The organism is Mycolicibacterium helvum (assembly GCF_010731895.1).
Classification (GTDB): Bacteria; Actinomycetota; Actinomycetes; order Mycobacteriales; family Mycobacteriaceae; genus Mycobacterium; species Mycobacterium helvum.
Genome location: NZ_AP022596.1, coordinates 3041694 through 3495713 on the forward strand (window position 1 = coordinate 3041694; position 454020 = coordinate 3495713).

The window sequence follows — 454020 nt, forward strand, 5'->3', positions numbered from 1 at the left end:
TTGTCGGGGCCGATCGGCCAGGCCAACTACGGTGCTGCCAAGGCGGGCATCACGGCGCTGACGTTGACGGCGTCGCGAGCGCTCGGGCGCTACGGCGTGCGGGCCAACGCGATCGCCCCGCGGGCGCGTACCGCGATGACCGCCGACGTGTTCGGTGACGCTCCCGAGCTCGCCGAGGGCGAGGTCGACCCGTTGTCGCCCGAACACGTGGTGACGCTGGTGCGGTTCCTGGCCGCGCCCGCCTCGGACAAGGTCAACGGCCAGGTGTTCGTCGTCTACGGGCCGACGGTCACGCTGGTGGCCGCCCCAACGGCTGAACATCGATTCCACGCCGATGGCGCCGCGTGGGATCCGTCGACGTTGGGGACGTCCATGCAGGCTTACTTTGCTGATCGTGACCCGGAACGTACGTTCGGCGTGATGGGCTTGATGGGCGACTAGCCAATTTTCTGGCCGCGACCGGGAGTTAGTCGGGGTCGCCCTTGCTGTTGGCGTTGGCCAGCACGTCGAGGAAAGACCGCGCCCAGCGGTCGACGTCGTGGGCGAGCACCTGGCGTCGCAGCGCCCGCATCCGCCGTCGGCCCTCTTCGGGCGTCTGGTTGACGGCGGCTTCGATAGTGTCCTTGAGCCCCTCGAGGTCATGGGGGTTGGTCAGGTAGCTCTGGCGGAGTTCGGCTGCGGCACCGGTGAATTCGCTCAGTACGAGGGCGCCACCGAGATCGCTGCGGCAGGCCACGTACTCCTTGGCCACTAGGTTCATGCCGTCGCGAAAGGGCGTCACCAGCATTACGTCGGCGGCCACGAAGAAGGCGATCAACTCGTCTCGGGGAACCGGCCGGTGCAGGTAGTGCACGACCGGGTGGCCGACTTCACCGTATTCACCGTTGATGTGGCCGACCTGCTGCTCGATTTCGTTGCGCAGGATGCGATAGCTCTCCACCCGCTCGCGGCTTGGGGTGGCCAGCTGCACCAAGACGGTGTCGTCGCCCTTGGCGCGGCCCTCGGCGAGTAACTCCGAAAACGCTTTAAGCCGAACGTCGATGCCTTTGGTGTAATCCAATCGGTCGACGCCCAGCAGGATCTTGCGGGGGTTGCCGAGCTCGGCGCGGATCTCCTTCGCGCGCCGGCGGATGTCACGATTTCGCGCCTTGCGGTCCAGATCTGCGGAATCGATGGAGATCGGAAAGGCGCCGACCTTCACGGTGCGAAAACCCAGTTGCACCTCGCCGAACCTCGAGCGCACACCGACCGAGGCCCGAGATGTGTTGGCGCCGACCAGCCGTCGCGACAGGAACAGGAAGTTCTGCGCACCGCCGGGCAGATGGAACCCGACCAGATCCGCGCCCAGGAGGCCTTCGATGATCTCGGTCCGCCACGGCATCTGCATGAACAACTCCACCGGCGGAAACGGAATGTGCAGGAAAAACCCGATTGTCAGATCCGGCCGCAACATCCGCAGCATCTTGGGCACCAGTTGCAGCTGGTAATCCTGAACCCACACAGTGGCGCCTTCGGCTGCCGCGCGCGATGTCGCCTCGGCGAACCGCCGGTTGACGTCGACGTAGCGGTCCCACCACTCGCGGTGATAGATCGGCTTGACGATCACATCGTGATACAGCGGCCACAGCGTCGCGTTGGAGAAACCCTCGTAGTACTCAGCGACGTCGTCGGCGGACAGCCGAACCGGGAAGAGCTGCAGGTCTTCCTCGACGATGGGTTCCTCTGGACCGTCGATGATGCCCGGCCAGCCGATCCAGGCGCCGCGTCGCCGCCGCAGCAGCGGTTCCAGTGCGGTGACCAGACCGCCGGGGCTGCGCTTCCAGGTCAGGCTGCCGTCGGGCAGCCGCTCCATATCGATCGGTAGCCGGTTGGCCACGACCACGAAATCGGAGTTCCCGGAGCGGGCTTTCCGGCTCCCGGCCACGGGCTACGCCTCGAGCTTTGAGGGTCCAATACCGAGCATCGACAGAAAGACTCGACACTCGTCGGCGTCGTTGGCATAGGCCGCGACTACGCGCCGGGCTTGGCGCGCCGTGCTGTCGGCCAGCGGTTCGACGTCGTCGATGTCCGTGGGATCAGATTTTGCAGGCATCTCTCAACCTTATCGAAGGGGTAAATCGCCGCTACGGGCTCGACGAAAGCGTCGACTTGGGCTGAATCGGCACGTTGTCCTGATCCTCCTCATAGCAGACCGTCGACTGCCAGTAGCCCGTGCAGGAGTCACCGTTGATATTGGGCACCAGGTCGGCTGCGACGCCGGTCTCCGTGGTGCTGGTCGTATCTTGCGTGGTGCGCGGCTGCAGATCCTCGAATGACTGGTCGCCGTTGGTGGTCGCCACCGAGGTCATAGTTGGCGTGCAGTTGCCGGTCGACGGATCCAGCGACTCGCCCGATTGGCATCCGGACGATCCACCAGGTTGCGATGCCACCGGTTGGGGCCCCGGCGCTGGCTCGGGTATTCCACCGCCGCCTTCGGCGTGTGCCATCGGAGCGCTGGCGGCCGCGAGCGCGAACGCGCTCACGGTCAGCAGCTTTGCCACCCAGGTCGCGTGGACCGGCATCATTGCCCTCCTTGATTCATCCGCTGACTACGGGCTCGACGAAATGCTCGAATGCGGCGTGACAGCAGGAACTTGGTCTTCCTGCAGACCGATGCACTGGCCGGTGTTGGCGCCCGTGCACGGAATCCCCTGGACCTCGGGCAGGCTGCTGGAGTCGCCCGGCGTCGAGCTGGTCACATTACCGCTACTGCTCGTCGGCGTGGGGTAATTGCCGCCCGGCTGGTTGGGGACCATCTCCGGAATGCACTGATCGGTGTAGAGATCCTCGGACTCGCCGGCCGGGCAGGCAATGGCGGGACCCGCCGGTGCATCCGCGGGCGACGCCAAGAAGGCGACGGCGGGCGCGGCCGCGATCGCGATGCTGAATCCACCGGCGAGGAGAACGCGGCGGCCGACTGAGGAGGAAATCGCCATACTTCACACTTCCTGGAGAAGTCGACGGAGTTCCGAAGCCGGCCCTCCGTTTCTACGGACTGGACGAGACAGTGGAGCGGGGTTGTACTGCGGGAGCCTGCTGCTCTTGCTGCAATCCTATGCACTGACCAGTGTTTGCGCCTGTGCAAGGTATCCCTTGAACTTGAGGCAGGCCGCCCTGCGGGCCGCCGGCGGGCTGTGCATCGCACCCGCCGGTTGCCGGGTTGACCACCTGGCCGGGCGGGCAGGCCGCTAGGGATCCGGTCGCCGGGACGGCGAAAGCGGTTAGTGCCGGCGCCGCCGCCGCCACGAGCGCGAAGCCGCCGGCCAGGGCCAGGCGCTGCGCCGAATTCTTCAGATTAGCCATGCTTGTGCCTTCTACTTGGTTTGCTGATCAGCCGTGTCCGGGCAGCATATTGGCGCCCTTTGCGTCTCGCAGTTGTTCGGCCGTTTTATCGAAACCCGGCGGCTATCCGTTACATCCGGGTCAATATTTTCGATCCGAAAGTACCGGCGCCCCTCACCCCGTCTTACGACGGGCAATACCGGTGCACTGGAATGCGGATGCCGGAATATCGGCGACGTCTGTGCCGCAACGAAATGGCCGAGCCGGCCCGCTTCAGTCAGTCCGAATATCGCCGCCCTGCGACGTACCCAATGGCGGCAGAATCGGGTTGGATTGTGCTGTCAGATGTTCGCTGGCGACGATCGCGAAACCGAGCGGCTATCGCACGAGATGGGGCAGTGGGACGAGCGCTATGCGACGACGCGGCGCCGTGGTTCGATACGTGGAACCTGTTCGGAGTTTTGTGTGAGGAGTGCGGCGTGCAGCTCTCGTTCGAGGATCGGACGTACCTGGTCACCGGTGGTGGCAGCGGTATCGGCAAGGGTGTGGCGGAGGGGCTGGCCAAGGCCGGCGCCAATGTCATGATCGTCGGCCGCAACGCCGATCGGTTGGCCGCGACCGCCGACGAAATCAAGGCCGTCGCGCCGAAAGGCAATGTCAACTACGAGCCCGCCGATGTCACCAACGAAGACCAGATCGCCGCGGTCGTCGACGCGACCACGGCGTGGAACGGCCGGTTGAACGGTGTCGTGCACTGCGCAGGTGGTTCGCAGACCATCGGCCCGATCACCCAGATGGACTCCGAGGCGTGGCGCGCCACCGTGGACCTCAACATCAACGGCTCGATGTACGTGCTGAAGCACTCGGCCCGCCAGATGGTCCGCGGCGGAGGCGGCTCGTTCGTCGGCATCTCCTCGATCGCGGCGAGCAACACCCACCGCTGGTTCGGCCCGTATGGCGTCACCAAGTCGGGCCTGGACCACCTCATCAAGCTGGCGGCTGACGAACTCGGCGCGTCCTGGGTGCGGGTCAACGGCATCCGGCCCGGATTGATCCGCACCGAGCTCGTGCAGTTGGTACTCGACTCACCCGAACTCAGTGGCGACTATGCCGAGTGCACACCGCTACCGCGCCCGGGCGAGGTCTCCGACGTCGCCAACACGGCGCTATTCCTGCTCAGCGATGCCGCCCAGTGGATCACCGGACAGATCATCGGCGTCGATGGCGGGCAGAACCTGCGCCGCGGCCCGGATTACTCGGCGATGCTGGAGCCTGCCCTGGGTGCCGACGCGCTACGCGGAGTGGTCTGAGGCTCCCGCATCCCGGGCCGCAAGGCTGCTGATCGCCGACCAGTCCAGCTGCTCGCCGCCCTCGGCGAGCAGTCGCAGGAACCGGTCGCGTAGCAGGCTGGCGATCGGCAACGGCACCCGCAGTTCTTCGGCGGCGGCCAATACCAGCCCAATATCCTTGTGGCCCAGGGGTGCTGCGAAACCGGCCGGCTCGAACTGTTCACTGGCGATGAGGCTGCCGTAGGTCCGGTAGACGGGCGCGGAGAACAGCGTCGAGGTCAGGATGTCGAGGTACTGGTGCTTGTCGACCCCACCCCGGTCCACCAGTGCCATCGCTTCACCGAGTGACTCGATCACCGAACCGATGAGGAAGTTGCCGCTGAGCTTGACCAAGTTGGCCGCCGCCGGCTCCTCGGACACCACGAAGGTTCGCTGGCCGATTGCATCGAATACCGGCGTCACCGAGTTGACGGTGTCGGCCGGGCCGGCGGCGACGACGAACAAGGCCGCGGCCGCGGCGGCTTCCGGTCGGCCGAACACCGGCGCCGACACGAATCCCCGCCCGGCGGTGGCGTGCGCCTCGGTCAGGCGTTTCGAGAGACCGACGCTGATCGTGCTGGACGAGATGTGGACGGTACCGGGTGCGGCCGACGCGATGATGCCGCCGTCGCCGAACGCCACCCCTGCCACGGCGTCGTCGTTGGCGAGCATCGTCAGCACGACGTCGCCACCACACGCGTCGGCCACGGTATCGGCCGGCCGGGCGCCCGCGGCAACCAGTGCATCCACCTTCGGCCGGGACCGGTTGTAGACGGTCACCTCGTGGCCGGCCTTGATCAGATTCGCGGCGATACCCGCGCCCATGTTGCCCAATCCGATGACTCCTACGCGCATGACGTCAATCGTGCTCATGCGAGCGGCTCAGCGCCAGGGCATCGCCCTAATTGACACACGGGACCTTGCCGCCGTCGATCGGCGCGCCCTGGTCGGGGGTGGGCGTGATGGTCATGTCGGACCAGCTACGGCTGCTCGTCGAGGTCGTGACGGCATCCTGGGTCTGAGGCTGATCCTGCGGGACGTCGTAACCCTGGCCGAGGACGACCCGCACGTGATCGGCGGCCAGCGCGCTGGTGGCCTGCGGAGCGTTCTCGACGCCGAGCAGGGTGGCCACCGACTGCGCATCGGTCTGTCCGCCGGGGCCGTAGGTGATCACGGTGTCTATTGGTTCGCCGGACTCGCGGTCACGGACCTCGTCGACCGTGAAGTCGTGCTTGCCCAGCACCCCAGCCGCCTCTGAGGCCAGCCCTGAGGTGTCGCTGGCGTTGACAATGCTGATCACGGTCTTGGGGCTGGGCGGTGGAAGCGGCTGCGGCACAGCGCTGGTGGTCGCCGTTGGCGAGTTGCCGCCGATGGCCCTGGCGATCTCGGCGCGGATCTTGGTTGGGTCGACGATGTTGACGTCCTGGCCGTTGATGTTGTCGTAGCGCACTACCGGCAATGTCCGGAACTCGACACTGCCGCCGGCCAGCGCCGCCATCCTGCGGAACTGGTCCTCGCCCCAGCCTTGTGAGAGCACGATGTCCTGGCGGGCGACGTCCATCAACCGCTTGAACTTGTCCAGGTCGGTGAACGAACCCGACTCCTGTAGCTGATGCATGACCGAGAGCAGGAAGGCCTGTTGGCGGTGGGTGCGGTCGAGGTCCCCGTTTTCCAGGCCGTGCCGTTGCCGCACGAAGGCCAGCGCCTGTTCGGCATTGAGTGTCTGGCGGCCGGCCGGAAAGTTCGCCCCCGAGTAGTCGTCATGGACGGCATGGTTGAGGCAGACGTCGATACCACCGAGGCTGTCGGCCAGGTGGTAGAAGCTGGCGAGGTTGACTTCGGCGAAGTAGTCGATGGGCTGGCCGGTCAGATTGCGCACCGCGCGGAGGGTCGCCTTGCGTCCGGCCTCTCGCCCGGCGCGCTCCAGTTCCGCGCGATCGGAGATGCCCCCGTCGACCAGCTTCTGCTCGGTCTGTGCTTTGGTCAGCCCGTACGCTTCCTTGATCTTGATGTGGCTGTACCCCTTGATGCCGCTCACCGCCACGTAGTCGTCGCGCGGTATCGAGAACGCGACGACGTGATCGTCGGCGCTGATGTGCACGAGGATCAGGGTGTTGGTGTTGTAGCCGCCCGAGTCGGAGTCCCCGGCGTGCAGCTTGTCCAGGAGTTCGTCCGGGAGCTCGTTGCCCCCCTGGTCTTTGCGGGAATCGAGCCCGATCAGCAGGATGTTCATCGCGCCGCCGCTGGAACGCGGTTCGTCCGAGCCCAGTGCCTGCGACACCGTAATTCCGCTCAGCAACCCGTGAGCCTGGGAATAGGCGAAGCCGGTGAGCATGACCACGATCACCGAAACCAGTCCGATCGCGGATCTGGCGATGATCTTCCACGCCCGCCGGCCGGTGCCGGACCGCCCTCGATGCCGGCCGTGGCGGTTGCCCGCAGCGGCCACTCGCGGGGGCGGCGAGGGATCCATGATCGACAGTATGCGGGCAAATGCTGGTGCGGCCCCAGCGCGGGCTGGGCACCGCAGTGCGAATGGCCTGCATACCCAATGGCCGAGCTCATGGTGTTCTGCGCAGATCAAAGCGCTGCGACGATCTGGACGGGGTGCGGCGCTGCGGACTGCCACCGACGCCCTCGGCAGCGGTATTTCTCACACTCGGCGTCGCTACCGCACGCCTCGGCGGCTGTCGCCGGGGTGGTAACTGATCGCCGCACCGCTATGCTGTGCATGTGCTTAGCATGATGCGTTGCGACGGCCCGCGATGAAGCCGGCGCCGTTCGACTATCACCGGCCGGACAGCGTCGCTGAGGCGGCGCAGATGCTGACCGAATACGGCGACGACGGCAAACTGCTGGGCGGGGGACAGAGCCTGGTGCCGATGCTGTCGATGCGCCTGGCGTTCTTCGACAACCTCATCGACATCTCGCGACTGCAGGAGATGAAGGGCATCGAGGTGCGTGACGACCAGGTGCGCATCGGTGGCGGTACCACCCATGCCGCCGTCGGGGCCGATGAGCGGGTGCGCGTGACCGTGCCGCTGCTCGCCCGGGCCACTCCGTTGATCGGGCACTTCCAGATCCGCAGCCGTGGCACTATCGGTGGCTCGATCGCCCACGCCGACCCGGCCGCTGAGTATCCGGCCGTCGCGCTGGCGCTCGATGCCACGATGGAGACGGTGTCGGCATCGGGCGGCCGCGAGATCGCGGCAGGCGAGTTCTTCGCGGGCGTGTGGGAGACGGCGATGGAGCCCGACGAGATCCTGGTCGGCGTGCGATTCCCGATCTGGTCCGGCCGGTGTGGCTTCGGAGTGGAGGAATTCGCCCGCCGCCACGGCGATTTCGCGATTGCCGGGGCCGTGGCGGCTATCGAACTCGATGACGACGACCGCGTGCGGCGCAGCGGCATCGGATTGCTGGGACTGTCGGCCACACCGCGGCGCGCCTCGGCCGCCGAGGCGGCGATCGCCGGGCGCCCGATCGGTGACGTCACCGCCGAAGAGATCGGTGAACTTGCGATGAGCGGGCTCGACGACATTCCGGCCGACCTTCAGGGTTCGGCCGACTATCGGCGACGGGTCGGAGCGGCGATGGCCGCACAGGCGTGGCGGGCAGCGGTCAAGGAGGCATTCGATGCATGAGCGTCCGATCCATTTGTCGGTCAACGGAATTCCCGTTGAATCGATTGTCGATCCACGGCTGACCCTGGCCGACTTCCTGCGCGAGCGGTGCGGTCTGACCGGCACGCATCTGGGCTGCGAACACGGCTCCTGCGGTGCCTGCACGGTATTGCTCGACGGGGCGGCGGTGCGGTCCTGCCTGGTGTTCGCGGTGCAGGCCGAGGGTGCGGAGGTCTCGACCGTCGAGGGCGTCGCGTCGGCTGACGGCGAGCTCTCACCGGTACAGGCCGCTCTACGCGACTGCCACGGACTTCAATGTGGTTTCTGCACTCCGGGTTTCGTCATGTCGATCACGGCGCTGCTGCGGGACAACCCGCATCCGACCGACGAGGAGATCCGCGAGGGCCTGTCCGGGAACTTCTGCCGTTGTACCGGTTACCAGGGCATCGTCAACGCGGTTCATCAGGCCGCTGAAATAGGTCAGGCTTAGTTTCCCGCGGCCGCCTCGATCAGTGCCACGATCTGCGACGGGGTTGCCGGTAGCTTGGTGACGGTCACCCCGAGCGGGGCCAGGGCGTCGTTGATCGCATTGATCACCGCAGGGGTGGAGCCGATGGCCCCGCCCTCACCACAGCCCTTGTAGCCGCCCACTCCCGGGCCGGGGACCTCCACATGTCCGTACTCGATCGGCGGCACCTCGGTGGCCGTCGGCAGCAGATAGTCGACGAACGTGGTGGACAACGGGTTCCCGTCGTCGTCGTAGACCAGATTCTCCAGCAGGGCGCCGCCGATGCCTTGGACGGTTCCGCCGGCGATCTGGCCCTCCACGATGTTCGGGTTGATCATCGGGCCGACGTCCTCGCTGACGATGTATCGAATCAGCGTGACCCGGCCGGTGGTGACATCCACCTCGCAGGTGCATGCGTGAGTTGCGTTGGCCCAGTGGATCATCGTCTGCGAGGTGAAGCGTGCGGTCGCCTCCAGTGTGGCCGCCATTCCCGGGGCCAGCGCCTGGGGCTCGTAGTAGGACCGGTAGGCCAGATCGGCGAAACTGACGCTCTTGGAAGGCTTGGTGGCGTCTTCGATAACACTCGCCCGCGAGTTGGCCAGCTCGATGTCCGTCTCCTGGACGCCGAGCAGGTGCGCGGCCATCGCCACCAGTTGCCGGCGCAGGATGGTGCCCGCCTCGTTGACCGCACCGGCGGTCATCGGCCCGCTGCGGCTGCCCTGGGTACCGGCCCCGTACGGCGTTACCGCGGTGTCGCCCTGGATCGTCGACACGTCATTGATATCGGCGCCGAGTGCGTCTGCGGTGAGCTGCACGACGGTGGTCTCGATGCTGTTGCCGCTCGACCCGCCGTTGACGTAGACGTTGATCTTGCCGGTGGGCTCCATGCGGATGGTGCAGCCCTCAGTGGCCAGATGCCCGGTGGCGGCACCGGTCGGCTCGATGTAGGCGGAGAATCCCAGGCCGAGGTAGCGACCCTGGGCCAGCGCCTCGGCCTGCTCCTTGCGGAACCCTTCGTGGTCGAGGATCTTGACCGCCTGCTCGAAGGTCTCCATCGGGGCGACGTGGTCATACGGCATTCCGTTGGGGTTGAAGTAGGGCATCTCGTCGCGGCGCAACAGGTTCCTGCGGCGCAGTTCGACCGGATCGATGCCCATCTTGCGGGCAGCGATATCGAGAAGTATTTCTCGCGTGAGGGTTTCGTATTGCCACGGCCCGCGGTAGGCGGCCAGGCCGGCGGTGTTGGTGAACACCGTCTTGTAGTTGAAACTCGACTTGGGCACCCGGTAGGGGCCGGGGAAGAACATCCCGATCGCCGCGGTGGTCAGCACCGGATAGGGGGTTGGGTAGGCCCCGATGTCCTGGAGGAAGTCGATCGCGACCGCAGTGATGGCGCCGTCGGCGTCGAACGCCATTCGTGCGCGCCCATCGACGTGACGGGCCTGCCCGGCCGACATCAGGTTCTCGCGCCGGTCCTCGATCCACTTCAGCGCCACAGGCACCTTGCGGGCGGCCAGCATGATGCACATGTCCTCCCGCATCGGGACGACCTTCTGACCAAAGCCGCCGCCGGTATCCCGGGTGATGACGCGGACCCCTTGAGCTGGGATGCCGAGCAGACGTGCGGCGAACGCACGCAATTCGTGCGGCGTCTGGGTGGAGGCCCACAGCGTCAATTCGTCAGTGGCAGCAACCCACTCGACGATCAGTCCGCGGGTTTCGATCGGTACCGGCACGTGGGTCTGCTGATAGATCTGCTCGTCGGCGACATAGGCCGCGGCGGCGAAGGCCTCTTCGTCCGGCGGTGCCCCGGCCAGACCGCCGGCGACATTGTCGGGATACGTCTGGTGAACCACCGCTTCGGAGTTCACCGCCCGGGTGAAATCGGCGATCGCGGGCAGCGGGTCGTAGTCGACGTCGACGAGCTCGATGGCGTCCTCGGCCACGTAGCGGTTCTCGGCGATGACGATGGCGACCGGGTCGCCGACGAACTTGACCTCATCCTCGGCCAACGGCGGGCGGGGAGTGTCAGCGACATCCTTTCCAGCCACCGCATGCCAAGCCTCTTTGACTTCCGCGTTGAGGTCTGCGGCGGTGAGTACCGCGTGTACGCCGGGCAAGGCGAGCGCCGCCGAGACGTCGATGCTGTTGATCCTGGCGTGGGCGAATGGGCTGCGCACAAAACAGGCGTGCAGCATGCCCGGCCGGACGATGTCGTCGACGTAGGTGCCGTGGCCGGTGAGCAGGCGAGTGTCTTCGACCCGGGGGACGCGCGTTCCCGCGTAACGGGTGACAGGTGCGGCCATTGCGTGAGCTCCAATGCGTCGTCGACATGCCGGGCTAAGCAGTTGCTCAGCAGAGCGTACCGAAGTGCTGCGGCGCAGTCACCGAGAAGGTTGGTCATACCGAGGCTGGCAATCCGCACAGGCGGCGCAGCGCGGCCAGTCGGTCGGATGTTCCTGGCGGCCGGGATCAGCCACCTCTGTCGAGCACGCCGTGCATCTTCGTATTGTCGAGATATGAGCCGTTGGCCGACACCACACACAGCAGGCCCCGGCCAGGAATCGGTATGGGACTACCCGCGCCCGCCCCGCCTCGAGCCGTTCGCCGGTGCCATCACCGTCGAACTGGGTGGCCGGGTGATCGCGTCGACGGAGCGCGGCTGGCGGGTCCTTGAAACCAGCCATCCACCGACGTATTACCTGCCGCGCGCGGCCTTCGAGGCGGGTGTGCTGCGCGACGCGCCGGGTGAATCGATGTGTGAATGGAAAGGCCAGGCGCGCTATTTCGATCTGGTCTCGGGCACGGCTGTGGCCGCCCGAGCGGCGTGGACGTATCCCCGGCCAACGCCTGCGTTCGCCGAGATCGCCGGAGCGATAGCGGTGATGGCCAGCCTGGTCGGCCGATGCACCGTCGACGGTGAAACGGTCGTGGGCCAACCGGGCGGGTTCTACGGTGGTTGGATAACCAGCCGGGTGGTGGGGCCTTTCAAGGGGGTGCCCGGCTCGATGGGTTGGTAGCACGGGAAGAATCCCCGGGTCGCTTCGCTCCCGCCCGCCGAAACACGGCCGAAACACGATCGCCGCATCAAGGAAACACCGCGCCGACATTCTCGTCGGGACCGTCGAAGGAGCCGGACTTGGATGCGATCGATCCCGCCGCCACCGCGTGGCTGCTGGCCAGCACAGCGCTCGTCTTGCTGATGACCCCCGGGTTGGCCATTTTCTATGGCGGCATGGTTCGCACCACCGGTGTGCTCAACATGATCATGATGAGCTTCATCGCGATCCCGCTCGTCACGGTCGCGTGGCTGCTGTTCGGCTACACCCTGGCGTTCTCCGGTAGCAGCCTGGGTGGCGTGATCGGCGACCTGTCGCACATCGGGATGGCCGGGATCGGCCCGAGCACGGTGCACGGGTCGGTTCCCGAACTGCTCTTCTCCACGTTCCAGCTCAGTTTCGCGATCATCACCGCGGCCCTGATCAGCGGCGCGATCGCCGACCGGGCCAAGTTCGCCGCCTGGATGATCTTCGTGCCCGTCTGGTCGATAGTCGTGTACGCCGTTGTGGCGCACTGGGTTTGGGCGCCGGGAGGCTGGCTGTTCAAGCTCGGTGTGCTCGACTACGCCGGCGGGCTGGTGGTCGAAATCGTCTCCGGAGCATCGGCATTGGCGCTGGCACTGGTGCTCGGGCCGCGGATCGGTTTCAAAGTCGACGCGATGCGCCCGCATAATCTGCCCTTCGTACTGCTGGGCGTCGGGTTGCTGTGGTTCGGCTGGTTCGGCTTCAACGCCGGGTCCGCGCTGGCCGCCAACGGGACGGCCGCGGCCATCTTCCTCAACACGCTGGTGGCGGGCTGCCTGGGCATGCTGGGCTGGTTGTCGGTCGAGCAGATCCGCGACGGGCGGCCGACCACGTTCGGTGCTGCTTCCGGGGTGGTCGCCGGACTGGTCGCGATCACGCCGTCGTGCGGGACGGTGAACACCCTCGGCGCTGCGGTGGTCGGAGTCGCGGCGGGCATCGTGTGCTCGTTCGCGATCGGGCTCAAGTTCCGGTTCGGCTACGACGACTCCCTCGATGTGGTCGGGGTGCACTTCGTGGGCGGCGTGGTCGGCGTGCTGCTGATCGGCTTCCTGGCCACCGCGGTGATGACCGGTGGACCGCAGGGGCTGTTCTACGGGGGCGGGTTGGCCCAGCTGGGCAAGCAGGCGCTCGCGATGGTCGTGGTGGCGGCCTACGCCTTCATCATGTCGTTCGCGCTGGGCAAGCTGATCGACCGGACGATCGGCTTCCGGCTCAGCCCGGAGGACGAAACCGCGGGCGTGGACTTCACCCAGCACGCCGAATCCGCATACGCCGAGGGTGTGCACGGGCATCAGCCACTGCGCCGCCCGCTGTTCGGCGAGCAGCGCCCGAGGCCCGACATCGCCGACGAGGAGTGACCAGCTTCTTCAATTGCGCTGCGCGCAATGCTGGCATCGTCGGAGTTGACTGCGTAACTTGGCGCTGCTGAGCGGAGGTGATTGGTGTCGGGTGACTGGACGTCGGTGTCTGCCGAGCTGATTCCACTGGCGTTGGTAGTCGCCCTATCGCCGGTGTCGGTGTTACCCGCGCTGCTCCTAGTGCTCTATTCGACGCGGCCCCGCGCGGCCGGCCTGGCATTCGCTGCCGGCTGGGTGGTAGGTCTGGCGGCATTGACGGTGTTGTTCGTCAACGCGCCGAAGCTGACTGGCGCGTCGGCAGATACGACCTCGTCATCGCAGCTGTGGTTGCGCCTGGTCGGCGGCGCCGTGCTGATTCTGAGTGGCGTGGTGCTGTGGCTGCGGCGCAAGCGTTCCGCGCGCTCAGCGCGTTGGCTCGATGCGGTCGGCAAGCTGTCACCGACTCGCACCGCACTGATCGGACTGGTGCTCGCCCTGATCAATCCGAAGATCATCGTGGCTTGTGCTGCAGCGGGTTTGGCGATTGCCGTCGCACCATTGGACGCCGCCGGCCGGGACGTCGCGGTGATCTACTTCGTGGTGCTGGCGGGTTCGACGACGGCGTTACCGGTGCTGGCCCACGTCGTGGCGGCCAAGCGATTCGACCACGTGCTGGACCAGTTGCGCTCCTGGATTCAACGCCGCCAGGCCGAGATCAGCGCAGTCGCACTGCTGGTCATCGGGCTGGTGTTGATTCTGACTGCTCTGGGCGGGCACTGATCCACTTCCGGACCGCGTGAAGCGCTAGTCGCTGTCGAGAGGTATTGCCACGCCCAGTTCTTCCAGGAGGGCACGGACGCGCCGCTCGATCCTCAACCGTTGCCGCTAGCGGGGTGGATCTCCGCGCCAGGCGAAGCTGTTGACGTACTTGTCCAAATCCATCGCCAGCTCCAGGTTGGCGCTCGAGGGCCGGCCCGGGCCGAACGTCGGGCCGAACTCGCGATACGGCCCGATCGCACCCGCGATCAGGGCGAGATCGTTCTTGACGGCGACGAGGATGATCACCCGCAGATGCCGGTAGCTGGCGTCGCCGTCCTGTGGCCAGAGGTCGGCGACCTCGCCGTACCCGTGCTGGTAACCGACCATTGCGTTGGGGATCTCATAGGCGGTGCGCGCGTCGGGATAGCGCTCGGCCAGAAAAGCTTCGGCGACGTCCTTTGCCGACTTCCCTGCCGCGGGCTTACCCCACAGCTTCAGGGTGCCGCCGTCCCCGCCGGTGAAGCTGGCTCTGACGCCGTCGGCGTCGAAGGCGATCTCATACGCGGATCCCGGAGCGGGATAGGCCACCGAGAACCCACCGTCGGGCGCGGTGAACCTCGGCAACGCCGCCACCGGTGTGCCGGTGGGTGGCCTGCCGCAGTCCGGGGGGCAATTGAAGATGACAGCCGGTTCGGAGACGCGCGCCGAGAGCGCGATCAGCGGTGCGGTGACCACGACGATCGCAACCGTCCACATGCTCAGAACGCGGACGCTCGTCGTGCGCGACAACGGCCCTGAGGTGTAGGTCTCCGCTTCGACCGCGTAACCCGGCCAGACGGCCGTCCCAGCATCCGATGGCGGGTTCGACTGCGGTACCACCTCGCGGCGCTCGGCCCGTGACCTTTCCGACGAGGCGCGCGTGGCCGCGCCGCATGCTGGGCAGAATGCCATCTCCGGCACCACGTTTCGGCAATGCAGACACAGCTGCGGCTGCCCGCCGATCGGGCCAGGCTCTTCGTGTAGAAGCGCGAGTTGCAGGCCGATCCGCAGCGCCAGCAGTGCTACCAACGCCATCGCGATATGCCAGGCCAACATCTTCTCCTGGGGCAGGCCCGCGACATCGGTGATGCCCACGATCGCGTACACCCCCAGGACGGCGACCCCGAAGAACAGCAGTGCCACATTCACCACAAGCGAGCGGCGCAACGGGGTGTCGCCCGCCGGACGCCCGAACCACATTGCGGCACCAAGTAATCCGCCTGCACAGGCGGCAGTCAGCGGTATCGTCACGCCGCGAATACCGGCTTCGACGAGCAGCCACTCCACCGGCCGATTCTTGGCCACCGTAGCCGCGGCGAATTGAGGCGCCAGTCTGGTGAACGTCGCAGCAGCCGTGAAGCTGAGGGCAGACAGCACGCCGATCACGAAGCCGTTCAACGATTCCCGGGTGCCTGGCCGGATCAACCGGACCACGATGGCGGGAATCATCATCAGCAGGGCGCCACCCTCGGCGACACCGAGGCCGTCGCGCAGCACTCGGTTGCCGGCGATCCCGGCGTCGAACGGTGCACCAGTTTCCCGGATCACCAGATCGCCGGTAAGTAGTACCCAGCCCACGCCGATCGCTATGCCGAGCGCAACGGTGATCACCAGCGAGCCGCGCGGGATGTCCCGGTAAATACCGGATTGATGGCGGTGGATCACGAACAGCACCGGCAGACCGAGCGCCGCGACGGTCACCAACGCCCCGGGCAGTCGCAGTTGGACCGCTAACGCCATTGCGACGACGACCAGGACCAGTCCGAGATTGACAGGGGAGCGAGAGAACTGAGACAGGTGTGGAAACAATGAGCTGGCGATCGAGGGCCGCAGCACGTGTTCGTCTGGCGCGGCGCAGAAGGCCCGCGGGCGCAGCCACCGCGGGCCATCTCCGGGTTGTGGATTCAGGTGCACGCCACATGTTCCGCAGAACACACCGGCGGGTACCTCGGCACCGCAGGCCGGGCAGTCCATGGTCATCCGCATCCCACGCCGCATCTCTGTAGCGCCAGGATGTCCTTGACCAGATGGTCGACATTTGGAGTGCCCAGCCCGGTCACCAGGTCGTAGCCCGGCCCCGCGTCATCGACGGCATTGCCGCCCAGTGTCACGTCCCGGAACGCTGGAAGTCTTGCTCCCTGGGCGATTTCGTAGAGCAGCGGGTTCAACTCGCCGATCGGTCCACCTCCGTTGCGCACGAGGTAGTCGGTCATCAAGGCGGTCAGACCGGCCCAGATCGGCGCAGCCAGCGACGTGCCACCACCCACCACATGCTGGCGCTTGAAGACGATTCGGACACCGGTGTACGGATCAGCGACCGCCGCGATGTCGGGGGTCAGCCGCCGGCCCGGCGGGGCGGCCACCCGCAATTCCGATTGCCACGGCGGACGTTCGAACAGATTGGATACGCCACCGCCGGTGCCCTGTGAGATCGCGGGGGCGAACCAGGACTGTTCGGCCAGCCAGTGTCCCTCGGCGTCGGTCGACAGGGTGGTGCCGCCGACGTCGGTCATCTCCGGCACCGATGCCACCGAGTCCAGACCGACATCGTCGGGCGCCGGTGGCGACGACCAGTTTTGGCCGCCCTTGCATTCCAGGCCGGCGAGGTCACCGCTGGCGTTGAATGCCGTGGTGCCGTGCCGCATCGCCGCGCTCAGCGCCGAGCGGACCGGCAGGAGGTCGGCCGCGGTTGCGATCCTGTCGCAGCCCCAACCGATCGAGAAGCTCCACACCGCGCTCGGATAACGGCGGTCGGCCGCTTCCATCAAGGCGCCGATCTTCTGATAGGTGGCATCACCGGACACCGTGTCGCGGGCGTTGACCAGAACGGTCTTGGCGTCGGGGGCGACCGCGTGGATGGCCTCCAGGTCCATCGTCGCCTCGCCGCTGCGCTGAGAAGGCATGTCGCCCAGCAGCTCTGGGGTGAACTTGGGCAGATTGAACGACGTCGCAAACATATCGAGGTCTTCTTGGTCGAACCCGTCGAAGGCGAATACCAGGACCGTGGTGCCCTTGCCGGTATAGCCGCTGTCCCGCAGCGGTGCAGCGTTGTAGGTGCGCAGCAGTCCAGCGGGCGCCAGACCCTCATCGGGTACATCGAGCGGCACGATGAACGGCACCGACTCGTAATACGGTATGTAGCCGAGGATTCGGCCGAGCTCGCTGACCTCACCGGCAGTCGCGGTAGGGACGTGCGGCTGCTCGGGCGAGGCGTAGAACACTTGGCCCAGACGGCCGCGGTAGTCGTGCACAGCAACGCCGAACGCAGCACTGACAGCGGCGGGTGGCCCGTCGATGGCGGCCCAGCGATTTCCGGGTTGCCACCGCACCGACAGGTCGTGCTGCTGCGCCCAGTCGATCAGCGCCGCCGGCCGCGAATCGGTGTGCAGTCCCGCCACAAGCCGCACGCGTTGGCCGCCGGCCGGCCCCAGATCGGTAGAGGCGGCCAGCAGCGACGCGTACGGACCGGTGATGGCGCCGGCGGGTAGCGTCGTCCTGTCTGGCTGGCCGGTTGCGAACCTGAGCCCGACCGCCGCAACGACGACAAAACACAGCGACAACCACTTCGTCGCTCGCGCCGTCATCGACATGCCCGACGATAGCGCGGCGCTGCGCTCGAGTGGTGATGTCGAGCAGGTTGCGCGCGGAAGAATTTTGTCTGAACCGGTGTTGGATCAGCCAGATTTGTTTTGACGTGCGCTCAGCGGAGGTTAGGTTGCCGATCATGGTCAATGGGTGCGCCGGCACGGACGGCATGAATCGATCGGTCACGTTTTCTCGTCAGTTCGCGCTGACTGCGGGCTTCGTGGCAGTCGTTGCCGCTGTGGGCCTTTCAGCGGGTTGCGGGCAGTCCTCCAAGGAGGGCCCGTCCAGCACCACGTCCACGAGCAGTACGCCGGCCCCGTCGCCCACCGAGAAAGGCGCCATCCAGATGCCGCCGAGGGCCTTCAACCAGAACCAAAACGCCGCCGACGGCGTCCTGGCGCTGGAGAGCCAGGGCTACTTGGTCCAGACCCAAATCGGCGCCGGCGACAAGAACAGCCCGCTGTCGGCATGCAAGATCAGCGGGGTCGATGGGCTGCGCGGTGATCACCCGCCGGCCAACACCACTGTGTTCCTCACGCTGTCCTGCCCTAACAGCAACAACTAACGGGCCACCCGCTGCTTCCGGCGGCGGACGAACATCATGCCGATGAACAGCACTGCGCCAGCGGCGGACTGAGACACCATCGTGTAGCCGAGGTCCTTCATGATGCCGATCTCGACCGCGCTCAACGTCCTGACTCCGAGCCCGGTGTCGGACGCGGCGTTCATCAGCTTCTCCAGCGACCCGGTGAATGTGTTGTCGTCCAGGTGCGACATGGAGCTGCCGGACTGCCAGGGGTTCGGCGTGTAGAGCGGCACCGGGCCACCGTAGGCCGCGACCGCGTTGGCGCCACCGAAGTAGAGGCCGCTGTTACCCCCCGTGAGGTTCGAGTTGTAGGCGGTGTTGAACGTGCTGCCGTTGAACACCGAGGTGCCGTTCTGGTTCACGATGAAGCTGTCGAAGGTGGTCCAGTTCGGGTTGGTGTTGTTGCCGGCTTTGTCCACGACGGAGATGAAGCCGAACGTGTGCAGCAACTCGTGCATCGCGGTGGACTGGAAGTCGTACTGGCTACTGGACACCGTGTTGTAGCCCCAGGCGTAGCCGAAGTTCCAGTCGATCGTGCCGTCGGCGGCCGACCCGTTGGAATCCGTACCGGTCAGGATCTTGTCCTGCACCACGGTCGAATAGAAACCGGGATCGTTGCTGATCAGATCACTGCCCGACGATGCAAGCGTCCCGCCCATCACCGAGTACTGGCCGGTGACCTTGTAGGTGATATCGACGTTGTACGCGGGGACGAAGTAGCTCGACAGATAGATGGCCGTCGCCGCCAACTCTGCCCGAGCTGCGCTGGACCAGAATTGTGACCCGTTTCCGTAGACGAAGGTGAACGTGATTCGTGGGGTGCCGGCGGGCTGCTGGTACACGCCGACCGCGGCCGAGGTGCTGGCGCTCCGGAACCAGTTCAGCAGGTTGATGTGCGTCCCGGTGTCGGTGGCGGCGACGGTGAAGGAGTCGATACAGGTGTTGCTGCATTGGCCGCCGGGCGTCGGCGTGTAGGTGTACGTGCCGTCTGGGTTGAGCGCAACAGTGCCGTAGTGGGCTTGCTGGGTCACCTTGTAGACGAGGCGATCGCCCTCCGGGTCGGTCGCGCCGATGCTGCCGGTGATCGGCCCGGTCGTCTGCCCGGTGATCTGCACCGGTGAAACGGTGGGCGCCTCGTTGAAGAACGTGCGACGGACCAGCAGGGTGGCACCGGCGACGTAGCTCTGAAGGGCGTTCACCAGCGCGGTGATCGGGTCGGCGTTCGCTGAGGCGGTCTTACTGCCGGTCGTGCTGGCCGCCGTCATCTTGGCGGAGGTGCTGGCCGCCACCGGGGTGCTGGTAGCGCTTTCGGTCGTCGAATCCGTGGACGTCTGCTCGTTGGTGGCCGGGTCGGCGGTCGCGACCGTCGCATCGGCGACAGTGCCGCTGTCCGCCGTCGAGGTCGTCGAGTTGCTCGACGCCAGTCGGGACTGTGCCTCGGGGCGATGTGAAGAGCCGGCGCTCGAGGCCGTCGATGGCGTGCCGGTTGCGGTCTTCTTGGCGGTGGTTGTTGACTTGCTGGTGGTGTCGTCAGCTGGCGACGACGTCGACGTGGAAGTCCCGGTGGTGGCTTTGGGACCACGAGCGGTGTGGCCCGTCGTCTTTTTCGCGGAACCGGAACTCGACGTTGCCGAACTCCCCGAACTTGACGAGGAACTGTGGTCGGTGTCATCGGCGCTGGCAACGGCGACGACGGGGCCCGCAAGTGATAATCCGAGTGCAAGAGCAGCAATTCCTGCCCTTGCACCACGCTGAACGTTCGCCATGTACGCACCACCTTCGCGCAGTTCCGAATTGCCCGTGAAGTTGGCGAACTTCAGGCAAACCCCCCGGTCGGGGCGTCAAACCGGTATGGCGGCCGGACACCCGTTTGCTGTCTCAGCGAATCTTAAGCTGAGACAGCACCTGGAGGGAATGGTTACGGGAGAAGTTAGCCGGACTGTTTGCGTGGGCAAGCCGGTCAGTCAACCGGATGCAGGGCTTGCATGATGTGTGCGTCGCGGATGACCTGATGGGCGGTGTCGGATACCGGGGCGGGGGGACGCCGAAGTTGGGTCACCACTCAAGGACTGCTTGGTCAGTGTTGCGGCACCTCGATGTCGGAGAACAGAATTCGCACCCCGCCGGTAGCCAGTCGTGCCAAGGCTTCGAAGAATGCGCCCGCCTCCGGCGTGGTGATGGCTGCGCTCGCGGCGTCGTAGTCGGGATAGTAGAGGTCGATCATGCGGTGCGCCGGCGTGGGACTGCCGTCTTCCTTCGGCCACACCTTCGACACCTCGAACTTGATGTGACCCGGGATGCGACGAGCGGCCTCGAGCTGCTCAGCCCCGAACGCGGCCTCAAAGGCCTCCGGGTCCGTGGGGTTGTCGTAGATGACGGTGATCTTGGTTTCGGCCATGGAATTTGTCTCCTCGCACGCGGGCAATGCCTGTGAGTCAGACGTTAGTGGTAGTAGGGGATTTCGGCTTCGGCGCTTGTCGGTACCTAGCGCTAGCGTCGCCCCATGTCGACCAAGTGCGTCGGATGCGGAGTAGATATCGAAGGCCGTCAGGCGAGGGTCTTCTGCTCGAATGCATGTCAGCAGGTTTACCGGCGGAACTTGCTCCTGAAAGCCTGGCTCGAGACTGGCGTATGTGGCGGGATGTCTCATCAAGGTCACTTCGTTCGGGATTACCTGCACGCGGAGCAGCGCGGTTGCTGCTCGATCTGTGGAATCGAGAGCAACTGGAATGGCGTGAGCCTTGCGATGATCATCGACCACATCGACGGAGACGCGACCAACAACCGTCACACGAATCTTCGGCTCATATGTCCGAACTGCGACTCGCAGCTGCCGACATACAAAGCGAAGAATCGCGGTAATGGGCGCTATTACCGACGGCAGCGTTACGCCGATGGCAAGTCGTACTGATCATCGTTTGCTGGAGAGTTGGATGATGGTCAGCCTAAAGCGGGATGATAGAGGTCGGTGCAGTGCCAAATAGGGTTGTTTAACTGCAGATATAACTAGAACGCGTGGAGCCCCCTGTCAGGATTGAACTGACGACCTACGCTTTACAAGAGCGTTGCTCTACCGCTGAGCTAAGGAGGCGTGGCAGGGCCCAAGGGCCCGAACCATCTAACAGACTAGCGAAGTCACTACTCGTCCTCGTCGATGACCAACCGGTCGCCGCGCACCCGTTCGGAGGTAACGGTCCGCGGTGGCGTGTAGCTCCGCCGCCGGCCCGGTAGCGGGATCCGGTCGGCGATATTGCTCAGCGGGTTGACCACCAGGCTCAGCGTGGTGACTGCCTCGCGCAGCGTCTCGATCGTCGGCGCCAGCGCCTCCAGCCCGGGCGCCAACCTATTCAACGTGTCGGCGACGTCGGCCAGCTGCTCCAGCGGACCGTTGCGCGCGGTCAGCTTGTCGACCAGACCGCCATCGGCCAGCAGCCGATCGGCCAGCCCGTCCTCGCCGAGAATCCGCTCGATCAGGCCGTCTTCGTCAAGCAGCTGGTCGACCAGCCCACCCGGCGCCAGCGATCGCTCCAGCCCGCCGCCCTCGGCGGTCAGCCGATCGAGCACTCCGTCGGGCGCAGTCACCCGGTCGATCAGCCCACCCGGGCGCATCAGCCGATCGAGCGGTCCGTCGGGGGCCAGCGCCCGGCCCAGCGGGGCGTCGTCGTCGAGTAGCTGGGCGAGCTTGTTCGCCCGCGCGATGGTGTCCTCCAGACCGAACATCTGCGCCACCGAGTTCGGCGACGCCGACATCCCCGCCTCGCCGAGGGTCCGTTTGGTGAGGTCAAGGCCAGCCTTGGCGACATCGAGCCCCGCCTCGGCCGCGGCCAGCCCCACCCGCACCGGTGTGGTCGCGATCCCAACCAGGGTCTTCGCCAGGTCCATCGCACAAGTGTAAGAGCGGGGGAAGTTTGTAACCGGCGGTATCGGTTATCCCATATGAACACGAACTCACAGCAAGCTCACAGCGTGCGGGCAGGCTGAGTTCAACAAGGTAAGAGGAAATTAACAGCATGGCCGCACCTGTTGCACCCGAAGCAAAACCCGAGGCACGCGTCCTCGTCGTCGACGACGAGACCAATATTGTCGAACTGCTCTCCGTGAGTCTGAAGTTTCAGGGCTTCGAGGTCCACACCGCCTCCAGCGGGCCAGCCGCCCTGGACCGGGCCCGGGAAGTGCGTCCTGACGCGGTGATTCTCGACGTGATGATGCCCGGCATGGACGGGTTCGGTGTCCTGCGCCGGCTGCGTGCCGACGGTATCGACGCGCCCGCGCTGTTCCTGACCGCCCGCGACAGCCTGCAGGACAAGATCGCCGGCCTCACGCTCGGCGGTGACGACTACGTCACCAAACCGTTCAGCCTCGAAGAAGTTGTCGCGCGGCTGCGCGTCATCCTGCGCCGCGCCGGCAAGGGCGTCGAGGAGCCGCGCAACTCGCGCCTGAGCTTCGCCGATATCGAGCTCGACGAGGACACCCACGAGGTGTGGAAGGCCGGCGAACCCGTCTCGCTGTCGCCCACCGAATTCACTCTGCTGCGTTACTTCGTCATCAACGCAGGCACCGTGCTGAGTAAGCCCAAGATCCTCGACCACGTCTGGCGCTACGACTTCGGCGGTGACGTCAACGTCGTCGAGTCCTACGTCTCCTACCTGCGTCGCAAGATCGACACCGGCGACAAGCGTCTCCTGCACACCCTGCGCGGGGTCGGATACGTGCTGCGGGAGCCGCGGTAATCCGGCGCGTCGCGCCGCTCGGCGCGAACAATAGAGAAATGCCCACTCCGTACCACCGCGCGCTGCCGCTGAGGGTCGGCCTGGTCGCCGCCATGTTGCTGCTTGTGGGTTGCGGATTGCTGGCCTCCGGGATCGCCGTTACCTCGACCCTGCAGCACGACCTCATCAACCGCGCCGACCAAACCCTGCTGGACGCCTCGCGGGGCTGGGCCCAGGCCCCGCGACGAATGCCGCCACCCGACGAAGGTCCCAATCCGGCCCGCCCGCCGTCGAACTTCTACGTCCGCGGCGTCGACGCCGACGGCCACATCTGGATGGCGGTCAACGACCGGGATGCCGAACCGGCCCTTCCCGACGACAACGACGTGGGCTCCGCGCCGGTGACCGTTGGCTCGCTGGACCACTCGCCGGTCCACTGGCGCGCGGTATCGGTGCAGGGGCCTAACGGGGAACTGACCACCGTGGCCATCGACCTCTCCGATATCCAATCCACCGTGCGCAGCCTGGCCTGGTCGCAGGTCGCGATCGGCACCGCGGTCCTGGTGATCCTCGGCGTCGCCGGATACTGGGTAGTGCACCGCAGCCTGCGGCCCCTGGTCGAAGTCGAGAAAACTGCCGCGGCGATCGCCGCCGGACAGCTCGATCGCCGTGTGCCAGAACGAGATCCGCGTACCGAAGTCGGCCGGCTGTCGCTGGCGCTCAACGGCATGCTCGCTCAGATCCAGAGTGCGATGGCGTCGTCGGGGGAGTCCGCTGAGGCCGCGCGGACGTCGGAGGAACGCATGCGGCGGTTCATCACCGACGCCAGCCACGAGCTGCGCACCCCGCTGACTACCATCCGCGGATTCGCCGAGCTCTATCGGCAGGGTGCGGCCCGCGATGTCGAAATGCTCATGTCGCGCATCGAAAGCGAATCGCGGCGGATGGGCCTGTTGGTCGACGATCTGCTGCTGCTCGCCCGTCTTGATGCGCAGCGCCCACTCGAACAACGCCGGGTCGACCTGCTGACGCTGGCCACCGACGCCGTGCACGACGCCCAGTCCATCGCCCCGAAGCGCACCATCGCCATGGAGGTGTTCGACGGCCCCGGCACTCCCGAAGTCCTGGGCGACGAGGCTCGGTTGCGCCAGGTGCTGAGCAACCTGGTGGCCAATGCGTTGCAGCACACCCCGGAAACCGCGCGGATCGCCGTTCGGGTGGGTACCGTCGCCGACGATGCGGTGCTCGAGGTCGTCGACGAGGGGCCGGGTATGACACCCGAGGACGCGCAGCGGGTGTTCGAGCGGTTCTACCGCACCGACTCCTCCCGCGCCCGCACCAGCGGCGGGACGGGGCTGGGCCTGTCGATCGTCGATTCCCTGGTGTACGCCCACGGTGGCCGGGTCACGGTGCGGACCGCGCCGGGGCAGGGCTGTTGCTTTTCGGTCAGCCTGCCGCGCATCGCCGACGTACCGGCGCCTGTCCCGTCTAACTGAGTGTGGCCAGTGCGGCCTTGATTCTGGCCTGGGCATCGTCCAGTGACGCGGGTGACGGGTTGCGATCGACATTGGCGAAACCGAAGTCGGCGAGATTCCGTGCCGGGAACACGTGCACGTGCAGGTGCGGCACTTCCAGCCCGGCGATGATCACGCCGGACCGCTCGGCGTCGAACGCCGCGCACACCGCCTTGCCGATCTGCTGAGACACCGCCATCACCTTGTTGAACAAGGACGGGTCGACGTCCTGCCAGTTGTCGACCTCGGCGCGGGGAACCACCAGCGTGTGCCCGGGGGTCATCGGCTCGATCGTCAGGAAAGCGACGACGTCGTCGTCGGAGTAGACGAATCGTCCCGGCAGTTCGCGGTTGATGATCTTGGTGAAGACGGAGGCCATGGCGCCAAGCATATGAGGAGGCAACCGTGGTTGTTCATGGAGCTGGCTCACAGCAACCCGTCAGATCCGGCCCAGTGTGGCGGCAGCTTGACGCAGGAGTATCAGTCCCATGACCGACACCCTGCCGGCCGAGCAGCGCACTGCTCAGACCGGCCAGCGGGGTCGCTACATTCTCGACATCGTCATCCCGGTGTACAACGAGGAGGACGACCTGCCGGGCTGCGTACGCCGGTTGCACCAGTATCTTCGTGACGAGGTGCCGTACCGCGCGCGAATCATGGTGGCCGACAACGCGAGCACCGACGACACACTGGCGGTGGCCCGCCAGCTCAGCGAGGAACTGTCCGACGTCGAGGTGCTTCATCTCGACGAAAAGGGTCGCGGTGGAGCGCTCGCCGCCGCGTGGGCTTCCTCGTCGGCCGACGTGGTGGCCTACATGGACGTCGACCTGTCCACCCATCTCTCGGCACTGATGCCGTTGGTGGCTCCGCTGGTATCCGGACATTCCGACATCGCCATCGGCTCGCGACTGGCCCCCTCATCACGGGTCGTTCGCGGAATCAAACGTGAAGTGGTGTCCCGTGGCTACAACCTGCTGCTGCGCGGGCTGCTCGGCGCCCGGTTCTCCGACGCCCAGTGCGGTTTCAAGGCGGTGCGCACCGACGTCGCGCGCCAGCTGCTGCCGCTGGTCGCCGACACCGGGTGGTTCTTCGACACCGAGCTGCTGGTGCTGGCCGAGAAGGCCGGCCTGCGGATCCATGAGGTGCCGGTCGACTGGATCGACGACCCGGACTCCCGGGTCGACATCCTGGCCACCGCGATCGAAGACCTCAAAGGCTGCTGGCGCGTGGGCCGGGCGCTGACCACCGGCGCCCTGCCGCTGCGCGACCTGCAGGCCGCACTCGGCCGCGAACCACTGGTGCCCGGGGTACCTCGCGGCATGGTCGGTCAGATGGTGCGGTTCGGTCTGATCGGCATCGCCAGCACCATTGCCTATGCGCTGCTCTATCTTTCGCTGCATCCCGAACTCGGTGCGCAGGCCGCCAACCTGACGGCACTGCTGCTGACCGCACTGGCCAACACCGCCGCCAACCGGGCCTTCACCTTCGGTATCCGCGGCCGTGCCGGTGCGGCCCGCCATCACGTCCATGGCCTGCTGGTCTTCGGCTTCGGACTTGCCATCACCAGTGGCTCGCTCTACCTGCTACACCGCTTCGACCCGACCGTCGGCAAAGGTGTCGAACTCTCAATTCTGGTCGTGGCCAATCTTGTCGCCACCCTTGTGCGCTTTGTGGCGCTTCGGCGGGTGTTCGGCGCCTCGACCCGCTGACGCGATGACTGTCGCGGTCGATCCACCGAGAATTGGTACAGACCAGGCTATTCCGCGCCGCGCGCCGACGACCTCGCACCGGTGGGCGCTGCTGATGTTGTTGACTGGCACGGCGGTACTCTACCTGTGGGACCTGGACCGGTCGGGCTGGGCCAACGCGTTCTACTCCGCGGCCGCCCAGGCCGGCGCACAATCCTGGAAAGCACTCCTGTTTGGTTCGTCGGATGCGGCCAACTCGATCACCGTCGACAAACCCCCACTGTCACTGTGGCTTCCGTCGTTGGCCATCCGCATGTTCGGCCTCAACACGTGGAGCATTCTGGTACCCCAAGCCCTCATCGGGGTCGGGTCGGTGGCGCTGCTGTGGGGCACCGTGCGCCGGTCGTTCGGGGAGACGGCCGCACTGATCGCCGGCACGGTGCTGGCGCTGACTCCGGTGGCGGTGACGATCTTCCGCTTCAACAACCCCGACGCTCTGTTGGTCTTGCTGATGATCGCCGCGGTGTGGGCGCTGCTGCGGGCAGTCGACGACGGCCGGCTGCGCTGGCTGTTGCTCTGCGGTGCCTGCCTGGGGCTGGGGTATCTGACCAAACAGCTCGAGGTCGCACTCGTGATCCCGGCGCTGGCGGTCACCTATCTGCTGGCCGGACCGCGATCGCTGCTCGCCCGCGCCGGGCAGCTGATACTCGGACTCGGTGCGGCCGTGGTCGCCGCGGGGTGGTGGGTGCTGCTGGTGCAGCTGTGGCCGGCGGGCAAGCGGCCGTGGATCGGTGGGACGCAGACCAACTCGATTCTCGAGCTGACGTTGCGCTACAACGGGATCGGCCGGCTCAACGGTGACGAGCCGGGCAGCACCGGTTCACCGGGTTTCATCTCACCGGTCCACCTGGGTGGCCGGACGTCGGGACATCCCTGGGGGCAGCCCGGGATCGGCCGGCTGTTCGAACCGGAGCAGATCGGTGGTATCGGCTGGCTGTTGCCTGCCGCACTGGTCTTCGCGATCGCGCTGCTCGTCTGGTGCGCCCGCGCGCCGCGGCGAGACGGGCAGCGGGCCGCGGTGGGTGTCTGGGTGTTGTGGCTGCTGACGACTGGGCTGGTGTTCAGCTTCATGGCCGGTATCTTCCATCCGTATTACACGGTTGCGCTGGCCCCGCCGCTCGCGGCGTTGATCGGCATCGGGACTGTCGTGTGTTGGCGGGAACGTGAAAAAAGCTGGGCCAAGGGTGTATTGGCGACAGTTGTGGTGCTCACCACGGCGACATCGGTGCTCGTGCTGCGGCATGTGCGCGATTACCATCCATGGCTGCGGTGGGCGGTCCCGGTCGGTGCGGTCGTGCTGCTGGCCGCGATGATCCGCCGCATCCCGACACCGCTGATCGTCGCGGTCGCGGCGCTGGTTGCTCTCGGTGGCCAGGCCGCCTACAGCGTCACGACGGTGGTACGCGGCAACGTTGGTGCGATGCCGATCGCCGGACCGGTTCCCCGGGTCGTGACCGCGATGACCAAGGGCATCGGACCAGTCCAGCGGGCTGAGATTCGGGCGGCCACCGGACCCGGATTCCTGCTGCCAGCAGGATCACCCGGCTCTGGGATGCATCTGGCGGGGTGCACGCTGCTGGACTCGGGTGTGCCCGACCGGCGCCTGGTCGACCTACTCGACGCCAATGCGCAGCGGTACACCTGGGTGGCCGCCACCATCGGATCGGTCTGTGCGGCGGGCTATCAACTGGCCAGCGGCTACCCGGTGATGCCTGTCGGTGGCTTCAACGGCACCGATCCATCGCCGGCACCCGATGCCTTCCTGCGTCTCGCGTTGTCCAAGCGGATCCACTATTTCATCGTCACCAACCCGGTGCACGAGGACCGCTGGGGGCACCTGGACTCCAATGCGCTCATCCAGCAATGGGTTCAGCGCAACTTCACGCCCATGTATGTCGGCAGGGTACTGATCTACGACCTGACGACGTAGCTCAGGCCAACATCGCCGCGATCTCGTCGATCGACCAGGGTGGGCTGCCGTGGTGATCCCGGTAGCCGATCAGACTGGGGGAGGGTCGATCGAATCGACCGACGAAACCGCCTGCGGCGATGAAGATCTGTCCGGTGATCTTGCTGGCGAGGTCGCTGACCAGGTAGGCGTACATCGCGGCGACATATTCGGGCGCGGGCGCGTCGAGGGCTCCTTGAGCGCTGACCTCGTCGAGCATGCCACGCCGCTGCAGCGAGGCGATCTGTTCCTCGTAGTCGGTTCCGCTGGACAGCCGAGTCTTCGCGCCCGGGCATACCACATTCGCCCGCACCCCGTGCTCGGCCAATTCCGCTGCGATGGCCATGGTCAGCCCGTTCACCGCGCCCTTGCCTGCCGGATATCCGGTGCCACCGTAATCACCCAGGAACGCAAAGGAACTGGTGTTGACGATGGCGCCGCGGCCCCTGGCCACCATCTTCGGTGCTGCCGCACGGCAGGTGGCGAACACGGTGCCAAGGTGTACGTCGATGAGGTCGCGGAACTCGGCCGGTGTGACACGCAGGATCGACGACCCAGGGGGCTCGGGTGCCCCCGCACAGTTGACCAGCGCGTCGACCGCGCCGAACTCTTTCTCGCACAGCGTGATCAAGTCCTCGGCGACGGCCTCGTCGGCCGCCGAACCGGCGTGAGCCACGGCACGCCCACCGGCGTTGTTGATGGTGGCGACTGTCACTTCAGCGGCCGTCGCATCGCGGCCATTGACCACCACACCCGCACCGAGGTCGGCCAGCAATGCCGAGACGGCGCCGCCGATACCTCGCGAGCCGCCGACGACGACCGTGCCGAACCCTGCTAGCGGCTTCTCATTCACCGTCGGTTGAAGCCTGGCCGAACTGCATGCCGTCCATATTCCAGTAGCCGCGCATGTTGGTGATCAGACCGGCGTCGTTGACCTTGTAGGTGAACACGCCCCGCACCGTGCTGGTGAGACCGCCCTCGAACTGGCTGCGCAGCACCAGGATGTGGGCCACCTCGTAGGGTGAGCTGGACGGGAACGTCTCTTCGCAGGTGACGCGAAGGTTGTTGATCGAGATATTCGAGTCGTAGAAGCCCGCGACGGCCTCCTTGCCCCGCACACCGTCCCCGTCAGGGTTGGTGATGGCCTGCCCGATCGGATCTTCGATGACGACGTCGTCGGCCATCAGGGCCAGCCACCCTTCCCGGTTGTGCGACATCACGCACTTCCAGGATGCCTGCGAGGCGGCCAGCGCTGGTGTCAGTTCGGTAGTGGTCATGATTCCTCTCCTTGGTTGTCAGATACTGCAGGCGGCGCGAGCGCCATCTTCAGTGGCTTTGCGGATGAGTCCCAGCCCGGCGCAATCGCCGACGGCATGCAGCTTGGCGCTGGGCAGCCGGTCGGTGAGCGCGTCGAACAGCGCGGTGTCCGCCTCGGGATACCCGGCGATGATCACGCTGTCGGCAGACAGTTCCCGGTGGGTGCCGCCGTACGGAGTGAACGCCACTGAGTCGTCGGTGATGCGGTGCACCTCGGCGCGGACATGCACCGGAACGGCCAGGCGGTCGAGCCGGTCCATGTGCTCGGTGCGGCGTTTGAGACCGACCTCGGGGGCGATGGTGCGACCCGCCTCCAGAACTGTGACGAATCGGTCCTGGGCCGCCAATAATTCGGCGAGCTGGATCGAGGCGAGGCCGCCGCCCACGATGACGACGCGCCGGCCTATTGGCGGACGGGCTCCGCTGGCCAGCAGCTCGTTGAGGGCGGGGCCGCTGTGTACGCCCGGACAGTGATCGCCCTCGATGGCGGGCACCACCATGGTGGCGCCGGTCGCCACGATGACCGCATCGGGATCCAGGGCCGCGATCTCCTCGGCGTCGACCGGGTGCGACAGCTCCACCGACGCCGTGCTGCATGCGATTTCGCTACGCAGGTAGTTCAGGAACGGTTCGTTCTCGGGGTGCAGGATCGACGCCCACACCAACGCCCCACCGAGTTGCGCGTTCCGCTCGAACAAGCTGACCCGGTGCCCGCGTTCGGCGGCCACCCTGGCGGCTTCGAGGCCACCCGGCCCGCCGCCGATGACCACGACACGCTTGCGGTGGGTGACGGGGTGCGCTGCCAGCTCCCGTTCCTTGCCGGTGCGGGGGTTGACCGCGCAGTCGACCGAAAACCGTTGTTCCATGGCGTCGATGCAGTTCTCACACGAAATGCAGCGGCGAACCCGGTCGACATGTCCGGCCCGGACCTTGGCGGCCAGTTCGGGGTCGGCGAGCATAGGTCGTCCCATGGCGATGAAGTCCGCCCGGCCCTCGGCCAGGATCTGCTCGGCGCGAACTGGGTCGTGAATGCGGCCCACCGCGATCACCGGCACGTCGACCACCTGCTTGACTGCCGCGGCGGCGCCGACATTGATCGCATCGCCGTCGTCGGCGGCGTTGACCATCCCGGTGACCAGCCGGTCGATCACACCGCCGCTCACGTGAAAGGCGTCGACCCCGGCGGCCACCAGTTGCGGTGCCACCTGCGCAGTTTCGTAGCTCGGGCGCCCGCCGGCCACCCGCTCGTAGCCCGAGATCCGCAGGGTGATGGGCAGGGCGTCACCGATCTCGGACCTGATGGCCGCCAGCGTCTGCAGCACCACCGCGATCCGGCCGTTGACCGAATCGCCGCGGTAGTCATCGGTGCGCCGGTTACGTTGCGGGGCAAGGAAGGAGCCCAGGAACATATAGCCGTGGGCGGCGTGCAGTTCGATGCCATCGTAGCCCGCCTCTGCGGCGCGCCGGACCGCTGCCTTGAACAGGTCGATGATTTCGGTCAGCTGCGCAGTGGTCACCTCGGCAGACGGGCGCCCGGTCAAGTAGGACGGAATCACCGACGGGCCAAGGGAAGTGACGCCGTGCATCTCCGGGCCCAGCCCATCAGGGCCGGCGTGCACGATCTGCGGCTGGATCTTCGCGCCATGCTCATGAACCGCGTCGACCAGCGCGCGGTGCGCACTCACCGCCTCGTCGGTGCCGAGGTGCAGCCCACCCGGAGTCTCCGGGTGCAGGGGGTCGATGCCGGTGGCGCCCACGGTGATCAATCCGACCCCGCCCTTGGCGCGGGCGGCGAAATAGTCGCAGGTGCGTTCCGACGGAAGCCCGTCGGGGGCGCCGTACATGGTCTCCATCGGAGACATCACGAACCTGTTGCGCAGTTCCATCCGGCCGATCTGGCCGGGCCGCAACAGATTCGGGAAGGCATTCATGGGTGGCGTTTCATGAATTCCGGGCCGTGCCCGCGCCATAGGGCAAGGCGGGCACGGCCCGGAAGGTCCTCGGGCGAGACGCGCAGGTCAGCGGTCCTCGTCGGTGTAGCGGATGACGCCGCGGATGTTGCGGCCCTCGAGCATGTCCTTGTAGCCGTCGTTGATCTGCTCGAGTTTGTACTGGCGGGTGACCATATCGTCGAGGTTGAGCTTGCCCGCTTTGTACATCGACAGCAGCTGCGGGATGTCGAAGTGCGGGTTGCCGCCACCGAAGATGGTGCCCTGCAGGTTCTTCTGCATCAGGGTGAGCATGGCCAGGTTGATATTGGCTTCGTTCTCCATGATGCTGCCCATCGCGGTCAGCACGCAGGTGCCGCCCTTGGACGTGATGCCCAGGTAGCTGTCGACATCCTTGCCGTGCAGCTCGCCCACCGTGACGATGACCTTCTTGGCCATCAAGCCCCACGTGGTCTCCGCGATGCCCGCGGCCGCCGACTCGATGTCGGGGTAGACATGGGTGGCACCAAACTTCAGCGCTTGATCACGCTTCCACTCCACCGGGTCGATCGCGAAGACGTAGCGGGCGCCCGCGTTGACCGCACCCTGCAGCGCGGACATACCGACGCCGCCGACGCCGACGATCGCCACGTCGTCACCGGGACGGACATCGCCGCTGCGTACCGCTGAGCCGTAGCCCGTGGTGACACCGCAGCCCACCAGGCAGGCCACCTCGAACGGGATGGACTTGTCGATCTTCACCACCGAGCTCTTGTGGACGACCATGTAGGGCGAGAACGTGCCCAGCAGTGTCATCGGGAAGACGGGCTGACCCTTGGCTGTGATGCGGTGGGTGCCGTCGGAGACGGCCTGCCCACCGAGCAGCCCGGCGCCCAGATCGCAGAGATTGCGCATACCGGCCTGACAGGACGGACATGCACCGCAGGACGGGATGAAGGACAGCACGACGTGATCGCCGGGCTCGAGACCCTCAACACCCGGTCCGACCTCGGTGACGACGCCGGCGCCTTCGTGCCCGCCGAGCACGGGGAAACCGAACATCGGGATGCCACCGGTGACCAGGTGATGGTCCGAGTGACACATGCCCGAAGCTTCCATCTGGATTTTGACTTCGTCCTTGACCGGGTCGCCGATCTCGATTTCCTCGATCGACCACGGCTGGTTGAACTCCCAGATGAGAGCACCTTTTGTCTTCACAGCGAACCTCCACTCGCGAAACCCGACCCCGGTCTCCTCCAGGGCGGCCGGCCGTGCCGGATGGTCAATCTAGGCCAAAATTAGAACGTGTTCCTGCTCTGTTGACCATTATGACCTCCGTCACCTTCCGCGTCGCCGCCGGGGGCCATTACTTGACACCTGTCGAGTATTCACCAGATCGGAACGGGGGCCTCACCGAGGGGGTAGTAGCCAGCCAGCTTCTCGCCCGCGACGCTGCGCTCGATGCGCTTCTGCATGGTCGGCGTGAGGTCACCGGAGGAGATGAGCTTGACGAAGGCCTTCTGCACGTGGCCGAAGTCGAAGAAGTCGCGTTGCCACTCGATCAACAGGTCGTCATTGAGTCGGAACCAGCTGCCGCCGATGCCGTAGATCTCGTCGGTGCCACCGTCGCTCTTGTGCGCGATCTGCTTCCAGAAGCCGACGATCTCGTTCTGCTTCTCGTCGATCAGGACCTTCTGGTACTCGTAGACCCAGTTCTCCAGGCCTTCCATCTCCAGGCCCAGCGCGACGTCGCGGATCTGGTCCTTGCCCACGCACATGACGTCTTCCTTGGGCCCGATGTTCCAGCCGTAGGTGGCGTCATCGGTGTAGAACTCCGCCAGGTTCTTCCAGTCGCCGGCCTTCTCGCTGTCCTTGTTGGCCTGCAGCCAGCGGTCGGCCCAGTCTTCGAGTGCTTCGCGTTTGGAGGATGAAGTCATTGTTCCGCCTTCTCTTTCTCGGTAATGGCTAGGGCACGGGTGGGACACATCTCGACGGCCCGTTCGATATCGGGCCGTGCGTCGTCGGGCGGTTCGGTGTCGAGGATCTCCACCGCACCGCGCTTGGGAACCCGAAAAAAGTCGGGCGCTTCCAGCTCGCACATCGCGTGCCCCTGGCACAGATCGGCATCAAGCTCCACACGGTAACTGCCCATGGCTGACTCCTACGATGTGCGCTTGCGGTACCGGACCCGAGCGGGCCGAGCCAGCTGGACGACCATCTTGGAGTGGTCGTTGCGGTAGCTCTCGGGCGGCTGTGCCATCTCGAACTCGTACTCGCGCAACAGAACCGAGAAGATCGCCTTGATCTGCATCTGGGCGAACGCCGCACCGACGCAGCGGTGCCTGCCGGCGCCGAACGGAATCCACGTCCAGCGGTTGACGATGTCCTCTTGCCGGGGCTTCTCGTAGCGGTCCGGGTCGAAGGAGTCCGGATCGGGGAAGTCCTCGGGGATGCGGTTGGAGATCGCCGGTGAGGCGGCGACCATCTGACCCTTGTGGATCGGATAGCCCTGCACTTCGAACTCGTCCTGGGCCACCCGCATCAGGATGATCAGCGGTGGGTGCAGCCGCAGAGTCTCCTTGAGGGCGTTGTCGATCTTCGGAATCTGGCGCAGCGCATGGAAACTCACCTCCTGACCATCGGAGTACAGGTCGTCGAGTTCCTGCTGGACCTGGGCATAGTAGTCGGGGTGGCGCAGCAGTTCGATGAGCGTCCACGACGAGGTGCCCGAGCTGGTGTGGTGGCCGGCGAACATCAGCGAGATGAACATGCCGGTGACCTCGTTGGCCGAGAAGCGTGGATTGCCCTCTTCGTCCTTGATCGAGACCAGCACGTCGAGCAGGTCACGGTCGGTCTTATCGGTCGGCGGGTTGGCGATGCGCCCGTTCATGACCTCTTGAACCAACGCCACCAAGTTGACCCTGGCTTCGTCGCGGATGCGGAAGCTCTCGATCGGCAGGTAGGGGTCGACGTAGCAGAGCGGATCGGTGCCGCGCTCGAGCAGGTGGTAGTAGTTCGCGAACCGGGAATCGAGCTGGTTGCGGAACTTGCACCCGATCAGGCACGCCGTCGAGGTGTAGATAGTCAGCTCGGCGAAGAACTCCAACAGGTCGATTTCTCCACTGTCGCCCCAGTTCTCGATCATCTTGCGGACTTCGCCCTCGATGGTGGCGGCGTGGCCCTTCATCTGCTCGCCGCGCAGCGCGGTGTTGTGCAGCATCTCGGCGCGACGCTCGGGGTCGGCGTCGAACACCACCCCCTCACCGAAAATCGGCGTCATGAATGGGTAGGCCTCGGCCTGGTTGAGGTCGGCGTCGGGGGAGCGGAAGAAGAACTCGTTGGCCTCCGTGCCGGTCAGCAGGATGACCTGCTTGTCGGCGAGCTGGAACCAGCCGAGGTCACCGCACTCCTCGCGAATGCGCTTCATCAGGCCGATCGGGTCGGTGCGGAATTCCTCGAGATGGCCGTGTTCCTCTTCGCCACCCGAGACGCGCTGCACTTCCTTGGTGATCGTCACAGTGCCGATTCCCTTCTCGCTTCGCTCGTGCCCGCCGACGGCATCCCTTCCTCGCCAAGGGCGAGTTTTTGGCGGTCTCTGTTGTCGGCCAGCGGAGCTTCGGGCTGGAGCTCCATATTCGCGATGAACCCGCCGCGCGGCGTCTCCGCGACGAACGTGATGGCGCGGGCCAGGTCGGCTGCACGCAGGAAGTAATCGTGTCGGGCCTGTCCCCATTTGGCCCAATCCTCCAGTGCGGGGCCGATTTTCTCGGCGGGCAGGCTCCAGCCCATCGAGGTCTTCGTCGGGCCGGGGTGCACGATCGAGGCACGCACACCGGTGCCTTCGAGCTCCATCTGGAAGTTGGTCACCATCGCGACCAGCGCGGCTTTGGCCGCACCGTAGGCGCCCATGTGGGGACGCTGGCGCAGCGACACATCAGAGCCGACGAAGATCACGTCGCCGCGCTGGCGTTCCAGCATGCCCGGCAGCACCGCGTTGGCCAACCGGAACGCGCCGACGAGGTGGATCTGCAGCTGTGAGTCGAACTCCTCGGTGGTGATTTCGGCGAGCTTGCCGAAGTAGGTGTCCCCGGCGCCGGCCACCAGCACCTCGATCTCTCCGAGCGCCTCAGTTGACTGTGCGACAAACGAGTTCACTGAATCAGGGTCGGTGACGTCGAGGTGAAAGCCGACTGCTTCGCCGCCGTCGGCATTGATCTTGCCGACGATGTCGGCGAGCTTGTCGAGTCGGCGGGCACCCAGCGCGACGGGGAACCCGTGCGCGGCGAGCTCGAACGCGGTGGCCTCTCCGATGCCGGACGAGGCGCCGGCGACGATGGCGGGCCGGCGGTCGGGAAGGGGAGCAAAACGGGGCAATTCAACGGCTCCTTCTAGCGAGACTGCACTGTGATGGGCAGATGGGCGAAACCGCGGACGTTGCTGGAGTGGACGCGTACCGAGTTGGCCTCGTCGACTTCATAACCACGGATGCGTTTGAGCAACTCCTCCAAGGCCACTCGTGCCTCCATACGGGCCAGGTGGGCGCCCAGGCAGAAGTGCGCACCGCTGCCGAAGCTCTGCAGCTTGGCGCCAATGTCACGGCCGATGAGGTAGTCGTCGGGGTTCTCGAATGCCCGCTCGTCGCGGTGCGCCGATCCCGGCAGGAGCAGCACCACGTCGCCGTCGGGAATGGTGGTGTCGTAGAGGGTCAGTTCACCGGCGACGGTGCGGGCCAGGATCTGGCTGGACGTGTCGTAGCGCAGGGTTTCTTCGACCCACAGCGGCACCCGGGACAGGTCGGTATAGACGTCGGCCAGCTGATCGGGGTTCTTGTGGCCCCAAAACGCGGCATTGGCAAGCAGTTTGGTGGTGGTCTCGTTACCGGCAATGACCATGAGGAACATGAAGCCGAGGATCTCGTCGTCGGTGAGCCGGTCGCCGTCGATCTCGGCCTCCAGCAGCGCCGAGGTGAGATCGTCGGTCAGGTTCTTGCGCCGCTTTTCCACCATCGCCTGGTAGTAGACGATCAGGTTGAGCGACGCCTCGACGGCCTCCGGCGGCACATCGGTGACACCCTCGTCACGGTGCATCACGCCATCGGCCCAGGCCCGGACCTGAACACGGTCGGCTTCGGGCACTCCCATCAGTTCGGAGATGACGTCCATCGGCAGCTTGCCCGCGAACTCGTCGACGTAGTCCACGGTTTCGCCGGCGGCAGCCTTCTCCATCATCGTGTCGAGGTGTTTGACGGCGATCTCGGTGACGCGGGGCTCCAGCTCACGAATCCGCCTAGGGGTAAACCCCTTTGAGACCAGGGTCCGCAGGCGAAGATGCGAGGGATCGTCCATGGCCAGGAACGACATCGTTTTGGATGCGTGCGGGCCGCGGGAGACCGGGTCCAGCGAGACGCCGTATTTGTTGGACAGCGTGGTGCTGTTACGGAAACCCTGAATCACGTCCTGGTGCCGGGAGAGCGCCCAGAACTTGAGGTCCTCGTTGTAGTACAGCGGAGCCTCGTCGCGCAGCCGCTTGTAATACGGGTAGGGGTCCTCGTGGAAGTCGTAGTTGTAGGGATCCAGCACCACGTCTGGACTCTGTACGTTCATTCGTTCTCTCCCAAAATAAGTCCCGCGACATAGCCAATCCGGTCGGCGACCTGGTGGTAGCTCATGGCACCGGTACCAGCGTGGACGAGTGCGCCGTAGTAGGTCATCTCCAATGCGGACACGATCTGCGGATCGGCGTCCGGCCCCAGTGCCGACCTGATTCGTTTGTGAATCTCGGCCCCGATGCGGTCGCGCGCCGGGTGCACGCCGGCATCATTGCTCAACACAGCGGTGGTGCAGGCCGCGGCGAACTCCGGCTCGTCGGCCACCATCAGCGCCAGGCTGCGAAGCGACTGCTGGACGCGGTGCAGGCGGGTGTCGTTCACGTCGGTGAAGTAGGGAACCTGTCGCATCAGATCGAGGTACACCTCGGCGATCAGATGGTTCTTCGACGAGAAATAGGTGTAGGCCGTTGCCGGTGCCACCTTCGCGCGAGCCGCGACGGCCCGCACCGTCAGATCGGCGTACGACGTTTCGCGCAGCATCTCCATGCCGGCCCGCAACACCTTGCGGAACGTTTCTTCCTGGCGGCGATTGCGCGGTGCGTCGTCACCATCTGGGGTGACGGCTAGCACGGCATCGCTGGACACATGTCCAAGTTATCGGACTGATGCCACCGTAGGCAAGTGGTTGCGCTGAAGTGCCAGTTCATAAGCACAATCGAGGTGGCTTTACTGAAGAGTCTTGCACCACGGACGCGTCTGCGACTATGGTGCGGAAGACGGAATCTCGGACACGTGTCCAACGAAGTAGACGGGAGTCGGGATGGCGATTGCGGCCGACAGGAACAGCGATCTCTTCATCGACGGGAAGCTGGCGCCGGGTGGCAACGGCAGATATCCGACGATCAACCCGGCGACTGAGGAGATCTTGGGGACGGCCGCCGACGGTGATGCCGAGGACATGAGTCGGGCCATCGACGCCGCGCGCCGTGCCTTCGATACCACCGACTGGTCGACCAACACCGAACTTCGGGTGCGGGGCATCCGTCAGCTTCGCGACGCGATGAAAGCCAACGTCGAGGAGCTGCGCGAAATGACGATGGCTGAGGTGGGTGCTCCGCGCATGCTGACCGCGGCCGCTCAGCTCGAGGGGCCGGTCGAGGACCTGTCCTTCAGCGCCGACACCGCCGAGGCCTACTCGTGGCGGCAAGATCTCGGTGTCGCCTCGCCGATGGGTATCAAGACCCAGCGCACCATCGTCCGGGAGGCGGTCGGCGTCGTCGGCGCCATCACCCCGTGGAATTTCCCGCACCAGATCAACCTCGCCAAGCTCGGCCCCGCGCTGGCGGCGGGCAACACAATCGTCCTCAAGCCCGCACCCGATACCCCGTGGTGCGCCGCGGTCCTCGGCGAACTGATTGCCGAGTACACCGATATCCCACCGGGTGTCGTCAACATCGTCACTTCCAACGACCACTCGGTCGGGGCGCTGCTGTCCAGTGACCCGCGGGTCGACATGGTGTCGTTCACCGGCTCGACCAATACCGGCCGCGCGGTGATGGCCGCCGGCGCGGCCACCATCAAGAAGGTCTTTCTGGAGCTCGGCGGCAAGTCGGCATTCCTGGTGCTCGACGACGCCGACCTGGCCGGGGCGTGCTCGATGGCAGCATTCACCGCCTCGATGCACGCCGGCCAGGGCTGCGCGATCACCACCCGCCTGGTGGTGCCGCGGGCGCGCTACGACGAAGCGGTCGAGGCCGCCGCGGCGACCATGGTTGGTATCAAGCCGGGTGATCCGACGAATCCCGGAACCATTTGCGGCCCAGTCATTTCCGAGCGTCAACGAGACAGGGTGCAGTCTTACCTCGACCTCGCGATCGAAGAAGGTGGCCGGTTCGCGTGCGGTGGTGGCCGGCCGGCCGATCGCGACACCGGGTACTTCATCGAGCCGACGGTGATCGCCGGACTGGACAACAGTGCCCGGGTGGCGCGCGAGGAGATCTTCGGCCCGGTGCTGACGGTCATCGCGCACGACGGCGACGACGACGCGATCCGCATCGCCAACGATTCGCCGTTCGGCCTGTCGGGCAGCGTGTTCAGCGGCGATCCCGAGCGCGCCCAAGCGGTCGCGGACCGGCTGAGGGTCGGCACGGTCAACGTCAACGGTGGGGTGTGGTACTCCGCGGACGCGCCGTTCGGCGGTTACAAGCAGTCCGGGGTCGGCCGGGAAATGGGCTTGGCCGGCTTCGAGGAGTACCTCGAGCTGAAAGTTATTGCCACAGCGGTGTAGTCACTTCGAGTGGCCCCACTGGCACGCGAATCTTAGAGAGGAACCTACATGGGACAGTTCGACGACAAGGTGGCCATCGTCACCGGCGCGGGCGGCGGGATCGGCCAGGCTTATGCCGAGGCCCTCGCCCGGGAGGGTGCGGCCGTGGTGGTGGCCGACATCAATATCGAAGGCGCGCAGAAAGTCGCCGACGGGATCTTGGGTGAGGGCGGCACCGCGCTCGCGCTGCCTGTCGACGTCAGCGACCCGGTGTCGGCCAAGGCGATGGCAGATCAGACGCTGGCCGAGTTCGGCGGCATCGACTACCTGGTGAACAATGCCGCGATCTTCGGCGGGATGAAGCTGGACTTCCTGATCACCGTGGACTGGGACTACTACAAGAAGTTCATGAGCGTGAACCTCGACGGCGCGCTGGTATGCACCCGCGCGGTCTACCGGAAGATGGCCAAGCGCGGCGGCGGTGCGATCATCAACCAATCGTCAACGGCGGCATGGCTGTACTCGAATTTCTACGGCCTGGCCAAGGCCGGAGTGAACAGCCTCACCCAACAGCTGGCGACCGAACTCGGTGGCCAGAACATCCGGATCAACGCGATCGCGCCCGGCCCGATCAACACCGAGGCCAACCGCACCACCACTCCGCAGGAGATGGTCGCCGACATCGTCAAGGGAATCCCGTTGTCACGGATGGGTGAGGTCGACGATCTGGTGGGCATGTGTCTGTTCCTGCTGTCGGATCAAGCCAAGTGGATCACCGGCCAGATCTTCAACGTCGACGGCGGACAGATCTTCCGCTCATGAGCGACCTCAAGGTCGGCTACATCGGGCTGGGAAACCAGGGTGCGCCGATGGCCAAGCGGCTCGTCGAATGGCCGGGTGGACTCATCGTCTTCGATGTGCGGACCGAGGCCATGACGCCGCTGGCCGAACTCGGGGCCACGCTGGCGGACAGCGTCGCCGATGTGGCGAAAGCCGACGTCATCGAAGTGACCGTGCTCAACGACGAGCAGGTGCGCGACGTCGTCGGTCAGCTCGCCGAGCACGCCAAGCCGGGAACGGTCATCGCGATTCATTCCACGATCGAGCCGGACACCGCATCCGAGCTGGCGGAGCAGTTGCGCCCCAAAGGCATTCACGTCGTCGACGCGCCGGTCAGCGGTGGCGCGGGGGCCGCAGGCAAGGGCGAGCTCGCGGTCATGGTCGGCGCCGATGACGACGCGTACGAACTGGTCAAGCCGGTGTTCAAGCAGTGGGCATCGATGGTGGTCCGCGCCGGCGAGCCGGGAGCAGGCACCCGGATGAAGCTGGCCCGGAACATGTTGACCTTCATCGGTTTTGCCGCCGCGTGTGAGGCAGCGAAGCTCGCCGAGGCAGCCGGGATCGACCTGCAGAAACTCGGCCGGGTGGTCCGGCACAGCGACGCACAGAGCGGTGGCCCCGGTGCCATCATGGTCCGTGACGACACCAAACCGCTGCAGCCCGACCACTTCGTCTACGACATGTTCATCCATACCCGGGGGTTGGCCGAGAAGGATCTGACGCTGGCGCTGGGTCTCGGTGAGGCCAACGGCGTTGAACTGCCGTTGGCGCAGATAGCACTACGGGACCTGGCCGCCGGTCTCGGTGTCCCCTATACGAAGGAGTGACGATGGACGAGTTGCGCCGCAAGGGGCTGGACAAGATGAACGAGGTCTACGGCTGGGAGATGCCGGACTCGCCGGGTGACTATTTCGCGCTCACCGCCGACCACCTGTTCGGCACGATCTGGACGCGGCCGGGATTGTCCATGCGGGACAAGCGGATCATGACGCTGACCGTCGTCACTGCCCTGGGCATCTCGGATCTGGCCGAGATCCAGGCCAACGCCGCCCTGCACAACGAGGAGCTCACGCCCGAGGAACTCAAGGAGATGGCGATCTTCCTGACCCACTACCTCGGTTTCCCGCTGGGCTCGAAGCTCGACGGCGTCGTCACCAAGGTCGTGTCCAAGCGCAAGAAGGCCGCCGAGGCCGGCCAGGCCGAAGACAAGAAGGCCAACGTCAACGACGCCCTCAAGATGCACAGCGGTAAGAAGCTCGAGGATTAGTCGCTCGGCGAGCCTGTCGCTGTCGACACGTCTACTCGGACTTTTGCTCGATGACAACAGGTTCGGCGAGGCGCTTCTTCGCCACGACGAAGTATCCACGCGGCGTGTCCGGTACATCTGCGGGTGTGACCGGGGCGTACCAGCGATTCCACCGGTTGCCGGGTTCTGCGATATCGGTGACGTCGGCTGACCACCCGCGATCGCGCAGCAATTCCGCGGGATCGTCGGTGCCGAACAGCCAGGGCGCTCCGTTGGCGGCCATCGACTTCAGCAGCTCCGCCATGAACGGCGCCTCCAACAACGACTTCCCGACGACGTCGTAGCACAGCACCGACTCCGGCGCCGCCAGCGCGTCGATGCGCTCGAAGAGTCGATGCACCGCCTCTTCGTCCAGGTATTGCAAGAGGCCTTCGGTCAGCCACACCGAGGGTGCCGTCGCGTCGAAGCCTGCCGCACGCAGCACAGCGGGCCAGTCGTCGGCGAGATCGACCCCGATCGGCACCCGCGTGCACGAGGGGGTGGTGTCGGCGAGTAACGCGTTCTTCGCGGCGATGACAGCCGGCTGGTCGAGCTCGAACACTCCTGTGCCTGCCGGCCAGTTCAGCCGATAGGCCCGGGCGTCCATACCCGCGGCGACCAGCACGACCTGTCGGCAGGATGAGGCTGCATGCTGCAGGGCATCGTCCCAGAATCGGGTGCGTACCACGATCTGCATGGTGGTGCGCTCACCTGAGGTGGCCAGCGCCGCTTCGAGGATCCGGTGGCCGGTCTCGCCGGCGAGCTTGTCGGCGAACGGATCGGTGAACAGCCGATCCTCCCGGGCTGATTCGCGGGCGCGGATCGCCGCCACCAACAGTGCAGTGTCGGCCACCGCGTCTCGTCTGGATCCCATCCCCCCGATGGTGTCAGCCCGGCCATCGCGCGAAGTAAGCACCCGCGGCATGGCCAGCGCAATCCCGCCCGCATAACAAAGAGGTCCGTAAGACAACGGTAAGGAAACGGGCAGATCGCAAACGGTTATCGCGTCGTGTCTCAAATGTGACATTTGTGGACCAGTGTTACCAAAGTGAAATCGAGGGGCTAGAGCCTCGATCCAAGGGCAGGAGTGGCAATGACTTCTATGACCGCGTATGAATCGTGGACTGCCGACTCGTGGACTGCCCCGACCATGCTCAGCCTGTGGACCGAACCAGCGCCCAAGCAGGCCAGGATCGTTCGCCAAGTCTCGCAGTTGGTCAAGGTCGTCGACACGACCGTGACGGTGCTCTGCCCGCCGGTGGTGTCGGTATGTGCGATCTTCGCCGCCATGATGTGGCCCGGCCCTGTGCTCGCCGAGAACATCGGGCACGCGGCGACGCCGATCAATGCGCAGCTGCAGGACGGCGCCCCGGCTCCCTAACCGCTTGGGCTGGTCGACGGGTGATCCAGGCCGAGTAACGCCCCACCCACCCAGCGGCGCAGATACCGGCGCAGTTCGTCCCCGCGTCGCGGTGGCCGCCCCGGGTCGACCATGAACGACTGGACGATCCGCAGCAGATGCTCGCCGAGCTCGTCAAGATCGCTATCGCTGAATCCGTGTGCGGCCCAATCGACATCGAAGCGGCGCAGTAGCGAGCCGGCGAACGCCAGCGCGACATCCGAGGTGACCTCGGCACTGAACGCGCCGACGCGCTCAGGCCCGAGCAGTAGGCCCATATGTTTGTCGTGCGGCAGCGCTTCCACCGCGGCCGCAATACCTTCTGTCACCGCCTCGGCCGGATCGGTGATGCCGGAGAGGTGGCTGGCCATCCGGTCGAGGAATCCCGCCGCGGACGCCATGGCCGCGGCCTGCAACAGCGCGTCGGTGCTGGGGAAGTAGCGATACACCGTCTGACGGGTCACCCCAAGGGTGCGGGCGACGTCGGCGATGCTCAGGTCTGCGCCGCGGGCGTCGATGGCTTTGTTCGCCGCGGCCAGGATCCGGGCGACGGCCTCTTCGTCGGTGGCGGGCGCCGATCCCGACCAGCCGTGGGTTCGCATGATCTACCCGCCCACTGCCACGGAGAATGCCACGCCACCGAAGAACAGCGCCGCGAGGCACAGCACAAGAGTGCCAACAGCGAAGGGCCAGGCCCGCTTGCGCCGGGCCAGCGCGACAATGGTGACGATGCTGCCGGCCACCACCACCAGCGCGGCGATGGCCACCGCGCTCAGCACCGAGGTGACGGCCCCCTCGACGCTGCACGTGGCGGGCGGGCAGTAGTCCAGGAAAGCGAGCATGAATAGGCCGAGAAAGGCTCCGCACGCGCCCATTAACACCGTCAACACCATCAGGATGATCGAGATCGTCAGGTCGGCCGCCGACCGCGGCGGCGTGGCGGGCGGTGGCGGATAGCCCGGATAGCCCATGACCCGGGATGTTATCGGGGCCGTTGCGCTAGTGGTACGCGACGGGCAGTTCTTTGACCCCGTTGAGCCAGCCCGACCGCAGCCGCTCCGGCTCACCGAGCTTGCTGATATCCGGGATCTGATTGGCGATCTCGTTGAAGATCAGCTTGATCTCCATGCGCGCGAGGTTGGCCCCGATGCAGAAGTGCGCGCCGTTGCCGCCGAACCCGAGGTGCGGGTTCGGGTCGCGCAGGATGTTGAACTGGAACGGGGCGTCGAAGACGTCCTCGTCGTAGTTCGCCGAGCTGTAGAACAGGCCCGCACGCTGGCCCTCGCGGATCGTGACGCCGCCGATTTCGACGTCCTGCAGCGCGGTGCGCTGGAAGCAGTGCACCGGGGTGGCCCAGCGGACGATCTCATCGGCGGTGGTCTCGGGCCGCTCGCGCTTGAAAAGCTCCCACTGATCCGGGTTTTCGAAGAAGGCGTTCATCCCGTGGGTCATGGCGTTGCGGGTGGTTTCGTTGCCGGCCACCGCGAGCAGGATCACGAAGAACGCGAACTCGACCTCGCTCAAGGCCTCACCATCGATATCGGCCTCTACCAACCGAGTGACGATGTCGTCGGCCGGGCACTTCCTGCGCTCCTCGGCCATCGAGTAGGCGTAGCCCATCAGCTCGGCGTTGGCGACGATCGGGTCGACGTCGTTGAAGTCCGGATCGTCGGTGTTCATGATGCTGTTGGTCCAGTGAAAGAGCTTCTGGCGATCGGCTTCCGGCACGCCGAGCAGGTCGGCGATCGCCAGCAGCGGCAGCTGCATCGCGATGTCGTCGACGAAATCCCCGGTGTCCTTGGCTGCGGCCGCGGCCACGATGTCGCGGGCGGCATCGGCCAGCTTCTCCTCGAGCTTGGCCACCGCGCGTGGGGTGAACAGCCGCGAGACCAGCTTGCGCAGCCGGGTGTGTTCGGGTGCGTCGTGGTTGATCAGCAGCGCCTTGGTGATCTCCACCTGGTCTTTGGTCATGTCGTCGGCGAAGCGCATCACCACGCCTTGGGCGTTGGTCGACCACAGGTGGCTGTCGCGGGAGATGTCGCGGATGTCGCGGTGCTTGCTGATCACCCAATAGCCGCCGTCGTCGAAGACGGTGCTGCCCGGGGCCTGCTCGTTCCACCACACCGGTGCGGTCTGGCGGAGCTGCGCGAACTGGGCGACGGGCATGCCCTCTTTGATCAGGTCAGGGTCGGTGAAGTCGAAGCCCGCTCCAAACGGGCACACGCTCGCGGTGGTCATGGTCTCCCTCGCTGTTCATGTGATGTAGCGCACCTTGGCATTGACCATACACTGTGAAGTTGAGTGTATGCCCGCTACTTTCGGTGGATGACTTTTCCCCCCGACCTCGCGGAACTTCTACGCCGGCGTGCGTTGACCGAGGACGCCGCGCGCCCCGGCGCGGTGGCGCGCAGGCATGCCGCGGGCGGCCGCATGGCCCGGGAGAACATCGCCGACCTGGTCGATGCGGATTCCTTCGTCGAGTACGGGCGATTCACGATCGCCGCCCAGCGCCGCCGTCGCGACCTCGACGACTTGATCGCTCGGACGCCGGCCGACGGGCTGATCGCCGGAACGGCGACGATCAACGGTCACGCGTGTGCGGTGCTGTCCTACGACTACACGGTGCTGGCCGGCACTCAGGGTGAGTTCGGGCACCGCAAGAAGGACCGGCTCTTCGAGCTCATCGAGCGGATGCGACTGCCCACCGTCTTCTTCGCCGAGGGCGGTGGCGGCCGGCCCGGCGACACCGACTACCCCACGGTGTCGTCGCTGCAGACGCGGGCCTTCAAATTGTGGGCGGCGCTCTCCGGAGTGGTGCCGCGCATCGCGGTCGTCAAGGGGCGCTGCTTCGCCGGCAACGCGGTCATCGCCGGTTGCTCAGATCTGATCGTGGCCACCGCCGACACCTCGATCGGCATGGGCGGGCCGGCGATGATCACCGGGGGCGGACTCGGCGATGTCGCGCCCGACGCCGTCGGCCCGATCTCGGTGCAATCACCCAACGGTGTCGTCGACGTCGTCGTGGCCGACGAAGCCGAGGCCGTGGCCGTCACCAAGCGCCTGATCGGGTACTTCCATGGCCCCTCAGCGCCCGGCCCGGCTGCGGACCAAACCTCGTTGCGCACAGTCATTCCTGAACGAGCCCGGCGTGCCTACCCGATCGCACCGATCATCGAGACCCTCGCCGACCTCGACTCGGTCACCTTCCTGCGGGAGAAGTTCGCCCCGGAGATGGTTACCGCGCTGGCCCGGATCGAGGGCCGTCCGGTAGGCGTCATCGCCAACAACACGATGGTCATGGCAGGCGCGATCACTGCGGCGGCCGCCGACAAGGCAGCGCGCTTCCTGCAGCTGTGCGACACCTTCGGTCTTCCCGTTGTCTCCCTCATCGACTGCCCCGGCTACATGGTCGGCCCGGCCGCCGAGGCCGAGGCGCTGGTTCGGCGCGCCTCCCGGATGCTGGTCGCGGGTGCCGCGATTCGGGTGCCGCTGGTGGCGGTGATACTGCGGCGCGGCTACGGGCTGGGCGCGCAAGCGATGGCCGGGGGCAGCCTGCACGAACCACTGCTGACCGTGGCTTGGCCCGGCGCACACCTCGGCCCGATGGGGCTCGAGGGTGCGGTGCGCCTGGGCATGCGCAAGGAGCTGGAAGCCATCGAAGACGAGGCCGAGCGCGAACAGCTGGTCCGGGAGGCGACTGCGGCCCTGGAGGAGAACGCCAAAGCGCTCAACGCCGCGCAGATGTTCGAGGTCGACGACGTCATCGACCCGGCGCAGACCCGTGGCGTGATCGCCGCGACGCTGACCGCCGCGACGGCGCGCGGCGAACTCCCGCCGTTAAGGCGGTTCGTCGACACCTGGTAGCAGCGGTGAGCGATAGGGTGTGAACCTGTGCGCGTCCTCGTGATCGGATCTGGTGCCCGCGAACATGCCCTGCTACTGGGCCTGCGCCAAGACGCCTGCGTCGACTTCCTGGCCGTCGCGCCCGGCAACGCCGGCACCTCGGCGGTTGCTGAGCAGCACGATGTCGACGTCACCTCTGCCGAAGCTGTCACCGCATTGGCCCGACAGCTCGCGGTCGACCTGGTGATCATCGGCCCCGAGGTGCCGCTGGTTCTCGGGGTGGCCGACGCGGTGCGCGCGGCAGGCATCGCCTGCTTCGGCCCGTCGAAGGATGCCGCCCGAATCGAAGGCTCCAAGGCGTTCGCCAAGGACGTGATGGCCGCCGCCGGTGTGCTCACCGCCGGCAGCGAGACGGTCGACAACCCGGCCCGTCTTGACGCCGCGCTGAACCGCTTCGGGCCGGCGGTCGGTCAACCTGCGTGGGTGGTCAAGGACGACGGGCTGGCCGCGGGCAAGGGCGTGGTGGTGACCGCCGACCGTGATGTAGCTCGCGCGCATGCCGCGTCGTTGCTGGACTCCGGGCATCCGGTACTGCTGGAGTCCTTCCTCGACGGGCCCGAGGTATCGCTGTTCTGTCTGGTCGACGGTGCGACCGTGGTCCCACTGCTGCCAGCCCAGGACTTCAAGCGGGTCGGTGACAACGACGCCGGACCCAATACCGGTGGTATGGGCGCGTATTCGCCGCTGCCGTGGCTACCTGCGGAAGCGACGGCCGCCATAGTCAGCGGTGTCGTCGAACCCGTTGCCGCCGAGCTTGTTCGGCGTGGTTGCCCGTTCTCCGGCCTGTTGTATGCGGGGTTGGCGATGACGTCTTCCGGCCCCGCGGTAGTCGAATTCAACTGCCGGTTCGGGGATCCCGAGACCCAAGCTGTGCTGGCGCTGCTCGAATCCCCGCTGGGCCAGCTGCTGCACGCCACGGCTACCGGAACGCTCGCCGACTTCGGCCCACTGAACTGGCGCGATGGGTACGCCGTCGCCGTCGTGGTGGCCGCCGAGAACTATCCGGGCCGCCCGCGGCTCGGTGACGTGATCACCGGTTCGGAGGTCGATGGTGTCCTTCATGCCGGCACCGCCCGGCGTGACGATGGCGCCGTCATTTCGTCTGGTGGACGGGTGCTCTCGGTCGTGGGCACTGGCACCGACCTGGTCGCTGCGCGCGAAGTCGCCTACCGAACGGCGGCAGCGATTCGCTTGCCCGGCAGCCATTTCCGCACCGATATTGCCCTGGCGGCAGCGCAAGGGCGGGTCACGCTAGCTTGACGGGCAACCGCTTCACGCCGTGAATGACGTTGCTGTGCAGGTATTCCGGCTCGCCGACCTCGACCTCCGGTAGCCGGGTGAGCAGCTGGTGGAACAAGTGCCGTAGCTCGGTCCTGGCCAGATTGGCGCCGAGGCAGAAGTGTGGTCCACCGCCGCCGAAACCGAAGTGTGGGTTGGGTGATCGGGTGATGTCGAACTCGCCCGGGCGGTCGAACACTGCTTCGTCGCGGTTGGCCGAACAGTAGAACAGCGCGACCTTCTCGCCGGCCTTGATCGTGGTGCCGGCCACCTCGGTGTCGACCGTGGCATGCCGGGCGAAGTTGAGCACGGGGGTTGCCCAGCGGATGAACTCCTCGGCGGCCGGACCGATGTGTGCGTCGAAATCCTCGAGCAGCCAAGCCTTCTGGTCTGGATTGTCGGCCAGCGCCTTGAACGCGTGCGAGGTGGTCTGCTTGGTGGTGTCGTTGCCGGCGGCGCCCAGCAGCACCATGAACGACCCGATCTGGATGTCGGTGAGCTGGTGGCCGTCCACCTCGGCGTTGACGATATTGGTCATCAGATCGTCGTGTGGTTCGCGGCGGCGCAGCTGGGCCAGCTCGATACCCGAGCTGGTCAGGATGCCGATCTGGGTCAGCGCGTGAGTGGCGCGTTCGGTGAAACTGGCGTAGTCGTCGTCGGTGGCGCTGAACAGACTCTCGGCCGCATACGCGACAGCCTCCTGATCGGCGGGGGCGATGCCGATCATGTCCGAGACGGTCCGCATCGGGAGCTTGGCCGAACACTCGGTGACGAAGTCGATTTCCGCACCGTCGCAAAGCTTTTCGATCAGCCGGTCGACGATATCGGCGGCATTGGCCTGAATCTGGGCCTCGATGCGGCGAACCTGCTTCGGCGTGAACGCGGCGCTGATCAGGCGCCGATACACGGTGTGCTCCGGCGGGTCCATGGCCAGGAAGAAACTGGTGGCCTGCTGCACCTCGGCAGGGAGGGGGTCGACGCTCATGCCCAGTGCCGAGCTGAAGATCTCGGTGTGTTGGCTGACGTACTTGATGTCGGCGTGGCGGGTGATGGCCCAGTAGCCGGTCTCTGTGTGTGGGAAGACCGAAGACACCGGCGCATGCCAGGACAGCCCGTCGGCGGCGCGCAGCCGCGCGAATGTATGGTCGCGGGTGGCCAAGTCGGCGGTCCAGAAGTTCGGTGCCGAAATGTCCAGCGGGTGGTAAGGCCGGGGAGATAGCGGCAGGCTGTCGACGGTCATGATCTCCTCGGTGGCGCTTCCGAAAGGCTTATCGAATGGCTGACAGTAACAGCGACTGTAGACAATTCTAGAACGGGAGACAATCATGGCCGACGTGGCACCGGACCGCCGGGCGGCGTTCACGGCCGAGCGTGCCGACATGCTGGCCTTCTGCGGCGGTCTCGATCCCGTCGAGTGGCGGATGGACAGCCGTGCCCAGGGCTGGCGCATCCAGGATGTCCTCGCCCACATGGGCACCGGCTGCCGCGCGCCGTTCAGCCTTGGTGCGGTGAAGTTCATGCGGGGCAACGACATCGAGAACGCCAACGATCTGATGGTCGACACCCGGCGGGACTGGCCGGTGTCACAAGTCCTCGCCGAGTACCGCCGGTGGAGCGGTGTGGTCGCCGTCGTGTTCCCGCTCGTCGGCGGCAGCCCGCTTGGCCGGGTCCGGATGCCGCTGGCTGAACTGGGCCGATTCCCGGTCCAGCTGCTGTCCAGCGCGATGGTCTTCGACCACCACACCCACCTTCGTCACGACATGGCGCCGGCGTTGGGGCGGCCCGCGCCAGGCACCGACGCCAACCGGATGTCCGTCGTCCTGGAATGGATGATGGCGGTGCTGTCGAACCAGATGCGCACGGCGGCGCCGGCGTGGCTGGACCGACCCCTGGCGATCACGTTGACCGGGCCTGGCGGCGGCACCTGGCGCGTCGCGCCCGACGGCTCGGTCACACCGGGCTCGCCGAATGGATCGGTCGCACAGATCACCGGTGTGGCGTGTGAGTTTCCGGAGTGGGGGACTCAACGGGTCGGCTGGCGTGATCGCGACGTGCGGATCAGTGGCGACGCCGACTACGCGGAAGTGTTTCTCGACACCGTCAACGTGGTCTAAGCCGTCAGCAAGGGGGCCATCCAGGTCAGCTCGCCGGGGAGTTGCGAGCTCCAGTAGCCGCCGTCGTGCCCGCCCGGCGAGAAGCCGCCGGCAGGGGGATGGGGCAGCTGGGCGATGAACTGTTTGGTCGCCGCGTAGAACGGGTCGCTGTTGCCGCAGTCGATCCGGATCGGGATCGACGCCAGCGCGGGCAGGCCGAAGACACTGTTGGCCGCGAAGTCGTCGGGACCGTCGAACGCGCCGGGTGCCGCGGCGCCCGACGACAGCCACAGCGCCGGGCTGACCGCGGTGATCGCCGCGGTGCGGCCCGGACCGAGACGGGCGCCCAGCAGCAGTGCGCCGTAACCGCCCATCGACCACCCGAGGAAGGCGACCCGCGAGGTGTCCAGGCCCTGACCGCCGAGCATCGGGATCAGTTCGTCGAGGACCATCGCCCCGGAGTCTTCGCCGGACGCGCGCTTGTGCCAGTAGCTGCCGCCACCATCCACGGCGACCACCGCGAACGGTGGTAGCCCGGCCGCCACGGCCTGGGCCAGGCCTTGCTCGACCCCGCCGGCCATCACGCCCGCCGCGTCCTGGCCCTTGCCGTGCAGCGCGATCACCGGGCGCAGGGGCGCAGTCTGTCCGGGCGGGCGGGCGATGGCCCAGTTGGTGTTGACGCCGCCGCGCGCGGCCGACACGAACGAGCCGGTGACCATCGTGGGAGCGGGGGCACCCGCCGGTGTCGGCTCCAGCGGGGCCGGCGGCAGCAATGGCGCGCCGACACCGGCCATCGCGATATCCGGCCCCAGGAGGTGCGCGGTGGATTCCAGCATTCGGCAGGCGGCCGAGGCACCCGCGGCGCCTACGACGGCTCCGGCGCCAAGTCGCAGAACAGCGCGACGGCTCAGGTTCGCCATTCGGCTCATCATGCCATCGTGGGCGATCAAGCCTAGTGGCAGGTCAAAGCCAGGTTAATGATTCTTCTGAAAGAGTGATGCCGGCTCGACGCTGCTGGCAGCATTGCTGAACGTGACGGCAGCGATGACCCCCAAGGGGGAACGACGACGGTATGCGCTGATCAGCGCTGCCGCCGAGCTGCTGCGCGAAGCCGGATTCGAGGCCGTGCGCCATCGTGCGGTGGCGCGTCGCGCGGGTCTGCCGTTGGCCTCGACCACCTATTACTTCTCGTCACTCGACGATCTGGTGCACAAGGCCGTCGAGTACATCTGCGCCGTCGAGACCGCGCAGCTGCGCGCCCGGGTCGACGCGCTACCGCGCCGGCGGCGCGGCGCCGAGGCGACCGCCGATGTGCTGGTCGACCTGTTGGTCGGTGACGCGGACGGCGAGGCCAGCAGCGAAGAACTGATTTCCCGCTACGAGCGCTACATCGCCTGCGCCCGCCAGCCCGAACTCCGGGAAATCCAGTGTCGCCTGCTGCAGCAGCGGGTCGACGCCGTGGTGGAGGCGATCGGCCGCTCGGGACGCAATATGCGGATCGACGTGGTGACCGCGCTGGTCAATGCGGTCGACGGCGCGGTGGTCTCGGCACTGGTCAGCGACGGAGACGGCCCGCGCGAGCTGGCCAGGGCCACGCTGATGAATGTGATCGATGTGTTGGCGCCGATCGACGAGCGCACTGTCCGGGTGTAAGCGGTTACGTTCGTAGACATGGATTTCTCCGGGCTCGCCCGGCCGGCCGTGGAACTGCTGGACGGCGTGCTGGACCGGGCGTTGATCGTCGGCTACACCAAGATCGGGTCGGGATTGCGCCGGCGCTGGTGGGCGCCTGACGCGGGGCCGCAGGCACTCCTGGGGAAACGGGTGCTGATCACCGGCGCGACCGCGGGAATCGGCCTGGCGATGGCGCACTCCTTTGCCGCATTGGGCGCCACCGTCCACCTGCTGGGCCGCAATACCGGCAAGGTGGATCGCGCTGCGGCCATGATCGGTGACTCGGTTGTCGACGCCCACCTCGTGACGGAAGTCTGCGACGTCTCCGACCTCGACGCGGTTCGGGAATGGACGGCCGACTTCGCCGACCGGGTGCCCGCCCTCAACGGCCTGGTGCACAACGCCGGGCTGATGCCCAAGGACCGCACTCTGACGCGTGAGGGCCATGAGGTGCAGCTGGCCACCCACGTCCTGGGCCCGCACCTGATCACCGAACGACTCCTGCCGCTGCTGCGGGCCGCCGGCGGAGCCTCGGTGGTATTTGTGTCTTCCGGCGGCATGTACGGCTCGCCGTTGGTGGTCGACGATCTGGAGTCCCGGCGCGGCTACAACGGGGTGCGGATCTATGCGCGGACCAAGAAGATGCAAGTGGTGCTGGCGGATTCGTGGGCGCGCCGGTTGGCCGGGACTGACATCCGGGTCGAGAGCATGCACCCCGGCTGGGTCGACACCCCGGGGGTGGCCGAGTACTTGCCGCGCTTTCGCGCCGTCACCAAGCCGCTGCTGCGCGATGTGACCGATGGTGCCGACACCGCGGTGTGGCTGGTGGCCACCCGCCCGGAATCCAAGGCGGGGCACTTCTGGCATGACCGCAGCCAACGGCCGACGACGTTCGGCTGGCAACGCCACGAAAATCCGGTGAAGGTGCGCCGCTTCCTGGAGCAGGTCAGTCGGCTGACCGGCACATCGGAAGCGTGGCCGGGCCTGCGGGCCTAGCCAGGGCCGGGCTGCAACCGTTTCAGGCGGGTCTGCAGCAGCGCCACCCGATGTGCGTTGCCCGCCAGCCCGACATACCGGTCGGCGAAAGCGGCCAGCAGGGCATCGTCCAAGCGGCGCACTGCGCCCGCCGGGAACCGGTAGTCCATTTTCTCGTTGACGGCGTCGGTATCGAGGTTGGTCAGCAGTTCCTCGAGGGCGTCCAGGGTCAAGATGCCCAGCTCGCCGAGCAGGTCGGAGATCCAGGCGTAATGCTCGGTGCGCGACCACCCCGCTTCGGGGAAGCGGTGCCCCAGATAGGTGGCCAGCACCGGCGTCGCGATGCCTGTGCCCGTGACGGTCGGGGTGTGGTCGTCGGCCATCGACGTCCGGAGTCGGTCCCGGATCTCGGTGAACTCCCGGTCGGCCAACTCGAGCAGTCCCGCCGCCAGCGTGAATCGGCGGTCGAGCTCGGGTGCGTCCTGCTCGGGAACGGTGCCCTTGTACCGGATGTCGTGTTCGAACTCCGCCCACGCGTGTTGCAGGACGGTGCGCACCTGAACCGATGCTGGCTGTATCTCACCGTCGATCGCGACCAGCAGGTGCCGGCTCGCGTAGCCCCAACGGCCCTGGCGAGCGGTCACCTGTCCCATGTCGAGGTCGGCCAGGACCTCAAATTCCTGCGACAGCACCGTGCCGACCGCGGTGACGTCCTCGCGCAGGTAGGTGATGACCCGCACGCCGACCTGGTCGGTGATCTGCGTCGACGGGTCGGTGTAGAGCCGCTGCCCGTGGCTGCTGCGATCGGCCTTGGCCGCGAACGACGCGACGCTCTTGGTGCGGGCCGTCACGCTCAGGTAGTTGATGCCCGCGTCGTCCAGCAGGCGCTTCACCAATGCGAGGTAGTGCTCGGTGGTGGCGATCAGGGCGGGTCGCTGCTCGGCATAGCGGGCGACGGCGTCGCTGACCACACCGGGTGTCGGCTCCGGCGGCGCCGGCGTCAGGTCTGTCGGCAGCGTCGGCGTCACGATGTAGCCGCCTGTGAAGTCGCCATAGGTGGTCACCGACGCGGGCCGCCGCGTCGCGTAGAGCCCGACGTAGGCGCACACCACCGCGTCGACCGGATCCTCGGCACGGCGGAGGTCGCTCTTGCGCTGCGCGCCCTCGACGGCGCCGCGCATGGCGATCCATTCCGGGTGATCGCCGACTCGAAGCGGCACCGCGGCCTGTGCAAGCCTTTCGATCTCGTCCATCAGCCGCAGCAGTTCGGTACGCAGTTGGGTGAAGTCGCGGCCCTGCTTGTTCTTGTATTTCAGCGTGCGGCCGAGCCGGAACAGCACCACCGTGGCCGGATGTGGGTAGACCTCGATGGCCCGCCGCGACGCCCGCGATTGCGGGTCCATGTCCAACCCGAGCGCTTCGGCGATCCGCGCGCCGCGCGGTATGCCGGCGAATTCGGGCTTTCCCGTGTTCGACGGGTGCGCGCCGGCCTCGAACTTGGCGAAGTCGCGGTTCAATTCCGTTTCACAACTCCGCTGGCCGGCCGGGTTCGTCACCACAAGCGGGGCATCGATGGCGACCAGACAGGGTCCGTCGACATAAGGCTGCACGTGCGCGAGGATGCTCGAATCGTCTTGGGCGGTGGCGATATGAACAAGCCGGCCGTCGGCGTCGAGCACCGCGACTCCGGTGGGCTTGCGTTCACCCCAGGCCAGGTCCAGGCCGACAAAGTGCATCCGTCTAGCTTGCCGTACCCGGGCCGTAAGCTAATGCGTTGTGACGATCCCTAATGTCCTTGCCGGCCGCTACGCCAGCGCGGAGATGGTCGCGATCTGGTCGCCCGAAGCCAAGATCGTCGCCGAACGCAAGCTCTGGCTCGCGGTGCTGCGCGCGCAGTCCGAACTCGGCGTGGCCGTTCCCGATGGTGTTCTCGAGGACTACGAACGAGTGCTCGAACAGGTCGATCTGGCGTCGATCGCTGCGCGGGAACGTGTCACTCGCCACGATGTCAAGGCCCGCATCGAGGAATTCAACGCGCTGGCCGGCCACGAACACGTGCACAAGGGCATGACCAGCCGCGACCTCACCGAGAATGTCGAGCAACTGCAGATCCGCCGGTCGCTGCAACTCGTGCACGCCCACGGCGTGGCCGTCGTGGCGCGGCTTGCCGAAAGTGCGGTGCACTATCGAGACCTGGTGATGGCTGGACGTAGCCACAACGTCGCCGCGCAGGCCACCACCTTGGGTAAGCGGTTCGCGTCGGCCGCCGAGGAGACGCTGATTGCGTTGCAGCGCATCGCCGAACTGATCGATCGCTACCCGCTGCGCGGCATCAAAGGCCCGATGGGCACCGCACAGGACATGCTGGATCTGTTCGACGGCGATGCCGCCCGGCTGGCGGAGCTGGAACGCCGCATCGCCGAATTCCTAGGTTTCAACGCCGTTTTCAGCAGCGTCGGGCAGGTCTACCCCCGGTCGCTGGATCACGACGTTCTCTCGGCGCTCGTTCAGCTGGGAGCCGGTCCGTCGTCGTTCGCACACACCGTGCGGCTGATGGCCGGTCACGAACTGGTGACCGAAGGATTCGCGCCGGGGCAGGTCGGCTCGTCGGCGATGCCGCACAAGATGAACACCCGCAGCTGCGAGCGAGTCAACGGTTTGCAGGTAGTGCTGCGCGGCTATGCCTCGATGACCGCGGAACTGGCTGGCGCGCAATGGAATGAGGGCGACGTCTTCTGCTCGGTGGTGCGCCGGGTGGCGCTGCCGGATGCGTTCTTCGCCATCGATGGACAGATCGAGACATTCCTGACGGTGCTCGACGAGTTCGGTGCCTATCCCGCGGTGATCCAGCGCGAGCTGGATCGCTACCTACCGTTCCTGGCGACCACCCGAATACTGATCGCCGCGGTGCGGGCCGGGGTTGGGCGGGAAACCGCCCACGAGGTGATCAAGGAACACGCGGTCGCGGTCGCGCTGGCGATGCGCGAAAAGGGTTTGGAACCAGACCTTCTGGACCGGTTGGCGGCCGACGAGCGACTGCCACTGGACCGGGCGGCGCTGGACGCCGCACTGGCCGACAAGCAGGCCTTCACTGGGGCGGCGGCGAGTCAGGTCGACCAGGTGGTCGCCGCGGTGGAGGAGCTGGTCAGTGCCTACCCTGACGCCGCCAAGTACACCCCGGGTGCGATCCTGTAGCAGCCCGCCGTCCGAGGTTCTCGCTGCGGTCACATCACCGCGTGGCCGGCATCGACCGGCAGCGCGACGCCGGTGATATAGCGCGCCTTCGGGCTGGCCAGAAACACGACGACATTGGTGACGTCCTCGGCCTCCACAAAGGGGACTGGCAGCAGATTGGCCGACAGCGCGGCGCCGTTGGGGTTCTCCTGGAAGGTCCGGATGGTGTGGTCGTTGAGGATCATCGGAGTGCCGACCCCACTGGGGTGCACGGTGTTGACCCGGATGCTGTGCTGGGCATAGGCGTTGGCCGCTGAGCGCATCAGGCCGACCACGCCATGCTTGGCCGCGGCGTAGGCGAACATCGCCGCACTGCCATCGCCGCCCTTTCCGACCAGCCCCTGCGCGGAGCTGGTCAGGATGATGGAACCGCCGCGCCCTTTGCGGATGATCGAGGGCACCGTGGCCGCAATGGTGTGCCAGACACCGCCCAGATTGGTTTCAACGATGTCGCGGTAGAGCTGCTCGTCGAGCGGATCCTTGAGGCCGATCGCGACCACCCCGGCGTTGGCCACGACAATGTCGATATCGCCCAGTGCGTCCACACCGCCCTGCACAGCGGCCCGCAGGGCGGCAAGGTCGCGGACATCGGCGACCACCGGCACAACTCGACGGCCCTGCGCCTCGACCAGCCGGACGGTCTCGTCGAGATCCTCCTTGGTCGCCAGCGGATAAGGGATCGAGTCGATGTCGGCGCAGCGGTCGATGGCGATGATGTCGGCGCCCTCGGCGGCCAGTGCCACGGCATGGCTCCTGCCCTGGCCACGGGCCGCGCCAGTGACCACAGCGACGGTATCGATGAGCTCTGGCACGACCCGGACTCTAACCGATCTGTTCGATGAGTCGATCGAAACGGCGCGCATTGCCCTCGAGGACAGCATCGACGTGTTCAGCGCCGACGGCATCAGCGATGCGGTCGATATCGCTGCCCTGGAACGGAATCGCCGCGCGCGTGGACGGTAAGTCGCTGCCGAAGAAGTGGGCATCGAACACGCTCATCGGCCGGCCAATGCGCAGCCCGCAGATCCGGCACCGATCACGATGTAGTCGTAGTCAGCCGCGGCTGCGGACGCTAGCCCCCGCCGACCTCGATCGCGAACGACCCTGACCGCGCAGCGCTCGAGCCGTCGTAAGTCCACTGGAAACGGAGCGCTACGTTATCGGCATGGCTACTGCACTGGCGATGATCACGCTGGACACCACCGACCCACTTCGGTTGGCCAGGTGGTGGGCAACTCAGCTCGACGGCTCGATCATCGAGGAAAACGACGGGTACTTCGTGGTCGTCTCCCTGGGCGAGGGGGTGCCGTATCTGGCGTTCCAGAAGGTCGACAGCCCAACTCCGGGAAAGAACCGAATGCACCTGGATCTGGTGTCGCCCGAGTACCCGGCGATCGTCGATCGGCTTGTCGCCAACGGTGCCAACAAGATCGAGGACCGGCAGCTGCCGGGCACCTTCACCTGGACCACCCTGGCCGATATCGACGGTAACGAGTTCTGCATCTCTGGTAGGCACTGAATCTCTGGTGGGCACTGACGCCCGTCAGCGCGCACGATTCAGCCAGTAGCGGGGGACGGCCACACCGGCCGAGTGCAGCTCCAATGCGGCCAGCCCGCGAACCGCCAGCGGATCCTCGCGCCGCCACGCCCCGACAGGATCGGGGCTGACCTGGGTCAGCTTGCGCAGTGGCCGGTTGGCCAGTGCGCGCAGCGCCAACAGCTGTTCGCCGGCCGACGTTCGGGCCAGCGCGATCACCGTCCACTTGCGGCGGAAGAACCGGATGCGCAGGAACAGCCACGGCATCCCGATCGCCAGAATCGGCGGCGCGGCCACCGCGATGCCCAGCAGAACCGCCAGCCAGGAGGCCGTGCTGTCCAGTTTGTGCCCGGCGCCGGCCAGGTCCAGGGCCGCTTCACTGGCCGCCTGCAGCGGTTTGGACATGCTGTCGCCGATCAGCGGGACGCCGTGGACGCTGTCGCCGGCCGAGTGCAGATTGTCGGAAATCCCGGTCGCGCCGTCCTTGACCTGGCGGCCGACCTCGGCGATCGTCGCGACCGCGGTATGCACTGCCAGCCCGACGAGCACCCACACGGTGATCCATGACGCGACCAGCAGGTCACTGAACAACTGCGCGATAAGCCGGCCTGGGGTGGTGGCGTAGGGCAGGAACCGCGATCTCATCGCTTGATCCCAGCACAGTCGCGCCCCTTCAGCGGCCGTTAGGCTGACGCGATGCGCCCTGCTCTGAGCGACTACCAACATCTGGCCAGCGGCAAAGTCCGTGAGATCTTTTCCATCGACGACGAGCATCTGTTGTTCGTCGCCAGCGACCGGATCTCGGCCTACGACTACATCCTCGACAGCCTGATCCCCGACAAGGGCCGCATCCTCACCGCGATGAGCGTGTTCTTCTTCGACTACATCGACGCGCCCAACCATCTCGCCGGCCCGCCCGATGACCCCCGCATCCCCGGTGAGGTGCTGGGCCGTGCCCTGGTGGTGCGCCGGCTGGAGATGGTGCCCGTCGAGTGTGTGGCGCGCGGCTACCTGACCGGTTCGGGCCTGCTCGACTATCAGCGCGACGGCAGAGTCTGCGGTATCGCGCTGCCCCCGGGCCTGGTCGAGGCCAGCAAGTTCGACGAGCCGCTGTTCACCCCGGCGACCAAGGCCGAGATCGGCGAGCACGACGAGAACATCTCCTTCAACAAGACCATCGAGCTGGTTGGGGCAGTCCGCGCCAACCAGCTACGGGAGCGCACCCTGCAGATCTACCTGCAGGCCGCCGACCACGCCCTGACGAAGGGCATCATCATCGCCGACACGAAGTTCGAGTTCGGCGTCGACGCCGACGACCGGGTGGTCCTGGCCGACGAGGTCTTCACCCCGGACTCGTCCCGGTACTGGCCGGCCGACACCTACCAGCAGGGCGTGGTGCAGCCCAGCTTCGACAAGCAATTCGTCCGCAACTGGCTCACCGGGCCGGAATCAGGCTGGGACCGTTACGGTTCCGCCCCGCCACCAGCTTTGCCCGACGATATCGTCGAAGCGACCCGTGCCCGCTATATCGAAGCCTACGAACGCATTTCAGGTTTGTCGTTCGCCGACTGGATCGGACCCAACCCATGATTCCTCCCATTGCCAAGCGGGTCGACACCGAGCGTGTCTTCCACGACGACGTCTTCGTCGATCCCTACGAGTGGTTGCGCGAAAAGTCCGACCCGGAGGTCATCGGCTACCTGGAAGCCGAGAACACCTACGCCGATGAGGCCACCGCACACCTCGAGCCGTTGCGGCAGAAGATTTTCGAGGAGATCAAGGCACGCACCAAGGAAACCGACATGTCGGTTCCCACGCGCCGCGGTGACTGGTGGTACTACGGGCGCAGCTTCGAAGGCAAGCAGTACGGGGCGCACTGCCGCTGCCCGATAGCCGGCGCGGATGACTGGGATCCGCCGGTGTTCGACGAGGACACCGCCGTCCCGGGCGAGCAGGTGCTGCTCGACGAGAACGCCGAGGCCGACGGCCACGACTTCTTCTCGCTGGGCGCCAGCAGTGTGAGTCTGGATGGGAACCTGCTCGCCTATTCGGTCGATGTCGTCGGCGATGAGCGATACACGCTGCGGTTCAAGGATTTACGCACCGGTGAGCTCTATCCCGACGAGATTGCCGGGATTTCGTCCGGGGTGACCTGGGCGACCGACAACACATGCGTGTACTACACGACGGTCGACGAGGCGTGGCGCCCGGACACCGTGTGGCGCCATCGGCTCGGCTCGGATGAGCCCGATGAGCAGGTGTTCCACGAGCCCGACGAACGGTTCTGGATCGGCGTGGGACGCACCCGCAGCAACAAGTACGTGATCATCGCCGCCGGCTCCGCGATCACCTCGCAAGTCTGGTTCGGTGACGCCGCTGACCCGAACACCGAATTCACCAGCGTGCTGCCACGCCGTGACGGTGTCGAGTACTCGGTGGAGCACGCGGTCATCGGCGGTGAGGACAAGTTCCTCATCCTGCACAACGACGGTGCGGTCAACTTCACCCTCGTCGAAGCGCCGGTCGCCGACGCAGCAGACCAGCGCACCCTGATCGCCGCGCGTGACGACGTGCGCCTCGACGGCGTCGACGCCTTCGCCGATCACCTGGTGGTCAGCTACCGCAGGGAGGCATTGCCGCGGATCCAGTTGTGGCCCATCGATACCGACGGCTACGGCACGCCTGAGGAGATCACGTTCGACTCGGAACTCTCGTCATCGGGCATGGCGGGAAACCCCAACTGGTCGACCCCGAAGTTGCGGGTGGGCACCACCTCGTTCGTGACCCCGCTGCGCATCTACGACCTCGACCTGGCCACCGGCGAGCGCACGCTGCTGCGCGAGCAGCCGGTGCTGGGTGGCTATAACAGTGAGGATTACGTCGAGCACCGGGACTGGGCTGTCGCCGACGACGGCACCCGCGTGCCGATCTCCGTCATCTACAAGGCGGGTATCGAATTCCCCGCTCCCGCACTGCTCTACGGCTATGGCGCCTACGAGTCGTCCGAGGATCCCCGTTTCTCGGTCGCGCGGCTGTCGCTGCTCGACCGGGGCATGGTTTTCGCCATCGCCCACGTCCGCGGCGGTGGTGAGATGGGCCGACTCTGGTACGAGCACGGCAAGCTGCTGGAGAAGCGGAACACCTTCACCGACTTCATCGCGGCGGCACAGCATCTCGTGGACACCGGCCTGACCCGGCCGCAGAACCTGGTGGCACTCGGCGGCAGCGCCGGCGGTCTGCTGATGGGTGCCGTCGCCAACCTCGCGCCGGGGCTGTTCGCCGGCATCCTGGCGCAGGTGCCCTTCGTGGATCCGCTGACCACCATTCTGGATCCGTCGTTGCCGTTGACGGTCACCGAGTGGGACGAGTGGGGAAACCCGTTGGAGAACAAGGACGTGTACTTCTATATGAAGTCCTACTCGCCGTACGAGAACGTCGAAGCCAAGGAGTATCCGGCGATCCTGGCGATGACGTCGCTCAACGACACCCGGGTTCTCTACGTCGAGCCCGCGAAGTGGGTTGCCGCGCTTCGGCACACCAAGACCGACGGGCATCCGGTGCTGCTGAAGACCCAGATGGCCGCCGGCCACGGCGGGATCAGCGGCCGCTACGAGCGCTGGAAAGAGGCGGCCTTCCAGTACTCGTGGCTGCTGGCCACCGCCGGTGCTTGCTAGTGTCTCGATACACTGACCAAATCGGCTACTTCGCGCCGACAAGCTGGCGACGCCTTCGCCGGAATCAGGTTGTTCCGGAACCGGTTTGGTGGTTGAGGCCTTGGCCGAGTTGATGGAACGCCCCCTCCATCAACGGCAGTAGCTCGATGGGGGGCTGCGCGTTCAGCCAGAATTCGAGGGTGACCAGCGCGGTCGACAGAGCCGCATTAGCAATGAATCGCGGGTAGAAGTCGGTGTTGACGTCACCTCCGCTACGGACTGCGATAGCCTGAGCGAATTCTTCTGCGGCCAAACGTGACCCTCGTGCGATGGCGGTTTGCATGGCGGGGTCGCTCAGCGCCGTCAACAGGCTGTCTTGCTCCTCTTTTGGCTGGGGACTTCGTGCCCCAGACCACGCAGTATATGGCTGGAGAACGGCTGCAGTCACCGCCTGCCAAAGGTCTTCCTCGGGTGGTCGCTGGCTCAGCACGCGAGCGGCCTGCGCGGCCCGCTGTCGATGGCGATCTGCGACCGCTTCCTCCTTGCTCGCAAAGTAATTGCTGAAGGTTCGGCGCGAGACGCCCACCCGATCGACGATGTCCTCCACGCGGACATTTGCCAGGCCGCGCTCGCGCGCCATCAACACGGTGGTCAAGCTCAGCTGGTCACGCATGTCTTGCTTCTTCTGCTCGCGGAACCCCGGGCGCATAGGCGTCATAGTGACACTTCGTTGCGCACTGCGCCAAGTAATTGCGCTGCGGCCTCGCAGGGATCCGCTACCGGCTGCATCAGTGCCTTCTGTGCTCCGTGCATTGGCAAGCTCGGGGGACACCGGTGACGATGTCCGCCAGAAACTGCTCAATGCGCAATATTGCACAATGGGCAGTGAATGGTTACCGTCAGCGTATGCGGACCAAAACGATCCTGATCTCGGGAGCTAGCCTGGCTGGCCCCGCCACTGCGTTCTGGCTGGTGCGAGCTGGTTTCAAGGTGACCCTGGTCGAACAAGCGGCCGAACTCCGCAAAGGAGGTAATGGCGTCGACATACGGTCTGAGGCGTTGACGGTGATCGACCGTATGGGGCTAACCGAGGCTGCCCGAGAGCACGCGCTCGAAACGCACGGTATGCGGTTCGTCGACAGGCATGGCCGTCAGCGTGCGAGCATCGCAACGGCAGGTTTGGAGCGCATGGTCGGATCCGAGGACATCGAGGTCCGACGTGGCGATCTCGCTCGGCTGTTGGTCGACGCAACCGGCTGTGACGTCGAATACGTGTTCGGCGATAGTATTACCGCCCTGACTCAGGATTCAGGCGGTGTCGACGTGACCTTCGCCAGCGGATCACAACGACGTTTCGACCTGGTTGTCGGCGCAGACGGCTTCCATTCGGCTGTACGCCGGCTCGTGTTCGGACCAGAAGAAGACTTCCGAGTTTTCAAGCAACACTATTACGCCATAGCCAGCGCCGATCTGCCTGTAGGCCAAGACTATTGGACTACGTTCTACAACGAACCCGGAAAATCTGCAGCGATCTACCGGGCACCCGAGCGTGGCCGCGGACTCGTCAACTTCACGTTCCGCAGCCCATCGCCACTGAGTTACGACTACCGCGACATGGGTGCGCAGCGAAGGCTCCTGCGCCAGGCCTTCGGCGAGCTCGGCTGGCATGTGCCGGCCATGCTCGACGCAGTCGACAGCGCGCCTGATTTCTACTTCGACGCGTTGGCCCAGGTTCAGATGCCGTCCTGGTCGAAGGGCCGAGTGGTTCTCGTGGGCGATGCGGCCTACTGTGCATCCCCTGCGTCGGGGGCAGGAGCGTTGCTGGCGCTCTCCGGCTCCTACCGCCTCGCCGGCGAACTCGCCGCGGGCGACCAACCCCAAGCGGCGTTCATGCGGTACGAAAGTGCTCAACGCCCTTTGGTGGCAAGCAAACAAAGTCATTTGTTCACCGGGTTTTCCGTACCCAAGACGCGCCCGGGCATCTTGGTCCGCAATCTGGTGGTGTCAACGCACCTCACAAGCCTGTTGTCGCGGCAGCACGCCGGCAAATCCCGGTCGCTGCGCGCCTATGAATTCCCACGTGACAGGTGATCTCGGGACGAGCCGACGAGGGCTGCGCCCGGCTGGGGTCAGTTCACGGTTAGGGACTACAGTCAGCCGCATGAGTCTGACCGACGTCCCGCTCACGACGCTCGCCGGAGTCCCCACCTCGCTGGCCGACTATGCCGACCGCGCGGTACTTCTGGTCAACGTTGCCTCCAAGTGCGGCCTGACCCCGCAGTACGCCGCTTTGGAGCAACTGGCCCGCGACTATGCCGATCGTGGCCTGGCCGTGATCGGGGTGCCGTGCAACCAGTTCATGGGGCAGGAGCCGGGAACGCCGGAGGAAATCCAGACTTTCTGCTCGACCACCTACGGCGTGACCTTTCCGTTGCTGGCCAAGGCCGACGTCAACGGCCCGGAGCGGCATCCCCTGTACGCCGAGCTCACCACGTTCGCCGACGCCGATGGCCAGGCCGGCGACATCCAGTGGAACTTCGAGAAGTTCGTGATTGCGCCCGGCGGCACGGTGGTCAACCGGTTCCGCCCGCAGACCACGCCCGATGCCCCCGAAGTGGTCGAGGCGATCGAGGCTGTCCTGCCGGGCTGAACACCGATAGACGCCTGACATCCGGGTGCCGGTCACCGTGTGGACACCTGAAATTGCCACACTGCGACGGTGGCTGGACAACTCATGGTGTCGGTGTCCGGGATCAGCAATCGGACGTTGCGCGACGTCACAGAGTTCTGCGACGCACTCGATGCCCGCACGGTTCCGGTGTCGCTGCTAGTCGCGCCGCGGCAAAAGGACGGCTACCGCCTGGAATCCGACCCGCGCACGATCGGCTGGCTGACCAGCCGCCGCGCGAAAGGCGACGCGGTGGTGTTGCACGGATTCGATGCGGCTGCCACCAAGAAGCGTCGCGGCGAGTTCGCCGCGCTGCCCGCGCACGAGGCGAACCTGCGGCTGATGGGCGCTGACCGGGTCCTCGAACACGTCGGCCTGCGAACCAGGCTGTTCGCCGCTCCGGGTTGGACAGTCTCCTCGGGAACAGAATTTGCCCTGCCGCGCAACGGCTTCCGGCTGCTCGTCGACCTGCACGGTGTCACCGACCTGGTGTCCGGCGATACGGTGCGCGCACGGGTGGTCGGTATCGGCGGAGGGTTCGTCACCGAACCGTGGTGGTGTCGCACGCTGGTGCTCTCCGCAGAACGCACCGCGCGGCGCGGCGGCATCGTCCGATTGGCAGTCACTGCACGGCAACTCGGCAAGGTCGGATCTCGCCAGGCCATGCTCGACGCGATCGATCTGGCCCTGATGCACGGCTGTGCGCCGACGGTGTACCGCTGGGGATCTACGGTCCCCGCCAGATCCGCGGCCTAGCGGCCTGAGCCGCTCGCCGTCGTCGCCATCCCGCCGTCGACCGGGATGATCGCCCCGTTCACGTACGCGCCGGCCCGGCTGGCCAGGAAGATCGCAATGCCGGCCATATCGTCGTCGCGGCCGATCCGCCGCAGCGGCGACGAGGCCGCGATCGCATCCCCGAAGGCGTCCAGTGTCGCGGCCATCATCTTCGACTGGAACGGGCCCGGTGCCACCGCGTTCACCGTGATGTGTTGCGGTCCAAGCTCTTTAGCGAGCACCCGGGTCAGCTGGTGCAGCGCGGCTTTGCTGGCGGAGTAGGAGTAGGTGTTCATGGCCGGGACGTGAATCCCGTCGATGCTGCCAATGTTGATCACCCGTGCGGGGTCGTCTTGGGTACCGGCCTTACGCAGCGCACCCACCAGCTCCTGCACAACCCAGAACGGCGATTTCACGTTGAGGTCGAGCACCTTGTCCCAGGCCGCGGCTGGAAACGACTCCAGCGGTTCACCCCATGTCGCGCCGGCGTTGTTGACCAGGATGTGCAACTCGTCGGTGTCGGCAAGGACTTCGGCGGCCAGCCGCTTGCACTCCTGCTGCTTCGACAGGTCCGCCGGAATGGCCCGGACGCTGCCGAACTCCGAGAGCTGCTCGACGGCCTGCGCGCACTTGTCGGCCTTGCGGGAACTGATGATCACACTGGCGCCCGCCTGCAGTAGGCCGCGCGCGATCATCACCCCGATGCCACTGCTCCCGCCGGTGACCAACGCGGTCTTGCCGGACAGTCCGAACAGGTTCTCGAGATCGTTTGCGCTCACAGGTTCTCCTTGGGGTGTCTATTCCAGCGGCTGGTCGAGTAGGTGTCGGCACTGCGATTCTTGATGCGCCCGAAGGGGTTTGACGTCGTAGAGAGGGTCGCCGCCGTGGGGTGACCGTCGATGATGAATTCGCCTGTCTGCCTTGCGACCTCAGAACCGGAACGAGTTCTCCTCCGGCAATACCCGGAAGTCGGTGTCGGTCATTTCGGTGAGCCGACCGTAATAGATCCCCCGAGCCTCCGGAGCCACTATGCCCTGATGAATCGGGACCGCATGCGCCGGCGCCACCGCCCGCAGGTAGTCGACCGCCTCGGAGATCCGCATCCAGGGCGCGGCCGCCGGGGCGGCCAGCACGTCCACCGGTTCGCCCGGCACGAACAACGCGTCGCCGGGATGCATGAGCCGGGCGGGGTGGTCGTCGTCGCCGACCAGATACGAGATGTTGTCGATCACCGGGATCTCGGGATGGATGACGGCGTGGCGGCCGCCGACCCCGCGAATCGTCAGCCCGGCGACGTTCAATGCGTCGCCGACGTGCACCGCGCGCCAGGGCTCACCGAGTTCGGCCGCGGTCGCCGGATCGGCGTACAGCACCGCGTTCGGGTTGGCCTCGACCAGCGCGGGCAGCCGCTCCCGGTCGGCGTGGTCTGGGTGTTGATGGGTGATCAGGATCGCCGACAGGCCGGTCACGCCCTCGAAACCGTGGGAGAAGTTTCCCGGGTCGAACAACAGCGTGGCGCCGTCGAACTCGGCGAGAAGGCAGGAATGCCCGAAATGCGTCAGTTCCATGTTTACGATTGTGCGCGCAGGGGGAGGCGGCAAAACGTGCGGTGGCTCGTCGCAGTGACGCTGGTGGCCTGCGGGCTCGCCGTCGCGCCGCCTGCTGCCGCCGACCCTGGCCTGTGCCCGCCCAATTGTGACCGCATCCCCGACGCGGCGTGGATCGCGCCGTGGGCGATGCCGCTCAACGCCCGCTATACCTGGCCGCGCCTGGGCGGTGTGGCGGTGACCGCTACCGCGCCCCGGTTCCGGTTCGAGGAATTGTGCGGTACGCCGCCGATGGCCCAGGATCCGCGCGCCTACGCCGTGGCTGAACGGGCAACCGTGGTCAACCCCGATGGCCAGTGGCAGCTGCAGGCGACGGTGATGCACTGGCGGGGAGAGACCTGGCGGGGCGGCCAACTCGTCGACGACGTCTTCCACCACGCGGTCGCCGCTTTACGGTCCTGCCAGCGCACCAATCCGCTGGCCTCCCCCTCGCTGACCATCGACCAGCAGGACCGGATGGCCGCGGTGGTCAGCGGACCGGTGATCCTGCACCAGTACGTGGTGGCCAGCCCCGCCAACAGCACGGTCACTGAGCTGGCGCTGTGGTCGACCGCACCGCCACTGACCGCGTGGCCGACGGCCGCCGACGAAACCGTGCTCGACGCACTCGGCGCGCCGCTGTGCACCGCCTATATCGGGTCGTGCCCATGAGCCGCCGGTAGAGTTACCACCGCAACATTCCCCGACGTCAGCAGGAGAGCCCGTGGCCCGTGTGGTGGTCAACGTGATGCCCAAAGCCGAGATTCTCGATCCCCAGGGTCAGGCGATCGTCGGTGCCCTGGGCCGGCTGGGACATGCCGGTATCTCAGATGTCCGGCAGGGCAAGCGATTCGAACTCGAAGTCGACGACTCGGTCAGCGATTCCGAACTCGCCGAAATCGCCGAGTCGCTGCTGGCCAACACCGTCATCGAGGACTGGTCGGTCACCCGGGAGCCGTCGTGAGCGCACGGATCGGGGTCATCACCTTCCCGGGCACGCTCGACGACGTCGATGCCGCCCGCGCGGTGCGACTGGCCGGTGCCGAGGCGGTCAGCCTCTGGCACGGTGACGCCGACCTCAAGGGCGTCGACGCGGTGGTGGTGCCGGGTGGTTTCTCCTACGGCGACTACCTGCGCTGCGGTGCGATCGCGAAGTTCGCACCCGTCATGGGTGAGGTGATCACCGCGGCCAAGGCCGGCCTGCCGGTGCTGGGTATCTGCAACGGATTCCAGGTGCTGTGCGAGGCCGGGCTGCTGCCCGGTGCGCTGACCCGCAACGCCGGCCTGCACTTCATCTGCCGCGACGTATGGCTGACCGTGGACTCGATCACCAGCGCCTGGAGCTCGCGCTACGAGTCGGGCGCCGAGCTGCTGGTGCCGCTGAAATCCGGTGAGGGCCGCTATGTGGCCAGCGAAGCCGTGCTCGACGAACTCGAGGGCGAGGGCCGGGTGGTGTTCCGCTACGCCGACAACCCCAACGGCTCGATGCGCGATATCGCCGGCGTCAGCTCGGCCAACGGCCGGGTCGTCGGGCTGATGCCGCACCCCGAGCACGCCACCGAAGCGCTGACCGGCCCGTCCGACGACGGGCTCGGCCTGTTCTACTCCGCACTCGACGCGGTGCTGGCCGCCTAACGCGATTTCGGCGCGAAAACCGTCGCCAGGCGAACGGCAGCGCGCCGAAACCGCATCGGTTAGGTGGTCAGCGCGACCGACGCCTCGGCGGTGTAGCAGAGGAACGTCAGCGTCTCCTGCAGGTACAGCTGCACGGAATCGGCATCGTGGCTCAAGTACCCGATCGCGACATCGGTGCCCAGCTGAAGGTCGAAATCGCCACCGCGGGTGCTCAGCAAGAACGCCCCGTCGATAGCGGGCGCCCAGATGATCTCGCCATCCACCAGCCGGTTGAGGTGCTCCCGCAGCGGATAACCGTTCTCTGTGGTCTCGCTGACCTTGGTGTAGGCATCGGCCGACAGCAGCACCGAATACGGACCGTCCACACCGGCCAGCCGCAGCTCCGAGAGCGCCTGGGCGAACACGTCGGGATACTCGCGGGCATCCTCGGGCAGCGCCAGCGCCGGGTTGGAGCTGCAGCTGCGGATTCCGTCGATCGATGCGGCCGCGTAACCCTCGAAGATCGCGCGATCCTCGATGAACGCCAGCTTCTTGGCGGCGTCCTTGACCGGATCCCAGTCGGAATCCTGGGCGCCGCGCTCCACGTCGTCGATCGCGGTGCGGGACACGGTGAACGGCACCCGCAGCCGCACCAGCGGCTTGGACTCCCGAATGTGGGCCACCACACCGTCGGCGGGCGCGGGCACGTCGCGCAGATGGCCGGTGCTGATCGCGGCCGTCACCGGCCCGCCCGGCTCGCTGACGTCGACGACGCGACGGCCCGCGATGTGCCGCTTGAACGTCCGGGTTGCCTCCAGTTCGATTTCGCCCCAAGCGGATTCGGTGATCGGAGCGAGCTCGCGGTAGAGGTTGTTCATCAGGACTGTCCTTTCAGGCTGCCGATCGCCAATGAGCCGTCGGAGGTGGTGGCTGGTGCCGGGGGAGCCGCCTCGGTCTCGCCGAAGCCCGGCCTCGGGGGCGGATTGTTCAGGAAATCGACGATGGGGGTGAAGAACATCGTGCCGGTGAGGGCGGTGGAGAAGTCCAGGATGCGGTCGGTGTTGCCCGGCGGGTCGCCGATGAACATGTTCTCCAACATCCTCTCGGTCACGTCGGGCGACCGCGAGTAGCCGATGTAATACGTGCCGTACTCACCCGTGCCGACCTCACCGAACGGCATGTTGGCCCGCACGATCTTGAGCTCATTGCCGTCGGCGTCCTCGATCACGTTGAGCGCGATGTGCGAGTTGGACGGTTTCACATCGTCGGCCATCTCGATGTCCTCGAGCTTGCTGCGGCCGATGGCGTTCTCCTGCTCGGTCACCGACAGCGACTCCCAGGATGGCATGTCATGAACGTACTTCTGCACGTGGACGTAGCAACCACCGGCGAATTCCGGGTCCTCGTCGCCGATCTCGGTGGAGCTGGCGGCCTGCGGGCCGTCCGGATTCTCGGTGCCGTCGACGAAGCCGAGCAGATCGCGGTTGTCGAAAAACTTGAAGCCGTGCACCTCGTCGACGATCGTGATCGCGCCGGCCATCGCCTTGGCCACCCGGCCGGCCAGCTCGAAGCAGACGTCGAGGGTCTCCGCGCGGATGTGGAACAGCAGGTCACCCGGCGTGGACGGGGCGTGATGGCGGGCGCCACGCAGCTCGACGAACGGGTGTAAATCCTTGGGGCGCGGCCCGGCGAACAACCGATCCCACGCGTCGGACCCGATCGAGGTCACCATCGACAGATTTTTCAACGGATCACGGAACCCGATTGCCCGGACCAGGCCGCCCAGATCGGGCAACGCGTCGTGCACGGCGGCCTCGCCGCCTTCGTTGATGGTGGCCACCAAAAAGATCGCGGCAGGTGTCAGGGGAGCCAGTACCGGTTGGGGTAGCGGGGAGGGCACCATCTGACCCTAACGAAAATGATGTCGGCGATGATGGTGAACATGTCCACAGGTGCCAGTGCGCACGGGTTGTGCGAGTTCATCGACGCGTCGCCGTCACCCTTCCACGTCTGTCACACGGTGGCACAGCGCCTGCAGGCCGCCGGGTACACCGAGCTGGCCGAGACCGATCGGTGGCCGGCCGAGGCCGGTCGGTACTTCACGGTGCGGGCCGGCTCGCTGGTCGCTTGGAATAACTCTGAGCACTCGAGCGCCGGCAATCCTCATCGGCCGTTCCGCATCATCGGCGGTCACACCGACAGCCCCAACCTGCGCGTCAAGCAGCATCCGGACCGGGTGGTGGCCGGCTGGCAGGTCGTCGCGCTGGAACCCTACGGCGGGGCGTGGCTCAACTCCTGGCTGGATCGCGACCTCGGGATCAGCGGCCGCCTCTCGGTGCGCGACCCCGCTGCCGTCGGTGGCGTATCGCACCGGCTGGTGCGCATCGACGAGCCGATCTTGCGGGTGCCGCAGCTGGCCATCCACCTCGCCGAGGACCGTGCGGCGGTCAAGCTCGATCCCCAGCGTCACGTCAATGCCGTGTGGGGTCTAGGTACCGAACCCCGAGCATTCCTCAGCTACGCCGCCGAGTGGGCCGGAGTGCCCGCGGCCGACCTGCTGTCCGCCGATCTGATGACCCACGACCTGACCCCGTCCGCGCTCACCGGCGTCGACGATCAATTCGTCAGCGCTCCCAGACTGGACAACCAGGGCACCTGCTACGCCGGGCTGGAGGCGTTCCTGGCCGCCGAACCGCGCGCCTACCTGCCGGTGCTGGCCCTGTTCGACCATGAGGAAGTCGGCTCGACCTCCGATCACGGCGCACAGTCGGATCTGCTGCTGACGACGCTGGAGCGCATCGTCCTCGCCGACGGCGGCGACCGGGAGGACTTCCTGCGGTTGCTGACGGCGTCGATGGTGGCCTCCGGCGATATGGCCCACGCCACGCACCCGAACTATCCCGACCGTCACGAACCCGGACACCTGATCGCCGTCAACTCCGGGCCGGTGCTCAAGGTACAGCCGAATCTGCGCTATGCCACCGACGGCCGGACCGCGGCGGCCTTCGAACTGGCCTGCCGGCAGGCGGGCGTGCCGCTACAACGGTATGAGCACCGCGCCGATCTGCCGTGCGGCTCGACCATCGGGCCGATGACCTCGGCGCGCACCGGTATCCCCACCGTGGACGTCGGCGCCGCCCAGCTGGCCATGCACTCCGCCCGCGAGCTGATGGGTGCGGCCGACGTCAGTGCGTATGCGGCTGCGCTGCAAGCATTTCTGTCACCGTCCTAAGTGGCCTCGTTCATCAACTAGACGCTTTCCGGACGGCCGCGAAACGTCGCCGCCGCCTATCATCCGCCGGTGCCGACAACCGCGTTGCCGCCCGCTCCGCCGCTTCCTCGGGCACTGCAAGCCGCAATCGCGGTGGCCGACCGCAGGACCGCCCTGCACATCGTGCGGCGCCGCTACGGCTCGGCGTTCACCCTCAATCTGCCCATCTTTGGCCGTGTCGTCGTGCTCAGCGACCCGGGCCAGATCCGCCAGCTGTTCAGGGCAGGCACCGATGTCGCCGACACGACCGACGCCAATCTCGGCCGTGTCATGGGCCCCAATTCGATGTTCGCGCTGGCGGGTCCGCGCCATCGCGCGCACCGCAAGCTGCTGACACCGCCGTTCAACGGGCGGCGGCTGGGCGCCTATGAGGCCATCGTCGAACGCGAAGCCGTCGCCGAATTCGGTGCCTGGCCCGCCGACCGCATATTCGCGGTGTTGCCGTCGATGATGCGCATCACCCTGAACGTCATCCTGCGGGCGGTGTTCGGGGCGGACGGCGAGGAGTTCACTCGGTTACGAGAAATGCTGCCGCGGGCGATCCAACTCGGGTCCAAGCTATCGCTCATCCCTGTGCCCCAATGGGATTGGGGACGCTGGAGCCCCTGGGGGCGATTCGGCATCTACCGTCGTGAGTACGACGAGATCGTCGACCGGCTGATCGAGAAGGCACTGGCCGATCCCGATCTGGAATCCCGCGACGACGTGTTGGCGCTGATGCTGGGCAGCCGCTACGAAAACGGTTCGCCGATGACCCGGGCCGAGATCGCCGACGAACTGATCACGTTGCTCGCGGCCGGTCATGAGACGACCGCCACCACGCTGGCCTGGGCGGTGGAGCGGCTACAGCGACACCCGGCGGTACTGGGCCGCCTGGTCGCTGACCTCGACGCAGGATCGGACGCGCTACTCAATGCCACCATCCTTGAGGTCCAGCGCGCCCGCCCGGTGATCGACGTGACCTTTCGGCAGGTGACCGCACCGGCGCTGACCCTTGGCCCGTGGACCATTCCGCAGGGGCTGACGATCGTGGCGAGCATCGGGCTCGTACACGCCGATGAAGCCGTCTTCCCCGACGCCGGCCGGTTCGATCCCGATCGGTTCCTGTCCCGGTCGCCCGACCCGGCCGAGTGGATTCCCTACGGCGGCGGCATCCGCCGCTGTATCGGCGCCGCGTTCGCGAACATGGAGATGCGGGTGGTCCTGCGGACCCTGCTGCGCGATCACACGATCAGCCCGTCGGATGCGCGCGGGGAAAAGCAGATGTCCCGAGGAGTGGCTATCGCGCCCGCCAAGGGTGCACTGGTCGCCGTCAGGCCTCGGTAAGCCAGGCACGGCCGCCCGGACGCATGCCCGCTGAAGGGCGGCCGAGAAGAGTGCTGTTGGTGATGGTGCCGGTGGTACTCAGCGACGCCGTGGTGTACGGCCTCCGCGCGTTCAGAAGCGCGACGGAGCAGCACACCGGAGCCGCGCCACTAGACTGTTTGGCGTGACATCTGGGCTCACTGGAGCTGTCGACACTGTCGACCATGCGACGACCACCCCCGAACACCCGCAGCCGTATCGCGAACTCGGCCTCAAAGACGACGAATATCAGCGGATCCGGGACATTCTCGGCCGCAGACCCACCGACGCCGAGCTGGCGATGTACTCGGTGATGTGGAGCGAACACTGCTCCTACAAATCGTCCAAGGTGCACCTGCGCTACTTCGGCGAGACCACCACCGACGAGATGCGCAAGGCGATGCTGGCCGGCATCGGCGAGAACGCCGGCGTGGTCGACATCGGCGACGGCTGGGCCGTGACATTCAAGGTCGAGTCGCACAACCACCCGTCCTACGTCGAGCCCTACCAAGGCGCGGCCACCGGTGTCGGTGGCATCGTTCGCGACATCATGGCGATGGGTGCGCGGCCGGTGGCGGTCATGGACCAGCTGCGCTTCGGTGCGGCCGACGCCCCCGACACCCGCCGGGTGCTCGACGGCGTGGTCCGCGGCATCGGCGGTTATGGCAACTCTCTCGGCCTGCCCAATATCGGTGGCGAGACCATCTTCGACCCGTCCTATGCGGGCAATCCTCTGGTCAACGCGCTGTGTGTGGGGGTGCTGCGCAAGGAGGACCTGCACCTGGCGTTCGCCTCCGGGACCGGCAACAAGATCATCCTGTTCGGCGCGCGCACCGGTCTGGACGGCATCGGCGGGGTGTCGGTGCTGGCCAGCGACACTTTCGGCGGTGACGAGGGATCCGGGCCGGGCCGCAAGAAACTGCCCAGCGTGCAGGTCGGCGACCCGTTCATGGAGAAGGTGCTCATCGAGTGCTGTCTCGAGCTGTACGCCGCCGGTCTGGTGATCGGCATTCAGGACCTCGGTGGTGCCGGATTATCGTGCGCCACTTCGGAGTTGGCGTCCGCCGGGGACGGCGGCATGGCCATCGAACTGGACAAGGTGCCGCAGCGGGCGGCCAATATGACCCCGGCCGAGATCCTGTCCAGCGAGTCGCAGGAACGTATGTGCGCGGTGGTGTCCCCGGACAACGTCGATGCGTTCATGGCGGTCTGCCGCAAGTGGGAGGTGCTGGCGACGGTGATCGGTGAGGTCACCGACGGCGACCGGCTCCAGATCACCTGGCACGGCGAGACCGTCGTCGACGTGCCGCCCCGCACCGTCGCCCATGAGGGCCCGGTCTATCAGCGGCCGGTGGCTCGCCCGGATTGGCAGGACGCGCTGATCGCCGACACCTCAGCCGCACTGCCACGGCCATCGACCGGTGCCGAGCTGCGCGCGACTTTGCTTGCGCTGATCGGCAGCCCGCATCTATGCAGCCGGGGGTTCATCACCGAGCAGTACGACCGCTACGTGCGCGGCAACACGGTCCTTGCCGAGCATGCCGACGGCGGCGTGCTGCGCATCGACGAAGCCACCGGCCGCGGCATCGCGCTGTCCACGGACGCCTCGGGCCGCTACACCCAACTCGACCCCTACACCGGCGCGCAGCTGGCGCTGGCCGAGGCCTACCGCAATGTGGCGGTCACCGGCGCTACCCCGATCGCGGTGACCAACTGCCTGAACTTCGGCTCGCCCGAAGATCCCGGCGTGATGTGGCAGTTCTCCCAGGCGGTCCGTGGTCTCGCCGATGGCTGTGCGGCCCTGGGGATTCCGGTCACCGGCGGCAACGTCAGCTTCTACAACCAGACCGGGGCGACGGCGATTCTGCCGACGCCAGTGGTGGGTGTGCTCGGCGTTATCGACGATGTCAGCCGGCGCATTCCCACCGGGTTGGGCAACGAGCCGGGGGAGACGCTGTTTCTGCTCGGTGACACCCGCGATGAGTTCGACGGCTCGATCTGGGCGCAGGTCACCGCCGATCACCTTGGGGGCGTGCCACCGACGGTCGATCTGGCCCGCGAGAAGCTGTTGGCCGAGGTGCTGGCCGCAGCGTCCCGCGACGGTCTGGCATCGGCAGCCCACGATCTGAGCGAAGGCGGCCTCATCCAGGCGGTGATCGAGGCGGCCCTGGCCGGTGAAACCGGTTGTCGCATCGTCCTTCCCGAACAGGCCGACCCCTTCGTCGCACTGTTCTCGGAATCAGCAGGGCGCGCGCTGGTCGCCGTACCGCGCACCGAGGAGAGCCGTTTCACGGCGATGTGCGAAGCCCGCGGACTGCCGGCAACACGCATCGGGGTGTCCGACCCTGGTTCGGATTCCGTTGAGGTCCAAGGCCTGTTCACGGTGACTCTCGAAGAGTTGCGCACCACCTCGGAGAAAGTGCTGCCCGGGCTCTTCGGATGACCAGCGCGGTCGACGACGTCACCGGTGAGGCCAAGGCCCCGCCGACGCGTCGGCGTCACCGCGAATCGCTGATCGAATGGGCGTGGAGCCTGGTCCGGCTGGACTTCGCCGGCGTGGCTTTCGGCGCGCTGTTCTTCTGCCTGTCGCTGACCCCGTCACTGACACCGCGCGACTGGGTGCTGGCCGGGGTGATCGGTGGCATCAACGCCGCCATCGGCTACGGCATCGGCGTGTTGGTGGGCTGGCTGGTCCGCCGGCTGTTCCTCGTCCACCGGCCGTGGTGGCCACTCGGGACCAGGGTTGCCTCCCTGCTGAAGACCGCGACGGTCATGCTGTCGATCGGTGCCAGCCTGCTGATGCTCGTGCCGGCGGCTGCCTGGCAGCGCCAGATCTCGACGGTGATGGGGATCGAGGGTCTGTCCACGCTGGTCTACCTGCGCACCCTGGTCGTCGCACTGATCGCCGGCGGCCTGTTGGTCGGCCTGGCGCGGGTGATCAAGGATGCCATCAAGTTCCTGGCCCGCGTGATGATCCGGCGCTGGAACCTCAACGACGAGGTGGCGATGTTCATCGGCACCGCGATCGTGGTGGTGCTGATCATCACCCTCGTGAACGGCGTGCTCTACCGCGGCTTCATCGCCGGCGCCAGTGCGATGTTCCAGCCCGTGAACGACACCACCCGACCCGGTATCGAACAACCTGTCCAGCCCGAAAGATCAGGCAGCAGCGCGTCATTTGCGGACTGGGATACCTTGGGGTTTCAAGGCCGCAACTTCGTGGCCACTGGTCCGCACGCACCCGAGCTGACCGAACTGAACGGGCGGCCGGCCAAGGAACCCATCCGCATCTATGCCGGCCTGCAAACCGCGGACACCCTCGAGGGCCAGGTCGCCGTTCTGCTCTCGGAACTGCAGCGCACCAAGGCTTTTGAGCGCAAGGTGCTGGTGATCATCCCCACCACCGGCACCGGCTGGGTCGATCCGGTGGCCGCGCGTTCGATCGAGTCGATGTACAACGGCGACACCGCGCTGGTGGCCATGCAGTACTCGTACCTGCCGAGCTGGATCTCGTTTTTGGCCGATCAGGAGAAGTCGGTGCAGGCGGGCAAGGCGATGATCGACGGGATCCACCAACGGTGGCTGCAATGGCCCGAGAACAGTCGGCCCAAGCTGGTGCTCTACGGCGAGAGCCTGGGCTCGTTGGCCGGCCAGGGTGCGTTCGGCTACCTGCCCGACGTCGACGCCTTGGGGTTCTCCTCGGTGCTCTGGGTGGGTCCGCCCAACGCCAGCAGCCTGTGGAAGGCCCTGACTGTCCGGCGCGACCCGGGCACCCCGGAGGTTCAGCCGTGGTACGACGCCGGACGCACCGTCCGGTTCGCTCAGGCGGCCAGCCCGGCCGAGATCGCCGGGGTCGCGGCGTCGCCGCCGTGGAAGGGCACCCGGGTGCTGTACCTACAGCACCCATCGGATCCGGTCGTGTGGTGGACGCCGGAGCTGATCTTCGGGCGGCCGGATTGGTTGAAGGAACCGCCGGGCTTCGACCGCAGCGCGGCCATGCGTTGGTACCCGATCGTCACGTTCTGGCAAGTCAGCGCCGATATGGCCGGCAATGTCACCAGTGCGCAAGCGTCACCGATCGGGCATGGCCACAATTACGGGGACAGCCAGCTCGACGGTTGGGTCGCGGTCGCCGCTCCGGATGGCTGGACTCCTGCGGACACCGAGCGGATCCGCGGTGCGCTGGAGAAGCTCGTCGCCGCCGGCGGTCCCGAATTCCAGTGATTACCAAGGATTCCGGTGCGCCGGGCGTGCGTGCGATCGTCAGTACCGCGTTGGCGGCCGCCGTCGGTGCGCCATTGGGCCTGCGGCCTCCGCAGCTGTGGACGGGACTGCGGACCGGCGCTGTGGCCGTCGGGTTGGTGGCCACGACCGTCGCGGCATTGACTGCGGTGCCCCGAGTGCGCGCCGGGATGGAGGCCCGCCACATCCCCGCGGATCCGGTCCGTTGGCTGGCGCTGGAGATTCCGATCGCCACGGCCTGGACCGAAGAGATGCTCTTTCGGGGCGTTCTTCAGACCGTCGCCGTGCGAGCGATGGGGCCGACCGCCGGCCCGCTGGTGCAGGCCGTCGCTTTCGGGCTCTGGCACATCCCAGACGCCAGGAGGGTCGGCGATCCGGTGCTCGGCACCGTGTTGGTGACGGGCGTGGCCGGCTGGGTGTTCGGCTGGCTGGCCCAGCAGTCGGGGAGCGTGCTTGCTCCGGTGCTGGCGCATACGGCGTTCAACGAGTCGGCCGCGGTGGCCGCCCTGCGGGTGCAGCGCCGGTCGGTACGGTGAAGGGGATAGCGCCTAGGGTTCCGGCATTTCTGTGCGTCTGGTCCGAGCGGCGCCACTGTGGTTCCCAACGGACTGCGGTCATCTGAACGGATAAAAGCCTGGAGGATCTCCGTCGGCGTGCCCCACGTCGGCGAGAAGGTCCTGCGATGGTGGCTCTCGTCTGTGTTTTCGTTCTCGCGCTCGGTGCCGGTGCGCTCGGCGGTCTGGTCGGCACCGGATCATCGCTGGTGCTGCTGCCGGTGCTGGTGGTGTTGTATGGGCCACGCGCTGCGGTCCCGATGATGGGCATCGCGGCGGTGCTGGCCAACGTCGGACGAGTCGTCGCCTGGTGGTCGCGGATCAGGTGGCGACCGGTATTCGCTTACACGGCATCCGGTGCGCCGGCCGCCGCGCTGGGCGCACACACGCTGCTGACGATCTCCCCGAAGATCATCGACGGCTTCCTTGGCGTGTTCTTCCTGGTGATGATCCCGATCCGCCGAGCGATGGTGGCGCGGGCGTGGCGACTTCGGTTGTGGCACCTCGCCCTCGCCGGTGCGGTCGTCGGATTCTTGACGGGTGTGGTCTTGTCGACCGGACCGCTGAGCGTGCCGATCTTCACCGGATACGGGCTCAGCGGCGGCACCTTCCTGGGATCCGAAGCAGCCAGCGCGCTGGGGCTATACACGGCCAAACTCGCCACCTTCGGTCAAGCGGGCTCTCTGAAAACCGATCTCGTTGTCCGCGGGCTGGCGATCGGTGCAGCGTTGATGATCGGCCCGTTCCTGACTCGCCGATTCGTGCAACGACTCCAGGATCGCACCTACGCGCTACTCATCGACGCGGTGTTGGTGGCCGCCGGCTGCGGCATGTTCCTCGCGCTGGCCGGCGGCTGAGCCGGGTCCTAGTCGGCCGTCGTCGGCACGTCGCGGCTGTCGGGCACCAGGTCGTGCGGTTCGGTCTCGGTGTCGTCGATGCCGAAACTGATGATGCGCTTCGGGGTGATCCGGATGATGCCGTCACCGCTGGCCGCCTCAGCCTGTTCGGCGGTGCCGCGGATCTCCAGACAGCGCACCCGCCACGGGTCGCGCGAGGCGATGTCGTCGACGACGAACGCGACGGTGTTGTTGGTGGCGAGATTGCGGAACTTTCGGCTCTTCGACATGTTGTAGCCGACGACGTCGATGGTGCCGAGCGCCTCGTTGTAGGTGAAGCCGACGGGGCTGTTCTGCACTGTGCCGTCCGGCTGGATGGTGGCCAGCCTGCCGAGATCCGCCGACTTCAGGTATTCGATTTCGTGCGGTTTGAAGGACATCTCGCCACGCTAGGACCTCAAGTTCGGTTGACGTCAAGAGCGCAGCCGCGCATTGCCATACTCGTGACCATGCCCGCTCGTCGCAATGCCGACCCTGAGGCCACTGTGGCTGCTGTGCGCGCCGTGGCGCCCTGGCTGCACGACGAGAACGCGGCTGCCCCCGACCGCGCCGCGATCGGGGTGGCGGTCCGGCTGACGGCGCGCACCCTGGCCGGACTCGCGCCGGGTGCCAGCGTGGAGGTCCGCATCCCACCTTTTGTTGCGGTGCAGTGCATCTCCGGTCCCCGACACACCCGCGGTACGCCACCCAACGTGGTCGAGACCGATCCACGGACGTGGCTTCTGCTGGTGACGGGCCTGCTCGGCATCGACGCGGCCGCCGATCGCGGGGCGCTGAGGCTGTCGGGATCGCGGGCCGGCGAGATCGCGGCGTGGCTTCCCCTGGTGACAATCGGCGAGTAGTCGGCCCGACACTCGGCGTTCAATTCCACGATTCCCGCCGATGCCCGTAAACTCAGTTACGTCACCGAACCCCCGCCAGGGAGCAGCCAATATCGTGACCGAAGAAGTCGAAAACCCACCTGCGGAAGAATGCGGCGTCTTCGGAGTCTGGGCTCCGGGCGAAGATGTTGCGAAACTCACTTATTACGGCCTCTATGCCCTGCAACACAGGGGCCAGGAGGCAGCCGGTATCGCCGTCGGCGACGGATCGCAGGTACTGGTGTTCAAGGATCTGGGCCTGGTCAGCCAGGTGTTCGACGAGCAGACGCTGGCTGCGATGGAAGGCCACGTCGCCATCGGGCACTGCCGCTACTCGACGACAGGCTCGACGACCTGGGAGAACGCCCAGCCAGTGTTCCGCAACACCGCGGCGGGCACCGGAGTCGCGTTGGGTCACAACGGAAATCTGGTCAACACCACCGACCTGGCTGCGCGGGCCCGGGACGCCGGGCTGATCAACCCGAACATGCCGGGTGCGGCGACCACCGACTCCGACATCCTCGGCGCCCTGCTAGCTCACGGCGCGGCGGACTCCAGCATCGAGCAGGCCGCCCTTGCGCTGCTGCCCACTGTGCGTGGCGCGTTCTGCCTGACCTTCATGGACGAGACCACGCTGTACGCCGCCCGCGACCCGTACGGGGTGCGACCGTTGTCACTGGGCCGGCTGGACCGCGGCTGGGTCGTGGCTTCCGAGACCGCCGCGCTCGACATCGTCGGCGCGTCCTTCGTCCGCGATATCGAGCCTGGTGAGCTGCTGGCGATCGATGCCGACGGCGTTCGTTCTACCCGGTTCGCCAATCCGACCCCCAAGGGCTGCATCTTCGAGTACGTCTACCTGGCCCGGCCCGACAGCACGCTGGTCGGTCGCTCCGTGCACGCCACCCGGGTGGACATCGGCCGCCGGCTGGCCCGGGAGAAGCCGGTCGAAGCCGACCTGGTGATCGGCGTGCCGGAATCCGGCACCCCCGCCGCGGTGGGCTACGCCCAAGAATCCGGTATCCCGTTCGGTCAGGGCCTGATGAAGAACGCCTACGTCGGGCGCACGTTCATCCAGCCGTCCCAAACGATTCGGCAACTGGGTATTCGCCTCAAGCTCAACCCGCTCAAAGAGGTGATCCGAGGCAAGCGACTCATCGTCGTCGACGACTCGATCGTGCGCGGCAACACCCAGCGCGCCCTGATCCGGATGCTGCGTGAAGCCGGCGCCGTCGAGGTGCACGTGCGCATCGCCTCACCGCCGGTGAAATGGCCCTGCTTCTACGGCATCGACTTCGCCACCCCCGCCGAACTCATCGCCAACGCGGTGGACGACGAGGGCGAGATGCTCGAAGCGGTGCGCCACGCGATCGGTGCCGACTCACTGGTCTACATCTCGCAGCAGGGCATGATCGCGGCGACCGAACAGCCGCCGACCCGGTTGTGCTGCGCCTGCTTCGACGGCAACTACCCGATCGAACTGCCGGGTGAGACCGCGCTCGGCAAGAACGTCGTTGAGCACATGCTGGCCACCGCCGCCCGCACCGGCCTCCCCATTCAGCCGGTGCAAGCCGACAACGCCAACGTCTCGGCCCTCAGCCGGCCCTAACCGTTCACCGTTGCGGCGGTCGTGTCGGGCCGGCCCAGTCCGGATCGCTCGGCAGTTGCGCGGCCTCGCCGGTGTCCCAGCTGGGCCGGAACGCGGCGCGGGCCAGTGCCGCCGAGACTGCCTGTCGGTACGGCGTGAGCCCCCCGGCTGGTGGCTTGATGATGGTGTCGATGTCGTGGTTGTTCATCACCGCGTCACAGTGCAGGGATTCGACCAGGGGCCGGGCCAGCCCGGACGGAATGGGCGTCACCAACCCCACCCACAGCGCGGCGATCCGGGGAGTCAGCACCGGCAGCACCAGGATGTGCCGGCGGGCCAGCCCGGCGACCTCGGCGTAGATCTTCATCATGTCGCCGTATTCCAGGACGTCCGGGCCGCCGACGTCCCAGGCACGCGATGTCGGCACCGGGGCGGTGGCAGCGGCGGCCAGGTAGTACAGCACGTCGCCGATGGCGATCGGCTGAATTTTGTTGTGCACCCATTTGGGCGTCGTCATCACCGGCAGCCGGTCGGTGAGGTGACGGATCATCTCGAAGGATGCCGAGCCGGAGCCCACCACGACGCCGGCTTGTAGTACGACCGTTTCGATGCCCGAGGCGATGAGAATCTCGCCCACCGTGGTGCGCGACGCGAGATGTGTTGACAGTTTGGCGCTTTCGGGATGTAGCCCGCTGAGGTAGACGATGCGCCGGACGCCCGCGCTTCGGGCGGCGGTCACGACGTTCTGCGCAGCGCGACGCTCCTCGGCGGCGAAATCCTCCGACGTGCCCATCGAGTGCACCAAGTAGTAGACGACGTCGACGCCGATGAAGGCATCGGAGAGCGAGCCGGCGTCGCCCAGATCGCCGCGGACGACCTCGATCCGGTCACGCCATGGCACTCCCGCCAGCTTGTCCGGCGTGCGCGCCAGCGCACGCACTGCAAAGCCGTCGTCCAGCAGGCGAGATACCAGACGGCTGCCAACGTATCCGGTGGCACCGGTCACCAGGCACCGAGTTCGCTGCACCGACATACATCCTCCGTTCGCCGGATCCGTGAATTCGGAGCCTATGACCGGAGGGATTGCCCGTTATTGGAAAGGGCAACCCGGATTGGGCATGTCCACGGCCAGCGGGCTGCCGGCCGGATCGATGTAGAGCACCCACATCACCAACGGGGTGGAACCTTCGTTGCGCCCCTCGTGCACGTAACCGGTGCCACTGCGTTCGGTGATGGCGTCGCCGGCGTTGTAGACGCCGTCCACCGAGCAGTCGCCGTCGTAGTGCGTCAGCGTGCCTTCCCTGATCACACTGAAGACCTGCCCGGGGTGGTAATGCCACCCGGTGGTTCCGCCCGGCGCGATGGTGATCTCCCGGCTGATGTAGTCCTTGCCGCCCCGCGTGGCCTGTGACATGACAACGCCCTCGACGCCTTCGCCGGGCGTGGCCGCGGCCGAACCGGACGCCATCAGCACCATGCCCAGTGCGACGGACGCGGCCAGCGACACTCTCAACGGTTTCATCGGGAGTCAGGGTGTCACACAATGTCCCCATGGCGTTTCGAGGCTGGCCGATCGAGGCCGTCGAGTTCTACGAGGGCCTGGAGGCCGACAACTCCAAGGTCTACTGGACCGAGCACAGAGGTGTCTACGACCGCAAGGTGAAGGCGCCGATGGAGGAGTTGCTTTCCGAACTGGCCGAGGAGTTCGGGGCAGGCAAGCTGTTCCGTCCTTACCGCGACGTGCGGTTCAGCGCCGATAAGGTGCCGTACAAAACGAACTGCGCGGCGATGGTCGGCTCCGGATACGTGTCGTTCTCGGCCGACGGACTCTCGGTGGGGAGCGGCCTATACATGCCTGATCCAGCCGCGCTGGCCCGCTACCGGGACGCCGTCGACGACGCGAAGTCCGGGGCCGAGCTCGCCGAAATCGTGGCGGCACTGCACCGGGGCGGCTACGACACCATGGCCCACGAGGTCCTCAAGACGGCGCCAAGGGGATATCCGAAGGATCATCCGCGCATCGAGCTGCTCCGGCACAAGGGCATCGCGATGATGAAGACCTGGCCCGTGGGCGCTTGGCTGGGCACGGCGAAGGCCAAGGACCGGGTGGTCACCGCCCTGCGGGCCGGGGCGCCGCTGCGCGAGTGGCTGACCCGCAACGTCGGCTGACGGTGGCCCGTTTCGGCGACGGCTGGGGACCGGTAGCCTTATGCGCGATGACGGAACGCGAGGAAGACAACCACATTTCCTACGCATCGGCCGGGGTGGACATCGAGGCCGGTGACCGCGCGGTCGAGCTGTTCAAGCCGCTGGCGAAGCGGGCCACCAGGCCCGAGGTGCGAGGCGGGCTTGGCGGTTTTGCCGGGCTGTTCGCGCTGCGTGGCGGCTATCGAGAGCCGCTGCTGGCGGCGTCGACCGACGGTGTCGGGACCAAGCTGGCCGTGGCGCAGGCGATGGACAAGCACGACACCGTCGGCCTGGACCTGGTCGCGATGGTCGTCGACGACCTCGTGGTGTGCGGCGCCGAACCCTTGTTCCTGCAGGACTACATCGCGGTCGGTCGCACCGTTCCGGAGCGGGTCGCCGCGATCGTGGCCGGCATCGCCGAGGGCTGCGTGGCGGCCGGTTGTGCGTTGCTGGGTGGGGAGACCGCAGAACACCCGGGGCTGATGGAACCCGATCACTACGACATCTCCGCGACCGGCATCGGTGTCGTCGAGGCCGATGACGTGCTGGGGCCCGAGCGGGTACGCCCTGGTGACGTGATCATCGCAATGGGCTCCTCAGGCCTGCATTCCAACGGTTATTCGCTGGCCCGCAAGGTCCTGCTCGAAATCGACCGGATGAACCTGGCCGGGCATGTCGAGGAGTTCGGCCGCACCCTCGGTGAGGAATTACTCGAACCCACCCGCATCTACGCCAAGGACTGCCTGGCGTTGGCCGCCGAAACGCAGGTCCGCACCTTCTGCCACGTCACGGGCGGCGGGCTTGCAGGCAATCTGGAACGCGTCGTCCCGCACGGCCTGGTCGCCGAACTCGACCGTGGAACCTGGACACCCGCGCCAGTATTCGCCATGATCCAGCAGCGCGGCCGGATCGACCGCGTCGAGATGGAAAAGACGTTCAACATGGGTGTCGGCATGGTCGCCGTTGTCGCGCCGGAGGACACCGACCGCGCACTGGCGATTCTGACTGCACGCCACCTGAACTGCTGGACGTTGGGCACTGTCACCAAAGGGAAGGACGGCCCACGAGCCAAGCTCGTGGGACAGCACCCACGCTTTTAAGAGGGGAGGCGGCTCAAGGCCGCCACTCGTCCTCGTCTGCCCACGAGTCGTCGCCGAACCCGTTCTCGGACTTCTCGGGTTCGCTCCCGCCCGAACCGGCCAGCTCCTTACGGAGCCGATCGACATCGATCTGCGGAGAGCTGTATTTCAGCTCTCGAGCAACCTTGGTCTGCTTTGCCTTTGCCCGGCCGCGGCCCATGGGGGAACCCCCTCGCGCAATAACGGAGCGGCCCGGGATGCAGGCGGCTCCGATCTGTGTATTGGTTATTGTCCTGCCAACACCTTACCGTGCCCGGTTGCGAAGTGCTGGCAGGCCCGTTCGCCGGAGGACGAACGTCACACTGCGCCGCGCCGCAACCGCTCGATGGCCAGCCGGCCGGCTCCCACCGAGTCGGTCGGCGGGAGCGAGTCCGGATCGATTTCAGCCGCCACTTGATGCTCGCCACCCGTGGTCAGCGCGGTATCGGCCGGAATTCCCCGCTTCACCAGAGCCAAGGCGATCGGGCCGAGATCGACGTGATCGACGACGGTGCCGAGCCGCCCGACGACACGCCCACCGGCGAGCAGCGGGTCACCGGTGACGGGACGCTCCCCTGACCCGTCGAGGTGGACCAGGACCAGCATCCGAGGCGGCTTCCCCAAGTTATGGACCCGGGCAACCGTTTCCTGGCCGCGATAGCAGCCCTTGTCGAGGTGCACGGCTCCTTGCCCGGGTGCACCGATCCAGCCGGCCTCGTGCGGGATGGTCCGGTCATCGGTGTCCACCCCGAGCCGGGGTCGCTGCGCGGCGACCCGCTGCGCCTCGTAGGCCCACACGCCGGCGCGACGTACGCCGGCAGCCTCCAGCCGGGCCAGCCAGTCGGCCGCGCTGGCGCGCGGCACCAGCAGGTCGAGTTCGATCTGGCCGGCTTCGGTGGGCACCCGGCGCAGGTAACCAGCCCCGGCGGGCAGGAGCGAAGCGACCGAGGGATCAATCCCGATCGGTACCGCCCTGGACTCGGCTGGCAGTTCGTCGACGCCAAGGGCGGCGAGTACGGCGGGCTCGGCGAGGCGCGGACCGAGCAGTGACAACACGGCAAGGTCGGCGGGTTCGGGGACGACGTCGGACCAGAACACCATCTTGCGTAGGTAGGTCAGCAGCGGTTCGCCGCGCGACGCTTCGGTATCGAGATAGGTGACCCCGTCCAGCTCGGTCTGCACCCAGTGGTCCTCGACGCGCCCCTGCCCGTCGAGGCTGAGGTTCTCAGTGGACGTGCCGTCGGGCAGCTCGCTGACGTGTTGCGTCGAAATCGAATGCAGCCAGCTGCGCCGGTCGGCTCCGGTCAGCGTGAGCACGGCACGGTTGGACCGATCCACCACGACGGCGTCGTGGGCGGCAGAGCGTTGCTCGCCGAACGGATCGCCGTAATGCCAGACCGTGCCGGCGTCGGGGGAGCTGGCGGGGGCGGGAACGGCTGACACACATCAACTCTACGGGGCTGCCAGTACGCTGTGACCTCATGCTTGGCATGCCTACCCACCCATCGGTGGTCGTCACACTCGACGGCGAGGTGCATGATCCGGGCCAGCCGCTGCTGTTCGCCGACGACCTGGCCGCCGTGCGTGGCGACGGCGTGTTCGAGACGCTGCTGATCCGCGACGGCCGTGCCTGTCTGGTGGAAGCCCACCTGTACCGGTTGGTCCAGTCAGCCAAGATGATGGGCCTGCCCGAGCCGGACCTGCCGGCCTGGCGGCGCGCCATCGGCATCGCGGTCGGGCAATGGACGGCAGCCGCCACTGGCGAGGGCGCCCTGCGACTGGTCTACAGCCGCGGCCGGGAGAGCGGCACCACCCCGACGGCTTACCTGACAGTCAACCCCGTGCCGGAGCGGGTCGCCGCCACCCGCCGCGACGGAATCGCCGTGGTGCTGCTCGATCGTGGACTGCCCGCCACCGGGGTGGACTCCATGCCCTGGCTGGTGGCCGGCGCTAAGACGTTGTCATATGCGGTCAACATGGCCGCACTGCGCTATGGCGCCGAAAAGGGCGCCGGGGACGTCATTTTCGTCAGTTCCGATGGGTATCTGCTTGAGGGCCCGCGCTCGACGGTGGTGGTCGCCGCCGATGACGGCTCGGGCGGGACATGCTTTCTCACCCCGCCGCCGTGGTATCCGATTCTGCGCGGAACCACCCAGCAAGCCCTGTTCCAGGTTGCCCGCGACAAGGGCTATGACTGTGACTATCGCGCGCTGAGGGCGTCGGATTTGACTGCTGCCCAGGGGGTTTGGCTGGTGTCCAGCATGACGCTGGCGGCCCGGGTGCACACTCTCGATGGTCAACCACTGCCACCTACCCGGCTGGCCGCCGACGTCGCCGCGCTGGTGGACGCGGCGATCGTTTGCGATCGCTGACCGCGAAAAACTCTTGGCACACCCCGGTGGGCGCGGGTACGGTCGGCCGTACACAGGGAAGGAGGTGGTCCGGAAAATTGATAGCTTTTAGGACATGTGAGGTGGCTGCCAGCTAGCAGCACCAGGTGCGGTGGAATCACTTGCGCCCTGCGCGCGCTGGCGAATTCCCGGCAGCTACCCGGCCCCCGAGCTCCTGGTTTGTCCAACCAGGGATAACGGCTCGGGGGCCGACCCATTTCTGCAGACTGCTTGCGTGACGCCGTCAGTGCTGCGGTGGCGGCGTGGGCGCTAGCGACGCGCACGCCTGTAGCCCCTTGTCCCACACGGATTGATCGATCCCCGGCGGTGCCGGTAGCTGGCCACCGCCCGGTCCGCCCTGCGGCGGTGGTCCGCCCGGCTGACCGCCGTGCCCACCGGGACCACCTTGCGGCGGCGGGCCCTGAGGCGGTGCAGGCACACCGTTTTCGGTCATGCATGTGACGAACGGGTCATTGGGACCACCCGGATTGCCCGGCGCGGCCTCGCTCACCGGTGAGCAGGCCATCACCGTGCCGATCAGGGCGGCCCCCGCTGCGGTCACGGCCGCAGCAGATAGCGGTCGCAGAATCATCGTGATCTCCTTGTTCGAAGCGAAACCCGACCGTATGCAGCCCGCGTGGGTGCGGATTAGCACCGGGCTATGCGGTCGCTGTGAGCACCCCGAACCGCGGTGTCTAGCTCGCCGGCCCTGGCTCCAGCGGTGAGCACGCCTTCCTTGCCTGGTCCCAGAGACCGGGGTCGACACCGGCGGGTGGGCCGAGAACGGCGGGGCCGGCCGAGTCGGGCACGCCGTGCTGGTGCAGGCACTGCGCCAGTGATCCATGCTCGGCCGGACTGGTGCCGGTGGTGGCGCTTGTGGTGCTCGGCGCCGGACTGATCACCGTCGGCTGTGACGGGCTCGGTGCCGGTGCGCAGCCGGCGAGGATCGCGGTGGCCGCCGCGGCGGCCACCAATACGCGGCTGCGCATCAGCCGACGTGTCGCGTCAGCCGTGCGGACAGATGCGGAACCAGGCCGCCGTCGGCATCGACGCGCTCCTCGACGTAGGCGAGATCACCGCCCTCGACGATCCCGTAGAGCCGTTTGGCGCCACCCACCAGCACACCGGACTTGCTGCGCGCCAGGGCATCGGTCACCAGCTCCCACGACGACTGGGTGAGCGGCTGGCCGTAGAACAACTCCACGTAGCCGGCCGAATGGGCCAGCAACAGCTCGATGGCCTGCGACTCGCCCGGGTCGGCCGGGTCATCGACGAACCGCCAGAAGCCGGTCTCCCGTAGGCCAGGTGAGTGGTACTCGCCGCCTTCATCGAGGCGCCAGGACCGGGCGTCCCAGTTCAGATAGTCGCCGCCGTCGTGCGAAACGATGATCTGTTGCCCGAAGCGGTAGTCGCCCGCCGGCCCCCGGCCTTCGCCCTCGCCGCGCCACACTCCGACCAGCGGTAGTAAGGCCAGCAATGCGTCGTGCAGGTTGGCGCCCAGACGCAGATTGGCGGTGTCGGCGGGCAGCGGCAGGTCATCGAAGACCGGTATGTTTCGGCCGGCCGTCTCCCTGGCACGTTCGACTGCCGCGGCTACCGCGCGATCACCGCTACCGGAGGCGTCCTCGGAACTCACGACTCGTCGGTGATCAGTCGGTAGAGCGCGTACAACGCGAACCAGGTGATCAGCACGACCGTTGCGACCAGAAGGATCTCGTAGAAAAGAACCACGATCGTCAGTCTATCCGGGGCTCGGGCGGGTTACCGCCCGAGCCTCCCGGAGACTACGCAACCTTGATATCAACCTCGTGGATGCCGGCTCCCGACGGTGCCACGGTGGCGTCGCCGTTGCCCACCTTGGACAGCGCACGGACCGTCCAGGTACCCGGCGCGGCGAAGAACCGGAAATCGCCGGTTGCCGAGGCAACCACCTCAGCGGTGAACTCGTCGCTGGAGTCCAGCAGGCGCACGAACGCGCCCGCCACCGTCTGACCGGAGTCGTCGACGACGCGCCCCGTGATCACGGTCTCCTTCTCCAGGTCGACACCGGCAGGCAGGGTCTGTCCTTGTTTAGGTGCAGAGCACATGATCAACTTCCCAACTCGATCGGGGCCCCCACTAGGGAGCCGTATTCGGTCCAACTACCGTCGTAGTTCTTGACGTTCTTGTGCCCCAACAGTTCCTGCAGCACGAACCAGGTGTGCGACGACCGCTCACCGATGCGGCAATAGGCGATGGTCTCCTTCTCGCCGTCCAAGCCCGCTGCCGCGTAAAGCTTCGCCAGGTCCTCATCGGACTTGAAGGTGCCGTCCTCGTTGGCAGCCTTGCTCCACGGCACGCTGATGGCGGTGGGGATGTGGCCGGCCCGCTGGCTCTGCTCCTGCGGCAGGTGGGCGGGCGCGAGGATCTTGCCGGAGAACTCGTCGGGGGAGCGGACGTCGACCAGGTTCTTCTCGCCGATGGCGGCGATCACCTCGTCGCGGAACGCGCGGATGTTGTTGTCGGGCGCCTTGGCCGAGTACGACGTGGCGGCACGGGTAGGCACCTCCGTCACCAGCGGGCGTCCGTCGAGCTCCCACTTCTTGCGGCCACCGTCGAGCAGCTTGACGTTCTCGTGGCCGTACAGCTTGAAGTACCAGTACGCGTACGCGGCGAACCAGTTGTTGTTGCCGCCGTACAGGATCACCGTGTCGTCGTTGCTGATTCCCTTGTCGGACAACAACTTCGAGAACTGCTGCTGGTCGACGAAGTCACGCTTGACCTGGTCCTGCAGCTCGGTCTTCCAGTCCAGCCTGACGGCGCCGGCGATGTGGCCGCCTTCGTAAGCCGAGGTGTCCTCATCGACCTCGACGAACACGGTGTTCGGCGCGTCGAGATTGCCCTCGGCCCAGTCGGTAGAGACCAGGACGTCGGAACGTGCCATGAATATGGTTCCTTTCGGTTGCGTGTGAAGAAGGCTCAGGGGTTGGCAGCGACGGGCCGCAGCCGCGCCACGAGTGGGTAGAGCTGGCAGCCGAGGCAGATGCCGAAGGCTGCATTCAGAAACGCGGCGAACAGAGCGAAGGCCGTGGCGATGACGCCCAGCAGCGGCACGCCGAACGCGAAGCCGGCCACGCCGACGACGGCGAACACCAGCCCCACCAACTGTGCGAACTTCAACGGCGGTACGGGTTCCCGTTCGGAGACGGGGCTGAGCCGCGGGGCCACTAGCTTGGCGAAGATCAGACCGTACGGGTGCTGACGCGGCCCGCGCAGCGCGCCGATCGCGAATACGACGGCCTGCAGCGCCAGCAGGACCGCCGCGGCGATCTGGCTGAACCCCGAGACGGCCAGTACCGCGATCAGGACGGCGGTGGTGACCCAGGCCGCGAAGCGGGGCCCACGTACGTCCACCTGCGCGGGGTCGGTGGTGTTGTTTCTCGTCGACATTCATCTACTCCTGTTGCTCATTCGGGCTGGACGGAGGCAAGCCGCACACGGCCGCTCCAGAGTGGCGGCGCGAAAGAAAGGCGCGGCTACTCAGCAGCTACAGCAACAACAGCAACAACCCGCGACGCGGCACAGATCAACTGCGCGACGCTTGGTGAGCGATAGCTCGAGGCGGGCCGACACGCCAGACATGCTACCCAATAACCAGGGTCTCAGGCCAACAGAGGTTGCAGCGCCGAGCGCAGGTCAGCGGCCTTGGGAACCCCTGCTGTGCGGTATCGCTGGCGGCCGGTCGCATCGAAGATGAACGTCGTCGGCAATGACATCACCGAAAGCTTGCGTGCGGCAGCCGGATTGGCATCCATATCGATCTCGACGTGAGCTACCTCACCCATGTCGGTACAGACCTGGTTGACCACCCTGCGCACCCCTGCGCAGGGTCCGCACCATACTGCGCTGAAATGCACGATCGTCGGCCCGGTCGAGGAAAGGCCCAGGTCACTGACGTCGACATCGAGCTGTTCGGCTTCGCGCACGACGCCCGAACGACGGGCGTGCAGCACGCCCGCGACGCCGGCCACGCCCAATGCGGCGGCGATGGCGACGATCGCGGTGACAAATGCAGGGGTCATGACTGTGTGAACCCGTCGAGCCGGACGATTACTCCCTCGGTTATGCCTTCGATGATGATGTCCGACCCGCGGGCACCTTCGGTGGTGGGGCGCACCCCGAACGGCAGCTTCTGATCCGGCAGGTTGCCGCTGAACGCCGCTAACACCGCCGGCTTCTTATCGTCGGGCACCGCCCGATCAGCTGTGCCCGGGCCGGTCTGCACGTCCGTGGCGGTGAAGACCAGCGTGGTCTGGTCCGCGCCGCCGATCGACAGGTCGACCGCGACGCTGACCGGCTTGTCGACGCCGGCCTTGGTCGGCGTTCCGGTGAACACCAGCCCCTTGCTACCGGAGATACCCGACTCGGTGGTGCCGCCGGTGGCGTCGTTGGTCTCTTTCGACGGGGCCTCCACCATCAGGTCCTTGATCCCCATGAACCTGCCGAGATGGCCGGAGTCGATGATGATGCGGCTCTCCAGTTTGCCGACCGGCAGATTCGCGTCCGGCCTGATCAGCCACGATGCCTCGGTGAGGTCGATGTTGTGCAGGGTGGCTTCCAGTGATGCCCTGCCGACCACCGGGTGCTCCACCCCGTTGGCCTTGATCTCGATCTCGTTGAAATGGTGCCGGGCGGCCTGACGGATGAACGGGAAGCCCAGGATCGCCACCGATGGGTCGAACGAGAGTCCCGCGGCAGCCCGGACGGTGCGTGCCAGCCGGTATTCGGCGTAGATAGTCGCCCCGAAATCTGCGCCGACTGCCCCGACGACGACGGCGATGACCGCGGCCCCCAGAGTGATCAGCAGCTTTCGCACCTGCATATTCTGGCCCACCATCGCTCGGGAGCCACCGCCGCGCACCCCTTGGGTAGCGGGGCCAACCCGCCAGATCGGCTAAATAGCAGGTAGCGGGTTAAAGTTAGATGACCCATGGTCGGGTAACGGCCATATGTCGCCCATGAGTCTGGTGGGTCAACGCGACGGCGCTGTCGGCGATGAGTATCCAGGGCATTGGAGAGTGTGTTGGACCTGCTACTTCTCACAGTCGACCCGCATCCGGAATCGGTGCTGCCGTCGCTGGCGCTGTTGGCGCACACCGTGCGGTCCGCGCCTACCGAGGTGTCGTCGCTGCTGGAAGCGGGCACCGCGGATGTGGCGATCGTCGACGCGCGGACCGATCTGGCCGCCGCGCGTGGCCTGTGCCGGCTGCTCGGGACCACCGGCACCTCGGTCCCCGTGGTGGCCGTCGTCAACGAAGGCGGTCTGGTCGCGGTCAACATGGACTGGGGCCTCGACGAGATCCTGCTGCCCAGCACCGGCCCGGCCGAGATCGATGCCCGGCTGCGCCTGCTCGTCGGTCGGCGCGGAGGCATGGCCAGCCAGGAGAGCGCGGGCAAGGTCAGCCTCGGTGAACTGGTCATCGACGAAGGCACCTACACCGCGCGGCTGCGTGGTCGCCCCCTTGACCTGACCTACAAGGAATTCGAGCTACTGAAGTACCTCGCGCAGCACGCCGGGCGGGTGTTCACTCGCGCGCAATTGCTGCAGGAGGTCTGGGGTTACGACTTCTTCGGCGGCACCCGCACCGTCGACGTGCACGTACGGCGATTGCGCGCCAAACTCGGCCCGGAATATGAGTCGCTGATCGGGACCGTCCGCAACGTCGGCTACAAGGCGGTGCGCCCGGCTCGGGGACGTCCTGCCGCGGCCGAGCCGGAATACACCGAGGACGACGAGGAGGACGGCTTCGACGACGGCGAGGACGTCATCTCGGACGGGGTGCGCAACCCAGTGCGGTCCGGAACCCTGTCCCACCCGCTTCGCAGTCAGTGACGGCGCCGCGCTGGCGCACCGCCCTGACCCCGGTCGAGCAGGAGCAGGTGCGCGCCGTGATCGAGGCCGCCACCCGTAATGACGGTGTCGCGCCGGTCGGCGAGCAGGTGCTGCGCGAGCTGCCGCTTGATCGCACCAGGCATCTGATCGCCGCTGACGGCGAGGCCGTGGTCGGTTATCTCAATCTGACACCGGGCCGCGATGACGCCGACGCGATGGGCGAACTCGTCGTCCACCCCGACGCCCGTCGTCACGGTATCGGGACGGCGCTGCTGCGGGCTGCCGCCAACGACGCCGACGGTGCGGTGCGGTTCTGGGCGCACGGCACCCTGCCCGTGGCCCGAGCGGTGGCCGATGCGCTCGGGATGGCCGTGGTTCGTGAACTGATGCAGATGCGCCGGACGCTGCGCGATGTGCCCGAACTCGTTGTGCCCGAGGGCATCAGCATTCGCACCTACCGGGGCGCGTCCGACGATGCCGAGCTGTTGCGGGTCAATAACGCCGCTTTCGCGTGGCATCCCGAACAAGGGGGCTGGCAGGAATCCGACCTCGATGAGCGACGCGGCGAATCGTGGTTCGATCCCGAGGGCCTGTTTTTGGCCGTCGATGACGACACTGACGCCCTCCTGGGTTTCCATTGGACGAAGGTCCATGCCGACCAGTCCGGGCTCGGCGAGGTGTATGTCGTCGGTGTGGACCCTGCCGCGCAGGGGCGCGGTCTGGGCCGGGTTCTGACCGTGGTGGGGCTACAGCACCTGGCTGGGAAGTTGACCGCCCAGGATCAGCCGGAAGACATTCCCGGGTCGCTGCGCTCCTGCCCGCCGGGAGACATTCCCGGGTCGCTGCGCTCCTGCCCGCCGGAGGTCATGCTCTACGTCGAGGCTGACAACACCGCGGCCGTGAAAACCTATGAGCGACTGGGCTTTGCTGTGTCCAGCGTCGACACCGCATACCGCCCCGCCTTGGCAGCGAATATTCACGCCGGCGGCACTTGCGGCTAGTTAGCGGCATTTCGCAATACTGCGTTCATCGACCTGTTCACCTTCCGTTCATATTCCGGGTGGGTTCCGTCCACTCCGAACGCCTAACTTCCGGGGTGGTGCATGCGCCCTACCGGGGCGAACGGGGCAACTGGAGAAAGTGGGATAGGTGAATCTGAACAGGTTTGGCAAGGCGTTCTTTGTGACCGTGTCAGCAACGGCCATCGCGGGCCTGACGCTCACCGCCTGCGGGAGCGACAACAATGCCGGAACGTCGTCGTCGACCAATGCGTCCGGCTCGTCCGCCGACTGCGGTGGCAAGAATGCCCTGACCGGCGAGGGCTCGACCGCGCAGCAGAACGCCATCGCGGTGTTCAACCAGGTGTGGGGCCAGAAGTGCCCGGGCAAGAACCTCTCCTACAACCCGACCGGCTCGGGCGCGGGTGTCACGCAGTTCATCGCCGGCCAGGTCGATTTCGCCGGCTCCGACTCGGCGCTGAACAAGGATCAGGTGGACCCCGCCGCCAAGCGCTGCGCCGGTAACCCGGCCTGGAACCTGCCGCTGGTCTTCGGTCCCGTCGCGCTGGGCTACAACCTGCCGGGTGTCGACAAGCTAGTGGTCAACGCCGACGTGCTCGCCAAGATCTTCACCGGTGCCGTCACCAACTGGAACGATCCGGCGATCGCCGCGCTGAACAGTGGTGTCTCGCTGCCTGACCAGAAGATCACCCCGATCTACCGCTCGGACTCCTCAGGCACCACCGATAACTTCCAGAAGTACTTGGGCGCCGCTGCTCCGCAGACCTGGACCAAGGGTGCGGGCAAGGAGTTCCAGGGCGGCGCCGGGGAAGGCGCGCAGAAGACCGCCGGCGTGGTGCAGGCTGTGCAGGCCACTCCGGGTGCGATCGGCTACGTCGAGAAGGGCTTCGCCGACCAGGCCAAGCTGACGGTCGCTCAGATCGACAACGGTGGCGGACCCGTCGCGCTGACCGACGACACCGCCAAGGCGGCGATCGACTCCGCGAAGATCTCGGGTACCGGCAACGATCTGGTCCTGGACCTGAACGCCCTGTACTCCACCAAGGCCGCCGGCGCCTACCCGCTGATGCTGGCGACCTACGAGATCGTCTGCTCGAAGGGCTACGACGCCGACACCTCCGCAGCGGTCAAGTCGTTCCTGACCGTGGCGGCCAACGACGGCCAGGCGGGACTCCCGGCGGCCGGTTACGTCCCGCTGCCTGACGCGTTCAAGCAGCGGCTCCTGACCGCCGTCAAAGCAATTCAGTAACAGCGCTGGCGAGGCAGGTCGATTGCGGTGACGATGGAGAGATCAGTGAGCGATGGGGTGGATGTGACCCAAGACGTACCCGGACCTAATCCAGCAGACGCTGGATCCGGAGAGGTTGTGGCCGCACCCTTCCCTGACAAGCCTTCGATCCCGACGAATCCGTCCGGAAGCGCCAAGGTGCGACTCGGCGACCGGATCTTCCGAGGGTTGTCCGAAGGTTCCGGCATTCTCGTCATCGCGCTGATCGCCGCGATCGGCCTGTTCCTCGTCTGGCGTGCGGTACCGGCGCTGGGGCGTAACGACGCGAACTTCTTCACCTACGGCGGCAACTGGGTCACCACCGATACCGCCCACATGAAGTTCGGCATCCTGGATCTGCTGCAGGTGACGGTGTTCGTCTCCCTGTTCGCATTGGTCCTGGCCATGCCGGTCGCGCTGGGTATCGCGATCTTCCTGACGCAGTACGCCCCACGCCGGGTGTCCGGGCCGTTGGGCTACATGGTGGATCTATTGGCCGCGGTGCCGTCCATCATTTACGGCGTCTGGGGCCTGTACGTGCTGGCCCCGGTAATCAAGCCGTTCGCGATGTGGCTCAACGGCAATCTCAGCTGGATTTTCCTGTTCGACACCGGAAATGCGTCGGTGGCCGGCGGCGGAACGATCTTCACCGCAGGGATCGTGCTGGCGGTGATGATCCTGCCGATCATCACCGCGGTCAGTCGTGAGGTGTTCGTCCAGACGCCACGCGGGCAGATCGAGGCGGCGCTGGCGCTCGGCGCCACCCGCTGGGAAGTGGTCAGGACCACGGTCCTGCCGTTCGGGCTGTCCGGTTACATCAGCGGTGCGATGCTCGGCCTGGGCCGCGCGCTGGGTGAGACGATCGCACTGCTGATCATCCTGCGCGGCACGCAGAAGGCGTTCGGCTGGTCGCTTTTCGACGCTGGCTATACCTTCGCCAGCAAGATCGCCTCGGCCGCTTCGGAATTCAATGACGAGTACAAGGCAGGGGCGTATATCGCCGCCGGCCTGGTGCTGTTCATCCTGACGTTCGTGGTCAACTCGGCAGCCCGCGCCGCGGTGGCCGGAAGGGGTGCCCGATGACCTCGACTCTGGACCAGCCGGTCAAGGCGCCCACGTTCCAGGCGGTCAGCCTGCGGCGCAAGCTGACCAACAACGCCGCCACCGTTTTGGTGACGCTGTCGGTGGCGATCGCTGTGGTGCCGCTGATCTGGGTGCTGTACTCGGTGGTCACCAAGGGCTTGAGCGTTGTTCTGGACAGCACGTGGTGGATGAACTCCCAGGCCGGAATGACGGCCTTCGCGGCTGGTGGCGGCGTCTACCACGCCCTGGTGGGCACCGTGCTGCAAGGCCTTTTCTGCGCGGTGATCTCGATTCCGGTCGGCGTCTTCGTCGGCATCTATCTGGTCGAGTACGGCGGCGGCACCAGGCTGGGCAAGCTCACCACGTTCATGGTGGACATCCTCACCGGTGTGCCCTCGATCGTGGCGGCACTGTTCATCTACGCCCTGTGGGTTGCCACGCTTGGTTTCCAGCGCTCCGGTTTTGCGGTGTCACTGGCCCTGGTGTTGCTGATGATCCCGGTGATCGTGCGCTCCACCGAGGAGATGCTGCGGATCGTTCCGATGGACCTGCGTGAGGCCAGCTACGCGCTCGGCGTTCCGAAGTGGAAAACCATTGCCCGCATTGTCATTCCGACCGCGCTGTCGGGCATCGTCACCGGAATCATGCTGGCGCTGGCCCGAGTCATGGGGGAGACGGCACCGCTGCTGATCCTGGTCGGGTACTCGCAGGCGATGAACTTCGACATGTTCAACGGTTTCATGGGCTCGCTGCCCGGCATGATGTACGACCAGACCTCGGCCGGTGCGGGCGCCAATCCTGTTCCGACCGATCGGCTCTGGGGCGCGGCGCTGACATTGATCGTGCTCATCGCGGTCCTCAACATCGGCGCTCGTTTCATCGCCAAATTCTTTGCCCCGAAAAAGGTTTAGGAGACTTCGATGGCCAAACGGCTAGATCTCAAAGACGTCAACATCTACTACGGCTCGTTCCACGCCGTCGCCGACGTGTCGATGGCGGTGCCGCCGCGCAGCGTGACCGCGTTCATCGGGCCCTCGGGCTGTGGCAAATCCACGGTGCTGCGCACGCTCAACCGCATGCACGAGGTCATCCCTGGTGCCCGGGTCGAGGGTTCGGTTTTACTCGACGGTGAGGACATCTACGCCTCCGGGGTCGACCCGGTGGGCGTTCGCAAGACCATCGGCATGGTCTTTCAGCGCCCGAATCCGTTCCCCACCATGTCGATTCGTGACAACGTGGTGGCCGGTCTGAGGCTGCAGGGTGTCCGCAACCGCAAGGTACTCGACGAGACCTGCGAGCGCTCACTCAAGGGCGCCAACCTGTGGAACGAGGTCAAGGACCGGCTCGAGAAGCCCGGCGGCGGCCTGTCCGGCGGTCAGCAGCAGCGGCTGTGTATCGCCCGTGCCATCGCCGTTCAGCCCGACGTCCTGCTGATGGACGAGCCCTGTTCGGCGCTGGACCCGATCTCCACGCTGGCCATCGAGGATCTGATCTCCGAACTCAAGCAGGAGTTCACCATCGTCATCGTCACCCACAACATGCAGCAGGCCGCGCGGGTCAGCGATCAGACTGCGTTCTTCAACTTGGAGGCCACCGGCAAGCCAGGGCGCCTGGTCGAGATCGACGACACCGAGAAGATCTTCTCCAACCCGAGCCAGAAGGCCACCGAGGACTACATTTCCGGGCGGTTCGGCTAGGCCACCTACAGCACCAAAAACCCGGTATCGCTCAGCGATACCGGGTTTTTGGTGTGAGGCGAATCCTCAGTAGGTCGCGATTTCCTCTTCTTCGGGCAGCCGGCCGGTCACCTGGAAGATCACTCGTCGGGCGATCTCCACGGCGTGATCGGCGAAGCGCTCGTAGAACCGGCCCAGCAGCGTGACGTCCACCGCTGCCGCCACGCCGTGCTTCCACTCCCGATCCATCAGCACGGTGAACAGATGCCGGTGCAGGTCGTCCATCGCGTCGTCTTCCTCGCGGATGCGGCGAGCCTTCTCCGGATCCCGGGACAGCAGTACTTCGCGGGCGCTGTTGCCCAATTCGACTGCAACACGGCCCATTTCAGCGAAGTAGCCGTTCACTTCCTCGGGCAGTGCATGCTGCGGGTGACGGCGACGGGCGATCTTGGCGACGTGCAGTGCCAGCGCTCCCATCCGGTCGACGTCGGCGACGATCTGAATCGAGCTGACGATGGCCCGCAGATCGCCGGCCACCGGCGCCTGCAGCGCAAGCAGCACGAAGGCCGCTTCCTCTGCCCGGGCGCTGGCCGCCGAGATCTGGTCGTGGTCGGTGATGACCTGCTCGGCAAGCACCAGGTCTGCTTGCAGCAGCGACTGGGTCGCCCGTTCCATCGCAAGCCCGGCCAAGCGGCACATGTCGGCCAGCTGATTGGTCAGAGCATCGAGTTGCTCGTGGTACGCGGTGCGCATGGCATTCACCCTACTTTCTGCGTGCGCGCTGAGTATGCCCAGGCGGGGTGAACGAACGGTGAATGAAAGCAAACGCCCGCCATGCCCCGCCCGGCTTACTCGCAGGTGACGTCCGCGGCGTTGGTAACCGTCAGGTCTTCGGGCAACTCGGTCGGGGTGCTCTTGGAATTGTGGCTCACGTGCACGCTGACCGTCGATCCGCTCGGCGGCGGCGCTCCGACGGCGCTGAAGTCGGGTCCGAGCACCACCTGGACGGTGTTCTTCAGGCCGTCCACCCGCTCCATCTGTGCGGTGGGGAACGCTGCGGCGACGGTGGCGGCGGCCTGCTCGTTGCCCGCCGAGAACATCACCGTCGTTGTGGTGACGGTGCCGCCTGAATAGTCCTCGGGGTCCAGCACATGGAAACCGTGTTCGCGCAATGCGGCCGCGGTGGTGGCGCCCAGCCCGTCCCGGCCGGTGGAATTGGAGACCCGCACGCTGATGTCATGCGGATCGGTTGTCACCGCGTTGACCAATTCGGTCTGTGTCCCGTCGGCAGACTGCTGGACGGGGTTGGGCTTAGCGGCCTGAAGTGTCTTCTGCGCCGCGGTCATCGGGCTCGTCGTCGCGTTGGTGTCGTTCTCACCGGGCAGTGGGTCATCGTTGATGATCGCGTCGAACAACCCCCGGATGTCCTCGGTGCGCGGTTGCTCGTTGCCGTCGGCGTCGGTGATTCCCGTAGTCGGGACGGTGACGAAGGTGATCCGACCGGCGTTGACGCCCTGCAGGGACTGCCCGAGATCGACGAGATCCTTGGTCCGGACGTTGTCCACGTAGGTGTCATCGATGAACATGTTCACCACGTTATTGAGCTTGCTCAGGCTGAACAGCGTGTCCTTGGAGATGATCGAGCGCAGCAGCGAGGACAGGAACAGCTGCTGGCGCTTGATCCGGCCGTAGTCACCGTTGACTTCGGTGGTGACCTGGCGGGCGCGGACATAGTTCAGTGCGGTGCGCCCGTCGAGCGTCTGATGCCCGGCACTGGCGAGCACCGTGCCCAGCTCGTAGTCGGATAGCGGGGTGGTGCTGCAGACGTCAACCCCGCCCAGCGCGTCGACCATCTTCGAGAAGCCGGTGAAGTCGACCGCCATGAATCGGTTGATCGACAGCCCTGACATCTTCTGGATGACCTTCACCAGGCACTTCGGCCCGCCATATGCGTACGCCGAGTTCAGTTTCGTCTCGGTATAGCGGTAGTCGTCGCTCGTCTGACCGGTGTACTTGTCGACGACCGGGCCGTATTTACCGCTGTCGGGGTCCCAGGCCTGGCAGTAGGCCGGGGTGATGGCGAGGTCGCGGGGGAAGGACACCACGACGACGCGTTTACGGTCGGCGGGGATATTGACCAGCATCACGGTGTCGGACCGGGCACCGTCGGCGTCCGCTGTGGTACCGGCACCGATCTCCCCGTTGGCGCCGGTGCGGCTGTCGACCCCGACGATCAGGAAGTTCTCGTCGCCGAACTGCGCGTTGGGATCGAGGATGTCGCGCGAGTCGGGATCCAGCGCCGCGACATTGCGCAGCAGATCGTTCTTGGTGGACTGCCACTGCCAGGCACCGCCGGTCAACACGAGAGCGGACACCGCGAACAGCGCCGCCGCGGACCGGCCGGCCAACAGGACCGGCTTGAACGCCTTGGTCCTCTTTTTCTTGGTGTCCTTCGGCGCGGGCGCAGCAGCCGGGTTGGGGTCGGCCACGAGGGGGCCCCTGGCCCGGTTGAGCGCCTCGAGGTCGGGAACTTCGTCGGCGTAGGCGGCGATGACCACCGGAATGGGCACGGTGGGATCGGCGGAGTCGTCGGCGGCCGGCGGCGTTTCGGTGCGGTGGCGAGTGGGCTCGATGGTCGGTGTGGAGCCGGAAAGCTTGGCGATAAGGTCGGCGACGGTCACGCCCTGGGCGTGGTTGCCGCCCGGCGCGGATGTGTCCGGCGCGCGGTGCGAGGGTGCAGGTGCGCGCTCCCAGGGCGCGGCTCCGGCGCCCGATTGGGGTGCCCGGGTCACCCGCTCACCCTCGTCGGGGGCGCGGTGCTGGCCAGGAGTGGCGTTGCCGCCGTCACTCATGTTCCAGTCGCCTCCGACTCTGATGCGGTCCAGCGCGTCGACGCGCTCATAAATTCCGGTGCGGTTGTCTCGTCACCTCGGCCGGGCGCCGATGCGCGGCCGTCTCAACCGTCCCATGTCTTGTAGCAGCACTTGGTGGAGGTTCGCCACTCCAGTGGGTCACACGACAAGATCATCATCGTACTGAGACAACCCCGCTGACCGCTAGCGCGCCCAGATGTCGAGACCGTCTCGGTTCAGCCTCCGGAGTTCATGACGTCGGCCCCCGCCGGCACGGTGCAGTCATCCGGGTCGTCGAGCCAGCCCTCGGGGAGCGTGACGGACGACGGGGATCCCTGACGCCCGCGCGGCCCGGTGGCGGCCATCGGGAACGGGACGTCGCGATCGAGTTGGTCGAGCAGGATGTCCAGCTCGGCCAGCGTCTTGACCAGTGCCAATGCCCGTCTGATCTCAGCGCCGGCCGGGAAGCCGTGCAGGTACCAGGCGATGTGCTTGCGGATATCCCGCATGCCCTTGTCCTCACCGAAGTGATCGGCCAGCAGTTCGCCGTGGCGGCGGACGATATCGGTGACTTCACCCAGGGTCGGTGGAGTCGGGGTGGGCGAGCCGGTGAACGCCGCCGACAGTTCGGCGAACAGCCATGGCCGCCCCAGGCATCCGCGGCCGATGACGACTCCGTCACACCCCGTCGACGCCATCATCGCTAAGGCGTCGTTGGCCTCGAAGATATCGCCGTTTCCGAGCACCGGAATCGTCGTCACAGCCTCTTTGAGGCGTCCGATCTGCTCCCAGTCGGCGGTTCCCGAATAGCGCTGAGCAGCGGTTCGCGCGTGTAGTGCCACCGCGGCGGCACCTTCTTGCTCGGCGATCCGGCCGGCATCCAGGTGAGTGCGATGGGCGTCGTCGATCCCGATCCGGAACTTCACCGTCACAGGGACCGAGGTGCCTTCGGTGGCGCGGACCGCGGCGGCCACGATCTGGCCGAAGAGGCGCCGCTTGTAGGGCAGGGCCGCGCCGCCACCGCGTCGGGTGACCTTGGGCACCGGGCAGCCGAAGTTCATGTCGATGTGGTCGGCGAGGTCCTCGGTGACGATCATCCGGGCGGCCTCGTAGGTGGTGGCCGGGTCCACGGTGTAGAGCTGCAGCGAACGGGGTGACTCCGTTGGGGCGAACGTCGTCATATGCATGGTGACGGGATGACGCTCGACGAGCGCCCGGGCCGTGACCATCTCGCACACGTAGAGCCCGCTGACCGTTCCGGCTCGGGCTTCTTCGAGTTCGCGGCACAGGGTGCGGAACGCGACGTTGGTGACACCGGCCATGGGTGCCAAGACAACCGGGCTGCGGAGGGCGAAGGGCCCGATCCGCAGCCCGGAGGCAGTCTGTGTGGTGTCGACTATGTCGCCGCCCCGGCCAATGCCTTGGCGCTGCGCTTCTCGGCGAGCTTCGCGTCGCGCTCCAGCTTGCGGACCTTTGCCTCTTCGAACTTGTCGCAGGTCTCTTCGAGCTCCTTGAGCAGCACGGCCAGATCGTCACGCATCCGGGCGGCTTCGCCGGTGAAGTCGTCGCGCTCGAAGATGCGCCACTTCTTCAGCACCGGCATCACGACGTCATCGAGGTGGATGCGCGGGTCATAGACGCCGCCCATGGCGATGATGACGGCCTTGCGCCGGAAGTCCGGGACGGTATAGCCGGGCATCTTGAAGTTGCGCAGCACCCGGTGCAACGACGTCATTGCCTGGTTCGGGGCAACGTCGAAGCCGGCCTCACTGACATCGCGGTAGAAGATCATGTGCAGGTTCTCGTCGTTGGAGATCCTGGCCAGCAATTGCTCCGCGACTGGGTCGTTGCAGGCCTTGCCGGTGTTGCGATGCGACACCCGGGTGGCCAGCTCTTGGAAGCTGACGTACATGACGGAGTCGAACAGGCTCTCGGCGAACAGGTCGCCCTGCTGGTTCTGGCCGGGCGAGAAGCCGCGGGTCATCTGCTCCACGCGCAGCTCTTCAAGCTCGACCGGATCGCAGTTGCGGGTGACCACCAGGTAGTCACGGATCGAGATCCCGTGCCGGTTCTCTTCGGCGGTCCACCGGTTGACCCAATAGCCCCAGGGGCCGTCCATGGAGAAGTTCATCGCGATTTCGCGGTGATAGGCGGGCAGGTTGTCCTCGGTCAGGAGGTTCTGCACCATCGCCGTGCGGGCGACCTCGGAGAGCTTGGACTGGTCAGGATCCCAGTCCTGACCGCCGAGGGCGTAGTAGTTCCTGCCGTCCGACCACGGGATGTAGTCGTGGGGGTTCCAGTCCTTCGCCATTGTGAGGTGGCGGTTGATGAGCTTCTCCGCTACCGGTTCCAGCTCGCGCAGGAGATCGAGGTCGGTCAGGTCTTGCGACATGAACCCTCCAGTTATCTGTTCCTTGTGGTAGCAGTCAATATATCTGTGTATCCCGGTGACATTCAAGTTCTCGGCTGTCGGCATGTCGTTCCGGTTCCGGCGACATGGACGGCGCGCTAAGCTGCCCTTGGGATGAGTGGGGGCGAACTTGCCCCGTGGCGGGGGGAAATATGAAGCGTCTCTTGGTGTCTGGCATGACAGCCCTGGCGGGTGGGGTGATCGCGGCGACGTCTTTCGGCAGTGGATTGGCGGCGGCGGGTCCGGATTTTTCGGGGATGACCTACGGACAGGCAGTCGAGAAGATCTCAAGCTGGGGCTCTAAGGCAGTTATTGCCAGTGTCGTCGGGGATCAGCTTGCTATGAACGATTGCGTGGTGACCAGCGGATCGAAGGCCACTAACTTGGATTCAAGTGGGCGGTCTCGGGGTAGCGAGTTCCTGCTGCATCTGAACTGCAATCAAGCGCTGGCAGCGCCAGGCAAGCCGGGCAATTCTGTTGCAACCCCGGAGGGCCGAAAAGTGCATAAAGACATGGTCGCCATCGCGTATATCAACGAGCACCCTGACAACTGCGATTCGGCGGTTAGCTGGTGTCAGTCGCTCTGCGACAAGTACCCCGGTTCGTGTTCGAACGATCTCTTGAATCACTTGGCAGCGTCCTAGGCCGCGTTCGACACGTGCGAACTGCCTAGGCAGGTAGTTCACAGCGGCCCGGTAAAGCGAGGGCCGCTCTGCTGCTGCCCTGCGGACTCCAGCGAGGCGGAGTACCATTTGCGCACTGATGCCACCAGCATTTGGTACGCAAATGCACAGGCAACGCACATGTCCGGAGGTCGTGAGACGTGAAGAAGCAATTAGCCATCTGCATGGGGGCTGTTGGTGCGGCGGCGGCATCGTTCGCGTTGCTTGGTTCCGGCGTCGCGTCGGCGACCAACGAATATGTGGGGATGACGTACGCGGACGCGTCGCAGCAGATCAGCGGCGCGGGCCAGTCGGCAACGATCGCGACCCGCGTTGGCAGCTTCCTGCCCACGGACCAGTGCATCGTCACCGGATCACGCACTGCCGACTTCCTCGACTCCAGTGGCACGAACGCTGGCGGCCGGGTATTGCTCTATCTGAACTGCAACAACACGTTCGCGACTGCCGGCGTGCCGGGCAATTCGGTCGGCAGCCCCGAAGGCCGTGCGGCCCGGTCCGCCTATGAGCAGAAGGTCGCCGAGGCGCAGGCCGAGCAGCAGCAAAGCGAGTCTGCCGAACTGGACCAGACCGGCAACGTTCCGGGTGAGGCGGGTCAGGTCGCAGGCGGATAACTCGCCGTGCGGTTGAGAAGCAGTTCGACGCAGTAGTCGATGAACTGCTCGCGGGAAGCCACCAGTCGGCCGTCCAGGTAGGCGGTGAACAGCGCGGTAAGCGCACCGATCAGGCCGGTGGCCATCATTTTCTGCAGTACCGGATCGTCGATCGCGGTCAGCTTGCTCTGCAGTAGGTCGATGAAACTCGGCATCCATTCCGCACCGGAGTGGATCAGCACGGCTTCCACCTGCGGCGCCAACAACAACACGCGACCCCGCACCGGATCGTCGACCATGAGGGCCACGAACCTCTCGACCGCCTGACGCGGCGTACTCGCCGACATCAGCGCCGTCATCGCGCGATTGCACACGTCGTCATAGACGGCCCGGACGAATTCGTCCCGGTCTGGAAAGCTCTCGTAGAAATACCGCTCGGTCAAGCCGGCATGCCTGCAGACCGCGCGCACCGTCAGCGCCGGGCCGCCCGCGCTGCCGAGCAGGGTCACCCCGGCGGCGACCAGCTCGTCGCGGCGCAGCGCCTGACGGTCCGGCAGAGGGACGCCCGACCAGCGGCCCCGTCGTTGACCCGACGTCACATCGCTCCTAAGCTCGTGATGACAACGCGTGTAGTCAAAAGTATCCCGCACGCCATTGGGAAGGTCACCAGTTGAGCCAAGATACGTCCGACGTGTGCCCCGTCACCAGCGAAGGCGCGCAGGCGGCCCCTGGTTGCCCGGTGACCGGGGGAACGTATGACGCCCCGCCCGACGTGCTCGGCCCCGACTCGCTGACGTGGAAGTACTTCGGCGACTGGCGCGGCCTGCTGCAGGGGCCGTGGGCCGGTTCGATGCAGAACATGCATCCTCAGCTCGGCGCCGCGGTCGAGGAGCACTCGATCTTCTTCATCGAGCGTTTGCCGCGCCTGCTGCGATCGCTCTATCCGATCGGCGGCGTGGTGTTCGACGGCGACCGGGCGCCGATTACCGGCGCTGAGGTGCGCGACTACCACATCCCGATCAAAGGTGTTGACGCCCAAGGACGTCGGTACAGCGCGCTGAACCCCGACGTCTTTTATTGGGCGCACTCAACGTTTTTCATGGGAACCGTCCTGACGGCCGAGTACTTCGGCGACGGACTCACTGAAGACCAGAAGCGCCAGCTGTTCGACGAGCACGTCACCTGGTATCGGATGTACGGCATGAGCATGCGCCCAGTCCCTGGCAGCTGGGAAGAGTTCCAGATCTACTGGGATCACATGTGTCGCAATGTTCTGGAGAACAACTGGGCCACCCGGCAGGTCCTCGACCTGTCCACGATGCCCAAACATCCTTCCCTGCAGTGGATTCCCGATTTCCTGTGGTCGGCCTACCTCAAGGCGCTCGGGCCGTTCGCGGTCTGGGTGACGGTAGGCCTCTACGACCAGCCGGTCCGCGACTTGATGGGCTACACGTGGTCGAAGCGCGATGAGCGCTTGCACTGGCTGTTCGGCCGGTCCGCCAATCTGGCATTCAAGCTGCTACCGAAACGGCGCCGGATGCACCCACGCGCGCGTGCCGGATGGGACCGGGCCACCGGCAGGATTGCGGCCGATGCTCCGTTGATCCACACCCCTGCGCGCAACCTGCCGCCAGCGGGGGAGCGGGACAAGGGGATTCACTATCTGGGTGGAGTTTGCCCGGCCGAGTCCGCGCCCTCGGGGTAGCCCGCTCGAGCGGGTGATCGATGTGCTGCCTTCTGAGCCCGCATCAGCAACCTCCGCGTCGGCGTCCGTGATCCTTGCCGGCGCAATTCTCTCGAGCGGGCTTACTTCTGTCGGATCGGGACTGCGGTGGCCGTCGTAATGACGTAGGCGTCAAATGCTCTGTGGGGCAGCCAAACCCCAACACATCACCGCGTACGACGCGGCAAAAGCGATGTCGTCGACGTCTTCTTCACTGCCGCCGATGCGCCGAACTTGGTCGGCGATGGCGTAACGAATGACGTCGGTCGATGTGAGCAAGGGGTGACTCATGGCTACTCCTGTGGCGCGGGTGAATCGGGACTCTCAGCTCCCCCAATGCGTTAGCTGTCCTTTACCCACTCGGGGTATATCCCACACGCCAGCTAACCCCGTTGTTACCAAACCTTTATTCGGCCCGCCGCAGGACGGCCGGGATGGTCAGCGCAAGTATCTTCAGGTCGAGAGCGAGCGACCAGTTCTCGATGTAGTAGTTGTCCCATTCGGCGCGATCGGCGATGGATGACTGTCCGCGCAACCCGTGCACCTGGGCCCAGCCGGTGACACCGGCTCGCACTCGATGACGCTCGCCGTAACGCTGGATTTGTGCCTCGAACAGCTCCACGAACTCCGGCCGCTCCGGTCGTGGGCCCACCAGGCTCATCTCCCCGCGGAGCACGTTGATCAACTGTGGCAGTTCGTCGAGCGATGTGGCGCGCAAGATTCTGCCGATCTTGGTGCGCCGGTCGACGCCTTCCACACCGCCGGGTGCCGCTCCGGTTTTCAGCTGGAATGCGGTATCGGAGGCGTCGGAAGCCCGCATCGAACGGAACTTGAGGCATCCGAAAACCCGTCCGTCGCGGCCGACTCGCGGCTGGCTGAAGAAGATCGGGCCCGGCGAACTCAGTTTCACGAGCAGCACCAGGGTCACGAACACCGGCGAGATCAACAGCAGCAGGAAGGCTGCCATCACCCGGTCGAAGACGTGCTTGACGAGGAACTGCCATCCCCGGGGATCGGTGTGGGGCAATGCGAGCAGCGGTGTGCCGCCCACATGCTCGATCCGCGCGCGCTCGCCGATCGTGTCGAACATTCGCGGTACGACCCAGACGCGCAGGCCGTTTTGATGAGCTGTCCGGACCACATGGGTGAGCACCTGGTCCTGCGTGCGGGAGAACGCGATCACGACGTTCTGAGCGCCGGTCAGCCGGATTGCCTGGTCGATGTTCTCCGGTGGCCCCAGCCAGGGGAGGTTGGGGCGCGGATCGCCCGGCCGGCCGAACCACGGCTCGGCGTCGACGATGCCGACCGGGGCCAGTCCGTATTCGGGGAACTCCTCCAAGCGGTTGATGATGTGTCCGGCGACGCGGCCGTTGCCGACGATGAGGGTCGGTGCGACGAGGTGACGATGTCGCCGCAAGCTCCGCTGGATGATCACCCGGACCAGCCGTCCGAATGGCATGAGCACCGCGGCGCAGAACCAGATCTTCAGCACTGTCGCGCCCGGCCGGCCAGTGTCGTAAACGATCAGCATGCCGCTGAGTAAGAACATCGATGCGATGGAGACCGTCGCCTCGATGGGCCCGATCTCGTCGAGAAACTCCCGTTTGAGACGCCGCCGATAGGCCCCCCGCATGGCGAGCATGGCGATCACCACGGGCACATAGAGAAGGGTCATCCAGAGGCCGGGTGAATAGATATGGGTCGACATCGCCCATCGCGCGCCGATGATCGTCGCAACCGAGGCTGACAGCACGTCGATCGAGACGGTGATGATGGTGCTCAGCGGGTCGGTGCGCACCAGCTCGGAAAACGTCTTCCGGTGCACCGGCTGCGTGCCACTACCTAGCGGCGACGCCGGCTGATTCTCAAGGTGAAGGATCCGTATCGCCATGATCCGCTCACTTCACCTGCCGAACCACATCGCGGACGCTACCCGGTTTTGCTACCCGCCGAGTCATCTATCCCCCGTGTCGCGAACATTGGCAAACATCAGACGTTGCGCGGGTCGGCGAGTAGCCTCCGGCGCGCGACGTCGGCGAGATCATTGAGGATCTGGACCTGGCCACTGGACCAATGCCGCGGGCGAGTATCCCAGGTGCACAGCGTCCCAGTCACATAACCCTTGTTGTCGATCAACGGAATTCCGGCGTACGCGAGCACCCCGCCGTTGCGCACCGCCGGATGATCCGACAGCAGGGGATGTGCCCTGGTGTCATCGACGATAAGTGGCTCCCCGCTCGCCACGGTGAATTTGCAGATCGACATCTCGAGCGGCGCGACCCGCGGCTGCACTTCGTCGCTCGCGTTGGATCCCGCCAGAACCTGCCGGTCGGGGTAGACGATGGACACCGCCGCCATCGGGGTGCCAAGAGCCTCGGCGACCAATACCGCGACGCGATCAAGTGTCGAGCTGCGGGTGTCGTCGTAATTTCCGAGGCGCTCAACAGACTCCAGGCGCGCGGGATCGGATACCGCGTCTTCGACGATCGCATCGACCGCACTCTGCTCGCCGGACAACAGGTCGACGACGGCGCGCACTGTCTGGTCGTGTTCGGGCCCGGCCAGTCGAGCGATCACGTGTCGGCCGGTGGTTCGGTCGACGCCACGGCGCGGACCTCGTCCAGCGCTGTCCGCGGGTTGCGGCGCCGTGTCGTTCATGCCGTTCACGATAGGTCACCCCAGGCGGAGACGGGTGATCTCGGAAAGGTCGGCTCCCGAGGAGATTTCCTCGATGCGCTGGTGCCCCCACCAGGGCTCGAACCTGGGACCTGCGGATTAAAAGTCCGTTGAACTGACCCTTGTCCGGCCGTCACTTAGCGACGCAGCGTGATCACCGTCCGGCTGGATGGCCCAGCGCGTCCGGTTCCAACAGGTGTGTATCGAGAATGCTTCGATACAGCGAACTCGCGGCGGTCGTCGGCGCGAAGCCGTTGCGGCTCTCGGCCTTTGGCGTGCGCTTTGCCCGAATACCCGGGCAGGCCTACCTACCGCGTTGCAGCCCGGCGCGATGGGCTGCACGTCGCTCGCCGTGAGTGAACGACCGCGCTCAGCTCCTCGTTCGGCTGCTGGCCGAGCGCGGCCATGAGATCGCGAGGACACCCCGCGGGAGGACATGTCCAGCCACGCCGACTTGATCGTGGAACGGATGCGGATCGGCCGACAGGCAGCGAAAATGCACGTCACCGGCAACAACGTCAAGCGGCCAGCTTGACCACATCGCCCCCGGACCGTCGACCAGCACCACGCGAAAACAGTCCTGAACCCCCGCCGCCACGAGTGCTACCACCGCCGCCTGACTGGCCGCAGCACTGCCGCGAAAGCCCAATTCTGGGCATCTGCTGTGCCATACCTGGGGAGAATCTGCAAAGCTGCTGACAGGGTGGTTAATTCCACGCTGAGTAGCGAAACAGCAGATAGGGGAGTGATGAGCACGCCGACAACACCGGCAGGGTGGTATCCAGATCCAGCAGGAACCGGCCAGCAACGATACTTCGACGGAACGAACTGGACCGACCAAGATGCGCCGCCAGCCGGCGCGGTAGTCCCCGGCCCGCCGCCGAAGAAGAGCAACCGCGGAAAAATCATCCTCGGCGCGGTCGGCGCGGTCGTCGTTCTCCTGATCGTGGGTGCCATCGTTGGTGGAGGCGACGACACCAACAAGGGCACGGCCGCGCCGACTTCATCGACTGCGAACGCCGCGGCCAGCGAACCGCCGTCGCCGAGCGCGCAGACAACGACGACAGAACCCGCCGACACGGAGACGGCAAGCCAACGCAACGCCATGCGTAAGGCTCAGGACTACTTGGATATGAAGGGGTTCTCGCGCTCCGGGCTCATCACACAGCTCGAATTCGAGGGATTCTCCACCAGCGACGCCACTTACGCCGCTGACCACATCACCGTCGACTGGAACGAACAAGCGACGAGGGCGGGAAAGACGTATCTGGAGATGTCTGGATTCTCGCGCGCCGGCCTGGCCGGGCAGCTTGAACAGGGCGACGGATTCACGCCTGAACAGGCGGCATATGGTGCCGAGCACGCTGGAGCATAATTCGGCGCGAACGACGAGATTTGCCCCGCCACCTTCGGGTGGCGGGGCAAATTTTGTATCCCGCCTGACTGTCAGCTGGACCCGTTGCTCGAGATCGGCCAGGTTCCTGCGGTCCGCGGGGGCCTCCCCGCGTCAGGCCGGCGCTGTTGACGGTCAAGACACCGCCCCTTGGCGAGGGTGACGGTGTAGGCGCCACCGGAGCTGCCGGACACGGTCACGTTGATCCGCAGCGGCAGAACCGCCCTTTCAGCACAGCTATGACAATCGACGTTGGGGCCGCTCCGGCGAACCGCACATTCGATGAGAATCTGGGCGAGGCGATCCCCCAAGAGCTATGGCGTCGGCGAATCAGGCAAACCCGCGTTTGCTGAGCAGGTGTTGGGAATCACACAGTCGGCTTTGTCGTCCAAGCTGCGGGGTCGCCGACCGTTTTTCGCGGGCGAGCTGAGTGTTATCGCGGCGGCGCTGGAGATTCCGGTGGCAGACCTGTTGCCCGAGGTCGAGGTGGAGCCGCCGCCAACAGATGGCGGCTCAACCGCTGGTGCCCCCACCAGGGCTCGAACCTGGGACCTGCGGATTAAAAGTCCGTAGCTCTACCGACTGAGCTATAGGGGCGCGACGCACACAATACTGCCTTCGGTGGAGTCACTGGTTTTGGGATTGGGCGTGCTGTGCCCTAAGCTAACGACGCTCTAACAAGCACTCGTTATGAGTACCCCGGAGTGATTCGGTTCTGGCCCCCATCGTCTAGTGGCCTAGGACGCCGCCCTTTCACGGCGGTAGCACGGGTTCGAATCCCGTTGGGGGTACGCGTGACGACGTAAAGTCGGAGCGAGCAGTACACGCAGGAAAGTAAGGCCCTGTGGCGCAGTTGGTTAGCGCGCCGCCCTGTCACGGCGGAGGTCGCGGGTTCGAGTCCCGTCAGGGTCGCCATTTCGGCGAGGCACGTGTCGTTGATTGAACGCAGTGCCCTCCGGCCAGGTAGCTCAGTTGGTACGAGCGTCCGCCTGAAAAGCGGAAGGTCGCCGGTTCGATCCCGGCCCTGGCCACTTTCGATCGATTCGTCCGGTTTCTGTCCGGTCTCGGTGAAACTGTCCGGTATGTCGACAGTCCATACGCTTGCCCGGCAGGAGCGTGCGGAGTTCGCCGAATTCTTGGACACGTTGGCGCCACAGCAGTGGAGCGCCGCCAGCCTGTGCGAAGGATGGACCGTGCGGGATGTGGTCGTGCACACCGTTACCTATCTCGGTCACAGCCGGCGGAGTTTGTTCATCGAGATGGTTCGCCATCGCTGGGACGTCGATCGGCTCAACTCGGATGCTTTCGGCAGCTTCGCCGGCGTGGCGCCCGAATAGATTGTGGGGCTGATGTGCAGGGGCATCGAGCCGTCTGGTGCCGGGGCACTCTTCGGTGGCCGCGTAGCGCTCGTTGAGTGCCTCGTCCACCAGCAAGACGTTCGCCGTCCACTGGGATTGTCCCGGACGATCCCGCCGGACCGGCTTCGAGTGTCGTTTAACTTCGCCCGGGTCAGTCCGGTGATCGCTGGCGCGCGCCGCACGCGTGGTTTACGGCTGGTGGCCACGGACATGGACTGGTGTGCCGGGCAGGGCCCTGAGGTGCGCGGTACAGGCGAAGCGTTGCTGTTGGCGATGACAGGTAGGCATTCCGCGGTCGCGAGCGAGCTGGACGGACGGGGAGCCCACCTCCTGCGCAAGCGAATCCTGAATTCCTAGGTGTTGAAACGTCAGAATCAGGCGGTCGAAGTCTGGCCGTCGTTGGTCACTCGGTAGCGGCCATCCAGGCCGCCCTCACAAGAGAGCCGCCGGTTGGCCTACTGCGAATCTTGCCGTATCGATTACAGTTGATACGACTTGAGTGGAACCGCGCGAGCGTTCACCGGAGGCCGGATGTCGGAAATTGCAGCGCAGCGAGGCGTGGTCATCGGTAGCGCATCGAGAATCGGCTGGGCGGTGGCCAAAGGGTTGGCCGACGGCGTGCTGGAGGACTACATCGAACGCACCCACGTCGACCGGATGGCCTGCCTGTGATGCGGTTCGCCGGCAAGCAGGCGATCGTCACCGGAGCGGGCTCGGGAATCGGCGCGGCACTGTGCCGGCCGCCGGCGCCGACGTGCTGTGCACCGATATCGACGGGGCGGCCGCCGAGCGCACCGCCGCGTCGTTGACGAAGCTGGGGACCGCGCGCCAGCTGGACGTCACCGACGCGGCTGCCGTCGCACGCGCGATCGACGACGTCGTGGAGCGCACCGGCCGAATCGACCTGTTGTTCAACAACGCCGGCATCACCTGGGGCGGGGACACCGAACTTCTCACCCTGGACCAGTGGAACGCGATCATCGACGTGAACATCCGCGGGGTCGTGCACGGGGTCCATGCCGCCTACCCGCATATGGTTCGCCAGCGCAGCGGCCACATCATCAACACCGCCTCGATGGCGGGGCTGGCGGCTGCCGGCCGGATCACCAGCTATGTGATGACCAAGCACGCGATTGTCGGGCTGTCGCTGGCGCTGCGCACCGAGGCGGTCGGCCACGGGGTCGGGGTGCTGGCCATCTGCCCGACCGCGGTGGACACCCCGATTCTGGACAAGGGGTGGCTCGGCGATTTCAACGGCCGAGAGTTCTATCAGATGGGCCAGCGCAGTGAGACGTTCTATAGCCCGGATCAGCTGGCCGCCGATACGCTGCGGGCGATCGAACGCAACAAGGCCCTCCTGGTCGCACCGCGTCAGGCCCGCATGGCATGGCTGTTCGCGCGCCTGGCGCCCGGCTTGCTCAACCGGATGGCTGTGCGGTTCGTCGACCGACAACGCACCGACAGAAGGCAACTGACACCATGAGCGCCGCGACCGCGATTCCCCGCTATCCCTCTGATGTCACCGGCGGCTGGCTGGCCGGCATCCTGAGCCGTCCCGGTGCACCCGTCGCCGTCGACGCCGTCGAGGTGACGCCGGTGGGTACGGGTCAGACGGGTGCCACCTTCCGCATCAAGGCGACCTATGCCACCAATGTCGACAACCTGCCCGCCAGCTTCATCCTGAAATTGCCCGCCGGCGACGATGCCGTCCGGGACCGGGTAACCCTTGGCTACCGCAGCGAATGCGCGTTCTATCAATCGGTCGCCGAGCTGGTGACGATCCCGATTCCGCAGTGCTACCACGTCGATATCGCCGACGAAGGAGCCAGTTACGCACTGCTGCTGGCTGACCAGGCCCCGGCCGTCCAAGGCGACCAGATCGCCGGCTGCGACCTGCCCGAGGCTCGGCTGGCGGTGCGTGCACTGGCGGGCCTGCACGGGCCCACCTGGTGTGATCCGCGGTGGCAGAACTTTCCTGGCCTGGCCATGTCGGTCACCGGTGAGGACGCCATCCGCGGCCTGGGCGACATCTCCAAGATGGCCGCCGGCATCACGATCGAGAAACTCGGGACCAGGCTGAACGCCGAAGATTCCGAAACCTTGGTTGCTGCTATGGATTTGGTGACGCCGTGGCTGCTGAACGCGCCTGAGCGGTTCGCCCTGCTGCACGGTGACTACCGGCTGGACAATCTGCTCTTCGACGGCGAGCGGGTCAGCGTGGTCGACTGGCAGACCCTCGGCGTCGGACTGGCCGGCCGCGACTTGGCCTACTTCACCGGGACCAGCCTGGAGCCGGGCCTGCGGGCCGAGGCCGAACGGGACCTGGTCGCCGACTATCACCGGGCTCTGCTCGACACCGGCGTGAACGACTACGACGCGGAAACCTGCTGGCACGATTACCTTCTGGGCATGATTCAGGTGCCGCTGATCTCCGCACTGGGCTGTGCATTCGCGGTGGAAACCGAACGTGGTGACGACATGATGGCCGCGATGCTACGCCGCGGCTGCCAAGCCATCCGCGAACTGGGCACCCTCGAGCTGATTGCCCGCTAGGACCCGGTCCCTCAGTACTTGGTCGAGCCCTGATCGACTGAAATCGCCTCAGCGGTAATCAGTTTGGCGTCGTCGCTGGCCAGGAAGCACACGGTGTCGGCGATGTCCTCCGGCTCGGCGATGTAAATCGGCAGGAACGGCAGCATCATGTTGTTCAGCGCCGGGTTGGTTTCCATCGCCTTGCCCAGCGCGGCCACCATGTCGCCGGTGCCCATGTCGGTGTTGACCGGTCCGGGGTGCACGCTGTTCACCCGGATGTTGTGCTTGCCGAGTTCGGCGGCGAATGCTCTGGCCATGCCGGTGACCGCATGCTTGCTGGCGGTGTAGTGCACCATGAATGGCTGCAGCTTGATACCGGCCGCCGAGCTGATCAGGATCACCGAGCCGCCGCGACCGCCCTCGACAATCGCCGGGGCACCTGCCATCACGGTGTTCCAGGTGCCGGTCACGTTGACGTCCATGACATCCCGGAAATCCTCCGGCCGGATCTCATCCCACGCCGCGGGCGAGGTGATACCGGCGTTGGCGACGATGATGTCCAGCCGGCCGAGTTTGGACACACCGTCGGCGACAGCTTCCTTGAGCCCGTCGTGGTCGCGGACATCCACGACGGCCGGCACGATCCGCCGGCCGGCCGCCTCGACCAGTCGTACGGTCTCGGCCAAGTCCTCCGGGGTGGCTGGGTTGTACGGAACACATTCCGGCAGCTTGCCCGCGATGTCGACCGCGATGATGTCGGCACCCTCGCGGGCCATCTTCACCGCGTGCGCGCGGCCCTGCCCGCGGGCGGCTCCGGTGATGAATGCGACCTTGCCGCTGAGCTTTCCGGTCATGGCTTGCGCTGCGCTTCCTTGACTAGTCCGCCGCCGATTATCAGGCGCTGAATTTCACTGGTGCCTTCGTATAGCCGTAACAGCCGGACCTCGCGGTAGATCCGTTCGACCGGTACGCCACGCATGTAGCCCGCCCCGCCGTGCACCTGGACCGCGAGATCGGCAACGTTGCCTGCCATTTCGGTGCAGAACAGCTTGGCCACCGACGGTGCGATCCTGCGGTCCTCATTGTCGACCCACTTGCGTGCGGCGTCGCGAACAAGAGCGCACCCGGCCATCACTCCGGTCTGCTGGTCGGCCAGCATCGCCTGCACCAGTTGGAAACTCCCGATTGGCGTGCCGCCCTGTGTCGCGGTGGCCGCGTAGGCGACCGACTCGTCCAGCGCACGTTGGGCGGAGCCGACCGCAAGCGCCGCAATGTGGATACGACCGCGGGCCAGGGAGGTCATCGCCGCTCGGTACCCGATGTCCTCGCTGCCGCCGATCAGGGTGTCGTCGCCGACCCGGACATCAGTGAAGTTCACATCCGAGGTCCAGGCGCCCTCCTGGCCCATCTTGGCGTCCTTGACACCGATTTCGACGCCGGCAGTGTCCGCAGGTACCAGGAACACTGCGATGCCCGCGCCGTTGGCATCGGCGGGCCGGGTGCGGGCGAACACGATGAACAGGTTCGCCACTGGTGCGTTGGTGATGTACTGCTTGCTGCCGTTGATCACCCAACTGTCGCCATCGCGAACGGCTTTCGTCTTCAACCCGGACGGATTGGAGCCGGCGCCCGGCTCGGTCAGCGCGAACGACGCGACCACCTCGCCCGAGGCGATCGGCTCCAGCCAGCGTGCCTTCTGCTCGTCGGTGCCGAACCCGACCAGCACCTGACCGGCGATGCCATTATTGGTGCCGAACATCGATCGCAGCGCCAAGCTCGTGTAACCCAGCTCCATCGCCAGCTCGACGTCTTGGGCGATGTTCAGACCGAGCCCACCCCACTCCTGCGGGATCGCGTACCCGAACAGGCCCATCTTCTTGGCCTGGTCACGCAGATCGTCGGGCACCTTGTCCCCGGCAAGGATCTCCGCTTCCCGCGGCACTACCGCCGATCGCACGAAGTGGCGGGTTTGGGCCAGGATCTCGCGGAAGTCGTCGTCGCTGACGTCGGACGTCGGGCTGGTCATCAGGCTCCTTGGGTCGGGGGCACTGGCTCGAGAGATCATATATGAAATATGATGTTGCCGATTCGGGGTCCGTCGAAGGAAGAGGGAGATCAGATGTCGTTGCTGGCTGGCCAGACCGCGGTCATCACCGGTGGAGCGCAGGGCCTTGGCTTTGCGATCGCCGAGCAGTTCATCGCCGAGGGTGCCCGCGTGGTGCTCGGCGACCTCAACGTCGACGCCACCCAGGAAGCGGTCGACAAGCTCGGCGGTGCCGATGTCGCGCGGGCGGTGAAGTGCAATGTCACCACCTACGCCGATGTCGACGCGCTGGTCGATGCGGCCATCGAGCAGTTCGGCAGCTTCGACATCATGGTCAACAACGCCGGGATCACCCGCGACGCCACCCTGCGCAAGATGACCGAGGATGAATTCGACCAGGTGATCTCGGTGCACCTGAAGGGCACCTGGAATGGCCTGAAGAAGGCCTCGACGGTGATGCGCGAGCAGAAGCGCGGCGCGATCGTGAACATGTCCTCGATCTCCGGCAAGGTCGGCATGATCGGGCAGACCAACTACTCGGCGGCAAAGGCCGGCATCGTCGGGATCACCAAAGCCGCCTCCAAGGAACTCGCGCACTTGGGTGTGCGGGTCAACGCCATTCAGCCGGGCCTGATCCGCTCGGCGATGACCGAGGCTATGCCGCAACGTATTTGGGATTCGAAGGTAGCCGAGGTGCCGATGGGCCGTGCCGGTGAGCCCTCGGAGGTCGCCAAGGTGGCATTGTTCCTGGCCTCCGACCTGTCGTCGTACATGACCGGTACGGTCCTCGAGGTCACCGGCGGACGGCACCTGTGACGCGCACGGCCGTCATCTGCGAGCCGGTCCGCACGCCGATCGGGCGCTACGGCGGCATGTTCGCGTCGCTGACGGCCGTCGACCTCGGGGTGGCCGCGCTGACGGGTCTGCTGGCACGCACCGGGGTCGCCCCCGACGCCGTCGAAGACGTGATCCTCGGGCATTGCTATCCCAACAGCGAGGCACCGGCGATCGGCCGGGTGGTGGCACTCGACGCCGGCCTGCCGGTGACGGTGCCCGGCATGCAGGTCGACCGGCGCTGTGGCTCGGGTCTGCAGGCTGTCATCCAGGCGTGTCTGCAAGTCGCTTCGGGTGACAACGATCTCGTCGTCGCCGGTGGTGCGGAAAGCATGAGCAACGTCGCGTTCTACTCGACCGATATGCGCTGGGGTGGCGGACGGACCGGAGTGCAGGTCCACGACGGCCTGGCCCGCGGCCGGACCACCGCCGGTGGCAAGCACTATCCGGTACCGGGCGGCATGCTGGAGACCGCCGAGAACCTGCGCCGCGAGTACGGCATCTCCCGCCAGGCGCAGGACGAGCTGGCGGTGGCCTCCCATCAGCGGGCGGTCACCGCGCAGAAAGACGGCATCCTCGCCGAGGAGATCATCCCCGTCACGGTCGCGACCCGCCGCGGCGAGGATGTGATCGACACCGACGAGCACCCCAGGGCCGACACCACCCTCGACTCGCTGGGCAAGCTCAAACCCGTTCTTGTCAAGCAAGATCCGGAGGCCACCGTCACCGCGGGTAACTCCAGCGGGCAGAACGACGCCGCCTCGATGTGCATCGTGACCACGCCGGAACGGGCCGCTGAACTGGGCCTGACCCCGCTGGTGCGGCTGGTCTCCTGGGGCTCGGCCGGAGTCGGGCCCGAGGTGATGGGCATCGGGCCGGTACCCGCCACCGAGGTCGCCCTGGGCAAGGCCGGATTGAGCTTGGCCGATATCGATCTCATCGAGCTCAACGAGGCGTTCGCCGCGCAGGCCTTGGCCGTCATGCGGGCATGGGGTTTCACCGATACCGACCACCAGCGCACCAATGTCCACGGTTCGGGAATCTCGCTCGGCCACCCCGTGGGAGCCACCGGCGGACGGATGTTGGCCACGCTCGCCCGCGAGCTGCACCGGCGGGAGGCCCGCTACGGGCTGGAGACAATGTGCATCGGCGGCGGCCAAGGGCTGGCCGCGGTGTTCGAAAGGGTGACCCTATGACACGACTGGCCCAGACTCTCGGCCTGACCGAGATACAGACCGAAATCGTCTCCACCGTTCGACAATTCGTCGACAAAGAGATCATTCCCAACGCACAGGAACTCGAGCATTCCGACACCTATCCGCAGGCCATTGTCGACCAGATGCGGGAGATGGGGCTCTTCGGCCTGATGGTGCCTGAGGAGTACGGCGGGTTGGGGGAGTCACTGCTCACCTATGCGCTGTGCGTCGAGGAACTCGCCCGCGGCTGGATGAGCATCTCTGGGGTGATCAACACCCACTTCATCGTCGCATACATGATCCGCCAGCACGGCACCGACGAACAGAAGCAGCGGTACCTGCCCCGGATGGCCACCGGTGAGGTCAGGGGCGCGTTCTCGATGTCGGAGCCCGAGCTGGGTTCCGACGTCGCCGCGATTCGCACGAAGGCCAGGGACAACGGCAACGGCACGTACACCATCGACGGCCAGAAGATGTGGCTGACCAACGGCGGCAGCTCGACTCTGGTCGCCGCACTGGTGCGCACCGAGGAAGGTGCGGACAAGCCGCACCGCAACCTGACCGCTTTCCTGATCGAAAAGCCCTCGGGCTTCGGCGAAGTCGCTCCGGGCCTGACGATCCCCGGAAAGATCGACAAGCTCGGCTACAAGGGCATCGACACCACCGAACTGATCTTCGACGGGTACATCGCCAGCGCCGACGACGTCCTCGGTGCCAAACCGGGGCAGGGCTTCTTCCAGATGATGGACGGCGTCGAGGTCGGCCGGGTCAACGTGTCAGCCCGGGCGTGCGGGGTGGGCATCCGAGCCTTCGAGCTGGCGGTCCGATATGCCCAGCAGCGCAGCACGTTCGGCAAGCCGATCGCCGAGCATCAGGCCATCGCCTTCCAGCTGGCTGAGATGGCCACCAAAGTCGAAGCGGCACACCTGATGATGGTCAACGCCGCGCGGCTGAAGGACTCCGGCGAGCGCAACGACGTCGCCGCTGGGATGGCCAAGTACCTGGCCAGTGAGTTCTGCGCGGAGGTTACCCAGCAGAGCTTCCGCATCCACGGCGGATACGGGTATTCCAAGGAGTACGAGATCGAGCGGCTGATGCGCGACGCGCCGTTCCTGCTCATCGGTGAGGGCACCAGCGAGATCCAGAAGAACATCATCAGCAAGCGGCTGCTCGCGGACTACCGGATCTGACATGAGCGCGCCCGATTTCGCGCCACGCCCGCAGCTGGCCGAGGATGTCGCCCGGTTCGTGCGCACCCGGATCTTCAACGGCACCTACCCCGCCGGTGAGTACATCCGGCTGGACCAGCTGGCGGCCGAACTGGGCATCAGTGTCACTCCGGTCCGCGAAGCGTTGTTCGAGCTGCGCGGGGAAGGCCTGCTGGATCAGTTGCCGCGGCGCGGCTTCGTAGTGCTCCCGTTCACCGACCGCGATATCACCGACGTCTCGAACCTGCAGGCCTATGTCGGCGGTGAACTGGCCGCCCGGGCGGCGCTGAACATCACCGACGGCCAACTGCGGGAGTTGTCGACGTTCCACGACGAACTGGTCGCCGCCTACGCCGCCGACGACGGTGACCGCGCGGTGCGACTCAACCACGAATTCCACCGCGCCATCAACGTCGCGGCCGACTCCGCGAAGCTGGCGCAGCTGATGTCCCAGATCACCCGGTATGCACCGGAATCGGTGTTCCCCACCATCGAGGGCTGGCCGGACAAGTCGGTGGCCGACCACAAGCGGATCTTGGCGGCGCTCAAGGCGCACGACGAGGAGCGGGCTAGGGCCGCGATGTCGCAGCACCTGTCGGCAGGGGCGGTGCCGCTGATCGAACACCTGGTGAAAAACGGTGTGGTGCAGCGCTTTCAGACGATGGAATAACCCGGTGGAAGCGGTCCGCGGCCGGTGAGGGCGCACATCAGCGTCTGACTGTCGCCGCGGCGCCGGGCGACCTCGACGGTGACGGCAAGGATGGCGTCGGCGACCTCGGGCGGCAGTGGCTCGGACACCCCGATCGCGCGGGCCAGATCGACGCTGTGTAGCCCGAGTTCGACGATGCGGGTGGGCAGATAGTCCGACAGCCGCATCCCGCCGGCGATGGTCTGGATGACGCGGTCGTCGGTGTCGAGCGCAACGGTCGCGCGATCCTGCAGTTCGCGGATGGCGTCGAGGGGATGATCGCCCAGCGTGAGCCCGGCCTGGACAGCCCGGGCGTCGATCTGGCCTGGGTCGGCGAGCAGTTCGGCGATCGCGAGGTAATAATGCGCGGCATCGGCGATGTCCATTCGATCCGCCGGCCGCGCCGAGTATTCGACGACGGTGGTGAATGACCGGCCGATGTGGCCGACCAGCGTTCGCACCGACCACGTCCCGAGCGCCGGACTGTCCCAGCGGTCTAGGGGAACCTGTGCGACCACCGACACGGCGTGGTCACCGGCCCGGCGGTAAAGGGCGATGCGCTCGGCGAGGGTGTGGTCGTTCATCGCTAGGAAAGTTACGCCTGCCCGGTGAGCAGCTCACGCAGACGGCGGAGATCGACCTTCCCGGTGGTGCCGCGTGGAATGTCGTCGTCGGAATCGAGAAGCAGCCACACCGTGGGTACCTTGAACACGCTCAGCTTCGACCGTGCCTCGGCGCGCAGATCATCGACGGCGCGGCCGTCGCAGAGAACCGCGGCACCCACTCGCCCGTCCACGTCGGTGACGAAGGCGGCCCGCACCCCATCGATCTCCCGCAGGGCGGCCTCCACCTCGCTGGGGTACACGGTGGCGCCGCTGACCTTGAACATGTCGTCGGAACGACCGTGGTAGAACAGGAAACCGTCATTGTCGAGGCGTCCCAGGTCACCGGTGGGGTAGAAGCCGTCGGCGGTGAACAATTCCTCCCGGCTGCGCCGGCACATGCCGCGCAGCGTGTGGGGCCCGCGGATCTGGATCATGCCGATGGCGTCTGCGGGCAGCGGGTCGCCGGCGTCGACGTCGGCGATGCGAACCTCTATGCCGTCGAACGGTTTTCCGCAGCTGCCCCACGCCAATCGCGGCATATCGGTGTCGGCGAGGTAACCGCAGTAGGGCCCGAAGGACTCTGTCATGCCGAACAGCTTCGCCCGCGCGCCGGGCACGGCGCGTTGATCGGCAGGCAGCAGCGCATCCAGACTGCCCGGCCGCAGCGCTGACAGGTCGGCGTGCACATCGGTGGCCCGGCGGGCCAGTGTCTCGGCCTGGTCGGGCCAGCCGCGGAACAGCGTGACCTTCTCCCGCTCCAGCAACCTCAGGGTCGCTTCGGGTTCGGGGATCTCCTCGGTTATCAGCGTTGCCCCCGCGATGAGCGCCGACAGGATGCCGCTGCCAAAACCGCCGACCCAGAAGAACGGCATCGGCAGATAGAGCCGGGTGTCGGCGTCGATGCAGCGGGCCAGCAAGCCGGATCGCACGGCGCCCAACGCATTACCGTGCGAGTGGATCACCCCCTTCGGGGGTCCGCTGCTGCCGGAGGTGAACATGATGACCATGGGGTCGGCGGGGGTCACGGTGTCGGCGAGCTCGCCTATCGGCGACCGGCCGGTGCTTCCCGGCAGTGCATCGGCTCGCCATACATGGTGCAGTGCAGGCAGTTTCGCGCGCTGTGGGGCTAGCTCATCCAGATAGCGGTGGCCGCGAAACTCGTCGACGGCGATCAGGTAGTGCACTGAGGCTGCCTTGAGCTGGGCAACCAGCTCGCGCGCGGTCAGCAGTGTGCTCAGCGGAACCAGAACCGCGCCGACACGCGTCAGCGCTAGAGCCAGCTGTACCCATCGGACGTTGTTTCCCATGATCAGCCCGACTCGGCTGCCCTTGCTGATGCCCGCGTCGACCAGTGCGCCCGCCAGAGTGCCTGTCACAGTGTCGAGTTCGGTGTAGGTCATCCGGCTTGCCGGGTCGATGACGAATGTCTTGTCGCCGTACCGGGCGGACTGGGCGCGGATCAGCGCGTCGATGGTGTCAGTCATCGAACACCGCCGCGAGCCGGGGCAGGTCGACCTTGCCGCTGGAGGTCAGGGGCAGCTCGCCGGGCGAGAGTGTGGCGAACCGCCGCGGGATCTTGTACGACGACAGTTCGGTCCTGAGTCTGTCCCGCACCGCGTCTTCGTCGAACGTCTCGCTGTCGGCAACGAGCACCACCGCGGCGACGAGCTGCCCGCGCCCGGGATCGGGCAGCGGGAGCACGTGGGCGACCAGACCGCCGGTGACGTGTGCGATCGCCTTCTCCACCTCGGCAGGAAGGACATTGGCACCCGCGGTTTTGATCATGGATCCGCGCCGGCCGAGGAAGTAGAAGAACCCGTCGGCGTCGGTCCGGAAAAGATCACCGGTGTGAAACCAGCCGTCGGCGTCGAAGCACTCCTCGCGGCTGCGCTTGTAGTACTGCTGCATCACATAACGGCCCCGGATGTACAGTTCGCCATCAACGATCTGTGCGTCGAATCCGGGTGCGGGCTTGCCGAACGATCCGCGGCGGTGCTCGGGCTGGTCGGTATCGTCCCCGCTGAGCAGTAGGACGCTGCCGGCCTCGGTCATGCCCAGTATGTTGTGGCGCAGTTCCGGATCGCATGGGCGGGCATCGGGCGCCATGATCGGGTAGAGATTGCCGCGCCGCATCGACGATAGATCGCGGCCTGCGAAGCTCTCGTGGCGGGCCAAATATGCGGCGCCGGCGGCGAATCCGTTAGTCATCGTCGGTTGTACCTCTTCCAGCAGGTCGAGGACCGCACCGGGTTCGCCGTTGGAACACACCAGTGTCGAGCCGGCGACCAAGGTCGCCAGCAGACCGAACGCCAGGCCGCCGATCCAGAAGAACGGTGAGTTGCAGAACAGCCGGTCTCCAGGGGTCAGGCCGCGAATCTCGTTGAGATTGCGCTGGTGATCGAGCAGCGACTCGTGGGTGTGCACGACCCCCTTGGGGGTGCCGGTGGATCCCGACGTATAGACGATCGTCAGCGGGTCGCAGCCGTCGACGTCGTCTTCGAGGGCGGCGGCCAGCTCCGGTGCGCACGCGTCGGCGATCTGGTGGCCGAACGCCACGTGGCGTAGCCACGGCGCCGTCACGCGCGACAGCCTCGTGGCATAGTCATGCCCGCGGAAGGACGGCGTGGCCAGCAGGATCTCGGTATCGCTGTGGACAAGTTGGTCGCGAAGCTCGGGCTCGGTGGAGAACGTGGAGAACGGCACCACGACTGCACCGATCCGCGCTGCGGCCAGCATCGCGATCACGAACGCGGCTCCGTTGGGGTAGAGCAGCCCGATGTGCGTGCCCTTTCCGGCGCTCAGCGCGATCAGCCCGCGCGCCAGCTCCGCCGAGTGCTGTTCGGCTTCGGCGTAGCTGAGCCGCTCGGCATCGCACACCAGCAGGGGATGATCGCCGCGCGCGGCAGCCTGCTCGCGCAGCAGCGCCCCGACGGTGTCAGCGTTCACGGCCGGTGAAGTGTTGCCGGACCGCGGTCAGATCGGCTTTCCCGGACGCCGTCCGCGGAATCGACTCGACGACTGCGATCGTCGATGGAATCTCATACGGCGCCAGCCGGGTTCGCAGGTACGCGGTCAGCTCGATACCGCTGACCGAACCGTCGTCGCTCAGTTCGACCATCGCGACCGGGGTGTCGCCCAGTCTCTCGTCGGGCCGGCCCACCACCGCGGCGCCCAGCACGGCGGGGTGGCTCTCCAACGCGGCCCGCACGTCGTCGGGCAGCACCTTGAATCCGCCGCGGATGATGGCCTGATCGGCTCGGCCGAGGATCCACAGGAAACCGTCGGCATCGATACGCGCGAGATCGGTGGTTCGCACCCATGGTGCGCTAGCCCCGAGCTGGCCCGGCTTCACCTCCAGTAGACCCCGTTGATCGGGTTGCAGAGGGGTGCCGTCGTCGGACACCACCCGCAGTTGGGCGCCCAGGCTGGCCCGGCCGACGCTGCCCCGCTTGGACTGCCAGTACGCCCGATGGTCGGCCAGCGTCCAGCCGGCTACGCCGCCGCCGAATTCCGTTGCTGCGTAGGAGGTCAGCACGGGGACGCCGAACTTGTCGGTGAATGCATCGGCGTCTTCGGCCGACAGCGGCGCGGTGCCCGAAGTGACCGCCCGCACCCCGGCGAGATCGTCGCGACCGAGGTCCGAATGCAGCACCATCCGCAGTGCTGCGGGCACCAGTGACACCGCCTTAGGGCGGTAGCGGCGCACCGCCTCGACCCATGAGGCGAGCTCGAAGCGCGGAAGAAGCACGAACGGCCTTGCCTGGCAGATACATTGCAGCACCCGGTAGAGCCCGCCGATGTGCACCAGCGGCGCGTTGACGATCGCCACACTGCCGGAGACCGTTGACGGCGCGGTGGCGGTCGCGAAGTCGGTCCCGATGACCGATACCGCCAGCATGTCATAGGTGAGGTCGACCCGTTTGGGCGGACCGGTGGTGCCGCTGGTCAGCATCCGTACCGCCACCGGGGTGGGCCCGGGGCGCCCTGGCATGCTGGGCCGGATCTGGACAGAGCTGTCTAGGTCGCCGATCGACACTACGGTGGTGGACTCGGCGGGCCGTGCCAGCAATGTGATGTCGTCTCCAGTTCCGATGATGACTGGCAGGTTGAGTTCGGCAATGTCGGCCCGGATACGTTCGTCACCACGGGATGGGTTGATCACCACCACACATGCGCCGGCCGACAGCGCGCCCAGCACCGCCGCCACATGGGCGGGTGTGTTGCGCAACAGGATTCCCACCTGGGGGCCCGGTTGCACCGCGGCGGCGATCTGCCGGCTGAGTCCGCCGAGCCGTGCCCAGGTGAACCAGTGGCCGTCATATTCGATCGCCTTGGCCGCGGGGTCCAGGGCGAGGATTTCGTCGATCCGCCGGCTCAGTGCGTGGACGGACACTAGCGCACCTTCGGGGTGATCCGGGTCTTTTCCTGCTCGGCCAGCTCAGCCTGTCCCAAGGGATTGCCCAACCGGGTGTAGATCAGGTTCTGCTCCATGGCCGCCCGATACGGCTTGTCCAGTGACTCCCAGATCGCTTTGACCGTGCCCTGGGTGGCGGACGGCGGCTTGGCAGCAATGGTGGCGGCGATCTCGTGTGCCCGCGACCAGAGATCGTCGGGGGCCACGACCTCGGACACCAGCCCGATCCGCAGCGCGGTGTCGGCGCTGATGCGTTCGTCGTTGCCCATCAACGCGATCCGCAGCGCCTCCCCGAGGCCGATCCTGCGCATCAGCCCGATCGGCTCGAGCGCACAGACCAGGCCCGCACTGACATGAGAATCGAAGAACGTGGCATCCGAGCTGCAGATCACCACGTCGGACTCGTTGACGAAGTAGAACGCCCCGGCCGTGCACACACCGTGCACCGCACACACGACCGGCTTCCACATCTTCTGCCACTTCGGGCTGAGCAGCTCACCGGGATCCTCGTGGTTCCATACATTCTGCGGCTGGCCGTACGGGGTCTTGATGTCCAGCCCGGCGCTGAACGCGCGGTCGCCGGCCGCACGCAGCACCACCGCGTTGATGGCGTTGTCGTTCTTGACTATCCGCCAGGCGGCCGCCACCTCCTCGCACATCGTGCGGTTGAACGCGTTGAGCTGATCGGGCCGGTTCAGGGTGATGGTCGCGACGTGGTCGGTCCGGTCGAAGTCGAGCAGGATGGTCTCGAACGCGGCGGTCATCGGCATTGCCATTCCGGGGCGCGCTTCTCGACGAAAGCCTTGGGCCCTTCCAGCGAGTCGACGGTGTGCAGGTTGCGCTCTCGGAACGCTTCGGCCAGCATCTCGGCCTCGTGCATGGGGATCTCGCGGCCCTTGATGACGGCGAGCCGGGTTCCCCGAACGGCCAACGGCGCGTTGCGGTTCACGGTGTCGGCGATCTCGTGGGCGCGCTCGAGAAGCCGGTCGTGTTCGACGATCTCGGTGATCAACCCGAGTTCGTACGCGCGCTGCGCGTCCATCCGCTCGTGCTTGCCCATGATCGCCATCCGCAGTGCCACGGTGCGAGGCAGCACCCGGGCCAGTCGCACCATCTCCCGGCCCGCCACCAGGCCGATCGACACGTGCGGGTCGAAGAATGTCGCCTTGTCGGAGGCGATCACGATGTCGCCGGTGGTCACCCAGTCCAAACCTGCCCCGCAACAGATTCCGTTGATCGCCACGATCACGGGCTTGGCCATCCGGCGGAACGGTGGGGTGCCCTCCTGCGGTGCCTCCCACTGGTCGTAGCTGGACAGGTATGGCCGTTCGTTGATCACCTTGCCGTCTTCGGGGATCTCCTTGACGTCGGCGCCGGTGCAGAACGCCCGCCCGGTCGCGGTGACGATCAGCAGCCAGATGCTGTCGTCGTTCTCCGCATCGTCGTAGGCCGCGCGCAATTCGGTGATCATATGTGGGCTGAGCGCGTTGAGCGCTTCCGGCCGGTTCAAGGTGATCGTGGCCGTATGGCGCTGCACCTCGTAGCCGATGGTGTCGTACGAACGTGGCGACATCTGTGTTTCCTCATCTCTCATCGCCCGGTGAAGTCGGGGTTGCGTCGTTCGCGGAAAGCCGCCAGTCCTTCTTTGAAATCATCAGCGCGACAGGATAGTTCGAGGTTGAACAGTTCCTGTGTCATGGCCTGGCTCAGAGTGGCGTACTGGCTGTAGTGGACGGCTTGTTTGGCCAGGCCGATCGCTACGGTCGGGCCTGATGCCAGCCGGTCCAGCAGGGCCGTGACGGTGCTGTCCAGATCGGCGTCGTCGACGCTGCGGTGGATCAGGCCCCACTGCGCTGCAGTCGCGCCGTCGACTTTCTCGCCGAGAAGCAGGATGTTCTTGGCGCGGGCCATCCCCACCAGTCGGGGCAGCAGCCACGTCGAGCCGGAGTCCGGGGTGAAACCGCGGTCCAGGAACGGCTCCCAGAACACCGCATCGGATGCGGCGACGGTGAAGTCCGCTGCCAGCGCCAGATTGCAGCCCATTCCGGCGGCCCAGCCGCGCACTGTGCACACCACCGGTAGGTGCAGGGTGTGCACCAGCTCGATCACCCGGTGCGCGGTGTGCGGAATCCGGCGCACCAGGTCACCGGTGCGGGGCCGCTGGCCGCCGCTGTTGGTGCCGACCCAGTCCACGCCGGCACAGAAGTCCGAAGCCGCTCCGCTCACGTGGACCGCGCGCAGACCGTCGTCACTCGCCGCGCTCACCAGAACGCCGACCAGAGTGTCGATCATGCTGTGGCTGAGGGCGTTACGCCGATCGGGGCGGTTGAGCACGATGTGCAGTACGGCGCCATCCCGTGATGTCGTTACAAGACCATCGACCGACTGAGCCTCGTCACCCACCGAAGAATCCGCCCTTCGCGACTTTACGGAAAGCCATACAGTAGTGCTATCTTGTACAAGATGGCAAGGATAGCCTGACGAGGGGACACATGGGCGACGGCAAGGACCGGCGGTTCGGTGAACTGCCACTTGCGCAGACGGTCGAGGCCGCGGCAGCCATGCGCCGATTAACCGGCATGCTGCTGTCACTGGAGCAGCGCAGCGCAGTTGTCGACACCATGCTCGCGCAGTTCGCTGACTGGGAACGCCAGCTCGAGCCCGCGCTGCCCACTGATTCCAGGCCGCGGATGGCCACGGACGATGAATCAAAACGGATCTACCTTCAACGGGCGTTCGATATCGGCACCTACAACCCGTGTTTTCCGGAGTACCACTTCGACGCGATCGACGCCGAATCCGCCTGGGGCCGAGTCGGTTTCCCGGTGGTGTACGAAGGCCCGCCCGGGCTGGTGCACGGTGGTTTCATCGGCGTGTTCTTCGACTGCGTGATCCAGCATCACAGCTGCGCGGTCGGCCGGGCCGGCAAGACCCGGTCCCTGACGGTGAGCTATCGCAGGCCGACTCCGTTGGATACCGAGTTGGGCTTCGACATCGCCCGCACCGAGGGAGATGGTGGAGTCACCGCCATCGCCCGCCTCACGCTCGGCGACACGGTGCTCTGCATCGGTGAGGCGGACACCGTCGCGATGCCCGCGGATCAGCTGGCGGCGAGCCGGTTCGGCCGGCGCAGGACCGGTTGACGGTGGCCGCCGCCCCGCGCTTCCGCCAACCCCGCGTCGCCGAGATCGTCGCCTCCCGCCTGCGCGACGACATCCTGTCCGGACGGCTGCGCGAAGGAGACGTTCTGCCATCGCAGGAGAGTCTCTTCACCCAGTTCGGCGTCAGTCCGCCCGCGCTGCGGGAAGCGATCCACATCCTCGAGATCGACGGTCTGGTGTCGGTGCGCCGCGGCAATATGGGCGGTGCCGTCGTGCATCGTCCGTCCACCGATCGCACCGCGCACACGATCAGTATGGTGTTGCAATCGCGGTCCTCGACCCCGGCTGACGTCAGTGGGGCGTTGATGCACCTCGAACCGATCTGCGCCGGTATGTGCGCCGCGCGGGAGGACCGCCTGGGCGCGGTCGTGCCGTACCTGCAGGCCGAAATCGACCGTCAGGAGGAGCAATTCGAGGACACCTCGCACTATGTCCCGAATGCCCGGCGCTTCCACGAGGCACTGGTCGCGCGGTGCGGTAACGAGCCGATGATCCTGCTGATCGGTTCGCTCGAGCTGATCTGGTCGGTTCACGAATCCTCGGTGTGGAGTGACGAGCCCGACCCAATGCGGCACAAGACCATGCGGGCGGCTCTGCGCGACCACCACAAGATGCTCGATGCGATCCGGGCGGGCAACGCCGACCGCGCGGTACGGCTGGCCCAGGACCACCTGGCCGCCGCGCGACGCAACACCTTGGCCTTCGGCCGGGGCAAAACCATTGAGGCCAAGCTCATTGCGAACGCGGACCCCAGGTGAGGAAGCGACATGCCAGACGATGATCGGGTGCTGTTCGAGGTGGACCGCGACAAGCGGATCGCCACCATCACACTGAACAACCCCACCCAGCGCAATTCCTACGACGCGGCCATGCGCGAGACCGTCGCGCGGCACCTCGACGTCGTGGCCGAGGACGACGACATCACCGTTGTGGTGTTACGCGGCGCTGAAGGGGTCTTCTCCTCCGGCGCGAACATGAACAACGCCTACGGCTGGTACGGCGATGGGGCCGAGGACGAGGAGAAGAGGAGCCGGCCCAGTCAGCGGCGCCGACTTACGGTAGACCGCAAGTCATTCGGCTTCTACCACAACCTGATGGGCTTCCCGAAGGTCACGGTCGGCGAGATCAACGGCTACGCGCTCGGCGGCGGATTCGAGATGGCGCTGATGACCGACATCTCGGTCATCAGCCGCGACACCAAGATCGGGATGCCGGCCACCCGGTTCCTCGGGCCGGCGCTGGGCAGCCTGCACATGTTCTTCCATCGGCTCGGCCCGGTGCTGGCTCGGCGGCTGCTGCTGACCGGTGACATCATCACCGCGGGCGATGTGGAGCATCTTGGCGTCTTCACCGACACCTGCGACGCCGGCTCGGTGAGCGCGCGGGCCCGGTACTGGGCCGAGAAGGCGGCCAAGATGCCGGCCGACGGCGTCGTCATCGCCAAGGAGGCCTTCCGCCTCGTCGAGCAGAGCCAGGCCTACCAAGGTGAAGAGGTGGCCAGCTATCTGTTCCACGCGTACGGCACCAACTTGCAGTTCGCGCCGGGGGAGTTCAACTTCGTCAAAACCCGGGCTCAGGTCGGAACCAAGGAGGCGTTCCGCCTGCGTGACGAGCATTTCCACGTGCCCGAACCGAACTGATCGACCTCCGGTGGTCGCCGATACAATATCTGCTACTTTTGTAAAGTCGTCACAGAGTGACGCCGTAGAGCTACCGATTCCGAGGTGGAGAATATGCCCGAACCAGTCATTGTCGGCGCCGTCCGGACCGCAATAGGCCGGTCCTTCAAGGGGACGCTGGTCAACACTGCGCCCGAGACGCTGCTCGGTGCCGTGCTCCCCGAGGTGGTTCGCCGCGCAGGCGTCGACCCCGCTGCCATCGATGACATCATCATTGCCGAATCGCATTACGGCGGCGGGGATCTCGCCCGCTACGTGGCGCTAGCCGTGGGCTTCGAGAACGCACCCGGCCAGGCGGTCAACCGGCACTGCGCGGGCAGCCTCACGGCCATCGGAAACGCGTCGGCACAGATCGGTTCCGGGATGGAGCGCGTGCTCATCGCCGGCGGTGTGCAGTCGCTGTCCATGACACCGCTGATGAGCCAGCGCATCCCCGGTCCGGAATTGACGTTCGAGGAGCGCTGGCTGCCGCCCATCCACGTCGAGACGCCGGATGCGCCGGCCCGCGACATGTCGATCACGGTCGGGTGGAACACCGCGCAGTCCTACGGGATCAGCCGTGAGGAGCTCGACGCCTGGGCCGCACGCAGTCACCAGCGCGCCGTCGCCGCGCAGGACGCCGGCAAGTTCCTCGACGAGATCATCCCGCTCAAGGTCGAGCAGTTCGATGGCTCGGTCACCGAGTTCGCCGTCGACGAGCACCCGCGCCGCGACACCACAGCCGAGAAGCTCGCCGGCCTCAAGGTGCTGCATCCGGAGATCGAGGGCTTCTCGATCACCGCAGGTAACAGCAGCGGTACCAACGACGCGGCGGCCGCTGTCGCCCTGGCCGACCGCGACTACGCGACGTCCAACGGGCTCGGCGTCCTGGCCACGGTGAAGGCGTGGGGAGCTGCGGGCGTGCCTGCGCGTGACACCGGGCTCGGCGCGGTTGCGGCCATCGGCAAAGTACTCGACCGGGCCGGCCTCAAGCCGTCGGACGTGACGCTGTGGGAGATCAACGAGGCCTTCGCCTCGGTGCCGATCGCGGCCTGCAAGGAGTACGGCATCGACGAGGAGCTGGTGAACTTCTCGGGCAGCGGATGCAGCCTGGGCCACCCCATCGCGGCGTCGGGCGCCCGGATGATCACCACCCTGATCTACGAGCTGCGCCGTCGTGGCGGCGGCATCGGTGTCGCGGCGATGTGCGCCGGCGGCGGCCAGGGCGGTGCGGTCATCATCGAGGTCTAGTTTTTGCGGCGAGCTTTGGTCGAGGGGGTCTTCTTACCCTCCTCGATCAGCTTGGCCGCGTGATCGAGGATGCACTCAAGACCGAACTCGAAGTTGCGCTCGTCGGCGGCACCGATCCGGTGCCCCTCGGCGCTGACCCGGGCCAGCAGTGGCGTTCTGTCGGCGTTGCCGACGATCGCGTCCTCGAGCGGGTGCGCATCCTCGTTGGCAGCCACGTTCTTCTCGTAAAGCCGATGCAGCACAACAGAACCGCGCACGTGCACGGAGACCGCGGAGTAGGTGTCGAACGCGTCTTCGGTGGACAGCCCAGCCTCGACCAGGCTGGCGATCGCCTTCTCCACCTCAAGCTCACCCGCGCGGACAGCCCGCGCGCTGAGCGCCGAGCGGATCAGGATCAGGTCGCACAGGATCGGACTGCCCATGAATGTCTTGCGCATCGCGCGCGCGTGATTGGCCAGGGTCTCCCGCCAGTCGGCGGCTTCGACATACGGCGTGGCGAACACGTACTCGCGCAGCGCCCGGTCGGTCATCGCGTTGAGCAGATCGTCCTTCTTGCGGAAATACCAGTAGATGCTGGTGACGCCGACGCCGAGGTGCTTGCCCAGCAGTGGCATGCTCAGGTTGTCGATCGACACCTGTTCGGCGAGTTCGAAGGCACCCGCGATGATGTCGTCGGGATTGATCGACCCACGCTCGCGCCGGGGGCGCTTGGTAGCGGTCGCTGGCTTGGCCACTGAGGGTCCACCTTCCGTTTGAAGAACCGGTAGCGCGAAATCTACTCCGGCGTGGCGCTGTGGTCTGCGTCTCCGCTCCAGGACAGTTGGTCTATACCCATTACTGTAAATCCTATAGTAGGTTTTACCGATACCAGCGAATCGCACATAGAGGAGCACCGGGTGCCGGACGCAGTGCTGCGCGAACGCCAAGGCCGGATTCTGGTCATCACGATCAATCACCCCGAGGCCCACTATGCGGTCAATCGTGCTGTGGGCCAAGGACTTGCCTTCGCGTTTGCCAAGAAGCGCGCGCCGAATTGGATCGGGACGTAGGCCCGCACCGGCCGTGGACCTCGGACTCGGTAACGCTACCGCCGTCGTCGTCGGCGGTGGTCGCGGTATGGGGCTGGCCGCCGCCCGGTGCCTAGCCGACGACGGCGCCAGGATCGCGCTGATCGGCCGCACGGCGGCGGTGCTCGACGCGGCAGCCGAGGAGCTGGCCGGGCGCGGCAGCCCGGATGCCGTCGGCTTGGTGGCCGACACCGGGGATGGTGGCCAGGTGAGACGGGTGTTCGAGCAGATCGGCGACCGGTGGGGTGGTGAACTCAACATCCTCATCAACGCCGTCGGGCCAAGTGTGCAAGGCACTTTCGACGACCTGGGCGACGACCAGTGGCGCACGGCCTTCGATGAGGGTGCGATGGGCATGGTGCGCTGTGTGCGCGCGGCACTGCCCCTGCTGCGGGCCGCGGAGTGGGCGCGCATCGTCAACTTCTCTGCCCAGTCCACGCAGCGTCAGAGCGCGCGGTTGTCGGCCTATACCGCGGCCAAGGCGATGGTCACCAGTGTCTCCAAGAACCTGTCGCTGTTCCTTGCTCCCGACGAGATCCTGGTCAACGTCGTCTCACCGGGCAGCATCGCCTCGGAAGCGCTCACGGGCTGGGCCGAGTCTGTCGGCGTCGACGGATCCGACCCCTATGCGCTGATGGCCGCGATCGACGAGCATTTCGGCCACCCGGCCCACCTGCCGCGAGCCGGACTGACCGAAGAGATCGGGCCCGTCGTCGCCTTCCTGGCGTCCAAGCGCAACTCGTACATGACCGGAGCCAATATCAACGTCGACGGGGGTAGCGACTTCACCTGAGTGCGGAGCGGTCAAGCCCGCCGCGGGTCTGCGGGAAGTCCCCATCGGCGACTATCCGCATTCGCGCCCGCCGCAGACCGAATTGCCCGCGGCTGGAAAGGCTCAGATCGAGAACGTTGACCAGCGGCTCGGCCTCCTCGAACACTGATTGCGGAAGGCGATACCGATAGGTGTACAGTATGGACGCATTCGCATGTTGGCGCGCCATTCTTGGAGGTACCCCTAGGTGACCGACACCCACGCTGATGTCACCGCGAATTCCGCTGCCGCCCAACCTGTTCTGTACGAGGTACGAGACAGCGGCGTCGCGGTCCTGACGTTCAACCGTCCCGAGCGGATGAACGGCTGGGGCGGTGGACTGGCAGCCGGGTTCTACGCGGGCATGGACGCGGCGGAGGCTGACCGGGGTGTCCGGGCGATTGTGGTGACCGGGTCGGGGCGCGCGTTCTGCGCCGGAGCCGATATGGGTGACCTGTCGTCGATCAGCTCGGCCAGCGTCGACAGTGCGGGCGAGGCCGACCTGACCGAGTTGGTGGGGCAGCGCCATCCGCTGTTCGTCACCACCGTGAGCAAGCCCGTCATCGCCGCGATCAACGGCGCCTGCGCCGGTATCGGGCTGACTCAGGCGCTGATGTGCGATATCCGATTCGCCGCGGCCGGGGCCAAGTTCACCACCTCCTTCGTGCGCCGCGGCCTGATCGCCGAATACGGCATCTCCTGGATCCTGCCGAAGGTCGTCGGCTGGGGCGCCGCGTTGGATCTGCTGATGAGCGGCCGGGTGTTCTACGCGGAGGAAGCCCTCGAACTCGGGATGGTCAAGGAAGTCGTCGCCCCCGACGAGTTGCTCGCGCGCGCAGTCGAATACGCCGAAGACATCGCAGCCAACTGCGCGCCGAACTCACTGGCCGTCATCAAGCGGCAGGTCTACGGCGACGCGCTGCGCGAGGCGGCCGACGCCAGCCAGCGCGCCGAGACCCTCATGCACGAATCCATGCAGCGCCCCGATTTTATCGAGGGCATCACCGCGTTCTTCGAGAAGCGGCCCCCGAACTTCCCGCCACTGAGCTGAGAGGACGACCCCGATGACTTTGGATTACAGGGCGATTGACGTCGACAACCACTACTACGAGCCGACCGACTCGTTCACCCGGCATCTGCCCAAGGAGTTCAAGCGCCGCGGTGTACAGATGCTCACCGAGGGCAAGCGCACGTTCGCCGTCATGGGTGGGGTCATCAACCAGTTCATCCCGAACCCGACGTTCGACCCGATCATCGAGCCGGGCTGCCTGGACCTGTTGTTCCGCGGCGAGATCCCCGAAGGCGTCGATCCCGGATCGCTGATGAAAGTCGACCGGTTGAGCGAACACCCCGAATACCAGCAGCGCGACGCCCGGGTGAAGATCCTCGATAAGCAGAACCTCGAAACCGTCTTCATGCTGCCGACATTCGCGTGCGGTGTCGAGGAAGCCCTCAAACACGATATCGAAGCGACGATGGCGTCGGTGCATGCCTTCAACCTGTGGCTCGACGAAGACTGGGGCTTCGATCGGCCCGACCACCGATTCCTGTCCGCACCCATCATCTCGTTGGCTGACCCGGATGCGGCGCTGGCCGAAGTCGAGTTCGTGCTGGACCGGGGCGCCAAGATCGTCTGTGTCCGGCCGGCGCCGGTGCCGGGCCGGGTCAAGCCGCGCTCATTGGGCGATCCGCTGCACGACCCGGTGTGGGCCCGGCTGGCCGAGGCCGGCGTTCCGGTGGTCTTCCACCTGTCCGACAGTGGCTACCTTGCCATTTCGGCGCTGTGGGGCGGCACGGGCACGTTCGAGGGATTCGGCAAGCGCGATCCGCTCGACAGTGTCCTGCTCGACGACCGCGCCATCCACGACTCGATGGCGTCGATGATCGTGCACCAGGTTTTCACCCGGCACCCCAAGCTGAAGGTGGCGAGCATCGAGAACGGCTCGTACTTCGTGTACCGGTTGATCAAGCGATTGAAGAAGGCCGCCAATACCGCGCCCTACCACTTCAAGGAAGACCCGGTCGAGCAGTTGAAGAACAATGTCTGGATCGCCCCCTACTACGAGGACGACGTGATGCTGCTGGCCGACACCATCGGTGTGGACAAGATCCTGTTCGGCTCGGACTGGCCGCACGGCGAGGGGCTGGCCGACCCGATGGCGTTCACTGCCGACATTCCCCAGTTCCCCGAGTTCAGTGCAGTCGATACCCGAAAGGTCATGCGGGACAACGCGTTGAACCTGTTGGGCCGCTCGGTGTCGTCGGTGGCCTGAGCGATGCCCGAATGGACGATCGGCGCGGTGCTCGACGCCATCGCCGACGTCATCGGAGACCGGACGATGACCATCTGTGGTGACCGCAGGAGCACCTACGCCGATGCGGCGGATCGCACGCGCCGGCTGGCGAACTTCCTGGCCGGCAAGGGCTTCGGGGCGCACCGTGAGCGGCACGAACTGCGGAACTGGGAGTGCGGCCAGGACCGCGTTGCGCTGATCATGCACAACGACCTGTATCCCGACATGGTGATCGGGTGTCTCAAGGCGCGCGTCGTGCCGGTCAACGTCAACCATCACTACACACCGCGCGAAGTCGCCGAACTGTTCGACTACGTCAAACCTCGCGGCGTGATCTACCACCGCTCACTGGGCGCCACGTTCGCCGATGTGCTGCCACCCGACGGCGCCGAACTGCTGCTGTCGATCGACGATGGTAGTGACGCGGCGGAGCTTCCCGGTGCGACTCCCTTGGAAGATGCTCTGGCGCAAGGTGATCAGACCGCCGATATCACCCCGTCGCCGGACGATGTGCTGATGATCTGCACCGGCGGGACGACGGGACGACCCAAAGGGGTGATGTGGCGGCAGGCCGACACCTACGCCATCTCGATGAACGGGGCCGACCACGCGTCGGTCAGTGAGATCCGCGCCAAGCTCGGCGCTCCAGGAGCGCCGTGGTTCGCGGTGTCGCCGTTGATGCATGCGGCCGGGATGTGGACCGCGTTCGCCGCCGTGCTCAACGGGCAGACCGTCGTGCTCTATGACTCACCGAAGTTCGACCCGCGCCGCGTGCTGTCCACCGCCCAGCGCGAGAAGGTCGGGATGATGACGATGGTCGGCGACGCCTACGCCGCCCCGCTCGTCGAGGAGTTGCAGCGCGGCGACTACGACCTGTCCTCGTTGTTCGCGTTGGCGACGGGGGGAGCGGCGACCAACCCCAAGCATCAGCACGCGTTGCTGGAGCTGCTGCCCAACATCATCCTGATCAACGGCTACGGGTCGTCGGAGACCGGCAATGTCGGGTTCGGCCGCAGCATGCGTGGAGACCACAGGGACACCTTCGAATTACGCGAGGGCGCACTGGTACTCGCTGAGGACTACAGCCGGTTCCTGGACGCCGGTGAGGACCAGGTCGGGTGGGTGGCTCGCGCCGGACGGATCCCGCTGGGCTACTTCGACGACGAGGATGCCACCGGCAAGACGTTCCCCGAGGTCGACGGCGCGCGGGTGGTGATCTCCGGTGACCGTGGCTCGCTGGCCCCGGACGGAACACTGCGGCTCTTCGGACGGGACTCGCTGGTGGTCAACACCGGAGGAGAGAAGGTCTTCGTCGAAGAGGTCGAAGAGGTGCTGCGGGCCCATCCCGGCGTCGCCGACGCCCTGGTGGTGGGCCGTCCCAGTGAGCGTTGGGGGCAGGAAATCGTGGCAATAGTGGCCTTCGATTCACCGCATGATGACGTCGCGCACGATGCTCTGCACGAACACTGCACCGCGCAGCTGGCCCGCTACAAGGCGCCTAAGGAGTTCATCGTCGTCGATCAGGTCAAACGCCTCGGTAACGGTAAGGCCGACTACCGGTGGGCCAAAGAAACTGCTGCCAGCAAGGTTTCGCTGTCATGACACGCAAGGTGATTGACGGACTGGTCAACGTCCACTTCGGTGAGGCCGAACAGCAGCCGACGTGGATGCTCAAGGTTCGCGACGACTACTTCAAGGGGCCGGCGTCGATGTTCGCCCCGGTGGACATGGCCGAACTGCTCGACGAGATGGACGCCCAGGGTGTGCAGAAGGCCGTCCTGATGGACAGCATCGCGAAGCCGCATATCACCGCGCGCAAGTTCGCCGAAGCGCGCCCGGACCGGTTCGCGTTGGCGATGGGTGGCTTCAATCTGCTCAAGCCGATGCCCACCTTGCGGGAGCTGACGGCGATCGCCGCCGACCTGCCGGTCGTGTATGCCGCTGTGGGGCCGAGCTTCTGGGGCGACGGCATGTACCCGCCGAGTGACGCCGTGTACTACCCGCTCTACACCAAGTGCGCCGAGCTGGACTTGCCGTTATGTCTCAACACCGGGCTGCCCGGTCCACCGATCCCCGGCGAGGTGCAGAACCCGATCCACCTGGACCGGGTGTGCGTGCGATTTCCCGAACTACGGTTGTGCATGATCCACGGTGCCGATCCGTGGTGGGATGTCGCCATCCGGTTGATGATCAAGTACGAGAACCTGCGCCTGATGACCTCGGCGTGGTCGCCGAAGCGGCTGCCGGAGAGCCTGCTTCACTACATGCGCACCCGCGGGCCGAACAAGGTGATGTTCGCCTCGGACTGGCCGGTACTCAAGATGACGCGCGTCGTGCCGGAAGCCGAAGCACTGGACCTGCCACCCGACGTCCTCGACAACTACCTCTACAACAACGCTGACGAGTTCTTCTTCAGGGAGCGCTGAATGGACCGCTACGAACTGCGCAGGCTGGACTACAGCCTCTCCGAGGATCACACCGATCTGCAGAACGCCTACCGGCAGTTCTTCAAGACCCACAGCCCGATTGACAGGGTGCGGGCTGCCGAGGCTACCGGCTTCGACGAGAGCCTGTGGGAACGCCTGTGCGCCATGGGTGCAACCACGATGGCGGTACCGGAATCTGTGGGTGGCGACGGCGCCACCCTGGTGGACCTGACCCTGGTGGCCGAAGAGATCGGCCGCTGCATCGCGCCGGTGCCGTGGATCGACCACGTCTGTGCGGCCCGCCTGCTGGCGGACCTGGGGGCACTGACCAACGAGGTGACCAGCGGCAACCAGATCGCCGGGTTGGACGCGTCGCTGGACAGCGTCTCGGGTGTGCGGCTGATCCCGACGGGTTCCATCGCCGACCAGATCGTCGTCCGCGACGGTCCTCACGGGGAAGAGGTGGTGCTTCTCACCTTCTCCAGCCCGCCCACCAAGGTCGACAACATCGGCCGACTCCCGATGGCCTGGGTCGATCCGGCGGCCGCGGACAGCCGCACCGTGCTGGGTAGTGGACCGGAGGCGCTGGCCAAATATGCTCGCGCGCTGGATGAGTGGCGGTTGCTGACGGCCGCGGCGCTGGTCGGCCTGGTCGAGGAGACCATGACGATCGCCGCCGAGTTCGCCAAGTCGCGGTACACCCTCGGCGTGCCGATCTCCACTCTGCAGGCGATCTCGCACCCGCTGGCCAACATGGTGATCACCGTCGAGGCGGGACGCAACCTGGCTCGGCGCGCCGCCTGGTTCGGAGATAACGAGCCTGACGCACGGCCCGAACTGGCGGCCTCCGCGTTCGTGTTCATGGCCGACGAAGCATCGCGGGCGGCGACGATGGCCGTGCACATCCAGGGTGGTCTCGGGGTGTCGTCGGAGGCTGCCGCGACCGCCTACCTGGTGCGGGCCAGGGGCTGGCCGCTAGCCGGGGGTGACCCGGGCGCGAGCGCCAAGCAGATCGCCCACATCATCGCCGACCGCGAAACCGCCTAGGAGACAATCACCATGGACTTCGCACAGGTCGAGCTCGCCGCCGAGGACCAGGAGTTCCTCGGCGAGGTCCGTAGCTTCCTGAAGACGCACATCACCGACGAGGTGATCCAGCACGACCGGGAGACCGGCGACAACTTCCACGAGGGCGTGCACCTGGCACTGGGTGCGGCCGGGTACCTCGAGGCCGAGTGGAAGCCGGAGGCCCAGGGTGGCTTCAGCCGGGTTCGTCGCCGCATCTGGGAGCTGGAGAAGCGGCGGTTCCACGTGCCGTGGGTCACCTGGGGCACCACCTCGATGGTGGCCCGCTCGGTCGAGAGCTTCGGCTCGGAGGAGCTCAAAGCAGAGGTGCTGCCCCGGGTGTTCAGCGGGCACGTGCGGCTGTGCCTGGGCTACACCGAGCCCGAGGGCGGCTCCGATGTGGCCACCTGCAAAACCCGCGCGGTGCGCGACGGGGACGGCTGGATCATTAATGGATCGAAGATGTTCACCACCGGCGCGCACAACTGCCAGTACGTCTTCCTGCTGACCAACACCGACCCGGACGCCCAGAAACACAAGAGCCTCACCATGTTTCTCGTACCCCTGGATTCACCGGGCATCGAGATCCAGGGCGTCCGCACGGTCGACGGTGACCGCACCAACATCGTCTACTACAGCGACGTGCGCGTCGACGACAAGTACCGCCTGGGCGAGGTCCACGGTGGCTGGACGGTGCTGCGGGAACCGCTCAACGTCGAGCACGGCGCGGTGGCCGCGGCCGCCGACGGCCTGGCCGACGTGTCGATCATGATGCACCAGGCCAACTTCATGGCCACCGCCGTGGACAAGGTCGCCGCCACCGTCGGCCGGCCCGACACGAGCGGCAAGCGTCCGGTCGACGACGGTGCGGTGGCCTATCGACTGGGCCGCAGTGCGGCACGGGTGGAGGCGGCGCTGAGCGCGCCGAGCATCTTCGGCCGAGTGGCGATCGCGCAGACGATGCGGGACATCGGCCCGGACTTGATGGACGTACTGGGCGCTGCCGCAACGCTCCCGGTGGGCACCGACGGCGCGGGCGACGACGGGGCATCGGAGTACGTGTACCGCTTCGCGCCGCTGTCGGGTATCTACGGCGGAACCCTGGAGGTGTTCCGCAACATGATCGCGCAGTACTTCCTGGGGCTGGGCAAGCCGGCCTACGCTCCGCCGGTGAACAAGGTGTCGTGACCTCCGTACAGCTGCGCGATGTGCCTTGCTAGCGGGTCAGGATCGTCGCGGCGGCAGTGCCGGGCGCGCCGTAGAGCTGGGTGAAGCCGACCTTCGGTTCGCCGGGCACCTGGCGTTCACCGGCCTGGCCGCGCAGCTGACGGACGATCTCGTGGATCTGCCGAAGCCCGGACGCGCCGATCGGCTCGCCGTTGGCGATCAGGCCGCCGTCGGTGTTGATCGGCATGGAGCCGTTGATCTCGGTCTCCCCGTCGGCCAGTAGCCGCTCCTGGTCGCCGTCGGGGCAGAACCCGCACTCGGCCATATGGATGATCTCTGCCCCGGCGTCGGTGTCCTGCAGCTGGATGACGTCGACGTCTTGTGGTGAGACACCTGCCTTTTCGAACGCGGCCCGGGCGGCATGAACGGTGGGCGCAACGTCCTCGGTGACCGGGGCGAACGTCGTGTTGACCTCATAGGCGCCGTAGCGGCGGGTGCGGACCTCGACGGCCTTGAGATAGACCGGCTTGGACGTGTAGCGGTGCGCGATCTCCGCGCGGCACATGATGACCGCTGCGGCACCTTCGTCGGGCGCGCAGAACATGTACTGCCGCAGCGGGTAGTTCAGCACCGGCGACGCCATGATCTCCTCGATGGAAATCTCCCTGCGGCGAAACGCATTCGGGTTGAGCACACCGTTGCGGAAGTTCTTGTTGGCCACCCGCGCCAGCGTCTCCTCGGAGATGCCGTGATCGTGCAGGTAGCGGTTGGCCTTCATGCCGAAGAACTGGGTGGTGAGGTATTGGCCGTTCTCGGCGTACCAGCGCGGCATGCCCACCAGGGCGGGATCCTCGGTGAACGCGCCACGCGGGTGCTTGTCCAGGCCGATCGCGATGCCGATATCGTAGTCGCCCAGCCGGATTCCGTCGGCACAGGCCTTGGCCGCGCTGGCGGCCGTCGCGCACGCGTTGAACACATTGGTGAACGGGATCCCGGTCAGGCCCGCCATGGCGACAATGGCGTCGGGGTTGGCGACCGTCCAGCTGCCGCCGGTGGCGAACTGGATGTCCTGCCATTCCAGGCCGGCGTCGGCGACGGCGGCAAAGATGGCGTCGACTCCCATCGCCATCGCGGACTTGCCTTCGAACCGGCCGAACGGGTGCAGGCCCACGCCGATGATGGCGACATCGTTCATCGATGGTCTTCCTCTCGGGGGATCCGCCGGAGACGGGTTCAAACTGTAACACTTACAGTATCGTGGCTAGTGTGGCGTCCACCATCGAGCACAAGACCACGTTCTGCCGGATCTGCGAGCCGCTGTGCGGCATGGTGGCCACCGTCGAGGACGGCCGCCTGACGGCCCTGCGCCCGGACAAGGACCACCCGCTGTCGGCCGGTTTCGCCTGCCAGAAGGGCATCGCCTTCACCGAAGTCCAGAACGATCCGGATCGGGTCACCACGCCGCTTCGCAAAACAGCCTCCGGGTACGAGCCGGTGAGCTGGGATGAGGCACTCTCCGATATCGCCGGCCGGTTGACCCAGGTTCTGGAGGCCCACGGGTCGGGCGCGGTCGGTTGGTACATGGGCAACCCGGGTGCCTTCAGCTATGCGCACACCTTCGCGGCGTTGATGTTCATCAAAGGCCTCGGCCGCGACGGCCACTACTTCACGGCGTCGTCGCAGGACACCAACAGCAGGCTGATCGCCAGCCAATTGCTGTACGGGGCGCCGACCTCGGTGCCGATCCCCGATCTGACGCGCACCGATCTCCTGGTCATGATGGGAGCTAATCCCGTTGTCTCCCATGGCAGTTTCCTGACTGCGCCGCGGATCAAGGACCGTATGCACGATATCGTCAAACGGGGCGGGCGTGTCGTGGTCGTCGATCCACGCCGCACCGAGACGGCGGCGGCGTTCGAGTGGCTCGGCATCGTGCCCGACGCCGACTCCTTCCTGCTGCTGTCGCTACTGCAGGTGATGTTCGCCGAGGGCCTCGTCGACGTCGCGCGGGTGACGGCTCAGGCCGACGGCATCGAATGGCTACAGTCGCTGTGCGCGCCGTTCACCCCGGAGCTCACCGCGGCCCACACCGGCATCGACGCTGACAGTGTCTCCTCACTCGCACGGGATCTGGTGCGCGAACCGCGGGCGGCCGTCTACGGCAGGCTCGGTACCTGCGTCGGCCGGTACGGCACCCTCACCACCTACCTGATCGACGCGGTGAATCTCGTCGCGGGCAACCTCGATGTCCCCGGCGGGTCGGTGTTCAGCTCGATGGAGACCGTCGGCGGCCGCTGGCAGGCCACGATGATGGGGCTTGCGATGCGCCGCTCGTATCGCAACCGTTCCCGGATCGGCGGGATCCCCATCGCCGTCGCGATGGAGCCGGCCGCGCTGATGGCCAAGGAGATCATGACGCCGGGCGACCGGCAGATCAGGGCGATGTTCGTCTCGGCGGGCAACCCGGTGCTGTCAGTGCCCAACGGCGACGAACTCGAGGCAGCCTTCGAGTCCCTGGAACTGTCTGTGGCACTGGACTTCTACGTCACCGAGACGACGGGCCGGTGCGATTACATCCTGCCGGTGACCACGATGTACGAACGCGACGACTTCCCGTACACCTTCCAGGCCTTCCAGGCCACGCCGTTCCGGCAGGCCACCGAGGCGGTGGTCGCACCGGCGGGTGAGGCCCGTTCGGAGTGGGACATCGTTGAAGACCTCACCGTCCGGCTGGCGCCCAATGTTCGCGCGTTCGCCGCACTGGGCACCGTGCGAAAGGCGTTGGACCGCTTCGGGGTAGCGCTCAAGCCGCGGATGATGATCGATGCCCTGATCCGAATGTCACAGGGCGGTGACCTGTTCGGATTGCGGCGTGGGGGACTGACGCATCGCCGGCTGACCGAGGACCATCCGCACGGTGTCGTCGTGGCGCCGAATATCCGCACCGGTGCGCTGCGCAATGCGGTGGCCTACCTGTCCCGGCGGATCCGGCTGACCCACGCAGGTATCGCCGCCGAAGTCGACAAGCTCACCCGCGCCTGCCATCCCGAGGGCTATCCGTTGCGGATGATCGGCATGCGCGAGCCGCGTTCGGAGAACTCGTGGATGCACAATTCTCCGCTGCTGATGCGGGGCGAGCGAGGGCACCGGGCGCTCATCGGAGTCGATGATGCGGCCAAATCGGGCATCGCTGACGGTGATGTGGTGCGGGTGTCGTCCCCGTACGGCGAGATCACCGTCGAGGTGATGACGACCAAGGACCTGATGGCCGGCGTGATCGCCGTCCCGCATGGGTGGGGGCACACCGGCACCGGCACGTGGAAACTGGCCAATCGCGCCGGCGGGTCCAACGTCAACCGGCTGACGTCCAGCGCACCCGAAGACGTGGAGGCGCTGTCTGGGATGGCCTGGCTGACGGGCGTCCCGGTCCGCATCGAGCGGGTGCCCGGTTAGGCGATCGCGCCCGACTCCTTGAGCGCCTCGATGCGGTCCCAGTCGATGCCGATCTCCATCAGCACGATCTCGGTGTGCTCGCTGGCCTGCGGCGCGCGGGTGGTCTCCAGCGGTTCATGATTGAACTGCACCGGCCCGCGAACCACCTTGAACGGCGCCCCGCCGTCGGCGGCCTCCACCTCGACGATCATGTCGTTGGCGATGGCCTGCTCATCGCTGGCGAGATCGACCAGACTCTGGAACGGCGCCCACTGGCCCTTCATCGTCTTGAGGTGCTGGCGCCAATAGTCGAACGGCTTACTGGCGATCGCCTCGGTGATGAGTTGCACACCCGCTTCGGCATTCTGGATCAGCGGCAGCACATCGGAGAACCGCGGGTCGTCGGCGAGCTCGGGCAAACCGAGATGCTCCCAGGTGTCGCGGATGTAGCCGGTCGGGCTGACGATGCACAGGTTGATGGTGCCGCCGTCGGAGGTCAAGTAGTTGGCCATGAACGGGTTCACCGATGTCGTGGTGCCGGGCATCAGCGACCGCATGGTTTCCCCGGTCTCCATACCTTGGGTGACGCTGGCGCCCGCCGCCCACCAGGCGGTGCTCAACAGCGACACGTCGATCTCCACCGCCTCGCCCGTCCGCTCCCGGTGCAGCAGCGCCGCGGAGATACCGCCGGCGATGTTCATCCCGCCGATCGAGTCGCCGAACGCCGGGATACCCTGCGGCAGCGCGCCGCCGAGCCCTTCGGGAGTCAAGGCGTGACCAACGCCGCTGCGCGTCCAGAACGCGGTTCCGTCGAAGCCGCCGACCAGCCGCTCGGGCCCCTTGTCGCCGTAGGCACTGCCGCGCGCGTAGATGATGTTCGGGTTCGCCGCCCGAATGTGCTCGACGTCGAACTTGTTCTTCTGACGCTGCGCAGGCAGGTAATTGGTCAGAAAGACGTCGGCCGTCTTCGCGATTTCGTAGAGCACCTCCTGGCCGTCGGGCGTGGACACATCGATGCCGACGCTGCGCTTGCCGCGGTTGGGATGCTCGATCAGCGGGTGACGGTTGGGATCGAGCTGGAAGCCGCCCATGTTGATGAACCCGCGCTGGGTGTCGCCGCGCACCGGGTGCTCGACCTTGATGACGTCGGCGCCCCAGTCGGCCAGGATGGCGCCGGCCGCCGGGACGAACGTGAACTGTGCGACCTCCAAGACCCGGATGCCGTCCATCACCTTGATCACGTCAGGCCCCTTTCGTGAGCGGTGGTATCCACATTCTCATGCCCCGGCCGCCGCGAGCCGGGGAATCGGTCCAACGCCACTACAGAATAGTACTGTAACCATTACCGTTGAGTTTCCTGGAACAAGAAGGTGGTGCCCGTAGTGGGCGAGCAAGGTGCGACGAGCGTCGAGGTGGGGTTGCGCGCTGGGCAGCGGGCCGAGACCCGAATGCTCATCGACGGAAAACTGTCCGGGGCCGCCGACGGCGCCGAGTTCGACAATCTCAGCCCGGCTACCGGCCGGCTGCTCGGAGTGACCTCCGCCGCCGGGCCCGCCGACATGGACCGTGCCATCGCCGCGGCCAGGAGGGCGTTCGACGAGACCGACTGGTCCACCAATCGCGAGCTGCGCAGGCGCGGCCTGGCTCAGCTGCAAGACGCGCTGGAAGCCGAAAAAGAAGACCTGCGTGAAGAACTGGTCGCCGAAGTCGGCTGCCCGGTGATGTCGACCGGCGACGCCCAGCTGGATTGGCCGTTGGCGGAATCGCTGCGCTATCCGAGTCGGCTGATCGACGAATTCGACTGGGAGCGAATGCTGGACGGTGGCGGGTTGTTCGGCGAGCGCAATGTGCGCACCGTCGTCAAGGAGCCGGTCGGCGTGGTCGCCGCCATCACCCCGTCGAACTACCCGGTCGAAGTCATCCTCAATAAACTCGGTCCCGCGCTGGCGACCGGTAACACTGTCATCCTCAAGCCGGACCCCAACACCCCGTGGAACGCCACCCGGATCGGCCGACTCGTCGCCGAGCACACCGACATCCCGCCCGGCGTCCTGGGCGTCGTACCCACCCCGTCCAACGAGGTGGCCGGGCTGTTGGCCACCGACCCCCGGGTGGACATGGTGTCGTTCACCGGCTCTACCGCGGTAGGCAAACAACTGATGCGCGACGGCGCCGACACCATGAAGCGCACCTTCCTAGAACTCGGCGGCAAGTCCGCGCTGATCGTGCTCGACGACGCGAACCCGGCCCACATCATCGGCGGTGCGGTCGGGGTGTGTGTGCACGCCGGGCAGGCCTGTGCGCTGACCACCCGGCTGGTGATCCACGAATCGCTCTACCCCGATGCGTTGTCGGCCATTACCGCGGCCTATCAGGCTGTGCCGGTGGGTGATCCGGCGTTGCCGGGAACACTCGTCGGCCCAGTCGTCAGCGCCAAGCAGAAGCGGCGGGTGCTCGAAGCATGCGATCAAGCCCGCCGCGACGGCGCCGACATCCTGATCGGCGGCGGAGGCGTCGAGGGCCTGCCGGACTACCTGGCCGGCGGGCATTTCGTGGCGCCCACGGTGATCGTCGGCGTCCACAGTCGCTCCGCGATCGCCCAGCAGGAGGTCTTCGGCCCCGTCCTCGTGGTGCTGCCGTTCCGCGACGACGATGACGCCGTCCGCATCGCCAACGACAGCGCCTACGGGCTGGCCGGTGCGGTGTTGTCGGGGTCGCTTGAGCGGGGCGTGTCGGTTGCCCGCCGGATCCGGACCGGCTCGATCGGCGTCAATGGCGGAATGTTCTACGGGGCCGACGCGCCGTTCGGGGGCTACAAGAACAGCGGTGTCGGGCGCCAGTGCGGCATCGAGGGTTTCGGCCAGTACTTGGAAACCAAGACCGTCGCGTTCCGCGCTCCGCGCACATCCTGACCTCCCGCCTCGAAAGGGACCCCGCGCGATCTGCGACGTCCGCGAGCGCGGTGCGGTATGGGACACGATCGCCGAGGCGGTCGAGGAGATGGGCCACTCGACATCGTCGTCGCCAACGCCAAGCCCTGGAGGGGATGAGTAAGGGTGACCGTCTAGCGGACGGGGTCGAAGGTCACCGGCAACGATGTCGGTGACCGGAACGGCTGGCCGTGGATGTGCGGGTCGTCGTCGGTCCGCAGCCTGATGTTCGTCAGCCGATCCAACAACGACTCCACGGCGACCCGGGTCTCCATGCGGGCCAGGTGCAGGCCCATGCAGGTGTGCTCACCCGCGGCGAACGAGATGTGCGGCACGTGCTTGCGGAAAATGTCGAACTCCTCCGGCTTGTCCCATCGTCGTTCGTCGCGGTTGGCCGAGCCGATGCACACGTCGACCACCGAACCGGCCGGTATCGCAACACCTGCCAGCTCGCTGTCTTCGCTGGCGAACCGTTGCACCGTGGTCAGCGGCGTCTCGTAGCGCAGACCTTCTTCGATCGCGGGACGGATCAGGTCACGGTCGGCCCGCACCGCGGCCAGCTGTTCGGGGTGAGTGAGCAACAGGTAGAGCAGATTGCCCGAAGACCGGTAGGTGGTCTCCAGGCCGGCGGGCAGCAGGAGCCGAAGGAACGAATAGATGGCCTCGTCGGTGAGCTTCTCGCCGTCGATCTCCGCGGTCACCAGATCGCCGATGACATCGTCGGTGGGCACCGACCGGCGCCTGTCGATCTGTTCGAGGAAGTACTCCTTGAGGGCCGCCGAGGCCTCAAATGCCTTCTCGTAGTTGACCGCATAGCTGATCAGCTGGACCGCCCGGCGGCGGAAGGTGGGCAGATCCTCCTCAGGTAGCCCCAGCAGGCGGGTAATCACACGGGTGGGGAACTCGAAGGTGAACTCCCGGACCAGGTCGACTTCACCGGCGTCGATGAACTCGTCGATCAACCCGTCGACGATGGGCCGCACGATCTCGGGTTCCCACCGGGACAGTGATTTCGACTTGAACGCGGCCGACACCAGGTTGCGATGCTCCCAATGCGCCTTACCTTCCATGCCGAGGATGCTCGGGCCGATGAACAAGCCGATGGTCGAGTCGTAAATCTTGGAGTTGAACACCTTGCCGTCACGGAACACCGTGTTGACGGCGTCGAAGGACACCGCGGCGTACTCATTCTTGGGCCGAAGTGATTCGGGGGTTGTGGAATGGTCGATGACCGTGCCCCGGAAGATCCCTGTTCCGCCGCGCATCTCGGCGAAGAAGGGGTAGGGATCGCGCAGGTAGTCGGCTGCCAGCGGCGGCGCAGCGGCGCCGGTGTCCTGGGTCTGGCTTCCCACGGGTCCCCCTGCTAGTTCTTTACTGTAAGAGTTACAGTAACATCCGCCGTGCGAGGAAGAGAAGGGCCCGTGGATGGACAGTGCTGACGTGATCGTGATCGGGGCCGGATTCTCCGGTCTCTACCTGCTGTACCGGCTGCGGCAGCTCGGGATGCGGGTCCAGGTGCTGGAGAAGGCCGAAAAGGTAGGCGGCACTTGGCTGTTCAACCGCTATCCGGGCGCCCGCTGTGATATCGAGAGCATCGAATACTCCTACAGCTTCTCCGACGAGATCCAGCAGGAATGGGTCTGGACCGAGACCATGCCGGCCCAGCCGGAGATCGAGGCATACCTGAACTTCGTCGCCGATCGGCTCGACCTGCTCCGCAATATCCGGTTCAACAACGACGTCACCGCGATGACCTTCGACGAGGACAGCGCGACCTGGACGCTGCAGACCGCCACCGGCGAGACGTTCGTCGCGCCGTTTGTCGTCGCGGCCTCGGGCATCCTGTCGGTTCCGCTGGAACCCGACATTGACGGCATGGGGACCTTCGCGGGGGAGTCGCTGTTCACCAGCCGATGGCCCGAGGGCGGGTTCGACCTGACCGGTAAGCGGGTCGGCGTCATCGGGACTGGCTCGACCGGTGTGCAGATGATTCCGGTGATCGCCCGGGAAGCCCACCAGCTCTTCGTCTTCCAGCGCTCGCCCGCGTTCACCCTGCCGTGGGAGGTGCGACCGTTCGCACCCGGCGAGCTCGACGAGATGAAGGCGAACTACGTCGAGATCCGCGAGGCTCAGCGCCAGCACCCGGTCGGTGCGGCCCGGTTGTCGGCGTTCTCGGTCCTTATTGACATGCTCGGCAGCCCGCCCATCAAGGCGGCCACCCGGGAGGAACAGCTGCGCGCCGTCGAGGAGCACGGCGTGATGGGAGCGCTCAACTGGGGCGACATCTTCTTCGATATCGAGGCCAACCGGATGGCCACCACGTTGTACGGCGAGGCGATCGCCCGGATCGTCACCGATCCCGAAACCGCTGCGGCATTGGTGCCGAGCCATCCCTTCGGCTGCAAGCGCCCGATCATCGACCAGGGCTACTACCAGACCTATAACCGTGACAACGTCACCCTGGTCGATCTTCGCAGGGAGCCGATCCGGGCGATCACCGCGAACGGCATCGACACTCCCATGCGGCACTACGACCTCGACGCCATCATCTACGCCACGGGGTTCGACGCGATGACCGGCGCGCTCACCCGCATCGACGTTCGGGGCCGGGGCGGTGCCTTACTGCGCGACGTGTGGGCTAGCGAGGGGCCGGTCTCCTACCTAGGGCTCGCGGTCGCCGGGTTCCCCAATCTGTTCACCGTCCAGGGGCCGGGCAGCCCGTCGGCGGCGACCAACTTCGTCACCGCGCTGGAGCAACACATCGAATGGATCGGCGACTGCATCGCGTATCTGAGAGCGGGCGGCTATCGCACCATCGAGGCATTGCGGGCCGCACAGCAGGAGTGGATCGAACACACCACCTCCCTTGTGGCGGCCACGGTCCTGGTACACCCGAGCTGTAATTCGTGGTACAACGGCGCGAACGTTCCCGGCAAGAAACGGATGTACATGGGCTACACGGCGGGTATCCCCGAATGCCGTCGGCGCTGCGAAGAGATCGCCGACGGCGGCTACGTCGGCTTCAAGCTGGCGTGAGGACGATGCGACTGAGCGCACATCCGTACCGTCTGGTCACCCAGCTCGGTGGTCTGTTGCCGCGATCGGTGGCTGCGCTGCAGGGCGAGGCAGGCTGGAATCCGCTGTCCGGGCGCGGGATGCGGCAGGTCGCCGAGGTCGCGCTCGACGAGCTGGTGGTCACCGGGATGACGTTGATGTCCTCGCCGCCGCAGCTCGACCGGCCGGTCGAGGAGTACGCCGGGGTGGCGGCGGAGTTGGCGGCCCTCGGCGTGGCCGGCGTGCATCGTGACCCGGAGCCGTTGCAGGTGAAGAGGATCCGGCCGATCAACGCCGGTGTGCTCTCCTACGAGCGGATGAGCTACGACCATGACCCTCGGTTGGTTCCGGCGCTGGCCGAAGGACACGAGGGGCCGGCCTGCGCCGAGGTGGTGCTGTTCCGCCACGAGGACGGCCCGCGGCCATGGCTGGTATGGGTACATGGCGCGGGTCAGGGTGGGATGTCGGACATTCTGGTCGCCAGGGTCGGCCGCATCCATCACAAACTCGGCTTCAACGTCGCCCTGCCGGTCCAGCCGGGGCATGGGCCCCGCCGCGATCGGTGGCCGGCCTATCCGGGGACTGATCCGGTCGCCAACGTCGCCGGGATGGTCCGGGCTGTCTCGGAGGTCCGGGCGGTGCTCAGCTGGATCGAGCCCGACGCGACGACGATCGCGTTGTCCGGGCTGTCGCTGGGCAGCGCGGTTGCGGCATTGGTGGCGGGACTGGACGACCGGGTCGACGCCGTCGCCCTGTATACGCCGATCCTCGGCCTCAACGGGATGATCGCCCGGCATCTGCACCGGTGGGGTCCGGCGGCCGATATCGTCGGCGCGGCAATGGCATCCGACATCGTGATGGAGTTGACGTCGGTGATCGACCCGTTGGCCATCGAGCCGCTACCGCCGGCGGACCGGCGGCTGATCGTCGGTGCCTGGCATGACCAGATGGCGTACCGGCAGTGCGCACTGGCGATGCACGACCGGTGGGGCGGCGAGTTGTACTGGCACGACGGCGGGCACGTCGGGCATCTGTTCTCGGGTGCCGTACAGACGCAGACCGAACGTTTCCTGGCTGCGCTGACTCAGGCGCCGTAGTCCCGCAGAATCCGATCGCGTGCGTGCGTCAGCTCGGTGTCCAGATCGAAGCCGGTGGGAAGCGCGATCCACAGGAAGGCGATGCCGAAGAACACCGCGGTGATATCGCTGACCGCTCGGCCCAGATCGATGCCCTGGCGAACAGAATTGTCCCGCTGGCCTTTTCGCAAGCCATCCGCGACATTGGCGATCCCGCCGGTCAGCTGGTCGCTGACCCGTTCGCGCAACGGCGAGGTCGTCTTCATGGACTCGAAGGTGGAGACGAACATGGCGCGCAGCACGTCGGGGTCATGGGCGTAGAGGTCGCGGATGCGGTCGATATGGGCCAGCACCTGGTCCATGCCCGTCGCCTGGGGGTTGGGGTTCGGGTTGAGCCGCCCGACGTACTCCTGGAGGAAGTCCTCGAGGATGGCCTCCTTGCCGCCGAAGCGGGCATGCACCATCGTGCGGCTGTAGCCCGCTCGGCGGCCGATCTCGGCAGCCGTGGTTGCCTCCCAACCCTTCTCGACGATCAGCTCGGCGGCAGCCTCCATCAGTCGGCGTCGGGAAGTCTCGACCCGTTCAGGTTGCGTCAAACCGCGTGCGGGAGAGGGCACCCTTGCATATTAAACACACGACAACTATCTTGCAAGGGTGACTTCAGCCACGGCAGCGGTGCCGTCCGGCATCGACGCCGTCGACTCGGCGTGGCTCACCGACGCACTGCGGTCGGACCCGACCATTCCGGACGACGCCACAGTGACTGCCGTCATGGCCGAGCAGATCGCTCAGGACAGCGGGTTCTCGTCGCTGCTCTATCGCTTGCACCTGACCGGCAGCCCTGGCCTACCCGCGACGGTGATCGCCAAGCTGGCCGCACAGTCGCAAGCCCGCGGCGCGATGGAGTTGCTCGGCGGATACCGGCGCGAACTCGCCTTCTATCGCGATATCGCCGGGCGTGCCCCGATGGACGCACCGCATGTCTACGCCGCGCGGATGGCTGACGACTCGGCCGACTTTGTGCTGGTGCTGGAGGACTTGCGGGAGTGGGACAACGCCGACCACCTTGCTGGGTTGTCGCTCGAGCGCGCCCGGCTGTGTATCGGGCAACTGGCCGGTCTGCATGCCTGGTCGGTGCAAGCGTCGACCACCGCAGCGCTGCAAGTGTTTCCGCGCTTCGACATGCCCGCGGTCCGCGATCTGCTGGTGCCTGCCTTCGAGCCGGGGTGGGACATTTACCGTACGCACTCGGCGGTACCTGTGCCTGAACCCGTCGCGCGCTTCGCGGCGCGGTTTACCGAGCACGCCGCCACCGCGCTCGCCGGCCTGACCCGAGCGGTCCATGCTGCTACATGGCGACACTACCGGCTGGCAGCCGGTTTCCTCATGCTGCTGCCCGTCATCATCTTGATCGGCTGGGGCGCACTCCCACAACGGTCACGGGACCTCTGCCTGACGCTCACCGACCGGGCCGTGGCCACGATCGCCGACATCAACGCGGTGGAGGTGTTCTGATGAGCTGCACCGCGCGTGAGGTCGTAGAGTTGTACAACCTGGTGGTCTGGAACGATCGGGACGTCGTGCTGGCCGAGGAGCTGCTGGGCGACAACGTGATTCGCCATGAGGTCGGCGAATCTGTGGTGCTGACCCATGACGAGGCCGTCCAGCGCGTGGTCGATCACCTGGAGATGTTTGACGAGATCCGGTTCGACCTGAGCCTGGTCGTGGCCGGCGACGACGGTGAGCATGTCGCGATCGTTTACCAGTCGCCGATGACGCTCAAGGATGGCATGGAAACGACCATCGGCAGTATGGAGATCTTCCGTGTGGTCGATGGCAGGATCACCGAAGTGTGGAACTGCGGCTATAAACGAGGAGTTTGGGCGTGACGGATCCGGCGGGCAGGAGCTAAGCGACATGGGGATAGACACGCGCGTGCTCGACGAGTTGGGTTACTACCTGCTGGCCGGCGCCGGCGGGGAGGGCCCGGCCACCCTGATGGAAGAAGCGCGCCGGGGTGAGGAGCTGGGCTTCGGCACCGGCTTCATCTCCGAGCGCTGGAACGTCAAGGAGGCGTCGTCTCTGGTCGGTGCGGCATGCGCGGTGACCAGCCGGATGCAGATCGCCACGGCGGCCACCAATCACAACACCCGGCACCCGCTGATCACCGGCTCGTGGGCCACCACGATGCACCGGCTCTCCGGCGGGAGATTCACTCTCGGCATCGGACGCGGAATCGCGGCGATCTACGGGGCCTTCGGCATCCCGCCGGTGACCACCGCGCAGATGGAAGACTTCGCCCAGGTGATGCGCCGGTTGTGGCACGGCGAGTTGATCGTCAATCATGATGGGCCGCTGGGAAAGTACCCGATTCTGTTCCTGGATCCGGATTTCAACGAGGACATCAGGTTGGCCCTCGTGGCGTTCGGGCCCAACACGCTGAAGCTCGGCGGGCGGGCGTTTGACGATGTCATCTTGCACACCTACTTCACCCCGGAGACGTTGGCGCGCAGTGTCAAGACCGTGAAGGATGCTGCCGAGCAGGCCGGCCGCGATCCAGACAGTGTGCGGGTGTGGTCGTGCTTTGCCACGGTCGGCGATCACCTCCCCGAGGAACTGCGGCTGAAGAAGACGGTCGCGCGGCTGGCCACCTATCTGCAGGGTTACGGCGATCTCCTCGTCACGACGAACAATTGGGATCCCGCTGTGCTGGCACGTTTCCGCGCGGATTCGGTGGTGCAGTCCGTTGGTGGCGGTATCGATCACAAGGCGACCGCCGAGCAGATCGAGCAGATCGCCACATTGATTCCCGAGGAGTGGCTGGAACCGTCGGCCACCGGATCGGCGCAGCAGTGTGCGGCGAGGATCCGAAAGGAATTCGACTACGGCGCTGACGCGGTGATCATGCACGGCGCCACCCCCGACGAGTTGGAACCGGTTGTCACGGCCTACCGCCGGTTGTGACCCTAGGGTGTGATGGCTGTCCGGTTCACCGGTTCAGCGACTTCCTGACGGCTGAAGACACCGCGCTGCAGTGCGAGCAGTAGGGCGTTGCGGGTTTCCTCCGGCGCGATCAGCTCGTCGAAGCCGAGACTGCCCGCCGAGCGGTATGACGCCTCGAGCTCCATGTTCTTCAGGGTCTCCGTGACATCCTCGTCGGCGTGCGAGGCCCGGCTCAGCGCGGCCGCGCTCATCGCCCCCATGGTTGCCCCCGGGTAGGCGAATGTCGCCACCTGATTGTCGAAACCCAGCAGCGACATGACCATTGAGCCGAAGCCGAAGGCCTTCCGCAGCGTGACGTGGAGTTTCAGTGTGGTGGCCGCGGTCTGGGCAACGAACATCCTTGCGCCGCTTCGCAGTACGCCACTGCGCTCGGACTGGCCGCCCGGCAGCATGCCGGGATTGTCCGCTAGGAAGACGAGCGGCAGGTGGAAGGAGTCGGCGACCATGATGAAATGCGCGGCCTTGTCGGCAGCATCGGAGTCGATGGAGCCAGCCAGTTCGGTGGGCTGGTTCGCGACGACCGCGACCGGATACCCGCCCAGATGGGCGAGTGCGCAGATGATGGCTGTGCCGAACTTCGGCTGTATCTCCAGCCAGTCCGTGTCGTCGAAAACGACGTCGAGAACGCCTCGCATGTCGTAGATGTTGCGGTTGTCCCGGGAGACAATGTCGAGTAGTTCCGGGGTGGGGCGCGGACCAGCGTTCTCGTCGAACAGCCGCGTTGGGGGATACGACCATGCGCTGGAAGGGAAATAAGACAGATAGCGCCGGATGTCGTCGAGTACCGCCTGGTCGGTCTCGGCATAGTTGTGCACGACGCCGCTGGGTAGCGCGACGGTCGGACCGCCAAGTTCCTCCTTCGAGATATCCTCTCCGGTAGCCTCTTTCACGACCGGGGGACCGGCGGTGAAGATCGCCCCCTGATTACTCATGATGGAGAAGTCGCAGACTGGGGCGACAAGTGCGCCGTGGCCGGCGGACGGGCCGAGGATCGCGGATATGGTGGGGACCTTGCCGGAGCATCGCGCCTGGGCGATCAGATCGGTCGGGGTGCGGCCGTAGTGCTCACCGCCCGCGGCGCGGAAACCGGCGCCCTCCAACAGCATCACCAACGGGATCTTGCTGCGCAGCGCGAGTTCGGCGAGGCGATAACGCTTGGCGTTGCCGCCGGGGCCGATACTGCCGGCCAGGGTGGTGAAATCCTCAGCGCCGACCATCACCGGCGTTCCGTCGATGCGACCGGCGCCGGCAACGAGTCCGTCGGCGGCGATCTCGCCACCAACCAGGGTGCCGAACTCCTGGAACGTGCCGGGGTCGAGGAGGTGGTCGATTCGAGCTCGGGCGTCGAGTTTTCCCTTGGCGTGGTGTTTGGTGACGCGCTCCTCACCGCCCATCGCGTGCGCGTGTTGACGGCGGCGACTCAAGTCGTGGAGCGTCTCCTGCCAGTCCTGCGCGTTGCTCATCGACGTGTCCTAACCCTGGCGGCGTTGACCATACTGAAGTGCTTACTGTAGCCTCTGCCGACATGGGCGAGGTCGGCGGTCTCAAGGTCGACCGGGGTGTGATCAGCCGGCTCTCCGCCGTCAGTGCTGCGGCGCGCGAGGCGGAGCGACTCGGTTACGACGGATGCTGGACCGCTGAGATCAATCACGATCCGTTCCTGCCGCTCACCCTGGCTGCCGAGCACACCACTCAGATTGAACTGGGGACCAGCATCGCGGTGGCGTTTGCCCGAAATCCGATGACGGTGGCCACCATCGGTTGGGATCTTCAGGACTTCTCCCAGGGGCGGCTGCTGCTCGGGCTGGGCACCCAGATCAAGCCGCACATCGAGAAGCGGTTCAGTATGCCGTGGAGCCGGCCGGCCCGCCGGATGCGCGAGTTCATCCTTGCGCTGCATGCGATTTGGGATTGCTGGCGGGACGGCACCAAACTCAGCTTCGACGGCGACTTCTACACCCACCGCCTGATGACACCGATGTTCGTGCCGGAGTGGCACCCGTATGGGTCACCGAAGATCGTGATCGCGGCGGTTGGTGAGTTGATGACGGAGGTGTGCGGCGAGGTCGCCGACGGACTGATCGCGCATGCATTTACGACCAAGCGGTATTTCGACGAGGTGACAATCCCGGCGCTGCAGCGGGGGATGGCCAAAACCGGGCGCGCGCGGGCCGATTTCCAGGTGATGGCACCGGTTTTCGTGGTCACGGGTTTCGACGAGGCGGAGATCGCCACGGCCGCGGCGGCGAGTCGCAAGCAGATTGCGTTCTATGCGTCCACGCCTGCGTACCGGAAGGTGTTGGAGCTCCACGGCTGGGGCGAATTGCAGACCGATTTGCACCGGCTCTCGCTGGAAGGCCAGTGGGATGCCATGGCCACGCTGATCGATGACGAGATTCTGTCGACGTTCGCCGTTGTGGCGCCGCTCGACGACTTGGCGGCGGCGCTGCGCGAGCGTTGCGACGGCATCATCGACCGGGTGATGGTCGGGCTGCCGTCATCGGCGTCGGAGGAGACCGTGCGCGCGTTCCTGGACGAGGTCCGCGCCAGCTGAGTTTCGTTGTGGCTGTGAGCTTTATCCCCAGACTCGGATTTATCCCCAGATTGTCTTTGGGCGACGGTTTTGTCGGTGGGTGGGCATAGTGTTCGAACATGGGTTCGAGTAATGCGGTGCGCGACGCGCTCACCGCTGCGGTCGACATTGTGGCCGCTCTCGATTTCGACGCACTCGACCCGCCCGAACGCTTCGCAGCGTTGGAGCTGATCGAGACCCAGCAGCGTCGCCTGACGGCGATCTCACATGCCGGGGTGGCCAAGTTGGAGCAGTTCGAGGGCTGCCCGCCGGTGGGGATTGCGTTGGCTGATGTGTTGCGGATCAGTCCGCGGGAAGCGCGGCGGCGGATCCGCGACGCCGAGCAGTTGGCACCGCGGACGACGTTGATCGGGGAGCCGTTGGCGCCGGTGCTGAAAGAGACGTCGACGGCCTGGCGCGACGGGCAGCTTGATGGCGAGCATCTGCGGGTGATTCAGAAGTTCTTCCGCGACCTGCCCGATCACGTGCCCCCGGTTGAGGTCGAGAAGGCCGAGGCGTCGTTGGCAGAGCATGCCGTGAATCTGCGGCCCGACCAATTGGAGAAGGTCGCCTACCGGCTGGCGCTGCATCTGAACCCGGATGGCACGTTCTCCGACGAGGACCGGGCCCGCAAGCGCGGGTTCGTGTGGTGTGGCGGCCAGCAGGTGGACGGGATGAGCGTGGGCCGGCTGATCGCCGACCCGGAGTTGCGCTCGGAACTGGACGCGTGGTTCGCGAAGTTCGCCGCCCCGGGTGTGTGCAACCCCGCCGATGGGTCTCCGACCGTCACTCCCACTGACGAGGTGGCCGGGCGGGATCTGCGCAGTTATGGCCAGCGTCAGCATGACGCTCTTAAAGCGCTGGTGCGCGGACAACTCGGGGATCCGAAGTTCGGTCAGCACAACGGCTTACCGGTCACGGTGATCGTGACCGCCACGCTGCAGGACATCCAGAACAAAACCGGACACGGGGTCACCGCCAGCGGAGTGGTGATGCCGATCTCGGACGTGATCCGCACGGGTGCCCACGCGTACCACTACCTGGCGCTCTTCGACGGAGTCAACGGACGGCCGTTGTGGCTGGGCCGCACCAAGCGGATCGCGTCTGCTGATCAACGAATCATCCTGCACGCCAGGGATCGTGGCTGCACTAGGCCCGGTTGTGATGCGCCCGGATATCACAGCGTGGTTCATCACGCCGCCCAAGACTGGAAGAACGGCGGCACCACCGATATCAACGACCTCACCCTGGCCTGCCCACCCGACAACCAACTCGTCGAAACCGGCGGCTGGGACACCCGAATACTGCCCAACGGTCAAACCGAGTGGATCCCACCACCAGGGCTGCCCATGCTCAAAGGCGGCACCAACACCTACCACCACCCCGACCGCCTCCTGCCCAAAGCTCTCGATCCGTGAGCTGAGGGAATGAATCGGCGCGTTCTGGCACTTGTAGCCAAGCATGACGTTCACCCTGGCCGACGATGCAGCCCTGCTCCAGCCGATCACCATCGGGTCGAGCACTGCCCGGAATCGGCTGTTCATGGCGCCGTTGACGCGCTCGCGCGCCCAGGCCGACGGCACGCCCAGCGACCTGCAGGTCGAGTACTACGCACAGCGTGCGTCCGCGGGGCTGATCATCACCGAAGCCACAGCCATCTCCCAGGTGGGTAACGGTGCCTACGTCAACACCCCTGGCATCTACACCGATCGACACCAGGAGAAGTGGGCTGAGGTCGCGTCGGCCGTCCATGCCAGGGACGGGCTGATGTTCATGCAGATCTGGCACGTCGGCCGGATGGCCCACCCAGATATCAACGGCGCCGAGTCGGTGGCGCCCTCACCGATCGCAGCCGATCTGTTGGCGCACACGCCGTCCGGCAAGAAACCGCTCCCGGTGCCCCGAGCCCTCGGCAGCGACGAAATCCCCGGTGTGGTGGCACAATTCCGCGCCGCCGCGCGTCGTGCCGTCGATGCCGGACTCGATGGTGTCGAAATCCATTCCGCCAACGGCTATCTGCTACACCAGTTCCTCTCCGATACTGCCAACACCCGCACCGACCGTTACGGTGGCTCTGCGCAGAACCGCGCGCGACTGACCGCCGAGGTCGTCGAAGCGGTGGCTGACGAGATCGGGGCTGGCCGGGTCGGGTTGCGCATCTCGCCGGGAAACGGCGCCGGCGGTGTCAACGAGATTGACGCCGTCTCGGCCTACGAGGCTCTGCTGCACAGGATCTCGCCGCTCGAGCTGGCGTATCTGCACGTCCTGATCAACCCGGACGCCGCTGAATTCGGCGTGGTGCGGGCGCTATGGCCAGGGCCGTTCGTCCTCAACACCGGCCGCGATATCGACACCAGCTTCTGTCAGCTCGAGAATCTCGTCGACTGGGGTGTCATCAGCGCGGCCGCCGTCGGCCGGGCCTATCTGGCCAACCCCGACCTCATCGACCGGCTGCGCACCGGCGCCGAACTGACCGCGCCGGACGTCGCTACGTTCTACTCGCCGGGTGCTGCGGGCTACGTCGACTACCCGACGCTGGCGCCGACCGTCTGAGCTGACTTCTCTTGTAGCCGCTGGCGTTCCACAGTGGCGAGGTAGAACGCCCAGGCGAACGCGAAGCTGGTGAACAGGCTGGAGACGAAGAACAGCCACGGCCGGCGAATCCCGCGGCGGTAACCGTCGATGATCGTGAACAACGGCAGCAGGATGACATTGCCGATCGTGTAGTCCTGGCTGGCTGATGCCGCGGCGGGGTTGTCGTACCCCAGCGTGATGAACTGCCACCAGCTGCCCGCGCCGGTGAAGACGTTCCCGCTGCCGTCGGCGTACTGGTGCACGAACTGGATGTTGAAGTACCAGCCCAGCACGATCGACGCGAGTCCGACAACGTAGTAGAGGATCTCGAGCGCACTGACCGCGGGCCCACTGGCGGGCCGCCGGAAGATCGATGAATTGGACCCGATGATCCATGCGATGACGAGGACAGCCAACACTGCATGCACGAGGAGCGTCATGGCTTCGTAACTGTAGTGAAGATCGCCGCATGTTTTGTCAATTTTGACAATACGTTTTGCGGTACGTTACCCCCGTGGTTCGACCTGCTCAGACGGCGCGCAGCGAGCGCACTCGCGACGCGCTGCGGCGTGCCGCCCTGGTGCGCTTCCTCGCTCAAGGTGTCGAAGACACCTCGGCCGAGCAGATCGCTGATGACGCCGGCGTCTCGCTGCGCACCTTCTATCGGCACTTCACCTCCAAACACGATCTGCTGTTCGCCGACTACGACGTCGGCCTGGAGTGGTTCCGTGCCGCACTACAGGCCCGCTCCCCGGGGGAGTCGATCATCGAATCGGTGCAATCGGCCATTGACGCCTCGCCGTATGACCCGGAGGCCGTCGCTCAGATCGCCGCGCTGCGGGCCAAGGAACTCGACGCCGGCCGCATCGTCCGCCACACCCGGCAGGTGGAGGCCGAGTTCGCCGATGCGATCGCCGACCAGCTGTCGATGAGCACCCCACCGGCCACACCCGACGAGCGGCTGCGCGTCATCGTCACCGCCCGGTGCATCGCCGCAGCCGTCTTCGGCGCCATGGAGCTGTGGATGGTCGGCGAGGACACCTCGCTGGCCGAGCTCGCGCGACTGTGCCGCACCGCGCTGGAGTCGCTTCGTGACGGGATCGTCGGAGACTAGCGCTTCAGAACCCGTAACCCAGCTCGGCGGGAACCGCGGAAGCGAACGCGAGGTCAAGGTGAGCAAGCAGGCTTGGGCTGTCACACCGGAGTCGATGCGCGCGCGCGAACGCTGACGGCCGATGAACGCCGAGGTAGATGCTGCCCAGCACCGATAGATCCACGTGCACATCGGGGCTGGCCTCGCTCGGCACACAGCGTGCCCGTCCGTCGTCGATGGACAGATCGAACCGTCCGCCACCGCCGAGCTCTCCGTCGGACACCTCCACGGTGACTGCGACGTCCCGAGAATACGAGCGGGCTTCCAAAACTGTTGGTATATCGGCGATTCGAAGCCACAGTGCGTCCTCGCTGCCGACCATGCGCGCCTGTCGTGGGTCGGTGAGCAGGTAGGGCAGCGGGTCTTCTGGGTAGGTGTTGACGGTGATGGTTTCCATCAGGTCCAGCCCGAGCAGTGCCTGCCACAGGGCGATGCGGGCGATGCTGGTGACCGCGGTGAACTTGGTGATCTCCACCGACCTGCTGGTGTCGGTGGTGTGGGTCCGGTACATGGCGAAGCCGTCGCTGTGCAGGAGCGTGAAAAGTTGGCTGCCGCCATGCCGTCCGGATTCGCGGTCGGCCAGGACCTCGTCCCACAGCACCGCCGGGGTATGCAATCCACCCGGCGTGTGCCGTCGCCAGCGGTCGTAGATGTCGACCAATGCGTCGCGGTGCTGGGCCGGGTCGACGATCCGGACCCCGCCGGGCTGCGGTACACCAGGATGCATCTGCGTCGCGCGCCGATCGACGCGGAGGGTGTTCTCGATGGTGGCCGGGCCGTAGCCGAACCGGCCGTAGATGGTGGCCTCGCTGGCGAGCAGCCCCAAGAGTGGGTACTGCGCATCGACCATCCGCCGGTGCAATTCGGCGAACATCGCGCGCAGCACGCCGCGACGCCGATGGGTGGGAGCGACCGCCACCCAGGTGACACCCGCCATCGGCAGCAGCTGGCCGCCGGGCACCGTCATCTCCAGGTCCAGCACCATCGACATCCCGACGACGTCCGCTCCGTCGCAAGCCAGCACGACACTCTCCGGTGACGTCATGGCCTGCCACGTGGCCACGGTGTCCGGGTCGGCAAAGGACCCGAACGACGTGGCCGCCAACCTCCTCATCGCCGACCAGTCCTCGTCGCCGGCGCTGCGCAGTGTCACACCCTGGGGAGGGGAGATCGCAAGATTCACGCCCCGACGTTGTCATATCGCGCCGGCGGTCGCATTCGTATTTCTCCCGGGCAGATTGGGCACCGGTGCCGACGTGATCTTCACCGTGGCATGCTGAGGCCATGCATGCATTTCGCGCCGCCGTCGAAGCCGGTGATTTCGGTGCCCTGCCCGCCCTGTGCGCCCCTGACGTGGTCTTCCGCAGCCCCATCGCCCACAAGCCGTACCACGGCCGCGACCAGATCGGCGTCATCCTGCGGGCGGTATCGCGAGTGTTCGCCGACCTGACCTACATCAAGGAGATCGGCGGCGAGGGCCAGGCCGACCATGCGCTGGTGTTCACCGCCAAGGTCGGCGACCTCGAGATCAACGGCTGCGATTTCCTGCACGTCCGCGAGGACGGGCTGATCGACGAGTTCACCGTGATGCTGCGCCCGCTCAAGGCGGTTACCGCATTCGCCGAGCGGATGGCTGTCGAATTTGAAAAGGAAATGGCCGCGGCCGGATTGACGTAAACGCCTCGGCGTGTGCTCCGCACTTCGGCTGCCGACCGGAGGACTATCTAGTGCATGGCCAGGATCGGTGACGACTCCTTGATCGTTCGCGGGGAGCAGCGCCCCGACGGCACTTGGCTTTTCACCATCCGCTACATCGTGCATTTTGAGCCCGGCGAGCTCGGGACGCGCTTCGCCGACTCGGTGCAGATCTGCGCGGACAGCGTCGCGACTCCGGTTCCGTTCATCGCCTGCGGCCGCTCGGTGCTACGCAAGAAGCGGGTCGTGGTCGACGACAACACCCTGACCGACGACGCGTGCGCGACGGTACGCGTGCGGCGCCGCGGCGGCGCCGATGCACTGATTCAGTCCGCGCGGTTGCGCAGGATCTCCACCCAGTCGGTCGGCACCCGCCCGCGCGGGCCCGGGGTGGTCTCCTCCGATGGCCGGCTCTCTGGTGGGGCCAGGTCCGGCCCGTCGTAGTACTCGCCTGTCTGGTAGTCCCAGAACCAGTCCTCACCCGGCTCGAACGACCGGATGATCGGATGCCCGCTCTCGCGCCAGTGCGCGGCAGCGTGCCGCATCAGCGAATCGTCGCAGCAGCCGATGTGACCGCAGGCCGCACAGCGACGCAGGTGCACCCACCAGCCACCGGCGGCTTCACATTCGACGCAGCCCGTGCCGCTTGGTGGAACCGATGGATCGACCGCTTCAGCCATGTCTGTGAGCTTACTGGCGGCGAGAACGGGCGCGCGGCAAGTTTTCTGCTCGCCCCGATTTAATCCGTCTGAGTGGAATCAAAAGCGTTGGGGCAACCAGCCGATACCCGGTATTGACGTACGCATTCGTGCAACCAGTTGCATTGACAGCTAATCATCGCCCTCTTAGCGTCCGGCGCAGGCTTGACGACGAGAGGACGCATGTGGGATCCGCAGAGGGGTGCTGGCGTAAGGCGGCGATGACGCCGCCGTCGCCGCGCCGCTCCTCACCCCTGCTGCATCCATGAGCATCGCGTGGTCCAAGCCGGTTTTATCGGTGGGGGACTTCGTCGTCCTGGTCGGTGAGACCTTCGCGGCAATGTTCCGCCGGCCCTTCGCCTGGCGTGAGCTGCTCGACCAGATCTGGTTCGTGGCGCGCGTGTCGATCGTCCCGACGGTGGTGCTGTCCATCCCCTACACCGTGCTCATCGTGTTCACCCTGAACATCGTGCTGCTGGAGGTGGGTGCTGGCGACCTCGCCGGTGCCGGCGCCGCGCTGGCGTCGGTGACGCAGGTGGGTCCGGTCGTGACCGCGATCGTTGTCGCCGGTGCCGGCTCCACCGCGATGTGCGCCGATCTTGGCGCCCGCACGATCCGCGAAGAGATCGACGCCATGAAGGTGATCGGCGTCAATCCCATCCAGGCGCTGGTGGTTCCCCGGGTGGTCGCCGCGACTTTCGTTGCGCTGATGCTGTATTCGGTGGTCGCCGTCGTCGGGCTGGCCGGGAGCTACTTCTTCGTCGTCTACCTCCAGCACGTGACCCCGGGGGCGTTCGTCGCCGGGATGACCCTGCTGACCGGCCTGCCGCAGGTGGTCGTCTCGCTGGCGAAGGCCTTTCTGTTCGGCCTGTCCGCGGGTCTGATCGCCTGCTACAAGGGACTGTCGGTCGGTGGCGGACCGACCGCCGTCGGCAACGCCGTGAACGAGACCGTGGTGTTCGCGTTCATGGCGCTATTCCTGATCAACATCCTGGCGACTGCGTTCGGCGTGAAGGTGGCGCCATGACGGCCAGGATCGTCGAATCCACCCGCAGGCTGGGGGAGCAAACTGCGTTCTACGGCAACGCACTGGCCGCCACCGGAGAGGCCATCCGACGTTATCCGGCCGAAGTCTTGCGGCTGATCGCGGTCATGGGGATGGGCACCGGCGCACTGGCGGTCATCGGCGGCACGGTGGTGATCGTCGGCTTCCTCACCCTGTCCACCGGCGCACTGATCGCCGTCCAGGGCTACAACACCCTGTCCAACGTCGGGATCGAGGCCCTCACCGGTTTCCTCGGCGCGTTCCTCAACGTCCGGTTCATCGCCCCGGCCACCGCAGGGGTGGCGCTGGCCGCGACCATCGGCGCCGGTGCCACAGCGCAGCTGGGCGCCATGCGCATCAATGAGGAGATCGACGCGCTGGAGGTGATGGGCATCCGCGCCGTCACCTATCTGGCGTCCACCCGCATCGTCGCGGGCATCATCGCGGTCGTTCCGATCTACACCGTCGCCGTCCTGATGTCGTTTCTGGCCACCAAGTTCGGCACGACGATCATCTACGGCCAGTCCCGCGGGGTCTACGACCACTACTTCACGACGTTCCTGCACCCCACCGACCTGTTGTGGTCATTCGTCGAGGCACTGGCGATGGCCGCTGCGGTCATGGCGGTGCACACCTATTACGGCTATACCGCCACCGGAGGCCCGGCGGGGGTGGGCGAAGCGGTCGGCCGTGCGGTGCGGACATCGATCACCGCGGGCGTTTTCATTCTGTTGACCATCACACTGTCCGTATACGGGCAGTCCGGCAATTTCCATCTGTCGGGGTAGCGGTGGCGAATTCATCTCGGCGGGCCAAGATCGACCCGATCTGGTGGGCACCCGTGCTGATTCTGGTGATCGCGGCGTTGACCACGTTGACGGCGCTGCTGTTCACCGGCACGTTGCGGAAAACCATTCCGCTGACGCTGATTTCGGACCGGGTCGGGCTGGTCATGGAGGACGGCGCGAAGGTCAAGCTGCGCGGTGTACAGATCGGTGAGGTGTCTGGAGTCGGAACGAAACGTGGGGCGAACGGCGTCACTCTGTCCACGCTGAACCTGAAGATCGACCCGGGGCCGTTCCAATACCTGCCGAGCAACGTCGAGGCCGAGATCAAGTCCAGCACCGCCTTTGGCGCCAAGTATGTCGACCTCATCGTCCCGTCGGACGGCGCCGGGTCGCTGAAACCCGGCGCAGTGGTGCGCTCCCGCAATGTGACAGTCGAGGTCAACACCGTCTTCGAGAACCTGCAATCCGTGGTGCATTCGCTCGACCCGGCCAAGCTGAACGCGGTGCTGTCAGCGGTGGCCGAATCCGTTCGCGGCAAGGGCGATCGGATCGGTCAGGCCATCACCGCCGCAAACACTGTGTTGCTCGCTGTCAACCCGAGAATGCCCACCGTGCAACGGGACTGGCAGCTGTTCGGGAAGACCGCTCAGGCGTATTCGGATGCCGCACAGGATATCCTGGGGATTCTGGACAACTTCACCACCACCAGCGCGACGATCACCGCGGGAGCAGGTGCGCTGGATAACCTGCTGTTGTCCGCGGTCGGCTTCTCCCAATCGGGGATCAACACGATCGGAACCAACCAGCCCAACCTGGTGCGCGCAATGAACATCCTCGACCCGACCACCGCCCTGTTCATGAAGTACTCGCCGACCTATACCTGCCTGTTTCAGGGCGCCCAATGGTTCCTCGAGAACGGCGGACGAGAGGCGTTGGGCGGCAACGGGAAATCGGTGATCATGGATGCGGCGTTGCTGGCCGGTGACGACCCCTACCGTTATCCCGACAATCTGCCGATCGTCAACGCCAAGGGTGGCCCCGGCGGGAAGCCGAGCTGCGGTTCGCTGCCCGACGCCAGCAAGAACTTCCCGGTCAAGTATCTGGTCACCGACACCGGCTTCGGTACCGGCCTGGACGTGCGGCCCAACCCGGGCATCGGATTCCCCGGCTTCGCCAACTACTTCCCGGTCACCAAGGGCGTACCTGACGACCCGAAGATCCGGTATCCGGGCGGTCCGGCTCCGGGCCCCTGGCCGGTCTACCCAGGACAACCGGCCTACGGCGCACCCGAATACGCGCCGGACGGCACTCCGCTGAGCCCGCCGCCGCCCGGGGGCCAGCCATGAGATCCCGGACTATCCGCTCGGTCATCCGGGTGGCGCTCTTCACCGCGATGTGCCTGCTGTTCACGTTCATTCTTGTGACGGTGTTCGGGCAATTCAGGTTCGACTCCCGCGCTGCATACAGCGCGGTGTTCACCAACGTGTCAGGCCTCAAGGGCGGCAACTTCGTTCGCATCGCCGGCGTCGAAGTCGGCAAGGTCACCGACATGACCCTGCACAAAGACGGCACGGTCACCGTGGACTTCGCCATCGATAAAGGCCTGCAACTCACCGAGGGCACCCGCGCGGTGGTGCGCTACGAGAACCTGATCGGCGACCGGTACCTGTCCCTGGAAGAGGGCGCGGGATCGGTGCGCAAACTCGTACCGGGCCAGACCATTCCGCTCGCGCGCACGTCGCCGGCACTTGATGTCGACGCACTGATCGGGGGGTTCCGGCCGCTGTTCCGCGCGCTGGACCCCGACCAGGTCAATGCGCTGTCCGGTGAACTGCTGCGGGTGTTCCAGGGGCAGGGCGGCACCATCTCATCGGTGCTCGCCCAGACCTCCGCGCTGACCACGACGCTGGCCGGGCGGGACCAGCTGATCGGCGAGGTCATCACCAACCTCAACACCGTGCTGGGCACCTTCGCCGCCCGCGACGACCAGTTCTCCACCGGCCTGGACAAGCTGTCCCACTTGGTCCAGGGCCTGGCCGATCGCCGAACCGACATCGGCAACGGCGTGGCCTACATCAACGCCGCGGCGGGGTCGGTCGCCGACCTGCTGACCGCCGCGCGACAACCGATCAAGGACACCGTGGTGCAGACCGACCGGTTCGCCGGCCAGGTGATGGCCGACCACGACTACGTCGATGATCTGGTCAAGACGCTGCCCGACGCCTACCAGGTGCTGTCCCGCAACGGCCTGTACGGCGACTACTTCGGCTTCTACCTCTGCGATGCCATCCTCAAGGTCAACGGCAAGGGCGGCCAACCCGTCTACGTCAAACTCGCGGGCCAGGACACGGGACGGTGCACACCCAAATGACGCGAATCAGCCTCAAGCGCCCGAATATCAAGCCACTGGCCGAACGTAATCGGTTGACGGTGGGCATCGTCGGTGTCCTTGTCATTGCCGCGCTGGTGGTCGCGGTCTTTTCTTACGACAAGATCCCGTTCATCAAGGGAACCAGCGACTACTCCGCGTACTTCGCCGAGGCGGGCGGCATCAAGACCGGCAGCGACGTGCGGGTGTCCGGGCTCGGCGTGGGCCGGGTCTCCGACATCAAGCTGCAGGGCGCCAAGGTGCTGGTGGATTTCACCGTGCGCGACGGTGTCGAGCTGGGCGATCGCACCGAGGCCGCGATCAAGACCGAAACCGTGCTCGGCACCAAGTATCTGGAGCTGACGCCACGGGGCGACGGGTCGCTGGCCGGTCCCATTCCGTTGGAACGCACCAAATCTCCCTACGATCTCACGGACGCCCTGGGTGACCTCACGACGACCATCAGCGGCCTGGACACCACGCAGTTGTCGTCGGCGCTGACCACATTGGCCGACACCTTCAAGGACACCCCGCCCGATCTGAAACTCGCCCTGGAGGGTGTCGCCCGCTTCTCCGACACGCTCAACACTCGCGATGCCAAGCTGCGTGACCTGCTGGCAAACGCCAACAAAGTCACCGCGGTGCTGGCCAAGCGCAGTGACCAGATCGCCCAGCTGGTCGCGAACGCCAACGCATTGCTGGCCGAGCTTCTGGCACAGCGTAATTCGGTCGATGCATTGATGGGCAACCTGAGCGCGGTGTCCGCGCAGATCTCCGGCCTCGTCAACGACAACCGGACCCAGCTCAAACCCGCCGTCGACAAGCTCAACGGGGTGCTCGGTATCCTGGACAACCGCAAGCAGGAACTGCAGCGGACCCTGTACTTGTTGCGGCGCTATGCGATGTCGTTCGGTGAAGTGCTCGGCTCGGGACCGTTCTTCAAAGCCTCGCTGGTCAACCTGGCGCCCGGCCAATTTTCTCAGCCGTTCATCGATGCGGCGTTCTCCGACCTGGGGCTGGACCCCAATACGTTGCTACCGTCGCAACTGGTCGACCCCGGTGTCGGCCAGCCGGCAACCCCACCGCTGCCGGTGCCGTTCCCTCGAACCGGGCAGGGCGGGGAACCGAATCTGACGCTGCCCGAAGCAATCACAGGTAACCAGGATCCGAACCTCCCAGCGCAGTTCCCCGGCCGCTATCCCTACCGCGAGCCGTTGCCTGCACCGCCGCCGGGCGGCCCACCGCCTGGGCCGCCGGCGCTAGCACCCGCGCCCGGTGAACTGCCGCCGCCGTCCATTCCGCCGGTGCCCCCGGCCGCCGGAGGGAATTGACGATGCTGAACCGATATCGGCGCTTCACCCAGATCGTCACCGGGATCAGCCTCGTGGTCATGCTCGCCGTCGCGATCGTTGTCGTCGCCACCCCGTGGGGGCGCCACGTCGCGCGCAATACCTATGTCGCCTACTTCTCCAATACCAACGGCCTCTACACCGGCGACGAGATCCGCATCCTCGGAGTGGCTGTTGGGACAGTGGATAAGATTGAACCGCAACCGAGTTCGGCGAAGGTCACGTTCTCCGTCGATAGCCAGTACCAGGTGCCCGCCGCCGCCAAGGCAGCGATCCTGTCGCCGTCGCTGGTCTCGGCGCGGGCGATCCAACTGATTCCGGCCTACTCCGGCGGGCCGACGCTGGCCGACGGCGCGAGTATCCCGATCGAGCGCACCGCGGTTCCCATCGAGTGGGACGACCTGCGCAGGCAGCTGGAAAAGCTGACCGACACACTGCAACCCACCACCCCAGGTGGAGTGAGCTCGCTGGGTGAATTCATCAACACGACCGCCGACAACCTGCGCGCGCAGGGCGAGACCGCCCGCGACACGGTCATCAAGCTATCGGCGGCCGCCTCCGCGCTGGGCGACCACGCCACGGACATCTTCAGCACAGTGCGCAACCTGCAGTTGCTGGTGTCGGCGCTGGCGTCCAGTAGCGATCTGCTCGCCTCGTTCAACACCAATCTGGCCGACGTCACCACCGTGCTGTCCAACTCTCCCAACGAGATCGCCAACGCCACCCACGGCCTCGACGGCGCGGTCAACGATCTGCGCGGCTTCGTCGCCGAGAACAGGGAAGGCCTCGGGGTGACCTTCGATCACCTCAACGCGATCACCACCGCACTCAACGACAGCCGCGGCGATATCAAGCAGGCCCTGCACATCGCACCGACGGTCTTCTCCAACTTCACCAACATCTATCAGCCGGCCCAGAGCGCCATCACCGGGATCCTGGCCCCGGTGAATTTCGCCGATACGGTCCAATTCATCTGCAGCTCAATTCAAGCCGCGGCACGCGAAGGCGCTGAGCAGTCTGCCAAGTTGTGCACGCAGTACCTGGCGCCGATCATCAAGAATCGGCAGTACAACTACCCGCCGCTCGGAATCAACCCCTTCGTCGGTACGGTCGCGCGCCCCAACGAGATCACCTACAGCGAAGACCGGCTCAACCCGCACCTGCCGCCGGCTGCGCCTGTACCGCCCGCCGGTGCTACGGGCGCACTGGCCACCTCAACCGATCCGAGTCAGGGGCTCGCAGGCCTGATGGTGCCGGGCGGCCAACCATGAAGCGGCTAGTGGCTTTCGTGCTCGGTGTCGCGTGCCTGTCGGCGGTCCCGGGATGCCAATGGCGAGGGCTGAATTCGCTGAGCCTGCCAGGCACCACGGGCACGGGGCCTGGCTCTTACACAATTGCGGCGCAGCTGCCCGACGTGGTGACCATCCAGCAGAACACCCGGGTGCGGGTCGCCGACGTCAACGTCGGCAACGTCACCAAGATCGAAGTCCAGGACTGGCACGCCCTGGTGACGATGCGCATCGACGGCGACGTCCACCTGCCGGCCAACAGCACCGCCAAGGTTGGACAGACCAGCCTGCTTGGCTCGATGCACATCGAATTGGCCCCTCCCAGCGACGAACCACCCCAGGGGCAGCTCAAGGACGGCTCGCTGATTCCGCTGTCGAAGGCCAGCACCTATCCGACCACCGAGCAGACGCTGGCCTCGGTGTCGGTGCTGCTCAACGGTGGCGGGCTGGGCCAGCTGCAGGAGATCAACCAGGCCTTCGCCACCGCGTTGTCCGGCCGCGAGAATGATATGAAAAGCCTGCTGACTCAGCTGGATACGTTCATCGACCAGCTCAACGCCCAGACCGACGACATCATCACCGCCACCGAACGGCTCAACAACCTGGCCGGGCAGGTCGCCGCCAAGGATGCCACCGTGGACAAGGCACTCACCACGATCCCGCAAGCGCTTGCGGTGCTGTCTGATTCGCGTACCAAGCTCGCCAACGCGATCGACGCGCTGGGCAAGTTCGGTGCCATCGCCGCCGACACCGTCCACCAGACCAAGCAGTCGCTGGTGGACAACCTGCGCAATATCGCCCCCGTCCTGCGCGAGCTGGCCAACGCCGGGCCGGCGCTGACCAGAGGGCTGGACTTCCTGTCCACCTATCCGTGGGTGAAAAGCACTATCCCCAACTGGTTTCGGGGTGACTTCGCCAACATCACCTTGGTCATCGACCTCACTCTGAGCCGCATCGACAGCAGCCTTTTCACCGGCACCAGGTGGGAGGGCAACCTGACCGAACTCGAAATGCAGTGGGGCCGCACCATCGGCCAGATGCCGAGTCCGTACACCGCGGTCAATCCGTTGATCGTGCCCTACCATTTCGGCGGGTACTGAGATGCTGCGGCTGTCACGACAGGTCTGGACTCAGCTGGCGATCCTGGGTGCCGTCACCCTCATCTCCGTCGGGGTGATGGCCTTCGGGTTCATCCACCTGCCGGCGTTGTTCGGGATCGGGCGCTACCACGTCACCGTGGAGTTACCCGCCTCGGCCGGGCTGTACCCGACGTCGGTGGTGACCTATCGCGGCACCGAGGTCGGCCGGGTCGAATCGATCGACGTCACCCGAACCGGGGTTCGCGCAGTCTTGAAACTGGACTCGGGCCAACCGATTCCCATGCCCGTCACCGCGGCGGTACACAGCCGCTCGGCGGTCGGCGAACAGTTCCTGGAACTGACCCCGCAACCCGGCGCAAGCGCGAAACTGCGCGATGGCGATGTGATTCCCGCCGCCGTGGTCCAGACCCCGCCCGACATCGGCCGCCTGCTCGACGCGACCAATACAGCGCTGCAAGCGATCCCGCAGGACAACCTGCGCACCGTCGTCGACGAGGCGGCCACCGCCGTCGGCGGGCTGGGACCAGAACTGTCCCGCATCGTCGACGGATCCACGGCACTGGCCATCGAGGGTGGTGAGGCCGTCGGCCCGCTGACTCAGCTGATCGACCAGTCTCCGCCGGTGCTGAATTCCCAGGTGCAGACCTCTGATTCGATCGCCGCGTGGGCCGCGCACATGGCCTCGATCACCGGGCAGTTCAAGGCTCAGGACCGTGCGTTGGCCGACCTGCTCAACACCGGCGCCCCCGCGCTCGAGGAGGGCAGGGCACTGTTCGACCGGGTCGCGCCAGCCCTGCCGGTGCTGCTGGCGAACCTGGTGAGCCTCGGCGACATCGCGGTCACCTACCGCAACGACATCGAACAGCTGCTGGTGCTGTTCCCCCAGGGCACCTCAGTGATGCAGGCGATCGCGGTGGCCGACTCCGGAGTCAAACAGCCCTACCGCGGTATCTACCTCGACTTCAATCTGAACCTCAACCTGCCGCCCCCGTGCAACACCGGCTTCCTGCCCGTGCAGCAGCAGCGGTCACCGTCGGACGTCGACTACCCGGAACGTCCCGCGGGCGACCTGTACTGCCGGATCCCACCGGACTCCGACATGAATGTCCGCGGTGTGCGCAATATTCCGTGTGAGAACAACCCAGCCAAGCGGGCCCCGACCATCGAGATGTGCGAAAGCAACGAGAACTACGTGCCGCTGAACGACGGCTTCAATTGGAAGGGCGACCCCAACGCGACGTTCTCGGGTCAAGGGGTGCCGCAGTATCCGCCGGGCGCCGACCCGCGGCTGCCGCCGCCCCAGGGCACCGGTACCGCGCCGCCGCCCGTGGCCTTCGTGCCGTACGACCCGGCCACCGGTGACTACGTTGGCCCCGACGGCAAGCGCTACACCCAGGGCGACCTGGCTCACCCAGGGAACAAGACCTGGCAGTCGATGCTGGCGCCGCCGGGCTCGTAACGGTCAATATCTTCCCCGGACGCCGCCCGCCTCGCTATGGTCACGCCATGGCAGTCAAAGATTCCCGTGAGGTCGTGATCGAGGCAACCCCCGACGAAATTCTGGATGTGATCGCCGACGTCGCGTCGACGCCGACGTGGTCGCCGCAGTATCAGAGTGCGGAGGTGCTGGAGGCCTACGACGACGGCAGACCGCACAAGGTCAAGATGAAGATCAAGGCGGCGGGGCTGACCGACGAGCAGATCGTCGAATACACCTGGGCCGACAACGTGGTGAGCTGGACGCTGGTCAAGGCCGGTCAATTGCGGTCGCAGGATGCAAAATACACACTGACCCCCGACGGCGACACGACCAAGCTGCGTTTCGATCTGTCCATCGATTTGGCTGTACCGCTGCCCGGCTTCGTCGTCAAGCGCACCATCAAGGGCGCGATGGAAACCGCCACCGACGGGCTGCGCAAGCAGGTGCTGAAGGTCCAAAAGGGCGGCTGAGTTACCTTACGGCTGTGACGAATACCGGACCCCTGGCCGGGGTGAGAGTGATCGAGCTCGGCGGGATCGGCCCGGGGCCGCACGCCGGTATGATCCTCGCCGACCTTGGCGCGGACGTGGTGCGGGTGCGCAGGCCCGGTGGGCTCGTGATGCCCGCGGAGAACGTCGACCTCCTGCACCGCGGGAAGCGGGTGGTCGATCTCGACGTCAAATCCGAACCTGGGGTGCTGCTCGACCTGGCGGCGAAAGCCGATGTCCTGCTGGACTGCTTTCGGCCCGGCACTTGTGAACGCCTGGGCATCGGACCCGACGACTGTGCGGCGGTCAATCCCCGGCTGATCTTCGCCCGCATCACTGGCTGGGGGCAGGACGGTCCGCTGGCGTCGACCGCGGGCCACGACATCAATTATCTGTCGCAGACCGGTGCGCTGAGTGCGATCGGATACCGGGACCGTCCGCCGGTCGCGCCGCTGAACCTCGTCGCCGATTTCGGTGGCGGCTCGATGCTGGTGCTGCTCGGCATCGTCGCCGCCCTCTACGAGCGGGAGAAGTCCGGCCAGGGCCAGGTGATCGACGCCGCGATGGTCGACGGGGTCAGCATCCTGTCGCAGATGATGTGGACCATGAAGGCGACCGGCTCGCTGAAGGATCAGCGCGAGTCGTTCCTGCTCGACGGCGGGGCGCCCTACTACCGGACCTACTCAACCGCCGACGGCGGGTTCATGGCCGTCGGTGCGATCGAACCGCAGTTCTTCGCCCAGTTGCTGGCAGGACTGCAGTTGTCGGCCGACGAGGTGCCCAACCAGTTCGACGTCGCCCGCTATCCCGAGATGCGAGAGCGATTCACGTCGGTCTTCGCCAGCAAGACCCGCGACGAGTGGACGGCGATCTTCGCCGGCACCGACGCGTGCGTTACGCCCGTGCTGAGCTGGACCGAGGCTGCCTCGAACGAACACCTCTTGGCGCGCCGAACGGTCATCGATGTCGACGGCACCGAGCAGGCCGCGCCCGCGCCGCGGTTTTCCCGCAGCGTCGCCGGCGCGGTCGGTCCGCCGCCGCAGGAAACCACGCCGCTGACCGAGATCGGCTGGTAATCGGCGAACTGAGCCAAAGCCGACCCAGCGCGACGCTTCGGTAGTTATGTTTGCTGGTGTGGCGGTTCGGGCATCACGCGAGATCGTGATCGACGCCCCGCCGGAGGCTGTTCTCGACGCGCTCGCCGATGTCGAGGCGGTGCCGACGTGGTCGTCGATCCATCGGCATGCCCATGTCGTGGACCGTTACGCCGACGGCCGGCCGCGGCTGGTCAAGGTCACCGTCCGACTGCTCGGGCTGGTCGATCACGAGATCCTCGAGTACCACTGGGGTCGGGACTGGGTGGTCTGGGACGCCGACCGGACCGCACAACAACATGCTCAGCACGGCGAATACACCTTGCAGCGGGAGGGGGAGGCGACCCGGGTCCGGTTCGACCTCACCCTGGAACCGTCAACGCCGCTGCCGCTCTTCCTGGTCAAGCGTGCCAAGAAGGCGGTACTCGCGGCGGCGACCGAAGGCCTGCGCACCTACGTCCTGAACGGCAAGGGTTCACTTCAACCCGATTAGATCGGAATGCCCGCGGGTCTTGGTCGTGTTGGTCGCAGGTATGACAACCGGAGTGGTGCTGCTACCGAATCCCTCTGCCGACAACGCCGTGGACGATGTCATCGAGCAGGCCCGGGGTGCCTACACCGCGGGTGTTCGCCAGGTCTGGTTCGCCCAGCGATTCGATCTTGACGCCATCGCCCTGGCCGCGGTGGTCGGCGCCGCGGTGCCCGGGCTCGGGGTGGGAACCTCGGTGGTGCCTCTGAATCCGCGCCACCCGCTGATCGTTGCCTCGCTGGCGCAGACCGCGCAGGCGGCCAGTCACGGCAACTTCAGCCTCGGCCTCGGGCTCGGCGCTCACGAGCCCGAGCGGGTGGCTTTCGGCCAGGCCTGGCCCAACACCATCACCCGGCTGCGTGAGCATCTGACCGTGCTGCGATCGGTATTCGACACCGGCGCAGTCGATTTCCACGGATCGGAGCTGTCCGCCGCCCCGGCATGGGACGTCGCGGTACCGGGTGGCAGACCGGTGCCGGTGTACGTGGCGGCGATGGGCCCCAAGGCGCTGGCCGTCACCGGTGAACTGGCCGACGGCACACTGCCGTATCTGGCCGGGCCGCGCACCATCGGCGAATACATCGTGCCCACCATCGGCAAGGCCGCCGCCGAGGCGGGCCGGCCTCGCCCGCGCGTCATCGCCGCAGTCCCGGTTCTGGTCACCGATGACGAGGCGGCCGGGCGTGCCGTTGCCGCCGAGGAACTCGCCTTCTACGCCACGATCCCGTCGTATCGGAACGTGATTGCGCGTGAGGGCGTCGACGACGTTGCCGACCTCGCCGCCGTCGGGTCGGTGGAGGCTGTGGTGCGCCAATTGCGCCGCTATCTCGATGCGGGCGCAACCGATCTTGTGCTGAGCCCGCTGCGCTCGCAGGACTTCGCGCCGCAGGCGCTATGGGAGGTCGCGGCCGCCCTGTAGCGCGCCCAGCCGCCGGATGGCCTCGTCGAGGGTGTCGTCACGTTTACAGAAAGCGAAGCGCACCAAGTGATTCCATGCCCCGAAATGCGGGGAAGCAGGATCGCAGAACGCCGACATCGGAATGGCCGCCACCCCAGCCCGGCTCGGAAGCTCGGCGCAGAATGCGGTGCTGTCGGAGTAGCCCAGCGGTCGCGGGTCGGCGCACAAGAAGTAAGTGCCCGCACTGTCGTGCACCCCGAACCCCAACTCCGCCAGGGCCGCCGCCAGCCGATCACGCTTGGCCTGCAACGAATCCCGCAGCGCACCCACCCACGCTTGCTCGAAATTCAGCGCATGCGCCACCGCGGGCTGGAATGGGGCACCTCCCACATAGGTGAGGTACTGCTTGGCCGCACGCACCCCGGCGATCAGATCCGGAGCGCCGCAGGCCCAGCCGATCTTCCACCCGGTGCAGTTGAACATCTTGGCCGCACTCGAGATCGTCAGCGTCCGCTGCGCCATCCCGGGGTAGGACGCCAGCGGCAGATGCCGCTTGCCGTCAAACACCAGGTGCTCGTAGACCTCGTCGGTGATCACCAATAGATCCGCCTCGACGGCCAGCGCCGCCAGAGCCCGCAGATCATGCTCGGCGAGCACCATGCCGGTGGGGTTGTGTGGTGAATTGACGATCAGCGCCCGAGTCCGCGGCGTCACCGCGGCCCGAAGGGCATCGATGTCGAGGGTGAAACCGCGGCCGTCGGGCACCAGCGGCACCGGCACCCGCTGCGAACCTGCCATCGCGATCACGGGGGAGTAGGAGTCGTAGAACGGCTCGATCAGCAGCACCTCCGAGCCCGGCTCGACCAGACCGATGACGGCAGCCGCGATCGCCTCGGTCGCGCCGACCGTGACCAGCACCTCGGACTCAGGGTCGTACTCCACGCCGTACTGCCGCTTGCGCTGGGCGGCGATGGCCTCGCGCAGCGGGGCGATGCCCAGTCCGGGCGGGTATTGGTTGACGCCCTCGGCGATCGCCTTCTGGGCAACCTCGAGCATGCTCGCCGGACCGTCTTCGTCCGGGAAGCCCTGGCCGAGGTTCACCGCGCCGATGCGCGCGGCGAGTGCCGACATCTCGGCGAAAATGGTCACCGCGTACGGCTGCAGCCGTGACACCGGAGCCGGCCGGCCGGCGACATTGGAACCCGTCATAGCGGCTGAGCCTAACTGGCAGTCAGTTATCAGTTCGCACTGATTATCTGCGGTTTAGGCAATTGCGTTTTACCGTGTCCGGGTGGTCGGATCACTACTGCGATCGGGCGCGGTAGCGCTCGTCGCTGCGCTCGCAATCGCGCTTGGTCAGCCGGTGGCGCTGGCCGATCCGTCGGGTTACTCAAGCGGTGTCTACGGCGACCCCGCGGCAGCGGCGCCCTACTGGGCGGCGCAGTCCTTGGAGGACAACTGCGGGGCCATGTCGGTGGCCGATATCGTCGGCCAACTCACCGGCGAGCGGCCGACCGAGGCGCAGATCCTGCTAGTGGCCGAGCAGACGCCATCGGAGATGAACCCGGGCGCCATGATCTACAAGCCGAACAACGGCGGCATCTCGGTCGGCGACCTGCCGGTCCTGCTCAAGCACTACGGCATCAAATCGGTGAACAGCGATTCGTCGGGCCCCGAGGCGACCGGCCTGAACGCGCTCGAGCACTACCTCGGCGCCGGCCGCAAGGTCATCGCCTACGTCAACTCCGCGATCGTCTGGGACACCAGCGACCAGCGGACCGCCGCCGATCACTTCGTCGTGGTCACCGGTGTGGACACCAACAAGAACGTCGTGCACCTCAACGATCCCGGCGCCGACGAGGCGAACACGAAGATCTCGGTGCCCAGCTTCATGAAGGCCTGGGACACCTCCAATGATTCGATCATCGTCACCGCCCCAGCCTGACGCGGCAAGGCCGCCCAACCATCCGGTTGGGCGGTCTTGCTAAGCTTCGCGTTCAGAGGACTACCGTCGGACGACGGATCGTCACACCCAATTCCGAACAGGACCTGGAGAGAACACACATGTCCGAAGAAGCTTTCATCTACGAGGCCATCCGCACACCGCGCGGTAAGCAGCGCGGCGGCGCCCTCAACGAGATTCGCCCGGTCAGTTTGGTCGTGGGACTCATCGAGGAGATTCGCACCCGATTCCCCGACCTCGACGAGAACCTGATCAGCGACGTCATCCTCGGCTGCGTCGCGCCGGTCGGTGACCAGGGCGGCGATATTGCCCGCACCGCCGTGTTGCAAGCCGGACTGCCCGACACCACCGGTGGTTTCCAGCTCAACCGCTTCTGCGCCTCCGGCCTGGAGGCTGTCAACCTCGCCGCACAGAAGGTCCGCTCCGGCTGGGACGATCTGGTGCTGGCCGGCGGTGTCGAGTCGATGAGCCGGGTGCCGATGGGATCCGACGGCGGCGCGATGTTCAACGATGTCGCGATCGTCTATGACAACTACATCGCCCCGCAGGGCATCGGCGCCGACCTCATCGCCACCATTGAGGGCTTCTCCCGCGAGGATGTCGACAACTACGCCGTGCGCTCGCAGAACCTGGCCGCCGCGGCCTGGTCGGGCGGCTACTTCGCCAAGTCGGTCGTGCCGGTGAAGGATCAGAACGGTCTGGTTGTCCTCGATCACGACGAGCACATGCGTCCCGGATCGACCGTCGAGAGCCTGGGCAAGCTGCGCAGCGCGTTCGAGGGCATCGGCTCGATGGGTGGCTTCGACGATGTGGCGCTGCAGAAGTACCACGCGGTCGAGAAGATCAACCACGTGCACACCGGTGGTAACAGCTCGGGCATCGTCGACGGCGCTGCCCTGGTGCTCATCGGCAGCGAAGCGGCCGGCAAGTCACAGGGTCTGACCCCGCGTGCCCGCGTCGTGGCTACCGCCACCAGCGGCGCCGACGCGACCATCATGCTGACCGGCCCGCGTCCGGCCACCGAGAAGGCGCTGTCCCGCGCAGGTCTGACGGTGGACGATATCGACCTGTTCGAGCTGAACGAGGCGTTCGCCTCGGTGGTGCTGAAGTTCCAGAAGGATCTGAAGATCCCGGACGAGAAGCTCAACGTCAACGGTGGTGCCATCGCGATGGGCCACCCGCTGGGCGCCACCGGCGCCATGATCACCGGAACCATGGTCGACGAACTGGAGCGCCGCGGCGCTCGGCGCGCGCTGATCACCTTGTGTGTCGGCGGCGGCATGGGCGTGGCCACCATCATCGAGCGCGTCTAAGAAGAGGAACGTAAAGACATGGCTGAGAACACAATTGCGTGGGACAAGGATGCCGACGGCATCGTCACCCTGACGTTGGACGATCCCACCGGGTCGGCCAACGTGATGAACGAGCACTACCAGGAATCCATGCACAATGCTGTGGAAAAGCTTGTGGCAGAAAAGGATTCGATCACCGGTGTGGTCATCGCCAGCGCGAAGAAGACCTTCTTCGCCGGGGGCGACCTCAAAGCGATGATCAATGTCGGCCCCGACGACGCCCAGCAGGCGTTTGACCAGGTCGAGGCCATCAAGGCTGATCTGCGCAAGCTGGAGACCCTCGGCAAGCCCGTGGTGTCAGCCATCAATGGTGCCGCCCTCGGTGGCGGCCTGGAGATCACGCTGGCGACGCATCATCGGATCGCCGCCGATGTCAAGGGCAGTGTCCTAGGCCTGCCCGAGGTGACGCTGGGTCTGCTGCCCGGCGGCGGCGGCGTGGCCCGCACGGTGCGGATGTTCGGTATCCAGAAAGCCTTCATGGAGGTGCTGAGCCAGGGCACCCGGTTCAAGCCGGCAAAGGCCAAGGAAATCGGTCTCGTCGACGAGCTCGTCGGCACCGTCGAGGAACTGGTGCCCGCAGCGAAGGCCTGGATCAAGGCCAACCCCGACGCTTTCGAGCAGCCGTGGGACAAGAAGGGCTACAAGATGCCCGGCGGCACTCCGTCCAGCCCGGCGCTGGCCGCGATCCTGCCGTCGTTCCCGGCGCTGCTGCGCAAGCAGCTCAAGGGTGCGCCGATGCCGGCCCCGCGGGCCATCCTGGCCGCCGCGGTCGAGGGCGCGCAGGTCGACTTCGACACCGCCAGCCGCATCGAGAGCCGGTACTTCACCGAGCTGGTCACCGGTCAGGTGGCCAAGAACATGATCCAGGCGTTCTTCCTGGATCTGCAGTCGATCAACGCCGGCGGTTCACGTCCGGAGGGTATCGGCAAGACCCCGATCACCAAGATCGGTGTGCTGGGCGCGGGCATGATGGGCGCCGGCATCGCCTACGTCTCGGCCAAGGCCGGATTCGAGGTCGTGCTCAAGGACGTCACCATCGAGGCCGCCGAAAAGGGCAAGAACTACTCGGAGAAGTTGGAGGCCAAGGCCCTCGAGCGGGGCCGGACCACCCAGGAGCGCAGCGACGCGCTCCTGGCCCGCATCACCCCGAGTGCTGACGCCGCCGACTTCAAGGGCGTCGACTTCGTGATCGAGGCCGTATTCGAGTCGGTTGAGCTCAAGCACAAGGTGTTCGGTGAGATCGAGGACATCGTCGAGCCGAACGCGCTGCTGGGTTCGAACACCTCGACGCTGCCGATCACCGAGTTGGCGACCGGGGTGAAGCGCCAAGACGACTTCATCGGTATCCACTTCTTCTCGCCGGTCGACAAGATGCCACTGGTGGAGATCATCCGGGGTGAGAAGACCTCCGACGAGGCGCTGGCCCGGGTGTTCGATTACACGCTGGCCATCGGCAAGACCCCGATCGTGGTCAACGACAGCCGTGGCTTCTTCACCAGCCGCGTCATCGGGACGTTCATCAACGAGGCGCTCGCCATGCTGGGCGAGGGCGTTGCGCCGGCCAGCATCGAGCAGGCCGGCTCGCAGGCCGGCTACCCGGCCCCGCCGCTGCAGCTCTCCGATGAGCTCAACCTCGAGCTGATGCACAAGATCGCCGTGGCCTCACGCAAGGGCGTCGAGGATGCCGGTGGCACCTATGCAGCGCACCCGGCCGAGGCGGTCGTGGAGAAGATGATCGAGATCGGTCGTCCGTCGCGCCTGAAGGGTGCCGGCTTCTACGAGTATGTCGACGGCAAGCGGACCGGCCTGTGGTCGGGGCTGAAGGACACCTTCAACTCCGGTACCACCGAGATTCCGTTGCAGGACATGATCGATCGGATGCTGTTCGCCGAGGCACTGGAAACCCAGAAGTGCTTCGACGAGGGCGTGCTGAAGACCACGGCGGATGCCAATATCGGCTCCATCATGGGTATCGGTTACCCGGCCTGGACGGGTGGCAGTGCGCAGTTCATCGTCGGATACTCCGGTCCGCTGGGCACCGGCAAGGCAGCTTTCGTGGCGCGAGCCAAGGAACTGGCGGCCAAGTACGGTGAGCGGTTCAACCCGCCGGCGTCGCTGCTCTAGTTGTGTACGACGCAAGGGCCCGGAGAAACCTCAAGTCTCTCCGGGCCTTTCGCGTTAGCTCTTCTGAACGACCGTGTTGGAGTCGTCGAAGTTTGTGACGGCGGGTGAACCGGTCCGATAGCTGACGACATTGTGGTCGCCTGAGGTGCGGATGCTGTCCGCGGTCTCGAGGGTGACCGAGTTGTCGTCGCCGGATACCCGCACCCTGCGGCAGTGGCCGGTGACGGTCACGGCATTGTCGTTACCGACGATGTCGATGTCACCGCCCGCGCAGGCGTACGTGGCCAACTTGTCGTTGCCGACGACGTCGAGTCCATGACCGGGCGTGGCGGTCGGTGTGCTGTCGGTATGATTCGCCGCGGCGACCGCGACGAACCCAGCCAGCGCCAGCCAGCCGACCATCACCACCAGCCAGACAACCATGCCGACGACCAGCCGGGGCCGCAGCCGGCCAACCCAATTGCCGGAGTCGTCGCGGTCCAGGTCGTAGGCGAACGCGGTGACGCACAATGCCCGGCTGGGCTTGCGCGGGTCGGCCAGTACAACGCCGTCGGTGTATTCGCGGCCTCGCACCACGATGTCGCCTTGATAGTCGCCCAGGCGGTAGCTGACCTTGGTCCTGGTGCTCGGCCCGCTGTAGCGGGGCCGCTGCACGGTCCAGCCGCTGGCGACCGGCAAGTAGGCGTTGTACCACGTGGTACCGCTGTAATACGTTCCCCGGGTTAGGGTTTCGGCACCATCGACGGTCGCCACCACGCCCCATCTCAGCAGCGTCAGCCGCCGGGACGCGCCGTAGAGCTGATAGGAGTAGATGAGCACCAGTGCCGCCACCGCGGTGATCGAAAACGCCAGCGGCGCTGCGGCCCAGACCGCGATCAGCGCGACCGCGATCATGAACATGCCCCACAGATACCACCAGCGGAACGGCAAGAGCTCGGCGAGCAGGAAGCCGGCGGGCACCTGTCGCGGGGCGGCCGCGAGCTCGAGCTCCCCGATGCGATCCCCGGGATCATCGGACGACGACACCGGCAGATCGTGGCACAGCGGCAAGGCGACTGTGTATCGATGAGCTGGAGGTCTGCTGTGAACCGGCGGCCTATGGTGTACGGCGGAAGCGGACGATGTCCTTCCAGCGGGATTCTGCCGAGCGGTCCAGGACGAACCCGGCCGGCTCGCACAATGTCCGCAGCTCGGCGACGCTGAGGCGGTCAGGGTCGAGAAACGCCTCGTGGAACACTAGCTTCCCGCCCGGCTTGAGGACGCTTGCCAGAGATCGCACGCACGCCTGCTTGTCGGGCACCTCGCCGATGACGTCGGCCAGGAAGGCGGCGTCGAATGTGCCTGCGGGGAACGGTAATGCCGCGCCGGCCTGCCCGGCGGTGTAGCCGACATCGCGATGGCCGGCCTGTTCGAGCTTGCGCCGCGCCTTGGCCAGCATCTGTGGCTGGATGTCGAAGAGGTCCAGTCTCCCCGAGCTCAGCCGGCTGGCCAGTTCAACGCTGAAATAACCTGCACCCGGGCCGATTTCGAGGACCCGCTCGCTGCCGGCCAGCTCCAGCACATCGATCGACTGGCCGGGGTTCTCCATTCTGCGACGCAGCGGATTGTCCAGTAGTGCGGCGGCCTGATGGGGGTAGGGGAAGGTTCCGATGCCTGTGCGGGCGCGCCGCAGCAGTGAGTCGAGGAATGTCGTCGCCATTCACGCTCCTAAGTTAGTAACCCTAACTATGACCCAATGGGACCTGCCCTGTCACAGCTACGTGGCTGGGGCGGTTAGCGTGGGCCCGTGAGCGAGGGCGCCGCGACGATCAGCAGCACGCTGGCCACCAGCCTGGCCGGGTATGGCAACGCGCCGTGCATCGAGTTCAACGGCCGGTGGTACTCCGGTGCCGAGATCGCCGCCTACGCCGACGGCGTCGAGGGTGCGTTGCGGGCGGCCGGCGTCGCCGACGGCGCGGCAGTGGGGGTGGTGGCCCGCAACCGGCCGCCGCTGGCGGCCGCTGTGGTGGGGTTGCTCGGCGCCGGCCGGTGGGTCTCGATGATCTATTCGTTCCAGTCGGCGGAGGCGATCGGCCGCGACATCGAGCAGTTGGAGCTGGCCGCCGTCGTCGCCGACCGTGACGACTGGACCGGGCCGGCGATTGCGGCGGCGCGCCACGCGGGCACAGCGGGTATCGCGGTCGGTATGAAACCGCCCACCGTAGAACATGTTTCCGGTATCGAACGGGTGTCGGGCCGGTTGCGCGCGGCGGGCCGGGACGGTTCCACCGGCCTGCGGGTGCTCACCAGCGGGACCACCGGCCCGCCCAAACGGCATGTCATCCCCGCTTCCGTGCTGGAACACACTGTGGCGAGCGTGGCGATCGGGGGCGCGACCGCCGACGATCCACCAGAACTGATGTATTGGCCGCTCGGCGGGATCGGCGGGGTGTGCCAACTGATTACCGGCGCCTACCTCGGCAAGCGGATCGCGCTGCTGGAGAAATTCAGCGTGGCCGAATGGGTGCGTGTGGTGAAGACGTATGGCGTCCGCCGCTGCGGCCTGCAGCCGGCGGCGGTGCGGATGCTGCTTGACGCCGACCTGCCGCCCGGGGACCTCGCCTCGCTGGAATACGTGATCAGTGCCGCGGGCCCGCTGGATCCCGAGACCCGTGATGGCTTCGAGGAGCGCTACCGGGTACCGGTTTTGTTGGCTTACGGCGCAACGGAATTCGCTGGATCAGTGTGTACCTGGACGCCCGAGCTCTACCGCGAGTTCGGCTCCGCCAAGCGGGCGAGCTCGGGTCGGGTGATGCCCGACACGCAGGTCCGCATTATCGACCCGCACAGCGGAGCCGAGGTGCCGGTCGGCGTGCAGGGCATGCTGGAGGCCAGGATCGCGGCCATCAGTCCGGACTGGATCCGCACCAATGACCTCGCTGCCGTCGACGTTGACGGGTTCATCACGCTGCATGGGCGCGCAGATGGCGCGATCAACCGCGGAGGATTCAAGGTCCTGCCGGAGACCGTTCGCCGGGTGCTGGTCTCCCATCCCGCGGTGCGCGACGCCGCCGTGGTGGGCGTTCCCGATGGCAGGCTGGGCGAGGTGCCGTTCGCGGCGGTCGAGACGATCTCTGGTTGTCCGGCGCCCGATCCGGCCGAACTCGTCGGCTTGGTCCGCGACGCTCTTCCCAAGCACTGTGTGCCTGTCGCGGTGGTGGTGGTTGCCGAGCTGCCGCGGAACCCATCGCTGAAGGTCGCACTTCGCGAAGTGGCCGCGATGTACACCAGTGCCGCGCCGTAGCGGGCGAGCCCCCTCCGGTCATTGCCAGGACAACGGTTCGGGTACTGAGGGCAGGCGGCACGGCCGGTGTTCGCCGCCCGCGCAGCTCTGCCGGATCGCAAATCCGTTATGCGGACTCTTGTGGCGGCATGACCTGCGACAAATGTAGTTGTCGACGACATGAGCAAACATTGGTTCATTGTCGTCTATACCGTCCCGAGACGTCGGTTGCTGGGCGAATTGCCCTATCGCCGCGTTGGCGCACCATTTGCCGCCGCATGAGATTCGGGGAAATGCTTCTGATCTCGACATTTGTCAAAAACGGATAATCGGACGGCCGTCTGGAGTTCGTTCGCCTACGCGATGGAAAATTTTTGCTGAATTGCAGCATCTCAGCTTGCTCTCAGCTGGATTTTGCGGTGTGATGGGCATTACGCCAGGGGAATGAGGAGGCAAGGGGGAGCATTGACCCCTCCCGGATGGGAGGGGTCGATTGCCGTCTAGGGCGCGAGTTCCTCGGTCAAACCGGGGAAGTCGCGCCCTTTGCGTATCACCATTGCGGACATGGCCGACCTCTGTCATCTGCCCGCCCATGAGCTCGTCCGGTTGACCACGGCGGGTGCGGTCTCCTGCAGGGAGGTCCTCGACGCCCATCTAGCCCGGATCGATGCCGTGAACCCCCGGCTCAACGCGCTGATCGTGGCCGCCGATCCAGACCTGCTCCGGCACTCTGCCGCCGACGCCGACCAGCGCTTCACGCGGGGTGAACCGCTCGGCCGGGCCCATGGGCTGCCGGTGGTGGTCAAGGACGTGATGCTGGTGTCCGGGCTGGTCTGCTCGGGCGGTAGTCCGGCACTGCGGGCGGTGGCCAACCGGGACGCGACGGTGGTGTCTCGGCTACGCGCCGAGGGCGCCATCGTGCTGGGGATGACCAACGTGCCAGAGATGGGGCGTGGCGGCGAGTCCAACAACAATCTGTACGGGCGAACCACCAATCCGTTCGATCTCGAGCGCACCCCTGGCGGCAGCAGTGGCGGGTCGGCCGCGCTGATCAGTGCAGGCGGGGCGGCGCTGAGCGTGGGCTCCGACGGCGGTGGCAGCATCCGCCAGCCGTCGCATAATTGCGGTATCGCCGGGCTCAAGCCCACGCATGGACGAATCCCCAGGACGGGCAGCGTCTTCGGCGACGCCCCAGGTATCTTCGGACCCTTCAACTGCTATGGACCGCTGGCCCGTTCGGTAGCCGACCTGCAGCTGGGCCTGTCGATCATGGGCGGCCCGGATCTGGGCGATCCGTACGCCACGGCCGCGCCACTAGCCAACCCCGATGACGTCGACCTCGCCTCCCTGCGGGTGGCGACCTATCTGCTGGACGGCATCTCGCCACCGGAGGCCCAGGTCGCCGCTGTCGTCACCGCAGCTGCGCAGGCCGTTGCCGACGCCGGGGCGGCCGTCCGATGGGATCAGCCCGCGTGTCTCAACCGCACCATCGAATTGCTCTGGGAATCGGTGTTTCTCGGTGGGGATCGGGGTGAGGGCTTCGAAGCGGACCTGGCCGCGATCGGGGCCACCAATCCTTCCGAGGAACTCGCCGAGTTCCTGCGGCAGGCTCGCGGCATCGAGTTCACGTTGTCCGATGCCCGGCGCCGGCTGGTCGACATCGACACGTTCCGCCTCGAGATGCTGTCGTTCATGGACGGCTACGACGTGATCATCGGGCCGGCGATGCCCACTCCGGCCAAGCCACACCACCACGGGCTGGTGGAGATCAGCGACTTCTCTCACCTGATGGCGCACAACCTCACCGGCTGGCCCGCTGTCGTGGTCCGGTGTGGAACGTCTTCGGAGGGTCTGCCGATCGGAGTCCAGATTGCCGCCCGGCCATGGCAGGACGCCACGGCGCTGGCGGTGGCGGCACACCTCGAGGCAACCCTCGGCGGCTGGCGGCCGCCGCCGTAGAGTCGGGGGCATGCGATTCGGACTGTTCATTCCTCAGGGTTGGCGATTGGATCTGGTCGGCATCCCCATTGAAAAGCACTGGCAGGTAATGCGTGATCTGGCCGATCACGCCGACGCAGGACCGTGGGACTCGCTGTGGGTCTACGACCATTTCCACACCGTGCCGATGCCCACCGACGAAGCCACTCACGAGGCATGGACCCTGATGGCTGCGTACGCCGCGAGCACGTCGCGGATCAAGCTCGGCCAGATGTGCACCGCGATGAGCTACCGCAACCCCGTCTACCTGGCCAAGGTCGCTGCGACCACCGACATCATCTCCGGTGGTCGGGTGCAGATGGGTATCGGCGGCGGCTGGTACGAGCACGAATGGCGCGCTTACGGCTACGGGTTCCCCTCCGCGGGTGTGCGGCTGGGCCGCCTCGACGAGGGCGTACAGATCATGCGCGACGCCTGGCGGGACGGGAAGGTGAGCTTCGCCGGCAAGCACTATCAGGTCGACGGGGCGATTGTTGCCCCTAAGCCGTTGCAGGAGGGCGGTATTCCGTTGTGGATCGCCGGCGGCGGCGAAAAGGTGACCCTCAAGATCGCCGCGAAGTACGCGCAGTACACCAACTTCACTTCCGAGCCCGATGGCTTCGCGCACAAATCACGGGTTCTCGCCGAGCACTGTCGCGAGGTGGGCACCGACTTCGACGCCATCGTGCGCTCGGCGAATGTGAACGCGATCATCGGCACCTCTAACGACGACGTCACGCAGCGGGTGCAGCGGGTACGCGACCGACTGTCCGGGGTGTGCGGAGACGCTGCCGCCGACGCGATGATGACGACGGTCAGTGCGCCGGGGTCGGCGGCTGGCACTCCCGCGCAGGTCATCGAGAGCCTGACGGCGCTGCGCGACCTGGGCTGTGAGTACGTGATCTGCTACTTCCCGGAGGCGGCCTATGACCGATCCGGCATCGAGTTGTTCGAGCGCGAGGTGATCCCCGCGCTCGCATGAGAAGCGCGTGCATTTAGATGAGAATGTGGTTTCCGTCCACGGCTAACAGTGTTGTACGATCCCGCTACTGCCCTGGACTACGAAGGATGCCGCTATGCAAAAGGCCCTGGCGCCCGAAATCTCCACCTGGCCGGAGGAGAACCCGCAGCTGATCGGCAGTGAATGCGCCAGCTGTTCGGCGGTGGTCTTTCCTAGTCAGGAACGCTGCCCGCGTTGCAGCGCGGCCGGTATGGCCGAGGTCAAGTTGCCCCGCCGCGGCACCCTGGTGGCCTGGACCACCCAGGGCTTCGCGCCCGGCGCCCCCTACATCGGCCCGACCGGTAAGGACTTCGTCCCGTTCGGTGTCGGCCTGGTGCAGCTGGACGACGTCGTGCGTGTCGAGGGCCGGCTCACCGAGAACGACCCGGCGAAGCTGAAGTGGGGCATGGACGTCGAGCTCACGATGATCCCCTTCGCGACCGACGCCGACGGCAACGAGGTCGTCACCTTCGCCTTCCAGCCGGCGGAGGCCTAAGAGTATGAGTAATGACGTCGCAATCATCGGTGTCGGCCTGCACCCGTTCGGCCGGTTCGACAAGACCGCCATGGAGATGGGCGCCGAGGCCATTGCCCTGGCGCTCGCGGACGCCGGTGCGGACTGGAAGGACATCCAGTTCGGCTTCGGTGGCAGCTATGAGGTGTCCAACCCCGACGCGGTCACGCGTCTGGTCGGGCTGACCGGGATCACCTTCACCAACGTCTTCAACGCCTGCGCCACCGCGGCCAGCGCCATCCAGCAGACCGCGGACACGATCCGGCTCGGCAAGTACGACATCGGCATCGCGGTGGGTCTGGACAAGCACCCGCGCGGTGCGTTCACCGACGACCCGGCCAAACTGGCTCTGCCGCAGTGGTATGCGCAGAACGGCCAGTTCGTCACCACCAAGTTCTTCGGTATCAAAGCTAACCGCTACCTGCACGATCACGGCATCTCCGAAGAGACGCTGGCGCGGGTGGCCAACAAAAACTTCCGCAACGGTGTGCTCAACCCGAATGCGTTCCGCCGCAAGGAGATTTCCATCGAGGAGATCATGGCGTCGCCGGTGCTGAACTACCCGTTGCGGCAATACATGTTCTGCGCACCCGACGAGGGTGCCGCCGCGGTCATCATGTGCCGCGCCGAGATCGCCCACCGGTTCACCGACAAGCCGGTTTACGTGCGTGCCAGCGAGATTCGCACTCGGACGTTCGGCGCTTATGAAGTGCACGGCACTTCCGCGCCGCTCGACGAGGACGTCTCGCCGACCGTCTACGCCGCCAAGGCCGCCTACGAGGCGGCCGGTATCGGGCCTGAGGACGTCGACATCGCCCAGCTGCAGGACACCGACGCCGGGGCCGAGATCATCCACATGGCCGAGACCGGTCTGTGCGCTGACGGGGACCAGGAGAAACTGCTGGCCGACGGTGCTACCGAGATCGGTGGCTCGCTGCCGATCAACACCGACGGCGGCCTGATCGCCAACGGTGAGCCGATCGGCGCCTCGGGCCTGCGCCAGATGCACGAGTTGGTGCGCCAGCTGCGCGGCGAGGCTGGCGAAAGGCAGGTGCCGGGTAACCCCCGCATCGGGCTGGCTCAGGTTTACGGTGCGCCCGGAACCGCCTCAGCGACAATACTTTCGCTGTAAGCGGCCCTGTGGGTTGCTAGACGTTGGTCTGCTGGCCGAAGAAACCCTCGACGGCCTGCAGTAGGACGAGCACTTCGATCAGTCCGGCGGTGGTCGCCAACCCCGTGACGGCCGCGATCGGGAGGCCGATGGCATTCGCCAGACCGGTGATGACGTCACCGGACAGCGCTTGCGCAATGCCCCCGAGGAACAGGGTGACGCCATAGGCGGGCAGCATCGTGACGATCGCGTTGACGATATCGGCCGTCGGTAGCGCAGCCGCGTAAACCGCCGCCGACGAGTTGGAGATGTTGTACGCGATGTCGGTGACGGCGGTCTGCAGGGCCGAGATGACGCCCGCGGGGGTTGGGAGTACCGGCGAAGGACCCGGTTTCGGTACATGCAGAGCCGCCAGCTCCTGCCACATCACCCCACCGGGGCTGACGTCGGCCACGAAGTCTTTGACACCCTGCTCGACGCCGGCGACGAACAGACTTGCCACCTCGCCCCAGTTGACGTCAGGAATGAAGCCGAAAGTTGTTTGCTGGTTCGCGAATCCCTCGTTGGACCAGCCGTATTTCGGGTCACCGTAGCCGAGGTTCACGATGACCTTCAGCGCCGGTTGCAGCAGATCGGCCAGCGGGGTGCCGATGACGGGTATCAGCCGCAGCGGCTCCAGCAGCGGCAGGTTCTCGGTGGGAATGATGTAGTACTTCTGGGTCGGGTCGGTGGTCGGCAGGGCAATCGCCGAATTGACTTGCGCTGAAGTCAGATCGGCGTACTTGGTGTGCACGAAGATGATGCCAAGGCCGGCATTGAGTACCGACAAGACATTGAGCGGGTAGCGCGGGAAGTCGGCGAACCCGTCGTACTCGAGGGTGTAGTTCGTTGTCGGGAAGAGGTTTTCGGGCGTCGCGCCGTAGAAGTCCAGACCGAGGCTCGGCAGTTTCAGCCCGGGGAAGCGAGACAGGAAGCCGCCGTTCGGATTCATCTCATTGCCGACCAAGACGAAGTTGACCGGGGTACCCGCGGGGAGCTGACTCATGATCAGTGAAGAGATGATGGCGCTCTGCGAGTAGCCGAACACCGTCGCAGTATTGCCGGCGGCGACTTGGCTCGCGATCGCCGCGGCGAGGATCTGCAATCCCTGCTGGACCGACACGTTCAGCGGCAGGCTCTTCACCCCGGTGATCGGGTACAGCCCCTCGGGAGTGTCCAGCTGGAACGGGATGGAACCGGGGTAGCTCGGGTTGATGTACAGATTGAAGACGTTCTGGATATAGCTGGGCTTCGGGATCGGAACGCCGCTGGGCCCCATGATCACTGCCGTGTTCTGCGCGCTGAGTGTCTGGACCGAGCCCTCTGGTGCCGACGACGCCGCGGCGGCGCGCGCCGAGACGCCGCTATCGCGCCGGCTGTAGGCCAGCGCCGCCAACTCCAGCGGTGAGCCGGCCGGCACGGCGGGGGACTGGGGTGCCGACGGGTCGGCCGTGGCGGAGGGCACGACTGCCACCGAGGTCAGCGTTCCGGCCGCGCTGGTGGACTGAGCCTGCAGCGTCGTGGTGGGACGCGAGCGGGCCGAGGACGCCTTGGCTGCACCATGTTTGGCCGGGCCGGCAACCGAACCGGTGTCGCCGGACACCGAGCGTGCGGAGCCGGCGTGCGTCGCCGAGTCGCCCGAGCCGGGACCGTCGGCCCAGGCCGTCGCGCCGTTGAACGCCGCGGCGCCCACGCCCAGCACAATCGCCAACCCGCCAACTCGACCAATGAAGCCTGCTGCGCTCACGAACGCCCCCTGTTGTCACCCGACCACGTATCGTGGCGAAGACTAACGCGTCGCTGCGACGTTCGCTGTCAGATTAGTTGCGCGATCGCAGCGTTCATCGAATCGCGTGATGAACTTTTGCTATCAGGGAGCTGTGGCAACTTTGGCTGCCTGGACGTCAGATCGCGGGGCCGAGCAGGTCGTCGGCGTCCTGAATGATGTAGCCGTAGCCCTGTTCGGCCAGGAACCGCTGCCGGTGCGCGGCGTACTCGGCGTCGAGACTGTCGCGGGAGACCACGGAGTAGAACACTGCGCCTCCGCCGTCGTGCTTGGGGCGAAGCAACCGGCCCAGTCGCTGTGCCTCTTCCTGACGCGAGCCGAATGTCCCCGAAACCTGCACGGCCACCGATGCTTCCGGTAGGTCGATGGAGAAGTTCGCCACCTTGGACACGACCAGCGTCTTCACCTCGCCGCGGCGGAACGCGTCGAATAGCGCCTCGCGCTCGGCATTCTTCGTTGAACCCTGGATGACGGGTGCGTCCAGTTCGGTGCCCAGTTCGTCGAGCTGGTCGAGGTAGGCGCCGATCACCAGCGTCGGCTCGTCGCGGTGTTTAGCCAGAATCGATTTGACCACCGCGATCTTCGAGTGCGCGGTCGAACACAGCCGGTAGCGCTCCTCGGGTTCAGCGACCGCGTACAGCATCCGCTCGTTGTCGGTCATCGTGACCCGGACTTCGATGCACTCCGCCGGCGCAATCCAGCCCTGGGCCTCGATGTCCTTCCACGGTGCGTCGTAGCGCTTGGGGCCGATGAGACTGAAGACGTCGCCCTCGCGGCCGTCCTCTCGGATCAGCGTCGCAGTGAGTCCGAGTCGCCGGCGGGACTGCAGGTCGGCGGTCATCCGGAACACCGGTGCGGGCAGCAGGTGGACCTCGTCGTAGATGATCAGCCCCCAGTCGCGGCTGTCGAACAGCTCCAGATGCCGGTACTCGCCCTTGGTGCGCCGGGTGATCACCTGATAGGTAGCGATGGTGACCGGCCGAATCTCCTTGCGCTCGCCGGAATACTCGCCGATTTCCTCTTCGGTCAGCGATGTCCGCGCGATCAGCTCGCGCTTCCACTGCCGGCCTGCGACGGTGTTGGTGACCAGGATCAGCGTCGTCGCCCCGGCCTTGGCCATGGCGGCCGCCCCCACCAGCGTCTTGCCCGCGCCGCACGGCAGTACCACCACGCCCGAGCCGCCCGCCCAGAATGAGTCGGCGGCCATCTCCTGGTAGTCGCGCAGCTGCCAGCCATCCTGGCTGAGGCTGATCGGGTGGGCCTCGCCGTTGACGTAGCCGGCCAGGTCCTCGGCCGGCCAGCCGATCTTGAGCAGCAGTTGCTTGATGTGGCCGCGCTCGCTGGGATGGACGATCACGGTGTCGTCGTCGATGCGCGCGCCCAGCATCGGGGCGATCTTCTTATTGCGCATCACCTCCGCCAGCACCGCGCGATCGAGGCTGACCAGAACCAGGCCGTGGATCGGGCTCTTGACCAGCTGCAGCCGCCCGTAGCGGGCCATGGTGTCGACGATGTCGACCAGGAGCGGCTGCGGTACGGCGTAGCGCGAGAAGCTGACGAGTGCGTCGACCACTTGCTCGGCGTCGTGGCCGGCAGCGCGGGCGTTCCACAACGCCAGGGGAGTGATGCGGTAGGTGTGGATGTGCTCGGGTGCGCGTTCCAGCTCCGCGAACGGGGCGATCGCCGCCCTGGCGGCGCCGGCCTGCTCATGATCGACCTCGAGCAGCACGGTTTTGTCGGACTGCACGATCAAGGGGCCGTCGGTCATTTCGCGCCCACTTGGCTAAAGCTCATTTCCCCATTATCCAGCGTCGGCCGACATCACCGATGTCACGCGATGCACGGCGAACTCCCGCGGGCGCCCCTGGGTGGGGTCCCAGGCCAGCAGCTGGCCACCGCTGACGGTCAGTGGGCGCACCACCCGCTGGGTAGCCACTCCGGCGGCGTCGACGTAGCCGATCACCACATCTTTGTGGTCCATGGCCGCCTGCTGCAGCAGAGCCATGGATACCGCCGGGTCAAGGCGGACGTTGGCGAACGGAGTGGCGGAATCCACCCGACGCAGGATCGCCACCACAGAGGCCAGGGTTTCCACGCTCGGCTTGGGCAGCGCGCGGAACAGCCGACGATGCGTGGGTGTGGAAACCCGGGCGCCGCGCTGGCGGAGGTCGACGATAGCGCCCGAGGAGTCCTCCGCAGCCGGTGCGAACCCTGCCGCCCGCAACGCGGCGAGCAGCTCGCCGATCGGCGCCTGCGACACCGCCACCGTCGGGGCCAGCTGCCGCACCTCGAGGTGCTCGAGGGCCGGCGCCGCCACCGCGTGCGCGAGCAGGGTCGGGTCCTCACACCGCAGGAACGACGAAGCCATCCCGACACGCAGCTGACCGTGCCGCCGGGCGACATCGTTGATCAAGTACGTCAAACCTTGGGGAACAGGGGTTTTCGAATGGTGCTCGAAGAACGCGTGCAGCGCGCCCGCGGTGCGGCCGGTATCCAGCGCGTGCCGGATCGATGCTTCGCTGACCCGGTACACCATCGCGGCGCCGGCCGATTCCACCGCAGCCACCGCTGCGAGTTCGTCGGCCAGCTCGCGTTGCAGCGGCCCGGGAACCACCACGGTCAGGTCGGCCTGCACCAGGAAGTGATCGATCGGTGTGGGCAGGACCTTGCCCATTGCGTCGACGGCGGCATCGTCGCCGCCCGTGAGCAGCACCCGTGCCGGTGTGCTCAATGCGCCGCGGCCGACCAGGCCAAGGGCGTGCGCCTCGTCGAGCAGGTGCGCGATGGGTTCAGGCTGCAGGCGCGCCGCCCACCGGGGCCGCTGCCAGATCAGCGCCTGCGAGGCGTGCAGTGCATCCACGCCCGACCCGGGTGGCAACCCGGCCAGCAATTCCAACAGCAGCCGCCGGTCCAGCGGAGCCGCGGTCGAGTACAGCGAATCGGACAGTGCCGCATAGGCTTTTCCGTCGGGCCCGCGGCTGCCGATCAGGCCCGGTCGGGACGGCAGCTCGAGCCAGGTAGTGGCCAGCAGATGCCAGCGTGCGGCGGTCGGCGTCTCGAGGAACCGGTCGGCGGCCACCGTCGGTGTCCAGTACGGGCCGGAGCCGTCCGGTGGTTCCGGATCGGGCGTGCCGCTGGCGATCAGACCGGCGGCCGAACTGATCTCGAGGACCAGCCCGAGGCGTTGTTCGTCGATCCCGGTGAGTTTGCTCAGCCGCTTTGCTTCGCGTACCCCAAGCCCGCCGCTGCGCAGCTCGGGAACTGGTGCGGCGGAGAGGCTTTCGATCACGAGCTCGATCTCGCGGATCACGTCAAGCAGGGCACCTGCGGCGGCGGCATCGGTATCGGCGACGGTGGTGGTGCTGGCCACCGGGTCAGGGGCGCTCAGATGCACCGGGCCGGGTTCCTCACCACGCAGCACCTGACCGACGTGGCGGGGCAGGATCACCGTCTCCGCGTCGAGCTGGCGCAACAGTCCGGCCGCCAGTAGCCGCGGTACCGGACGGTCGGCGGGCGTGCCCGGCGCGGCGTCGCGGGTGCGGCCGACCGGTGAGCCCATCAGCAACCGCTCCAGTAACTCCGTCTGTGGTTCGTCGAGCGCATCGATGGCCGCCGAGATCTCGGCGCCGGACTTCGCGGAGTCCTCCAGGATGGCCTGCCCGGGGTACCAGGGCAGCCCGGCGGCGGCCTCTGCCGATACCCGGACTGCGGCGTCGTTGCCCCACACCAGGGCCCGCTCGCGCAGATCGTCCAGTGCGATCAGCACCGACTGCTTGTCCGCCCGTTTGCCGATCAGGGCGACGAGCTTGGCCACCGGAACGGCCGTGGTCTCGGCATGGAGCACCAACAACGCATCGAGGACCGCCAGCCGCAGGAAGTCCAGCTCGTCGGTGGCAGCCTTGACCGACTGGCGGGCCACCGCCCGGGCAGCCAGGGCCGCGATGCTGCCGGGTGCGGGTTGGGCGAGGTCGGGCCGTAGTTCCAGGAGGCGGATCAGCCGGTCGTCGGGCAGATCGGCCAGCCAGGCACCCAGTGGCACACCGGGGTTGTTTTCCCGGGTCGCTTCGCTCCTGCCCGCGTGGGCCTTTTCCCGGGTCGCTTCGCTCCTGCCCGCCGGTCCGGACTCGTCAGTCATTGTTGACCAGCGTAAAACAGCCGCCTGTGTGCACAACCCGGCCGTAGGAGTGTCAGAATGTTGCCGTGGCTGAGAAGAAGACTCCGTACGTCGACAACGGCTGGCCGACCCGCGATCCCGATGACCACGCTGTCAGCGAGCTGGCAGCCGATCGGGTGGGCGCGCTGTCCCCGTTCGGCGACGTCACGTTCCCGCTGCCCGCGTCCGAACTGCCGTATCTGCATCCGGTCACCGTCGTCAACAAGTAACCGGTGACCAGCGGACCGCAGCCTCGCCTCTCGCACCTTGACGAGCACGGTGCGGCGCGCATGGTCGACGTCACCGAGAAGGCCGCGACCACCCGCACCGCGGTGGCGGCCGGCGCTGTTCACACCACCGCCGAGGTGGTCGTCCTCATCGCCTCCGGAGGCCTGCCCAAGGGCGACGCCCTGGCGACCGCCCGGGTGGCCGGCATCCTGGCCGCCAAGCGCACCAGTGACCTCATCCCGCTGTGCCACCACCTCGGGCTGACCGGGGTGGACATCGAGTTCGCGATCGGCGAGACCGAGGTGGGTGTGACCGCCTCGGTGCGCACCACCGATCGCACGGGTGTCGAAATGGAAGCGTTGACCGCCGTCAGCGTCGCGGCCCTGACGGTCTACGACATGATCAAAGCCGTCGACCCCGCCGCCCGCCTCGACGACATCCGGGTGCTCCGCAAGGAGGGCGGCAAGACCGGCCTGTGGGTGCGTCCGACGTGACTCGGTCCGCACGGGTCGTGATCGCCTCCACCAGGGCCGCGACCGGTGTGTACGAGGACCGGTGCGGGCCCGTCGTCGTAGCCTGGCTTGCCGAGCGCGGATTCAACGTCCCCGATCCGATCGTGGTGGTCGACGGCAGCGCTGTCGGCGACGCCCTGCGCGGGGCGGTCGACGCGGGATCGGACGTTGTGATCACCTCCGGCGGCACGGGGATATCACCGACCGACGCCACCCCGGAGGCCACGCTCAGCGTCCTCGACTACCAAATCCCTGGACTTGCCGATGCGATCCGCCGCTCCGGGCTGCCCAAGGTGCCGACGTCGGTGCTCTCCCGCGGCGTGTGCGGCGTCGCCGGGCGCACACTGGTGGTCAACCTGCCGGGTTCCCCTGGCGGCGTACGCGACGGGCTGTCGGTGCTCGCCGACGTTCTCGACCACGCGCTGGACCAACTCTCCGGAGGAGACCACCGCTCATGACACGCATCCTGCGGGCCGCGCTCGTCGAAGGCCCGATCTCACTGACTGAGCACGAGGAACTCGTCGCCAGTGATGCCGCCGGCGCGGTGGTCGGGTTCTCCGGGGTGGTGCGCAACCACGACGGTGGCCGGGATGTGGTGCAGCTGGACTACTCCGCGCACCCGTTGGCCGAGCAGACGTTGTTCGAGGCGCTCGCGGAGGTGGCCGCGCAGTCTCCCGGCGTGCGGGCGATCGCCGCCAGCCATCGGGTTGGCACGCTGCACATCGGGGATGCCGCCCTGGTGGCCGCCGTGGCGGCCGACCACCGCGGGGCGGCGTTCGAGGCGTGTGCGCTACTCGTCGACACCGTCAAGGCACGGTTACCGGTGTGGAAGCACCAGTTCTTCGCCGACGGAACCGACGAGTGGGTGAACTCGGCCTGAGCCGCTCTTACTGAGCCGGTGCGGCAGCAGGGTCCACGAGGGGCGCGGGTGCGGCAGGGGCCGGTGCGGGAGCACCGGGGCCCGGCAGCGGAGCGTTCGGGTCGCCAGGAGCCACGCCCATGCTCGGGTCGTTGGTCACCGGAGTGTTCAGCGGCCGCTGGGTCAGCGCCAGCAGTGCGTCACCCTTGCTGACCTGCTGAGTCTGGATCGCGTGCCACAGCTCCTTGAGATACGTGACATTCGGACCGTCTTGCGGGCCCTCAGGCTGGTCGCTGGTGCCCGGCGGGAGGTTCTCCGGGCTCGTCAGGTGCGGAACACCGTCGGGCAGCTGGCCGGCCGGGCTGGCCGCCACCACGGTGGTGCCGGCCGTGGGTGCCGCGGCAGGATCAGCCGGGGCGGGGGCCGGCGGCAGCGCGGGCGGAACCGCCGGGTCGGCCGGGTCGCCCGGGGCCTGCGGGAGGAAATGGATCGACGACGCCTGAACCGTGATGGTCTGCTCGTCAGGGGCGGGCACCTGCAGAGCGGTATCGACGACGGGCTCGGCGGCCGGCGGGGCGATCTCCTGGGAGACCGCGACGACGTCCGGATGCCCAGCGGGCGGCAGGTCCTGGGGGGCCGGCGGGAGATCGTGGGGGGCCGGGGGAAGGTCCTGGGGTGCCGGCGGCAGGTCCTGCGGGGCGGGCGGCAGGTCGACCGGTGCGGGGGGCAGATCCTGGGGGGCCGGCGGCAGATCCTGGGGCGCGGGCGCCAAGTCTTGCGGGGCGGGCGGCAGGTCGACCGGCGCGGGGGGCAGATCCTGCGGCGCGGGCGGCAAGTCGGCCGGAGCATCCGGAGCCGGAGCGTCGGGGGCCGGCGTGTCGAACGCCGCGGCTTGCACCGGCAGGGCGTCGGGAGCGGGCTCGTTCACCACGTTGCGCGGCGTCGCACCCGACAAGCCGCGACCGCACACCGGCCAGGCACCGCGGCCCTGAGTGGCCAGCACGTGCTCGGCGATGGCGATCTGCTGGTCCTTGGTGGCCATGTTGGCAGCCGGGGCGAACTGACCGCCACCGTGCGCGGCCCAGGTGCCGGGGGAGAACTGCAGGCCACCCTGGTAACCGTTACCGGTGTTGATGGCCCAGTTGCCGCCGGACTCGCAGCGGGCTACCTGATCCCACTCGGTATCGGGAGCCGCTTGGGCTTGGCCGGCGAAGGCCAGGCTGCCGCCTCCGATGACCGCACCGGTAACCGCGATTTTGGCGACACTGACAGACGATGAAGTGGGCTTGCGATGCCGTCCACTCATATGGCGATGTATTCCTCTCTTCGATGCGCCTGCGAGGTCAGCTGTCGGGTTCGGGCTGGAGAGGTCGCCCGGCCGTCGTCGTCTCTGGTGGAAACGATGTCGGCTTCACCCCAAGGAACCGCGAGCGGTTCCTGGTCCTATCGGTGGACCGGTGGGTCCCCCGCCTCCATCCATGGTTCTCGTTGGTCCCTCCGCTCCTTGGATGGAGCTCAGCGCTGAGAGCGGAGAGGGTCTTCCCCCGGTTGAGGGGGTGGACCTTGCAGAGACGCTAACGGCAACCGAGAGTGCCGTCACCTTTTGCGTTTTCGGGCGTTTCTGCTACTGGCAAACCTTAGAAAAGGTTAAAGCCCCATGACAATTCGGCGTTCGCCCAGGTAGGTCAGACGGAAAATTCCCCCGCGGCCATCTCGTTACCTGATCGTGATGTGACGTAAATCACGATCATCCCCCGGCAAACGGGGGTAGCACGTCGAGGGTCTGGCCCGATCGCAGTTCAGTGGCCTGATTGCGGACCGCGATGCCGTCGCACAGATATGAACACCGCTGTAACACCTCCGCCAATTTGTCACTGCGGCAACGCAGTTCGTTCACCACATCGGCGACGGTGGCGCCGTGGGGCACGTTGAGCAGGTCGGAGTCCGCGCCCGCGGCGGCCCGAGCCGCAGCGAAGAAACGCACAGTCACTTCCACCGGCGCCGTCACCTCAGCCACCGATCGCGCTCATCGGCCGTTGGGGTTGTACGAATCCCGGGTCGTTGATGCCGTGGCCAGCCGCCTTGCGCCACATCGCGGCGCGCCAGACCAACTCCAGTGCGTCGTCGTCGGCGCCGTTGCGCAGCAGCGCCCGCAGATCGGTTTCCTCCGCGGCGAACAGACAGTTACGAATCTGCCCGTCCGCGGTCAGGCGGGTCCGATCGCAGGCCGAGCAGAATGCGTGCGAGACCGACGCGATGATGCCGACGGTGGCTGGTCCGCCGTTGACGTGCCACAGCTGGGCCGGCGCGGATCCGCGTGGCGCCGGGTCGGTGGTCAGGTCGAAGTGCGCGGCCAGGGCCGCGAAGATCTGGTCGGCCCCCAGGTTGGTGTCACGACGCCACTGGTGTCCGGCATCCAGCGGCATCTGCTCGATGATGCGCAGCTGGTAGCCGTACCGCAGGCAGTAGTCCAGCAGCTCGACGGCATCCGACAGACCGCTCACCGGATCCAGCACCGCGTTGACCTTCACCGGCCCCAGCCCGGCAGCGGCCGCCGCAGACAGGCCGTCGAGGACATCGGCGAGCCGGTCGCGGCGGGTGATGGCGGCGAAATGAGCGGCGTCGAGGCTGTCCAGCGAGACGTTGACGCGGTCCAGGCCCGCGTCGGCCAGGGCCTGGGCGCGCCGGGCCAGCCCCACCGCGTTGGTGGTCAGCGCGATCTCGGGGCGCGGGCGCAGAGCGGCCACTTCGGCCACCACCTCCTCCAGTCCCCGATACAGCAGTGGCTCCCCGCCGGTGAAGCGGACACTGTCGATACCGAGCCGGGTGACGGCCAACGCCAGCAGCCTGGCCAGCTCGTCGCGGGTCAGCAGCTCCTCGCCGGGCAGCCAGTCCAGCCCCTCGGCCGGCATGCAATAGGTGCAGCGCAGATTGCACCGATCCGTCAGCGATACCCGCAGGTCGGTGGCGACCCGGCCGAAGGTGTCGACCAGCGGGCCGCTGCGGGGCATCTCGGCGGAGAAGTCTTCGGCGTCGCGGCGGATTGCCGGCAGACCGAGCGACGTCATTGTCATACCGCCACCCGAGGCTGGCCGGCGGGGACGATCTCCTTGCCCAACGGCATCAGCGAGACCGGAATGAGTTTGAGGTTGGCCAGCGCCAGCGGGATTCCGATGATCGTGATCGCCATCGCGGCCGCGCTGACCAGGTGCCCGATCGCCAACCACAGCCCGAACAGCAGCACCCAGATCACGTTGCCGACGAGAGCGCCGGGGCGCGGGCCGGGCTTATCGACGATGGTTCGCCCGAACGGCCACAGCGCGTAGTCGGCGATCCGCAGCGCGGCGAAGCCGAAGGGGATGGTGACGATCAGAACGAAGCAGACAAGCGCGGCCAGCAGGTAGCCAAGGGCAAGCCATAGCCCGCCGAATAGCAACCAGACGACGTTCAAGATCAGGCGCATGTCTCCTCCAGCGGTTTGCCCAGCCTACCGAACTAAACGGGGGTGCTGGGCCCCCCTCTTCCCGAGTAGGATCACCGACACGCGTCCTGCACCGGCGGGACGCTTCGTCATGTTGTCATGGACCCGTTAGACAAGCAGGTGAGACCAGTGCCGACCGGCAAGGTGAAGTGGTACGACGCCGAGAAGGGATTCGGCTTCCTGTCCCAAGAGGACGGCGAGGACGTCTATGTCCGTGCGTCGGCCCTGCCCGACGGCATCGAGGGTCTCAAGGCCGGCCAGAAGGTCGAGTTCGGTCTCGCTTCCGGGCGCCGCGGGCCGCAAGCGCTGAGCGTCAAGTTGATTGACCCTCCGCCGAGCCTGACCCGGACGCGACGTGAGGCCACCCCGGTCGAACGCAAGCACACCCCGGACGAATTGCACGGCATGGTCGAGGACATGATCACGCTGCTGGAAGGCGCGGTGCAGCCCGAGCTGCGCAAGGGGCGTTATCCGGATCGCAAGGTTGCCCGGCGGGTGTCCGAGGTGGTCAAGGCGGTTGCCCGGGAGCTCGACGCCTAGCCTGCGGCAGGGGAGACTGGCCGGGTGGGTGCCTATGTTGCCGGCGGCGGCGAATTCAAGCGCGATACCAACTACATCACCACCCGGATCACCGCTGACGGTGCCGACGGGTATCCCGTCGAGCCCGGTCGCTATCGCCTGATCGTCGCCAGGGCATGCCCGTGGGCGAATCGGGCGATCATCGTGCGCCGGCTGCTCGGCCTGGAAGATGCGCTGTCGATCGGGTTCTGCGGGCCGACGCACGACGAGCGCAGCTGGACCTTTGATCTCGATCCCGGCGGCGTCGACCCGGTGCTCAAGATTCCGCGGCTGCAGGATGCGTACTTCGCCCGCGATCCCGACTATCCCAAGGGCATCACCGTCCCGGCGATCGTTGAGGTCGCCACCGGCCAGGTGGTCACCAACGACTTCGCCCAGATGACGTTGGACTTCTCCACGCAGTGGCAGGCCTACCATCGCGACGGCGCGCCGCAGCTGTACCCCGATCCGTTGCGCAACGAGATCGACGAGGTCGCCCAGCGGATCTACACCGAGGTCAACAACGGCGTGTATCGCTGCGGGTTCGCCGGTTCACAGGAGTCCTACGAGGCGGCCTACGACCGGTTGTTCGCCGCGCTGGACTGGCTCACCGAGCGGCTGGCCGACCGGCGATATCTGGTCGGTGACACCATCACCGAGGCCGATGTGCGGCTGTTCACGACGCTAGCCCGCTTCGACCCGGTGTATCACGGGCATTTCAAGTGCAATCGGGCCAAGCTGGACGAGATGCCGGTGCTGTGGGCTTATGCCCGAGACCTGTTCCAGACTCCGGGGTTCGGCGACACCACCGACTTCGTCCAGATCAAGCAGCACTACTACATCGTGCACGCCGACATCAATCCCACCCGGATTGTCCCGAAGGGGCCTGAACTGTCCGGCTGGTTGTCACCGCACGGGCGAGAGTCCTTGGGCGGCAGGCCATTCGGCGACGGCACCCCGCCGGGGCCAACGCGCGCGGGTGAGCGGGTGCCGGCCGGGCACGGCGCGACCGTCGCCTAGGGCCAGACCAGTCGCACCGACCACTCGGCGTGCGGTGCGTCGCGCAGATCACCACTCGGGTCCTGCACCAGGGTGAGCAGCTGAACGACCACCCCGGTGAGCTTGCCGCGTTGCGGGTCGACAGTCGGAATCGTCACGGCCAATTCGGTATTGGGCCGGAAGAGGGTGGTCGTCGAGTTCCGCTCGTCTTCGTAGACCCGCAGCAGCCGCCAAGGTGCCCGCCCGATGGAGGTCGGCACCGACAGCTGGACGGGATAGCGCTCGGTGACCGACAGTTGGCCCTGGGTCCGCGGGTTCTGGCAGTCGTTGAGGTTCACCACATTGCAGTAGACGAACGGCCCGACCCGCACCGACTGCCCATGCGAGTACGCGCTGATCTCGGGCAGCTTCGATCCGGAGTCGCGAGTCAGCGCCCACGCGCCGACCCCGGCGCCGATCGACGCCAGCACGACCATCACCACCAGAAGCCAGCGGGTCAACTTCGTCACCGGTTGGTCACCGCCGATGCCCCTTCCGGTTCGGCAAGCACCGGACGGTTGCCGCCGAAACCAGGGATCAATGAATCGCCGCGATAGCTGACGATGGTCTGGGCCAGGCCGAGGATCAGCAGCGCGCTGATCGCGGTGAAGCCCACCCACAGCTGGGTGGACACCAGCACGCCGAGCGCACCGCCGAGCACCCAGGCCAGCTGCAGCACCGACTCCGAACGTCCGAACGCCGACGCCCGCGACTCCTCGGGCAGGTCGTCCTGCAACGACGCATCCAGTGACGCCTTGGCGATCGCGGTCGATCCCGAGGTGATCAACGCGGCCACCGCCACGACGATCAGGTTGCCGGTCACCGCGGCCACCAGAGCCACCACCGTCACCGCCACCGTCATGCGTGCGACCAGCATCGCCGGCCGGCCCAGCTTCATCCGAGCCGCAGTGAAGTTGCCCGCGAAGTTCCCGATCCCGGCCGCCGCGCCGATCAGGCCCAGCATGGCCAACTGTTCCCAGCTGCTGGCGTTATGGGACTTGGCGACGAAGGCCGGGTACAGGAACAGGAAGCCCACCATCGCCTTGATCGTGCAGTTACCCCACAGTGAGGTGATGATGTTGCGACCCAACGGCTGTCGCCGTGCGCCCGCCTTCGTGGCCGGTTCGTGGTCGTGCCGGTGCAACGCCCCGGTGTCGCCGTGATAGGTCAGGGTGGCCGGCACTTCGCCTTCGGTCACCTCCACCCAGCGCGGGATCCGCATCGACCAGGAGGCGCCGGCGACGGAGATGAAGACGACGACGAACAATGCGCCGGGCAGTTGGAAGACCGTGGTGAGTAGATATTCCGCCCCGGCGGCGATCCCGCCGCCGACGATGGTGCCGCCGATCAGGCCGAACATCGTCAGTCGTGAGTTCACCCGGACCAGGTCGATCGTCGGTGGCATGACGCGCGGGGTGACCGCGCTGCGCAGCACGCTGAAGGACTTCGACAACACCATCATTCCCAGCGCACAGGGGTAGAGCACCCACGACGGGTAACTGCCGCTGGCGCCGTCGTAGTTCATGATCAGCACGATCCCCAGCGCGGTGCGCAGGATGAACGACATCGCCAACGCCGCGCGTCTGCCGTGTTGCACGCGGTCCAGTGCGGGCCCGATCAGCGGCGCGATCACCGCGAACGGTGCGATCGTGATGAGCAGGTACAGCGCGACCTTGCCCTTGCTCTCCCCGGAAGCGGCGGCGAAGAACAGCGTGTTGGCCAGGGCGACCGCCATGGCCGAGTCCACTGCGAAGTTGGCCACCACCGGCCACGTGAGTGCGGTCAGGCCGGACTTGTCGGCACCGTCGGCTGTGGCGGCCCGGTGCACCATCGAATACATCCGCGACCCCATCTCGCGGCTGCGCATCGCCGCGGCGCGGGTGACGGTGACGCGTTCGCCCGAATTACTGCCGCCGCCGCCACGCGAGCCCGGCGGCGGACCCGACAGGTTCTCGGTGCGCTGATCCTGATCGCCCAGTGGCGGCAGGTAGCGGTTGGCGCTGGGGATCGGATTGGATCGCCGGGTGGCTCCGGAACGGCGGAAGCCCTCCCCGTCGCTGGGGTAGTTGGCCATCCCGGGGTGTTCGTCGGGGGCGCCGGCCGACGAGCGGCGATCCGGCCCGAAAGCCGGATTCCCGCGGGGTTCGTCACGCCGGCGTCCAGACACGCCACGATTGTCCCCCATAGCGGCATGTGCGGCGCGCACGTGACCGGTGTGGCTGCGGACACGGGCCGTGAGGCAAGATTAGTGACGATGGACAGCTCGATCGACTCCGCAGAACCCACGGCTCCGGTCCACGACGGCGCGCCGTCGGACGCGGCTGCCGCCGTACTGAGCGGCGCCGTGGACCAGGCGCGGCAGGCGATCGTGGAGTTCAGTGGCGACACCGTGGGCGAGTACCTCGGCGTCAGCTTCGAGGACGAGTCCGCGGCAACCCACCGCTTCCTGGCGAAAATGCCCGGCTATCAGGGCTGGCAGTGGGCGGTGGTGGTGGCATGCCCCGGCGCCGATCACGCAACGGTCAGCGAAGTCGTGCTGGTGCCCGGCCCGACGGCACTGCTGGCTCCGGCCTGGGTGCCGTGGGAGGAGCGCATCAAGCCGGGCGACCTGGGCCCGGGTGACCTCCTTGCGCCGCTCAAGGACGATCCGCGGCTGGCGCCGGGATATACCGCGACCGGTGACCCCGCGATCGACGACGTCGCCTACGAAGTCGGGTTCGGCCGCCGCCAGGTGCTCAGCGCCTTCGGCCGCGACGAGACCGCGCAGCGCTGGCATGACGGCGACCACGGCCCCGGCGCACCGATGGCCCGCGGGACCAAGCGGGTGTGCCGCGATTGCGGATTCATGGTTCCGCTCGCCGGTGGGCTCGGCGCCATGTTCGGGGTGTGCTGCAACGAGATGTCCGCCGACGCGCGCGTCGTCGATTTCGAGTACGGCTGCGGCGCGCATTCGGACACCCCGCCTGCCCCGGGCAGCGGATCGCCGTTGTACGACCCCTATGACGACGGGGTGATCGAGGTCGTCGAAGTCGCCGAGAGTCTCGAGACGGTCGCCGAAGTCCCGACGGTCGCTGACAGTGCCGACACGGTCGAGAGTGTCGAGACGGTCGAGAGTCCCGAGACGGTCGAACAGACTTAGCCTTCGGCGGCGGCCTTGATGCGCGCCAGAGACGTGTTCATTCCTTCGACGAGTTCCTTCTCGAAGCCCGGGACCCCGCCCAAGACCGCGTTGACCGTCATGGTCGAGACGGCCTTGACGCCGTTCTCGGCATGCCGGGTCTCGACGACACGCGTGCCGGTGGCGGTCGCCTCGAGCTCATAGCACCAGACGGTGTTGTTGGCATTGACCCGGAATGCCAACTTGCGCTCCGGGATCAGCTCGGTGATCGTCGACGTCGTCGGCCAGAACAGGTTGTTGCGGCGGTTGAGGTTGACGGTGCGAGTGCCCGGGCGGACCTCGCCGAGTGGCTTCATCAGCCGGCACTGCGGGCTCCACTTGGGCATGTTGCCCAGGTTCGAAATCAGGGACCACACCTTGCTCACCGGAGCATTGATGTCGATCTCTGCTTGTAATAGCGGCGCTGCCATCACTTCTCCTTGTTGTTGGTTGATCAATCGGTGCGCGGCGCCCGCCCGGTTTCCAAGCCGGTCTGCGCTCCCCGCGCACCGCGCCGGGCAGCGGTGCGCTGCCAGAGGAATATCGACGTGCCGACAACTCCGGTGCCCAGTCCCGCAATCACGATGGGTCGCCATGATTCCAGGGCCCCGACGGTGAACGCGGCGATGGTGGCAAGCGCCCACAGCGCAGCGCCGGCGACGATGACCGGCCACGGATCCAGCAGCGCCGCGGGCAGCGCCGGCGGCGCAGGTTCGGCCGTCGGTGGCGGGCTGGGCTCGCGCTGTTCGGAAGGCATTGTCGTCCAAGGTAACCGATCGGGTGGGCGGCCCGCTCAGCACCGCGGCAGTTGCCTGGTTCATCATTGATCGGGTGTTGGTGTGTCGTAGTGTTTGCGATTGTGTTGGACGGTGACCTGCGGCTTGCCAGTGATTTGTCGCTGGCTGTCATGCGGTTGGCGCGCCAGTTGCGCTTCCGCCGGCCCGAGTCGCCGGTCACCCTTTCGCAGTTGTCCGCTCTTGCCACCCTGGCCAAAGACGGGGCCATGACGCCCGGCGCGCTGGCCGTCAAGGAACGGGTTCGGCCGCCGTCGATGACTCGGGTGATCGCCTCGCTGGTCGACCTTGGGTTGGTGGTGCGCAGGTCGCATCCCGCCGACGGCCGCCAGGTGCTGGTGGCGGTGTCCGAGGCCGGTGGCGAGCTGGTCGACAGCGAGCGCCAGGCCAGCCAGGAGTGGCTGCGCGCCCGGCTGGCGACCCTGAACAGCGAGGATCGCGGCACCCTGTTGCGCGCCGCGGACCTGATGACCGTGCTCGTCGACGAAGACGCGTGAGCGGCAACGCTTTTGGGGCGTTCGATGTTGTCGACATCACCGACCCCGCTGATCTCCGGGTCGACGACTTTCGCGACCTCAACAGTGTCGACCGCAGACCGGATCTGCCGAGCGGCAAAGGGCTGGTGATCGCCGAGGGCGTGCTGGTGGCTAGGCGCATGATCGCCTCGCGGTTCACCCCGCACGCCTTTCTGGGCACCGACCGCCGCCTGGCCGAACTGGGCGACGATCGCAGCTGGGTACGGGCCCCGTTCTATCGCGCCTCAGCCGAGGTGATGGCCGAGGTGGTCGGCTTCCACCTCAATCGGGGTGTGCTGGCCGCGGCGCGTCGGCCCCCTGAGCTGACGCCGACCGAGGTGCTTGACGGCGCCCGGACGGTCGCCGTCCTGGAGGGCGTCAACGACCACGAGAACCTCGGGTCGATCTTCCGCAACGCGGCCGGGCTTGGCGTGGACGCGGTCATCTTCGGCACCGGCTGTGCCGACCCGCTCTACCGGCGCGCGGTGCGGGTGTCGATGGGCCATGCCCTTCTGGTGCCCTTCGCGCGTGCGCAGCAGTGGCCGGCCGACCTCGCTGAACTACGCCGGAGAGGTTTCCGGCTGCTGGCCATGACGCCCGATCCAGCGGCCCAGACCCTGGCCGAGGCGACGGCCGACCTGTCCGATCAGAAGGTCGCGGTGTTGGTCGGTGCCGAGGGGCCGGGGCTTACCGAGACGGCGATGCGGGCCAGCGATGTCCGGGTCCGTATCCCGATGTCGCGGGGTACCGATTCGCTCAATGTCGCGACCGCGGCGGCGTTGGCGTTCTACGAACGGGCGCGCGCTGGCTAGGCTTCTTCCGGCGGGCAGGAGCGAAGCGACCCGGGAGGAGGCCCCGCATGAATGACCAATCGACGCCATGGGGGACCGGCCTGACCGTGTCGGCATTCGTCGCCGGAATCACCGGCGCCGCGATTGTGGTGCTCAGCCTGGGCATGATCCGCGTGCATCCGCTGGTGGCAATCGTGCTCAACATGATTGCGGTCGGCGGCCTGGCACCCACACTGTGGGGCTGGCGAGGCATTCCGGTACGGCGCTGGTTCGTTCTTGGCGCCGGTATCGGTGTCGCCGGCGGCTGGGTGACGCTACTGGCGCTGGTCGCGGCGCGCTAGCTGGAGATCAGCGCTCGCCGCTGGAACGCACGCCCAGCAGGACGTCCTCCCAGCCGGGTACTGCGGGCTTGGCCTTGGCGCGCCTGGCGCGGGGGGCCGGAGTGGGAGCAGGTGCTGGGGCCGGCGTCTCCTCGACCGGAGCCGGTGCGGGTTGCGGCTGCTCCTCGAAATCCAGCTGTGCGACGGGAGCGACAGGCCGCAGCACCGGACGTTCGAACCCCGGGTCGATCAGCTCGCTGGCGGCGTCGTCGAGGGCAGCGACCGTGCCGCCGTGTGCACCCGGGCTGAAGCGGAAATGGGCGGCGTTGTCGGACAACCCGGCCTGCCAGGCTATCTGCACTACCCAGCGGCCGTCTTCGCCGCGCCACGCATCCCACTCCGTCGCCTCAGGGTTGAGGCCGCGCGCCACCAGGGCGCTCGTGATCGACTCCTGCAGCGATCTCACCGCCGGCCCGTCGGCGAGGACCGGGTGGGCGGCGGAGGCCAGCTCGGCTGCTCGCGCGCGCTCCAAAAGCACCGGGTGGGCGAAACGCTCGACCTTGGTGATGTCCATGCCGGATGATTCGGCAACTTGCTCGACGGATGCACCCGCACGGATGCGCGCCTGAATGTCTCTGGGCCGCAACATGCCTTTGACCTCTTTGTCCCTCAGGGTCTGGCCCAGTGACCGGTCGCCGCGGATAGCGGCGCGCAGTCGATCGTCGACGTGCAGGGTGAACTTGTCGGCCGGGTCGGGACCTTCACAGATGATGTGCCTGCCGTCGACATCGAGTCCGATCACCCTGAGTTCCCGCATGTCGACCTCCTTCTCCGTCCGGAATTTAACCCAGGCGATGGAATATAACGGTTAGGACACGCCGAGCTTTCTTACAGGCTTTCCACAACCCAGTCCACGCACTGCGTGAGCGCAGAGACATCATCGGGCTCGATTGCCGGGAACATCGCGATGCGCAGCTGATTGCGGCCCAGTTTGCGGTACGGCTCGGTGTCGACGATGCCGTTGGCTCGCAGCACCTTGGCCACCGCGGCGGCGTCGACCGCATCATCGAAGTCGATGGTCCCCACCACCTGCGAACGCAGGGCGGGATCGGTGACGAACGGGGTGGCGAACGATGACGCCTCCGCCCACGAGTACAGCCGCTGCGACGAATCGGCGGTGCGCTTGACCGCCCAGTCCAGCCCGCCGTTGCCGAGCATCCAGTCGATCTGTTCGGCCATCAGCACCAGCGTGCTGATCGCCGGGGTGTTGTAGGTCTGGTTCTTCAGGCTGTTGTCCACTGCGATCGGCAGCGACAGGAAGTCGGGTACCCAGCGGCCGCCGGCGGCGATGGACTCGATGCGCGCCAGCGCCGCGGGGGACACGACCGCCAGCCACAGTCCGCCGTCACTGGCGAAGTTCTTCTGCGGTGCGAAGTAGTACGCGTCGACGTCATGGATGTCGACGGGCAGCCCGCCGGCCCCCGAGGTGGCGTCGATGAGGACCAGGGCGTTCCCGGAGTCCGCCGGACGGCGCACCGGGACAGCGACGCCGGTCGAGGTCTCGTTGTGCGCCCAGGCGATGGCGTCAACCGAGGGGTCGGACTGGAGCTCGGGGGCGCTGCCGGCGTCGGCCTTGATGACGATCGGGTCGTCGATGAACGGGTTGGCGGTGGCGGCCGAGGCGAACTTCGCGGAGAACTCGCCGTAGGTGTGGTGCAGCGACCTCTTCTCGATCAGGCCGAATGCGGCGGCGTCCCAGAATGCGGTCGCGCCGCCGTTGCCCAGGATCACCTCATAGCCGTCGGGCAGCGAGAAGAACTCGCGCAGTCCGTCACGGACCCGTCCGACCAGGTTCTTCACTGGGGCCTGGCGGTGCGAGGTGCCGAAGAGGGCGGCCGAGTCGCTCAAAGCCTGCAGTTGCTCGGGACGCACCTTCGAGGGGCCGCAGCCGAAGCGGCCGTCGACGGGCTTGAGGGAATCGGGGATCACGAGATCAGCCATGCCTCAAGCCTAGGAGTCCGCGCGAGTGCTTTTGACACCGAGGCGCACTCCAAGGCGTTCAGCACACCCGAAAACGGGTATGGACAAGTATGCGATACCGACGGTACTGTGTGGACAACACCCGCCCAAATGTAAACCTCTCTGAGGAGACTGCCATGGCGAGAACCAAGATCATCCGGCGCTGGCGCCGCAACATGGACGTGCAGGACGACATCGCGTATGTCGAGACGCTGACCACCCTCTCCGAGGCTTCAGTGCGCAGAAACTTCAACCCCTACACCGATATCGACTGGGATTCGCCTGAGTTCGCCGTGGTTCCGAACGACGAGCGCTGGATTTTGCCGGCGACCGACCCGATCGGACAGCACCCCTGGTACCAGTCGCAGCCCAAAGAGCGGCAGATCGAAATCGGTATGTGGCGTCAATCCAACGTCGCCAAGGTCGGCTTGCACTTCGAGTCGATCCTCATCCGAGGATTGATGGAGTACGCCTTCTGGACGCCCAACGGTTCGCCGGAATACCGGTACTGCCTGCACGAGGCGGTCGAAGAGTGCAACCACACCATGATGTTTCAGGAGATGGTGAACCACATCGGGGCAGATGTGCCGGGCATGCCTCGCTTGCTGAAGTGGATACAACCGGCGATTCCTCTTGTCGCGGGGCCGCTGCCGATTCCGTTCTGGTTCGGCATCCTCGCCGGCGAGGAGCCCATCGACCACACGCAGAAGAACGTTCTGCGCGAGGGTAAGGCGCTGCACCCGATCATGGAGCGGGTGATGGCCATTCACGTCGCTGAAGAGGCCCGGCATATTTCGTTCGCGCATGAGTATCTGCGCAAGCGGGTGCCGCACCTGCCTCGACGCAAGCGATTCTGGTTGTCGCTCTACGTGCCGGTGGTGATGCGGGTGCTGTGTTCGGCCATCATCGTGCCGCCGAAGGCGTTCTGGAAGGAGTTCGACATCCCACGTTCGGTGCGCAAAGACATCTTCTTCTCCTCGCCGCCATCGCGACAGATGTTGCGTGACATGTTCGGAGATGTCCGGATGCTCGCCACCGACACCGGGTTGATGAACCCGTTGGCCAAGCTCATCTGGCGGATCTGCCGAATTGACGGACCGCCGAGCCGCTACCGTAGCGAGCCGCAGCGCCGGCACGTCGTGAGCGCCGCGTAAGAGCACGCCTATGCCTCACGTCATCACCCAGTCGTGCTGTAGCGACGGGTCCTGCGTCTACGCGTGTCCGGTCAACTGCATCCACCCCAGCCCCGACGAGCCGGGCTTCGCCACCGCCGAGATGCTCTACATCGATCCGGTGGCCTGCGTGGACTGCGGCGCCTGCGTCAGTGCGTGCCCGGTCGGTGCCATCGCGCCCGACACCAGACTGACCGATAAGCAGTTGCCGTTCGTCGCCCTCAACGCCGCCTTCTATCCTGAGCGGCCGGCCGGCGTGAAGCTGCCGCCGACGTCCAAGCTCGCACCGGTGCTGCCCGCGCCCCAGGTGCGCCGCGGCCGGGCGGATCTCACGGTAGCCGTGGTTGGCTCGGGGCCTGCGGGGATGTATGCCGCCGACGAACTGCTCACCCAGAAAGGCGTGCGGGTCAACGTCTTCGACAGGCTGCCCACCCCGTTCGGGCTGGTGCGCGCCGGGGTGGCGCCCGATCACCAGAACACCAAGGGCGTGACGCGGGTCTTCGAGCAGATCAGCGCGCGGTCGAACTTCAACTTCTACCTCAATGTTGAAGCAGGGCGGCATATTTCGCATGCCGAGTTGTTGGATCACCATCATGCCGTGCTGTACACCGTCGGCGCGCCGAACGACCGTAGGCTCGACATCGCCGGGATGGAGCTGCCAGGAACCGGCACCGCTACCGAGACGGTGGCCTGGATCAACGGCCATCCGGACTTCGCCGGGCTGACGGTCGACCTTCGCCACGAACGTGTCGTGGTGATCGGCAACGGCAACGTCGCGCTCGACGTGGCACGAATCTTGACCGCCGACCCAGATGACCTGGCCCGCACCGATATTTCCGATACCGCGCTGGGCGCTCTGTGTGATTCCGCAGTGCGCGAGGTCGTCATCGCCGCGAGGCGCAGGCCGGCCGACTCGGCCTTCACGCTGCCCGAGCTGATCGGGCTGACGTCGACGGCGGAGGTGGTCCTCAGCACCGACGACCACGACCTCGTCGTGCAGGATCTGGCCAGCGCCACCGACCCCGTCACCGTGGGCAAGCTCGAGATCCTGGCCAAATTGCCCGTCGCCGCCGATATCGCCGCGCGCCCGCGAATCCGATTGGCCTACCGGCTGACTCCGCACCGGGTACTCGGCACACGGCGAGTGAGCGGGATCGAGTTCCGCCGTACCGGCACCGACGAGGCGGTACAGCTCGACGCCGGAATGGTGCTGACCTCGATCGGATACCGTGGCGCCCCGATCGCCGGCCTGCCGTTCGACGAGGCCGCCGCCGTCGTCCCCAACCGGGACGGTCGGGTGATCGACCCCGTCACCGGCGCGGCCGTCACCGGCGCATACGTGGCGGGCTGGATCAAGCGCGGCCCAACGGGATTCATCGGAACCAACAAATCCTGTGCCATGCAGACCGTCTCGAGACTGGTCGACGACTTCAATGCCGGGCTGCTCACCGACCCCACCGCGCGGCCGGGGATGCTGGACAAACTGATCCGCTCGCGTCGGCCCGATGTGATCGACGCGGCCGGTTGGCGCGCCATCGACACCGCCGAGACTGCTCGCGGCGCTGCCGAGGGCCGGCCCCGGGTGAAGTTCACCGAGGTGTCCGACATGGTAGCGGCGGCCGCCGCCGCGGCTGACCCGCCGGTGGTCAGACGGTTGCTGGCCGGGCTGTTGCGTTAGGCCTTGTCCCGCAAGTAGTTCAACACCGCGGGCGCAGCATCGCCGACCAGGTTCGGGGCCAACGCGGGTTGGACTGTCGGTCGATTCCCTCCGAAACGAGATATTAGGTTAGCCTGCGCTATGTGGGTATCGCGACAGCGGTAGACGACGCGGCCAAGCTCGCGACGTCCCGAACCGGCCACGGCAGACGCCGTGTCGTCGGTCTGCTGGCGGTCGTCGCTGCCCTACTGCTGGCGTGTGCGCTGAGTCTGGCGGTCGGCACGCAAAACGTCAGCCTCAGCACGGTGTGGCAGGCGGTGACCGACTACACGGATACCGGCGATCAGTGGATCGTGCACGATATGCGGATCCCGCGCACGGTGCTCGGCATCGTCGTGGGGATCGCGCTGGGGCTCAGTGGCGCCCTGATCCAGGGGATCACCCGCAATCCACTTGCCGACACCCAAATTCTGGGGATCAACTCGGGAGCAGGGCTTTTCGTCGTTGCCGCCATCGCTTTCCTCGGTCTGCGCTCGATGTGGTCCCAGATCTGGTGCGCATTTCTGGGTGCCCTGTTCGCGATGACGTTGGTGTATCTGATCGGGATGACGGGCCGAACCATGGTGACACCGGTACGGATGCTGCTGGCCGGTGTCGCGGTCGGTGCGGTGATGGAGGGGGTCTCGTTCTCGATTCGACTGCGGAATCCGAGGGCATTCGACTCGATGCGGTACTGGGATGCCGGTGCACTTGACGGCCGATCACTGTCTGTGGTCGCCGTGGTCACACCTCTCATCGTGCTCGGCGCGTTGGCATGTCTGTATGTCTCTCGGGGACTGAACGCGATAGCACTGGGTGATGACCTCGCTGTTGCCATGGGCGTCAACGTCGTTCGCGCCAGAGTGGTGGGGCTCGTCGCAGTCGCGTTGCTGGCCGGCGCCGCCACCGCGGCGGCGGGACCGATCGGATTCGTCGGCTTGATGGTTCCGCACGCGGTGCGGTGGTTCACCGGCCCCGACTGGCGCTGGATCTGCGCGTACTGCGTGTTCGCCGCTCCAGCGCTGCTACTTGCGGCCGACGTCCTCGGCCGAGTGGTCGTAAAACCGGGTGAGCTGCCCGCTGGCATCGTGACCGCTTTCGTCGGTGCACCGGTGTTGATCTGGCTGGTGCGCCGCAGGAACGCGGCCGCGTTATGACGGCGCCGCAGCCGATCGACTTCGGTCGTCGACAGTTGGTGCTGCGCCGCGAGCCGGCGTTGGCGCTACGGGCGTCGTGGCGCAGCATCGCCACGGTGTCGGCCCTCGGTGCTTGTGCGTTGGCGTTGGCGGTATACGCCGTCGGTGTGGGCCAGTACCCGGTCTCGGTGACGCAGGTGATCGCAATACTGACGGGTCACGATGACAGCTTTGCCAGTGTGCTGGTTCTGCAGTGGCGCATGCCGCGAATTCTGTTGGCACTGTTGATCGGTGTCGCACTCGGCCTCTCTGGCGCGATCTTTCAGGCTTTGACCCGTAATCCGCTTGGCAGTCCCGACGTCATCGGCTTCGACTTCGGTGCCTATACCGGCGCGCTGATAGCGATCGCCGTGTTTGGCGGCGGCTACGCCGCAATTGCCAGCAGTGCGGTGATCGGCGGCCTCGCCACGGCGGTCGTCGTGTACCTGCTCTCCTACAAGAACGGTCTCGCCGGGTTCCGGTTGATCATCGTCGGTATCGCGGTCAGCGCCGTGTTGAGTTCGGTCAGCCAGTGGATCATCCTCAAGATCAAGCTGCATCAGGCGGTTACGGCAGCGATCTGGCAGCAGGGATCACTCAACGGCCTGGAATGGGCTCAGGTGTACCCGATGGCCGGCGTTCTGGTGGTCGCCGTCGCATTATTGTCGGTCGTCGGACCTCAGCTGCCGATCCTGGAGTTGGGCGACGATGCGGCCGGAGCGCTCGGTGTACGGCCCGAACGAGTTCGGCTGGCCTACTTCGGGATCGGGGTGCTGCTGATTGCCATCGCCGCCGCTACTGCGGGCCCGATCTCCTTCGTGGCACTGGCCGCACCGCAGCTGGCCCGCCGGCTCACCGGCGCGCCAGGGGTGGGGCTGATCTCGGCGGGCGCCATGGGTGCCGTGCTGCTGCTGAGCAGCGATGTGATTGCACTGAAGATCTTTGCCCCGACTGAACTTCCGGTTGGCGCCGTCACCGTGACGCTGGGTGGGCTGTACCTGATCTATCTACTCATCGCGCAGGCGCGGAAGGTGTGAGATGACCATAGAGTCGGCGGACGGCCAGGTTCGCCTCGGAGCGCGTGATCTCTCGCTCGGATACGGTGCTCTGCCGATCGTGGCCGGCCTCACCGTCGATATCGCTCCCGGTGCCATCACCGCGATCGTCGGCCCGAATGCTTGTGGGAAGTCAACACTTCTGCGTGGCTTGGCCCGACTGTTGAGCCCGGCCGGCGGGCAGGTGGTTCTCGATGGAACCGATATCAGCGGATTGCGAACCAAGGACGTTGCTCGCCGCCTTGGACTGCTGCCCCAGTCGTCGATCGCACCGGAAGGCATCACCGTTGCCGATCTGGTGACGCGAGGACGCTTCCCGCATCAGAAGATGTTGCGGCAGTTCTCCCGAGCGGACCAGCAGGCCGTTGCCGAAGCGATGGACGCAACGGGAGTAACCCCGATCGCGGGCCGCCCAGTGGATGAACTCTCCGGTGGGCAGCGCCAACGGGTCTGGGTCGCTGTGGTGCTGGCGCAGCAGACTCCGCTGATTCTGCTCGACGAGCCGACCACCTATCTGGACATCGCTCATCAGATCGACCTGCTGGACTTGTTCACCGAGCTCAATATCGAGCAGGGCCGCACTATCGTCGCGGTCCTGCACGACCTGAATCACGCCTGCCGGTTCGCCGACGAGATCATTGCCATGAAAGCCGGATCGATTGTCGCCATGGGGGACCCGTCGGAGATCATCACCGCCGACCTGGTCGAGGCGGTCTATGGTCTGCGCTGCCGGATCATCGAGGATCCAGAGACGGGTACACCACTGGTGATACCCCGGTCATCGGGAAAGTCACTCGCCCGCAAGCGCGGCGGCGTTCCTGGGTGAACGGCGTTATCCGCCGTGGTCAGGAATGGGACAGGTCCTCGACCGGCTTACCCGTTAGCGCGTTACTGAGCTGCGGGACAAGCAGATTCAATGCGTACAGCATGGCTCCGGGTCCGGTGTAGGTCAGTGCGCCGGACAGGGTGGAGTCCGGGCCCGCATACAGGGTTCGGCCGTCCTTGACCACAGCGAGTCGCTGGAACGCCGGCGAATCTTGAAGCTGCTCCTTGGTGAGGCCGTTGACGAACAGCACATCGCCCTCAAGCAGGTCCAGCTTCTCCTGGGAGACATCACCGACGGTGTCCTGCGCATTGAATCCAAGCGAATCGAACAGGGCGCGGCGCGGATCGCCCTTGCCGATCAGATAGGGCGCATTGAGTTCCGAGGTGTAGTCGTTGACCAGCGTTTTGCCGGCGAACTCGGGGTGCGCGGCCTTTGCCTCGGAGATCTTGGCGTTCACTTCGTCGGCAAGTTTCTTGGCCTGGTCGGTACGCCCGAGCGCTTTCCCGGTGGTCAGAAGCTGTACCTCCCAGGGGGTTTCCTCGTCAGGGTAGTCGGCCGACTGGATGACAGTAGGGGCGATTTGCGAAAGGCGGTCGTAGGTCTTTTGGTCGATTGTCTCGTAGATCGCGAAGATGACGTCGGGCTTGGCCGCGGCGATGGCCTCGAAGTTGATCTGGTCGCCCGCCATGGTGGGGACGCCCTTGCCGTCGGTCTCCGCTTTGACCCAGGGGAAATCGTTGTAGTTGTCGAAGAAGGCCCGGGTGGTAACTGGAACGACCCCGAGAGCCAGGACGTAATCTTGGTCGGTCCAACCCGCGGTCACCACCCGTTGTGGATTAGCTGGAACCTTTGTCTCACCGAATTTATGCGAGATGGTCACCGGCTCGGCCGCTACAGAGGAGCTTGCAGCGACGCTCGCGGATTGGGACTTCGTGGTGCCGCCGCAGCCGGTGAGTACCGTCATTCCGATCGCGAAAACAGCCAGGTACGTACCGCTTCGTCGCAGGGATACACCCAATCGCCCGATAAACATTAGGTTAGGATAACCTACTGGTGTGCTGTGAGATATGTAGGGTGGGCGGCGGTGTCGGTTCGGCCAGCGGCAATCGTGCATCGAATGATGCTGGGCGGCACGGTGTATCGCGTCACGAGTGATCAGGCGGGCCTGCATTGGGTGCCGATGGTACGCGTCTGACCAAATCGGCGGGGTTGGGCACCTGGTGTTGCCGGGCACGACCAGGGCGTTTGGCGATTACGTAGGTATAGATTTCAACACTGGGGAGAGTGCTTGTCGGACAACCTGTTTGGCGATGGGATGAGCACCGATCAGGCACCGACAGCCGTCCCGCCATCGAAGAGCGGCGCCGCGATCCTTCGGCGGACGGTCACCCGTAACGCTCGGCTGTTGACCGTAGGCTCCCTGCTGATCTGTGGACACCAGCTTTGTGAGGTGTCGGTCCCGATCCTGATCGGACTGGTGATAAGTCGCGCGGTCGAGACTGGCGACTTCCGACAACTGGTCTCTTGGATGGCCGCACTGGCTGTGCTGTTCGTCCTGTTGACCACCTGCTACCAAAGTGGTGCGCGGTTCCTGATGCGCGCGATCGCCACCGAGGGACATCAGCTTCGTGTCGACCTCGCCGTGCGGATCCTGCACCCGTGGCGGCTACGTACGCCGTTGCGGAGCGGCGAACTGCTGTCGATAGCCAGCACGGACGCGGACAACACTTCCTATCTTTTGGACTACGTGCCACGGATCGCCGGTGCGGTCACCGCGGTCGTGGTCTGTGCTGCTGTGTTGCTGACCATCGACGTACCGTTGGGGCTGCTGGTCCTTATCGGCACGCCAGTGATCCTGGCCGTGCTCCAGTTCGGCGGGCCGGTGATCACCCGCAGGGTCGCTGAACAACAGGAACTGGCCGGCCAGGCGACGGCGGTGTCGGCAGATCTGATCGCCGGCCTTCGCGCGCTGACGGGCATCGGTGCTCAGGATGCAGCCGCATGCCGTTATCGGGCCGTCAGCCAGGAGGCGCTGAGGGCGACCCTTCGGGCCACCCGGTCGCAGAGCATTTTCATCGGGTTCTCCACTGCCATGAGTGCATTGCTGGCGGTCGGGATCGCGGTGACTGCAGGCTGGTTCGCACTGCGCGGCGATATCTCGATCGGCGAGCTGATCACTGTGATCGGGCTGGCACAGTTTCTTCTCGAACCGTTCAACACGATGGCTGAAGTTCCCAGCTGGATCGCCGAAGCGCGCGCGTCGGCGGAGCGGGTCGGTCGGGTCGAGGATGCGCCTGTTGCGCTCTCGCCCGGCGCCGGGGACCTTGGCCCCGGGCCACAGGATCTCGAACTCGTCGATGTGCGACACGGGCCGCTCCACGGCGTCACGCTGTCGGTGGGTGCCGGTGAGATGGTCGGTGTAGTCGCGGTCCGGTCCGCTGACGCCGATGCCATCGTCGCGGTGTTATCGGGACAGTTGACGCCCGATGAGTACAGCGGACGGGTGCTGGTCGGGGGTGTGCCGCTGGAAGAGATCGACCCGGCCCAGTCCAGCCGGGCGCTGCTCGTGGAGCCGCACAAGGCCGACCTGTTCACCGGGTCACTGCGCTCCAACCTGACTGCAGGTGCCCACGCAGCGCCCGACGTGGAGACGGTGGACGCTGCGTTGCGCTGCTCGTGCGCCATTGACGTGGTCGACGTGCATCGCGAGCGTCTCGATCACACAGTCACCGAACGTGGAGCCAGTCTGTCCGGCGGACAGCGCCAACGATTGACGCTCGCCCGGGCCCTGCTGCGCAGGACCCCCGTTCTGGTTCTACACGAGCCCACCACCGCGGTCGACTCGATGACTGAAAGCGCCGTGGCCCAAGGCATTGCTGAGATGCGACACGGTCAAGCCCCGCGGCAGTTCACCACGATGATCGTCACGTGCAGCCCGGCCGTGCTGGCGGCCAGTGATCGCGTTGTGCTGGTGGACGCTGGACGAGTGGTGACAACGGGCTCACACCAGGAGCTGATGGAACGCGCGGACTACCAAGCGGCAGTGTTGCGATGAACGCCCCGGACATTCTGCCTGTCGCCACCGCGCGGCAGACATGGCAGTGGTTGCGGCGCGAATTACGTTCTCGTGCTGGCACGGTCACCGTGATGGTGATCGCCGGATTGGTCGCCGCGGCCACCGCGGTGGTGCCGGTGTACGTGCTCGGTGTGCTCGTCGATCGCATCATCGACCGCTCACCGGTATCGGTCATCGTCACGATCGGGATCATCGTCACGGTGGCCGCCCTCGTCGGTGGGATGGCCAGTGGTGTGTCGAATTATGTGATCGGCCGGTTCGGCGCGGTCGCATTGGCGGATCTGCGGGAGGCGTGCGTCGAGACTGCACTGTCCCTGCCGACGACGACGGTGGAACGAGTTGGCCGGGGAGACATCATCACCCGAGTCAGTACCGACGTCGCGACGATCGCCAAAGCAGTGTCCGACGTGATCCCGACGATGTTCGCCTCGGTTCTGCTGGGGCTGGTGTCGTTGATTGCCATGTTGGGTCTGGACTGGCGGCTGGGATTGGCTGGCGCAGTGGCGATCCCGTTCTACGTGCTGGCGTTGCGCTGGTATCTACCGCGATCGGCGCCCCGTTATGCGCAGGAGCGGCAGGCGATTGGTGAGCGTTCGCAGGTCTTGATGGAAAGCATGGCCGGTTCTGCCACCGTGCACGCCTACGGCATGCACGCCGAACACCAGAGCACTATCGAAGCTGCCTCGGCACGGGTGCGCGATATCTCGATCGGGGTGTTCACGCTGTTCACCCGATTCGTCGGCCGCATCAACCGCGCTGAATTCGTCGGTCTCGCGGTCATTGTGATCGCCGGTTTCTGGCTGGTGAAGAGCGGCTCGGTCACGGTTGGTCAGACCACCGCGGCAGCGCTGCTGTTTCATCGGCTGTTCAATCCGATCAGCGCTCTGCTCTTCACGTTTGACGAAGCTCAGGATGCCGGTGCAAGTTTGGCGCGATTGGTGGGGCTGGTGAGCCTCGGCGGAGCCGATCGGCCCGCACCGCCGCCGACTGCCGAACAGCGTCGGGAGCCACGGGATGGCGGGCTGGAGCTGGCTGATCTGGAATTCAGTTACGACGGCGAGCACCCGGTGGTGCGCGGTGTCACCATTCGGGTCGAGCCCGGTGCCCGAGTAGCCCTGGTCGGTTCGACAGGCGCGGGAAAATCGACTGTCGCTCGCATCGCCGCGGGATCGCTTGTGCCGCAACGGGGGAGTGTCCGTATCGGCGGTGTGTCACTGGCGGCTATGCCACCCGAGCAGCGCCGCCGCCATATTGCGATCGTCAGCCAGGAAGTTCATGTCTTTGCCGGCCCACTCATCGACGACCTCCGGCTGGCCAGCCCGGGCGCGACCGAAGCAGAGGTGCGTGCCGCGCTGGCCACCGTGGGCGCCGACCAGTGGGTGAGCGCCCTCGCCGCCGGTGTCGGCACGATCGTCGGGGAAGGCGGTCACCAGCTGACGTCCGCGCAGGCACAGCAACTCGCGTTGGCGCGACTGCTCCTCGCGGATCCGACGGTAGCGATTCTTGACGAGGCGACTGCAGAAGCCGGCAGCCAGGGCGCCCGCGAGCTGGAACGCGCGGCCGCCGCGGCGACGGCAGGCCGCACCACGCTGGTCATCGCTCACCGGCTCACTCAAGCGGCCAGCGCGGATCGGATCGTCGTGATGGCGCAGGGCCGTGTCGTCGAATCAGGTACCCACGACGAGCTGGTATCGGCAGGCGGCCGCTACGCCGAACTGTGGCGTGCCTGGGCCGCACAACGAAGCTAGCCGGGGTTCGGCAATGTCGCTAGACCGAATGCGCGATCTCGTTCCAGCCCTCAACCGCATCCACTGGACGCGGCGACGGCCCGACATAGATCGCCGACGGCCGCACCAGCTTGCCGAGCCGCTTCTGCTCGAGGATGTGGGCGCACCATCCCGCGGTGCGGCCGCAGGTGAACATCGCCGGCATCATCTTGGCCGGGACCTGGGCGAAGTCGAGGATGACCGCCGCCCAGAATTCGACGTTGGTCTCGATGGCGCGGTCGGGGCGGCGCTCGTGCAGTTCGGCCAGCGCCGCCTGCTCCAGCGCGATGGCTACTTCGTATCGCGGCGCTGCCAGCCGCTTGGCCGTGGCGCGCAGCACGCGCGCGCGGGGGTCCTCGGCACGGTAGACCCGATGGCCGAAGCCCATCAGCTTTTCGTTGCGGTCGAGAACACCCTTGACGACCGCGCGGGCATCCCCGGTGCGTTCGACCTCTTCGAGCATGGGGAGCACCCGGGCGGGCGCACCGCCGTGCAGTGGCCCGCTCATCGCGCCGATCGCACCCGAGAGCGCGGCCGCGACATCGGCCCCGGTTGAGGCGATCACCCGCGCGGTGAACGTCGAGGCATTCATCCCGTGTTCGGCCGCCGAGACCCAGTAGGCATCGATCGCTTCGACGTGCCGCGGATCCGGATCGCCCTGCCAGCGCGTCATGAAACGCTCTGTGACAGTGGAGCATTCGTCGATCACACGCTGGGGAACCGCCGGCTGATAGATCCCGCGAGCGGACTGGGCGACATACGACAACGCCATCACCGACGCACGGGCGAGGTGATCGCGGGCGGTCTCGCCGTCAATGTCCAGCAGCGGTGCATAGCCCCAGATCGGTGCCAGCATTGCCAGGCCGGCCTGCACGTCGACTCGCACGTCGCCGGTGTGAATGGGCAGCGGGAACGGCTCGGCGGGCGGCAGGCCGTTGCCGAACCGGCCGTCGACCAGCAGGGCCCAGACGTCGCCGAACGTGACGCGATTACCGACCAGATCGTCGATATCGACACCGCGATACCGCAGCGCACCACCATCTTTGTCAGGCTCGGCGATCTCGGTGGTGAAGGCCACCACCCCTTCAAGGCCGGGCACGAAATCGTCGGGTACCACAGTCATGACCTGGATTCTCCCACCCGCCGATCGGACGCTCGCTACCGGTCGGTAACAGCCGGTCGCAGGCTTCCGGCGTACCGTAACCCCGTGGAAATTCCAGACGGGGATCGCCTGGCGGCGATGCGAGTGGAGTACGGCTCGGTCGAGAAGGACGGCAGTAGCGACCTCGACGTCGACTGGCTGGCCGACGGCTGGCTTGCGTTGTTGCACAGGTGGATCGCCGACGCCGAGGCGGCTGGGATCGCCGAGCCCAACGCTATGGTGCTGGCCACCGTCGACGCGGGAAGACCGGTCAGCCGCACGGTGTTGTGCAAGAGCGTGGACGAGACCGGCATCACCTTCTACACCAATTACGACTCCGCCAAGGGCGCCGAACTGGCGGCGACACCGTACGCCGCGGTGACGTTTCCCTGGTTCGCCCTGGGGCGGCAGGTACACATCCGCGGCGCAGTGACGAAGGTGACTGCCGAGGAGACCGCGCAGTACTGGTCATGGCGGCCGCGCGGCTCCCAGCTGGGCGCGTGGGCGTCGGCGCAGTCCCGCCCGATCGGCTCGCGCGCCGAGCTGCTGGCTCAGCTCGCCGAAGTAACCGAACGCTTCGCCGGCGACGACCAGGTTCCGGTGCCGCCGCACTGGGGCGGCTACCGGATCGCTCCCGAGGTCGTGGAGTTCTGGCAGGGCCGGGAGAACCGGGTCCACAACCGGATTCGTGTTGCTGGGGCCGGAGCCGCTGGGCCGGCGACATCGGGCGTAAGCATCGAGCGGCTGCAGCCCTAGACGTGGCGCGGCTCTTCGCCGACACCACCCCGCTGAGAACGCCGGATTTCCGTCGGCTGTGGGTGGCCGGCATCGTCACGGTTATCGGGGCCAACCTCACCATCTTCGCCGTCCCCGTGCAGTTGTACGCACTGACCCAGAACTCGGCGTATGTCGGCCTGTCCGGGGTGTTCGCCCTGGTTCCGCTGATTGTGTTCGGCCTGCTGGGCGGGGCATGGGCCGACGCCATGGACCGGCGCCTGCTGTTGATCATCACCTCGTGCGGGCTGGGCGTGTCCTCGATGCTGTTGTGGTTGCAGGCCGCGCTCGGGCTGAACAACGTGTGGGTGGTGTTGTGCCTGTTGTCGGTTCAGCAGGCGTTTTATGCAATCGACAGCCCTACCCGTGCGGCAGCGATACCGCGCATGATCCCCGGTGATCAGCTTCCGGCGGCGAACTCGTTGAACTTCACGGTGTTCCAGTTCGGCGCCATCGTCGGCCCGTTGATGGCCGGTGTGATGCTGCGTTGGGTCGACCTGTCCACGCTGTATCTGATCGACACGCTGACTTGTGTGGTGCCTATCTGGGTGGCGTGCCGACTCGCACCGATACCGCCGACAGCCGTCGGGCGGGGGATGGGATTGGATGCCATTCGCTCCGTTCTGGAGGGTTTCCGCTTCCTGTCCGGGAACAAAGTGGTGCTGATGTCGTTCGTCGTCGACCTGATCGCGATGATCCTCGGCATGCCGCGGGCGTTGTTCCCCGAAATGGCGCACCAGAGTTTCGGCGGACCGATCGAGGGCGGCACAACGATGGCGTTGTTGGCAGCCGCAATGTCGATCGGTGCGGTCGCGGGCGGAGTGTTCTCCGGCTGGTTTCCTCGCATCCAGCGCCAGGGCTTGGCGGTGGTGATCGCGATCGTGGTGTGGGGCGCGGCGATGATCGGTTTCGGTGTGGCCGCCGGGCTGGCGCATGGCCGCGCCGGCACGATGCTGTGGATCGCGGTGGCATTCCTGGCCATTGGTGGCGCCGCGGACATGGTGTCGGCGGCATTCCGGTCGACGATCCTGCAGCAGGTGGCTTCCGACGACTTGCGTGGTCGGCTGCAGGGAGTGTTCACGGTCGTCGTCGCCGGCGGTCCCCGGCTGGCCGACGCCGCGCACGGCGTGGCCGCCGCTCTGGTCGGCACTACGATTGCCGCCGCCGGCGGGGGAGTGCTTGTGGTGGTCGGCGTCCTCATCGCGGCGGTAGCGGTCCCCGTGTTTGTTCGCTACCGGGTGCAGCTGGTAAAGCCGTAAGCCGGCGCATTCCGACTACGATTGCTCGGGTGGCCGAGGGCATCGCGCAGGCACGTCCTGGGCTGCGCGAACGAAAGAAGCAACGCACACGCGCCGTGCTGGTCGATGCCGCTGTGCAGCTGTGCATCGAGCGCGGTTACGACAACACCACCGTCGAGCAGATCGCCGCGGCCGCCGATGTGTCGCCGCGCACCTTCAGTCGGTATTTCCCGACCAAAGAGTCGGTGATGATGACCGTGCTCGACGACTTGGTCAACGCCGCGGTGGCCGAGCTGGCCACGATCGCGGCTGACGTTCCGCCGTTGAGCGCGCTGGCCCGCGCCCACACTCAAGCGCTGCGCCGGGTTCCGTCCGGCGAGCTGACAGAGCTGACCACCCACCGCTTGGTGCTGATGATCAACGTCATCTCCTCGTCGAGCGCGTTGCGGTTGGCGGCGGCCGCGACCCGGCTGCTGCCATTGGTGATCGGGGTGGCTGCCCGCCTCGGTGTTGACGCCAGGGACGCACAGGTGGCGCTGATCGTGTCGCTCTGGGGCGCCATCACCGCCGGCGCATGGGGTCAGCTGGTGATCGGCCCCGACGATTACGACGAATGCGCGGCCATCATGGCTGAGCGGCTGGAGCTCACCTTCGGTGAATTCGTCGATATCGCCGTCATGGAAGTCGAATCGGGGCTACCCTCTACCCCTTGACGGCCGGGGGCTCGCGAGAGGCGAGGGGGTGGCGCGACGTGGTGGTTGTCGCGAACCCTGCCGCCACTGGCCTGCGCGAACTGAAGAAACAACGAACCCGCGCGACGCTCATCGAGGTGGCCATCCATCTGTGCATCGAGCAGGGCTACGACAACACGACCGTCGAGCAGATCGCCGCGGGCGCCGAGATCGCCCCGCGCACCTTCAGCCGGTATTTCTCGAGCAAGGAAGCCGTGATTGTCGCCATCCTCGGCGAGGTCGCCGACGATGTGGCCGCCTGCTACGCCAGGCAGCCGACCGACATCACCCAATACGAGGCCCTGGCTCGCGCTCATCTCGAGACCTTCCGCAGCCCGCAGTACGGCGACCCGAATTCGACGGCCTTCGAACGGATGCGACTGTTGCTGACGATCGTGAACTCCGCCCCGGCGATCGGGCTGGGCCCGTTCATGTTCCGCACGGACGGGTTTCATGACGACGCGATCGATGTCGCGGCGCGGCGGATGGGTGTGCCCGCGGGTCACCCGACCATCCGCCTCTTGTTCGACACCTGGGCGGTGGTGATGGGGGTGGCCTGTCACGGCCTCGGCGCCCCGGGCGGCCCGCCGGTCGAGCCCGAGGTCCTGTGCAGCCGGATCGAGTCGGTGTACGGCCTTTTCACCCGGCTCTGGAGGCCGTGGCCTACCCCGCGCCAACCCCCCGCGGGCGTAGCGGCAGAATAACGACTACCTTCACCTAGTACGGACGCCGCTGCCGGCGTCGAAGAGCTCAGAAGGGGTTCCTGTGGCCGCAACCGACGAGACCGCCACCCTGAAGTACCCGGGCGGCGAGTTGGATCTGGACGTCGTGCACGCGACGGAGGGGTCTGACGGAATCGCCTTGGGCTCGTTGCTGGCCAAGACCGGCTACACCACGTTCGATCAGGGTTTTGTGAACACCGCGTCGACGAAGAGCGCTATCACCTATATCGACGGTGACGCCGGCATCCTGCGTTATCGCGGGTACCCGATTGATCAGCTCGCCGAGAAGTCGACCTTCATCGAGGTGAGCTACCTCCTGATCTACGGCGAGCTGCCGACGACCGAGCAGTTGGAGAAGTTCACCACCCAGATCCAGCGGCACACCCTGCTGCACGAGGACCTCAAGCGGTTCTTCGACGGTTTTCCGCGCAACGCCCATCCGATGCCGGTGCTGTCCAGCGCGGTCAACGCGCTCTCGGCCTACTACCAGGACTCGCTGGATCCGCTGGACAACGAGCAGGTCGAGCTGTCGACGATCCGGCTGCTGGCCAAGATGCCGACGATCGCGGCCTATGCCTACAAGAAGTCGGTCGGCCAGCCCTTCCTCTACCCGGACAACTCGCTGACCCTGGTGGAGAACTTTCTGCGGATGACCTTCGGTTTCCCCGCCGAGCCCTACGAGGTGGATCCCGAGATCGTCCGCGCGCTGGACATGCTGCTGATCCTGCATGCCGATCACGAACAGAACTGCTCGACCTCGACGGTCCGGCTGGTTGGTTCCTCGCAGGCCAACCTGTTCACCTCGATCTCCGGTGGTATCAACGCGCTGTGGGGCCCGCTGCACGGCGGCGCCAACCAGGCGGTGCTGGAAATGCTCGAGAAGATCCGCGCCGGTGACGATGACGTGCAGACCTTCGTCAAGAAGGTCAAGAACCGCGAAGACGGTGTGAAGCTGATGGGCTTCGGGCATCGGGTCTACAAGAACTACGACCCGCGGGCGCGCATCGTCAAGGAACAGGCCGACAAGATCCTGGGCAAGCTCGGCGGCGACGACGAGCTGCTGGACATCGCCAAGCAGCTCGAAGAGATCGCACTCACCGACGACTTCTTCATCGAGCGCAAGCTCTACCCGAACGTCGATTACTACACCGGCGTGATCTACCGCGCGATGGGCTTCCCGACTCGGATGTTCACCGTGCTGTTCGCCCTGGGCCGGCTGCCGGGCTGGATCGCGCACTGGCGGGAAATGCACGACGAGGGCAGCAGCAAGATCGGCCGTCCGCGCCAGATCTACACCGGCTACACCGAGCGCGACTACGCCCCCATCGACGGGCGCTAGCTTTTTCTTTCCCGCCCACATCGGCATTTGGGCGGGAAAGGTCGAGTGATCTTCGCCATTTCGTCGATTTCGACGCGGTCCCTGCTTGACCTTCGAACGATTGTGGTTTCACAATAGTTGTGTGATTACAACTGTCGGTGAGCTCAGCGCGCGGCGCAAGACCATCATCTTGGCGACCTGCTGTCTGAGCCTGCTGATCGTGTCGATGGACGCGACGATCGTCAACGTCGCGATCCCCGCGATCCGCTCCGACCTGCACGCCTCGCCGTCCCAGCTGCAATGGGTCATCGACATCTACACCCTGGTGCTGGCGTCGCTGCTGATGCTGTCGGGTGCGACCGGCGACCGGTTCGGCCGCCGCCGGGTGTTCCAGATCGGCCTGGCCGCCTTCGCGCTGGGCTCGCTGTTGTGCAGTCTGGCGCCGGACATCGACACGCTGATCGGCGCTCGGCTGATCCAGGGGCTCGGCGGATCGATGATGAATCCCGTTGCACTGTCCATCATTTCGCAGATCTTCGTCGGGCGGGTGGAGCGTGCCCGTGCGCTGGGCCTGTGGGGTGCGGTGGTCGGCATCTCGATGGCGCTCGGTCCGATCGTGGGTGGTTTCCTGATCCAGGCGATCAGCTGGCGCGCGGTGTTCTGGATCAACCTGCCGATCTGCGCGGCGGCGCTGATCCTCACGGCGATCTTCGTGCCCGAGAGCAAGTCGGCCACCATGCGCGGCATTGATCCGATCGGCCAGTTGCTGGCCGTGCTGGCGTTGTTCGGCGCGGTGTTCGTGCTCATCGAGGCGCCGGGGATGGGCTGGACGAATCCACGCATTCTTGCCATCGCCGCGGCTGCGGCATTGGCCCTGCTGGGCTTCCTGCGCTACGAGTCGCGCCGGAAGGACCCCTTCATCGATCTGCGGTTCTTCCGCAGCATTCCGTTCTCGTCGGCTACGGTCACTGCCGTGTGCGCCTTCGCCGCCTGGGGGGCCTTCCTATTCATGATGTCGCTCTATCTGCAGGGCGAGCGCGGCTACTCCGCCGCCCACACCGGCCTGATTTACCTGCCGATCGCGATCGGCGCCCTGTTCTTCTCGCCGCTGTCGGGTCGGTTGGTCGGCCGGTTCGGCGCACGCCCGTCACTGCTGGTGTCGGGGATCATGATCACCGCTGCGTCGGTGATGCTGGCATTCCTCACCGCCACGACCCCGGTCTGGGCGATCCTGGCGATCTTCGCGGTTTACGGAATCGGCTTCGGCATGGTCAACGCGCCGATCACGAACGCCGCGGTGAGCGGTATGCCCCGAGACCGGGCCGGCGCCGCCTCCGCGGTGACCTCCACCAGTAGACAAGTCGGCGTGAGTATCGGTGTAGCGCTGTGTGGTTCGGTCGCAGGCTCGGCAATGGCGGTCGCCGGGGCGGACTTCACCGCAGCGGCCCGGCCGCTGTGGTGGGTCAGCATCGGGCTGGGTGTGGTGATCACCGTGCTGGCCGTCGTGTCGACGTCCGGGCGCGCGAGGTTGTCCGCGCAACGGCTGGCCCCGCTGATCGACGCCGATCGAATCGAGCCTGCCCGTGTCGCGTAATCCGGTGGCCGATCAGGTGTGGCGGTCGATGTCGAGCCTGGTGCTGGACAACAAGGACGGCTGGCGTCGCGCGGTGGTGGACCGAACTGGATTGCCGTTCAGCAGGATTCGGATCCTACGCCGACTCGCGTCGCGGCCGATGACCGTCAAGGAGGTCGCTGAGGCGGCCACCATCGACGCCCCGGCCGCAACAGTGGCGGTCAACGATCTGGAGGCGCGCGGCCTGGTGGTCCGCCAACCGCATCCGGACAACCGGCGCTGCAAGCTGGTGTCGCTGACCGAGTCGGGCCGCGACGTCATCGCCGTGCTGGACGAGACCGACGATCCGGCCCCCGAGAGGCTGGCCGCACTGGACGACCAGGATCTTCAGATGTTGCGGACGATCCTGGCGCGCCTGATCAGCTGAGGTAGCCCTCGACTTCGTCGCCGGGTCGCACGCTGGCGCCGCTGGGGTCGCCGCCGGTCTCGCGCAGCGCCCGACGCTGGCGAAGCAGGTCCCAGCACTGATCGAGCTCGACCTCGATGGCCCGCAGGCGCGTGTTCTCCTCCGACTCGTCGATCTGTCGATTTACCAAGCGTTCACGCAGTTCGCGCTCCTGGGCCACGAGGTCGTGGATGCGGGCGAGTGTTTCGTTGTCTGATGCCACGGCTCCAGTGTGCCCGAGGTTGCGCTCGTCAGAACGGCGAAGCGATAGCTTCGTCAGAATGGCGCTGACAGCACCGCGGCGAACTCGGTGCAGAACCAGTCGACATCGGAACTCGAGAAGACCAGCGGCGGGCGGATCTTCAGCACATTGCCGTCCCGGCCGCAGACCGAGATCAACACCCGGCGTTCCCGCATGGCGTTGACCAGCGCCCGCGCACCCGCCCGATCCGGTGCACCGGTCTCGGCGATGACCTCGACACCGACGTAGAGGCCGGTGCCGCGCACATCGCCGATCCGCGGATGCTCGGCGCCGAGCCGGGCCAGTTCGGTGCGCAGCTGGGTGCCCACCTCACCGGCGTTGCGCATCAACTTCTCGTCCTCGATGACGTCCAGGACGGCCGCGGCGGCGGCGACTGTCACCGGGTTGCCGCCGAAGGTGTTGAAGTATGGGACTTCGCGGGCGAAGGCGTCGAGGATGTCGCTGCGGGCCGCCATCGCGGCGATCGGCAGCCCGTTGCCCATCGGCTTGCCCATCGTCACCAGGTCAGGGACGACACCGTGGCGCAGGAAGCCCCACATCGCCTCGCCGGTGCGGGCGAACCCGGGCTGGACTTCGTCGGCGATGAAAACCCCGCCTGCGCGGTGGACCGCAGCCACCGCGGGAGCCAGCACCGAGGGGTCGGGGTAGATGCCGTCGGAGGAGAAGATGGTGTCCACGATCAGGGCGGAAAATCCGACACCGGCGGCCGTCAGGTCGGCGATGGCGGCGACGACGTCGTCGGTGAACCGCGCGGCCAGCTCGCCCGACGTGATCCGGTAGCTGTCCGGCGGGGGGATCGCGCGGACGTGTTGACCGAGCACGGTCGCCCCGCCGATGGACGGCGAGATCGCGGTGACCGCCGCGGTGTTGCCGTGGTAGGCGTCGCTGGTGACTATGACACCCGTTGCACCCGTGTGCATTTCGGCGACACGCAGGGCCAGGTCGTTGGCCTCTGACCCGGTGCATGCATACATCACCTGATCGATCTGCTCGGGCATCGTGTCGAGCAACCGTTGGCTGTAGTCGACGATGCCGCCGTGCAGATAGCGGGTGTGAGTGTTCAGGGTGGACAGTTGCCTGTTGACGGCTTCCACCACGTGTGGGTGACAGTGGCCGACGCTGGCGACGTTGTTGTAGGCGTCGAGATAGCAAGCGCCGTCGGCGTCGTAGAGCCGGGTGCCCTCACCGCGGACCAGGTGTACCGGCCGCTGATAGAACAGCCGGTAGGCCGGCCCCAGCATGCGGTCACGGGCCGCGATCAACGATTCGGTGGCGGGATCGACCGGGTGATCCGCGGAATAGCTGTTGGAATCCATGATGTTCGAGAAACTCATAGCGCTATTCCTTCGCCTCGTTGACGCGACCCGTGACTGTATTGACTAGCGTTCGTGTGCTTCTTCGAGCACCGTCCGGCCCAGCTCCGAATAGCGCTGCGGCGACTTATATTTCAGTACCACCGCCAGCAGTATGCCGCCGATGCCGACCACCACCACCACGTACGGTATCGCGGCGAAGACCCAGTCGGAGGCGGCGGTGCCCGCTGCGAACGACGCGTTCTTGGCGAGCAGGTAGATCACGTAGAGCATGCCGAGTCCACCCAGTAGCGGCGCAAGGAAGGTGCGGAACCAGTTGGCAGTCTCGGGGTGATTCTTGCTCACATGGAAGTAGGCGATCACCGCGAACGCGGCCAGCGCCTGCACGAGCATGATCGCGGTGGTGCCGAGCAGTGCCATCAGCCCGTACAGCCCGGTGTAGGGGTCACGGCCGGTCAGGGCGAAGAACAGCACCACGACGGTGGCGAAACCGGTCTGCACGAAACCGGCGATGTGCGGTGAGCCGTGCGACGGGTGGGTGGCGCCGATCGTCTTACGCATACCGGGGACAACGTTCTCCCGGCCGATCGCGTAGATGTAACGGGCGGCGCAGTTGTGGAACGCCATACCGCAGGCGAATGAACCGGTCATCAGCAGGATCTTGAACAGATCGACAGCCCAGGTGCCAAGATGCGCCCCGACCGGGCCGAAGAAGATGTCACCGGCCGTCGTCGAATCCTGGGCCAGCGCAACGGCATTCTGCGGTCCGGTGCCCACGATCGCCAGCCACGAGATGATGACATAGAACACGCCGATCCCGATCACCGAGCTGATCACCGCGATCGGGATGATCTTCTTCGGGTTCTTGGACTCCTCGCCATACATCGCGCTCGACTCGAAACCGACCCACGACCAGAACGCGAAGAACAGGCCGATGCCAGCCGAGCCGGCCACTGTGATCATGCTGCCGTCGGTGCCGGCGACCGCACCAGACAGGTTCTGAAATGCGTTGAGCGGGTTGAGTGATCCCCACGACCAGCCCTGCGGCCCACCGCCGGTGAACAGCACCGACAGCGCCATCAGCGAGAGCATGACGATCTCGGTGATCAGGAACACCCCCAGCACCCGGGCGGCGACGTTGATGTCGAAGTAGGTCAGCAGGGCATTGATCGCGAGCATCGCGATCGCGAACACGATCCACGGGATGTTCACGTGGAAAAGGGAATTGAACGTGTCGTTACCGAAGAAGGCGAAGATCCCGATCAGCGACGCCTCGAAAACCATGTAGGCCATGGCGGTCAGGAAGCCGGCGCCGAGCCCGACGATTCGGCCCAGGCCGTGCGAGATGTACCCGTAGAAGGCCCCGGTCGCGGTGATGTGCTTGCTCATCGCGGCGTAGCCGATCGCGAACAGCGTCAACACGATGGTGGCGACGAAATACCCGGCGGGGGCGTAGACACCGTTGCCGAATCCGACCGCGATCGGAACGTTGCCGACCATCGCGGTGATCGGTGCAGCGGTGGCGACTGCCATGAACAGGACGCCGATCAGCCCGACGGCATTGGGTTTGAGCCGCTGGACGGTATCGGTGCTCGCCGTGGCGGGCGGATCGATGATGTCGCTCATAGTGTGAATATCCCGTCTCGAACGTGACTGGGGGTCGCGCTCGCCTTTTGGTCTGGTTCAGTTGGTCTGGTTTAGCCCGGGTGCATATGTACCCGGGGAGCGAGGGCAATGTCGACAACGGCTCTGTGGTGCGACGACGACATTGTTACCCCCGCCAGATCGCCTGGTCAACAGGAACAATCGGGTAAATGTCGGCCGAATGTTTCGGCCGTGTTTCCCTGGGCCCGGCAACGAAACAACGGCGTTAAAACTGCCGATTTGGTCTGCTCGTTGAACGGTTATGGTCCACACTGAGCGCATGCCGGGACTGCCGCCGACCCATGAGTTGTTCGCGCGCGCTGCCCTGGCCGCCTACGGCCGCAACAGCGAGACGCCGCTGCGGCTGCTCAGCCTCTCCGAGAACGCCACTTACCTGGTCGACGACGACAAGCCCATCGTGTTGCGCGTGCATCGTCCCGGTTATCACTCGCTGGAGGCGATTCGCTCGGAGCTGGCGTGGATGCAGGCGCTGCGCACCGAAACCCCAGTTGCCACGCCGGAAGTGATCGAAGCCCGCGACGGTGCCGACGTCGTGGTCGCCGAGGTCGACGGCGCTGCGCTGCACGTCGACGCGGTGACGTTCGTGGCAGGCTGCACGGCGGAGGAGGATCCCGAGGCCGTCGGATTCGACGAACTCGGCCGGCTAACCGCCGTCATGCACGAACACGCGCGCAACTGGACGTTGCCCGGTGACTTCACCCGGTTCCGCTGGGATCTCGAGACGATCCTCGGCCCGCAGGCCCGTTGGGGTAACTGGCGCTTGGCGCCCGGCCTGACCGACGCCGACCGGGCCCTGATCCAGCGCGCTGCCGACCAGATCACCGCGAAGCTGACCGACTTCGGCTGCGCGCCAGATCGGTTCGGCCTGGTGCACGCCGATCTCCGGCTGGCCAATCTGATGGTCGACCCGACAGACGCAGCGGGTGGGATCACCGTGATCGACTTCGATGACTGCGGATGGTCGTGGTACCTGGCCGATCTCGGGGCGGCGGTGTCGTTCATCGAGGACACCCCGGCCGGTGAGCGCATCATCGCCGAGTGGCTCACTGGCTACTTCGAAGCCGGGTCATTCTCCGCCGATCACCTTGCGCTGATTCCGTCATTCGTGATGATGCGTCGAATCATGCTCACTGCCTGGATCGCATCCCACCACGACGCCGACGCGGCGATCGGTGTCGGCGAGCAGTTCGCGCCCGACACCGCGCAGCTGGCGCATCGGTATCTAGAAGACCGCACGTGGTTGCAGGATGCGATCTTCGGGTCGCGGGTCTGAATCACGGCATAGCAGAGAGGATTGCACGTGTTTGATCTGCAGTCGACGGCGGTTCTGGTGACTGGCGGCAGCAAGGGCATCGGGCGAGGTATCGCCGCTGTGTTCGCCACCGCTGGAGCCAACGTGGCGATCGCCGCGCGGTCAGCGGCCGAACTCGACACGGCGGTGGCTGATTTGGCGACGCTGGGCACCGGGAAGGTGATCGGCGTGCAGGCCGACGTGACCGACCCGGTGGCCTGTGCCGGCCTGGCCGCCCAAGTGCTGGATGCGTTCGGCGGTATCGATGTCGTGTGCGCCAATGCCGGCATCTTCCCCGAGGCGCCGCTGACCACCATGACCCCGGCGCAGCTGGCCGAGGTCCTCGACGTCAACGTCAAGGGCAACGTCTTCACCGTTCAGGCCTGCCTGGACGCGCTGATCGCCTCCGGGCGTGGTCGGGTGATCTTGACCTCGTCGATCACCGGGCCGATCACCGGATTTCCGGGCTGGTCGCATTATGGGGCGTCGAAGGCCGCGCAGCTGGGGTTCATGCGCACGGCCGCGATCGAACTGGCTCCGCACGGGATCACCGTGAACGCGGTGCTTCCGGGCAACATCTTCACCGAAGGCCTGGCCGATATGGGCGAGGAGTACATCGCGGGCATGACCCGCGCGATCCCGGCCGGCGCGCTGGGCAAGCCCGAGGACATCGGTCACCTCGCCGCGTTCCTGGCCACGGTCGAGGCCGGCTACATCACCGGCCAGGCCATCGCCGTCGACGGCGGACAGGTGCTGCCGGAGTCTCCGGATGCGGTGCGCCTCTAGGCCGATGGAAGAGTCGGAGGGGGGCCCGATAGCCGAGGATGTGCGACGGCGCATCCTCTCGATGCTGGCGCAGGGCACGCTGCGGCCCGGCTCGCGGTTGGGCACCGAACGTGAAATGGCCGATCGCTTCGAGGTTTCCCGGTCCACCCTGCGCAGCGCGCTGTTGCCGTTGAGCCGCGCTGGAGTACTGGAGCGGCGGACCGGCCGCAACGGGGGCACCTTCGTCCGCGCTGACGTGGTGGAACGCAACGCCGCCGAGTTGGCCGGCCTGCCGGCCCGGTTACGCAGCGGCGGTCACACCAGCGCCACCCGCGTGTTGTCCACCGATCGCCGGCCGCCCACTCCGGCGGAGGCCGCTGCGCTGGAAATCGGCGATCACCGAGAGGTTTTCGCGATTCGCAGGCTGCGCTACGCCGATGGGGTACCGCTGTCGGTTGACTTTTCCTGCTTCGTCGCCGACCACGTCGTCGATCTGCTGGAGCAACCACTGGGCGGCTCGCTCTACGAGTTGTTCGCCGTCCGTTACGGCCTGGTGCCCGCCACGTCCAGCGAGACCATCGAGGTCGTCAGCGCTAGCCCTCGGGAGGCGCAGTGGCTCGGAGTTGCGCACCGGCGCCCGCTGGTGGCGATCACCCGGGTCACCCGCGATGCTGCCGATCGGCCCTTCGAATACGCCTACGACCTCTTCCGCGCCGACCGGGTCCGGTTGACGGCGACGACGTCGACGGTCACCGCACGGGAACGCCGCGGCACGGACGGCCGGGTGGAACGCTCGGTCAGCAGCGCCTGAGGCGCTAATGTGAGTGCGGTGACGACCAAACCCGCGATCGAATTCCCCGACGGCCCGGCGCCCACCGAACTGGTCATCAAAGACCTGGTGGTCGGCGACGGCGATGAGGCCACCCCCGGTGCCGTCGTGGATGTCCACTATGTGGGTGTCGAGTACGACACCGGTGAAGAGTTCGATAGCTCGTGGAATCGCGGGGAGTCCATTTCCTTCCCGCTGCGCGGGCTGATCCAGGGCTGGCAGGACGGTATTCCGGGCATGAAGGTTGGCGGTCGGCGTCAGCTGACGATCCCGCCCGAGCAGGCCTACGGCCCGGCCGGCTCCGGACATCAGCTGTCCGGCAAGACGCTCATTTTCGTCATCGACCTGCTGGCCACCCGCTAGCCGTGCATTCGCCGAGCGCGGTGCACTGTCGGCGTGTGTAATGCCGGTGTGAGTAGCCAACCGCGCACTGCGATTGTCACCGGCGCATCCGGGGGGATCGGTTCGGCGATCGCCGCGATGCTGCACGAGGAGGGTTTCGACCTCACCCTGGTCGGGCGCGATCCGGGCAAGCTGGCGGCGGTGGCGTCGGCGCTCCAGGAGGGGCCGCCGGTGCGCACTCTGGCCGGGTCGTTGGCCGAGGACGCGTTCCTCGACCAGATCGTTGAGGACCACGCCGTGCGGCACGGCTCGCTGGATCTGCTGGTGAACAACGCCGGCGTCGCGGGAAACCGGACCGTCGGCGAGATCACCGCGGACTTTCTCGACGAGCAGCTGGCGCTGAACCTGCGCGCGGTGATACTGCTGACCAGTAAATGCCTCCCGTTACTCAAGGCGGCTGTGCAGGAGCGTAAATCGGCACAGGTCGTCAACATCGCCTCGAACGCCGGTAAGCGGGGCGAGGCGAGCTTGGCGTCGTACTCGGCGACCAAGTTCGGCGTCGTCGGTTTCACCGAATCGCTGCACGACGAACTCTCGACCACGGGTATCAAGGCGACCGCGATCTGTCCGGGTCTGGTGAACACCCCGATGGCCGACGACTACCGCGAGACCGTGGGCGCTGACGAGATGATCGCCCCGAGTGACATCGCCGAAGCCATCCGTATGACGATCAGGGTGTCGCGCAGTTGTGTGGTGCCCGAGATCGTGTTGCTGCGTCCGATCGAGTGGCGCCAGCCAGATGGCGCTTAGCTCGGCACGTACCCGACGGCCGGGTCCACGACGTTATGTAGCGGCTCGCCGCGCAGCCAGCGGGCGAGGTTGTCGGTGAACACCCTCATCATGTCGGCTTCGAAGCCGGCGTAGTCCCCCGATATGTGAGGGGAGACAAGCACATTGGGCATCGACCAGAGCGGCGACTCGGCCGGCAACGGCTCGACCTCGAACACATCGAGCGCCGCACCCGCGATCACCCCGCCGCGCAGCGCATCGACGAGATCCGACTCGACGACCGTCGGCCCGCGACCGACGTTGACCAGGAATCCGCGCGGCCCCAGCGCGTCGAGCACTGCGGCTCCGACCATTGCGGTGGTGGCCGCGGTCAGCGGTGCGGCCAGGACCAGCAGGTCCACCTCGCCGGCCACCGAGACCAACTCCGTACTGGCCCTGACCGCACCGAACGCAGGATCGGCACTCGCGGTACGGCCCACCAGGGTGACGTTCACGTCGAGGCGCATCAGCCGTTCCGCGATGGCCCGGCCGATCGACCCGGTGCCCACCACGGCCGCGCGGGTTCCAGCCAGCCGCCCCGAAGTCCGGTACTGCCACTGACGCTCGCGCTGCAGGCTCCAGCTGTCGCCAAGCCCCTTGACGTGACTGAGCACCGCGCCGAGCACCCATTCCGCGATCGGAACGTCGAATACGCCGCGGGAGTTGGTCAAGGTGACCGGGGCCAGCTCGGGGCACAGCAGTCGGTTCACCCCGACCGAGGCGGCGTGAACCCAGCGCACCGTACGTGCGCGGCGCAGCATCGCGCCCAGCTCGGCGAAGCGATGGTCCCAGATATAGAGCACCTGGGCCCCGGACAGCTGCTCGTCGGTGGGTGTCGCGCCGACCTCGACCACTTCTACGCAGGCAGGGATCAGCTCGAGCGGTGGAGGCGGCAGTTCGGGGTCGGGCTCGGTGACGACCACCACGATAGGGCGCTCAATGACGTCGATCTCGGTAGTCTATTGCAGACGAAATACCATCGCCTGATGGATCATTCGACGGCCTGAGCGAGGTACAGGATGGACGCTGACAGCGCTTTCCTCGATCCGGCTGCCGACGAGCCGGTGCTCACCGATCCCGCTGAATTGCGGGCGCACCGCAAGCGGCGTCTGGCGTTGGCCTATCGGGTATTCGGCGCGATGGGCTGGGGATCGCTGGGGGACGGTCATATCTCGGCCCGCGACCCTGAGTGGCTGGACTGTTTCTGGCTCGGGCGTTACGGGGTTCCGTTCCGTTTCATGACCCCTGACGATCTGGTCCTGGTCCATGCCGACGGCTCGGTCGAGGGCGGTGGCCACATCAACGTGGCCGCCTACTACATTCACGCCCCATTGCACGAGGCCCGCTCCGACGTCATCGCCGCCGCGCACTGTCATACCCCGTACGGGACACCGTTTTCCGCTGAGGTCACCAAGCTGGCGCCGATCTCGCAGGAGGCGTGTGCATTCTTTGATGACCACGAGATCTTCGATGACCACGAAGTCAATATCGGGTCGACCGATGGCGGTAAGCGGATCGCGGCCGCCCTCGGGCAGACCAGGGCTGCGATTCTGCGCAACCACGGGCTGCTGACGGTGGCTACCAGCGTCGACGCGGCGGTCGGCTACTTCCTGATGATGGAGCGCAGTGCCGAGGTTCAGGTGAAGGCGCGAGATGCCAAACCGATCGGGCCGCAGGCCGCTCGACGGGTACACGACATGCTTGACGAGCGCGAGGCCTGGCAGGTCTTCCAATGGGCGCAACGAACGTACGTGCCCGAAGCGAACTGAATCTCACCCGTTGGCGACGATCAGGCTCAACAGGTCGAACACCACCGTCGCGGCGGCGATCGAGGTGATCTCGGCGTGATCGTAGGCCGGTGCGACCTCAACGACATCGGCGCCGACGACGTTGATCCCGTTGAGTCGGCGAAGCATTCGCAGCAGTTCCCGTGAGGTCAGCCCGCCCGACTCCGGTGTTCCGGTCCCGGGAGCGAATGCGGGGTCCAGCACATCGATGTCGATCGAGAGGTATACCGGCAGATCGTCGACTCGGCGGGCGACGATATCGACGGCTGCCTCGACGCCCATGACGTCGAGATCGCCGGCCCGGATGATGTGGAATCCCATCCGGGCGTCATCGGCAAGGTCCATCCGGTCGTAGATCGGGCCGCGGATGCCGACGTGGATGGAGTGGTCCTCGATCAGCAGCCCTTCCTCGAACGCGCGGCGAAACGGCGTGCCGTGCGTGACGGGTGCGTTGAAGTAGGTGTCCCAGGTGTCCAGATGCGCGTCGAAGTGCACCAGCGCCAGCGGACCGTGGAATGCGTGTAGTGCACGAAGATTCGGCAATGCGACGGTGTGGTCACCGCCGATGGCGACGACCTTGCGCCCCCGTTCGCCGATGAGTTCCCGCATGCCGTTCTCGATCTGGGTGCATGCTTGCGGGATATCGAAGGGGGTGATCGTCACGTCGCCGGCGTCCACGATCTGGACCTGCTCCAGCGGGGCGACACCGAATTCGACGTGATATCCCGGGCGTAACGTGCGGGCCGCCTGACGGACGGCCATCGGGCCGAATCTCGCTCCCGGCCGGTAGGAGGTGCCGCCGTCGAAAGGTAAACCCACGACGGCGATGTCGTAGTCGGCTACCTCATGGATATCCGCGATGCGGGCGAAGGTGCCTTTGCCGGCGTAGCGCGGGACCTGGGTCGACGGCGTGGCGCCGACCGGCGGGCGGGAGGCGTCGCGACCGAACGGGGTGCCTGCCATCTGTCGTTCGTCTTCCTCTCGGGTTACTCAGGCGTTGTGCAGGGCGATAACGGCGGTGAACGCGTGCCGCAGTGTGGCCCGGATCCGGCGCTTGTCGACCGGTCCCAGCGGGCGATACAGGTTGTCGATCTCCAGGCCCGCCATCACCGCCATGACGGTGCGGGCGTCGAGCTCGGGCTGATGGGATCCGAGCTCGCGAAAGAGTCGGCTCAGCGCGGGAACCATTGCCGCATACCAGGCTTCGAACATCGGCCGTAGCCGCTCGTCGCGGCTTGCCTCGGTGACCAGTTCGTAGCGGGTGACGATCGCGCCGCGAGGTGAGTTGAATCCGTCGATGATCATGTCGGCGACCAGATCGGCGAGCGCTGGCGGCGACATCGACGGCTCGAGGCGCTCCGCCGTGCGCACGACGCGGTCGATCTCGCGATCGGACAGCTGGGCGAAGGCCTGTGCGATCAGATCGGACTTGTCGTCGAAGTAGTAGCTCAGCGCACCCAATGGTATTTGGGCCTGGTTCGCCACCAGACGCATCGACAGCCCGGCCAGGCCGACCCGGGCCATCACCTCGATCGCGGCGTCGATAATCTCGGTGCGCCGCGCCGCGCCTCGTGCAGTGGTGCCAGCCGTCATCCCTGGTGTTTCAGAGTGGAGAAGTCGGTGTCCCACATCCAGGCGGGCTGACTCTGCCAGCCGGAGTAGCCCTTCCGGGCGGCGACGGTGTTGTGTAGGTCAGACAGATTGATCCAGCACAGCGAATCCCGATAGGCCTTGGCGGCTTCGATATACAGGGCCTGCGACTTGGCCGCATCAGGTTCGGCGCTGCCCGCATCGAGAAGCTTGTCCGCCTCGGGAACCGAGCAGCCCTGCAGATTCACCGGCGCATTGGTGTACTGGTAGATCCGTGACCAGGTATCGGGATGGGCTGCGTCGGGGTTGAATGAGGCCAGCAGCAGATCTGGTCGCTGGTCCGGGTTTTGGGGCAGGGCGAAGAACTGGGCCAGCGGGAAGTCGCGGACTGTGGCCTTGAGCCCGGCCTGCTGCAGGATCACCTGCATCTGATTGGCCAGATCCTGCAGGCTGCTGTCACCGGTGGGGAAGCCGATCACGACGTCGCCGCCGGCCTTGCCCACTGCGGCCAGCTTCGACGGGTCGTAGTCGTGCTTGTCGGGCACCGCACCGTCGGGCAGCATCCCGATCGGGTAGAACTGCGTCGACGGAGCGCCCTGCGCACCGAATATCTGTGTGGTCAAAGCGGTCTGGTCGAGCGCGGCCGACAGCGCGGCTCGCGCGTCGCGTGAGGCGAAGACCGGCGAGCTCGGGCTGACCATGACCTCCGCCTTGACCAGGGCGCTTTCCTGGAGGACCTCGGTGTCCGGGCCGGCCGCAAGTGCTTCGTAGTCGCCCTTCGACAAGCCGTGCAAGACCATGTCGAGTTGGCCGTTGCCGAGTTCGAGTCGCTGCACGGCGGAAGCGGTGATCACCGGCATCTGCACCGAGGTGATCTGGCCAGCGGTGCCCCAGTAGTTCTTGTTCGCGCTCATCGTGTAGTGACTGGCCGGCACCGCCTCGGTCAGCTCGTAGGGGCCGGTTCCGGCGGTGTGCGATGCCAGCCACGCCGATGCGTGGTCGTTGCCGCTGGTGTGCTGGGCCACCGCGGTAGGGCTGGTCATCAGTGGTCCGTAGGGCGAGGCGAGGTAATCGAGAAATGGCGCAACAGGTTTGGTGAGTGTGACGACGAAGGTGTGCGGGTCCGGAGTCTGCATGTCCTTCACGTCGGCCAGCATGTAGGCCGGGCCGGCCGCCATGTCGATGCGGCGCTGGAAGCTGGCTTTGGCGGCCGCGGAATCAAACGGTGTCCCGTCGGCGAACTTGACGCCGTCGCGCAGGGTGAAGGTATAGGTCAGTCCGTCCGGTGTGACGTCCCACTTCGTTGCCAACAGCGGTGCGATCTTCGTCGACCCCGGCGCGTACTGCAGCAGTCCCTGGTAGGTCGAGGTCATGATCAGCAGGCCCTCGGGCTGGTAGAAGGTGTCGGGGTCCAGGGGCGGCGGATCAGACATCAACGGGGTGCGCACTGTCGACGCGACGGTTGTACTGTCGCGTGCGCTGTTCGTCTTTCCCGAACAAGCCGTGCCGGCCAGCAAGACCGCGGCGATCGCCAGGGGCGCGATTCCCGACGTGAGTCTCATCGGCCCAGTTTCGGGGCGACTGATTTCGGCGGTGTGACATGGCGGTTACTACGTTGTACGAACGTCCAAGATTTGGACGTGCGACCTAGAAATGCCCGCCGTGGCCCTTTACTGTCGGCGTGGACGGCTGAAAATCGAAGGGACCAAACATAATGCCCGCTACGCCAGGCGCGTTCGATCTCACCGGTCAGGTTGCCCTGGTCACCGGGTCGAGCAGCGAGATCGGTATTGGTTTCGCCTCGGCGCGGCTGCTGGGGCAACTCGGGGCCGCGGTGATGGTGACCGGCACCACCGACCGGGTCCACCGGCGTGCCGAGGAGCTTGCGAGTATTGGCATTGCGGCCGATGCGCATATCGCGGACCTGTTCGACCGCGACGCTGCCAGTGGGCTGGTCGCGGCCGCAGTCGCGGCGTTCGGCAAGCTCGACATCCTGGTGAACAATGCCGGCCTGGCATCGGTACACAGCCCGGAAGAGCCCAACTCGCTGATGGTGATGACCGACGACGAGTGGTCACTTGCTTTGCGCCGCAACCTCGACAGCGCGTTCTATGTCACCAGGGCCGCACTGCCGGGGATGGTGGAACGCGGATACGGCCGCATCGTCAACGTGGGCTCGACGGCCGGTGTGCTGACCGCCTACACCGGCGACGTCGGGTATCACACCGCCAAGGCGGCGATGCTGGGTATGACCCGGTCGCTGGCCGTGGACTACGCCAAGAACGGCATCACCGCCAACTTGGTACTGCCCGGCTGGATCGCGACGGCGGCCCAGTTGCCCTCCGAGGTCGCCGCGGGAGAGGCCACGCCGATCGGGCGGTCGGCCACCGCCGACGAGGTCGCGTCCGGCGTCGCCTACCTGGCCACGCCAGGGGCCTCGTACGTCACGGGCACGACGTTGATCATCGACGGCGGCAACGCCATCGCCGGAGCGACGCCAGCGGCCTAGTGCGGTGCGGGCAGCTTCAGCACCAGCCGCGCGCCACCGAGTGCGCTGTCCTCCAACGAGGCTGTCCCGCCGTGTAATTCGGCCTGCTGGGCCACCAGCGCCAGGCCGAGCCCGGAACCCGAATGCGAGGCCGTCGATCCGCGAGCGAAGCGCTCGAAGACCGCCGAGCGTTCCGCCTCCGGAACGCCGGAGCCGTTGTCGTCGACGGCGATCTCGACACCGTCGCGCGAGCTGACCGCCGACAGTTGCACCCGGGTGGCGCCACCGTGCTTGACCGCGTTGGCGATCGCGTTATCGACCGCCAGCCGAAGACCGGCAGGCAGACCGATGATGATGCACGTTGGCGAGGGCGCCAGTGACACGTCGAGGTCGGGGTACACCCGCATCGCGTCGTGCGCGGCGCGGTCGAGTAGCTCGGTGATGTCGACGGGAACGTGATCGGCTTCCGTTGAAAGTTCGCCCTGGGCAAGGCGTTCCAGTGCACCGAGGGTGGCTTCGATGCGGTTCTGGGTGCGTGCGACATCGCCGAGCAATTCCTTGCGCTGCTCCTCGGTCACCTCCAGAGTGGTCAGCACCTCGAGATTGGTGCGCATCGCGGTCAGCGGCGTGCGTAGCTCGTGGGCCGACACTGCGGCGAAATCGCGGGCCGAGGCCAGTGCTGCCTGGGTCCGCTCCTGTTCGGTCCAGATCCGCTCCAGCAGTCCTTTGATCGCCTCGCCGATCTCCACTGCTTCGGTGGCGCCGCCGATCTCGACATCGGGCGCCTTGTCACCGGCCTGGATCTGTCGGGTCTGGGCGGCCAGTCGCCGCAGCGGACGGACCGCGAACGTGGCCAGCAGCCAGCCGAGCAGACCCGCCGCGCCGACGGCGAGTGCGCAGATGATCAACACCCGGCGATGCAGGTTGTTGGTGTCGGCGATGGTGTCGTCGTAGGTGGCGCCGACTTCGAGTGTGGTGGTCTCCGGGTAGGACAGCTCAACCGTGCGCACCCGGTAGCGGACGCCGTCGACCTCGGTGGTGGCGTAGTCGGAGTCCAGTCGGGGCAGCACGACGTCGGAGTTGGACCGGACCGCGTCGCCGCGGCGAACGGTGATCACTACGTCCTGGTCGTTGGGTGACGGCGGGATCTGGTCGAGCCCGCGCGGGACGAACGGAACAGCGAAGCCCGCAGCTTCGTCCAGTCGCCGGTCCAGGCGTTCCAGGCGGTCGTTGGTGATGCCGATCCAGACGATGGTGCCCACGATGGTCACCACGATCGCCGCGCCGATTGCCGTCGCGAACGCCACGCGGGTGCGCAGCGAAGGGGTGCGGCGGAAGATGCGCGCGAGCTTCACGACGTCACTGAGTGCGCAACACGAAGCCCACGCCGCGTACGGTGTGCAGCAGTCGGGGCGCGCCGCCGGCTTCAAGCTTGCGGCGCAGATAACCGATGAAGACGTCGACGACGTTGGTGTCGGCGGCGAAGTCGTAACCCCACACCAGCTCGAGCAGCTGGGCACGGGACAGCACGGCGGTCTTGTGTTCGGCGAGCACCGCAAGCAGATCGAACTCACGCTTGGTGAGGTCGACGTCGACGCCGTTGACCCTGGCCCGCCGGCCCGGGATGTCGACCTCGAGCGGGCCGACCTGAATGGTCTCCGAGGAGAACGTCGCCGTCGCGCCCCGTCGGCGCAGCAGCGCCTTGACCCGGGCCACCAGCTCGGCCAGCACGAACGGTTTGACCAGGTAGTCGTCCGCCCCGGCCTCCAGGCCGGCGACCCGGTCGTCGACCGAGCTGCGGGCCGAGAGCACGCAGACCGGCACGTCGTTGTCCATCGCGCGCAACGCGGTCACCACGCTCACGCCGTCCAGCACCGGCATGTTGATGTCGAGGACGATCGCGTCGGGTCTGGTTTCGGTGGCCGAGCGCAGGGCTTCGGCGCCGTCGACGGCGGTGGCCACCTCGAATCCGGATAGCCGCAGCCCGCGCTCCAGCGATGCGAGCACGTCGGGATCGTCATCGACCACCAGTACTCGGGGTGCCGCTGAACTACTGTCCATGGCCCATATCTTGCCTGATCGACGGCCGTACCAGTGGGAGGCCGCTGCGACACGGCGACATCCGGGGGATGGGTTTGACCTCAATCATCGTTCAGGTTTTAGCGTGGTGACGACGTGGCCGATAACCGATTGCCGTGCGTGCGATCATCGAACGTGGGGGTCGTGTCGTACTAGCCGCATATGTTCAGTGGTGGTCGGTAACTGAGGAAATGGTTGACGCGGTGGATGTGGTGCCTTCTGTTCCAGGTGGGCTGCGCGAAACCCGGGTGCGCTCGGATCCGGCTATCGCCGCGCCACGTCCAGCGCCACGGGCCGCCTCCGATCTGTTCCGGTTGCTGCCGTATCTGATGCCCTATCGCGCGCGCTGGATCACGATGATCACCGTCGCGATCACGAGTCTGGTGGCCACTGTCGCCATCCCGCTGATGACGAAGGCGGTGATCGACGGGCCGGTCCGCCACCAGGACCAGCGGGGCTTGTGGGTGCTCGGTACGGCGGCCATGGCGGTGGGCGTCTCCGAGGCGGTGCTGTGGTTCATCCGCCGCTGGCTGGTGGCCCGGGCGACCATGGGGGTGGAGGTCGATATCCGCAAGGATCTCTACGCCCGGCTGCAGATCCTGCCGATGTCGTTTCACGGCCGCTGGCAATCCGGCCAGCTGTTGTCGCGAATCATGAACGACCTCAGCGTTATTCGACGGCTGCTCTCGTTCGGGTTGGTCTTTCTGATCCTCAATGTCCTGCAGATCATCATCGTCACGATCATCTTGCTGGCGATGTACTGGCCGCTCGGGGTGGTGGTGCTCGTCTCGATCGCGCCGATCACCGTTACCGTGCTGCATTTCGAGCGTGCCTTCACCCGGCTGTCCCGCCAAGCCCAGGACCAGGCCGGCCACGTCGCCACCCAGGTCGAGGAATCGGCGCTGGGATTGCGCGCGGTGAAATCATTCGGCCGCGAAGACTACGTCTACGACCGGTTCGACGAGCAGGCCAGCGGGCTCTATGACACCCAGATCCAGAAGGTCGCGGTGTCGGCCAAGTTCTGGACGATGCTCGAGGTGATTCCCAACCTCACGCTGATCGTCGTGCTGGGCTTCGGGGCCTACGCCGCTGGGCACGGGCTGGTCACCCTCGGCACCCTCGTCGCGTTCATCACGATGATGCTGTCGCTGGTCTGGCCGATCGCCTCGCTCGGCTTCCTGCTGTCGATGACCCAGGAGGCGATGACGGCGGCCAACCGGATCGCCGAGATCTTCGATGCCCCCCGCGAGATCACCGACGGGCCTGGCACGGCCGTGCCGCGCGGCGGCCGGTTGGAGCTAGCCGACGTCGGTTTTTGTTTCCCTGACAGCGACGCTTTCGCGTTGCGCCACGTCAACGTCACCGTCGAACCGGGGGAGACCCTGGCTCTGGTGGGCGCCACCGGTTCCGGCAAGTCGGTGCTGGCGTCGCTGCTGCCCAGGCTCTACGACGTCACCGAAGGCGCGATCCGCATCGACGGCATCGATATCCGCGAGCTGTCCCTTGAGGCGCTCCGCGAGACTGTCGCCACCGCCTTCGAGGACCCGACCCTGTTCTCGATGTCGGTGGCCGAGAACCTGCGACTCGGACGATCCGAGGCATCCGACGACGACCTCACCAGGGCCATCGAGATCGCCGCCGCCCAGTTCGTCTACGACCTGCCATTCGGCCTGCAGACCCGGATCGGGGAACAAGGCATGAGCCTGTCGGGCGGTCAGCGGCAACGACTTTCACTGGCCCGCGCCATCCTGGCCGCGCCGCGGATCCTGGTGCTCGACGACACGCTGTCGGCCCTTGACGTCCATACCGAAGCCCAGGTCACCGCGGCGTTACGGCGAGTGCTGGTCGGTGTCACGGCGGTGGTGGTCGCCCACCGAGCCTCGACGGTGCTGCTCGCCGACAAGGTCGCGCTGCTCGACACGGTCGACGGCGCGGGCACCATCACCCACATCGGCACCCACGCCGAATTGCTGGCCACCGTGCCGCGCTACCGCTTCCTGCTGGCGGCCGACGACGAGCTAGACGACGGCTGTGAGCCCAGGCCCGGGTGGGAGGACGACGACCAGCGCCGACGGCTCGACCGTGCGTACGAGGAGGCCTGCGAGCAGCGTGACGCTGTGCGCCGGGCCGCCGATTACTCGGGGTCGGAAGGCAGGCCACGATGACCGCGACCGAGTGGCGGGGCCGCCTCGACGAAGCGCCCGACGACCTGCCGATCGACGAGGCCAGCCCGCGCCGCCGGGAGGCCCGTGCGCTGCTGGGCTCGTTGCTTGCACCGTTCACAATGACCGTTGGGCTGCTGGCGCTGGTGGTCATTGTGGAAAACGTTGCGCGGCTATCTGTTCCGCTACTGGTTCAGCGCGGTATCGACCACGCCATCCCGCCGCTGGTGGCCGGCGGCTCGGCTCGTGAGCTGATCATCGTCGTTGTGGTGCTGTGCGGTGTGGTGTGCGTCCAGGCGATCAGTCGGCTGATGTTCCTGAATCGCTCCGGGCGCATCGGCCAGCGGGTGCTGCTGGAAGTGCGCCGTCGGGTTTTCCGGCATTTTCAGCGCCTCGACGTGGCGTTCCACGACCGCTACACGTCCGGGCGGGTGGTCAGCCGGTTGACCAACGACGTCGAGGCGATCCAGGACATGCTGGAGACGGGTTTCGACAGCTTGATCACCGCTGTCCTGACGTTGTTCGGCACGGCGATCCTGCTGGTCGTCCTCGACGTGCGACTGGGGCTGGTGTGCTTGGCCGCCTTCCCAATTCTGGTCGCGCTGGTGTGGTGGTTCTCGTCCGCGTCGGCCAAGACCTACCGCCGGGTTCGGGAAAGCGCAGCGTTGGTCATCGTGCAGTTCGTCGAGACGATGACCGGCATCAAGGCGGTGCAGGCCTATCGCCGCGAGCCGCGCAATCAGGAGATCTTCGACGAGGTCGCGGATCGGTACCGCGCGGACAACGAAGAGACCTTTCGGCAGTTGGCGATCTTCATGCCGGCGGTCAAGCTCGTCGGCAATCTGGCCACCGGCGCGGTGCTGCTGTACGGCGGCTCCAGGGTGCTGCACGGCGAGATGACGGTCGGCACCCTGGCGGCGTTCCTGCTGTACCTGCGGATGTTCTTCGAACCGATGCAGGAGATCTCGCAGTTCTTCAACACTTTCCAGTCGGCGTCATCGGCGCTGGAGAAGCTCGCCGGGGTGTTAGCCCAGGAGCCGGCGATCGCCGACCCGCCGGTGCCGGTGCACCCGGAGCGCATACGCGGTGAGATCGCTTTCGGCACCGTGCAATTCAGCTATGTGCCGGATCGCTTGGTGCTGCCGGGGCTGTCGGTCGTCGTGCCGGCCGGGCAGACCGTCGCGCTGGTTGGCACCACCGGCGCGGGTAAAACCACCATCGCCAAACTCATCGCGCGGTTCTACGACCCGACATCGGGGGCAGTCACCCTCGACGGCGTTGCTCTGCGCGATTTCGCGCAGAGCGACCTGCGCCGCCACGTCGTGATGGTCACCCAGGAGAACTTCCTGTTTTCCGGGACCGTCGCCGACAACATCCGCTTCGGTCGGCCGACGGCGACGGACGCCGAGGTGCACGCCGCCGCGGTCGCGGTGGGGGCGCACGAGTTCATCGCGGCGCTGCCCGAGGGCTACGACACCGACGTGGCCACCCGTGGGGGACGGTTGTCCGCCGGACAGCGACAGCTGATCGCATTCGGCCGAGCGTTCCTCGCCGACCCGGCGGTGCTGATCCTCGACGAGGCGACCTCATCGCTGGACATCCCGAGCGAGCGGCTGGTACAGCGGGCGCTGCGGACGGTGCTGGCCGACCGGACGGCGCTGATCATCGCCCACCGGTTGTCGACGGTCGAGATCGCCGACCGGGTGCTGGTGCTCGAGCACGGCCGCATCGTCGAGGACGGCCCGCCGGGTGAGCTCATCGACTCCCAGGGCCGTTATGCCGCGTTGCACCGGGCCTGGCTGGAATCGCTGGCCTGACGCCCGGCGCGAGCGCAGACTGCGAAGTATGCGGCGCTACGTCGATCGCGCTGATGCCGGCCGGCGGCTGGCCGGCTGGCTGCTGGGTTATCGAGGTGCTGATCCCCGGGTCGCTCCGCTCCTGCCCGCCGGGCGAGCCCCGGTGGTGCTAGGCCTCCCGCGCGGCGGCGTTCCGGTGGCCTATGAGGTGGCCAAGGCATTGGCGGCCCCGCTGGACGTGCTCGTGGTGCGCAAGCTCGGGGTACCGAGCCAACCCGAGCTGGCGTTCGGCGCCATCGGTGAGGGTGGCGTGCGGGTGCTCAACGACTCGGTGCTGCGGCATGTGGTGGTCAGCGATGCCGAGATCGCCGAGGTGGAGGCCGGCCAGCGCACCGAACTGCGACGTCGCGTCGAGGCCTACCGCGGTGACCGGGCCCCGATTCCGCTGACCGGCCGGGTGGTGGTGATCGTCGACGACGGATTCGCGACCGGCTCGACCGCCCGCGCGGCGTGTCTGGTGGCCCGCGCCCACGGCGCGGCCACGGTGGTGCTGGCCGCCCCGATCGGCGCGCCCGGCACGATCGACGAATTGCGCGACTACGCCGACGACGTCGTATGTCCGGGTGCCCCAGCTCATTTCAGCGCGGTGGGCCAAGGCTACGACAACTTCCAGCAGACTTCCGACGAGGAAGTCGGCACCCTACTGCGGTGCGCCGAGCACGGCTTTACGCAATAATGAGTTAATCAGCGATACAGGTGAAACAGGGGCACTGCCTCTGAGTGATTATCCGCGCCCGAATGTGGCGGTCGACACCGCACTGCTGACCCTCGATCCGGCCGACCCGGAGTTGATGGTTCTGCAGGTGCGTCGCGCCGACGCCCCTGGCTGGGGGCTGCCGGGAACCTTCCTGCACCCCGGCGAGCGGCTTGCCGACGCGGTCGAGCGGTCACTACAAGCCAAGGCCGATGTGCGCGGGCTGCGCCCACGTCAGCTGCATGTGTTCGACGACCCCGGGCGGGACAGCCGCGGTTGGACACTGTCGGTGGCGCACGTTGAAATCGTGCCGATACGCCGACTCGACTCCCGCAGGCCGGGCCAGACGCGACTGGCCGCGGCGGCCCGACCGGGCCGGCTGCGCCACGGGCACGGCGAGATCATCACCCGCGCGGTCGAGCATGTCCGCGACCGCTATGCCGAGCAGCCCGACCCCGGCCATCTGCTCGGGCGGCAATTCACTCTGGGCGAGCTGCACCGGGTGCATCAGGCGGTGGCCGGGCGGCCGCTGCAGCGCGACGGGTTCCGCCGACTGATGAAACCGCTGCTGCGGCCCACCGGTCATCTGATCACCGGCACCGGCGGCAGGCCCGCGGAGCTGTTCCGGCGCAACCCCTGACCGAGTTCAGCCGGTAATGTCGCGGCCGATCAGCCGGCGAGCCACGATCCATTGCTGAAGTTCGTTTGCGCCCTCGAAGATTTCGAGGATCTTGGCGTCTCGGTACATTTCTTCGAGGCGAAGCGACTCGCCGGTTTCGCCCACCTGGCGGGCGAAGCCGAGAGCGCCATGGATCTGGATGGCTTCCCGCACGAGGTCGTTCGCCAATCGGGTGCCATAAGCCTTGGCCATCGCGGCCTCGGGCTCGGCGGTGGCATCGCCGGTGTCCAGCAGCATCGCGGCCTTCTGATAAAGGCTGCGGGCACACTCGAGTTCGGTGGCGCGCTGAGCCATCTGGAACTGCCAGTGCTGCATGGCCCCCAGCGGCCTGCCAAAGACATGACGGGTCTGTAGCCGGTGCACCGCCAGGTCGAGGGCGGCCTGCGCTACTCCGACACCGGCCGCGCCGATGCCGATGCGGCCGCGGACAAGTGCAGACAGCGCGACCGCCATTCCACGGCCCGGCTCGCCGAGCAGATTCTCGCGGGGAACGCGCACGTCTTCGAGGACGATGTCGGCGGTGATCTGCCCGCGGTGGCCCATCTTCAGATCAGGGCTGCCGATCCGAACCCCTGGGCTCCTCAGGTCGATCAAAAGCATGTGCGCCCGGTTTCCCATCCGCCCGTCGCGCACCAGCATCGAAACCCAATTGGCCACAACACTGTTGGTGATCCAGCGTTTCCGGCCGTTGACGATGAACCCGCCATCGGTCTCTTCTGCGAACGTGCCGAGTCGCTCGGCGGTCAGATCCGAACTCGTCTCGGGTTCGGTCGTGGCGAACGCGAAGGCCTGCTTGCCGGAGACCAAGTCGGGGACCAGCATGTCGTGTAGTCGGGTGCTTGCGTGGCGCAGTGTGGCAGGCACAAGGATGCACTGCCCGTCATAGACGCCGGCAATCGAGGACGATTCGTAGGCGATCTCCTCGGCGACCGTGCAGGTGCCCAACATCGGGTATTCCAGTCCAGCGCCGTGCTGGGGCCCGAACGGTACGGCGAACAACCCGTCGGAGGCCAGGCCGCGGAACGCCTGCCAGGGAAAGCTGTCGACGGACTCCTGCTGCGACCCGATCTCGCGCGCCACGGGCGCGAGGTGGCGTGCGACAGACTCCCGCGCCCGCGCCCGCACTTCGACCGTCTCATTGGGAAGGAAGACGTCATGGGACATGTGGTCTTGGGTGCGGCGGGGAATGACGGCCATGGGTGCGGCTCCTTTTGGAATCAGACGATCGTACGAATAGTACTAAATCGGACGATCGTCTGATTTGATAGAGTGGGTTTGTGGAGATTCTCGACAGCAAGGCCGCCAGGACTCGTCGCCGAATTCTCGACGTCTCAGCCAGAGTGTTCGCCGAACAGGGCTACGGCGGGGCAAGCCTGCGCCGGATCGCGGCCGAGGCTGGGTTGCAGGTGGGGAGCCTTTACTTTCACTTCCGCACCAAGGACGAACTGGTCGCGGCCACCTTGGTGGACGGTGTCGAGTCGGCACGGATTGCGTTGGAGGAGGCAATCGCCTCGGTCCCCGAGGACGCCGCGGCGGTTGATCGGCTGAGGGCGGCGATCCGTGGGCATCTTGAAGCGCTGCATGCCAGCGACGAGCGCGCTGCGGCAGTGGTTCGGATGGTCGAGACGCTCCCGCCGAACCTGCGTTCCGAACACGTCGTGCACGAGCGCCGCTTCGCCCGGGTCTGGCAGGACGTGCTTGACCGCGGTCGTCACGCCGGCGTGGTCCGGGATGACGTCGACCCGCGGATCCTGCGAGACTTGGTCGTCGGGGCGCTCAACAGCACCTCGACGAACAACCCTGCTGCGAAGAAGGATCTCAGCGCCGTCACCGAAGCTATGTTGACGCTGCTGGAGCCGAATCCCTAGCCGGGCAAGCCGATCCGCCGATACCGCTGAAGGCGGCCCGTGTAGCGCAGGTCCGACGGCTGCTCGCGTAGGTCGTGAATCTCCCTGGCGATCGCATTGGACAGCCGGCGGGCGAACTCGACAGGTTCGTCGGCGGCGTCGGGGTGTTCGGGCACGATCGCGTCGACGATGCCGTTGCGCAGCAGATCTGCTGATCGAACTCCTTGTGCCGCAGCCAGTTCCGGGGCATGCGCGGTGTCGCGGAAAACGATGGCGCTGGCGCCCTCCGGCGGAAGCGGGGCCAGCCAGCCGTGCTGGGCGGCCAGCACCCGGTCGGCCGGGACCATCGCCAATGCGGGCCCGCCGCTGCCCTGGCCGAGCAACACCGACACCGTCGGGGTGTCCAGCGTGACCAGATCGGACAGGCACCGGGCGATCTCGCCGGCCAGCCCATCCTGCTCGGCCTCGGCCGACAGCGCGGGCCCGGCGGTGTCGATGACCAGCACCAACGGCAGTTGCAGGCCGGCGGCCAGCGCCATGCCGCGGCGGGCCTCGCGTAGGGCAGCGGGGCCCACCACGCCGCCGACGACTCGTCGCTGGCCGACGACGACGGCGGGCTGGCCGCCGAAACGGGCCAGCGCCAGCACCGTGGTGGCGGCCTCGCCGTGCGTGCCGGACAGCAGCACGCGGTCGGTGGCGCCCTCCCGCAGCAACCAGCTCACGCCGGGCCGATCGGGGCGCCGGGAGGCGATCACCGACTCCCACGCCGGCACGTCTGGCACCGGCTCGGCGGGGGCTGCGGCCGGCGGTGCCGTCGGTGCGTCGGTGATGACGGTCAGCGCGCGATCCAACGTAGCGCGCAGCGCCTCCACGCCGACCACCGCGTCAATTACGCCGTGCCGCAGCAGATTCTCCGCGGTCTGCACGCCGGGCGGGAACGGTTCGCCATAGAGCTGCTCGTACACCCGCGGCCCGAGGAAGCCGATTAGAGCGCCCGGCTGGGCCGCGGTGATGTGCCCCAGCGAACCCCACGACGCGAACACCCCACCGGTGGTCGGGTGCCGCAGATACACCAGATAGGGCAGGTGCGCCCGCTTGTGCTGGGTGACGGCCGCGGCGATCTTCACCATCTGCAGGAAGGCGACGGTGCCCTCCTGCATGCGGGTGCCACCCGAGCTCGGCGACGCCAGCAGCGGCAGCTTCTCGGCCGTCGCACGCTCGACAGCTGCGGTGATGCGTTCGGCTGCGGCCACTCCGATCGACCCGGCCAGGAAGTCGAACTCACAGGCCACCACAGCCACCCGACGGCCGAACACGGTGCCCTCACCGGTTAGCACCGCCTCGTCGAAACCGGTGGCGGCTCGGGCCTGCTCGAGTTCACGGGTGTAGGCCTCGTCGGCGTCGACGAGCAAAGGTGCGTCATCCCAGCTTCGGAACGACCCAGGGTCCAGTGCGGCGTCGCGTAGTTCGGCGGCCCCGATGCGGCTCATGAAGCGAGGTTAATCGGCCAGTACCCTCGAACCATGATCGGTATCAACCGCGTGGGGGATGTGACCACGATCGAGCTGCAGCGTTCGGAAAGACGCAACGCGCTCAATTCCGAACTCGTCGATTCGCTGCGCGAAGCGGTGGAGAAGGCGGCCGCTGACGATGTCCGCGCGATCGTGCTGACCGGCCAGGGCACGGTGTTCTGCGCCGGAGCCGACCTGTCCGGGGACGTGTTCGCCGCCGACTTCCCGGACAAGGCCATCGCCTTGAACAAGGCGATCGACGCCGTCCCGATGCCGGTGATCGGTGCGATCAACGGCCCGGCGATCGGGGCGGGTGTGCAACTGGCGATGATCTGCGACCTGCGCGTGGTGGCCCCGGGTGCGTACTTCCAGTTCCCGATCGCCAAATACGGTCTGGCGCTCGATAACTGGAGTGTCCGCCGGTTGAGCTCGCTGGCCGGTTACGGGCGTGCCCGCGGCATGCTGCTGGGCGCCGAGAAGCTGGACGCCGACACGGCGCTGATGACCGGGATGGCCAACCGGCTCGGCGATCTGGCCGACGCGCAGGCCTGGGCCGCCGAGATCGCCGGTCTGGCGCCGCTGTCGTTACAGGCATCCAAGCGGGTGCTCAACGACGACGGCGCCTTCGAGGAGCAGTGGCCCGCCCATAAGGACCTCTTCGACAAGGCGTGGGGCAGCCAGGACGTCATCGAGGCCCAGGTGGCCCGCATCGAGAAGCGCGCCGCCAAGTTCACGGGGGCCTGAGCACCTTGTTGAGAGAGGCCCTGCGACTGGCTGCCGGCACCGCATCGCTGGCCGCTGGCGGCTGGGTCCTGCGGGCCCTGAACGACGCTCCCGCATCCCTGGGGGCGCGGCCCGGCGAGATCCAGTCGGTCGCTGACGGCTCGCCCAACTACCGCGAAGGCGTGTTCCACAACCTGGAGCCCGCCTCGCCGATGCGACTGGACGCCGAGGAAAACCGCCTCGTGCTGTTCGACATGCTCAGCCGCCGCTCGGCCAGCCGCCCGCCTGGAACCATTCCGCTGGCCCACTCGGCCGCCCCGATCAACTCAGAGCCGCTCGCAGTCAGCTGGCTCGGCCACTCGACGGCCCTGATCGAGATCGACGGCTACCGGGTGCTCACCGATCCGGTGTGGAGCGATCGCTGTTCGCCCTCGCGCACCGTGGGTCCCCAGCGGCTGCATCCGGTGCCCGCGCCGCTGGAATCGCTGCCGGCCCTCGACGCGGTGGTGGTCAGCCATGACCACTACGACCACCTGGACATGGACACGGTGCTGGCGCTGGCCCGCACACAGCGGGCACCGTTCGTCGTCCCGCTCGGCATCGGCGCACATCTGCGGCAGTGGCACATCCCGCCGGAGCGCATCATCGAGCTGGACTGGAACGAGCAGGCCCGGATCGGCGACCTCACCCTGGTGTGCACGCCCGCCCGACATTTCTCCGGCCGGTTCCTGTCCCGTAACACCACGCTGTGGTCGTCCTGGGCAATCATCGGCCCGCGGCACCGTGCCTACTTCGGCGGAGACACCGGCTACACCGGCAGCTTCGAACAGATCGGCGCCGACCACGGCCCGTTCGACCTGACGCTGATGCCGATCGGGGCGTACAACACCGCCTGGCCAGACATCCACATGAATCCCGAGGAAGCAGTGCGCGCCCATCGCGATGTCAGCGATGCCGGGCTGCTGGTCCCGATTCATTGGTGCACATTCCGGCTGGCTCCACATCCGTGGGCCGAGCCGGTCGAACGGTTGCTGGTATCCGCTGACGATGCCGGCGTGCGGACCGCGGTTCCACGTCCCGGCGGCCGGGTCGTCGCCGCCACGGCGGGGGCAATAGACCGATGGTGGGAGCTGTGAGCCACTACGGTGCAACCCATGACCGCTCTGGCAGTGCGTGCCGCGATCGTTGCTCTGGTGGCTGCGCTCACCGCATGCAGTAGCACGGCCTCCAAACCGGAGACCGTCAAGCCGCTGTCCGATCAGCCGCCCCCGCTGGTGCCCGCGCTGGCGCTGCCGGACAACGCCGTAACCAACGCCGTCGGCAAGCTCGACGGTATCGCCGACGATCTGATGAAGGCCGCCGGCATCCCCGGTATGGCGGTTGCCGTGGTCCACGAAGGAAAGACGGTCTACGCCAAGGGATTCGGTGTCAAGGATGTCAACCGCCCGGCGGATGACCCCGGCAACCGCGTCGATGCGGACACGGTCTTCCAGCTGGCGTCGGTGTCCAAGCCGATCGGCGCCACCGTGGTGGCCCATCAGGTCGGCCAGAATGCGATCAGCTGGAACACCCCGGTGACCGACAAACTCCCGTGGTTTGCGCTCTCGGATCCGGTGGCCACCAAGTTGGTCACGGTCGGGGACCTGTACTCGCACCGCTCCGGGCTGCCGGATCATGCCGGTGACCAGCTCGAGGACCTCGGCTACGACCGGCGCTACGTACTGGAGCGGCTGCGCCAGCTTCCGTTGGCTCCGTTCCGGATCTCATACGCCTACACCAATTTCGGGCTGACTGCCGCCGCCGAGGCGGTGGCTGTCGCGGCCGGTACGTCCTGGGAGGACCTCAGCGACCAGGTGCTGTATCGGCCGCTGGGGATGGCGTCGACCAGCTCCCGGTTCGCCGATTACGAGGCCAGGCAGGACAAGGCGCTCGGGCACATCCGCGTCGACGGGAAATACGAACCGCTCTACAAGCGCGACGCCGATCCGGAAGCGCCTGCGGGCGGGGTCAGTTCATCGGTGAACGACCTCACTCACTGGCTGACCATGATGCTGGCCAACGGAACGTACAACGGGCAGCAGATCGTCGACCCCGCCGCCCTGCTGCCTGCGGTGTCACCGCAGATCGTGTCGAGCCCGCCCAGCGAGCCGGCGATGCGCTCGGGTTTCTACGGATACGGATTCAACGTCGGCACCACGTCGGCGGCCCGGGTACAACTGAGTCACTCGGGGGCCTTCGACCTCGGCGCCGCAACCAACTTTGTGATCATCCCGTCGGCCGATGTCGCGATCGTCGCGTTGACCAACGCCACCCCGGCCGGTATCCCGGAAACGCTGACTGCGGAATTCGCCGACCTGGTCCAGTTCGGCGAGGTTCGCGAGGACTGGCGCACGCTCTACGCGCACGCGTTCGCTGACATGGACAAACCCTTCGGCGCACTGGCAGGCAAGACGCCACCGGCCAACCCGGTTCCGGCCAAGCCGCCGGCCAGCTACGTCGGCAGCTACCGCAACGACTACTGGGGTTCGGCGGTGGTCGCCGAGTCCGGCGGCAAGCTCACGCTGTCGATGGGTCCGCGACCCGACACCGTCGAGCTCACCCACTGGGGCGGCGACGTGTTCACCTTCGGCTTCCCCAGCGAAAACTTCCCGCCCGGAAGCATTTCCATGGCGACGTTCAACGGCGACAAGCTGACACTCGAGTACTACGACACCGAGAAGATGGGAACGTTTACGCGATGAGCGGCTTGGGTCTTTCCGCCGACGAAGTGGCCGCCCGGATCGCCGAGGGCAAGACCAACGACGTCCCCAGCCGTGCGTCGCGCAGCGTCGTCGAGATCGTGCGGGCCAACGTATTGACCCGGATCAACGCGATCCTGGGCGTGCTGCTGCTCATCGTGCTGTCCACTGGGTCGCTGATCAACGGAATGTTCGGGCTGCTGATCATCGCCAACAGCGGTATCGGCATCATCCAGGAACTGCGGGCCAAGAAGACGCTCGACAATCTGGCTATCGTCGGGCAGGTCAAGCCCACCGTGCGCCGGCAATCCGGGACAAACCCGTTGCCGCCCAACGAGGTAGTCCTCGACGACGTTATCGAGCTCGGGCCGGGCGATCAGATCATCGTCGACGGGGAGTTGCTTGAGGCCGCCAACCTGGAGGTCGACGAGTCGCTGCTTACCGGTGAAGCCGACGCGATCGCCAAACATGTCGGCGACACGGTGATGTCGGGCAGCTTCGTCGTCGCCGGAACAGGGGCCTACCGCGCCACAAAGGTGGGCCGGGAAGCCTACGCCGCCAAACTGGCCGAGGAGGCCAGCAAGTTCACCCTGGTGAAATCCGAACTGCGCAGCGGGATCAACAAGATCCTGCAGTTCATCACCTACCTGCTGTGGCCTACTGGCTTGCTGGTCATTTACACCCAGCTGTTCACCACCACCGCCGGGTGGCGGGACTCGGTGCTGCGGATGGTCGGTGCGCTGGTTCCGATGGTTCCCGAAGGCCTGGTCTTGATGACGTCGATCGCCTTCGCGGTCGGCGTGGTCCGGTTGGGGCGCCGGCAGTGCCTGGTTCAGGAGCTGCCCGCCATCGAGGGCTTGGCCCGTGTCGACGTGGTCTGCGCGGACAAGACCGGCACGCTCACCGAAAACGGTATGCGGCTGGCCGACGTCACGGCGGTAGGCGAGGACGATACCGCGCACCGAGCGGCTGATGTGCTGGCGTCCCTGGCCGCCGACGACCCCAAACCGAATGCCAGCATGCAGGCCATCGCCGAGGCCTATCCGGATGCGCCGGGCTGGACCGCCACGGCCGCAGCACCATTCAAGTCCGCGACCAAGTGGAGCGGGGTGTCTTACGGTGAGCACGGCAATTGGCTGATCGGCGCCCCGGACGTGCTGCTCGACCCGGAATCGGCCACGGCCGCCAAGGCCGAGGAAATCGGCGCGCGCGGTATGCGGGTGCTCCTGCTTTGTGCCAGCGATGTACCCGTCGACAGCCCCGACGCGCCCGGTCAGGTCAGCCCGGTCGCGCTGGTGGTCCTTGAACAACGGGTCCGCCCCGACGCGCGGGAAACCTTGGAATACTTTGCCTCCCAAAATGTCTCGGTAAAGGTGATCTCCGGTGACAACGCGGTGTCCGTCGGTGCGGTGGCCGGCACGCTGGGCCTGCACGGGGAAACCATGGATGCCCGGCAGCTGCCGACGGACGCCGACGCGTTGGCCAATACGATGGCGACCTACACCACGTTCGGCCGGGTGCGGCCCGACCAGAAACGCGCCATGGTGCATGCGCTGCAGTCACGCGATCACACCGTCGCGATGACGGGTGACGGTGTCAACGACGTGCTGGCCCTCAAGGACGCCGACATCGGGGTGGCGATGGGGTCGGGCAGCCCGGCCTCGCGGGCAGTGGCCCAGATCGTCTTGCTGGACAACAAGTTCGCCACCCTGCCGTATGTGGTGGGCGAGGGTAGACGGGTCATCGGCAACATCGAGCGGGTGTCAAATCTGTTCCTCACCAAGACGGTCTATTCGGTGCTGCTTGCCCTGCTGGTCGGGCTTGCGGGCCTGTCCCACAAGCTTTTCGGTACTGCTCCACTGCTGTTTCCGTTCCAGCCGATCCACGTGACCATCGCGGCGTGGTTCACCATCGGCATCCCGGCGTTCATCCTGTCGCTGGCACCCAATAACGAGCGAGCCCGTACCGGGTTCGTGCGGCGGGTGATGACCTCTGCGCTGCCGTCCGGGCTGGTGATCGGCGTGACGACGTATACGTCGTACCTGATTGCCTATCACGGCAACAGTTCGACCCCGGCCGAGCAGACGCAAGCCTCGACCGCGGCGTTGATCACCTTGCTGATGGGGGCGATCTGGGTGCTGGCCGTCGTCGCTCGTCCGTACCAGTGGTGGCGCGTGGCTCTGGTGGCCGCCTCGGGCCTGGCTTATGTGGTGATCTTCGCCATACCGTTTGCCTGGGAGACGTTCATGCTCGACCCCACCAACGTGGAGGTCACCTCATCGGGGCTGGCTCTTGGCCTGCTTGCCGCCGGACTGGTCGAGGCACTGTGGTGGGTGCAGGGCCGGATGCTGGGCGAGCGGCGGACGTTGTGGCGGACCGAGCCCACGGTGCAAGATTGACCGATGGGATTCCTCGATAAAGCCCTCGACAAGACCAAAGAAGTCCTGAGCGAGAATGCCGACAAGGTGGGGCAGGCCATCGACAAGGCCGGTGACATCATCGACGAGAAGACACAGGGCAAGTACGCCAGCACCGTGGACAAGGTGCAGGACGCCGCGAAGAACATCGTCGAGAAGAACCGCACCGAAAAGGGCGACGAACAAGTCTGACCTATGGCGAAACTCTCAGTATCTGTCGACGTTCCACTCCCACCCGAGCAAGCCTGGCAGCACGCCTCGGACCTGTCGCGCTATAAGGATTGGCTGACCATCCACCGGGTCTGGCGCTCCACACTGCCCGACACTCTGGACAAGGGCACGGTTGTGGAGTCCATCGTCGAGGTCAAGGGCATGCCCAACCGGGTGAAGTGGACGATCGTCCATTTCAAGGCGCCGGAGGCGATGACACTCAATGGTGTCGGCGTCGGCGGGGTCAAGGTCAAGCTGATCGGCAAGGTCCGGGCGAGCGCCTCGGACGCGAACGCCTCGGTGGTGACTATGGACGTCCATCTGGGTGGTCCGGCGCTGTTCGGGCCCATCGGCATGATCGTGGCCGGGGCGCTGCGTGGCGACATCAAGGAGTCGCTGAACCGGTTCGTGACGGTCTTCGCTCCGTCCTAGCGCGCGCCCCCGCGCTAGGTTCTGATGACCCGATGCGGGGTCGGATAGGGGTGCACGCGGGCTGCGCCGTGTCGGCTGGGCCCCAGGCCAGGCATTGGGTGCCGGACCTGCTCGCTTCGCGCGTGCTCGGCAGCGAGGAACCGCCGCTCCAGTCCCGCGATCAGATCCTGCACCGAACGGCGCTCGCGCTCCGCGGCGCGGATCATCCCGCGAATCCGCCGGGCCTGGGTTTGCTCACCGCGCCGCTGATAGCGCTCAAGGGCGCAGCCGTAAGTGGCCAGGTCAGCGTCGAGCTGCTCACACTGGGCCAGCAGCATCGCCCGGAGGTGTTCGGCCTGAAGGCGATTCGCAGACTCGGGCGTCTGGTTGCCCGTGTCCACGTTGCTCGGTGAGGTCACGGGCGGAACTGTAGCCGACCCGGTCGTCCTACGCGCATCGAGTGGAACTTCGCTTGCCCCACCGCTTTTTGTTCACCGAGCCGACACCTGATCGACACTCGCCGTCGTGACGGTAGTTGCGCGAAACGCGTATTCCATCCGATGATAACCGGCGTGGAACGTGCTGAGGAGCAGCGCCAGATCGATCAGGTGGTCGACCGCCTGACCGAGTTGTTTCCTTATGTGCCGGATCACGTCATCAGCGAGGCTGTGGACAGCGCACATCACCGGTTCGACGGCGCCCGCATCCGCGAGTTCGTCCCGCTGTTCGTCGAGCGGCACTGTCGGGCGGTGTTCATCCTGCAGCCGGCTGTGGAGATTTCGGTCTAGCTCGATAGCAGCGGCGCCGACCAGACCAGCCGGGTGCCGCCCCCAGGGCGCGCTGCGATCGTGAACCGGCCTCCGCAGTCGTGGGCTCGCGCGGCCAGATTCGCCAGACCACTGCGGGTGACGTCCTCGCTGATTCCCACCCCGTCGTCACTGACACCGATGGTCAGGTCGTCGTCGACGGTCACCGACACGGTGACCGAGCGAGCCGCTGCGTGGCGCACCACATTGCTGACCGCCTCGCGCACCACCGCCTCCGCGTGATCGGCGAGTGCGGCGTCGACCACCGACAACGGCCCGCTGATGTGGACCGCGGGGCGCACGGCCGAGTCGACGGTCATTTGGGTCACCGCCTGCTCGATGCGCTGACGGAGACGGGTGATCGACCCGCCGTGCAGATCGAAGATCGTGGTGCGGATCTCCTCGACGACCTCCTGGAGATCATCCAGTGCTCCGGTTACCCGGCGGGTGCCCTCGGCCTGGTCGGCGTTCAGCGCGCCCTGCAGCGACAAGCCCACCGCGAACAGCCGCTGAATCACATGGTCGTGCAGATCCCTGGCGATCCGGTCACGGTCGGTGAGCACGTCGAGTTCGCGCATCCGCCGCTGCGCGGTTGCCAGATGCAGTGCCAGGCCGGCCTGCGTGGTGAAGGCGGCGGCCATGTCCAGATCAGCTTCGGTGAACTGCTTGCCGGCAGAGGCCACGCACACCAGCACCCCGGTCGCGGTGTCGGGTTCGCACACCGGCAACACCAGTGCTGGGAAGCTCTCTTCTGACAGATCGCGGAAATCACCGATACGCACAGGAAGACAATCGGTGAAGGCACGGGCCGCCGACCCGGTCACCGGCAGCGTCTGGCCCAGCAGCTCGGCACGAGTCGCGGCGGTGACCACCAGCTGACCCGAGTCGTTCGGTGTGGCGTAGAAGCTGAACTCGCTGGAGGTCAAAGCCAATGCCTTGGCGGTGATTTCGCGGTGCACCGCGGCTGGATCATCACCGGCCAGCAGGTCGGTGCTGATATCACGGGTGGCTTCGATCCACAGCTGACGGCTGTGCGCGGCCTGATACAGCCGGGCGTTGTCGATCGCGATGCCTGCGGCGCCCGCCAGCGCCAGCAGAAGTACCTCGTCGGCTTCGGTGAACGCCGCCCCGTGTGCCTTCTCGGTCAGGTAGAGGTTGCCGTAGAGCTGATCGCGGATCCGGATGGGCACCCCGAGGAAGCTACGCATCGGCGGATGGTGCGCAGGGAACCCGATTGACGACGGGTGCTGGGAAAGATCATCGACGCGAATCACTTTGGGGGTTTTCAGCAGCAGACCCAGCATCCCGTGCCCCGCGGGCAGTGGACCGATCAGCTCGGCGGTCTCGGAGTCGATCCCCTCGAAGACGAACCGTTCCAGGACCGGTTGCGGTTCGGACGCGATCACCCCGACGGCACCGTAGCGGGCATTCACCAACCCCATGGCGGTGTGCACGATCGTGTGCAGCTTCTTCTCGAGTTCCAGCCCGGAGGAAACGGCCAGCATCGCGTCGATGAGACCGTCGCGGACGTCGACGTCAAACATCGCTGCGGCGCAGCGTCTCCGCGGCGAACAGGGCGGCCTGGGTGCGTCCACTGAGCCCCAGCTTGATCAGCAGCCGCGACACGTAGTTCTTGATCGTCTTCTCGGCGAGGAACATCCGCTGGCCGATCTCGCGGTTGGTCAGGCCCTCGCCCAGCAGTTGCAACAGCGTGCGTTCGGTGGCCGACAAGTCACGTAGCCGCTCGTCGGACTCGGTGTCTTTGCGTAGTCGGGTCATCAGCGCGGCCGCGGCGCGGTTGTCCAGCAACGACTTTCCTGCACCAACGGTCTTGATGGCCTCGGCCAGCTCCATGCCGCGAATGTCCTTGACCACGTATCCGCTGGCGCCGGCCAGGATCGCGTCGAGCATGGATTGCTCGTCGGTGAACGACGTCAAGATGAGACAACGCAATTCGGACTGTGCGGCAAGCAGATCGCGGCACAGGTCGATGCCGCTGCCGTCGGGCAGACGGATGTCCAACACCGCAACGTCGGGTCGTGCCGCGGGGATGCGGGCCAGCGCCTCGGCCACAGTGGCCGCCTCACCCACCACGGTCAGTTCGGGGTCGCTGCCGAGCAGCTCGGCCAGGCCGCGCCGTACGACCTCATGGTCGTCGACCAGGAACACCTTGATCACACCGCAGTACAGCCCGGAAGCATCCCGGGTCGGTAGGGACTTTGGTCCCGAAATCGGCAGACCAACGCCGTGCGGGAGGGGCCGAGAGCTGCCTGGCGCAGGGACTCGGCTGGGTGCATCGTTGTTCTTGCGCGTCGGACATTGCACCCTACGGCGCGCGACTTGGGCCGGCGGGCAGGCATCCTTCTTCGTCCCGCCGGCCCAACCTTCGGTTCTAGACTGCGTCGATGACCGCCAGGTACTCACCCGCCATCGACGTCACCGCGGTCGACGCGATCGACTTCCACACCCACGTCGAGATCGACGGCGCCGGCCACTGCGCCTACGACGACGAGCTGGCCGAAGCCACCGGACGCTACTTCAAACTCGGCCCCGACTACTTCGCGCGCGTCGACGATCTCGCCGAGCACTATCGGCAGCACAACACCGCGGCGGTGGTGTTCACCATCGACGCCCACACCGTGTCGGGCCATCAGCCCAATTCGGTGGAGGAGCTGATCGAGGGGACGATCCGCAATAACGACGTCCTGATCCCGTTCGGCTCAGTCGACCCGTGGAGCACCGACGCGGTCGCGCGGGTGGCGGAGTTATCCGGTGACTACGGCGTGCGTGGATTCAAGTTCCATCCCAGCCTGCAGGGCTTCGAACCCAACGACCGCCGGTTCTACCCCATCTACGAGGCGATCGGCGCCGCCGGGGTGCCCGCACTGTTCCACACTGGCCAGACCGGGCTGGGGTCGGCGCTGCCCGGCGGGCACGGGATCAAGCTGCGCTACTCCGACCCGATGCTGCTCGACGACGTTGCCGCCGACTTCCCTGACCTCACCGTCGTGATGGCTCACCCGGCGGTGCCGTGGGTCGACGCCCAGATCGCCATCGCCTCGCACAAGGCCAACGTGTTCGTCGACCTGTCCGGGTGGTCACCGAAGTACTTTCCGCCCCAGCTTGTTTCAGCGATCGGACGGCAACTGCGCACCAAGGCACTGTTCGGGACGGATCATCCCTATATCGCACTCGATCGCTGGCGGCGCGATTTCGACACCCTCGGCGTCGATCCCGCGGTGGTGCCGCTGATCCTCAAGGAGAATGCGCTGCGGGTGCTCGGACTGGCCTAGGCGGTCTGGGATTCGACGACCATCTCCGACGGTGCGTTGCGTTCCCACAACACCGCGCCGACGCAGGCGGTCAGCACCCATCCGGCGCCGACGGCGCCGCACCAGATCAGCAGTGCCATCGCCACACCGATCGGGCCGAAACCATCCCAATCGTGGAGCAGCGACGGGAAGAGCACCCGGGAGCCGAGCGGGATGACGAGGCCATCGATCACCACACCCGCCAGCCCGGCCAGCGCGAGTGAGCGCAGGCCCCGGCCGCCGTCGCGGACCAGCAGCGCCGGGGTCAGCGACCAGAACAGCCACACCGGCAGAAGACCGATGACGAACAGCAGTCCCCGGCTGAGGCCGTGGTGGTGGTGGCCGAACATGATCCGCTCCCGCACCGCCATGGTGACCAGGTACAACGCAAACCACGCGGTGCCCCGCAGCAGCCGGGTCAACAGCCCGTACTGCTCGCGACGCCAGGCCTTCGCGAAGATGGACGCGACCGAGGCTGCCATCGGGATGCCCCAGACGAGGAAACTCGCCACCCCGATCAGCGTCCAGTCCGCTCGCAGCCCCGCGGAATTGCCGAAGGCTTCCCGTAACCGGTCGCTGAGCGGATGTTCCAGGGCGAACTGGCGGGTGAAGATGGTGCCGGGGCTGGCATTGTCGGCGAAGCCCTGCATGTAGCTGAAGCCGATGATCATCAGCGGAATGACGGTGGTGAACAGCTGGGTGGAGACCACCGCGCTCTGGGTGCCGCCATCGATCTCGTTGTAGCGGGCGAGCAGTGCCGTCAGCGGTTTGAGCCGGCGTGACTCCTGCAGTCGCCGTGCGCGCTCCTCGAGGCGTCGGCGGATGTCGTCCCGCCTGGTGCCCGCCGGCTCACCCGACTGCGTCATGAGCAGAAAGGGTAGGCGATCAACCTGTCTTCGTCGGTGAGCTCACTTCACCCGGCTGCGATGTCGACTGGCCTTTGCGCAGGGTCGCGATCAGTTCGCGGTAGGGGCCGACGAGGTAGGCGGTATCACCGGCGATCAACTGGGTGTCGCGGCGCGGATGTAGCCGCAGCGGGGCGGCGTCCCTGGCGATCGCGATGACCCGGGTTTGGGTGGACAGCTCGAACATCCTGATCCCGTCGAGCTCACTGTCCGGCTGCACCTGCACCGCTCCGACCATGAACGAGCGCTGGCCGACCGAGAAGGTGCCCTGGACGTCGAGGCCCATCGCCGCGCCGATGAACCACGGGGTGGCCAGGTCGACGGTCGAGCGGACGTATTCGAACTTGAACCGCTTACCCACCGCCGCGCCCAATGCCCGGTCGTAGATCCGCAGGACGACGGGGACAGCGGGGCGCTGTATCTCGGGAAGCGTTCGGGGACCGAATATCTCGCGCACCACGATGCCCGTTTCGATGTTGACCATGTCGTCTGCGGTGAGCACCGCGACGGCGCGAGCCTCGCCGATGCGGGCCGCCTGCAGGGTCTGGCGCAGTGTGGCGTCGCCGAAGATGACCGGCACACCCAGTTCGGCCGCCGCCGACAGATAGCGGTTGTCCTCGTTGCGTTCGATCACCGCGACGTCGTGCCCGGCCGCCTTGAGCACGGCGGCCACTCCGATCCCGAAGGACCCGAGGCCCACCACCACGACGTGCCGCTGCAGATGGCGCACCTTCTGCTTGCTGGCGGCCTGCGAGATCCGGTGCGAGAGCAACACATCGGCGACGAACGCCACCACGATGGCGGTGGTGGCGACCCCGGCGAACATCATCACCACCCCCCATAGTCGCAGCCAGGTGGGCTGCTGGAGGAAGTTGAAGTCGCCATAGCCCACCGTGGCGATGGTCTCGGCCGAGAAATACAACGCGTCCACCCAGCTCATTCCGGGCTTTGCGTAGGCGAGCCGCAGCATGATCGTCGAACCGACCAGCAGCGTGGCCGCCACCGCCAGCGCGCGGTAGAACATCGGATTCAGGTCGTCGGCGAATGCACGCACCCCGTCGGCGATACGGACGGACAGCGGACGCGGCCGCGGAGTCGCGCGTATCGGCTTGGCGATCTTGATGCCCTGCTCGGTCAGCTCGTCAGCGGTGCCGATCATCGTCGTCCAGTCGCCGGGGCACACCCGCACGTCGCGCCCGGGACAGGCGATCAACTCGCCGGGGTTCTCCGCGGATTCGCCGCGGATGATGGCGACCGGAGCGAGATCGCCGTAGATCTCGCGCAGGGTGCCGGCCCTGGTCGCGGTGGCACCGGAAACCACGAAGTCGACACCGGCCGCCGAAATGGTGTGGGTGGTGCGCTTCAGCAGGGCTTCCACCACCGACGGTGCGGCAATATCGGCGACGTCGAGGATGGCCCCTGGCCCGTTGCCGTCGGCCATCGCCTCCCGCAGCACCGCATTGGACAGCCGGGCCACCACCCGCACGTTCGGGTTGGCTTGCCTGGCCAGCAGTGCGACCTCCAGATTCAGTGCGTCGTCATCGTCGGCGCAGATCACGGCGTCGGCAGTGGCGATCCCTGCCCCCTCGAGATCCTCGGGTGCCTGCGAGAGCGCCACCGTGACGCCGGCGCTGTTCAGCTCGTCGATGATCCGTAGACCGAGCGCGTCGTCGCCGCAGACGATGGTGTGGCCGTGCATGGGGAAACGCTACTTCGGAAACTGCGGCCGTGACGGGTGAGAATGGCCTATGCCCACAGCTCCCTACATCAAGGCCTGTATCAACGGCGCCCGCACTCCTGAGGCGCACCCGGGGCTGCCGGTGTCGCCGCAGCAGCTGGCCGACGCCGCCGTTGCCGTGCACGGTGCCGGGGCCAAGGCCGTGCACCTGCACCCCAAGACCGCCGACGGGGTGGATTCACTGGCCCCCGACACCGTCGCCGCGGCGGTCACCGCCGTCCGGCACGCGCTGCCCGGCCTGCCGCTGGGCGTGACGACGGGGTTCTGGGCCCTGCCCGATCCGCAGCAGCGGTTGCGCGCCGTCGAGTCGTGGACCGTGTTGCCCGATTTCGCCTCGGTCAACTGGCATGAGCCGGGCTCGGTGGAACTGGCGCAGCTGCTGCTGGACCGTGGCATCGGGGTGGAGATCGGCATCTTTCATGCGCAGGCCGCCGACTCGTGGGCGCGCTCCGAACTGGCGCCGCACTGCCTGCGGGTGATGATCGAGCTGGGGCCCGAGGGGGACACCGAAACCGCCGACGATCTGCTGGCGCGGATCCGGGGTGCGGGCTCGCCCGCACCGATCCTGCTGCACGGCCTCGACGACAGCTGCTGGCCGCTGCTGGCGCACGCGGGGGTGCGCGGGCTGCAGACCCGAATAGGGCTGGAGGACACCCTGGTGCTGCCGGACGGGTCGACGGCGCCGGGCAACGCCGAACTGGTGGCGGCCGCGACCGACGTGCTGCGGGAAGTCAGTTAGTCGTCATCGGTTGCCAGCGCGAAGTCCGCGAAGTCGAACCCGGGCACCACGACACAGCTGACCAGGGTCGGCTCCTCATCGCGGGGGCGGGCCCGCTGCCAGTGACCGGGCGGCACCAGCACCTGTGGCCGTTCGCCGGCGACGATATCGGGGCCGAGCAGAACCGTTGTGGCGCTGGCCCTTTCCTGCCCGATCTCGAGTAGCAACGGGCTACCGCGGTGATACAGCCACAACTCGGCGCTGCGTACGGTGTGCCAGGCGGACTGCTGGCCGGGCAGTAGAACGAAGTAGATAGCGGTGCCTGCGTTGCGCGATCCGTTGTAGTCCGGCGGCAGCGCCGACTCGCCGACGACGAGCTCACTGCGCCAGGTCTCGCGGAAATAGCCACCTTCGGGGTGGGGCCCCAGTTCGAGCTTCTGTACCCAGTCGGGTAGATCCGTCATGCGCATCAGCGTAGAGATAATTCGGTTGCCGGCGTTCGCGTTGCCGTATTAGCGTGGCGGTCGTTCACTGCGAATGCCCCGGAAAGGTTGGTCCCTGTCGTGGATTACAGCGTCGTTCATCTGACCGCTGACGACCACTTCGGAGACCCATGCCTACCGATTCTGCAATCACCCTGATCGATCTCGACTTCGTCTGGCCGGACGGCACCGTCGCGCTGGAGGGTCTCAATGCCACGCTGTCGACCGGTCGTACCGGACTGGTCGGTGCCAACGGCAGCGGAAAGTCGACCCTGCTGCGCCTGATCGCGGGTCAACTGACCCCGACGGGCGGGCGGATCGTCACCGGCGGTGACGTCGCCTATCTGCCGCAGACCCTGACTCTCGATGTGGCGCAGTCGATCGCCGACGTAATCGGTGTGGGCGCCAAGCTGGCCGCGCTTGCAGCGATCGAGTCCGGCGTGGCGTCTGAGCGTGACTTCGAGGTCATCGGCGAGGACTGGGATATCGCCGAGCGCGCCGCTGAGGCACTGCGCGTCATCGGGCTGGGCGCGGTTGACCTGGATCGCACGGTCGGTCAGGTGTCTGGTGGGGAGGCGATGCTGCTGGCCGTCACAGCCCTTAGGCTCGGGCCGGCTGAGATCACCCTGCTCGACGAACCGACCAACAACCTCGACCGGCGCGCCCGCAGTCGGCTCTTCGACCTGATCGCCGACTGGCCGGGAACGCTGGTGGTGGTCAGCCATGACATCGCCCTGCTCAACCAGATGGACAACACCGCCGAGTTGCACAATCACCGGCTCACCTCGTTCGGCGGGCCGTACCGCGAGTGGCGCGCGCACCTGGACAACGAGCAGGCCGCCGCGGCGCAGGCGGTATCGGCTGCCGAGCAGACGATGCGGGTGCAGAAGCGCCAGCGCGCGGCCGTCGAAACCAAGCTGGCACGACGAAACAGCAAGGCGCAGAAGGACTATGCAAACTCCCGCGCACCCAAGATCGTGATGAACAACTGGGCGGGGTCCGCGGAGGTATCGGCGGGCAAGCTGCGCACCGAGCTGGATGAGAAGACCGCGGCGGCCGCCGACGCATTGCAGGCCGCCGAGGCCAGGCTCCGTAGCGATGAGCACATCCGCGTCGACCTTCCCGATCCCGACGTGCCGGCCAGCCGCAGAATCGCCGAATTGCCCGGCAGCCGTGGGCCGTTCGTGGTGATGGGACCCGAACGGGTCGCAGTCGTCGGGCCGAACGGCATCGGCAAGACCAGGCTGCTGGACGATCTGCTCGCCGGGACGGCCGGCCGACTGCTGACCGATCGGATTGGCTATCTGCCCCAGCGCATCGACGGCCTGGACGAGCACGCCAGCGTGCTGGACAACGTGTCGGCGCCGGACGGTGACACCGCGCTGGTCCGCACCCGGCTGGCCCGGTTTCTGCTGCGCGGCGACTCGGTGCACCGGCCGGTGGCCACGCTGTCCGGTGGCGAACGGTTCCGCGTCGCGCTGGCCCGGCTGCTGCTGGCCGACCCGCCGCCCCAGCTGATCGTGCTCGACGAACCGACCAACAATCTCGACCTGGCCAGTGTCGACCAGCTGGTCGATGCGCTGCGCGCCTACCGGGGTGCGGTGATCGTGGTCAGTCACGACGACGAGTTCCTGGCTCGGCTGGGTCTGGACCGGACCTTGTCGATGCGGCGCCCCGGCGTATTGGACGAGGCGGGTTAGGGTCGGACCATGGCACACCTGCGCGCGGGCTGGTTCGTCGTGCTGTGCGCGGCGGTGCTGGCCGTCAGCGCCTGGCTGCCGTGGTTGACGACCCCGGTCGCGGGCGGCGGACGGGCCAGCGCGATCGGCGGCACGGTCGGCAGCATCGTGCTGCCGCCACGGTTCGGTGCCGGGCAGTTGATCGTGCTGCTGGCCTCGGTGCTGATCGTCACCGGTGCGATGGTGGCGCGCAATCTGTCCCCTCGACTGGCTGCCGCGGCGGCGCTGGTGATCTCGGTGCTGCTCGGGGTGCTGACCTACTGGTACTACCACCTCAATGTCAGCCCACCGGTCTCGGCGGGGTACGGCTTCTACATCGGGGCGGTATGCGCTGCCGGTGCCCTGCTGTCATCGGTGTGGGCATTGGTCTCGGCTCTGGTGCGCAGGCGATGAGTCGGTTCGTCGATCCGGTCACTTTGCGCGGCGCGCAATGGGTTTCGCTTGAGCCGTTGAGTGACGCCCATGTTCACGAGATCACCGCGGCCGCAGCCGATGTCGGGGAGCTGTGGTTCACCAGCGCCCCGTCACCGGAGAACGCCGCGGACTGGGTGAGCAGGATGGCCGCGATGCAGGCCGGCGACGAAGGCGTGACCTACGTGGTCCGGCGACGCAGCGACGGTGCGGTGGTCGGCTCGTCGAGCCTGTTTCATGTCGACGCCGCCAACCGGCGACTCGAGATCGGTCACACCTGGTATACCGCGTCGGCCCGCCGCACCGGGATCAACACCGAGACCAAACTGGTGCTGCTCACCCACGCGTTCGACCAACTCGGTTGCGTCGCTGTGGAGTTCCGCACGCACTTCTTCAACCAGGTCAGCAGAGCCGCCATCGAACGACTCGGCGCCAAACTGGACGGAGTGCTGCGCAGCCACCAGCTGCTGGCCGACGGATCCCGTCGCGACACCGTGGTCTACTCCATCCTGGACATCGAATGGCCCGCGGTTCGCAACAACCTGACGTTCAGGCTCAGCCGCCACGGCTGATGGCGGCTAAGCCTGAACGCGTGGAATCGGTTGGGCCTCAGCCCGCGTCGACGGTCGTCGGCTCTATTGGCGTGCCGCCACCAGAACGGATGACCTCGATGCGGCGTGGCTTGGCCCGCTCGGCCAACGGGATCGTCACCGTCAGCACACCGTTCTCGTAGGTCGCTGAGATCTTCGCGGTGTCGATACCTTCGCCGAGTGCCAACTGGCGACGGTAGGTGCCGAAGAATCTCTCACTCGTCAACCACTGCACCGAGTCCTCCGAACGCGCGGAGCGATGTGCGGTCAGCGTCAGTGTTCCGTTGTCGACATTCACATCGACCGAACCGGGATCCACACCGGGCAGGTCTGCGGTCAGCACGTAGTGATCGTCGACCTTGTAGAGGTCCATCGGCATGAATCTGGGGCTGCGATCAGTTCCGGTCTGGCTGTTCAACAGTCCCCGGGTCATTGCGTCAAGTTCATTGAACGGATCGAAGCGCAGCACAGTACTCACCTCCTGGATCTATGAACGTAAGCCCGCCACCCTGGCGGGCAGCTTTACTGTGCGTTGCCAGATTAGCACTCGGAGGTTGGGAGTGCTAATACTTTTTGACCGATTCTGGCAGTGCCCACCGGTAGGCTGAGCTGGTTTGCTGGGCGGGCTCGTGAAGGGATGACCTTGCGCAAGGTGACGGGACAAGTGTCGGCCGTGCTGGTGGCCGCACTGGTGGTGGCGACCGCAGGCTGTTCGGACGACGCGAAGCCGGCTGCCGCCGTCAAGTGCGACGAGGTGTCGGTGCCGCTGATCGACATCCCCACCCGAACCGATCAGGAACCGCGGCTGCGGCTACCGCAACCGCAGGGCTGGGAGCGCACCACCAAGCTGGACTCCGAGACCATCCGATTCGCGCTGCGTAACGAGGGGCTCACTGATCAGGGGTTTACCCCCAATGCCGTGGTCACCCTGCAGAAGGTGAGTTCCGACCTGGGCAAGCCGCAACAGATACTCGACGCTCAGGACAAGCAGCTGGTCGCGAAGCTGAAGGTCAAGGATCTGAAATCCACGCCGACGCAGGTCTGCGGATCGGTGGCGGAATCGACCACCTACACCGCTCCCGCGATGGGCAAGATCCCGGCGCGCAACGCAGCTTCGCTGGCCGTGGTCTACCAGGCCGGTGACGTCAATTACGTGACCACCGTGACGGTGCAGACGATCAAACCTGACAATCCGACGTACATCGCGGATTCCGCGGCGATCCTCAAGGGATTCCAGATCCTGCCGCCGAAATAGCGACGGTGTGGACCTGCTCGCCGCTGAGGCGCTGGGCGCATCGGTCACAGGCCAGTTCCCCGGTGAAGTCGGAACCGCAATCGTGGTGGGTCATCACCACTGCAGGGCCTTCGGGCGCCTGATACCACCACTGCGCCCATTGCAGCGTGGCGGTCAGCACCGGGAAGAATGCCCGGCCCTTCTCGGTCAGCAGGTACGCCGCCCGCTCCGGGCCCGAGCGCTCCGTCGGTGAGGTGGTGAGCACGCCGATCTGGCAGAAGGTCTGCAGCCGTTCGGCCAGCAGGCTGGGCGGGGCGCCGAGCTGAGTCTGAAAATCGGTGAAGCGGGTGGTGCCCAAAAACGCGGCCACCAGCAGCGCTGCGGCCCAACGATTTCCGAGGATGCTCATGGTTTCCGGGAACAACCCGGCGTGGCGGGTGGCGGTATCGGACTCCGACCGGCGACGCGTCGACGCGGCTGGCGCCGACCGGCTCCATGTTCCGCTGGGGCCAAGGCTCATTGCCACTTCCGAGCCGGTGACCACACCACGGCAGGTGTTGCATCGCAATTGGGGTGCGAAGTGGGATCCGCACGCCAGATGACGCATGGCGGGCAGCGTTTTGTGATGCCCGGTCACCCAATTGCGCTCCCACTCCCAGATGGACAGCAACGCCGGCCACAGCGACCGGCTGCGGCCGGTGATCAGGTATTCGGTGCGCGCCCGGGTGGAGGCATGCACAGTGCGGGTCAGCAGGCCATCGCGGACCAGGGTCCGAAGTCGGCTGGTCAGTACCGAATTCGAGATCGGCAGCGCGGACATGAACTGGCTGTAGCGGCTGGCTCCGAGCAGCGCGTGTTGGACGATCAGCAGGTTCCACTCGTCACCGAGGAGACCCAGCATCCTCCCGATGGCATTGGGGTCCTCGGGTGCCAAGACGGTGGGCGTCTCGGCGGCAACGGTATCGGTCACTACAGTCCGATCGCCTCGGCGGCCGAATCGCTGGTATGCCACTGGCGCAGTGCATCACCAGCCACCCAGGTGGAATGGGTCCCGCTGGAGATTCGTTCCGGCAGTTGAAGTTTGCACACCGGACCGTCCGGTATCCGGGCGGCGTCGAACACCAGGCAATAGGAGGCGTCCGCGGTCATGTCGGTGGTCAGGGTGACCAGGTAGCCGTCGTCTTCGGCCCGGCTGCCGACGCGCGGTGCCATCGCCGTCTCGCTGCCGTAGACGCCATCGCCGAATCCATAGCGCATTTCGGTGCCGGTGTGCAGGTCGTGGCGCACCAGTCCGTCGAACAGGAACCAGCCCGGCTTCCCGCTGGCCGCATAGGCATAGCGATACGGCTCGCCGGTATGCCCGGAGTTGATCATGCCGAACTCGGTGATGCTGTCGGACAACGGTTCTTCGGTGAGCCCGCCGGTGCGCATGTTGAGCCGCCAGCGGTGCAGCCGGGCCTGCATCCGGTCCAGCGCGAGGAACCGGAACGCCCGCTGCCACTTGGTGCCGGTGCCGTTGTCGCTGGGTTCGGGGTCACCCTGGAAGAAGCCGTCCAGCACGATCTCGTCGCCGTCCTCGTAGGCGTTGGTGAAGTGCAGCACGTAGGTGGGGTCGGCCTCGAACCATTGGATCTGGCCCGTACCGCCGCGGCGGGGGAGTACCGCGAACCGCGACGGAATGTCACGGTGGAAACGGGCGACGTGCAAGTCGCGCTCTAGCAGTTCGGGGTCCCAGAACAGTGGAAAGTCGTTGAGGATCACGTAGTTTCGGGTGAACGCCATGTCGTGCGGGAGCCGCGGGCCTGGCAGTGGAACGTCGGTGTAGTGCACCAGGTCGTTGTTGGCGTCCACCACCCCGTAGTGCATGTAGGGCGCGGACTTGGAGTAGTTGAAGAACAGCATCTCGCCGGTGCGGTCGTCCACCTTCGGATGCGCCGAGACACCCCAGTCGCGGGGGAAGCCGCCATTGAAGGTTTCCTTGCCCAGCGTCTGCGCGGAATACGGGTCGACGCGGTAGAGATCGCCGCACTGGTAGAAGCTCGTCAGTGCGGTGCCGCGGTGCACCACGACATCGGTGCTGGAGGCGTCCTTCATCAGGGTGCGCGCACCCCAGCCGTAGTCGACCTTCGCCAGCGGTAGCGGCTCGGCCAGCCCCGGCCAGAGCGGACCCGCGGCGGCGTTCTCGGCTTCGAAGCCATCGGTTCGGATAAAGCGGTTGCGGTAGAAGGTGGTGCCGTCGCGGAAGCCGACGATATGGAGCATGCCGTCACCGTCGAAGGGGTGATAGGCCTTCAGTGCCGGATGCAACGGGTTCTCGGTGTTGCGCAGATAGACACCGTCGAGATCGGTGGGGATCTCGCCGTCGACGACGGTCAGATCGTCGGCGCGCCACTCGGTGTTCTGCGGTCGCCATGGCCCGGTGCGGTACGGGTGGTCGTCGTCCTCGGGAAGGGTGGACAGGAATTTGCCGACGATCTCAGTGTTCATCGTCTGCCGATCTGATCATGAAACTAACTGTGGTGGCGGTGCTACCGCCGAAATTCAGGGTGCCGAAGCGCCGTGCCCCGTCGACTTGGTAGTCACCGGCGAGGTGGCTGACCTGTTTGGCTGCGTCCAGCATCATCCGGATACCCGATGCACCCACCGGGTGGCCACCACCGATCAGACCGCCGCTCGGATTGATCGGCAGGCGCCCGCCGATTTCGATCTCGCCGTTCTCGATTGCCTTCCACGACTCGCCAGGCCCGGTGAGGCCGATGTGGTCGATGGCCAGGTACTCGCTCGGGGTGAAGCAGTCGTGCACCTCGATGCCGTCGAGATCGTCGAGGCCGATGCCGGCCCGGGCGAACGCGTCGTGCACGGCGGCGCGGACGTGCGGCAGCACGTAGGGGCTCGCGGCGTCGCGATCGAGCTTCTGCCGCAATCCCAGTCCCACCGTGCGGTGGCCCCAGCCCTCGATCAGCCCGATCGGACGCACACCCGGGTGATCCCGCAGGAAGTCGTCGTTGACCAGGACGACGCCGGCGCCGCCGTCGGTCATCTGGCTGCAGTCGTAGCGGCGGATGCGCCCCTCGGTCGGTGGGTTGACGGCGTCGTCGCTGCCGTGTGACACCAGATCGGGAATCTCCCAATCCCTGGTCTGGGCGTTGGGGTTGCGCCGGGCGTTGCCGAAGTTGAGTGCGGCGATCGCATGCAGGTGAGCGTCATCGATGCCGAAGCGCCGGTCGTATTCGTCGGCGACTTCGGCGAACATCGACGGCCACAGGTACTTCGTGTCCGCGCCCTCGTGGCCGGTCCAGGCCGCAGCGCCGAGGTAGGCGGCCGCGGTATCGCCGGGCACGGTCTTCTCCAACTCGACACCGACCACGAGTGCGGTGCGATAGTTGCCGGCCCGCAGGTCGGCCATCGCCGCCAGCGCTGCCACGCTGCCCGAAGCGCACGCCGCTTCGTGCCGGGTGGCCGGGGTGTCCCACAGTCCGTCGTGGACGGTGGCGGGCATGGCGCCGAGGTGGCCCTGCCGGGCGAACATCTCGCCGAAGGCGTTGGCCACGTGTACGACGCCGATGTCGGCGGCGTCAATCATCGACTCGGCCAGCGTGAGGTCGACGACCTCACGTGTGAGCGATGCGTAGTCGCGGCCTTCCCGGGTGAGATTGCGAGCGAAGTCGCTCTGGTAGCCACCGAGGATCCAGACATTGCCTGCCACAGCGGCGAAGTTACTACAGCTAAGAGAGTGGCGGGCCGGATTGCGTTGAGTTGGCCCAAATCCGGGGGTCGGTCCCGTCGGCTCGTGGTCTGAACCGACAGGACCTCGCGAGCGTGGGTGTCGACCACCGCGCTCACTTGAGCGGAGCATTGCCGAACCCGGTGATCCACAAACGTCTTGGTCGTCAGGGCGGTAGCGTCAACTCCACGAAGGTGGGGAACACTGACTGGATGACTTCGCTCAACCATGATCTGGCGCTGCGGATGGCCGAGCTCGCTCGGGCCACCGCGTTGCCTCGCGATGTCGACGAGATCCTCGCCGGAGTGACTGCCGCAGCGACTGAAATGATTCCCGGCACCGATACCTGCGGCGTGCTGTTGATCGGCAAGGGCGGCAAGTTCGAATCGCTGTTCGGTACATCAGATTTGATCTACAAGATCGACGCGCTACAAGAAGCCTGCGGGGAGGGGCCGTGCGTCGAGGCTGCGCTCGCCGAGTCGATCGTGCGCACCGACGACTTCGCCACTGAACGGCGCTGGCCCAAGTACAGTCGCGCCGCCGCCGAGCTCGGAGTCCGCAGCGGATTGTCGTTCAAGCTCTACACCAGCTCGAGTACGGCAGGCGCGCTGAATCTGTTCGGCCTGAAGCCAGAGGCGTTCGACGCACAATCCGAGGTGATCGGGTCGGTGCTGGCCGCTCACGCCGCATCGGCCATCATCGCCAGCCGCCACGGCGAGCAGCTGGAGTCCGCATTGGCCAACCGGGACACCATTGGACAGGCCAAGGGGGTGATCATGGAGCGGTTCAACGTCGACGCGATGCGGGCGTTCGAGATGCTGCGTGAGCTGTCCCAGACCACCAACACCCGGCTGGTCGATATCGCGGTTCGGGTGATCGAGTCTCGCGGAAATTAGTCCGCGGGTGGGTATCGTTGGGCGAAATTTTGATGCTGGTGGGGGTCACTCGATGGTGAGGGATGCACTCCGGCGTTGGTGGCAGCAGTCGAGTCATTACGACTGGTTGACTGGCTACCTCGCCGCACGCGATATGCGTGGGACCACGCGTGCTCTGATGGCGTTCATTGCTGCATCACTGGTTGTGTGTCTGCTGGGATTGCTCGCCTCCTCTGTTGATGGACCGATTGGAACCGTGCCGATCGCGATGACCTGGCTGGCGGTCGCGGGCGGGGTCGCCGGGGCGGTCCTGTGGATTCTGCGTTTTCCGACCCAACGTCAGTCGGTGGCTTTCGCCGTGGTCACCAATGCCTCCATCGCGCTGGCATGTCTGGCCTACCCGGGGCCGTTGCCCTCAGTGATCGGCTGCATCGCCTTTGCCACCATCGGGGCCTACATCGCGTTCTTCCACAGCACGGGATTCGTCCTCTACAACTTCGCTGTGGCGGCGGTTGTCGCAACGATCGGGGTGACGAGGATGGCTGCCGCCGGCCATCCCGTGCTTGCGGTGGTGGACTGGTGGCTCGTCATCCAGGTCAATATCGCGCTGCCCCTGGCGATCCAGGTCATGGTCCGCGCTCTCGGGGCGGATCTGCTGCGTGCTGAACGTGACCCGCTTACCGGATTGCTCAACCGGCGGACCTTCCACCACGCGACGTCCGGTCTGATCGCGGCGGGCCGCAGTGCCGATGCCCATCTGTTGATGGCGTTGATCGACCTGGACAAGTTCAAGTTGGTCAATGACCGCTATGGGCACGCGGCAGGTGATGAGGCCTTGGTACACGTCGCGGCGGCGATCGCCCAGGCTGCCGGTGACAAGGCGGTTATCGCGCGCAGTGGCGGCGAAGAGTTCCTGGTTGCCACCACGTCGGCGACCGCAGACTGTCACGAGCTGGCCCAGCAGGTGTGCACCGCCATCGCCGAGTCGCCGGCCGGGGTCACTGCCAGTGTCGGCACCACGGCGGTGCGGCTGGGGGACATCGACGGTGACGACAAAGCTCTCGTCGACTGGCTCGTCGCCACCGCCGACTGGGCGATGTACCGCGCCAAGCGCGCCGGCGGCAACGGGTTCCGTCACCAGGGCACCAGCCCCATGGGCCAGCGGCCGCCGGAGTTCGGCGGCGGCGTGAGCCAAACGGCCTAGCCTCGCGCGCTGTCGATGAACCGGCGCAGCGCGGCGAAGATCTCCTGCCAATGCGGGTGTGCCATGAAGTGGCCACCGGGGCGGGTGTTGAGCGTGGCGCCCGGGATCCGGCGGGCCAGCTCGGCGGGCCAGCTCGGGTCGAGGAACGCTGTGGCGCCGACGTGTTGGCTGCTCCAGCGTCAGTTCTTGCGCGAGTCTTTTTCTGACACAACACCTCTAGGTTGTCCGGAGAAGCGGCACCTGATCTTCTTTTCGTTCACGGAACCAAGGACCAGCGGTGCGGTGCTTAGGACGGGTGTTGGCCGCGGGGGTCGGACTGGTTGTCGAGGCTGCGGTGAAGTGCGGCGTTGATGGCCTGGGCTTCTGCGAGTTGGTCTTCGAGGATGATGATGCGGCACGCGGCATCCAGAGCGGTGCCCTGGTCAACGAGTTCGCGGGCTCTGGCCGCGATCCGCAGTTGATAGCGGGTGTAACGGCGGTGCCCGCCCACGGAGCGTTGTGGTGTGAGCAGTTTCGCCTCGTCGAGGCTGCGCAGGAATCCAGGGGTGGTTCCCAGGATTTGGGCGGCGCTCCCCATGCTGTATGCGGGGTAGTCCTCGTCATCGATCTTGTCGTTCGGGCCACTGTCGGCAGAGCCGTTATTCGCTTGTTCCACAACGCCTTTCGAAAAGTCTTGCTGGCTCATGAAGAAGGGCCGGCACCCCGGAGCTAACCATCGCACCGGGGCCGCCGGCCCTGAGGAGATAACTACCATCTTTCGATACTGCTGAAAAAACTGCGGCATCGACCCGACTGACTATCACGGGCGATCCGACGGCAACTCCTCCCTCCTTCTGTCGTGCACTTGCTTGGTACTGCTCTTGCTTGGTACTGCATTTCTGCTGGACGGTCTGAGAATCATGTCCTGCAATGGTTCTCGCGGTTCACCGTCACTGATCTCCGTGCTCTCACGGGTAGTTCATCTCTCCCGTGCCCATCACTGTCTGCTCTGTCTACGAGAGAAACTATAACCATCCCGACGGTGCATGTCTACCCCCGCTGGGTGAGATTTTCTCCGTCAGGTTCGGAAATTGTTCTAGGATCGGAGCATGAGCTCACAGGACGCAGGTGGCGTCGGGACGGATGCGATCTTGCGTCACATCGACGCCGAAGCTGATTGTGTGAGCATCGAGGTGACGTTGTACCTGCCGTGGGGGGTGGTGACGGGAATAACGGTGCCCAGCAGCTACTTTGGGCACTACGTCGCGAACTTCTTCGCCAGAAACGATGCCCGGGATGTTGCCGGGCGCCTGGAGACGCTTGAGGCTGAGCAGGCCAGGGTGTTTCTTCATCTGCGCAAAGCCCGCTGTTATGTCGCTGGCACCATGATCGAGCATGATTCGCTGCGCATTCGGCTTGCCGATGTGTCCGCGTGGACTGTCGCCGGCATTTCAGAGCCCTCTGCCGGGACGCTCCCGCGGTAAGCACTCCGGCTGACCCGTCGCCCCGGAGCGTCACGGATCAACCGAGGTCATACAAGAAAAAAGTGCCCCCGGCAGGATTCGAACCTGCGACACCGGCTTTAGGAGAGCCGTGCTCTATCCCCTGAGCTACGGGGGCGCACCGGCTGGCAGCTTACCGCCTGCCGCACGAAACCCCGTCTGCGCAGGGTTCAGCGTCGTCCCGCCCCACTCGAACCGGGCGACGGAGGTGGCGTTGCCGTCGGCCTCGGGGCGATGTCCTGAGCCGGTCGGACCAGCGCCTGGGCCACCCGCTGACTGGCCAGGTGATGTCGCCGCGAGGCCCGGGCGGATCTCGTCGGATACCGCGTACAGCGTGCATCGCCCTCGTCGGCGAGCCATGACCCGGCTGACGGTGTGGCAAATCCGAGCCTCAGCGCAGCTCGGCGATGACCTTGGCGAAGTACTCCGCGTGGTAGTCCTGCACGGTGAAGTAGGTGATCCCGTAGATGTCGCGCCGGGCCCGCAGGGTGTCGGCGATATCGCGCGGGGTGCCGGTCAGCACGGTGGGCAGCGCCAGCAGCTGTTCCTCGGTGGCGTCGGGGGCGTAGCCGCGGGTCAGGGCGAGATCCGGGACACCGGAGGAATCGGTCGGCACTCCGGTGATCGCGATGTTGAGTTCGAGGTCGTCGAACCGTTCGCCGGCCTGCCCCCGGACGAAGTTGATGCGCTCGGCCAGCGGATCGTGGCCGGGATACTCGGGCACCCCACCACCGGTGAGCCCGATGATGTCGGCGTGCTCGGCCGCGATCCGCAGCACCCGATCGCCGTTGCCCGCGATCAGGATTGGGATCGACGGGGCGGTCTCCTTGAAGTACTTGGTGGTGTGCCGCAGGTGGTCGACCCGTTCCCCGGCGCTCGGGTACGGCATTTCGGCGGCCTCGAACTCCTCGCGCACATAGCCGGTGCCCAGCCCCAGATCGAGGCGACCCTCGCTCAGGACGTCGACGGCGATGGCGTCACGGGCCAGGATCGCGGGCTTGTAGAACGCCGCGTTGATCACGAAGGTGCCCACCCGCATGGTCTTGGAATACTCGGCTGCGGCCACCATGGTGGGAAATGGCGCGGGGACCCCGAAGCGGCCGAGATGGTCCGGGACGTGCAGGACGTCGAAGCCCAAGTCCTCGAACCGTCGCACCGTGTCACGGAGCTTTTGCGCCGACTTGACCGAACGCACGCCGATGCCGAAGCGAAAGTCTCTGACCATGTCGGCATGCTAGGGCCGAGTCCGGCTGGATCGACAGCGTCGGTCTCGGTACGTGGCACGGTTTGATGTGTCCCCGGTGCGGGCATTCCGGTGAATCGTGAATCTTCCCAGCGTCGGTGTCGAAGAAGAGTTCCTTCTCGTTGATCCCAGCACCGGGGAGCCGGTCGCCCGCAACGCCGACATCGCCACGTACGCGGCCGCCGGTGGAGTCGACCTGCAACTGGAACTGACCACCTGCCAGGTGGAGACCGCCACCGAGGTGGCGCAGACCAGTTCCCAACTGCGCCAAGAGATCACCCGATTGCGCCAGGTGGCGGCCAAGGCTGCCGAGAAGGCCGGTGCGCGGCTGCTGGCCGTCGGCCTGCCGCCCACCGTGCCACAGAGCTTCCCGATCACCGACACCGAGCGCTACCGCGCGATCGGCGAGCGGTTCGGCATGATCGCCCATGAGCAGGGCATCTGCGGATGTCACGTCCACGTTGAGGTCCCCGACCGCGCCGCGGCCATCGCGGTCAGCAATCGACTGCGGCCGTGGCTGCCGCTGCTGCTGGCGCTGACCGCCAACTCGGCGATCTATCGCGGTGCCGACAGCGGCCACGCCAGCTGGCGCAGCGTGCTGTGGAATCGCTGGCCCAGCGCGGGACCGCCGCCGCACCTGGATTCGGCCGAGCACTACGACGCGATGGTGGCGATGCTGCTCGACGCCGGGGCCATGCTCGACGACGGGATGGTCTATTGGGATGTCCGTCCGTCCAAGAAGTTCCCGACCATCGAGGTTAGGGTGGCCGACGTCCCGGCGACTGTCGCCGAGACCGTCCTGCTGGCCACCCTCACCCGCGCGGCGGTGATGACCGCGCTGGACGCCGAGCGATCCGGAGCGCCGTCCCCCCGGATCGACGATCACGTCCTGAGAGCCGCGTACTGGAAGGCCGGCCACGACGGGTTGGACGGCCAGGTCATGGACGTCACGGCGGGGTGGGCGACCGCTCCCACATCCGCGGCGCTGGGCAATTGGCTGCAGCTGTTAGCACCGGCGCTGAAAGAACTCGGCGATGACGAATGGGTTCACGCCGAACTGGGCCGGCTGCTACGGGAGGGCAACGGCGCTATGCGGCAACGTGCGGCCTGGCGCGAACGCCATCGGGTCGGCGACGTCATCGCTGTCGCCGCAGAAGCCACACTCAGCTGACAAACCCCTTGGTACGCATCAGGAAATCGGCGAGGAAGCCGTCGTGCGGTAGACCGGTCGCCGTGTAGTAAGTCGGCACGGGGCCGCGGTACACATTTGCGATCGTGGGCTCGGCGAGCAGATCATCGACCACCCTGTCATCCTCGGTGAACGCGCCGACCACCAGGGAATCACGCAGTGGCCCCAGCCCGTCCGTGCGCTGCCAGGAGGCAACCCACACGCACGGAAACGGCAGTTCAGTGTTGAGCTTCCCGGGGTCGAGGTCGGTCAGCAGATGCACGGCCGGGCGCAGCGCGGCACGGCCGTCGCCCAGGTCGGCGACGATCTGATCAGCCCCGAGGAGTGCCGTGGTGCCTTCAGCGCGCGCGGCGACGAAGGCAGCCACGGCGCGCGCGGATTCTATTGACTGCGTGGGCAGGATCGCGCGCTCATCGTCGGGCGGGCGGGCCTCGATGGTGCTCAGCCGGTCGGCGATCGCTGACGCCAACGGCGCCGCATCGCCCTCGACGAGGACGGCGGTGGTGTTGACGCAGGCCATCCCGCCCAGCCGGGCAATCGACTCGACGATCACCTCGAGGTGATCTCGCCAATCCTGCTCGGCGGTGAGCAGAATCTTGGTCCGGCCTGGGCCGTTGACGAAGACGCCTCCGTCACCGCCGTACTTGGCCACGACGTCGCTGCCGCCGTACACCAGAGCCAGATCCGCCGATGCGATGATCTCGTCCGCCCCGGCATGGTCGGTGGGCAGATAGGTCACGTCATCCTCGCGGAAACCGGCTTCCCGCAAGGCGGTTACCAGTCGGTGGGCGGTGAATGGTTCGCGCCGCGACGGCCGGACCGCCACACGGTAGCCCATGGCCAGCGCCTGTGGCCACAGGCCGTGAACGCCCGGCGCATTGCCGGAAGCGTGCACACCGAACAGCTCGCCGCGCCGCGACCAGATCGCGGTGGCCTGCCCGGGTTGCACCGTCTCCCAGTCCGACACCGCGCCGACCGGACGGGCCGGTTGTATCGCATCGAACGCGGCGACGACGGACTCGCTCACCTCGCAGGCCTGGGCCCGGGTGACGGCGATCGGCAGACCCGAAACCCGGCTCGCCACACGAATATACGACTCGAAGTCCAAGCCGGCTGCCGTCGATGTGGCGAACACCGCACCGGCCTTGTGCAGAGCTGCCAGACGCTGATCGGCCGGAAGCGGCGTGGTCGTGCGCTGCGCGGCCATCGCCCGCGCGATGTAGAGCGGCGGGGCGATGCTCAGCTCGGCCACCGGAGCGCCGGCGGTGTCGGTGACGATTTCGCGCTTGCGGGAGCGGTATTGGCCGCTGCAACCCAGACCGGGCAGGTCGATCACGATTAGTACACGCCCTCGATCACCGGTTCGCCGTCGAGGACGGCAACCGGAGCGACCTCGGTGACCGAGTCGCCGATCTGGCCGTCGGGGCCGGGCACGCGGATCGCGCTGTCACGTTCGAGGTTGTTGGGGATGAACATTCCCTTGCTGATGTGGTTCATCACCACCTGGCCTCGTTCGCCATAGCCGACCTGCTCGCCGGTGTCCGGATCGATTACCCGGAAGAAGACGTAGGGGCTGCGCGGATCGAACACGAATGTCTGTCCCTCGGCTCGGGTCTGGGCCTGCGACAGGATCATCGTGCTACCGAACACCATCGCAATGCTCGCCGCCGGAAACACGTCGCGCAGAACGTCGAGGGTGTCGGGATCCACATGCGCGCCGCTGAGCAGAATGAAGCGGACCTTGTCGCCGACCAGCCGGGCGAGCGCGTCGTTGCGCGCGATCGCGTCCAGCAGCGGTCCAGTGGTGTGCAGATTGGCGATGTCCTGGCTGCGCAGAACGTATTCGGCCTGTTCGAGGATGTGGTGTAGATAGGCCGCCATCTCTGCTGCGGCGCCGCGCGCGACCAGTTTCTTGACCCACCGGGGATCGAGGTCGACCAGATGACAGATCGAGCCCAGCCGGGCCGACACCACCCGGGAGAAGTAACCGACACCGTGTGGGCCGCTGGGCATCAGGCACAGGAAGCCGCGCCCACCGACGAATCCGGCCCGGCGGAAGTCGTCGGTCTGCCAGTCGGCGACCTGGGCCACCCAGTCCGGCAGTTGCGTCGTCCGCTTGGGTGCGCCCGTGGTGCCGCCGGATTCGAAGATCAGTGGGATCGGCGGTGGTGATCCGTAACCGCGCGGGATCAGGGCCTCGGCCGGGGCGTCGCGTAACTGGTTGACCAGATTCGGGAATCGGCGAAGGTCGGCGAACGTCCGGATATCGGTCAGTGGGTCGAAGTCGAGTTCCTTGGCCGTGCGCAGCCAGTATGGCGAGCCGGTTTCGGCGCCGAAGTGCCACGCCATCGCCGCGCGCAGGTATGCCTGCGGGTCCGGTGGCGTCTCGCGCGGCAGATCCAGCAGGGAGAAGTCGACATCGGCCACAACCTGAAATCCTGTCGCAGCGTGCTGGGAAGCGTCACCAGACGGGCTGTCGTTAACCGACTCGTCTGCAGGAGTTTGGATTCCGGACGAACTAGAACGTCCAGGAATTGGCCGCGGCGACCAGACCCTGCACCAGTGCGGCGGTGGCCGGCGAGAGCCCATCGGCATTCGGCGGCTGGCTACGCGGGCTGATACCCCGCACCCGCGTCGGCAACTCCAACTGCGCCCCGCCGCCACGAACGCGGTTGACCGGATTGTCGGGGTGCAGGCCGCGCAGTTCGGCGGGAATGGCGTCGAGGTCGGTGACCACCTGATAGCCGGGCAGATTGATGGTGGCGGCCAGGTGGCGGGCCAGCGTCCGGTTACCGCCGCCGGCCAGCAGTTCGGTGCTGCGTCCGATGCGCCCGTAGCCGTGCACCGACACCGTCACCTCGACGTGGTCGAGAAAGGCGGCCAGCCGGTCGGATTCGGCGGCCAGATAGCGCGCCGAGGGCAGGTGGTGCGGATAGTGCGCGGGGTGGCGCAGCAGATACAGTGACGCGCCCGCGGCGTCGGCGGCACGTTCGGCGATGACGTCGGTCATCTGCTCCAGGCCGCCGCCGTGAATGGCCAGAAACCCGAACCGCGACCGTAGCCGGCTCACCTCGACGATCGCGGGGTCGGCGAGAAGATCGGAAAGTGATTGTGGCCCAGAACCGTTCGATGCCAGCGGTCGCGGCCAGTGGGCAGGGTCCCAGCGCCGAAGGAAGTCGACCCATCGCTGCGGCAGGCCGTGGTGCTGCGCACCGTCGATGATGCGCTCCAGGTAACCGGGTCGCGGTGGTCCCGGTTCGGTGCGGTGGTCGATGTAGACCCAGGCCGGGGCGGGCCCGTCGGCGGTGTGCACCGTCAGCCGGTCGCGGCGGTAGCGCACCGGCACGCCTTCGGCGGTGTCCAGCACGGCCAGGTCGTGGTCGGTCAGCCACCACAACACCCCGTGCACTGTGCTGCCCGCGAACGGTTCGACAGTGGCCACGCCGCGGGAGTTGATCAGCCAGTCATGGTCAGCCAGCGTCGCCGGCCGCGGGTCCGCGGCCTCGGGACAGCGCCGGGCCATCTGTTGCACGCAGAGGTTGGACCCGTAGGCGAAGTACGGGTGTCTCGGGAGCCGCTGGGCCGGCGACATCCGGTCGCGCTCAGCGCGCGAGCGTCAAATAGATCAGGACCACGTTCAGCAGCGTAATCACCAACGCCACCGTCCAGCCCAGGGCCGTGGTCAGCCGACTGTTGGCGTCTGCACCCATCAGTGTGGAATTGCTGGTCAGCCGAACCAGCGGTACCAGTGCGAACGGGATGCCGAACGACAACACCACCTGGGAGATGACCAGCGCTCGGCTGGGATCGACGCCGATGGCCAGCACCACCAGCGCCGGGATCAGCGTGATCAGCCGGCGCAGCAGCAGCGGAAAGGTCTTGTGCAACAACCCCTGCATGATCATCGCCCCGGCGTACGCGCCGACCGACGTCGATGCCAGCCCGGAGGCCAGCAGACCGATGGCGAACAGCAGCGCCACGGTGGGCCCGAGTGTGTCGCGCACCGCGGTATGTGCGCCTTCGATCGAGTCGGTGTCGCTGCGACCCTGCAGGTTGGTCGCCGCGATCAGCAGCATGGACAGGTTGACCGCGCCGGCCACCAGCATGGCGATGCCGACGTCCCACCGGGTGATGCGCAGCAGCCGGGCGCGCGGTGCACCGGCCTCGGGGTGACCGTGCCGGTCGCGGGCGAGCCCGGAATGCAGATAGACCGCGTGCGGCATCACAGTCGCGCCGAGCATGGCTGTGGCCAGCAGGATGCTTTCCGGGCCGTCGAATCGGGGGACCAGACCCGCCACCACATCGGCCGCCGGCGGTGTCTTGACGAACAGGCTGGACAGAAATCCGGTCGCGATGACCAGCAGCAGCCCGGTGATCACCCGTTCGAACACCCGCTGACCGCGCCGGTCCTGAACAACCAGCAGCAGCAGCGACACCACTCCGGTGATCACCCCGCCGAGCAGCAGCGGCAGGCCGAACAGCAGCCGCAGTGCGATCGCGCCGCCCACCACTTCAGCAAGGTCGGTCGCGATCGCGACCAACTCGGCCTGAAGCCAGAACCCGATGCGGCCTGGCCTGCGGGTGTGGTCGCGGACGGCTTCGGGCAACGTGCGACCGGTGACCAGCCCCAGCTTGGCCGACAGGTACTGCACCAACCCGGCCATCACGTTGGCCATCACGATGACCCACACCAACAGGAAACCGAACTGTGCGCCGGCACTGATGTTGGCCGCGACGTTCCCGGGGTCGACGTAGGCGATCGCCGCCACGAACGCCGGGCCAAGTAGATACCAGCCCGACCTTGGGGCGCGGGTCACCTGTGCCAATCGACGAGCCTTCTATCCGGATACTCAAACAAGAAAGTGAGGGTACCCGAAACTAGCCGATTCGCGTCACAAGCCGATGAACACTCCACCGAAGCCGATGCCCAAGCCGCCGAAGCCCCAGCCGGCCAGCGGGTTTTGCAGAGCCGGGTTGGGTGAGGTGACGATCGCCGTGTGCCCGGGGGTTTCGCAGATTGTGGTGTTGGGTCCGGTGTCAGTGCATTGCGCCGGCCGTGCTGTCGCAGGGACGGCCAGTACGACGGCGACAACCGCGATCAGTAATGGAGCCCCAAGAACGAACTTGGTAATCATGTTGGCCTCCTAGGTGGCCGCGATCCCGAACTCAGCGGCCCCGGCCGCCATGGGCGCCGCCGGGGCCACCGAAAATCAGTGCGGGACCGATGAACTCGTCGCCCCAGGGATAGGCATAATCCTAGCGGCGGGAGCAACCGCAGCCGCGGTAGCGCCGGCGGCGATGACGGTCGGAAACACGGAGCGGAGCCTTTGCCGCATGGGCGTTCCCTTCCTGGCAGTTCCCTATCCTGGAGCGTACAGGCCTTTGCCGGTGGCCAGTGGTAGGTCGATCGTCGTGCAGATCCCGGCGGGTGCGGCCACCACTGACGGGATGGCGTTCACGAGGCGCATAGCGGTCGCGACCAATCCGGCGTGGTTGTGGTCACCGTTCGGCGAGCTCAGGCACAGATCCATGGCATAGGACGGTTCGCCGGTGATCTCGATGCGGTAGTTGCCGCCTTCCTGGACGGGCTGCGGCCACTCCGGGTACAGATCCTCACGCAGCCGGGTGACATGTTCGAGGACGATGACCGGGGCCCCGCCGACCAGACCGATCACCTCGAACCGCAGTCCCGCGGCGGTGCCCTTGGCGATCGTGCCGGCGGCGATCTCGATGTCTTCCGGTGCAGGCTCGCGTACGTACATATCCTCGATGCCGTCGAGTTCGAGGTCGAGCCCGGCCGCGATCTGACGGATCACCGAGCCCCAGGCCAGGCTCAGCACGCCGGGTTGCAACAGCATCGGGATCTCGTCGAGCGGCTTACCGAAGCCCATCACGTCGAACATCACCGTGGCGCTGTCGTAGGTGGCGTAGTCGAGGATCTCCATGCACCGAATCTGCTGAATGCTCTGACACGTGCCCGCCAGCGCCAACGGCAGCAGATCGTTGGCGAATCCGGGGTCGATCCCGTTGACGAATAGACTCGAATTACCTTGCTGGGCAGCATCTTCCAACGGCTGGATCATCTCGTTGGGGATCACCTGCCACGGCCACTGCAGGAACACCGGACCACTGCCGACGACGTTGACGCCGGCAGCCAGGATCCGCCGGTAATCCTCCAGCGCCTCGGGCAGCCGGTTGTCGGCCAGGGCGTTGTAGACGACGCAATCTGGTTTGGCCGCCAGCACCTCGTCGAGGTCGGTGGTGGCCGTGACGCCGGTGGCGCCGGAGAGCCCGGCCAGTTCGGCAGCGTCCTTGCCGGCCTTGGAATCCGAAGAGACCCAGACGCCGGTCAATTCGAAGGCGGGGTTGGCGATCAACCCCTTCAACGCGTGGACACCGACGTTGCCGGTGCCGACTTGTGCGACGCGGATGGCCATGGCGCTCCTTACAGGTCGGGGCTTACAGGTCTGGGATGGGAAGGTCGAGGTTCGGCATGATGAGGCCGCCGTCGACCTCGATGATCTTGCCGGTGAGATAGCTCGCGGCGGGCGACGCGAGATAGACGGCAGCCGCGGCGATGTCGAGCGGATCACCCAGTCGCTTCATCGGCGTTGCCTTCTCCATCGGATCGCGCAAGGCGTCGTTGGAGGCCACGATCTCCAGCGCCGAGGTCAGGATGGAACCCGGTGCGATGGCGTTGACTCGGATCTTCGGGGACAGGTCCAGCGAGGTCAGCCGGGTGTAGTGGGCCAGGGCGGCCTTGGCGGTGCTGTACGCGGCGAAGCCGCGGCCGGCCAGCCGGCCCATCGTCGAGGTGATGTTGATGATGTTGCCGCCGCCGGAATGCTCGAGCATCAGCGGAACCGCCGCCAGCGTCAGGGCGTGCGCGGTCAGGACGTTGAACGTGAACGCGTCCTTCATGTCCTTGACGCTGGTGTTCAGCAGGGCGTTGGGCATGGTGCCGCCGACGTTGTTGACGACGATGTCGAGCTTGCCGAACACCTCGACCGCTGTTCCGGCGAGGGCGGCTGTCGTGTCCGGGTGCGCGAGGTCACCGACGACGATATGGGCGCGCCGTCCGACCGCCTCGATCTGCTTGGCGACCGCCTCCAGCTCGGACTGGGTGCGCGAACCGATGACGACGTCGGCGCCGACTTCGGCGAATGCGACGGCGATTGCCGCGCCAAGGCCGCGACCGGCACCGGTGACTACTGCAACTTGACCGTCAAGTCTGAACTTGTCGAGGATCACGTATCTCTCTTCCCTTGTCGGCGAACACCGTAACAAGATCGCCACGGTTGATGACGCTGAATTCGGAACGTAACTGAAACACGTTCTATTTTGGTGCCGAGTTCGAAGATTCGGCGAAAATCACCGAAAGTTCACGCCTTCTTGGCCGGTGCCTTCTTCGCGGCTTTCTTGGCCGGTGCCTTCTTCGCCGGCGCCTTGTCGTCCGAGCTGCCCGCCTCGCCGCGGCGACGTTTGACGCTGGCTTCGAGCTTGGCCAGCAGATCGGAGACATCCTCGGTCTCGTCCAGTTCGGCGGGCTGTTCCTCGGCAGTGAACGCCTCGCCGCCTTCCAACTTCGCCTGGACGAGTTCGAGGAGTTGTTCCTGATAGGTGTCGTGGAACTGTTCGGGGTGGAAGTCGTCGGCCATCGATTCGACCACCTGGCTGGCCATCTTCAGCTCGGCGGGCTTGATCTCAACGTCTTTGTCGAGGACCGGGAAGTCGGGGTCTCGGATCTCGTCGGGCCACAGCAGGGTGTGCACGATCATCACGTCGCGCTTGGAGAAGTCCTTGACCCGAAGCGCGGCCAGTCGGGTCTTGTTGCGCAAGGCGAAATGCACTATCGCCACCCGATCGGTGTCGGCGAGCGTCTTGGCCAGCAGCACATAGGACTTCGATGACTTGCCGTCCGGCTCAAGGAAGTAGCTGCGGTCGTACATCAGCGGGTCGATTTCGCTGGCGGGAACGAACTGAACCACCTCGATCTCGTGGCTGCGTTCCTCGGGCAGGGTGGCGATGTCGTCATCGGTGATGATCACTGTCTGGCCGTCGTCGGACTCGTAGGCCTTGGCGATATCGCGGTATTCGACCACCTCACCGCACACTTCGCAGACGCGTTTGTAGCGGATGCGGCCGTTGTCCTTGGCGTGCACCTGATGGAATTTCAGATCGTGGTCCTCGGTGGCGCTGTACACCTTCACCGGGACGTTCACCAGACCGAATGCGATCGAGCCTTTCCAGATGGAACGCATCTGTCCAGTATGCAGGCCTAACCGGTGTTGCTGGGTCAGATGGCGGGCTGGACGCCCGGATTCAGCCCGGTCGGCAGATCGGGATTCGCACCGGGCGCGCTGCCCTCGCTGGTGCCCTGATACGGCGCGGGGCGGCAATTGCTGTCCACCGGGTTCTGCCCGGCCGAGCAGTAGGGGACGTGGTCTTCCGGCTCGGCGGCGGCCTGCGGAACGCCAATCAACGCGGGCAGCGCGAACAGGGCGGCCACCAGCATTCTGGTCATAGTCCACGGTAACAGCGGGTAATACCGTTGGGATGGTGAATTACGTGTGGCCGCCGGGAGCGACGAGGGGACCGCGCGTCGTGCTGACCAACGCCGACAAGGTGCTTTACCCGGCTACCGGCACCACCAAGGCCGACGTGTTCGAGTACTACACCTCGATCGCCGAGGTGATGCTGCCGCATATCGCCGGCCGACCCGTCACCCGGAAACGCTGGCCCAACGGCGTCGATGAGTCGGCATTCTTCGAAAAGCAGCTTGCCAGTTCGGCACCGGATTGGCTCGACCGCGCGACAGTCGTACACCGCTCGGGCAGCACCACGTATCCCATCGTCGAGAGTTCGACGGGCCTGGCGTGGATCGCTCAGCAGGCCGCATTGGAAGTTCATGTGCCGCAATGGCGTTTCACTTCAGCCGGAAAGCCCGGTCCGGCAACACGTTTGGTCTTCGATCTCGACCCGGGCGAGGGCGTGACCATGGCGCAGCTGGGCGAGGTCGCCAACGCCGTGCGCGAGTTGATGGACGACATCGGGCTGACGGTGCACCCGCTCACCAGTGGCAGCAAGGGGCTGCATCTGTACGCCCCGTTGGCCGACCCGGTCAGCAGCAGCGGGGCGGTGACGCTGGCCCGCCGGGTGGCCCAGCAGTTGGAACAGAGCATGCCCACGTTGGTGACCGCGACGATGACCAAGAGCCTGCGGGCCGGCAAGGTCTTTCTGGACTGGAGCCAGAACAGCGGGTCCAAGACCACGATCGCGCCGTATTCGCTGCGCGGGCGGGAGACTCCGACGGTCGCCGCGCCGCGCACGTGGGAGGAGATCGGCGATCCGGCGTTGCGGCACCTGGAGTACCGCGAGGTGCTGGCCCGGGTGGCCGAGGAGGGGGACCTGCTGGCCGACATGGACGCCGACGTGCCACGTGAAGATCGCCTGAGCAGGTATCGCGGCATGCGGGATTCGGCCAAGACGCCCGAGCCGGTCCCCAAGGCGTCCCCTGCTGCGTCCGATGTTGCCGGCCAGGCGGCTCCGGCCGGCAACGGCAACACCTTCGTCATCCAGGAGCACCACGCCCGCCGGCTGCACTACGACTTTCGGCTGGAGCGCGACGGTGTGCTGGTGTCATGGGCGGTGCCGAAGAATCTGCCGGACACCCCGGCGGTCAACCACCTCGCTGTGCACACCGAGGATCACCCGCTGGAGTACGCGACGTTCTCCGGCGACATCCCCAAGGGCGAATATGGCGGCGGCAAGGTGATCATCTGGGACTCCGGTACCTATGAGGCGGAGAAGTTCCGGGACTCCGGGGCAGACAAGGGCGGCGAGGTGATCGTCGACCTGCACGGGCAGCGGATCTCCGGGCGCTATGCGCTGATTCAGACCAACGGCAACCAGTGGCTGGCGCGCCGGATGAAGGAGCAGTCCACGCCCCACTTGGCGGACTACTCGCCGATGCTGGCGACCTTGGGTTCGGTCGAGAAGCTGACCGGGGCGCAGTACGGGTTCGAGGGCAAGTTCGACGGCTATCGCTTGCTGGTCGAGATTTCCGGCGGTGAGTTGCGGCTGCAATCCCGCAGCGGCCGGGACCTCACCGCCGACTATCCCCAACTGCAGTCGCTGGCAGCCGATCTCGCCGACCACGACGTGATCCTCGACGGCGAGGTGGTGGCGCTGGACGCCGACGGTGTGCCGAACTTCGGCGAGATGCAGAATCGGGTGCGCGCCACCAGGATCGAGTTTTGGGCGTTCGACATCCTGCGGCTCGACGGGCGCTCGCTGCTAAAGGCGAAGTATCGCGACCGGCGCAAGGTGCTGGAAACCTTCGCCGAGGGAACGGATTTGATCGTTCCGCCGCTGATCGACGGTGATGGGCCGGACGCGATCGAGTTCTCCCGCAGGAAGAAGTGGGAAGGTGTCGTCGCCAAGAAGTGGGACTCGACCTATCAGCCGGGCCGGCGGTCGGCAGCGTGGATCAAGGACAAGAACTGGATGACCCAGGAGGCGGTGATCGGCGGCTGGCGCGAGGGTAACGGCGGACGCTCGAGCGGGATCGGTGCGCTACTCCTCGGGATCCCCGACGACGGCGGCTTGCGGTTCATCGGCCGGGTGGGCACGGGGTTCTCCGACAAGGAACTCGCGAAGCTCAGGGAGATCCTCGCGCCATTGCACACCGACGAATCACCCTTCAGCACAGCGCTTCCCAGGCTGGACGCCAAGGGCGTCACGTACGTGCAGCCAGAGTTGGTGGGGGAGGTGCGTTATGGCGAGTGGACGTCCGACGGCCGGCTGCGCCATCCGAGCTGGCGCGGCCTGCGGCCTGACAAGGCGCCCGCCGACGTGGTGCGAGAGTAGGCCTACTGGCAGAACTGGCTCTGCCCGGGCAGTGGTTCATGCATCGTCAGAGTTCATTGAGGGTCTGCACTCGGATCCGCTCCAGCCGGACCTTGGCGATGCGCCATTGGCCATCTTCCTTGACGTACTCATCGCGGTAGTGACCAACTCCGGTGATGCCAATCCGCTCGCCAGAGGCGGCTCGGGGCCACTCGACGATGTCCTGCATCGCCCAGATGCCGGTGGCGGTGTCGGGGCCGGTAAAGGTCAATTCGGGGGTGTGCCCGTGATGAGCGCTGACCGCGCCGCTCACGGAGGCGAGCACCTTGGTGGCGATCTCCTCGCGGCCACGGAAGACGAGGTCGACCTCGGGTACTTCGAGTACGGCGTCCTCGGCGAAGACCGACGCAAAACCTTCCTGGTCTCGCAGGTCCAGGCAGCGAAAATACTTGGCGCGCAGTTCCTTGAGCTGTTCCCGGTCGAGAAGCTCACGAAGGATGTCCTCGGTGATCGACATGTCTGTTCCTTTCTCGGGGTGCTTCAGCAGGCGGTGCCGCGGTCGACGGACAGGACCGCGCCGGTCACCGACGCAGCCGCGTCGGAGGCGAGGTAGGCGATGGCGTCGGCGATGTGGCTCGGCGGCATGAATCCGTAACGGGCTCCGGAGGTTTCCATCAGCAGCGCCCAGTCGAGGTCGGAGTTGGCGTGCTCGGCGGCCGCGGTGGTCGGCATATCCGTCTGCACACCTCCGGGACAAATGGTGTTGACCCGGATGCCGTCGGCCGCCAACTCGAGTGCGAGCGACTTCATCAGCATGATGACACCGGCCTTGGAGGCGCAGTACGCGGCCTGGTAGGGCTGGCCTCGCAGACCGGCGATTGAGGCGATGGTGACGATGTTGCCCTTGCTGGTGCGCAGGTGTGGCAGGGCGGCGCGGCTGATCAGCATCGGGCCGGTCAGATTCACGCTCAGATGGCGCTGCCAGGTGGCGGTGTCCAGGTCTTCGAACTTGCGGAAGTGGTCGACGCCGGCCACATTGGCGACGACGTCGAGCCCGCCCAGGCGTTCGGTTGCCGCGGTGACGGCGGCATGCACCGAGGCCTCGTCGCCGACGTCACAGGCGACGATGCCCTCACCCGGCGTTAAGTCCACGCCCACCACCGAGGCGCCTTCGGCCTCGAACAGTGCGACCGTCGCGCGACCGACGCCGCCGGCCGCCCCAGTGACCAGCACCCGTTTACCCACGAATCGATCACCCACAGGCACGTCTCCCGCCAGTTGCCTATGTCGATATTTCGACATACCGTTCGATATTGTGACGATGAAGGTAGACCCCACAGAGTCTCAGCGTCAAGGGAACTCGCCACCGACAGAGCGCGTCGTTGCGGTCGTGGAACTGTTGGGAGCCAACCCTGACCGCCAGTTCACGCTGGCCGAGATCTGCCGTCGCCTGACCATCAGTCGCGCGACGGGCCACGTGATACTGACCACCTTGGCCATCCATGACTGGGTCACCCGCGACCCCGCCACCGCCGCCTACTCGTGGGGCCCGGCGATTGCCAGCCTGGCCAACCCGACTAGTACGCACCGCTACCGCGACGACCTGCAGGCACTTGCCGCAGCGACCGGGACGCAGGTACACCTCAGCCGCAGGCAAGGGGAGACGCTCGTCATCGATCAAACCGCGGGGAACTGCTTGACCGGACCGCGAATCGGACCCGGTCTGCGCACGCCGCTGGTGGCGCCATTCGGCAGGGAATACGTGGCCTGGGCCGCCCCCGACGTCCAAAAGGCTTGGCTGGAAGCCATCGGCCAGCCCAGCGTCGCGTTGCGTCGCCGAATGACGGCGATACTCAAGGAGATTCGAACCCGCGGCTTCGCCGTCGAACGACTAACCACCGAGTATCTTCGGGTCTACACCGCTCTGCGCGCCCTCACCGGCGATGGCGAAGTCGACGCCATCACCGCCCAGTTGGCCCGTGCCTTCGCCGATCTCACCGTCATAGACGTCCTACCCGAGGAATTGGGCGATACGGCCAGCCACAGCGTCGCCATCATCTCGGCCCCGATCACCGACGGCAGCGGCGCTGTCATGATGTCGGTCACCGCAGCGGTGTTCACCACCGTGGACAGCGCTCGCATCCGCACGCTTGGGGAGCAGGTCCGCCGCACCGCACATGACATCGAAACGCGCATCGCCTGCAACCCCCATCCCTCGATCGTCTGACGTGGTCGCGGGCGCGGGTGGTGGAATCCCTTGTCACCTCCGGGTCGAGCGTGCCCGCCCCCGCTAATCGAGGGGAGCAGGCGTGGACCGACCCCATCCGGTGTCGCGGGTGATGTATTCCAGAAGTGGGATCGCCCGAAACGGCAGCGGTGTCGTCAGCGCCAGCGTGGTGCTGGTGTGCACGACACCGTCAAGGGCGACGACATGCTCGATGAGGGCCTGCAGGTCGGCCTGCGAAGGGGAACCCACCCGGACGAGCAGATCTTCGCGGCCAGTTGTGGCGTGAACTTCCAGCACCTGGGGAATAGCCGCTAGATCGTCAACAACCGCGCCCAGCCGACCCTGTTCGATTTCAACGGCGATGAACGCTTGCACCCCGATGCCCGCCTCGGCCAGGTCTAGCCGGGGCTGGTAGCCAATCAACAAGCCGGCCTCCTCCAACTTGCGCAGCCGCGACGCCACCGTGTTTCGGGCAATGCCCAACACCGAGGACAGTTCCACGGTTCCTGTGCGCGCGTCTGTGCTGAGAATTCGCAGGAGCTCCACGTCAAGTCGGTCAAGGCTGATCATTCGTGTCACCTTCTCGTGCGGTGGCACGTGCCAACTATGCCACTGGGTTAGTTGAAGGCAGTCTAGTTGACCCAACCGCGCTGCAGAGGCAGCCTTGGGTTGGCCCTCGGATCATTTAGTCGCGGCAGGTGTCGCGGAGTTACGGATGGTTGCAAACGCGATGACCGAATTGAAATCTGTTGATTCCAATCCACTCTCGGTGGATCTGCAAGACCGATATCGCCCATCGTCGGGGCCCGTCGTGATGACCGGTGTGCAAGCGCTGCCCCGCCTGCTGGTCGAACAGCACGCCCGTGACGGGCGGGCCGGCCGCCGTGTAGCGACTTTTGTGTCTGGCTACCAGGGCAGCCCATTGGCCGGTCTCGACACGCTGCTGACCGGTATCCCGAGTTTGTCGTCGGAACACGACGTCAAGGTGGTCCCCGGAATGAATGAAGAGTTGGCTGCAACGTCGGTGTGGGGAAGCCAGCTTGAACTTCCCGGCGGATCGCGCACTCATGATGGGGTGATCGGGGTTTGGTACGGCAAGGGCCCCGGGCTGGATCGAGCCAGCGACGCGCTTCGTCACGCAGCGATGTACGGTGCACATCCTGGCGGCGGGGCACTCGTCCTCGTCGGTGATGATCCGGCGGCTAAATCGTCCTCGGTACCGGCAGCAAGTGAGCGGTCGCTTGCCGCACTGTCGATGCCGATCTTCTTCCCTCGCAACGCCGAAGAGATCGTCACGTTCGGTCTCTACGCAATTGCACTGTCACGTCTGTCCGGCTGTTGGCCGGCGATGAAGCTGGTTGCCGATGTTGCCGACGGCTTGTGGACTCTGAACCGCGACTTCACCGATCTCGACATCATCGAGCCCAGCCTCCAATGGCAGGGGCGACCGTGGACCTACCGCCAGCGGCGGTTGGCGGCCCCGCCGGACAGTGTGCTGGCCGAGGCAGACCTTTACGGACCGCGATGGGCGATGGTGCAAGCCTTCAACGCCGCCAACGACATTGACGACATCACCGTCGCTCCCGAACAGGCGTGGCTGGGCATTGTCGGGGTGGGCACGGCCTACGATTCGCTTCGTCAAGCCCTGACCGAACTCGGTCTGCGGGAACGCGATCTGCTCGACGCGGGTGTTCGTATCCTGCGAGTTGGGATGCCGTACCCCTTGGGCGCGGAGAAGGTGCGCCAACTGGCCGACGGCGTCGAGACAGTTCTCGTTGTTGAGGACAAAACCTCCTTCGTCGAGACCCAGGTAAAGGAAATCCTCTACGGCATCGACCACCCGCCCAAGGTGATCGGTAAGCGCAACGGCGAGGGAGATCACCTGGTCCCCGCGGACGGTGAATTGACGGCCGCGCGCCTGATCGCACCGTTGCGCGCCGTGCTCGACGGGCGCGCGCAGTTGGTCAAACCGCCGCCACCGCTGCTGGAACTCACCGCGCTGCCGACCCGACGCACCGCCTACTTCTGTTCGGGCTGTCCACACAACCGCTCGACGGGGGTGCCCGAGGGATCTTTGGCTGCCGGCGGCATCGGTTGCCATACCCTGGTGACGATGTCGTCGCGGCTGGATTCCCAGGTCACCGGCCTGACCCAGATGGGTGGCGAGGGCGCCCAATGGATTGGGCAGTCACCGTACACCAACGCCAGTCATATCTTTCAAAACATCGGGGACGGAACGTATTTCCACTCAGGGCAGCTCGCAGTGCAGGCGTGTGTTGCCGCTGGGGTCAACATCACCTACAAGATTCTCTACAACTCCGCGGTCGCCATGACCGGGGCCCAGGATCCCGAGGCCGCTCTGAGCGTTCCTGATCTCACACACAAGCTCGAGGCCGAAGGCGTTGCAAAGACGATCGTGTGCGCCGACGAGCCCAGCCGCCACGACGGAGCCTCGTTCGCACGAGGTGTACTGCTCTGGCCCCGGGATCGAGTCGACGAGGCGCAACGGGTTTTGCGTGACACCCCAGGTGTGACGGTGTTGATCTATGACCAGGTCTGCGCCGCCGATGCGCGGCGCAAGCGCAAGCGCGGTGCACTGCCGGTGCGTCGGACACGCGTCATCATCAACGAAGCTGTCTGTGAAGGTTGCGGCGACTGCGGAGTCAAGAGCAATTGCCTGTCCGTCCAACCGGTCGATACCGAATTCGGCCGCAAGACCCGCATTGACCAAACCACCTGCAACACCGACTACTCCTGCCTGGATGGCGAGTGCCCGAGCTTTGTGACCGTCGACCTGCCCGAGGGCCCCAGCGCGGCCCCGCGACCGACAATTCCCGCGCCGCCGCCAGTCGCCAACAACGAGATACCGAGCATCGGCGGGAGTCACGGCATCTTCCTCGCCGGCATCGGTGGCACCGGAATCGTCACTGTCAACCAGGTTCTCGGTGTGGCGGCGCTGCAGGCGGGTCTGCACGTGGAGGGACTCGACCAGACCGGGCTCAGCCAAAAGGCCGGCCCCGTGACGTCGCACTTGCGAATCAGCACGCATCCCGACGCGTCGTCGAATCGGATCAGCCCCGCGTCGGCCGACTGTATCCTCGCCTTCGATCTGCTCACCGCGGCCGATGCGAAGTATGCGGGTTACGGTAACCCGCAACGTTCCCTCACGGTTGCATCCACGAGTAAGACCCCGACCGGTGACATGGTTTACGACCCTGCTGTCACCTACCCCGAGACCCGCGAACTTCTTGAACGTCTCGACCTGCGTTGCCGCTCGCTGACGTCCTTCGATGCGATGTCGGCCGCGCTGGCACTGTTCGGCAACACCGCTGCGGCCAACTTCCTGATTGTCGGCGCCGCCTATCAAGCTGGCGGAATCCCGATTCCCGCCGAGGCCATCCTCGAGGCCATCGCTGTCAATGGTGTTGCTGTGCAGGTTAATCAAGCAGCATTTGGGTGGGGCAGAGTGGCGGTAGCCGATCCAGCGGAATTTCGCGCCGCTACAGCGGCCGGTCCGCTTCCGCAGCGAAGCGATATCGCCATCCCCGGTCATCTCCTTGTCGCCTGCCCAGTGGCAGGCCGTACCCGCGAACTCTTGGAGCGGCGCGCTGCCGCCTTGGTGGCCTACCAGGGCGACCGTGTCGCGGCGCGCTATATCCAGAGCGTTCAACAGGTATGGGCCCGCGAGCAGGCGGTGGGTGAGCGGAGCGCCTTCTCCGAGGCCGTGGCCATCGGACTGCACAAGCTGATGGCGTACAAAGACGAATACGAGGTTGCGCGTCTGCTCACCGATCCGGCGTTCATCCGCGCCGTTGACAGCGAGGTCCGTGGAGGGCAGAACCTGACCTACAAGCTGCACCCTCCGACAATGAAAGCGTTGGGGCGCAAGACAAAGGTTGGTTTCGGGCCGAGATCGCACATCGCACTCAAGATGCTCGCCCGCGGTAAATTTCTGCGCGGCACGAAGTTTGACCCGTTCGGTTACGCCCGTGTGCGCAAGGTGGAGCGCCTCTTGCTCGCCCACTACGAAGCAATGGTGCTCGACCTCGCGGATAAGCTGGATTCCGACAACTATGAGGCCGCCGTTGCCGCGGCATCCGCCCCCGATATCGTCCGCGGGTACGAGGACGTCAAGATGCGCAACGTCACCAGGTACATTGCTCGCCTGAACGAACTCGGTATGTCGACCGACCGGCTAACAACGGCGTTGTATCAGTCTGAGAATGCCAAGTTGATTGAGGACCGGTATGACGGTTTGCGTGAGGACCAGTAGCCCCCTGATTTACCCGCATGGATTGTCCGAAATTGCACGACGCCCTGGTGTTCAGCGACTCTTTGGGTTTGACAGCTCACTCTTTGGTGGGCGGGCGAGGCCGTTGAGCATGAGAGTAACGGTGAAGTCGAATCGGTCGTGGCCTGTGCCTGCGGTGAGTTCGGCTGCGTACCGGGTGGTGTGAGGAAAGGCCTCCGGAGGTAGTTCGGTGAGTTGGCGGTGTAGTTCTTCGGTGTCGAGGATCCAGTCAGCGTGGTTGTGGTTCTTGCGTTGCGCCAGGATGTAGTTCTCCAGACAGTATCCTGCGATGTAGAGCAGCAGGGCGTCGGCGGTCCAGGCGGCGGTCTGTGGGTCGGTGCCGCTGGCGAGCAGGATGGCCAGCATTGCTTCGCTGACCCGCAGGGTCTGCAGGTCGGTGGGAAACATCGCCAGTGCGGCGCCCGAAATGCCGGGGTATTTGAGGTATTGGTCGCGAATCTGGGCGCACATGTTGTGGATTTGCTCACGCCAGGCAATCGGATCGGGCTCGGGGAGCTCAAGGTTCGCGCACAATCTCCCGATAAGCAGCCCGTCGAGGTCAGCCTTGTCGACGACGTGGGCATACAGCGAAGCGGGGCCGGTGTCGAGCGCGGTCGCCAATCGGCGCATGCTCAGCGTTTCATAGCCTTCAGCCGCGGCGATGCCCAGCGCGGTGTCAAGGATCAACTCCACGGTGATCGGGGTTGCGCGGCGCACCCGAGACGGAGTGGTTTCCGCGACTAGTTGGTGGCGTGCGGCGCGACGCTGCCGGGGGTTCACGCTCACCAGCATAACTTGACACGAACGCCCATCGTCTATAGAACAGTGTTCGTGTACGTATCTTGTGGTCGGAATCCAATGAGATCGACTGCGCTTCTCACGAGATCTGGATGAGCCAATGAGTGCCGCCCGGGTGTTGTTCGGTTTAGGTCTTCCACCCGATCTCGCCGCCGCAAACCGAATACTCCCGCAGGCAAAAGCATGTGATGCCGCGGGTCTGGACGTGGTCTCGATCCCCGACCATCCCAACTTTGCTGACCGTGTCGATGCCTATGCCGCGGTTAGCATGGTCTTGGGTGCCACCCGGCAGCTCCGTGGCGTGGTCAATCTCACCAACATTGGCATCCGGTCAGCTCCGCTGCTGGCACGCACGGTGGCCAGCCTGTCGGCACTCTCGGACGGGCGCATCATCGTCGGTGTCGGCGCAGGCAGCCTGTGGGACGAGCTGGCCCGCCTCGGTGTCACTCCGCGTTCGCCTGCCGAATCGGTGCAGGCGATGGAGGAGACGATCACCGTGATGCACGCACTCACTGGCGGCGGGCCGCCGGTCGACTTCGCCGGCCAGTTTTACCAACTTCGCGGCGCGGATCCGTCTCCGCAGCCCACTCCTGCGATCTGGACGGGTTCGCAAGGACCTCGATCGCTGGCGATTACCGGTCGCCTCGCTGATGGCTGGATTCCGGCCCACACCGCGGACTGGCGTAGTCCCCAGGTTAAGGCGTGGCGCCCGGTCATCGACGACGCTGCGGTTGCGGCGGGCCGAAGCCCCGCCGACATCGTCACCATCTACAACGTCGGCGGTCAGATCACCGACCGGGCGGTCCTGAGGCCCCGTGATGAAGAGGGCCGCTGGGTTGGTGGCTCGACCGAACAATGGATTGATGAACTGACCTCGGCGGTTATCGATTACGACGCGGCGGGATTGTTCTACCTTCGCCGCGATCTATCGGACTCGGCGGTTGGGCGCTGGATGCATGAGATCGTGCCCGCAGTGCGCCGAGCCATCGCCGAGTCGAATGAACGGCACGGAGCAAGCGGATGAGGGCGGTTCGGTTCAGCGAATACGGCGGCCTCGAGGTTCTCCAGGTCGTCGAGGTCGACGCGCCACAGGCCGGTCCGGGACAAGTGCGGATCGCCGTGCACGCGGCGGGGGTCAATCCATCTGACTGGAAGCGTCGGGCCGGGCAATACCGCGAGTTCGACCCGGTCACCTTTCCCGCCGGGGTCGGCGTCGAAGCCTCCGGTGTCATCGACGAAGTAGGCCCGGGCGTATGCGGTGTCGGTGTGGGAGATGCGGTCTTCGGTTATGGTGAAAACACGGTTGCCGAGTGCGCAATTCTGTCGCACTGGATGCGCAAGCCCGAGAGCATGTGTTTCGAGGTTGCTGCCGGGTTGCCGGTGATCGCCGAGACGGCCTCGCGCAGCCTCGATCACACCGGCGTGCAACCGGGCGAAACTCTACTGATCAGCGGCGCTGCAGGCGGGATCGGAACCGCTGTTGTTCAATTCGCGCTCCACCGGGGGATCACGGTCATCGGCACAGCAAACCCCCAGCAGCAGGACTATCTGCGCGAACTCGGCGCCATCCCCACAACATACGGACCGGGCCTGGCTCAGCGCGTGAAAGATTTAGTGCCGCAGGGGGTTGACGCTGCCCTGCATTTGGCTGGGGCGGGGGTCATACCGGAATTGATTGATATCGTTGGTGATCCATGGGCAGTGGTGTCCGTCGTCGATCTCACCGCCCCGCAGCACGGAGCGCGATTCTCGGCCGGGCCTCCGAAAAATCCGGAAGCAGTCTTGGCCGACGTAGCGCGACTCTATTCCGAAGATAAATTTCGGTTGCGCATAGAACAGAGATTCCCGCTCGAAAAGACCGCACAGGCACACGAAGTCAGCGCCAACGGGCAAGTCACAGGCAAACTGATCATCTCCATCGCGTAGTCCTCGACCCAATTGATCTCGGCAGACCGACCTATTCAGAGCAGCCGAGGCGTCTCTGACGAGCATTTTCGCGATGAAGCACCGACCCGCGACATAAGGGTCGATTCGCGCGGGTGTGGGCCAGTCGGTAAGAGGCGAAGTCGGTTTCGATGATGGTGCCCCCGAAGCTGAGGCGATCGACGATGGCTGCGCAGAGCCACGGGTCGGTGAAGCTTTTGGTCCACCGGGAGAAGCTTTCGTTGCTCGCGATTCCGATGGCGTTCTTTTCCTTCCTCTCGGTCAACACCTGGGAGAGCAGCCCGGCGCACCCCTTGTCGAGTTCCATGTGGCCAAGTTCGTCTAACAGGAGGAGATCGACGCAGCCGTATCGGTTGATGGTATTGATGAGTTGTTTGTCGTCGGCGGGTTCGACGAGTTCGTTGACCAGTCGGGTGGCCAGGATGTAGCGGACCCGGTAGCCGCGCTCGTCTGCGGCGGTGCCCAATGCGATGAGCAGACGGGACTCGCCGGTTCCAGAGTCACCGATCAGGCACAGGAGTTGGCCTTTGGCGATTCAGTCGCCGGCGGCCAGCTGGTGAATGGTCGTGGCGTTAACGTTGGCGTTGGCGTCGAAATCGAATTCGCCCAGCCATTTCTGGCGTGGGAAGCCTGCGGCTTTGACTCGGTGCAGGGTGGATCAGCGAGGAGCGGTCGGCCCGCGGGGTCAGCATAAGGCCCGGATCGAACGGCTCGGTGGGCAGTGGGTGCAGCAAGGGTCGTACGGCAGCGAAGTCGTCACCGACGGTGCGGACCCGGTCGCCGATGCGGCGGTCATTATCGTCGGTTTCCCAGCTCCGGATACGGTCGTTGAGTTCGTCGAGAGAATCGCCCTCGGGCATCGGGGTCAACCGGTTGCGCCGAAATCGACCGACTTCTCCTTCCACACCGCCCTTTTCGTGCGCGCCGCTAGAACCGGGTTGGCAGTAGAACGCGTCGAAGCCATAGTGTGACCGGAACATGATCCAGCGCTGATTTTCAGTGCGGCGACGGTTACGACCATGTAGAACCGCGGTGACCACGCTGGTCAGATTGTCGTAGCGGATATGACGCGTTGGCACCCCGCCGATCGCGGTGAAAGCCTCGAGTGGCCTCCTAGGAATGCTTCTTGGCCCTGGGTCGGATAGATCCGGTGAATGGCCTAGCCTGAGTGGGCCGGCCAGAGCACGAACATGTGGCATTTGGTCTTCACCCCGCGCAACATCACCCAGACCTCGCCGAAGTCCACTTCAGCTACCGCGCCCGGTTGATGTTACTGCGGGACAAATACCTCCACACGTCGGCCAGCTTCGATGTCGATCTGGGCTCGGCGGACCCGCACGTAATCTCGCACCGTCGAGTACGGCAACTCGCAGGCGTCGTGCTCGTCGATCAGTCGGTGCGGAACCCGCCGTGCGGTATGGCGTTGCTTGCGTGGCGCGGCGGTATCGGCCCACAACATTTCGTCGATGGCGGCCTTGAACGGCTCCAGCCTTGGTGACCGGCGCACCGGTGTTCTTCGCGGCGACGGGACCGGACTGGTCAACGCCTGCCGAACCGTGTCTCGACCTACCTGGTACTTACGCGCGAGCTCCCCGGATTGACAACCCTTCGGTCCGGGCGTCCCGGCGAATATCGGCGAACAACTCCACACGCAGTCCCATCGGGCCTCCACCCAACTCGCTTCAACAACCGTGGAGCCAACGTTGAGGTGGTCCTGAACCAAACCGTCACAACCACGCCGATGAGCCGTCAAAGTGCTCCCGAACCAAGCCGTCACACCGGTCCCGAATCAACCTGTCACGGTCATTGGTCTGCGTGTCGCTCTGTCGCGCGGGATGTGGCCAGCCACAAATGGTTCGAGGAACTTGGCGAACGCGGTTCGCTCGAAGTGTGTCAACTGCCCATAGCGAGAACCGCCTTGGGGCTGGTGGTGAGGTGCGCAGGTGCCGGTCCTCGACACAGTGGCGAGGTCCGGGTCCTGGTTCTTTCTAGGGAATCAACTTCAAGCGGCGAGCTGTCGCTACCGCCTCGTGCCTGCTTGAAGTACCCAACTTGGCGGAGGCACTCCGCAGATAGGCTTTCACCGTCTCAGGACGCAAGGACAGGCGTTGCGCTGCTTGTCTATTGGTGCAGCCCAGACCTACCTCAATGAGGACGTCCATCTCGCGCGGTGTCAACAGCGCCTCGGCGTCCGGCGCCTCGTCCAGGAGGGACCGCGACAGCTGGCCCGCCAGTCTGAGGAGATCGGTCGAGGAAACCGGCGTTGTGAGTTTGGCCAGCCGGCGCAACTCGGCATGGACGGCCCTGATCTCTGGGGCAGGGATGACTGGCGGCCCGGACTGGCTGGCATGTGCTTGCTGCATGCGCACCCGACGGTCTACTTCGTCGCGGACACGCAACTCGTAACTCAGTGTGCGTGCAGATTGCACTACTAAGTCAGCGGCACGTCCAGCGATGGGGGCACTGGAGCGATGTGCGCCATATATGACCGCCCTGGCAACGCCTTCGACGAGCACCGGCGCTGCGAACACCGCACGCAGTCCCTCCGACGATACGGGTACGTCGTGCTCGTGCGTGATGGTCGCGGCTCGACGATAGTCGGCGACGGCATGCGGTCGCCCGGTGACCATGCTGATCCCACCGAGACCGGAACGCGGTCGAATCGTCAGTCCCCGTAGCAGATTCGTTCGTGTCCCGGCGAACTCGCTCAGCAGTAGGACGTCGCCGTCGACGCTGCCGGCGAAGAGCACGGGCAGTGATCCGGTCTGCGCCAGCAGCCGAAGTTCTGCGCGCAGTGCATCCGAGTCACGTGGCCGCAGTAGCGGTGAGACGACAGCCACGCGTGCCCTCCTTCGGGGGTAGCAAGAGGCGATTGTGACGTACACCATACCTCCATGAACACTTTCACCGATCCGCGCTGTGGTGCCCGACTGGGCGGGACGAGTCCGATTGGCCGACGCCCGGCGGTCCGATTCTGATGAAGGCCCACGACGTAGGTCCACTGCACCCGGCAATCCTTGAAGACACTGTGGCAGCGAACTTCCTGCGCACTGCTGCTGCGTATCCTCAGGTCGATGCCTTGATCGATCTCAAGCAGGGTAGCCGTTATACCTACGCTGAACTTGAAAGCGAGATCAGGCTTTTTGCGCGTGCACTCATGGCCCTTGGCATCGACAAGGGCGACCGAGTGGGCATCTGGGCGCCCAACTGCGCACAGTGGGTCATCAGCCAGTTCGCCACGGCGGCGATTGGCGCCATCCTGGTCAACATCAACCCGGCTTACCGCACCCAAGAACTCGCCTACGTGCTCAATAAGGCCGGTGTGCGCGCGTTGATCGCGGCGACATCCTTCAAGTCCTCCAACTATGCGGATATGATCGACGCCGTTCGTGTGCAAGCACCCGACATGACTGACGTCATCTTCCTCGACACCGCCGACTGGAGCCGACTGCGTTCGCGCGCAATCGAGGTCACCACCGAACAACTGGTTGAGCGCATGGCAAGCCTGCTCCCCGACGAGCCGATCAACATTCAGTACACCTCGGGAACGACCGGTTTTCCCAAGGGCGCCACGTTGTCACACCGCAACATCGTCAACAACGGCTACTTCGTCACCGAGATCATCAGACTCGCAGCGGGGGAACGTCTTTGCGTTCCGGTCCCGTTCTACCATTGCTTCGGTATGGTGATGGCGAATTTGGGCTGCACCACTCATGGAGCAACGATCGTCATCCCAGCCCCTGGGTTCGACCCAACGGCCACCCTCGACGCAATCGAACGCGAGCGCTGCGCAGGCGTGTATGGCGTGCCCACGATGTTCATTGCCATGTTGAATGATCCGAGTTTCGACGGCCGTGACCTCACATCATTGCGGACCGGAATCATGTCGGGCGCTGTGTGCCCCGTCGAGGTGATGAAGCGTTGCATCGATGACATGAACCTGTCCCAGCTTGCGATTGCCTACGGAATGACCGAGACCTCACCCGTGTCGTGTCAGACGCTGGTTGACGACGATATCGAACGTCGCACCGCCTCGGTTGGCCGCGTCCACCCACACGTCGAGATCAAGATCATCGATCCGACCTCGGGCGAGGTGGTCGAACGTGGAGTGCCCGGCGAATTCTGCACACGCGGATACTCGGTGATGCTGGGATACTGGAACGACGACGAGAAGACCGCCGAGGCAATCGATTCCGATGGCTGGATGCACACAGGGGATCTGGCGGTCATGCGAGATGACGGTTACTGCAGCGTCGTCGGCCGGATCAAGGACATGTTGATCCGTGGCGGCGAGAACGTCTATCCACGAGAAATCGAGGAGTTCCTGCACACTCACCCCGACATCGATGACGCACAGGTCATTGGCGTGCCCGACGAAAAGTACGGTGAAGAGATCTGCGCTTGGGTTCGGATGAAATCTGGTCGTCCGCCGTTGGACGCCGCCGCGATTCGTGGCTTTGCCGCGGACCGGCTTGCGCATTACAAGATCCCTCGGTACGTACACGTCACCGACGAGTTCCCCATGACCGTCACCGGAAAGGTCCGCAAGGCCGAGATGCGCGAACGCAGCGTGGCGATTCTCGGTCTGAGCACCCTGTGAACGGGCGATCGGGATACGTGGAAGTACTGAGACGAAGTACTGAGACGAAGTACTGAGGTTTGGCGATACGAGAGAATTCGGTACTCATTGCGGATTCCACCCAGCGATGGCCGGTGCAGTATCGACGGGGCAAGCGTCGTCCAGTCTGCCGCCCGAACACACACCGTGATTGCGGGCAGCCTTCGCATCCGATGAGGAGACCAGAACCGTGTCGCTGCCACTTCCGCGATTCGATGGGCTGACGTCTGTCAGCGCCAATTACCCGGTGGCCCTCGCGATGCACCCGCGGCTACGAGCGAATTACTAGCACGAGAGGCATCTGGCGTGGGTATTGGTATTGCGGTCGAGGGGTTGACGAAGTCGTTTGGTTCCCAGCGGATCTGGGAGGACGTCACCTTTGATATCCCCGCTGGTGAGGTCAGTGTGTTGTTGGGGCCTTCGGGTACGGGTAAGTCGGTGTTTTTGAAGTCGTTGATCGGTTTGTTGCGCCCGGAGCGGGGCAAGATCATCGTTGATGGCACCAACATCATCGAGTGCTCGGCTAAGGAGCTTTACGAGATCCGCACCTTGTTCGGGGTGATGTTTCAGGATGGTGCGTTGTTCGGGTCGATGAACCTGTTCGATAACACCGCGTTCCCGCTTCGTGAGCATACGAAGAAGAAGGAATCCGAGATCCGCCAGATCGTGATGGAAAAGCTCGACATGGTGGGTTTGGGTGGGGATGAGAACAAGTTCCCTGGTGAGATTTCTGGTGGTATGCGTAAGCGGGCCGGGTTGGCGCGGTCGTTGGTGCTGGATCCGCAGATCATTTTGTGTGATGAGCCTGACTCGGGTCTGGACCCGGTGCGGACGGCGTATCTGTCGCAGTTGTTGATTGATATCAATGCTCAGATCGATTGCACGATTTTGATCGTGACGCACAACATCAACATTGCTCGTACGGTGCCCGACAACATCGGGATGTTGTTCCGTAAGCATTTGGTGATGTTCGGTCCGCGGGAGGTGTTGTTGACCTCTGATGAGCCGGTGGTGCGGCAGTTCCTTAACGGCCGCCGGATCGGTCCGATCGGGATGTCGGAGGAGAAGGACGAGGCCACCATGGCCGAAGAGCAGGCCATGGTCGATGCCGGTCATCATGATGGTGGTGTCGAAGAAATCGTGGGTGTGCCCCCGCAGTTGACGGTCACCCCGGGTATCCCCGAACGTGACGCTGTGCGCCGCCGCCAAGAACGCGTCCGCCAGATCCTGCACACCCTGCCCCCAGCCGCCCAGGAAGCCATCCGCGACGACCTCGAAGCCACCCACACCTGCACCGCCGATCTCATTACCGCTCCCACCGCCCTTCATCGCGCAACCGTGGCCGGACTCAGCACCACGCAGCGGTGATCGATCGGAGGATGTCAGTGAAGCATCGCTACCCGGCCATCACCGTGGCTGTCCTGGCAGCCGTCGGCGGGGTCCTCGCGCAGGCACCGGCGGCGCACGCTGTCCCAGGACCCGAAATCGAGTACACCTACGACGTCGTCGTGCGGCGCCATTTCGATTTCCCCGACAACGACGCCCTCGGCTACGGCTACGGCATCTGCGACAAGGTCACCCGCGGCGTCCCCTACGCCGCAGTCATGACCGACGTCAAGACGGACCTCATGCCCAACGACGAAGAGGCCGCCAACTACGTCGTCTCCAACGCCGTCGGCATCCTGTGCCCCAGTCAGATCTGGGCGCTACGCAACTCCGCCGCAGGCTACCGACCGTCACCCGGTTGATGACCGACCTGATCGAATCAGAACCCTAAGGCTGTCAGCGTAGGTCGGTCGAAAATCGTTGATCGTGTTTGGGTTTCACGCACGCTTCGACCCCGCACGTAGCGGCTTCCCTCGGCGCTGCCCGCGATGCGGCGTCGTGAGGCGAGTCGCTTTCTATCCCGGTACCGCACCGACCGCCAAGGGCCGTCGGGTGCGACCGGAAGAATCCGTGGAGCCGGCTGCGTAGAAGTACGGAGACGAGTACTGAGATTTGGCGGGGGACGTAAATCGGTACTCATTGCGGATTCAACTCAGCGGCGGCTGGTGCAGTCTCGACTGAGCAAGCGTCGTTCAGTCGGCTGCCCCAAAGCACGCAGTGAATGCGGGTAGCCCGCGCATCCGATGAGGGAGAAGTCGTTGAAATTCACAATGTTCACCGAGGCTGCTGTGAACCGTGGCAGTTCCTACAAGCGCCGCTACCTCGATCTCGTCGAGGAGGCGGTGTTCGCCGAAGAGATGGGGTTCGACACCTGGGGAACTTCTGAGCATCACTTCATCGGTGAGATGGCGTGCACGCCTTCGCCAGAGGTGATCTTCACCGCTGTCGCGATGCGCACCAACACGATACGTCTGCGCCACATGGGTCGGTTGGCGTCGGCGGTCAACCCAGTTCTGATCGCGGAGCAAACCATGTCGGAGGACATCTTTTCCGATGGCCGGGTAGAGGTTGCGTTCGTTCGTGGCAACACTCTGCTTCAGCTCGACGCCTTCGGCGTACCGCTGGACGAGTCGAAGGCCCGGGCTGACGAGGCCATGAGGCTATTCGTCCGCGCGGTGTCCGACGACGTCTTCGAGCACGACGGCAAGTACTGGGGCAGCTTCCCGCCGCGGCAGCTCACCCCCAAGGGCGTTCAGGAACCACACCCGCCGCTGTTCAAGATCGCGCAAACTGCGGGATCCATTCATGAGGCGAGAGTGCTCGGAATGGGCTGTCTCACCTCGGATATGTGGCTCGGGTGGGAAGAGGCCGAGCGGCTGATTTCCTGCTACACCTCGGTCAAAGACGACGAACTCAAGCCGATTGTCCGCCGAAACACCAACGTCGTCGGCCTCATTGCGAACACCGTCCGGTGCGCCAACACCAATGATCGCGCGATGGAAATCGGCGAGCGAGACATGATCATGATGTCGAACATCGTTCTGAAGGATCTGTACGTCCAACTGGCGCAGCGATCCGAGATGTACCGCGAATTCGCGATGTACGGCGAGATTCAGGACAAGATCAACGATACGGAATGGCTGCGAAACTGCGGTCCCAGTGTGATGGTGGGCGACCCCGCGCATCTGATCGAAATGATCGAGCGACTCGAGTCAATCGGTGCCAACGAGGTCGTGATGCGAATCGACAACGGCCCGCACAGAGAACTGATGGAGACAATCGAGACCATCGGTCGCTACGTGATTCCGCACTTCAAGAATCCCAAGGCCGTCCTGCGCAGCGGACCCGTCGGCGTGCTGCCAGGCGATGCTCACCAGAAGACCAGTATCGACGAATACTCTGAAGCAAATCGCGCGCTGTGAACGAGGTCAAGATCGTTCGAACAGTCGGCGCGGCACTGTCCGACGTCGAAGCTCGGCATATCGTCGAGAACGCCTTCGCGGCGATCGCCAACGCTGTAGAGACGCGTGATGCAGACGCGTTCGCGCAGTTGTACACCGCCGACGGAGTGCTCATGACACCCGACGGTGCACTGATACAAGGTCGCGCGGCGATAAAGGATGCGATCGGAAGGTTCCTAGAGGCGGGCCTGATCAAGCAGGAGGCGTGGTTGAGCGGTCTCGTCGTGGCCGATGGCCTCATCGTCGAACAGAGCCGCACGAGAGGCACCATCCGCACGGCTGACGGAACGACGCAGGCAGAGAACAACTGCATCGTCACCCACGTTCTGGAAGGCGAAGTTTGGCGCATGCACCAAGACATCTGGAACACGACTGGGAGTGCAGTGCAGGGGTCCTATTGACCGTCCTTGCAGCGCGTGGCCGTTCTGCACGCCATGGCTGCGCTCTGCACCCCAGCACGACGATCAAGAGAAAGTTGAGATGGCGATGAAATTCGCCGACTACGCAGCCTACGACGCAACCGGGTTGGCCGCTGCCATCCGCAATGGCGAGGTGAGCGCTGACGAGGTCCATCACACCGCGATCGACGCCGTGCAGCAGATGGACAGCCGGCTCAACGCCGTCGTCGATGGGCCGTGGTCCGTTCCACCTGTTCTACCCGCGACCGACGGCATATTCGGCGGCGTCCCATTCGTTACCAAAGATGTTGTGTGCCATGCGAAGGGCGTTCCCATGAGGATGGGCACGCTGGCGCTCAAGGACGGCCTGGTCTTCGACGGCAACACCGCGCTGATGGAACGTTTCCTCAAGGCCGGACTCGTATTGGTAGCCAATACGACAACCCCGGAGCTCGCCTTGAGTTGTGTGACGATCTCACGTCTGACCGGGGTAACGCTCAACCCGTGGAACACCGACGTCACCGTAGGTGCCTCGAGTGGAGGGTCTGCCGCTCTTGTGGCCGCTGGAGCCGTTCCGATGGCGCACGCCAACGATGGCGGCGGTTCCATTCGCATCCCCGCCGCGCGAGCAGGATTGGTCGGCCTGAAGCCATCTCGTGCTCGGGTTTCGGCCGGACCGGACTTCGCCGAGATCATGGGTGGGAACGCGATCGAGTTCGCGATCACCCGGAGCGTTCGTGACACCGCAAGACTTCTCGACGCCGTCCACGGTTACGAAGCCGGCGATCGATACGCCGCAATCCCACCGAGTAGGTCCTACTTGGACGCAACCCGGCAACGCCCGACGGGACTGCGTATCGCCGTTACATCGGAGTCGATGTCGGATGTGCCCGTCGACCACGAGGTCGTCGACGCAGTGAACGCGACTGCCACGCTCTTGACAGACCTCGGCCATGAAGTGGCGGTCGTCGAGCATCCGATCGACTGGTTCGGACTCATCGACGCCTTCAACGTGATCTGGGGCTTCGGCGTCGCAGCGACCGTCACGCAGGTCGCCGAGATCGGTGGCGTGGACATTTCGCCGGATTACTTCGACGCGTCCACTCTCGTCTCCTACGAGTACGGCATGTCACTGGGTGCCCTCGATCTCGCCAACGCCTACGCAAGGATGAACGACATCACCAGGCGTTACGCGAAATTCATGGCCGGCCATGACACCATCGTCCAACCAACGGCGAACCGGGTGCACGTACCCACAACGCATCTGGATACGAAGACCTCTCCGGCGACCTCGATCGAATGGGTGCAAACGGTGCTCGAGGAGTACCCAGTGTGCTGTCTCTACAACGTGACCGGCGCCCCCGCACTCAATGTTCCGCTGATGACGGCTACCGACGGGTTGCCCATCGGCATTCACCTCGGCGGCCGGATGTTCGAGGAAGACCTCCTGCTTTCCCTGGCCGCTCAGCTTGAGGAGGCGCGGCCGTGGGCCCAGCGTCGACCGCCGATCCACGTCGCGGTCCTCGACTAAGCGTGCCCGCGACATGAAAAGCGTTCTCAGACCACGTGCTCCCAGAGGTGGATCCGGTCATTCACTAGAGAGCGAGTTTCGGGCCCTAGCCGCCCACTGATCGCCAACGACCCATCCATCGGACGAAGGGATCGTCATGCGATTCTCACTCATCGTCGAACACCGCCATCGTGAAGGGGCGAACGCCGTGCGCGCGGCAACCGAAAAGGGATACGAAGAATTCGTCATGCTCGACGCTGGCTGTCTCAGCGAAGCGGCACGGCTCGCGGCGCAACTGAACGGCAAACGGCCGTTACTGCGCGTCCACGTGAGCGATGTGCACCCGCCGCAAGACACAAAGGAGATCTTTCTTCCGCCGCGACGGACAGCGATCGTGAGCCTCATTCACGATGCCAGCCTGCTTGGAATCGCCGTCGGCGCCACGATAACGGCTGACGATGGTGTTGTGGGCCATGTCGCCATGAGGGAGGGTGTCGCGCGAGACCTCAACGATCTGGGCTACCGCGTCTTCCTAGATCCAAACTCGAGGCCAGCTGGTCAGCACTCGCCTGATCGAGCGGAGCCGTCCCGATGAGGACCACAGTCGACACTGATCGTCTCGTCGAGCTGGTGAAGCAGCTCATACGATTCGACTCGTCGAATCCGCCTGGTGGTGAAGACAAGTTGGCACTGTATCTCGCTGAGGTCATGAGCAGTCTGGGCGCTGACGTCGAAGTGATATCTGCCGGCGCACAGCGGGATTCGGTTCTGGCCATCGTGCGCGGCACAGATCCCACTCGAACACTCGCAGTCAACGGCCACATCGACGTTGTTCCAGTCGCGGGTCAGAGATGGACACGCGATCCGTTCACTCCGGAAGTTCGTGGCGGCAAGCTCTACGGGCGCGGTGCTTGTGACATGAAGGGCGGCATCGGCGCGGCGATCGAAGCGATCCGTACGTTGACCGACAATGACCTGCTACCGAGTACGAACGTCGCCTTCCATCTCGTCGCCGATGAGGAGACCGGTGGCAAGCTGGGCACTCGATGGCTGATGGAACATGGATACCTCGCCGCCGATGCGTGCTTGATACCCGAACCGACCGGACTCCACGTAGGCGTGGCAGAGCGAGGCGCACTATTCGCCAGACTCACCGTGAACGGCCGTGGCGGCCACGGGAGCGTTCCAGATTCTGGTGTGTCGGCGATTGCCGGCGCCGCGCGAATCGTCGACACGCTCCATCTGCGCGACTTCGGCGTCGAACATCCGCTGCTCGGCCGGCCCACTTGTAACGTCGGAAAAATCTGGGGGGGCGCCGCGCCGAACGTCATCGCTGAGTCCTGCGCCATCGAGGTGGACCGCCGAATACTCCCCGGCGCATCATGCGAGTCTTCGATCCGGGAATTGCTGGACGCCGTCGCATCACTTCATCCGCCGGTGGACGTGAACGCCGAAGTCATTACGTTCGTGCAAGCATCTGAGATCGACCGGGCCCATCCCATTGTCGCGTGGATCGGGGAGACGGTTGCATCGGTACGCAGCGATTCGGTGGTCACTGGCAGCATGCTCGGCAGCGACGCGCGCTTCTACCGCAATGACCTGTCCATCCCGACGGTATTGCTCGGCCCGGGAGACATAGCTCAGGCCCACACCGCAGACGAATGGGTGTACGTCGACGATCTGACCGACGCCGCCAGCATCTATCTGCGGGCCTTCCAGTCGTTCCACTAGTGGGATCCCAGACACCCATCCCGCGCATTCGAATACGAAAAATCCTGAAAGGACCGCAATGGAGCCCGTGAGAAACTTCATCGGTGGAGCGTGGGTTGAACCGCTAACCACCGACTCGATCCTCAGGGCTGACCCGTTCACCGGAAAGATCCACCTGGAGTTGCCGGTCAGCACCGCCGCGGATGTCGACTTGGCGGTCAAATCTGCGGCTGCAGCGCAACCGAATTGGGCTGCCATGGATCTAGCCGATCGGCTTGAGGCGTTGAACGAATTCGCTGACGCACTCGAGGACGCAGCCGCCGATCTCGCTGCGGCCGAAAGCCTGGAAATGGGCAAGCCGGTAGACATCGGCACTCAGTTCGTTCTAGCGGGCATCGAGGTGTTTCGCGAGTCCCTGAAGGACGCCGCAACTTACCCGTTCGACGAGGAGTACGGCGGCAACGACGAGATCCGAACCTTCACCAGGCATGCACCGGTGGGTGTGGTCGCACTGATCGTGCCGTGGAACTTCACCGTCGCGGGCATTTTGCTTGGTCTGGGACCAATCCTCGCTGCCGGCAATACCGTCGTCGTCAAGCCGTCAGAAAAAGCGACGCCCTCAGCAGTCCGGATGCTTGAGCAGTGCGCTCTACCTGTAGGAGTGATCAACCTGGTCGTCGGCGATGGTCGAACGGGACGGGCGCTGAGCGAGAATCCCGACGTCGCGCTGGTCAACTTCACCGGCTCAGTAGGTGCCGGTCGTCAGGTCGCACAGGCCACTGCACCGCGCCTTGCCCGAGCTGTCTTGGAGCTCGGCGGAAAGGACGCGGCCATCGTCGATCTCGGCGTCGACGTCGAGAATGTCGCAGCGCAGCTGACATACGCGGCGTTCGTCAACTCGGGTCAGATCTGCACCTCGATCGAGCGCGTCTACGTCGTAGCAGGCATCGCTGATGCGTTGATCACCGCGTTGGTTGCCGAAGCGCGGCGATACGTGATGGGAGAGAAGCGCAGTGCTGGTCAGATTTCCATTGGACCTATGGTTGACGCCGCTCAGCGCAACATTGTCAGGTATCACATCGAAGACGCGCGCGCCAAGGGTGCCAAGATTCTTGTTGGTGGCGAGATACCCGATGTACCAGGCTATTACTATCCCGCAACGGTGCTGACCGATGTCACGTCTGACATGCTTGTCATGCACGAAGAGACTTTCGGTCCGGTGTTGCCGGTACAGGTAGTGGCGAGCTTTGAAGAAGGCCTTGCCAACGCCGCTGAGTCCCACTTCGGCTTAGCAGCAACAATATTCACCAACGATGTGACACACGCCGAGGCGGCAGCGCAGCTCCCAGTCGGTATGGTCTGGATCAACCAGTGGCAGGGCAGCGGATTGGTGCGGATGTATGAGCCGGCGCGTGCCAGTGGCTCTGGCCTCACCGGTGGACGCGCCGCGTACGATGCGGCGACGCGCGGAGTCTCGGTGAGCATTCCCAAGCGCCTTGTCCCGCCACTCCGGTTGAGTGCCGACTGACCAACGGCGCCGTAGCGGTCCGCGGTAACAAATGGGTCGACGGAGATCGGCAGTCCCGTCCGACTTCGTTGTTCGGTCCGCCAGAGGTCCGCAGGCGTGAGGTACGTAGGTAGAAAAATCCGTAGTTGGACTGATGCGCACGCCGCTCGCGTGCGGGAACCTGATCGAGATCTGCTCGAACGATGCGTTGCGAATCGTTCACCGCTAGTTTCCTGGAGACTGAATGCATCTGGTCAAACGCCCAACGGCACATCTGATATCGCGGGTGCTGCCACAGCGAGAGACGATGGTGTGCCCGTGACCATCAGTGGTGTTGCCGCGAAGCCGTTTCGCGGATTCGGCGACTTCGTTGCCATGGCCGTCGAAACCTTTGTGTGCATGTTTCGGTGGCCCTTCGCCTGGCGAGAGTACTTATTTCAGACGTGGTTTGTAGCTCGAGTGTCGTTGGTACCGGCGCTGATGTTGTGTCTGCCTTTCATCGTGTTGACCGTATTCACGTTCAACGTGCTGCTTGTGGAGTTCGGTGCGGCAGACTTCTCGGGCACTGGCGCGTCGATCGGTGCCGTCAATCAGTCAGGACCAATCGTGACGGTCCTTGTCGTTGCGGGGGCCGGTGCGACGTCGATGTGCGCCGATCTGGGTGCACGCACCATCCGTGAGGAACTCGAGGCACTTCGCGTGATGGGGGTCGACCCGATTCGATCACTGGTTGTGCCCCGGGTGCTGGCTGCCACGACCGTTTCCCTGCTGTTGTCCTCACTGGTGATCCTCGTCGGTTTAGCCGGCGGCTTCGTGTTCTCGGTGTTCTTTCAGCACGTCACTCCGGGTGCCTTCGTGTCGGGGATGACGCTAATCACGGGGGTGAGCGATGTGGTGGTCGCGTTGATCAAGGCAACACTCTTCGGCCTCACCGCCGGCTTGATCGCCTGCTACAAGGGGATATCCGTAGGCGGTGGCCCCGCCGGGGTGGGCAACGCCGTGAACGAGACCGTGGTGTTCTCATTCGTCGCGCTGTTCGTGATCAATGTGATAGTGACCGCGGTCGCCTTCCAGGCGCGATCATGAGCGTCAATCAGGCTCGTGCACAACGAGTTCTATGGATTAATCGGTGGTTCAGGTCCATAGATGACGGCGTTGATCGAATCGGCGCACAAGCTCAGTTCTATTTCAAGACGGTAATCTCACTCGGTGACGCCCTGACTCGCTATACGGCCGAGACTATCCGGCTGATCGCGGAAATGAGTTTGGGCACAGGTGTTCTCGTCATGATCGGCGGCACCACGGCGATCGTGGGGTTCCTCACCTTGTCGACCGGCGCTCTGGTCGCAGTGCAGGGATACAACCAGTTCTCGCAAGTGGGTGTCGAAGCGCTGACGGGATTCGCCTCGGCGTTCTTCAACGTGCGATTGATCGCGCCCTTGACGGCCGGCGTGGCAATGGCGGCGACGATCGGGGCGGGAGCGACCGCGAAGATCGGTGCGATGCGGATCAACGAGGAGATCGATGCACTCGAGGTCATGGGTATTCGGTCGGTGGCCTATCTGGCGTCAACTCGCGTGGCCGCCGGGATCATCGTCGTCATCCCGGTGTACTGCGTGGCGGTGATGGCATCGTTCTTCGCGGCCCGTTTCGGCACGACGTTTCTTTACGGGCAATCCACCGGTGTCTACGACCACTACTTCTACACCTTCTTATCCACCTCCGACATGTTGTGGTCGTTCTTGTTGGCTCTGGTGATAGCGGTGGTGATCATGCTGGTCCACACGTTCTACGGGTACAACGCGTCGGGAGGCCCGGCTGGCGTGGGTGAAGCCGTCGGTCGAGCCGTGCGGACCTCACTGATCACCGCGGGTGTCGTCGTCCTGTTCATGTCGCTGGCGATCTACGGCCAGTCCGGACACTTCAACTTCGCAGGGTGAGCATGAGAAAAACGGAAGCGAACACCGGGCGTCGGCCCCGGCGATGGTGGGCGTTCGGTCTCGTGGGACTAATCGTGTGTTTCGTCTATGTCACCATGGGCATGTTCACCAACGCGTTCAGCCAATACGTACCCGTGACTGTTGTCTCCGATCGCGCCGGTCTGGTGATGGAGGTGGGCGCCAAGGTCAAGCTGCGCGGTGTGCAGGTCGGTGAAGTCGGCATGGTCACCGGTGGAAGGACACCAGTCAGCCTGCGGCTCAATCTCTTTCCGAATCAGCTCGAGTTCATTCCTGCCAACGTCCAAGCCCGCATCAACGCCACTTCCGTCTTCGGGGCCAAGTACGTAGAACTGGTGTATCCCACCGACCCCAGCCCGAAGCGGCTTGCCGCGGGTGCAGTGTTGACGTCGGAGAACGTCAGCACCGAAGTCAACACGGTGTTCGAGAACTTGGTGGACCTGCTCAATCAGATCGATCCCGCGAAGCTCAACTCCATTTTGTCGGCGCTGGCTGAAGGAGTACGAGGACAGGGCGAGCGCATGGGGGAGGCCACCACGGCTCTCAACAAGGTGCTCCTGCAGCTGAATCCGCGAGCCGACACCATTCGTGCAGACTGGCGCTCGCTCAAGGGATTCGCGGACTCCTACAGCGCTGCTACGCAGAACATCCTCGCCACGCTGGACGCGGCCAGTACGACCAGCAGCACTGTTACCAAACAGTCCCAGCAACTGGATGCGTTGCTGCTCAACATCACTGGATTCGCCAACAGCGGCGTCAACCTGCTTGCGCCCAACCGGGACAATTTCATCCGGTCGATCAACGACCTGCAAACAACGACGGCTCTGCTGGCCAAGTACAACCCGGAGTACACCTGCCTGCTGATGGGAGCCAAGACCCTGCTGGACACCGGCTATCCCGGTATCGCCGGCGGAGACAACGGCAAGTCGCTCGTCGTCGACGCGGCCTTACTGTTCGGCAAGGACCAGTATCGCTACCCTGATAACCTGCCGATCGTCGGTGCCAAGGGTGGACCTGGCGGGAAGCCGGGTTGTGGGTCGCTACCCGATGTCGCCAACAACTTCCCGGTGCGCGAACTGATCACCAACACCGGGTGGGGCACCGGAGTCGACGTCCGGCCCAACCCGGGGATCGGGCGTCCGTTCTACACCGACTTCTTTCCGACTACTCGCGGCTATCCCCAGCCACCCACGCTGCGCGGGCAGGACCGTGGCCCCGCACCCGGTCCGATTCCGTATCCGGGTGCCCCGCCATACGGTGCGCCGATGTACGCGCCGGACGGCACCCCGCTCTACCCCGGCGAGCCGCCGGCACCTGCCCCGATGTCACCACCGGACCCGGGCCCACCACCACCGGGATCGGAACCGTTCGTGGTTCCCCACCCGGCCGACATGCAGCCCTACCCACCGGCAACTCCGCTTCCGGTTCCGGCAGCGCCGTCACCGTGAACGCCGTCGCTCGCCCGTTCAAACCAAGCCTAGAAGGGACGCCGTGAGAGACAACTTGTTCGGCGTAGTCGTGCGGCTTTCCGTCTTCGTCGTGGTCTGTCTGCTGGGAACCTTTGCCCTGCTGGCGATCTACGCGCAGTTCCGGTTCCACGGAGGCAAGACCTACACGGCGATCTTCAGCAACGTCAGCGGACTGGCCAATGGAAACTTCGTGCGGGTCGCCGGCGTCGAAGTCGGCAAGGTCAGCCACATCTCGGTCAACCGCGACAACACGGCTTCGGTGCAGTTCAGCGCCAACGACAATGTGATCCTGACCGACGGTAGCCGCGCAGCCATCCGCTACGACAACCTGATCGGCGGGCGCTATCTCGAGTTGCTCGAAGGGGCAGGCGGCACCAGAAGGCTGCCCGAGAACGCCACCATCGGTGTGGATCACACCGCTCCCGCCCTGGACCTGGATGCGCTGATCGGAGGCTTCCGGCCGCTGTTCCGCGCGCTGGATCCCAAACAGGTCAACGCACTATCCGGCGAACTGATCTCGGCGTTTCAAGGCCAAGGAGCCACGATCGGATCGTTCTTGAACCAGACCGCAGCGTTGACCAGCACGCTGGCCGATCGTGACCAGCTGATCGGAGAGGTCGTGGTCAACCTCAACACCGTCCTTGGCTCGTTGGCAGGGCAGGGTGACCAGTTCGCCAAGGCCGTGGACTCGCTGTCGTCCTTGGTGGGCGGCCTAGCGGCACGCAAGCAAGACCTCAGTAATGGGTTGGCCTATGCCAACGCTGCCTCGGCGTCGATCGCCGACTTGCTGTCGCAAGCCCGTCCGGCAGTCAAGGACACCGTGACCCAAACCGATCGGGTGGCCTCGCAGGTGCTCAACGACAAGGACTACTTCGACGACTTGCTCAACACGCTGGCCGACTCCTACAAGGTGCTCGGACGTCAGGCCCTCAACGGTGACTACTTCAGCTTCTACATCTGCGATCTGGTGCTCAAAGTCAACGGGAAGGGCGGCCAACCGGTGTACGTCAAACTGGCCGGACAGGACTCGGGCAGGTGCACGCCACGATGAAGCCGATCTCCGAACGCAACCCAGTGCTACTCGGCGCCGTCGGTGCGGTCGTGTTGACCGCGATGGCGATCGGTGCGCTCGAGTTCCGTGGGCTGCTCGCCATGACCAGTACACATACCTATTCGGCGTCGTTCGCCGATGCAGGTGGACTGAAGACCGGGGCCTCCGTCCAAGTCGCGGGATACAAGGTCGGCGAGGTCAAATCCATCACATTGAGAGATTCGCACGCACTCGTCACCTTTGTCGTGGATGACGAGATCCGGGTGGGGGATCGCTCCGAGGCTGCGATCAAGACCAAGGCGCTTCTGGGCTCCAAGGTGCTGGAAGTGACACCGCGCGGAGACGGCCCACAGAATGGCACGATCCCGTTGGAGCGAACCACATCGCCGTATCAACTTCCCGATGCGCTTGGCGATCTCTCGGCGACCATCAGCGGGCTCAACACCGACCAACTGTCCAGCTCGCTGTCGGTGCTCGCGCAGACCTTCGCAGATACTCCACCGCAACTACAGGCCGCCGTCGCGGGAGTCGCACGGTTCTCCCAGACGCTCGACCAACGTGACGCGCAGCTGCGAAGCTTGTTGAGCAACGCGAACCAGGCCACCGGAATCCTCGCCAAACGCAGCGATGAGATTGTCAGCTTGGTCGGCAATACCAATGCGCTTCTCGTCCAACTGGAAAGCCAGAGCAGCGCCCTCGACCAACTGTCCCAGAACTTTTCGACGCTGGCCCAACAGTTGAACGGCCTGATCGCCGACAATCGCACGACGTTGAAACCCGCGCTGGACCGGCTCAACGGCGTCCTTACCATCGTCGACAACCGCAAGGCCAAGGTCCAAGAGGCGCTCAAGGGTCTCCGCGACTATGCGACCTCGCTGGGCGAAGCAGTGTCTTCAGGCCCGTTCTTCAAGGCCTACCTGGCAAATCTGTTGCCTGGCCAATTCGTCCAGCCTTTTATCGACGCGGCATTCTCCGATCTCGGGGTGGACCCCAGTACCTTGCTGCCCTCGCAACGCGTCGATCCGCAAGTCGGTCAGCCCGGGACACCTCCGCTTCCGGTGCCCTACCCACGCACCGGGCAAGGCGGTGACCCGAAACTGAACTTGCCGGATGCGATCACCGGCAACCCAGGCGATCCCGGATGTGGCCCAGCCGGATTGCCATTGCCCGGCCCCACCGGCTGCTACCCCTACCGCGAGCCACAAGCCGCGCCGCCACCGGGGGGGCCACCGCCGGGGCCGCCCGCCGAAGTGGCACCTGCATCCGCTCCCACAACGCCGGTACTGCAGCGAGCTCCCGGCGAAATGCCCACCGCAACTCCCGGCGGCCCTGCCGGCCCGACTAACCCGGAGGCTGGTCAGTGACGTCACGCAACCGGCGATTGGCAGTGGCTGCCGTGCTCGTCGTCGTCCTCGTCGCGGGACTCGTCGCCGTAGTGCGCACCAGCGACACGATCGGCCGCACCCACCTAGTGGCCTACTTCGACAACAGCAACGGCATTTTCGTCGGCGACGAAGTCCGCATCGTCGGCGTCCCGGTCGGCAGGATCGACAAGATCGAACCGCAGCCGACGCAGGTCAAGATCAGCTTCTGGCTCGATGATAAGTACAACGTTCCTGCCGACGCCAAGGCAGTCATCCTGTCCCCATCGCTGGTCACCTCCCGGGCCATTCAGCTCACCCCGCCTTATACGTCCGGACCGGTGATGGCCGATAACACCGTCATCGGTCGGGACCGCACTGCGGTACCCGTCGAGTTCGACGACTTCCGCCAACAGCTGCAGAAACTCAACACCGCCCTGCAGCCGACCCAGCCAGGCGGTGTTAGCACGCTGGGCGCCCTGGTCAACACCACCGCAGACAACCTGCGCGGTCAGGGGGCGGCCATTCGCGACACCATCATCAAACTCTCGCAAGCGATTTCGGCACTCGGTGACCACAGTAATGATCTATTCACGACGCTGAAGAATCTGTCGCTGCTGGTGTCGGCTCTGCAAGGTTCCACTGACCTGTTAGCCCAGCTGAATCACAACCTCGCGGCCGTGACGCACCTGGTCGCCGACGACCCACACGAGGTCGGCAACGCTGTGCGCGACGTTGCCGACCTCGCGACTCAGCTGACCGGCTTCGTCAACGACAACCGTGAATCCCTGGGCATCACCGCGGACAAGCTGGCCTCGGTTTCGCAAGCACTGCACGACAGCATCCCCGACATCAAGAACGTGCTGCACGTCGCCCCCAACACTCTTCAGAACTTCATCAACATCTATCAGCCCGCACAGGGCACGCTGACCGGCGCCCTGTCGGTCAACAACTTCCAGAACCCGATCACGTTCCTGTGTGGGGCCATCCAGGCCGCCTCGCGGATGGGCGCCGAACAAGCAGCCAAACTGTGCGTGCAATACCTCGCCCCGATCGTCAAGAACCGCCAGTACAACTTCCCGCCCATCGGAGCAAATCCGGTCGTCGGGGCCATTGCCCGGCCCAACGAACTGACCTACAGCGAGGACTGGATGCGTCCGGACTACGTTCCACCACAGCCGAACCCCGCCGGCGCCCCACCCATCAATGCGGCGTCGTTGCCCGCCGAGGCGCCGGGCCCTGCGCAACCCACGTCAACCGATCCGTCCACGGGTCTGAGCGGGATGATGATCCAGCCCGGAGGTGGCCAGTGATCGGGGGATTACGCAGGGCCGGTGCCGGTATCGTGATCGCGGTCGCGTTGGCCGGTTCGGCTGGTTGCGACTGGCGCGGACTGAATTCCTTGCCACTGGCGGGCACCGCCGGTAGCGGACCGGATTCGTTCACTGTGCAGGCCCAACTGCCCAACGTCACTAATTTGCAGCCCAATTCGCGTGTTCGCGTCGGCGACGTGACGGTGGGCAACGTCACCAAGGTCGAGATGCAGGGCTGGCATGCGCTGCTGACCATGTCGTTGGACAGTGACGTCGACCTCCCACAGAACGCCACGGTCAAGCTGGGGCAAACCAGCCTGTTCGGCTCGCTGCACATCGAACTGGCTCCACCCACCGATGCGCCGCCAGAAGGCAAGTTGCGCAACGGATCACTGATCCCACTGTCGGCTGCAGGGGCCTTCCCGAGCACGGAACAAACCCTCGCAGCCATCTCGCTCGTACTCAACGGTGGTGGAGTAGGTCAAGTCCAGGACATCACCGAAGCGCTCAGCACCGCCTTCGCCGGGCGCGCGGACGACCTGCGCAGCCTGATCAATCAACTCGACACGTATGTCGGGCATCTCAACGATCAGAAAGACGACATCATCGCCGCGGCCGAGAGTCTCAACAACCTCGTCGGTCAAATCGCTGCGCAGAAGCCTGTCGTCGATAACGCCCTGAAGACCATCCCAGATGCGTTGGCGGTGCTCAACGACCAACGCAACACGATTGCCGACGCGATCACCCAACTCGGTAGGTTCTCCGCGCTGGCAGCCGACTCGGTGAACCAAACCAAGAGCGCGCTCGTGCAGGAACTCACCCAAGTCGCGCCCGTACTGAAGTCGCTGGCCGACGCCGGCCCGGCGTTGACCCGTGCGTTGGGAGTGCTGCCGACCTTCCCGTTCCCGAAGGACACGCTGACCAAGTGGGCGCGCGGCGACTACGCCAACCTCACCGCAGTCATCGACCTGACGTTGAGCCGGATCGATTCCTCGTTCTTCACCGGCACCCGGTGGGAGGGCAACCTCACCGAGCTGGAAATGCAGTGGGGGCGCACCATCGGGCAACTGCCCAGCCCATACACCGCGGCAAACCCGCTCGTCGTCCCCTACAAATTGGACCAGGGGTCCTGATCATGTATCTGCCAAAGCGTGTCGTCATTCAGATGGCCATCTTCACCACCGGCACGCTGGTGGCGGTGTCGGCGATGGCCTTCCACTACATGGCGCTGCCCAACTACCTGTTCGGCGCCGGCCACTACCAGGTCACCCTGCACCTACCCAGCGCAGCCGGCCTCTATCCCAGTGGCAACGTCACCTACCGGGGAACCGAGGTCGGCCGTGTCGAGACGGTCGCGTTGACGGACACCGGCGTGAACGCCGTGTTATCGCTGAACTCCGGGGTCCCCATACCGGCCGACCTTGACGCCGAAGTGCACAGCCAAACCGCGGTCGGTGAACAGTTCGTCACGTTGCGGCCTCGGAGTGGCGGCGGGCCGGTGCTGAAGAACGGCGACGTCATTCCTGTCGACCGCGCCTCGGTTCCGCCCGATATCAATGCGCTGCTCGACGCCACCAATCGGGGCATTCAAGCGATCCCGCACGACAGCCTCAAGACCGTCATTGACGAGGGCTACACCGCCGTCGGCGGCCTTGGTCCGGAGTTATCCCGGTTGGTCAAGGGGACAACCTCATTGGCGATCGACGCTCGCAAGAACCTTGACGCCTTGACCACGCTGGCTGACCAATCCCAGCCCGTGCTCGACTCGCAAGCCACAACGTCGGGTTCGATCGCGGCGTGGGCGGCCAACATCGCCACCGTCACACGGGAATTGAAGGCCCAAGACCCCGCGGTATCAAAGCTGCTGACCAACGGGCCCGCGGCCGCCGACGCCAGCCGCGGCCTGCTGGACCGGCTCGAACCCTCGCTGCCGATCCTGCTCAACAACCTCGTCAGCCTCGACCGCGTCGGCATCACGTACAACAACGATCTCGAGCAGCTTTTGGTGCTTCTACCGCAGGGCATTTCGATCCTGCAAGGCGCCGGCCTGGCCAACAGAAACACGAAACAGGCTTACCGGGGAGCCTTTCTGTCGTTCAATCTCAACCTCAACTTGCCGCCCGCCTGCCTTACCGGATTCTTGCCTCCACAGCAACAGCGCGTTCCCACCGACGTCGACTATCCGGCGCGGCCCGAGGGCAACATGTATTGCCGGGTGCCGCAAGACGCGCCGTTCAACGTTCGCGGCGCACGCAACATTCCGTGCGAGACCAAGCCCGGCAAACGCGCCCCTACGGCCGAGATGTGCGAGGGTGACGAAAACTACGTACCCCTGAACGACGGCTATAACTGGAAAGGCGATCCCAACGCCACACTCTCCGGCCAGCCCATTCCGCAACCGTTTGGTGGCACAACGGATCCTGGCGCACCGCCTTCGGGGGCGGCGCCGGCGGGCATTGCGGTCGCACCGTACGACCCCAATACCGGCACCTACCTCGGACCCGACGGCCGGCTCTACACGCAGACCGACCTCAGCCGGGACGCCGACCAACATCAAACGTGGCAGGACATGCTGCTCTCCCCGAAGGGACGTTGAGAGTTGCCGACCCCAGCGCTACACGATGCAGAGCCATCCACGTGCGCAGGTGAATCCGCCGAGGTGTCAGATGTCGATCTCGACGGCGCCACGAAAAGATCGACCGATGCGGCAGAAGCGAGCGTCGAGCCTGGCGAAACCAACCACGGGGACGGCAACGGAAATCGGTGGCTCATAACAGAATTCGATCGGAAATGAGCACTCGGTCACCATCGTCGTGATCGTCACGGCAGGACACCAAGGGAACCAGATGAAGTTACTTCCGCGAGTGACCACACTGATGACGTCGGGGCTGGTCGTTAGTGCTGCAGGCGTCCTGATTGCCGCCCCTGCCGGTGCAGACAACAAGCGACTCAACAACAGCGTGGCCGCCAACGTCTATACGATCCAGCACCAAGCCGGTTGCACCAACGATCTCAACATCAACCCGCAACTGCGATTGGCCGCTCAGTGGCACGCCGACGACCTGCTGAACAACCGTGACCTCCACGCGGACATCGGATCTGACGGGTCCACAGTGCAGGACCGCGCCAGGTCAACCGGTTACCTGGGGACCGTGTCCGAGACGGTGGCGATCAACCCAGCCTTGGCAATCAGCGGGATCGAGATCATGAACGACTGGTATTACCGGCCCGACTACATGAACATCATGTCCAACTGTGCCAACACCCAAATTGGGGTCTGGTCCGAGAACAGCCTTGACCGCTCTGTCGTCGTCGCGGTGTACGGCCAGCCGGTTGCACCATGAACATGGCGTCATTTCACCGTAGTTCGTCGCTGAACACCTGGCCCTACTCGAGCATCCCGTCGGCCGGCTTGTTTGGTGGAGCCAAGCGCGCAGTGCTCCTGCTGAGGCTTGCCCTGGCTATCGTGCTCGTTGCCAGTCTGTCGGCGGGCGCCGTGGCAAAAGCGAGTCCATCGGTCGAGTACCTCATGGTGCCTTCGTCGGCGATGGGCCGCGATGTTCCCGTGGCCTTTCAGGCGGGCGGACCACACGCGGTGTACCTGCTCGACGCATTCAACGCAGCGCCGGACGTCAGCAACTGGGTGACGGCGGGGCATGCGATGCAAACCCTTGCGGGCAAGGGTGTTTCGGTGGCCGCACCCGCGGGCGGTGCGTACAGCATGTACACCGACTGGGAGATGGACGGCAGTCGGCAGTGGGAGACGTTCCTGTCCGAGGAGTTACCGGACTGGCTGGTCGCAAACAAGGGTCTCGCTCCGGGTGGGCATGCCGTAGTCGGAGCGGCGCAGGGCGGTACCGGTGCCCTGATGTTGGCAGAGTTCCATCCCGACCGCTTTCGTTATGCCGGTTCGATGTCGGGGTTTCTGACGCCCTCGGCCACTGCGTTCAACGGTGCAATAACCGCCGGGATGGCGCAGTTCGGCGGGGTGAATACCCAAACGATGTGGGGTGCAGCCCAGTTGGGTCGGTGGAAGTGGCGCGACCCCTCGGTACACGCTGGTCTTTTGGTCGACAACAACACGCGGATATGGGTTTTCAGCCCCGCGACGTTGACCTGTAGCGACCCTGCGGCGATGATCGGCTATTGCGATCAGGCGCAGGGCAGTAGTCGCTCCTTCTTCGCGCAGTATCACGCAGTGCGCGGCGCCAACGGCCACTTTGACATTCCTGACGGGGGACAGCACGACTGGTCGAGTTGGGGTCCGCAGCTCGCCGCAATGTCGGGCGACGTGGCAGCCACCATCAAGTGATGCCGAACGATCAGCCAAGAATCGTTGCCGGGGTGGGCTGGAGGTTGCCTGGCTGGCCGAAGGCGGATCAGGTGCTGTCACGGTGCGAGAGATCTGGGTTTCGGCTCGACTGAGGGGTTCGAGCCCGATGCCGCGGTCATGTGCTGCACGCTGCGCACCGATTGTCGGGCGAAGGGATCCGCCGCGTGATGAGACAACCGACGCCCGCCCACAGTGGTGGTTTCGAAATTCCCGTTCCGAATGAAACGCATCTGAAACTCGCGTCGACTATCTTCGGCGGCAGGTGTAAGTCGCGGGTGACGAAGCGGGATCGACAACCCATCCCCGGAGGGAGTCGGAGCACTTCTGTCACAATGTTCGACTTCGACGGAAGGTATTCCATGCTCGGCGGCAAGTTTGCCAAAGACCGTCTTCCCGAAGACCCGACACCGTTCATCGGACGGTCCCTGGAGGCGGCCACCGCAACGGACAAGTTGCGCGCTGCCCGGCTTGTCTCGTTCGTCGGGATCGGGGGGATCGGAAAGACGCGACTTGCGAAAGAGGTCGCGAAGCGTTCCGTCGGCGACTATCCAGACGGCGTGCACTTCGTCGACCTATCGGTGGCGAGTAGTGACCAGCTGGTTGAGCACACGATCCTCGATTCCCTAGGACTGGACACCTCTCCTGCTGCGTTGCTGCGAAGCCTGCTCGCTGACGGGTCTTGTCTGCTTGTACTGGATCGCTGCGAGGGGGTAGTCACAGCACTCGGGCCGATTGTGGCCGACCTGATCGCATGGTGCCCAGGGGTGAAGATCTTGGCCACCACCCGCACCGAACTCGGCGTCGCCGGGGAGAACATCTACCTCGTTCCGCCGCTGTCGACCGAGTCACCTGACGGCGAGGGCATCAGCGATGCCGCAAAGCTCTTCATCGCGCGATCACAAGCGGTCACGGGGCGTCCAGTGCCCGAGGCCGGTCTTCACGACGTTGACGGTCTGTGCCGGCATCTCGACGGCATTCCGTTGGCGATCGAGCTCGCAGCGGGTCGAACCCGCTCGATGACCGCGCTGGAAATACGCACGCATCTTGATCAGCGATTCGAGATCTTGCGTGACGCACCCGGCGGCGCGTCGCATCAGACCAGCCTCGAGTCAGTGTTGGCCTGGACATGGGAGCGGTGTACGGCACCCGAACAGGAACTCTGGATGGCCATGTCGGTATTGGGTGGCGCCGTCACCGCTGACACGATCGCTGCCGTCCAGGATGTCGTCGTCGATGTTGAGCTTCTCAATACGGTGGATCGACTCACGGCGAAGTCGATTCTGATCAGCGAGCAAACTTCAGCGACCCGTTATCGGCTGCTGGACACCGTCAGCTCGTTCGGGTTGCTCAAAGCTCAGAGCATTCTCGGAGATGAGCTGGTTGCCGCCATGCGGGACCGACATCTCGATCACTGTGTCGGTACCGCACGTACCGCCTTCGACGAGTGGTTCGGAGCGGATCAGAGCCGCATTCTGGCCAATCTCGAGAGCTCCATCGGAAACTTTCGCGCAGCGTTCGAGTGGTCATTGGCGGATGCGTCGCGCGCACATAAGGCGGTAGCGCTCTACGCGTTTCTATGGCCGCACTGGATCGCCGGTGGCCACATCAAGGAGAGCTTGCTCTGGGTCGAGCGACTTGGGAATCGGACCGCGCCCAACGCCGCCGAGATGTGTGCCCACCTGCTCACGAAGGGCTGGGCGCAACTCCTGGGTGGCCTGCGTGCGGAGGCGGAGGAATCACTGGAGCGATGCCACGAAGCGGCGCTCGAAGCGGACTGTGCCGAACAGGTATTCCTCTCCAAGGCGCTCCTCGGCTGCTGTGTCGCCATTCGTGGCCATGGCACAGAGGGGATCGCACTCCTGCAAAACGCCCTTCGGGGTGCGCAAGGACGGGTCCGGCCGTGGGCGCTGTCCATGTTGTTGGAACTCAACGCGGAACTTCGGGCGCTCTACGGTGATCGCCAGGTCGCCTTGGAGCAGTGCGATGAGTGTGAGCAGATATGTCTCGAACACGGTGATGTCTGGTGCCACGGGTTGGTGTCTTGGGTGCGTTCGCTCGTCTACTACCTCGAGGGGGAGTACGCCCGCGCGTACACGGAGGCACGACGAACGTTAGAACTGAAGGCCTCGGTGCAGGATCTGCTCGGCGTGGCACTGGCTTCAGAAGTCGTCGCGTGGTCTCTGGCGATGCAGCAGGAGAATTCGTTCGCCGCTGAATTGTTGGGGATGACGGGGCGCTATTGGCAGCACTCCGGTAGTGAGCTGCTCATCGGCATTGATGTGTTGTCCGCCCAACGCGAACGCGTTCTCGAACAGTTGTTCCTTGAGCTCGGTACCGACGCCGTCGAATTGCAGCAGCGAGTCGAGCCGAAGATCGCGCTCATGAACTTCCCCGAGGTCGTTGCCACGTTCGCGGCGCGACGACTACCGACGGCGTTGACCTCCTCGGTTCGCGTTGACGACGCGTCGCGGCCCGAGCGGACGCATGGCGGCTTCGATGCGCCCGCTTCACCGATGACGGGCGGCCTCACTCGCCGGCAGAGTGAAGTGGCGCGGCTCGTTGCGGAGGGCAAGACGAATCGAGAGATCGCAGATGCCCTGTTCATCGGGATCCGGACCGTGGACACCCATGTCGCCCAGGTCCTTCGCAAACTCAATGTGACACGGCGCGTTGAGGTGGCACGCCTCATGGTCTCCTCGGAGAACACGCAAACCTCGCGTTGAAGAGGTCCTTCCCCGTGGCGCTGCCCTGAACCCTCGCGCGCCCGTATGACCGAGATCTGGCGGCGGTTGGCGTTTCCAGCCGCGCCACGATCACGAGGCGTTTCGGCGGTGTCCTTACGTGTCGGGATCGAAAGTTCTCAGATCGAAACAGCTGAACCCGCGATCGCCTCCTGCAGACCCCGCGTCGCCAACTGGTCGGCCAGCTCGTTGTCGGCGACACCCGAGTGGCCCTTCACCCAAAACCACTCGACCTCGTGGCGTGCGCAGGCGGCCTGAAGCCGCTGCCATAGGTCGACGTTCTTCACCGGCTGCTTCGCGGCCGTCAGCCAGCCGTTGCGCTGCCACCCGGCCACCCACTTGGTGATGCCGTTGCGGACATAGGTGCTGTCGGTATAAAGGTGCACCGTCACGGATCGGGTGAGAGCCTCGAGCGCCATGATCGGAGCCGTCAGCTCCATCCGGTTGTTGCTCGTCTCGGTGGGCTCGCCTCCGCACATCTCACGGACGTGATGGCGCATGCGGAGCACCGCTCCCCATCCGCCGGGGCCCGGGTTGGGCCGGCATCCGCCGTCGGTGTGGATGACGACGATGTCGACGACGTCCTCAGTCATCCGCCGAGAATAGGCGGCGAAATCATCGCCGTCCGGACCGACATGCCCAGATCGCGATGCCGCAGCGTGGTGATCCGGCGCCCGGGCTGTACGGCGTCCTTGACCGGCAATGTGTGGTCGCCGAAGAACGACGCGGTGGCATCGATATCGGCGACCACGTAGGTGATGCCCCACAACGAGGACGGACCCTCGTTCGCCGCGGCCGGTGCCCCGACGACCTCGAGGATCACCGATCCCAAGCGGAAGAAGATCTGCCGCATCGGCTGACCACCGAGTTCGGCGTCGCGCTCCCGACGCGGCCGCAACCCGACGGCGGCCAGCGATTCGACGGTCTGGTTGAGGTTGGGCGACAGCAGCACGACGTGGTCGATCGATGCCACACCGTTTGTGTGGGCGGCCGGCGGTGCGGGGTCGGTGTCGGAGCTCGCTGTCGGGATGCCGTCGAGCACACAGTCGGCGGGCAGGCCCCGCAGCGTCCAGCTGAGAATGCCGGTGCCGTTTGATCGTCCGAGCAGACGGATCCGAACATCGCCGATGCGGCAGATGTCATCGGCGTCCACGCTGAATCCCGCGTCGCGCCACGCGTCGGGCGGGTCAGCGATCTGGAACTCGTCGATGGTGACGGTCATGGCTGGAGAATCGGCCGCAACGTTTCCAGGACGGCCGGGTCCTCGATGGTCGAGGGCATCGGCTCATCCTTGCCGTGCGCGATACCGCGCATCGTCTTGCGCAGGATCTTGCCTGAGCGGGTCTTGGGCAGGGCAGGCACCACATCGACCAGACGGAGGCAGGCGACCGCGCCGATTTCGTTGCGCACCGAGGCCACCAATTCTTCGGCGAGGCCGTCGGACGAGGCCCCGGCCTTGAGTACGACGAAGCCGCGCGGCACCTGACCTTTGATCTCGTCGGCCACCCCGATGACGGCGCATTCGGCCACCGCAGGATGGGCAGCCAGCACTGCCTCGATCGATCCGGTCGATAACCGGTGTCCGGCAACGTTGATGACGTCGTCGATGCGGCCCATCACGAACAGGTAGCCGTCCTCGTCCAGATAACCGCCGTCACCGGTCAGGTAGAAGCCGGGGTGCTCGCACAGATAGGACGACTCGTATCGGGCGTCATCGCCCCACAGCGTCGGCAGGGTTCCGGGCGGCAGCGGCAGACTGATGCAGATGGCGCCCTCCTCGCCTGGGGCGCACGGCGAGCCGTCCACCTGCAAGATCTGCACGTCGTATCCGGGCATCGGCACGGTGGGGGAGCCGGCCTTCAGCGGAAGGTGTTGCACGCCCATCGGATTGGCTGCGATCGCCCATCCGGTCTCGGTCTGCCACCAGTGGTCGACGACGGGCACACCGAGTTTCGCCGACGCCCACGCATAGGTGTCCGGGTCCAGCCGTTCACCGGCCTGGAATAGGTACTTCAGACACGACAGGTCGTAGCGGTCCAGGTGCGAGGCGTCCGGATCTTCTTTGCGGATCGCCCGGATCGCTGTCGGTGCGGTGAACAACGCTTTCACGCCGTGTTCGGCGACGACCCGCCAGAACGCGCCGGGATCCGGTGTGCCGATGGGCTTTCCCTCATAGAGCACCGTCGTGGCGCCGGCCAGCAACGGCCCGTAGACGATGTAGGAGTGGCCCACCACCCATCCGACGTCGGAGGCTGCCCAGAATACGTCGCCCGGGTCGATGTCGTAGATGTGCCGCATAGTCCACAGCAGCGCGACCGCATGGCCGCCGTTGTCGCGGACGATGCCCTTGGGCTTGCCCGTCGTCCCGGAGGTGTAGAGCACGTACAGCGGATCGGTGGCGGCCACCGGCACCGGGTCGGCGGGCGTTGCCCCGGCCATCGCATCGGTCCAGTCCACATCGCGGCCGTCGACTAGATCGCAGGTGTGCCGGTCCCGCTGGACGATCACGCACGCGGCCGGAGTGTGCGCGGCCAGCTCGAGTGCGTGGTCGAGCATCGGCTTGTACTCGATTACCCGGGTCGATTCGATGCCGCAGGACGCCGAGACGATCACCACCGGCTGTGCGTCGTCGATGCGCGTCGCCAGCTCGTGGGCGGCGAACCCGCCGAACACCACCGAGTGCACCGCACCCAGGCGGGCGCAGGCCAGCATCGCGATGACCGCCTCGGGGATCATCGGCATATAGAGCACCACGCGGTCGCCCTTGCCGACACCCAATCCACGTAGTACGCCCGCGAAACGGGCTGTCTCGTCGAGCAATTCGCGATAACTGTAACTTCGTTTGGTCCCGGTGACAGGGGAGTCGTAGATCAGCGCCAGCTGATCGCCGCGTTCCGCGATATGCCGGTCCAGCGCGTTGGCGCAGGTGTTCAACTCGGCGTCGGGGAACCACCGGTAGAACGGCGGGTTGGTGTCATCGAGGATGCGCTGCGGCGCACGCGTCCACGACACCGCGCGAGCGGCCTGCGCCCAGAACTCCGCGGGGTCAGCGACGCTGGCGTCGAACAGTTCCCGGTATCCGGCCATCCCGGCTTCCTCCCGTCGTTGGGTGGTAGCACGGTAGCGCGGGGCGATGGCGCAGACCTCCCCTACGCCAGGTTTGTCGGCAAACGCACCGACATCTGCGCCGAACGGCAAGTCCCGGTCAGGTCAGTGCGGCGAGATTCTCCACCGACTTCTGGACCTCGGATTCGAGCACCTTTGCGACGAGGCGGCCGACGGGGCCATTCAGCAGTCCGCCGGAGATGTCCGCCTTCAGGCGGAAACAGGTTCCCGGGTGCTCGTCGATGACCCGCATTGTGATGCCGATCCCGATGCCGCCGCGCCCCCAGCCGCGCATTTCGATCGCCTTCGGTGCGTCGTAGTTGGTGACGTTCCAATGGATGGTGTTGCGGAAGCCCTTCACCTTGATCAGCGACGACACCTGGGTGCCTTCACGGACGACCAGCGGCACAGGGCTGCGCCAGTCGCCGAAGATCGTCATCCATTCATCGAAGCGGTGCAGATTCGAGGCCAGTTCCCAGGCTCGCTGGGGTGGGACAGCAGAGGAGACAGCCACGTCAACGGTTGCCATGGCGCCCGGGATACCCCAGGTGGCTGCGAGTTAATCTCCACCCCATGGCTGCTGTGGAATTCGAGGAAATCGAAGACGGGATCGCCGGTATCACCCTGAACCGGCCGGAGTTGCTCAACGCGATCGACGGAAACCTGATGGACGGCCTGGACGCCGTGCTTGACGAGCTGAGCTCCTGGAAGTACCGGGTCGCCGTCCTCACCGGGGCGGGGCGCGGGTTCTGCGCGGGCGCAGACCTCAGCGGCACCGGCAAGGCGTGGACCGAGCCGGCGGGTGCTCCGTTCAAGACGATGTACGACGGACAGATCCGGCTGGCCGACCAACTGACCCGGCTCTACGAACTGCCCATCCCGGTGGTCGGGGCGGTCAACGGGGTGGCCGTGGGCGGCGGACTCGCCTACGCCCTGCACTGCGATATCCGGATCGCCTCGGACACAGCGCGCTTCGGCTCGGTGTTCATCAAGGCGGGCTTTTCGTCACTGGACATGGGGACGAGTTATCTGCTGCCCAAGATCGTCGGTGCGGGCGCCGCGCGGGAAATGATGCTCACCGGGCGGATCATCGACGCCGAGGAGGCCTATCGGATCGGGCTGGCGCACGAGGTGGTGCCCGCCGACAAGCTTGCCGATGCCGCGCTGGAGATGGCGCGCAGTATCGCAGCCAACAATGCCTTCGGGGTCTGGCAGACCAAGACCGGGCTGAACGCCGCCCTGGACGCGCCGAGCCTGCGGCACGCCAAAGAGATCGAGAACCGGACACAGATCCTGACCGGGTTCACCAACAACCCGCGCGAAGCCGCCATGGCACACCGCGAGAAGCGCGCTCCCAAGTGGGATCCGCTGTGATGGTTAGACTTTCGCCATCACATTCTCGGCGAACCACTCGAGGTTACGGATCTTGGCGTCCAGCGGCTCGGTGTCGGGTCCCTTGATGTAGGGGATCCGGAAGCCCACGATCACGTCGGTGACGCCCTTGTCTTCCAGCCGCTTGACGCCGTCCACGGTGAAGGCGTCAACGGAGATGACGTGGATTTGGAAGTCATCGCCGGTGCTGCCTTCCTCTTCGCGGTAGCGGTTCAGCTTGGCCAGCAGCTCGTCGAGGTCCTCGTTACCGCCACCGTGCATCCAGCCGTCATTGCGCGCGGCGCGGCGCAATGCAGCATCGGCGTGCCCGCCGATCAGGATCGGGACTGGCGCGGACGGCGCGGGTGTCATCTTGGTCTTGGGGATGTCGTAGAACTCGCCGTGGAACTCGAAGTAGTCGCCACTGGTCAGCCCCTTGATGATCGCGATGCACTCGTCCATTCGCTTGCCCCGCTTCGCGAACGGCACACCCATCAGCTCGTAGTCCTCGGGCCACGGGCTGGTGCCCACACCCAATCCGACCCGATTGCCGATCAACGCTGCCAGCGAACCGGCCTGCTTGGCCACCAGGGCCGGCGGGCGGATCGGCAGCTTGAGGACGAAGAAGTTGAAGTGCAGCTTGGTAGTCACCGCACCCAGCGCCGCCGTCAGCACGAAGGTCTCGATGAAGGACTTGCCGTCCAAGAACTCCCGGTTGCCGTCCGGGGTGTACGGGTAGGTGGAGTCTGATTCGAACGGGTAGGCGACGCTGTCCGGAATCGTCATCGCGTGGTACCCGGCCGCCTCGGCGGCCTGAGCGAGCGGGATGTAGAACGTCGGATCGGTCATGGCCTCGGCGTAGGTGAATCGCATGTCGCGATAGTAGAATGCGTTCTACTTTCTGGGCTATAAATACTGGTAATCGGGATGAATGACCGTTGTGGAGCGGCGTCTGGCTCGGGCCCCGATCAACAACGGAATGTGTTTAGCGCCCAGTCATACCGTGCCGAACGCGGCAAGTCGCGCAGCCCCACGCGGCACAGCTGGCCGGCCACTAGTGGCTGCGGATGCCTATCCTTGCCCGGGAAGGATCATTCGTGCGCAGACAACCCGGCAGTCTCGAAGACGCCATCATCGCGGTCCTGGGCCGCCACCCCGCGATGAGTGTCGCCGAAGTACGGACCGAACTTGGCGGTGACCTCGCGCACACGACGGTGATGACCGCCCTGGTTCGGCTGACCGACAAGCAGCTGGTCACCAGGACAAAGGCCGGCCGGGCTTATTCGTATTCGCTTGCTGTGCCGGCCCCGGACCTTCCCGCACTGCGAGCCGCGATCAGGATGCGCAATGAATTGCATCGCGGGCAGGCACCCGACCGGGCTGACGTGCTAGCCAACTTCGTCGCCGCACTGGATCCCGCCGACGAAGCTGCATTGCGAAAATTGCTGTCCGACAACGGCTCCAGTGCGCCGTGATGCTTTGGCTGATGCTGGGGGCGCCGTGGCTCGTCGGTGCGCTGCTGACACTGTGGCTGCCACGATTCGAGATGCTGTTCACCCCGGAGTGGTTGACGAAAGTCCTCGCCGTCACCGGGGTGGCGTTGGCGATCACGACGTGGACGTCGGCGCTCGCACTGGCGACCGCCGCGATCGACGTCCGGTCAGCGCCGCCCCGGGCCGCTGCACTGTTGTTGGCGGGTTGGCTGATGTGGACTCTGCTGGACGCGATACGCCACGGTCTTCGGGTCGGGTCGAATATGCGTGCGGGAAAACTGTTTCGGGACTGCGCGGGTCGCGTCGGTGATGTGCTTCGAGTCGACTCGCCGGTGCCTGACGCGTTCGCGGTGCCAGGCCGGCGGGCGGTCGTCGTCGTCACCAGTGCGCTGGCCTCGGAACTGAACGACGGTGAGTTACGGGCAGTGATCGAGCACGAACGAGCCCATCTCGCCGGCGGCCATTCGATGCTCATCCAGGCGGTGCAGCTGGCTGTACGGCTCAATCCGCTATTGCGTCCGTGGAGCGCAGCGATCCGATTCGCCGCCGAGCGGGCCGCTGACGAGCGGGCTGCCGCCGACGACCGGAGCACCGCACTGCGGGCCATCGCGCGGGTAGCGCTGCTGTGTTCGGCCGTTGTCCCGTCGGCGGGGGTCGGCATCGGCGGGCAGCCCGGTGAGGTGCTGCGCCGCGTCGACGCGCTACAGCGGCCCGGTCCCCGACCGCAGCGTGGGTGGCTGTTGGTGGCGGCGATCGCGGTGGTGCTGGCGTTGGGAGCGAATTTCGTTGCGGTCGCCGATGTCGCCCAGGATCGGATTGCGCCCGAGGCGGGCGAGGCGTCGGGCGAGGTGTTCGCCTAGCTCTTCGGGGCCGGTGGTACCAGCGCCACCCGGCCCCAGGTCGCCTTGGCGCCAGAGTCGCCGATGCGATACACCTGCACGATCGTCGCGACGCCGGCTGCCAGTACGAAAACAGCGACGGTGACGGACAAGGCCGTTGACAACGACCGTCCGCGGCCGGCGCGAAGGTGAATCACCGCCAGTAATGCCGACGCGACGAGCAACGCCGCCGAGAAGAAGATCATCGTGTCGCCGAGTTCGGCATGGGTGTGCACCGCCGGCGAGCGTCCCACCTGGTGCTCCAGCCATTCGCCCGCCTCCGTGGTCAACGGGGTGAGTGCCGCGGTGAGCACCGACAGCGCGACCACCAGCCACACCAATCGATGCCGAGCTGCGGGCCAGACTGCGCACAGGATCGCCAGTATCGCCGTCAGCGGGGCCAGGACCACGATGAAATGCACGAGCAGCGCGTGGGAAGGAAGACCGTTGAAAGTCGACAACTTTTCTCCTGCCGATGGGTGGGCGGCGCCTCAGCCACGAATACTACATAGCCTGTAGTAGTCGCCGCAGCGCGCCGAACGCCGTCACACACCGGAGATCATGGCTGATATGAACGACCCAGCGTCGGATAACGCCGGTCCTGCCATGGGATTCGTGCGCTGGCTACTTCTCGCCGTGACCCTCACCGCGCTGCTCGCGGGCGGTGTTGCGTGGCTGCTCGGCGCCCACCCGGTCGCCGACGCGTGTTGGACCGCTGGAACGGTTGCTGCGATCCTGCCCGCCCTGTGGTGGGTGGTCTCGTCGATCCGCGCCGGTCGCGTGGGTGTGGATGTCCTGGCCGTGCTGTCGCTCGGCGGTGCGCTGGCGGTGCGGGAGTACTTGGCAGGCGCACTGATCGGCGTCATGCTGGCCACGGGACAGGCCCTCGATGCGGCGGCCGGACGACGGGCCACCAAGGATTTGCGTGCGTTGCTCGACCGGGTGCCGCGCACCGCGCGCAGGCGCACGCCCGACGGCGTCGAGGTGGTCGGTCTGGACGACATCGTCGTCGACGACGTCGTGGTGGTGGGTCCCGGCGAGGTGTTGCCCGTCGACGGAGTGGTGCTCTCGGACGACGCCGTGCTCGATGACTCCGCACTGACCGGCGAATCCGCGCCCGTCCGATGCGGACAGGGCGAGCCGCTGCGCAGCGGCAGTGTCAACGCCGGCAGCGCCCTGGAACTGCGGGCATCGGCAACCGCGGTCGACAGCACCTACGCCGGGATCGTCCGACTGGCGCAGCAGGCGGCGGCGGAGTCCGCGCCGGTGGTCCGTATCGCCGACCGCATCGCCGCCTGGTTCCTGCCCGTGGCACTGGCTGTGGCGGCCCTGGCCTGGATTTTCAGCGGCTCACCCGCCCGCGCCGTCGCGGTACTGGTGGTGGCGACACCGTGCCCCCTGTTGCTGGCGGCGCCCGTGGCGATCGTGTCCGGACTGTCTCGGGCATCACGCATCGGGGTGCTGGTCCGTGGCGGCGGCGCGCTCGAAACACTAGGCCGAGCAAGCACTTTGGTGCTGGACAAGACCGGAACGCTGACAACGGGCCGCCCGCGCGGCACCGAAATCGCGGTCGGTCCGGGCTGGACGGTCGACGACGTTCTCGGACTGGCCGCGTCGGCCGACCAACTCTCACCGCACGTCCTCGCCACCGCCATCGTCCACGAGGCGCGGTTACGCGGCGCGACGCTGAGCATGCCCAGCTCAGTGACCGAGGAAGCCGGCATCGGGGTGTCGGCGCTGGTGGACGGAAAGTGGGTCACTGTCGGCAATCTCAGCCTCGACGGAGCAATACCGGAGTGGGCCGCCGCGGTTCTGTCGCGAGCATCGTTCGACGGAGCAGTGGTTGCGTGGGTGCGCGTCGACGACGAATTGGCCGGCGCGATTCTGCTGACCGATCCGCTGCGACCCGACGCGCCGCGCACCTTGCGGCGGCTGCGGGCCGCCGGGATGACCCGGCTGGTGATGCTCACCGGCGACCGGCCCGCGCCTGCACAGCAGATCGGTACCGTTCTGGGTCTCGACGAGGTCGCCGCGCAGCAGACGCCCGCCGACAAGGTCGCCCGGGTGCGGGCCGAGAGTGAGCGTGCGGTCACGGCCATGGTCGGCGACGGGGTCAACGATGCGCCGGCGCTGGCCGCCGCCGACGTCGGCATCGCGATGGGTGCCCGCGGCGCGACGGCGACTTCGGAGGCCGCCGACATCGTGCTCACGGCTGATCGGCTTGACCGGCTTGCCGACGCCAAGCTGATCGCCCGCCGATCGCGGCGCATCGCGGTGCAAAGCGCCGCGGCGGGGATGGGCCTGTCGCTGATCGCCATGGGATGTGCAGCCGTCGGTTGGCTGCCACCCGCATGGGGTGCGCTGCTGCAAGAAGGAATCGACCTTGCGGTGATCCTGAACGCCCTTCGGGCACTGCGCGGTGATCACGCCGGGCCGCCACCGCTGAGCCGCGACGCGGAGGCACTCGTGCGGCGCTTTTCTGGCGAGCACGACCAGATGCGCGACGATCTGTCGCTCCTACGCGACGCCGCACAGCAGATCGCCGCCGGGCAGTTGACGGGAGCTCTGGAGGCACTTCGGGACGCGGACTTCTTCCTGCAGCACACGTTGCTTCCACACGAAGAAGCCGAGGACAGCGCGCTCTATCCGGCGCTGGCCCAGCCGCTGGGCAGTATTGAGGCCACCGCGACGATGAGCCGCATGCACGCCGAGATCCACCGGCTGGCGCAACGTCTGCACGCTCACCGTGAACTGGCCGACGAGGCCGGCGCGGTACGGCCCGACCAGAGCGACGACCTGATGGCTTGCCTCTACGGTTTGTATGCATTGCTGCGGCTGCATTTCGTGCAGGAGGAGGAGAACTTCTTCGTGCTCGCGCCGGCTTTCCTGAACGCGACAGACCGGTCGTGACTGCCTGGCTGACCCGCAACGTCCGGGTGCTCGCTGCGGTGTCGTTCCTCCAGGATGCGGCCAGCGAGTTGCTGTATCCACTCCTACCGATCTATCTCACCGCCGTGTTGGGGGCGCCGCCCGCAGTGGTCGGCGCTATCGAAGGCGCCGCGGAGGGGGCGGCGTCGCTGACCAAGCTCGCAGTCGGTCCGCTGGGTGACCGCTTCGCCAAACGCCCTTTGATCGCAACGGGATACGGAATGGCCGCACTGGGCAAGGTCATCGTCGCCGTCGCGGGGGCCTGGCCCGGTGTGCTGGCAGGACGAGTCGTCGACCGACTCGGCAAGGGTATTCGGGGTGCGCCACGCGACGCGCTGCTCGTCGACGGGATCGATAAATCGCTGCGCGGCAAGGTTTTCGGCTTCCATCGCGCGATGGACACCCTCGGTGCGGTGGTCGGTCCGCTGCTCGGGCTCGCCGGCTACGAGCTGCTTGATCACCAAATCCCGCCGCTGCTGTACGTTGCGATCATTCCCGCGCTGCTGTCCGTGCTACTCGTCGTGCTGGTGCGGGAACCTCGACGGACCAGGCTGGGCGGCACAGCACAGCCGATCTTTCGCGGATTGCGCGAACTACCGCGACGGTACTGGCGAGTGACCGCGTTACTGGTCGCGTTCGGTGTCGTCAACTTTCCGGACGCGTTATTGCTGTTGCGGCTCAACGAGATCGGCTTCGGAGTCGTCGAAGTGATTCTCGCCTACGTCGGTTACAACCTGGTCTATGCGCTGGCCAGCTTCCCGGCCGGCGTGCTGGCCGACAAGGTGCCCCGCTCAGCGGTCTTCGGCTTCGGGCTGGTTTTCTTCGCCGTCGGCTATATCGGGCTCGGGGCGACCACCGATCCGGTTGCGGCGTGGGTGCTGATCGCGGCGTACGGGATGTTCACCGCCTGCACCGACGGTGTCGGGAAGGCGTGGATCTCCACGCTTGTCGGCGCCGACCAACAGGCAAGCGCGCAGGGAGTGTTCCAGGGCGCCAGTGGTTTCGCGGTCCTGGCCGCAGGCCTGTGGGCCGGACTGCTGTGGGGCAGCGATGGCCGGGTCCCGCTGCTGATCTCCGGGGCGGTCGGAGCCTGCTTCGCGGTGGTGCTCCTGATGCCGATGGGCGTGCAATGCCTTCGTTAGGCTCTGAAGGGTGCGCACCATCCACGTCATCGGTATCGGAGCCGGCGACCCCGACTACGTGACATCGCAGGCGATCCGTGCACTCAACGACACCGATGTGTTCTTCGCCATGGACAAGGGCGAGGTCAAGAGCGACCTCGTCGCATTGCGCCGGGAGATCTGCCAGCGGTTCATCACCGACCCGCGCTACCGCTTCGTCGAACTGCCCGATCCGAAACGAGCAGCCGACGGCGAGTACACCCAGGCCGTCGCCGACTGGCACCTGGCTCGCGCCCGGCTGTGGGCCAAGGCCATCGAGACCGAGCTCAGCCCCGACGGCGTCGGGGCCTTTCTGGCCTGGGGCGATCCATCGCTGTACGACAGCACCCTGCGGATCCTCGACCAGGTCGCCCGGCACGTCGAGTTCTCATACGACGTCATCCCGGGTATCACCGCCGTGCAGGCGCTGACTGCCCGCCACCGCATCCCGCTCAACGACGTTGGCGAACCCGTGCTGATCACCACCGGGCGACAGCTGCGCACTACCGGCCTTTCCGGCTCGGCGGTGGTGATGCTCGACGGGGACTGCTCGTTTCTGAGTTGCCCACCGCAGACCCGGATTTGGTGGGGTGCCTACCTCGGCACGCCTGACGAACTGCTGATGGCAGGCACCGTCGGCGAAATCGGCGAAGCCGTCGCGGAGCTGCGGGGGCAGGCCCGTGCCCGACACGGCTGGATCATGGACATCTATCTCTTACGGGCTTAGCCGGCCTCGCTTCTGAGAAGATCACCGCATGGGATCGTTTCTGCTTCGCGCCGCAGTCACCGGACTGGCACTGTGGGTCGTCACACTGGTCGTCCCCGGCATCACTTTCGTCGGCGGCGATACCGGACTCCAGCGAATCGGCATTGTTCTGGTGGTCGCGGTGATCTTCGGCCTGGTGAACGCGATCATCAAACCACTCGTGCAGTTCTTGTCGATACCGCTGTACATCCTGACGCTCGGGCTGATTCACGTCGTCATCAATGCCCTGATGTTGTGGATCACCGCCGGGATCACCGAGCACACCACCCACTGGGGATTGCAGATCAACCAGTTCTGGTGGACCGCCATCTGGGCCGCGATCGTATTGTCGATCGTCAGCTGGCTGTTCTCGTTGCCGTTCAAAGACGCCGACCGCCACTAGGGCAGCTAGCCTGGACAGATGCCCGAACTGCCCGAAGTGGAGGCGCTGGCCGACCACCTGCGCCGGCATGCGCTCGGCAAAGCGGTCGGGCGTATCGACGTCGCGGCGTTGTCGGTGCTGAAGACGTTCGACCCGCCGCCGACTGCGTTACATGGGCGGCCCGTCACGGGTGCCGCGCGCTGGGGCAAGTACCTCGGCATGCAGGCCGGTGACCTGTGGCTGATCACCCATCTGTCGCGAGCCGGGTGGCTGAAGTGGAGTGACAAGCTCTCCGCCGCCCCACTCAAGCCGGGTAAAGGCCCGATCGCGCTGCGCGTACACCTCGACGGCAGCGAGGGATTCGACCTGACCGAGGCCGGCACCCAGAAGCGGCTCGCGGTGTGGATCGTCGACGATCCCGCCAAGGTCCCCGGAATTGCGACACTGGGCCCCGACGCGCTGGAGATCGGCCCTGAGCAGCTGGCCGACATCCTCAAACCGCACAGCGGCCGGATCAAGACGGTCATCACCGACCAGAAAGTCATCGCCGGGATCGGCAACGCCTACAGCGACGAGATCCTGCACGTCGCGAAGCTGTCCCCGTTCGCGACGGCCAACAAACTCACCGCCGCGCAACTGGGTGCGCTGCATGTTGCAATGATCTCGGTGCTGACCGACGCCGTGCAACGCTCGGTCGGCCAGCAGGCGGCAACCCTGAAGGGGGAGAAGCGATCTGGACTGCGTGTGCACGCCCGCACCGGATTGCCGTGCCCGGTGTGCGGTGACACCGTGCATGAAGTTTCGTTCGTCGACAAGTCGTTTCAGTACTGCCCGACCTGCCAGACCGGGGGCAAGGTGCTGGCTGACCGGCGGATGTCGAAGCTGCTCAAGTGATCGCTAATCTGTCCTGGTGACCCGCCAGAAGATCCTCATCACCGGCGCGAGTTCTGGGCTGGGGGCCGGCATGGCCCGCGCCTTCGCCGCTAAGGGCCGCGACCTGGCCCTGTGCGCACGGCGCGTCGACCGCCTTGACGAACTGAAGGCCGAACTGAGCCAGCGCCACCCGAACATCACGATCGCCGTCGCCGCCCTTGACGTCAACGACCACGACCAGGTGCCCACGGTATTCGCCGAACTAGCCGACCAGCTCGGCGGCCTCGACCGGATTATCGTCAACGCCGGCATCGGCAAGGGTGCGGTGCTCGGGTCGGGCAAGCTGTGGGCCAACAAGGCCACGATCGAGACCAACCTCGTCTCGGCGCTGGTGCAGACCGAGACCGCTCTGGCGATGTTCAAGACGACCGGCTCGGGACATCTTGTGCTGATCTCGAGCGTGCTGGCCAACAAGGGCGTGCCCGGCGCCAAGGCCGCCTACGCCGCGAGCAAGGCGGGGGTCACCTCGCTGGGCGAATCGCTGCGCGCCGAATATGCCTGCGGCCCAATCAAAGTCACGGTCGTCGAGCCTGGTTACATCGAGTCGGAGATGACCGGAAAATCGAACACCACCATGCTGATGGTGGACAACGACACCGGCGTGCGCCACATGGTCAACGCCATCGAACGCGAGAGTGGACGCGCGATCGTGCCCGGCTGGCCATGGATTCCGTTGGTGGCCCTGCTGCGAATCCTGCCGCCGCGGTTCACCAAACCCTTCGCCTAGCGAGCCCGGCCGCGTTCCACGCGATAGCGGCGCACCAGTTCGTCGGTCGAGCTGTCGGTCTGCTTGGTCGGTGAACCGTCGCTGGTGATCACTCCGAGGAGCGCCTTGGCCTGAGTCTTGCCCAGCTCGACACCCCACTGGTCGAACGAGTCGATGCCCCAGATCACGCCCTCGGTGAAGACCTGATGCTCGTAGAGCGCGATGAGCTGTCCCACCACCGACGGCGTCAACCGGTTGGCCAGGATCGATGTGCTCGGCCGGTTACCCGGCATCACCTTGTGCGGCACGACGTTCGCCGGTGTCCCCTCGGCGGTGATCTCGGCCGCCGTCTTACCGAAGGCCAGCACCTGGGTCTGGGCGAAGAAGTTGCTCATCAGCAGGTCGTGCATGCTGCCCGACCCGTCCGCGGTCGGGAGGTCGTCGGTGGGCTCGCTGAAGCCGATGAAGTCGGCGGGCACCAGCCGGGTGCCCTGGTGCAGCAGCTGATAGAAGGCGTGCTGCCCGTTGGTTCCCGGTTCGCCCCAGAAGATTTCGCCGGTCGGGGTGGTCACCGGTGTTCCGTCGGCTTGAACGGACTTGCCGTTGGACTCCATCGTCAGCTGCTGCAGATACGCCGCGAAGCGGGACAGGTCGTTGGAATACGGCAGCACTGCCCGGGTTTCGGCACCGAAGAAGCCGGAGTACCACAACCCGATCAAGCCCAGCAACGCCGGTGCGTTGGATTCCAGCGGCGCGGTGGCGAAGTGCCGGTCCACCAGGTGGAAGCCGGACAGGAAGTCGGCGAACGCCTCCCGGCCGATCACCGCCATCACTGAAAGGCCGATCGCCGAGTCCACCGAATAGCGGCCGCCCACCCAGTCCCAGAAGCCGAACATATTGTCGGTGTTGATGCCGAAGGCGTCGACGAGCGTGGAGTTCGTCGATACCGCCACGAAATGCTTCGACACCGCGGCGTCGCCGAGGCTGTCGGTGAGCCAGCGCCGTGCGGCGGTGGCGTTGGTCAGTGTCTCCAGCGTCGAGAACGTCTTGGAAGCGATGATGAAAAGCGTTGTGGCAGGGTCGAGTCCATCCAGCGTCGCCACCAGGTCGGCCGGGTCGACGTTGGAGATGAACCGTGCCGAGATGCCGGCGTCGCCGTAGTGGCGCAGCGCCTGATAAACCATGACCGGACCCAGGTCCGAGCCGCCGATGCCGATGTTGACGACGCATCTGATGCGCTCACCGGTGGCGCCGGTCCAATCGCCGTTGCGCAGCCGGTCGGTGAAGTCGCCCATCGCGTCGAGCACCTCGTGCACATCGGCGACCACGTTCTGGCCGTCCACGACCAGCTCGGTGTCGCGTGGCAGCCGTAGCGCGGTGTGCAGGACGGCGCGGTCCTCGGAGGTGTTGATGTGCTCGCCGGCCAGCATCGCGTCGCGGCGCTCTTCGAGGTGCGCGGCACGGGCGAGGTCGACCAGAAGCTCGAGTGTTTCCCGGGTGACGCGGTGCTTGCTGTAGTCGATGTAGAGGTCACCGACGGTGAGTGTGAGCTCGCGGCCACGGTCGGGCTCTTCGGCGAAGAGTTCGCGGAGGTGTTTCCCGGCGATCTGGTCGTGGTGGCGACGTAGCGCGTTCCATTGGGGGGTAGCGGAAATGTCTCCAGTCATTCGTTCGACCCTAGTGTGACGACGTGACCAAAGGTGTACATGATGGACGTATGAGCAACCCAGACATTGAACGGCTGCTGTCGTCGGTTCCCACCGGACTGTGGATCGGCGGCGAAGAACAGCCCGGCTCGTCGACGTTCGAGGTTTATGACCCCGCCAACGACACCGTCCTGACCAGCGTGGCAGACGCGACTGCCGAAGATGCCGTCGCCGCCCTTGATGCCGCGTGCGCCGTGCAAGCCGAGTGGGCGGCCACGCCCGCCAGGGACCGCGGCGAGATCCTGCGCTCGGTCTTCGAGACGATCATCGCCCGCGCCGACGATCTCGCGACGCTGATGACGTTGGAGATGGGCAAGGTCGTCGCCGAGAGCCTGGGCGAGGTCAAGTACGGCGCCGAATTCTTCCGCTGGTTCGCCGAGGAGGCGGTGCGCATCGGCGGGCGGTACACGCCGTCGCCGGCCGGCACGGGGCGCATCATCGTCACCAAGCAGCCCGTCGGCCCTTGCTACGCCATCACGCCGTGGAACTTCCCGCTGGCCATGGGCACTCGCAAGATCGGCCCCGCCTTCGCGGCGGGCTGCACCATGATCGTGAAGCCGGCTCAAGAGACCCCGCTGTCCATGTTGATGCTGGCCAAGCTGATGGCCGAGGCCGGCCTGCCCAAGGGCGTGCTGTCGGTGCTGCCCACCAGCAGGCCCGGCGATGTCACCAAGGCGCTGATCGACGACGGCCGGCTGCGCAAGCTGACGTTCACCGGCTCCACCGGAGTGGGCAAGGCGCTGGTCGCCCAGTCGGCCGACAAGCTGCTGCGCACCTCGATGGAACTCGGCGGCAACGCACCGTTCGTGGTCTTCGACGACGCCGACGTCGACGCTGCGGTCGATGGCGCGATGCTGGCCAAGATGCGCAATGGCGGTGAGGCCTGTACGGCCGCTAATCGCATCCACGTCGCCAACGCCGTCATTGAGGAATTCACCGACAAGTTCGTCAAGCGGATGGGTGAGGTCAACTTGGGCAACGGGCTCGACCCGTCGGCCAAACTCGGCCCGTTGGTCAACACCAAGCAGCTGGCCAAGGTTCAGGAGCTGGTCGACGACGCGGTGGCCAAGGGGGCGACGGTCGCGCTCGGCGGTCAGGCGCCCGGCGGCCCCGGCAACTTCTACCCGGCCACGGTGCTGACCGATGTCCCGTCGAACGCCCGCATCCTCACCGAGGAAGTCTTTGGTCCGGTCGCGCCGATCATCGGTTTCGACACCGAGGACGACGGCGTCGCCGCGGCCAACAACACCGAATATGGGCTGGCGTCCTACATCTACACCGAGTCGCTGGACCGGGCATTGCGGGTCGCCGAGGCCATCGAGTCCGGCATGGTCGGGGTCAACCGGGGCGTCATCTCCGATCCGGCCGCGCCGTTCGGCGGGGTGAAGGAATCCGGGTTCGGTCGTGAGGGTGGTTTCGAAGGCATCGAGGAGTACCTCGACACCAAGTACATCGCGCTGACCAAGTAGGGCAGTCAGGTCTAGCGGACCGAGCGGTCCGAGCCTGACCAGTACTTGGCCCGCAGCTCGCGTTTGAGCACTTTGCCCGCGGCGGAGGTCGGCAGCTCGCCGACGAGCTCGAAGCTGCGGGGGATTTTGTAGCCGCCGATGAGCGACCTGCAGAATTCCCGCAGCTCGTCCTCCCCCGCTTGATGTCCGGACGCCAGCACCACCACGGCGTGCACGCGCTCGCCCCACCGCTCGTCAGGTACCCCGATGACCGCGCACGTGGCCACCGCGGGGTGGCGGGCCAGCGCGTTCTCCACCTCGACGGAGTACACGTTCTCGCCGCCGGACACGATCATGTCTTTGAGGCGGTCGACGACGAAGACGTAGCCGCGCTCGTCGGAGTAGCCGGCGTCGCCGGTGTGCATCCAGCCGCCCCGCAGCGCGGCCGCGGTCTCCTGCGGCTTGCCCCAATAGCCGGCCATCACATGCCCGCCGCGCACCACGATCTCGCCGACCTCACCACGGGGCAGTTCGACGTCGTCGTCGCCAACGATGCGGACCTCCGAGTGCGGCGCGGCGCGGCCGCCGGACGTGCGCAGCGCCGGGTCGTAGTGGTCCTGAGGCGACAGCAAGGTGGCGACGGGGGACACCTCGGTCATGCCGTATGCCTGCACGAACGATGCGGTGGGCAACCGCTGCGCGGCCCGTTCCAGCAGCGCCGCCGAGATCGGTGAGCCGCCGTACATCACCGCCTGCAGGCTGCTCGGGTCATAGTCGGGAAGGGTCGGATGGTCGACGAGCATCTGCACCATCGTCGGAACCAGCAGCAGGTCGCTGACCCGGTGCTGCTGCACCGCTTCCAGCACCCAGTCCGGCCGGAAGGCCGGGATGAACACGTGAGTGCCGCCGCGGATCACCTGTGCCAGCCAGATCGCCAGGTCGGCGAGGTGGAACATTGGCGCGGCGTGCAGCAGCGGCCCACCCGAGGTCAGGAAGTATCCCGACGCCAGGCTGCCCAGCGCCGACGTCATCAGGTTGTCATGGGTCAGCATGACGCCCTTGGGATGCCCGCTGGTGCCGCCGGTGTAGAAGACGCCGGCAAGATCCGAGCCACTGCGGTGCGCATCCGGAACTGGGGCACTGGCCGCCAGCAGCTCCTCGTACCCCAGTGTGCCCTCCGGGGCGGTGCCGTCGCCGCAGTGAATGGCGACGGCCAAATCGGGAAGCTGTGAACGCAATTCGGGCAGCAGCGGGGCGAAGGTGTCGTCGATCAGAAGTACCCGGGTGTCGGAGTCGCGCAGGCTGTAGGCGATCTCGGCCGCGCTCCAGCGGATATTGATCGGGTTGACTACGGCGCCTGCCCACGGTGTCGCGAGCAGGTATTCCGAGTAGCGGTCGGAGTTCAGCGACAGGATGGCGATACGGTCGCCTTCGCGGGCGCCCAGCGACTGGAATGCGCCGGCCAGCCTGGCCACCCGATCGGCGACGTCGGCGAAGGTACGGACACGCTCACCGCAGATCGTCATCGTGTCGTGGCCGGCGGCCCGCGACGACCGGTGCAGCCCCTGCGTCAGGTACATCCCGGCGGTCATACGTTGGCGCTCAACAACTTCGGTCCACCCCGTCTGGTAATAACGTGGCCGTAGTCTATGCCGCCATCGCGGCGGCCGAAATCCCCCCAAGAGGGTCTGTTTGCCTCCCGATCGGATATTTGACGCCGACGACCGCGCGCCTGCGCCGCTCGGCCGTCGTTGAGCTCTAGATTTCACTGAACTAGAAATCAGGAGGACATGGGTGTGACGGCGCGCTCATTCGCGCAAGGTCCATGGGTGGATCCCGTCTCGCAGCCGAGCCCGCGGCGCGGGCCAAAGCCCCGTGGCTCGGGTGTTCCCGCGCTGAACGGCATCCGCGGTGTTGCCGTAGCTCTCGTGCTGGTCGGCCACGGTGGAATCCCCGGTGTCGCAGGTGGATTCATCGGCGTCGACATCTTCTTCGTGCTCAGCGGGTTTCTGATCACGGCACTGTTGCTCGACGAGATCGGCCGGACCGGGCAGCTTGACCTCGGTTCGTTCTGGGTCCGGCGCGCCCGCAGGCTGCTGCCGGCCCTGCTGATCATGGTGCTCGCGGTGATCGCGGCGCGGCTGCTGTTCCCACCCGATGCCGTCAGCGACCTGCGCAATGACGCGACCGCGGCGTTCCTGTGGGTGGCGAACTGGGCCTTCGTGTCCCATCAGACCGACTACTTCAGCCAGGGCGCTCCGCCGTCGCCGCTGCAACACACCTGGTCGCTAGGTGTTGAAGAGCAGTACTACCTGATCTGGCCGGTGCTCATCGCCGCGGCGGCGGTGCTGCTGGCCATGATCGCCCGGCGGCGCGGCAAGACGCCGACCATTGTGGCGGTCCGGCGCACGGTGCTGGTCCTCGCCGTGCTGGGCACGGTCGGATCGGCGGCCGAGGCGATCCTGCTGGCCTCGGACGATTCGCTGAACCGGGTGTACTTCGGCACCGATACCCGCGCGCAGGCGCTGCTGATCGGTGCCGCGGCGGCCGCGCTGCTGGTCCGGGACTGGTCGGCAATCATGGCGGGCTTGCCCCTGATCCACTCGCGCTGGGTCCGCTGGCTGGCCTGGGGTGTCCCGGTGGCTGGGGTGGCGGTGCTGGCCGCGATCACCCACGTCGCCACCGGTAGCGCCACCGAGTTCCGCAACGGCCTGTTCATCGTCGTCGCGGTCGCCGCGGTGGCGGTGATCGCGCCGGTGGCACTCGAGCAGAACGGTCCGGTGGCGTGGGTGTTGTCCACCCCACCGCTGGTGGCGCTGGGTGTCATCTCCTACGGTGTCTACCTCTGGCACTGGCCGGTGTTCCTGGTCATGACCGGTGAGCGCACCGACTGGACCGGTTACTCGCTGTTCGCCGCGCGCTGTGTGGTGACGCTGGTCCTGGCGGTGGGCTCGTGGTGGCTGATCGAACGCCCGGTGCGACGTTGGCGGCCGCTACATGTCCCGCAGCTGCGGCTGGCGGCCGCCACGATGGCCACGGCCGTCGCCATCGCGGTCGTCGTCGTACCGGTGGGAACCCGCATCGATCCGTCGAGCCCCGATATCACCCAGGCCGCGTTGATCTCACCGGTCGAAACGGTACGGGTCGCCGCGCCGTCGCACACGGGTCCGCGCGAGCACACCGTCTCAGTGTTCGGCGACTCGATCGGCTGGACGATGATGCGTTACCTGCCGCCCACCCCGGGGGTCAGCTTCCTGGACCGCACCACGATCGGTTGCGGCCTGGTACGCGGCGGGCCGTATCGCTACTCCGGGCAGAGCCTGGAGCAGAAACCCGAGTGCGACGCCTGGCCGGAACGCTGGGCGCAGCGGATCGCCTATGACCGGCCCGATGTGGTGCTGATGGTCGTCGGTCGCTGGGAGACGGTCGACCGTAAGTGGAATGGCAACTGGGCGCACATTGGCCAGCCCGATTTCGACAAGTACCTGCAGGGCGAGCTGAACCACGCGCTGGACATTCTGTCTTCCACGGGGGCGCTGGTGGTGGTCACCACCGAGCCGTACAACCGGCACGGCGAGCAGACGAACGGCAACCTGTATCCCGAGGATCAGCCCAGCCGGGTCGACCAGTGGAATACCTTGCTGCGCAAGGTCGTCGGCGACCGCAAGAACGTCACCGTGCTCGACCTGAACAAGAAGCTCGCGCCGAACGGCAGCTATACCAACAAGATCAACGGCGTGCAGGTCCGCATCGACGGCGTGCATCCCACCCCGAACGCGGTCAAGTGGATGACCCCGTGGCTGCTGGACGCAGTGCGTTAAGAGTGCCCGCCGGCCGCTGCCTGATGGCCGGCGTCAGTGCCCGAGCCGGCCGCGACCCATGCGCAGTAACAGCATCGCCAGATCCTTGCCGTCCTGGCCGAGCTCGCTGTAGCGCTCGATCACCTTCATCTCGCGGCTGTGCACCAGCCGGGTGCCACCGGAGGCCATCCTGGCCCGGCCGATCGCCTGGGACACCTCGGTGCGGCGTTTGACCGCAGCCAGGATCGCGGCATCGAGCTGGTCGATCTCGCTGCGCAGGCTGTCGATGTCGTGTTCGGCTTCAGGAACCATTTCCAGAGTCATCGCTTCGTTCTCCTCGTGTGTGGGTCTGGTCTCAACCGGTCCCGGGCCTCACACAAGAGACGAGCCCCGGATCCGGTTGCGGACCGCGGGGCTCTCGGGTTGAGCAGCTAGATACCCACGGGCACCGCGGACCGGTACCCGTAGAAAAATCGACGCCGCCAGGAAAGCACGTTTCGAGTGTGCCACTCCGAAGGCCGGCTTCGCAAAAAAACTGTCGCCATACAGCGGTAAGTTGGGTCAGACATGAGTGTGCACGTGACCGAATACAAGCCCCCGGCCAATGCGGCCGAACTCCTCGATGGCCTCAACCCCCAGCAGCGCCAGGCCGTGCTGCACGAAGGCCCACCGCTGCTGATCGTGGCCGGCGCCGGGTCGGGCAAGACGGCGGTCCTGACCCGGCGGATCGCCTACCTGCTGGCGGCGCGCGACGTCGGGCCGGGCCAGGTGCTGGCCATCACGTTCACCAATAAGGCCGCCGCCGAAATGCGCGAACGGGTGGTCGCCTTGGTTGGCCCGCGGGCCCGCAACATGTGGGTGTCGACGTTCCACTCGACCTGCGTGCGGATCCTGCGCAATCAGGCTTCGCTGCTGCCCGGGCTGAACTCGAACTTCTCCATCTACGACGCCGACGACTCCCGTCGCCTGTTGCTGATGATCAGTAAGGACATGGGCCTGGACAGCAAGCGGTACTCTCCGCGACTGCTGTCCAATGCGATCTCGAACCTCAAGAACGAGCTCATCGTCCCCGAGGATGCGGTGGCCGCGCTCGAGCCGGGATCCGACGACCTGTCCCGCACGGTCGCCAGCGTCTACGGCGAATACCAGCGGCGGCTGCGCGCCGCCAACGCACTGGACTTCGACGACCTCATCGGCGAGACCGTGGCGGTTTTGCAAAACTTCCCGCAGATCGCCCAGTACTACCGCAGGCGGTTCCGGCACATCCTGGTCGACGAGTACCAGGACACCAACCACGCCCAGTACGTGCTGGTGCGCGAGCTCGTCGGGGTCGCTGCCCCGGACACCGACACGGTGCCGCCCAGCGAGCTGTGCGTCGTCGGTGACGCCGACCAGTCGATCTACGCGTTCCGCGGCGCGACGATCCGCAACATCGAGGATTTTGAACGGGACTTCCCGAACGCCACCACGATCCTGCTCGAGCAGAACTACCGGTCGACCCAGAACATCCTGAACGCGGCCAACTCCGTCATCTCCCGCAACGCCAACCGTCGCGAGAAACGGCTGTGGACCGACGAGGGTGACGGTGAGCTGATCGTCGGCTACGTCGCCGACAACGAGCACGACGAGGCCAGATTCGTCGCGGGGGAGATCGACGCGCTCGCCGACCGCGGCGACATCACGTACAACGACGTCGCGGTGTTCTACCGCACCAACAACTCGTCGCGCTCGCTGGAAGAAGTGTTCATCCGCGCTGGCGTCCCGTACAAGGTAGTCGGTGGCGTTCGGTTCTACGAGCGCAAGGAGATTCGCGACATCGTCGCCTATCTGCGGGTGCTGGACAACCCCGGGGATGCCGTCAGCCTGCGCCGCATCCTCAACACCCCGCGCCGGGGCATCGGCGACCGCGCTGAGGCGTGTGTTGCGGTCTACGCCGAGAATACCGGTGCCACTTTCGCCGACGCGTTGGTCGCCGCCGCCGAAGGTAAGGTGGCGATGCTGAACACCCGCTCGGAGAAGGCGATCGCGAGTTTCGTCAAGCTACTCGACGATTTGCGCGGCAAGCTCGACGACGAGCTCGGCGACCTGGTCGAGGCAGTGTTGGACCGTACCGGCTATCGCCGTGAATTGGAGTCCTCCAGCGATCCCCAAGACCTGGCCCGGTTGGACAACCTGAACGAATTGGTCAGCGTCGCACATGAATTCAGCATCGACCGGGCCAACGCGGCCGCGCTCAAGGACGATGCCGACGAGGACGAGGACGTTCCGCAGACGGGCATTCTCGCGGAGTTCCTGGAGCGGGTATCGCTGGTGGCCGACTCCGACGAGCTACCCGAGCACGGCGCCGGTGTGGTCACACTGATGACGCTGCACACCGCCAAAGGGCTCGAATTCCCAGTGGTTTTCGTCACCGGATGGGAGGACGGCATGTTCCCGCACATGCGCGCCCTGGGAGACCCGACCGAGTTATCCGAGGAACGCCGGCTGGCCTACGTCGGCATAACCCGGGCACGCCAACGGCTTTACCTCACCCGCGCGAAGGTCCGTTCGTCGTGGGGGCAGCCAATGCTGAATCCGGAATCCCGCTTCCTGCGCGAGATTCCGGAGCATCTTCTCGACTGGCGCCGTACCGATACCGCGCCGTCATTGAGCGCGCCGGTGAGCGGAGCGGGCCGGTTCGGCACCCCGCGGACATCGCCGATGCGGCCGGCGGGCGGCAGCAAGCGTCCGCTGTTGGTCCTTGAACCCGGCGACCGGGTCAATCACGACAAGTACGGTCTCGGCCGCGTCGAGGAAGTGTCCGGGATGGGGGAGTCGGCGATGTCACTGATCGACTTCGGCAGCGCCGGGCGGGTCAAGCTGATGCACAACCACGCACCCCTACAGAAGCTCTGACTAGCCGCGCAAACTAACGCAGCCGGCACCATCGGCGGGTTGGCGGCTGCAGCGCAAGGATCATGCTGGCGACGGGTAGCACCGGAATCAGGTAGACCAGCAACGGGATTCGCGCCCCAGCGACGAACACACTGCCGAACGTCAGCAGTGCGATGACCGACCCGAACACGATCAGGTAGCGCCCAGCCGAGCGGCGCAACAGCAGTGCGACCACCCCGGAAATGGTGCTGACCGCGAACAGCAGGGTCAGGAATCCGACCGCCAGGCAGAACAGTCGATCGGTGTGCCACCATCCGGTGATCAGGTCGGTGGCCACCACAGCCGTCGTCCATCCACTGAGGATGGTGACGGCGCTGGCCGCGATCGCGGTTCGTCCGGTCGCGACGTCCACCACACCGGGCCGGGCCGGCACCGCGACCGGGGTGGCCCGGCGGATCAGCCCGGTGGGCGCATCTTCGACCGGCGGGCGCGGAATGTTCGTGGTGGGCGAATCGGGTTGGGGCGCCTGCGGAATGGGCCCGGTCGGCGCCCGGCGGATGATGCCGGTGCGGGGCTCTTCGGGCTGGGGGATCGGTCCGGACGGTTGACGCCGGATGATGCGGGTGAGCGGCTCGTCCGGCTCAGGCACCGCGTCAGCCGACGTAGGGGCCGACGGACAGCCCCCGCTGCGCCAGCCACGGTGCCGGATCGACCCGGTTGGTGCCGCCCAGCAGAACTTCGAAATGCAGATGCGGGCCAGTCGAATTGCCCCGGTTGCCGACGGTGGCGATCTGGTCGCCGGCGAATACCCGCTGGCCGATCTGGACCGTCCAGGTGTTGACGTGGCCGTACAAGGTCACTGTGCCGTCGGAATGGCGGATCTTGACCCACGCGCCGTAGCCGGCCGTCGGCCCCGCGTCGACGACGACACCGTCGGACGCGGCGACGATGGGTGTCCCGATCGGGGCGGCCAGGTCGACGCCGGCGTGCAGCGCGCCCCAGCGATAACCGAAGCCTGAGGTGTAGACGCCCTTGGTGGGCATAACGAACAGCGGCCGCTGCAGACGCGCCTCGCGCTCGGCGCGCTCCTGGGCGAATGCCTGACCATTGGCCAGCTCCTCGCCGTGCACGGAGGCGTCGGCGATCGGCTTCACTGCGATCAGCTGCATACCGCGGGGTGTGGTCGCACTGCCGTCCATCGGCGTCTTGTCGGCGGCCAGCACGGTCTGGGTGGTGGTCTCGGTGGCCGGTTTGATTGCGGTGTAGGCGGCAGCCGCTGCGGCGCCGGCGGCCATCGCCGCGATCATCACGCGGCCCTTGGCGGCACTGGTCGGCTGCCGGCGGTGCTGCGGCGTGCGCGGCAGGATGTCGGTGTTTTCGCTATTGCTGTAGCGCGGCACTTCGGCGTGCCGATCGGCACGGGATGCGAACTCCGCGGGCACGGCCAAGCGGAGCGGCTGCGGGTCGTCCGCGTCGTGCAGGTCGTCGAGTTCGGGGCAGCGGGCCACCTGGGCTTCGGTGTCGAAGACGCTGCTCTCGCGGAAGTCGATGTCGCAGAGGTCGCCGAACTCGTTGAACGGGATGATGTCGGTGACGTCGAGCCGCTCGGGGTCCAGGGCTCGATTCGATGGCGCTTGGCGATACGGTGCTGGCCGATCAAAGGTCCTGGTCAATGCGTGCGAGGCCGAAGAATCTCCGACGGGAGTCGGGGTCGGCCGATGCTGCGTCAAAACTCAAAGTCCCTTTAGTCGTGACCAAAGCGTTATCTCAGACGCCGACGACGTTAACGAAGATCTCATGGGGGTGGCAACCCATGCCGTTATTCCACGGGAGATTGTGAGTTGAATCACTTCAGCCTCGCGGTGAGATGGACCACATGAGTGGTAGGCGAGGACGGGGTCCCGTGGGCGTCTAGATACAGTTCCCCCGGAGCGACTTCCTCAACACAAACGTCATCAAAATTGCAGTCAGCGCCGACCAGACAGTGAGCCAATGGATCTTTTCGAGTATCAGGCGAAGGAACTGTTCGCCAAGCACAACGTTCCCACCACCCCGGGCCGGGTCACCGACTCCCCGGAGGACGCCAAAGCCATCGCCGAGGAAATCGGCAAGCCAGTGATGGTCAAGGCGCAGGTCAAGGTGGGTGGCCGCGGTAAGGCCGGTGGCGTCAAGTTCGCCGCCACCCCCGAGGATGCCTACACCCACGCCAAGAACATCCTCGGCCTGGACATCAAGGGCCACATCGTCAAGAAGTTGCTGGTCGCCGAGGCCAGCGACATCGCCGAGGAGTACTACATCTCCTTCTTGCTCGACCGCTCCAACCGGACCTACTTGGCGATGTGCTCGGTCGAGGGCGGCATGGAGATCGAAGAGGTCGCCGCCACCAAGCCCGAGCGGCTGGCCAAGGTGCCCGTGGACGCCGTCAAGGGTGTCGATCTGGCCTTCGCCCGGTCGATCGCCGAGCAGGGCCACCTGCCTGCCGAGGTGCTCGACGCCGCCGCTGTGACCATCCAGAAGCTGTGGGAGGTCTTCGTCGGCGAGGACGCCACCCTGGTCGAGGTCAACCCGCTGGTGCGCACGCCGGACGATCAGATCCTGGCGCTGGACGGCAAGGTCACCCTGGACGCGAACGCCGACTTCCGGCAGCCCGGCCACGCCGAGTTCGAGGACAAGGACGCCACTGATCCGCTCGAGCTCAAGGCGAAGGAGAACGACCTCAACTACGTCAAGCTCGACGGCGAGGTCGGCATCATCGGCAACGGCGCGGGTCTGGTCATGTCGACCCTGGACGTCGTCGCCTACGCCGGCGAGAAGCACGGCGGCGTGAAGCCCGCCAACTTCCTCGACATCGGTGGCGGTGCGTCGGCTGAGGTGATGGCCAACGGTCTGGACGTCATCCTGGGCGACAGCCAGGTCAAGAGCGTGTTCGTCAACGTGTTCGGCGGCATCACCGCGTGCGACGCGGTCGCCAACGGCATCGTCAAGGCGCTGCAGATCCTCGGTGACGAGGCCAACAAGCCGCTGGTCGTCCGATTGGACGGCAACAACGTCGAAGAAGGCCGGCGGATCCTCGCCGAGGCCAACCATCCGCTGGTCATCCAGGCCGACACCATGGACTCCGGGGCCGACAAGGCCGCCGAACTGGCCAACAAGTAAGGGACACTTGATATGTCGATCTTTCTGAATAAAGACAACAAGGTCATCGTCCAGGGCATCACCGGCGGTGAAGGCACCAAGCACACCGCGCTGATGCTCAAGGCCGGCACCCAGGTCGTCGGTGGCGTCAACGCCCGTAAGGCGGGGACCACCGTCAGCCACAAGGACAAGGACGGCAACGACATCGAGCTGCCGGTGTTCGGCAGTGTTGCGGAGGCCATGAAGGAGACCGGCGCCGACGTGTCGATCGCCTTCGTGCCGCCAGCGTTCTCGAAGGACGCCATCATCGAGGCCATCGACGCCGAGATCCCGCTGCTGGTCGTCATCACCGAGGGCATCCCGGTGCAGGACAGCGCCTATGCGTGGGCCTACAACGTCGACAAGGGTGAGAAGACCCGGATCATCGGGCCGAACTGCCCGGGCATCATCACCCCCGGTGAGTCGCTGGTCGGCATCACGCCGAACAACATCACCGGCAAGGGCCCGATCGGCCTGGTGTCGAAGTCCGGCACGCTGACCTACCAAATGATGTACGAACTGCGCGATCTCGGCTTCTCGACCGCCATCGGTATCGGCGGCGACCCGGTCATCGGCACCACCCACATCGACGCCATCGAGGCGTTCGAGAAGGATCCCGAGACCAAGATCATCGTGATGATCGGCGAGATCGGCGGCGACGCCGAGGAGAAGGCCGGCGCCTATATCCAGGCCAACGTCTCCAAGCCGGTCGTCGGGTATGTCGCTGGCTTCACCGCGCCGGAGGGCAAGACCATGGGTCACGCCGGTGCCATCGTGTCCGACGGGGCCGGCACCGCGCAGGGCAAGAAGGAGGCTCTCGAGGCCGCCGGGGTCAAGGTCGGCAAGACGCCGTCGGAGACCGCCGCACTGGCCAGGGAGATCCTGGCGGGGCTGTAGCGCGCCATCGAATTCGACGTCAGGGCTGTGATTCCGCCGGGATCACAGCCCTGACGTCTATCTCGGCCTGGTGGCGGATCCCCGGTTGGCCAGACAGTAACGTGTTCTATTAGCCTGTCGAACTATGGTCGATCCGCGTACCCCTGTCATCGTCGGCGTCGGACAGTTCACCGAGCGCATCGACGATCCGGACTACCGCGGCATGTCATCCGTCGAGCTGGCCACCGAGGCGGTTCGGGCCGCGCTGGCCGACACCGGAGCGGACGTCGCCGCTGTCGCGAAGGCTATTGAGGTGTTCGCCGGCCTGAGGCAGTTCGAGATCTGCACACCCTTCGCCAGCGCGCCGCTTGGCTGCTCCGACAACTACATCCGCTCGGTTGCGCAGCGCGTCGGCGCCAACCCCGCCCGTGCGGTGCTCGAGCCGATCGGTGGCAACGGCCCGCAGAAGTTGGTCTCGGAGTTCGGCGGCGCGATCGCGGCAGGCGATATCGAGGTCGCGTTGATTCTCGGTTCGGAGAACGGCTCGACACTGAAGACGTTCGCGGGCCGCGACCAGAAGCCCGACCACAGCGAGACCGTCGGCGGCCAGCTCGACGACCGGGGCTACGGGTTCGAGCAGTACATGAGCGAGTACACCGCCAACCATGGACTGACTGGCGCGCCCGTGCAGTACGGGCTACTGGACAATGCCCGCCGCAAGCGGCTGGGCCTCGGTGTCGACGAGTACCGGCGTCAGATGGCTGAACTGTTCGCGCCGTTCTCGAAAGTGGCTGCCAAGAACCCATTTTCGTCGTCACCGATCGAGCGTTCGGTCGAGGAATTGGCCACTGTCAGCGCCGAGAACCGGATGATCTGCGACCCCTACCCGCGCCTGATGGTGGCCCGCGACACGGTCAATCAAGGCGCCGCCGCGCTGATCATGTCGGTGGAGGCCGCACGCAAACTCGGCGTGGCCGAAGAGAAATGGGTCTACCTGCACGGGCACGCGGATCAGCGGGAGCAGGACCTGCTGGACCGCGAAGACGTCAGCGTCAGCTATTCGTCGAAGCAAGCTGTGGCAGAAGCTCTTCGTGGCACCGGAATCGGCATCGACGACGTGGCCACCTTCGACCTCTACAGCTGCTTCCCGTTCCCGGTCTTCGCTGTGTGTGACGATTTCGGACTGGCTGCCGACGACCCACGCGGACTCACCCTGACCGGCGGCCTGCCGTACTTCGGTGGACCGGGCAACAACTATTCGTTGCACGGTATCGCCGAGACTGTCGTCGCAATGCGGGACAAGCCGGGCGCGTTCGGACTGGTGGGCGCCAACGGCGGCGTGATGAGCAAGTATTCGGTGGGCGTGTACTCGACGACCCCGACCGATTGGGTGCCGGACCGCAGTAAGGAGCTGCAGGCCGATATCGCCGCCCTACCGAAGGTGGCAGTCACCCGCAATGCCAACGGTGCCGGGGTGATCGAGACCTATTCGGTGCGCTACGACTGGCCAGTGCGCACCGGCGTCATCATCGGCAGGCTAGCGGCCGATAACAGCCGCTTCCTGGCCCTGGCCGAGGAACCCGAGTTGGTCTCGCTTCTGTCAGACGGGGATCCGCTGAACGTGAAAATTACTGTCAGATCGATAGACAGCGGAAATCGCGCGACGCTGCACTGACAGCAGCCGACGTTCGGGGCCGAACTGTCGCCGGTATTGCCGCCGTTGCCCTGCGGGTCACCGCTGCCATGGGCGATACTGGTCGGACCGTTCCGAAGGAGACACGCAGAAAACCTATGGCCTCGTCAGCAGGGAACGCGCCGAGCGTCGGTCTCCCGGCCGAGTCCAGTCGTTTCGTCGGCCGCTCTCGTGAACTAAAGCAGCTGTCGAATCTGCTCACTCGAGCGCGGTTGGTCACCGTCACCGGTGTGGGTGGCGCCGGCAAGACCCGGCTGGCATTGCAGGCAGCCCGCCGGGGTCGGCAGGCTTTTCCCGACGGCACTGCTTACGTTTCGGTGGCCGATTTGCAAGATGGCGAACTGATCGGCCAACTGGTTGCCGGGGCAATGGGTTTGACCGGCGCGATGCACCGATGGACGGCGGACATGCTGGCTGTTCAGATCGGCGACCGCCGCATGCTGTTGGTGTTGGACAACTGCGAGCAGATGGTCGGTCCATGTGCCGATCTCGTGGACACCCTCCTGAGGGTCAACCCGCGGCTCACAATCCTGACCACCAGCCGGGAGTTGCTCGCAGTGCCCGGAGAGCACACCTTTCCGATTCTGCCGTTGACGGTTCCGGCGCCGGACTGTCCGTTGGAGGCGTTCGGCCAGTACGACGCCGTCGAATTATTCGTTGAGCGCGCCAGATCGGTGCTGCCGACGTTCGAGCTGTCGTCATCCAACCATCGGCAGGTGGCCGAGCTGTGTCGAACCCTCGACGGCCTGCCGCTCGCTCTTGAGCTGGCTGCGGTGCGGCTGCGTGCGCTGTCCCTAGAACAGATCGTCGAGCTGCTGATCGCTCGGCCTGATCTGCTCGACGGCGCACGCCGGGGTGGCCCGCTGCGGCACCGCACCCTGACCGCGTCCATGGGATGGAGCTACGACCTGTGTGAGCCGAAAGAACAGCTGCTGTGGTCCCGGCTGTCGGTGTTCTCCGGTGCCGTGGAACTCGATGCCGCCGAGGCGATTTGCGCTGACGATGACCTGCCCGCCTTCGAAATAATGCTGCTGTTGACTTCGTTGGTGGACAAATCGATCCTGATCCGTGACGAAGCTGAGGGTCGGGTGCGCTACCGGCTGTTACAGACCATCAGGCAGTTCGGACAGTCGATCCTGGAGGCGAGTCCCGCCGCGGTGTTGACCTGGCGGCGTCGTCACCGTGACTGGTATCTCGAAGTTGTGCGTCAGACTTTCCTGGACTGGCGCACGGGTAGTCGCAACGAACGGTTGCGGATTCTGTGCGACGATATCGCGAATCTGCGTGCGGCACTGGAGTTCTGCGTAGAGCAGCCGGGCGAGTCCGTGGCCGGGTTGACGCTGGCAAGTTCGCTCTACCACTACTGGCTGCTGACTGGTCTGATCGGTGAAGGCGCGTATTGGTTGGAGCGTATGCTGGCGACGGCTATCGCTGCGAGCAGCGAGCGGATTCGCGCTCTGTATGTGGCCGCCAGCTTGGCCACCGTGCGCGGGGATACTGCCTCGGCCGAGCCGATGCTCGACGAAGCGGCGCAACTCTGCGAACAGCTAGACGCCTCCGAGGGGCGCGCCTACGTGACCGAAGGACGAGGTCTGCTGGCGTTGGTGAGTGACGATACGGCACTGGCCTCTGAGTTATTCGCCGACGCCATTGGACAGTTCGAAGCTCGCGATGACAACTCTGCTGCCGCATTCGCCAACGCGTTGTTCGGCATTGTCTCGATGCTGCGCGGCGAATCGGAGAAAGTGGCCGAGGCGCATATTCGGTGTGAGCGTATGACGGTGCCGTACGGCGAGTCTTGGATCTGGTCGTTCTCGTTGTGGGCCTCGGGGATTGATGCATGGAACCGCGACGACACCGATACAGCACTCGAGATGTTGTCTGCCGCATTGCGACTCAAACGGCCCTTACAGGACCGTCTCGGTGTGGCCGAGTGTCTCGAGGGCCTGGCTTGGGTCACCGCGACGGCTGGCCAGCTACATCGAGCGGCGGTGTTACTGGGTGCCGCAGACGGGGTCTGGCAGCGCATGGGCATGTCCGCGGCCACCGTTCCGGCATTTCGCCGGAATCGGGAGGAGAGCGCAAAACTAGCTCGCCGTCTGGGATTACGCCCGTTCCAGACCGCCCATCGGGAGGGCCGTCAGATGACAGTTGAGGCGGCGGTGGCTTACGCGCTTAAGGAATCCGGGCCGTCGTTCACCATGGGGGACGGTGTCAAGCCCACCAAACGAGAGCGCCAGATCGCTGAGTTGGTTGCCGAGGGCCGCAGCAATCAGGAGATCGCCGATACCTTGATACTGTCGCGGCGTACGGTCGAGGCGCATGTGCAGCATCTACTGACCAAACTCGGGTTTGGTTCGCGCAGTCAGATCGCTGCCTGGGTGGTCCACCAGCGGGCTGCCGCGGAGCAGGACTCGTCGGCCTAGGCCTGAGTTCCGCGGACAGCAGCCAGCCGAGCTTCGGCAATTCCGTCGGCGATGGTGCCTGGCCTGGATCCACGTTCGCAAGCGTGGCGCAGAATCTCCAATGTGGTGTCGTAGATCGCGTTGACGTGGCGACGTACCCACAGGTCATCTCGGCCGTGCAGTTCGGCAGCAACCTGGATCAGGCCACCGGAGTTGGCGACGTAGTCGGGAACCCACACGACGCCACGATCGTGCAGGAGCTGTTCGACGTCTGGGGTGTGCAACTGATTGTTCGCCGCTCCGCAGACGATCGAGGCGGTCAACCGCGCCACCGAAGCCGTTGTGAGTGTTGCGCCGAGTGCACATGGTGCGTAGATGTCGAGGTCGACACCGGACATGTCGTCGCACACCGTTACTGACGGAAACCGTGTGGCGATGCGCTGGATAGCGGTGGGGTCGACATCGGTGACCACGACGCGGGCGCCTGCTCCCGACAACAGTTCGACCAGCTCGCCGCCGACTTTGCCCAGACCCTCCACGCCGACCAGTCGGCCGGCAAGCGATGTTCCACCCCAGACCCTTTCGGCTGCAGCAAGCATCGCGCGAAATACGCCAAGGGCAGTGGCCGGACCGCTGTTACCCGAGCCCCCGGCGCGAACGGTGCGGCCGACGACGTGGCTGGTTTGCCCGCCGATGACGTCCAGATCCTCAGCGCCGATGCCGATATCGCCCGCGGTAATGTACCGACCGCCGAGAGTGTCGACGAAACGCCCGTAGGCACGCAGCGCGGCAACGGTTTTCGAGTGGGTTGGGTCGCCGACGATGACAGCCTTGCCCCCGCCGAGATCGACGCCGGCCAGTGCGGCCTTGTAGGTCATGCCGCGGGACAACCGCAGTACGTCGGTCAGTGCGGCGCCGGAGTCGGCGTAGGGGTAATACCGTGTCCCCCCGAGCGCCGGACCGAGAACGGTGGAGTGGATTCCGATGATTGCCCGTAGACCGGTATCGGCGTCTTCGCAGAACACGACCTGCTCATGGGGCAGGCCCGGTGCCATGTCCGGCCGGTCGAACACGGCCGTTTCGGTAGTTGTGGTGGTGGTCATCGCGCTCCAATCTCGGGGCTATCGAGGTGCGTGCAGTGCCCTGCCGGCAAGGGCAAGGTGCGCCTCGCCGAGTGCCTCGTTCTGGGTCGGATGTGCGTGGATGAGATCGGCGACATCTTCGGGCTGTGCCCCCCAGCTGACGATGAGCTGTGCTTCCCCGATCAACTCGCCGACTCGGTCGCCGACGAGATGGATGCCGACTACGGTGTCGTCGGCACTGATGACCTTGACCGCGCCGGCGGCTCCAAGGATAAGGCTCTTCGCGTTGCCGGCGAGGTCGTAGACGGCGGCGCGAACCGACGAGAACTGTTGTCGGGCTGCTTTTTCGGTGAAGCCCACCGAGGCTACCTGTGGCGTACTGTAGGCAACCCGGGGAATGTGGGCTTCGGGCACCAGTCGCGTGGTATTCCCGGCGAGTTGCTCGGCGACGAAGACGCCGTGCTGGAACCCGCGGTGGGCGAGTTGCGGCCCGGAGACGATGTCGCCGACGGCGAACACCCCGGGCACATCGGTGCGCAGTTGAGCGTCCACCCGCACGAATCCCTGTTCGTCGAGCCCGATTCCATGCTCTGTCAGTCCGATACCGGAGGTTCTGGGCCGGCGACCGACCGCAACGAGAAGCGCCTCGGCCTCCAACTGGGTGTCGTTGTCGAGGGTGATCCGGACAGTGGACCCGGTATCGATCGCGCTGGCGACGACGGTACTGGTCATGACGGCGATGCCACGCTTGGTCATTGCCCGGGTGATCATTGTGGACGTCCACTCGTCCTCGCCGGCCACCAGCCGGGGGAGCGCCTCGACGATCGTGACGGTGGCCCCGAGATGTGACCAGATGCTGGCAAATTCGATGCCGATGACACCACCGCCCAGGATCACCACATTGTCGGGGACCACCGGATGCGTCAGCGCCGAATCACTGGTGAGTATGCGCTCGCCGAGTTCGACTCCGGGCAAGCCGCGCGGTTGCGCACCGGTGGCGATGATCAGCCCACGGCCGGTGATTCTGCGGCTTCCGACAACAACGCCGGTGCCGCCGGCATAGTGGCCGACTCCAGAGACCACCTCGATGCCTCGACTGCTGATCAAGCCCTGAAGGCCGTGATGCAGTCGGTCAACGATGGCGTTCTGATGCCGACGCGCGGTGGCCAGATCAAAGTCGGCCAGTGCGGCCTGGATACCCAATTCGGCTGCTTTACCGATGGTATCGACTACGTCAGCGATGTGGGCGAGTGCTTTCGTTGGGATGCAGCCCCGGTGCAGACAGGTTCCGCCAACCTTGTCCTGCTCGACCAGCGTCACACTCATGCCCAGTTGGGCCGCCCGCAAGGCGGCGGCATATCCGCCCGATCCGCCGCCGAGGACGACGACGTCGCAATCTGCAGCCGTCATGATGGAGTTCCTTCTGCCTATGGTTCGGTGCGCGATGGCGATCAGGCCAGCGCGATCAGGGATGTCGGGTCGGCCAGGATGCCGGCTACGTCAGCCAGCAGTTTGGCGCCTTGTTCGCCGTCGGCCAGGCGATGGTCGAACGCCAGACTCAGCGTGGTGACCGAGCGCAGACAGACCTGGCCTTGATACTCCCATGGCCGCCTGCGAATCGATCCGAAGCAGAGAATCGCAGCCTCACCGGGGTTGAGAATCGGTGTACCCGAATCGATTCCGAAGACACCGATGTTGGTGATGGTGATCGTGCCGCCAGTCAGGTCGGCCGGCGGTGTCTTCCCTTCGCGCGCCAGGGCGGTCAGTTCGGCTAGCGCCTGTGCCATTGCCCGAAGGCTCAGGTGATGGGCATTTTTGATGTTGGGCACCGTCAGGCCACGGGGGGTGGCGGCGGCAATTCCCAGGTTGACGTAGTTCTTGGTGACGATCTCGTGGCGCGGTTCATCCCAGGTCGCGTTGAGACTGGGGTTGGTACGCAGGGCCACAGTCAGCGCGCGAGCCACCATTGCCAGCGGCGTCAGCCGGATGCCGGCGAAATGGCCAGAGCCACGGAGATGATCGACCAACTCCAGCGTTGGTGTGATGTCGACATCGACGAATATCGTGACATGCGGTGCAGTGAAGGCACTGTGGACCATCGCTTCGGCGGTGTGCTTGCGCACGCCGGTAACGGGTGTGCGGGTCTCGCCGGGTCTAGTGGGTTCAGGCTCGATCGGTGTGGTGGGCGGCGTCAGCTCGCCGCGGCGGTCCTGTAGGAAGCGCTCTAAGTCTGCCCGGGTGATCTCTCCCTGTGCGCCAGTAGGTTCCACGTCGGCGAGATCGACATCGTTGTTGCGTGCAGCGAATCGCACCGGCGGAGATGCCATCGGTCGCCCGGGCGCTTTCGGGGGCGACCCGTGGTGAGGGAGGGTCGGACCAGACCCGGTGTTCGTCCGGCGTCGACGCGGGGGAGGCTCGGCCACACCGTATCCGACCAGCACCGGCGTCCGGGTCTCCGCCCGGGAGGGTGGTTTGTCCGGTGGGACATCGGTATCCCCGGCTGTCTCGATGTCGATCAGCGGCGCACCCACGCTGACGGTGGCGCCGGGCGGGACATGGAGGGTATGCACCGTCCCCGTGTACGGACTTGGTAGTTCCACCAGTGCTTTGGCAGTCTCGACCTCGGCGATGATCTGGTTGAGGGTGACCTGATCACCGACCGCCACCGACCACGACAGCAGGTCGGCTTCGGTCAGGCCCTCTCCGAGATCGGGCAGGCGGAAGGTATTGATTGTCGCCATCGGGAGTCCTATCTCAGGCCGTGAGCGCCGCATCAACTGCGGCTAGGATGCGGTCGACGTCGGGCAGATAGTGGTGCTCGACCTTGGCCGGGGGATAGGGCAGGCCGAACCCGCCGACACGAGCAACCGGGGCCTCAAGGTGATAGAAGCACCGCTCGGTGATTCGCGCAGCCAGCTCGGCGCCGATGCCGAGGAACACCGGTGCCTCGTGCGCGATGATCAGCCGGCCGGTCTTGCGCACCGAGGTGGCAACCGTCTCAGTATCCAGTGGCGCAAGTGATCTCAGGTCGATCACCTCCAGCGACTTGCCCTCGTCCCGGGCCGCCTCAGCGGCCTGCAAGGCGACGGTCACCAGCGGTCCGTAGCTCACCAGCGTCGCAGTTTCCCCCGGGGTCAGCACCCGGGCCCGGTGCAGCGGATAGTCGTCACCGTTGTACGACAACGGTCCTTTTTCCCAGTACCGGCGCTTGGGCTCGAAGAAGAGCACCGGGTCGTCGCAGGCGATAGCCTGCTGAATCATCTGGTATGCGTCGGCAGCGTTGCTGCACGTCACCACCCGAAGTCCGGCAGTTGCAGCGAAATAGCCCTCTGGGGACTCGGAATGATGTTCGATGGCACCGATTCCGCCTCCGTAGGGCACTCGGATCGTGATCGGCATCGCAACTGCACCGCCGGTGCGATACCGCAGTTTTGCGAGCTGGGAGACGATCTGGTCGAAGGCCGGGTAGATGAATCCGTCGAATTGGATCTCACATACCGGGCGGTATCCACGCATGGCCAATCCAATTGCCGTCCCGATGATTCCAGACTCTGCCAACGGGGTGTCTATGACGCGGCCGGATCCGAAATCGGCGAGCAGGCCATCGGTGATCCGAAAGACCCCGCCAAGCGTGCCGATATCCTCGCCCATCAGCACCACCTTCGGGTCACGGTGTAGTGCTTGACGCAACCCGGCGTTGAGTGCCCTACCGAGCGGTAGAGCTTCGGGAGCTGGTGCGGCTGTCATTGCTCGGCTTCTTCCAGTGTCGACAGATAGGTGGCGAACTGATCGCGCTCCTCGTCGATCAGCGGGTGTGGTTGGGCGTAGACGTTGTCGAACATCGACAGCGGTTGGGGCTCGATCGTTTCCAGACAGCCCCGGCGCAGCGCGGCTGCGGTTGCGTCAGCGCGATCCTCGATGCGACGCAGAAAGTCGGTGTCGATCGCACCCTCGGTCTCGAGCAGATTTCGGATCCGGTCCAGGGGGTCGCGACGGCGCCAATCCTCGTCGAGCGTGCTCGGTCGATAACGTGACGGATCGTCCGACGTCGTGTGCGGGCCCATGCGATAGGTCACGGCCTCGATGAGAATGGGACCGTTCCCTTTTCGCGCGCTCTGTAGTGCCGCGCGGGTGGTGGCCAGCACCGCCAGCACGTCGTTTCCGTCCACACGGACAGCAGGGATGCCGAACCCCGGGCCACGTCGGGAGAGCGTGACACGTGATTGCAGACTCACCGGTTCGGATATCGCCCACTGGTTGTTCTGGCAGAAGAAGACGACCGGAGCGGCGAAACTGGCGGCAAAGCAAAGCGCTTCGGAGATATCGCCCTGGCTGGTGGCGCCGTCGCCGAAGTAGGTGATCACAGCGGAGTCCGCGGAATCGAGGTCGATGCCCATCGCGTAGCCGACTGCGTGCAGGGCCTGGGAGCCGACGACGATGGCCGGCGTGGTCATCCGGTACTGGAACGGATCCCAGCCCGAGTGCGTTGAGCCGCGCCAGAACCGCAGCATGTGGGCAGGATCCACGCCTCGGCAATAGGCGACGCCGTGCTCGCGATAACTGGGGAAGGCGAAATCGTCGGTCTCCAGCGCGCGCGCCGACCCGACCTGTGCGGCCTCTTGGCCCCGCAGCGGCGCCCAGAGCCCGAGTTCACCCTGCCGCTGTAGCGCCGTGGCTTCCGAATCGATCCGGCGCACCACCACGAGATCCTCATAGAGGTCGCGTAGCGCCGCCGCGTCGATGTCCGTCACGAAGCTGGAGTAGAGCGGATGCTCCTGGCGGATCCCGGTCTCGGTGACGAGTTGGACGAACTCCTCAGCTTCGAACACGGGAACCTCCCAGAAAGAATGCTCGATCTCGAGCAGTGCCGACGTCGAGGCGAAACCCAATCAGCAGATCTGCAATCTGCACAAGATCCTGATCAAAAATTGGTCAATCAGCTCATTTGAGCGGTCACTCAGAAGGCATACTGCGCAGTATGGTCAACTTCGATAGGACCGATGCCCGTCTTCTGCTGGCGTTGTGTGAGATGCCCCGGGCTTCGGGTGTGCAACTGGCGGCAATGCTCGATCTGGCACGAAACACCGTGCAGTCCAGGCTTTCCCGGTGGTATGAGCATCGAGCGTTGGCACCGGTCGATCGATGTGTATCGCCGCGCGCGCTCGGCTATCCGTTGCGGGCATTCGTCGCAGCCGTCGTCGATCAGCACAAGCTGGAGCCGGTCATTAAGCGGTTGTCCGCAATCCCGGAAGTCGCCGAGGTGGTGGGGATCTCGGGTGCGGCAGATCTGCACATCGAGGTCAACACCGTCGATGCCGATGACCTGTATCGGGTGGCCGGACTGATCCTTGCCGTTCCTGGGATCGAACGCACCGTGGTGTCGGTCGTCGTGCGTCAGGCTGTGCCCTATCGCACCCGTCCCCTGCTAGAACGGCTGGCGGCTAGCCGCTGAAGAGACCGTGTGCGTCGACATCGCCCACTTAAGTAGTAAGTCTGCGGTACCTACCGATGTCTCTAACGGCGCTGTAGCCGGATCCTTGCTGAATCCACACCACCAGTAACGACGCTGGCGGGCGATCAGCGCGGTTGGAGAAGTGGGTTCCGATGCTCGACAACAACACCCCTCCCACGCGGAGCCACGGGTGACCCGGATGGGCGCGGCCGTGGTCGCGTCTACGGTCACCGGGCCACTGCGTGCGACCGGTGAGTTCTTCACGATGACGGTCGAGGTCCTGCTCACGCTGTTCACCACGAAGCCGGCCTGGCGTGAGTACCTGGTACAGACGTTGTTCGTCGCCAAAGTGTCGCTGGTGCCTGCGTTGATGCTGACCATCCCTTACTCGGTGTTGTTGGTGTTCACCTTGAACATCCTGTTGAACGAGTTCGGTGCTGCCGATCTGTCTGGTACCGGTGCGGCGTTGGGCACCGTTACTCAGATCGGCCCGTTGGCAACGGTTCTGGTGATCGCCGGCGCCGGTGCAACCGCCATGTGCGCAGACCTGGGATCGCGGACGATCCGCGACGAACTCGATGCGCTTCGGGTGATGGGGATCGACCCGATCCAGGCTTTGGTCGTTCCGCGGGTGCTTGCGGCAGGCACGGTAGCCACCGCGCTGGCCTCGACGGTGATACTGGTGGGGCTGACCGGTGCCTATTTCTTCTGTGTCTACGTCCAGCAGGTGTCTCCGGGCAACTTCGTCGCTGGTTTCACGCTGCTGACTGGTGTCGCAGAGATTGTCATCGCGTTGATCAAGGGTGCGATCTTCGGCGCGGTGGCCGGCCTGATTGCCTGTTACAAAGGCATTTCAGTTGGAGGTGGGCCGGCCGGGGTCGGCAATGCGGTGAACGAGACGGTGGTGTTCACGTTCATGGCGTTGTTCGCCATCAACATCGTCATCACCGCGGTCGGGGTGGAGGCCACCCTGTGAGCAGTCCGATGGCCGGTGTGCCTTCCCGGTTGAGTGCGGTCGGCCATAGTTGGGTTGCGAGCTGGAACCGGATCGGCGCTCAGACTGAATTCCACTTCCGGACGGTGACGTCCATCGGCGTCGCGATTGTGCACTACCGCAAAGAGGTCTTGCGGCTTATCGCCCAGATGGGCCTTGGTGTGGGGGCCCTCGCCATCATCGGTGGCACCGTCGCCATCGTCGGATTTCTCACCCTCTCGACCGGTGCGGTCATTGCCGTGCAGGGTTATAACCAGTTCGCCAACATTGGTGTCGAGGCGCTGACCGGTTTCGCTTCGGCCTTCCTCAACGTCCGCATCATCGCGCCGGGGACCACCGCGATCGCGTTGTCGGCCACCATCGGTGCGGGGGCCACCGCGCAGCTGGGGGCGATGCGGATCAACGAGGAGATCGACGCCCTTGAGGTCATCGGTATTCGTAGCATCGCTTATCTGGCGTCGACTCGGGTGATCGCGGGGGTGGTCGTGGTGATCCCCCTTTATTGCGTGGGACTGCTCATGTCGTTCACCGCGGCGCGGGTTGGCACCACCGCCGTCTACGGCCAGTCCAGCGGTGTCTACGACCACTACTTCAACACCTTCCTGAACCCCAGCGATCTGAACTGGTCACTAGCGCAATCGATTGCGATGGCCGCGGTGATCATGCTGGTGCACACGTTCTACGGCTTCACCGCCAAGGGCGGACCCTCCGGCGTGGGGGTGGCGGTCGGACGGGCGGTGCGCACCTCACTGATCGTCTCGGCGATCGTCGTGACGACGATCGCGCTGGCCGTCTATGGCCAGTCCGGCAACTTCGATCTTGCGGGCTGACGGTGGAGGCGCGACCAGGAGAACGCCGGCTGCCACCGGCCCTGTGGACCCTAATCCTGGTATTGGTGATCGCCGGCATTGCCGCTCTGACCGCTGCGCTGTTCACCGGGCGGTTCAACACCTACGTCGACGTTGTTGTCATGTCGCAGCGGTCCGGGCTGGTGATGGAGCCGGGGGCCAAGGTCAGGATGCGCGGTGTCCAGGTGGGCCGGGTGGCCGGGGTCGAAGGTGGAAACCCGGTGCGGATGCGGGTGGAACTATTTCCCGATCAGGTCGCTCTCATTCCGCAGGATGTCCAGGCCGAGGTCCGGTCCACCACGGCATTCGGCGCGAAATACCTCGATTTCATCGGAGCGGACGGCATTCCGCAGACTCATATCCGGGCCGGCACAGTGGTGATGTCGCGCAATGTCACCACCGAGGTCAACACGGTGTTCGAAAACTTGGTGGACGTGTTACACACCGTTGACCCGCCCAAACTCAACGCCACGCTAGCCGCTCTGGCCGAGGCGGTACGGGGCCAGGGCTCCCGTATCGGTGAGGCCACCAGCGCAGCCAATGAGGTTCTTGCCCAGCTGAATCCGCTGATGGATACCGCGCGCGGGGACTGGGTTTCGGTTCGGCGCTTCGCCGACGCTTACGACGGTGCTGCCAACAATCTCATCGACACTCTTGACGCGGCCGCGACGTCGAGCCGAACCATCGTCGACAACGAACGCAATTTGGACGCTCTGCTGCTCAACGTGATTGGATTCGCCCAGTCTGGAATCAGCTTGATTGAACCCAACCGTGACAACCTCGTCCAGGCTGTCAACGGCTTGGCCCCAACCACGGGTTTGTTGCACACCTACAGCCCCAGCTACACCTGCATGCTGTTGGGGGCCAAGTGGTACCTGGACCACGGAGGGCGAGCACAGGTCGGCGGCAATGGCCGCACCATCGTGCTCGACAGCGCGCTGAATCTGGGTGACGACCCCTACCGCTATCCCGACAACCTGCCGATCGTGGCGGCAAAGGGGGGCCCCGGCGGCAAGCCCGGTTGCGGGTCACTGCCCGATGTCAGCAAGCAGTTCCCGGTACGTCAGCTCATCACCAACACCGGATGGGGCACCGGGGTCGACATTCGGCCCAATCCCGGTATCGGCCATCCTTGGTGGCTCAATCTGTTTCCGGTCACTCGTGCCGTTCCCGAGCAACCCAGCCTCCACGGCGAAGGTCCGCCCGCGATCGGTCCGGTTCCCTATCCGGGAGCGCCGCCATACGAGCCGTTGCCGCCACCACCGGACGCGGCGAACGACAGTGCTACTGACTTGCCCGCCGAGCACGGACTCCGTTGAAGATGAGGGGAATCGGTCGATGAGATACGACCTTGGTGGCGTCCTGTGGAGACTCGGCGCTTTCCTGCTGGCGTGCGGAGTGGGTGCATTCGTTCTCGTCGTCGTGTTCGCGCAACTACGCTTCACCGAAGACCGTTCCTACCGAGCTGAATTCACGAACGTCAGTGGGCTCAAGGTCGGCGACTTCGTCCGCATCGCCGGTGTCGAGGTCGGCAAGGTGCGGAACATCTCGATCGATGCCGCCAACCACGCGATTGTGGAGTTTGCCGTTGACGATTCGGTACCGCTGACTGAGGGTACCCGGGCGCTGGTCCGATACGAGAACCTCATCGGTGGCCGGTCGGTTCAGTTGGAGGAAGGTCCCGGCGGCACACGCGCGCTGCGGGTCGGCGAGATGATTCCGCGTGAACGCACCCAGCCTGCCCTTGATCTCGACGCGCTCATCGGTGGTTTCCGCCCGCTGTTTCGGGCACTGGACCCGGAGGCGATGAATGCGTTGACCGGACAGTTGATCCAGGCTTTCCAGGGGCAGGGCGAAACGATCAGTTCATTCCTTTCGTATACGGCGACCTTGACCAGCACGATCGCCGATCGCGATCGGCTGATCGGCGAAGTCGTCGGCAATCTCAATGTGGTGTTGGGGTCGTTGGGTGAGCACACCGACGATTTCGACTCCTCGATCGACTCGCTGTCGCAGGTGGTTGCGCGGCTCTATCAGCACAAAACCGCTATCAGCGATGCCGTGGCCGCCACGAATGCGGCCGCGGTGACGGTCGCCGACCTGCTCGGCCAGTCCCGGCCAGATATCAAAAACGTTGTTGGTCAATCTGATCGGCTCGCGTCCACCATCCTTGCCGATGCTGACGGGGTCGACGATCTCTTGCGCACGCTGCCCGATACCTACCGGGCGCTGAACCGGATGGCTCTCTACGGCGACTACTTCTCGTTCTACCTCTGCGATGCCATCCTCAAGCTCAACGGCAAGGGCGGGCAACCGGTGTACGTCAAGGTTGCCGGCCAAGACACCGGGCGGTGCGCGGCCCGATGAAAGCACTGTCGCAGCGAAACCCGCTAGTCGTCGGAGTCGTCGGCATCGTGGTGATCGGCGTGATCGCCACCGGGGTCTTGCAATACAAAAAGCTGCCGTTTCTGTCCAACGGTCGGCACTACTCGGCCTACTTCGCCGACGCCAGTGGGCTCCGTCCGGGCGCTGCGGTGCAGATCGCGGGATACCAGGTCGGTGAGGTATCGGCGGTCGAGCTCGACGGGTCCCGTGTCGCCATTGATTTCACCGTCGAGAAAGGAATCCGGTTGGGCGAGCTCACCGAGGCCGCGGTGAAGACCAAGACCCTGCTAGGGGCCAAGATCCTCGAGGTCACCCCCCGCGGCGACGGTGTGTTGACCGGACTCATCAGCGCCCAGCGCACCACGCCCGCCTACCAGTTACCCGACGCTCTGGGGGACCTGGCCCATACGGTGGACGCCCTCAATACCGGCCAACTCAACGACGCGCTGACCACTCTGGCCGAGACATTCCGCGATTCTCCTCCGGACCTGCGCCGCGCGGTCGACGGTGTGGCTCGCTTCTCACGAACGCTCGGCGAACGGGATGCGCAGTTGCGGCACTTGTTGGAAAACGCCCGCAAATCGACCGCGGTTCTCGCGCAGCGGACCGACCAGATCGTCGGCCTCATCACGCAGTCGAACGCTTTTCTCGCCCAGCTGCGGGAGCAGAGCGCCGCGCTGGATCAGGTCAGCGAGAACATCGTCGCGGTGACCGCCCAGTTGTCGGGTGTCATTAGCGACAACAAGGCCGAACTGGGGCCGGCGCTGGACAAGGTCAACGGGGTGCTGGCAATACTCGACGGGCGGAAGGCCGAAATTCGGCAGGTCATCACGATGCTGCACCGCTACGCGATGTCCTTGGGCGAATCCGTGGCGTCGGGCCCCTTCTTCAAGGCCTACTTGGTGAACCTGTTACCTGGTCAATTCCTGCAGCCGTTCATCGACGCCGCGTTCTCGGATCTGGGCCTGGATCCCAAGGTGCTGGCGCCCAGCGAGCTCAACGATCCCCAAGTCGGTCAGCCCGGGACACCGGCGCTGCCGGTGCCGTTCCCGCGCACCGGCCAGGGCGGCGAGCCGAGATTGACTGTGCCCGACGCAATTACCGGCAAGCCTGGTGATCCGCGATATCCCTATCGGGAACCGATACCCGCGCCGACGCCGGGTGGTCCGCCGCCCGGACCGCCGGCGCCGGGACCGGGTGTGACGGAGCCGGCGTCGTGATCACGAACCGCTGGCGACGCGGTGGCCTGACCGTCGTCCTGGTCCTGCTGCTTGTCGCGGGGAGCGCCGTCGCCGTCGGGGCCTTGCCGAGCAGGAATCGTGTCACGGTGACTGCGTACTTCGACAACAGCAACGGTATTTTTCCCGGAGACGACGTCATGTTGCTCGGGGTTCGCATCGGCGAGGTGAAGTCGATTGAGCCGCAGCCTCAACGGGCGAAAGTCACGTTCTGGATCGAGCGCAGGCACCCCGTGCCTGCAGGTGCCAACGCCGTTATCCTGTCCCCTCAGCTGATCACGTCCCGGGCGATTCAGCTGACACCGGCATACATCGGTGGCCCGGTTCTGGCGGATGGCGCCGTGATCCCACAGAGCAGGACTGCGGTGCCGGTGGAGTGGGACGATTTCCGCCGCCAGTTGGAGAAGCTCAGCGAAAGCCTGCAGCCGAGCGCCAACGGAATCAGCCCGCTGGGCGCCTACATCACCACTGCGGCAGAGAACCTGCGCGGTCGTGGCCAAGACATTCGTGCGGCGATAGTGGAGCTGTCGCAAGCACTATCGGCACTGGGGGATCACAGCGCCGACATCTTCGCATCGGTGAAGAATCTGGCGACCCTGGTCTCTGGGTTGCAGTCCAGTGCGTTGCTCATGCGGGAGCTCAACCAGAATCTCGCTGCGGTGAGCGGGTTGGTCGCTGACAAACCTGACCAGATCGGTGCCGCCATCGATGGGATGAACCAAGCGGCCAGCGAAGTGGCAACGTTCGTCTCCGAACATCGCGACAGGCTCGGCGTCACGTCGGACAAGCTGGGCTCGGTGGTACAGGCGATGGTCGACAGCATGGGCGATATCAAGCAGGTCCTGCATCTGGCCCCGACCACATTCCAGAATCTGATCAACGTCTACGAGCCCGCGCATGCTTCATTGACCGGCGCGCTCGCGCTGAATAATTTCGCGAATCCGATTCAATTCCTCTGCGGCGCTGTGCAAGCGGCATCGAGATTGGGCGCCGAACAGGCTGCGAAACTGTGTGTGCAGTATCTCGCGCCGATTGTGAAGAACCGGCAGTACAACTTCCCCCCGGTCGGCATCAATCCATTCGTCAACGCTGCAGCTCGACCCAATGAGGTCACCTACAGCGAGAATTGGATGCGGCCTGACCAACGGCAGGAACTCCCGCCCGTCGAGGGCCAGCAGACGGTTGCCACTGACCCCGCGCGCGGACTGACCGGCATGATGGCTCCGCCAGCTGGCGGTGGTTCATGAGCTGGCGTCGGCGAGCGCTCGCGCTGGGGACAATCGTGGGGCTGTGGCTTACCACCGGCTGCAGCTGGCACGGCCTGAACTCGCTGGCGCTGCCCGGTGTGGCCGGTCGGGGTGACGGCTCATTCCACATACAGGCCCAATTGCCCGATGTGGCCAATCTGGAACCGAATTCGCGGGTACGCGTCGCCGATGTCACGGTCGGCAGCATTGCTCGCATCGAACGGCAAGGCTGGCATGCGTTGGTGACGATTCGCCTCGACGGTGATGTGGATCTTCCGGAGAACACCTCAGTGAAGGTCGCTCAGACCAGCCTGCTGGGATCGCTGCACATCGAACTCGCCCCGCCGCAAGGTGAGCCACCGCGTGGACGGCTGCACGACGGCTCGGTCATCCCGTTGTCTCAGGGAGGTGCCTATCCGACTACTGAGCAGACCCTGGCGGCCGCATCGATGTTGCTGAACGGCGGCGGGCTGGCGCAGGCGGGCGAGATCACTGAAGCGCTGAGCACCGCGTTCAACGGCAGGGAAGCGGATCTGCGGGGATTCGTGGACCAGGTTGAGGTATTCACTCGGCGACTGGACGGCCAGACCAACGAGATCCTCGCCGCAACCGACAGCATCAACAGGCTCACCGGCCGCTTTGCCGCCCGCCAGGCTGTCCTGGATCGTGCACTGGAACTCTTCCCGCAAGCGCTGGCGATCCTGCGCGACGACCGTGATCAACTGGTCGAAGCACTCGACCAGTTCGGGCACCTCAATGCGTTGGTCGCCGGCTCGGTGAATTCGATCGACGATGCGCTGATCCGCGAATACCGCGACCTGTGGCCGGTGCTGGAGCAGATAGCCAACGCGGGGCCCGCTGTCACCGAATCACTGTCGCTGTTGTCGACCTTCCCGTGGACGAAGGAGGGTGTGCGCAACTGGATCCGCGGGGACTTCGGCAACCTCACCGCGATCTTCGACCTCACGTTGAGTCGGCTGGATACCTCGCTGCTCACCGGAACCCGTTTCGAGGGAGCGTTGACCCGGCTCGAAATGCAGTGGGGCCGAACTGTTGGTGTGTTACCCAGTCCGGCAACCGGCGGCAACCCACTGTTGATTCCTTACCAGGCTGACCAGGGACCCTGATGAATCTGACCCGCTTCGCCAAGATTCAGCTGGCAGTGTTCACCGTCGTCGCGTGCGTGGTGATGACGATCATGGCCGTTGGCTATATGAAGCTGCCCGCCCAGCTGTTCGGATTGGGCCGCTACACGGTGACTGTGCAACTCCATCGCTCCGCCGGCCTCTACCCCCGCGCGAATGTGACGTATCGCGGCACCGAGGTGGGTCGCGTCGACCGGGTGACGCTCACTCCCGCCGGTGCCGAGGCGGTGCTCTCGCTGAATTCCGGGATCAAGGTCCCGGCCGATGTTGACGCCGAGGTGCACAGCCAGTCGGCGATCGGCGAGCTCTACGTGGCGCTGCTGCCGCGCAGTACCGGTGGCGAGATGCTGGCCGACGGTGACGTGATCCCGGTCGACCGGACTTCGGTGCCCCCGGACATCGGGAGTCTGCTCGATGCCACCAATCGGGGCCTCGCGGCGGTTCCGAAACCCGACCTCCGCACCGTCATTGACGAGAGTTACACGGCGGTGGGGGGATTGGGCCCGGAGCTGGCCCGAATCGTCAAGGGCGGTACGCAGTTGGCACTCGATGCCAAAGCTGAACTGGACTCGATGGTTGCCCTGATCAAACAGTCCAAACCGGTACTTGACGCGCACGCGGAGACAGCGGATGAGATTGGGGCCTGGGCCGCGAACTTGGCAACGATCACAGGCCAGCTGCGGAACCATGATTCGTCGTTGCGGGGTCTGCTCGCCAACACCCCCGCGGCTGCCGAGGAGGCCCGCAGCCTCATCGAGCGACTCCGGCCCACATTGCCGGTGCTACTGGCCAACCTGGTGAGCGTCAACCAAGTCGCGATTTCCTATCAGCCGGCTTTGGAACAGCTGTTGGTGCTGCTACCACAGGCCGTGGCGATGATGGGCGCACTGGCGATCGGGAACCTGGACACCAAACAGGATTACACCGGGATGTATCTGGACTTCAATCTCAATCTGAATCTGCCGCCACCGTGTAACACGGGATTCCTGCCCGCTCAGCAGCAACGATCGCCGGCGTTGGAGGATTATCCGGATCGCCCTGCCGGGTCTTTGTACTGCCGTGTCCCGCAAGATCATCCGTACCTGGCGGTTCGCGGTATGCGTAATCTCCCCTGCTTGACCGTGCCCGGTAAACGGGCGCCGACCGTCGAGATGTGCGAAAGCGACCAACAGTACGTACCACTCAATGACGGGTCCAACTGGAAGGGCGACCCAAACGCCACCACCACCGGCCAGTCGGTGCCGCAGGAATCGCCCGCTGTCGCGCAAGCTGATTCGAGTCAGAAGTCGGCCGTGCCTGTAGGTGTCGCCAGGTATGACCCGGAGACGGGAGATTACCTCGGTCTGGATGGCCGGCTCTACAGCCAGGCCAACCTTGCCGCGACGATGCAACAGCCCACGCTCGAGAAACTGTTGCTGCCAGAAGGAGCGGGATGACAGCCATGCGCTCTCGAGGCTGTTGCGGCGCCGGGGCCTCGGCCCGGTTTGCGTCGACACCAGGCGAATACGTAGTTCGACTGTGGTACGTACGGATGCCTCAACGCATACAAACGGGCAGCGTTCACCCGAATGCCACACGAATAGTGCACGGACAGTCTGGATTTCAATCGGCAGGAGGTATGTATGGTCAGCGCGGTCAGTAACGCGAGCGCAGCGGAGCTCATCACCGATCTGGTGGTCGGAGGCATTGCCGACCCCTACCCGCTCTACGAGCAGCTCAGGGAGATGGGCACCGGGGTCCACTGGTCGGATGTCCTCGGCGGATGGGTGGCCACTCGCTATGACGACGTGAAATCGATGGTCACCAGGTCTGCTGAGTTTTCCAGCGACACCTTCTATGACGGTGCGCCCAGTGCGCACAACCCCGAGGACTCCGAGCACCGCCGCTTCATTTCGATCAGTTCGCGCCAGTTCATCTTTCAAGATCCGCCTGTGCACACCCGGATCAGGTCGATCTTCCGTCACGCATTCACCCGAACCTCAATAGCGCGCTGGCGTCCGATGATGGAGGAAGTCACCGACGAGGTGCTGGCACGTTACCAGCCTGGTGAGGAACTCGACATAATGCCGCACTTCGCAGCGGACATTCCGGTGGCGGTGATCGCGTCGATTCTTGGTGTGCCCAAAGATAAATGGGCAGAGTTGCGGCATTGGTCCGAAGCCTACGGCCGCACCCTTGATCCAGGTGTTCAAGGGAACCTGCGAGACTCGTCGATCCGCATCGCGCTGGAGATGATGGATTACCTGTCCGATCTGGTGGCGCAGCGTCGAGCCGATCCGCGGGACGACTTGATCACACTGATCGCGACCACCGAGGCCGACGACGGTGGTTGTCTCACGGATGAGGAGGCCATCTCACAGATCACTCTGCTGCTGGCGGCCGGCAACGACACCACCACCGCGCTGATCGGTAGTGCGATGACCATCATGATCGACCGACCGGACGTCAAAGCGGCACTCCTCGACGATCCAGCCCGGATAGCCGGAGCGATCGAGGAGATGCTGCGCTTCGATCCGCCGTTCCACTTGAACTTCCGCAAGGCAAAGGCGGATGCCGAATACGGTGGCCAACAGATCCGAACGGGTCAGATGTGCTTTCAGGTGATTGCTGCGGCCAATCGCGATCCGCGTCAGTTCGACAATCCCGGGGTCATCGACATCGATCGGGATGCCTCCCGGCATCTGGCCTTCAGTCACGGCATCCATCACTGCGTGGGTGCGCCGCTGGCTCGGATGGAAGGGGAGGTGGTGCTGCGCAAGCTTCTGGAGCGGTTCCCAGACTTTGCCGCGGGCACGGCACCGGCAGCGCGACGCACGCACAACATTCTTGCGCGCACCTGGAATTGCCGCCCGGTGACGCTGTGAGGGGCGAAGCGCCATGCGAGTGATCGTGCATTCGGACTTTTGTATGGCCAGCGGAAGCTGTCAGCGCATTGCACCAACGGTGTTCGGGTTCTCGACCGAAGGCTGGGTGAGCCTGCTCGATGAACACCCGGGTGACGAGCAGCGCACTGCCGTGCGGCAAGCCGCCGACATCTGTCCCGTCGGCGCCATCGAAATCATCGAAGAACCGGGCCACTGAAGAAAGGGTGGAGGACCAGTCATGGCCAGTGGGCATGATAAACGCATAGGGGTGCTGCTCGGCAGCACTACACCACCGGAAAGCATTGCAGAGCTGTCTAAGTGGGTGGAGGACAGCGGTTACCGAGAGCTGTGGATCCCCGAGGACTACTTCTTCCTCGGCGGAGTGTCGGCCGCGGCCATCGCTCTGGGGGCAACCACAGACATCCGGGTAGGGATCTCGGTGGTGGCGTCGGTGGTGCGGCACCCAGCACTGCTGGCTATGGAGATAGCCACCCTGGCAAGGGCTTACCCCGGCCGGGTCGCTCCTGGCATCGGTCACGGGGTACCCGCATGGACCGCACAGATGGGATTGACGGTTCGCTCGCCGATGAGTGCGCTGCGCGAAACCATCACCGGGGTTCGGCAGCTCCTGAGCGGCCAGACTGTGACCGACGACGGTGCGGTGCACCGCTTCTCGGGAGTCACTCTGACCCACCCTCCGCACGATCCTGTCCCGCTGTACACCGGCGTACTCGGCGACAAAGGAGTGGCGCTGACTGGTGCACTGGCCGATGGCCTGGTTGTCAGTGTGCTGGCCCCGCCGGACTATGTTGCCGCGACCCGGGCCAAGCTCGACAAGGCGGCCGCCGAGGCCGGCCGGGACATCCGCCCAGATCTCGTGGTGCTGTGTGCGGTCAACGTTGCCCGTGATCCGGTCGCCGCGGCGAGCACCAGAGCCGATATCCGACCCGTTCTCAGTTTCTACCTCGCCGCGACGGGTCCGAACCCGATGCTGGCCGCCATCGATGGGAACGATCGCCTGGCCGACATGTTGGCGCGCGGCGGCAGTGAGACTGTCGCTGCCGAAATGCCCGACGAGTGGGTTGATCTCTTGTCGGTGACGGGCACTCCAGCTCAAGCGCAGGCAGCGATCGACCGGCTGTTCGACGCCGGCGCCGACAAGGTCGTCGTCGTCCCGATCGTGGAATCCAATGGCCGGGAGTCACTATCGGCCATCGCGACGCTACTGGCCTGACCCCATCCACTTCGGCCAATCCGGCCAAATTCAAATCGCACTGATGGGAGTTTCCATGACCGATACCGATGCCGCAGCCGTGCTCGCGGTGCACCGCGGTTGGCTAGCGGCCAACATCGGGCTCGTCGCGGAGTCGATGATCGACTTCTTTCCAACTGGCCTGAACTATCTACAGTTCAACCTCAATGGCTTCACCTACAACGGTGTCGAAGACAAGGCGAAACTCTGGCGCAATCTGCAGGCCGTAGGTGCCAATATCGTCCGCATCGACGACGTAGGCGAGCCGGTTGTCGAGGTCTTCGGTGACGTCGCACTACTCACCTCCGAAGGTGAGTGCGAAATCGAGCTGCCCAGCCCGAGCGGGGGTCTGGACAACTCGGGACCAATGCGGTTCCGCAACACCGAGTTCTATCGCCGCGACGATGGCGCGGGTGCGCCTCAGTGGCGCATCTGGCACATGCATGTCAGTGAAGCGGCGCCCCACGGCACTCTGAAGCATGTGACCGAATGACTCCGTCGCTGACATCATTTCGGATCCAGGGTCCGGTCGGGGAACTGGCGGCAACCCGATCGGTGGTGGCCGGGACGGAGCCCACCATTGTGCTTCTCCACCCCGTCAATACCGCGAGCCTGGTGTGGCACCCGGTGATGCGGATGTCAGGTCTGTCGATGGTGGCACTGGATCTTCGCGGTCACGGTGACTCCGGGTACAGCGGCCCGTACACCGTCGAGGACGGTTACGTCCTGGACGTCCTGGCGTTGCTCGATGGGCTGAGCCTCGACGCCGTGCACCTTGTGGGTGGCTCGCTGGGCGGCACGATCGCCCTGGCGATGGCGGCGATATACCCGCAGCGGGTGCGCAGCGTGACCACCCTGGGATCAACGCTCGGCACCGGGGTCTCCGAGGCTGCCATTGCCGACATGACGGCCGCGATGCATGGTGCGGGAACACGGCGTTACTTCGAGGAGCTGGTGCCGCAGATCGTTGGTCCTCGATACCGGGGTGCACCGGATCTGGCTGAGACTGCCCGCGTCGCGGCAACACGGCCCGCTGCGGTGATCGAGGCCATCATGCGCGAGGCGTTCAGTGCCGACATCCGCCACCTGGCCGGACAAGTCCAGGCCCCGGTTCTGGCGGTCGGGGGTTGTGTCGATCCGACCTGCGCGCCCGAGATGTCCATTGAGATCGCAAGCCGGACAGGTGGTTCGTATGTCTTGCTCGATGATGTGGGGCATTTGCCGATGCTCGAGGTGCCGAATCGGATCGCCGAATTGATCGCCGCGCACAGCGGCTCAGCACAGACCGAGGTGAGGACATGACATATTCGATCGTCGCTCGCGATGAAACCACCGGAGAGCTCGGAATCGGTTCGCAGTCACACTTCTTCGGCGTCGGCCGGCTGGTTGGCTGGGGTGAGGCGGGGGTCGGCGTGGTCGCGACCCAAGCGTTTGTCAACGTGGACTATGGTCCGATGGCTGTCGCCGCCATGCGGGCAGGCGCAACAGCGCGTACCGCGCTCGAACGGGTGACCTCGACGGACCCACTGTCGGAGTATCGACAGCTCGCCATCGTCGACGTCCACGGCGAGGTGGCATCGTTCACCGGTCAGCGCTGCGCTCCGGCAGCCACCGGTCTGCTCGGGGAAGCTGTTGCGGTACAGGGCAACATGCTGGCCAGCGAACTGGTCTGCCATGACATGCTCGATGCCTATCGAGGTGCCACCGGCCCGCTGGCGGAGCGCCTTCTGACTGCGATGCACGCCGCCGAGGCGGCTGGCGGCGATGTACGGGGTTCGCAGTCGGCGGTGTTGCGGGTCCTGGGTGCTGAGCGTTCGGACGCGCCTTGGCAACACGTGAAGATCGACATCCGTGTTGACGATCACCCCGATCCGGTCTCCGAACTCGGCCGCCTGTTACCGCGCCACCGCGCATTCGATGTCATCGGTGAGGTGATTTTTGCCCAAGACCTGATGATCGGGCCCTTCCAGAACGTCTCCGGTGAAGTGTTGCGCGACAAGCTCGCCGGGCTCGGGGAGGCAGAGACGCTACTGGGTGACGACAACCGTGAAGCACAGTTCTGGCGAGCTGTGCTGATGGCGCGCAGCGGGGACCGGACGGGCGCGAAGGAGTCGTTCGCGGACCTGTTCGCACATCGCCCTGCGCTGCGGGAGTTTCTGGCAGGAATCGCGCCACTGGGATTCCTCGCCGACGCAGAGGATTACCTGTGAACGACGCCGAGTTGGCAGCAGCCGCCGTCGACGGATGGCGCTGCGCGCAACTGGCCGCGGCGATGGTGCGATGTGACACCCGAAATCCACCGGGTGACGAAACATCGATCTTGCCGTTGTTGAGCGACACGTTGTCCAGACTGGGCGCGTCGGTGGAGATATTCGAGGCGGCACCGAAGCGGACTTCGCTATTGGCCAGCGTCACCGGAACCGGACCGCCAGGCCGGCCGACGCTGCTGGTCAACGGTCACCTGGATGTGGTGCCCGTGGTGGAGTCGGAGTGGACGCTGCCGCCGTTCGGTGGGGTGATCCGTGATGGCCGCCTATACGGCCGCGGCGCCTGCGATATGAAAGGTGGTATCGCGGCAGCCATCGAGGGTCTGCGGGCCTGCTTGGACGCCGCTGTCCTGCCACGCTGCGACGTGACGTTCCATCTCGTCGCGGACGAAGAGACCGGCGGGCGATGGGGCACTGAAGCGCTGACAGCGGCCGGGCGGATTGCGGCGGACGCCGCTGTGGTGCCCGAACCCAGTGAGCTGCAGATCGGGGTGGCGGAGCGAGGGGTTCTGCTGGCGGAGATCACGGTGTCCGGCCGAGCGGCTCATGGCAGTGATCCCGGTGCGGGGCATTCGGCGATCGCTGATGCGGCACGGGTGGTCGAGGCCTTGCACGGCGCTGATTTCGGCGGCCCGGACCATCCGCTGCTGGGACGGCCCAGCTGCAATGTGGGCCAGATCGACGGCGGTACCGCACCCAATATCGTCGCCAGTTCGTGCGTGTTGCGCATCGACAGACGGGTGCTGCCCGGCCAGGCCTGCGAAGACGTGGTTGAGGAGCTGGAAGCGGTGATCAGACGTGCGGTGCCGGACATTGACTACACCTTCGAGGTGACGGCGTTCGCTGCGGGATCGGAGCTGGCATCCGACGATCCGTTCGTTGATTTGGTAGCACAGGCCACCGGCGATCGCAGCCCGGTACGAGGTCTGAATCTGGGTAGTGACGCGCGATTCCTGCGCAACGATCTGGGAATTCCGACCGTCGTTTACGGGCCGGGGTCGATCACCATGGCCCACCGCCGAGACGAATACGTGTTGATGACTGAGCTGCTCGAGGCGGCGATGACATTCGCTCGGCTGTTCGCCCGATTCGGGGGCGACCACACATAGCCGACGCCGTTGTCGGCATGAAGAACTGGAGAACGACTGAATGAAGCTGTCCTACGACGCTGGGCCGGTCGACGTGCCCATCCACCACGAGACCATCGGAGCCAACTTCGAGCGCACTGCGCAGCGGCATCCCGACGTCGAGGCGCTCGTCGACGTCGCCCAGGGCCTGCGCTATACGTATTCCGAACTCAACATCGAAATCGATGTGCTGGCACGAGGATTGATGGCACGGGGGATCGAGAAAGGCGACCGGGTCGGTATCTGGGCACCCAACTGCGCACAGTGGACGATCGCACAGTACGCGTTGGCCAAGATCGGCGCGATTCTTGTGAACATCAATCCCGCATACCGCACGCACGAACTGTCGTACGTGCTCAACCATTCCCGAACACGCACCCTGATCGCGGCGACGTCGTTCAAGTCCTCTGACTATGTCGCGATGGTCGAACAGGTTCGTGGCGAGGTTCCCGGCCTCACCGATGTCATTTTCATCGGGACGCCGGATTGGGATGTGGTGCGCGCGGGTGCGCGCTCGGTCGACGCGGAGCAACTACGTGCTCACGCTGCGCAACTCGTGGACACCGAAGCGGTCAATATCCAGTACACGTCCGGCACCACGGGCTTTCCCAAAGGCGCCACCCTGTCACATCGCAATATCGTCAACAACGGCTTCTTCACCACCGAACTCATCGGATTGGGTCCCGCCGACCGACTGTGTTTACCCGTGCCCTTTTACCATTGCTTCGGCATGGTGATGGGCAGCCTTGGCTGCACCACCCACGGCGCCACGATGGTGATCCCCGCGCCCGGCTTCGATCCCGCCGCCACATTGGCGGCGATCGAGGATGAGCGCTGTACCGCGCTCTACGGCGTACCGACAATGTTCATCGCTCTCCAGAATCATCCGGACTTCACTCGGCGTGACCTGTCGACGCTGCGGACCGGCATCATGGCGGGTTCCGTGTGCCCGGTCGAGGTGATGAAACGCTGTGTCAACGACATGAACATGTCCCAGGTTGCTATCGCCTACGGTATGACGGAGACCTCACCGGTGTCCTGCCAGACATTGATCGATGACAATCTGGAGCGCAGGACGTCATCGATCGGGCGGGTGCACCCGCACGTGGAGATCAAGATCGTCGATCCGGGCAGTGGCCGCACCGTGCCGCGCGGAGAACCGGGCGAATTCTGTACGCGCGGATACTCGGTGATGCTGGGCTATTGGGATGACCCCGAGAAGACCGCAGAAGCAGTCGATTCCGACGGTTGGATGCATACCGGCGACTTAGCGGTCATGCGTGAAGACGGCTATTGCGACATCGTCGGGCGCATCAAGGACATGGTGATCCGAGGTGGTGAGAACATCTATCCGCGCGAGGTCGAAGAGTTTCTCTACACCCATCCCGATATCGAAGACGCACAGGTCATCGGGGTTCCTGACGTGCGATACGGCGAAGAGGTCTGCGCCTGGATCCGGATGAAACCGGGACGGCCCGCTCTCGATGCCGCCGCCGTGCGATCCTTCGCCGCGGGCAGGCTGGCGCACTACAAGATCCCGCGCTACGTCCACGTCGTCGACGAATTTCCGATGACGGTCACCGGCAAGATCCGCAAGGTGGAGATGCGCGAGTACGCCGCCAGAATGCTCGGTGCCGCCGCCGAATAGCTTCGGGAAAGTTTCGGCGGCTCAGGCCATGGCAGCGAGCTTGCCCGCCAACCGCTCCACGTAGGCGGCAACCTCGTCGGCTGATTTATCGGGCAATCCGAACAGTGTCTCGGTGACCCCGATGTCGCGCCAGTGCGCCAATTTCTCTGGGACCGGCTTGAAGTCGAGCGCCACGATCTGCGGGGCTCCGTCGCGACCGGCGGCCGCCCAGGTGTCCTGCAGCAGCTTCACCGGCGCATCGATGTCGAAGTCGCGTGGGGTGGTGATCCAGCCGTCCGCGCTCCGGGCGATCCACTTGAAATTCTTCTCGGTGCCGGCCGCGCCGACCAATACCGGAATGTGCGATTGGACGGGCTTGGGCCAGGCCCAGCTCGGCCCGAACTTGACGAATTCACCGTCGTATTCGGCTTCTTCCTTGGTCCACAGCTCGCGCATGGCCTCGATGTACTCGCGCAACATCGTGCGCCGGCGGCCCGGTGGCACGTTGTGGTCCATCAGTTCGTCGGTGTTCCAGCCGAAGCCGACCCCGAGACTGACCCGCCCACCGGACAGATGGTCAAGGGTCGCAATCGATTTCGCCAGCGTAATGGGATCGTGCTCGACGGGCAGCGCCACCGCGGTGGACAGCCGCACTTTGGAGGTCACCGCCGACGCGGCGCCAAGGCTGACCCACGGATCGAGCGTTCGCATGTAGCGGTCGTCGGGCAGCGACTCGTCACCGGTGGTGGGGTGGGCGGCTTCGCGTTTGATCGGGATGTGCGTGTGTTCGGGCACATAGAAGGTCTTGAAACCGTGATCGTCGGCGAGTTTGGCCGCCGCCGCCGGGGCGATGCCACGGTCACTGGTGAACAGAACGAGCCCGTAATCCATGGGCTGCATTAGAACGGGTTGCCTACCCCCGAGCAAGGGGCCGTTTCAGTCGCCGAGACTGCACTTGTTCGCATGTGTCCTCGCGATTTGCGTACATCATCTGCAGTCTCGGCGACGATCCACAGCGGTGAATAGCGGGGGAGACTGGCGGTGCCGACGATGTCGGCGTGACGAAGCTCATCATGGCCGACGAGGCTCTTGCCGTCGGGGCAGTGACCAGGCGTGAGTTGGTCAGCCGATTCGTCAAGGTACATCGCAATGTCTATGTGCCTCGCGGTATCGAACTCACCGCCTATGACCGGGCCATCGCTGCCTGGATGTGGTCGGGCAGGCGAGCCAGCGTTGCGGGCGTTTCGGCGGCCGCACTATTGGGAGCCCGGTGGATGCCCGACGACGGACCTGCCGAACTGGTGCGTGCCCAGCATCGCAGCCCTCCCGACATCGTCGTGCATTCCGGTGCGCTTAGAGACGACGAGTTATGTACGACGCGGGGTATCAGTTGCACCACGCCCGCGCGCACCGCATACGACTTGGGGCGCAACTGCGCGTTCACCGTCGGAGTGATCCGAGTCGACGCTGTGCTGGCCGCGACGGGCATCAGTGTCGATGACGTCGCTGTGGTCGCCCGCCGAAACCCCGGCGCACGTCATATTCGGCGGCTACGTCGTGTCCTCGAAATCGCTGACGGTGGAGCGGAATCGCCGCAGGAGACGAGGTTGAGGTTGTTACTCGTACGCGCCGGCCTCCCTCGGCCCGTCACCCAGATTCCGATCTGCGATAGCGTCGGCCGCGTTGTCAGACGGATCGATTTGGGCTGGCCGCAGTGGAAAGTCGGGGTCGAATACGACGGCGCGCAACACTGGACTGATCCGGCGCAACACGCGGGTGACATCGACCGGCTCGAGTTCTTCGCCGACCTCGGCTGGCGCATGGTTCGGGTGAGCGCGAATCACCTTCGGAACCAACCCGAAGGCGTCGTCCGCCGCGCCGTGGCGGCGCTGCTCGCAGCGGGCTGTGCCGAGACTGCAGTTGTTGGCTTCCCCACTCGCGATTGGCGTACAACACCTGCACTCTGGGCGAGTTAAAGGGGTGACCCTGGCGAAGACCGCAACGACGATAGGCCAACATGACGACCGAGCGCATCGCCGACCAAGTGAAATTTGCCTACTGGGTTCCCAACGTCAGTGGTGGCCTGGTGACCAGCACCATCGAGCAGCGCACCGACTGGAACTACGACTACAACGTCAAGCTTGCGCAGACCGCCGAGAACAACGGCTTCGAGTACGCGCTGTCCCAGGTCCGCTACGAGGCGAGCTACGGCGCTGAATTCCAGCATGAGTCCACCAGCTTCTCGCTGGCACTGCTGCTGGCCACCCAGCGCCTCAAGCTCATCGCCGCCGTCCACCCGGGCCTGTGGCAGCCAGGTGTCCTGGCCAAGCTCGGCGCCACCGCCGATCACCTCTCGGGTGGCCGCTTCGCCGTCAACGTGGTCTCGGGCTGGTTCAAGGACGAGTTCACCCACCTGGGCGAGCCGTGGCTGGAGCACGACGAACGCTACCGGCGCAGCGCCGAGTTCCTGCAGGTGCTGCGCAAGATCTGGACCGAGGACGACGTGGACTTTCGCGGCGACTTCTACCGCATCCACGACTTCACCCTCAAGCCCAAGCCGCTGAACACGCCGCAGCGGCCCAATCCCGAGATCTTTCAGGGCGGTAACTCGACCGCCGCGCGGCGCAATGGTGGTTATTACGCCGACTGGTACTTCTCCAACGGCAAGGATTTCGACGGAGTCACCGAGCAGCTCGTCGAGGTCCGCGACCATGCCCGTGATGCGGGCCGGGAAGTCAACTTCGGGCTCAACGGGTTCATCATCGCCAGGGACTCAGAAAGAGAAGCGAAAGAGGTCCTCAGGGAGATCATCGCCAAGGCGAACCGGCCCGCGGTTGAGGGTTTCCACGCCGCGGTGCAGCAGGCCGGCAGTTCTACCGCCGACAAACGCGGCATGTGGGCCGATTCGACGTTCGAGGATCTGGTTCAGTACAACGACGGATTCCGAACTCAGCTGATCGGGACACCTGAGCAGATCGCCGAACGCATCTCCGCATACCGCAAGCGTGGTGTGGACCTCATCCTCGGTGGCTTCCTGCACTTCCAGGAGGAGATCGAGTACTTCGGTGCCCGTGTGCTGCCGCTGGTGCGCGAAATCGAAGCCGCCGAAAGCGATTCGATCGGGGCGCCGCTGCAGGCATCTGCCTGACTCGTCACGGCCGTTTGCCAACTGGCTGTGTGACACGCCGATGGTCACGGCAGCCGCGGCGGTGTGCGCTAGCGTGGTGTGCGAACCGGGCCCGTGGGTCCGTTCGCGAGCCACAACCGACGCAGCGCCGCGGGGGACGCGCCGGCGTGACAAGGCTGAAGGAGAGGCAATGACTTACCCGCCCACAAACCCGGGCTACCCACCGCCGCAGCCACCCGGTCCTTACGGCGCTCCGGCGCCATCGTTCGGATCCGCCGAGGCCGGACCGAGCAAGCTGCCGTTGTACCTGAACGTCGCGGTTGTCGTGCTCGGCCTGGCTGCCTATCTGGCCAGCTTCGGGCCGATTCTCACGATCAAGGCCGAACTCGGGCCCTTCGGGGGTGCCGAACTCAGCGGCGGCGGTGGCGGCTACCCGGTCCTCGCGACGCTCGTCGCCGCGCTGTTGGCAGCGGCCAGCCTGCTGCCCAAGGCCCGGGACTACAGCGGTGTCATCGCCACCGCATCGGCCATCGCGCTCCTGACGTCGATTGCCCAGGTTGTCGCCAAACCGACCGGCTTCTCCGTCGGTTGGGGACTGTGGGTGATGATCGCCTTCGCCCTGCTGCAGACCGTCGCCGCGGTGGCGGCGCTACTGCTGGAAGCCGGAATCATCACGGCTCCGGCACCTCGACCCCGCTACGACCAGTTCGGTCAGTACGGCCCTCCTCCCGGCGGCTACTACGGCCAGCCCGGCCCCCAGGGCCCGCCGCCGGGTATCCCGCCCCGCCCGGGATACCCCTCGCAGTACGGCGGCGGCTACGCGTCCGGCCCGTCGACCGGTGGTTTCGGTCCGCAGAGCGGTCCGCCCACCCCGCCGACCGGTTTCCCGAGCTTCAGCCCCCCGCCGTCGCCCGGTCAGCAGCCCTCCGCGCAGCCGGATCAACCTCAGGCGCCGTCATCGTCGCCGTCATCGGGTCCCACCCCGTCGTAACCGGGCGCTCGACGCGCAACATGTCTGACGGGCGCGTCGAGTGACACGGATGGAGGACACGCGACCAGTCGGGGCGCGCCAGGCACGTGACCTGGTTCGGGTCGCATTCGGCCCGTCGCTGGTGGCGCTGGTGGTGATCGCGGCGGTGACACTGCTGCAGCTCGTCATCGCCAACAGCGATATGACGGGCACTCTCGGTGCCATTGCCAGCATGTGGCTGGCCGTGCACCAGGTGCCCGTCTCGATCGCCGGGCACCAGCTGGCGGCGCTGCCACTGCTGCCGGTGCTGCTGATGATCTGGGGTACTGCGCGCACCACGGCGCGTGCGACTTCGCCGCGGGCCTCCTGGTTCGTGACCCGCTGGATCGTGGCCTCGGCGCTGGGTGGTCCGATGCTGTTCGCCGCGATCGCACTTGCCGTCATTCACGACGCCTCATCGGTGATCACCGAGTTGCAGACGCCGAGCGCGCTGCGTGCCTTCTCCGGCGTGTTGGCCGTGCATGCCATCGGCGCGCTGATCGGGGTGGGGTCACAGGTCGGGTGGCGCGCGCTGCGCGCCCTGCGGCTGCCCCTCTGGCTCGGCGACACCGTTCGCGCCGCGACGGCAGGCCTGCTGGCGCTACTGGGGCTGTCCGGTGCGGTCACCGCCGTGTCGCTGGTCGTGCACTGGGGCACCATGCACGAGCTGTACGCGGTGACGGATTCGCTGTTCGGTCAGCTCAGCCTCACGCTGTTGTCGGCGTTGTATGTGCCCAATGTGATCATCGGGACATCGGCGGTGGCGGTCGGTTCCAGTGCCCACATCGGCTTTGCGACCTTCAGCTCATTCACCGTGTTCGGCGGGGATATCCCCGCGCTGCCGATCCTGGCTGCGGTGCCCACGCCACCGCTTGGCCCGGTCTGGGTGGCGCTGCTGATCGTCGGCGCGGCCTCCGGGGTCGCGGTGGGTCAGCAGTGCGCCACTAGGCCGCTGCCCTGGCCGGCCGCGATGGCCAAACTCGCCGTCGCATCGTTGCTGGCGGCTGTCACGATGGTGGTCCTGGGCTACGCCGGCGGCGGACGGCTGGGCAATTTCGGTGAGATCGGGGTTGACCAGGCCACATTCGGACCTGCGGCGTTCTTCTGGTTCTTCGTCATCGGGGCCGTCACGGTCGTGATGACCGGCGGAGTCCTGCGTCGCCCCAAGCGAGTGAAGCCAGCCGCGCTGGTAGTCGCCGACGAGCCGGAGTTCGAGGACAACGACGAAGCACTGACCACGCCGATACTGCCGCTGGCCGACGAGCCCGAGCCTGAACTCCAGCCAGACCCCGAGCCCGAGCTGATGCCGTCGGCGCCGGCACCGCCGGTTCGGCCGGCGCCCGACCTCGAGGACGTCGAGGATTTGATGATCGTCGATGATGACATCGAGACCGGACCGCCCGATCGTTGAGCTAAGGGCGCTCGCGCAGCGTTACGTCAGCGGGCTGATGTTGTAGCTGATCCTGCCGTCCTCGGTATCGGTGACCGTCAGCCGATACGAGTGCTTTTCCTGGTTGGCCAGCGCGGTGCAGTCGATGCTGCTGTCGACCGTCCCGATCAGGTCCCCGGAGCATTGTGCCCAGGCCGGGCCGGGGCTCGTCGCGAGCTGGCTCACCAGGGATTCTTCGATTCGGGCCTTGAGTACCCGGGGCACCGCCGCTGCGGCTGCTGTTCGGCCAGCCGGGCTGGCCGCCGAGTTCCCTGGCACGCCAGGGGCCGCGACCGGGGCGTTGCAGTTCAGGGCCAACAAAGCCTCGCGACCGTTCGATGACTGCCGGTCGTGCTGTTGGGTCACGATGCAGTTGCCCCGGTCCACCCTTGCTCCGAACGTGTTGACGACCTGCGCGGTGTAACCCCATGAACGCAAGGTCGAGTTCGCTTCGTCAAAGGTCTTGCCGACGACGTCAGGGGATGCGTGGCCCACTGCGCAGGTGGCGACCGCCATCGCGAGAGCGATCGGTATTGCGGCGAACGCAGTTCGTGTCCTGAACACGTAAAACCTCCTCGGCGGCATTGCCGTGAGTTCCGGAAACGGGCTGCGCAAATACCCCTGCCCGCTGCTGTCCGATAGACCAACGCGATCGCCTGGGCCCGCAAGTCTCGTTGCAGATCCGACCATCCGTCAGTCCACAGCAAACTACCAGCTACTCGCAAACCATGCCATGAAGTTTGGCGAGCCAGTCCGAATGCGCCGCTCAACGCGCCGGTCAGAGCGGGATTACGCGATGGACAATGTGTCGGGGTAGGCGCGCACAGTTTGTCGCGGCTGGTGGCCGCACGTTGCAATTGCGTGATGTACGTAGTGGTTTCACGCGAGGGCATCGCCGCCCATCATCGTTTTCAGTGGCCAACGCCGGGTGTGCCCCTCCCGTTCGGTGGCGTCTTTGGGTGGCGGCGCCTGCTGGGGCCCGGCGATCGACACGATCGGAGTGCACGTCAGGTGGTCGGAATATGCCTTTCGCCGCGAACTCATTGACCGCGCGTGTGGGTGAAACGTTCGGCGTGCGGCAGCCGCCACCGGCAAGCCCCGCTAGGCTCATCGCCGTGCAGCAGCCCATCTACGTCCCCCCGAGCGCGCCGGCACGGCTCGTCGTCCTGGCGTCGGGGACCGGGTCGTTGCTGCGGTCACTGCTGACGGCCGCCGTCGGCGACTATCCCGCGCGCGTTGTCGCTGTCGGGGTGGACCGGGATTGTCCGGCCGTGGACATCGCACAGGCCGCGTCGATCCCCACCTTCTGCGTGCGTCTGAAGGATTACCCCGATCGCACCGCCTGGGACGCCGCGATCACCGATGCCACGCAAGCGCACAGCCCCGACCTCATCGTGTCCGCCGGTTTCATGAAAATACTTGGGCCGGAGTTTCTTTCGCGCTTTCTCGGCCGTGTCGTCAATACTCATCCGGCGCTGCTGCCGGCCTTTCCCGGCGCACATGCCGTACCCGATGCGCTGGCCTACGGGGTCAGGATCACCGGGTGCACCGTGCACCTGGTGGATGCCGGCGTGGATACCGGACCCATCCTGGCCCAGGAGGCGGTCGCGATCCTCGACGGTGACGACGAAGACACCTTGCACGAACGCATCAAGGTCGTGGAACGACGGCTGTTGGTGGACGTACTGGCCGCGCTGGCGACGCGTGGCGTGACCTGGAGTGGCAGAAAGGCGACCATAGGATGACCGCGGGGACATTGATTTCGAAGAGGCCGATCCGGCGCGCGCTGATCAGCGTGTACGACAAGAGCGGACTCATTCCGCTCGCTCAAGGTCTGCACGAAGCGGGCGTGGACATCGTCTCGACCGGGTCTACAGCCAAAACGATTGCTGATAAAGGCATTCCGGTGACCCCCGTGGAGTTCGTCACCGGCTTCCCCGAGGTGCTCGACGGCCGGGTCAAGACCCTGCACCCGCACATCCATGCCGGCTTGCTCGCCGACACCCGCAACCCTGCGCATATGCGGGCGCTCGAGGAGCTCAAGATCGAGCCGTTCGATCTCGTCGTGGTCAACCTCTACCCATTCACCGAGACGGTGGACTCGGGCGCCGAAGTCGACGAGTGCGTCGAGCAGATCGACATCGGTGGGCCCTCGATGGTGCGCGCGTCGGCCAAGAACCACGCCAGCGTCGCCGTCGTCGTCGATCCACTCGGCTACGACGGTGTGCTGGCCGCCGTGCGGGCCGGCGGCTTCACCCTGGCCGAGCGGCAGAAGTTGGCGGCGCTGGCTTTTCGGCACACCGCCGAATACGACGTCGCAGTGGCCAGCTGGATGGGTTCGGTGCTGGCCCCCGCAGAAGACGATGGGGGGAGACTCCTGCCGCCATGGTTCGGGCGCACCTGGCGCCGCACCTCGCAGCTGCGCTACGGCGAGAACCCGCATCAGCAGGCTGCGCTCTACAGCGACGACGGTGGTTGGCCGGGTCTGGCGCAGGCCGAGCAGTTGCACGGAAAAGAGATGTCCTACAACAACTTCACCGACGCCGACGCGGCCTGGCGGGCGGCCTTCGACCACGAGCAGACCTGCGTGGCGATCATCAAGCACGCTAACCCGTGTGGCATCGCGATCTCGTCGGTCTCAGTGGCCGACGCGCACCGCAAGGCTCACGAATGCGATCCGCTGAGCGCCTTCGGTGGCGTGATCGCCGCCAACTCCGAGGTCACTGTGGAGATGGCCGAGTTCGTTTCGGAGATCTTCACCGAGGTGATCATCGCGCCGGCCTACGAACCCGGAGCGGTGGAAATTTTGGCCCGCAAGAAGAATATTCGGGTGCTGGTCGCGTCCGAGCCGCCGGTCGACGGGGTGGAGCTGCGCCAGATCAGCGGTGGTCTGTTGATTCAAGAGCGCGACGCGCTCAACGCGCCCGGTGACGATCCGGCCAACTGGACGCTGGCCACCGGAACACCGGCGGATGCGGCCACCCTGCGCGACCTGCAGTTCGCCTGGCGCACGTGCCGCGCGGTGAAGTCGAATGCGATCGTGGTGGCCGCCGACGGAGCGACCGTCGGTGTGGGCATGGGCCAGGTCAACCGGGTCGACGCCGCCCGGCTTGCGGTCGAGCGCGGTGGCGACCGGGTGCGCGGTGCGGTCGCGGCCAGCGATGCGTTCTTCCCGTTCCCAGACGGGCTGGAGACGCTGACGGCAGTCGGGGTCAAGGCCGTCGTGCATCCTGGGGGTTCGGTGCGAGACGACCTGGTCACCGAAGCCGCCGCCAAGGCCGGTATCACGCTCTACCTCACCGGGGCTCGCCACTTCGCACACTGAGCGATAATTGCCATTGCGCCGACCGCGTAATGCCCTAGTGGCTCGGCAGTCGTAGCGTGGAGTGGTGACTTCACCTGACAACCTCCCCCGCACTGTCGGCGAACTGCGCGCTTCCGGACATCGGGAGCGCAGCGTCAAGCAGGAGATCCGGGAGAACCTCCTCACCGCGCTGGCCGAAGGCGATGAGGTCTGGCCAGGCATTTTCGGGTTCGAGGACACCGTCCTGCCACAGCTGGAGCGGGCACTGATCGCCGGACACGACTTCGTCCTGCTCGGCGAGCGCGGTCAGGGCAAGACCCGGCTGCTGCGGTCGTTGCAGAACCTGCTTGACGAGTGGACACCGGTGATCGCCGGGTCGGAACTCGGTGAGCATCCCTACACCCCGATCACCCCGCAGTCGATCCGCCGGGCCGCCGACTCCGGTGATGCGCTGCCGGTCGAGTGGCGGCACCGCAGCCAGCGCTACACCGAGAAGCTGGCCACCCCGGACACCAGCGTCGCGGACCTGGTCGGCGACATCGATCCGATCAAGGTCGCCGAAGGCCGTTCCCTCGGTGATCCGGAAACCATCGCCTACGGCCTGATCCCGCGGGCACACCGCGGCATCGTCGCGGTCAACGAGCTGCCCGACCTGGCCGAACGCATTCAGGTCTCGATGCTCAACGTGATGGAGGAACGCGACATCCAGGTGCGCGGCTACACACTGCGGCTGCCGCTGGACGTGCTGGTGGTCGCCAGCGCCAACCCGGAGGACTACACCAATCGTGGGCGCATCATCACCCCACTGAAGGACCGGTTCGGTGCTGAAATCCGCACGCACTACCCGCGTGAACTCGACGCCGAGGTGGGCGTCATCACCCAGGAAGCGCACCTGTCCGCACAGGTTCCGACTTACCTGATGCAAATCATTGCCCGCTTCGCTCGCTACCTGCGCGAGTCCAACTCCGTCGACCAGCGTTCCGGCGTGTCGGCGCGGTTCGCGATCGCGGCCGCCGAGACCGTCGCGGCGTCGGCCCGGCATCGCGGCGCGGTGCTGGGTGAGGACGAACCGGTGGCCCGGGTGGTCGACCTCGGCACTGTGATCGACGTGCTGCGCGGCAAGCTGGAATTCGAGTCCGGCGAGGAGGGCCGCGAGCAGGCGGTGCTCGAACACCTGCTGCGCCGCGCCACCGCCGACACCGCGCAGCGGGTGCTCGGCGGCATCGACGTCGGCCCGCTGGTGTCCGCGGTCGAGGGTGGCTCGGCGGTGACGACCGGCGAGCAGGTGTCGGCCAAGGATGTGCTGGCCGCGCTGCCAGACTTGCCGGTGATCGAGACGATTGCCAAACGGCTGGAGGCCGAGACCGAGGGTGAGCGCGCCGCCGCCCTCGAATTGGCGCTGGAGGCACTGTATTTGGCCAAACGCATCGACAAGGTGACGGGAGAAGGCGAAACCGTCTATGGCTAAGCGCCCGCACACGCATGACTCGAGGTATGCGGCTTATACCGGGGGGCCGGATCCGCTGGCCCCGCCGGTGGATCTGCGCGATGCGCTCGAGCAGATCGGGCAGGACGTCATGGAGGGCACCTCGCCGCGGCGGGCGCTGTCCGAGCTGCTGCGCCGTGGCACCAAAGGCACCAAGGGCGCCGATCGGCTCGCAGCGGAGGTCAACCGCCGTCGTCGAGAGCTGTTGAACCGCAACAATCTTGACGGCACCCTGCAGGAGATCAAACAACTGCTCGACGAAGCCGTGCTTGCCGAGCGCAAGGAGCTGGCGCGTGCGCTCGATGACGACGCCCGGTTCGCCGAACTGCAGATCGAAGCGTTGTCCCCGTCGCCGGCCAAGGCCGTCCAGGAGCTGTCCGACTACAACTGGCGCAGCCCCGAGGCGCGCCAGAAGTACGAGCAGATCAAGGATCTGCTCGGCCGGGAGATGCTCGATCAGCGGTTCTCCGGGATGAAGCAGGCTCTGGAGAACGCCACCGACGAGGATCGGCAAGCCGTCAACGAGATGCTCGACGATCTTAACGACTTGCTGGACAAGCACTCTCGCGGTGAGGACAGCGCGCAAGACTTTCAGAACTTCATGCGCAAGCATGGCCAGTATTTCCCGGAGAACCCGAAGAATGTCGACGAGCTGCTTGACTCGCTGGCCAAGCGGGCCGCAGCAGCCCAAAGGTTCCGTAACAGCCTGAGCCCCGACCAGCGCGCGGAACTGGATGCCTTGGCACAGCAGGCATTCGGTTCGCCACAACTGATGGATGCGCTCAACCGGCTGGATTCCCATCTACAGGCAGCCCGGCCGGGAGAGGACTGGAACAGCTCCTCGGAGTTCTCCGGCGACAACCCGCTGGGGATGGGGGAGGGGGCCCAAGCGCTCGCCGATATCGCCGAACTCGAGCAGCTCGCCGACCAGCTGTCGCAGAGCTACGCCGGGGCCACCATGGATGATGTCGATCTCGACGCACTGGCCCGTCAGTTGGGTGATCAGGCCGCCATCGATGCGCGGACACTGGCCGAGCTGGAGCGCGCACTGATGAATCAGGGCTTCCTGGACCGGGGCTCGGACGGGCAGTGGCGGCTGTCGCCGAAAGCAATGCGGCAACTCGGCCAAACCGCCCTTCGCGATGTCGCCCAACAACTTTCGGGACGTCACGGTGAGCGGGATACCCGTCGTGCCGGTGCGGCCGGTGAGTTGACCGGCGCGACCCGGCCGTGGGCTTTCGGCGATACCGAGCCGTGGAACGTCACTCGCACGCTGACCAACGCGGTGCTGCGGCAGGCCGGCACGGACACGTTGGGCGGCCCGCTACAGATCACCGTCGATGACGTCGAGGTGTCAGAGACCGAGACCCGTACCCAGGCCGCGGTGGCTCTGCTGGTCGATACCTCGTTCTCGATGGTGATGGAGAACCGGTGGCTGCCGATGAAGCAGACCGCGCTGGCGCTCAACCACCTGGTGAGCACGCGATTCCGATCCGATGCACTCCAGATCGTCGCCTTCGGCCGCTACGCCCGGACGGTGACCGCGGCCGAGCTGACCGGACTCGAAGGCGTCTACGAGCAGGGCACCAACCTGCACCATGCGCTGGCCCTGGCGGTGCGACACCTGCGTCGCCATCCCAATGCCCAGCCGGTGGTGCTGGTGGTCACCGATGGTGAGCCGACCGCGCACCTGGAAGATTTCGATGGCCAGGGCTCGTCGGTATTTTTCGACTACCCACCGCATCCGCGGACCGTCGCGCACACCGTGCGCGGATTCGACGAGGTCGCCCGCCTCGGAGCGCAGGTGACGATCTTCCGGCTCGGAAACGATCCGGGTCTGGCGAAGTTCATCGACCAGGTTGCTCGACGGGTGGAAGGCCGAGTCGTTGTTCCCGACCTGGACGGGTTGGGCGCGGCGGTCGTCGGCGACTACTTGAGGTCGCGTCGTCGCCGTCGCTGAGCCGAGAGTGGCGAGCGTTCAGCAAATCTTTTCGGCGAATGCGTGCTTGGCGGCCTGCTATTCGGAGCGCAAAAGCGCGTGGCAAACCCGGATATTATTGACGTCAACGTTCTCCGGTATGGGGCCCTAGCGAACACGTGCCGGATAGTATTTACGCGGGCGTTACAACGCTGTGAACCGGCTACTCGACACCTGTCGACCGGGCGTGATTGGTGTGACTGATGCGAATTTTGAAGGCGGTGGATTTCACTCGTTCCGCTTGCTGAAGGGCAAACAGCCCCCTAGTATCTATCAGGATCTTCTAAGATTTGCATCAGCAAAGCATCGAGTTCGTCACGACCCTGGCGAACCGCACCAACAAGGGGAACTAGCAATGGCGTCACGAACTCGGCCTTTCCTGATGACCGGCGCGGCACTGGCCAGCGCCGCTGCCATCGTCGCCGCGACACCGGCACTCGTGCCGACCCACGACCTCGCGGTCGGGGCACCCACTCCGCTGAAGTTGTCGACAGCCCAGGTTGAGCTGACGGCGATCACCGACATCACCCTTCAGGGCATCAACGACGCTTACTGGTTTGGCTGGGGTGGCTACATCACCAGCACCAACACCTACTACCCGGGCGTGAGTGATGTTTACGTCTCCGGCGCCGCGGGTGTCTTGTACTACCTGGTCGACAACGCCGTGGAGTCGTTCGTCCCCGGATTCGACCTCGACAACTACTACTTCGAGATCGGCGCGCCCTCGTTGCCTTACGTGGCCGCCGGTGAGCTGTTCGGTACCAGCTCGCCAATCTTCCAGGCCGCGCAGTCGGTGTTCTACTACGGCGTCCCGAACGTCATCAACTCGATCGTCGCCTCCGCGACTCAGTTGGTGCCGCAATTCAACATCGGTCCGGTCAAGCTTGGGCAGGGATACCTGGCCGGCCTGTTCTTCTACGGCCAGACGCCGGACTATAACTCCACCACAGGCACCGGGTTCGCCTACAGCACCAACGGGCTGGCGGCCATCTTCGCCTACATCTCGACGTCGATCTCGGACAACCTGCCCTCGGCCGCGGCCCTCACCTCGTTGAGTGGTGCCTCGAGCGCGGCAGCGGCCGCGATCGAGACGGTCGTCAAGGATGTCGAGGGCGCTGTCACGTCCGCGACCTCGTCCACCACCGCATCGGCGGCGGCGAAGGCGAGCTCCAAGACGGCGGCGGCTGCCGAGGTCAAGACCGAGTCCACGGGGACCACGACCTCGACCGAGGGCACCTCGGCCACCGAAGGTTCCTCGACCGAGGGCACGTCCTCGACCGAGGGCTCCTCGACTGAAGGTTCGTCGACTGACGGTTCCTCGACCGACGGTTCTTCGACCGGAAGCAGCACCTCCACCGGTGTCGCATCGTCGGCGAAGCCCGCGACGACGACCACCCCGAAGACGACGACCAAGCCGGCCAAGCCGCAGAACCCGCTCGCCAAGATCGGCAAGCAGATCTCGGATGCGCTCAGCGGTGGCAAGAAGACCAAGTCGAGCTCCTCGAGCGACTCGAGCAGCTCCAGCTCGGGGAGCGATTCGGGCGGCTCCAGCACGGGCGGCAGCGCCAAGTAGCAGACCATCAACAAGACTTCGGCCCCTTCCGGAATGGAAGGGGCCGAAGTCTTGTGTGGGTCGGGTCGGCTAGCGAGCTTGTTGCTCGGAACCGCCAGGCTTGCGGTTCTTTCGTTTGACGCCCACCCCGCCCCACAACGAGAAGCCCCGGATGGTGACCTTCGGTGCGCCGGGCGTACCTGTGCCGTCGACGTTGTGGTCAAAACCGCCCATCACGCCGAGCCCGTGGACTTCCAGGTTGATCTCGGGCGGCAGCAGGATGGTCTGCCCGCCCATGATGGAGTACGCGTGGATCTCCACGGTGGCTGAGGTGAAGTCCGCGTAGCGCAGGTCGACGACACCGCCGCCGAACAAGGTGAACGTCGTGATCCGGCCCGGCACATTCCATCGGCCGCGGCGTTCGAAGCCGCTCAAGATGGCCAGCAACAGGGTCTTCGGCGCCGGTTTGGATGCGCCGCGCCGGTGCGATGTGTCGGCTTCCGGCAAGTCTTCGGTGAGGCGATCCAGTTCCTCATAGGTCTGCGCGGCATAGGCCTTCGTCAGCCGCTGCTCGTACTCGCCGAGTTGCAGACGTCCCCTGGACGCGGCCTCGGTGAGCAGCTGAGCAACCTGGATGCGATCCGTGTCAGCGGCCCGCGTCGTCGCGTCCCGTGGTGTCAAATTGCTCATCGCCTACGAGGGTACGACTCTGGATGGCAACCGCAAGAGTGTTCGCTGATCTCTCACAGTGGTGTTATCGCAGCCAGCGGGGTGGGCGTTTCTCCAGGAACGCCAGCATCCCTTCCCGCGCTTCCTCGGAGACGAACAACCGCGCCGATTCCTTTGCCAACCGCTCGGCGTCTCGGTCGAATCTGGCCAGCACATCGGCCGTGGTCAGGGCTTTTGATGCGGCGAGGCCCTGGGGTGATCCCCGGCCAAGGTCGGCCACGATCCCGGCTACCGTGGCTTCGATGTCGTCGGAGGCAAGAGTGATCAGCCCGATCTCGGCGGCGGTAGCCGCGGTGAACGTCTCACCCGTCAGGTAGTAGCGGGCGGCCGCGCGGGGCGACATCTTCGGCAGCAGCGTCAGGGAGATGATGGCTGGTGCCACTCCGATGCGCGCCTCGGTGAGCGCAAACGTGCTGCGCGGGCCCGCGACCACGATGTCGCAGGCTCCGACCAGGCCTAACCCGCCGGCACGGACATGGCCGTCGATGGCCGCCACCACCGGCACCGGCGACTCAACGATCGCGCGCAGCGTGAAAGCCAGTTCACGAGCCCGGGCGACGGTGGACTCCGTCGGATCTCCGTCGGATGCTTCGCTCAGATCGGCGCCGGCACAGAACGTGCCGCCGGTGTGGCCGAGCAGCACTGTTCGCACCGCGGGATCGGCGGCCGCATCCCTCAGCCCAGAGTGCAGCTGCTCCACCAGCCGGGTGGACAGCGCATTGCGGTTGTCCGGTGAGTCCAGCGTCAACCGGGCGACGTGACCGTCGACGGCATAGGTGACCAGTGGGGTCATGTCATTTCCCATGTCGCTTCGCTCCTGCCCGCCGCATGTCATTCCCCATGTCGCTTCGCTCCTGCCCGCCGCTTCTCAGTACGACCGCGGCAGGCCCAGCGAAGTCTGGGCGACGAAGTTCAGAATCATCTCGCGGCTCACCGGGGCGATACGTGCGAGCCGCGAAGCGGTCAGCATCGATGCGACGCCGTATTCCTTGGTCAGCCCGTTGCCGCCGAGGGATTGCACGGCCTGGTCGACGGCCCTGGTCGACGCCTCGCCCGCGGCGTACTTGGCCATATTCGCCGCCTCGGCACAACCCAAATCGTCGCCGTGGTCGTACAGCGTGGCCGCCTTCTGCATCATCAGTCTGGCCAGTTCAAGCTCGATGTGGTTCTGCGCCAACGGATGAGCGATGCCCTGGTGGGCGCCGATCGGCGTCTTCCACACCTGGCGAGTCTTCACGTAGTCGGTTGCCCTGCTGACCGCGAAGCGACCAACACCAATCGCGTTGGCGGCACCCATGATCCGTTCCGGATTCAGCCCCGCAAAGAGTTGCGCGATCGCGGCGTCCTCCGAGCCCACCAGGGCGTCGGCCGGCAGGCGGACGTCGTCGATGAACAGCGAGAATTGGTTCTCCGGGCTGACGATCTCCATGTCGATCTTGGTGAACGTGAACCCCGGGGCGTCGGTGGGCACGATGAACAGCGCCGGCTTCAGGTTGCCGGTCTTGGCGTCTTCCATCCGGCCCACGACAAGCACCGCCTGAGCTTGATCGACACCTGAGATGTACACCTTCGCACCCGACAGGATCCAGTCGCTGCCGTCTCGGCGCGCGGTGGTGGTGATGCGGTGCGAGTTCGAACCCGCGTCGGGTTCGGTGATGGCGAACGCCATGGTGATCGAACCGTCGGCGATTCCGGGCAGCCAGCGCTGCTTCTGCTCGTCGGTGCCGAACTTGCTGATGATCGTGCCGTTGATGGCCGGTGAAACGACCATCATCAGCAGTGAACAACCGCCTGCCGCCATCTCGTCCATGACCAGCGACAACTCGTACATGCCCGCACCGCCGCCACCGTATTCCTCGGGCAGGTTGACCCCGATGAAGCCGAGTTTTCCTGCCTCGGACCATAATTCGTCGGTGTACTCGCCGGCGCGTGCCTTCGCCAGGTAGTACTCCTGGCCGTAGCTCGACGCCAGCGCCGCGACCGCCTTACGCAACTCCTGTCGTTCGGCGCTCTCGATGAAGCCGGTGTCGCTCTTCAAGACGGTCACAGCTCTCCTTCTGTGTTGTTTTCGTTCTCCACCCGGGCAAGGACCGTCCCCACGTCGACCTGCTGGCCGACGCAGACGTCGAGTTGGGTCACCACACCATCGGCAGGGGCGGTGATGGTGTGTTCCATCTTCATCGCTTCCAGCCAGACCAGCGGCTGGCCCAGTGTGACCGTGTCGCCCAGTGCCGCGCCGAGCCGGATCACCGCGCCAGGCATCGGTGCCAGCAGCGATCCCTTCTCGACTGTCGAGCCCGGCTCGGGGAACCTCGGTGCGGCAGTCAGCTGCACCGCACCCAGCGGTGAGTCGACGAAAATATCGGTGCCATAGCGGCTTATCGCGTACGCCGTAGCCACCCCGCCACCGTCGGCGAGCACCACTTGGCCCGGCAGTGCCGACACAAGTGTCACGCCGTCGTCGTCGGGCAGTACCAGGCCATCGCGGGTCAACCGATAGGAGACGTGGTGCTCGTGCTCGGTGGCGTCCAGGTAGGTCTTGTGTTGGTTTCCCGATACGACATTGCGCCAGCCGCTCGGGATGTCGCCCAGCACCGTGGCCGTGGCGCGATTATCGGCGGCGTCGGCCAGTGCGGCAGCCACGGCCGCCAACCGGGTTGTCCGGGCGTCGGCCAGCGGTCGGGCCAGCTCGGTCAACCCGTGGGTGTCGAAGAACGCGGTATCGGTGGCGCCGTCCAGAAAGGCCTGGTGCCGAAGGACGTTGACCAGCAGATCACGATTGGTGCGAACACCGTGCAGGCGGGTACGGGCAAGCGCGTCGGCGAGCACCTGCGCAGCCCGTCGCCGGGTCGGTGCGTACGAGATCACTTTGGCCAGCATCGGGTCATAGTGGATCGATACGGCCGAGGAGTCGCCGATTCCGGAGTCCAGCCGGACGCCGACGCCGGTAAGCAGGCCGAAAGATGTTCCTGCGCCGGGAACCTCGAATCGATGAATGTGGCCAGCCTGGGGTTGCCAGCTACGGGCCGGGTCTTCGGCGTAGATCCTGGCCTCGATGGAATGCCCGTGGGCCGCGGGCGGCTCCGCGTCGAGTCGCTCACCGTCGGCTACCGACAGTTGGAGCTCCACTAGATCCAGGCCAGTGGTCAGTTCGGTGACGGGGTGCTCGACCTGCAGCCGGGTGTTCATCTCGAGGAAGTAGAACTCGCCGTCGTCGTCGGCGAGGAACTCCACCGTGCCCGCCCCGGTGTAGCGGATTGCCCCCGCAGCCAGCCTGGCCGCCGCAAACAGCCTTTCGCGCATGCCCGCAACGCGTTCAACCAGGGGCGAGGGCGCTTCCTCGATGATCTTCTGGTGCCGGCGTTGAATGGAGCACTCCCGCTCGCCGACCGCCCAGACCGTGCCGTGCTCGTCGGCGAGCACCTGCACCTCGACATGGTGGCCGATGGGCAGATAGCGCTCGCAGAATACCGTCGGATCGCTAAACGCCGATTGGGCTTCCCGGCTCGCGGCCTGCACCTCGCCGGACAGCTCGGACAGCTCGGTGACGACCCGCATGCCGCGTCCTCCGCCACCCGCCGATGCCTTCACCAGCACCGGCAGCTCGGCCTGAGTGACTTTCTCCGGGTCGAGTTCGTCGAGAACTGGAACTCCAGCGGCGGCCATCATCTTCTTGGCCTCGATTTTGGAGCCCATTGACGCGATGGCGGCCACCGGCGGCCCTATCCAGGTCAGCCCCGCGTCGATGACGGCGCTGGCGAAATCGGGGTTTTCGGAAAGGAACCCGTAGCCGGGGTGGATGGCGTCGGCGCCCGACGCCTTCGCTGCCGCGATCAACTGGGCGGCGTCGAGGTAGCCCGAACTACCGTCGAGTCGCACCCGGGCGTCGGCCTCAGCGACGTGGGGTGACTGTGCGTCGGGGTCGGTGTAGACGGCCACTGTGGCAATTCCGAGCCGGCGGCAGGTGGCAAAGACGCGGCGGGCGATCTCGCCACGGTTGGCGACGAGAACTCGAGTAATCATCGAGACCTTCACATCCGGAAGACGCCGAAGTTCGACGTCCCCTCGATCGGTGCATTGGCTATGGCGGACAAGCACATTCCAAGCACGGTGCGGGTGTCGCGGGGATCGATCACCCCGTCGTCGTAGAGCCGCCCGGACAGGAACATTGGTAGCGATTCGGCCTCGATCTGCGCCTCGACCGCGGCTCGCAGTGCGGCGTCAGCGGCGTCGTCCACGATGCCGCCGCGGGCCTCGGTGGCCGCGCGGTTGACGATCGACAGGACGCCCGCCAGCTGGGCGCCGCCCATCACCGCGGACTTGGCGCTGGGCCAGGCGAACAGGAATCGGGGATCGTAGGCACGGCCGCACATCCCGTAGTGGCCGGCGCCATAGGACGCGCCGATCAGCAGGGAGATGTGGGGGACCCGCGAGTTGGACACGGCATTGATCATCATCGAGCCGTGCTTGATCATCCCGCCTTCCTCGTAGGCCTTCCCCACCATGTAGCCAGTCGTGTTGTGCAGGAACAACAACGGTGTGTTGGACCGGTTGGCCAGCTGGATGAACTGGGTCGCCTTCTGGGACTCCTCGCTGAACAGCACACCGCGGGCGTTGGCCAGGATGCCCACCGGATAGCCGTGCAGGGTGGCCCAGCCGGTGACCAGCGAGGCCCCATACATCGCCTTGAACTCGTCGAAGTCGGAGCCGTCGACGATGCGGGCGATCACCTCGCGGGGATCGAACGGGATTCGCAGATCAGCTGAGACGATACCCAGCAACTCGTCGGGGTCGGCAAGCGGCGGGATCACCGTTCGGGGCGTGGGACCCTGTTTGGTCCAGTTCAGCCGGGCCACGATACGACGCCCGATGCGGATGGCATCGAGCTCGTCGGCGGCGAAGTAGTCGGCCAAACCCGATACCCTGGCGTGCATTTCGGCCCCACCGAGGGATTCGTCGTCGGCCTCCTCGCCGGTGGCCATCTTGACCAGCGGGGGACCGGCCAGAAAGACCTTCGACCGTTCCTTGATCATCACGACGTGATCGGACATCCCTGGGATATAGGCGCCGCCGGCGGTGGAGTTTCCGAACACCAGCGCGATCGTGGGGATACCTGCGGCAGAGAGCCGGGTCAGGTCCCGGAACATCTGCCCACCCGGGATGAAAATCTCCTTCTGGGTGGGCAGATCGGCACCGCCGGACTCGACCAGAGAGATCACGGGCAGCCGGTTGGAGAATGCGACCTGGTTGGCCCGCAGGATTTTCTTCAGTGTCCAGGGGTTACTGGTGCCGCCCTTGACCGTGGGATCGTTGGCGATCAGCAGACATTCGACGCCCTCCACCACCCCGATGCCGGTCACCAGACTGGCGCCGACCTGGAAGTCGCTGCCGTAGGCCGCCAGTGGGCACAGTTCCAGGAACGGCGAATCCGGGTCGACCAGTAGTTCGATGCGTTCGCGGGCGGTGAGCTTGCCACGACTGTGATGCCGGTCCACGTATTTGGGGCCACCACCGGCCAGTGCCTTCGCCAGTTCGCCATCGATCTCGGCGAGCTTTTCCACCATGGCCTGCGCCGCCTCGACATACGTGGGCGATTTCGGGTCGAGGGTGCTGCGCAGCTGACTCATGCCTGGTATCCAAGTGCCTTGGCGGCCAGGCCGGTGAGGATTTCAGTGGTTCCGCCGCCGATACCCAGGATCCGCATATCCCGGTATTGGCGTTCGACTTCGCATTCGCTCATGTAGCCCATCCCTCCGAACAGTTGCACGGCCTGGTGGGCCACCCATTCGCCGGTCTCCACTGCGGTGTTCTTGGCGAAGCACACCGCAGCGATCAAATCCATCTCACCTGAGAGCTGGCGCTCCACCACATTGCGCGAGTACACCCGCGCCACGTCGATCCGGCGGGTCATCTCGGCCAGCGTGTTCTGCACCGACTGCCGGGAGATCAGCGGACGTCCGAACGTCTCGCGGTCCCGGCACCATTGCACCGTCAGGTCCAGACAGCGTTGCGCCGACGAATATGCCTGCGCCGCAAGGCCAATGCGTTCAGACACGAAAGCCTGCGCGATCTGGGCGAAGCCGGTGTTCTCGGTGCCGACCAGATTGGGCGCAGGCACTCGGGCCTCGCTGTAGGAGAGCTCGGCGGTGTCCGAGGACCGCCAGCCCATCTTGGACAGCCTGCGGGTGACGTCAAATCCGGGTGTGCCCTTCTCCACGACGAGCAGCGACACCCCGGATGCCCCGGGATGCTCGGTGCCGCCGGTGCGCACGGCGGTCACGACGTAGTCAGCGCGCACACCCGACGTGATGTAGGTCTTGGCGCCATTGACGACGTATTCGTCCCCGACGCGCGTCGCCGTCGTCGTCAGGTGACCGACGTCGGAACCGCCACCCGGCTCGGTGATGGCCAGGGCGCCGATCAGCTCACCACGCAGCGTCGGTCGTACGAACTTCTCGATCAGCCGTTCGTCACCGGCAGCGACCATGTGCGGCACCGCGATACCGCAGGTGAACAGTGAGGCGAAAACCCCACCGGGAGTGCCGGCTTCATGCAGTTCTTCGCAGATGATCAGTGCGTCTGCGGCGTCACCGCCGCCGCCGCCGACAGATTCCGGTAGCTCGGCGCCGAGCAGGCCAGCGGCGGCGGCCCGCCGGTGCAGATCGCGGGGCAGCTCGCCGGCGCGCTCCCACTCCTCGATATGGGGACGGATCTCGCGTTCGGCGAAGCTGCGCACGGTCTTTCGCAGCTGCTGGCGTTCGGGGGTGGTCCAGATGCTCACGGCAGGATCGCTTCCGGGATGTCGATGTGCCGGCTGCGCAGCCATTCGCCAAGTCCTTTGGCCTGCGGATCGAACCGGGCCTGGTAGGCCACGCCCTGCCCGAGAATGCCTTCGATGACGAAGTTCACGGCCCGCAGGTTCGGAAGCAGATATCGGGACACCGGGAGATCCTTGGTCTCCGGTAGTAATTCGCGCAAGCCATCGACTGTCAGCGTGTGTGCCAACCAACGCCACTGCTCGTCGGTGCGCACCCACACGCCGACGTTGGCCGCCCCGCCCTTGTCGCCGCTGCGGGCCCCGGCGACCGTGCCGAGCGGCAGCCGTCGGGTCGGCCCGAGAGCAGGGGCTTGCGGCAGTGGGGGCGCTGGGACGTCGGACAGCTCGCGGGTGGTGGTGGCCACGTCGATGTCGGCGCGGGTCCCGTCGGGCCGCACGGCGACCTGCGAGACCTCGACCGCCGGCACGTAGCCGGCGGTGAAGACTCCGTAGACCTGACCGTCGCCCGGCGGCGCGGTGGAGGTGAATCCGGGATAGGAGGCCAGTGCGAGTTCGACTGCAGCCGAGGAGAACTGGCGGCCGACCTTCTTGGGATCGGGATCGCGCACGACACAGCTCAGCAGGGCGCTGGCGGTTTCCTCGGTGTCGGCGTCGATGTGGTCGGTCCGCGCCAGCGTCCACCCCAGCTCGGCGGGCTTCTCTCGTAGCGCCGACTCCAGCTGGTCGCGCACCAATGCGGCCTTGGCCTCGATGTCCAAGCCGGTGAGCACGAACGTAACCGCGTTGCGGAATCCTCCGATGCTGTTCAGTGACACCTTCAACGACGGCGGCGGCGGCTCTCCGCACACACCGCTGATGCGGACGCGGTCGGGACCGTCGGCGGCCAGCGCGATGGTGTCGAAGCGGGCGGTGACATCGGGGTTCGCGTAGCGCGGACCGCCGATCTCGTAGAGGAGTTGCGCGGTCACGGTGCCCACGCTCACCTGGCCGCCGCTGCCGGGATGCTTGGTGATCACCGACGAGCCGTCGGCGTGGATTTCCGCAAGCGGGAAGCCGGCGTGGCCTAGGTCGGCGATCTCGGTGAAGAAGGAGTAGTTGCCGCCGGTGGCCTGCACACCGCACTCGATGACGTGTCCGGCCACGACCGCGCCGGCGAGCTGGTGGTAGTCGTCGCGGCCCCACCCGAAATGCGCCGCGGCCGGACCCACCACGAGGGACGCGTCGGTGACCCGGCCCGTGACGACGACGTCGGCGCCGGCCTGCAGGCACTTCGCGACACCCCACGCGCCGAGATAGGCGTTGGCGGTCAGCGGCGTCCCCAATCCAAGCTCGTCAGCGCGGGGGAGAAGGTCGTCGCCTTCGACGTGGGCGACCTGTGCTGGGATGCCGAGCCGATCGGCGAGCTCGCGGACGGCGTCGGCCAGGCCGGCCGGATTCAGGCCGCCGGCGTTGGCGACGATGCGCACACCCCGGTCGTGGGCCAATCCGAGGCATTCCTCGAGCTGGGTCAGGAAGGTCTTGGCGTACCCGCGCTCGGGATGCTTCATCTTGTCGCGGCCCAGAATCAGCATGGTGAGCTCGGCCAGATAATCGCCGGTCAGATAATCGAGCTCGCCGCCCGTGAGCATCTCGCGCATCGCGGCGATGCGGTCACCGTAAAAGCCTGAACAGTTGCCGATCCGCACCGCATTTGCCACGCGCGCTGTCTTCCCTTCGACGATTCCAATCCCCCAGTCGCTCCGCTCCTGCCCGCCGACCAACCAACTGGTAGGTTACTGGCGAGTTGCGGTCCCGAGTCAAGGGGTGAGGGCGTCAGCGCAGGCCGCCGGGACGTTTTGGAGCCGACACAGGTGAGCGGCTATCCTGAAGCGCAACTGTTGGCCGCCGGCATGTGTTGTTCTCTGCACGGCGCCACCCCTGATCAAGGAGAAGCACGTCATGGCTGTGCCCAAGCGCAGAATGTCGCGGTCGAACACCCGCAGTCGGCGCGCGCAGTGGAAGACCGAAGCCACTGGTCTGGTCAACGTTTCCGTCGCCGGCCGTTTGCACAAGGTTCCCCGTCGGTTGCTCAAGGCCGCGCGGCTCGGACTAATCGATCTCGACAAGCGCTGACAGCGTTCGCCCGTCGCGAATTGCCTGCTAGCGCGGCGTGCCTCTCAGGCCTATCTCAGGCGTTGGGTTGAAACTGGTGGCTGTGCGAATACTTGTCGTTGATGATGATCGCGCGGTGCGCGAGTCCCTGCGCCGGTCCCTTTCCTTCAACGGGTATTCCGTAGACCTGGCGCAGGACGGTGTCGAAGCCCTCGACGCGATCGCCAACGAACGCCCCGACGCGCTGGTGCTGGACGTGATGATGCCCCGGCTCGACGGACTCGAGGTCTGTCGTCAGCTGCGCAGCACCGGCGACGATCTGCCGATCCTTGTTCTGACCGCCCGTGACTCAGTGTCCGAGCGGGTGGCGGGCCTGGACGCCGGCGCCGACGACTATCTTCCCAAGCCGTTCGCCCTCGAAGAGTTGCTGGCGCGGATGCGCGCGCTGTTGCGCCGGACCAGCCCCGACGACCAGTCCGATTCGGCGGTGATGACGTTCGGCGACCTCACGCTCGACCCGGTCACCCGTGAAGTACATCGCGGCAAACGCGCCATCAGCCTGACCCGCACCGAGTTCGCGCTGCTGGAGATGCTCATCGCCAATCCGCGACGGGTCCTGACCCGCAGCCGGATCCTCGAAGAGGTGTGGGGTTTCGACTTTCCGACCTCCGGCAATGCGCTGGAGGTTTACGTCGGTTACCTACGCCGAAAGACGGAAGCAGAAGGAGAACCGCGGCTGATCCACACCGTGCGAGGTGTGGGTTACGTGCTGCGTGAGACACCGCCCTGATGGCACGACTGTGGCGGCGCGCGCAAGGTGGGCGGGCGCCCGACGAACCGACGACATCGCTATCGCTGCGATGGCGGGTGATGCTGCTGGCGATGTCCATGGTGGCGATGGTCGTCGTATTGATGGCGGTCGCGGTGTATGCGGTGGTGTCGGCCGCGCTCTACACCGATATCGATAACCAGCTGCAGAGCAGGGCTGGCCTGCTGATCGCCAGCGGGTCGTTGGCGGCCGACCCGGGAAAGGCCATCGAGGGCACCGCCTATTCCGACGTCAACGCGATGCTCGTCAATCCGGGCCGCTCGATCTACACGGCAAACCAGCAGGGCCAGCGGCTGCCGATCGGTGAACCGGAGAAATCCGTCATCGGCGGTGAGTTGCTGATGTCCCGCCGGACGGTGGCCAACCAGCGGGTGCTGGCCGTGCACTTGCCCAACGGCAGTTCGTTGCTGATCTCGAAGAGTCTGGCTCCCACCAATGCGGTGATGACGAAGCTGAAATGGGTGCTGTTGGCGGTCGGCGGCATCGGCGTGGTGGTCGCCGCGATCGCCGGCGGGATGGTGGCGCGGACCGGCCTGAGGCCGGTGGCCAGGCTCACCGAGGCGGCCGAGCGGGTGGCGCGTACCGACGATCTACGGCCCATTCCGGTGTTCGGCAGCGACGAGCTTGCCAGGCTCACCGAGACGTTCAACACGATGCTTCGTGCGTTGACCGAGTCGCGGGAGCGGCAGGCCCGGCTGGTCGCCGACGCCGGCCATGAGCTGCGCACCCCACTGACGTCGTTGCGCACCAACGTCGAACTGCTGATGGCCTCGATGCAGCCCGGAGCCCCCCGGCTGCCGGAGGGCGAAATGGTCGATCTGCGCACCGATGTGATCGCACAGATCGAGGAATTATCCACTCTCGTAGGCGATTTGGTCGATCTCACGCGTGAGGACGCCGGTGGGGTGGTGCACGAGGTGGTCGACCTGAGCGATGTCGTCGAGCGCAGTCTGGAGCGGGCACGCAGGCGCCGCAATGATGTTCAGTTCGACGTCGACGTCGTCGGATGGCAGGTGTACGGCGACCCTGCCGGACTTTCCCGGGCGGTGCTCAACCTGCTGGACAACGCAGCGAAGTGGAGCCCGTCGGGCGCCCATGTCGGGGTCCGATTGCGTCAGGTGGACGCCGCCCACGCCGAGCTCGTGGTGTCCGACTATGGGCCGGGAATTCCTCCTGCCGAACGCGGCCTGGTGTTCGAGCGGTTCTACCGGTCGACCTCGGCGCGGGCGATGCCTGGATCGGGGCTCGGCTTGGCGATTGTGAAACAGGTGGTCGTCAAACACGGTGGGATGATCCGCATCGCGGACACGGTGCCCGGCGGACAGCCACCGGGCACGGCGTTCTACGTCCTTTTGCCCGGCCTGCCGATCACCGCGGCAACGCATGCGGACCCTTCAGCTGAGAGCGAAATCACGGCCAGAATGGCCAAGATCAACGGTGATCGAGGGGCGTCTCAGCAAAAACCGCCGACTGTACCGAGTGTTATCTCAGTCGATTCTCAGTAGTGCAAGGCAAACTTCACTCAACAGTTTTGTGCATCTCGTGACGAGAAAGAGCGATCTGACGATATGACCGACCCCTCGAGGTACTCGCCGCGGCCGCAGCCCGGCCATCCTGGGCCGAATCAGCATGCGGCACCAGGGTATTCGCAGCAGCCCCGACCGGCCGGTTATCAGCAGCCCTATGACTGGCGGTATGCGACCCAACAACAGCATGCGCAGTACCGCCAGCCCTATGACCCGTATCAGGCTGTGCGACAAGGACATCCGGCTGCTGCACCGGGCGTGCCCGCGATGGCTCCGCGTGGACGTTCGCGCGTGGGGGCGTTGATGGCAGGAGCCCTGGCGATCGCCGTCGTGTCGGCGGGCGTGGGTGGCACCGTGGTGTTGCTTGCCCAGCCGGATCGGCAACCGGTCGGTTCTGTGCTGCAGGGCGGGCCGAACGGGGTGACCAATGTTCCGGCGGCAAATCTGCCGGTGGGTTCGGTCGAGCAGGTGGCCGCCAAAGTGGTCCCCAGTGTGGTCAAGCTCGAGACCGAGTTCGGCCGCCAGTCCGAGGAGGGTTCGGGGATCATCCTGTCCTCGGACGGACTGATCCTGACCAACAACCACGTCGTGGCCGCGGCCAGGGGCGGCCCCGCTCCTGCCGCGCCGTCGGCTATTCCGGGTCTGCCGCCGCTGGCCCCGGGCGGCCCGAGCGGACCGGGTAACCCCGGCGGGCCAGCCGCTCCGCCGGCAGGCGGAGCCCCGACGACAACCGTGACGTTCGCCGATGGTCGTACCGCGCCATTCACGGTGATCGGCACCGACCCGGCAAGCGATATCGCCGTCGTTCGGGCGCAGGGGGTGTCGGGCCTGACTCCGATCAGCGTGGGCTCGTCGGCCAACTTGCGGGTCGGCCAGGACGTGGTGGCGGTCGGTTCTCCGCTGGGCCTGGAAGGAACCGTCACCACCGGCATCGTCAGCGCTCTGAACCGCCCGGTTGCCACCGGCGGCGACTCGAACAACCAGAACACCGTGCTGGACGCCATCCAGACCGACGCCGCGATCAATCCCGGAAACTCTGGTGGCGCGCTGGTCAACATGAACGGCGAGCTGGTGGGTGTGAACTCGGCGATCGCCACTCTCGGCGGGGACTCTCCGGATGCCCAGAGCGGTTCGATCGGGCTGGGCTTCGCCATTCCGGTGGACCAGGCCAAGCGGATCGCTGATGAACTGATCAGCACCGGCACGGCCACGCACGCTTCGCTTGGGGTCCAGGTCAGCAATGACACCACCACCCATGGAGCGAAGATCGTCGACGTCACGAAGGGCGGTGCGGCCGCGGCCGCGGGCCTGCCCACTGGCGTAGTGGTGACCAAGGTCAACGACCGCGTGATCGGCAGCGCCGATGCGCTGGTCGCCGCCGTCCGATCGCGGGCGCCGGGCGACCAGGTGACGCTGACCTACACCGATCCCTCCGGTTCCGCCCGCACTGTGCAGGTCACGCTCGGGAAGGCAGCCCAGTGATCCGGGTGGTGGGTGAACATCCCATGACGTTGACCAGCACGACTGCCAGGATGTCGCCGGGCGGATATACGGTGACATCCATGGAACAGCCAGGGGAGCTGGTGGGGCGCGCACTGGTCGTCGTCGTCGACGACCGCACGGCCCACGGCGATGAGGAGGACCACAGCGGCCCGTTGGTCACCGAGCTGCTCGCGGAGGCGGGCTTCGTGGTGGACGGCGTCGTGGTGGTGTCCGCTGATGAGGTCGAGATTCGTAACGCGCTGAACACTGCTGTCATCGGTGGTGTCGACTTGGTGGTGTCGGTCGGTGGCACCGGTGTCACTCCGCGCGACGTGACGCCGGAGGCCACCAAGACCATCCTCGATCGGGAGCTCCTCGGCATCGCCGAGGCACTGCGTGCCTCCGGGCTGTCGGCGGGAATCACCGACGCAGGCCTGTCGCGCGGTCTGGCCGGTATTTCCGGCAGCACCCTGGTCGTCAACATCGCCGGCTCGCGCTATGCGGTTCGTGACGGTATGGCAACGCTGAACCCGCTGGCGACCCACGTCATCGGCCAGCTCTCCAGCCTGGAGATCTAAGCAAGCTCCGTGAGGAGTGATGTCGGTGGTCGCATGTGGCGGCGTACCGTCAATTAAGAGCGCCACAATGGGGTTGGAGGGCTTGTGTTAAGACCCTGTGAACTGCACAAATATCAAGATTGTGATCTTTGTCACAATTATGGGGTCGCGTGATGGGATCTTCGCGCCAAAACCTAACCGCAGTTAACAAGATCTTCGGTATCGAACTGCCTCAGGAGTCCTCGGATGAACGCGATCCAGGCGACAATCGAGACACAGCTGACCGCGAGCAGTGGCTCAGGGATAACGTTCCACCGCACCACCATTGATGATCGGCAGGTGGCGGGGCCCGCGGGGGCTGGCGATGCAGCCATCATGAGGGTCGCGCGGCCGAAGCGGCACTGGCGTCCGGTTAACCGCGGTTGGCCTTCCAGCAAACTTCCCCACGCAAGCACCGTTTCGGCGCACCGCGCGCCCATGCGTTGCCGCCCAGATGCCATCCCGTTATGTTCCTCCTGTCAACGATGAGCAGAGCGTAAGAGCGGTGTGTGAGGACTCTCATCCAGCTGCCTAACGCCGTGTGCGGTGTCAGCATGTTGGGACCCGAGCACGAACCACACACTCGGTGAGCCCACGGGTCACCGTCGACATAGCTAGGGAGAACATGAAGGCAATCGGTCGGGTACTGGTGGCGATGATCGCCGCCGTCGCGGCGTTGTTCGTCGGGACAGGTACCTCGCACGCAGGTTTGGATAACGAGCTGAGTCTGGTCGACGGCGGTGGCCGCACGATGACGATTCAGCAGTGGGACACCTTCCTCAATGGCGTGTTCCCCCTGGACCGCAACCGGCTGACTCGTGAGTGGTTCCACTCCGGCAAGGCTGTCTACAGCGTGGTCGGCCCGGGCGCCGATGACTTCGCGGGCACCTTGGAGCTGGGCTACCAGGTCGGCTTCCCGTGGTCGCTGGGTGTGGGCATCAACTTCAGCTACACCACGCCCAACATCCTGCTCGACGATGCAAACCTCTCCCCGACGGGCTTCAACCCGCTGGGATCGGTGATCACCCCGAACCTGTTCCCGGGTGTCTCGATCAGCGCTGACCTGGGCAACGGCCCCGGTATCCAGGAAGTCGCCACCTTCTCGGTGGACGTCTCGGGCCCCAACGGCTCGGTGGCCGTGGCCAACGCCCACGGCACCGTCACCGGTGCCGCCGGCGGTGTGCTGCTGCGCCCGTTCGCCCGGCTGATCTCCAAGGCCGGTGACAGCGTCACCACCTACGGCGAACCCTGGAACATGAACTAACTCCCTCAGCACCACAACAAAGTGGCCCCCGGCGCAAGCCGGGGGCCACTTTGTTGTGGTGCTGCGCCGCCTTCAGTCTCTGTCGGCGCTCGTGGTTTCTGCGGTGTCAGGGCTCGGGCCAGTACCCGGGCCGGTGACTTTTTTCGGCGTTCCGCTTGCGTCGGCCAAAAGATCTCGGATCTCGGTCAGCAAGCTGAGCTCGGTGTCGGCGGCCTGCTCGATCTCGCCCTTCTTGCGCAGCCGGTTGTAGGGCGCGACCACGAAGAAATACACCACGGCCGCCACCAGAACGAAGTTGATCAACGCCGACAGCAGGATGTTCAAATCGATGGCTTGCCCACCGCCGATGCCGATCCGCAGGATGCCGTATTCGGCGTCCTTGCCCGCCCCGATGCGATCGATCAATGGCTGGATGATGCTTTCGGTGAACTTGGTGACCACGGCGGTGAACGCGGTACCGATGACCACAGCCACGGATAGATCGACTATGTTTCCGCGGGAGAGAAACTCCTTGAATCCTTTCAACACAGTGTTGCCCCTTTCGCTTGGACCTTGCTTGTCAATGGGACTGCGCCCCCGAGACCTCGAAGGTTAATACGGGAAAGGCGGCTCAGCCGTCGACCTGTTAGCTTGGCCGCACACGTTGGTATCAACAGCGGGCGGAAGGACATCACCATGTGGATGTGGTCCCGGGCGGCCGCGATCGCAGCCACTGCCGCAGTCCTGGTCGGTGCGGCGGCGGGCGGTAACGCTGCTGCGGCGCCAAGCCCCACCCCGACACCCGGACCGGCAAGCGCCTCGTCATCTGATGAGATCGCCGACATGGTGATGGATGCGATCCAGCCGCCGGCCACAGCAACACCGGTGCCACCGCCGCCGGCCGGTTAGTTCAGTGGATTGTCAACGTGACGGTCTGCACCAGCGTGGCCGCGGCTAAGGAGTGTGCAGCCACGGCTGGCAGGGCCACCAGCACCACTCGGTCGTCGCCGGCCCCTGCGGCCTTCTGCTTTGGTGAAACCAGCACCACGATGGCGTCGGAGGCCACCAGCATCGGCTTGGCGTCGGTGCCTGCGTCCGCGGCGCCCATGACGTCGACGACGTCACCGGACCTGATCAGGTCGAGCACCGCCGCGTCGGCAAGGTGAAGGGGCACCACTCGCGCGTCGGGACCGGCGGCGAGACCTGCCAGGCGCGAGCCGAGCATTCTGACATCGGTGATCACTTCTCCCCGGCGGGCCGGCCCGGCCAGAGTGGTACCGACAACGGCGTCGATCGCTGTCTGGGCGCCATCGGGAACTGTTGTGGCGGAACGCTTTTCAATCTTGATGTCGGTGGACGTTACCGTCATCCCTGGACTGAGGTCGTGGACGGCCACCACTACGTCGGTGCGCCGGTCGCCCGGGTCCGGCCGCAATGCGGCGATTCCGGCGAGAATGACCAGTCCGCCGGCCGCGACGCGGCGCGCCAGCATTGTCCGGGTGAAGTCGGGTCGTAACAACTGCCGAATTCGACTCGGTAACGTCGGATTGAGGGACTCGGCCATGCGGTCACCGTAGTTGCGCAGCCGATGTCAGGGCTTCGCCGCGCATTCCGACCTGTTGACAAGTAGGCTGCGTACAGCGCGTTTTCGCAGTTTCTTCGCCCTGGAATAGCCTTGCCTGTACCTTACCTAGCAGTAGTTACGGCGCCTGGGTGGGTGAGAAGGAGGCGCAGCTGTGAACGCTGATCAGCTTCTCGCGCGCAACCTTTTGTCCGCGCTGGCCAATGGTGGCGTGGAGCCCTTCTTTCAGCCGATCGTGTCCCTCGACGATGGCCGGGTGCTCGGGTTCGAAGTTCTTGCCAGGTGGCATGATCCGCGCGGCGGTTACATCCCTCCGGACCGATTCATCCCCATCGCCGATCGCTTCGGGCTGCTCGATCGCCTGCTTTATCAATTGATGAGCACGTCTTTTTTGATCGCAGCGGATTGGCCGCACAACCTGTTCCTCGGTTTCAACGTCTCGCCGACGCAACTGCGTAATTCGGAGCTGGCGAGCAGGATCGCCAAGGCGGCGATGGAAGCGTCATTTCCGTTGAGCCGCGTGCATATTGAGATCACCGAGACGGGTTTCATCGAGGACTTGACCCAGCCGCGACGGACGCTCGACAAGCTAATCAACCTCGGCTGCACCATAGCGATGGACGACTTTGGCACCGGCTATTCAAGCTTGACCTGGCTGAGCACCTTGCCGTTCTCCAAAATCAAGATCGATGCGAGTTTCGTCATGGCGATGCACGAACACCGTCAGAGTCGCAAGATCGTCGCCGCGGTGGTGGGACTGGGCCACAGCCTGGGGCTGGCCGTTGTGGCCGAAGGCGTGGAGTCTGCCCGGCAAGCCGATCTGCTCAGGGGCATGGGGTGCAAGCTGGCACAGGGTTATCTGTTCGGTCGGCCGACGCCGGCGAGTCACGTCCCGGAAGTCCTGTCCGCCGTCGTGTCGACGGTGGACGAAGCCGAAACGTTGGCGCCGACGTCATTGGAACTGTGCGCCCACCAGCTCTCCGACGCGTGTGGGACGGACGCTGCGATCGCTTTCATGGATCCGACCGGCACCGTCGTGGCCTCGAGCACGGCCTTTGACCAGACGATGGCGGTCAGTCGGGGCGAAGCCGCCGGCAGGCACATCTGGGAGCTGATCGGGCTCACGCCGGAGACCTTCGCCGAGCTGCGTGCAACCGACCTTCTCGACGAGCAGTTTCCGGCGCTCGAAGAAAGGACAGCCAACGGGTCGAGGACGAGAATTCTGATCCGTCCGGTCAAGGACGAAAGCAGCGAATTACTTGGCTATTCGGTCGAGTTCGGGGACAACGCAAACCCCAATTCGACTGGGGTTGCGTCTTGACGAGGAGACTCGTTAGCTCGAGGCCGCAGCTGCCGGTGCCGAGCTGCTCGGGGTGCTCGCGCTCGACGAGCTCGACGACGAGTCGCTAGCACCCGACGATTTCTCCGAGCTCGACGACTTTTCGGAACTCGAGGACGACGACGATTCCGACTTGGAGTTCTTGGACGCATCGCGGCTGTCGGTGCGGTAGAAGCCGCTGCCCTTGAACACGACGCCAACCGAGTTGAACAGCTTGCGCAGCCGACCGGAACATTGCGGGCAGCTGGTCAGCGCATCATCAGTGAACGCCTGCACCGCATCGAAGCGGTTGTCGCACTCGGTGCACGCGTAGCTGTAGGTCGGCACATGAACCTCCGGGACGAAACTTGGTCTTTAGCACTCTATCGTGTCAAGTGCTAGAACCGCCATGTGGCACGTATCATTCCCCAATACCGCACGGGGGGAGCGGTGTGACGAAATGCGGCAAAAGGGATTCGAGGGGGAACGCTCGGGTGCATCGTAAGCCGATGGCCTCACAACGTGTCGGCCAGCGCAAACAGCCCGTGGTGAGGGGTGAGGACGTGGGTCATCCGAACGTCATGAGCCTCACTTGGCAGTTCATCGACAACCTCGTCGTCCCGGACCACCGCGACGAGCTTGGCGCGGGGTCTGCACAGAGCCAACGAGCGGTCGTAGAACCCGCCGCCGCGCCCCAGCCGAACTCCGTTGCGGTCCACCGCCAATGCCGGAACCAGCACCATGTCGGCCTCGGCCACCGCCGAGCTCGGCAACCAGGGTTCGGCGGGTTCGAGCAAACCGAACCGGGCCGCAACCAGCGCTTCGGGCACGTAGACGCCCCACAGCAGGGCCAGCGGCTCACCGTCGGCGCCGGAACGGGTCACCGGCAACAGCACTCGCGCGCACAGCTCGCGAAGGTGGTCGACCATCTGCGCCGAGCCTGGCTCTGCGCCCACGGGCAGGTACGCGCACACGGTGTCGCCGGGACCGACGATCTCGCCAAGGTGGTCGGTCAACGCGCGCGCCTCGGCTGCCCGGGTCGCGGCGGGAACCGCGCGCCGCGCGGCCAACAGGGTTGCCCTGTGTTGGGCTTTGGTACCGGTGAGCATGCCGTCCACCATTTCAGCGCGCGTGTCGGTTGCGCCAGAGCGAAGGGCCACGACGATGCCGATAGGGTGTGAACGATGAGGCCGCCAGAGGTCCCGATTCCGCGCACAGCGATCGTTCCCGCGGCCGGGTTGGGTACGCGATTCCTGCCCGCGACCAAGACAGTGCCCAAGGAATTGTTGCCCGTCGTGGACACGCCGGGTATCGAGCTGGTGGCCGAGGAAGCCGCTGAGGCCGGTGCCGAGCGTCTGGTGATCGTCACCTCCGAAGGCAAGGACAGCGTTGTCGCCCACTTCGTGGAGGACCTGGTGCTCGAGGGCACGCTGGAGGCCCGCGGCAAGGAAGCGATGCTGGAGAAGGTGCGCCGGGCGCCGGCCCTGATCAAGGTCGAGTCGGTGGTGCAACACGAACCGCTGGGCCTAGGGCATGCCGTCGGCTGCGTGGAGTCGGTGCTGTCCCCGGACGAGGACGCGGTATCGGTGCTGTTGCCCGACGATCTGGTGCTACCCACCGGCGTGCTGGAGACGATGGCCAAGGTACGGGCCAAGCGGGGCGGCACGGTGCTGTGCGCGATCGAGGTGTCGGACGAGGAGGTCAGCGCCTACGGCGTCTTCGACGTCGAAACGGTGCCCGATGCGGCCAACCCGAACGTGCTCAAGGTCAAGGGAATGGTCGAGAAACCCAAGGCGGAGGATGCGCCGTCACGGTATGCCGCCGCTGGCCGCTACCTGTTGGACCGGGCCATCTTCGACGCGCTGCGCCGGGTCGACCGTGGCGTCGGTGGCGAGATCCAGCTGACCGATGCCATCGAGTTGCTGATCAAAGAAGGCCATCCGGTGCATGTTGTTGTGCACCGCGGCTCTCGACACGACTTGGGAAATCCCGGCGGCTACCTGAAGGCTGCGGTTGACTTTGCGTTGGATCGTGACGACTATGGCCCGGATTTGCGGCGATGGTTGGTGGCGCGCCTAGGGCTGGCCGAGAAGACCGAACAGTAAAGGCCGCGGCCGGCCCGCGCGACCGGTGATCGAGGCAGAAAGGCGCGCGGTGCGTTCGGTAGAGGAACAGCAGGCCAGGGTGGCGGCCGCAGCGGTGGCGCCGCGACCGGTTCGAGTGCCGATCGCCGAGGCTCAGGGCCTGATGTGCGCTGAGGAAGTGATCACCGAACATCCACTGCCCGGTTTCGACCAGGCCGCCATCGATGGCTATGCCGTTCGCAGCGTGGATGTGCAGGGTATTGGCGCTGACGCCGACGATGAGCAGGGCGATGGCCAGATCAGCCTGCCGGTGATGGGTGTGATCGAAGCGGGCGCGCGCACGCCGAGCCGGCTGCAGCCCAAACAAGCGGCTCGGGTGCAGACCGGTGCGCCGATGCCGACACTGGCCGACGCCGTCCTCCCCCTGCGGTGGACCGATGGTGGTCAGGCTCGGGTACGGGTGCTCCGTGGAGTTCGATCGGGGGCCTATGTGCGCCGGGCCGGTGACGACGTCCAGCCCGGCGATGTCGCCATTCGGGCCGGGGCGATCGTCGGCGCCGCTCAGGTCGGGCTACTGGCCGCGGTCGGTCGCGAACGGGTGTTGGTGCATCCGCGCCCACGGGTAACCGTGCTGAGCGTGGGTGGCGAGCTGGTCGATATCTCCCGTACGCCTGGCAACGGCCAGGTCTACGACGTGAACTCGTATGCGATCGCCGCCGCGGCACGCGATGCGGGCGCCGAGGTGAACCGGGTGGGCATCGTCAGCACCGATCCCAAGAGCCTGCGCGAGGTGGTCGAGGGCCAGCTCAATCGTGCTGAGCTGGTGGTGATCGCCGGTGCCGTGGGCGGGGCGGCCGCCGAGAGCGTGCGCACAGTGCTGTCGAAGCTGGGCGAGATGGAAGTCGCCCGCATCGCCATGCATCCGGGCTCGGTTCAGGGGTTCGGTCAGCTCGGCCGCGAGGGCGTGCCGACGTTCCTGCTGCCGGCCAACCCGGTGAGCGCTCTGGTGGTTTTCGAGGTGATGGTCCGTCCGCTGATCCGGCTGTCCCTGGGCAAGCGGCAGCCGATGCGGCGTGTCGTGCAGGCCCGGGCGCTATCGCCGATCTCGTCGGTTCCTGGCCGCAAGGGATTCCTGCGCGGGCAGCTGATGCGCGACCAGGACACCGGCGAATATCTGGTCCAGGCACTCGGGGGTGCGCCCGGCGCTTCGTCGCACCTTTTGGCGACGCTGGCCGAAGCCAACTGCTTGGTTGTGGTGCCGACCGAGGTCGACCAAGTCCGGACCGGCGAGCTCGTCGATGTTGCCTTCCTGGCACAACGCGGCTGAACCGCGGAACCGTACTGTGAATCTGTGGCGTAACAGTTCTCTGCATCCGGGTTGGCCCGCGCAGGTCGGTCCGCTCCGGGTGGGTGCCGGTGTCGTCCGATTGCGCCCGGTGCGGATGCGCGACGCGGCGATGTGGAGCCGCATCCGAATGGCCGATCGTCGCCTTCTCGAACCGTGGGAGCCGACGGCTGAGATGGATTGGGCTGTGCGGCATGCAGTTTCGTCATGGCCTGCGGTGTGTTCGGGACTTCGCGCGGAGGCGCGCAAGGGCCGGATGCTGCCGTACGTGATCGAACTCGACGGGCAGTTTTGCGGTCAGCTCACGATCGGCAACGTGACCCACGGGGCGTTGCGGTCGGCTTGGATCGGCTATTGGGTGTCCAGCGCTGTGACCGGGGCCGGGGTGGCAACCGGTGCACTGGCTCTGGGGCTGGATCACTGTTTCGGGCCGGTCACGCTGCACCGGGTGGAGGCCACAGTGCGCCCGGAAAACGCGGCCAGCCGGGCGGTACTGGCGAAGGTTGGCTTCCGGGAGGAAGGCCTTTTGCAGCGGTACCTCGACGTCGACGGCGCGTGGCGGGATCACCTCCTGGTGGCGATGACGGTGGAGGAGGTCGACGGGTCGGTGGCGGGTCGACTGGTGCACCGCGGACTGGCGCAGTGGGCGTGATTGCCGAGCCAACTTGTTACTAATGTGACATTTGAGGCTGTTGGTGCTTGTCAAGGGGTAATTACACGTGTGTAATTGACTGCGGCGCGCCGTCTCGGGTTGCGTAGGTCACGGACCTAGCCTGAACGGGAAAGGAGCAGGCCACCATGCCAAGCATCCCCCAGTCATTGCTCTGGATATCGCTCGTGGTGCTTTGGTTGTTCGTTCTGGTTCCGATGCTCATCAGCAAGCGCGACAACGTCCGACGTACCAGTGACGTCGCGCTGGCCACCCGGGTGCTCAACGGGGGCGCGAAGTCGCGCCGGTTCAAGCGCAGCGGACCGTCGGCCGGCCATCGGCACGACCCGGACTGGCAGCCAGGGGAAGACGAGTTCGACGAGCTGGACTCCGATGACGAGGTCGCGCCGTCTCGGACCCGCTCGGTGGTCGTCGTCGCCGCAGTGGCCGAGGAGGCCGAGCCCGACTATCTCGACGTCGACGTGGTCGACGAGGATTCCGGCGCGCTTCCTGTCGGTGGCACCGCTCGGGTCGCCGCGCCCCAGCCGACCTTGTTCGACGAAGCCCCGGTGGCAGAGGAGCCTGTCGTCACCGAAGACGAGTCCGCGGCTGAAGCCGAAGCGGTCGCGCAAGGCGAGGCCACCGACACGTTCCAGGCGATCGCCGAGGACGAGCCGCAGGACGGAACGGCCGACGAGTACGAGTACGTCGAGGACACTTCAGGTCTGGAGGCTGAGGAAGAGCCGGCGACGGTGAGCACGCCGCGGGCCAGCCGGCCACGCCGGGCAGAGGCGACCGCCGCGAAGGTCAGCGCGCGCAAGTACCGCTTCCGCAAGCGGGTGCTGATGGCGATGGCGGCCGTCATGGTGTTTACCGCTGTGCTGTCCTTCACCGCCAGCCCCGATCTGTGGTGGGTCTGCGGTGGGGCTGGTGCCGTGACGGTCCTGTACCTGGCCTATCTGCGTCGCCAGACGCGGATCGAGGAGCAGGTGCGCCGCCGCCGCCAGCAGCGGATGGCACGCTCGCGGCTCGGGGTGGAGAACACCGAGGACCGCGAGTTCGACGTGGTGCCGTCCCGGTTGCGCAGGCCCGGTGCCGCGGTACTGGACATCGATGACGAAGACCCGATCTTCGAGCACCTTGACGAGGTGGCGTTCGCCCGACACTTCGACCTGCCGCGGGCGGCCGGGCAGTAGGTCACCGGTTTCGAGAAGGCGGGCTCCGACTGGTAGCCTGCCAGAGACCAAGGGGCTATAGCGCAGTTGGTAGCGCGTCTCGTTCGCATCGAGAAGGTCAGGGGTTCGATTCCCCTTAGCTCCACCATAGAAAAACCCCTCCCAAGCTGCACGGGAGGGGTTTTTGCTATTTAGCTGGCTAGACGGGTCCGGGTGTCCCGGCCCGCAACCGGCCCGCAGTCGCCTTCAAATTCGAGTCCCGATCAGCTTGCGCCGCAGCGGCTTCCGTGCGATCAGCAATATAGCGTCATATCGCCAAAAAATGGCGTGCGCAGCCCATCTCGTGCGCCGTAAGCTCCATCGATGATCTATGTCGATGCGGATGTGTACGAGAAGCGCATAGAAGGTGCTCTCGTCTCATTTAGCATGTTTGCTAACCGGATAATCGGCGACCTTGACGAACAAGATGCGGGGCCGAGCTGGTGGCCGAACGGCCTCGGCTGGAAGCTGCGGGCACTGTTGTCCGACCTCGTCGGCAGCGTGCGCGGTACCGTCATTCGCAGCCCCGGGATTATTTCACCAACGATTGCAAATCGCCGGATGACCGCTTCAAAGCACTTGAGCGCCAACTAGGTCGCGCGTTCAAGGTCATTCGTATCGACTCATCGCCTGGCAACGCCGGTGACTTCAAGCCATCGGCGCACTCGGTGCTCACCGATGAAGTTGTTGAGCGTCCTGGCCATCCAACGTTTGAAGCGCGCAACGATGTGGTCGTCTTTCTTACCGAGAGACTAATGGGAGCGTCGCCAGAGGCCCAATAAAGCAATGAATTTGGACTTGACCTTCCCGCAGAGCTGACGAGCTGTGGGGAGTTTTTTGTGCCTGCGTCCGGGTAGCTGATACGTCGATACACCGTGGCTGACGCGAATGTTCGAGGGATCTGATTTACCTGCTCCAAGCCAAAAAGCATGGCAGTAGGGACAATTGAGTCCCGGGATGGGTGGGCGCGACTTCGCAAACAGGTGGGCGGATACGTATCAGTGCTACTACAACGACGTCGCGATCAGCGGCGCTGTGTGGTCGGACCCCACCGAGATTGTCCCCGTCGGCAAGACCTGGCGCTACGTCGGCATGGGCACCGGCCAATACACCACAGTGGGCGCCTATTACTACGTCGCCGGCATTAACCAATGGATCGGGAAGGACCTCCAATCATGAAAGTAAAGTTCTTCTACGCCAATGGAACTAGCTATGCATTGAGGGTGCTTTACTACGGCCTCAATATCGTCAGCCTGGATAACTCTCAGGTCCTGACAATCGGTGGCTACAGTGTGAATCCGAAGGATTTTAGGGTCGCGACGATTGGCGGCCTCGATGGAAAGACTGCGGCGTGGGATGGTCGGCCGCAAAACGATCCTTTCCCGTACCTCCTCGACCCCGACATCTTCGACGCCATACGGATTACCTATCCGGCGGCGTCATTTCCGATGGGTTCTTCGATCGGGTACGGCTACGACGAGATTGTTAGTCGAGTGAAAAACCTGACTCCTGGTGATCCTTGGATGGTAGGCGGATACTCACAGGGGGCCGCTGTGGTCAGTTCGGTATACAACTCCACACGATTGGGCGGCCAGCTTCAGGATTGGGCTCCTGGATTCCTCGGCGGCGTCTGTTTCGGCAACCCCAGGCGCCAAGTCAACTACCGTGGCGAGGTTGGGGGAACGTGGTCTGGCGCATGGGATGTTAGCGGTTCCACCACGGGTGGACACGGATCCTTCCCCACTACGGGGCCAGTCGCGAGGCTTACAGATTGTGAACCAGCAAAGTGGATCGAGTTTGCCGCGCCAGGCGACATCTTCACTTCCACTGGGGACTCCACGAACGGGCTTAACTGGACTGCTGGAAACGCTGCCTTTGTGACACTGGCGCCCGACGCGATCTACGACTTCCTGCAGAACCAACCCGCATACTTAGCAGCTGCCAATGCAGCCGCTATCCCGGGCAATGTTAGGGAATCATTTGTTGACGCGGCGGGCCAGCCGTACGACATTGTGGGCGGCGGACATGTGACTTATCCGTTTGTGCCACCCGAAGGCGACCCCGACAGCGGTAAGACGTCATATCAAATTGCCTTGAAATGGCTTACTGCGAAAGCGAATGCTTGGGCTACCGCCCCGATTTCGCTTCCGGCCAGTGGCGTCGGGTGGTCGACCACTCTGCTGTCACCTGCTGCTTCTTAGCGTCCGTTCCGTGCGCTGCGTGCGCTGCGGGGGCTGTCGCCGTGATCATGGGCTGAGGGACGCGCAGCGGCCTTTTCCGCATGCACATCCTTCGCGCCAGATTTGCCTGCGGACTTGGCGGGGCGCGCCGCACCAGGTGTCACCGCAGTCTGGAGTTGTCGGGCGGTCGAGACGGATGCAGTAGGAGCGGCAGGTTCAACACGCGATGTCGACGGCGCCAGCTCACGCTTCGGTGCCAGCGACGCTGCCTTCACCGCTGCCGCGGAGGCGGAGGCCGATGGTGGGAAGAAGAAGTTCGAGAGCTTCTCGCTGAGTGCGAACAGTGGTGGTGGCCACGAACCACAGCCGCCCCCGGCGCAGGCGACGCCCTGGAAGAATCCGAGCACTATTATTGGGACGACCACAGGCGACAGAACGATGAACAGCCCAGTCCGAAGCGCTCGATCAATCTCGTTAGGCAGCCCAGCCAGATTGGCTGAACTACTGGCTATCGGCGAGGACGACGACGTCAAAGTCAGTTCAGTCAGTTGCACGATATGGGGCACTGTTGCCTGATGTGTCACCGCCGGTGACGGCGCGGACACCACGCCCACCGTCAGAGCGGTGGCGACACTAAGAGCGCAAAGTGATCGATGAGCTGCTATCCACATGCCGAGGACGCTATCAGGATTTTCTCAGGTTGCGTAGGTAGTCAGCTACTCTATTTTTCAAGTACGTCCTGCGCCATTCTCAAGTGTTTCTTGCGTCGCCACCCGATTGCGCCAAAAGCCCCACCCCAGTTTGGTTGACAGAGAACAAAATCGGAGTGGCTGTTCAGATGAGTTGCCGACGCAGCTTGGTCAGTCGTCGACATACGGTAGGAATTCGCCGCTTGCTCGCGTGAAACCTCCTGATGCACAGTTCGATTGCCACCTGCTGATCGGATGCGGGCCTCGGCCGGAATTTGTCACGTCGTGATAGTGATATCTACGACGACATAACCGCGCATTCGGCTTGTGGGCCGCCGAGCCTCGGCCGCTTCATCGCCTGCGTGCCATCGCATGTCACCGAAGCGCTGTTCGTCAGACAGCGACGTCCATTCGCGCACTGAGCCGCAGGGGTCGGGTCAGTATCTCAGGCGAAAGTACCTCGCCCGATAACGTCAACCAGTTTTCGGGTTTCGCCTAGCGAGGCTTTGGACGTCGCTATCCTGGCCGAGTCAGTCAACGTTCGCGTCAATTTCGGGGGTCTATCCATGATTCGTCGCCTATTACTGGCGGGTCTTTTTGCTGTGGGTGTATTGGTGGCACCGGCGGTTCATACGTTCCGTGCTGCATCGGAACCACTCGCATCCGCGGAAGTGGTTGCTCCTGCGTCGCAGGAATTATTTGTTCCGATGCCGCAGAACAGCGCCGGATGTTATTGGACGAACTGCACCCAGGCACATCAGAACGGTGAAGGCGACATTCCACAGGGAAGCGCGCACTACTGCTCAAAGCAAGATCGGGACAGCGATGGCGTGGCTTGCGAGTGGTAACCAATGTGCACGTCGTGGTGGGCATGCGCTGAAGAGATCCGCCGTTTGCCTTGTGTCGGTAGCGATCACGGCGTGCGTGTTGGCGCCTGCGGCGGCTGCGGATCACGACACCGTCGGCGGCGGCACCTTCTCGGTCTACAACAGTGATAGCCCATGTACGGAGTTCGTTGCTGATCACGCGCCGCAGATCCTTTGCAACGGTGGCTGGATTAATCTGGCCGGCATCTCCGACTACATCGTGGTTCCGCTAGGCAATCATATTTCCGTCGGGTGCAATACCTACGCCCCCGACGGCTCACTGTACGAGCACGAAGTCGAGAATCTTATTGAGGTACCGGAAAAGCAACGATTCTGGGCGGAGCGAGGTTGGCAGCCGTATGAACCGCAAGCGATCTGCCAGTTGTGGTGACGTTAGTTCTCATCGATAGTTGATCGATGGACGGCCGCAATCTCGTGCTGTTTTTCGATGGAACTAGTAATCAGCCTGAACGTGGATACACCAACGTCGTCAGACTCTATTCCTTCGCGCGGCGCGACGACCGGCAACTCCTCTACTACATGCCAGGGCTCGGCACGATGGGATCGCGCGCAACCGTTACTCGTATGGGCCGCGGCATGACCAAGGTCGCCGGTCTAACGCTCGGATATGGCATTCGCGAGAATCTCGAGAAGTCCTACAGATGGCTCGCTGCGAACTACCGCTACGGCGACCGTATTTATGCTTTTGGCTTCTCGCGGGGTGCATTTACAGCGCGTGCCCTTACTGGGCTGGTGCGGTCAGTCGGACTTTTGGATCCGGGCGCCGTTGAGCTCGCGCCTTACGTTGTGAAGCTGTACACCATGAACCCGCGCCGGTTGAGTGCGTCCCCTAACGACATGGCGACGCACGGCGCTTATTGGCGACTCGATGCAGCGCGCCGAGGTGCTTACCTACCTTTCGCGAACCGTCAAATGCGATCGCCATTCGAGGTACAGGTGCATTTTCTTGGTCTATGGGACAGCGTTAACTCAGTTCGCTGGTTCGATGCGCGAGGGCGTCTTAATGTTGCGCGGTGGCTGAACACTCGTAAGTTGCCAACTGTTGACGTCATCCGGGAAGCACTTTGCGCTGGACGAAAGGCGTCGGCTGTACAAAGAGATGCGGCTGGTTGATGCGCAGAACGAGGAAAGACATATTCAAATGTGGTTCGTCGGTGCGCATAGTGACGTCGGCGGCGGTGCGAGGGCCAAACCACCCGGGTTTTTCCAACGTATGCGCGGCGGGGGAGCGTACGTGGCCTGACCCCGATCGGTTGATCCATGTGATCTGTACCCGCTGTTTCGAGCCGCGGTCATGCGAGTTGAGGGATCGAATAGGTGGACGTCCAGAGCGTTTCGAACTCAGTCGGGCTGATGTTACCCAGGTAGCTGTGACGGCGTTCGACGTTGTAGAAGTTGTCGATGTAATCGGCTATCGCGGCGGCCAACTCGATAGTGGTTGCCCATCTGCGGGTGTTCAGCAACTCGACCTGCAGCCGCGCCCAGAATGACTCCATGGCGGCATTATCGAAGCAGTCGCCCACAGTCCCGAACGAGCCGAGCAAGCCCCATCGGCGCATGTTCTCCCCGAAGCTCCAGGACGTGAACTGACTGGGTTCAACCGGTCGAAGCAACATCCTGAGATTTGGAGGGTGTTCGGTGGTTCGTCGGCAGCAAGCATCAGATCGTGCGGTTCCGCGTGCGATGAGGTCTCCGGGGGCGCCGCGGTTTCAGCGCGAGATCGAGCGGTTGTTTTGGATCGAGATTGCTAAGGGGCCTCTTGCCGGCTGCGGCTGCCCTCGCTGTCGGCGCGTCGCAGCCGGTCGGTCAGCGGTGGTTCCATAACGCTGGCGGTATGCCACCGTTTGATCTGACGCCACTGTCGGGTCGTTACCTGTCGTTTCGTGAGCGCGAGGAGATCGCGTTGCTGAGGGTCCAAGGCGCTGGGGTGCGCCAGATCGCTCGGGCGATTGGTCGGGATCCCTCCTGTCGGCTCCGGTTGAATCCTGAGCAGCCTGCTCCGGTTGAAAAATGAGCAGGTTTACGGGGTTGAGTCTGCCTGACGATCGGCTTCCACGGAGGGCAGGGACTCGATCGCGGTGTGTTTGATGCGGTAGCTGGCACCTTTGAGGGCGATGACGTCGGCGTGATGCACGATCCGGTCGATCATCGCCGAGGCGATGGTGGCCTCGCCGAAGACCTGTCCCCAGCGGGAGAACGGCAGGTTGGAGGTCAGCACGATCGAAGACTTCTCGTATCGGGTGGAGACCAGCTGGAAGAACAGATTGGCCGCTTCGGTGTCGAACGGGATGTAGCCGACCTCGTCGATCACGATGAGCCCGTAGCGGCTGATTTTGCGCAGTTCGGCCTCGAGGCGGTTGGTTCGGTGTGCTTCGGCCAGGCGGGTGATCCAACCGGTGGCCGGGGCGAAAGCGACGCGGTGCCCGGCGTGGGCGGCCGCGATCGCCAGCGCGGTGGCTAGATGCGTTTTGCCGGTGCCCGGTGGGCCGAGCAGGACGATGTTGCGAGCTTCGGCCAGCCAGCCGCCGGCTTCCAGGCGGGCGATCTGAGCGCGGTCGACGGCGGGTTGGGCGGTGAAGTCGAAGTCGGTGATCGTCTTGATCGCCGGGAATCCCGCGTATCGGATGCGTTGCCGCGCTCCGGATTCCGCACGCGCATTGGACTCGACGGCGAGCACTGCTCCGAGGTAGTCCTCCAGTGACCAGCCGGCGTCGCGGCCCTGTTCGGCCAGCCGGTGGTAGTGCTCGGCGATGCGCGGGGCCTTGAGCAGACGGGCTTGATGGGCGATGAGCTTGTCGGCGTCACCGGGCGCCGAGGGCGTGCGCTTGGCAGGCATCAGGCGACCTCCCGGTCCCGAACCGCGCGTCGTAGGCACTCAGATCGGCCACCTCGACGTCCACCGCCAAATGCGACCCCGCGGCGGGACGAGCACGGAACTGCTCCCGCAAGACCGCCGCGGCCGCGAGATGTTCCGGGTCGGTGACCAGACCCGAACTACCCCAAAGCCTTTCGTGATCGGCGACCACCCGGTCACCGCATCGGGCGGTGATCCGGTCCAGGGCGGTGGTGACGGTGATCATCCGTCCGATCACCTCCGGATGCACCGAGTAGGTGTTTCCGCCGGAACTGACGTAGTAGTCGCGACCCAACCGCGTCGTGACCGTCGTCCCCACCGCGGGGGCTACCGGCGGCAGTGCGATCATCGCCGCCCGATCCGCCGCGAGTGCATCGGCGGGAATCAGGCCGGTGGTCGCGTGGGTGCGCAGGTTGGCGATCGCGGCCAGCCACGCCCACAACTGGGTGTTGAAGTCCGCCGGCGAGCAGAACGTCCGGCCAGGCAGGAACGAGGTCTCCAGATAGCCGTTGGCCCGTTCCACCAGGCCCTTGGATTCGGGATCGTACGGGCGGGTCTGGATCAGTCGTGTGGCCAGCACGCCACAGAAGCCAGCCACCCCCTCGGCTAGGCGGCCGCGTTGACCGATACCGGACTCGTTGTCCCACAACAGTGTTCGGGGCACCGCGCCGACACCCTGAAGCAGTTGCCACATCCCGGCCAGCAGATCACCGGTGACCCGCGACGGGATCATCATCGCGGCGATGAACCGCGAATAGGCGGCCACCATCACCAGGACCGGGAACGACCGCAGCACCCCGGCGTGATCGGGCACCAGCGCCCCGGGGAACCACAAGTCGCACTGCACCTGCTCACCAGGCAGGTGCACCAGTCGGTCGCACGGATCGGCCGGGGCGTACTCCGGGCGGATCCGCGCGACGTTCTCGGCGAACCAGGAATGCCCGCCGGTCCAGCCCACCCGCTCGGCCAGGACCGTGGCCGGCATGGTCGGGTATTGACCCAGCAGTACCCGTACCGCCATCTCGATCTGCGCCCACGCCGACATCCGCGACGGTGCGCGTTCATAGCGCGGTGGCGCTTCTGTGCTGATCGCCTTGGCCACGGTGTTCCGCGACAGCGACAACCGGCGCGCGATCGCAACCTGTGACAGGTTCTCCGACCGATACAGCCGGCGAATCTCCGCCCAATCCTCCACAGTGATCACTCTCCAATCAGAAGGGTGCTCACTTTTCGACCGGAACTACCTGCTCACTTTTCGACCGGAGCCGACACCCTCCACGGTCTCGCGTGAGCTGCGCCGCAACGCTGCCACTCGCGGATACACCTCCGAGTACCGCGCGTCGGTTGCGCAGTGGAAGGCCGAGCTGACGGCCAAGCGCCCGAAGACGGCCAAACTGGTCACCAATCCGAGGCTGCATGCCTATGTCCAACAACGGCTCTCGGGCCAGATCAGCAGACCCGACGGTTCGATCGTGGCCGGGCCGCAACCGCCTCGGTGGACCGGCAATAACAAGCCGCACCGCAAGGACCGAGCCTGGGTGCAGGCCTGGAGCCCCGAGCAGATCGCCAATCGGATCAAACTCGATTTCCCTGATGATGAGTCCATGCGTATCAGCCACGAGGCGATCTATCAGTCGCTCTACATCGAAGGCCGCGGCGCGCTCAAGCGCGAGTTGGTCTGGTGTCTTCGCACCGGGCGAGCTCTACGCGCGCCACGGGAGCGTTCCCGCCGCAAGGCCTGGGCGCACGTCACACCGGAGACGCTGATCAGCGAACGCCCCGCAGAAGTCGAGGATCGCGCGGTTCCTGGGCACTGGGAAGGCGATCTCCTGATCGGGCTGGAGCGCTCAGCCATCGGCACCGTCGTCGAACGCGCAACGCGGTTCACCATGCTCGTCCACCTGCCCCGCGAGCAGGGCTACCGGCACAAGCACACGATCAAGAACGGCCCAGCCCTGGCTGGCTACGGCGCGATCACCATGAAAAACACACTCACCGAGACGATGTCGACTCTGCCTGCTCAGCTGACCCGGTCCTTGACCTGGGACCGCGGCAAGGAGATGTCCGCGCACGCCCAGTTCAAGGTCGAGACCGGCATCCCTGTTTTCTTCGCCGACCCACAATCACCATGGCAACGCGGCACGAATGAGAACACCAATGGGCTTTTACGGCAGTACTTTCCGAAAGGAACCGACCTGTCCCGATGGACCGCAGAAGACATCGAAGCCGTCGCTCACGCCCTCAACACCAGACCCCGCAAGACACTCGGCTGGAAAACGCCCGCCGAGGCCTTCAACGACCAGCTAGTCTTGCTCCAACAAGCCGGTGTTGCGACAACCGATTGAATCCGCCCTGCGTGCCGTGGTCGGCGTGCAGAATGGTTGAACCACTTCGGTTTCGGCTCTCGACGGCCATGTTGACCGCATTGTTGACCAATGCTGTGTCCGCGGTAGTGGAGAAGGTGCGGGCCACGATCATCCGGGAGAAGCAGTCCAGGATCGCGCAGCAGTACACCTTTCCATCCCGCGCGGGGTGTTCGGTGATATCGGTACACCATAGTTCGTTGGGCCTGCTGGCGGTGAACCGTCGATTGACCAGGTCAACTGGGGTATCGACGCCGATGAGGTTGGGTTTTCGCCGCCCGGGGCGCGGCAACCCGTAGAGCCCGTGCTCGGACATGATCGAGTTGACCAGCTTGTGGTTGACGTTCATCTCGTAGTCGGCCAACAGCGCAGCGCGCACCCGCTTGCGGCCGTAGGTACCGCGGGATCGCTGATAGATTTCGGTGATCGTGTCAGCCACAATCAGCCGCCGCACCTCGCGGTCTGGGACGGGTCTGCGCCGGTGATACTGCAGTAGGGACCGGGTCAATCCGGTTATCCGGCAGGCGGATCGGGCTGAGTGTCCTCGCGCGATCAGTCCCTCAGTGATCGCGCGTCGGCGTTTTGGGGGCACCACCGCCTGTTCGTCGAATAAGGCGCACGCGTCGCGGGTCAAGGCCAGCTCCGCCTCGAGTTGGGCGATCCGTTTGTGGGCGGCTGCCAGTTCGTCGGCCTCCACGCTCGGGGTGCCCTCGATGACGCCGGCATCGATGAGCGCTTGATGTTTCCAACGGAACAACGTCGCCTGACAGATTCCGGTTTCGGCAGCCACCACGGCTACCGATTCACCCGACCGAAGCCGGGCAACGATTTGCCTGCGCACCGACGACGAGTACTGACGGGGCATGTGACCTCCTGATGATCACTCTGCCCTCGACTCTCACAACCGTGGACCAACAACACGGGTACAGATCAGTTGGATTCATTCAGCGGGAACACGCCACGCCGATATCCCCAGAACACGGAGATGCGGCGAAACAACGTCAGTGAACATTCCCCGCAGTTCAGAACCCATTTTCGCGGATTGCTTCAGGGGTTCGATTCCCCTTAGCTCCACCACGTTTCAGCAGTTCAGGGCGTTGGTTGCCCGCCAGGCTTCTGATGCCGTCCGCAGTAGCGCGGATTGCCTCGTCGAGACGATCCGCGACATCGTCCAGATCGTCATCGAAGAGGTCCGCGTAGGTGTCGAGAGTCATCGACGCCTTTGCGTGGCCGAGCATCCGTTGAACTGCCTTCGCATGGGCGCGCGCACTAACCGCGAGACTTGCTCTACCGCGTCCTCGCCGATGCCGACGAATGAACCTAGCGGCAGCAGTTCGGGTCGAGCACCGTGCAGAGCGCGATGAGCGATTCTCGGCGTGGACTGTGGTAGACGTTCATGCCGCGACGTTCGGATTCGACCAGGCCGGCCTTGCGCAGCTGGGTGAGGTGATGGCTCACCGTGGATTCACTGAGTTCGACCGCCGTCGCGAGGTCGCGGCTGCACACCTCACCAGCGTCCGAGCTGAACAGCAGCGAGACCAACTTGACCCGTACCGGGTCGGCTAGTGCCTTGAGCCGCAACGCAATCTCCAATGCAGCCTCGTCGTCGAGGGGGCCGGCGGCCATCGGCGAGCAGCACACCGGCGCGGACATATCCACCACGGGCAACGTCTTCGGCATGCCTGCCATCCTGCCACAGGCATTGACATATATCGAAGAGGTGGCATCATCGGTGCTATCCGTAGTTCGATATAAGCCACATAGGTTGGAGCCGTCATGTCCCGCGCTCAGCTCGCCCTCAACGTCGATGATCTGGACGAAGCCATCAGCTTCTACTCCAAGCTGTTCAACACGACGCCCGCCAAGGTGAAGCCGGGTTACGCGAACTTCGCCATCGCCGAGCCGCCGCTGAAGTTGGTCCTGCTGGAGAACCCAGGCAAGGGCGGCACCATCAACCACCTCGGAGTAGAGGTGGCCTCGAGTGATGCCGTTCACGCAGAGATTGCGCGACTGACCAACGAAGGCATGTTCACCGAAGAAGAAATCGGAACCACGTGCTGCTTCGCCACGCAGGACAAGGTGTGGGTCACCGGACCTGCTGGTGAGAAGTGGGAGGTGTACACCGTGCTGGCCGACTCGGACACCTTCGGTACCAGCCCGGAACACGCCGAGGGTGGCAACGCTGAGGCTGGCGTCTGTTGTGGCGGCACCGCGGCGGATAACTCTGCCGCCGCCAACGCTTGCTGTTGAGCACGTGAATACGCCCGTCGTGACCGACGCCGATCCCGCAGTCGTCGGGAAGCTGTCGCTGCTGGACCGATTTCTGCCGGTGTGGATCGGCGTCGCCATGGCCGTCGGCCTGCTCCTGGGTCGTCTCGTCCCGGGGCTGAATACTGCCCTGGACAAAGTGCAGGTCGATGGCATCTCGCTGCCGATCGCCCTCGGGCTATTGATCATGATGTATCCGGTGCTGGCGAAGGTCCGCTACGACCGCCTGGACACCGTGACCGGGGACCGCAAACTGCTCATCAGCTCGCTGGCGTTGAACTGGATTCTTGGTCCCGCAGTGATGTTCGCGCTGGCCTGGCTATTGCTGCCCGACCTGCCTGAATATCGCACCGGCCTCATCATCGTCGGCCTTGCCCGCTGCATCGCGATGGTCATCATCTGGAACGACCTCGCCTGCGGCGACCGCGAAGCCGCCGCCGTCCTCGTCGCCCTCAACTCGGTGTTCCAGGTCGTGATGTTCGCCGTCCTTGGCTGGTTCTACTTGTCCGTGCTGCCGGGTTGGCTCGGCCTGCCCCAGACCACCATCACCACCTCGCCGTGGCAGATCGCCAAGTCGGTGCTCATCTTTCTCGGCATCCCCCTGCTCGCCGGATACTTCTCCCGACGGCTTGGGGAGAAAGCGAAAGGCCGCGACTGGTATGAGACGAAGTTCCTGTCGAGGATCGGACCGTGGGCGCTCTATGGCCTGCTGTTCACCATCGTCATTCTCTTTGCGCTGCAAGGGGATCAGATCACCAGCCGTCCGCTGGACGTGGTCCGGATCGCCGTACCGCTTCTCGCCTATTTCGCGATCATGTGGGGCGGCGGCTACATACTGGGCGCTCTACTCGGGCTGGGCTATCAGCGCACCACCACTTTGGCATTCACCGCGGCGGGCAACAACTTTGAACTCGCCATCGCCGTTGCTATCGCTACCTACGGCGCGACCTCGGGACAGGCGCTCGCCGGCGTGGTCGGCCCATTGATCGAAGTGCCCGTCCTCGTCGCCCTGGTCTACGTCTCCCTTGCCTTACGACCCCGCTTCGCCAAGCGGGCACCATCATTGCCGGCCGCGCCCGATAGGAGCACGCCATGACCGACATCCCCGTCTCCCCGGCCGTCCACGCTCGCGGCGACCTGTCCATCGACCAGCAGCATGCGCTCAAGGCGGCGGCCACCCGCCTGCACACCGAGTTCGATGAGTACTTCGGCATCGAAACCATCGAACGATTCCTGCACTCGTCCTACGACCAGTTCGCCGGTCGCGCCACGATCCTCAACTTCGTGCCACTGCTGGCCGAACGCTGGGCACGCCAACGGCTCACCGCCCTTGCCCGTGTCGACGGCAAGATCACCGACGCCAAGCCCATCGTGCTGTTCCTCTGTACCCACAACGCAGGCCGCTCCCAGATGGCGCTGGGATACTTCAACCATCTCGCCGGCGACCAAGGCGTGGCCTGGTCGGGCGGATCAGAGCCAGGCAACGAGATCAACCCCGCCGCCGTGGCCGCGATGGCCGAGATCGGCATCGACATCACCCGCGAGTTCCCCAAGCCATGGACCGATGAAATCGTTCAGGCCGCCGACGTTGTGGTCACCATGGGGTGTGGGGACGCATGCCCGTTCTTTCCTGGAAAGCGTTACGAAAACTGGGAACTGACCGACCCCGCCGGCCAAGGCATCGACGCCGTCCGACCGATCCGCGACGCTATCGAAGCGCGCGTGCGGCAACTCCTCGCTGAACTTGGCATCACCCCCGCCGCCTGATCCGCGTCCACACCGTCGGTGTTGTTCGTCTGCGTCAAGAACGGCGGCAAGTCTCGGATGGCCACCGGACTCATGCGCAAGATCGCCGGTCACTCTGTGGATGTGCATCCTGCTGGGACGAAGCCGGGCGGCCAGATCAACACGTACGAGGTGCTCGGCCGTATCGACGCCGCATGGGTCAAACGGCAAAATCTGAAAAAAATCCCAGCACAGCTGGATTCGCAACCACGGCAGGACCGTGGGGTCTGCTCGTCGCGGCTGACGCGTCGCCATCAGCACCATATGTGAGCAAGCGAAGTCGTAGAGGTGGCCAGCGGCGGTGGTGTGGTCCCCGAACATGCAGGGAGCTGACATGCGGTGGCGACAGCGCAGCGGCGCACAAATGCGAGTAGCACAGAACGTTGCGGCGTGCGGATAATAGGGCTTCTAACTGCCGATATGACGGCTTACGGCTGCGCGTACACAGAGTTCGTAACTCACATTTTGTGTACGTGGGGGAGTAAGAACATTGGAGGTTCCGTGACTCAGACGAAGGACCGATTTCGGCAGACGGCTCTGCCGGCCAAGCCACGTCCTCGCCGCACAAATGGGCCTCGATATCCCGGAGAAGCTATCGCACACGATCGGAGGAGAACTCCTGCCGGCACTGCAATGATTCGATGAATCACTGTGCAGCACAGCATGATCGATCAGCGGAGTCACGATGAGTGCGCGCTTCCTCCGAGTTGTCACTACCGGGCGCCTGGCTGCCATCGGAGGGCTCCCGGGCTAGCTCCGCGACCGCGCGCCTCGTTGCGAGGCGCGCCAACCCCAGCGCTCAAATCTAAGACGGTTTGGCGCGAAGAAAGGAAACCTATGGCACCCATTACCGCACGTCTGTCCGATCTCGCCGCAGACGTCCTCTTCACCTCCGTGCAAATCAACGCCGTTACCGAACTGGCCCCCAAATACCTGAAGGTCACGCTGGGTTGCGAGGCGTTCGCCCGCGCCAAATGGACCCCAGGCGACAAGCTGCAACTGCGGCCTCGGCGCGGATCTCTCGCGATGCGCACCTACACGCCGATCAACTGGAATACCGACGAGGGCTCCACTGACGTGATCGCCTACCGCCACGGTGACGGCCCCGCTGTGGACTGGTTCAACAACGCCGAGGCGGGCGCTGGCGCTGAAATATTCGGCCCGAGCAGATCGCTGGATCTCGGCGACACGGTCGCCCGCACCATCTTCGTCGGAGACGAGACCAGTATTGGACTGGCCTACGCACTCAACCACCTCGACACCGAGGCCACATACCTCTACGAGGCAACCGATCCCGACGCGCTGTCCGCTGTGCTCACCGCACTCGAGAACATCGAGAACACCGAGGTCTTCGCCAAAGCCGAAGATCGCGGCCAACTACTGGAAGCCATCGTGCAAGCCGCCGAAGGCTGCTCCAGCTCATCCTTGGACCTCATCGTCACGGGGGACGCCGCGACCGTCAATGCCGTCCGTCGCAGCCTCAAACGCCGACCTGATCTCACACCCCGCATCAAAGCCCGCGCCTACTGGGCACATGGACGCACCGGACTGAGCTGAGGAGAACTCCGACATTTGCCGCACGCCAGGGGATCTCTGTCCAGACCCCTATCTCATAACAAACATCGAGGAAATGGATGAACGAAATGACGTCTACCACCGCTAGCGGGAATGTCTTGCGCCACAAAGTACTTGCAACGATGGCCGGCGCGATCACCGGTGCAACCGTTCTCGGGGGTGCCGTGGCCCATGCCGAACCACCTGCCTTGCCGTCCGCCGAGCAGTTGACCAACCAGGTGTCGGTGATCTTCGACGTCAATGCCGACAGGGCGCAACGGGCGTCTTTTCTCGAGGCTGGTGATGCCGCCCTTCCCGTCGTCGATATCGTGGGAGGACCGATTGCGCAACATCGCTCGATGGTGTCCATGCGCGTCGAAAACCCGACGCTCGACGGCGACCACCTCAGCTCGCAGCTGGTGATGTCCGTGATGGGCATGGGCGCGCAACGCCGCCCACTCGACTGGGTTGAGCAAGACCGAACCTGGAAGTTGTCGACCGCCTCGCTATGCAGCGTCTACACCGAGATCTCCCGGACCTCAAGTTGTCCAGTGTGACACAAGATCCGGCTCGCCCAAGCTCGCGGTCGAAGCGTGACGAGGGCCCTGCACAACGATGGGAGACGTCATATTCGTTGCCGCTACTCCGATCTGCACGCCGGGGTCCTCGGATCAGCGTGAGGCTGCCTCCGATGGCGCCCCTGCCAGGTATCGGTACAACATCTCGACCAGCTGCGTCTCCAATCGGGCTATATCGACAGATTCGGGCTGCGCGAGAATGTGGTGAACCACCATTTCAATCGTTGAAACCACCAGTCGTGCAGCCATTTCCTTGTCATCGATCGTGACTTCGGGGGAGCGCTTCATGACGTCGAGTAGGTGCGCCATCCGAGCGGCTTCCAGTTCGGCGACCTTGGCCATCAGTTCGCGAGATCGTGGTGCCTGCTCCATCAGGATGCGCAGGAATTCCGGATCAGATCGGTGATTGTCGACATTGCTCTGCACCATTGCAGTGATCACATCGATGAGGGCTGGTGCCGGATCCTTCGGGCGCAGAAGAAGATCGGTTGCCCACCCAGCGTCCAGATGCCGTGTCGCCAACTCCAACAGGATCGCGTCCTTGTTCGGGTAGTACTGGTAAAGAGAACCAACAGAGAGGTCTGCCCACTCGGCGATCCGATTCGTAGTCCCTCCGGCGTAGCCGTACTGGGCGAAAACGTGAGTAGCGGCGTCGAGAATGCGGCGGCGCGTCTCCTCCGATCGGCGTTGCCGCGGTTGTTTGCGCGGATTGAGCTGAGGTTTGGTGCCGGTCATCATTCTCCTGAGGTGTGCCTCAAAACGCGAGTATCAAGTTGAGCCAGCAGAAGCGATAATTGACGTCTGAAATGCACAAACGTGTTTCGCACAGTCCCGTTGAGCGCCGACTTTACTCGCATGTTGGGGCGCTGGAACCGCTACATCCGGCACTGTCCAACTCGTGGACGCCGACAATGACCAAAGGACCCGCAACGTGAACTCGCTCGATACGCCACAGGTCTCCAGCGTTCTTGAGCGACTCTTCGGAGAGGCCGAACGCGCCGATCGGCCCTTCATCACTGAGATGCTGGATAGTGCCGAGGCGGGGATCGATCCTGTGGCACGGGCGTTGGAAGCCGAAGCCGAAGACTACAAGGGGTTCTATCGCCGAGCGGTGCAGAATTTTCTCTGTGTGTCGCCGACGTACGGTCGGTTCCTCTATCTCTGTGCGCGAGCCGTAAAAGCCAAGCGCGTAGTCGAATTCGGCACGTCATTCGGTGTCTCGGCTATCTATCTCGCCTGCGCTGTGCGAGACAACGGCGGTGGGACTGTGATCGGCACCGAGCTGGAACCGAGCAAGGCAACACGCGCCTACGAGAATTTGACAGCCGCAGGGGTGGCCGACCTCGTCGACATCCGGATTGGTGACGCAGTCGATGTGCTGAGCTCCGACCTCGGCGGCCAGGTTGATCTCGTCCATCTTGATGGCGCGTTGAGTCTGTACCGGCCGGTGTTACGACTGCTGGAACCGCGCTTGAGTTCGAGCGCCCTCGTGGTCGCGGAAAACTCCACGTCTGACTATCTGGACTATGTCACCGGCCCTGGCAGTAGCTACCTGTCGTTGACATTGCCCTTTGATAGGGACGGGCGCGGCAACGAGTTGTCGGTTTTCACTGGCTGACAACGCAATCGCCACGGTCAAGGTGCTGTTGACCGGACCAGCGTCATAAACGTTAACGAGGATCTTCGAGGTCTCGGTCTGCGGTGAGATAAGTCGTCAGCATTGCGACCAGTTCGTTTCCGAAGCGTGTCGTCTCAACCGGCGCTGGTGCAGCCAGCGCATGGTGCACAACCAGTTCAATGGTGGTGACGACCAGGCGCGCCGCGGTGTCCTTGTCCTCCACCGTCACTTCCGGGTGTTGGGTGAGAAGCTGATGCATGTCTTCGACTGAGGACCCGCGCAGTTCTGCGACCTTGTCCATCAGTTCCTTTGATCGGGAGGCTTCTTCCGCCAGCACTCTGAGGAACTCCGGGTTTTGGCGGTGGTTATCGATCGCGGTCGTGATGACGGCGTGCATGACACTGGCGACGGAGGCAGGACCTTCACCGTCACGCAGTCGATTTGCCGCTGCAATTCCCGCATCGAGGTGACGTGCGGCTAGTTCAACGACGATGGCGTCCTTGTTTGGGTAGTACTGGTACAGCGATCCGATGGAGACATCCGCCCACTCGGCGATGCGGTTGGTCGTCCCCCGGGCGTAGCCGTACTCGGTGAACACTTTGACGGCCGCGTCGAGTATGCGTTCACGGGTCTCCTCGGCTCGCCTTTGACGGGGCCGCCTGCGTGGGCGAAGCTGACGCTGATCGGCTGGCAAAACACTCCTAGGGGCTCACGACGTCTTCAGCCTAGACTCAATGCAATCCTATTCGGGTTACGCATCTGATCGAACGCTGTTGAGCACGGCGGGATTACACAAGGGTGCAGCCGGGCCGGAATGTGAGCACCCGTCGTATGCGGATGGGATGCCACCCATCCACGCGGCGTTTCCGCGCCCCGCGAGCAGGCCTTCGGCATCGCATGCTTCGAAAAGCGCTGAGCCCGGCCGAATGTGAGTAGTCACGGGACGCCTGCCCGGACCATAATTGTGCTGTGAACTGCAGTAATGGAGGCACCTCGCGGCGATCGCGAGGTGCGAAAGCTCACTTACCGCGGCGTGGGAATGCTCCCGATTCTGTCGACGAGGCGGCCGTCCGTCGCTTTCCTGCTGTCAGCTCACGTTCAGTCCGATTGACCCGGAATCCAGAACAGTGCCGGGATTCTTCGAAAGATCTGTGTAAGAACGGCATTAGGCGCGTGAAGACTGCGCGTCGGCAACTCCGCTTGCTGCTGGGGCCGATTCGTCGAGTTGCGACTGCCTGAGGAGGCCACTGATGAGTGCGACCCGAGTCGGAGCAACTACACCGGTTGGGACCCAGGGGCGATGACCGCGCCGATGTGGTTTGGTATCCCGCCGGAGGTACATTCGGCACTGTTGTGCGCCGGGCCGGGAATCGGGCCATTGCTGGCTGCAGCGGACGCCTGGCAAGCGTTGAGTGCTGAATATGGATGCGCGGCAGCCGAGCTCCACACCATCTTGGCGACGGTGCAGGCCGGTGTCTGGGAAGGACCGAGCGCCGCGCGGTACTTCGCAGCCAACTGGCGCTATCTGGTCTGGTTACACGAAGCAGCTGCGGTGGGTGCCACCCGTGCTGCTCAGTGTGAGGAAGTCGCCGGCGCCTACACCGCAGCGCTGGCCAACATGCCGACGTTGGCAGAGCTTGCACTGAACCACGTCGCACACGGAGCCCTGCTCAGCACGAACTTCTTTGGGATCAATGCGATACCCATCGCGATCAACGAAGCTGACTACGGCCGCATGTGGGTGCAGGCGGCCACCACGATGTCGGTTTACGACGGTGTCGCAGGTATGGTCCGCGCCGCGACACCACGACTGTCACCCGCACCGTCGGTCTTGACCGCCGAATTATTGGGCATTGCCGCTGTCACCGATTACGCGCCGACCCAAGCCGCCGAGGCAGGATCTGCCCTCAACGGGAGCGAGTCGACAGTGTCGGCGCTCTTAGAAGCGCTGATCAGAATTCTGGTGCCGGCGCCGGTGTTCCAGATTGCGGAGGAGATCGCCAAACTCAATCTGGCCCAACTTGTCGCGCTGCTGCTCGTCAACCCGGTGGCGGCTGCATCAGTCCTTGCCCCGCTTACGTCCGCAGTGCTGGGGCTCGTCGCGTACGTGAGCGTCAGTCTCATGCTATTCGCCTTGCAGATCGGGGCGACCCTTCTTCTCGTAGCGCCGGCAATCGCACTTCCTCTTGCTATTGCGTTGTCCGATTCCGACGACCCGACTCCGGTACCCGAGGGCGCGATGGCGCCGCAACCGAAGGTTGCGGCGCACCCAAACGGCTCGGCTGTCGATTACCATCCTCGTACTTCAATTCCTTTGCCGGCCAACGCTGCTCCTACGAGTGCCGCCACACCGACATCTCAGGCTCCCGCACCGCATGGCAATGCGCCCGCGCCGCCGGCGGGCGCGGGACCAACAGGTTCACTGCTGTACGCAGTCGGGGCGGGAGGTTTCCCGCCCCCCGGCAATCCGACGCTCAACGAGGAATCTGGCCAACACGGTAAGTGGGCTACGGCTGGTGAATTGGTGTCCGAGACGCTCGTGCAGTCGACAGGTTCGCACCGCAAGTCCAGAAAGCGTCGTCGACAGACCACGCCTCTTCGGCGTGACATGAACGCCTACGCGTATCTTGAGGATCCGGCCCCGTCGTCTCAGTCGCCGCCGATGCCCGGTTACACCACGTCCGTGTCGGATCTCGGAACGGCGTCCATGGCGGACCGTACCGATGGTTCTCAGGCCGAGGTTCCTGCTCGCGGATACGTCAGCCTTCCCTCGGATCCGCATCGTGAGCAGCTGTCGACAGAGGTGCTGCTGCCAAGAACCTGGCCATCGCCAGGCCAGAACAGCGGCTGCTGAGGATGGCGTCGCATTCGCAGGTCTCAATGTTCTCGTGTCCAACTCCATGCTCACCTTGGCCTGTATTACTGAGGTGACTGAACTCTCGCCCCGATTCGTCCGGGTTGAGCTGGGTGCGGACCCATTCCGGCGCGCCAACGGTGCGGGCTTACACCCCGATCAACTGGAACCAGGACGAGGGGGCAACTGCTACTCATCGATGATATCGATGCGCACCGGCGACCGAGGCTTGCCGATGCATGCCAAAATGTAACCGTCAGAGCGCTGTTCAGGTGTCAAGCAGTTTGGCTCGGCCATCCGGACTTCGCCCTCAATCAGCTTCACCATGCAATCGCCGCAGTTTCCGACTGTGCACGAGTAGGGCATCGAGACTCGGGCATCGAGGCCGGCTTGAAGCAGGCTTTTGCCGGGTTCAACGGTTAGAGTTGCGATCTGTGCCCCGTCGGACTCCACGGTCATGATCTGCGGGGCGAGGTCTCCAATATCGAGGTCGTCGGCGGCTCGGACAAATCGCTCTTGATGGATGCGGCTCTTATCGACGCCGTCATCGATGAGCACATTGCGAGCGCCGTCCATCAAACCTTCTGGGCCGCAGATGTAGTAGTGCGCGTCCCCGGCGAAGGTCAGGCTACTCAGTTCTCGTCGTAGGAGATGCTCGTCAAGTCGGCCGATCCCTCCCGTCCACACCGGCGACGGACTGGTCAGAATGTGTCGCACAACCAAGCGCTCGCAGTGCCGCGCACACAGTTCGGCAAGGGCGTCGGCGAAGATGATGTCGCTTTCGGTGCGATTGCCATAGATGAGCACCACTCGACTGTCTGTGGTTTCGGTCAGGATCGTGCGGAGGATGCTCATGACCGGGGTAATACCGCTGCCTGCGGCGATGAGGACGAGGTTCTTGGGTGCCGACATCGGACTGGGGATGCAGAATGCACCCGACGGCCCCAGAATCTGAAGACGCGCGCCCGGTTTGACCTCCGTATTGAGGTACGTGGACATCACGCCGTCGCTCACCTGCTTGACCGTGACAGCGCATCGCTTCCCGCCGGGCGCACATGACGCGGAATATGCACGGCGAATCGTGCGTCCACCGATCCGGGCTGAGACCGTGAAGAACTGTCCGGCCTTGAACTCGAACGGCGAGCCCGAGGGGTCCTCGAACACCAGCGTGGTGGCAGCGGCGGTCTCACGAATAACATCCACCACCTTGACATCTCTGAGACCCATCGCCGTGTCAGTGGCGGGGCGTGGCGTCAGGCGTAGACGCGTGAGGAGCCGCCGGAACCATCCGCCGCTGGCATGAGCCGTCTCAATCCCGCTGGGTGAGTGTACTTCTGGCGCGGACCCTGGAGCTGCGTATCCCTCGCCTGTCAATTCCGACCTGTACGTGAGATCGGCAACTGCCTTTGCGAGGCGGGGGTATTTCGCCAACAGGGCGAAGGCGGCGCCAAGCGCTGATCGCTTCTCGGATCGGCTGGTCATGATGACGACATGCTGAGAGGCCAGTGCCATCATATTGGGCATTTCGTCGCCGCGGGAATCAAGATGCCACAGGTCGGACTTGAGAATTGCAGTGTTAGTGCGTATCTCGACGTTGGTCACCTTGATGATGAGCGCGGCGTGTGGGCCCGCACCCTTGATCTCCATGGTTGCCAGCAGTTCCGAATCATCGGACATGTACCCAGTGCCATGAAGGTGAAGTGCGAGATCGCTGCCGGGGATGACTGCGGCCAGGGAGATTCGATCATTCTCGACGAGGTTGTGGAATGTGTCTGCGCGCTTGTTGCCTTTGCGGTCAGGAATGGCAACCGTGTTGGCATCGAGTATCTGGACAAATCCAATACTGTCGCCTCGCGGACTGGTGTCGCTCGACAGGTCACCCGCCCACGTCGACACGACAAGGAACGGGCATGCTGCGAAGAAGTCGGCGATGGCCGGGTCATCGAGCGTCCTTGACTCACCCCCGTGGGCCTTCGCGCCGACCCCGGGCTTTGGAGGTTCAGGAGTGCCCCACAACCCGGATCGATGGATTGCCTTGGCGCAGTGAACAAAGGCTTGCTGCACCTTGATCTCCACTGTTGAGCTTGAGCGGCTCACTCGTCCGTTCAACCGGAGAACCTCGCCAACCCCGGGGAGGAGAAACACGAATGATATGCCGGTGTTCTGCTGCGGAGGATCTTCACCATCGGGAACGGGTACGGAGATGGTGTTGGGATCCAACATTTCAGCGAATCCCGGAGCGCCGCCGATGAATGTCGACACCGGGCGGGCATCAGGCCCGGTGAGGTATCCGATACCTGCGATGGGAGAGTGAGCAAGGATCTCCCTGCACCCGTCGTCGAGGTGGTCGAGTTCTTTCGCCAGTACCACTGCGGGTGGACGGCCGATGATGGTCTCGACTTCGTCGACCGTCGTCAATCGATGCAGGGCTTGCGTCTTGATGGTCACGTTATCGGGTCCTCCGTCGGGAGATTGTCGTCGGGGCGCCAGCGCCGGCAAGGTAACGGCCCAGCCACGAAATGCGAGTAGCTTTGCGATCACGCGACGTACGAAGTCCGCATCAGTGCTGGTAGTAAGCCTATTATCGCAACGGCGACGGCAATTTGGTACTCGCTTTCTTGGGCCGCGAAGAGGAAATGGCGATGGCCGATCGGCGTGCCGTTGATCCGCGCAAACAGCTGACGTGGTGCGGGGTGGGGGACCGCAGCACTGTTGTCTCGACGCGGATACTCGCGTTTTGCCGCGATCTTGGACTCCAACGGCTCCAAGTTTCGAGTAGGAGAGCAATCAAGGAAGGAGCGATCGGAGTCGACTGACCGCTCCCTTGGGTGCTACGTCGAGTGCGCCACAAGCCGAGATCGGCAGGCTCGCAGCGCAACTCGACGTCCGCACCATGGCTGTCGGGTTATTGACAAACGATAGCCTCAACATCTTCTTAGGTGACGACGTCCTGTATTGGTATTGCCAGGGTGAGGTCTCCGGTCAGGCAGGCAAGTATGTCGGGGGCCGTGCGCAGGCCTCGGAGTGCGCGTCAATCAGCGACGTTGAATCCTGCAATGACTTTCGTCGGCGTTATCCGCACGATCAACTCGCCAGGCACCCCGTTGCGCCGACCGTATTCCTCGGCGCGCTCGGCACCCATATAACGCCCGGCGATGCGGGTGGCGGTGTCCAGCAAGTCCTCGGGGTCTTCTGACGTCGACGCGATCCCCTGGACCTGTACAAACGAAAACGGGGGATGCTCGTCGTCGACGCACACCACCACCCGGGGGTCGCGGTCCAGGGCTCGGCCTTTGGCGGCCTGCTTTGCGGTATTGAAGACCAGCTGGTTGCCGTCGACGACGAACCACACCGGCGCGACCAGCGGTCGGCCGTCCGCTGCGACGTAGCCCAACTTGGCTGTCCGAGTGCCGTCGGAAAGGAAGGCAATCACTTCTTCGGAGAGTTTTTCCATACGTTCGAGGCTATGCCCGGCGGCCCCGTCAGCCGTGCCGAACTGGGCGAGTAGGGTCGTCAGAGAGCGCCCGATTCGAGGAGGAAGCTATGTCCGCCACCAGGCCTAACCTTCTCCAAATCATCGCTTACTCGTATGGTTTCCGACGGCTGCCCGCCGCCATGCGCGACTGGGTCGCCAACGACCTCGCGGGACCGGGCTGTGTCCGACGGTTCATGCTCAAGGCGGCCATACCCCCGTTCTTCATTCTGGCGCCGTTCTGGCTGTTGCCTGTCGAGCAGAACGCGGTGTACGTGCACGCCGAAATGACGGTGCCGATCTACCTGTGGACATTGGCTATCTCGCTGGCACTGAACAAAGTGTGGCGGCGGCACCGCCTCGCGGTGCACGGTTTGGATCCCAATCTCGTCGATGTCGGCAAGCGCCAGAAGAATGCGCGGATCGATCAGGATTACGTCGCCCGCTTCGGACCCCGGCCGCAAGAGGCCGACTACCAGAAGAACAGCAATCCGTTTTTCTGAACCAACGGTCGCGGCATGCCTGCATCGAGACCTCAACCGAGAGTTCGCGACCGCAGACACCCTGCAGCAGGATCTCGCTGACCTGCCTCCCGCCTGGCCGCAGGTCGTCGACGCCCGGCGACTACCGAACGCCGCACGCTAACCGCTGACAAGAGATATGTCCGCACATGCGGATCTATCAGTTACTTCGTGCCGCGCCTGCGGCTCTTGACCGGCTGCGAGCCTCAATGCTAAGCAATTGCTCAGCATTCAGGGAACCGCTCGACGGATAACGAAGATGAGGTCAACGATGACGCTGCAGGCCGTGTTGGACGACATCCGAAGCCGACCCGGTGACGGCGAGATCATCTCGATTGTCGACCCGGTGACCGAGGAGCAGATCGGTGAGTTCACCGACTGCGGCCCGCAGGCGGTCGACGATGCGGTCGGCCGGGCCAAGGCGTCGTTCGAATCGGGTGTCTGGTCGCAGCTGCCGGGGCGCGAGCGGGCCAAGGTCATGTGGCGCATCGCCGACCTCATCGACGAGCACGCGGCCGAATTCGCGGCGATCGACTCTGCCAACACCGGAATGATGAAGCTGCAGTCGGAGATGGTGGTCCCCACCTGTGCCGAATTCTTCCGCTACTACGCCGGCTGGTGTTCCAAGATCAACGGCACCTCCTACGACGTGAAGACCACCGGCATTGCCGCCGACAGCTACGTCGACCTACACGCCTACACGCTCAAGGAGCCCTACGGCGTTGTCGGCCTGATCTTTCCGTGGAATGGCCCTATCTTCAACGCCTGCGCCAAGATCGCCCCCGCGTTGGCGGCAGGCTGCAGCAGCCTGGTGAAACCCGCTGAGGAGACACCACTTTCGGCGGTTCTGTTGGACCGGTTGATCCACGAGGCTGGGGTGCCCGAGGGTGTGGTCAACCTCCTTACCGGCTACGGGCACACCGCCGGCGCGGCGATCAGCGCGCACAGCGGCGTCGAGAAGGTCGCGTTCACCGGCTCCACCGAGGTGGGCAAGATGATCGTGGCTGCCTCGGCGGGCAACCTGAAGAAGGTGATGCTCGAACTCGGCGGCAAGTCGCCGGTGCTGATCTTCGACGACGCCGATCTGGACAAGGCGATCTTCGGCGCCGCAATGGGTATCTTCGTGCACTCCGGACAGGGGTGCGTCTGTGGCTCAAGGATTTTCGTGCAGCGCGGCGTCTATGACCAGGTGGTCGAGGGGATCGCCGGAGTGGCCAACTTCATGAAGTACGGGGGCCCGGATGAGGAAGGGGTCATGAGCGGCCCGCTGATCAGTGCCAAACAACTCGACCGCGTGCTGGGATTCATCGACGAGGGTAAGCGCGACGGCGCCGAGGTTGTCACCGGCGGGTACCGGCTCGACCGCAAGGGGTACTTCGTACACCCGACGGTGCTCACCAACGTCGACCCCAGCATGCGCCTCTATCAGCAAGAGATCTTCGGGCCGGTGGTGTCGATCATCCCGTTCGACGACGAAGACGAAGCCATCGCGATGGCTAATGACACCACCTACGGGCTCGCGGGCACGGTGTGGACCACCAATATCAGCCGGGGCCACCGGCTTGTGAAGCGTCTGCAGGCGGGCAGCGTGCAGATCAACTGCCAGCTGATCTTCGACCACGATGTGCCTTTCGGCGGCTACAAGCAGTCCGGTTGGGGCCATGAGTTCGGCAAGGAAGGCCTGGAAGGTTACTTGAAGACCAAATCGGTGTGGGCCCAGCTGTAATCGAAACGATGACCGATGATGACCGACACGATTGTTGTCTTCAACCCGTCCACCGAGGAACAAATCGCCGACGCCGCGGTGTGCGCCAGCTGACTTCGGCTCTGAGGTGTTAGTTCAGGTCTGTGCGGAGTATCCTTTCGATCTCGTCTTCGGGCGTGCGCATCAGATGGCTGAATATTGTGGCGTACGGCTCCATCAGCACTGCCCGTCCTTCGAGGGAGCGCAGCTCGTAGGTTCCCTCGCTTATCGGGATCGCCGCGATACCCGACGCGAAACCCTGGGCATACAGCTTTGGTCCCAGAATGGGAGCCCTAACAACACTTCTCGCCGTCGACCCCCATACCCAGATCAGATACTTCTCGGCCAGGCCGTAGTTGGAGAACTTTGCGGTGTCGTTCTGTCGCTGGCGCCGGTCGTTGACGGTGTCGACGACCCACCAGCTGCCGTCGTCGCGGAGATGCACCGAGTAGTCATTCGAGCTGAACAGGATCGTGCAATCGGCGCAGGACGTTGACACCGACAGATTGCTCAGCTGCCCCAATTCAGACCAATAGAGCCAGTTTTGGGACAGCCGCGCAAAGTCGGCAGTATCGGTCATGCGTAGCCGAGGTACCCGGAATCAAGCAGGGCTTGGACCGGCGCGTCCCGCCCGTCCGCGTAGGTGAGGCGGTATTGGATTGCGCCGCCGGGCTGACCGAACCACGGCGCGGCCTGGGATTGCTCGATGTGAATGCCAGGAGGCAGGGCCGATGGATCCTTCACGACGTACGAGAAGTACGGCGAGACCTGGCTCGACGGGGGCAACGACAGTTGGGCGAAGTGGGTGCCGGCCGGGGCGAGGAACGCGCCGCCGGGGTAGCCCCAACGTCCCAGCGGGGTGCCCGCGGGAAGCTGGATGTCGGGGACGATCGTCCCCGGGATGGCGTACGGCTTGCTCGGGTCTTGGTCGTTGGGGTAGACCGCACCAGAGCCATCGGGGTTGATTTCTGGGTTGCCGGGAGCGGTCGCGGGGGGTACCGGGACGTACACCGGGTAGGCCGCGGTGTATCCCTGGAAAAGCCACGAGTTTTCCGCCAGCGGCTGGGCCCCGGCTGCGCCCGCCCGACCGAAGAACAATCCGGCTGCTCCGCCGCTACCGCCGAGTCCACCCCAGTTGGTCACTTGGCACTCGGTGGTCGCGCATTCCACGGTCCCGGAGCCGCCGATCCCGCCGCGACCTCCGATGCCGAATAACAGCCCACCCTTGCCGCCGTTACCGCCGTTCGCGCCGGTCGCCGCGGACCCACCCTCGCCGCCGTTTCCGAGGAACAGCCCGGCCGAGCCGCCGTTTCCGCCGTTTCCGCCGTTGATGGTGGTGAATCCGCGACCGCCGGCGCCACCGTTGCCGATCAACCCGGCATTTCCACCGGTGCCGCCGTTGTAGCCGTTACCGCCGTTGCCGAACAGCAAACCGCTGCGGCCGCCGTCGCACTTGGTGGCTGAAGCGCAGGTGACGCCATCGAAACTGAACCCGTTTCCGATCAACAACCCCGCGTTGGGGTGAGAGAGGGTTCCGTTGGAAACGAAGATCGCGACGACAGCCTCGGGTGTCATGGGGCCGGGGACCGTCAGCGACGCTGCCGGGGTGGTTTTGGCCGCCGAGGGGGCGACGGTCAACGGGGCGGTAGTGCGCGCGCTCTGAGCTGATGCGACTTCGGTCGAGGACGAGTCGGCTGCGGCTGACGGTGCTGCCGCGACGAGTGGGCCGGCGGTCGCCGCCGCGCTGGGCGCATTCGTCGCAGGGGAGCGCAGTGGGTTGCGAGTGGTCGCAGCGGCAGGGTTGGACTGACGCGCGGAGTTACCGGTGCGCGCTGTCTTCGACGCCGAGGATGAGGAGTTGCTGTTCGAGGAGCCTGCGCCACTCGAGCCGGTGTCGGCGCCGGCGATGCCCAGCCCCTGGGGGCCGGCGAACGCCAATCCGGTCACCACTGCCGCCGCGCCTATTCGCGCGGTAAGCCTGGCTGCGAAGCGATTCTTCTGCGAAGACCCCGGCTTTGACATGCTTCCCCCTGCGTGACTGGCGACAGACGCGGTGAACGTAACAGCAAATATTGACGCTGTCCGCGGAACTCGTCGTTTGTCCAGTTAATCGACAGGGACGCTCAAAGCCGTTCTGGCCCCGGCAACCTCGCTCAGGGATGCGAGAGCCACCCGGCTGGCAGGTATGCCGACCGGTTCTCTGTGGCTCGGTGCGACTGACTCAGGCAGCGGCGCGGCGGGACGAACCCGTCGAGCTGGTGGGCTTGGTGCGCTCGCCCGTGGTGGCCGACTTTGCTTCTGGAGTAACCGCTTTGCGCGACGACGTGGCGTGTTCCGCACCTGCCAGCGGTGTGACCGTTGCTCGCTTGGACGCCGCAGTGGGCAGCGCGGGCGCGGCAGGCGGCCGCAGGGCCGCGATATCCTGGCCGGCGTCATGGATGCCCTGCTGGATCGCACCGACCAGATCCTTGGTGAACGTGATCGGATTGATCCTCGGGAACAGCCCGAACGTTTCGTACTGGCCCGGGCTGGTGGTGCGGTCGTAGCCGGTGTCGATGATGACGCGTAAGGCCGGCGACACCAGATCGACGATGGGCGTGACGATCGCGGAAGTGCCTGTCCACTTACCAAAACCGATGAGCGGCTGCATGATTGGCAGCACCTTGGTCGGGATCAGGATGTATGTCGTGTTGTTGTAGTACGTGAAGTTCTCCGGGTGTAGCGCCGGATCCATCTCGTTGGCCAGGTCTTGGGGGTCGTACCCGTCGGGTACAACCCAATCCTTGGTGTTGCCGTTCGGTGCGATGTAGGTGGTGTGGATGTAGACCAGGCCGAGCAGCGCATTGGCCATAGCTAGGAAGTTGAGCGGGTAGGCCGGAGCATCGCCGACGGGATCGTATTCGAAGGCGATGTCGGTCACGGGGATCGGCAGGGCCCCGATCGCACCGCCGGTGGTGTCGGTGGGCGTGGGCACGTCGGTGGTGATCTTCAATCCGGGGATGTACTGCAGGAGGCCGAGTCGAGTGAAGATGCCGCCATTGGGCTTGTAGGGGTTGCCGGCGATGACTACCTGCAGTCGCTGCTTGAGGTTGTTGTCCAGCCCGGTGATGTTGCGCAACTCGTTGGACACCACCGCCGCGCCCTGGGAGAAGCCGAAGATCACGACGTCGTCATCGGTGGTCGCCAGTTCTTGGATCAGCGCGCTATTGAGATGGTTGACCCCAGTACCGACCGAGTCGTCCCACTTGTCACCCGTGAGCCCACCGACCAATGGCCACAGCGAGGCCGGGTAGTCGATGCCATCGAGGTTGCAATTCGCATCGCACGAGGTTTGGGCGAGGTAGTAGTTGCGCACGTTGGTCAGGAAGCCGTCGATGACGTTCGCATTCGGCGTTCCGGTGCCGGGCACGATGAGCCCGGTGGTGGCGGCCAGGGAAACCGCCGATGTGAGTATTGATCCGACGCCGAGAAGCACGGCTGTGATCACCGCGAGGACGGGTGTTACCAAGCGCGAGGCGCGTTGCATGCGTCACATATCAGCAGTAAGCCGATTCATGCGCAAGGCAAACTCCTGTCAATTCGCTGTCGCGTCCTTGGCCGAACGCATCTGGTACTGCCGCACGATTGCCAAATATGGGCGCGCTAGCGGCCGCCGCCGCCCACTTCGGCGGGCAGTGGTGGCGGCAACGGCGTCGTCGATGTCGGGGTGGTGCTGGTCGGGGTGGCCGACGTTGTCGGCGTCGCCGATGACGATGTTGGTGCGGCCGACGACGACGTCGAGGACTGGGGACCGTGGAAATCCACCCACGACTCCTTGCGAACCGCACTGCCGCCGGAGCTGACCACCAGCGCGCTTGAGCTCACCGTGTAGGTGATGCCGTCGTTGATCGCGGTGTACGAGCCGCCGCCTGCGCTCGATGCCGACACAACGAGCTTCGCACCATCGCGCACCCGCACGCCGCGGTACTCGTAGCCGCCGGACGTCTTGCAGATCGCGACCCGCGAGCTATCGGTGCTGCCGAACAGCACGGCGGTGTCGGCGCACCGCGCTGTCGAGTCGAGGTAACCCTGTGAATCGAAGGCAGGGGCCGCGCCGGCTTGCGGCAATGCGGTCAAGAGCAACACGGAACAGGCCGCGGCCGCCGTAACGCCGGCGACGCGGATCGTATGAGAGGACATCACCTTCCACGACACCACGATGAGCGCGGGCGGGTGAGCGCCGATGCCGAGAATCCACGAGATCGTTAGTTTCCCGAGACCGCGGCCAGGGCGTTTGTAGACAGATTTACGATTGTGTACTGTGACCGAGCGCACAATCGGTATGGTCTGTGCGTTGTACCACCGTCGGGGATTCAGATGGAGTTTGGGATGCGAGATCACGCAGGCGTTCGGCCGATGCCGCGCCGGGCACTGAAAGCACTTGCGACGGTCGTCTCGGCCGTCGCGCTGTTCCTGATGTCGGCGCTGCCCGCCTGGGCCGCCGACTCGATCACCCTCACCTGGGTGCGCCACGGCGAGTCCTACGGCAACGTCGCCGGCGCCGGCATCGACACGAAGGTGCCCGGTCCGGAGCTCACCGATTTGGGCGAGCAGCAGGCAGCGGCCATTGCGCAGCAGCTCAAAGACGGCGGCTACGACAGCATCTACGTCTCGAACATGATCCGCACCCAGCAGACCGCTGCGCCGCTGGAAGCCCTTCTGCCGAACCTCCCGGTGTATGAGAAGGCGGGCATCCGTGAGATCAGCGCAGGCATCTTCGAGGGTTCGCCCATCGACAGCGGGCTCGGCCGCATCGGTTACTTTCTGATCCCGGTGGCCTGGACCCTCGGGCTGCGCAGCTTGCCCATTCCCGGCGGGGAGACCGGCAATGGGTTCGAGGCGAGGGTCAATAGTGTGATCGCCGACGTCATCGCCAACGGCGACACCAAGCCCGTGCTCTTCTCGCACGGCGCGACGATCATGATCTGGACGATGATGAACGTCGACAATCCGGACATCATGCTGATGCTGACGCACACCCTGGGTAACACCGCCGTCGTGGTGGTGACGGGCAATCCGGAGGACGGCTGGATGTTGCAAAGCTGGGATGGTATTGCGGTCAGCCAGAATCCGTCGCTCGGCGGTCAGCTGTTCGTCAACCTCCGCAACCTGGTCGTGGCACCACAGACCGCCGTGTACAACGTCGTGCAGGCTGTCAAGACCCGCGACCTCACCAAGATTGTGGCCGCCATCCGTGACGGTGTGGTCACCGTCGCCAAGGCGGGCGTCGACTTCGTCAAGGATTCTCTTACCGATATCGCGCAGGCGATCCGCGGCGCACTCCCCGGTGGAGCGGCGGCCAAACCCGCTGCCACCAGTGCCAAGTCGGCTGCGGCGGCAACAACGACAGCTGAGACAACAAGCAGTGCAACGGATCTGACCGACGGCAACAAGGCCGAGCCCGGTAAGACCGGCGCTGCCACCAGCCGTCGAGCGGGCTCGTCACAAACAACGTCGGATGACGGCGGCCAGAGCGCGACGACCGGCAAGGCAGACGGGGGAGCCAAGACGGGCACCGGCTCGAGCCGGCGGGCCAGCGCGCACAAAGCGGCGGCCTGACGCACGTCGGCCCCCTTCGCCCGGCGCGAAGGGGGCCGACGCGTCAGCCCAGATACCGTGATTCGAGTACCAGGTCGGGAATAAGACTCTGGTACTCCATGTGACTGCGGTGTTCGGTTGTCTGCCAGCCCTTGCCTTGTTGGGCGCGCATGTAACCCCGGTACTTGGGGGAGCCTGGGAAGCCCACGTTGTCGGCCACCACGATAGCGCCGCGCCGTAGCCAGCCGCGCTCGACAATGCTCAGCAGATCAGTCAGGTACGCGTGCTTGTTGTGATCGATGAACAGGAAATCCAATGTGCCTGAGTCAAATCCGAACTCCTCACGCAGGACATCGAGGGTCGGCCCGCCGTCACCGATAGTCCCCACCACACAGGTGATGCGGTGTTCGACGCCGGCGTGTGCCCAAATACGCCGAGCCACTGCCGCATTCGCCCCGGCCAGCTCGACGGAGAAGATCCGGGCCGTCGGGGCGGCGCGTGCGATCCGTAGCGCGCCGTAACCGCAGTAGGTGCCCAGTTCCAGCGCCAGCCGCGGATCGGCTCGACGCACCGCCGCGTCGAGCAGGGTCCCTTTCTCGTCGCCGATATTGACCAGGAACGACTTCGCGTAGGCGTACTCGTCAATGGTGGACAGCACGTCGTCGATGTCGCCGCGGCGGGCGTTTGCCTCGACGTAATCGGCCGCGGCCGCCTCCCGGCCGTCACCGATTTGGCCGGTTCTGTTGAAATTACGGATACCGATGCCGGTGCGTACCACCGACCATCGGAGCAACGGGAAACGCTGGCCAAGCTTCATGTCCCCACGCTACGTTGTGCTCGGGGTGCCACTGGAGGGTTGTGTGCGGGCAGATTCAGCACCGCCGGCCGCCCGGGGACGCGGCGGCCGGATATTCATAGCCGTGAGCTATGGCGTCCTATGCCATGCCGCGTTCGCGGCGGGGGTCGGCGCGATGATGGTGGCGATGTACTTCGGGATGAGTCGCTCGCTGGGCACCCTCTCGGCCCCGTGGAGCTGGGTCGCCAACGCTGCGCTGCTGGCCCAGTTCCCGGTTGTCCACTCACTATTGCTCACCGGCCGGGGCAGGGCAGTGGTCAACCGGCTGGGGCCGCGCAGTGCCGGCGCGACATTGGCGCCCACCACGTTCGTCACCATTGCTTCCCTTCAGGTGTTCGCCCTCTTTGCGCTGTGGTCACCCTCGGGAACCGTCTGGTGGCAGGCGCACGGGGCGGCGTTGGGCATTCTCGACGTGCTGTACGCGAGCGCCTGGCTGCTGCTGGGCAAAGCGATGTTCGATGCCGCCCTGTCGGTCCAGATCGGCACGTTGGGCTGGCTCGCATTGTTGCGGGATCAACGACTTGTCTATCCGAAGATGCCGACGACCGGCCTTTTTCGGCTGACGCGCCAGCCGATCTACGTGGCCTTCAGCCTGACGGTCTGGACCGTGCCCACGTGGACGCCCGACCAACTGGCCGTGGCCGTCATCTTCACGGCGTATTGCCTGATAGCACCCCTTTTCAAGGAGGCTCGATACCGTCGCATCCACGGCGGCGAGTTCGACAACTATGCACGCAGGGTGCCCTATTGGTTACCGTGGCCGGGTAGGCCACGAAGTCCCTCGGGGAGGCATTGTGAACCTGCTGCTGGTCGGTTACGTATCAGCAGAAGGCAGGGCTAAAACCGAAGGACAGATCATTGCTGCGATCGACCGCCCGACTAGCCATTGCTGCACCACGACGGGTGGTCGCCATCGCCATCCTCGTTTTGGTGGCGATCGGCGTCTTCGGCATACCTGTCGCCAAGCATCTCTCGCCGAGCGGATTCGCTGACCCGACCTCCCAATCGTCACGGGCCACAGACCTGCTCACCGAAAAATTCGGCCAGGGCGACGTCCAACTCTTGGTGATTGTCACCGCGAGTGATCGGTTCGACAGCCCGGCGGCTCGCACGGTCGCCCTCGACGCCATCGATCAGCTGAAACGCTCCGGCCACGTCATCGGGATCACCTCGGCATGGACCTCACCACCGCAGGCTTCGGCCGCGTTGGTCAGCCGTGATCAGAAGTCAGGCCTCATCACGGCTGGCATCACCGGCAACGAGGCCGACCAGCAGACCTACGCCAAAGACCTGTCCGACCAGATCACCCGCGACCGCGACGGCATCGTCGTGCGAACCGGTGGGGCAGCGATGGTGGACCTGCAGGTCACCGAGCAATCCCAACACGATCTGCTGCTGATGGAGTCGATCGCGATTCCGCTCAGCTTCGTTGTGCTCGTGTGGGTTTTCGGTGGCGTGTTCGCCGCCGCGCTACCCATCGCCGTCGGGCTTATGGCGATTCTCGGTGCCCTGGCGGTCCTGCGGGTGACGACCTTCTTCACCGATGTCTCGATCTTCGCGCTGAACCTCACCACCGCGATGGGTTTGGCACTGGCAATCGACTACACGCTGCTGATGATCAGCCGGTATCGCGACGAACTGGCCGAGGGGACCGATCGCGATGAGGCGCTGATGCGGACCATGCTCACCGCGGGCCGCACAGTGCTGTTCTCGGCCACCACCGTCGCACTGTCCATGGGCGCGATGGTGCTGTTCCCGATGCATTTTCTGAAATCATTCGCCTACGCCGGTGTGGCCACCGTCGCATTCGCCGCGATCGCGGCAATCGTGATCACGCCCGCCGCGATCAGCCTGCTCGGCGATCGGCTCGACTCGCTCGACGTGCGCCGGTTATTCCGCCGTATGCTCAGCCGCGCCGAACCCGTCCAACGGCCCATCGAAGAGCAATTCTGGTACCGATCAACGAAATTCGTGATGAAGCGCGCGGTACCGATCGGGTTGGCCGGCGTCGTGGTGCTGGTCACCCTTGGCGCGCCCTTCCTCGGCGTGCGCCCGGGATTTCCCGACGACCGGGTGCTGCCGTCGTCGGCGTCGGCCCATCAGGTGGGCGATCAGTTACGCAGTGACTTCACCAACAATTTCGAAACCGCCATCCCTGTCCTGATTCCCGATGCCGCCGGCCTGTCCGACGCTCAGATCGCCCGGTACGCCGCCGACCTGTCGCGGGTCAACGACGTCTCTACTGTGTCCGCGCCGACGGGGGCGTACGTGGGCGGCAACCTCGTGGGCCCACCGTCGGCGGCGACCGGCCTGGCGTCAGGCAGTGCGTTGCTCACGGTGGAGAGCACCGCTCCGCTGTTCTCGGACCGGTCCTCCGATCAGCTCGACCGACTGCATGCAGTGAGTACGCCTGGCAATCGGACGGTCGAGTTCGCCGGAACGGCGCAAATCAACCGGGACAGCGTCGATGCCATCGTCTCGCGGCTCCCGATCGTGTTGGGTGTGATCGCGGTGATCATGCTGGTACTGCTTTTCCTGCTGACCGGCAGCATCGTGCTACCCCTGAAAGCCTTGGTGCTCAACGTGCTTTCGTTGACGGCGGCGTTCGGCGCCATGGTGTGGATCTTCCAAGACGGCAACCTCGGAGCGTTGGGCACAACCTCGACTGGGACCTTGGTAGCGAACATGCCAGTCTTGTTGTTCTGCATAGCTTTTGGGCTCTCGATGGACTACGAGGTGTTCCTGGTCTCCCGCATCAGGGAGTTCTGGGTGGCGTCACCGCAACGCGGAGTGGCCGACAATGACGAGAGCGTCGCACTCGGGGTGGCCCACACCGGCCGGGTGATCACCGCCGCCGCGCTGATCATGGCGATCTCGTTCGCCGCGCTGATCGCGGCCCACGTGTCGTTCATGCGGATGTTCGGTCTCGGTCTGGCACTGGCGGTGCTGGCCGACGCAACGTTGGTGCGGCTGGTTCTGGTGCCCGCATTCATGCACGTCATGGGCCGGTGGAACTGGTGGGCGCCCAAACCGCTTGCGTGGATGCACCAAAAGGTAGGCATCCGCGAAGGCGGTCCGGCGCGGCATACTGGTTGACGTCGAAAGTTCGAGGGGGTCGCAGTGGAGGTTGGTGAACCAGTGAGTGCCGGTTCTCGTGTTGAAGGCATGCGTCCGATCAGTGTTATCGCCGGTGTGCGTGGTGAATTGCCGCCGCACCGCTTCAGTCAGGCCGAAGTCACCGAAGCCTTCTTGGCCGTCGATGGGTACAGCGAGTATGAGGAGATTGTCCGCAAACTGCATCGCAGCGCCAAGGTCGACAATCGCCACTTCGTCTTGCCGTTGGACCAATACGCGGCCCTGAAAGACTTCGGCGAGGCCAACGATCTGTTCATCGAGCACGCTGTCGAGCTGGGCTCCGCCGCAGTCGCCGGTGCGCTCGAAGAAGCGGGCCTGCGTCCCGAGGACGTTGACCTGGTCGTTTCGACGACCGTGACCGGTGTCGCGGCCCCATCGATGGAGGCCAGGATCGCCGGCCGGCTGGGGATGCGCCCCGACGTGCGACGGGTGCCGATGTTCGGGCTGGGCTGTGTCGCCGGTGCGGCGGGAGTGGCCCGCCTCCACGACTACCTGCGAGGTGACCCTGACGGTGTCGCGGTGTTGGTGTCGGTGGAGCTGTGCTCGATGACGTACACCGCGAATAAGCCCACGATGCCCGGACTGGTCGGCGGCGCGTTGTTCGCCGACGGCGCCGCCGCCGTTGTCGCGGTCGGTGAACGGCGGGCCGCGAAGATCAACGCCAGCGGACCCGATGTCATCGACTCGCGCAGCCATCTGTATCCAGATTCGTTGCGCACCATGGGCTGGGACGTCGGCGCATCCGGCTTGGAGCTGGTCTTGTCCGCCGATCTGCCCGAGGTGATCGAGCGCTACCTCCCTACCGATGTCACGGAATTCCTTGCCACACATGACCTGAGCATCGACGATATCGGCACCTGGGTCTGCCACCCGGGCGGCCCGAAGATCATCGAGGCCATCGTTGACAGCCTCAAACTGCCTGAAGAGGCACTGGAGCTGACCTGGCGATCGCTGGCCGACATCGG

The 454020-nt window shown here is 65.6% G+C and carries 437 protein-coding genes, 8 tRNA genes, 11 pseudogenes and 1 riboswitch (2 of these 457 running past the window's edge); of the genes and pseudogenes, 269 read left to right on the top strand and 187 right to left on the bottom strand.

The genetic code is table 11. The annotated features are described in order from the left end of the window. Positions 1–441, top strand: partial view of a 3-oxoacyl-ACP reductase gene (locus G6N38_RS14225; RefSeq protein WP_163752012.1) — the final stretch only. It extends 468 nt beyond the left edge of the window; 441 of the gene's 909 nt are visible here — the last part of the coding sequence; its start codon lies beyond the left edge, outside the window; its stop codon occupies positions 439–441. Positions 442–466: 25 nt separating this feature from the next. Here the strand turns inward: G6N38_RS14225 and G6N38_RS14230 are convergent, their stop codons facing one another. Genes G6N38_RS14230 through G6N38_RS14240 form a run of 4 tightly spaced genes read right to left on the bottom strand, consistent with a single transcriptional unit; the run spans position 467 to position 2975 of the window. Continuing rightward, a complete protein-coding gene (locus tag G6N38_RS14230; RefSeq protein WP_163748460.1) occupies positions 467–1924 on the bottom strand; it encodes an alpha,alpha-trehalose-phosphate synthase (UDP-forming) in 1458 nt (485 codons plus the stop codon). Between the two features lie 3 nt (positions 1925–1927). Then, entirely contained in the window at positions 1928–2092 is a 165-nt protein-coding gene (locus G6N38_RS30240) for a hypothetical protein (RefSeq protein WP_005139050.1), read from the bottom strand. A gap of 31 nt (positions 2093–2123) precedes the next feature. Beyond that, positions 2124–2564, bottom strand: a complete 441-nt coding sequence (locus tag G6N38_RS14235) for a hypothetical protein (RefSeq protein ID WP_163748462.1) — start codon at positions 2562–2564, stop codon at positions 2124–2126. Positions 2565–2588: 24 nt separating this feature from the next. Beyond that, on the bottom strand, positions 2589–2975 hold the full coding sequence (locus G6N38_RS14240) for an intersectin-EH binding protein Ibp1 (protein WP_163748465.1): 387 nt from the start codon (positions 2973–2975) through the stop codon (positions 2589–2591). Positions 2976–3800: 825 nt separating this feature from the next. Between G6N38_RS14240 and G6N38_RS14245 the strand changes: the two genes are divergently transcribed. Then, complete coding sequence (locus G6N38_RS14245) at positions 3801–4631, top strand: SDR family oxidoreductase (protein WP_163752013.1); 831 nt, start codon at positions 3801–3803, stop codon at positions 4629–4631. Here the strand turns inward: G6N38_RS14245 and G6N38_RS14250 are convergent. Then, positions 4614–5504 carry an NAD(P)-dependent oxidoreductase gene (locus tag G6N38_RS14250; RefSeq protein WP_163748467.1) on the bottom strand — a complete coding sequence of 297 codons (891 nt, stop codon included), beginning with the start codon at positions 5502–5504 and terminating at the stop codon, positions 4614–4616. The genes G6N38_RS14245 and G6N38_RS14250 overlap by 18 nt on opposite strands. 46 nt (positions 5505–5550) lie before the next feature. Beyond that, complete coding sequence (locus G6N38_RS14255) at positions 5551–7122, bottom strand: LCP family protein (protein WP_163748468.1); 1572 nt, start codon at positions 7120–7122, stop codon at positions 5551–5553. A gap of 292 nt (positions 7123–7414) precedes the next feature. Here G6N38_RS14255 and G6N38_RS14260 point away from each other — a divergent pair, with 292 nt between their 5' ends. Both G6N38_RS14260 and G6N38_RS14265 read left to right on the top strand, forming a co-directional pair. Beyond that, the gene (locus G6N38_RS14260; protein ID WP_163752014.1) at positions 7415–8290 is read left to right on the top strand and encodes an FAD binding domain-containing protein; all 876 of its coding nucleotides are present in this window, start codon (positions 7415–7417) and stop codon (positions 8288–8290) included. Beyond that, entirely contained in the window at positions 8283–8759 is a 477-nt protein-coding gene (locus G6N38_RS14265; protein ID WP_163748470.1) for a (2Fe-2S)-binding protein, read from the top strand. The genes G6N38_RS14260 and G6N38_RS14265 overlap by 8 nt, the downstream gene beginning before the upstream one ends. On the opposite strand, the gene G6N38_RS14270 is transcribed toward G6N38_RS14265, so the two are convergent. Next, entirely contained in the window at positions 8756–11083 is a 2328-nt protein-coding gene (locus G6N38_RS14270; protein WP_163748472.1) for a xanthine dehydrogenase family protein molybdopterin-binding subunit, read from the bottom strand. The two genes, G6N38_RS14265 and G6N38_RS14270, sit on opposite strands and share 4 nt — an antisense overlap. Before the next feature lie 213 nt (positions 11084–11296). Here G6N38_RS14270 and G6N38_RS14275 point away from each other — a divergent pair, with 213 nt between their 5' ends. The 3 genes from G6N38_RS14275 to G6N38_RS14285 all read left to right on the top strand — a co-directional run bounded on the left by G6N38_RS14275 (position 11297) and on the right by G6N38_RS14285 (position 13977). Beyond that, a complete protein-coding gene (locus G6N38_RS14275; protein ID WP_163748474.1) occupies positions 11297–11797 on the top strand; it encodes a DUF427 domain-containing protein in 501 nt (166 codons plus the stop codon). Positions 11798–11916: 119 nt separating this feature from the next. Continuing rightward, the gene (locus G6N38_RS14280; protein ID WP_163748476.1) at positions 11917–13218 is read left to right on the top strand and encodes an ammonium transporter; all 1302 of its coding nucleotides are present in this window, start codon (positions 11917–11919) and stop codon (positions 13216–13218) included. Between the two features lie 84 nt (positions 13219–13302). Beyond that, positions 13303–13977: a GAP family protein gene (locus G6N38_RS14285; protein WP_163748478.1), complete on the top strand. Its 675-nt coding sequence runs from the start codon at positions 13303–13305 to the stop codon at positions 13975–13977. A 105-nt stretch (positions 13978–14082) separates the two neighbouring features. Here G6N38_RS14285 and G6N38_RS14290 read toward each other — a convergent pair whose 3' ends face one another. After that, on the bottom strand, positions 14083–15981 hold the full coding sequence (locus tag G6N38_RS14290) for a zinc ribbon domain-containing protein (RefSeq protein WP_163748480.1): 1899 nt from the start codon (positions 15979–15981) through the stop codon (positions 14083–14085). Continuing rightward, positions 15972–17585: a S53 family peptidase gene (locus G6N38_RS14295; RefSeq protein WP_220101386.1), complete on the bottom strand. Its 1614-nt coding sequence runs from the start codon at positions 17583–17585 to the stop codon at positions 15972–15974. Before G6N38_RS14295 ends, G6N38_RS14290 begins: the two co-directional genes overlap by 10 nt. A gap of 134 nt (positions 17586–17719) precedes the next feature. Here G6N38_RS14295 and G6N38_RS14300 point away from each other — a divergent pair, with 134 nt between their 5' ends. Next, positions 17720–18145, top strand: coding sequence for a hypothetical protein (locus G6N38_RS14300; protein ID WP_163748482.1), 426 nt, complete (start codon positions 17720–17722; stop codon positions 18143–18145). On the opposite strand, the gene G6N38_RS14305 is transcribed toward G6N38_RS14300, so the two are convergent. Next, entirely contained in the window at positions 18142–19455 is a 1314-nt protein-coding gene (locus G6N38_RS14305) for a cadherin-like domain-containing protein (RefSeq protein WP_163748484.1), read from the bottom strand. The two genes, G6N38_RS14300 and G6N38_RS14305, sit on opposite strands and share 4 nt — an antisense overlap. On the opposite strand from G6N38_RS14305, the gene G6N38_RS14310 reads away from it, so the two are divergent. Continuing rightward, positions 19415–19921 carry a hypothetical protein gene (locus G6N38_RS14310; protein ID WP_163748486.1) on the top strand — a complete coding sequence of 169 codons (507 nt, stop codon included), beginning with the start codon at positions 19415–19417 and terminating at the stop codon, positions 19919–19921. The two genes, G6N38_RS14305 and G6N38_RS14310, sit on opposite strands and share 41 nt — an antisense overlap. A gap of 322 nt (positions 19922–20243) precedes the next feature. Here the strand turns inward: G6N38_RS14310 and G6N38_RS14315 are convergent, their stop codons facing one another. Further along, positions 20244–20564 (bottom strand): EthD family reductase, encoded by a 321-nt coding sequence (locus tag G6N38_RS14315; protein WP_163748487.1) that lies wholly within the window; start codon positions 20562–20564, stop codon positions 20244–20246. A 105-nt stretch (positions 20565–20669) separates the two neighbouring features. Here G6N38_RS14315 and G6N38_RS14320 point away from each other — a divergent pair, with 105 nt between their 5' ends. Continuing rightward, a complete protein-coding gene (locus G6N38_RS14320) occupies positions 20670–21077 on the top strand; it encodes an HNH endonuclease (protein ID WP_163748489.1) in 408 nt (135 codons plus the stop codon). A 105-nt stretch (positions 21078–21182) separates the two neighbouring features. Here the strand turns inward: G6N38_RS14320 and G6N38_RS14325 are convergent. Both G6N38_RS14325 and G6N38_RS14330 read right to left on the bottom strand, forming a co-directional pair. After that, positions 21183–21257 (bottom strand) — tRNA-Thr (locus G6N38_RS14325). A 47-nt stretch (positions 21258–21304) separates the two neighbouring features. Continuing rightward, complete coding sequence (locus G6N38_RS14330) at positions 21305–22048, bottom strand: hypothetical protein (protein WP_163748491.1); 744 nt, start codon at positions 22046–22048, stop codon at positions 21305–21307. Positions 22049–22176: 128 nt separating this feature from the next. On the opposite strand from G6N38_RS14330, the gene G6N38_RS14335 reads away from it, so the two are divergent. Both G6N38_RS14335 and G6N38_RS14340 read left to right on the top strand, forming a co-directional pair. Beyond that, positions 22177–22896, top strand: coding sequence for a response regulator transcription factor (locus G6N38_RS14335; protein WP_163748493.1), 720 nt, complete (start codon positions 22177–22179; stop codon positions 22894–22896). A 38-nt stretch (positions 22897–22934) separates the two neighbouring features. Beyond that, the gene (locus G6N38_RS14340; RefSeq protein WP_163748495.1) at positions 22935–24371 is read left to right on the top strand and encodes a sensor histidine kinase; all 1437 of its coding nucleotides are present in this window, start codon (positions 22935–22937) and stop codon (positions 24369–24371) included. Here G6N38_RS14340 and G6N38_RS14345 read toward each other — a convergent pair. Then, the gene (locus G6N38_RS14345) at positions 24364–24768 is read right to left on the bottom strand and encodes an HIT family protein (RefSeq protein WP_163748497.1); all 405 of its coding nucleotides are present in this window, start codon (positions 24766–24768) and stop codon (positions 24364–24366) included. The two genes, G6N38_RS14340 and G6N38_RS14345, sit on opposite strands and share 8 nt — an antisense overlap. 109 nt (positions 24769–24877) lie before the next feature. Here G6N38_RS14345 and G6N38_RS14350 point away from each other — a divergent pair, with 109 nt between their 5' ends. Further along, entirely contained in the window at positions 24878–26098 is a 1221-nt protein-coding gene (locus G6N38_RS14350) for a bifunctional glycosyltransferase family 2/GtrA family protein (RefSeq protein WP_163748499.1), read from the top strand. A gap of 94 nt (positions 26099–26192) precedes the next feature. Beyond that, on the top strand, positions 26193–28067 hold the full coding sequence (locus tag G6N38_RS14355; RefSeq protein ID WP_246227924.1) for a glycosyltransferase family 39 protein: 1875 nt from the start codon (positions 26193–26195) through the stop codon (positions 28065–28067). Between the two features lies 1 nt (position 28068). Here G6N38_RS14355 and G6N38_RS14360 read toward each other — a convergent pair whose 3' ends face one another. From G6N38_RS14360 to G6N38_RS14405, 10 genes are all read right to left on the bottom strand, one after another. Beyond that, positions 28069–28938, bottom strand: a complete 870-nt coding sequence (locus tag G6N38_RS14360; protein WP_163748503.1) for an SDR family NAD(P)-dependent oxidoreductase — start codon at positions 28936–28938, stop codon at positions 28069–28071. Continuing rightward, positions 28931–29362: a nuclear transport factor 2 family protein gene (locus G6N38_RS14365; protein ID WP_163748505.1), complete on the bottom strand. Its 432-nt coding sequence runs from the start codon at positions 29360–29362 to the stop codon at positions 28931–28933. The genes G6N38_RS14360 and G6N38_RS14365 overlap by 8 nt, the downstream gene beginning before the upstream one ends. Before the next feature lie 18 nt (positions 29363–29380). Beyond that, on the bottom strand, positions 29381–31333 hold the full coding sequence (locus tag G6N38_RS14370; RefSeq protein WP_163748507.1) for an oxidoreductase: 1953 nt from the start codon (positions 31331–31333) through the stop codon (positions 29381–29383). Positions 31334–31420: 87 nt separating this feature from the next. Next, the gene (locus tag G6N38_RS14375) at positions 31421–32548 is read right to left on the bottom strand and encodes an NDMA-dependent alcohol dehydrogenase (protein ID WP_163748509.1); all 1128 of its coding nucleotides are present in this window, start codon (positions 32546–32548) and stop codon (positions 31421–31423) included. Between the two features lie 170 nt (positions 32549–32718). After that, entirely contained in the window at positions 32719–33267 is a 549-nt protein-coding gene (locus tag G6N38_RS14380) for a nuclear transport factor 2 family protein (RefSeq protein ID WP_163748511.1), read from the bottom strand. After that, positions 33264–33482, bottom strand: coding sequence for a ferredoxin (locus G6N38_RS14385; RefSeq protein WP_163748513.1), 219 nt, complete (start codon positions 33480–33482; stop codon positions 33264–33266). The genes G6N38_RS14380 and G6N38_RS14385 overlap by 4 nt, the downstream gene beginning before the upstream one ends. 9 nt (positions 33483–33491) lie before the next feature. Then, entirely contained in the window at positions 33492–34847 is a 1356-nt protein-coding gene (locus G6N38_RS14390) for a lanosterol 14-alpha demethylase (protein ID WP_163748515.1), read from the bottom strand. Continuing rightward, positions 34844–35704 carry an SDR family oxidoreductase gene (locus tag G6N38_RS14395; RefSeq protein ID WP_163748517.1) on the bottom strand — a complete coding sequence of 287 codons (861 nt, stop codon included), beginning with the start codon at positions 35702–35704 and terminating at the stop codon, positions 34844–34846. Before G6N38_RS14395 ends, G6N38_RS14390 begins: the two co-directional genes overlap by 4 nt. A gap of 14 nt (positions 35705–35718) precedes the next feature. Then, complete coding sequence (locus G6N38_RS14400) at positions 35719–36933, bottom strand: cytochrome P450 (RefSeq protein ID WP_163748519.1); 1215 nt, start codon at positions 36931–36933, stop codon at positions 35719–35721. Next, on the bottom strand, positions 36930–37523 hold the full coding sequence (locus G6N38_RS14405; protein WP_163748521.1) for a TetR family transcriptional regulator: 594 nt from the start codon (positions 37521–37523) through the stop codon (positions 36930–36932). Before G6N38_RS14405 ends, G6N38_RS14400 begins: the two co-directional genes overlap by 4 nt. A gap of 175 nt (positions 37524–37698) precedes the next feature. On the opposite strand from G6N38_RS14405, the gene G6N38_RS14410 reads away from it, so the two are divergent. From G6N38_RS14410 to G6N38_RS14425, 4 genes are read left to right on the top strand one after another with little or no spacing between them, the layout of a single operon-like run. Next, the gene (locus G6N38_RS14410; RefSeq protein WP_163748523.1) at positions 37699–39165 is read left to right on the top strand and encodes an aldehyde dehydrogenase; all 1467 of its coding nucleotides are present in this window, start codon (positions 37699–37701) and stop codon (positions 39163–39165) included. Positions 39166–39213: 48 nt separating this feature from the next. Next, entirely contained in the window at positions 39214–39966 is a 753-nt protein-coding gene (locus tag G6N38_RS14415; protein WP_163748525.1) for an SDR family oxidoreductase, read from the top strand. Further along, positions 39963–40811 carry an NAD(P)-dependent oxidoreductase gene (locus tag G6N38_RS14420; protein WP_163748527.1) on the top strand — a complete coding sequence of 283 codons (849 nt, stop codon included), beginning with the start codon at positions 39963–39965 and terminating at the stop codon, positions 40809–40811. The genes G6N38_RS14415 and G6N38_RS14420 overlap by 4 nt, the downstream gene beginning before the upstream one ends. A gap of 2 nt (positions 40812–40813) precedes the next feature. Beyond that, positions 40814–41251 carry a carboxymuconolactone decarboxylase family protein gene (locus G6N38_RS14425; RefSeq protein ID WP_163748530.1) on the top strand — a complete coding sequence of 146 codons (438 nt, stop codon included), beginning with the start codon at positions 40814–40816 and terminating at the stop codon, positions 41249–41251. A gap of 31 nt (positions 41252–41282) precedes the next feature. On the opposite strand, the gene G6N38_RS14430 is transcribed toward G6N38_RS14425, so the two are convergent. Continuing rightward, positions 41283–42143, bottom strand: a complete 861-nt coding sequence (locus tag G6N38_RS14430) for an SAM-dependent methyltransferase (RefSeq protein WP_163748531.1) — start codon at positions 42141–42143, stop codon at positions 41283–41285. 219 nt (positions 42144–42362) lie between these two features. Between G6N38_RS14430 and G6N38_RS14435 the strand changes: the two genes are divergently transcribed. Beyond that, a complete protein-coding gene (locus G6N38_RS14435) occupies positions 42363–42650 on the top strand; it encodes a hypothetical protein (RefSeq protein WP_163748533.1) in 288 nt (95 codons plus the stop codon). Here G6N38_RS14435 and G6N38_RS14440 read toward each other — a convergent pair. Genes G6N38_RS14440 through G6N38_RS14450 form a run of 3 tightly spaced genes read right to left on the bottom strand, consistent with a single transcriptional unit; the run spans position 42647 to position 44906 of the window. Continuing rightward, positions 42647–43270 (bottom strand): TetR/AcrR family transcriptional regulator, encoded by a 624-nt coding sequence (locus G6N38_RS14440; RefSeq protein ID WP_163748536.1) that lies wholly within the window; start codon positions 43268–43270, stop codon positions 42647–42649. The two genes, G6N38_RS14435 and G6N38_RS14440, sit on opposite strands and share 4 nt — an antisense overlap. Positions 43271–43273: 3 nt before the next feature. Continuing rightward, positions 43274–43639, bottom strand: a complete 366-nt coding sequence (locus G6N38_RS14445) for a hypothetical protein (RefSeq protein ID WP_163748537.1) — start codon at positions 43637–43639, stop codon at positions 43274–43276. 28 nt (positions 43640–43667) lie between these two features. Beyond that, on the bottom strand, positions 43668–44906 hold the full coding sequence (locus G6N38_RS14450) for a cytochrome P450 (RefSeq protein ID WP_163748539.1): 1239 nt from the start codon (positions 44904–44906) through the stop codon (positions 43668–43670). Positions 44907–44993: 87 nt separating this feature from the next. Here G6N38_RS14450 and G6N38_RS14455 point away from each other — a divergent pair, with 87 nt between their 5' ends. Then, positions 44994–46532, top strand: a complete 1539-nt coding sequence (locus tag G6N38_RS14455; RefSeq protein WP_163748540.1) for an acyl-CoA carboxylase subunit beta — start codon at positions 44994–44996, stop codon at positions 46530–46532. 27 nt (positions 46533–46559) lie between these two features. Continuing rightward, a complete protein-coding gene (purD, locus tag G6N38_RS14460) occupies positions 46560–47831 on the top strand; it encodes a phosphoribosylamine--glycine ligase (protein ID WP_163748542.1) in 1272 nt (423 codons plus the stop codon). On the opposite strand, the gene G6N38_RS14465 is transcribed toward purD, so the two are convergent. Beyond that, positions 47818–49089 carry a cytochrome P450 gene (locus G6N38_RS14465; RefSeq protein WP_163748544.1) on the bottom strand — a complete coding sequence of 424 codons (1272 nt, stop codon included), beginning with the start codon at positions 49087–49089 and terminating at the stop codon, positions 47818–47820. The genes purD and G6N38_RS14465 overlap by 14 nt on opposite strands. An 85-nt stretch (positions 49090–49174) precedes the next feature. Here G6N38_RS14465 and G6N38_RS14470 point away from each other — a divergent pair, with 85 nt between their 5' ends. Next, a complete protein-coding gene (locus G6N38_RS14470; protein ID WP_163748547.1) occupies positions 49175–49963 on the top strand; it encodes a maleylpyruvate isomerase N-terminal domain-containing protein in 789 nt (262 codons plus the stop codon). Here the strand turns inward: G6N38_RS14470 and G6N38_RS14475 are convergent. After that, on the bottom strand, positions 49960–50874 hold the full coding sequence (locus G6N38_RS14475) for an alpha/beta hydrolase (RefSeq protein WP_163748549.1): 915 nt from the start codon (positions 50872–50874) through the stop codon (positions 49960–49962). The two genes, G6N38_RS14470 and G6N38_RS14475, sit on opposite strands and share 4 nt — an antisense overlap. Before the next feature lie 91 nt (positions 50875–50965). Between G6N38_RS14475 and G6N38_RS14480 the strand changes: the two genes are divergently transcribed. After that, positions 50966–51595: a TetR/AcrR family transcriptional regulator gene (locus G6N38_RS14480; RefSeq protein WP_163748550.1), complete on the top strand. Its 630-nt coding sequence runs from the start codon at positions 50966–50968 to the stop codon at positions 51593–51595. A gap of 18 nt (positions 51596–51613) precedes the next feature. Next, the gene (locus G6N38_RS14485; protein ID WP_163748552.1) at positions 51614–52612 is read left to right on the top strand and encodes an SDR family NAD(P)-dependent oxidoreductase; all 999 of its coding nucleotides are present in this window, start codon (positions 51614–51616) and stop codon (positions 52610–52612) included. On the opposite strand, the gene relZ is transcribed toward G6N38_RS14485, so the two are convergent. Continuing rightward, entirely contained in the window at positions 52609–54327 is a 1719-nt protein-coding gene (gene relZ, locus G6N38_RS14490) for a bifunctional ribonuclease/(p)ppGpp synthase (RefSeq protein ID WP_163748554.1), read from the bottom strand. The genes G6N38_RS14485 and relZ overlap by 4 nt on opposite strands. A 40-nt stretch (positions 54328–54367) precedes the next feature. On the opposite strand from relZ, the gene purB reads away from it, so the two are divergent. Next, the gene (gene purB / locus G6N38_RS14495) at positions 54368–55786 is read left to right on the top strand and encodes an adenylosuccinate lyase (protein WP_163748556.1); all 1419 of its coding nucleotides are present in this window, start codon (positions 54368–54370) and stop codon (positions 55784–55786) included. A 29-nt stretch (positions 55787–55815) separates the two neighbouring features. On the opposite strand, the gene G6N38_RS14500 is transcribed toward purB, so the two are convergent. Beyond that, entirely contained in the window at positions 55816–56637 is an 822-nt protein-coding gene (locus G6N38_RS14500; RefSeq protein WP_163748558.1) for a mycofactocin-coupled SDR family oxidoreductase, read from the bottom strand. A 10-nt stretch (positions 56638–56647) separates the two neighbouring features. Continuing rightward, positions 56648–56824, bottom strand: a complete 177-nt coding sequence (locus tag G6N38_RS14505) for a hypothetical protein (protein WP_179968525.1) — start codon at positions 56822–56824, stop codon at positions 56648–56650. A 166-nt stretch (positions 56825–56990) separates the two neighbouring features. Here G6N38_RS14505 and G6N38_RS14510 point away from each other — a divergent pair, with 166 nt between their 5' ends. Next, the gene (locus tag G6N38_RS14510; RefSeq protein WP_163748560.1) at positions 56991–57344 is read left to right on the top strand and encodes a VOC family protein; all 354 of its coding nucleotides are present in this window, start codon (positions 56991–56993) and stop codon (positions 57342–57344) included. Between the two features lie 24 nt (positions 57345–57368). Here G6N38_RS14510 and G6N38_RS14515 read toward each other — a convergent pair whose 3' ends face one another. Then, positions 57369–58007, bottom strand: a complete 639-nt coding sequence (locus G6N38_RS14515) for a hypothetical protein (RefSeq protein ID WP_163748562.1) — start codon at positions 58005–58007, stop codon at positions 57369–57371. 51 nt (positions 58008–58058) lie between these two features. On the opposite strand from G6N38_RS14515, the gene G6N38_RS14520 reads away from it, so the two are divergent. Together G6N38_RS14520 and G6N38_RS14525 are read left to right on the top strand one after the other, a co-directional pair. Then, positions 58059–58952 carry a phosphoribosylaminoimidazolesuccinocarboxamide synthase gene (locus G6N38_RS14520; protein ID WP_163748564.1) on the top strand — a complete coding sequence of 298 codons (894 nt, stop codon included), beginning with the start codon at positions 58059–58061 and terminating at the stop codon, positions 58950–58952. Further along, positions 58949–61036, top strand: coding sequence for a S9 family peptidase (locus tag G6N38_RS14525; protein WP_163748566.1), 2088 nt, complete (start codon positions 58949–58951; stop codon positions 61034–61036). Before G6N38_RS14520 ends, G6N38_RS14525 begins: the two co-directional genes overlap by 4 nt. A 64-nt stretch (positions 61037–61100) precedes the next feature. Here the strand turns inward: G6N38_RS14525 and G6N38_RS14530 are convergent, their stop codons facing one another. Then, positions 61101–61688: a TetR/AcrR family transcriptional regulator gene (locus G6N38_RS14530; RefSeq protein WP_163748570.1), complete on the bottom strand. Its 588-nt coding sequence runs from the start codon at positions 61686–61688 to the stop codon at positions 61101–61103. 167 nt (positions 61689–61855) lie between these two features. On the opposite strand from G6N38_RS14530, the gene G6N38_RS14535 reads away from it, so the two are divergent. From G6N38_RS14535 to G6N38_RS14545, 3 genes are all read left to right on the top strand, one after another. Beyond that, positions 61856–63106, top strand: a complete 1251-nt coding sequence (locus G6N38_RS14535) for an FAD-dependent monooxygenase (protein WP_246228020.1) — start codon at positions 61856–61858, stop codon at positions 63104–63106. Between the two features lie 70 nt (positions 63107–63176). Then, positions 63177–63665 (top strand): glutathione peroxidase, encoded by a 489-nt coding sequence (locus G6N38_RS14540; RefSeq protein WP_163748574.1) that lies wholly within the window; start codon positions 63177–63179, stop codon positions 63663–63665. A gap of 69 nt (positions 63666–63734) precedes the next feature. After that, complete coding sequence (locus tag G6N38_RS14545; protein ID WP_163748576.1) at positions 63735–64439, top strand: DUF2334 domain-containing protein; 705 nt, start codon at positions 63735–63737, stop codon at positions 64437–64439. On the opposite strand, the gene G6N38_RS14550 is transcribed toward G6N38_RS14545, so the two are convergent. Both G6N38_RS14550 and G6N38_RS14555 read right to left on the bottom strand, forming a co-directional pair. After that, positions 64436–65236 carry an SDR family oxidoreductase gene (locus tag G6N38_RS14550; RefSeq protein ID WP_163748578.1) on the bottom strand — a complete coding sequence of 267 codons (801 nt, stop codon included), beginning with the start codon at positions 65234–65236 and terminating at the stop codon, positions 64436–64438. The two genes, G6N38_RS14545 and G6N38_RS14550, sit on opposite strands and share 4 nt — an antisense overlap. Before the next feature lie 150 nt (positions 65237–65386). Further along, complete coding sequence (locus tag G6N38_RS14555) at positions 65387–66025, bottom strand: MBL fold metallo-hydrolase (RefSeq protein ID WP_163748580.1); 639 nt, start codon at positions 66023–66025, stop codon at positions 65387–65389. Positions 66026–66061: 36 nt separating this feature from the next. Here G6N38_RS14555 and G6N38_RS14560 point away from each other — a divergent pair, with 36 nt between their 5' ends. Genes G6N38_RS14560 through purQ form a run of 3 tightly spaced genes read left to right on the top strand, consistent with a single transcriptional unit; the run spans position 66062 to position 67678 of the window. Next, complete coding sequence (locus G6N38_RS14560) at positions 66062–66715, top strand: ATPase (protein WP_163748582.1); 654 nt, start codon at positions 66062–66064, stop codon at positions 66713–66715. A 52-nt stretch (positions 66716–66767) separates the two neighbouring features. Beyond that, positions 66768–67007: a phosphoribosylformylglycinamidine synthase subunit PurS gene (gene purS / locus G6N38_RS14565; protein ID WP_163748585.1), complete on the top strand. Its 240-nt coding sequence runs from the start codon at positions 66768–66770 to the stop codon at positions 67005–67007. Next, complete coding sequence (gene purQ / locus G6N38_RS14570; RefSeq protein ID WP_163748587.1) at positions 67004–67678, top strand: phosphoribosylformylglycinamidine synthase subunit PurQ; 675 nt, start codon at positions 67004–67006, stop codon at positions 67676–67678. The genes purS and purQ overlap by 4 nt, the downstream gene beginning before the upstream one ends. A gap of 59 nt (positions 67679–67737) precedes the next feature. Here the strand turns inward: purQ and G6N38_RS14575 are convergent, their stop codons facing one another. Together G6N38_RS14575 and G6N38_RS14580 are read right to left on the bottom strand one after the other, a co-directional pair. Beyond that, positions 67738–68535: a family 1 encapsulin nanocompartment shell protein gene (locus tag G6N38_RS14575; RefSeq protein WP_163748589.1), complete on the bottom strand. Its 798-nt coding sequence runs from the start codon at positions 68533–68535 to the stop codon at positions 67738–67740. Further along, entirely contained in the window at positions 68535–69557 is a 1023-nt protein-coding gene (locus tag G6N38_RS14580) for a Dyp-type peroxidase (protein WP_163752016.1), read from the bottom strand. The genes G6N38_RS14575 and G6N38_RS14580 overlap by 1 nt, the downstream gene beginning before the upstream one ends. Before the next feature lie 42 nt (positions 69558–69599). Here G6N38_RS14580 and G6N38_RS14585 point away from each other — a divergent pair, with 42 nt between their 5' ends. The 6 genes from G6N38_RS14585 (at position 69600) to G6N38_RS14610 (ending at position 77925) form a co-directional block, all read left to right on the top strand. Next, positions 69600–70889 (top strand): M18 family aminopeptidase, encoded by a 1290-nt coding sequence (locus G6N38_RS14585; protein WP_163748591.1) that lies wholly within the window; start codon positions 69600–69602, stop codon positions 70887–70889. Positions 70890–70958: 69 nt separating this feature from the next. Then, a complete protein-coding gene (locus G6N38_RS14590; RefSeq protein ID WP_163748593.1) occupies positions 70959–72254 on the top strand; it encodes a cytochrome P450 in 1296 nt (431 codons plus the stop codon). Between the two features lie 163 nt (positions 72255–72417). Beyond that, complete coding sequence (gene purL / locus G6N38_RS14595) at positions 72418–74715, top strand: phosphoribosylformylglycinamidine synthase subunit PurL (protein ID WP_163748595.1); 2298 nt, start codon at positions 72418–72420, stop codon at positions 74713–74715. Next, a complete protein-coding gene (locus tag G6N38_RS14600; RefSeq protein ID WP_163748596.1) occupies positions 74712–76496 on the top strand; it encodes an alpha/beta hydrolase in 1785 nt (594 codons plus the stop codon). Before purL ends, G6N38_RS14600 begins: the two co-directional genes overlap by 4 nt. After that, positions 76493–77050, top strand: a complete 558-nt coding sequence (locus G6N38_RS14605) for an Rv0804 family intramembrane glutamic endopeptidase (protein WP_246227926.1) — start codon at positions 76493–76495, stop codon at positions 77048–77050. The genes G6N38_RS14600 and G6N38_RS14605 overlap by 4 nt, the downstream gene beginning before the upstream one ends. Positions 77051–77196: 146 nt before the next feature. Next, complete coding sequence (locus G6N38_RS14610; protein ID WP_163748598.1) at positions 77197–77925, top strand: sulfite exporter TauE/SafE family protein; 729 nt, start codon at positions 77197–77199, stop codon at positions 77923–77925. A gap of 8 nt (positions 77926–77933) precedes the next feature. Here G6N38_RS14610 and G6N38_RS14615 read toward each other — a convergent pair whose 3' ends face one another. Next, the gene (locus G6N38_RS14615) at positions 77934–78344 is read right to left on the bottom strand and encodes a PPOX class F420-dependent oxidoreductase (protein ID WP_163748600.1); all 411 of its coding nucleotides are present in this window, start codon (positions 78342–78344) and stop codon (positions 77934–77936) included. A 69-nt stretch (positions 78345–78413) separates the two neighbouring features. Here G6N38_RS14615 and G6N38_RS14620 point away from each other — a divergent pair, with 69 nt between their 5' ends. Both G6N38_RS14620 and purF read left to right on the top strand, forming a co-directional pair. Continuing rightward, entirely contained in the window at positions 78414–78806 is a 393-nt protein-coding gene (locus tag G6N38_RS14620) for a sterol carrier family protein (RefSeq protein ID WP_163748602.1), read from the top strand. A gap of 40 nt (positions 78807–78846) precedes the next feature. Then, a complete protein-coding gene (purF, locus tag G6N38_RS14625; RefSeq protein WP_246227928.1) occupies positions 78847–80430 on the top strand; it encodes an amidophosphoribosyltransferase in 1584 nt (527 codons plus the stop codon). 28 nt (positions 80431–80458) lie between these two features. On the opposite strand, the pseudogene G6N38_RS14630 reads toward purF, so the two are convergent. Continuing rightward, positions 80459–81442: pseudogene (locus tag G6N38_RS14630) on the bottom strand (NAD(P)H-binding protein); the annotation flags it as partial. 57 nt (positions 81443–81499) lie between these two features. Next, the gene (locus G6N38_RS14635) at positions 81500–81931 is read right to left on the bottom strand and encodes a cupin domain-containing protein (RefSeq protein ID WP_163748606.1); all 432 of its coding nucleotides are present in this window, start codon (positions 81929–81931) and stop codon (positions 81500–81502) included. A 29-nt stretch (positions 81932–81960) separates the two neighbouring features. Between G6N38_RS14635 and G6N38_RS14640 the strand changes: the two genes are divergently transcribed. Both G6N38_RS14640 and purM read left to right on the top strand, forming a co-directional pair. Then, positions 81961–82578: a DUF2461 domain-containing protein gene (locus G6N38_RS14640; RefSeq protein WP_163748608.1), complete on the top strand. Its 618-nt coding sequence runs from the start codon at positions 81961–81963 to the stop codon at positions 82576–82578. 47 nt (positions 82579–82625) lie between these two features. Further along, positions 82626–83696, top strand: a complete 1071-nt coding sequence (purM, locus tag G6N38_RS14645; protein ID WP_163748610.1) for a phosphoribosylformylglycinamidine cyclo-ligase — start codon at positions 82626–82628, stop codon at positions 83694–83696. Positions 83697–83709: 13 nt separating this feature from the next. Here the strand turns inward: purM and G6N38_RS14650 are convergent, their stop codons facing one another. Both G6N38_RS14650 and ygfZ read right to left on the bottom strand, forming a co-directional pair. Further along, complete coding sequence (locus tag G6N38_RS14650) at positions 83710–83895, bottom strand: DUF3073 domain-containing protein (protein WP_163748612.1); 186 nt, start codon at positions 83893–83895, stop codon at positions 83710–83712. A 137-nt stretch (positions 83896–84032) separates the two neighbouring features. Continuing rightward, positions 84033–85157, bottom strand: coding sequence for a CAF17-like 4Fe-4S cluster assembly/insertion protein YgfZ (ygfZ, locus tag G6N38_RS14655; protein WP_163748614.1), 1125 nt, complete (start codon positions 85155–85157; stop codon positions 84033–84035). A gap of 65 nt (positions 85158–85222) precedes the next feature. Here ygfZ and G6N38_RS14660 point away from each other — a divergent pair, with 65 nt between their 5' ends. Continuing rightward, a complete protein-coding gene (locus tag G6N38_RS14660; protein WP_246228021.1) occupies positions 85223–86086 on the top strand; it encodes an aminodeoxychorismate lyase in 864 nt (287 codons plus the stop codon). Positions 86087–86348: 262 nt separating this feature from the next. On the opposite strand, the gene G6N38_RS30380 is transcribed toward G6N38_RS14660, so the two are convergent. The 9 genes from G6N38_RS30380 to lmeA all read right to left on the bottom strand — a co-directional run bounded on the left by G6N38_RS30380 (position 86349) and on the right by lmeA (position 90965). Further along, positions 86349–86696, bottom strand: coding sequence for a hypothetical protein (locus G6N38_RS30380; RefSeq protein WP_179968528.1), 348 nt, complete (start codon positions 86694–86696; stop codon positions 86349–86351). A gap of 103 nt (positions 86697–86799) precedes the next feature. Next, positions 86800–87093, bottom strand: coding sequence for a hypothetical protein (locus tag G6N38_RS14670; RefSeq protein WP_163748618.1), 294 nt, complete (start codon positions 87091–87093; stop codon positions 86800–86802). Then, the gene (locus G6N38_RS14675) at positions 87093–87740 is read right to left on the bottom strand and encodes a heme-binding beta-barrel domain-containing protein (RefSeq protein WP_163748620.1); all 648 of its coding nucleotides are present in this window, start codon (positions 87738–87740) and stop codon (positions 87093–87095) included. The genes G6N38_RS14670 and G6N38_RS14675 overlap by 1 nt, the downstream gene beginning before the upstream one ends. Positions 87741–87888: 148 nt before the next feature. Then, positions 87889–88191, bottom strand: a complete 303-nt coding sequence (locus tag G6N38_RS14680; protein ID WP_099245571.1) for a DUF1416 domain-containing protein — start codon at positions 88189–88191, stop codon at positions 87889–87891. Between the two features lie 2 nt (positions 88192–88193). Next, the gene (locus G6N38_RS14685) at positions 88194–89027 is read right to left on the bottom strand and encodes a sulfurtransferase (RefSeq protein ID WP_163748622.1); all 834 of its coding nucleotides are present in this window, start codon (positions 89025–89027) and stop codon (positions 88194–88196) included. Between the two features lie 35 nt (positions 89028–89062). Then, entirely contained in the window at positions 89063–89533 is a 471-nt protein-coding gene (locus G6N38_RS14690) for a DUF4395 domain-containing protein (protein WP_163748624.1), read from the bottom strand. Between the two features lie 90 nt (positions 89534–89623). Beyond that, positions 89624–89725 (bottom strand): Ms5788A family Cys-rich leader peptide, encoded by a 102-nt coding sequence (locus G6N38_RS31210; protein ID WP_353619844.1) that lies wholly within the window; start codon positions 89723–89725, stop codon positions 89624–89626. A gap of 20 nt (positions 89726–89745) precedes the next feature. Further along, positions 89746–90165, bottom strand: a complete 420-nt coding sequence (locus tag G6N38_RS14695; protein WP_163748626.1) for a thioredoxin family protein — start codon at positions 90163–90165, stop codon at positions 89746–89748. Next, positions 90162–90965, bottom strand: a complete 804-nt coding sequence (gene lmeA / locus G6N38_RS14700; protein WP_163748628.1) for a mannan chain length control protein LmeA — start codon at positions 90963–90965, stop codon at positions 90162–90164. The genes G6N38_RS14695 and lmeA overlap by 4 nt, the downstream gene beginning before the upstream one ends. 201 nt (positions 90966–91166) lie before the next feature. On the opposite strand from lmeA, the gene G6N38_RS14705 reads away from it, so the two are divergent. The 6 genes from G6N38_RS14705 (at position 91167) to pstB (ending at position 97042) form a co-directional block, all read left to right on the top strand. Further along, positions 91167–91976, top strand: coding sequence for a winged helix-turn-helix transcriptional regulator (locus G6N38_RS14705; protein WP_163752019.1), 810 nt, complete (start codon positions 91167–91169; stop codon positions 91974–91976). After that, on the top strand, positions 91973–92977 hold the full coding sequence (gene mshD / locus G6N38_RS14710) for a mycothiol synthase (protein WP_163748629.1): 1005 nt from the start codon (positions 91973–91975) through the stop codon (positions 92975–92977). The genes G6N38_RS14705 and mshD overlap by 4 nt, the downstream gene beginning before the upstream one ends. 148 nt (positions 92978–93125) lie before the next feature. After that, on the top strand, positions 93126–94244 hold the full coding sequence (gene pstS, locus G6N38_RS14715; RefSeq protein ID WP_163748632.1) for a phosphate ABC transporter substrate-binding protein PstS: 1119 nt from the start codon (positions 93126–93128) through the stop codon (positions 94242–94244). A 33-nt stretch (positions 94245–94277) separates the two neighbouring features. After that, positions 94278–95345, top strand: coding sequence for a phosphate ABC transporter permease subunit PstC (gene pstC, locus G6N38_RS14720; protein ID WP_163752020.1), 1068 nt, complete (start codon positions 94278–94280; stop codon positions 95343–95345). After that, positions 95342–96256, top strand: a complete 915-nt coding sequence (pstA, locus tag G6N38_RS14725) for a phosphate ABC transporter permease PstA (RefSeq protein WP_163748634.1) — start codon at positions 95342–95344, stop codon at positions 96254–96256. Before pstC ends, pstA begins: the two co-directional genes overlap by 4 nt. Before the next feature lie 9 nt (positions 96257–96265). Continuing rightward, positions 96266–97042: a phosphate ABC transporter ATP-binding protein PstB gene (pstB, locus tag G6N38_RS14730; protein ID WP_163748636.1), complete on the top strand. Its 777-nt coding sequence runs from the start codon at positions 96266–96268 to the stop codon at positions 97040–97042. 66 nt (positions 97043–97108) lie between these two features. Here the strand turns inward: pstB and phoU are convergent, their stop codons facing one another. The 4 genes from phoU to G6N38_RS14750 all read right to left on the bottom strand — a co-directional run bounded on the left by phoU (position 97109) and on the right by G6N38_RS14750 (position 102265). Continuing rightward, complete coding sequence (phoU, locus tag G6N38_RS14735) at positions 97109–97774, bottom strand: phosphate signaling complex protein PhoU (protein ID WP_163748638.1); 666 nt, start codon at positions 97772–97774, stop codon at positions 97109–97111. A gap of 95 nt (positions 97775–97869) precedes the next feature. Further along, positions 97870–99873: an LCP family protein gene (locus G6N38_RS14740; RefSeq protein ID WP_163748640.1), complete on the bottom strand. Its 2004-nt coding sequence runs from the start codon at positions 99871–99873 to the stop codon at positions 97870–97872. A 236-nt stretch (positions 99874–100109) separates the two neighbouring features. Beyond that, the gene (gene dusB / locus G6N38_RS14745; RefSeq protein ID WP_163752021.1) at positions 100110–101243 is read right to left on the bottom strand and encodes a tRNA dihydrouridine synthase DusB; all 1134 of its coding nucleotides are present in this window, start codon (positions 101241–101243) and stop codon (positions 100110–100112) included. A gap of 26 nt (positions 101244–101269) precedes the next feature. After that, positions 101270–102265, bottom strand: a complete 996-nt coding sequence (locus G6N38_RS14750; RefSeq protein ID WP_163748642.1) for an acyl-ACP desaturase — start codon at positions 102263–102265, stop codon at positions 101270–101272. Between the two features lie 194 nt (positions 102266–102459). Here G6N38_RS14750 and G6N38_RS14755 point away from each other — a divergent pair, with 194 nt between their 5' ends. Both G6N38_RS14755 and G6N38_RS14760 read left to right on the top strand, forming a co-directional pair. After that, entirely contained in the window at positions 102460–102927 is a 468-nt protein-coding gene (locus G6N38_RS14755) for a hypothetical protein (protein ID WP_163748644.1), read from the top strand. Between the two features lie 179 nt (positions 102928–103106). After that, positions 103107–103577: a hypothetical protein gene (locus G6N38_RS14760; protein WP_163748646.1), complete on the top strand. Its 471-nt coding sequence runs from the start codon at positions 103107–103109 to the stop codon at positions 103575–103577. Here G6N38_RS14760 and G6N38_RS14765 read toward each other — a convergent pair. Then, on the bottom strand, positions 103559–104155 hold the full coding sequence (locus G6N38_RS14765; protein WP_163748648.1) for a TetR/AcrR family transcriptional regulator: 597 nt from the start codon (positions 104153–104155) through the stop codon (positions 103559–103561). The two genes, G6N38_RS14760 and G6N38_RS14765, sit on opposite strands and share 19 nt — an antisense overlap. Before the next feature lie 71 nt (positions 104156–104226). Between G6N38_RS14765 and G6N38_RS14770 the strand changes: the two genes are divergently transcribed. Beyond that, complete coding sequence (locus G6N38_RS14770) at positions 104227–105261, top strand: oxygenase MpaB family protein (RefSeq protein WP_163748650.1); 1035 nt, start codon at positions 104227–104229, stop codon at positions 105259–105261. Positions 105262–105411: 150 nt separating this feature from the next. Here G6N38_RS14770 and G6N38_RS30245 read toward each other — a convergent pair whose 3' ends face one another. From G6N38_RS30245 to G6N38_RS14785, 4 genes are all read right to left on the bottom strand, one after another. Next, positions 105412–105570 carry a hypothetical protein gene (locus G6N38_RS30245; protein ID WP_170314166.1) on the bottom strand — a complete coding sequence of 53 codons (159 nt, stop codon included), beginning with the start codon at positions 105568–105570 and terminating at the stop codon, positions 105412–105414. Between the two features lie 115 nt (positions 105571–105685). Then, complete coding sequence (locus G6N38_RS14775) at positions 105686–107170, bottom strand: sugar transferase (RefSeq protein ID WP_163748652.1); 1485 nt, start codon at positions 107168–107170, stop codon at positions 105686–105688. Positions 107171–107268: 98 nt separating this feature from the next. After that, positions 107269–107937 carry a GAF domain-containing protein gene (locus tag G6N38_RS14780; protein ID WP_163748654.1) on the bottom strand — a complete coding sequence of 223 codons (669 nt, stop codon included), beginning with the start codon at positions 107935–107937 and terminating at the stop codon, positions 107269–107271. A 79-nt stretch (positions 107938–108016) separates the two neighbouring features. Then, positions 108017–108086 (bottom strand) — tRNA-Lys (locus tag G6N38_RS14785). Between the two features lie 617 nt (positions 108087–108703). Here G6N38_RS14785 and G6N38_RS14790 point away from each other — a divergent pair. Further along, a complete protein-coding gene (locus G6N38_RS14790; protein ID WP_163748656.1) occupies positions 108704–109330 on the top strand; it encodes an Ltp family lipoprotein in 627 nt (208 codons plus the stop codon). 300 nt (positions 109331–109630) lie between these two features. Further along, positions 109631–109774, top strand: a pseudogene (locus G6N38_RS31215) (hypothetical protein); the annotation flags it as partial. 95 nt (positions 109775–109869) lie between these two features. On the opposite strand, the gene G6N38_RS14800 reads toward G6N38_RS31215, so the two are convergent. Then, positions 109870–109945: transfer RNA gene (locus G6N38_RS14800), tRNA-Lys, on the bottom strand. A gap of 121 nt (positions 109946–110066) precedes the next feature. On the opposite strand from G6N38_RS14800, the gene G6N38_RS14805 reads away from it, so the two are divergent. The 7 genes and pseudogenes from G6N38_RS14805 to G6N38_RS14835 all read left to right on the top strand — a co-directional run bounded on the left by G6N38_RS14805 (position 110067) and on the right by G6N38_RS14835 (position 113259). Next, positions 110067–110139: transfer RNA gene (locus G6N38_RS14805), tRNA-Glu, on the top strand. Positions 110140–110186: 47 nt separating this feature from the next. Beyond that, a tRNA-Asp gene (locus tag G6N38_RS14810) sits at positions 110187–110263 on the top strand. Positions 110264–110305: 42 nt separating this feature from the next. Further along, positions 110306–110379, top strand: a tRNA-Phe gene (locus G6N38_RS14815). 51 nt (positions 110380–110430) lie between these two features. Then, positions 110431–110685: a maleylpyruvate isomerase N-terminal domain-containing protein gene (locus G6N38_RS30700; RefSeq protein ID WP_246227935.1), complete on the top strand. Its 255-nt coding sequence runs from the start codon at positions 110431–110433 to the stop codon at positions 110683–110685. A gap of 552 nt (positions 110686–111237) precedes the next feature. After that, positions 111238–111378 (top strand): hypothetical protein, encoded by a 141-nt coding sequence (locus G6N38_RS30385; RefSeq protein WP_179968529.1) that lies wholly within the window; start codon positions 111238–111240, stop codon positions 111376–111378. Continuing rightward, positions 111378–112189, top strand: a pseudogene (locus tag G6N38_RS14830) (SDR family NAD(P)-dependent oxidoreductase). The gene G6N38_RS30385 and the pseudogene G6N38_RS14830 overlap by 1 nt, the downstream one beginning before the upstream one ends. Continuing rightward, complete coding sequence (locus G6N38_RS14835; protein ID WP_163748658.1) at positions 112186–113259, top strand: phosphotransferase family protein; 1074 nt, start codon at positions 112186–112188, stop codon at positions 113257–113259. The pseudogene G6N38_RS14830 and the gene G6N38_RS14835 overlap by 4 nt, the downstream one beginning before the upstream one ends. Before the next feature lie 11 nt (positions 113260–113270). On the opposite strand, the gene G6N38_RS14840 is transcribed toward G6N38_RS14835, so the two are convergent. Both G6N38_RS14840 and G6N38_RS14845 read right to left on the bottom strand, forming a co-directional pair. After that, positions 113271–114092: a mycofactocin-coupled SDR family oxidoreductase gene (locus G6N38_RS14840; RefSeq protein ID WP_163748660.1), complete on the bottom strand. Its 822-nt coding sequence runs from the start codon at positions 114090–114092 to the stop codon at positions 113271–113273. Continuing rightward, positions 114089–115264, bottom strand: coding sequence for an acyl-CoA dehydrogenase family protein (locus G6N38_RS14845; protein ID WP_163748663.1), 1176 nt, complete (start codon positions 115262–115264; stop codon positions 114089–114091). The genes G6N38_RS14840 and G6N38_RS14845 overlap by 4 nt, the downstream gene beginning before the upstream one ends. A gap of 93 nt (positions 115265–115357) precedes the next feature. On the opposite strand from G6N38_RS14845, the gene fabG (G6N38_RS14850) reads away from it, so the two are divergent. Genes fabG (G6N38_RS14850) through G6N38_RS14865 form a run of 4 tightly spaced genes read left to right on the top strand, consistent with a single transcriptional unit; the run spans position 115358 to position 119190 of the window. Continuing rightward, positions 115358–116098 (top strand): 3-oxoacyl-ACP reductase FabG, encoded by a 741-nt coding sequence (fabG, locus tag G6N38_RS14850; protein ID WP_163748665.1) that lies wholly within the window; start codon positions 115358–115360, stop codon positions 116096–116098. Next, positions 116095–117312, top strand: a complete 1218-nt coding sequence (locus tag G6N38_RS14855; protein WP_163748667.1) for an acetyl-CoA C-acetyltransferase — start codon at positions 116095–116097, stop codon at positions 117310–117312. Before fabG (G6N38_RS14850) ends, G6N38_RS14855 begins: the two co-directional genes overlap by 4 nt. After that, the gene (locus G6N38_RS14860; RefSeq protein WP_163694978.1) at positions 117309–118502 is read left to right on the top strand and encodes an acyl-CoA dehydrogenase family protein; all 1194 of its coding nucleotides are present in this window, start codon (positions 117309–117311) and stop codon (positions 118500–118502) included. The genes G6N38_RS14855 and G6N38_RS14860 overlap by 4 nt, the downstream gene beginning before the upstream one ends. Position 118503: 1 nt before the next feature. Beyond that, complete coding sequence (locus G6N38_RS14865; RefSeq protein WP_163694977.1) at positions 118504–119190, top strand: GntR family transcriptional regulator; 687 nt, start codon at positions 118504–118506, stop codon at positions 119188–119190. On the opposite strand, the gene G6N38_RS14870 is transcribed toward G6N38_RS14865, so the two are convergent. From G6N38_RS14870 to G6N38_RS14900, 7 genes are read right to left on the bottom strand one after another with little or no spacing between them, the layout of a single operon-like run. Further along, positions 119175–119792 (bottom strand): maleylpyruvate isomerase N-terminal domain-containing protein, encoded by a 618-nt coding sequence (locus G6N38_RS14870; RefSeq protein ID WP_163748669.1) that lies wholly within the window; start codon positions 119790–119792, stop codon positions 119175–119177. The two genes, G6N38_RS14865 and G6N38_RS14870, sit on opposite strands and share 16 nt — an antisense overlap. Before the next feature lie 11 nt (positions 119793–119803). Continuing rightward, positions 119804–121297: a class I adenylate-forming enzyme family protein gene (locus G6N38_RS14875; protein ID WP_163748671.1), complete on the bottom strand. Its 1494-nt coding sequence runs from the start codon at positions 121295–121297 to the stop codon at positions 119804–119806. Next, the gene (locus G6N38_RS14880) at positions 121290–122759 is read right to left on the bottom strand and encodes a class I adenylate-forming enzyme family protein (RefSeq protein ID WP_163748672.1); all 1470 of its coding nucleotides are present in this window, start codon (positions 122757–122759) and stop codon (positions 121290–121292) included. The genes G6N38_RS14875 and G6N38_RS14880 overlap by 8 nt, the downstream gene beginning before the upstream one ends. Beyond that, on the bottom strand, positions 122749–124206 hold the full coding sequence (locus G6N38_RS14885) for a class I adenylate-forming enzyme family protein (protein WP_163748675.1): 1458 nt from the start codon (positions 124204–124206) through the stop codon (positions 122749–122751). The genes G6N38_RS14880 and G6N38_RS14885 overlap by 11 nt, the downstream gene beginning before the upstream one ends. Next, the gene (locus G6N38_RS14890; protein WP_163752022.1) at positions 124206–124997 is read right to left on the bottom strand and encodes an enoyl-CoA hydratase/isomerase family protein; all 792 of its coding nucleotides are present in this window, start codon (positions 124995–124997) and stop codon (positions 124206–124208) included. Before G6N38_RS14890 ends, G6N38_RS14885 begins: the two co-directional genes overlap by 1 nt. Further along, positions 124988–125800 carry an enoyl-CoA hydratase/isomerase family protein gene (locus G6N38_RS14895; protein ID WP_163748677.1) on the bottom strand — a complete coding sequence of 271 codons (813 nt, stop codon included), beginning with the start codon at positions 125798–125800 and terminating at the stop codon, positions 124988–124990. Before G6N38_RS14895 ends, G6N38_RS14890 begins: the two co-directional genes overlap by 10 nt. Positions 125801–125817: 17 nt before the next feature. Next, positions 125818–126630, bottom strand: a complete 813-nt coding sequence (locus tag G6N38_RS14900; protein ID WP_163748678.1) for an enoyl-CoA hydratase/isomerase family protein — start codon at positions 126628–126630, stop codon at positions 125818–125820. A gap of 89 nt (positions 126631–126719) precedes the next feature. Here G6N38_RS14900 and G6N38_RS14905 point away from each other — a divergent pair, with 89 nt between their 5' ends. The 4 genes from G6N38_RS14905 to G6N38_RS14920 all read left to right on the top strand — a co-directional run bounded on the left by G6N38_RS14905 (position 126720) and on the right by G6N38_RS14920 (position 130297). Then, the gene (locus G6N38_RS14905; protein ID WP_163748680.1) at positions 126720–127370 is read left to right on the top strand and encodes a hotdog family protein; all 651 of its coding nucleotides are present in this window, start codon (positions 126720–126722) and stop codon (positions 127368–127370) included. A 2-nt stretch (positions 127371–127372) separates the two neighbouring features. Beyond that, positions 127373–128146, top strand: coding sequence for a FadR/GntR family transcriptional regulator (locus G6N38_RS14910; RefSeq protein WP_163748682.1), 774 nt, complete (start codon positions 127373–127375; stop codon positions 128144–128146). A gap of 9 nt (positions 128147–128155) precedes the next feature. Continuing rightward, positions 128156–129028 carry an enoyl-CoA hydratase/isomerase family protein gene (locus tag G6N38_RS14915; protein WP_163748684.1) on the top strand — a complete coding sequence of 291 codons (873 nt, stop codon included), beginning with the start codon at positions 128156–128158 and terminating at the stop codon, positions 129026–129028. Between the two features lie 93 nt (positions 129029–129121). After that, positions 129122–130297 carry a thiolase family protein gene (locus G6N38_RS14920; RefSeq protein WP_163748686.1) on the top strand — a complete coding sequence of 392 codons (1176 nt, stop codon included), beginning with the start codon at positions 129122–129124 and terminating at the stop codon, positions 130295–130297. Here G6N38_RS14920 and G6N38_RS14925 read toward each other — a convergent pair. Beyond that, complete coding sequence (locus G6N38_RS14925; protein WP_163748688.1) at positions 130294–131031, bottom strand: TetR/AcrR family transcriptional regulator; 738 nt, start codon at positions 131029–131031, stop codon at positions 130294–130296. The two genes, G6N38_RS14920 and G6N38_RS14925, sit on opposite strands and share 4 nt — an antisense overlap. A gap of 162 nt (positions 131032–131193) precedes the next feature. Here G6N38_RS14925 and G6N38_RS14930 point away from each other — a divergent pair. From G6N38_RS14930 to G6N38_RS14970, 9 genes and pseudogenes are all read left to right on the top strand, one after another. Further along, positions 131194–131307, top strand: a pseudogene (locus G6N38_RS14930) (crotonase/enoyl-CoA hydratase family protein); the annotation flags it as partial. Between the two features lie 52 nt (positions 131308–131359). Beyond that, on the top strand, positions 131360–132157 hold the full coding sequence (locus G6N38_RS14935; protein ID WP_163748690.1) for an SDR family NAD(P)-dependent oxidoreductase: 798 nt from the start codon (positions 131360–131362) through the stop codon (positions 132155–132157). Between the two features lie 4 nt (positions 132158–132161). Next, a pseudogene (locus G6N38_RS30705) lies at positions 132162–132305 on the top strand (dihydrodipicolinate synthase family protein); the annotation flags it as partial. Between the two features lie 78 nt (positions 132306–132383). Continuing rightward, positions 132384–133226 carry an enoyl-CoA hydratase gene (locus tag G6N38_RS14945; protein ID WP_163748692.1) on the top strand — a complete coding sequence of 281 codons (843 nt, stop codon included), beginning with the start codon at positions 132384–132386 and terminating at the stop codon, positions 133224–133226. Positions 133227–133239: 13 nt separating this feature from the next. Next, positions 133240–134448, top strand: a complete 1209-nt coding sequence (locus tag G6N38_RS14950) for an amidohydrolase family protein (RefSeq protein ID WP_163748694.1) — start codon at positions 133240–133242, stop codon at positions 134446–134448. Between the two features lie 3 nt (positions 134449–134451). Further along, complete coding sequence (locus G6N38_RS14955; RefSeq protein WP_163748696.1) at positions 134452–136071, top strand: acyl-CoA synthetase; 1620 nt, start codon at positions 134452–134454, stop codon at positions 136069–136071. Next, complete coding sequence (locus G6N38_RS14960) at positions 136068–136895, top strand: amidohydrolase family protein (protein WP_163748698.1); 828 nt, start codon at positions 136068–136070, stop codon at positions 136893–136895. Before G6N38_RS14955 ends, G6N38_RS14960 begins: the two co-directional genes overlap by 4 nt. Next, positions 136896–137942 carry an acyl-CoA dehydrogenase family protein gene (locus G6N38_RS14965; protein ID WP_163748700.1) on the top strand — a complete coding sequence of 349 codons (1047 nt, stop codon included), beginning with the start codon at positions 136896–136898 and terminating at the stop codon, positions 137940–137942. Between the two features lie 12 nt (positions 137943–137954). Continuing rightward, positions 137955–139148, top strand: coding sequence for an acyl-CoA dehydrogenase family protein (locus tag G6N38_RS14970; protein WP_163748703.1), 1194 nt, complete (start codon positions 137955–137957; stop codon positions 139146–139148). 28 nt (positions 139149–139176) lie between these two features. Here the strand turns inward: G6N38_RS14970 and G6N38_RS14975 are convergent, their stop codons facing one another. Continuing rightward, a complete protein-coding gene (locus G6N38_RS14975; RefSeq protein ID WP_163748704.1) occupies positions 139177–140322 on the bottom strand; it encodes a thiolase family protein in 1146 nt (381 codons plus the stop codon). Between the two features lie 71 nt (positions 140323–140393). Between G6N38_RS14975 and G6N38_RS14980 the strand changes: the two genes are divergently transcribed. Next, positions 140394–142580 carry a molybdopterin-containing oxidoreductase family protein gene (locus G6N38_RS14980; RefSeq protein ID WP_163748706.1) on the top strand — a complete coding sequence of 729 codons (2187 nt, stop codon included), beginning with the start codon at positions 140394–140396 and terminating at the stop codon, positions 142578–142580. On the opposite strand, the gene G6N38_RS14985 is transcribed toward G6N38_RS14980, so the two are convergent. Continuing rightward, positions 142577–143788: a CaiB/BaiF CoA transferase family protein gene (locus G6N38_RS14985; RefSeq protein WP_163752023.1), complete on the bottom strand. Its 1212-nt coding sequence runs from the start codon at positions 143786–143788 to the stop codon at positions 142577–142579. The two genes, G6N38_RS14980 and G6N38_RS14985, sit on opposite strands and share 4 nt — an antisense overlap. Positions 143789–144007: 219 nt before the next feature. On the opposite strand from G6N38_RS14985, the gene G6N38_RS14990 reads away from it, so the two are divergent. Next, positions 144008–145471: an aldehyde dehydrogenase family protein gene (locus G6N38_RS14990; protein ID WP_407662990.1), complete on the top strand. Its 1464-nt coding sequence runs from the start codon at positions 144008–144010 to the stop codon at positions 145469–145471. 152 nt (positions 145472–145623) lie between these two features. Here the strand turns inward: G6N38_RS14990 and G6N38_RS14995 are convergent, their stop codons facing one another. Beyond that, a complete protein-coding gene (locus G6N38_RS14995; RefSeq protein ID WP_246227938.1) occupies positions 145624–146841 on the bottom strand; it encodes a cytochrome P450 in 1218 nt (405 codons plus the stop codon). Positions 146842–146914: 73 nt separating this feature from the next. On the opposite strand from G6N38_RS14995, the gene G6N38_RS15000 reads away from it, so the two are divergent. Both G6N38_RS15000 and G6N38_RS15005 read left to right on the top strand, forming a co-directional pair. After that, positions 146915–148525 (top strand): flavin-containing monooxygenase, encoded by a 1611-nt coding sequence (locus G6N38_RS15000; RefSeq protein WP_163748710.1) that lies wholly within the window; start codon positions 146915–146917, stop codon positions 148523–148525. Between the two features lie 5 nt (positions 148526–148530). Continuing rightward, on the top strand, positions 148531–149640 hold the full coding sequence (locus G6N38_RS15005; protein ID WP_163748712.1) for an alpha/beta hydrolase family protein: 1110 nt from the start codon (positions 148531–148533) through the stop codon (positions 149638–149640). On the opposite strand, the gene G6N38_RS15010 is transcribed toward G6N38_RS15005, so the two are convergent. Next, positions 149628–150236: a TetR/AcrR family transcriptional regulator gene (locus G6N38_RS15010; protein ID WP_170314167.1), complete on the bottom strand. Its 609-nt coding sequence runs from the start codon at positions 150234–150236 to the stop codon at positions 149628–149630. The genes G6N38_RS15005 and G6N38_RS15010 overlap by 13 nt on opposite strands. A gap of 37 nt (positions 150237–150273) precedes the next feature. Between G6N38_RS15010 and G6N38_RS15015 the strand changes: the two genes are divergently transcribed. The 3 genes from G6N38_RS15015 to G6N38_RS15025 are packed head-to-tail and all read left to right on the top strand — an operon-like array spanning position 150274 to position 152583. Continuing rightward, on the top strand, positions 150274–151134 hold the full coding sequence (locus G6N38_RS15015) for a protein kinase family protein (RefSeq protein ID WP_163748714.1): 861 nt from the start codon (positions 150274–150276) through the stop codon (positions 151132–151134). Further along, positions 151134–151508 (top strand): nuclear transport factor 2 family protein, encoded by a 375-nt coding sequence (locus tag G6N38_RS15020; RefSeq protein ID WP_163748717.1) that lies wholly within the window; start codon positions 151134–151136, stop codon positions 151506–151508. Before G6N38_RS15015 ends, G6N38_RS15020 begins: the two co-directional genes overlap by 1 nt. 34 nt (positions 151509–151542) lie before the next feature. Next, on the top strand, positions 151543–152583 hold the full coding sequence (locus tag G6N38_RS15025) for a TIGR03857 family LLM class F420-dependent oxidoreductase (RefSeq protein ID WP_179968564.1): 1041 nt from the start codon (positions 151543–151545) through the stop codon (positions 152581–152583). 2 nt (positions 152584–152585) lie between these two features. Here G6N38_RS15025 and G6N38_RS15030 read toward each other — a convergent pair whose 3' ends face one another. After that, entirely contained in the window at positions 152586–154085 is a 1500-nt protein-coding gene (locus tag G6N38_RS15030) for an acyl-CoA carboxylase subunit beta (RefSeq protein WP_163748721.1), read from the bottom strand. Positions 154086–154147: 62 nt separating this feature from the next. Here G6N38_RS15030 and G6N38_RS15035 point away from each other — a divergent pair, with 62 nt between their 5' ends. The 3 genes from G6N38_RS15035 (at position 154148) to G6N38_RS15045 (ending at position 157747) form a co-directional block, all read left to right on the top strand. After that, complete coding sequence (locus tag G6N38_RS15035; protein ID WP_163752026.1) at positions 154148–155176, top strand: LLM class F420-dependent oxidoreductase; 1029 nt, start codon at positions 154148–154150, stop codon at positions 155174–155176. A 98-nt stretch (positions 155177–155274) separates the two neighbouring features. Next, positions 155275–156612, top strand: coding sequence for an HNH endonuclease signature motif containing protein (locus tag G6N38_RS15040; RefSeq protein ID WP_163748723.1), 1338 nt, complete (start codon positions 155275–155277; stop codon positions 156610–156612). A 43-nt stretch (positions 156613–156655) separates the two neighbouring features. Next, the gene (locus tag G6N38_RS15045; protein ID WP_163748725.1) at positions 156656–157747 is read left to right on the top strand and encodes an alkene reductase; all 1092 of its coding nucleotides are present in this window, start codon (positions 156656–156658) and stop codon (positions 157745–157747) included. On the opposite strand, the gene G6N38_RS15050 is transcribed toward G6N38_RS15045, so the two are convergent. Beyond that, a complete protein-coding gene (locus G6N38_RS15050; RefSeq protein WP_163748727.1) occupies positions 157720–158208 on the bottom strand; it encodes a DUF2834 domain-containing protein in 489 nt (162 codons plus the stop codon). The genes G6N38_RS15045 and G6N38_RS15050 overlap by 28 nt on opposite strands. A gap of 74 nt (positions 158209–158282) precedes the next feature. On the opposite strand from G6N38_RS15050, the gene G6N38_RS15055 reads away from it, so the two are divergent. Further along, positions 158283–158882, top strand: a complete 600-nt coding sequence (locus tag G6N38_RS15055; RefSeq protein ID WP_163748729.1) for a TetR/AcrR family transcriptional regulator — start codon at positions 158283–158285, stop codon at positions 158880–158882. A 4-nt stretch (positions 158883–158886) separates the two neighbouring features. On the opposite strand, the gene G6N38_RS15060 is transcribed toward G6N38_RS15055, so the two are convergent. After that, entirely contained in the window at positions 158887–160035 is a 1149-nt protein-coding gene (locus G6N38_RS15060; protein ID WP_163752027.1) for a GNAT family N-acetyltransferase, read from the bottom strand. Between the two features lie 170 nt (positions 160036–160205). Between G6N38_RS15060 and G6N38_RS15065 the strand changes: the two genes are divergently transcribed. Further along, entirely contained in the window at positions 160206–160598 is a 393-nt protein-coding gene (locus G6N38_RS15065; protein WP_163748731.1) for a nuclear transport factor 2 family protein, read from the top strand. A 54-nt stretch (positions 160599–160652) separates the two neighbouring features. Next, the gene (locus G6N38_RS15070; protein ID WP_163745677.1) at positions 160653–161060 is read left to right on the top strand and encodes a hypothetical protein; all 408 of its coding nucleotides are present in this window, start codon (positions 160653–160655) and stop codon (positions 161058–161060) included. Here G6N38_RS15070 and G6N38_RS15075 read toward each other — a convergent pair. Beyond that, the gene (locus tag G6N38_RS15075) at positions 160943–161296 is read right to left on the bottom strand and encodes a UBP-type zinc finger domain-containing protein (protein ID WP_163748733.1); all 354 of its coding nucleotides are present in this window, start codon (positions 161294–161296) and stop codon (positions 160943–160945) included. The genes G6N38_RS15070 and G6N38_RS15075 overlap by 118 nt on opposite strands. Before the next feature lie 283 nt (positions 161297–161579). Between G6N38_RS15075 and G6N38_RS15080 the strand changes: the two genes are divergently transcribed. Genes G6N38_RS15080 through G6N38_RS15135 form a run of 12 tightly spaced genes read left to right on the top strand, consistent with a single transcriptional unit; the run spans position 161580 to position 173763 of the window. Next, the gene (locus tag G6N38_RS15080) at positions 161580–162341 is read left to right on the top strand and encodes an MlaE family ABC transporter permease (RefSeq protein WP_163748736.1); all 762 of its coding nucleotides are present in this window, start codon (positions 161580–161582) and stop codon (positions 162339–162341) included. After that, entirely contained in the window at positions 162338–163147 is an 810-nt protein-coding gene (locus tag G6N38_RS15085; protein WP_163748737.1) for an ABC transporter permease, read from the top strand. The genes G6N38_RS15080 and G6N38_RS15085 overlap by 4 nt, the downstream gene beginning before the upstream one ends. 2 nt (positions 163148–163149) lie before the next feature. Then, positions 163150–164493, top strand: coding sequence for an MCE family protein (locus G6N38_RS15090; RefSeq protein WP_163748739.1), 1344 nt, complete (start codon positions 163150–163152; stop codon positions 164491–164493). Further along, on the top strand, positions 164490–165518 hold the full coding sequence (locus tag G6N38_RS15095; RefSeq protein WP_163748741.1) for an MCE family protein: 1029 nt from the start codon (positions 164490–164492) through the stop codon (positions 165516–165518). Before G6N38_RS15090 ends, G6N38_RS15095 begins: the two co-directional genes overlap by 4 nt. After that, positions 165515–166846, top strand: a complete 1332-nt coding sequence (locus G6N38_RS15100; protein WP_179968393.1) for an MCE family protein — start codon at positions 165515–165517, stop codon at positions 166844–166846. The genes G6N38_RS15095 and G6N38_RS15100 overlap by 4 nt, the downstream gene beginning before the upstream one ends. A gap of 2 nt (positions 166847–166848) precedes the next feature. Next, positions 166849–168135 carry an MCE family protein gene (locus tag G6N38_RS15105; protein ID WP_163748742.1) on the top strand — a complete coding sequence of 429 codons (1287 nt, stop codon included), beginning with the start codon at positions 166849–166851 and terminating at the stop codon, positions 168133–168135. Then, positions 168132–169253 carry an MCE family protein gene (locus tag G6N38_RS15110; protein ID WP_163748744.1) on the top strand — a complete coding sequence of 374 codons (1122 nt, stop codon included), beginning with the start codon at positions 168132–168134 and terminating at the stop codon, positions 169251–169253. Before G6N38_RS15105 ends, G6N38_RS15110 begins: the two co-directional genes overlap by 4 nt. A 1-nt stretch (position 169254) precedes the next feature. After that, the gene (locus G6N38_RS15115; RefSeq protein ID WP_163748746.1) at positions 169255–170712 is read left to right on the top strand and encodes an MCE family protein; all 1458 of its coding nucleotides are present in this window, start codon (positions 169255–169257) and stop codon (positions 170710–170712) included. A 47-nt stretch (positions 170713–170759) separates the two neighbouring features. Then, complete coding sequence (locus G6N38_RS15120; protein ID WP_163748749.1) at positions 170760–171203, top strand: SRPBCC family protein; 444 nt, start codon at positions 170760–170762, stop codon at positions 171201–171203. A gap of 14 nt (positions 171204–171217) precedes the next feature. Further along, positions 171218–172297 (top strand): CaiB/BaiF CoA transferase family protein, encoded by a 1080-nt coding sequence (locus G6N38_RS15125; RefSeq protein ID WP_163748751.1) that lies wholly within the window; start codon positions 171218–171220, stop codon positions 172295–172297. 58 nt (positions 172298–172355) lie between these two features. Next, positions 172356–172808: an SRPBCC family protein gene (locus G6N38_RS15130; protein WP_170314168.1), complete on the top strand. Its 453-nt coding sequence runs from the start codon at positions 172356–172358 to the stop codon at positions 172806–172808. Positions 172809–172848: 40 nt separating this feature from the next. After that, a complete protein-coding gene (locus tag G6N38_RS15135; protein ID WP_163748755.1) occupies positions 172849–173763 on the top strand; it encodes an LLM class F420-dependent oxidoreductase in 915 nt (304 codons plus the stop codon). Here G6N38_RS15135 and G6N38_RS15140 read toward each other — a convergent pair. Then, positions 173737–174951, bottom strand: coding sequence for a pyridoxal phosphate-dependent aminotransferase (locus tag G6N38_RS15140; RefSeq protein ID WP_163748758.1), 1215 nt, complete (start codon positions 174949–174951; stop codon positions 173737–173739). The genes G6N38_RS15135 and G6N38_RS15140 overlap by 27 nt on opposite strands. A gap of 82 nt (positions 174952–175033) precedes the next feature. On the opposite strand from G6N38_RS15140, the gene G6N38_RS15145 reads away from it, so the two are divergent. The 3 genes from G6N38_RS15145 (at position 175034) to G6N38_RS15155 (ending at position 179181) form a co-directional block, all read left to right on the top strand. Next, on the top strand, positions 175034–175687 hold the full coding sequence (locus tag G6N38_RS15145; RefSeq protein WP_163748760.1) for a C39 family peptidase: 654 nt from the start codon (positions 175034–175036) through the stop codon (positions 175685–175687). 119 nt (positions 175688–175806) lie between these two features. Beyond that, positions 175807–177018, top strand: coding sequence for an acetyl-CoA C-acetyltransferase (locus tag G6N38_RS15150; RefSeq protein ID WP_163748762.1), 1212 nt, complete (start codon positions 175807–175809; stop codon positions 177016–177018). A gap of 18 nt (positions 177019–177036) precedes the next feature. Beyond that, positions 177037–179181 (top strand): 3-hydroxyacyl-CoA dehydrogenase NAD-binding domain-containing protein, encoded by a 2145-nt coding sequence (locus G6N38_RS15155; RefSeq protein ID WP_163748764.1) that lies wholly within the window; start codon positions 177037–177039, stop codon positions 179179–179181. A gap of 54 nt (positions 179182–179235) precedes the next feature. On the opposite strand, the gene G6N38_RS15160 is transcribed toward G6N38_RS15155, so the two are convergent. Next, positions 179236–180207, bottom strand: coding sequence for a DUF3060 domain-containing protein (locus G6N38_RS15160; RefSeq protein ID WP_163748766.1), 972 nt, complete (start codon positions 180205–180207; stop codon positions 179236–179238). 70 nt (positions 180208–180277) lie between these two features. Then, entirely contained in the window at positions 180278–180880 is a 603-nt protein-coding gene (locus tag G6N38_RS15165) for a class I SAM-dependent methyltransferase (RefSeq protein WP_163748768.1), read from the bottom strand. 87 nt (positions 180881–180967) lie between these two features. On the opposite strand from G6N38_RS15165, the gene G6N38_RS15170 reads away from it, so the two are divergent. The 5 genes from G6N38_RS15170 (at position 180968) to G6N38_RS15190 (ending at position 187066) form a co-directional block, all read left to right on the top strand. Further along, positions 180968–182464 (top strand): class I adenylate-forming enzyme family protein, encoded by a 1497-nt coding sequence (locus G6N38_RS15170; protein ID WP_163748770.1) that lies wholly within the window; start codon positions 180968–180970, stop codon positions 182462–182464. A 543-nt stretch (positions 182465–183007) separates the two neighbouring features. Beyond that, on the top strand, positions 183008–184402 hold the full coding sequence (locus tag G6N38_RS15175; protein ID WP_163748772.1) for an amidase: 1395 nt from the start codon (positions 183008–183010) through the stop codon (positions 184400–184402). 10 nt (positions 184403–184412) lie between these two features. Beyond that, entirely contained in the window at positions 184413–185402 is a 990-nt protein-coding gene (locus tag G6N38_RS15180; RefSeq protein WP_163748773.1) for an LLM class F420-dependent oxidoreductase, read from the top strand. 94 nt (positions 185403–185496) lie between these two features. Next, on the top strand, positions 185497–185916 hold the full coding sequence (locus G6N38_RS15185) for a Zn-ribbon domain-containing OB-fold protein (RefSeq protein ID WP_163748776.1): 420 nt from the start codon (positions 185497–185499) through the stop codon (positions 185914–185916). A 4-nt stretch (positions 185917–185920) separates the two neighbouring features. Further along, entirely contained in the window at positions 185921–187066 is a 1146-nt protein-coding gene (locus G6N38_RS15190; RefSeq protein ID WP_163748778.1) for a thiolase family protein, read from the top strand. 16 nt (positions 187067–187082) lie between these two features. Here the strand turns inward: G6N38_RS15190 and G6N38_RS15195 are convergent, their stop codons facing one another. From G6N38_RS15195 to G6N38_RS15205, 3 genes are all read right to left on the bottom strand, one after another. Beyond that, positions 187083–188831 (bottom strand): PE-PPE domain-containing protein, encoded by a 1749-nt coding sequence (locus G6N38_RS15195; RefSeq protein ID WP_163748780.1) that lies wholly within the window; start codon positions 188829–188831, stop codon positions 187083–187085. A 157-nt stretch (positions 188832–188988) separates the two neighbouring features. Beyond that, positions 188989–190638 carry a DNA repair helicase XPB gene (locus tag G6N38_RS15200; protein WP_163748782.1) on the bottom strand — a complete coding sequence of 550 codons (1650 nt, stop codon included), beginning with the start codon at positions 190636–190638 and terminating at the stop codon, positions 188989–188991. Positions 190639–190671: 33 nt separating this feature from the next. Beyond that, positions 190672–193005, bottom strand: a complete 2334-nt coding sequence (locus tag G6N38_RS15205; protein ID WP_163748784.1) for a helicase-associated domain-containing protein — start codon at positions 193003–193005, stop codon at positions 190672–190674. Between the two features lie 65 nt (positions 193006–193070). Here G6N38_RS15205 and G6N38_RS15210 point away from each other — a divergent pair, with 65 nt between their 5' ends. The 4 genes from G6N38_RS15210 to G6N38_RS15225 are packed head-to-tail and all read left to right on the top strand — an operon-like array spanning position 193071 to position 194643. Next, complete coding sequence (locus G6N38_RS15210; RefSeq protein WP_163748786.1) at positions 193071–193253, top strand: hypothetical protein; 183 nt, start codon at positions 193071–193073, stop codon at positions 193251–193253. Positions 193254–193313: 60 nt separating this feature from the next. Further along, the gene (moaC, locus tag G6N38_RS15215) at positions 193314–193745 is read left to right on the top strand and encodes a cyclic pyranopterin monophosphate synthase MoaC (protein ID WP_179968566.1); all 432 of its coding nucleotides are present in this window, start codon (positions 193314–193316) and stop codon (positions 193743–193745) included. Continuing rightward, a complete protein-coding gene (locus G6N38_RS15220; RefSeq protein ID WP_163748789.1) occupies positions 193742–194221 on the top strand; it encodes a MogA/MoaB family molybdenum cofactor biosynthesis protein in 480 nt (159 codons plus the stop codon). Before moaC ends, G6N38_RS15220 begins: the two co-directional genes overlap by 4 nt. Beyond that, the gene (locus G6N38_RS15225; RefSeq protein WP_163748791.1) at positions 194218–194643 is read left to right on the top strand and encodes a molybdenum cofactor biosynthesis protein MoaE; all 426 of its coding nucleotides are present in this window, start codon (positions 194218–194220) and stop codon (positions 194641–194643) included. The genes G6N38_RS15220 and G6N38_RS15225 overlap by 4 nt, the downstream gene beginning before the upstream one ends. A 7-nt stretch (positions 194644–194650) precedes the next feature. Here G6N38_RS15225 and G6N38_RS15230 read toward each other — a convergent pair whose 3' ends face one another. From G6N38_RS15230 to G6N38_RS15245, 4 genes are all read right to left on the bottom strand, one after another. Then, the gene (locus G6N38_RS15230) at positions 194651–195928 is read right to left on the bottom strand and encodes a transglycosylase family protein (RefSeq protein WP_163748792.1); all 1278 of its coding nucleotides are present in this window, start codon (positions 195926–195928) and stop codon (positions 194651–194653) included. Positions 195929–195937: 9 nt separating this feature from the next. Further along, a riboswitch (cyclic di-AMP (ydaO/yuaA leader) is annotated at positions 195938–196153 on the bottom strand. Positions 196154–196369: 216 nt separating this feature from the next. Beyond that, positions 196370–196639: a MoaD/ThiS family protein gene (locus G6N38_RS15235; protein ID WP_163748794.1), complete on the bottom strand. Its 270-nt coding sequence runs from the start codon at positions 196637–196639 to the stop codon at positions 196370–196372. Continuing rightward, a complete protein-coding gene (moaA, locus tag G6N38_RS15240; RefSeq protein WP_163748796.1) occupies positions 196632–197696 on the bottom strand; it encodes a GTP 3',8-cyclase MoaA in 1065 nt (354 codons plus the stop codon). The genes G6N38_RS15235 and moaA overlap by 8 nt, the downstream gene beginning before the upstream one ends. After that, the gene (locus tag G6N38_RS15245) at positions 197693–198085 is read right to left on the bottom strand and encodes a YccF domain-containing protein (protein WP_163748798.1); all 393 of its coding nucleotides are present in this window, start codon (positions 198083–198085) and stop codon (positions 197693–197695) included. Before G6N38_RS15245 ends, moaA begins: the two co-directional genes overlap by 4 nt. 147 nt (positions 198086–198232) lie before the next feature. Between G6N38_RS15245 and G6N38_RS15250 the strand changes: the two genes are divergently transcribed. Next, positions 198233–198643 carry a cold-shock protein gene (locus tag G6N38_RS15250; RefSeq protein ID WP_163748800.1) on the top strand — a complete coding sequence of 137 codons (411 nt, stop codon included), beginning with the start codon at positions 198233–198235 and terminating at the stop codon, positions 198641–198643. Between the two features lie 24 nt (positions 198644–198667). Then, the gene (locus G6N38_RS15255; RefSeq protein ID WP_163748802.1) at positions 198668–199681 is read left to right on the top strand and encodes a glutathione S-transferase family protein; all 1014 of its coding nucleotides are present in this window, start codon (positions 198668–198670) and stop codon (positions 199679–199681) included. Here the strand turns inward: G6N38_RS15255 and G6N38_RS15260 are convergent. Beyond that, on the bottom strand, positions 199678–200136 hold the full coding sequence (locus G6N38_RS15260; protein ID WP_163752029.1) for a DUF2771 domain-containing protein: 459 nt from the start codon (positions 200134–200136) through the stop codon (positions 199678–199680). The genes G6N38_RS15255 and G6N38_RS15260 overlap by 4 nt on opposite strands. 29 nt (positions 200137–200165) lie before the next feature. Continuing rightward, a complete protein-coding gene (locus G6N38_RS15265) occupies positions 200166–201773 on the bottom strand; it encodes an MFS transporter (RefSeq protein WP_163752030.1) in 1608 nt (535 codons plus the stop codon). 180 nt (positions 201774–201953) lie between these two features. Here G6N38_RS15265 and G6N38_RS15270 point away from each other — a divergent pair, with 180 nt between their 5' ends. Next, positions 201954–202838, top strand: a complete 885-nt coding sequence (locus tag G6N38_RS15270) for a DUF3027 domain-containing protein (RefSeq protein ID WP_163748804.1) — start codon at positions 201954–201956, stop codon at positions 202836–202838. On the opposite strand, the gene G6N38_RS15275 is transcribed toward G6N38_RS15270, so the two are convergent. Together G6N38_RS15275 and G6N38_RS15280 are read right to left on the bottom strand one after the other, a co-directional pair. Further along, positions 202835–203287 (bottom strand): SRPBCC family protein, encoded by a 453-nt coding sequence (locus G6N38_RS15275; RefSeq protein WP_163748806.1) that lies wholly within the window; start codon positions 203285–203287, stop codon positions 202835–202837. The two genes, G6N38_RS15270 and G6N38_RS15275, sit on opposite strands and share 4 nt — an antisense overlap. Before the next feature lie 23 nt (positions 203288–203310). Next, a complete protein-coding gene (locus G6N38_RS15280; RefSeq protein ID WP_163748808.1) occupies positions 203311–203613 on the bottom strand; it encodes a DUF2530 domain-containing protein in 303 nt (100 codons plus the stop codon). A gap of 102 nt (positions 203614–203715) precedes the next feature. On the opposite strand from G6N38_RS15280, the gene G6N38_RS15285 reads away from it, so the two are divergent. From G6N38_RS15285 to G6N38_RS15295, 3 genes are read left to right on the top strand one after another with little or no spacing between them, the layout of a single operon-like run. Beyond that, positions 203716–204147 carry an Rv0880 family HTH-type transcriptional regulator gene (locus G6N38_RS15285; protein ID WP_163748811.1) on the top strand — a complete coding sequence of 144 codons (432 nt, stop codon included), beginning with the start codon at positions 203716–203718 and terminating at the stop codon, positions 204145–204147. Continuing rightward, complete coding sequence (locus G6N38_RS15290; protein WP_163748813.1) at positions 204144–204977, top strand: TrmH family RNA methyltransferase; 834 nt, start codon at positions 204144–204146, stop codon at positions 204975–204977. Before G6N38_RS15285 ends, G6N38_RS15290 begins: the two co-directional genes overlap by 4 nt. Positions 204978–205024: 47 nt before the next feature. Then, on the top strand, positions 205025–205297 hold the full coding sequence (locus G6N38_RS15295; protein ID WP_163748814.1) for a DUF2537 domain-containing protein: 273 nt from the start codon (positions 205025–205027) through the stop codon (positions 205295–205297). A 7-nt stretch (positions 205298–205304) separates the two neighbouring features. On the opposite strand, the gene sepH is transcribed toward G6N38_RS15295, so the two are convergent. Both sepH and serC read right to left on the bottom strand, forming a co-directional pair. Continuing rightward, entirely contained in the window at positions 205305–206093 is a 789-nt protein-coding gene (gene sepH, locus G6N38_RS15300; RefSeq protein ID WP_163748816.1) for a septation protein SepH, read from the bottom strand. A 71-nt stretch (positions 206094–206164) separates the two neighbouring features. Next, a complete protein-coding gene (gene serC, locus G6N38_RS15305; protein WP_163748818.1) occupies positions 206165–207277 on the bottom strand; it encodes a phosphoserine transaminase in 1113 nt (370 codons plus the stop codon). A gap of 155 nt (positions 207278–207432) precedes the next feature. On the opposite strand from serC, the gene G6N38_RS15310 reads away from it, so the two are divergent. The 5 genes from G6N38_RS15310 (at position 207433) to G6N38_RS15330 (ending at position 213219) form a co-directional block, all read left to right on the top strand. Continuing rightward, positions 207433–208449 carry an AurF N-oxygenase family protein gene (locus tag G6N38_RS15310; protein ID WP_163748820.1) on the top strand — a complete coding sequence of 339 codons (1017 nt, stop codon included), beginning with the start codon at positions 207433–207435 and terminating at the stop codon, positions 208447–208449. Positions 208450–208459: 10 nt separating this feature from the next. Continuing rightward, complete coding sequence (locus G6N38_RS15315) at positions 208460–210145, top strand: FAD-dependent oxidoreductase (RefSeq protein WP_163748823.1); 1686 nt, start codon at positions 208460–208462, stop codon at positions 210143–210145. Positions 210146–210267: 122 nt separating this feature from the next. Beyond that, the gene (locus tag G6N38_RS15320; protein ID WP_246227222.1) at positions 210268–211320 is read left to right on the top strand and encodes a FecCD family ABC transporter permease; all 1053 of its coding nucleotides are present in this window, start codon (positions 210268–210270) and stop codon (positions 211318–211320) included. Further along, positions 211317–212375 carry a FecCD family ABC transporter permease gene (locus G6N38_RS15325; RefSeq protein WP_163748825.1) on the top strand — a complete coding sequence of 353 codons (1059 nt, stop codon included), beginning with the start codon at positions 211317–211319 and terminating at the stop codon, positions 212373–212375. The genes G6N38_RS15320 and G6N38_RS15325 overlap by 4 nt, the downstream gene beginning before the upstream one ends. A gap of 1 nt (position 212376) precedes the next feature. Then, positions 212377–213219, top strand: coding sequence for an ABC transporter ATP-binding protein (locus G6N38_RS15330; protein WP_163748827.1), 843 nt, complete (start codon positions 212377–212379; stop codon positions 213217–213219). Positions 213220–213238: 19 nt separating this feature from the next. Here G6N38_RS15330 and G6N38_RS15335 read toward each other — a convergent pair whose 3' ends face one another. Then, positions 213239–214390: an iron-siderophore ABC transporter substrate-binding protein gene (locus tag G6N38_RS15335; protein WP_246227224.1), complete on the bottom strand. Its 1152-nt coding sequence runs from the start codon at positions 214388–214390 to the stop codon at positions 213239–213241. 144 nt (positions 214391–214534) lie between these two features. Between G6N38_RS15335 and G6N38_RS15340 the strand changes: the two genes are divergently transcribed. Further along, positions 214535–216274, top strand: coding sequence for an ABC transporter ATP-binding protein (locus G6N38_RS15340; RefSeq protein ID WP_163748829.1), 1740 nt, complete (start codon positions 214535–214537; stop codon positions 216272–216274). Then, a complete protein-coding gene (locus G6N38_RS15345; RefSeq protein ID WP_163748831.1) occupies positions 216271–218043 on the top strand; it encodes an ABC transporter ATP-binding protein in 1773 nt (590 codons plus the stop codon). The genes G6N38_RS15340 and G6N38_RS15345 overlap by 4 nt, the downstream gene beginning before the upstream one ends. Before the next feature lie 19 nt (positions 218044–218062). On the opposite strand, the gene G6N38_RS15350 is transcribed toward G6N38_RS15345, so the two are convergent. Next, complete coding sequence (locus tag G6N38_RS15350; protein WP_163748833.1) at positions 218063–219184, bottom strand: citrate synthase 2; 1122 nt, start codon at positions 219182–219184, stop codon at positions 218063–218065. Between the two features lie 117 nt (positions 219185–219301). Between G6N38_RS15350 and pdxH the strand changes: the two genes are divergently transcribed. The 7 genes from pdxH (at position 219302) to G6N38_RS15385 (ending at position 225985) form a co-directional block, all read left to right on the top strand. Beyond that, entirely contained in the window at positions 219302–219958 is a 657-nt protein-coding gene (gene pdxH, locus G6N38_RS15355; protein WP_407662991.1) for a pyridoxamine 5'-phosphate oxidase, read from the top strand. 2 nt (positions 219959–219960) lie between these two features. Beyond that, positions 219961–221235: an MFS transporter gene (locus tag G6N38_RS15360; protein ID WP_163748837.1), complete on the top strand. Its 1275-nt coding sequence runs from the start codon at positions 219961–219963 to the stop codon at positions 221233–221235. 29 nt (positions 221236–221264) lie between these two features. Then, complete coding sequence (locus G6N38_RS15365; RefSeq protein WP_163748839.1) at positions 221265–221927, top strand: TetR/AcrR family transcriptional regulator; 663 nt, start codon at positions 221265–221267, stop codon at positions 221925–221927. Between the two features lie 38 nt (positions 221928–221965). Continuing rightward, positions 221966–222649: a TetR family transcriptional regulator gene (locus tag G6N38_RS15370; protein WP_163748842.1), complete on the top strand. Its 684-nt coding sequence runs from the start codon at positions 221966–221968 to the stop codon at positions 222647–222649. Between the two features lie 61 nt (positions 222650–222710). After that, on the top strand, positions 222711–224006 hold the full coding sequence (locus G6N38_RS15375; RefSeq protein WP_163748851.1) for a citrate synthase: 1296 nt from the start codon (positions 222711–222713) through the stop codon (positions 224004–224006). 121 nt (positions 224007–224127) lie between these two features. Then, positions 224128–225579 carry an MFS transporter gene (locus tag G6N38_RS15380; protein ID WP_163748853.1) on the top strand — a complete coding sequence of 484 codons (1452 nt, stop codon included), beginning with the start codon at positions 224128–224130 and terminating at the stop codon, positions 225577–225579. Further along, a complete protein-coding gene (locus G6N38_RS15385; protein WP_179968395.1) occupies positions 225569–225985 on the top strand; it encodes a MarR family winged helix-turn-helix transcriptional regulator in 417 nt (138 codons plus the stop codon). The genes G6N38_RS15380 and G6N38_RS15385 overlap by 11 nt, the downstream gene beginning before the upstream one ends. Here G6N38_RS15385 and G6N38_RS15390 read toward each other — a convergent pair. Genes G6N38_RS15390 through G6N38_RS15400 form a run of 3 tightly spaced genes read right to left on the bottom strand, consistent with a single transcriptional unit; the run spans position 225978 to position 229204 of the window. Next, the gene (locus G6N38_RS15390; protein WP_163748855.1) at positions 225978–226226 is read right to left on the bottom strand and encodes a DUF2630 family protein; all 249 of its coding nucleotides are present in this window, start codon (positions 226224–226226) and stop codon (positions 225978–225980) included. The genes G6N38_RS15385 and G6N38_RS15390 overlap by 8 nt on opposite strands. 53 nt (positions 226227–226279) lie before the next feature. Further along, positions 226280–227599: an aspartate aminotransferase family protein gene (locus G6N38_RS15395; RefSeq protein WP_163748857.1), complete on the bottom strand. Its 1320-nt coding sequence runs from the start codon at positions 227597–227599 to the stop codon at positions 226280–226282. Positions 227600–227644: 45 nt separating this feature from the next. Next, positions 227645–229204, bottom strand: a complete 1560-nt coding sequence (locus G6N38_RS15400) for an APC family permease (RefSeq protein WP_163748859.1) — start codon at positions 229202–229204, stop codon at positions 227645–227647. A gap of 298 nt (positions 229205–229502) precedes the next feature. On the opposite strand from G6N38_RS15400, the gene G6N38_RS15405 reads away from it, so the two are divergent. The 5 genes from G6N38_RS15405 to G6N38_RS15425 are packed head-to-tail and all read left to right on the top strand — an operon-like array spanning position 229503 to position 233280. Then, positions 229503–230516, top strand: a complete 1014-nt coding sequence (locus tag G6N38_RS15405) for a phosphotransferase enzyme family protein (RefSeq protein WP_163748861.1) — start codon at positions 229503–229505, stop codon at positions 230514–230516. 27 nt (positions 230517–230543) lie between these two features. Continuing rightward, on the top strand, positions 230544–231320 hold the full coding sequence (gene fabG / locus G6N38_RS15410; protein ID WP_163748863.1) for a 3-oxoacyl-ACP reductase FabG: 777 nt from the start codon (positions 230544–230546) through the stop codon (positions 231318–231320). A 4-nt stretch (positions 231321–231324) separates the two neighbouring features. Continuing rightward, positions 231325–232110, top strand: coding sequence for a GntR family transcriptional regulator (locus G6N38_RS15415; RefSeq protein WP_163748865.1), 786 nt, complete (start codon positions 231325–231327; stop codon positions 232108–232110). Between the two features lie 18 nt (positions 232111–232128). Then, positions 232129–232491 (top strand): FKBP-type peptidyl-prolyl cis-trans isomerase, encoded by a 363-nt coding sequence (locus G6N38_RS15420; RefSeq protein WP_163748867.1) that lies wholly within the window; start codon positions 232129–232131, stop codon positions 232489–232491. Positions 232492–232539: 48 nt separating this feature from the next. Further along, positions 232540–233280 carry an SDR family oxidoreductase gene (locus tag G6N38_RS15425; RefSeq protein ID WP_163748870.1) on the top strand — a complete coding sequence of 247 codons (741 nt, stop codon included), beginning with the start codon at positions 232540–232542 and terminating at the stop codon, positions 233278–233280. Here the strand turns inward: G6N38_RS15425 and G6N38_RS15430 are convergent. After that, on the bottom strand, positions 233277–234221 hold the full coding sequence (locus tag G6N38_RS15430; RefSeq protein ID WP_163748872.1) for a D-2-hydroxyacid dehydrogenase: 945 nt from the start codon (positions 234219–234221) through the stop codon (positions 233277–233279). The two genes, G6N38_RS15425 and G6N38_RS15430, sit on opposite strands and share 4 nt — an antisense overlap. A gap of 96 nt (positions 234222–234317) precedes the next feature. On the opposite strand from G6N38_RS15430, the gene G6N38_RS15435 reads away from it, so the two are divergent. After that, positions 234318–235067: a class II aldolase/adducin family protein gene (locus G6N38_RS15435; protein ID WP_163748874.1), complete on the top strand. Its 750-nt coding sequence runs from the start codon at positions 234318–234320 to the stop codon at positions 235065–235067. Between the two features lie 3 nt (positions 235068–235070). Here G6N38_RS15435 and speB read toward each other — a convergent pair whose 3' ends face one another. Genes speB through G6N38_RS15450 form a run of 3 tightly spaced genes read right to left on the bottom strand, consistent with a single transcriptional unit; the run spans position 235071 to position 238237 of the window. Next, complete coding sequence (gene speB / locus G6N38_RS15440; protein ID WP_163748876.1) at positions 235071–236048, bottom strand: agmatinase; 978 nt, start codon at positions 236046–236048, stop codon at positions 235071–235073. 27 nt (positions 236049–236075) lie between these two features. Continuing rightward, positions 236076–236678, bottom strand: a complete 603-nt coding sequence (locus G6N38_RS15445) for a TetR/AcrR family transcriptional regulator (protein WP_163748878.1) — start codon at positions 236676–236678, stop codon at positions 236076–236078. Further along, the gene (locus G6N38_RS15450) at positions 236675–238237 is read right to left on the bottom strand and encodes an ABC transporter substrate-binding protein (RefSeq protein ID WP_163748880.1); all 1563 of its coding nucleotides are present in this window, start codon (positions 238235–238237) and stop codon (positions 236675–236677) included. The genes G6N38_RS15445 and G6N38_RS15450 overlap by 4 nt, the downstream gene beginning before the upstream one ends. Positions 238238–238389: 152 nt before the next feature. Here G6N38_RS15450 and G6N38_RS15455 point away from each other — a divergent pair, with 152 nt between their 5' ends. Continuing rightward, positions 238390–239184 carry an SDR family NAD(P)-dependent oxidoreductase gene (locus G6N38_RS15455; protein WP_163748882.1) on the top strand — a complete coding sequence of 265 codons (795 nt, stop codon included), beginning with the start codon at positions 238390–238392 and terminating at the stop codon, positions 239182–239184. On the opposite strand, the gene G6N38_RS15460 is transcribed toward G6N38_RS15455, so the two are convergent. Both G6N38_RS15460 and prrA read right to left on the bottom strand, forming a co-directional pair. Further along, positions 239181–240518, bottom strand: a complete 1338-nt coding sequence (locus G6N38_RS15460; protein WP_163748884.1) for a HAMP domain-containing sensor histidine kinase — start codon at positions 240516–240518, stop codon at positions 239181–239183. The genes G6N38_RS15455 and G6N38_RS15460 overlap by 4 nt on opposite strands. 4 nt (positions 240519–240522) lie before the next feature. Next, positions 240523–241224 carry a two-component system response regulator PrrA gene (gene prrA, locus G6N38_RS15465; RefSeq protein WP_094475739.1) on the bottom strand — a complete coding sequence of 234 codons (702 nt, stop codon included), beginning with the start codon at positions 241222–241224 and terminating at the stop codon, positions 240523–240525. Positions 241225–241490: 266 nt separating this feature from the next. Here prrA and G6N38_RS15470 point away from each other — a divergent pair, with 266 nt between their 5' ends. From G6N38_RS15470 to G6N38_RS15485, 4 genes and pseudogenes are all read left to right on the top strand, one after another. Continuing rightward, positions 241491–243407 (top strand): ABC transporter ATP-binding protein, encoded by a 1917-nt coding sequence (locus G6N38_RS15470; protein ID WP_246228024.1) that lies wholly within the window; start codon positions 241491–241493, stop codon positions 243405–243407. Beyond that, entirely contained in the window at positions 243404–245221 is a 1818-nt protein-coding gene (locus tag G6N38_RS15475) for an ABC transporter ATP-binding protein (protein WP_163748887.1), read from the top strand. The genes G6N38_RS15470 and G6N38_RS15475 overlap by 4 nt, the downstream gene beginning before the upstream one ends. A 28-nt stretch (positions 245222–245249) precedes the next feature. Beyond that, a pseudogene (locus G6N38_RS15480) lies at positions 245250–245933 on the top strand (phosphoribosyltransferase); the annotation flags it as partial. Positions 245934–246000: 67 nt separating this feature from the next. After that, positions 246001–246594 carry an NUDIX hydrolase gene (locus G6N38_RS15485; protein ID WP_246227226.1) on the top strand — a complete coding sequence of 198 codons (594 nt, stop codon included), beginning with the start codon at positions 246001–246003 and terminating at the stop codon, positions 246592–246594. A 6-nt stretch (positions 246595–246600) separates the two neighbouring features. On the opposite strand, the gene G6N38_RS15490 is transcribed toward G6N38_RS15485, so the two are convergent. Further along, positions 246601–247830, bottom strand: coding sequence for an acyl-CoA dehydrogenase family protein (locus G6N38_RS15490; RefSeq protein ID WP_163748892.1), 1230 nt, complete (start codon positions 247828–247830; stop codon positions 246601–246603). 80 nt (positions 247831–247910) lie between these two features. On the opposite strand from G6N38_RS15490, the gene G6N38_RS15495 reads away from it, so the two are divergent. Further along, positions 247911–248501: a TetR/AcrR family transcriptional regulator gene (locus G6N38_RS15495; RefSeq protein WP_163748894.1), complete on the top strand. Its 591-nt coding sequence runs from the start codon at positions 247911–247913 to the stop codon at positions 248499–248501. On the opposite strand, the gene G6N38_RS15500 is transcribed toward G6N38_RS15495, so the two are convergent. Further along, positions 248498–249970, bottom strand: a complete 1473-nt coding sequence (locus tag G6N38_RS15500) for a carboxyl transferase domain-containing protein (protein ID WP_163748896.1) — start codon at positions 249968–249970, stop codon at positions 248498–248500. The genes G6N38_RS15495 and G6N38_RS15500 overlap by 4 nt on opposite strands. Positions 249971–250003: 33 nt before the next feature. Here G6N38_RS15500 and G6N38_RS15505 point away from each other — a divergent pair, with 33 nt between their 5' ends. Genes G6N38_RS15505 through G6N38_RS15530 form a run of 6 tightly spaced genes read left to right on the top strand, consistent with a single transcriptional unit; the run spans position 250004 to position 256511 of the window. Next, positions 250004–250735 (top strand): enoyl-CoA hydratase, encoded by a 732-nt coding sequence (locus G6N38_RS15505; protein ID WP_163748898.1) that lies wholly within the window; start codon positions 250004–250006, stop codon positions 250733–250735. Positions 250736–250740: 5 nt separating this feature from the next. Beyond that, positions 250741–251850 carry an MBL fold metallo-hydrolase gene (locus tag G6N38_RS15510; RefSeq protein ID WP_163748900.1) on the top strand — a complete coding sequence of 370 codons (1110 nt, stop codon included), beginning with the start codon at positions 250741–250743 and terminating at the stop codon, positions 251848–251850. 18 nt (positions 251851–251868) lie between these two features. Next, positions 251869–253455 (top strand): serine hydrolase, encoded by a 1587-nt coding sequence (locus G6N38_RS15515; protein ID WP_163748902.1) that lies wholly within the window; start codon positions 251869–251871, stop codon positions 253453–253455. Then, the gene (locus tag G6N38_RS15520) at positions 253452–255851 is read left to right on the top strand and encodes an HAD-IC family P-type ATPase (RefSeq protein ID WP_163748904.1); all 2400 of its coding nucleotides are present in this window, start codon (positions 253452–253454) and stop codon (positions 255849–255851) included. The genes G6N38_RS15515 and G6N38_RS15520 overlap by 4 nt, the downstream gene beginning before the upstream one ends. Positions 255852–255854: 3 nt before the next feature. Next, positions 255855–256061 (top strand): antitoxin, encoded by a 207-nt coding sequence (locus G6N38_RS15525; protein ID WP_163748906.1) that lies wholly within the window; start codon positions 255855–255857, stop codon positions 256059–256061. Between the two features lie 3 nt (positions 256062–256064). Continuing rightward, complete coding sequence (locus G6N38_RS15530) at positions 256065–256511, top strand: type II toxin-antitoxin system Rv0910 family toxin (protein WP_163748909.1); 447 nt, start codon at positions 256065–256067, stop codon at positions 256509–256511. Between the two features lie 14 nt (positions 256512–256525). Here the strand turns inward: G6N38_RS15530 and G6N38_RS15535 are convergent, their stop codons facing one another. Continuing rightward, complete coding sequence (locus G6N38_RS15535; protein ID WP_163748910.1) at positions 256526–256909, bottom strand: hypothetical protein; 384 nt, start codon at positions 256907–256909, stop codon at positions 256526–256528. 153 nt (positions 256910–257062) lie between these two features. On the opposite strand from G6N38_RS15535, the gene G6N38_RS15540 reads away from it, so the two are divergent. Beyond that, on the top strand, positions 257063–257278 hold the full coding sequence (locus G6N38_RS15540; protein ID WP_246227228.1) for a three-helix bundle dimerization domain-containing protein: 216 nt from the start codon (positions 257063–257065) through the stop codon (positions 257276–257278). Here G6N38_RS15540 and G6N38_RS15545 read toward each other — a convergent pair. Further along, positions 257275–258840 carry a GAF domain-containing sensor histidine kinase gene (locus G6N38_RS15545; RefSeq protein WP_163748915.1) on the bottom strand — a complete coding sequence of 522 codons (1566 nt, stop codon included), beginning with the start codon at positions 258838–258840 and terminating at the stop codon, positions 257275–257277. The two genes, G6N38_RS15540 and G6N38_RS15545, sit on opposite strands and share 4 nt — an antisense overlap. After that, positions 258833–259474 carry a response regulator gene (locus tag G6N38_RS15550; RefSeq protein ID WP_163748917.1) on the bottom strand — a complete coding sequence of 214 codons (642 nt, stop codon included), beginning with the start codon at positions 259472–259474 and terminating at the stop codon, positions 258833–258835. Before G6N38_RS15550 ends, G6N38_RS15545 begins: the two co-directional genes overlap by 8 nt. A 227-nt stretch (positions 259475–259701) precedes the next feature. Here G6N38_RS15550 and G6N38_RS15555 point away from each other — a divergent pair, with 227 nt between their 5' ends. Then, on the top strand, positions 259702–260589 hold the full coding sequence (locus G6N38_RS15555) for an amidohydrolase family protein (RefSeq protein WP_163748919.1): 888 nt from the start codon (positions 259702–259704) through the stop codon (positions 260587–260589). On the opposite strand, the gene G6N38_RS15560 is transcribed toward G6N38_RS15555, so the two are convergent. Both G6N38_RS15560 and G6N38_RS15565 read right to left on the bottom strand, forming a co-directional pair. After that, positions 260586–261473 (bottom strand): hypothetical protein, encoded by an 888-nt coding sequence (locus G6N38_RS15560; RefSeq protein WP_163748921.1) that lies wholly within the window; start codon positions 261471–261473, stop codon positions 260586–260588. The two genes, G6N38_RS15555 and G6N38_RS15560, sit on opposite strands and share 4 nt — an antisense overlap. 19 nt (positions 261474–261492) lie before the next feature. Further along, on the bottom strand, positions 261493–263211 hold the full coding sequence (locus G6N38_RS15565; RefSeq protein WP_163748923.1) for an NAD-binding protein: 1719 nt from the start codon (positions 263209–263211) through the stop codon (positions 261493–261495). Between the two features lie 49 nt (positions 263212–263260). Here G6N38_RS15565 and G6N38_RS15570 point away from each other — a divergent pair, with 49 nt between their 5' ends. After that, positions 263261–263989: a 3-keto-5-aminohexanoate cleavage protein gene (locus G6N38_RS15570; protein WP_163748925.1), complete on the top strand. Its 729-nt coding sequence runs from the start codon at positions 263261–263263 to the stop codon at positions 263987–263989. Here the strand turns inward: G6N38_RS15570 and G6N38_RS15575 are convergent. Further along, on the bottom strand, positions 263986–264432 hold the full coding sequence (locus G6N38_RS15575; protein ID WP_163748927.1) for a cupin domain-containing protein: 447 nt from the start codon (positions 264430–264432) through the stop codon (positions 263986–263988). The genes G6N38_RS15570 and G6N38_RS15575 overlap by 4 nt on opposite strands. A gap of 149 nt (positions 264433–264581) precedes the next feature. Here G6N38_RS15575 and G6N38_RS15580 point away from each other — a divergent pair, with 149 nt between their 5' ends. From G6N38_RS15580 to G6N38_RS15590, 3 genes are read left to right on the top strand one after another with little or no spacing between them, the layout of a single operon-like run. Continuing rightward, a complete protein-coding gene (locus G6N38_RS15580; protein WP_163748928.1) occupies positions 264582–266150 on the top strand; it encodes an ABC-F family ATP-binding cassette domain-containing protein in 1569 nt (522 codons plus the stop codon). 9 nt (positions 266151–266159) lie between these two features. Continuing rightward, the gene (locus G6N38_RS15585) at positions 266160–266582 is read left to right on the top strand and encodes a hypothetical protein (protein ID WP_163748930.1); all 423 of its coding nucleotides are present in this window, start codon (positions 266160–266162) and stop codon (positions 266580–266582) included. Next, entirely contained in the window at positions 266579–267172 is a 594-nt protein-coding gene (locus G6N38_RS15590) for a GNAT family N-acetyltransferase (RefSeq protein WP_163748932.1), read from the top strand. Before G6N38_RS15585 ends, G6N38_RS15590 begins: the two co-directional genes overlap by 4 nt. Positions 267173–267209: 37 nt before the next feature. Here the strand turns inward: G6N38_RS15590 and G6N38_RS15595 are convergent, their stop codons facing one another. Beyond that, positions 267210–267659 carry an Hsp20/alpha crystallin family protein gene (locus tag G6N38_RS15595; RefSeq protein WP_163752035.1) on the bottom strand — a complete coding sequence of 150 codons (450 nt, stop codon included), beginning with the start codon at positions 267657–267659 and terminating at the stop codon, positions 267210–267212. 183 nt (positions 267660–267842) lie between these two features. Here G6N38_RS15595 and G6N38_RS15600 point away from each other — a divergent pair, with 183 nt between their 5' ends. Further along, positions 267843–268445 (top strand): LpqN/LpqT family lipoprotein, encoded by a 603-nt coding sequence (locus tag G6N38_RS15600; protein WP_163748933.1) that lies wholly within the window; start codon positions 267843–267845, stop codon positions 268443–268445. Here G6N38_RS15600 and G6N38_RS15605 read toward each other — a convergent pair. From G6N38_RS15605 to G6N38_RS15615, 3 genes are read right to left on the bottom strand one after another with little or no spacing between them, the layout of a single operon-like run. After that, positions 268414–269394 carry a winged helix-turn-helix transcriptional regulator gene (locus G6N38_RS15605; protein WP_246227230.1) on the bottom strand — a complete coding sequence of 327 codons (981 nt, stop codon included), beginning with the start codon at positions 269392–269394 and terminating at the stop codon, positions 268414–268416. The two genes, G6N38_RS15600 and G6N38_RS15605, sit on opposite strands and share 32 nt — an antisense overlap. Continuing rightward, a complete protein-coding gene (locus tag G6N38_RS15610) occupies positions 269394–270911 on the bottom strand; it encodes a carotenoid oxygenase family protein (protein WP_163748935.1) in 1518 nt (505 codons plus the stop codon). The genes G6N38_RS15605 and G6N38_RS15610 overlap by 1 nt, the downstream gene beginning before the upstream one ends. Continuing rightward, complete coding sequence (locus G6N38_RS15615; RefSeq protein ID WP_163748937.1) at positions 270901–272130, bottom strand: acetyl-CoA acetyltransferase; 1230 nt, start codon at positions 272128–272130, stop codon at positions 270901–270903. Before G6N38_RS15615 ends, G6N38_RS15610 begins: the two co-directional genes overlap by 11 nt. A 230-nt stretch (positions 272131–272360) precedes the next feature. Between G6N38_RS15615 and G6N38_RS15620 the strand changes: the two genes are divergently transcribed. Together G6N38_RS15620 and G6N38_RS15625 are read left to right on the top strand one after the other, a co-directional pair. Then, positions 272361–273044, top strand: coding sequence for a GAF and ANTAR domain-containing protein (locus G6N38_RS15620; protein ID WP_163748939.1), 684 nt, complete (start codon positions 272361–272363; stop codon positions 273042–273044). A 235-nt stretch (positions 273045–273279) separates the two neighbouring features. After that, positions 273280–274227: a GGDEF domain-containing protein gene (locus G6N38_RS15625; protein WP_322790531.1), complete on the top strand. Its 948-nt coding sequence runs from the start codon at positions 273280–273282 to the stop codon at positions 274225–274227. On the opposite strand, the pseudogene G6N38_RS31220 reads toward G6N38_RS15625, so the two are convergent. Together G6N38_RS31220 and G6N38_RS15630 are read right to left on the bottom strand one after the other, a co-directional pair. Further along, a pseudogene (locus G6N38_RS31220) lies at positions 274224–274361 on the bottom strand (alpha/beta fold hydrolase); the annotation flags it as partial. The gene G6N38_RS15625 and the pseudogene G6N38_RS31220 sit on opposite strands and share 4 nt — an antisense overlap. Positions 274362–274513: 152 nt before the next feature. Continuing rightward, positions 274514–274912, bottom strand: coding sequence for a helix-turn-helix domain-containing protein (locus G6N38_RS15630; RefSeq protein WP_163748943.1), 399 nt, complete (start codon positions 274910–274912; stop codon positions 274514–274516). A gap of 403 nt (positions 274913–275315) precedes the next feature. On the opposite strand from G6N38_RS15630, the gene G6N38_RS15635 reads away from it, so the two are divergent. Then, positions 275316–275690 (top strand): hypothetical protein, encoded by a 375-nt coding sequence (locus G6N38_RS15635; RefSeq protein WP_163748945.1) that lies wholly within the window; start codon positions 275316–275318, stop codon positions 275688–275690. A gap of 63 nt (positions 275691–275753) precedes the next feature. On the opposite strand, the gene G6N38_RS15640 is transcribed toward G6N38_RS15635, so the two are convergent. Both G6N38_RS15640 and G6N38_RS15645 read right to left on the bottom strand, forming a co-directional pair. Further along, positions 275754–275826 (bottom strand) — tRNA-Arg (locus G6N38_RS15640). A 273-nt stretch (positions 275827–276099) separates the two neighbouring features. After that, entirely contained in the window at positions 276100–276933 is an 834-nt protein-coding gene (locus G6N38_RS15645) for an LLM class F420-dependent oxidoreductase (protein ID WP_163748947.1), read from the bottom strand. Positions 276934–277027: 94 nt separating this feature from the next. Here G6N38_RS15645 and G6N38_RS15650 point away from each other — a divergent pair, with 94 nt between their 5' ends. Then, positions 277028–278122 carry a glutamate--cysteine ligase gene (locus G6N38_RS15650; RefSeq protein WP_163752037.1) on the top strand — a complete coding sequence of 365 codons (1095 nt, stop codon included), beginning with the start codon at positions 277028–277030 and terminating at the stop codon, positions 278120–278122. Here G6N38_RS15650 and G6N38_RS15655 read toward each other — a convergent pair. The 9 genes from G6N38_RS15655 to G6N38_RS15695 form a co-directional block, all read right to left on the bottom strand. Beyond that, a complete protein-coding gene (locus G6N38_RS15655) occupies positions 278115–279476 on the bottom strand; it encodes an aldehyde dehydrogenase family protein (protein ID WP_163748949.1) in 1362 nt (453 codons plus the stop codon). The genes G6N38_RS15650 and G6N38_RS15655 overlap by 8 nt on opposite strands. Positions 279477–279478: 2 nt before the next feature. Then, the gene (locus G6N38_RS15660; protein WP_163748951.1) at positions 279479–280567 is read right to left on the bottom strand and encodes an acyl-CoA synthetase family protein; all 1089 of its coding nucleotides are present in this window, start codon (positions 280565–280567) and stop codon (positions 279479–279481) included. Positions 280568–280658: 91 nt separating this feature from the next. Further along, positions 280659–281732 (bottom strand): poly-gamma-glutamate hydrolase family protein, encoded by a 1074-nt coding sequence (locus tag G6N38_RS15665; protein ID WP_163748952.1) that lies wholly within the window; start codon positions 281730–281732, stop codon positions 280659–280661. A gap of 10 nt (positions 281733–281742) precedes the next feature. Further along, positions 281743–282966: an Nramp family divalent metal transporter gene (locus G6N38_RS15670; RefSeq protein ID WP_163748954.1), complete on the bottom strand. Its 1224-nt coding sequence runs from the start codon at positions 282964–282966 to the stop codon at positions 281743–281745. Between the two features lie 66 nt (positions 282967–283032). Continuing rightward, on the bottom strand, positions 283033–283275 hold the full coding sequence (locus G6N38_RS15675; protein ID WP_163748956.1) for a hypothetical protein: 243 nt from the start codon (positions 283273–283275) through the stop codon (positions 283033–283035). Between the two features lie 225 nt (positions 283276–283500). After that, a complete protein-coding gene (locus G6N38_RS15680; RefSeq protein ID WP_163748958.1) occupies positions 283501–284577 on the bottom strand; it encodes an NAD(P)H-dependent amine dehydrogenase family protein in 1077 nt (358 codons plus the stop codon). Between the two features lie 22 nt (positions 284578–284599). Next, entirely contained in the window at positions 284600–285391 is a 792-nt protein-coding gene (locus tag G6N38_RS15685) for an SDR family oxidoreductase (RefSeq protein WP_163748960.1), read from the bottom strand. Between the two features lie 131 nt (positions 285392–285522). Beyond that, entirely contained in the window at positions 285523–286401 is an 879-nt protein-coding gene (gene ku / locus G6N38_RS15690) for a non-homologous end joining protein Ku (protein ID WP_163748962.1), read from the bottom strand. A 35-nt stretch (positions 286402–286436) separates the two neighbouring features. Beyond that, positions 286437–286664 (bottom strand): hypothetical protein, encoded by a 228-nt coding sequence (locus G6N38_RS15695; protein ID WP_246227232.1) that lies wholly within the window; start codon positions 286662–286664, stop codon positions 286437–286439. 32 nt (positions 286665–286696) lie between these two features. On the opposite strand from G6N38_RS15695, the gene G6N38_RS15700 reads away from it, so the two are divergent. Next, on the top strand, positions 286697–289009 hold the full coding sequence (locus G6N38_RS15700) for an ATP-dependent DNA ligase (RefSeq protein ID WP_163748964.1): 2313 nt from the start codon (positions 286697–286699) through the stop codon (positions 289007–289009). 46 nt (positions 289010–289055) lie between these two features. Here G6N38_RS15700 and G6N38_RS15705 read toward each other — a convergent pair whose 3' ends face one another. Both G6N38_RS15705 and G6N38_RS15710 read right to left on the bottom strand, forming a co-directional pair. Then, positions 289056–289505 (bottom strand): nuclear transport factor 2 family protein, encoded by a 450-nt coding sequence (locus G6N38_RS15705; RefSeq protein WP_163748966.1) that lies wholly within the window; start codon positions 289503–289505, stop codon positions 289056–289058. 23 nt (positions 289506–289528) lie between these two features. Next, complete coding sequence (locus G6N38_RS15710; protein ID WP_163748969.1) at positions 289529–290248, bottom strand: SDR family NAD(P)-dependent oxidoreductase; 720 nt, start codon at positions 290246–290248, stop codon at positions 289529–289531. Between the two features lie 55 nt (positions 290249–290303). On the opposite strand from G6N38_RS15710, the gene G6N38_RS15715 reads away from it, so the two are divergent. Continuing rightward, a complete protein-coding gene (locus G6N38_RS15715) occupies positions 290304–291215 on the top strand; it encodes a helix-turn-helix domain-containing protein (RefSeq protein ID WP_407662730.1) in 912 nt (303 codons plus the stop codon). Between the two features lie 63 nt (positions 291216–291278). Here the strand turns inward: G6N38_RS15715 and G6N38_RS15720 are convergent, their stop codons facing one another. Then, a complete protein-coding gene (locus G6N38_RS15720) occupies positions 291279–291785 on the bottom strand; it encodes an Lrp/AsnC family transcriptional regulator (RefSeq protein WP_163748971.1) in 507 nt (168 codons plus the stop codon). A 160-nt stretch (positions 291786–291945) separates the two neighbouring features. Between G6N38_RS15720 and G6N38_RS15725 the strand changes: the two genes are divergently transcribed. Next, a complete protein-coding gene (locus tag G6N38_RS15725) occupies positions 291946–295488 on the top strand; it encodes an indolepyruvate ferredoxin oxidoreductase family protein (protein ID WP_163752040.1) in 3543 nt (1180 codons plus the stop codon). 51 nt (positions 295489–295539) lie between these two features. Here the strand turns inward: G6N38_RS15725 and G6N38_RS15730 are convergent, their stop codons facing one another. Continuing rightward, the gene (locus G6N38_RS15730) at positions 295540–296286 is read right to left on the bottom strand and encodes a TetR/AcrR family transcriptional regulator (RefSeq protein ID WP_246227235.1); all 747 of its coding nucleotides are present in this window, start codon (positions 296284–296286) and stop codon (positions 295540–295542) included. Positions 296287–296404: 118 nt separating this feature from the next. Between G6N38_RS15730 and G6N38_RS15735 the strand changes: the two genes are divergently transcribed. After that, positions 296405–297328, top strand: a complete 924-nt coding sequence (locus G6N38_RS15735; RefSeq protein ID WP_163748974.1) for an LLM class flavin-dependent oxidoreductase — start codon at positions 296405–296407, stop codon at positions 297326–297328. Continuing rightward, positions 297325–298230 (top strand): NADP-dependent oxidoreductase, encoded by a 906-nt coding sequence (locus G6N38_RS15740; protein WP_163748976.1) that lies wholly within the window; start codon positions 297325–297327, stop codon positions 298228–298230. Before G6N38_RS15735 ends, G6N38_RS15740 begins: the two co-directional genes overlap by 4 nt. Positions 298231–298261: 31 nt before the next feature. Here G6N38_RS15740 and G6N38_RS15745 read toward each other — a convergent pair. From G6N38_RS15745 to G6N38_RS15755, 3 genes and pseudogenes are all read right to left on the bottom strand, one after another. Next, a pseudogene (locus tag G6N38_RS15745) lies at positions 298262–298894 on the bottom strand (ATP-binding protein); the annotation flags it as partial. Between the two features lie 10 nt (positions 298895–298904). Further along, positions 298905–299909 (bottom strand): annotated as a pseudogene (istA, locus tag G6N38_RS30710) (IS21 family transposase); the annotation flags it as partial. Positions 299910–300236: 327 nt separating this feature from the next. Next, the gene (locus G6N38_RS15755; RefSeq protein WP_246227237.1) at positions 300237–301088 is read right to left on the bottom strand and encodes a helix-turn-helix transcriptional regulator; all 852 of its coding nucleotides are present in this window, start codon (positions 301086–301088) and stop codon (positions 300237–300239) included. Positions 301089–301225: 137 nt separating this feature from the next. Between G6N38_RS15755 and G6N38_RS15760 the strand changes: the two genes are divergently transcribed. From G6N38_RS15760 to G6N38_RS15840, 17 genes are all read left to right on the top strand, one after another. Continuing rightward, a complete protein-coding gene (locus G6N38_RS15760) occupies positions 301226–302848 on the top strand; it encodes an AMP-binding protein (protein ID WP_163748980.1) in 1623 nt (540 codons plus the stop codon). Positions 302849–303172: 324 nt separating this feature from the next. Next, a complete protein-coding gene (locus G6N38_RS15765; protein WP_322790532.1) occupies positions 303173–304234 on the top strand; it encodes an ABC transporter ATP-binding protein in 1062 nt (353 codons plus the stop codon). Positions 304235–304245: 11 nt separating this feature from the next. Further along, on the top strand, positions 304246–304614 hold the full coding sequence (locus tag G6N38_RS15770; protein ID WP_163748982.1) for a DUF732 domain-containing protein: 369 nt from the start codon (positions 304246–304248) through the stop codon (positions 304612–304614). A 396-nt stretch (positions 304615–305010) separates the two neighbouring features. After that, the gene (locus G6N38_RS15775; RefSeq protein WP_163748984.1) at positions 305011–306174 is read left to right on the top strand and encodes an LLM class flavin-dependent oxidoreductase; all 1164 of its coding nucleotides are present in this window, start codon (positions 305011–305013) and stop codon (positions 306172–306174) included. After that, positions 306171–306614 (top strand): YybH family protein, encoded by a 444-nt coding sequence (locus G6N38_RS15780; RefSeq protein WP_163748986.1) that lies wholly within the window; start codon positions 306171–306173, stop codon positions 306612–306614. Before G6N38_RS15775 ends, G6N38_RS15780 begins: the two co-directional genes overlap by 4 nt. Positions 306615–306693: 79 nt before the next feature. Continuing rightward, positions 306694–308142, top strand: coding sequence for an amidase (locus tag G6N38_RS15785; protein ID WP_163748988.1), 1449 nt, complete (start codon positions 306694–306696; stop codon positions 308140–308142). A gap of 136 nt (positions 308143–308278) precedes the next feature. Continuing rightward, entirely contained in the window at positions 308279–308716 is a 438-nt protein-coding gene (locus tag G6N38_RS15790) for a hypothetical protein (RefSeq protein ID WP_163748990.1), read from the top strand. Next, on the top strand, positions 308713–309852 hold the full coding sequence (locus G6N38_RS15795; RefSeq protein ID WP_163748992.1) for a M20 family metallopeptidase: 1140 nt from the start codon (positions 308713–308715) through the stop codon (positions 309850–309852). Before G6N38_RS15790 ends, G6N38_RS15795 begins: the two co-directional genes overlap by 4 nt. A 58-nt stretch (positions 309853–309910) precedes the next feature. Then, entirely contained in the window at positions 309911–311359 is a 1449-nt protein-coding gene (locus tag G6N38_RS15800) for an aldehyde dehydrogenase family protein (RefSeq protein ID WP_163748994.1), read from the top strand. Between the two features lie 354 nt (positions 311360–311713). After that, positions 311714–312424, top strand: a complete 711-nt coding sequence (locus G6N38_RS15805) for an MlaE family ABC transporter permease (RefSeq protein ID WP_163752041.1) — start codon at positions 311714–311716, stop codon at positions 312422–312424. Continuing rightward, positions 312421–313278, top strand: a complete 858-nt coding sequence (locus tag G6N38_RS15810) for an ABC transporter permease (protein WP_163748996.1) — start codon at positions 312421–312423, stop codon at positions 313276–313278. Before G6N38_RS15805 ends, G6N38_RS15810 begins: the two co-directional genes overlap by 4 nt. A 2-nt stretch (positions 313279–313280) precedes the next feature. Continuing rightward, positions 313281–314744 (top strand): MCE family protein, encoded by a 1464-nt coding sequence (locus G6N38_RS15815; RefSeq protein ID WP_163748998.1) that lies wholly within the window; start codon positions 313281–313283, stop codon positions 314742–314744. A 43-nt stretch (positions 314745–314787) separates the two neighbouring features. Continuing rightward, positions 314788–315816, top strand: a complete 1029-nt coding sequence (locus G6N38_RS15820) for an MCE family protein (RefSeq protein WP_163749000.1) — start codon at positions 314788–314790, stop codon at positions 315814–315816. Continuing rightward, on the top strand, positions 315813–317180 hold the full coding sequence (locus G6N38_RS15825) for an MCE family protein (protein ID WP_163749002.1): 1368 nt from the start codon (positions 315813–315815) through the stop codon (positions 317178–317180). Before G6N38_RS15820 ends, G6N38_RS15825 begins: the two co-directional genes overlap by 4 nt. Continuing rightward, positions 317177–318490, top strand: coding sequence for an MCE family protein (locus G6N38_RS15830; RefSeq protein WP_163749003.1), 1314 nt, complete (start codon positions 317177–317179; stop codon positions 318488–318490). Before G6N38_RS15825 ends, G6N38_RS15830 begins: the two co-directional genes overlap by 4 nt. After that, positions 318487–319623 carry an MCE family protein gene (locus tag G6N38_RS15835; protein WP_163749005.1) on the top strand — a complete coding sequence of 379 codons (1137 nt, stop codon included), beginning with the start codon at positions 318487–318489 and terminating at the stop codon, positions 319621–319623. The genes G6N38_RS15830 and G6N38_RS15835 overlap by 4 nt, the downstream gene beginning before the upstream one ends. A gap of 2 nt (positions 319624–319625) precedes the next feature. Then, the gene (locus tag G6N38_RS15840; protein ID WP_163749007.1) at positions 319626–321086 is read left to right on the top strand and encodes an MCE family protein; all 1461 of its coding nucleotides are present in this window, start codon (positions 319626–319628) and stop codon (positions 321084–321086) included. Positions 321087–321152: 66 nt separating this feature from the next. On the opposite strand, the gene G6N38_RS15845 is transcribed toward G6N38_RS15840, so the two are convergent. Continuing rightward, positions 321153–321314, bottom strand: coding sequence for a hypothetical protein (locus G6N38_RS15845; RefSeq protein ID WP_163749009.1), 162 nt, complete (start codon positions 321312–321314; stop codon positions 321153–321155). Between the two features lie 52 nt (positions 321315–321366). Between G6N38_RS15845 and G6N38_RS15850 the strand changes: the two genes are divergently transcribed. From G6N38_RS15850 to G6N38_RS15860, 3 genes are all read left to right on the top strand, one after another. Further along, on the top strand, positions 321367–321834 hold the full coding sequence (locus G6N38_RS15850; protein ID WP_163752042.1) for a CAP domain-containing protein: 468 nt from the start codon (positions 321367–321369) through the stop codon (positions 321832–321834). A 2-nt stretch (positions 321835–321836) separates the two neighbouring features. Then, positions 321837–322802, top strand: coding sequence for an alpha/beta hydrolase-fold protein (locus tag G6N38_RS15855; RefSeq protein WP_163752043.1), 966 nt, complete (start codon positions 321837–321839; stop codon positions 322800–322802). Between the two features lie 353 nt (positions 322803–323155). Continuing rightward, the gene (locus G6N38_RS15860; protein WP_163749011.1) at positions 323156–325546 is read left to right on the top strand and encodes a helix-turn-helix transcriptional regulator; all 2391 of its coding nucleotides are present in this window, start codon (positions 323156–323158) and stop codon (positions 325544–325546) included. Positions 325547–325683: 137 nt separating this feature from the next. Here the strand turns inward: G6N38_RS15860 and rnhA are convergent, their stop codons facing one another. The 4 genes from rnhA to G6N38_RS15880 form a co-directional block, all read right to left on the bottom strand. Further along, a complete protein-coding gene (rnhA, locus tag G6N38_RS15865; RefSeq protein ID WP_163749013.1) occupies positions 325684–326157 on the bottom strand; it encodes a ribonuclease HI in 474 nt (157 codons plus the stop codon). Beyond that, the gene (locus tag G6N38_RS15870) at positions 326154–326786 is read right to left on the bottom strand and encodes a VOC family protein (protein WP_163749014.1); all 633 of its coding nucleotides are present in this window, start codon (positions 326784–326786) and stop codon (positions 326154–326156) included. The genes rnhA and G6N38_RS15870 overlap by 4 nt, the downstream gene beginning before the upstream one ends. Further along, positions 326783–328651, bottom strand: a complete 1869-nt coding sequence (locus G6N38_RS15875; protein WP_163749016.1) for a propionyl-CoA synthetase — start codon at positions 328649–328651, stop codon at positions 326783–326785. Before G6N38_RS15875 ends, G6N38_RS15870 begins: the two co-directional genes overlap by 4 nt. A gap of 118 nt (positions 328652–328769) precedes the next feature. Continuing rightward, the gene (locus G6N38_RS15880; RefSeq protein ID WP_163749018.1) at positions 328770–329198 is read right to left on the bottom strand and encodes a type II toxin-antitoxin system Rv0910 family toxin; all 429 of its coding nucleotides are present in this window, start codon (positions 329196–329198) and stop codon (positions 328770–328772) included. 44 nt (positions 329199–329242) lie between these two features. On the opposite strand from G6N38_RS15880, the gene G6N38_RS15885 reads away from it, so the two are divergent. Beyond that, positions 329243–330043, top strand: coding sequence for an enoyl-CoA hydratase/isomerase family protein (locus G6N38_RS15885; RefSeq protein WP_163749020.1), 801 nt, complete (start codon positions 329243–329245; stop codon positions 330041–330043). A 3-nt stretch (positions 330044–330046) separates the two neighbouring features. Here G6N38_RS15885 and G6N38_RS15890 read toward each other — a convergent pair whose 3' ends face one another. Then, positions 330047–330913 (bottom strand): TIGR03619 family F420-dependent LLM class oxidoreductase, encoded by an 867-nt coding sequence (locus G6N38_RS15890; protein WP_163749022.1) that lies wholly within the window; start codon positions 330911–330913, stop codon positions 330047–330049. Between the two features lie 224 nt (positions 330914–331137). On the opposite strand from G6N38_RS15890, the gene G6N38_RS15895 reads away from it, so the two are divergent. Continuing rightward, a complete protein-coding gene (locus tag G6N38_RS15895; protein WP_246227239.1) occupies positions 331138–331515 on the top strand; it encodes a BlaI/MecI/CopY family transcriptional regulator in 378 nt (125 codons plus the stop codon). Positions 331516–331526: 11 nt separating this feature from the next. Beyond that, positions 331527–332393, top strand: coding sequence for a M48 family metalloprotease (locus tag G6N38_RS15900; protein WP_163749026.1), 867 nt, complete (start codon positions 331527–331529; stop codon positions 332391–332393). On the opposite strand, the gene G6N38_RS15905 is transcribed toward G6N38_RS15900, so the two are convergent. Beyond that, complete coding sequence (locus G6N38_RS15905) at positions 332390–332872, bottom strand: DUF2231 domain-containing protein (protein WP_163749028.1); 483 nt, start codon at positions 332870–332872, stop codon at positions 332390–332392. The two genes, G6N38_RS15900 and G6N38_RS15905, sit on opposite strands and share 4 nt — an antisense overlap. Positions 332873–332981: 109 nt before the next feature. Here G6N38_RS15905 and G6N38_RS15910 point away from each other — a divergent pair, with 109 nt between their 5' ends. From G6N38_RS15910 to G6N38_RS15935, 6 genes are read left to right on the top strand one after another with little or no spacing between them, the layout of a single operon-like run. Continuing rightward, a complete protein-coding gene (locus G6N38_RS15910) occupies positions 332982–335321 on the top strand; it encodes a heavy metal translocating P-type ATPase (RefSeq protein WP_163749030.1) in 2340 nt (779 codons plus the stop codon). Beyond that, on the top strand, positions 335318–336481 hold the full coding sequence (locus tag G6N38_RS15915) for an MFS transporter (protein WP_163749033.1): 1164 nt from the start codon (positions 335318–335320) through the stop codon (positions 336479–336481). The genes G6N38_RS15910 and G6N38_RS15915 overlap by 4 nt, the downstream gene beginning before the upstream one ends. A 10-nt stretch (positions 336482–336491) precedes the next feature. Next, positions 336492–337226, top strand: a complete 735-nt coding sequence (gene cobF / locus G6N38_RS15920; RefSeq protein ID WP_163749035.1) for a precorrin-6A synthase (deacetylating) — start codon at positions 336492–336494, stop codon at positions 337224–337226. A gap of 28 nt (positions 337227–337254) precedes the next feature. Beyond that, complete coding sequence (locus G6N38_RS15925) at positions 337255–337647, top strand: phage holin family protein (RefSeq protein ID WP_163749037.1); 393 nt, start codon at positions 337255–337257, stop codon at positions 337645–337647. Between the two features lie 18 nt (positions 337648–337665). Then, on the top strand, positions 337666–338520 hold the full coding sequence (locus G6N38_RS15930; RefSeq protein ID WP_163749039.1) for an Fpg/Nei family DNA glycosylase: 855 nt from the start codon (positions 337666–337668) through the stop codon (positions 338518–338520). 16 nt (positions 338521–338536) lie between these two features. Then, on the top strand, positions 338537–339286 hold the full coding sequence (locus G6N38_RS15935) for an SDR family oxidoreductase (protein WP_163749041.1): 750 nt from the start codon (positions 338537–338539) through the stop codon (positions 339284–339286). Here G6N38_RS15935 and pgi read toward each other — a convergent pair. Then, positions 339283–340932 carry a glucose-6-phosphate isomerase gene (gene pgi / locus G6N38_RS15940; protein WP_163749043.1) on the bottom strand — a complete coding sequence of 550 codons (1650 nt, stop codon included), beginning with the start codon at positions 340930–340932 and terminating at the stop codon, positions 339283–339285. The two genes, G6N38_RS15935 and pgi, sit on opposite strands and share 4 nt — an antisense overlap. A 50-nt stretch (positions 340933–340982) precedes the next feature. Here pgi and G6N38_RS15945 point away from each other — a divergent pair, with 50 nt between their 5' ends. After that, a complete protein-coding gene (locus G6N38_RS15945; RefSeq protein ID WP_163749045.1) occupies positions 340983–342440 on the top strand; it encodes an NAD-dependent succinate-semialdehyde dehydrogenase in 1458 nt (485 codons plus the stop codon). Between the two features lie 11 nt (positions 342441–342451). On the opposite strand, the gene G6N38_RS15950 is transcribed toward G6N38_RS15945, so the two are convergent. Next, complete coding sequence (locus G6N38_RS15950) at positions 342452–344011, bottom strand: acyl-CoA synthetase (RefSeq protein ID WP_163749047.1); 1560 nt, start codon at positions 344009–344011, stop codon at positions 342452–342454. A gap of 198 nt (positions 344012–344209) precedes the next feature. On the opposite strand from G6N38_RS15950, the gene G6N38_RS15955 reads away from it, so the two are divergent. Next, on the top strand, positions 344210–346240 hold the full coding sequence (locus tag G6N38_RS15955; RefSeq protein WP_170314169.1) for an acyltransferase family protein: 2031 nt from the start codon (positions 344210–344212) through the stop codon (positions 346238–346240). A gap of 33 nt (positions 346241–346273) precedes the next feature. Here the strand turns inward: G6N38_RS15955 and G6N38_RS15960 are convergent, their stop codons facing one another. Next, positions 346274–346543 (bottom strand): chorismate mutase, encoded by a 270-nt coding sequence (locus G6N38_RS15960; protein ID WP_163749051.1) that lies wholly within the window; start codon positions 346541–346543, stop codon positions 346274–346276. Positions 346544–346786: 243 nt separating this feature from the next. On the opposite strand from G6N38_RS15960, the gene pcrA reads away from it, so the two are divergent. Further along, positions 346787–349114 carry a DNA helicase PcrA gene (pcrA, locus tag G6N38_RS15965; RefSeq protein ID WP_163749053.1) on the top strand — a complete coding sequence of 776 codons (2328 nt, stop codon included), beginning with the start codon at positions 346787–346789 and terminating at the stop codon, positions 349112–349114. Between the two features lie 13 nt (positions 349115–349127). Here pcrA and G6N38_RS15970 read toward each other — a convergent pair whose 3' ends face one another. Further along, positions 349128–349742 (bottom strand): hypothetical protein, encoded by a 615-nt coding sequence (locus G6N38_RS15970; protein WP_163749055.1) that lies wholly within the window; start codon positions 349740–349742, stop codon positions 349128–349130. A 4-nt stretch (positions 349743–349746) separates the two neighbouring features. Beyond that, positions 349747–350823, bottom strand: coding sequence for a M23 family metallopeptidase (locus G6N38_RS15975; RefSeq protein ID WP_163749064.1), 1077 nt, complete (start codon positions 350821–350823; stop codon positions 349747–349749). Positions 350824–351085: 262 nt separating this feature from the next. Between G6N38_RS15975 and sucC the strand changes: the two genes are divergently transcribed. From sucC to G6N38_RS15995, 4 genes are all read left to right on the top strand, one after another. Further along, positions 351086–352249 carry an ADP-forming succinate--CoA ligase subunit beta gene (sucC, locus tag G6N38_RS15980; protein WP_163749066.1) on the top strand — a complete coding sequence of 388 codons (1164 nt, stop codon included), beginning with the start codon at positions 351086–351088 and terminating at the stop codon, positions 352247–352249. Between the two features lie 12 nt (positions 352250–352261). After that, on the top strand, positions 352262–353164 hold the full coding sequence (sucD, locus tag G6N38_RS15985; protein ID WP_163749068.1) for a succinate--CoA ligase subunit alpha: 903 nt from the start codon (positions 352262–352264) through the stop codon (positions 353162–353164). Positions 353165–353288: 124 nt separating this feature from the next. Then, on the top strand, positions 353289–354818 hold the full coding sequence (locus G6N38_RS15990; RefSeq protein WP_163749070.1) for an acetyl-CoA acetyltransferase: 1530 nt from the start codon (positions 353289–353291) through the stop codon (positions 354816–354818). A gap of 116 nt (positions 354819–354934) precedes the next feature. Further along, positions 354935–357262: an ATP-binding protein gene (locus G6N38_RS15995; protein ID WP_163749072.1), complete on the top strand. Its 2328-nt coding sequence runs from the start codon at positions 354935–354937 to the stop codon at positions 357260–357262. On the opposite strand, the gene G6N38_RS16000 is transcribed toward G6N38_RS15995, so the two are convergent. The 5 genes from G6N38_RS16000 to pdhA are packed head-to-tail and all read right to left on the bottom strand — an operon-like array spanning position 357259 to position 363152. Beyond that, the gene (locus G6N38_RS16000; protein WP_163749074.1) at positions 357259–358344 is read right to left on the bottom strand and encodes a Glu/Leu/Phe/Val family dehydrogenase; all 1086 of its coding nucleotides are present in this window, start codon (positions 358342–358344) and stop codon (positions 357259–357261) included. The two genes, G6N38_RS15995 and G6N38_RS16000, sit on opposite strands and share 4 nt — an antisense overlap. A gap of 18 nt (positions 358345–358362) precedes the next feature. Next, positions 358363–359733: a dihydrolipoyl dehydrogenase gene (lpdA, locus tag G6N38_RS16005; RefSeq protein WP_163749076.1), complete on the bottom strand. Its 1371-nt coding sequence runs from the start codon at positions 359731–359733 to the stop codon at positions 358363–358365. Between the two features lie 41 nt (positions 359734–359774). Further along, complete coding sequence (locus tag G6N38_RS16010) at positions 359775–361064, bottom strand: dihydrolipoamide acetyltransferase family protein (protein ID WP_163749078.1); 1290 nt, start codon at positions 361062–361064, stop codon at positions 359775–359777. 13 nt (positions 361065–361077) lie between these two features. Continuing rightward, entirely contained in the window at positions 361078–362070 is a 993-nt protein-coding gene (locus G6N38_RS16015; RefSeq protein ID WP_163749080.1) for an alpha-ketoacid dehydrogenase subunit beta, read from the bottom strand. After that, entirely contained in the window at positions 362067–363152 is a 1086-nt protein-coding gene (gene pdhA, locus G6N38_RS16020) for a pyruvate dehydrogenase (acetyl-transferring) E1 component subunit alpha (protein ID WP_163749082.1), read from the bottom strand. The genes G6N38_RS16015 and pdhA overlap by 4 nt, the downstream gene beginning before the upstream one ends. 149 nt (positions 363153–363301) lie before the next feature. Between pdhA and G6N38_RS16025 the strand changes: the two genes are divergently transcribed. The 17 genes from G6N38_RS16025 to G6N38_RS16105 all read left to right on the top strand — a co-directional run bounded on the left by G6N38_RS16025 (position 363302) and on the right by G6N38_RS16105 (position 380790). After that, on the top strand, positions 363302–363775 hold the full coding sequence (locus G6N38_RS16025) for an Lrp/AsnC family transcriptional regulator (protein ID WP_163749084.1): 474 nt from the start codon (positions 363302–363304) through the stop codon (positions 363773–363775). Between the two features lie 199 nt (positions 363776–363974). Beyond that, positions 363975–364751 (top strand): MlaE family ABC transporter permease, encoded by a 777-nt coding sequence (locus G6N38_RS16030; RefSeq protein ID WP_163749086.1) that lies wholly within the window; start codon positions 363975–363977, stop codon positions 364749–364751. A gap of 8 nt (positions 364752–364759) precedes the next feature. Next, positions 364760–365599, top strand: a complete 840-nt coding sequence (locus G6N38_RS16035; protein WP_163752044.1) for an ABC transporter permease — start codon at positions 364760–364762, stop codon at positions 365597–365599. A 65-nt stretch (positions 365600–365664) separates the two neighbouring features. Beyond that, positions 365665–366936 (top strand): MCE family protein, encoded by a 1272-nt coding sequence (locus G6N38_RS16040; RefSeq protein ID WP_246227241.1) that lies wholly within the window; start codon positions 365665–365667, stop codon positions 366934–366936. Between the two features lie 19 nt (positions 366937–366955). After that, positions 366956–367984: an MCE family protein gene (locus tag G6N38_RS16045; protein ID WP_163749090.1), complete on the top strand. Its 1029-nt coding sequence runs from the start codon at positions 366956–366958 to the stop codon at positions 367982–367984. Further along, positions 367981–369222, top strand: a complete 1242-nt coding sequence (locus G6N38_RS16050; protein ID WP_163749092.1) for an MCE family protein — start codon at positions 367981–367983, stop codon at positions 369220–369222. Before G6N38_RS16045 ends, G6N38_RS16050 begins: the two co-directional genes overlap by 4 nt. Further along, positions 369222–370487: an MCE family protein gene (locus tag G6N38_RS16055; RefSeq protein ID WP_179968568.1), complete on the top strand. Its 1266-nt coding sequence runs from the start codon at positions 369222–369224 to the stop codon at positions 370485–370487. The genes G6N38_RS16050 and G6N38_RS16055 overlap by 1 nt, the downstream gene beginning before the upstream one ends. Further along, a complete protein-coding gene (locus G6N38_RS16060) occupies positions 370484–371614 on the top strand; it encodes an MCE family protein (RefSeq protein ID WP_163749094.1) in 1131 nt (376 codons plus the stop codon). Before G6N38_RS16055 ends, G6N38_RS16060 begins: the two co-directional genes overlap by 4 nt. Beyond that, a complete protein-coding gene (locus tag G6N38_RS16065) occupies positions 371614–373068 on the top strand; it encodes an MCE family protein (RefSeq protein WP_163749096.1) in 1455 nt (484 codons plus the stop codon). Before G6N38_RS16060 ends, G6N38_RS16065 begins: the two co-directional genes overlap by 1 nt. Positions 373069–373254: 186 nt before the next feature. Then, positions 373255–374496, top strand: coding sequence for a cytochrome P450 (locus G6N38_RS16070; RefSeq protein ID WP_163749098.1), 1242 nt, complete (start codon positions 373255–373257; stop codon positions 374494–374496). Between the two features lie 43 nt (positions 374497–374539). Next, on the top strand, positions 374540–374713 hold the full coding sequence (locus tag G6N38_RS16075; RefSeq protein ID WP_197748091.1) for a ferredoxin: 174 nt from the start codon (positions 374540–374542) through the stop codon (positions 374711–374713). A gap of 21 nt (positions 374714–374734) precedes the next feature. After that, entirely contained in the window at positions 374735–375730 is a 996-nt protein-coding gene (locus G6N38_RS16080) for an LLM class flavin-dependent oxidoreductase (protein WP_163749102.1), read from the top strand. A gap of 55 nt (positions 375731–375785) precedes the next feature. Next, complete coding sequence (locus G6N38_RS16085) at positions 375786–376241, top strand: nuclear transport factor 2 family protein (RefSeq protein WP_163749104.1); 456 nt, start codon at positions 375786–375788, stop codon at positions 376239–376241. After that, positions 376238–377050, top strand: a complete 813-nt coding sequence (locus G6N38_RS16090; RefSeq protein ID WP_163749106.1) for an alpha/beta fold hydrolase — start codon at positions 376238–376240, stop codon at positions 377048–377050. Before G6N38_RS16085 ends, G6N38_RS16090 begins: the two co-directional genes overlap by 4 nt. Next, positions 377047–377958, top strand: a complete 912-nt coding sequence (locus G6N38_RS16095; protein WP_163749108.1) for a DUF1028 domain-containing protein — start codon at positions 377047–377049, stop codon at positions 377956–377958. Before G6N38_RS16090 ends, G6N38_RS16095 begins: the two co-directional genes overlap by 4 nt. Next, a complete protein-coding gene (locus G6N38_RS16100; protein WP_246227244.1) occupies positions 377955–379124 on the top strand; it encodes a M20 family metallopeptidase in 1170 nt (389 codons plus the stop codon). Before G6N38_RS16095 ends, G6N38_RS16100 begins: the two co-directional genes overlap by 4 nt. A 40-nt stretch (positions 379125–379164) precedes the next feature. Next, a complete protein-coding gene (locus G6N38_RS16105) occupies positions 379165–380790 on the top strand; it encodes an AMP-binding protein (RefSeq protein ID WP_163749110.1) in 1626 nt (541 codons plus the stop codon). Positions 380791–380811: 21 nt separating this feature from the next. Here the strand turns inward: G6N38_RS16105 and G6N38_RS16110 are convergent, their stop codons facing one another. Further along, entirely contained in the window at positions 380812–381660 is an 849-nt protein-coding gene (locus G6N38_RS16110) for an LLM class F420-dependent oxidoreductase (RefSeq protein ID WP_163749112.1), read from the bottom strand. Between the two features lie 167 nt (positions 381661–381827). On the opposite strand from G6N38_RS16110, the gene G6N38_RS16115 reads away from it, so the two are divergent. The 4 genes from G6N38_RS16115 to G6N38_RS16130 all read left to right on the top strand — a co-directional run bounded on the left by G6N38_RS16115 (position 381828) and on the right by G6N38_RS16130 (position 386316). Continuing rightward, on the top strand, positions 381828–382745 hold the full coding sequence (locus G6N38_RS16115; protein ID WP_163749114.1) for an endonuclease domain-containing protein: 918 nt from the start codon (positions 381828–381830) through the stop codon (positions 382743–382745). A 41-nt stretch (positions 382746–382786) separates the two neighbouring features. Next, entirely contained in the window at positions 382787–383917 is a 1131-nt protein-coding gene (gene sfnG, locus G6N38_RS16120) for a dimethylsulfone monooxygenase SfnG (RefSeq protein WP_163749116.1), read from the top strand. Positions 383918–384086: 169 nt separating this feature from the next. Beyond that, positions 384087–384887, top strand: coding sequence for a DUF5336 domain-containing protein (locus tag G6N38_RS16125; RefSeq protein ID WP_163749118.1), 801 nt, complete (start codon positions 384087–384089; stop codon positions 384885–384887). Positions 384888–384936: 49 nt separating this feature from the next. Continuing rightward, the gene (locus G6N38_RS16130) at positions 384937–386316 is read left to right on the top strand and encodes a cell division protein PerM (protein ID WP_163749120.1); all 1380 of its coding nucleotides are present in this window, start codon (positions 384937–384939) and stop codon (positions 386314–386316) included. 21 nt (positions 386317–386337) lie between these two features. Here G6N38_RS16130 and G6N38_RS16135 read toward each other — a convergent pair whose 3' ends face one another. Both G6N38_RS16135 and G6N38_RS16140 read right to left on the bottom strand, forming a co-directional pair. After that, complete coding sequence (locus G6N38_RS16135) at positions 386338–386898, bottom strand: PASTA domain-containing protein (protein WP_163749121.1); 561 nt, start codon at positions 386896–386898, stop codon at positions 386338–386340. A gap of 315 nt (positions 386899–387213) precedes the next feature. Then, complete coding sequence (locus G6N38_RS16140) at positions 387214–387378, bottom strand: hypothetical protein (RefSeq protein ID WP_163749123.1); 165 nt, start codon at positions 387376–387378, stop codon at positions 387214–387216. Between the two features lie 71 nt (positions 387379–387449). Here G6N38_RS16140 and purN point away from each other — a divergent pair, with 71 nt between their 5' ends. From purN to G6N38_RS16165, 5 genes are all read left to right on the top strand, one after another. Next, positions 387450–388079, top strand: coding sequence for a phosphoribosylglycinamide formyltransferase (gene purN / locus G6N38_RS16145; RefSeq protein WP_163749125.1), 630 nt, complete (start codon positions 387450–387452; stop codon positions 388077–388079). Beyond that, entirely contained in the window at positions 388076–389659 is a 1584-nt protein-coding gene (gene purH, locus G6N38_RS16150; RefSeq protein WP_163749127.1) for a bifunctional phosphoribosylaminoimidazolecarboxamide formyltransferase/IMP cyclohydrolase, read from the top strand. The genes purN and purH overlap by 4 nt, the downstream gene beginning before the upstream one ends. Before the next feature lie 61 nt (positions 389660–389720). Then, on the top strand, positions 389721–391106 hold the full coding sequence (locus G6N38_RS16155) for a sigma 54-interacting transcriptional regulator (RefSeq protein WP_179968396.1): 1386 nt from the start codon (positions 389721–389723) through the stop codon (positions 391104–391106). Further along, a complete protein-coding gene (locus tag G6N38_RS16160; RefSeq protein ID WP_163749131.1) occupies positions 391099–393084 on the top strand; it encodes a vWA domain-containing protein in 1986 nt (661 codons plus the stop codon). Before G6N38_RS16155 ends, G6N38_RS16160 begins: the two co-directional genes overlap by 8 nt. A gap of 373 nt (positions 393085–393457) precedes the next feature. Next, on the top strand, positions 393458–394675 hold the full coding sequence (locus G6N38_RS16165; RefSeq protein WP_163749133.1) for a hypothetical protein: 1218 nt from the start codon (positions 393458–393460) through the stop codon (positions 394673–394675). Between the two features lie 69 nt (positions 394676–394744). On the opposite strand, the gene G6N38_RS16170 is transcribed toward G6N38_RS16165, so the two are convergent. The 7 genes from G6N38_RS16170 to G6N38_RS16200 form a co-directional block, all read right to left on the bottom strand. After that, complete coding sequence (locus G6N38_RS16170) at positions 394745–395344, bottom strand: DUF1707 SHOCT-like domain-containing protein (RefSeq protein ID WP_163749135.1); 600 nt, start codon at positions 395342–395344, stop codon at positions 394745–394747. Between the two features lie 64 nt (positions 395345–395408). After that, entirely contained in the window at positions 395409–396176 is a 768-nt protein-coding gene (locus tag G6N38_RS16175) for an enoyl-CoA hydratase family protein (protein ID WP_163749137.1), read from the bottom strand. 75 nt (positions 396177–396251) lie between these two features. Continuing rightward, positions 396252–397430 (bottom strand): acyl-CoA dehydrogenase family protein, encoded by a 1179-nt coding sequence (locus G6N38_RS16180; RefSeq protein WP_179968398.1) that lies wholly within the window; start codon positions 397428–397430, stop codon positions 396252–396254. Then, entirely contained in the window at positions 397427–399406 is a 1980-nt protein-coding gene (locus G6N38_RS16185) for an acetyl/propionyl/methylcrotonyl-CoA carboxylase subunit alpha (RefSeq protein ID WP_163749139.1), read from the bottom strand. Before G6N38_RS16185 ends, G6N38_RS16180 begins: the two co-directional genes overlap by 4 nt. 8 nt (positions 399407–399414) lie before the next feature. Next, positions 399415–401010, bottom strand: coding sequence for an acyl-CoA carboxylase subunit beta (locus tag G6N38_RS16190; protein ID WP_163749141.1), 1596 nt, complete (start codon positions 401008–401010; stop codon positions 399415–399417). Next, entirely contained in the window at positions 401007–402164 is a 1158-nt protein-coding gene (locus G6N38_RS16195; protein ID WP_163749143.1) for an acyl-CoA dehydrogenase family protein, read from the bottom strand. The genes G6N38_RS16190 and G6N38_RS16195 overlap by 4 nt, the downstream gene beginning before the upstream one ends. Then, positions 402161–403846: an acyclic terpene utilization AtuA family protein gene (locus tag G6N38_RS16200; protein WP_163752048.1), complete on the bottom strand. Its 1686-nt coding sequence runs from the start codon at positions 403844–403846 to the stop codon at positions 402161–402163. The genes G6N38_RS16195 and G6N38_RS16200 overlap by 4 nt, the downstream gene beginning before the upstream one ends. Positions 403847–404099: 253 nt before the next feature. Here G6N38_RS16200 and rpmF point away from each other — a divergent pair, with 253 nt between their 5' ends. From rpmF to G6N38_RS16230, 6 genes are all read left to right on the top strand, one after another. Next, positions 404100–404273 (top strand): 50S ribosomal protein L32, encoded by a 174-nt coding sequence (rpmF, locus tag G6N38_RS16205; protein WP_163694852.1) that lies wholly within the window; start codon positions 404100–404102, stop codon positions 404271–404273. An 82-nt stretch (positions 404274–404355) separates the two neighbouring features. Further along, positions 404356–405042, top strand: coding sequence for a response regulator transcription factor (locus G6N38_RS16210; protein ID WP_163749146.1), 687 nt, complete (start codon positions 404356–404358; stop codon positions 405040–405042). Beyond that, positions 405042–406586, top strand: a complete 1545-nt coding sequence (locus G6N38_RS16215; protein WP_163749147.1) for a HAMP domain-containing sensor histidine kinase — start codon at positions 405042–405044, stop codon at positions 406584–406586. The genes G6N38_RS16210 and G6N38_RS16215 overlap by 1 nt, the downstream gene beginning before the upstream one ends. Positions 406587–406649: 63 nt before the next feature. Continuing rightward, positions 406650–408089 carry a S1C family serine protease gene (locus G6N38_RS16220; RefSeq protein ID WP_163749148.1) on the top strand — a complete coding sequence of 480 codons (1440 nt, stop codon included), beginning with the start codon at positions 406650–406652 and terminating at the stop codon, positions 408087–408089. Positions 408090–408112: 23 nt separating this feature from the next. Further along, entirely contained in the window at positions 408113–408667 is a 555-nt protein-coding gene (locus G6N38_RS16225; protein ID WP_163749149.1) for a MogA/MoaB family molybdenum cofactor biosynthesis protein, read from the top strand. Between the two features lie 643 nt (positions 408668–409310). After that, on the top strand, positions 409311–409949 hold the full coding sequence (locus tag G6N38_RS16230; protein ID WP_163749150.1) for a porin MspA: 639 nt from the start codon (positions 409311–409313) through the stop codon (positions 409947–409949). Between the two features lie 72 nt (positions 409950–410021). Here G6N38_RS16230 and mscL read toward each other — a convergent pair whose 3' ends face one another. Next, positions 410022–410477: a large-conductance mechanosensitive channel protein MscL gene (gene mscL / locus G6N38_RS16235; RefSeq protein ID WP_163749151.1), complete on the bottom strand. Its 456-nt coding sequence runs from the start codon at positions 410475–410477 to the stop codon at positions 410022–410024. Between the two features lie 102 nt (positions 410478–410579). Between mscL and G6N38_RS16240 the strand changes: the two genes are divergently transcribed. Beyond that, positions 410580–410837 (top strand): hypothetical protein, encoded by a 258-nt coding sequence (locus G6N38_RS16240; protein WP_246227246.1) that lies wholly within the window; start codon positions 410580–410582, stop codon positions 410835–410837. Position 410838: 1 nt separating this feature from the next. On the opposite strand, the gene G6N38_RS16245 is transcribed toward G6N38_RS16240, so the two are convergent. Further along, positions 410839–411492 carry an SAF domain-containing protein gene (locus G6N38_RS16245; RefSeq protein WP_163749152.1) on the bottom strand — a complete coding sequence of 218 codons (654 nt, stop codon included), beginning with the start codon at positions 411490–411492 and terminating at the stop codon, positions 410839–410841. Between the two features lie 172 nt (positions 411493–411664). Here G6N38_RS16245 and G6N38_RS16250 point away from each other — a divergent pair, with 172 nt between their 5' ends. Then, positions 411665–412831 (top strand): sensor domain-containing phosphodiesterase, encoded by a 1167-nt coding sequence (locus tag G6N38_RS16250; protein WP_163749153.1) that lies wholly within the window; start codon positions 411665–411667, stop codon positions 412829–412831. Positions 412832–412843: 12 nt separating this feature from the next. On the opposite strand, the gene G6N38_RS16255 is transcribed toward G6N38_RS16250, so the two are convergent. Together G6N38_RS16255 and G6N38_RS16260 are read right to left on the bottom strand one after the other, a co-directional pair. Beyond that, the gene (locus G6N38_RS16255; protein ID WP_163749154.1) at positions 412844–413176 is read right to left on the bottom strand and encodes an FmdB family zinc ribbon protein; all 333 of its coding nucleotides are present in this window, start codon (positions 413174–413176) and stop codon (positions 412844–412846) included. Between the two features lie 167 nt (positions 413177–413343). Further along, a complete protein-coding gene (locus G6N38_RS16260) occupies positions 413344–413937 on the bottom strand; it encodes a 5-formyltetrahydrofolate cyclo-ligase (RefSeq protein WP_163749155.1) in 594 nt (197 codons plus the stop codon). A 75-nt stretch (positions 413938–414012) separates the two neighbouring features. On the opposite strand from G6N38_RS16260, the gene G6N38_RS16265 reads away from it, so the two are divergent. The 12 genes from G6N38_RS16265 to G6N38_RS31225 all read left to right on the top strand — a co-directional run bounded on the left by G6N38_RS16265 (position 414013) and on the right by G6N38_RS31225 (position 423119). Continuing rightward, positions 414013–414933, top strand: coding sequence for a UTP--glucose-1-phosphate uridylyltransferase (locus G6N38_RS16265; protein WP_163749156.1), 921 nt, complete (start codon positions 414013–414015; stop codon positions 414931–414933). 49 nt (positions 414934–414982) lie between these two features. After that, positions 414983–416239, top strand: coding sequence for a molybdotransferase-like divisome protein Glp (glp, locus tag G6N38_RS16270; RefSeq protein ID WP_163749157.1), 1257 nt, complete (start codon positions 414983–414985; stop codon positions 416237–416239). 16 nt (positions 416240–416255) lie between these two features. Continuing rightward, positions 416256–416909 carry a GNAT family N-acetyltransferase gene (locus G6N38_RS16275; protein WP_163749158.1) on the top strand — a complete coding sequence of 218 codons (654 nt, stop codon included), beginning with the start codon at positions 416256–416258 and terminating at the stop codon, positions 416907–416909. A 146-nt stretch (positions 416910–417055) separates the two neighbouring features. Continuing rightward, entirely contained in the window at positions 417056–418102 is a 1047-nt protein-coding gene (gene sepX / locus G6N38_RS16280) for a divisome protein SepX/GlpR (RefSeq protein ID WP_163749159.1), read from the top strand. 51 nt (positions 418103–418153) lie between these two features. Beyond that, positions 418154–418229: transfer RNA gene (locus G6N38_RS16285), tRNA-Ala, on the top strand. Between the two features lie 215 nt (positions 418230–418444). Further along, positions 418445–418714, top strand: a complete 270-nt coding sequence (locus G6N38_RS16290; protein WP_163749160.1) for a hypothetical protein — start codon at positions 418445–418447, stop codon at positions 418712–418714. 363 nt (positions 418715–419077) lie between these two features. Continuing rightward, positions 419078–419299 (top strand): hypothetical protein, encoded by a 222-nt coding sequence (locus G6N38_RS16295; RefSeq protein WP_163749161.1) that lies wholly within the window; start codon positions 419078–419080, stop codon positions 419297–419299. Further along, positions 419296–420321, top strand: coding sequence for a PE-PPE domain-containing protein (locus tag G6N38_RS16300; protein ID WP_163749162.1), 1026 nt, complete (start codon positions 419296–419298; stop codon positions 420319–420321). Before G6N38_RS16295 ends, G6N38_RS16300 begins: the two co-directional genes overlap by 4 nt. A 1375-nt stretch (positions 420322–421696) precedes the next feature. Then, positions 421697–421837, top strand: a complete 141-nt coding sequence (locus tag G6N38_RS16305) for an excalibur calcium-binding domain-containing protein (RefSeq protein ID WP_163752050.1) — start codon at positions 421697–421699, stop codon at positions 421835–421837. Positions 421838–421889: 52 nt separating this feature from the next. Further along, positions 421890–422246: a hypothetical protein gene (locus G6N38_RS16310; RefSeq protein ID WP_163749163.1), complete on the top strand. Its 357-nt coding sequence runs from the start codon at positions 421890–421892 to the stop codon at positions 422244–422246. A 26-nt stretch (positions 422247–422272) separates the two neighbouring features. Beyond that, positions 422273–422989, top strand: a complete 717-nt coding sequence (locus G6N38_RS16315) for a T6SS phospholipase effector Tle1-like catalytic domain-containing protein (protein ID WP_163749164.1) — start codon at positions 422273–422275, stop codon at positions 422987–422989. Then, positions 422976–423119 (top strand): DUF2235 domain-containing protein, encoded by a 144-nt coding sequence (locus tag G6N38_RS31225; RefSeq protein WP_163749165.1) that lies wholly within the window; start codon positions 422976–422978, stop codon positions 423117–423119. Before G6N38_RS16315 ends, G6N38_RS31225 begins: the two co-directional genes overlap by 14 nt. A gap of 49 nt (positions 423120–423168) precedes the next feature. Here G6N38_RS31225 and G6N38_RS16325 read toward each other — a convergent pair whose 3' ends face one another. Then, on the bottom strand, positions 423169–423372 hold the full coding sequence (locus G6N38_RS16325) for an IS3 family transposase (protein ID WP_163749166.1): 204 nt from the start codon (positions 423370–423372) through the stop codon (positions 423169–423171). A gap of 187 nt (positions 423373–423559) precedes the next feature. Here G6N38_RS16325 and G6N38_RS30715 point away from each other — a divergent pair. Continuing rightward, positions 423560–423842: pseudogene (locus G6N38_RS30715) on the top strand (helix-turn-helix domain-containing protein); the annotation flags it as partial. Positions 423843–423896: 54 nt separating this feature from the next. Here the strand turns inward: G6N38_RS30715 and istB are convergent. Continuing rightward, a complete protein-coding gene (gene istB, locus G6N38_RS16335; protein WP_163749168.1) occupies positions 423897–424712 on the bottom strand; it encodes an IS21-like element helper ATPase IstB in 816 nt (271 codons plus the stop codon). Next, the gene (gene istA / locus G6N38_RS16340; protein WP_163752051.1) at positions 424678–425925 is read right to left on the bottom strand and encodes an IS21 family transposase; all 1248 of its coding nucleotides are present in this window, start codon (positions 425923–425925) and stop codon (positions 424678–424680) included. The genes istB and istA (G6N38_RS16340) overlap by 35 nt, the downstream gene beginning before the upstream one ends. 1 nt (position 425926) lies before the next feature. Between istA (G6N38_RS16340) and G6N38_RS16345 the strand changes: the two genes are divergently transcribed. Continuing rightward, the gene (locus G6N38_RS16345; RefSeq protein WP_407662739.1) at positions 425927–427075 is read left to right on the top strand and encodes an IS30 family transposase; all 1149 of its coding nucleotides are present in this window, start codon (positions 425927–425929) and stop codon (positions 427073–427075) included. Here G6N38_RS16345 and G6N38_RS16350 read toward each other — a convergent pair. From G6N38_RS16350 to G6N38_RS16360, 3 genes are all read right to left on the bottom strand, one after another. Further along, positions 427023–427958: an IS3 family transposase gene (locus G6N38_RS16350; RefSeq protein ID WP_163749169.1), complete on the bottom strand. Its 936-nt coding sequence runs from the start codon at positions 427956–427958 to the stop codon at positions 427023–427025. The genes G6N38_RS16345 and G6N38_RS16350 overlap by 53 nt on opposite strands. A 157-nt stretch (positions 427959–428115) precedes the next feature. Further along, positions 428116–428307: a hypothetical protein gene (locus G6N38_RS30720; protein WP_407662740.1), complete on the bottom strand. Its 192-nt coding sequence runs from the start codon at positions 428305–428307 to the stop codon at positions 428116–428118. Between the two features lie 106 nt (positions 428308–428413). Continuing rightward, positions 428414–428773 carry an Rv2640c family ArsR-like transcriptional regulator gene (locus tag G6N38_RS16360; protein ID WP_163749170.1) on the bottom strand — a complete coding sequence of 120 codons (360 nt, stop codon included), beginning with the start codon at positions 428771–428773 and terminating at the stop codon, positions 428414–428416. Positions 428774–428869: 96 nt separating this feature from the next. On the opposite strand from G6N38_RS16360, the gene G6N38_RS16365 reads away from it, so the two are divergent. From G6N38_RS16365 to G6N38_RS16390, 6 genes and pseudogenes are all read left to right on the top strand, one after another. After that, on the top strand, positions 428870–429343 hold the full coding sequence (locus tag G6N38_RS16365; RefSeq protein ID WP_163749171.1) for an ArsI/CadI family heavy metal resistance metalloenzyme: 474 nt from the start codon (positions 428870–428872) through the stop codon (positions 429341–429343). Positions 429344–429362: 19 nt separating this feature from the next. Next, complete coding sequence (gene arsB / locus G6N38_RS16370; protein ID WP_407662741.1) at positions 429363–430457, top strand: ACR3 family arsenite efflux transporter; 1095 nt, start codon at positions 429363–429365, stop codon at positions 430455–430457. After that, positions 430454–431128: an arsenate reductase ArsC gene (locus G6N38_RS16375; RefSeq protein ID WP_163749172.1), complete on the top strand. Its 675-nt coding sequence runs from the start codon at positions 430454–430456 to the stop codon at positions 431126–431128. The genes arsB and G6N38_RS16375 overlap by 4 nt, the downstream gene beginning before the upstream one ends. Positions 431129–431146: 18 nt before the next feature. Then, positions 431147–431269: pseudogene (locus tag G6N38_RS30725) on the top strand (arsenate reductase/protein-tyrosine-phosphatase family protein); the annotation flags it as partial. 714 nt (positions 431270–431983) lie between these two features. Then, on the top strand, positions 431984–432703 hold the full coding sequence (locus tag G6N38_RS16385) for a siderophore-interacting protein (protein ID WP_163749174.1): 720 nt from the start codon (positions 431984–431986) through the stop codon (positions 432701–432703). Positions 432704–432789: 86 nt separating this feature from the next. Then, positions 432790–433257 (top strand): MTB12 C-terminal domain-containing protein, encoded by a 468-nt coding sequence (locus G6N38_RS16390; RefSeq protein WP_246227248.1) that lies wholly within the window; start codon positions 432790–432792, stop codon positions 433255–433257. Positions 433258–433371: 114 nt separating this feature from the next. Here G6N38_RS16390 and G6N38_RS16395 read toward each other — a convergent pair whose 3' ends face one another. Next, the gene (locus tag G6N38_RS16395; RefSeq protein ID WP_246227250.1) at positions 433372–434016 is read right to left on the bottom strand and encodes a TetR/AcrR family transcriptional regulator; all 645 of its coding nucleotides are present in this window, start codon (positions 434014–434016) and stop codon (positions 433372–433374) included. A gap of 160 nt (positions 434017–434176) precedes the next feature. Between G6N38_RS16395 and G6N38_RS16400 the strand changes: the two genes are divergently transcribed. Beyond that, complete coding sequence (locus G6N38_RS16400) at positions 434177–434896, top strand: O-methyltransferase (RefSeq protein WP_246227252.1); 720 nt, start codon at positions 434177–434179, stop codon at positions 434894–434896. A gap of 52 nt (positions 434897–434948) precedes the next feature. Here G6N38_RS16400 and G6N38_RS16405 read toward each other — a convergent pair whose 3' ends face one another. After that, complete coding sequence (locus tag G6N38_RS16405; RefSeq protein WP_246227254.1) at positions 434949–435494, bottom strand: TetR/AcrR family transcriptional regulator; 546 nt, start codon at positions 435492–435494, stop codon at positions 434949–434951. A gap of 702 nt (positions 435495–436196) precedes the next feature. Here G6N38_RS16405 and G6N38_RS16410 point away from each other — a divergent pair. Further along, positions 436197–437750: a PPE family protein gene (locus tag G6N38_RS16410; RefSeq protein WP_163749176.1), complete on the top strand. Its 1554-nt coding sequence runs from the start codon at positions 436197–436199 to the stop codon at positions 437748–437750. 189 nt (positions 437751–437939) lie between these two features. Here the strand turns inward: G6N38_RS16410 and G6N38_RS16415 are convergent, their stop codons facing one another. The 3 genes from G6N38_RS16415 to G6N38_RS16425 all read right to left on the bottom strand — a co-directional run bounded on the left by G6N38_RS16415 (position 437940) and on the right by G6N38_RS16425 (position 441204). Next, a complete protein-coding gene (locus G6N38_RS16415; protein WP_163749177.1) occupies positions 437940–440198 on the bottom strand; it encodes a 2Fe-2S iron-sulfur cluster-binding protein in 2259 nt (752 codons plus the stop codon). Between the two features lie 89 nt (positions 440199–440287). Then, positions 440288–440509 (bottom strand): hypothetical protein, encoded by a 222-nt coding sequence (locus G6N38_RS16420; protein WP_163749178.1) that lies wholly within the window; start codon positions 440507–440509, stop codon positions 440288–440290. Between the two features lie 272 nt (positions 440510–440781). Further along, positions 440782–441204, bottom strand: coding sequence for a PPOX class F420-dependent oxidoreductase (locus G6N38_RS16425; RefSeq protein WP_163749179.1), 423 nt, complete (start codon positions 441202–441204; stop codon positions 440782–440784). 89 nt (positions 441205–441293) lie between these two features. Here G6N38_RS16425 and G6N38_RS16430 point away from each other — a divergent pair, with 89 nt between their 5' ends. Together G6N38_RS16430 and G6N38_RS16435 are read left to right on the top strand one after the other, a co-directional pair. Further along, positions 441294–441725 carry a DUF5313 domain-containing protein gene (locus G6N38_RS16430; RefSeq protein WP_163749180.1) on the top strand — a complete coding sequence of 144 codons (432 nt, stop codon included), beginning with the start codon at positions 441294–441296 and terminating at the stop codon, positions 441723–441725. A gap of 289 nt (positions 441726–442014) precedes the next feature. Then, a complete protein-coding gene (locus tag G6N38_RS16435; protein WP_163752056.1) occupies positions 442015–443469 on the top strand; it encodes an aldehyde dehydrogenase family protein in 1455 nt (484 codons plus the stop codon). A gap of 109 nt (positions 443470–443578) precedes the next feature. Here the strand turns inward: G6N38_RS16435 and G6N38_RS16440 are convergent, their stop codons facing one another. The 4 genes from G6N38_RS16440 to G6N38_RS16460 form a co-directional block, all read right to left on the bottom strand. After that, positions 443579–444067, bottom strand: coding sequence for an Imm61 family immunity protein (locus G6N38_RS16440; RefSeq protein ID WP_163749181.1), 489 nt, complete (start codon positions 444065–444067; stop codon positions 443579–443581). Then, positions 444064–445509, bottom strand: a complete 1446-nt coding sequence (locus G6N38_RS31230; protein ID WP_281357795.1) for a TNT domain-containing protein — start codon at positions 445507–445509, stop codon at positions 444064–444066. Before G6N38_RS31230 ends, G6N38_RS16440 begins: the two co-directional genes overlap by 4 nt. A 199-nt stretch (positions 445510–445708) precedes the next feature. Next, on the bottom strand, positions 445709–446974 hold the full coding sequence (locus G6N38_RS16455; RefSeq protein WP_163749183.1) for a PE-PPE domain-containing protein: 1266 nt from the start codon (positions 446972–446974) through the stop codon (positions 445709–445711). Positions 446975–447129: 155 nt separating this feature from the next. Then, a complete protein-coding gene (locus G6N38_RS16460) occupies positions 447130–447666 on the bottom strand; it encodes a hypothetical protein (protein ID WP_163749184.1) in 537 nt (178 codons plus the stop codon). Positions 447667–447855: 189 nt separating this feature from the next. On the opposite strand from G6N38_RS16460, the gene G6N38_RS16465 reads away from it, so the two are divergent. Continuing rightward, positions 447856–449085 (top strand): histidine phosphatase family protein, encoded by a 1230-nt coding sequence (locus G6N38_RS16465; RefSeq protein WP_163749185.1) that lies wholly within the window; start codon positions 447856–447858, stop codon positions 449083–449085. A 43-nt stretch (positions 449086–449128) separates the two neighbouring features. Here G6N38_RS16465 and G6N38_RS16470 read toward each other — a convergent pair whose 3' ends face one another. Next, the gene (locus G6N38_RS16470) at positions 449129–449881 is read right to left on the bottom strand and encodes an O-methyltransferase (protein WP_163749186.1); all 753 of its coding nucleotides are present in this window, start codon (positions 449879–449881) and stop codon (positions 449129–449131) included. A 103-nt stretch (positions 449882–449984) separates the two neighbouring features. Between G6N38_RS16470 and G6N38_RS16475 the strand changes: the two genes are divergently transcribed. From G6N38_RS16475 to G6N38_RS16485, 3 genes are all read left to right on the top strand, one after another. Continuing rightward, positions 449985–450761 carry a methyltransferase family protein gene (locus G6N38_RS16475; RefSeq protein WP_246227256.1) on the top strand — a complete coding sequence of 259 codons (777 nt, stop codon included), beginning with the start codon at positions 449985–449987 and terminating at the stop codon, positions 450759–450761. 17 nt (positions 450762–450778) lie between these two features. Further along, positions 450779–453016 carry an MMPL family transporter gene (locus G6N38_RS16480; protein ID WP_163749187.1) on the top strand — a complete coding sequence of 746 codons (2238 nt, stop codon included), beginning with the start codon at positions 450779–450781 and terminating at the stop codon, positions 453014–453016. Positions 453017–453094: 78 nt separating this feature from the next. Next, positions 453095–454020 carry the 5' portion of a type III polyketide synthase gene (locus G6N38_RS16485; RefSeq protein ID WP_170314222.1) on the top strand. 133 nt of this gene lie beyond the right edge of the window, so only the first 926 of its 1059 coding nucleotides appear in the window; its start codon is at positions 453095–453097; its stop codon lies off the right edge, out of view.

What these genes read in the sequence shown, in the direction of transcription:
- G6N38_RS30240 (WP_005139050.1), bottom strand. Translation starts at nt 2,092, where the DNA reads ATGCCTGCAAAATCTGATCCCACGGACATCGACGACGTCGAACCGCTG.
- G6N38_RS14235 (WP_163748462.1), bottom strand. Translation starts at nt 2,564, where the DNA reads ATGATGCCGGTCCACGCGACCTGGGTGGCAAAGCTGCTGACCGTGAGC.
- G6N38_RS14240 (WP_163748465.1), bottom strand. Translation starts at nt 2,975, where the DNA reads ATGGCGATTTCCTCCTCAGTCGGCCGCCGCGTTCTCCTCGCCGGTGGA.
- G6N38_RS14250 (WP_163748467.1), bottom strand. Translation starts at nt 5,504, where the DNA reads ATGCGCGTAGGAGTCATCGGATTGGGCAACATGGGCGCGGGTATCGCC.
- G6N38_RS14255 (WP_163748468.1), bottom strand. Translation starts at nt 7,122, where the DNA reads ATGGATCCCTCGCCGCCCCCGCGAGTGGCCGCTGCGGGCAACCGCCAC.
- G6N38_RS14260 (WP_163752014.1), top strand. Translation starts at nt 7,415, where the DNA reads ATGAAGCCGGCGCCGTTCGACTATCACCGGCCGGACAGCGTCGCTGAG.
- G6N38_RS14265 (WP_163748470.1), top strand. Translation starts at nt 8,283, where the DNA reads ATGCATGAGCGTCCGATCCATTTGTCGGTCAACGGAATTCCCGTTGAA.
- G6N38_RS14270 (WP_163748472.1), bottom strand. Translation starts at nt 11,083, where the DNA reads ATGGCCGCACCTGTCACCCGTTACGCGGGAACGCGCGTCCCCCGGGTC.
- G6N38_RS14275 (WP_163748474.1), top strand. Translation starts at nt 11,297, where the DNA reads ATGAGCCGTTGGCCGACACCACACACAGCAGGCCCCGGCCAGGAATCG.
- G6N38_RS14290 (WP_163748480.1), bottom strand. Translation starts at nt 15,981, where the DNA reads ATGCGGATGACCATGGACTGCCCGGCCTGCGGTGCCGAGGTACCCGCC.
- G6N38_RS14295 (WP_220101386.1), bottom strand. Translation starts at nt 17,585, where the DNA reads ATGTCGATGACGGCGCGAGCGACGAAGTGGTTGTCGCTGTGTTTTGTC.
- G6N38_RS14300 (WP_163748482.1), top strand. Translation starts at nt 17,720, where the DNA reads ATGGTCAATGGGTGCGCCGGCACGGACGGCATGAATCGATCGGTCACG.
- G6N38_RS14315 (WP_163748487.1), bottom strand. Translation starts at nt 20,564, where the DNA reads ATGGCCGAAACCAAGATCACCGTCATCTACGACAACCCCACGGACCCG.
- G6N38_RS14320 (WP_163748489.1), top strand. Translation starts at nt 20,670, where the DNA reads ATGTCGACCAAGTGCGTCGGATGCGGAGTAGATATCGAAGGCCGTCAG.
- G6N38_RS14330 (WP_163748491.1), bottom strand. Translation starts at nt 22,048, where the DNA reads ATGGACCTGGCGAAGACCCTGGTTGGGATCGCGACCACACCGGTGCGG.
- G6N38_RS14335 (WP_163748493.1), top strand. Translation starts at nt 22,177, where the DNA reads ATGGCCGCACCTGTTGCACCCGAAGCAAAACCCGAGGCACGCGTCCTC.
- G6N38_RS14340 (WP_163748495.1), top strand. Translation starts at nt 22,935, where the DNA reads ATGCCCACTCCGTACCACCGCGCGCTGCCGCTGAGGGTCGGCCTGGTC.
- G6N38_RS14345 (WP_163748497.1), bottom strand. Translation starts at nt 24,768, where the DNA reads ATGGCCTCCGTCTTCACCAAGATCATCAACCGCGAACTGCCGGGACGA.
- G6N38_RS14350 (WP_163748499.1), top strand. Translation starts at nt 24,878, where the DNA reads ATGACCGACACCCTGCCGGCCGAGCAGCGCACTGCTCAGACCGGCCAG.
- G6N38_RS14355 (WP_246227924.1), top strand. Translation starts at nt 26,193, where the DNA reads ATGTTGTTGACTGGCACGGCGGTACTCTACCTGTGGGACCTGGACCGG.
- G6N38_RS14365 (WP_163748505.1), bottom strand. Translation starts at nt 29,362, where the DNA reads ATGACCACTACCGAACTGACACCAGCGCTGGCCGCCTCGCAGGCATCC.
- G6N38_RS14370 (WP_163748507.1), bottom strand. Translation starts at nt 31,333, where the DNA reads ATGAATGCCTTCCCGAATCTGTTGCGGCCCGGCCAGATCGGCCGGATG.
- G6N38_RS14380 (WP_163748511.1), bottom strand. Translation starts at nt 33,267, where the DNA reads ATGACTTCATCCTCCAAACGCGAAGCACTCGAAGACTGGGCCGACCGC.
- G6N38_RS14385 (WP_163748513.1), bottom strand. Translation starts at nt 33,482, where the DNA reads ATGGGCAGTTACCGTGTGGAGCTTGATGCCGATCTGTGCCAGGGGCAC.
- G6N38_RS14400 (WP_163748519.1), bottom strand. Translation starts at nt 36,933, where the DNA reads ATGAACGTACAGAGTCCAGACGTGGTGCTGGATCCCTACAACTACGAC.
- G6N38_RS14410 (WP_163748523.1), top strand. Translation starts at nt 37,699, where the DNA reads ATGGCGATTGCGGCCGACAGGAACAGCGATCTCTTCATCGACGGGAAG.
- G6N38_RS14415 (WP_163748525.1), top strand. Translation starts at nt 39,214, where the DNA reads ATGGGACAGTTCGACGACAAGGTGGCCATCGTCACCGGCGCGGGCGGC.
- G6N38_RS14420 (WP_163748527.1), top strand. Translation starts at nt 39,963, where the DNA reads ATGAGCGACCTCAAGGTCGGCTACATCGGGCTGGGAAACCAGGGTGCG.
- G6N38_RS14425 (WP_163748530.1), top strand. Translation starts at nt 40,814, where the DNA reads ATGGACGAGTTGCGCCGCAAGGGGCTGGACAAGATGAACGAGGTCTAC.
- G6N38_RS14430 (WP_163748531.1), bottom strand. Translation starts at nt 42,143, where the DNA reads ATGGGATCCAGACGAGACGCGGTGGCCGACACTGCACTGTTGGTGGCG.
- G6N38_RS14435 (WP_163748533.1), top strand. Translation starts at nt 42,363, where the DNA reads ATGACTTCTATGACCGCGTATGAATCGTGGACTGCCGACTCGTGGACT.
- G6N38_RS14440 (WP_163748536.1), bottom strand. Translation starts at nt 43,270, where the DNA reads ATGCGAACCCACGGCTGGTCGGGATCGGCGCCCGCCACCGACGAAGAG.
- G6N38_RS14445 (WP_163748537.1), bottom strand. Translation starts at nt 43,639, where the DNA reads ATGGGCTATCCGGGCTATCCGCCACCGCCCGCCACGCCGCCGCGGTCG.
- G6N38_RS14450 (WP_163748539.1), bottom strand. Translation starts at nt 44,906, where the DNA reads ATGACCACCGCGAGCGTGTGCCCGTTTGGAGCGGGCTTCGACTTCACC.
- G6N38_RS14455 (WP_163748540.1), top strand. Translation starts at nt 44,994, where the DNA reads ATGACTTTTCCCCCCGACCTCGCGGAACTTCTACGCCGGCGTGCGTTG.
- G6N38_RS14465 (WP_163748544.1), bottom strand. Translation starts at nt 49,089, where the DNA reads ATGACCGTCGACAGCCTGCCGCTATCTCCCCGGCCTTACCACCCGCTG.
- G6N38_RS14470 (WP_163748547.1), top strand. Translation starts at nt 49,175, where the DNA reads ATGGCCGACGTGGCACCGGACCGCCGGGCGGCGTTCACGGCCGAGCGT.
- G6N38_RS14475 (WP_163748549.1), bottom strand. Translation starts at nt 50,874, where the DNA reads ATGATGAGCCGAATGGCGAACCTGAGCCGTCGCGCTGTTCTGCGACTT.
- G6N38_RS14485 (WP_163748552.1), top strand. Translation starts at nt 51,614, where the DNA reads ATGGATTTCTCCGGGCTCGCCCGGCCGGCCGTGGAACTGCTGGACGGC.
- relZ (WP_163748554.1), bottom strand. Translation starts at nt 54,327, where the DNA reads ATGCACTTTGTCGGCCTGGACCTGGCCTGGGGTGAACGCAAGCCCACC.
- G6N38_RS14505 (WP_179968525.1), bottom strand. Translation starts at nt 56,824, where the DNA reads ATGAGCGTGTTCGATGCCCACTTCTTCGGCAGCGACTTACCGTCCACG.
- G6N38_RS14510 (WP_163748560.1), top strand. Translation starts at nt 56,991, where the DNA reads ATGGCTACTGCACTGGCGATGATCACGCTGGACACCACCGACCCACTT.
- G6N38_RS14515 (WP_163748562.1), bottom strand. Translation starts at nt 58,007, where the DNA reads ATGAGATCGCGGTTCCTGCCCTACGCCACCACCCCAGGCCGGCTTATC.
- G6N38_RS14520 (WP_163748564.1), top strand. Translation starts at nt 58,059, where the DNA reads ATGCGCCCTGCTCTGAGCGACTACCAACATCTGGCCAGCGGCAAAGTC.
- G6N38_RS14525 (WP_163748566.1), top strand. Translation starts at nt 58,949, where the DNA reads ATGATTCCTCCCATTGCCAAGCGGGTCGACACCGAGCGTGTCTTCCAC.
- G6N38_RS14530 (WP_163748570.1), bottom strand. Translation starts at nt 61,688, where the DNA reads ATGCGTGACCAGCTGAGCTTGACCACCGTGTTGATGGCGCGCGAGCGC.
- G6N38_RS14535 (WP_246228020.1), top strand. Translation starts at nt 61,856, where the DNA reads ATGTCCGCCAGAAACTGCTCAATGCGCAATATTGCACAATGGGCAGTG.
- G6N38_RS14540 (WP_163748574.1), top strand. Translation starts at nt 63,177, where the DNA reads ATGAGTCTGACCGACGTCCCGCTCACGACGCTCGCCGGAGTCCCCACC.
- G6N38_RS14555 (WP_163748580.1), bottom strand. Translation starts at nt 66,025, where the DNA reads ATGGAACTGACGCATTTCGGGCATTCCTGCCTTCTCGCCGAGTTCGAC.
- G6N38_RS14575 (WP_163748589.1), bottom strand. Translation starts at nt 68,535, where the DNA reads ATGAACAACCTCTACCGCGAGCTCGCTCCGATCACCGAATCCGCTTGG.
- G6N38_RS14585 (WP_163748591.1), top strand. Translation starts at nt 69,600, where the DNA reads ATGTCCACAGGTGCCAGTGCGCACGGGTTGTGCGAGTTCATCGACGCG.
- G6N38_RS14600 (WP_163748596.1), top strand. Translation starts at nt 74,712, where the DNA reads ATGACCAGCGCGGTCGACGACGTCACCGGTGAGGCCAAGGCCCCGCCG.
- G6N38_RS14610 (WP_163748598.1), top strand. Translation starts at nt 77,197, where the DNA reads ATGGTGGCTCTCGTCTGTGTTTTCGTTCTCGCGCTCGGTGCCGGTGCG.
- G6N38_RS14615 (WP_163748600.1), bottom strand. Translation starts at nt 78,344, where the DNA reads ATGTCCTTCAAACCGCACGAAATCGAATACCTGAAGTCGGCGGATCTC.
- G6N38_RS14620 (WP_163748602.1), top strand. Translation starts at nt 78,414, where the DNA reads ATGCCCGCTCGTCGCAATGCCGACCCTGAGGCCACTGTGGCTGCTGTG.
- purF (WP_246227928.1), top strand. Translation starts at nt 78,847, where the DNA reads ATGCCCGTAAACTCAGTTACGTCACCGAACCCCCGCCAGGGAGCAGCC.
- G6N38_RS14635 (WP_163748606.1), bottom strand. Translation starts at nt 81,931, where the DNA reads ATGAAACCGTTGAGAGTGTCGCTGGCCGCGTCCGTCGCACTGGGCATG.
- G6N38_RS14640 (WP_163748608.1), top strand. Translation starts at nt 81,961, where the DNA reads ATGGCGTTTCGAGGCTGGCCGATCGAGGCCGTCGAGTTCTACGAGGGC.
- purM (WP_163748610.1), top strand. Translation starts at nt 82,626, where the DNA reads ATGACGGAACGCGAGGAAGACAACCACATTTCCTACGCATCGGCCGGG.
- G6N38_RS14650 (WP_163748612.1), bottom strand. Translation starts at nt 83,895, where the DNA reads ATGGGCCGCGGCCGGGCAAAGGCAAAGCAGACCAAGGTTGCTCGAGAG.
- G6N38_RS30380 (WP_179968528.1), bottom strand. Translation starts at nt 86,696, where the DNA reads ATGATTCTGCGACCGCTATCTGCTGCGGCCGTGACCGCAGCGGGGGCC.
- G6N38_RS14670 (WP_163748618.1), bottom strand. Translation starts at nt 87,093, where the DNA reads ATGCGCAGCCGCGTATTGGTGGCCGCCGCGGCGGCCACCGCGATCCTC.
- G6N38_RS14680 (WP_099245571.1), bottom strand. Translation starts at nt 88,191, where the DNA reads ATGTGCTCTGCACCTAAACAAGGACAGACCCTGCCTGCCGGTGTCGAC.
- G6N38_RS14685 (WP_163748622.1), bottom strand. Translation starts at nt 89,027, where the DNA reads ATGGCACGTTCCGACGTCCTGGTCTCTACCGACTGGGCCGAGGGCAAT.
- G6N38_RS14690 (WP_163748624.1), bottom strand. Translation starts at nt 89,533, where the DNA reads ATGTCGACGAGAAACAACACCACCGACCCCGCGCAGGTGGACGTACGT.
- G6N38_RS31210 (WP_353619844.1), bottom strand. Translation starts at nt 89,725, where the DNA reads ATGTCTGGCGTGTCGGCCCGCCTCGAGCTATCGCTCACCAAGCGTCGC.
- G6N38_RS14695 (WP_163748626.1), bottom strand. Translation starts at nt 90,165, where the DNA reads ATGACCCCTGCATTTGTCACCGCGATCGTCGCCATCGCCGCCGCATTG.
- lmeA (WP_163748628.1), bottom strand. Translation starts at nt 90,965, where the DNA reads ATGCAGGTGCGAAAGCTGCTGATCACTCTGGGGGCCGCGGTCATCGCC.
- pstC (WP_163752020.1), top strand. Translation starts at nt 94,278, where the DNA reads ATGGAGAGATCAGTGAGCGATGGGGTGGATGTGACCCAAGACGTACCC.
- pstA (WP_163748634.1), top strand. Translation starts at nt 95,342, where the DNA reads ATGACCTCGACTCTGGACCAGCCGGTCAAGGCGCCCACGTTCCAGGCG.
- pstB (WP_163748636.1), top strand. Translation starts at nt 96,266, where the DNA reads ATGGCCAAACGGCTAGATCTCAAAGACGTCAACATCTACTACGGCTCG.
- phoU (WP_163748638.1), bottom strand. Translation starts at nt 97,774, where the DNA reads ATGCGCACCGCGTACCACGAGCAACTCGATGCTCTGACCAATCAGCTG.
- G6N38_RS14740 (WP_163748640.1), bottom strand. Translation starts at nt 99,873, where the DNA reads ATGAGTGACGGCGGCAACGCCACTCCTGGCCAGCACCGCGCCCCCGAC.
- G6N38_RS14750 (WP_163748642.1), bottom strand. Translation starts at nt 102,265, where the DNA reads ATGTCGCAAGACCTGACCGACCTCGATCTCCTGCGCGAGCTGGAACCG.
- G6N38_RS14755 (WP_163748644.1), top strand. Translation starts at nt 102,460, where the DNA reads ATGACAGCCCTGGCGGGTGGGGTGATCGCGGCGACGTCTTTCGGCAGT.
- G6N38_RS30245 (WP_170314166.1), bottom strand. Translation starts at nt 105,570, where the DNA reads ATGAGTCACCCCTTGCTCACATCGACCGACGTCATTCGTTACGCCATC.
- G6N38_RS14775 (WP_163748652.1), bottom strand. Translation starts at nt 107,170, where the DNA reads ATGGCGATACGGATCCTTCACCTTGAGAATCAGCCGGCGTCGCCGCTA.
- G6N38_RS14780 (WP_163748654.1), bottom strand. Translation starts at nt 107,937, where the DNA reads ATGAACGACACGGCGCCGCAACCCGCGGACAGCGCTGGACGAGGTCCG.
- G6N38_RS14790 (WP_163748656.1), top strand. Translation starts at nt 108,704, where the DNA reads ATGAGCACGCCGACAACACCGGCAGGGTGGTATCCAGATCCAGCAGGA.
- G6N38_RS30700 (WP_246227935.1), top strand. Translation starts at nt 110,431, where the DNA reads ATGTCGACAGTCCATACGCTTGCCCGGCAGGAGCGTGCGGAGTTCGCC.
- G6N38_RS30385 (WP_179968529.1), top strand. Translation starts at nt 111,238, where the DNA reads ATGTCGGAAATTGCAGCGCAGCGAGGCGTGGTCATCGGTAGCGCATCG.
- G6N38_RS14835 (WP_163748658.1), top strand. Translation starts at nt 112,186, where the DNA reads ATGAGCGCCGCGACCGCGATTCCCCGCTATCCCTCTGATGTCACCGGC.
- G6N38_RS14840 (WP_163748660.1), bottom strand. Translation starts at nt 114,092, where the DNA reads ATGACCGGAAAGCTCAGCGGCAAGGTCGCATTCATCACCGGAGCCGCC.
- G6N38_RS14845 (WP_163748663.1), bottom strand. Translation starts at nt 115,264, where the DNA reads ATGACCAGCCCGACGTCCGACGTCAGCGACGACGACTTCCGCGAGATC.
- fabG (WP_163748665.1), top strand. Translation starts at nt 115,358, where the DNA reads ATGTCGTTGCTGGCTGGCCAGACCGCGGTCATCACCGGTGGAGCGCAG.
- G6N38_RS14860 (WP_163694978.1), top strand. Translation starts at nt 117,309, where the DNA reads ATGACACGACTGGCCCAGACTCTCGGCCTGACCGAGATACAGACCGAA.
- G6N38_RS14865 (WP_163694977.1), top strand. Translation starts at nt 118,504, where the DNA reads ATGAGCGCGCCCGATTTCGCGCCACGCCCGCAGCTGGCCGAGGATGTC.
- G6N38_RS14870 (WP_163748669.1), bottom strand. Translation starts at nt 119,792, where the DNA reads ATGAACGACCACACCCTCGCCGAGCGCATCGCCCTTTACCGCCGGGCC.
- G6N38_RS14875 (WP_163748671.1), bottom strand. Translation starts at nt 121,297, where the DNA reads ATGACTGACACCATCGACGCGCTGATCCGCGCCCAGTCCGCCCGGTAC.
- G6N38_RS14890 (WP_163752022.1), bottom strand. Translation starts at nt 124,997, where the DNA reads ATGCCGATGACCGCCGCGTTCGAGACCATCCTGCTCGACTTCGACCGG.
- G6N38_RS14895 (WP_163748677.1), bottom strand. Translation starts at nt 125,800, where the DNA reads ATGTCGCCACGTTCGTACGACACCATCGGCTACGAGGTGCAGCGCCAT.
- G6N38_RS14905 (WP_163748680.1), top strand. Translation starts at nt 126,720, where the DNA reads ATGGGCGACGGCAAGGACCGGCGGTTCGGTGAACTGCCACTTGCGCAG.
- G6N38_RS14915 (WP_163748684.1), top strand. Translation starts at nt 128,156, where the DNA reads ATGCCAGACGATGATCGGGTGCTGTTCGAGGTGGACCGCGACAAGCGG.
- G6N38_RS14920 (WP_163748686.1), top strand. Translation starts at nt 129,122, where the DNA reads ATGCCCGAACCAGTCATTGTCGGCGCCGTCCGGACCGCAATAGGCCGG.
- G6N38_RS14950 (WP_163748694.1), top strand. Translation starts at nt 133,240, where the DNA reads ATGACTTTGGATTACAGGGCGATTGACGTCGACAACCACTACTACGAG.
- G6N38_RS14955 (WP_163748696.1), top strand. Translation starts at nt 134,452, where the DNA reads ATGCCCGAATGGACGATCGGCGCGGTGCTCGACGCCATCGCCGACGTC.
- G6N38_RS14960 (WP_163748698.1), top strand. Translation starts at nt 136,068, where the DNA reads ATGACACGCAAGGTGATTGACGGACTGGTCAACGTCCACTTCGGTGAG.
- G6N38_RS14965 (WP_163748700.1), top strand. Translation starts at nt 136,896, where the DNA reads ATGGACCGCTACGAACTGCGCAGGCTGGACTACAGCCTCTCCGAGGAT.
- G6N38_RS14970 (WP_163748703.1), top strand. Translation starts at nt 137,955, where the DNA reads ATGGACTTCGCACAGGTCGAGCTCGCCGCCGAGGACCAGGAGTTCCTC.
- G6N38_RS14975 (WP_163748704.1), bottom strand. Translation starts at nt 140,322, where the DNA reads ATGAACGATGTCGCCATCATCGGCGTGGGCCTGCACCCGTTCGGCCGG.
- G6N38_RS14985 (WP_163752023.1), bottom strand. Translation starts at nt 143,788, where the DNA reads ATGGACGGCATCCGGGTCTTGGAGGTCGCACAGTTCACGTTCGTCCCG.
- G6N38_RS14990 (WP_407662990.1), top strand. Translation starts at nt 144,008, where the DNA reads ATGCTCATCGACGGAAAACTGTCCGGGGCCGCCGACGGCGCCGAGTTC.
- G6N38_RS15000 (WP_163748710.1), top strand. Translation starts at nt 146,915, where the DNA reads ATGGACAGTGCTGACGTGATCGTGATCGGGGCCGGATTCTCCGGTCTC.
- G6N38_RS15005 (WP_163748712.1), top strand. Translation starts at nt 148,531, where the DNA reads ATGCGACTGAGCGCACATCCGTACCGTCTGGTCACCCAGCTCGGTGGT.
- G6N38_RS15020 (WP_163748717.1), top strand. Translation starts at nt 151,134, where the DNA reads ATGAGCTGCACCGCGCGTGAGGTCGTAGAGTTGTACAACCTGGTGGTC.
- G6N38_RS15030 (WP_163748721.1), bottom strand. Translation starts at nt 154,085, where the DNA reads ATGAGCAACGCGCAGGACTGGCAGGAGACGCTCCACGACTTGAGTCGC.
- G6N38_RS15035 (WP_163752026.1), top strand. Translation starts at nt 154,148, where the DNA reads ATGGGCGAGGTCGGCGGTCTCAAGGTCGACCGGGGTGTGATCAGCCGG.
- G6N38_RS15040 (WP_163748723.1), top strand. Translation starts at nt 155,275, where the DNA reads ATGGGTTCGAGTAATGCGGTGCGCGACGCGCTCACCGCTGCGGTCGAC.
- G6N38_RS15045 (WP_163748725.1), top strand. Translation starts at nt 156,656, where the DNA reads ATGACGTTCACCCTGGCCGACGATGCAGCCCTGCTCCAGCCGATCACC.
- G6N38_RS15050 (WP_163748727.1), bottom strand. Translation starts at nt 158,208, where the DNA reads ATGACGCTCCTCGTGCATGCAGTGTTGGCTGTCCTCGTCATCGCATGG.
- G6N38_RS15060 (WP_163752027.1), bottom strand. Translation starts at nt 160,035, where the DNA reads ATGAGGAGGTTGGCGGCCACGTCGTTCGGGTCCTTTGCCGACCCGGAC.
- G6N38_RS15065 (WP_163748731.1), top strand. Translation starts at nt 160,206, where the DNA reads ATGCATGCATTTCGCGCCGCCGTCGAAGCCGGTGATTTCGGTGCCCTG.
- G6N38_RS15070 (WP_163745677.1), top strand. Translation starts at nt 160,653, where the DNA reads ATGGCCAGGATCGGTGACGACTCCTTGATCGTTCGCGGGGAGCAGCGC.
- G6N38_RS15075 (WP_163748733.1), bottom strand. Translation starts at nt 161,296, where the DNA reads ATGGCTGAAGCGGTCGATCCATCGGTTCCACCAAGCGGCACGGGCTGC.
- G6N38_RS15080 (WP_163748736.1), top strand. Translation starts at nt 161,580, where the DNA reads ATGAGCATCGCGTGGTCCAAGCCGGTTTTATCGGTGGGGGACTTCGTC.
- G6N38_RS15085 (WP_163748737.1), top strand. Translation starts at nt 162,338, where the DNA reads ATGACGGCCAGGATCGTCGAATCCACCCGCAGGCTGGGGGAGCAAACT.
- G6N38_RS15095 (WP_163748741.1), top strand. Translation starts at nt 164,490, where the DNA reads ATGAGATCCCGGACTATCCGCTCGGTCATCCGGGTGGCGCTCTTCACC.
- G6N38_RS15100 (WP_179968393.1), top strand. Translation starts at nt 165,515, where the DNA reads ATGACGCGAATCAGCCTCAAGCGCCCGAATATCAAGCCACTGGCCGAA.
- G6N38_RS15105 (WP_163748742.1), top strand. Translation starts at nt 166,849, where the DNA reads ATGCTGAACCGATATCGGCGCTTCACCCAGATCGTCACCGGGATCAGC.
- G6N38_RS15110 (WP_163748744.1), top strand. Translation starts at nt 168,132, where the DNA reads ATGAAGCGGCTAGTGGCTTTCGTGCTCGGTGTCGCGTGCCTGTCGGCG.
- G6N38_RS15115 (WP_163748746.1), top strand. Translation starts at nt 169,255, where the DNA reads ATGCTGCGGCTGTCACGACAGGTCTGGACTCAGCTGGCGATCCTGGGT.
- G6N38_RS15120 (WP_163748749.1), top strand. Translation starts at nt 170,760, where the DNA reads ATGGCAGTCAAAGATTCCCGTGAGGTCGTGATCGAGGCAACCCCCGAC.
- G6N38_RS15135 (WP_163748755.1), top strand. Translation starts at nt 172,849, where the DNA reads ATGACAACCGGAGTGGTGCTGCTACCGAATCCCTCTGCCGACAACGCC.
- G6N38_RS15140 (WP_163748758.1), bottom strand. Translation starts at nt 174,951, where the DNA reads ATGACGGGTTCCAATGTCGCCGGCCGGCCGGCTCCGGTGTCACGGCTG.
- G6N38_RS15150 (WP_163748762.1), top strand. Translation starts at nt 175,807, where the DNA reads ATGTCCGAAGAAGCTTTCATCTACGAGGCCATCCGCACACCGCGCGGT.
- G6N38_RS15155 (WP_163748764.1), top strand. Translation starts at nt 177,037, where the DNA reads ATGGCTGAGAACACAATTGCGTGGGACAAGGATGCCGACGGCATCGTC.
- G6N38_RS15165 (WP_163748768.1), bottom strand. Translation starts at nt 180,880, where the DNA reads ATGGCGACGACATTCCTCGACTCACTGCTGCGGCGCGCCCGCACAGGC.
- G6N38_RS15175 (WP_163748772.1), top strand. Translation starts at nt 183,008, where the DNA reads ATGGCCGACCTCTGTCATCTGCCCGCCCATGAGCTCGTCCGGTTGACC.
- G6N38_RS15180 (WP_163748773.1), top strand. Translation starts at nt 184,413, where the DNA reads ATGCGATTCGGACTGTTCATTCCTCAGGGTTGGCGATTGGATCTGGTC.
- G6N38_RS15185 (WP_163748776.1), top strand. Translation starts at nt 185,497, where the DNA reads ATGCAAAAGGCCCTGGCGCCCGAAATCTCCACCTGGCCGGAGGAGAAC.
- G6N38_RS15190 (WP_163748778.1), top strand. Translation starts at nt 185,921, where the DNA reads ATGAGTAATGACGTCGCAATCATCGGTGTCGGCCTGCACCCGTTCGGC.
- G6N38_RS15200 (WP_163748782.1), bottom strand. Translation starts at nt 190,638, where the DNA reads ATGACCGACGGCCCCTTGATCGTGCAGTCCGACAAAACCGTGCTGCTC.
- G6N38_RS15205 (WP_163748784.1), bottom strand. Translation starts at nt 193,005, where the DNA reads ATGACTGACGAGTCCGGACCGGCGGGCAGGAGCGAAGCGACCCGGGAA.
- moaC (WP_179968566.1), top strand. Translation starts at nt 193,314, where the DNA reads ATGGTCGACGTCACCGAGAAGGCCGCGACCACCCGCACCGCGGTGGCG.
- G6N38_RS15225 (WP_163748791.1), top strand. Translation starts at nt 194,218, where the DNA reads ATGACACGCATCCTGCGGGCCGCGCTCGTCGAAGGCCCGATCTCACTG.
- G6N38_RS15230 (WP_163748792.1), bottom strand. Translation starts at nt 195,928, where the DNA reads ATGAGTGGACGGCATCGCAAGCCCACTTCATCGTCTGTCAGTGTCGCC.
- moaA (WP_163748796.1), bottom strand. Translation starts at nt 197,696, where the DNA reads ATGACAATGACGTCGCTCGGTCTGCCGGCAATCCGCCGCGACGCCGAA.
- G6N38_RS15245 (WP_163748798.1), bottom strand. Translation starts at nt 198,085, where the DNA reads ATGCGCCTGATCTTGAACGTCGTCTGGTTGCTATTCGGCGGGCTATGG.
- G6N38_RS15260 (WP_163752029.1), bottom strand. Translation starts at nt 200,136, where the DNA reads ATGGTCGTGCTGGCGTCGATCGGCGCCGGGGTCGGCGCGTGGGCGCTG.
- G6N38_RS15265 (WP_163752030.1), bottom strand. Translation starts at nt 201,773, where the DNA reads ATGGCCAACTACCCCAGCGACGGGGAGGGCTTCCGCCGTTCCGGAGCC.
- G6N38_RS15270 (WP_163748804.1), top strand. Translation starts at nt 201,954, where the DNA reads ATGGACAGCTCGATCGACTCCGCAGAACCCACGGCTCCGGTCCACGAC.
- G6N38_RS15275 (WP_163748806.1), bottom strand. Translation starts at nt 203,287, where the DNA reads ATGGCAGCGCCGCTATTACAAGCAGAGATCGACATCAATGCTCCGGTG.
- G6N38_RS15280 (WP_163748808.1), bottom strand. Translation starts at nt 203,613, where the DNA reads ATGCCTTCCGAACAGCGCGAGCCCAGCCCGCCACCGACGGCCGAACCT.
- G6N38_RS15295 (WP_163748814.1), top strand. Translation starts at nt 205,025, where the DNA reads ATGAATGACCAATCGACGCCATGGGGGACCGGCCTGACCGTGTCGGCA.
- sepH (WP_163748816.1), bottom strand. Translation starts at nt 206,093, where the DNA reads ATGCGGGAACTCAGGGTGATCGGACTCGATGTCGACGGCAGGCACATC.
- serC (WP_163748818.1), bottom strand. Translation starts at nt 207,277, where the DNA reads ATGGCTGATCTCGTGATCCCCGATTCCCTCAAGCCCGTCGACGGCCGC.
- G6N38_RS15310 (WP_163748820.1), top strand. Translation starts at nt 207,433, where the DNA reads ATGGCGAGAACCAAGATCATCCGGCGCTGGCGCCGCAACATGGACGTG.
- G6N38_RS15315 (WP_163748823.1), top strand. Translation starts at nt 208,460, where the DNA reads ATGCCTCACGTCATCACCCAGTCGTGCTGTAGCGACGGGTCCTGCGTC.
- G6N38_RS15325 (WP_163748825.1), top strand. Translation starts at nt 211,317, where the DNA reads ATGACGGCGCCGCAGCCGATCGACTTCGGTCGTCGACAGTTGGTGCTG.
- G6N38_RS15330 (WP_163748827.1), top strand. Translation starts at nt 212,377, where the DNA reads ATGACCATAGAGTCGGCGGACGGCCAGGTTCGCCTCGGAGCGCGTGAT.
- G6N38_RS15335 (WP_246227224.1), bottom strand. Translation starts at nt 214,390, where the DNA reads ATGCAGGCCCGCCTGATCACTCGTGACGCGATACACCGTGCCGCCCAG.
- G6N38_RS15340 (WP_163748829.1), top strand. Translation starts at nt 214,535, where the DNA reads ATGAGCACCGATCAGGCACCGACAGCCGTCCCGCCATCGAAGAGCGGC.
- G6N38_RS15345 (WP_163748831.1), top strand. Translation starts at nt 216,271, where the DNA reads ATGAACGCCCCGGACATTCTGCCTGTCGCCACCGCGCGGCAGACATGG.
- G6N38_RS15350 (WP_163748833.1), bottom strand. Translation starts at nt 219,184, where the DNA reads ATGACTGTGGTACCCGACGATTTCGTGCCCGGCCTTGAAGGGGTGGTG.
- pdxH (WP_407662991.1), top strand. Translation starts at nt 219,302, where the DNA reads ATGCGAGTGGAGTACGGCTCGGTCGAGAAGGACGGCAGTAGCGACCTC.
- G6N38_RS15395 (WP_163748857.1), bottom strand. Translation starts at nt 227,599, where the DNA reads ATGAGTTTCTCGAACATCATGGATTCCAACAGCTATTCCGCGGATCAC.
- G6N38_RS15400 (WP_163748859.1), bottom strand. Translation starts at nt 229,204, where the DNA reads ATGAGCGACATCATCGATCCGCCCGCCACGGCGAGCACCGATACCGTC.
- G6N38_RS15405 (WP_163748861.1), top strand. Translation starts at nt 229,503, where the DNA reads ATGCCGGGACTGCCGCCGACCCATGAGTTGTTCGCGCGCGCTGCCCTG.
- G6N38_RS15415 (WP_163748865.1), top strand. Translation starts at nt 231,325, where the DNA reads ATGGAAGAGTCGGAGGGGGGCCCGATAGCCGAGGATGTGCGACGGCGC.
- G6N38_RS15435 (WP_163748874.1), top strand. Translation starts at nt 234,318, where the DNA reads ATGGACGCTGACAGCGCTTTCCTCGATCCGGCTGCCGACGAGCCGGTG.
- speB (WP_163748876.1), bottom strand. Translation starts at nt 236,048, where the DNA reads ATGGCAGGCACCCCGTTCGGTCGCGACGCCTCCCGCCCGCCGGTCGGC.
- G6N38_RS15445 (WP_163748878.1), bottom strand. Translation starts at nt 236,678, where the DNA reads ATGACGGCTGGCACCACTGCACGAGGCGCGGCGCGGCGCACCGAGATT.
- G6N38_RS15450 (WP_163748880.1), bottom strand. Translation starts at nt 238,237, where the DNA reads ATGAGACTCACGTCGGGAATCGCGCCCCTGGCGATCGCCGCGGTCTTG.
- G6N38_RS15455 (WP_163748882.1), top strand. Translation starts at nt 238,390, where the DNA reads ATGCCCGCTACGCCAGGCGCGTTCGATCTCACCGGTCAGGTTGCCCTG.
- prrA (WP_094475739.1), bottom strand. Translation starts at nt 241,224, where the DNA reads ATGGACAGTAGTTCAGCGGCACCCCGAGTACTGGTGGTCGATGACGAT.
- G6N38_RS15475 (WP_163748887.1), top strand. Translation starts at nt 243,404, where the DNA reads ATGACCGCGACCGAGTGGCGGGGCCGCCTCGACGAAGCGCCCGACGAC.
- G6N38_RS15490 (WP_163748892.1), bottom strand. Translation starts at nt 247,830, where the DNA reads ATGGCCGTCATTCCCCGCCGCACCCAAGACCACATGTCCCATGACGTC.
- G6N38_RS15500 (WP_163748896.1), bottom strand. Translation starts at nt 249,970, where the DNA reads ATGAGCCGCATCGGGGCCGCCGAACTACGCGACGCCGCACTGGACCCT.
- G6N38_RS15505 (WP_163748898.1), top strand. Translation starts at nt 250,004, where the DNA reads ATGATCGGTATCAACCGCGTGGGGGATGTGACCACGATCGAGCTGCAG.
- G6N38_RS15515 (WP_163748902.1), top strand. Translation starts at nt 251,869, where the DNA reads ATGACCGCTCTGGCAGTGCGTGCCGCGATCGTTGCTCTGGTGGCTGCG.
- G6N38_RS15520 (WP_163748904.1), top strand. Translation starts at nt 253,452, where the DNA reads ATGAGCGGCTTGGGTCTTTCCGCCGACGAAGTGGCCGCCCGGATCGCC.
- G6N38_RS15525 (WP_163748906.1), top strand. Translation starts at nt 255,855, where the DNA reads ATGGGATTCCTCGATAAAGCCCTCGACAAGACCAAAGAAGTCCTGAGC.
- G6N38_RS15530 (WP_163748909.1), top strand. Translation starts at nt 256,065, where the DNA reads ATGGCGAAACTCTCAGTATCTGTCGACGTTCCACTCCCACCCGAGCAA.
- G6N38_RS15545 (WP_163748915.1), bottom strand. Translation starts at nt 258,840, where the DNA reads ATGTTTGACGTCGACGTCCGCGACGGTCTCATCGACGCGATGCTGGCC.
- G6N38_RS15555 (WP_163748919.1), top strand. Translation starts at nt 259,702, where the DNA reads ATGACCGCCAGGTACTCACCCGCCATCGACGTCACCGCGGTCGACGCG.
- G6N38_RS15560 (WP_163748921.1), bottom strand. Translation starts at nt 261,473, where the DNA reads ATGACGCAGTCGGGTGAGCCGGCGGGCACCAGGCGGGACGACATCCGC.
- G6N38_RS15565 (WP_163748923.1), bottom strand. Translation starts at nt 263,211, where the DNA reads ATGCACGGCCACACCATCGTCTGCGGCGACGACGCGCTCGGTCTACGG.
- G6N38_RS15570 (WP_163748925.1), top strand. Translation starts at nt 263,261, where the DNA reads ATGCCCACAGCTCCCTACATCAAGGCCTGTATCAACGGCGCCCGCACT.
- G6N38_RS15575 (WP_163748927.1), bottom strand. Translation starts at nt 264,432, where the DNA reads ATGACGGATCTACCCGACTGGGTACAGAAGCTCGAACTGGGGCCCCAC.
- G6N38_RS15580 (WP_163748928.1), top strand. Translation starts at nt 264,582, where the DNA reads ATGCCTACCGATTCTGCAATCACCCTGATCGATCTCGACTTCGTCTGG.
- G6N38_RS15585 (WP_163748930.1), top strand. Translation starts at nt 266,160, where the DNA reads ATGGCACACCTGCGCGCGGGCTGGTTCGTCGTGCTGTGCGCGGCGGTG.
- G6N38_RS15590 (WP_163748932.1), top strand. Translation starts at nt 266,579, where the DNA reads ATGAGTCGGTTCGTCGATCCGGTCACTTTGCGCGGCGCGCAATGGGTT.
- G6N38_RS15610 (WP_163748935.1), bottom strand. Translation starts at nt 270,911, where the DNA reads ATGAACACTGAGATCGTCGGCAAATTCCTGTCCACCCTTCCCGAGGAC.
- G6N38_RS15620 (WP_163748939.1), top strand. Translation starts at nt 272,361, where the DNA reads ATGACTTCGCTCAACCATGATCTGGCGCTGCGGATGGCCGAGCTCGCT.
- G6N38_RS15630 (WP_163748943.1), bottom strand. Translation starts at nt 274,912, where the DNA reads ATGAGCCAGCAAGACTTTTCGAAAGGCGTTGTGGAACAAGCGAATAAC.
- G6N38_RS15635 (WP_163748945.1), top strand. Translation starts at nt 275,316, where the DNA reads ATGAGCTCACAGGACGCAGGTGGCGTCGGGACGGATGCGATCTTGCGT.
- G6N38_RS15645 (WP_163748947.1), bottom strand. Translation starts at nt 276,933, where the DNA reads ATGGTCAGAGACTTTCGCTTCGGCATCGGCGTGCGTTCGGTCAAGTCG.
- G6N38_RS15665 (WP_163748952.1), bottom strand. Translation starts at nt 281,732, where the DNA reads ATGTCGCCGGCCCAGCGGCTCCCGAGACACCCGTACTTCGCCTACGGG.
- G6N38_RS15675 (WP_163748956.1), bottom strand. Translation starts at nt 283,275, where the DNA reads ATGATTACCAAGTTCGTTCTTGGGGCTCCATTACTGATCGCGGTTGTC.
- G6N38_RS15680 (WP_163748958.1), bottom strand. Translation starts at nt 284,577, where the DNA reads ATGGCCATCCGCGTCGCACAAGTCGGCACCGGCAACGTCGGTGTCCAC.
- ku (WP_163748962.1), bottom strand. Translation starts at nt 286,401, where the DNA reads ATGCGTTCCATCTGGAAAGGCTCGATCGCATTCGGTCTGGTGAACGTC.
- G6N38_RS15695 (WP_246227232.1), bottom strand. Translation starts at nt 286,664, where the DNA reads ATGACCAGAATGCTGGTGGCCGCCCTGTTCGCGCTGCCCGCGTTGATT.
- G6N38_RS15700 (WP_163748964.1), top strand. Translation starts at nt 286,697, where the DNA reads ATGGTGAATTACGTGTGGCCGCCGGGAGCGACGAGGGGACCGCGCGTC.
- G6N38_RS15705 (WP_163748966.1), bottom strand. Translation starts at nt 289,505, where the DNA reads ATGTCGATCACCGAGGACATCCTTCGTGAGCTTCTCGACCGGGAACAG.
- G6N38_RS15720 (WP_163748971.1), bottom strand. Translation starts at nt 291,785, where the DNA reads ATGATCAGCCTTGACCGACTTGACGTGGAGCTCCTGCGAATTCTCAGC.
- G6N38_RS15725 (WP_163752040.1), top strand. Translation starts at nt 291,946, where the DNA reads ATGACCGAATTGAAATCTGTTGATTCCAATCCACTCTCGGTGGATCTG.
- G6N38_RS15735 (WP_163748974.1), top strand. Translation starts at nt 296,405, where the DNA reads ATGAGTGCCGCCCGGGTGTTGTTCGGTTTAGGTCTTCCACCCGATCTC.
- G6N38_RS15740 (WP_163748976.1), top strand. Translation starts at nt 297,325, where the DNA reads ATGAGGGCGGTTCGGTTCAGCGAATACGGCGGCCTCGAGGTTCTCCAG.
- G6N38_RS15760 (WP_163748980.1), top strand. Translation starts at nt 301,226, where the DNA reads ATGAAGGCCCACGACGTAGGTCCACTGCACCCGGCAATCCTTGAAGAC.
- G6N38_RS15770 (WP_163748982.1), top strand. Translation starts at nt 304,246, where the DNA reads ATGTCAGTGAAGCATCGCTACCCGGCCATCACCGTGGCTGTCCTGGCA.
- G6N38_RS15785 (WP_163748988.1), top strand. Translation starts at nt 306,694, where the DNA reads ATGGCGATGAAATTCGCCGACTACGCAGCCTACGACGCAACCGGGTTG.
- G6N38_RS15790 (WP_163748990.1), top strand. Translation starts at nt 308,279, where the DNA reads ATGCGATTCTCACTCATCGTCGAACACCGCCATCGTGAAGGGGCGAAC.
- G6N38_RS15795 (WP_163748992.1), top strand. Translation starts at nt 308,713, where the DNA reads ATGAGGACCACAGTCGACACTGATCGTCTCGTCGAGCTGGTGAAGCAG.
- G6N38_RS15800 (WP_163748994.1), top strand. Translation starts at nt 309,911, where the DNA reads ATGGAGCCCGTGAGAAACTTCATCGGTGGAGCGTGGGTTGAACCGCTA.
- G6N38_RS15805 (WP_163752041.1), top strand. Translation starts at nt 311,714, where the DNA reads ATGGCCGTCGAAACCTTTGTGTGCATGTTTCGGTGGCCCTTCGCCTGG.
- G6N38_RS15810 (WP_163748996.1), top strand. Translation starts at nt 312,421, where the DNA reads ATGAGCGTCAATCAGGCTCGTGCACAACGAGTTCTATGGATTAATCGG.
- G6N38_RS15815 (WP_163748998.1), top strand. Translation starts at nt 313,281, where the DNA reads ATGAGAAAAACGGAAGCGAACACCGGGCGTCGGCCCCGGCGATGGTGG.
- G6N38_RS15825 (WP_163749002.1), top strand. Translation starts at nt 315,813, where the DNA reads ATGAAGCCGATCTCCGAACGCAACCCAGTGCTACTCGGCGCCGTCGGT.
- G6N38_RS15840 (WP_163749007.1), top strand. Translation starts at nt 319,626, where the DNA reads ATGTATCTGCCAAAGCGTGTCGTCATTCAGATGGCCATCTTCACCACC.
- G6N38_RS15850 (WP_163752042.1), top strand. Translation starts at nt 321,367, where the DNA reads ATGACGTCGGGGCTGGTCGTTAGTGCTGCAGGCGTCCTGATTGCCGCC.
- G6N38_RS15855 (WP_163752043.1), top strand. Translation starts at nt 321,837, where the DNA reads ATGGCGTCATTTCACCGTAGTTCGTCGCTGAACACCTGGCCCTACTCG.
- G6N38_RS15860 (WP_163749011.1), top strand. Translation starts at nt 323,156, where the DNA reads ATGTTCGACTTCGACGGAAGGTATTCCATGCTCGGCGGCAAGTTTGCC.
- rnhA (WP_163749013.1), bottom strand. Translation starts at nt 326,157, where the DNA reads ATGACTGAGGACGTCGTCGACATCGTCGTCATCCACACCGACGGCGGA.
- G6N38_RS15870 (WP_163749014.1), bottom strand. Translation starts at nt 326,786, where the DNA reads ATGACCGTCACCATCGACGAGTTCCAGATCGCTGACCCGCCCGACGCG.
- G6N38_RS15875 (WP_163749016.1), bottom strand. Translation starts at nt 328,651, where the DNA reads ATGGCCGGATACCGGGAACTGTTCGACGCCAGCGTCGCTGACCCCGCG.
- G6N38_RS15880 (WP_163749018.1), bottom strand. Translation starts at nt 329,198, where the DNA reads ATGGCAACCGTTGACGTGGCTGTCTCCTCTGCTGTCCCACCCCAGCGA.
- G6N38_RS15885 (WP_163749020.1), top strand. Translation starts at nt 329,243, where the DNA reads ATGGCTGCTGTGGAATTCGAGGAAATCGAAGACGGGATCGCCGGTATC.
- G6N38_RS15890 (WP_163749022.1), bottom strand. Translation starts at nt 330,913, where the DNA reads ATGCGATTCACCTACGCCGAGGCCATGACCGATCCGACGTTCTACATC.
- G6N38_RS15900 (WP_163749026.1), top strand. Translation starts at nt 331,527, where the DNA reads ATGCTGGGGGCGCCGTGGCTCGTCGGTGCGCTGCTGACACTGTGGCTG.
- G6N38_RS15910 (WP_163749030.1), top strand. Translation starts at nt 332,982, where the DNA reads ATGAACGACCCAGCGTCGGATAACGCCGGTCCTGCCATGGGATTCGTG.
- G6N38_RS15925 (WP_163749037.1), top strand. Translation starts at nt 337,255, where the DNA reads ATGGGATCGTTTCTGCTTCGCGCCGCAGTCACCGGACTGGCACTGTGG.
- G6N38_RS15930 (WP_163749039.1), top strand. Translation starts at nt 337,666, where the DNA reads ATGCCCGAACTGCCCGAAGTGGAGGCGCTGGCCGACCACCTGCGCCGG.
- pgi (WP_163749043.1), bottom strand. Translation starts at nt 340,932, where the DNA reads ATGACTGGAGACATTTCCGCTACCCCCCAATGGAACGCGCTACGTCGC.
- G6N38_RS15945 (WP_163749045.1), top strand. Translation starts at nt 340,983, where the DNA reads ATGAGCAACCCAGACATTGAACGGCTGCTGTCGTCGGTTCCCACCGGA.
- G6N38_RS15950 (WP_163749047.1), bottom strand. Translation starts at nt 344,011, where the DNA reads ATGACCGCCGGGATGTACCTGACGCAGGGGCTGCACCGGTCGTCGCGG.
- G6N38_RS15955 (WP_170314169.1), top strand. Translation starts at nt 344,210, where the DNA reads ATGGGTGTGACGGCGCGCTCATTCGCGCAAGGTCCATGGGTGGATCCC.
- G6N38_RS15960 (WP_163749051.1), bottom strand. Translation starts at nt 346,543, where the DNA reads ATGACTCTGGAAATGGTTCCTGAAGCCGAACACGACATCGACAGCCTG.
- pcrA (WP_163749053.1), top strand. Translation starts at nt 346,787, where the DNA reads ATGAGTGTGCACGTGACCGAATACAAGCCCCCGGCCAATGCGGCCGAA.
- sucC (WP_163749066.1), top strand. Translation starts at nt 351,086, where the DNA reads ATGGATCTTTTCGAGTATCAGGCGAAGGAACTGTTCGCCAAGCACAAC.
- sucD (WP_163749068.1), top strand. Translation starts at nt 352,262, where the DNA reads ATGTCGATCTTTCTGAATAAAGACAACAAGGTCATCGTCCAGGGCATC.
- G6N38_RS15990 (WP_163749070.1), top strand. Translation starts at nt 353,289, where the DNA reads ATGGTCGATCCGCGTACCCCTGTCATCGTCGGCGTCGGACAGTTCACC.
- G6N38_RS15995 (WP_163749072.1), top strand. Translation starts at nt 354,935, where the DNA reads ATGGCCTCGTCAGCAGGGAACGCGCCGAGCGTCGGTCTCCCGGCCGAG.
- G6N38_RS16000 (WP_163749074.1), bottom strand. Translation starts at nt 358,344, where the DNA reads ATGACCACCACCACAACTACCGAAACGGCCGTGTTCGACCGGCCGGAC.
- lpdA (WP_163749076.1), bottom strand. Translation starts at nt 359,733, where the DNA reads ATGACGGCTGCAGATTGCGACGTCGTCGTCCTCGGCGGCGGATCGGGC.
- G6N38_RS16010 (WP_163749078.1), bottom strand. Translation starts at nt 361,064, where the DNA reads ATGGCGACAATCAATACCTTCCGCCTGCCCGATCTCGGAGAGGGCCTG.
- G6N38_RS16015 (WP_163749080.1), bottom strand. Translation starts at nt 362,070, where the DNA reads ATGACAGCCGCACCAGCTCCCGAAGCTCTACCGCTCGGTAGGGCACTC.
- G6N38_RS16025 (WP_163749084.1), top strand. Translation starts at nt 363,302, where the DNA reads ATGGTCAACTTCGATAGGACCGATGCCCGTCTTCTGCTGGCGTTGTGT.
- G6N38_RS16030 (WP_163749086.1), top strand. Translation starts at nt 363,975, where the DNA reads ATGGGCGCGGCCGTGGTCGCGTCTACGGTCACCGGGCCACTGCGTGCG.
- G6N38_RS16035 (WP_163752044.1), top strand. Translation starts at nt 364,760, where the DNA reads ATGGCCGGTGTGCCTTCCCGGTTGAGTGCGGTCGGCCATAGTTGGGTT.
- G6N38_RS16045 (WP_163749090.1), top strand. Translation starts at nt 366,956, where the DNA reads ATGAGATACGACCTTGGTGGCGTCCTGTGGAGACTCGGCGCTTTCCTG.
- G6N38_RS16050 (WP_163749092.1), top strand. Translation starts at nt 367,981, where the DNA reads ATGAAAGCACTGTCGCAGCGAAACCCGCTAGTCGTCGGAGTCGTCGGC.
- G6N38_RS16060 (WP_163749094.1), top strand. Translation starts at nt 370,484, where the DNA reads ATGAGCTGGCGTCGGCGAGCGCTCGCGCTGGGGACAATCGTGGGGCTG.
- G6N38_RS16065 (WP_163749096.1), top strand. Translation starts at nt 371,614, where the DNA reads ATGAATCTGACCCGCTTCGCCAAGATTCAGCTGGCAGTGTTCACCGTC.
- G6N38_RS16070 (WP_163749098.1), top strand. Translation starts at nt 373,255, where the DNA reads ATGGTCAGCGCGGTCAGTAACGCGAGCGCAGCGGAGCTCATCACCGAT.
- G6N38_RS16075 (WP_197748091.1), top strand. Translation starts at nt 374,540, where the DNA reads ATGGCCAGCGGAAGCTGTCAGCGCATTGCACCAACGGTGTTCGGGTTC.
- G6N38_RS16080 (WP_163749102.1), top strand. Translation starts at nt 374,735, where the DNA reads ATGGCCAGTGGGCATGATAAACGCATAGGGGTGCTGCTCGGCAGCACT.
- G6N38_RS16085 (WP_163749104.1), top strand. Translation starts at nt 375,786, where the DNA reads ATGACCGATACCGATGCCGCAGCCGTGCTCGCGGTGCACCGCGGTTGG.
- G6N38_RS16090 (WP_163749106.1), top strand. Translation starts at nt 376,238, where the DNA reads ATGACTCCGTCGCTGACATCATTTCGGATCCAGGGTCCGGTCGGGGAA.
- G6N38_RS16095 (WP_163749108.1), top strand. Translation starts at nt 377,047, where the DNA reads ATGACATATTCGATCGTCGCTCGCGATGAAACCACCGGAGAGCTCGGA.
- G6N38_RS16105 (WP_163749110.1), top strand. Translation starts at nt 379,165, where the DNA reads ATGAAGCTGTCCTACGACGCTGGGCCGGTCGACGTGCCCATCCACCAC.
- G6N38_RS16110 (WP_163749112.1), bottom strand. Translation starts at nt 381,660, where the DNA reads ATGGATTACGGGCTCGTTCTGTTCACCAGTGACCGTGGCATCGCCCCG.
- sfnG (WP_163749116.1), top strand. Translation starts at nt 382,787, where the DNA reads ATGACGACCGAGCGCATCGCCGACCAAGTGAAATTTGCCTACTGGGTT.
- G6N38_RS16125 (WP_163749118.1), top strand. Translation starts at nt 384,087, where the DNA reads ATGACTTACCCGCCCACAAACCCGGGCTACCCACCGCCGCAGCCACCC.
- G6N38_RS16130 (WP_163749120.1), top strand. Translation starts at nt 384,937, where the DNA reads ATGGAGGACACGCGACCAGTCGGGGCGCGCCAGGCACGTGACCTGGTT.
- G6N38_RS16140 (WP_163749123.1), bottom strand. Translation starts at nt 387,378, where the DNA reads ATGAGTTCGCGGCGAAAGGCATATTCCGACCACCTGACGTGCACTCCG.
- purH (WP_163749127.1), top strand. Translation starts at nt 388,076, where the DNA reads ATGACCGCGGGGACATTGATTTCGAAGAGGCCGATCCGGCGCGCGCTG.
- G6N38_RS16160 (WP_163749131.1), top strand. Translation starts at nt 391,099, where the DNA reads ATGGCTAAGCGCCCGCACACGCATGACTCGAGGTATGCGGCTTATACC.
- G6N38_RS16165 (WP_163749133.1), top strand. Translation starts at nt 393,458, where the DNA reads ATGGCGTCACGAACTCGGCCTTTCCTGATGACCGGCGCGGCACTGGCC.
- G6N38_RS16170 (WP_163749135.1), bottom strand. Translation starts at nt 395,344, where the DNA reads ATGAGCAATTTGACACCACGGGACGCGACGACGCGGGCCGCTGACACG.
- G6N38_RS16175 (WP_163749137.1), bottom strand. Translation starts at nt 396,176, where the DNA reads ATGACCCCACTGGTCACCTATGCCGTCGACGGTCACGTCGCCCGGTTG.
- G6N38_RS16185 (WP_163749139.1), bottom strand. Translation starts at nt 399,406, where the DNA reads ATGATTACTCGAGTTCTCGTCGCCAACCGTGGCGAGATCGCCCGCCGC.
- G6N38_RS16190 (WP_163749141.1), bottom strand. Translation starts at nt 401,010, where the DNA reads ATGAGTCAGCTGCGCAGCACCCTCGACCCGAAATCGCCCACGTATGTC.
- rpmF (WP_163694852.1), top strand. Translation starts at nt 404,100, where the DNA reads ATGGCTGTGCCCAAGCGCAGAATGTCGCGGTCGAACACCCGCAGTCGG.
- G6N38_RS16215 (WP_163749147.1), top strand. Translation starts at nt 405,042, where the DNA reads ATGGCACGACTGTGGCGGCGCGCGCAAGGTGGGCGGGCGCCCGACGAA.
- G6N38_RS16220 (WP_163749148.1), top strand. Translation starts at nt 406,650, where the DNA reads ATGACCGACCCCTCGAGGTACTCGCCGCGGCCGCAGCCCGGCCATCCT.
- G6N38_RS16225 (WP_163749149.1), top strand. Translation starts at nt 408,113, where the DNA reads ATGACGTTGACCAGCACGACTGCCAGGATGTCGCCGGGCGGATATACG.
- G6N38_RS16230 (WP_163749150.1), top strand. Translation starts at nt 409,311, where the DNA reads ATGAAGGCAATCGGTCGGGTACTGGTGGCGATGATCGCCGCCGTCGCG.
- G6N38_RS16245 (WP_163749152.1), bottom strand. Translation starts at nt 411,492, where the DNA reads ATGGCCGAGTCCCTCAATCCGACGTTACCGAGTCGAATTCGGCAGTTG.
- G6N38_RS16260 (WP_163749155.1), bottom strand. Translation starts at nt 413,937, where the DNA reads ATGCTCACCGGTACCAAAGCCCAACACAGGGCAACCCTGTTGGCCGCG.
- G6N38_RS16265 (WP_163749156.1), top strand. Translation starts at nt 414,013, where the DNA reads ATGAGGCCGCCAGAGGTCCCGATTCCGCGCACAGCGATCGTTCCCGCG.
- sepX (WP_163749159.1), top strand. Translation starts at nt 417,056, where the DNA reads ATGCCAAGCATCCCCCAGTCATTGCTCTGGATATCGCTCGTGGTGCTT.
- G6N38_RS16290 (WP_163749160.1), top strand. Translation starts at nt 418,445, where the DNA reads ATGATCTATGTCGATGCGGATGTGTACGAGAAGCGCATAGAAGGTGCT.
- G6N38_RS16295 (WP_163749161.1), top strand. Translation starts at nt 419,078, where the DNA reads ATGGGTGGGCGCGACTTCGCAAACAGGTGGGCGGATACGTATCAGTGC.
- G6N38_RS16300 (WP_163749162.1), top strand. Translation starts at nt 419,296, where the DNA reads ATGAAAGTAAAGTTCTTCTACGCCAATGGAACTAGCTATGCATTGAGG.
- G6N38_RS16305 (WP_163752050.1), top strand. Translation starts at nt 421,697, where the DNA reads ATGCCGCAGAACAGCGCCGGATGTTATTGGACGAACTGCACCCAGGCA.
- G6N38_RS16315 (WP_163749164.1), top strand. Translation starts at nt 422,273, where the DNA reads ATGGACGGCCGCAATCTCGTGCTGTTTTTCGATGGAACTAGTAATCAG.
- G6N38_RS31225 (WP_163749165.1), top strand. Translation starts at nt 422,976, where the DNA reads ATGCGGCTGGTTGATGCGCAGAACGAGGAAAGACATATTCAAATGTGG.
- G6N38_RS16325 (WP_163749166.1), bottom strand. Translation starts at nt 423,372, where the DNA reads ATGGAGTCATTCTGGGCGCGGCTGCAGGTCGAGTTGCTGAACACCCGC.
- istB (WP_163749168.1), bottom strand. Translation starts at nt 424,712, where the DNA reads ATGCCTGCCAAGCGCACGCCCTCGGCGCCCGGTGACGCCGACAAGCTC.
- G6N38_RS16350 (WP_163749169.1), bottom strand. Translation starts at nt 427,958, where the DNA reads ATGCCCCGTCAGTACTCGTCGTCGGTGCGCAGGCAAATCGTTGCCCGG.
- G6N38_RS30720 (WP_407662740.1), bottom strand. Translation starts at nt 428,307, where the DNA reads ATGACTCTCGACACCTACGCGGACCTCTTCGATGACGATCTGGACGAT.
- G6N38_RS16360 (WP_163749170.1), bottom strand. Translation starts at nt 428,773, where the DNA reads ATGCCGAAGACGTTGCCCGTGGTGGATATGTCCGCGCCGGTGTGCTGC.
- G6N38_RS16365 (WP_163749171.1), top strand. Translation starts at nt 428,870, where the DNA reads ATGTCCCGCGCTCAGCTCGCCCTCAACGTCGATGATCTGGACGAAGCC.
- G6N38_RS16375 (WP_163749172.1), top strand. Translation starts at nt 430,454, where the DNA reads ATGACCGACATCCCCGTCTCCCCGGCCGTCCACGCTCGCGGCGACCTG.
- G6N38_RS16385 (WP_163749174.1), top strand. Translation starts at nt 431,984, where the DNA reads ATGGCACCCATTACCGCACGTCTGTCCGATCTCGCCGCAGACGTCCTC.
- G6N38_RS16390 (WP_246227248.1), top strand. Translation starts at nt 432,790, where the DNA reads ATGACGTCTACCACCGCTAGCGGGAATGTCTTGCGCCACAAAGTACTT.
- G6N38_RS16395 (WP_246227250.1), bottom strand. Translation starts at nt 434,016, where the DNA reads ATGATGACCGGCACCAAACCTCAGCTCAATCCGCGCAAACAACCGCGG.
- G6N38_RS16410 (WP_163749176.1), top strand. Translation starts at nt 436,197, where the DNA reads ATGACCGCGCCGATGTGGTTTGGTATCCCGCCGGAGGTACATTCGGCA.
- G6N38_RS16425 (WP_163749179.1), bottom strand. Translation starts at nt 441,204, where the DNA reads ATGGAAAAACTCTCCGAAGAAGTGATTGCCTTCCTTTCCGACGGCACT.
- G6N38_RS16430 (WP_163749180.1), top strand. Translation starts at nt 441,294, where the DNA reads ATGTCCGCCACCAGGCCTAACCTTCTCCAAATCATCGCTTACTCGTAT.
- G6N38_RS16435 (WP_163752056.1), top strand. Translation starts at nt 442,015, where the DNA reads ATGACGCTGCAGGCCGTGTTGGACGACATCCGAAGCCGACCCGGTGAC.
- G6N38_RS16440 (WP_163749181.1), bottom strand. Translation starts at nt 444,067, where the DNA reads ATGACCGATACTGCCGACTTTGCGCGGCTGTCCCAAAACTGGCTCTAT.
- G6N38_RS31230 (WP_281357795.1), bottom strand. Translation starts at nt 445,509, where the DNA reads ATGTCAAAGCCGGGGTCTTCGCAGAAGAATCGCTTCGCAGCCAGGCTT.
- G6N38_RS16460 (WP_163749184.1), bottom strand. Translation starts at nt 447,666, where the DNA reads ATGTCCTCTCATACGATCCGCGTCGCCGGCGTTACGGCGGCCGCGGCC.
- G6N38_RS16465 (WP_163749185.1), top strand. Translation starts at nt 447,856, where the DNA reads ATGCGAGATCACGCAGGCGTTCGGCCGATGCCGCGCCGGGCACTGAAA.
- G6N38_RS16470 (WP_163749186.1), bottom strand. Translation starts at nt 449,881, where the DNA reads ATGAAGCTTGGCCAGCGTTTCCCGTTGCTCCGATGGTCGGTGGTACGC.